The 461373-nt window shown below is 47.0% G+C and carries 386 protein-coding genes, 4 tRNA genes, 1 other RNA gene and 1 riboswitch (2 of these 392 only partly in view); of the genes, 187 read left to right on the top strand and 204 right to left on the bottom strand.

The features are described 5' to 3' along the window. The 3 genes from BMW79_RS20165 to BMW79_RS20155 form a co-directional block, all read right to left on the bottom strand. Positions 1-2546 carry the 5' portion of a c-type cytochrome gene (locus tag BMW79_RS20165; RefSeq protein WP_089897465.1) on the bottom strand. 151 nt of this gene lie to the left of the window's left edge, so the window shows 2546 of its 2697 coding nt (coding positions 1-2546); it begins with the start codon at positions 2544-2546; the stop codon falls past the left edge of the window. A 96-nt stretch (positions 2547-2642) separates the two neighbouring features. After that, complete coding sequence (locus BMW79_RS20160; RefSeq protein ID WP_089897463.1) at positions 2643-4124, bottom strand: RagB/SusD family nutrient uptake outer membrane protein; 1482 nt, start codon at positions 4122-4124, stop codon at positions 2643-2645. Positions 4125-4148: 24 nt separating this feature from the next. Beyond that, complete coding sequence (locus tag BMW79_RS20155) at positions 4149-7235, bottom strand: SusC/RagA family TonB-linked outer membrane protein (RefSeq protein ID WP_177192259.1); 3087 nt, start codon at positions 7233-7235, stop codon at positions 4149-4151. Between the two features lie 305 nt (positions 7236-7540). Between BMW79_RS20155 and BMW79_RS20150 the strand changes: the two genes are divergently transcribed. From BMW79_RS20150 to BMW79_RS20140, 3 genes are all read left to right on the top strand, one after another. Further along, the gene (locus BMW79_RS20150; RefSeq protein ID WP_089897458.1) at positions 7541-8293 is read left to right on the top strand and encodes an SGNH/GDSL hydrolase family protein; all 753 of its coding nucleotides are present in this window, start codon (positions 7541-7543) and stop codon (positions 8291-8293) included. 1 nt (position 8294) lies between these two features. Then, complete coding sequence (locus BMW79_RS20145; protein WP_089897456.1) at positions 8295-9317, top strand: serine hydrolase domain-containing protein; 1023 nt, start codon at positions 8295-8297, stop codon at positions 9315-9317. A 314-nt stretch (positions 9318-9631) separates the two neighbouring features. Then, positions 9632-10153 (top strand): 3'-5' exoribonuclease domain-containing protein, encoded by a 522-nt coding sequence (locus BMW79_RS20140; RefSeq protein ID WP_089897454.1) that lies wholly within the window; start codon positions 9632-9634, stop codon positions 10151-10153. Here the strand turns inward: BMW79_RS20140 and BMW79_RS20135 are convergent. From BMW79_RS20135 to BMW79_RS20125, 3 genes are all read right to left on the bottom strand, one after another. Next, positions 10150-12504, bottom strand: a complete 2355-nt coding sequence (locus BMW79_RS20135; RefSeq protein WP_089897452.1) for an ABC transporter permease — start codon at positions 12502-12504, stop codon at positions 10150-10152. The two genes, BMW79_RS20140 and BMW79_RS20135, sit on opposite strands and share 4 nt — an antisense overlap. Positions 12505-12638: 134 nt before the next feature. Next, a complete protein-coding gene (locus BMW79_RS20130; protein WP_089897450.1) occupies positions 12639-12875 on the bottom strand; it encodes a VF530 family protein in 237 nt (78 codons plus the stop codon). Positions 12876-12910: 35 nt separating this feature from the next. Next, positions 12911-13942: a GntR family transcriptional regulator gene (locus tag BMW79_RS20125; RefSeq protein ID WP_089897448.1), complete on the bottom strand. Its 1032-nt coding sequence runs from the start codon at positions 13940-13942 to the stop codon at positions 12911-12913. Positions 13943-14134: 192 nt separating this feature from the next. Between BMW79_RS20125 and rhaT the strand changes: the two genes are divergently transcribed. The 7 genes from rhaT to BMW79_RS20090 all read left to right on the top strand — a co-directional run bounded on the left by rhaT (position 14135) and on the right by BMW79_RS20090 (position 26179). Then, positions 14135-15190, top strand: coding sequence for an L-rhamnose/proton symporter RhaT (gene rhaT / locus BMW79_RS20120; protein WP_089903993.1), 1056 nt, complete (start codon positions 14135-14137; stop codon positions 15188-15190). Between the two features lie 43 nt (positions 15191-15233). Next, on the top strand, positions 15234-17360 hold the full coding sequence (locus tag BMW79_RS20115) for a bifunctional aldolase/short-chain dehydrogenase (protein WP_089897446.1): 2127 nt from the start codon (positions 15234-15236) through the stop codon (positions 17358-17360). Positions 17361-17393: 33 nt separating this feature from the next. After that, complete coding sequence (locus tag BMW79_RS20110) at positions 17394-18668, top strand: TIM barrel protein (RefSeq protein WP_089897443.1); 1275 nt, start codon at positions 17394-17396, stop codon at positions 18666-18668. 13 nt (positions 18669-18681) lie between these two features. After that, entirely contained in the window at positions 18682-20079 is a 1398-nt protein-coding gene (locus BMW79_RS20105; RefSeq protein ID WP_089897440.1) for an FGGY-family carbohydrate kinase, read from the top strand. Positions 20080-20114: 35 nt separating this feature from the next. Further along, positions 20115-21050, top strand: coding sequence for an alpha/beta hydrolase (locus tag BMW79_RS20100; RefSeq protein ID WP_089897438.1), 936 nt, complete (start codon positions 20115-20117; stop codon positions 21048-21050). Positions 21051-21178: 128 nt separating this feature from the next. Beyond that, positions 21179-24382 carry a glycosyl hydrolase gene (locus tag BMW79_RS20095; RefSeq protein ID WP_089897436.1) on the top strand — a complete coding sequence of 1068 codons (3204 nt, stop codon included), beginning with the start codon at positions 21179-21181 and terminating at the stop codon, positions 24380-24382. Between the two features lie 24 nt (positions 24383-24406). After that, the gene (locus BMW79_RS20090; RefSeq protein WP_089897434.1) at positions 24407-26179 is read left to right on the top strand and encodes an alpha-L-rhamnosidase-related protein; all 1773 of its coding nucleotides are present in this window, start codon (positions 24407-24409) and stop codon (positions 26177-26179) included. Positions 26180-26233: 54 nt separating this feature from the next. On the opposite strand, the gene BMW79_RS20085 is transcribed toward BMW79_RS20090, so the two are convergent. The 4 genes from BMW79_RS20085 to BMW79_RS20070 form a co-directional block, all read right to left on the bottom strand. Then, entirely contained in the window at positions 26234-26686 is a 453-nt protein-coding gene (locus BMW79_RS20085) for a MarR family winged helix-turn-helix transcriptional regulator (RefSeq protein WP_089897432.1), read from the bottom strand. 3 nt (positions 26687-26689) lie between these two features. Beyond that, positions 26690-27109 carry an SRPBCC family protein gene (locus BMW79_RS20080; RefSeq protein ID WP_089897429.1) on the bottom strand — a complete coding sequence of 140 codons (420 nt, stop codon included), beginning with the start codon at positions 27107-27109 and terminating at the stop codon, positions 26690-26692. 178 nt (positions 27110-27287) lie between these two features. Next, on the bottom strand, positions 27288-28646 hold the full coding sequence (locus tag BMW79_RS20075; protein WP_089897427.1) for a Gfo/Idh/MocA family oxidoreductase: 1359 nt from the start codon (positions 28644-28646) through the stop codon (positions 27288-27290). A 54-nt stretch (positions 28647-28700) separates the two neighbouring features. Then, entirely contained in the window at positions 28701-29306 is a 606-nt protein-coding gene (locus BMW79_RS20070) for an RNA polymerase sigma-70 factor (protein WP_177192258.1), read from the bottom strand. Positions 29307-29469: 163 nt separating this feature from the next. Between BMW79_RS20070 and BMW79_RS20065 the strand changes: the two genes are divergently transcribed. The 3 genes from BMW79_RS20065 to BMW79_RS20055 all read left to right on the top strand — a co-directional run bounded on the left by BMW79_RS20065 (position 29470) and on the right by BMW79_RS20055 (position 35379). After that, the gene (locus BMW79_RS20065) at positions 29470-30441 is read left to right on the top strand and encodes a FecR family protein (protein ID WP_089897423.1); all 972 of its coding nucleotides are present in this window, start codon (positions 29470-29472) and stop codon (positions 30439-30441) included. Positions 30442-30567: 126 nt separating this feature from the next. Next, positions 30568-33918, top strand: a complete 3351-nt coding sequence (locus tag BMW79_RS20060) for a SusC/RagA family TonB-linked outer membrane protein (protein WP_089897421.1) — start codon at positions 30568-30570, stop codon at positions 33916-33918. Between the two features lie 18 nt (positions 33919-33936). After that, positions 33937-35379 carry a RagB/SusD family nutrient uptake outer membrane protein gene (locus BMW79_RS20055; RefSeq protein WP_089897419.1) on the top strand — a complete coding sequence of 481 codons (1443 nt, stop codon included), beginning with the start codon at positions 33937-33939 and terminating at the stop codon, positions 35377-35379. A 94-nt stretch (positions 35380-35473) separates the two neighbouring features. Here the strand turns inward: BMW79_RS20055 and BMW79_RS20050 are convergent, their stop codons facing one another. The 3 genes from BMW79_RS20050 to BMW79_RS20040 are packed head-to-tail and all read right to left on the bottom strand — an operon-like array spanning position 35474 to position 37040. After that, complete coding sequence (locus BMW79_RS20050) at positions 35474-35902, bottom strand: MarR family winged helix-turn-helix transcriptional regulator (protein ID WP_089897418.1); 429 nt, start codon at positions 35900-35902, stop codon at positions 35474-35476. 24 nt (positions 35903-35926) lie between these two features. After that, positions 35927-36604: a type 1 glutamine amidotransferase domain-containing protein gene (locus BMW79_RS20045; protein ID WP_089897417.1), complete on the bottom strand. Its 678-nt coding sequence runs from the start codon at positions 36602-36604 to the stop codon at positions 35927-35929. A gap of 10 nt (positions 36605-36614) precedes the next feature. Beyond that, the gene (locus BMW79_RS20040) at positions 36615-37040 is read right to left on the bottom strand and encodes an organic hydroperoxide resistance protein (protein WP_218150388.1); all 426 of its coding nucleotides are present in this window, start codon (positions 37038-37040) and stop codon (positions 36615-36617) included. A gap of 146 nt (positions 37041-37186) precedes the next feature. On the opposite strand from BMW79_RS20040, the gene BMW79_RS20035 reads away from it, so the two are divergent. The 5 genes from BMW79_RS20035 (at position 37187) to map (ending at position 41679) form a co-directional block, all read left to right on the top strand. Next, positions 37187-38620, top strand: coding sequence for a c-type cytochrome (locus BMW79_RS20035; RefSeq protein ID WP_089897416.1), 1434 nt, complete (start codon positions 37187-37189; stop codon positions 38618-38620). 323 nt (positions 38621-38943) lie between these two features. Further along, positions 38944-39810, top strand: coding sequence for a TIGR02452 family protein (locus tag BMW79_RS20030; protein WP_089897415.1), 867 nt, complete (start codon positions 38944-38946; stop codon positions 39808-39810). Then, positions 39797-40348, top strand: a complete 552-nt coding sequence (locus BMW79_RS20025) for an NADAR family protein (protein ID WP_089897414.1) — start codon at positions 39797-39799, stop codon at positions 40346-40348. Before BMW79_RS20030 ends, BMW79_RS20025 begins: the two co-directional genes overlap by 14 nt. After that, on the top strand, positions 40345-40875 hold the full coding sequence (locus tag BMW79_RS20020) for an RNA 2'-phosphotransferase (protein ID WP_089897413.1): 531 nt from the start codon (positions 40345-40347) through the stop codon (positions 40873-40875). The genes BMW79_RS20025 and BMW79_RS20020 overlap by 4 nt, the downstream gene beginning before the upstream one ends. A gap of 39 nt (positions 40876-40914) precedes the next feature. Next, on the top strand, positions 40915-41679 hold the full coding sequence (map, locus tag BMW79_RS20015) for a type I methionyl aminopeptidase (protein ID WP_089897412.1): 765 nt from the start codon (positions 40915-40917) through the stop codon (positions 41677-41679). Here the strand turns inward: map and BMW79_RS20010 are convergent, their stop codons facing one another. Then, a complete protein-coding gene (locus BMW79_RS20010) occupies positions 41680-42711 on the bottom strand; it encodes a sialidase family protein (protein WP_089897411.1) in 1032 nt (343 codons plus the stop codon). It lies immediately after the preceding gene. A 78-nt stretch (positions 42712-42789) separates the two neighbouring features. On the opposite strand from BMW79_RS20010, the gene BMW79_RS20005 reads away from it, so the two are divergent. Continuing rightward, positions 42790-43962 (top strand): THUMP domain-containing class I SAM-dependent RNA methyltransferase, encoded by a 1173-nt coding sequence (locus tag BMW79_RS20005; protein WP_089897410.1) that lies wholly within the window; start codon positions 42790-42792, stop codon positions 43960-43962. Between the two features lie 101 nt (positions 43963-44063). Here BMW79_RS20005 and BMW79_RS20000 read toward each other — a convergent pair whose 3' ends face one another. Beyond that, positions 44064-44537 carry an Lrp/AsnC ligand binding domain-containing protein gene (locus BMW79_RS20000; protein ID WP_089897409.1) on the bottom strand — a complete coding sequence of 158 codons (474 nt, stop codon included), beginning with the start codon at positions 44535-44537 and terminating at the stop codon, positions 44064-44066. Between the two features lie 175 nt (positions 44538-44712). Between BMW79_RS20000 and BMW79_RS19995 the strand changes: the two genes are divergently transcribed. Then, the gene (locus tag BMW79_RS19995) at positions 44713-45585 is read left to right on the top strand and encodes a class I SAM-dependent methyltransferase (RefSeq protein ID WP_089903986.1); all 873 of its coding nucleotides are present in this window, start codon (positions 44713-44715) and stop codon (positions 45583-45585) included. 12 nt (positions 45586-45597) lie between these two features. Here BMW79_RS19995 and BMW79_RS19990 read toward each other — a convergent pair whose 3' ends face one another. Beyond that, positions 45598-46017: a response regulator gene (locus tag BMW79_RS19990; protein WP_089897408.1), complete on the bottom strand. Its 420-nt coding sequence runs from the start codon at positions 46015-46017 to the stop codon at positions 45598-45600. Between the two features lie 142 nt (positions 46018-46159). Here BMW79_RS19990 and BMW79_RS19985 point away from each other — a divergent pair, with 142 nt between their 5' ends. Continuing rightward, on the top strand, positions 46160-46804 hold the full coding sequence (locus BMW79_RS19985; RefSeq protein ID WP_089897407.1) for a hypothetical protein: 645 nt from the start codon (positions 46160-46162) through the stop codon (positions 46802-46804). Here the strand turns inward: BMW79_RS19985 and BMW79_RS19980 are convergent, their stop codons facing one another. Then, the gene (locus tag BMW79_RS19980; RefSeq protein WP_089897406.1) at positions 46805-47242 is read right to left on the bottom strand and encodes a nuclear transport factor 2 family protein; all 438 of its coding nucleotides are present in this window, start codon (positions 47240-47242) and stop codon (positions 46805-46807) included. A gap of 95 nt (positions 47243-47337) precedes the next feature. Between BMW79_RS19980 and BMW79_RS19975 the strand changes: the two genes are divergently transcribed. Further along, positions 47338-47568 carry a DUF3820 family protein gene (locus tag BMW79_RS19975; RefSeq protein WP_089897405.1) on the top strand — a complete coding sequence of 77 codons (231 nt, stop codon included), beginning with the start codon at positions 47338-47340 and terminating at the stop codon, positions 47566-47568. An 87-nt stretch (positions 47569-47655) separates the two neighbouring features. Here BMW79_RS19975 and BMW79_RS19970 read toward each other — a convergent pair whose 3' ends face one another. Further along, on the bottom strand, positions 47656-48132 hold the full coding sequence (locus BMW79_RS19970) for a bactofilin family protein (RefSeq protein WP_089897404.1): 477 nt from the start codon (positions 48130-48132) through the stop codon (positions 47656-47658). 9 nt (positions 48133-48141) lie between these two features. Next, on the bottom strand, positions 48142-49215 hold the full coding sequence (locus BMW79_RS19965; RefSeq protein ID WP_089897403.1) for a ParM/StbA family protein: 1074 nt from the start codon (positions 49213-49215) through the stop codon (positions 48142-48144). 294 nt (positions 49216-49509) lie between these two features. Between BMW79_RS19965 and BMW79_RS19960 the strand changes: the two genes are divergently transcribed. Both BMW79_RS19960 and BMW79_RS19955 read left to right on the top strand, forming a co-directional pair. After that, positions 49510-49875 (top strand): hypothetical protein, encoded by a 366-nt coding sequence (locus BMW79_RS19960; protein WP_089897402.1) that lies wholly within the window; start codon positions 49510-49512, stop codon positions 49873-49875. A 180-nt stretch (positions 49876-50055) separates the two neighbouring features. Further along, entirely contained in the window at positions 50056-51915 is a 1860-nt protein-coding gene (locus BMW79_RS19955) for a M1 family metallopeptidase (protein ID WP_089897401.1), read from the top strand. An 11-nt stretch (positions 51916-51926) separates the two neighbouring features. Here BMW79_RS19955 and BMW79_RS19950 read toward each other — a convergent pair whose 3' ends face one another. From BMW79_RS19950 to BMW79_RS19935, 4 genes are read right to left on the bottom strand one after another with little or no spacing between them, the layout of a single operon-like run. Continuing rightward, positions 51927-52952 (bottom strand): DUF4249 family protein, encoded by a 1026-nt coding sequence (locus tag BMW79_RS19950; RefSeq protein ID WP_089897400.1) that lies wholly within the window; start codon positions 52950-52952, stop codon positions 51927-51929. Between the two features lie 2 nt (positions 52953-52954). Further along, on the bottom strand, positions 52955-55546 hold the full coding sequence (locus BMW79_RS19945) for a TonB-dependent receptor (RefSeq protein WP_177192257.1): 2592 nt from the start codon (positions 55544-55546) through the stop codon (positions 52955-52957). 46 nt (positions 55547-55592) lie between these two features. Continuing rightward, the gene (locus BMW79_RS19940; RefSeq protein ID WP_089897398.1) at positions 55593-56570 is read right to left on the bottom strand and encodes a FecR family protein; all 978 of its coding nucleotides are present in this window, start codon (positions 56568-56570) and stop codon (positions 55593-55595) included. Positions 56571-56621: 51 nt separating this feature from the next. Then, a complete protein-coding gene (locus tag BMW79_RS19935; RefSeq protein ID WP_089897397.1) occupies positions 56622-57182 on the bottom strand; it encodes an RNA polymerase sigma-70 factor in 561 nt (186 codons plus the stop codon). Positions 57183-57634: 452 nt separating this feature from the next. On the opposite strand from BMW79_RS19935, the gene BMW79_RS19930 reads away from it, so the two are divergent. The 8 genes from BMW79_RS19930 to BMW79_RS19895 all read left to right on the top strand — a co-directional run bounded on the left by BMW79_RS19930 (position 57635) and on the right by BMW79_RS19895 (position 67307). After that, positions 57635-60052: a glycoside hydrolase family 3 C-terminal domain-containing protein gene (locus tag BMW79_RS19930; RefSeq protein ID WP_089897396.1), complete on the top strand. Its 2418-nt coding sequence runs from the start codon at positions 57635-57637 to the stop codon at positions 60050-60052. Between the two features lie 88 nt (positions 60053-60140). Then, positions 60141-61499 (top strand): acyl-CoA dehydrogenase family protein, encoded by a 1359-nt coding sequence (locus BMW79_RS19925; RefSeq protein WP_089897395.1) that lies wholly within the window; start codon positions 60141-60143, stop codon positions 61497-61499. 75 nt (positions 61500-61574) lie between these two features. Next, positions 61575-62330 carry an SGNH/GDSL hydrolase family protein gene (locus BMW79_RS19920; protein ID WP_089897394.1) on the top strand — a complete coding sequence of 252 codons (756 nt, stop codon included), beginning with the start codon at positions 61575-61577 and terminating at the stop codon, positions 62328-62330. A 259-nt stretch (positions 62331-62589) separates the two neighbouring features. Then, on the top strand, positions 62590-63087 hold the full coding sequence (locus BMW79_RS19915) for a hypothetical protein (protein WP_089897393.1): 498 nt from the start codon (positions 62590-62592) through the stop codon (positions 63085-63087). A gap of 183 nt (positions 63088-63270) precedes the next feature. Then, positions 63271-64116 (top strand): alpha/beta hydrolase, encoded by an 846-nt coding sequence (locus tag BMW79_RS19910; RefSeq protein ID WP_089897392.1) that lies wholly within the window; start codon positions 63271-63273, stop codon positions 64114-64116. Positions 64117-64198: 82 nt separating this feature from the next. Further along, positions 64199-65311 (top strand): SPFH domain-containing protein, encoded by a 1113-nt coding sequence (locus BMW79_RS19905; protein ID WP_089897391.1) that lies wholly within the window; start codon positions 64199-64201, stop codon positions 65309-65311. 64 nt (positions 65312-65375) lie between these two features. After that, on the top strand, positions 65376-66500 hold the full coding sequence (locus tag BMW79_RS19900) for a zinc finger domain-containing protein (RefSeq protein ID WP_089897390.1): 1125 nt from the start codon (positions 65376-65378) through the stop codon (positions 66498-66500). 234 nt (positions 66501-66734) lie between these two features. After that, on the top strand, positions 66735-67307 hold the full coding sequence (locus BMW79_RS19895) for a DUF4142 domain-containing protein (RefSeq protein ID WP_089897389.1): 573 nt from the start codon (positions 66735-66737) through the stop codon (positions 67305-67307). A 73-nt stretch (positions 67308-67380) separates the two neighbouring features. Here BMW79_RS19895 and BMW79_RS19890 read toward each other — a convergent pair whose 3' ends face one another. From BMW79_RS19890 to BMW79_RS19855, 8 genes are all read right to left on the bottom strand, one after another. After that, positions 67381-67791, bottom strand: coding sequence for a DUF6691 family protein (locus BMW79_RS19890; RefSeq protein ID WP_089897388.1), 411 nt, complete (start codon positions 67789-67791; stop codon positions 67381-67383). 1 nt (position 67792) lies between these two features. Then, positions 67793-68368, bottom strand: coding sequence for a YeeE/YedE family protein (locus BMW79_RS19885; RefSeq protein WP_089897387.1), 576 nt, complete (start codon positions 68366-68368; stop codon positions 67793-67795). A gap of 30 nt (positions 68369-68398) precedes the next feature. Beyond that, complete coding sequence (locus tag BMW79_RS19880) at positions 68399-68671, bottom strand: GNAT family N-acetyltransferase (RefSeq protein ID WP_089897386.1); 273 nt, start codon at positions 68669-68671, stop codon at positions 68399-68401. Between the two features lie 11 nt (positions 68672-68682). Further along, complete coding sequence (locus BMW79_RS19875; protein ID WP_089897385.1) at positions 68683-69126, bottom strand: (4Fe-4S)-binding protein; 444 nt, start codon at positions 69124-69126, stop codon at positions 68683-68685. 2 nt (positions 69127-69128) lie between these two features. Further along, a complete protein-coding gene (locus BMW79_RS19870; protein WP_089897384.1) occupies positions 69129-69530 on the bottom strand; it encodes an OsmC family protein in 402 nt (133 codons plus the stop codon). 9 nt (positions 69531-69539) lie between these two features. Then, on the bottom strand, positions 69540-70169 hold the full coding sequence (locus tag BMW79_RS19865; RefSeq protein ID WP_089897383.1) for an alpha/beta hydrolase: 630 nt from the start codon (positions 70167-70169) through the stop codon (positions 69540-69542). Position 70170: 1 nt separating this feature from the next. Further along, entirely contained in the window at positions 70171-71103 is a 933-nt protein-coding gene (locus BMW79_RS19860) for a ring-cleaving dioxygenase (protein ID WP_089897382.1), read from the bottom strand. 68 nt (positions 71104-71171) lie between these two features. Beyond that, on the bottom strand, positions 71172-71708 hold the full coding sequence (locus BMW79_RS19855; RefSeq protein WP_089897381.1) for a YceI family protein: 537 nt from the start codon (positions 71706-71708) through the stop codon (positions 71172-71174). Between the two features lie 322 nt (positions 71709-72030). On the opposite strand from BMW79_RS19855, the gene BMW79_RS19850 reads away from it, so the two are divergent. The 9 genes from BMW79_RS19850 to BMW79_RS19810 all read left to right on the top strand — a co-directional run bounded on the left by BMW79_RS19850 (position 72031) and on the right by BMW79_RS19810 (position 82474). Then, a complete protein-coding gene (locus tag BMW79_RS19850; protein ID WP_089897380.1) occupies positions 72031-73485 on the top strand; it encodes a TolC family protein in 1455 nt (484 codons plus the stop codon). A gap of 13 nt (positions 73486-73498) precedes the next feature. Then, positions 73499-74488, top strand: coding sequence for an HlyD family secretion protein (locus BMW79_RS19845; protein ID WP_089897379.1), 990 nt, complete (start codon positions 73499-73501; stop codon positions 74486-74488). Further along, positions 74488-75654, top strand: coding sequence for an ABC transporter permease (locus BMW79_RS19840; RefSeq protein ID WP_177192256.1), 1167 nt, complete (start codon positions 74488-74490; stop codon positions 75652-75654). Before BMW79_RS19845 ends, BMW79_RS19840 begins: the two co-directional genes overlap by 1 nt. Next, complete coding sequence (locus BMW79_RS19835) at positions 75647-76822, top strand: ABC transporter permease (RefSeq protein ID WP_089897377.1); 1176 nt, start codon at positions 75647-75649, stop codon at positions 76820-76822. The genes BMW79_RS19840 and BMW79_RS19835 overlap by 8 nt, the downstream gene beginning before the upstream one ends. 3 nt (positions 76823-76825) lie before the next feature. Beyond that, the gene (locus BMW79_RS19830) at positions 76826-78193 is read left to right on the top strand and encodes an exonuclease domain-containing protein (protein ID WP_089897376.1); all 1368 of its coding nucleotides are present in this window, start codon (positions 76826-76828) and stop codon (positions 78191-78193) included. Between the two features lie 214 nt (positions 78194-78407). Continuing rightward, on the top strand, positions 78408-79337 hold the full coding sequence (locus BMW79_RS19825; protein ID WP_089897375.1) for a phosphoribosylaminoimidazolesuccinocarboxamide synthase: 930 nt from the start codon (positions 78408-78410) through the stop codon (positions 79335-79337). A gap of 55 nt (positions 79338-79392) precedes the next feature. Beyond that, positions 79393-79965 (top strand): LpqN/LpqT family lipoprotein, encoded by a 573-nt coding sequence (locus tag BMW79_RS19820; RefSeq protein ID WP_177192255.1) that lies wholly within the window; start codon positions 79393-79395, stop codon positions 79963-79965. 111 nt (positions 79966-80076) lie between these two features. Continuing rightward, on the top strand, positions 80077-81873 hold the full coding sequence (locus tag BMW79_RS19815; RefSeq protein WP_089897373.1) for an ABC transporter ATP-binding protein: 1797 nt from the start codon (positions 80077-80079) through the stop codon (positions 81871-81873). Between the two features lie 157 nt (positions 81874-82030). Beyond that, positions 82031-82474, top strand: coding sequence for a DUF3276 family protein (locus tag BMW79_RS19810; protein WP_089897372.1), 444 nt, complete (start codon positions 82031-82033; stop codon positions 82472-82474). Positions 82475-82637: 163 nt separating this feature from the next. Here the strand turns inward: BMW79_RS19810 and pgi are convergent, their stop codons facing one another. Both pgi and BMW79_RS19800 read right to left on the bottom strand, forming a co-directional pair. After that, positions 82638-84296 carry a glucose-6-phosphate isomerase gene (gene pgi / locus BMW79_RS19805; RefSeq protein WP_089897371.1) on the bottom strand — a complete coding sequence of 553 codons (1659 nt, stop codon included), beginning with the start codon at positions 84294-84296 and terminating at the stop codon, positions 82638-82640. Between the two features lie 44 nt (positions 84297-84340). Then, positions 84341-85144, bottom strand: coding sequence for a tryptophan-rich sensory protein (locus BMW79_RS19800; protein WP_089897370.1), 804 nt, complete (start codon positions 85142-85144; stop codon positions 84341-84343). A gap of 138 nt (positions 85145-85282) precedes the next feature. Here BMW79_RS19800 and prfB point away from each other — a divergent pair. The 3 genes from prfB (at position 85283) to BMW79_RS19785 (ending at position 88629) form a co-directional block, all read left to right on the top strand. Next, positions 85283-86378, top strand: a protein-coding gene (gene prfB, locus BMW79_RS19795) for a peptide chain release factor 2 (RefSeq protein ID WP_143059225.1) whose coding sequence is annotated in 2 segments (ribosomal slippage) — positions 85283-85342 and positions 85344-86378 — 1095 coding nt in all. Because the reading frame shifts where the segments join, the coding sequence is not laid out codon by codon here. 159 nt (positions 86379-86537) lie between these two features. After that, the gene (pruA, locus tag BMW79_RS19790) at positions 86538-88169 is read left to right on the top strand and encodes an L-glutamate gamma-semialdehyde dehydrogenase (RefSeq protein WP_089897369.1); all 1632 of its coding nucleotides are present in this window, start codon (positions 86538-86540) and stop codon (positions 88167-88169) included. An 85-nt stretch (positions 88170-88254) separates the two neighbouring features. After that, positions 88255-88629, top strand: a complete 375-nt coding sequence (locus tag BMW79_RS19785) for a hypothetical protein (RefSeq protein WP_089897368.1) — start codon at positions 88255-88257, stop codon at positions 88627-88629. 65 nt (positions 88630-88694) lie between these two features. Here BMW79_RS19785 and BMW79_RS19780 read toward each other — a convergent pair whose 3' ends face one another. Continuing rightward, entirely contained in the window at positions 88695-89213 is a 519-nt protein-coding gene (locus tag BMW79_RS19780; RefSeq protein WP_245752613.1) for a peroxiredoxin, read from the bottom strand. A gap of 193 nt (positions 89214-89406) precedes the next feature. Between BMW79_RS19780 and pyrR the strand changes: the two genes are divergently transcribed. Beyond that, positions 89407-89937, top strand: a complete 531-nt coding sequence (gene pyrR / locus BMW79_RS19775) for a bifunctional pyr operon transcriptional regulator/uracil phosphoribosyltransferase PyrR (RefSeq protein WP_089897367.1) — start codon at positions 89407-89409, stop codon at positions 89935-89937. A 51-nt stretch (positions 89938-89988) separates the two neighbouring features. Then, complete coding sequence (locus BMW79_RS19770) at positions 89989-90918, top strand: aspartate carbamoyltransferase catalytic subunit (protein WP_089897366.1); 930 nt, start codon at positions 89989-89991, stop codon at positions 90916-90918. Between the two features lie 30 nt (positions 90919-90948). Here the strand turns inward: BMW79_RS19770 and BMW79_RS19765 are convergent, their stop codons facing one another. From BMW79_RS19765 to BMW79_RS19755, 3 genes are all read right to left on the bottom strand, one after another. Next, positions 90949-94335 carry a TonB-dependent receptor gene (locus tag BMW79_RS19765; protein WP_089897365.1) on the bottom strand — a complete coding sequence of 1129 codons (3387 nt, stop codon included), beginning with the start codon at positions 94333-94335 and terminating at the stop codon, positions 90949-90951. A 21-nt stretch (positions 94336-94356) separates the two neighbouring features. Then, entirely contained in the window at positions 94357-95343 is a 987-nt protein-coding gene (locus BMW79_RS19760) for a FecR family protein (protein WP_089897364.1), read from the bottom strand. Positions 95344-95415: 72 nt separating this feature from the next. Continuing rightward, positions 95416-95958, bottom strand: a complete 543-nt coding sequence (locus BMW79_RS19755; RefSeq protein WP_089897363.1) for an RNA polymerase sigma-70 factor — start codon at positions 95956-95958, stop codon at positions 95416-95418. Positions 95959-96210: 252 nt separating this feature from the next. On the opposite strand from BMW79_RS19755, the gene BMW79_RS19750 reads away from it, so the two are divergent. The 9 genes from BMW79_RS19750 (at position 96211) to BMW79_RS19715 (ending at position 108818) form a co-directional block, all read left to right on the top strand. Continuing rightward, a complete protein-coding gene (locus tag BMW79_RS19750; RefSeq protein ID WP_089897362.1) occupies positions 96211-96834 on the top strand; it encodes a peptidase associated/transthyretin-like domain-containing protein in 624 nt (207 codons plus the stop codon). 191 nt (positions 96835-97025) lie between these two features. Continuing rightward, complete coding sequence (locus BMW79_RS19745; protein ID WP_089897361.1) at positions 97026-97355, top strand: DMT family protein; 330 nt, start codon at positions 97026-97028, stop codon at positions 97353-97355. Positions 97356-97488: 133 nt separating this feature from the next. Continuing rightward, entirely contained in the window at positions 97489-98055 is a 567-nt protein-coding gene (locus tag BMW79_RS19740; RefSeq protein ID WP_245752611.1) for an RNA polymerase sigma factor, read from the top strand. Between the two features lie 109 nt (positions 98056-98164). Continuing rightward, a complete protein-coding gene (locus BMW79_RS19735) occupies positions 98165-99202 on the top strand; it encodes a FecR family protein (RefSeq protein ID WP_177192254.1) in 1038 nt (345 codons plus the stop codon). A gap of 220 nt (positions 99203-99422) precedes the next feature. Next, entirely contained in the window at positions 99423-102665 is a 3243-nt protein-coding gene (locus BMW79_RS19730) for a SusC/RagA family TonB-linked outer membrane protein (RefSeq protein WP_177192253.1), read from the top strand. A gap of 7 nt (positions 102666-102672) precedes the next feature. Further along, complete coding sequence (locus BMW79_RS19725) at positions 102673-104118, top strand: RagB/SusD family nutrient uptake outer membrane protein (RefSeq protein ID WP_089897357.1); 1446 nt, start codon at positions 102673-102675, stop codon at positions 104116-104118. Positions 104119-104314: 196 nt separating this feature from the next. Then, positions 104315-106795 carry a PIG-L family deacetylase gene (locus BMW79_RS19720; protein WP_089897356.1) on the top strand — a complete coding sequence of 827 codons (2481 nt, stop codon included), beginning with the start codon at positions 104315-104317 and terminating at the stop codon, positions 106793-106795. Positions 106796-106807: 12 nt separating this feature from the next. Continuing rightward, complete coding sequence (locus tag BMW79_RS33925) at positions 106808-106984, top strand: hypothetical protein (protein WP_166649994.1); 177 nt, start codon at positions 106808-106810, stop codon at positions 106982-106984. A 133-nt stretch (positions 106985-107117) separates the two neighbouring features. After that, positions 107118-108818 carry a sodium:solute symporter gene (locus tag BMW79_RS19715; RefSeq protein WP_089897355.1) on the top strand — a complete coding sequence of 567 codons (1701 nt, stop codon included), beginning with the start codon at positions 107118-107120 and terminating at the stop codon, positions 108816-108818. A 57-nt stretch (positions 108819-108875) separates the two neighbouring features. On the opposite strand, the gene BMW79_RS19710 is transcribed toward BMW79_RS19715, so the two are convergent. The 5 genes from BMW79_RS19710 to BMW79_RS19690 form a co-directional block, all read right to left on the bottom strand. Next, complete coding sequence (locus tag BMW79_RS19710) at positions 108876-109727, bottom strand: DUF2911 domain-containing protein (RefSeq protein WP_089897354.1); 852 nt, start codon at positions 109725-109727, stop codon at positions 108876-108878. A 20-nt stretch (positions 109728-109747) separates the two neighbouring features. Further along, positions 109748-110404: a response regulator transcription factor gene (locus BMW79_RS19705; protein WP_089897353.1), complete on the bottom strand. Its 657-nt coding sequence runs from the start codon at positions 110402-110404 to the stop codon at positions 109748-109750. A gap of 122 nt (positions 110405-110526) precedes the next feature. Further along, positions 110527-111333 carry a sensor histidine kinase gene (locus tag BMW79_RS19700; RefSeq protein ID WP_089897352.1) on the bottom strand — a complete coding sequence of 269 codons (807 nt, stop codon included), beginning with the start codon at positions 111331-111333 and terminating at the stop codon, positions 110527-110529. Continuing rightward, complete coding sequence (locus tag BMW79_RS19695) at positions 111320-111877, bottom strand: hypothetical protein (RefSeq protein WP_143059224.1); 558 nt, start codon at positions 111875-111877, stop codon at positions 111320-111322. The genes BMW79_RS19700 and BMW79_RS19695 overlap by 14 nt, the downstream gene beginning before the upstream one ends. 159 nt (positions 111878-112036) lie before the next feature. Beyond that, the gene (locus tag BMW79_RS19690) at positions 112037-112459 is read right to left on the bottom strand and encodes a hypothetical protein (RefSeq protein ID WP_089897350.1); all 423 of its coding nucleotides are present in this window, start codon (positions 112457-112459) and stop codon (positions 112037-112039) included. 484 nt (positions 112460-112943) lie between these two features. Here BMW79_RS19690 and BMW79_RS19685 point away from each other — a divergent pair, with 484 nt between their 5' ends. Beyond that, positions 112944-113834: a hypothetical protein gene (locus BMW79_RS19685; protein WP_143059223.1), complete on the top strand. Its 891-nt coding sequence runs from the start codon at positions 112944-112946 to the stop codon at positions 113832-113834. Positions 113835-113941: 107 nt separating this feature from the next. Here BMW79_RS19685 and xerD read toward each other — a convergent pair whose 3' ends face one another. Together xerD and BMW79_RS19675 are read right to left on the bottom strand one after the other, a co-directional pair. Further along, positions 113942-114841 (bottom strand): site-specific tyrosine recombinase XerD, encoded by a 900-nt coding sequence (gene xerD, locus BMW79_RS19680; protein ID WP_089897348.1) that lies wholly within the window; start codon positions 114839-114841, stop codon positions 113942-113944. Positions 114842-115252: 411 nt separating this feature from the next. Next, positions 115253-115669, bottom strand: a complete 417-nt coding sequence (locus BMW79_RS19675; RefSeq protein ID WP_079471943.1) for a nucleoside-diphosphate kinase — start codon at positions 115667-115669, stop codon at positions 115253-115255. 165 nt (positions 115670-115834) lie between these two features. Between BMW79_RS19675 and BMW79_RS19670 the strand changes: the two genes are divergently transcribed. Together BMW79_RS19670 and BMW79_RS19665 are read left to right on the top strand one after the other, a co-directional pair. Beyond that, positions 115835-116839 carry a DHH family phosphoesterase gene (locus BMW79_RS19670; RefSeq protein ID WP_089897347.1) on the top strand — a complete coding sequence of 335 codons (1005 nt, stop codon included), beginning with the start codon at positions 115835-115837 and terminating at the stop codon, positions 116837-116839. A gap of 36 nt (positions 116840-116875) precedes the next feature. After that, positions 116876-117751, top strand: coding sequence for an FKBP-type peptidyl-prolyl cis-trans isomerase (locus tag BMW79_RS19665; protein ID WP_089897346.1), 876 nt, complete (start codon positions 116876-116878; stop codon positions 117749-117751). 75 nt (positions 117752-117826) lie between these two features. Here the strand turns inward: BMW79_RS19665 and BMW79_RS19660 are convergent, their stop codons facing one another. Next, positions 117827-118639, bottom strand: coding sequence for a diadenylate cyclase (locus BMW79_RS19660; RefSeq protein ID WP_079471940.1), 813 nt, complete (start codon positions 118637-118639; stop codon positions 117827-117829). A gap of 24 nt (positions 118640-118663) precedes the next feature. Continuing rightward, positions 118664-119524 carry a dihydropteroate synthase gene (gene folP, locus BMW79_RS19655; RefSeq protein ID WP_089897345.1) on the bottom strand — a complete coding sequence of 287 codons (861 nt, stop codon included), beginning with the start codon at positions 119522-119524 and terminating at the stop codon, positions 118664-118666. A 249-nt stretch (positions 119525-119773) separates the two neighbouring features. Between folP and BMW79_RS19650 the strand changes: the two genes are divergently transcribed. The 6 genes from BMW79_RS19650 (at position 119774) to BMW79_RS19625 (ending at position 124097) form a co-directional block, all read left to right on the top strand. Continuing rightward, on the top strand, positions 119774-120856 hold the full coding sequence (locus tag BMW79_RS19650) for a BT_3928 family protein (protein ID WP_089897344.1): 1083 nt from the start codon (positions 119774-119776) through the stop codon (positions 120854-120856). A 5-nt stretch (positions 120857-120861) separates the two neighbouring features. Next, positions 120862-121917: an ABC transporter permease gene (locus BMW79_RS19645; protein WP_089903981.1), complete on the top strand. Its 1056-nt coding sequence runs from the start codon at positions 120862-120864 to the stop codon at positions 121915-121917. Positions 121918-122034: 117 nt separating this feature from the next. Continuing rightward, positions 122035-122550: an RNA polymerase sigma factor gene (locus BMW79_RS19640; protein WP_089897343.1), complete on the top strand. Its 516-nt coding sequence runs from the start codon at positions 122035-122037 to the stop codon at positions 122548-122550. Next, positions 122540-123013, top strand: coding sequence for a hypothetical protein (locus BMW79_RS19635; protein ID WP_089897342.1), 474 nt, complete (start codon positions 122540-122542; stop codon positions 123011-123013). The genes BMW79_RS19640 and BMW79_RS19635 overlap by 11 nt, the downstream gene beginning before the upstream one ends. Before the next feature lie 34 nt (positions 123014-123047). Further along, complete coding sequence (locus BMW79_RS19630) at positions 123048-123569, top strand: DUF4252 domain-containing protein (RefSeq protein ID WP_089897341.1); 522 nt, start codon at positions 123048-123050, stop codon at positions 123567-123569. 18 nt (positions 123570-123587) lie between these two features. Further along, on the top strand, positions 123588-124097 hold the full coding sequence (locus tag BMW79_RS19625; RefSeq protein ID WP_089897340.1) for a DUF4252 domain-containing protein: 510 nt from the start codon (positions 123588-123590) through the stop codon (positions 124095-124097). An 8-nt stretch (positions 124098-124105) separates the two neighbouring features. On the opposite strand, the gene BMW79_RS19620 is transcribed toward BMW79_RS19625, so the two are convergent. The 3 genes from BMW79_RS19620 to recF form a co-directional block, all read right to left on the bottom strand. Next, positions 124106-124393, bottom strand: a complete 288-nt coding sequence (locus BMW79_RS19620; RefSeq protein ID WP_089897339.1) for a DUF721 domain-containing protein — start codon at positions 124391-124393, stop codon at positions 124106-124108. A gap of 108 nt (positions 124394-124501) precedes the next feature. Continuing rightward, the gene (locus BMW79_RS33750; RefSeq protein ID WP_143059222.1) at positions 124502-124783 is read right to left on the bottom strand and encodes a hypothetical protein; all 282 of its coding nucleotides are present in this window, start codon (positions 124781-124783) and stop codon (positions 124502-124504) included. A gap of 120 nt (positions 124784-124903) precedes the next feature. Further along, entirely contained in the window at positions 124904-125983 is a 1080-nt protein-coding gene (gene recF, locus BMW79_RS19610; protein ID WP_089897337.1) for a DNA replication/repair protein RecF, read from the bottom strand. A 228-nt stretch (positions 125984-126211) separates the two neighbouring features. Here recF and pdhA point away from each other — a divergent pair, with 228 nt between their 5' ends. The 7 genes from pdhA to BMW79_RS19575 all read left to right on the top strand — a co-directional run bounded on the left by pdhA (position 126212) and on the right by BMW79_RS19575 (position 131477). Continuing rightward, a complete protein-coding gene (pdhA, locus tag BMW79_RS19605; protein WP_089903978.1) occupies positions 126212-127204 on the top strand; it encodes a pyruvate dehydrogenase (acetyl-transferring) E1 component subunit alpha in 993 nt (330 codons plus the stop codon). Positions 127205-127333: 129 nt separating this feature from the next. Continuing rightward, a complete protein-coding gene (locus tag BMW79_RS19600; protein WP_089897336.1) occupies positions 127334-128032 on the top strand; it encodes a tetratricopeptide repeat protein in 699 nt (232 codons plus the stop codon). A 66-nt stretch (positions 128033-128098) separates the two neighbouring features. Beyond that, entirely contained in the window at positions 128099-128599 is a 501-nt protein-coding gene (gene ribH, locus BMW79_RS19595; protein ID WP_089897335.1) for a 6,7-dimethyl-8-ribityllumazine synthase, read from the top strand. A gap of 25 nt (positions 128600-128624) precedes the next feature. Continuing rightward, a complete protein-coding gene (locus BMW79_RS19590; protein WP_089897334.1) occupies positions 128625-129344 on the top strand; it encodes a (Fe-S)-binding protein in 720 nt (239 codons plus the stop codon). Positions 129345-129380: 36 nt separating this feature from the next. Further along, on the top strand, positions 129381-129794 hold the full coding sequence (locus tag BMW79_RS19585) for an EVE domain-containing protein (RefSeq protein ID WP_089897333.1): 414 nt from the start codon (positions 129381-129383) through the stop codon (positions 129792-129794). A gap of 110 nt (positions 129795-129904) precedes the next feature. Next, on the top strand, positions 129905-130786 hold the full coding sequence (locus BMW79_RS19580) for a DUF4349 domain-containing protein (RefSeq protein ID WP_089897332.1): 882 nt from the start codon (positions 129905-129907) through the stop codon (positions 130784-130786). A gap of 10 nt (positions 130787-130796) precedes the next feature. Continuing rightward, the gene (locus BMW79_RS19575; RefSeq protein WP_089897331.1) at positions 130797-131477 is read left to right on the top strand and encodes an SIR2 family NAD-dependent protein deacylase; all 681 of its coding nucleotides are present in this window, start codon (positions 130797-130799) and stop codon (positions 131475-131477) included. An 85-nt stretch (positions 131478-131562) separates the two neighbouring features. Here the strand turns inward: BMW79_RS19575 and BMW79_RS19570 are convergent, their stop codons facing one another. Further along, complete coding sequence (locus BMW79_RS19570; RefSeq protein ID WP_089897330.1) at positions 131563-132885, bottom strand: saccharopine dehydrogenase C-terminal domain-containing protein; 1323 nt, start codon at positions 132883-132885, stop codon at positions 131563-131565. Between the two features lie 423 nt (positions 132886-133308). On the opposite strand from BMW79_RS19570, the gene gyrA reads away from it, so the two are divergent. Both gyrA and BMW79_RS19560 read left to right on the top strand, forming a co-directional pair. Next, complete coding sequence (gene gyrA / locus BMW79_RS19565) at positions 133309-135909, top strand: DNA gyrase subunit A (RefSeq protein ID WP_089897329.1); 2601 nt, start codon at positions 133309-133311, stop codon at positions 135907-135909. Between the two features lie 156 nt (positions 135910-136065). Then, entirely contained in the window at positions 136066-137322 is a 1257-nt protein-coding gene (locus BMW79_RS19560) for a tetratricopeptide repeat protein (RefSeq protein ID WP_089897328.1), read from the top strand. Between the two features lie 199 nt (positions 137323-137521). Here the strand turns inward: BMW79_RS19560 and BMW79_RS19555 are convergent, their stop codons facing one another. The 4 genes from BMW79_RS19555 to BMW79_RS19540 all read right to left on the bottom strand — a co-directional run bounded on the left by BMW79_RS19555 (position 137522) and on the right by BMW79_RS19540 (position 141225). Continuing rightward, positions 137522-137710 (bottom strand): hypothetical protein, encoded by a 189-nt coding sequence (locus BMW79_RS19555; protein ID WP_089897327.1) that lies wholly within the window; start codon positions 137708-137710, stop codon positions 137522-137524. Between the two features lie 158 nt (positions 137711-137868). Next, a complete protein-coding gene (locus tag BMW79_RS19550) occupies positions 137869-140067 on the bottom strand; it encodes an ATP-binding protein (protein WP_089897326.1) in 2199 nt (732 codons plus the stop codon). A gap of 137 nt (positions 140068-140204) precedes the next feature. After that, positions 140205-140402, bottom strand: a complete 198-nt coding sequence (locus BMW79_RS19545; protein WP_089897325.1) for a hypothetical protein — start codon at positions 140400-140402, stop codon at positions 140205-140207. A gap of 127 nt (positions 140403-140529) precedes the next feature. Then, positions 140530-141225, bottom strand: a complete 696-nt coding sequence (locus BMW79_RS19540; protein ID WP_089897324.1) for a LytR/AlgR family response regulator transcription factor — start codon at positions 141223-141225, stop codon at positions 140530-140532. Between the two features lie 103 nt (positions 141226-141328). Between BMW79_RS19540 and BMW79_RS34410 the strand changes: the two genes are divergently transcribed. The 5 genes from BMW79_RS34410 (at position 141329) to BMW79_RS19525 (ending at position 149156) form a co-directional block, all read left to right on the top strand. Beyond that, positions 141329-141634, top strand: coding sequence for a DUF6660 family protein (locus tag BMW79_RS34410; RefSeq protein WP_407641635.1), 306 nt, complete (start codon positions 141329-141331; stop codon positions 141632-141634). Positions 141635-141730: 96 nt separating this feature from the next. Beyond that, a complete protein-coding gene (locus BMW79_RS19535) occupies positions 141731-144862 on the top strand; it encodes an efflux RND transporter permease subunit (protein ID WP_218150387.1) in 3132 nt (1043 codons plus the stop codon). Continuing rightward, positions 144859-146091, top strand: a complete 1233-nt coding sequence (locus BMW79_RS34110; RefSeq protein ID WP_218150386.1) for a TolC family protein — start codon at positions 144859-144861, stop codon at positions 146089-146091. Before BMW79_RS19535 ends, BMW79_RS34110 begins: the two co-directional genes overlap by 4 nt. Before the next feature lie 63 nt (positions 146092-146154). Further along, complete coding sequence (locus tag BMW79_RS19530; RefSeq protein ID WP_089897323.1) at positions 146155-147330, top strand: efflux RND transporter periplasmic adaptor subunit; 1176 nt, start codon at positions 146155-146157, stop codon at positions 147328-147330. 203 nt (positions 147331-147533) lie between these two features. Continuing rightward, positions 147534-149156, top strand: a complete 1623-nt coding sequence (locus tag BMW79_RS19525; protein ID WP_089897322.1) for a hypothetical protein — start codon at positions 147534-147536, stop codon at positions 149154-149156. Positions 149157-149165: 9 nt separating this feature from the next. Here BMW79_RS19525 and nfi read toward each other — a convergent pair whose 3' ends face one another. The 3 genes from nfi to BMW79_RS19510 are packed head-to-tail and all read right to left on the bottom strand — an operon-like array spanning position 149166 to position 151788. Continuing rightward, positions 149166-149858: a deoxyribonuclease V gene (gene nfi, locus BMW79_RS19520; RefSeq protein ID WP_089897321.1), complete on the bottom strand. Its 693-nt coding sequence runs from the start codon at positions 149856-149858 to the stop codon at positions 149166-149168. A 43-nt stretch (positions 149859-149901) separates the two neighbouring features. Continuing rightward, entirely contained in the window at positions 149902-151110 is a 1209-nt protein-coding gene (locus tag BMW79_RS19515) for a DUF763 domain-containing protein (protein WP_089897320.1), read from the bottom strand. A 12-nt stretch (positions 151111-151122) separates the two neighbouring features. Beyond that, complete coding sequence (locus BMW79_RS19510; RefSeq protein WP_177192252.1) at positions 151123-151788, bottom strand: MgtC/SapB family protein; 666 nt, start codon at positions 151786-151788, stop codon at positions 151123-151125. A 134-nt stretch (positions 151789-151922) separates the two neighbouring features. On the opposite strand from BMW79_RS19510, the gene BMW79_RS19505 reads away from it, so the two are divergent. The 3 genes from BMW79_RS19505 to BMW79_RS19495 all read left to right on the top strand — a co-directional run bounded on the left by BMW79_RS19505 (position 151923) and on the right by BMW79_RS19495 (position 154384). Continuing rightward, a complete protein-coding gene (locus tag BMW79_RS19505; RefSeq protein ID WP_089897318.1) occupies positions 151923-152111 on the top strand; it encodes a hypothetical protein in 189 nt (62 codons plus the stop codon). Between the two features lie 124 nt (positions 152112-152235). Continuing rightward, complete coding sequence (locus tag BMW79_RS19500; protein WP_089897317.1) at positions 152236-152475, top strand: hypothetical protein; 240 nt, start codon at positions 152236-152238, stop codon at positions 152473-152475. 139 nt (positions 152476-152614) lie between these two features. Further along, positions 152615-154384 (top strand): ABC transporter ATP-binding protein, encoded by a 1770-nt coding sequence (locus BMW79_RS19495; RefSeq protein WP_089897316.1) that lies wholly within the window; start codon positions 152615-152617, stop codon positions 154382-154384. Positions 154385-154471: 87 nt separating this feature from the next. Here the strand turns inward: BMW79_RS19495 and BMW79_RS19490 are convergent, their stop codons facing one another. Together BMW79_RS19490 and BMW79_RS19485 are read right to left on the bottom strand one after the other, a co-directional pair. Next, positions 154472-154945, bottom strand: a complete 474-nt coding sequence (locus tag BMW79_RS19490) for an acyl-CoA thioesterase (RefSeq protein WP_089897315.1) — start codon at positions 154943-154945, stop codon at positions 154472-154474. 30 nt (positions 154946-154975) lie between these two features. Continuing rightward, positions 154976-157465: an outer membrane beta-barrel family protein gene (locus BMW79_RS19485; protein WP_177192251.1), complete on the bottom strand. Its 2490-nt coding sequence runs from the start codon at positions 157463-157465 to the stop codon at positions 154976-154978. A gap of 347 nt (positions 157466-157812) precedes the next feature. Here BMW79_RS19485 and BMW79_RS19480 point away from each other — a divergent pair, with 347 nt between their 5' ends. Continuing rightward, positions 157813-158571 (top strand): DUF695 domain-containing protein, encoded by a 759-nt coding sequence (locus BMW79_RS19480; RefSeq protein WP_089897313.1) that lies wholly within the window; start codon positions 157813-157815, stop codon positions 158569-158571. Positions 158572-158646: 75 nt separating this feature from the next. Here BMW79_RS19480 and BMW79_RS19475 read toward each other — a convergent pair whose 3' ends face one another. After that, positions 158647-158808, bottom strand: coding sequence for a DUF1328 domain-containing protein (locus BMW79_RS19475; protein ID WP_089897312.1), 162 nt, complete (start codon positions 158806-158808; stop codon positions 158647-158649). A 149-nt stretch (positions 158809-158957) separates the two neighbouring features. Between BMW79_RS19475 and BMW79_RS19470 the strand changes: the two genes are divergently transcribed. Continuing rightward, on the top strand, positions 158958-160877 hold the full coding sequence (locus tag BMW79_RS19470) for a BamA/TamA family outer membrane protein (RefSeq protein ID WP_143059221.1): 1920 nt from the start codon (positions 158958-158960) through the stop codon (positions 160875-160877). 57 nt (positions 160878-160934) lie between these two features. Further along, complete coding sequence (locus BMW79_RS19465; RefSeq protein WP_089897310.1) at positions 160935-162002, top strand: NAD(P)H-dependent flavin oxidoreductase; 1068 nt, start codon at positions 160935-160937, stop codon at positions 162000-162002. On the opposite strand, the gene BMW79_RS19460 is transcribed toward BMW79_RS19465, so the two are convergent. The 4 genes from BMW79_RS19460 to BMW79_RS19445 are packed head-to-tail and all read right to left on the bottom strand — an operon-like array spanning position 161992 to position 166701. After that, complete coding sequence (locus BMW79_RS19460; protein ID WP_089897309.1) at positions 161992-162543, bottom strand: putative glycolipid-binding domain-containing protein; 552 nt, start codon at positions 162541-162543, stop codon at positions 161992-161994. The genes BMW79_RS19465 and BMW79_RS19460 overlap by 11 nt on opposite strands. Positions 162544-162546: 3 nt before the next feature. Continuing rightward, complete coding sequence (locus BMW79_RS19455; protein ID WP_245752607.1) at positions 162547-164841, bottom strand: FdhF/YdeP family oxidoreductase; 2295 nt, start codon at positions 164839-164841, stop codon at positions 162547-162549. Positions 164842-164854: 13 nt separating this feature from the next. Continuing rightward, complete coding sequence (gene fdhD, locus BMW79_RS19450; protein ID WP_089903975.1) at positions 164855-165682, bottom strand: formate dehydrogenase accessory sulfurtransferase FdhD; 828 nt, start codon at positions 165680-165682, stop codon at positions 164855-164857. 8 nt (positions 165683-165690) lie between these two features. Next, positions 165691-166701 carry an NADP-dependent oxidoreductase gene (locus tag BMW79_RS19445; RefSeq protein ID WP_089897307.1) on the bottom strand — a complete coding sequence of 337 codons (1011 nt, stop codon included), beginning with the start codon at positions 166699-166701 and terminating at the stop codon, positions 165691-165693. 150 nt (positions 166702-166851) lie between these two features. Here BMW79_RS19445 and ypfJ point away from each other — a divergent pair, with 150 nt between their 5' ends. After that, positions 166852-167715, top strand: a complete 864-nt coding sequence (gene ypfJ / locus BMW79_RS19440) for a KPN_02809 family neutral zinc metallopeptidase (RefSeq protein WP_089897306.1) — start codon at positions 166852-166854, stop codon at positions 167713-167715. A gap of 65 nt (positions 167716-167780) precedes the next feature. On the opposite strand, the gene pncB is transcribed toward ypfJ, so the two are convergent. Then, on the bottom strand, positions 167781-168947 hold the full coding sequence (gene pncB, locus BMW79_RS19435) for a nicotinate phosphoribosyltransferase (RefSeq protein ID WP_089897305.1): 1167 nt from the start codon (positions 168945-168947) through the stop codon (positions 167781-167783). Between the two features lie 61 nt (positions 168948-169008). On the opposite strand from pncB, the gene BMW79_RS19430 reads away from it, so the two are divergent. Further along, positions 169009-169404 (top strand): GRAM domain-containing protein, encoded by a 396-nt coding sequence (locus tag BMW79_RS19430; RefSeq protein WP_089897304.1) that lies wholly within the window; start codon positions 169009-169011, stop codon positions 169402-169404. A 3-nt stretch (positions 169405-169407) separates the two neighbouring features. Here BMW79_RS19430 and BMW79_RS19425 read toward each other — a convergent pair whose 3' ends face one another. Beyond that, complete coding sequence (locus BMW79_RS19425) at positions 169408-170238, bottom strand: ion transporter (RefSeq protein WP_218150385.1); 831 nt, start codon at positions 170236-170238, stop codon at positions 169408-169410. A 140-nt stretch (positions 170239-170378) separates the two neighbouring features. On the opposite strand from BMW79_RS19425, the gene BMW79_RS19420 reads away from it, so the two are divergent. The 3 genes from BMW79_RS19420 to BMW79_RS19410 are packed head-to-tail and all read left to right on the top strand — an operon-like array spanning position 170379 to position 171954. Beyond that, on the top strand, positions 170379-170831 hold the full coding sequence (locus BMW79_RS19420; protein ID WP_089897302.1) for a MarR family winged helix-turn-helix transcriptional regulator: 453 nt from the start codon (positions 170379-170381) through the stop codon (positions 170829-170831). A gap of 27 nt (positions 170832-170858) precedes the next feature. Beyond that, on the top strand, positions 170859-171305 hold the full coding sequence (locus tag BMW79_RS19415) for a DinB family protein (protein ID WP_089897301.1): 447 nt from the start codon (positions 170859-170861) through the stop codon (positions 171303-171305). 4 nt (positions 171306-171309) lie between these two features. Further along, on the top strand, positions 171310-171954 hold the full coding sequence (locus BMW79_RS19410; RefSeq protein ID WP_089897300.1) for a phosphatase PAP2 family protein: 645 nt from the start codon (positions 171310-171312) through the stop codon (positions 171952-171954). Here BMW79_RS19410 and BMW79_RS19405 read toward each other — a convergent pair. The 3 genes from BMW79_RS19405 to BMW79_RS19395 form a co-directional block, all read right to left on the bottom strand. Next, a complete protein-coding gene (locus BMW79_RS19405; protein ID WP_089897299.1) occupies positions 171943-172464 on the bottom strand; it encodes a hypothetical protein in 522 nt (173 codons plus the stop codon). The two genes, BMW79_RS19410 and BMW79_RS19405, sit on opposite strands and share 12 nt — an antisense overlap. A gap of 436 nt (positions 172465-172900) precedes the next feature. Beyond that, a complete protein-coding gene (locus BMW79_RS19400; RefSeq protein ID WP_245752605.1) occupies positions 172901-173731 on the bottom strand; it encodes a phosphatase PAP2 family protein in 831 nt (276 codons plus the stop codon). Between the two features lie 57 nt (positions 173732-173788). Next, the gene (locus BMW79_RS19395; RefSeq protein ID WP_089897298.1) at positions 173789-174304 is read right to left on the bottom strand and encodes an FUSC family protein; all 516 of its coding nucleotides are present in this window, start codon (positions 174302-174304) and stop codon (positions 173789-173791) included. Positions 174305-174429: 125 nt separating this feature from the next. Between BMW79_RS19395 and BMW79_RS19390 the strand changes: the two genes are divergently transcribed. From BMW79_RS19390 to BMW79_RS19380, 3 genes are read left to right on the top strand one after another with little or no spacing between them, the layout of a single operon-like run. Beyond that, complete coding sequence (locus tag BMW79_RS19390) at positions 174430-175488, top strand: PCMD domain-containing protein (RefSeq protein ID WP_089897297.1); 1059 nt, start codon at positions 174430-174432, stop codon at positions 175486-175488. A gap of 60 nt (positions 175489-175548) precedes the next feature. Further along, positions 175549-176625: a PCMD domain-containing protein gene (locus BMW79_RS19385; RefSeq protein WP_089897296.1), complete on the top strand. Its 1077-nt coding sequence runs from the start codon at positions 175549-175551 to the stop codon at positions 176623-176625. Continuing rightward, the gene (locus tag BMW79_RS19380) at positions 176618-177412 is read left to right on the top strand and encodes a porin family protein (RefSeq protein ID WP_089897295.1); all 795 of its coding nucleotides are present in this window, start codon (positions 176618-176620) and stop codon (positions 177410-177412) included. The genes BMW79_RS19385 and BMW79_RS19380 overlap by 8 nt, the downstream gene beginning before the upstream one ends. Before the next feature lie 114 nt (positions 177413-177526). Here BMW79_RS19380 and BMW79_RS19375 read toward each other — a convergent pair whose 3' ends face one another. Together BMW79_RS19375 and BMW79_RS19370 are read right to left on the bottom strand one after the other, a co-directional pair. Beyond that, on the bottom strand, positions 177527-179065 hold the full coding sequence (locus BMW79_RS19375) for a S10 family peptidase (RefSeq protein ID WP_089897294.1): 1539 nt from the start codon (positions 179063-179065) through the stop codon (positions 177527-177529). A gap of 78 nt (positions 179066-179143) precedes the next feature. Then, entirely contained in the window at positions 179144-179935 is a 792-nt protein-coding gene (locus tag BMW79_RS19370; protein WP_089897293.1) for a helix-turn-helix transcriptional regulator, read from the bottom strand. Between the two features lie 86 nt (positions 179936-180021). Between BMW79_RS19370 and BMW79_RS19365 the strand changes: the two genes are divergently transcribed. From BMW79_RS19365 to BMW79_RS19340, 6 genes are all read left to right on the top strand, one after another. Further along, positions 180022-181356, top strand: a complete 1335-nt coding sequence (locus tag BMW79_RS19365; protein WP_089897292.1) for a TolC family protein — start codon at positions 180022-180024, stop codon at positions 181354-181356. 3 nt (positions 181357-181359) lie between these two features. Next, positions 181360-182433: an HlyD family secretion protein gene (locus tag BMW79_RS19360; RefSeq protein WP_089897291.1), complete on the top strand. Its 1074-nt coding sequence runs from the start codon at positions 181360-181362 to the stop codon at positions 182431-182433. Between the two features lie 2 nt (positions 182434-182435). Beyond that, a complete protein-coding gene (locus BMW79_RS19355) occupies positions 182436-184031 on the top strand; it encodes an MFS transporter (protein ID WP_089897290.1) in 1596 nt (531 codons plus the stop codon). A gap of 110 nt (positions 184032-184141) precedes the next feature. After that, positions 184142-184669, top strand: a complete 528-nt coding sequence (locus tag BMW79_RS19350; RefSeq protein WP_089897289.1) for a hypothetical protein — start codon at positions 184142-184144, stop codon at positions 184667-184669. An 80-nt stretch (positions 184670-184749) separates the two neighbouring features. Next, positions 184750-185655, top strand: a complete 906-nt coding sequence (locus tag BMW79_RS19345) for a helix-turn-helix domain-containing protein (RefSeq protein WP_089897288.1) — start codon at positions 184750-184752, stop codon at positions 185653-185655. A gap of 81 nt (positions 185656-185736) precedes the next feature. Continuing rightward, a complete protein-coding gene (locus BMW79_RS19340; RefSeq protein WP_089897287.1) occupies positions 185737-186642 on the top strand; it encodes an oxidoreductase in 906 nt (301 codons plus the stop codon). A 916-nt stretch (positions 186643-187558) separates the two neighbouring features. Here the strand turns inward: BMW79_RS19340 and BMW79_RS19335 are convergent. The 16 genes from BMW79_RS19335 to glk form a co-directional block, all read right to left on the bottom strand. Beyond that, positions 187559-187864 (bottom strand): hypothetical protein, encoded by a 306-nt coding sequence (locus BMW79_RS19335; RefSeq protein ID WP_089897286.1) that lies wholly within the window; start codon positions 187862-187864, stop codon positions 187559-187561. 271 nt (positions 187865-188135) lie between these two features. After that, positions 188136-188852 carry a hypothetical protein gene (locus BMW79_RS19325; protein ID WP_089897284.1) on the bottom strand — a complete coding sequence of 239 codons (717 nt, stop codon included), beginning with the start codon at positions 188850-188852 and terminating at the stop codon, positions 188136-188138. Beyond that, a complete protein-coding gene (locus BMW79_RS19320; protein WP_089897283.1) occupies positions 188852-189292 on the bottom strand; it encodes a hypothetical protein in 441 nt (146 codons plus the stop codon). The genes BMW79_RS19325 and BMW79_RS19320 overlap by 1 nt, the downstream gene beginning before the upstream one ends. Beyond that, entirely contained in the window at positions 189289-189873 is a 585-nt protein-coding gene (locus BMW79_RS19315; protein WP_089897282.1) for a hypothetical protein, read from the bottom strand. Before BMW79_RS19315 ends, BMW79_RS19320 begins: the two co-directional genes overlap by 4 nt. A gap of 130 nt (positions 189874-190003) precedes the next feature. Then, complete coding sequence (locus tag BMW79_RS19310) at positions 190004-190423, bottom strand: hypothetical protein (RefSeq protein ID WP_089897281.1); 420 nt, start codon at positions 190421-190423, stop codon at positions 190004-190006. Between the two features lie 106 nt (positions 190424-190529). After that, positions 190530-190955: a hypothetical protein gene (locus BMW79_RS19305; RefSeq protein WP_089897280.1), complete on the bottom strand. Its 426-nt coding sequence runs from the start codon at positions 190953-190955 to the stop codon at positions 190530-190532. Further along, positions 190956-191666 carry a hypothetical protein gene (locus tag BMW79_RS19300; RefSeq protein WP_089897279.1) on the bottom strand — a complete coding sequence of 237 codons (711 nt, stop codon included), beginning with the start codon at positions 191664-191666 and terminating at the stop codon, positions 190956-190958. Positions 191667-191729: 63 nt separating this feature from the next. Next, positions 191730-191930: a hypothetical protein gene (locus BMW79_RS19295; protein WP_089897278.1), complete on the bottom strand. Its 201-nt coding sequence runs from the start codon at positions 191928-191930 to the stop codon at positions 191730-191732. A gap of 18 nt (positions 191931-191948) precedes the next feature. Beyond that, a complete protein-coding gene (locus tag BMW79_RS19290) occupies positions 191949-193055 on the bottom strand; it encodes a hypothetical protein (RefSeq protein WP_089897277.1) in 1107 nt (368 codons plus the stop codon). Between the two features lie 73 nt (positions 193056-193128). Further along, entirely contained in the window at positions 193129-193653 is a 525-nt protein-coding gene (locus tag BMW79_RS19285; protein WP_089897276.1) for a hypothetical protein, read from the bottom strand. Positions 193654-194198: 545 nt separating this feature from the next. Continuing rightward, complete coding sequence (locus BMW79_RS19280; RefSeq protein WP_089897275.1) at positions 194199-195104, bottom strand: helix-turn-helix domain-containing protein; 906 nt, start codon at positions 195102-195104, stop codon at positions 194199-194201. Positions 195105-195219: 115 nt separating this feature from the next. Next, a complete protein-coding gene (locus BMW79_RS19275) occupies positions 195220-195984 on the bottom strand; it encodes an SDR family NAD(P)-dependent oxidoreductase (protein ID WP_089897274.1) in 765 nt (254 codons plus the stop codon). Between the two features lie 124 nt (positions 195985-196108). Further along, positions 196109-196525, bottom strand: coding sequence for a RidA family protein (locus tag BMW79_RS19270; protein ID WP_089897273.1), 417 nt, complete (start codon positions 196523-196525; stop codon positions 196109-196111). A 223-nt stretch (positions 196526-196748) separates the two neighbouring features. Next, positions 196749-197180 carry a VOC family protein gene (locus BMW79_RS19265; RefSeq protein ID WP_143059220.1) on the bottom strand — a complete coding sequence of 144 codons (432 nt, stop codon included), beginning with the start codon at positions 197178-197180 and terminating at the stop codon, positions 196749-196751. 49 nt (positions 197181-197229) lie between these two features. Further along, positions 197230-198516: a voltage-gated chloride channel family protein gene (locus BMW79_RS19260; RefSeq protein ID WP_089897271.1), complete on the bottom strand. Its 1287-nt coding sequence runs from the start codon at positions 198514-198516 to the stop codon at positions 197230-197232. Between the two features lie 45 nt (positions 198517-198561). Then, positions 198562-198633, bottom strand: a riboswitch (Fluoride riboswitch). A gap of 12 nt (positions 198634-198645) precedes the next feature. Then, positions 198646-199701, bottom strand: coding sequence for a glucokinase (gene glk / locus BMW79_RS19255; RefSeq protein ID WP_089897270.1), 1056 nt, complete (start codon positions 199699-199701; stop codon positions 198646-198648). Between the two features lie 159 nt (positions 199702-199860). Between glk and BMW79_RS19250 the strand changes: the two genes are divergently transcribed. After that, positions 199861-201642, top strand: a complete 1782-nt coding sequence (locus tag BMW79_RS19250; RefSeq protein ID WP_089897269.1) for a glycoside hydrolase family 15 protein — start codon at positions 199861-199863, stop codon at positions 201640-201642. 65 nt (positions 201643-201707) lie between these two features. Here BMW79_RS19250 and BMW79_RS19245 read toward each other — a convergent pair whose 3' ends face one another. The 4 genes from BMW79_RS19245 to BMW79_RS19230 all read right to left on the bottom strand — a co-directional run bounded on the left by BMW79_RS19245 (position 201708) and on the right by BMW79_RS19230 (position 207589). Next, positions 201708-203888, bottom strand: a complete 2181-nt coding sequence (locus BMW79_RS19245; protein WP_089897268.1) for a bifunctional alpha,alpha-trehalose-phosphate synthase (UDP-forming)/trehalose-phosphatase — start codon at positions 203886-203888, stop codon at positions 201708-201710. A 236-nt stretch (positions 203889-204124) separates the two neighbouring features. Next, positions 204125-205027, bottom strand: coding sequence for an EamA family transporter (locus BMW79_RS19240; RefSeq protein ID WP_089897267.1), 903 nt, complete (start codon positions 205025-205027; stop codon positions 204125-204127). Further along, the gene (locus BMW79_RS19235; protein WP_089897266.1) at positions 205024-205638 is read right to left on the bottom strand and encodes a CGNR zinc finger domain-containing protein; all 615 of its coding nucleotides are present in this window, start codon (positions 205636-205638) and stop codon (positions 205024-205026) included. The genes BMW79_RS19240 and BMW79_RS19235 overlap by 4 nt, the downstream gene beginning before the upstream one ends. Before the next feature lie 322 nt (positions 205639-205960). Further along, on the bottom strand, positions 205961-207589 hold the full coding sequence (locus BMW79_RS19230) for a hypothetical protein (RefSeq protein ID WP_089897265.1): 1629 nt from the start codon (positions 207587-207589) through the stop codon (positions 205961-205963). A gap of 116 nt (positions 207590-207705) precedes the next feature. Between BMW79_RS19230 and BMW79_RS19225 the strand changes: the two genes are divergently transcribed. Genes BMW79_RS19225 through BMW79_RS19210 form a run of 4 tightly spaced genes read left to right on the top strand, consistent with a single transcriptional unit; the run spans position 207706 to position 211267 of the window. Continuing rightward, the gene (locus tag BMW79_RS19225; protein ID WP_089897264.1) at positions 207706-208593 is read left to right on the top strand and encodes a decaprenyl-phosphate phosphoribosyltransferase; all 888 of its coding nucleotides are present in this window, start codon (positions 207706-207708) and stop codon (positions 208591-208593) included. Further along, positions 208593-209924, top strand: coding sequence for an FAD-binding oxidoreductase (locus BMW79_RS19220; protein ID WP_089897263.1), 1332 nt, complete (start codon positions 208593-208595; stop codon positions 209922-209924). Before BMW79_RS19225 ends, BMW79_RS19220 begins: the two co-directional genes overlap by 1 nt. A gap of 27 nt (positions 209925-209951) precedes the next feature. Further along, positions 209952-210683, top strand: coding sequence for an SDR family oxidoreductase (locus BMW79_RS19215; RefSeq protein ID WP_089897262.1), 732 nt, complete (start codon positions 209952-209954; stop codon positions 210681-210683). Then, on the top strand, positions 210680-211267 hold the full coding sequence (locus BMW79_RS19210) for an HAD family hydrolase (protein ID WP_177192250.1): 588 nt from the start codon (positions 210680-210682) through the stop codon (positions 211265-211267). The genes BMW79_RS19215 and BMW79_RS19210 overlap by 4 nt, the downstream gene beginning before the upstream one ends. A gap of 156 nt (positions 211268-211423) precedes the next feature. Here the strand turns inward: BMW79_RS19210 and BMW79_RS19205 are convergent, their stop codons facing one another. Both BMW79_RS19205 and BMW79_RS19200 read right to left on the bottom strand, forming a co-directional pair. Beyond that, complete coding sequence (locus tag BMW79_RS19205; protein WP_089897260.1) at positions 211424-212200, bottom strand: acyl-CoA desaturase; 777 nt, start codon at positions 212198-212200, stop codon at positions 211424-211426. Between the two features lie 112 nt (positions 212201-212312). Next, a complete protein-coding gene (locus tag BMW79_RS19200; protein WP_245752602.1) occupies positions 212313-213935 on the bottom strand; it encodes an ABC transporter substrate-binding protein in 1623 nt (540 codons plus the stop codon). A gap of 66 nt (positions 213936-214001) precedes the next feature. Here BMW79_RS19200 and BMW79_RS19195 point away from each other — a divergent pair, with 66 nt between their 5' ends. Beyond that, positions 214002-215633, top strand: a complete 1632-nt coding sequence (locus BMW79_RS19195; RefSeq protein WP_089897258.1) for a M1 family metallopeptidase — start codon at positions 214002-214004, stop codon at positions 215631-215633. Between the two features lie 63 nt (positions 215634-215696). On the opposite strand, the gene BMW79_RS19190 is transcribed toward BMW79_RS19195, so the two are convergent. Together BMW79_RS19190 and BMW79_RS19185 are read right to left on the bottom strand one after the other, a co-directional pair. Continuing rightward, the gene (locus BMW79_RS19190; RefSeq protein ID WP_089897257.1) at positions 215697-216356 is read right to left on the bottom strand and encodes an NADPH-dependent F420 reductase; all 660 of its coding nucleotides are present in this window, start codon (positions 216354-216356) and stop codon (positions 215697-215699) included. Between the two features lie 156 nt (positions 216357-216512). Further along, positions 216513-217265, bottom strand: a complete 753-nt coding sequence (locus BMW79_RS19185; RefSeq protein ID WP_089903970.1) for a menaquinone biosynthetic enzyme MqnA/MqnD family protein — start codon at positions 217263-217265, stop codon at positions 216513-216515. Between the two features lie 141 nt (positions 217266-217406). Between BMW79_RS19185 and purB the strand changes: the two genes are divergently transcribed. Further along, positions 217407-218744: an adenylosuccinate lyase gene (gene purB, locus BMW79_RS19180; RefSeq protein ID WP_089897256.1), complete on the top strand. Its 1338-nt coding sequence runs from the start codon at positions 217407-217409 to the stop codon at positions 218742-218744. Between the two features lie 540 nt (positions 218745-219284). Here purB and BMW79_RS19175 read toward each other — a convergent pair. Beyond that, positions 219285-219635 (bottom strand): YraN family protein, encoded by a 351-nt coding sequence (locus BMW79_RS19175; protein ID WP_089897255.1) that lies wholly within the window; start codon positions 219633-219635, stop codon positions 219285-219287. A gap of 143 nt (positions 219636-219778) precedes the next feature. Between BMW79_RS19175 and manA the strand changes: the two genes are divergently transcribed. Further along, positions 219779-220981, top strand: a complete 1203-nt coding sequence (manA, locus tag BMW79_RS19170; RefSeq protein ID WP_089897254.1) for a mannose-6-phosphate isomerase, class I — start codon at positions 219779-219781, stop codon at positions 220979-220981. A 55-nt stretch (positions 220982-221036) separates the two neighbouring features. Here the strand turns inward: manA and BMW79_RS19165 are convergent, their stop codons facing one another. The 6 genes from BMW79_RS19165 to BMW79_RS19140 all read right to left on the bottom strand — a co-directional run bounded on the left by BMW79_RS19165 (position 221037) and on the right by BMW79_RS19140 (position 229046). After that, positions 221037-221987: an NADP-dependent oxidoreductase gene (locus BMW79_RS19165; RefSeq protein ID WP_089897253.1), complete on the bottom strand. Its 951-nt coding sequence runs from the start codon at positions 221985-221987 to the stop codon at positions 221037-221039. Between the two features lie 67 nt (positions 221988-222054). Beyond that, positions 222055-224658, bottom strand: coding sequence for a polynucleotide kinase-phosphatase (locus BMW79_RS19160; RefSeq protein WP_089897252.1), 2604 nt, complete (start codon positions 224656-224658; stop codon positions 222055-222057). After that, entirely contained in the window at positions 224642-225718 is a 1077-nt protein-coding gene (locus tag BMW79_RS19155) for a DNA polymerase beta superfamily protein (protein ID WP_089897251.1), read from the bottom strand. Before BMW79_RS19155 ends, BMW79_RS19160 begins: the two co-directional genes overlap by 17 nt. Beyond that, on the bottom strand, positions 225708-226469 hold the full coding sequence (locus tag BMW79_RS19150) for a nucleotidyltransferase domain-containing protein (RefSeq protein ID WP_089897250.1): 762 nt from the start codon (positions 226467-226469) through the stop codon (positions 225708-225710). Before BMW79_RS19150 ends, BMW79_RS19155 begins: the two co-directional genes overlap by 11 nt. Positions 226470-226472: 3 nt before the next feature. Continuing rightward, positions 226473-227840, bottom strand: a complete 1368-nt coding sequence (locus BMW79_RS19145) for a 3' terminal RNA ribose 2'-O-methyltransferase Hen1 (RefSeq protein ID WP_089897249.1) — start codon at positions 227838-227840, stop codon at positions 226473-226475. A 57-nt stretch (positions 227841-227897) separates the two neighbouring features. Next, positions 227898-229046 carry a hypothetical protein gene (locus BMW79_RS19140; protein ID WP_089897248.1) on the bottom strand — a complete coding sequence of 383 codons (1149 nt, stop codon included), beginning with the start codon at positions 229044-229046 and terminating at the stop codon, positions 227898-227900. A 138-nt stretch (positions 229047-229184) separates the two neighbouring features. Here BMW79_RS19140 and BMW79_RS19135 point away from each other — a divergent pair, with 138 nt between their 5' ends. Then, a complete protein-coding gene (locus tag BMW79_RS19135; protein WP_089897247.1) occupies positions 229185-230489 on the top strand; it encodes an O-acetylhomoserine aminocarboxypropyltransferase/cysteine synthase family protein in 1305 nt (434 codons plus the stop codon). Positions 230490-230534: 45 nt separating this feature from the next. On the opposite strand, the gene BMW79_RS19130 is transcribed toward BMW79_RS19135, so the two are convergent. The 11 genes from BMW79_RS19130 to lepA all read right to left on the bottom strand — a co-directional run bounded on the left by BMW79_RS19130 (position 230535) and on the right by lepA (position 241407). Then, positions 230535-232982, bottom strand: a complete 2448-nt coding sequence (locus BMW79_RS19130) for an AsmA family protein (RefSeq protein ID WP_089897246.1) — start codon at positions 232980-232982, stop codon at positions 230535-230537. 44 nt (positions 232983-233026) lie between these two features. After that, positions 233027-233731: a hypothetical protein gene (locus BMW79_RS19125; RefSeq protein WP_218150384.1), complete on the bottom strand. Its 705-nt coding sequence runs from the start codon at positions 233729-233731 to the stop codon at positions 233027-233029. Between the two features lie 9 nt (positions 233732-233740). Further along, entirely contained in the window at positions 233741-234520 is a 780-nt protein-coding gene (locus tag BMW79_RS19120) for an urease accessory protein UreD (RefSeq protein ID WP_089897245.1), read from the bottom strand. Then, complete coding sequence (gene ureG / locus BMW79_RS19115) at positions 234517-235152, bottom strand: urease accessory protein UreG (RefSeq protein WP_089897244.1); 636 nt, start codon at positions 235150-235152, stop codon at positions 234517-234519. Before ureG ends, BMW79_RS19120 begins: the two co-directional genes overlap by 4 nt. Positions 235153-235170: 18 nt before the next feature. Beyond that, entirely contained in the window at positions 235171-235851 is a 681-nt protein-coding gene (locus BMW79_RS19110) for an urease accessory protein UreF (protein ID WP_089897243.1), read from the bottom strand. 4 nt (positions 235852-235855) lie between these two features. After that, positions 235856-236359, bottom strand: a complete 504-nt coding sequence (ureE, locus tag BMW79_RS19105; RefSeq protein ID WP_089897242.1) for an urease accessory protein UreE — start codon at positions 236357-236359, stop codon at positions 235856-235858. Positions 236360-236371: 12 nt separating this feature from the next. Then, complete coding sequence (gene ureC, locus BMW79_RS19100) at positions 236372-238093, bottom strand: urease subunit alpha (protein ID WP_089897241.1); 1722 nt, start codon at positions 238091-238093, stop codon at positions 236372-236374. Then, positions 238090-238473, bottom strand: coding sequence for an urease subunit beta (ureB, locus tag BMW79_RS19095; protein ID WP_245752600.1), 384 nt, complete (start codon positions 238471-238473; stop codon positions 238090-238092). Before ureB ends, ureC begins: the two co-directional genes overlap by 4 nt. Before the next feature lie 9 nt (positions 238474-238482). Then, positions 238483-238785: an urease subunit gamma gene (gene ureA, locus BMW79_RS19090; protein WP_089903961.1), complete on the bottom strand. Its 303-nt coding sequence runs from the start codon at positions 238783-238785 to the stop codon at positions 238483-238485. Positions 238786-238935: 150 nt separating this feature from the next. Next, positions 238936-239490 carry a thioredoxin family protein gene (locus tag BMW79_RS19085; protein ID WP_177192249.1) on the bottom strand — a complete coding sequence of 185 codons (555 nt, stop codon included), beginning with the start codon at positions 239488-239490 and terminating at the stop codon, positions 238936-238938. A 123-nt stretch (positions 239491-239613) separates the two neighbouring features. Continuing rightward, positions 239614-241407 (bottom strand): translation elongation factor 4, encoded by a 1794-nt coding sequence (lepA, locus tag BMW79_RS19080; RefSeq protein WP_089903958.1) that lies wholly within the window; start codon positions 241405-241407, stop codon positions 239614-239616. A 248-nt stretch (positions 241408-241655) separates the two neighbouring features. Between lepA and BMW79_RS19075 the strand changes: the two genes are divergently transcribed. The 3 genes from BMW79_RS19075 to BMW79_RS19065 are packed head-to-tail and all read left to right on the top strand — an operon-like array spanning position 241656 to position 243841. After that, entirely contained in the window at positions 241656-241913 is a 258-nt protein-coding gene (locus tag BMW79_RS19075) for an acyl-CoA-binding protein (RefSeq protein ID WP_089897239.1), read from the top strand. 33 nt (positions 241914-241946) lie between these two features. Next, positions 241947-243185, top strand: coding sequence for an ornithine--oxo-acid transaminase (gene rocD / locus BMW79_RS19070; RefSeq protein WP_089897238.1), 1239 nt, complete (start codon positions 241947-241949; stop codon positions 243183-243185). 11 nt (positions 243186-243196) lie between these two features. Beyond that, positions 243197-243841, top strand: a complete 645-nt coding sequence (locus BMW79_RS19065) for a VIT1/CCC1 transporter family protein (RefSeq protein WP_089897237.1) — start codon at positions 243197-243199, stop codon at positions 243839-243841. A gap of 68 nt (positions 243842-243909) precedes the next feature. Here the strand turns inward: BMW79_RS19065 and BMW79_RS19060 are convergent, their stop codons facing one another. Both BMW79_RS19060 and BMW79_RS19055 read right to left on the bottom strand, forming a co-directional pair. Continuing rightward, positions 243910-244305 (bottom strand): hypothetical protein, encoded by a 396-nt coding sequence (locus tag BMW79_RS19060; protein ID WP_089897236.1) that lies wholly within the window; start codon positions 244303-244305, stop codon positions 243910-243912. A 29-nt stretch (positions 244306-244334) separates the two neighbouring features. Next, positions 244335-246497 carry a S9 family peptidase gene (locus BMW79_RS19055; RefSeq protein WP_089897235.1) on the bottom strand — a complete coding sequence of 721 codons (2163 nt, stop codon included), beginning with the start codon at positions 246495-246497 and terminating at the stop codon, positions 244335-244337. A gap of 277 nt (positions 246498-246774) precedes the next feature. On the opposite strand from BMW79_RS19055, the gene BMW79_RS19050 reads away from it, so the two are divergent. The 3 genes from BMW79_RS19050 to BMW79_RS19040 all read left to right on the top strand — a co-directional run bounded on the left by BMW79_RS19050 (position 246775) and on the right by BMW79_RS19040 (position 248419). Continuing rightward, complete coding sequence (locus BMW79_RS19050) at positions 246775-247038, top strand: hypothetical protein (RefSeq protein ID WP_089897234.1); 264 nt, start codon at positions 246775-246777, stop codon at positions 247036-247038. 76 nt (positions 247039-247114) lie between these two features. Beyond that, on the top strand, positions 247115-247729 hold the full coding sequence (locus tag BMW79_RS19045) for a trimeric intracellular cation channel family protein (RefSeq protein WP_089897233.1): 615 nt from the start codon (positions 247115-247117) through the stop codon (positions 247727-247729). A gap of 42 nt (positions 247730-247771) precedes the next feature. Then, positions 247772-248419, top strand: a complete 648-nt coding sequence (locus BMW79_RS19040; RefSeq protein ID WP_218150383.1) for a MarC family protein — start codon at positions 247772-247774, stop codon at positions 248417-248419. 386 nt (positions 248420-248805) lie between these two features. On the opposite strand, the gene BMW79_RS19035 is transcribed toward BMW79_RS19040, so the two are convergent. From BMW79_RS19035 to BMW79_RS19010, 6 genes are all read right to left on the bottom strand, one after another. Next, complete coding sequence (locus tag BMW79_RS19035; RefSeq protein WP_089897232.1) at positions 248806-249000, bottom strand: hypothetical protein; 195 nt, start codon at positions 248998-249000, stop codon at positions 248806-248808. 42 nt (positions 249001-249042) lie between these two features. Then, positions 249043-250131, bottom strand: coding sequence for an efflux RND transporter periplasmic adaptor subunit (locus BMW79_RS19030; RefSeq protein WP_089897231.1), 1089 nt, complete (start codon positions 250129-250131; stop codon positions 249043-249045). Between the two features lie 11 nt (positions 250132-250142). Further along, positions 250143-253352 carry an efflux RND transporter permease subunit gene (locus tag BMW79_RS19025; protein WP_089897230.1) on the bottom strand — a complete coding sequence of 1070 codons (3210 nt, stop codon included), beginning with the start codon at positions 253350-253352 and terminating at the stop codon, positions 250143-250145. An 11-nt stretch (positions 253353-253363) separates the two neighbouring features. Beyond that, on the bottom strand, positions 253364-254761 hold the full coding sequence (locus tag BMW79_RS19020) for a TolC family protein (protein WP_089897229.1): 1398 nt from the start codon (positions 254759-254761) through the stop codon (positions 253364-253366). Positions 254762-254808: 47 nt separating this feature from the next. Beyond that, positions 254809-255168: a hypothetical protein gene (locus BMW79_RS19015; RefSeq protein WP_089897228.1), complete on the bottom strand. Its 360-nt coding sequence runs from the start codon at positions 255166-255168 to the stop codon at positions 254809-254811. Positions 255169-255256: 88 nt separating this feature from the next. Then, positions 255257-256072 carry a DUF6630 family protein gene (locus BMW79_RS19010; RefSeq protein ID WP_143059219.1) on the bottom strand — a complete coding sequence of 272 codons (816 nt, stop codon included), beginning with the start codon at positions 256070-256072 and terminating at the stop codon, positions 255257-255259. 81 nt (positions 256073-256153) lie between these two features. On the opposite strand from BMW79_RS19010, the gene BMW79_RS19005 reads away from it, so the two are divergent. After that, positions 256154-257101, top strand: a complete 948-nt coding sequence (locus BMW79_RS19005) for an aldo/keto reductase (RefSeq protein WP_089897226.1) — start codon at positions 256154-256156, stop codon at positions 257099-257101. Between the two features lie 71 nt (positions 257102-257172). On the opposite strand, the gene BMW79_RS19000 is transcribed toward BMW79_RS19005, so the two are convergent. The 3 genes from BMW79_RS19000 to BMW79_RS18990 all read right to left on the bottom strand — a co-directional run bounded on the left by BMW79_RS19000 (position 257173) and on the right by BMW79_RS18990 (position 259798). Beyond that, entirely contained in the window at positions 257173-258189 is a 1017-nt protein-coding gene (locus BMW79_RS19000; RefSeq protein WP_089897225.1) for an outer membrane beta-barrel protein, read from the bottom strand. Positions 258190-258270: 81 nt separating this feature from the next. Then, entirely contained in the window at positions 258271-259458 is a 1188-nt protein-coding gene (locus BMW79_RS18995; protein WP_089897224.1) for a BamA/TamA family outer membrane protein, read from the bottom strand. Between the two features lie 61 nt (positions 259459-259519). Further along, positions 259520-259798 carry a SelT/SelW/SelH family protein gene (locus BMW79_RS18990; RefSeq protein WP_089903952.1) on the bottom strand — a complete coding sequence of 93 codons (279 nt, stop codon included), beginning with the start codon at positions 259796-259798 and terminating at the stop codon, positions 259520-259522. Between the two features lie 191 nt (positions 259799-259989). Here BMW79_RS18990 and BMW79_RS18985 point away from each other — a divergent pair, with 191 nt between their 5' ends. Further along, the gene (locus tag BMW79_RS18985; protein ID WP_143059218.1) at positions 259990-262062 is read left to right on the top strand and encodes a tetratricopeptide repeat-containing sensor histidine kinase; all 2073 of its coding nucleotides are present in this window, start codon (positions 259990-259992) and stop codon (positions 262060-262062) included. On the opposite strand, the gene BMW79_RS18980 is transcribed toward BMW79_RS18985, so the two are convergent. Further along, entirely contained in the window at positions 262063-262527 is a 465-nt protein-coding gene (locus BMW79_RS18980; protein WP_089897222.1) for an Lrp/AsnC family transcriptional regulator, read from the bottom strand. A 166-nt stretch (positions 262528-262693) separates the two neighbouring features. Between BMW79_RS18980 and BMW79_RS18975 the strand changes: the two genes are divergently transcribed. Further along, complete coding sequence (locus BMW79_RS18975) at positions 262694-263824, top strand: histidine decarboxylase (RefSeq protein WP_089897221.1); 1131 nt, start codon at positions 262694-262696, stop codon at positions 263822-263824. Here the strand turns inward: BMW79_RS18975 and BMW79_RS18970 are convergent, their stop codons facing one another. The 3 genes from BMW79_RS18970 to BMW79_RS34255 form a co-directional block, all read right to left on the bottom strand. Then, positions 263825-264703, bottom strand: coding sequence for a mechanosensitive ion channel family protein (locus tag BMW79_RS18970; RefSeq protein ID WP_089897220.1), 879 nt, complete (start codon positions 264701-264703; stop codon positions 263825-263827). Positions 264704-264770: 67 nt separating this feature from the next. Beyond that, positions 264771-265025, bottom strand: a complete 255-nt coding sequence (locus BMW79_RS18965) for a hypothetical protein (RefSeq protein ID WP_143059217.1) — start codon at positions 265023-265025, stop codon at positions 264771-264773. 107 nt (positions 265026-265132) lie between these two features. Next, entirely contained in the window at positions 265133-265570 is a 438-nt protein-coding gene (locus BMW79_RS34255; protein ID WP_089897218.1) for a DUF6496 domain-containing protein, read from the bottom strand. Positions 265571-265838: 268 nt separating this feature from the next. Here BMW79_RS34255 and BMW79_RS18955 point away from each other — a divergent pair, with 268 nt between their 5' ends. The 4 genes from BMW79_RS18955 to BMW79_RS18940 all read left to right on the top strand — a co-directional run bounded on the left by BMW79_RS18955 (position 265839) and on the right by BMW79_RS18940 (position 267470). Next, positions 265839-266165 carry a KGG domain-containing protein gene (locus BMW79_RS18955; protein ID WP_089897217.1) on the top strand — a complete coding sequence of 109 codons (327 nt, stop codon included), beginning with the start codon at positions 265839-265841 and terminating at the stop codon, positions 266163-266165. A 107-nt stretch (positions 266166-266272) separates the two neighbouring features. After that, positions 266273-266656 carry a ribosomal maturation YjgA family protein gene (locus tag BMW79_RS18950; RefSeq protein ID WP_089897216.1) on the top strand — a complete coding sequence of 128 codons (384 nt, stop codon included), beginning with the start codon at positions 266273-266275 and terminating at the stop codon, positions 266654-266656. A gap of 27 nt (positions 266657-266683) precedes the next feature. Beyond that, complete coding sequence (locus BMW79_RS18945) at positions 266684-267046, top strand: DUF1304 domain-containing protein (RefSeq protein ID WP_089897215.1); 363 nt, start codon at positions 266684-266686, stop codon at positions 267044-267046. 10 nt (positions 267047-267056) lie between these two features. After that, positions 267057-267470 carry a hypothetical protein gene (locus tag BMW79_RS18940; RefSeq protein WP_089897214.1) on the top strand — a complete coding sequence of 138 codons (414 nt, stop codon included), beginning with the start codon at positions 267057-267059 and terminating at the stop codon, positions 267468-267470. A 5-nt stretch (positions 267471-267475) separates the two neighbouring features. On the opposite strand, the gene soxC is transcribed toward BMW79_RS18940, so the two are convergent. Genes soxC through BMW79_RS18910 form a run of 6 tightly spaced genes read right to left on the bottom strand, consistent with a single transcriptional unit; the run spans position 267476 to position 276978 of the window. Further along, on the bottom strand, positions 267476-268780 hold the full coding sequence (gene soxC, locus BMW79_RS18935) for a sulfite dehydrogenase (protein ID WP_245752598.1): 1305 nt from the start codon (positions 268778-268780) through the stop codon (positions 267476-267478). Between the two features lie 17 nt (positions 268781-268797). Continuing rightward, complete coding sequence (locus tag BMW79_RS18930; protein ID WP_245752596.1) at positions 268798-269364, bottom strand: c-type cytochrome; 567 nt, start codon at positions 269362-269364, stop codon at positions 268798-268800. Between the two features lie 8 nt (positions 269365-269372). Beyond that, positions 269373-271034, bottom strand: a complete 1662-nt coding sequence (locus BMW79_RS18925) for a hypothetical protein (RefSeq protein ID WP_218150382.1) — start codon at positions 271032-271034, stop codon at positions 269373-269375. Positions 271035-271044: 10 nt separating this feature from the next. Beyond that, positions 271045-272430, bottom strand: a complete 1386-nt coding sequence (locus BMW79_RS18920; RefSeq protein ID WP_089897213.1) for a hypothetical protein — start codon at positions 272428-272430, stop codon at positions 271045-271047. 26 nt (positions 272431-272456) lie between these two features. Beyond that, on the bottom strand, positions 272457-273824 hold the full coding sequence (locus BMW79_RS18915) for a RagB/SusD family nutrient uptake outer membrane protein (protein ID WP_089897212.1): 1368 nt from the start codon (positions 273822-273824) through the stop codon (positions 272457-272459). 19 nt (positions 273825-273843) lie between these two features. Continuing rightward, entirely contained in the window at positions 273844-276978 is a 3135-nt protein-coding gene (locus BMW79_RS18910; protein ID WP_089897211.1) for a SusC/RagA family TonB-linked outer membrane protein, read from the bottom strand. Between the two features lie 361 nt (positions 276979-277339). On the opposite strand from BMW79_RS18910, the gene tkt reads away from it, so the two are divergent. Further along, positions 277340-279466, top strand: a complete 2127-nt coding sequence (gene tkt, locus BMW79_RS18905) for a transketolase (protein WP_245752594.1) — start codon at positions 277340-277342, stop codon at positions 279464-279466. Positions 279467-279475: 9 nt separating this feature from the next. Next, positions 279476-280225 (top strand): HAD-IIB family hydrolase, encoded by a 750-nt coding sequence (locus BMW79_RS18900; RefSeq protein WP_089897210.1) that lies wholly within the window; start codon positions 279476-279478, stop codon positions 280223-280225. 1 nt (position 280226) lies between these two features. Here BMW79_RS18900 and BMW79_RS18895 read toward each other — a convergent pair whose 3' ends face one another. From BMW79_RS18895 to BMW79_RS18875, 5 genes are all read right to left on the bottom strand, one after another. Then, a complete protein-coding gene (locus BMW79_RS18895; RefSeq protein WP_089897209.1) occupies positions 280227-281234 on the bottom strand; it encodes a glycoside hydrolase family 130 protein in 1008 nt (335 codons plus the stop codon). A gap of 32 nt (positions 281235-281266) precedes the next feature. Further along, entirely contained in the window at positions 281267-281800 is a 534-nt protein-coding gene (locus tag BMW79_RS18890; protein WP_089897208.1) for a hypothetical protein, read from the bottom strand. A gap of 10 nt (positions 281801-281810) precedes the next feature. After that, entirely contained in the window at positions 281811-282998 is a 1188-nt protein-coding gene (locus BMW79_RS18885) for a tetratricopeptide repeat protein (protein ID WP_089897207.1), read from the bottom strand. 190 nt (positions 282999-283188) lie between these two features. After that, a tRNA-Arg gene (locus BMW79_RS18880) sits at positions 283189-283265 on the bottom strand. Positions 283266-283409: 144 nt separating this feature from the next. Beyond that, a tRNA-Arg gene (locus BMW79_RS18875) sits at positions 283410-283483 on the bottom strand. Between the two features lie 321 nt (positions 283484-283804). On the opposite strand from BMW79_RS18875, the gene BMW79_RS18870 reads away from it, so the two are divergent. Then, positions 283805-283881, top strand: a tRNA-Arg gene (locus BMW79_RS18870). A 202-nt stretch (positions 283882-284083) separates the two neighbouring features. Here the strand turns inward: BMW79_RS18870 and BMW79_RS18865 are convergent. Both BMW79_RS18865 and BMW79_RS18860 read right to left on the bottom strand, forming a co-directional pair. After that, entirely contained in the window at positions 284084-284401 is a 318-nt protein-coding gene (locus tag BMW79_RS18865; protein WP_089897206.1) for a hypothetical protein, read from the bottom strand. A 443-nt stretch (positions 284402-284844) separates the two neighbouring features. Continuing rightward, positions 284845-284918 (bottom strand) — tRNA-Arg (locus BMW79_RS18860). Between the two features lie 123 nt (positions 284919-285041). Here BMW79_RS18860 and BMW79_RS18855 point away from each other — a divergent pair. Both BMW79_RS18855 and BMW79_RS18850 read left to right on the top strand, forming a co-directional pair. Then, positions 285042-285515, top strand: a complete 474-nt coding sequence (locus BMW79_RS18855) for a 23S rRNA (pseudouridine(1915)-N(3))-methyltransferase RlmH (protein ID WP_089897205.1) — start codon at positions 285042-285044, stop codon at positions 285513-285515. 30 nt (positions 285516-285545) lie between these two features. Then, a complete protein-coding gene (locus BMW79_RS18850) occupies positions 285546-286166 on the top strand; it encodes a rhomboid family intramembrane serine protease (RefSeq protein WP_089897204.1) in 621 nt (206 codons plus the stop codon). Between the two features lie 56 nt (positions 286167-286222). Here BMW79_RS18850 and tilS read toward each other — a convergent pair whose 3' ends face one another. Both tilS and BMW79_RS18840 read right to left on the bottom strand, forming a co-directional pair. Beyond that, positions 286223-287560: a tRNA lysidine(34) synthetase TilS gene (gene tilS / locus BMW79_RS18845; protein ID WP_089897203.1), complete on the bottom strand. Its 1338-nt coding sequence runs from the start codon at positions 287558-287560 to the stop codon at positions 286223-286225. Between the two features lie 24 nt (positions 287561-287584). After that, entirely contained in the window at positions 287585-287896 is a 312-nt protein-coding gene (locus tag BMW79_RS18840) for a tetratricopeptide repeat protein (RefSeq protein WP_089897202.1), read from the bottom strand. 136 nt (positions 287897-288032) lie between these two features. On the opposite strand from BMW79_RS18840, the gene BMW79_RS18835 reads away from it, so the two are divergent. The 4 genes from BMW79_RS18835 to ispE all read left to right on the top strand — a co-directional run bounded on the left by BMW79_RS18835 (position 288033) and on the right by ispE (position 291459). Further along, positions 288033-288773, top strand: a complete 741-nt coding sequence (locus BMW79_RS18835; RefSeq protein ID WP_089897201.1) for an electron transfer flavoprotein subunit beta/FixA family protein — start codon at positions 288033-288035, stop codon at positions 288771-288773. 36 nt (positions 288774-288809) lie between these two features. Beyond that, a complete protein-coding gene (locus BMW79_RS18830) occupies positions 288810-289778 on the top strand; it encodes an electron transfer flavoprotein subunit alpha/FixB family protein (RefSeq protein ID WP_089897200.1) in 969 nt (322 codons plus the stop codon). Between the two features lie 190 nt (positions 289779-289968). Then, entirely contained in the window at positions 289969-290568 is a 600-nt protein-coding gene (locus BMW79_RS18825) for a bifunctional nuclease family protein (protein WP_089897199.1), read from the top strand. Positions 290569-290646: 78 nt separating this feature from the next. Continuing rightward, positions 290647-291459, top strand: a complete 813-nt coding sequence (gene ispE / locus BMW79_RS18820) for a 4-(cytidine 5'-diphospho)-2-C-methyl-D-erythritol kinase (RefSeq protein ID WP_089897198.1) — start codon at positions 290647-290649, stop codon at positions 291457-291459. Positions 291460-291462: 3 nt separating this feature from the next. Here the strand turns inward: ispE and rplT are convergent, their stop codons facing one another. Then, positions 291463-291807, bottom strand: a complete 345-nt coding sequence (rplT, locus tag BMW79_RS18815; protein WP_078673350.1) for a 50S ribosomal protein L20 — start codon at positions 291805-291807, stop codon at positions 291463-291465. Positions 291808-291855: 48 nt separating this feature from the next. Continuing rightward, positions 291856-292053 carry a 50S ribosomal protein L35 gene (rpmI, locus tag BMW79_RS18810; RefSeq protein WP_079471802.1) on the bottom strand — a complete coding sequence of 66 codons (198 nt, stop codon included), beginning with the start codon at positions 292051-292053 and terminating at the stop codon, positions 291856-291858. Positions 292054-292481: 428 nt separating this feature from the next. Between rpmI and BMW79_RS18805 the strand changes: the two genes are divergently transcribed. The 3 genes from BMW79_RS18805 (at position 292482) to BMW79_RS18795 (ending at position 310295) form a co-directional block, all read left to right on the top strand. Further along, complete coding sequence (locus BMW79_RS18805; protein ID WP_143059216.1) at positions 292482-307550, top strand: HYR-like domain-containing protein; 15069 nt, start codon at positions 292482-292484, stop codon at positions 307548-307550. A gap of 121 nt (positions 307551-307671) precedes the next feature. After that, a complete protein-coding gene (locus tag BMW79_RS18800) occupies positions 307672-307965 on the top strand; it encodes a phosphoribosylpyrophosphate synthetase (RefSeq protein ID WP_089897196.1) in 294 nt (97 codons plus the stop codon). Between the two features lie 77 nt (positions 307966-308042). Beyond that, on the top strand, positions 308043-310295 hold the full coding sequence (locus BMW79_RS18795) for a glycoside hydrolase family 20 protein (RefSeq protein ID WP_089897195.1): 2253 nt from the start codon (positions 308043-308045) through the stop codon (positions 310293-310295). A 60-nt stretch (positions 310296-310355) separates the two neighbouring features. Here BMW79_RS18795 and BMW79_RS18790 read toward each other — a convergent pair whose 3' ends face one another. The 3 genes from BMW79_RS18790 to serA form a co-directional block, all read right to left on the bottom strand. Then, entirely contained in the window at positions 310356-311930 is a 1575-nt protein-coding gene (locus BMW79_RS18790; RefSeq protein ID WP_089897194.1) for a S41 family peptidase, read from the bottom strand. Positions 311931-311963: 33 nt separating this feature from the next. Next, positions 311964-312728: a hypothetical protein gene (locus tag BMW79_RS18785; RefSeq protein ID WP_089897193.1), complete on the bottom strand. Its 765-nt coding sequence runs from the start codon at positions 312726-312728 to the stop codon at positions 311964-311966. A gap of 187 nt (positions 312729-312915) precedes the next feature. Next, positions 312916-314151 carry a phosphoglycerate dehydrogenase gene (gene serA / locus BMW79_RS18780; protein WP_089897192.1) on the bottom strand — a complete coding sequence of 412 codons (1236 nt, stop codon included), beginning with the start codon at positions 314149-314151 and terminating at the stop codon, positions 312916-312918. Between the two features lie 314 nt (positions 314152-314465). Between serA and BMW79_RS18770 the strand changes: the two genes are divergently transcribed. Then, a complete protein-coding gene (locus BMW79_RS18770) occupies positions 314466-315677 on the top strand; it encodes a serine hydrolase domain-containing protein (protein ID WP_245752592.1) in 1212 nt (403 codons plus the stop codon). A gap of 80 nt (positions 315678-315757) precedes the next feature. On the opposite strand, the gene BMW79_RS18765 is transcribed toward BMW79_RS18770, so the two are convergent. After that, on the bottom strand, positions 315758-316735 hold the full coding sequence (locus BMW79_RS18765; RefSeq protein WP_089897190.1) for a cation diffusion facilitator family transporter: 978 nt from the start codon (positions 316733-316735) through the stop codon (positions 315758-315760). A 179-nt stretch (positions 316736-316914) separates the two neighbouring features. Between BMW79_RS18765 and BMW79_RS18760 the strand changes: the two genes are divergently transcribed. Further along, entirely contained in the window at positions 316915-317496 is a 582-nt protein-coding gene (locus BMW79_RS18760; RefSeq protein WP_089897189.1) for an HD domain-containing protein, read from the top strand. 107 nt (positions 317497-317603) lie between these two features. Continuing rightward, positions 317604-318119: an amidohydrolase family protein gene (locus BMW79_RS18755; protein WP_177192248.1), complete on the top strand. Its 516-nt coding sequence runs from the start codon at positions 317604-317606 to the stop codon at positions 318117-318119. A 109-nt stretch (positions 318120-318228) separates the two neighbouring features. On the opposite strand, the gene infC is transcribed toward BMW79_RS18755, so the two are convergent. Beyond that, a complete protein-coding gene (infC, locus tag BMW79_RS18750; protein ID WP_089897188.1) occupies positions 318229-318939 on the bottom strand; it encodes a translation initiation factor IF-3 in 711 nt (236 codons plus the stop codon). Between the two features lie 170 nt (positions 318940-319109). Further along, a complete protein-coding gene (gene thrS / locus BMW79_RS18745) occupies positions 319110-321050 on the bottom strand; it encodes a threonine--tRNA ligase (RefSeq protein ID WP_089903931.1) in 1941 nt (646 codons plus the stop codon). Positions 321051-321450: 400 nt separating this feature from the next. Between thrS and BMW79_RS18740 the strand changes: the two genes are divergently transcribed. Then, positions 321451-321894: a hypothetical protein gene (locus BMW79_RS18740; protein WP_089897187.1), complete on the top strand. Its 444-nt coding sequence runs from the start codon at positions 321451-321453 to the stop codon at positions 321892-321894. A 38-nt stretch (positions 321895-321932) separates the two neighbouring features. Here the strand turns inward: BMW79_RS18740 and BMW79_RS18735 are convergent, their stop codons facing one another. Both BMW79_RS18735 and BMW79_RS18730 read right to left on the bottom strand, forming a co-directional pair. Next, entirely contained in the window at positions 321933-324296 is a 2364-nt protein-coding gene (locus BMW79_RS18735; RefSeq protein ID WP_089897186.1) for a TonB-dependent receptor, read from the bottom strand. Between the two features lie 59 nt (positions 324297-324355). After that, positions 324356-324943: a DUF3347 domain-containing protein gene (locus tag BMW79_RS18730; RefSeq protein WP_177192247.1), complete on the bottom strand. Its 588-nt coding sequence runs from the start codon at positions 324941-324943 to the stop codon at positions 324356-324358. A 129-nt stretch (positions 324944-325072) separates the two neighbouring features. Here BMW79_RS18730 and BMW79_RS18725 point away from each other — a divergent pair, with 129 nt between their 5' ends. The 7 genes from BMW79_RS18725 to BMW79_RS18695 all read left to right on the top strand — a co-directional run bounded on the left by BMW79_RS18725 (position 325073) and on the right by BMW79_RS18695 (position 336061). Continuing rightward, positions 325073-327040, top strand: a complete 1968-nt coding sequence (locus BMW79_RS18725; RefSeq protein WP_089897184.1) for an ABC-F family ATP-binding cassette domain-containing protein — start codon at positions 325073-325075, stop codon at positions 327038-327040. 66 nt (positions 327041-327106) lie between these two features. Next, positions 327107-327793 carry a response regulator gene (locus BMW79_RS18720; RefSeq protein WP_089897183.1) on the top strand — a complete coding sequence of 229 codons (687 nt, stop codon included), beginning with the start codon at positions 327107-327109 and terminating at the stop codon, positions 327791-327793. Positions 327794-327802: 9 nt separating this feature from the next. Next, complete coding sequence (locus BMW79_RS18715; protein WP_089897182.1) at positions 327803-329173, top strand: sensor histidine kinase; 1371 nt, start codon at positions 327803-327805, stop codon at positions 329171-329173. Positions 329174-329255: 82 nt separating this feature from the next. Then, on the top strand, positions 329256-330533 hold the full coding sequence (locus tag BMW79_RS18710) for a TolC family protein (RefSeq protein WP_177192246.1): 1278 nt from the start codon (positions 329256-329258) through the stop codon (positions 330531-330533). Between the two features lie 4 nt (positions 330534-330537). Continuing rightward, positions 330538-331629 (top strand): efflux RND transporter periplasmic adaptor subunit, encoded by a 1092-nt coding sequence (locus BMW79_RS18705; protein ID WP_089897180.1) that lies wholly within the window; start codon positions 330538-330540, stop codon positions 331627-331629. Between the two features lie 7 nt (positions 331630-331636). Beyond that, positions 331637-332950, top strand: a complete 1314-nt coding sequence (locus BMW79_RS18700) for a carbohydrate porin (RefSeq protein WP_177192245.1) — start codon at positions 331637-331639, stop codon at positions 332948-332950. Positions 332951-332962: 12 nt separating this feature from the next. Then, complete coding sequence (locus BMW79_RS18695; RefSeq protein ID WP_089897178.1) at positions 332963-336061, top strand: efflux RND transporter permease subunit; 3099 nt, start codon at positions 332963-332965, stop codon at positions 336059-336061. A 181-nt stretch (positions 336062-336242) separates the two neighbouring features. Here the strand turns inward: BMW79_RS18695 and trhO are convergent, their stop codons facing one another. Then, positions 336243-337259, bottom strand: a complete 1017-nt coding sequence (trhO, locus tag BMW79_RS18690) for an oxygen-dependent tRNA uridine(34) hydroxylase TrhO (protein ID WP_089897177.1) — start codon at positions 337257-337259, stop codon at positions 336243-336245. A gap of 113 nt (positions 337260-337372) precedes the next feature. Further along, complete coding sequence (locus BMW79_RS18685) at positions 337373-337579, bottom strand: hypothetical protein (RefSeq protein WP_089897176.1); 207 nt, start codon at positions 337577-337579, stop codon at positions 337373-337375. Positions 337580-337839: 260 nt separating this feature from the next. Between BMW79_RS18685 and BMW79_RS34335 the strand changes: the two genes are divergently transcribed. After that, positions 337840-337962, top strand: a complete 123-nt coding sequence (locus BMW79_RS34335) for a hypothetical protein (RefSeq protein ID WP_262487487.1) — start codon at positions 337840-337842, stop codon at positions 337960-337962. A 78-nt stretch (positions 337963-338040) separates the two neighbouring features. Here the strand turns inward: BMW79_RS34335 and BMW79_RS18680 are convergent, their stop codons facing one another. From BMW79_RS18680 to BMW79_RS18665, 4 genes are all read right to left on the bottom strand, one after another. Beyond that, positions 338041-340563, bottom strand: coding sequence for a DUF5686 and carboxypeptidase regulatory-like domain-containing protein (locus BMW79_RS18680; protein ID WP_089897175.1), 2523 nt, complete (start codon positions 340561-340563; stop codon positions 338041-338043). 80 nt (positions 340564-340643) lie between these two features. After that, positions 340644-341000, bottom strand: a complete 357-nt coding sequence (locus tag BMW79_RS18675; RefSeq protein WP_089897174.1) for a hypothetical protein — start codon at positions 340998-341000, stop codon at positions 340644-340646. A 212-nt stretch (positions 341001-341212) separates the two neighbouring features. After that, on the bottom strand, positions 341213-342406 hold the full coding sequence (locus tag BMW79_RS18670) for an O-succinylhomoserine sulfhydrylase (RefSeq protein WP_089897173.1): 1194 nt from the start codon (positions 342404-342406) through the stop codon (positions 341213-341215). Between the two features lie 21 nt (positions 342407-342427). After that, the gene (locus BMW79_RS18665; RefSeq protein WP_089897172.1) at positions 342428-342847 is read right to left on the bottom strand and encodes an OsmC family protein; all 420 of its coding nucleotides are present in this window, start codon (positions 342845-342847) and stop codon (positions 342428-342430) included. Positions 342848-342971: 124 nt separating this feature from the next. Here BMW79_RS18665 and metX point away from each other — a divergent pair, with 124 nt between their 5' ends. Both metX and BMW79_RS18655 read left to right on the top strand, forming a co-directional pair. After that, the gene (metX, locus tag BMW79_RS18660; RefSeq protein ID WP_218150381.1) at positions 342972-344012 is read left to right on the top strand and encodes a homoserine O-acetyltransferase MetX; all 1041 of its coding nucleotides are present in this window, start codon (positions 342972-342974) and stop codon (positions 344010-344012) included. Between the two features lie 154 nt (positions 344013-344166). Continuing rightward, complete coding sequence (locus tag BMW79_RS18655; protein ID WP_089897171.1) at positions 344167-347028, top strand: TonB-dependent receptor; 2862 nt, start codon at positions 344167-344169, stop codon at positions 347026-347028. A gap of 75 nt (positions 347029-347103) precedes the next feature. On the opposite strand, the gene BMW79_RS18650 is transcribed toward BMW79_RS18655, so the two are convergent. The 4 genes from BMW79_RS18650 to ychF all read right to left on the bottom strand — a co-directional run bounded on the left by BMW79_RS18650 (position 347104) and on the right by ychF (position 355350). Continuing rightward, entirely contained in the window at positions 347104-348633 is a 1530-nt protein-coding gene (locus BMW79_RS18650) for a reverse transcriptase family protein (protein WP_089897170.1), read from the bottom strand. Between the two features lie 462 nt (positions 348634-349095). Then, positions 349096-350736 (bottom strand): hypothetical protein, encoded by a 1641-nt coding sequence (locus BMW79_RS18645; protein ID WP_089897169.1) that lies wholly within the window; start codon positions 350734-350736, stop codon positions 349096-349098. A 15-nt stretch (positions 350737-350751) separates the two neighbouring features. Continuing rightward, positions 350752-354081: a HEAT repeat domain-containing protein gene (locus BMW79_RS18640; RefSeq protein ID WP_089897168.1), complete on the bottom strand. Its 3330-nt coding sequence runs from the start codon at positions 354079-354081 to the stop codon at positions 350752-350754. A gap of 165 nt (positions 354082-354246) precedes the next feature. Then, positions 354247-355350, bottom strand: coding sequence for a redox-regulated ATPase YchF (gene ychF, locus BMW79_RS18635; protein ID WP_089897167.1), 1104 nt, complete (start codon positions 355348-355350; stop codon positions 354247-354249). A gap of 67 nt (positions 355351-355417) precedes the next feature. Here ychF and BMW79_RS18630 point away from each other — a divergent pair, with 67 nt between their 5' ends. Then, a complete protein-coding gene (locus BMW79_RS18630; protein WP_089897166.1) occupies positions 355418-356650 on the top strand; it encodes a nucleoside recognition domain-containing protein in 1233 nt (410 codons plus the stop codon). A gap of 83 nt (positions 356651-356733) precedes the next feature. Here the strand turns inward: BMW79_RS18630 and BMW79_RS18625 are convergent, their stop codons facing one another. From BMW79_RS18625 to BMW79_RS18595, 7 genes are all read right to left on the bottom strand, one after another. Next, positions 356734-357165 carry a PH domain-containing protein gene (locus BMW79_RS18625; protein ID WP_177192244.1) on the bottom strand — a complete coding sequence of 144 codons (432 nt, stop codon included), beginning with the start codon at positions 357163-357165 and terminating at the stop codon, positions 356734-356736. A gap of 388 nt (positions 357166-357553) precedes the next feature. After that, positions 357554-359083 carry a bifunctional GNAT family N-acetyltransferase/carbon-nitrogen hydrolase family protein gene (locus BMW79_RS18620; RefSeq protein WP_089897164.1) on the bottom strand — a complete coding sequence of 510 codons (1530 nt, stop codon included), beginning with the start codon at positions 359081-359083 and terminating at the stop codon, positions 357554-357556. A 136-nt stretch (positions 359084-359219) separates the two neighbouring features. Beyond that, a complete protein-coding gene (locus BMW79_RS18615) occupies positions 359220-360413 on the bottom strand; it encodes a glycosyltransferase (protein ID WP_089897163.1) in 1194 nt (397 codons plus the stop codon). 39 nt (positions 360414-360452) lie between these two features. Continuing rightward, on the bottom strand, positions 360453-361214 hold the full coding sequence (locus tag BMW79_RS18610) for a class I SAM-dependent methyltransferase (protein WP_089897162.1): 762 nt from the start codon (positions 361212-361214) through the stop codon (positions 360453-360455). Positions 361215-361229: 15 nt separating this feature from the next. Next, positions 361230-362138 carry a glycosyltransferase family 2 protein gene (locus BMW79_RS18605; protein WP_089897161.1) on the bottom strand — a complete coding sequence of 303 codons (909 nt, stop codon included), beginning with the start codon at positions 362136-362138 and terminating at the stop codon, positions 361230-361232. 18 nt (positions 362139-362156) lie between these two features. Continuing rightward, positions 362157-363296, bottom strand: a complete 1140-nt coding sequence (locus tag BMW79_RS18600; protein ID WP_245752590.1) for a sugar transferase — start codon at positions 363294-363296, stop codon at positions 362157-362159. Positions 363297-363354: 58 nt separating this feature from the next. Further along, entirely contained in the window at positions 363355-363741 is a 387-nt protein-coding gene (locus BMW79_RS18595; RefSeq protein WP_089897160.1) for a response regulator, read from the bottom strand. 534 nt (positions 363742-364275) lie between these two features. Between BMW79_RS18595 and BMW79_RS18590 the strand changes: the two genes are divergently transcribed. Next, a complete protein-coding gene (locus BMW79_RS18590; protein WP_089897159.1) occupies positions 364276-365448 on the top strand; it encodes a glycosyltransferase family 2 protein in 1173 nt (390 codons plus the stop codon). A gap of 10 nt (positions 365449-365458) precedes the next feature. Then, complete coding sequence (locus BMW79_RS18585; RefSeq protein WP_089897158.1) at positions 365459-366646, top strand: acyltransferase family protein; 1188 nt, start codon at positions 365459-365461, stop codon at positions 366644-366646. Here the strand turns inward: BMW79_RS18585 and BMW79_RS18580 are convergent. Further along, positions 366638-368263 carry a protein O-mannosyl-transferase family gene (locus BMW79_RS18580; RefSeq protein ID WP_089897157.1) on the bottom strand — a complete coding sequence of 542 codons (1626 nt, stop codon included), beginning with the start codon at positions 368261-368263 and terminating at the stop codon, positions 366638-366640. The genes BMW79_RS18585 and BMW79_RS18580 overlap by 9 nt on opposite strands. 461 nt (positions 368264-368724) lie before the next feature. On the opposite strand from BMW79_RS18580, the gene BMW79_RS18570 reads away from it, so the two are divergent. The 8 genes from BMW79_RS18570 (at position 368725) to BMW79_RS18535 (ending at position 384658) form a co-directional block, all read left to right on the top strand. After that, the gene (locus BMW79_RS18570; protein WP_089897155.1) at positions 368725-375456 is read left to right on the top strand and encodes a fibronectin type III domain-containing protein; all 6732 of its coding nucleotides are present in this window, start codon (positions 368725-368727) and stop codon (positions 375454-375456) included. A 94-nt stretch (positions 375457-375550) separates the two neighbouring features. Further along, positions 375551-377737 (top strand): exopolysaccharide transport family protein, encoded by a 2187-nt coding sequence (locus tag BMW79_RS18565; RefSeq protein WP_089897154.1) that lies wholly within the window; start codon positions 375551-375553, stop codon positions 377735-377737. A 15-nt stretch (positions 377738-377752) separates the two neighbouring features. After that, positions 377753-378853, top strand: coding sequence for an acyltransferase family protein (locus tag BMW79_RS18560; RefSeq protein WP_089897153.1), 1101 nt, complete (start codon positions 377753-377755; stop codon positions 378851-378853). A 27-nt stretch (positions 378854-378880) separates the two neighbouring features. After that, the gene (locus tag BMW79_RS18555; RefSeq protein WP_089897152.1) at positions 378881-380230 is read left to right on the top strand and encodes a flippase; all 1350 of its coding nucleotides are present in this window, start codon (positions 378881-378883) and stop codon (positions 380228-380230) included. Continuing rightward, complete coding sequence (locus tag BMW79_RS18550) at positions 380227-381426, top strand: glycosyltransferase (protein WP_218150380.1); 1200 nt, start codon at positions 380227-380229, stop codon at positions 381424-381426. Before BMW79_RS18555 ends, BMW79_RS18550 begins: the two co-directional genes overlap by 4 nt. 127 nt (positions 381427-381553) lie before the next feature. Then, positions 381554-383029 (top strand): O-antigen ligase family protein, encoded by a 1476-nt coding sequence (locus tag BMW79_RS18545; RefSeq protein WP_089897150.1) that lies wholly within the window; start codon positions 381554-381556, stop codon positions 383027-383029. 10 nt (positions 383030-383039) lie between these two features. Continuing rightward, a complete protein-coding gene (locus tag BMW79_RS18540) occupies positions 383040-383792 on the top strand; it encodes a TolC family protein (RefSeq protein WP_089897149.1) in 753 nt (250 codons plus the stop codon). A gap of 134 nt (positions 383793-383926) precedes the next feature. Further along, a complete protein-coding gene (locus BMW79_RS18535) occupies positions 383927-384658 on the top strand; it encodes a carboxylesterase family protein (RefSeq protein WP_177192243.1) in 732 nt (243 codons plus the stop codon). 43 nt (positions 384659-384701) lie between these two features. Here BMW79_RS18535 and BMW79_RS18530 read toward each other — a convergent pair whose 3' ends face one another. The 6 genes from BMW79_RS18530 to BMW79_RS18505 all read right to left on the bottom strand — a co-directional run bounded on the left by BMW79_RS18530 (position 384702) and on the right by BMW79_RS18505 (position 395272). After that, on the bottom strand, positions 384702-385826 hold the full coding sequence (locus tag BMW79_RS18530) for a glycosyltransferase family 4 protein (RefSeq protein ID WP_089897147.1): 1125 nt from the start codon (positions 385824-385826) through the stop codon (positions 384702-384704). A 62-nt stretch (positions 385827-385888) separates the two neighbouring features. Continuing rightward, a complete protein-coding gene (locus tag BMW79_RS18525; RefSeq protein ID WP_143059214.1) occupies positions 385889-390334 on the bottom strand; it encodes a PKD domain-containing protein in 4446 nt (1481 codons plus the stop codon). A 277-nt stretch (positions 390335-390611) separates the two neighbouring features. Next, positions 390612-391679, bottom strand: coding sequence for a polysaccharide deacetylase family protein (locus BMW79_RS18520; RefSeq protein WP_089897145.1), 1068 nt, complete (start codon positions 391677-391679; stop codon positions 390612-390614). Between the two features lie 75 nt (positions 391680-391754). Next, on the bottom strand, positions 391755-393011 hold the full coding sequence (metK, locus tag BMW79_RS18515; protein WP_089897144.1) for a methionine adenosyltransferase: 1257 nt from the start codon (positions 393009-393011) through the stop codon (positions 391755-391757). Between the two features lie 21 nt (positions 393012-393032). Continuing rightward, complete coding sequence (locus BMW79_RS18510; RefSeq protein WP_089897143.1) at positions 393033-394400, bottom strand: DUF4270 family protein; 1368 nt, start codon at positions 394398-394400, stop codon at positions 393033-393035. Between the two features lie 53 nt (positions 394401-394453). Beyond that, complete coding sequence (locus BMW79_RS18505; RefSeq protein ID WP_089897142.1) at positions 394454-395272, bottom strand: glycogen/starch synthase; 819 nt, start codon at positions 395270-395272, stop codon at positions 394454-394456. A 110-nt stretch (positions 395273-395382) separates the two neighbouring features. Between BMW79_RS18505 and panC the strand changes: the two genes are divergently transcribed. The 9 genes from panC (at position 395383) to amaB (ending at position 405876) form a co-directional block, all read left to right on the top strand. After that, complete coding sequence (gene panC, locus BMW79_RS18500; protein ID WP_089897141.1) at positions 395383-396246, top strand: pantoate--beta-alanine ligase; 864 nt, start codon at positions 395383-395385, stop codon at positions 396244-396246. A 119-nt stretch (positions 396247-396365) separates the two neighbouring features. After that, positions 396366-396710 (top strand): aspartate 1-decarboxylase, encoded by a 345-nt coding sequence (gene panD, locus BMW79_RS18495; RefSeq protein ID WP_089897140.1) that lies wholly within the window; start codon positions 396366-396368, stop codon positions 396708-396710. Positions 396711-396754: 44 nt separating this feature from the next. Continuing rightward, positions 396755-397777: a lysylphosphatidylglycerol synthase transmembrane domain-containing protein gene (locus BMW79_RS18490; RefSeq protein WP_089897139.1), complete on the top strand. Its 1023-nt coding sequence runs from the start codon at positions 396755-396757 to the stop codon at positions 397775-397777. Positions 397778-397935: 158 nt separating this feature from the next. Continuing rightward, the gene (ppk1, locus tag BMW79_RS18485; protein WP_089897138.1) at positions 397936-400083 is read left to right on the top strand and encodes a polyphosphate kinase 1; all 2148 of its coding nucleotides are present in this window, start codon (positions 397936-397938) and stop codon (positions 400081-400083) included. 44 nt (positions 400084-400127) lie between these two features. Next, complete coding sequence (locus tag BMW79_RS18480) at positions 400128-401033, top strand: Ppx/GppA phosphatase family protein (RefSeq protein ID WP_089897137.1); 906 nt, start codon at positions 400128-400130, stop codon at positions 401031-401033. A gap of 78 nt (positions 401034-401111) precedes the next feature. After that, a complete protein-coding gene (panB, locus tag BMW79_RS18475) occupies positions 401112-401927 on the top strand; it encodes a 3-methyl-2-oxobutanoate hydroxymethyltransferase (protein WP_089897136.1) in 816 nt (271 codons plus the stop codon). Positions 401928-402353: 426 nt separating this feature from the next. After that, on the top strand, positions 402354-403424 hold the full coding sequence (locus BMW79_RS18470) for a saccharopine dehydrogenase family protein (RefSeq protein ID WP_089897135.1): 1071 nt from the start codon (positions 402354-402356) through the stop codon (positions 403422-403424). An 11-nt stretch (positions 403425-403435) separates the two neighbouring features. Then, positions 403436-404326, top strand: coding sequence for a DUF1338 domain-containing protein (locus BMW79_RS18465; RefSeq protein ID WP_089897134.1), 891 nt, complete (start codon positions 403436-403438; stop codon positions 404324-404326). Between the two features lie 23 nt (positions 404327-404349). Further along, positions 404350-405876: an L-piperidine-6-carboxylate dehydrogenase gene (gene amaB, locus BMW79_RS18460; RefSeq protein WP_089897133.1), complete on the top strand. Its 1527-nt coding sequence runs from the start codon at positions 404350-404352 to the stop codon at positions 405874-405876. Positions 405877-406212: 336 nt separating this feature from the next. Here amaB and BMW79_RS18455 read toward each other — a convergent pair whose 3' ends face one another. Beyond that, complete coding sequence (locus tag BMW79_RS18455) at positions 406213-406746, bottom strand: histidine phosphatase family protein (RefSeq protein WP_089897132.1); 534 nt, start codon at positions 406744-406746, stop codon at positions 406213-406215. 361 nt (positions 406747-407107) lie between these two features. Between BMW79_RS18455 and BMW79_RS18450 the strand changes: the two genes are divergently transcribed. Further along, on the top strand, positions 407108-408808 hold the full coding sequence (locus tag BMW79_RS18450; RefSeq protein WP_089897131.1) for a S8 family peptidase: 1701 nt from the start codon (positions 407108-407110) through the stop codon (positions 408806-408808). A 76-nt stretch (positions 408809-408884) separates the two neighbouring features. On the opposite strand, the gene BMW79_RS18445 is transcribed toward BMW79_RS18450, so the two are convergent. The 10 genes from BMW79_RS18445 to bioD all read right to left on the bottom strand — a co-directional run bounded on the left by BMW79_RS18445 (position 408885) and on the right by bioD (position 419845). Continuing rightward, the gene (locus BMW79_RS18445; protein WP_089897130.1) at positions 408885-409295 is read right to left on the bottom strand and encodes a DUF4870 domain-containing protein; all 411 of its coding nucleotides are present in this window, start codon (positions 409293-409295) and stop codon (positions 408885-408887) included. A 68-nt stretch (positions 409296-409363) separates the two neighbouring features. After that, an RNA gene (gene rnpB / locus BMW79_RS18440) (RNase P RNA component class A) lies at positions 409364-409738 on the bottom strand. A gap of 25 nt (positions 409739-409763) precedes the next feature. Then, positions 409764-410813 (bottom strand): Smr/MutS family protein, encoded by a 1050-nt coding sequence (locus tag BMW79_RS18435; protein ID WP_143059213.1) that lies wholly within the window; start codon positions 410811-410813, stop codon positions 409764-409766. 143 nt (positions 410814-410956) lie between these two features. Further along, positions 410957-411421 carry a DoxX family protein gene (locus BMW79_RS18430; protein ID WP_089897128.1) on the bottom strand — a complete coding sequence of 155 codons (465 nt, stop codon included), beginning with the start codon at positions 411419-411421 and terminating at the stop codon, positions 410957-410959. 47 nt (positions 411422-411468) lie between these two features. After that, the gene (locus BMW79_RS18425; protein WP_089897127.1) at positions 411469-413094 is read right to left on the bottom strand and encodes an amino acid permease; all 1626 of its coding nucleotides are present in this window, start codon (positions 413092-413094) and stop codon (positions 411469-411471) included. A 182-nt stretch (positions 413095-413276) separates the two neighbouring features. After that, a complete protein-coding gene (locus tag BMW79_RS18420; protein ID WP_089897126.1) occupies positions 413277-414248 on the bottom strand; it encodes a polyprenyl synthetase family protein in 972 nt (323 codons plus the stop codon). Positions 414249-414272: 24 nt separating this feature from the next. Further along, positions 414273-417497: a ribonuclease R gene (gene rnr, locus BMW79_RS33920; RefSeq protein ID WP_177192242.1), complete on the bottom strand. Its 3225-nt coding sequence runs from the start codon at positions 417495-417497 to the stop codon at positions 414273-414275. Positions 417498-417512: 15 nt separating this feature from the next. Then, positions 417513-418583 (bottom strand): tetraacyldisaccharide 4'-kinase, encoded by a 1071-nt coding sequence (gene lpxK, locus BMW79_RS18405; RefSeq protein WP_089897125.1) that lies wholly within the window; start codon positions 418581-418583, stop codon positions 417513-417515. 6 nt (positions 418584-418589) lie between these two features. Then, positions 418590-419165, bottom strand: a complete 576-nt coding sequence (locus BMW79_RS18400) for a 5-formyltetrahydrofolate cyclo-ligase (protein ID WP_089897124.1) — start codon at positions 419163-419165, stop codon at positions 418590-418592. Then, positions 419162-419845: a dethiobiotin synthase gene (bioD, locus tag BMW79_RS18395; RefSeq protein WP_245752587.1), complete on the bottom strand. Its 684-nt coding sequence runs from the start codon at positions 419843-419845 to the stop codon at positions 419162-419164. The genes BMW79_RS18400 and bioD overlap by 4 nt, the downstream gene beginning before the upstream one ends. Before the next feature lie 40 nt (positions 419846-419885). Here bioD and BMW79_RS18390 point away from each other — a divergent pair, with 40 nt between their 5' ends. The 3 genes from BMW79_RS18390 to BMW79_RS18380 are packed head-to-tail and all read left to right on the top strand — an operon-like array spanning position 419886 to position 422527. After that, positions 419886-421244, top strand: a complete 1359-nt coding sequence (locus tag BMW79_RS18390; protein ID WP_089897123.1) for a pyridoxal-phosphate dependent enzyme — start codon at positions 419886-419888, stop codon at positions 421242-421244. 9 nt (positions 421245-421253) lie between these two features. Further along, positions 421254-422030, top strand: coding sequence for a helical backbone metal receptor (locus tag BMW79_RS18385; RefSeq protein WP_089897122.1), 777 nt, complete (start codon positions 421254-421256; stop codon positions 422028-422030). A gap of 56 nt (positions 422031-422086) precedes the next feature. Beyond that, on the top strand, positions 422087-422527 hold the full coding sequence (locus BMW79_RS18380; protein ID WP_089897121.1) for a QcrA and Rieske domain-containing protein: 441 nt from the start codon (positions 422087-422089) through the stop codon (positions 422525-422527). Here BMW79_RS18380 and BMW79_RS18375 read toward each other — a convergent pair. Further along, complete coding sequence (locus tag BMW79_RS18375; RefSeq protein ID WP_218150379.1) at positions 422524-423336, bottom strand: alpha/beta fold hydrolase; 813 nt, start codon at positions 423334-423336, stop codon at positions 422524-422526. The genes BMW79_RS18380 and BMW79_RS18375 overlap by 4 nt on opposite strands. 136 nt (positions 423337-423472) lie before the next feature. On the opposite strand from BMW79_RS18375, the gene fbaA reads away from it, so the two are divergent. From fbaA to BMW79_RS18355, 4 genes are all read left to right on the top strand, one after another. After that, a complete protein-coding gene (fbaA, locus tag BMW79_RS18370; protein ID WP_089897120.1) occupies positions 423473-424540 on the top strand; it encodes a class II fructose-bisphosphate aldolase in 1068 nt (355 codons plus the stop codon). Positions 424541-424738: 198 nt separating this feature from the next. Continuing rightward, the gene (accD, locus tag BMW79_RS18365; protein ID WP_089897119.1) at positions 424739-425587 is read left to right on the top strand and encodes an acetyl-CoA carboxylase, carboxyltransferase subunit beta; all 849 of its coding nucleotides are present in this window, start codon (positions 424739-424741) and stop codon (positions 425585-425587) included. Positions 425588-425605: 18 nt separating this feature from the next. After that, a complete protein-coding gene (gene smpB / locus BMW79_RS18360; protein ID WP_317042909.1) occupies positions 425606-426088 on the top strand; it encodes an SsrA-binding protein SmpB in 483 nt (160 codons plus the stop codon). Positions 426089-426126: 38 nt separating this feature from the next. Further along, positions 426127-427278, top strand: a complete 1152-nt coding sequence (locus BMW79_RS18355; RefSeq protein WP_089897117.1) for a tetratricopeptide repeat protein — start codon at positions 426127-426129, stop codon at positions 427276-427278. A 42-nt stretch (positions 427279-427320) separates the two neighbouring features. On the opposite strand, the gene trxA is transcribed toward BMW79_RS18355, so the two are convergent. After that, the gene (trxA, locus tag BMW79_RS18350) at positions 427321-427617 is read right to left on the bottom strand and encodes a thioredoxin (RefSeq protein ID WP_089897116.1); all 297 of its coding nucleotides are present in this window, start codon (positions 427615-427617) and stop codon (positions 427321-427323) included. 98 nt (positions 427618-427715) lie between these two features. Between trxA and BMW79_RS18345 the strand changes: the two genes are divergently transcribed. Continuing rightward, on the top strand, positions 427716-428279 hold the full coding sequence (locus tag BMW79_RS18345) for a methyltransferase family protein (protein WP_089897115.1): 564 nt from the start codon (positions 427716-427718) through the stop codon (positions 428277-428279). Positions 428280-428342: 63 nt separating this feature from the next. On the opposite strand, the gene BMW79_RS18340 is transcribed toward BMW79_RS18345, so the two are convergent. The 5 genes from BMW79_RS18340 to BMW79_RS18320 all read right to left on the bottom strand — a co-directional run bounded on the left by BMW79_RS18340 (position 428343) and on the right by BMW79_RS18320 (position 437410). After that, positions 428343-429836 carry a RagB/SusD family nutrient uptake outer membrane protein gene (locus tag BMW79_RS18340; protein WP_089897114.1) on the bottom strand — a complete coding sequence of 498 codons (1494 nt, stop codon included), beginning with the start codon at positions 429834-429836 and terminating at the stop codon, positions 428343-428345. An 11-nt stretch (positions 429837-429847) separates the two neighbouring features. Then, on the bottom strand, positions 429848-432937 hold the full coding sequence (locus BMW79_RS18335) for a SusC/RagA family TonB-linked outer membrane protein (protein WP_089897113.1): 3090 nt from the start codon (positions 432935-432937) through the stop codon (positions 429848-429850). 492 nt (positions 432938-433429) lie between these two features. Next, on the bottom strand, positions 433430-435148 hold the full coding sequence (gene aspT / locus BMW79_RS18330; RefSeq protein ID WP_089897112.1) for an aspartate-alanine antiporter: 1719 nt from the start codon (positions 435146-435148) through the stop codon (positions 433430-433432). A 72-nt stretch (positions 435149-435220) separates the two neighbouring features. Next, positions 435221-435682 carry a ribonuclease HI gene (gene rnhA, locus BMW79_RS18325; RefSeq protein WP_218150378.1) on the bottom strand — a complete coding sequence of 154 codons (462 nt, stop codon included), beginning with the start codon at positions 435680-435682 and terminating at the stop codon, positions 435221-435223. Positions 435683-435772: 90 nt separating this feature from the next. Next, positions 435773-437410 (bottom strand): acyl-CoA carboxylase subunit beta, encoded by a 1638-nt coding sequence (locus BMW79_RS18320; protein ID WP_089897110.1) that lies wholly within the window; start codon positions 437408-437410, stop codon positions 435773-435775. Positions 437411-437523: 113 nt separating this feature from the next. Between BMW79_RS18320 and BMW79_RS18315 the strand changes: the two genes are divergently transcribed. Next, positions 437524-437985 (top strand): DinB family protein, encoded by a 462-nt coding sequence (locus tag BMW79_RS18315; protein WP_089897109.1) that lies wholly within the window; start codon positions 437524-437526, stop codon positions 437983-437985. Between the two features lie 39 nt (positions 437986-438024). Here BMW79_RS18315 and BMW79_RS18310 read toward each other — a convergent pair whose 3' ends face one another. Further along, on the bottom strand, positions 438025-438957 hold the full coding sequence (locus tag BMW79_RS18310) for a bifunctional helix-turn-helix transcriptional regulator/GNAT family N-acetyltransferase (RefSeq protein ID WP_089897108.1): 933 nt from the start codon (positions 438955-438957) through the stop codon (positions 438025-438027). 248 nt (positions 438958-439205) lie between these two features. Between BMW79_RS18310 and BMW79_RS18305 the strand changes: the two genes are divergently transcribed. Continuing rightward, positions 439206-440651: a sodium:solute symporter gene (locus BMW79_RS18305; RefSeq protein ID WP_089897107.1), complete on the top strand. Its 1446-nt coding sequence runs from the start codon at positions 439206-439208 to the stop codon at positions 440649-440651. A gap of 45 nt (positions 440652-440696) precedes the next feature. Here the strand turns inward: BMW79_RS18305 and BMW79_RS18300 are convergent, their stop codons facing one another. Both BMW79_RS18300 and BMW79_RS18295 read right to left on the bottom strand, forming a co-directional pair. After that, positions 440697-441653: an ion channel gene (locus BMW79_RS18300; RefSeq protein ID WP_089897106.1), complete on the bottom strand. Its 957-nt coding sequence runs from the start codon at positions 441651-441653 to the stop codon at positions 440697-440699. A gap of 177 nt (positions 441654-441830) precedes the next feature. After that, entirely contained in the window at positions 441831-442538 is a 708-nt protein-coding gene (locus tag BMW79_RS18295) for a DsbA family oxidoreductase (protein WP_089897105.1), read from the bottom strand. Between the two features lie 105 nt (positions 442539-442643). On the opposite strand from BMW79_RS18295, the gene BMW79_RS18290 reads away from it, so the two are divergent. After that, positions 442644-443030, top strand: coding sequence for a winged helix-turn-helix transcriptional regulator (locus BMW79_RS18290; RefSeq protein WP_089903918.1), 387 nt, complete (start codon positions 442644-442646; stop codon positions 443028-443030). Between the two features lie 47 nt (positions 443031-443077). Here BMW79_RS18290 and BMW79_RS18285 read toward each other — a convergent pair whose 3' ends face one another. Continuing rightward, positions 443078-444004 (bottom strand): NADP-dependent oxidoreductase, encoded by a 927-nt coding sequence (locus BMW79_RS18285; protein ID WP_218150377.1) that lies wholly within the window; start codon positions 444002-444004, stop codon positions 443078-443080. A 96-nt stretch (positions 444005-444100) separates the two neighbouring features. Between BMW79_RS18285 and BMW79_RS18280 the strand changes: the two genes are divergently transcribed. Further along, on the top strand, positions 444101-445432 hold the full coding sequence (locus BMW79_RS18280; protein WP_089897104.1) for a DEAD/DEAH box helicase: 1332 nt from the start codon (positions 444101-444103) through the stop codon (positions 445430-445432). 47 nt (positions 445433-445479) lie between these two features. Here the strand turns inward: BMW79_RS18280 and BMW79_RS18275 are convergent, their stop codons facing one another. Next, positions 445480-446376, bottom strand: coding sequence for a sugar phosphate isomerase/epimerase family protein (locus tag BMW79_RS18275; RefSeq protein ID WP_143059212.1), 897 nt, complete (start codon positions 446374-446376; stop codon positions 445480-445482). 100 nt (positions 446377-446476) lie between these two features. On the opposite strand from BMW79_RS18275, the gene BMW79_RS18270 reads away from it, so the two are divergent. The 4 genes from BMW79_RS18270 (at position 446477) to BMW79_RS18255 (ending at position 450245) form a co-directional block, all read left to right on the top strand. Further along, complete coding sequence (locus BMW79_RS18270; RefSeq protein WP_177192241.1) at positions 446477-447289, top strand: helix-turn-helix domain-containing protein; 813 nt, start codon at positions 446477-446479, stop codon at positions 447287-447289. 257 nt (positions 447290-447546) lie between these two features. Then, the gene (locus BMW79_RS18265; protein ID WP_089897101.1) at positions 447547-448104 is read left to right on the top strand and encodes an RNA polymerase sigma factor; all 558 of its coding nucleotides are present in this window, start codon (positions 447547-447549) and stop codon (positions 448102-448104) included. A gap of 36 nt (positions 448105-448140) precedes the next feature. Beyond that, complete coding sequence (locus tag BMW79_RS18260; protein ID WP_089897100.1) at positions 448141-449238, top strand: FecR family protein; 1098 nt, start codon at positions 448141-448143, stop codon at positions 449236-449238. A gap of 23 nt (positions 449239-449261) precedes the next feature. Next, entirely contained in the window at positions 449262-450245 is a 984-nt protein-coding gene (locus BMW79_RS18255) for a helix-turn-helix transcriptional regulator (protein WP_089897099.1), read from the top strand. 4 nt (positions 450246-450249) lie between these two features. Here BMW79_RS18255 and BMW79_RS18250 read toward each other — a convergent pair whose 3' ends face one another. Beyond that, positions 450250-451170 carry a LysR substrate-binding domain-containing protein gene (locus BMW79_RS18250; protein ID WP_089897098.1) on the bottom strand — a complete coding sequence of 307 codons (921 nt, stop codon included), beginning with the start codon at positions 451168-451170 and terminating at the stop codon, positions 450250-450252. Between the two features lie 117 nt (positions 451171-451287). Here BMW79_RS18250 and BMW79_RS18245 point away from each other — a divergent pair, with 117 nt between their 5' ends. After that, on the top strand, positions 451288-452538 hold the full coding sequence (locus BMW79_RS18245) for an MFS transporter (protein WP_089897097.1): 1251 nt from the start codon (positions 451288-451290) through the stop codon (positions 452536-452538). 52 nt (positions 452539-452590) lie between these two features. On the opposite strand, the gene BMW79_RS18240 is transcribed toward BMW79_RS18245, so the two are convergent. Further along, complete coding sequence (locus BMW79_RS18240) at positions 452591-453574, bottom strand: glycoside hydrolase family 43 protein (RefSeq protein WP_089897096.1); 984 nt, start codon at positions 453572-453574, stop codon at positions 452591-452593. Positions 453575-453687: 113 nt separating this feature from the next. Here BMW79_RS18240 and BMW79_RS18235 point away from each other — a divergent pair, with 113 nt between their 5' ends. Beyond that, positions 453688-456897, top strand: coding sequence for an AsmA-like C-terminal region-containing protein (locus tag BMW79_RS18235; protein WP_089897095.1), 3210 nt, complete (start codon positions 453688-453690; stop codon positions 456895-456897). Positions 456898-456899: 2 nt separating this feature from the next. On the opposite strand, the gene BMW79_RS18230 is transcribed toward BMW79_RS18235, so the two are convergent. Together BMW79_RS18230 and BMW79_RS18225 are read right to left on the bottom strand one after the other, a co-directional pair. Beyond that, on the bottom strand, positions 456900-457364 hold the full coding sequence (locus BMW79_RS18230; RefSeq protein WP_089897094.1) for a cytochrome P460 family protein: 465 nt from the start codon (positions 457362-457364) through the stop codon (positions 456900-456902). 2 nt (positions 457365-457366) lie between these two features. Further along, entirely contained in the window at positions 457367-458314 is a 948-nt protein-coding gene (locus BMW79_RS18225; protein ID WP_089897093.1) for a heme-binding domain-containing protein, read from the bottom strand. 186 nt (positions 458315-458500) lie between these two features. Here BMW79_RS18225 and BMW79_RS18220 point away from each other — a divergent pair, with 186 nt between their 5' ends. Together BMW79_RS18220 and BMW79_RS18215 are read left to right on the top strand one after the other, a co-directional pair. Then, a complete protein-coding gene (locus BMW79_RS18220; RefSeq protein ID WP_245752583.1) occupies positions 458501-460879 on the top strand; it encodes an ABC transporter permease in 2379 nt (792 codons plus the stop codon). 115 nt (positions 460880-460994) lie between these two features. Then, a protein-coding gene (locus BMW79_RS18215; protein WP_177192240.1) for a TetR/AcrR family transcriptional regulator crosses the window boundary here: on the top strand, positions 460995-461373 show its 5' portion. It continues 179 nt past the right edge of the window; only the first 379 of its 558 coding nucleotides appear in the window; its start codon is at positions 460995-460997; its stop codon lies off the right edge, out of view.

Raw genomic sequence — 461373 nt, 5'->3', positions numbered from 1 at the left:
CCGGTCACATCTTTCTTCAGCAACTCACGTTGATCCTGTGTAGCAAAAGGATTCTGTGAAATCACATATTTGTCTTTGTCCTGGCTCACCATACGACCTACTACAGAGCTACCATTTTTCAACGAGAATACAGTGGCTTCATATTGGTCAGAGATGGTTTTGCTGGGTTCAATGATCGCTTCAAGAATGTCTTTGCTGGAGAAACGGGTGCCCAGCTGGGTCAGATCCGGACCAGCTACGCCGCCTTCGCCGCGCATACCATGACAGGCACTGCAAAGAGAGGTATTAAACAACGCTCTGCCCTGTTCGAAATCACGTTTGCCGGTAGCACTGTCTACCACTTTCAATGCTTCTTCCAGGTTCCAGTTTCTGCCCGGACCTTTTGGTTGTGCAAATCCCTGAGCGAGATTACCACCGTTGTTTAACAGGGAATCTCCGGAGATGGTATTGAAATGGGCAAACTCACTTTTAGGCACATTGGCCAGTGCATTTTTGCGCGCGGTATTAATGAAACCAACAAAGCTATGTCCGCCTTTGAAAGTAAAGGCATTGTAGAACCATTTGAAATATTGATCCTGCAGTTCCGGTGTCCAGCCTTGTTTCGCCTGGCTTAACACAGTAGCATACCAGGTTTGCTGTAAAGGCGGCATTTTGGATAACATACCTGCAATGTCCAGTCCGTATTGCGGGTTACGCATGATCAGATCGGCAGATTGCATCGCTGTTTTTTCTGCAGCGGTATCGTCTTTCGCACTGGCTAATAATGCCATGGTTTTTTCTACCGACTTTGGTGCGTTCAGGTATACCAGCACTTTACTCAGGGATCTGTTCAGATCATTTGTAGAAGCGGGATACGCCGGATCAAAGTAAGCGGCGATCTGTGCAGCTTGTGCGGCATCGGGTTTACCCATGCGTACAAACACCAGTTCAAAGGCGCGTAGCAGATCGATCTGCTGGGAAGGTGATAACTGAGCGTAATTGATGGTCATGAGTTGCGGAAGGAGAACTTTCTTTACATCTTCCTTGCCCTGACGCGCCAATGCAATGGTGCCCTGGATCAATGTTTCAGGATCTTTTTCCTGCAGCAGTTTATTCTGCCACTGGCTCACTGGTTGGTTTTCGATAGCGATCCTGGCAGCAAAGCGGATAAAACGATCGCTGTGTTTCAGATAAGGCCATGCGAAATCAACGGCGCCTGCTTTTGCACCGCCATGGTAGGTTTCCAGCTGTTTGCGGATGCCTGCTTCTGCGGTAGGGGCAGTTACTGCCAGTGGTTCATTGCTTTCTTTATTGTCTTTGTAGTATACACGATACAGATCAGATTCCAGTCTGCGGCCACCGGTCAGGAAATACAATGCACCGTCAGGACCGATCATACCATCTGTTAATGGCAGCGGGGAACCTGAGAGGAATTCTTCTGCGGTAGATTTGTAAGAGGCGCCATCGGGTTGCAGGCTTACGGAATAGATGATACCAAAGCTCCAGTCGAACGCAAACAGCGACTTACGGTATTTCTCCGGGAAGCGTGCGTTACCGCCATAGATCAGGTTGGTAGGGCAGCCCTGGCCGATATTCAGCAGGGGAGGCAGGTTATCCGGATAGGCCGGAGACCATTTCTCCGTACCCGGACGCCAGCCGTATTCACTACCACTGGTTACCTGGCAGATGCGGGTAGGACGGTACCAGGGGGTGCCAAAATCCCACTCCATATCTGAGTCGTAGGTAAACAGATCACCGGCATCATTGAAGGCCATGTCAAACGGATTACGGAAGCCGGAACTGATCAGTTCCCAGTTGGTACCGGTAGAATCCAGGTGGGCAATCCATCCGCCATGGGTGTTTACCGTATTATCGTGACCGTTAGGATCCTTGATAAAAGGTAAGATATTATCGATGTTCCAGGATGGAGGTGCTTTGTAGCTGTTCATCTCCGGAATTTTGGTAAAGTTACCCGCGATCACGTAGATGGATTTTTTGTCGGGCGACAGCACAATACTGTGCGGGCCGTGCTCTCCCTCACCATCGAGTTTTTTCAGCAGGGTAATTTTATCAAACTGATCATCGCCGTTGGTATCCTGCAGGCGATACAATCCGCTGCCTTTGTCGAAACGGTCGTCACTGTTGTGATTCACCATTACGTACAGGCTGTTGAACGCATATAGTAATCCCTGGGCATATCCCATTGATACTTTCTGCGTGGACGTATCGTTGCCGATGCGCAGCTGTTCAATTTTGAGTTTGGAGGAATCTTCACCTACAGCGGGCAGCTGCAACCGGTAAAGATAACCGTACTGATCGGACACGATCATACGGCCTTTGTCGTCGAAGGCCATGGATACCCAGGATCCCTGTTTGTTGTCACCGGGACTGTACAACCGCTCTGCCGTAAAATTATCAGGTAATTTTAATGCATCGATTTTCGGATTGCCGGTTCCTTTCTTTTTCTCTGACGTTGAGTCGTTTCCGTTATTGCAGGCTATTCCGGTCGTGATAACGGCGGAAACAAGCAGCAGCAGCCGGAAGGATCTTTTGCGTAACGTGGTCATAATATAATCTTGAATAAGTTCCTGGATCGGTATGGGTTGATGTTCACTATAGCTGTTAGTAATATAGTAAACGTTTTCCCTTTTTTATAACTTTTTTTACCAGCCGGTATTCTGTGCGAATCCATTGAGCCTGATTTCTCTTTCCGGAATCGGGAACAGTAACTGGTATGCCTGTATGTTATAGGACGCCGGGCTGAGCCTGGACAATCTTTTCTTTTCTTCAATACCATGTGCGGTCATGACAGAAATGGCTTTGCCGGTGCGTAATAACTGATACCAGCGGTTGTCTTCAAACGCAAGTTCCACGCGGGTTTCATGATACACAGTATCACGGAATGCATCTTTGCTTAATGCAGGAACAGGGTCCAGGCCAGCGCGCTGACGCACCGGGTTGATGTACTGTAACGGATCACCGGTCCCGGTTTCATTCACTGCTTCTGCCAGCATCAGCAACACCTGTGAGTAGCGGTATACCGGCCAGTTTTCGTTGGCGCGTCCGTCGAGTGCATATGGTGGATGGTAGAATTTTTTGATGAGCGGTAACTTGCCGCCGAAGGCTACGGATTCTGCATAGGCAGCATTCGTAGGACTATCGTACATATAAACAGAAGCATCTTTCCGTTTGTCTTTTGCCTCATAGGCATTCACGATGCTTGGTGTTGGAATATTGGTACCACCGAGGTTACCGTTGTAACCCGTCAGGTCTTTTTTACCATTGCGCGGACCGAACGTGAAAATGAAATTGCTGCTTTCTGTTTCGATACCGGAATTGTACTGTACTGCGAAAATAGATTCTGAATTATTTTTCCTGGCCGGATCAAAATTATCTGCATAATTATCCACCAGAGAATAGTTCAGTTTGGTCACTTCCTGGAGTGTGGTTACCGCTTTCGGGAAATCCTTCATGGTCATGTATACTTCGCCCAGCAGGGTGAGTGCGGCGCCTTTGGTAGCGCGGCCAATATCGCCTCCGGTGTAGGAAACCGGTAAACCTGCGGCAGCTTCCGTGGCATCTTTAATGATCTGTGCATACACTTCTTCTACGGTCGCTTTCTTTGGTGTTAGCGCCTCTTCCGGGCTGGCAACTTCTTTCACCAGCAGTGGCACGCCGCCAAAAAGGCGCACGAGGTGGAAATAGTATAAGGCCCGGAGAAATTTGGCTTCACCGAGGTATTGTTGTTTAGTGGCGTCGCTGGCGAACTTTACGGCATCTATGCGGGTGATGATCACATTGGATTGCTGTATGTTTCTATAGATCTGTGACCAGGCATTGTTTACGTAGTTATTGGTGGGTGTGATCAGGAATTCGTCAATTTCTTCTCTTTGCTGCGCACCCCGGTCACTTTCATCATACTGGTAATTGGTATTGTCGGCCCGCATTTCCGTGAGTGCCCAGAAATCACTGGTGTACAGGTTCTGTAATACACCATAGCAGCCATTTACGGCACGCATTACCTGTGCCTCATCCTTGTAGTAATTTGATCCGCTGGAAAAAGAGTTTGGCTTTACATCCAGCATACTGTTACAACTATTCAGTGCGAACGCCAACAGCGCGATATATGATATTTTAGTTTTCATGTTGCAAGTCTTTTGGTAACTGAATTAAAAAGTAAGATTAGCACCCAGGGAGAAAATTCTCGGAACAGGGTAGCTGGAATAATCGATACCTGGTACCAGTGCACCGCTACCGCCTTTACCCATGTAGTTGGTCACTTCCGGGTTGCCGCTGTAGTTGGTGATGAGGAATGCATTCTGTATGCTGGCATATACCCTGGCACTCTGCACGAAGGCAAATTTCGGAATGGCATAACCGAGGGTAATGTTTTTCACCCAGGCGTAGTCATTCTTTTCGATAGTCAGGGAGCTTACATCGCGGTACATCACCCTGCCACGGCCGGAACCATTGGTAGTAGGTACTTTGCCGTTGCCTGGATTTGCTTCTGATCTCCAGCGGTTGGCTACATCTTTTCTTACGTTGAATACGCCATCGATGTTACCATTGTAATCGTTGGTGGCATGTAAGCGGTCGGCGCCCATAGAGCCCACAACGAGGATGCGCAGATCAAACTTTTTGTAGTTAAAGGTGTTGGTCATGCCCCAGTTGAAGTCCGGATAAGGATTACCGATGATGGCAAAGTCTTCACGCGGATTGATCACACCATTGCCATTGATATCCTTGAAGCGGATGTTGCCTGGAATAGCACCCGGGAACGCAGGGCCTTTATCTACTTCACCCTGGTTCTGATAGATACCATCAAAAACATAGCCGTACAGCATGGCCAGTGGTTTACCCACCATGCTCACGTTTGTAGGATTTCCCTCGCTACTGTTACCGGAATAGATGGGTGCATTGTCTGTACCCAGTGCCAGCACTTTATTGCGGTTGAAGGAAATATTGAAATTGGTGGTCCAGCTGAAGTTTTTGTTTTCGATGTTACGGGAGGAGATACCGATTTCCAGTCCTTTGTTTTCCATATCCCCTTTGTTCTGGGTAACGGTGGTGAATCCGCTGGACTGTGGTACTTCTACCTGTAAAAGCAGGTCTTGTGTATTTCTCTTATAAGCATCGATGGTCAGGTAGATGCGGTCTTTCAGCAATCCAACGTCAACGCCTATATTTAATTCTTTCATTTTTTCCCATCCCAGGTTTGGATTACCGAGGGAGTTCATTACACGGCCACCGGCCAGTGCGCCACCCAGTACATAGTCGCTGGTACCGATGTTGCTCATGTAGGGATAGTCGCCGATGTTGAAGTTACCGGAGAAACCATAGGAGGCTCTCAGTTTCAGGTCGCTGAATACGCGGGAGGATTTCATGAAATCTTCCTGCGATATACGCCAGCCCAGTGCTACAGAGGGGAAGGTACCCCATCTGTTATTGGGACCAAAGCGGGAGGAACCATCACTTCTTACAGTAGCCGTTACCAGGTATTTATCTTTGTAGGCATAGTTGATCCTTGCCAGGTAAGATATTAACGCCCATTCGGTTTTATTGGTAATATCGCCGTTGTTGGTGAGGGTAGCAGCGCCGTTAATGGTTTTGATATCATCATCGGGGAAGTTAGCCGCATTGATACCGGTTCTTTCTTCTTTCTGCGACTGCACACTGTAGCCGAGTAAGCCTGTGAAAGCGTGTCCGTTGCTGGTATTGTACTGGTAAGTCAGTGTATTTTCGTTCAGCCAGTTCAGGTAGTTGCCGGAAGTATATAAACCGGACGGAATGCTTGGCGGTGCTGCGTTTGTATTACCAATGGTAGAAGGTCTGAAAAAATCGCTGCTGCCTTCCTGGTAATCTACGTTGAAGGTAGATTTGAATTTCAGGTTTTTGATAATTTCATATTCTCCATAAGTGTTGAAGAGGATACGGGTACTTTTTGAGCGGTTGGTGATTTCATTCAGCGCCATTACCGGGTTAGGTAAACCAAAGGTACCGGGGCTCTGTATATATTCATTATAACTGCCATCTGGTTTGTAGATAGGTTCTATCGGGCTGGCAATACCAAAGAAGCCTTCTCTTCCTTCCCCGTTGGTGTTGCCTTTGCGGGTGGTATAGGAAGGCGCCACGTTGAAGCCTACTTTGAAACGGTCAGTGAGATTTGCGTCTACGTTAGCTCTTACAGAGAAGCGCTGGTAGCCGGAATTGATGATCACACCATCCTGGTTGTAATAACCGGCAGATACGTAAGTTCTTATTTTATCGGTACCACCGCTTACACTCAGGTTGATATCCTGCATAGGCGCTACGCGGGTGATGGCGTCGAACCAGTTGGTGCCTTCGCCGATCAGTTCCGGGTGGCGGTATACTTCCGGTATATCGGCATCAGTTGGTTCCCTGTTTTCGGTAAAACGGATATTATCTCCGATCGCTTCCTTTCTGAACTGCGCGAATTCCTGTCCGTTCATCAGGTTGGGACGGCCTTTCTGAGGAATAGTCTGACGGCCATAGTTAGCAGAAAGTTGAATGGCGGGGATACCGGAGTTGCCTCGTTTGGTAGTGATCAATACTACGCCGTTGGCGCCTCTTGAACCATAGATAGCGGTGGCAGACGCATCTTTCAGTACTGCCATCGATTCAATATCCTGCGGATTAATGGCATTCATCGGGTTGGATACCTGGTCGGAGGAAGAAGCCAGCGGATAGCCATCTACCACATAAAGTGGCTGGCTGCCGGCGCCTACAGCACCGATACCGCGTACCTGTACCTGTGGGCCTCCACCGGGAATACCGTTGGAAGTGCTCACCTGAATACCGGCGATCTGTCCGGCTAAAGCCTGATCCGGACCTGCTACCGGCATGTCTTTTACGTTTTTCATGGAAACGATACCCACGGAGCCGGTCACATCTTTTTTCTGTTGTGTACCATATCCTACTACCACTACCTGGTTGAGTACTTTATTGCTGGGTTCCAGCTGTACACTGATTTTATTACGGGCGCCTACCAGGTAGGTTTTGGAGACATAACCGATCATACTGAAGACCAGGGAATCTGTAGCACTGGCAGCAATGGTGTATCGGCCGTTGGCGTCTGTGAATGCGCCCTGACTGGTGCCCTTTACGCCAATCGTAACGCTGGGAAGGGGAGAGCCGGAGCCGGCATCTGTGACCTGGCCGCCGATGTTATTCTTTTGCGCATAGCCATAGGAGCTCACGGATAACAAGAAAGAAAAAGTAACTCCAAAACGTAGCATTAAGGAAGAACTTTTATGATAAAGGGTGGAAACTTTGATCATAACAAGTGGAATTAGGTGTGATAAAACGGCATTTCTTTACGGAAATAAATTTAGTAGAAGAATCATAGATTCCTGTCCTGTTGCGTCCTGTACTGTCCTGTACTGTCCTGTATCGGCGGGTGGAAGGAGGTGGTTTTTTCCGGTGTTTGTTTCTCGTTTTTATACCGTCAAAATGAATAGGGGATTGAAAAATATGCGGAAAATATTGTTATTTGGTGCTTCATTAATTAACTGCCCTCCGGCAAGCCTTTAAAAGCCTTTTCATGAAAAGAAATAAATTCTGCCTTACACTATTAGCCTCCGTTCTGTTAGGTACCGCTGCTTTTGCACAGGACGCCACCTCAGTAGATGCCGTTGCCAAAGAGAAAAAACAACGGGAAGAACTGATGAAACAGGACTGGGCCTGTCTGAAATGTTTCCAGGAAGCCAACAGCCAGGTGACTGCCCCCAAAGCAGGTGAACAAAGGGTCGTATTCATGGGTAACTCCATCACCATCGGCTGGAGCAACCTGAATCCGGAATTCTTTGAAGGCAAACCATATATCAACCGTGGTATCAGCGGTCAGACGACCCCACAGATGCTGATCCGTTTCCGCCCCGATGTCATCAACCTGAAACCTAAAGTGGTGGTGATCCTGGCCGGAACCAACGATATTGCCGGTAATACGGGTTACACGCCTGTGGAAACCATCTTTGGTAATATTGTATCCATGGCGGAACTGGCTAAAGCCAATGGCATCCGGGTGGTGCTGTCTTCCGTGATTCCCGCCTTCGACTACCCATGGCGTAAAGGATTGGAGCCCGTACCAAAAATTGCGGACCTCAACCAACGGCTGAAAGATTATGCGGCGAAGAATAATTGCGTCTACCTGGATTATTACACCGCCATGGCAGATGAAAAGAAAGGACTGAAAGCAGAACTGACCTATGATGGCGTTCATCCTAACAAAGCAGGATATCTTGTAATGGGACCACTGGCGGAAAAAGCGATTGCAGCAGCATTAAAAAAGAAATAGATTGAAAATCCGCTTATATATTCTGACCGGTTTGCTGGCGCTGACAGGTAGTGTGGCTACCGCACAGCAGGCAATTACCACCCGCATAGATTCCCTGCTGAACACAAAAAATGTACGTGCATTCAATGGTGTGGTACTCATCACAAAGCAGGGTAAAACCTGGTATGCGAAAAGTCAGGGGGATGCCAACCGGGAAAAAAAACAACCACTCCGGAATAACAGTCCTTTTATTATTATGTCTGTCACCAAACAAATGACAGCAGTAATGATATTACAGGAAGTGGAAAAAGGACACATACAATTGCAGCAAACCCTGCATACCTATCTTCCGGAAATCACGGATAAATGGGCCGACAGTATCACTATTCACCAGTTACTGAGCCACACGGCCGGTGTAGTTTGGTTCGATGAGCCGCTGGCATATACGCCGGGTACTAAGTATGCGTATTCAAATTTTGGTTATTCCCTGCTGAAATCAGTATTGGAACGTACTACCGGTAAAACCTATACGCAGTTGGCGAACGCCTTATTTAAAAAGGCAGGTATGAAGCATTCCGGTATTGCCGGGCAGCTGCCGGCAGTGCAGGGTTTTGTGGAAGACAGTACCGGACATCTCCAGGTTTCCCACGATTCCATTCCGGACTGGCACCTCGGTGGCGCCGGTGTGGTATCTACTGCCGCCGACCTGGCGCGCTGGAACGGATTATTACACGGCGGCAAACTGCTTACAGATAGCAGTTACCGGCAAATGACGCATGTATGGGAACATACGCAGCATACCGTGTATGGCCGCATGGGCACCGGTTATGGCATTGTGGTGGCTGATGATGGCCGGGAACTGGGGCATACCGGTTATATGCCACAAATGGGGTTTACGCTGGTGAATCTTTATTATCCCGCTACCCGTACCAGTTTGATCGTAATGGAGAATGTAGCTTACCAGCCAACAGATATTTCCCGGGCCTATTTCTTTGAAAGGAGTCTCCGCGAAATATTATTGCCAACCGTAATAAAGCAGCAATAACAACTGGTTATATAATTTCACTGCGGTGATATGTTATTTTTTTGTTGTAAAGCTTTCTGATTCAGAATTTTTTTTGTAGTTTCATTACTCACCAAAGAAAAGGAGGTATTCATGCTATCTACAGAATATTCATGGACACCTAAGGTTAATTTAGTTTAACCACAGGCGGCTCCATAAAAGAATCTGTTAACGCTTTGGCGTTAAAGGCATCCTGGCATAGCCGGGATGCCTTTTTCTTTGTGTATATAATATTATTTTATAATTTCGTGAGATAGTGAACAAATTGTTTAACCCAAATCAACAATCTTTAACACATGGCTTTTATTATGGTGGACGTCGAAACAGACGGTCCCATCCCCGGCGATTACTCTATGATTTCCTTTGGCGCCGTACTCGTAAATGAACAACTGGACCAGTCGTTCTATGGTCAGCTTAAACCCATTTCCGATAAGTTTATTCCGCAGGCGTTGGCCGTGTCCACGCATACCCGCGAAGAAACAATGGGCTTTGATGATCCGCAGCAGGTAATGCAGGCATTTAAAATATGGATCAGCTCCGTGAGTAAGGACCGGCCCATTTTTATCAGTGACAATAACGGTTTCGACTGGATGTTTATCTGCTGGTATTTTCATCATTTCCTGGGAGAAAATCCTTTCGGATTCAGTTCCCAGAACCTGGGCAGCTTGTACAAGGGTATTACCAAAGACACGTTTCAAACTTTCAAACATCTGCGGAAAACCGCGCACACCCATCACCCGGTAGATGATGCAAAAGGTAATGCAGAAGCGCTGCTCACCATGAAACGGACCATGGGGCTGAAAATTAAACTGAGTTAGCTGCGTAAGCTTTTTACCGGATTTACCAGCCCTGCTTTGACAGACTGGTAAGCGATAGTGACACCCGCAATTACAACGGAGATGCTGATGGCGATCACAAAGGTGCCTCCGCTGATCTGCGTCTGATAGGCGAAATGATCCAGCCATTGATTCATCACCCACCAGGCCAGTGGCCCCGCAATGGAGAAAGACACGATGATCAGCACAATGAACTCTTTTGCAAACAGGCCTATAATACTAAATAGCGAGGCGCCCAGCACTTTGCGGATACTTACTTCTTTGGTGCGTTGCACCGCCGCAAATGCTACCAGTCCGTATAAACCAAGACAACCAATGGCGATAGCCAGCGATGAAAACAATTTGAAGGCGGTATATAATTTTTGATCCTGTTCGTACAGCCCGGCAATACGATCGTCCAGGAACTGGTATTGGAACTGCTTTCCGGTGAAAAGGGATGACCATAATTTATCAACGCCGGCAATTGTTTTGCGCATATCAGTTGGCTTGATCCGGATACTCGCGGTAAAGAAGTCGCTGGCATCGTAAAACAATACACATGGCCTTCTCTTCTTATAACGTGATTCACTCTGGAAATCTTTTACCACACCTGAAATGAATGCGTACCCGCCATTTACCAGGAAACGCTTTCCGATCGCCTTTTCCGGCTCGTGGATGCCTAGTTTATGCGTCATTGTTTCATTGACCAGCACCCGTAAAACAGTATCATTGTCCATGCGCTTGCGGATACTGTCACCCGCCAGTAGCTGCAGGGAATACATCTTCATATATTGGTCATCTACCGCTTTGAATTCCGTTACATCGTCATCAACAATGCCGCCTTCCGGGTAACGGAAGGCCGTAAAGCGGCTACCGCCTACCATTGGGCCGGCCGACAGGCTTACCTCCTGTACATCCGGCATGGCCAGTAATTCTTCGCGCAGGAGATCCTGTTTTTTGTCGTCCGGAATGCCAACAGAGATCACGGCTGTTTTATTGAATCCAAGATCCTTGTTTTGCAGAAAGTCCATCTGGTAGCCTACTATCAGGGTACCCACAATCAACAACTGCGAAATACCAAACTGCGTGGATACCAGTATCTTTCTTAAAGCCAGTCCTCTGAATGTTACACCCGTATTGCTTTTGAGTGCTGCTACGGGTTGGAACGCCGATTGCACGAATGCAGGATACAATCCGGCTAAAAGTATAACCGTTACCGTTATACCTGCTACAACTCCGAGTATAACAGGTTGCATCAGCTGCGATACCTCTATTTTCAGGTTCATCCAGGACGAGAGGTAAGGCAGCAACAATACGGCTGCAACAAAGCCCAGGACCACGGCGGTTACCACCAGCAGACCGGTTTCCGCAAGAAATTGCCGGATCAGCTGAACGCGGTAAGCACCCAGCACCTTGCGTACACCTACTTCTTTGGCGCGGCTGATGGCCTGCGCCGTTGCCATATTGATAAAATTGATGCAGGCGGTGAGAATAATGAATAATGCTACTATGGCCAGTCCCCAGTAAATAGAGCGGCTGGTGGTAGGACTGGCGGGGTTTCCCAGGTAGCGCTGGTCAAAATGAATTTCTTTCAACGGTTGTACCAGCAACTTCGCTTTGCCGGCAATGTCGGCGCCCCAGTTTTTTGCAATAAAACCCTGCATCCTGTCCTGCAGTTGTGCTGCGCGGTAATGCTCCGGCAGCACTACATAGGTGATACCTCCCTGGATATTAAAAAAGGGGCGATGTGCTACGTCTTTATCTTTGATGGTTTCATAAGATACCATGAAGAGGAAAGGTTGACTGGTATTGGGAGGCACGGCTTTTATTACGCCGGTTACCCGGAGGTTGAAATGATCTTCCAGCTGAATAATCTGGCCCATCGGATCTTTGTCACCAAAATATTTGTGGGCGATACTTTGGGTCAATACTACCTGGTTGGGTCCGGCCAGTGCTGTATTGGGATCCCCGGCCATCCAGGGGTAGTCAAATATCTTAAAGAAGGAGTTATCAGCAAAGGCAAATCCTTTTTCGAGGTAGGTAACGTCTCCGGCTTTTACCTGCCCGTTCTGTTGGTAAAGATATTGCGATACCTGCTCCAGCTCCGGGAAATCATTGCGGAGGGCGGGTACTACGGCCATAGACGTGCTGGGATTAAAGTCCAGCGCGTTTAATGTGATGCGGTAAGTCCGGTCTGCCTTTTTAAAGTCGTCGTAATTCAGTTCATCCTTTACAATCAGGAAAATAAGCAGGCAGGCCGCAATGCTTATGGTTAAGCCGGTAACATTGAGGAAGGTATAGGATATATTTCGCCTGATGGTTCTGAAGGCTATTTTCAGGTAACTGATGAACATAAGCTGGGTTTTACGTGGACTTACACCCGCGCGAAGCAAATGCCATTTATTAAATCGCTGATTATCAGCTTAAAAAGGAGAGAAGGAGCCTTAAAGTGTCCAGTTTTGAAAAAATAAATGTCCGTTTCCGGACATTATTTTAATAATTTTTTTCTTAAGGAATACACGTAAAAGTCTTCCACTTTTTTACGCGCCCAGGGAGTTTTGCGTAAAAACTTCAAACTGCTCTGTACCGATGGATTGCTGATAAAGCAATTAATTCTTACCTGGTAGCCCAGTTCTTCCCAGCCATAGCTCTCATAAAGATGTGTCACTATTTTCTCTAGTGTAAGTCCGTGCAATGGATCATTGGAAGCGCCTGGTGTTTGCATGTTGTACCGTTTTAGTGCCTCAAAGATAAGCATATCTATAAAGATGCCCGCATGGTCACATGAAAGGGCACTTCAATCTGCGCCCGGGAATTATCCAGTATCAGTTGTGCCGCCATTTCTCCCATCGACTTAAAGTCCGTAGAAATAGTGGTGATGCCATCGAGGATGAATTTTTTCAGCGGCGTTTCATTGTACGAAATAATCCCTACATCCTTGCCTATCCGGAGGTTCAGGGAAAGGATTCTTTCCATCAGCGATACGAGGTCGTTTTCCCGCAGGTTGATATAAACGTCTCCCGGTTGAATATCTTCTTCCGAAATATCATTTACTTTTTTACTGTTAAAGGCATAGTTCTGGCAGAACTGCATAAAGCCTTCATAAATTTCTTCCGGGTAGTAGGTGTTTTCCGGGTAAATAATTTTCATGGTGTGATACTGTTGGAGCTTGTCCCTGGCCTGTTCGAGCGCACCATAAATATCTTCCTGGAAATTTTCATACACCGCGCCATATTCGCCGGTTACGCCTTTCAGCTTTTTATCCAGCAGGATCAGTTTCTCTTTCGGGATGGTATTGATCACTTCATCCACATGTTCCCAGCGCTCCCGGAAATGAGGGAGGATCACGATATGGGTATATTCATTAATATTCTGTGACAATAGTTTTTTGAATAAACTAAAGTCGCTGTTATAGATATAGAAATCAATATTGGCCTGCTCTCCCAGCTTATCTGCAAAGGAATCGTAAATTATTTTTTTGTGTTCGCTCAGTTTGTTGAACAGTAAAAGTATCTTGTATTGCTGATCAAGGTTGGTTTGCTGTACGTAGTACCCCTTGCCAGGCACAGACCCCAGGATCCCCAGGCCTTTCAGGTATTTGTACGCTTTTTCTGCGGTATCCCTGGATATTTCAAACGCATAACTGACTTCATTGATAGAAGGGAGGATATCATCCTGCTGCACCTTTTTATCAACAATGGCCTTGATGATAGAGTTGGCCAGCTGATAATATTTAGGCGTGGCAGAGAAATCGTCAATGAACAGGTATTTAAAAATCGGATGTTGTTTCATGGTTCATCAGTATTTGATCCCGTGGAATAAGCTACCAGGTGCTTACATGGCTGTTTTCCCGGCAATGATAGTGATTTAATTCTACAATTACTACCGGATGCCGGAACCATGACAGTCCATGACAGTTCTAAAAGTTACATGTTTTATTTTTATGGAACATTAGTTTTCCACGTTACAAATTACTACATCATTATGCAGGCTTTATTGGGAGTTTTATTCCACTTTATAGGTGGATTTGCGTCCGGAAGTTTTTATATCCCCTACAAAAAAGTAAAGGGATGGAGTTGGGAGAGTTACTGGATTGTGGGCGGTATCTTTTCCTGGCTTGTGGTACCATTACTGGCGGCCTGGCTTACGGTGCCGGGTTTCATCGATATCATCAGTCAGGCAGAAGGCAGTGTACTTTTCTGGACTTATTTCCTGGGTGTTTTATGGGGAATTGGCGGGTTAACCTTCGGTTTGTCTATGCGTTACCTGGGCATGTCGCTGGGTATGGCAGTGGCCCTGGGCTTCTGTTCTGCCTTTGGCGCGCTGATTCCACCTATTTACCGGGGTTTATTTACAGATGATCCCAATACTTTTGGCGCTATGTTGCACAGCAGCAGAGGTTTATATGTATTATCCGGCGTAGTGGTTTGCCTGGTAGGTATTGCGATCTGCGGAAGGGCGGGGATGCTGAAGGAAAGGGAACTCACCGGTGAACAGAAAACTGAGAGCATCCAGGAATTCAATCTACGCAAAGGGCTGGCAGTAGCCATTGTTTCCGGTATTCTGAGTGCCTGTATGAGTTTTGCGATCACAGCGGGTAACAGCATGGGAAAGGCGGCAGAAGCAAATAATGCCAATCCGCTGTTCCGGAACAATGTTATTTTTGTAGTAATTATGCTGGGCGGCCTCACTACCAATTTTATCTGGTGTATGCTGCTGAATAAACGTAACCGCTCCTTTAACGATTATACGAACAAAGGTACCCCGTTGGTAAAGAACTATCTGTTCGCAGCCATCGCGGGCACTACCTGGTTCCTGCAATTCTTTTTCTATGGTATGGGAGAAAGTAAACTCGGTAACGACGCCAGCTCCTGGATCCTGCATATGGCCTTTATTATCCTCATTTCCGGTATGTGGGGTTTTGTGCTGAAGGAATGGAAGAACGCCAGCAGAAAAACATTCATCGCTATTTCACTCGGTATATTCACTATCATTCTATCCGTTGTCCTTGTGGGATATGGTAATTCACTTGAAAATTAACCCGCAGCATTATCGCAATTAAAAACGTTAAAAATTATAGAGTATGTCTTTAGATGGAACCACTACGCAATTCAGGCATGTCAGCTATTTATGGGATGAAGCAACAGCCGCCTCCATGGCTGGTGATGAAGTTGCCTTGCTGATCTATCGTTCCAATTTACTCGGTGCAGATCTCCGGTTGACCAACTACGGCGGTGGTAATACTTCCTGCAAAGCCATGGCCAAGGATCCATTAACAGGAGAACCGGTAGAAGTAATGTGGGTAAAGGGTTCCGGCGGAGACCTGGGCACACTCAAAAAAAGTGGCCTCGCCGCTTTGTATGTGGATCGTCTTCGCAGCCTGCAACATATTTACAGGGGTATTACACATGAAGATGAGATGGTGGAACTGTTCAACCATTGCATCTACGATCTCAGCTCCAAGGCACCTTCCATTGATACCCCCCTCCATGGATTTCTCCCGTTCAAACATATTGACCACCTCCATCCGGATGCTGCCATTGCAATTGCAGCGGCAAAAGACGGCCAGAAAATCACGCAGGAGCTGTTCAACGGCACTATTGGCTGGGTACCCTGGCAGAAGCCCGGATTTGACCTCGGATTGCAGCTGAAACAGTGCCTTGATGAAAACCCGGGAATCCGTGGTATCATGCTCGGCTCACACGGTCTCTTCACCTGGGGCGATACCGCTTATGAAAGCTATATCAACACGCTGGAGGTGATTGAGCGTTGCGCTGAATACCTCCAGGAACATACCGGTGTTAACAAACCCGTTTTTGGTGGTGCGAAAATACAGTCCCTTTCCGCTGATCAGCGCAAAGCCCAGGCCGCCGCACTGGCGCCGGTATTGCGTGGATACTGCTCTTCTCAGCAGAAAATGGTAGGTCATTTTACCGATGATGCCAGGGTACTGGAATTTATCAACTCCAATGATCTCGACAGACTGGCCCCACTCGGTACCAGTTGCCCGGATCACTTCCTGCGTACCAAGATCAGCCCGCTGGTACTGAATATCGCTCCGGATGCCAATCTCTCAGAAGTAGCTACCATCAAAGCAGGCCTTGCACCGTTGTTTGCCGACTACCGGGAAATGTATGCCGCGTATTACAATACCTGCAAACATCCCAACAGCCCGGCCATGCGCGATCCCAATCCTGTGGTGATCCTGTATCCCGGCGTAGGTATGTTCACCTTTGCAAAAGATAAACAAACCGCCCGCGTAGCTGCTGAATTCTATATCAACGCCATCAACGTGATGAAAGGCGCGGAAGCGATTTCTGAATATACTTCACTGCCCCGCCAGGAAGCATTCAATATTGAATACTGGTTGCTGGAAGAAGCGAAGCTGCAACGCATGCCCAAACCGAAAGCCCTTACCGGCAGAATTGCATTGGTAACCGGTAGCGCCGGCGGTATCGGTAAAGCAATTGCCAGGAAGTTTGCCGAAGAAGGCGCCGTAGTGGTGATCAATGACAACGATGCACAACGACTGGCATCTGCCACAGAAGAATTCAATAAACTGTACGGTAAAGATGTATTTGCAGCAGACCTGCTGGATGTTACCGATGCCGCTTCTATCCATAAAACATACAACACCGCCGTACTGGCCTTCGGTGGCGTAGATATCATCGTAAACTGCGCTGGTCTGTCTATCTCCAAACCATTGGAAGAACATACGGAAAAGGACTGGGACCTGTTGTATGATGTACTGGTAAAAGGACAGTTTTTAGTAACGCAAACCGGTGTAGAGATCATGCGCAAACAGGATACTGGCGGCGATGTGCTGAATATCGTGAGTAAAAATGCGTTGGTATCGGGTCCTAACAATGCGGCCTATGGTTCCGCAAAAGCAGCCCAATTGCACCTGAGCCGGTTGAATGCGGCAGAACTGGGTAAAGATCGTATACGCGTAAACGTAGTAAACCCGGATGCAGTTATTTCCGATAGCAAGATATGGGCAGGTGCATGGGCAGAAGGCCGCGCCAAAGCTTATGGTGTAAAGGTGGAAGAACTGCCTGCATTCTATGCTAAACGTACCCTGCTCAATGAAATCATTGTGCCGGAAGATATCGCCAATGCCTGCTATGCTTTTGTGGGAGGCCTGCTCAACAAAGCTACCGGCAACGTACTCAACGTAGATGGGGGAGTGGCTATGGCATTTGTGAGATAAAAACATTATTTTATCTGCGTTTAAACGATCACCATGAAAATTGAACAATATAAAATACAGGAACATAACCAGGCTGGTATGGCGGCCCAGCAGCGTGCATTTGATTATCTTTCGGGAGAAATAAAAAATGTACCGGAAATATTGCAGCAGTTGATGGCCTTCCAGGTGGGTATTCCCAGCTGGGCCCTTGGCACCGGTGGTACCCGCTTCGGCAGGTTCCCCGGTGGTGGCGAACCACGCAACCTGGAAGAAAAGATAGAAGACATTGGCTTGATACATCAGTTGAACCAGTCCAGTGGCGCCATATCCCTGCATATTCCATGGGATATTCCTTCTAATCCGACGCATATCAAAACCATGGCCGCCCAGCACGGACTGCGCTTCGATGCCATGAATTCAAATACCTTCCAGGATCAGCCGGGACAGGAGCATAGCTATAAATTCGGCTCGCTGCAACATGTCAATAAAGACGTCCGTAAACAGGCGATTGAGCATAACATAGAAGTGATCCGTCATGGTATAGAACTGGGTTCTGAAGCCCTCACGGTGTGGTTGTCGGATGGTTCCTGCTTTCCCGGTCAGCTGAATTTCCGCCATGCTTTCCAGAATACCCTGGAAGGCCTCCGGGAAATTTATGCGGCCCTGCCGGATCACTGGAAAATATTTGTAGAATACAAAGCAGCCGAGCCTAATTTTTATTCCACTACGGTGGGCGACTGGGGACAGTCGCTCCTCTACGCCAATAAACTCGGCCCTAAAGCCTATACACTGGTAGATCTTGGTCATCATCTGCCCAATGCCAACATTGAACAGATCGTGTCCCTGCTGCTGATGGAAGGCAAGCTGGGTGGCTTCCATTTCAATGATTCCAAATACGGGGATGATGATCTTACCGTAGGAAGCATCAAACCTTACCAGCTCTTCCTGATCTTTAATGAACTGGTGGAAGGTATGGATGCCCGTGGCATGAACCATACCACCGATCTCGGCTGGATGATTGATGCTTCCCATAATGTGAAAGATCCGCTGGAAGACCTGCTGCAATCAGTAGAAGCGATCATGATCACCTATGCACAGGCATTGCTGGTAGACCGTAAGAAGTTGCTGGCTGCACAACAAAATAATGATGTGGTAACCGCGCAGGAAATACTGCAACAGGCGTTCCGCACAGATGTAAGATCCCTGGTGGCTGCTGCCAGAATGCAATCCGGCGGTGCATTAAACCCGCTGGCACTCTATCGTTCAGAGAAAGTGAGAGAACACCTGATCCGTGAAAGAGGCGCTAAAACTATGGCGACTGGTTTGTAATTTAAATGTGTTTATGAACGAAATTCCCGTTATTGCCATCTTTGATGTTGGAAAAACCAACAAGAAACTGTTTCTTTTTGATGAACAGTACCGGATTATCTTTGAGCGGACCGCCCGTTTCACGGAAACCATGGATGAAGATGGCGCGCCCTGTGAAAACCTGGAAAGCCTCCGGCTTTCTGTATTTGACTCCCTGAGGGAAGTATTCAGTAGAAAAGATGTGGTGATCAAAGCCATCAATTTCTCTACCTATGGTGCAAGCCTCGTTTACATTGATGAAGAAGGGCGCCCATTAACTCCGCTGTATAATTACCTGAAAGAATATCCTGCTGCATTAAGCGAGCAGTTCTATCACAACTATGGGGGAGAGGCTGCATTTTCTGTGCAGACCGCTTCCCCCGTGTTGGGCAGCCTTAATTCCGGGATGCAGTTGTACCGCCTGAAGTATGAAAAACCGGAAATATTCGCGCAGATAAAATATGCATTGCATCTGCCGCAATACATGAGCTACCTGCTGTCGGGCGTTCCCTGCTCTGATATGACGAGCATCGGTTGCCATACCAATTTCTGGGATTTTAAGCAGAACAACTATCATCCATGGGTGATAAAAGAAGGCGTGCTGGAAAAGCTGGCGCCATTGTACTCCTCCGGAGATGTAATGCCCGCCGCCTTTCCGGGAAATAACTATGCCGTTGGCACCGGACTGCACGACAGTTCTGCCGCCCTGATTCCGTACCTGGTGAACTTTCATGAGCCATTTGTGCTGATCTCTACCGGCACCTGGTGTATCAGTCTTAATCCGTTTAACGATACACCGCTTACGCCGGAAGAACTGGCTGCCGACTGCTTATGCTACCTGTCGTTCCAGGGCAAGCCGGTGAAGGCTTCCCGCCTGTTTGCCGGGTATGAACACGAGCAGCAGGTGAAACGCATTGCAGCGCATTTCAACCAGCATACCGGCCGCTATCGCAGCGTGGAATACGATGGCAACATCATCCGTTTACTGAGAGAAAGAAATAAACAGGATACACCGCCGCCAGCCGCAGAAAAAGGCACGTTGCAGGTGTCGTTGTTCGGGCAGCGCAACCTGGATAGCTTTGCATCGGATATTGAAGCGTATCATCAGTTGGTACTGGACATTGCCAACCAGCAATATATCGCCACCAGCCGGGTGCTGAAAGGCGCCGCAGTAAAACGTATATTCGTTGACGGTGGCTTCAGCAAAAACGTTATTTACATGAACCTGCTGGCAGCCCTGTTTCCGGATATTGAAATATTTGCTGCGTCTATGGCGCAGGCTACTGCTATGGGAGCAGCACTGGCCATTCACCATGCGTGGAACAGCAAGAAAATGCCCAACGACCTGATAGAACTGAAATATTATTCGGTGACGCATGATGCTACTTTATGAAGTTTTGATTATCATTACGACCAATAAATAATACTATGCGTTCCCTCCTGATTTCCCTCTTCAGCTTTGTTGCCTTTGCTGCCAACGCACAAACCGTAATGCCTTTATATACCGGTCTTCCTCCCGGCGGTATTGCCGGTCCGGATGAAGAAATCACCGATAAGGAAAATAACCGGGCTTTGACCAGCGTACCCACACTGACGGCCTATCTGCCGTCGAAGGAAAAGGCGACCGGTACAGCGGTACTGATCTGTCCGGGCGGTGCCTACACCTGGGTGGTATTGCAGAAAGAGGGATTGGATATCGCGGCATATTTTCAGCAGCAGGGAATTGCCGCCTTTGTGCTGAAATATCGTTTACCCGATGATAAGATCATGCAGGATAAGAGCAGTGGCCCGTTGCAGGATGCACAGGAAGCCATGAAGATCATCCGTTCCCGCGCCACTGAATGGAACATTGATACCAAAAGGGTCGGGATCATGGGCTTCTCTGCGGGAGGACACCTGGCTTCCACTGTCGGCACACATTTCGACCGGCCGGTACTGGCTGCCAACGCAGGCCTCAACCTGCGTCCCGATTTTATGATCCTGGTATACCCGGTGATCAGTATGGAAAAGAACCTGACCCATCCCGGTTCCCGTCAGCGGTTGCTGGGCAATCAACCGGATGAACTGCGCATAAAAAATTATTCCAACGACCGGCAGGTGACACCACAAACACCGCCCACCATTTTGTTCCACACCGGCGACGATACCGTTGTTGATGTAGATAACAGTTTCCTGTTTTACCAGGCCTTGCGCCACCAGCACGTACCCGCAGAAATGCATATCTACCCGGAAGGTAATCATGGCTTTGTATTAAAGCTGCCGGTAGAAGTATGGATGCAGACGACCCTTAAATGGATGGGCCGCATGGGGATGCTCAACCCGGGCAATCCTTTGCTACAGGGTGGTACAGGACAGTTATACTGATTCTTTTCTCTATTTTGGTAATGCCTGTAGAGGCGCCGGCAGCATGGCTGCCCCGGTGTCCGGGAAAACTGCTGTCATCACTTTTACGCATAAACGAATTGCACGTATTTGATTAAAATAATCATCTTATGTTAAAGAAAACAATTGCTTCCATGTGTCTGCTGTCGGTAGTTTCGGCTGCCAGCGCGCAAAACGCATCGTTGCAGAAAGGATTTATAACCCCGCCGGATAGTGTGAAACCGAGTGTATACTGGTACTGGATGAGCGATAATGTATCTGAGGAAGGTGTAAAGAAAGACATTGAAGCCATGGTGAAAGTGGGCATAGGCCGTGCTTTTATCGGTAATATCGGTTATCCGAAAGAAGAAGTACCCTATGGAAAAGTGAAGTTGTTTTCCGATGAATGGTGGAAGATCACGCGAACGGCTATCCGCACAGCGTCCGAAAAAGGGGTAGATATCGGTATGTTCAATAGCCCCGGATGGAGCCAGAGTGGCGGCCCCTGGATCAAACCTTCACAGTCCATGCGCTACCTGGCCGGAGAGGAAATCCTGATCCATGGTCCGCAGCAATACGCGCAACAATTACCTGCTCCCGCCACAGACTTTCAGACAGTAGCCGTGATGGCTTTTCCTGCGCCACAGGCAGACGGGGATGATATTGGTAAACACCAGCCCCGCATTACCTCCAATGTGGTGTTTTCGGATATCGCGCAACTCACGGATGGCAATACCACCGCTGCCGCCAGCATCAAAACCCCTGCTAAAAAGCCGGCAGAAATAAACTTTGAAGTAGCCAATGATTTCACGGCCAGGAGCCTGGTTATTTACCCGGACACAAGGCCTTTTAAAGCGCAGTTTGAGTTGCAGGCAAAGGACGGCAGCAACTGGCGCACCATTAAAAGTTTTGAATTTGATCGCAGCAATCCTGCGCCCAATGTGGGATTTAAGCCTTATGCGCCGGTGGCAGTGTCGTTCAATGCCACCACCGGTAAGCAATTCCGCCTGGTGATCAGCGATGGAAATCCTGCACTCGCAGAAATAAAATTACTCAGTGCACCGCGCATTGAACGGTATGAAGAAAAGCAACTGGCCAAAATGTTCCAGACACCGTTACCGCTCTGGAATGAATACCAGTGGCCACAGGAGCCGGAAGTAACCGGCGCCGGTCTGATCATTGATCCGGCTAAAGCGGTTAATCTTACAAAAAATTTATCCGCCAATGGCACGCTGAGCTGGAATGTGCCGGCGGGCGACTGGGTCGTAGTGCGCTTCGGCATGCTGCCTACCGGTGTCACCAACGGACCCGCTTCTCCGGAAGGCATGGGACTGGAAATAGATAAGATCAGCGATACCTGGTCGCAACATCATTACGATTCTTTTATCGGTAAAATCCGCAACAGCATTCCTGCGGCAGAGCGCAAAGCCCTGAAATGGGTAGTGGCCGACAGCTATGAAACCGGCTCCCAGAACTGGACAGATGATATGGCGAAAGATTTTCAGCAACAATATGGCTATGATCCTTTGCCCTGGCTACCGGTATTGTCCGGCAGGGTAGTGGGCAGTCCCGACCGGTCAGATCGTTTCCTCTGGGATCTGCGCCGCCTGGTGGCCGATCGCGTAGCATATAAATATGTGGCAGGGTTACGTAAAGCCAGTCATAAAGATGGGATGAAGTTATGGCTTGAAAACTATGGGCACTGGGGTTTCCCATCAGAATTCCTCAAATATGGCGGGCAGTCCGATGAAGTGGCAGGCGAGTTCTGGAATGAAGGTACTTTGGGAGATATTGAATGCCGGGCCGCCTCTTCTGCGGCGCATATTTATGGCAAAACCCGCGTGGCGGCAGAATCCTTTACCGCCGGTGGGAATGCATACGGCCGCTTTCCCGCGCTGCTGAAGCGTCGTGGCGACTGGTCCTTTACAGAAGGCATCAATCATACACTGCTGCACGTATTCATAGAGCAACCGTATGAAGACCGGGAACCCGGTGTGAACGCAGGTTTCGGCACCGAGTTTAACCGTAAGAACACCTGGTTTTTCCAGGGAAAAGCTTTTGTAGATTATATCCGGAGATGTAACTACCTGTTGCAGCAGGGCAAAGCTGTGAACGACGTGGCCTATTTCATAGGGGAAGATGCGCCGAAAATGACCGGCATACGCAACCCGGAGTTACCTAAAGGTTATTCGTACGATTATATCAATGCAGAAGTGATTATGCAGCGTGTAGCCGTAAAGGATGGTAAGCTGGTACTGCCGGATGGTATGAGCTATCGTCTGCTGGTACTGCCACAGCTGGAAACCATGCGGCCGGAACTCCTGGAGAAAATTGCGCAGCTGGTAAAGCAGGGTGCCGTTATTTTGGGACCCGCGCCCAAACGTTCTCCCAGCTTGCAGAATTATCCGGCGGCCGATAATAAAGTGCAACAACTGGCTACGGAGCTTTGGAGTAACAGCCATGAATCACAAAGAAAGTATGGCAAAGGACTGGTGTTATGCAATATGGAGATGCAACCCGCGCTGGATATCATCCGGCTGCGAGCGGATGTGGCGCAGTTGCCCGAAAAGGTGCTGTACACACATCGCCATACGGCGGACGGAGATATCTACTTCATCACCAACCAGGCGGATCAGACAGTCAGCCTGTCGCCCGCTTTCCGTATCAGCGGTAAGCAACCCGAATGGTGGGATGCCGTTTCCGGTGAAACCCGTGATTTGCCGCAGTTCTCTGTACAAGACGAGCACACCGTAGTGCCGTTAACGTTAGCGCCGTACCAGAGTGGTTTTGTGATGTTCCGTAAGAAGGCTGCCGCTCAAACCGGCCAGCATGCCAACTTCCCGGAAGGCACTCTGCTGGTGGAATTACGCCAGCCCTGGACGGTTACTTTCGATGCAGCAAAACGTGGCCCCGCACAACCGGTAGTGTTTGATCAGCTAAGCGACTGGAGCGCCAGTACCAATGAACAGATTCGTAACTATTCAGGTACCGCCGTGTATGAAACTACTTTCACCGCCGATAAGGTGCAGGGCTCCGCATTGTACCTGGATCTGGGTAAGGTAAGCGTAATGGCGAAAGTAAAACTGAATGGTACAGACCTCGGCACGGTGTGGACAGCTCCTTACCAGGTAAATGTAAAAGACGCATTAAAGCAGGGAACCAATAAACTGGAAGTGGAGGTAGTGAACACCTGGGTTAATCGTCTCATTGGCGACAGCAAACTCCCACCGGCAGAAAGAAAAACATGGAGTAACGTGAATCCATATACGCCGGAATCAGGCTATCAGTCAGCGGGGCTGATCGGCCCGGTGCGCCTCACCGCTGTTAAATACTAAACTCATCATACAGAATCTGAACACATGAAAATATATCAGCAGCTTGTAACGGTAACGGCTATACTGCTAAGTAGCATTTCTTCCCGGGCGCAGTTGCCACCGGTATTCGACAGTAGTCGTATGGCCACGGTCCAGACTACGCCTACCGTGCGGCGGTACCTGTCTCCCGAAAAAATTATATGGCAAACACCGGATGCCGGCGATCATATCCATAATGCAGCAAGGTTTTTACTGCCGGGGAATGGACAGGCAGACTTAGCCAATCAGAACATGTGTGTGCTGAAAAGCACCTCCACTCTGCATCCTGGCCTGCTCTTCGATTTTGGCAAGGAATTACATGGCGGCCTGCAACTGGTAACAGGTATGTATAAAAGCGGCAAACCGGTGAAGCTCCGGGTCCGCTTCGGGGAGTCGGTGAGCGAAGCGATGAGCGATATTGAACCCGGTAAGAACGCAACCAATGATCACGCTGTGCGTGATATGATTGTAGAAGTACCCTGGCTGGGCAAACTGGAAGTAGGGAATACCGGCTTCCGCTTTGTGCGGATCGATCTGCTGGACGATAATGCAGAATTACAACTGAAAGAAGTCCGGGCCATTTTTGTGTACCGCGATATACCTTATCTGGGTTCCTTTAAATGCAGTGATGAACTGCTGAACCAGATCTGGATGACCGGCGCTTATACCGTACACCTGAATATGCAGGATTACCTCTGGGATGGTATTAAACGCGACCGCCTCGTATGGATCGGCGACATGCATCCGGAAACCTCTACCATCAGCGCGGTATTTGGTTATAACGAAGTGGTGCCGAAAAGCCTGGATCTTTCCCGCGATATTACGCCGTTGCCACAGTATATGAATGGGATGGTATCGTATTCTATGTGGTGGGTGCTGATTCAGCGCGACTGGTACCAGCATACCGGTAATCTTGCTTACCTGAAACAGCAGGCTGCCTATCTGAAAGGCTTGCTGGATCATCTGTCGAAGAAGATCGATGCCAACAACAGTGAAGACCTGCAGGATGGTACCCGTTTCCTCGACTGGCCGTCGAGCGAAAATAAACCCGGTATCCATGCGGGTTTGCAGGCCATGATGATCATGACGCTCGATGCAGGCGCCGCACTCAGCAAAGTGCTGAATGATGAAGCCACGGTAAAAAAATGCAACGACGCTATTGCGAAGTTAAAGAAGAATATACCGGATGCAAATGGCTCCAAACAGGCCGCTGCACTGATGGCGCTGTCGGGCCTGGTACCGGCAAAACAGATCAACGATGATATTCTTTCTGTAGGTGGCGTAAAGGATTACTCCACTTTCTACGGCTATTATATGTTGCAGGCAAAAGCGAAAGCGGGCGACTACCAGGGAGGGCTAAACGATATCCGCAGTTATTGGGGCGCCATGCTGAAACTGGGCGCCACTACCTTCTGGGAAGATTTTAATATGGACTGGTTACCCAATGCTTCCCGTATAGATGCCTTGGTAGCGCCGGGTCAGAAAGATATTCATGGTGACTATGGCGCTTACTGTTACAAAGGGTTCCGCCATAGTTTGTGTCATGGCTGGGCTTCAGGGCCTACGCCGTGGTTAACGGAACATGTATTGGGCATTTCAGTGGCAGCGCCGGGATGTAAAGTGATCAGGGTAGTACCGCACCTGGGAGATCTGCAATTTGCCGAAGGTACTTTTCCTACACCATACGGACTTGTAAAAGTAAAGCATACAAAGCTGGCAAACGGAAAAATACAATCTGATATCAAAGCTCCTGCCCAGGTGAAGATTATCAGGGAATAGTATTTTATCATCATTGTTGAATCAGGCAGTCCGGTTTTTACCGGGCTGCTTTTTTTATTGTTGCAGTAGCAACCGCAGCTTCTTGTTGAAGTCGCCCAGCTTGCTGCCAAGTGCCTGGAAGAAGTCCGTGTCAAATTGCTCCACCGTTTTGATGGCCTGTCTGGCCAGCTTTTCACCGGTAGTGGTGAGTGCTACTGTTTTAGCCCGTGTGTCTGTAGTGTGCTCTTTTCTTTCCAGTAATCCCTTCGTCTGTAAAGTACGTAGTACCGTAGACGTAGTCATGGGATCTATTTTGGAATGGGCCGAAAGCAGAATCTGTGTAACAGGTTCGCCCTGTTGCATCAGCCACATGGTACTGGCCAGCAATACAAACTGTGAGTGGGTAAGATCATATTTCTCGAGGGCCTTCCTGATTTCCCGCTGCCACAGGCTGGTTACCTGCCACAAGAGGAAACCAGGGCTGTCGGCGGCTTCTTCTACGCCAAAGGCGTTGTCATCTTTCTTCATACGTTATAATTTACTGGCTACGCTTACCTGGTTCCGCATTTCTTCAGGCAATTTATTGACGATATCCTGGGCAACAATCTTTTTCCATAAAAATCCCAGTACACCGGAAACGGTCATGGTAACGGTAATCTTCAGGCCTTCCGGTGTTTCTTCAAAGGTATGATCCCCGTACATTTTAGCCAACGGAAATCTGGTGAGGTCGGTGAATCTTTTGTTAGGAATAATTTCAAATAATTCAATTTTTACTTTGGGGCCGCCTTTGGGTTTTAACAGAAAGGTATTTCCTTTTTCGAAGTTGCCGTCCAGCCTTGCATATTCAATACCCTGGTCCCAGGTATGCCAGTTGTTGACGTCTGCAAACAGTTTCCACATCTGTTCTTTAGTAGCTTTCCGGGTGATGATGGAGTGAGATTTTGACCACATAAAATATTGTTTTTGGGATGAATAATTATTTTATAAGTGTAAATATAATAAGTGTACTTATAATAAGCAAGTTTATTTTTTCGGGAGAGATGAAAAAGGAAACGGCTCCTCATGGGAGCCGTTCAATTTATCGATGCCTCCGGCGCTATGCGGAGGTGCAGTAAAGTTGTTTGAATGTTTATACCGCCGGATGTATCCAGGGGCTTCTGTAAGGCCTTTGCAGCAGGGCAGTGGCGGCCGGATCGCCGGTAATGATCCGTTTTTGCGGGTCGTATACCACCGGGCGTCCTGTTTGCAGGGAAATGTTGGCAAGAATGCAGCTGGCCGTGGAAATATGTCCTTCTTCTATATCTGCTACCGGGCGGCCGCCGTTTTTGATGGCGCCGAGGAAATCGAGCATATGCAAACGGGTGGCTGGTGCGGCATTCAGCTCAATAGCGGGTTCTGTAAGGTCTTCCGGGTACTTTTCCTTTTCATATACTACATCCTTGTGAATGGGCGTACCATTGCCTTCGGGGATAAAGTCGTACGACATGGTGCTGGCACACAGTGTTCCCTTCTCTCCATATAACTTAAAAGACCAGGGATACTTGGGATCGGCCGGTGTACCCCAGGTGCGGTGTTGCCATACGCAGTTTAACCCGTCATATTCAAAAATAGCCGATTGCGTATCCGAGATATTTGACTTGCCTTCTTTTTGTACGTAAATCCCGCCGGTGGAGCTGATCCGTTTGGGCCAGCCCAGTTGGAGCATCCAGCGTACGGTATCAAACATATGGATACACATGTCTCCCATAATACCGTTGCCATATTCCATGAAAGTGCGCCACCAGCGCACGTGTGGAATACCATCGTAAGGGCGCAGGGGAGCGGGGCCGGTCCACATTTCATAGTCCAGGAAGTCCGGAACTGCCTGCACTGGTGGATTACCGTTGTTGCGCATATGATAGTAGCAACACATTTCCACATGTGATATTTTGCCGAGCAGTCCTGCGTCTACAATATTCTTTTTGGCATCAATCAGATGGGGTGTGCTTTTGCGCTGGGTACCTACCTGCACTACTTTGTTGTATCTGCGTGCCGCAGCCACCATGGCTTCTCCTTCTATTACATCAACGCTGATGGGCTTCTGTACATATACATTGGCGCCGGCTTTGAGTGCCTCGATGGTTTGCAGTGCATGCCAGTGATCGGGTGTGCCGATCAGTACTATGTCCAGCTCGTTTTCAGACAGCAGTTTGCGGTAATCGCTGTACAGGCGGGGTGTTTCCCCGGAGGCCTGCCGTTTGCGCACCATGTCGGCGGCGCCCTGGAGCATATTTTTATCCACGTCACAAAGGGCCACCACTTTTACAGGGGCCACCTGTATCAAACGGAATAAATCGCTTTTGCCATACCAGCCGGTTCCGATCAGCGCTACGCGCAAGGGTTTGGCGGGATTGATAAAATCCAGGGCACTGGCGCCGATAGCTGAAAGCGCCAGGGTAGCCGTGGCCCCCTTCAGGAAACGGCGACGGTTAATGTTGAAATTCTCCATAGCGTGGAATAATTAAATAAGGTTTACAGTACTATAGAGGAGAAAGATAATAATTCAGGAGAAGAAATTATAGCCCGTATATAATATAATCAGGACCAGTTCCTGGCCGTTGAATTCTTTGCGGAGAATGGCCAGCGCTTTGCCGATATGCTTTTCCACCGTATTCACGGAAATGCCTAATCGTTCTGCTATGCCTTTATTGGAGAGCTGTTCAAACCGGCTGAGCTCAAATACCTCGCGGCATTTTTCCGGCATCTGCGTGAGGGTTTGGCGGAAACGCTGTTCCAGCGCTTTGCCGTCGATGTTGGGTTGGAGGATATGTTGGGTAGCCTGGGTAGCGGCTATCTGTTCATGATGTGCCTCATGGATCAACCGGTTACGGAAATCATTCAGGATCCTGTTCTTCAGGCTTGTCAGCAGGTAAGGCTTCACCGGCAGCCGCTGATCCATCACATGCCTGCGTTCATAAAAACGCACAAATACCTCCTGCACGGCGTCATCTGCCGCAGCCCGCGACCCCAGGCGCTTGTAGGCAGCCCGGTACAGTACATCGATGTAACGCTGATATAGTGTTTTGAAGGCGGATTCATCGTCCTGCTTCATGGCACGCAGCAGGTGTTCATCAGGTAAGGCAATATATTTATCAGTCGGTTCAGACATCATCACGGTCAGATTACAGGTTCACGCACGAAAAGTATTTAAAAAAATTGAGAATCGGGAGAATAGTTATCAAGAGCCCTTTATTTCCCCGGAAAAATTTTTTTTCATGTTGGAATGGCGGTAAACTTCCGGTTATGTGTTTACATAGAAAGACATCCACCTTATGAACGCAAAAAAATTGGCCGAACTCCTGCAAAAGTACCAGGATGGCCAGTGTACGGAAGAGGAGCGTATCATCATAGAAAAGTTCTACCAGGACTTCGACGCGGAAGAGGATCAGCTGCCCGCCCAAAGCGAGATGCAGCCTGCCTATGATGCGCTGTACCAGCAGGTATTAGGACAGGTAAAAGAGATACCGGTGATCGGTACACAACCATTCCGTTATCGCAGGTGGGCAGCGGCGGCAGCCATATTGCTGCTTTGCGGCGCTGCTGCCTGGTTCTTCTTACAGCCACGGCAAATGGCGCCGGCCAGTGAAAAAGCCGTCGCCCGTCAGACAGAGAAAGCAAAGAAACGCTTTATCAAACTGCCGGACGGAAGTACGGTGTTGCTGAATGATCGCAGTGAATTAAAATACCCGGCCAGTTTCTCCGGAGCTGCCCGCGAAGTGTATCTCAGCGGGGAAGCCTATTTCGATATTGTGGCCAGTAACCACCAGCCATTTGTGGTGCATACCGGTAAAGTGGCCACCACCGTTCTCGGAACGGTATTCAACATCAAAGCCCTGCCGGGCGAGGAAGATGTGACAGTGACCGTGGAAAAAGGAAAGGTAAAAGTGGAGGCTGATGGCAAACCATTGGGAATAGTGGCTTCCAATCAGCAGTTGTCTGTCAGCAAAGTGGATGTCCGCTATCTTAAAAACGATTCAGTCAATGTAGACCCGGTAGTACACTGGGTGAAGCAAGACCTGGTGTTTGATAATACCACCTACGAAGAGGCCGCGCAGGTACTGATGCAGCAATATGGTATCCGGATCGAGTTCCGGAACACGCACCTGCAAAACTGCCGTTTCACTACGTCGTTCAAAAATCAATCGTCACTGGAAGATATACTGACGGTGCTTTGCGCCTTCAACCAATCGAGCTATAGTATCAAAGATAGTACTGTCACCATCAGCGGAGGAAACTGCCAATAAACGAATTAAAGGATAAGATATGCCACCATAGCGCCTATACACAAAAAAAAGCAACCCCGGGTGCAACCAGGATTGCTTTAGAGGTCTTAAACATTGATGTAGAACACTTAAAACCAATTGCAATTTATGCAAAAATTTACTCTTCTGCCCGGCGCAGATATACAGGGTCGTGCCCCGTATCCGCCCCGGAAAGTGGTTATCAACCAACGAACGCTGAATCTGTTTATGAGATTAAATGTAATCGCAGCTGTTATTACCTTTTCCAGCACTCAACTGCTGATGGCATCCACCGGTAAGGGACAGGAAATGGCCAAAACGGCTGTTACGCTAAACATACAGCACGAGTCACTCAATGATGCCTTGTTGCGCATAGAACGCCTCGCAGCCGTACGTTTTATCTACAGCCAGGAGCAAGTGGCTGCCTTTAACAATGTGAGCATTCCGAAAGGTACCCGCTCTGTATCTGCACAACTGGACCTGCTGTTGGCGGAAACACCGCTGCGCTACCGCGTAGTGAATGATCATATCATTATCTATAACCCGGCGGCAGAAACTACCCCGGCAGCTACTTCTGCCGTGGTGAAAGACGACGGCATTATCCGGGGTAAGGTGACTGATGCGAAAGGAGATCCGGTAGTAGGCGCCACGGTACATGTATCGGGCACCAGCCAGGGCGCTACTTCAAATACAGAAGGCGTGTACATCATCAAAGGATTAAAACATGGGAACTATACCATCGTAGCGTCTTCGGTGGGTTTTGAAAAAGTATCGAAAACCGTTACCGTAGGCGATAAGGAAACACTCCTGAACATTTCTCTGCCGGACGGACTCAATCCACTTAATGAAATTGTGGTAGTAGCTTACGGTACCCAGAAGCGTTCCAGCTTTACCGGTTCCGCCGCTACCCTGAAAGCGGAAGCCTTCCAGGGTTCCAGCCGTGTTTCCGTGGAAGAAAATCTCCAGGGGAATGTTGCGGGCGTGATTGCCAGCAACGGTAGTGGCCAGCCAGGCGCATCTCCCGATATCCGTATCCGTGGTATTGGTTCTGTGAATGCCGGCAGCTCGCCGTTATACGTGGTAGATGGTGTGCCATTGGCCGCCACCAGCCTGAATAACGCCGATATCGAAAGCTTCACGGTGCTGAAAGATGCGTCTGCCGCATCTATCTATGGCTCCCGTGCAGCCAATGGCGTGATCATGATCACGACTAAAAAGGGAAAAAGCGGTAAAACGAAATTCAACGCTTCTACTCAGTTTGGTTTCAACCAGATTGCCATGGACAACAACCAGCGTCCGCTGAATACCACGGAAATGCTGTCGCTCCTGAGAGAAGGTGTGAAGAATGCCGGTAAGGATGAAGCCTACCTGCAAACCCAGCTGAAAAATGCCAATATCGACACTACGGTTAACACAGACTGGTTTGACGTACTGACCCGCAACGGCCAGTACCAGCAATACGATCTCTCTGCCAGCGGCGGAACAGAAAAAAGCAACTTCTATGCATCCGGTAGTTATTATACCACCAAGGCCGCACTGGAAGGCAGTCAGTTCAAACGCGCTACCGGTAACCTGAAATTCAATAACCAGGCTACTGACAAGCTATCGTTCCGTATTGGTATGCAGCTGAATTACCGCCAGAAAAACCAGCAGCCGGATGAAGGCTCCAATGGTAACCCGGTGCGTATGTACAAACGTTACATGCCCTGGCTGCGTGTATACGGCGCCGATGGTTTCTACGACCTGAGCTATCAGAATAAATATAATCCGCTGGCAGTGGTAAAGGAAAACTGGAACATTGTATCCGACTACGGCGCATTGGGTAATGCCAGCGCAAAGTATGAATTCAGTAAATCACTGAGCATTGAAAATCAAGCCAGCATTGACTTTAATTACAATGATCAGCAGGTTTTCTATAAAAGCGGTATCGGTACTGCACGTACCAACGGGGGAGAAGCGTATTACTATACTTACAGAACGCTCAACTGGGTAAATACAAGCATTCTCCGTTATAATAAAGATTTCGGTCAGCATGGCATCAACGCATATATTGGTTACGAAGCCCAGAAAGTAAGTGGCTCCGGTAACAGCGCCGGTGTACAGAATTTCCTGCCGGGTACCTATACCATGGATAACGCGGCTATTGCCACCAATGCGGGTTCCAGCCAGGCGGAAAACTCCCTTAACTCTGTATTTGCCAATGCCGCCTATAACTACCGTTCCCGTTATTATCTCAGTGCTTCAGTACGCAGAGATGGTTCCTCCCGTTTCGGTAAGGAAACCCGGTTTGGTAATTTCTGGTCAGTAGGAGCTTCCTGGAACCTGGCAGAAGAGGAATTTATGAAATCCCTGCGTGCCGTGTCTGAACTGCGTCTCCGCGCCAGCTATGGTGTAAACGGTAACCAGGATATCGGTAACTATGCTTCCAATGCGTTGTATAGTACAGGAGATTACAATCAGGCCGCCGGTTACTATTTCTCCAAATTTGGTAACGCTTATCTCACCTGGGAAAAGAACAAACCATTCAACGTGGGGGTAGATTTTGGTGTACTGAGAAATCGTATTACCGGTACTGTTGAATACTATACCCGTAAAACAACGGACCTGTTGCTGGATATGCCTATTTCGGCTACCAATGGCGCCAGCAGCCTGTTATCCAATGTGGGAGGTATGAAGAACAGTGGTTGGGAATTCCAGATCAATTCTCAGAACATCATTTCCCGTAACAACGGTTTTGCCTGGAATACCAGCTTCAATATTTCTACTTTAAAGAATGAGATCCTGTCGCTGACCAGTCCTATTCTTACGGATGTATACGATCGTCATGTGGGTGGCGACTTTTACCAGTTGTACCTGAAAGGCTATGCAGGTGTGAACCCGGATAATGGTGAATCCCTGTGGTATACCGATGGTACCAAAACAAAAACTACCAATGTATATGGAAATGCGGTACAGTATGACCAGGGAAGCGTATTGCCGAAGTTCTTTGGTGGTCTGACCAACACTTTCAGTTACAAAGGTTTCACGCTGAGCGCCCTTCTCTACTTTAACTATGGTAATAAAGTATATGACAACTGGGGCTCCAATGCCAATGGCGACGGTGCGTCTGCGATCGGTGGTACTTCCAGTATTCCGAGGTATTTCTACGATAATCACTGGAAACAACAAGGTGATATTACCGATGCACCAAAGTTTGTATATGGTGGAACCCAGTCCGGTGGCTATTCTTCGACCCGATTCCTGTATAGCGGTAACTACATCCGTTTAAGAGATGTTTCCTTATCGTATGACCTGCCTGCCTACCTGATGAAAGCAGCACACATGGGCGGAGTAAGAGTATATACAAGGGCCAGTAACCTGTTTACACATATTGAAGACAAACGGATCAACTTCGACCCGGAAGTAGGTATCGATGGTAAAGCGGATCAGAACGCACCGATTTACAGAACAGTGGTACTGGGTCTTGATATCAAATTCTAACCGTCAAATTAAAAGCACATGAAACAACTGATATATATATGTGGCGCAGTGGGATTGCTCTTGTCGGCATCCTGCAAAAAAAGCTTCCTGGAACTGGATCCGAAGCAACAGCAGGACGCCAACATGGTGATCAAAGACTTGCCTGGCGCCCGCGCAGCCATCACCGGCGCTTATAACCTGATGCAACCGGTGGCTTATTACGGCCGTCATGCCATAATAGTACCCGACCTGATGAGCGATAATATTTTCATCAGCTCCGTCAACCAGAAACGTTACCTGCCGTTGGATCAATACATCACTATCACTACCGACGGTACTTCCAGCGATATGTGGCGGCAGATGTACAAGGTGATTGTAAACGCCAACCTGCTGATAGAGAAAGCATCCGCCAATGAGTACCCGGACGCCGATAAAGCAGAAGCGCAGTTCATCATAGGAGAAGCTTATGCACTGCGTGCCCTGGCTTATTTTGACCTGATGCGTTTTTTCGCATTACCATATAATGCTACCGCAGATGGCTCACACCTGGGCGTTCCCCTGGTGATCAAAAGCGGGACCGATAACACCAATATTATCAGTCCCAAAAGAAATACCGCGAAAGAAGTATATACGCAGATTGTGGCCGATTTCAACACGGCGATCAACACGATGCCCACTTCGCCGGTAGGCTTCAAATCATCTCTGAGGGGACGTATCAGCCACTATGCAGCCAAAGCATTACTGGCCAGGGTACAACTTTACAGGGGCGATTGGGCAGCAGCGGATTCACTGGCTACCAGCGTTATTTCCAAAGGTGGATTTACGTTGTTGCCGCGTGCTTCCCTCATCGAAGAATCGCGCAAGCAGAACAGCACAGAAGCGATTTTTGAAATCCAGTACAACATCCTGGATAACCTGGGTAGCGATGCACTGGTGAATTTCCTCTGGCAATCCGGTAGCTATGGCGACGGGCTGGCAACGGAAGATCTCTATAACGCTTACGCATCTACGGATGTAAGACGTGGTTTTGTTACCAAAGGCGTGCGTAAAAACGGAGAAAACCCGGCTTACCTCATTACGAAGTATACCAATACCACCAGTTACGAAGAGCCTTCCAGGGTAATACGCCTGGCGGAAATGTACCTGATCCGCGCAGAAGCCCGCGCGCATGAAGGACTGGATGGCCTGGCTGCTGCTGATGTGAACACCGTGGCGGGGCGTGCGGATGCTACCTGGGTGCCGGTTACGGCCACCGGCGATGCGCTGCAGGCAATCATCCTCAATGAAAACCGCAAGGAGTTTGCGTTTGAAGGCCACCGGTTATTTGATCTGACCCGCAATAAACTCGGGTTTACCAAATACCTGACCAACAAAACGATTACGATCGATAAAACAGATAAGCGCACCATTTTACCTATTCCGCAATCAGAAATGAATGCGAATGTGAATATGGAACAGAATGAAGCTTATAAGGCACGATAAACCAACCGTACAGTGAACGGTGTTGGTAAAAGGGTTTCCTGCGTAATGCGGGAAGCCCTTTTGCCTTTTTAAGGAGACAGGGAGGAAACAACGTTTATTCGTTGGCGTGCCTTTTCAGGATCTGGTCGATCATGGGCTTCAAAGTATTGTATTCAGTTTCAGTGAAACCCATGCTGCAACTCATTTTTTCAGGGATATCCGCCGCCTGTTGCTGTAATTGTTTGCCGGCGGCCGACAGGTGGATATGCACTACACGTTCATCTTCTTTGCTGCGTACACGTTTTATGAGTTTCTTGGCTTCCAGCCTTTTCAGTAGGGGTGTTAACGTACCAGAATCCAGCATGAGTCGTTGTCCCAGTGCTTTTACAGACAGGGCATCCTCTCCCCAGAGGGCGAGCATTACGAGGTATTGCGGATAGGTGAGATCGAGGGGAGCCAGTAAAGGCTGGTAATGTGAAGTTACCAGCCTTGACAAGGCATAAAATGAAAAACAAAGTTGATTCGATAATTTCAGTTGTTTCAAAGCGGCATATTTAACGATCCAAAATTAAGGGAATGTTTCCATTAATATCTGGGCAACCGCTGTGGAGGAGCCGGGATTCTGACCAGTGATCAGTAAGCCGTCTTTCAACGCATAGGAATGCCAGTCGTTTCCCTTGCTATAAATGCCACCCAGTTTCTTTAATTCATCTTCTAACAGGAACGGCACAACGTGGGTGAGTTGTACGGCTTCTTCTTCTGTATTACTGAAACCGGTGACTTCTTTCCCTTTTACCAGTGATTGTCCATCCGGGCCTTTTACTTTGAGCAATGCCGCAGGGGCATGGCATACAAAGGCTACCGGTTTATGTTGCTGATAGAAGTTTTCAATCAGTGTAACAGAGTTGGGATCGTTGGCCAGGTCCCAGAGGGGGCCGTGGCCGCCGGGATAGAATACGGCATCGTAGTCTGATGCTTCAGCATCGGCCAGCTTCATGGTATGCGCCAGTTTCTGTTGTAAGGCTTCATCCCTTTTGAAGCGGTTGGTGGCTTCCGTCTGGAATTCAGGCAGCTCACTTTTCGGATCAATGGGTGGCTGGCCACCTTTCGGAGAAGCCAGCGTTACTTCAGCGCCTGCATCTGCCAGCACGTAGTAGGGCGCTGCAAACTCTTCCACCCAGAAACCGGTTTTATGACCGGTGTTCCCGAGTTGGTCGTGCGAGGTCAGTACGATTAATACTTTCATGAGATGGAGTTTAGATCAAAGCTAATTCAACTTCAACGTTACCACGGGTAGCATTGGAGTAGGGGCAAACCTGGTGTGCTTTTTCCACCAGTTCCTGTGCCAGTTCGGGCGCTACATCCGGAATTGCTACCTGTAACTTTACAGATAACCCAAAACCGCCGTTATTGTTTTTACCGATGCTTACTTCTGCATTTACGGTGGTGGTTCCTGCGGTTACTTTCTGTGTTCTGATTACCAGGTTCAGTGCGCTGTCGAAACAGGCAGCATAACCGGCTGCAAACAATTGTTCCGGGTTGCTGTAAGCGCCGCCGCTACCACCCATTTCTTTTGGAATTCTTACTTCCAGGTCGAGTACGCCATCAGAAGATTTAACGTGTCCGTTTCTGCCGCCGGTGGCAGTAGCATGTGCCGTGTATAACTTTTCGATCTTTTCCATGTGTGATTATGTTTATTGTGTAAAATTAAATTGTGTGCAATTGAATTCCAAATTTATTTTTGAGATCTGCCATTAATTTTATCAGGATCAATATTTTAGGGAGATAGAAACCGGTAGCATACTATCTTTGTTTCAATTTCATCCCCATGAAGAAAATTCTGATCGGTAGCTTGTTAATCGTTATTGCCGGTATCGCCTGTAATAATGAACTTCCTGAAAAAATCTACAGCCCCGGCTCTTTGCCGTCTACTTATTTCACTATTGATACCCGTAAAGACACCCTGCTGCAAACGCCAACGGGGACCAGTATCTTTGTACCGGCGGGGGCCATACAGGCAGCAAAGGAGAAGGCCTTCCGTCTGGAAGTAAAGGAAGCCCTTTACACAGCAGATGTTGTTTTGAATGGTCTTATCACACAAAGCAACGACCAGCCGCTCAGCAGCGGAGGTATGATATTCATTCAGCCGGCAGATGACCCTTCAGCTGCCATCCTGAAACCCCTCACCGTAAAACTGCATACCAATAAAGTATTACCGGGCATGCTGCTGTATAAAGGTGTTGTCGGGAAGGACAGTATTATTAACTGGACGGAACCGGCACCTGTTCAGGTGATTCCTCCAAATGAAGACCTGGCAGCAGGTAAGCAGTTTTTCGAAGTAAACTGTAAGTCCTGCCACGACGTAAACAAAAAGTTCACCGGCCCTCCTTTATTGCATGTCACCGCAAAACATTCCCGGGAATGGCTGGAAGGTTTTATCCGTAATAATGCTGAAGTGCTTGCCAGTGAGGATTGCTACGCCAGGACCATTTACCAGGAATATAATAAGGCCGCCATGCCATTATACCCAAACACAACCTCCAAAGAAATGGATCAGCTCCTGACCTGGCTGGAAAGTGAGAGTAAGCGCATAGACCCTGCAGGCTACGAGCTCACACTCAAAAAAAGGGACAGCTGTGAGTTGTATCTTATAGTATCCAATCCACTGCTGATGCAGGCGAAATCTCCTATAGTGGATATTGTGCTGAAAAACCGGGCCCTTGATCAGCACTATGATTTTATGGTGAATGCTTTCGGTTGGTGGAATGCAGACAGGCTAATGGAAGACAATCCCGCTTCCCAAAAAAGTTATCTCAGTGTGCGTGTAACCGGTCCCGTTAGTAACACCACCCAGGTGTTCCTGGTAATTCCCAATGAAGGTGTCTTTTTACGTGGTGGCTTACTCAAAGGAACAAAAGATGAATATGGCTTCTTCCGCAGGGATGGTAATGGCTATCTTCCTCCAGACAAAGATGCCTGGGTGATGGTCGTAGATGATCAGCCGGGCCGCCTCCTGTTTGATTCAGCGGGTTTTAAAACAGGCATCAGGCAAACATTGCAGCTTAAACCACAGCTATCCTCTCCCGGAGCATATGAAAAAGCTATTCGTGAACTGGCCGGAGATCCGGCTGCCATCGAACGGGAAATGTTGGAGGAGGCCGTAAAGGATCGCTGGGAGATGGACGCCCCGGCAAGCGCCAGGTGGCCAAAACCCACTTCATATAAGTGTGGTTGTGATAGCCCCCGTTTATCTGTATTCTGATAGCTGCGTGCAGGCCTGGATGAGATGACTCTCTTCGTAATAAAGAATAGGGCTGTCCAAAATTTCAAGACAGCCCCCTTTTAATTCAGGCGCCTGATGGCGACATTTTTCATTTACGCGCTTCTTATTGCCTTCTTTTTACTTTTGAGATTTCCCCATCATTTTATTATTGTTTTTCTCCTTCTTTTTTAAATCCCGCTTGGTCATTTAATATTTATTGCTTTACTTTGCGTCATAATGACGTAAACGTATTTTGAACCCTGTACGGATATAATAGAGCAGTTAACCCCGCCAATTCCCGTACCCGCCGAAAACGAACTAAGATGAACAGAAATAAAAGAATCGCCATCGCTTACGAAACACTCGATATACTGGAAACAGGACAATACCTGAATCAACACCGGGAAACGGTACATTTAGGCGATGACCTGCAATCGTCCGTTGCCAATACAGTATTATATAAACCGGATGACTTTACCGCCGTGTTCAGCCAACGTGACAAGTTACTGTCATCATTCACCGGTGAACCGCCACAGATCAGTGTTACGGGTGAAACGACTTTTGCTGCTGCCCACCGGTTGATAGTAAAAGAAGGTATCAAGGATGTATGCTGCCTGAATTTTGCTTCCGCTAAAAATCCCGGTGGCGGCTTTCTCGGAGGCGCCCAGGCACAGGAAGAAGCACTTGCAAGAGCCAGTGGATTGTATGCCAGCCTGAAAACAAAACAGGAGATGTACGACTTCAACCGGCAGCACAGCAACCTGCTTTATACCGATCAGATGATTTTCTCGCCACGGGTACCCGTGTTCCGGGATGACCATGATCATTTGCTGGACATTCCTTATTACGTATCCATACTGACTTCACCGGCAGTAAATGCCGGCGCCCTCCGCAATAATGATCCGGAACGGGTGAAAGATATGCCGGCAGTAATGCTGGCCAGAATAGAAAAGCTGTTGTCCGTGGCCGTGATACAAGGCCAGACGACACTGATACTCGGCGCCTGGGGTTGCGGCGTTTTCCGAAATGATCCTAACGACGTAGCGGATTGGTTTGCACAGCAACTCCTACACAATGACATTTTTAAAAACGCGTTCCGGCATATCGTGTTTGCGGTATACGATAGCTCCGATAAACAGGTAAACCGGAAAGCATTTGACCAAAAATTTGCACCATATGTTGTACGATAATAACTGGCTGATCACAAAGTATCAGGCCAATGAAAAAATAAAATTCCTCTTCTTCTGGGGGCATCGCCCTTCAGCAGATGGCAGCGTTACACAAAGCTGTTTCAGTCAGTGGTGGGAAGCGCCTTTTACTGTTGAAGACATTACTTACAAAACAGCAGAACACTGGATGATGGCTGGTAAGGCAAGGATTTTCAACGATGAAGATATCTTCCGGAAAATACTCCTGGCAGATACACCGGATCAGGCCAAAAAACTAGGAAGACAGGTGAAGAACTTTGATCCTGCTACCTGGGATGCACATAAATTTGAACTGGTGGTACAGGGAAACTATCATAAGTTTTCCCAGCACCCCGCATTGCAAACATTTTTACTCAACACACAGGATCGTGTATTGGTAGAAGCCAGCCCGATGGACCGTATCTGGGGAATCGGTATGGCAGCCACCAACGAAAAGGTCCATAACCCCCTGCAGTGGCGTGGACATAACCTGCTGGGCTATGCACTCATGACCGTCAGGGATCAATTACAAACAACATGAACACAAAATCTATCAGTAAACTACTGAGCTTTATACTCCGGCATAGCCCGGAAACCATACAACTGCCGCTCGATGCCAATGGCTGGGCGGATGTAAATACACTCCTGCATCAATGCCAGGTGAACGGGCATCATTTTACCCGCGCGGAACTGGAAACAACCGTCGCAGAAAACGATAAGCAACGCTTTGCATTTAATGAAGATAAAACCAGGATCCGCGCCAGCCAGGGGCATTCAGTAAACATTTCACTGGATCTTCCGCCGGTAACACCGCCGGAATTTCTTTATCATGGCACAGTACCGAAGTTCCTGGCAAACATCAGGAAAACCGGTTTACAGAAAATGAGCCGGCAACACCTGCACCTGTCTGATGATCTGGATACCGCCCGGAACGTAGGCAGCAGGAGAGGAATACCGCATATCCTCACGATCCGCAGCGGCGACATGCACCGCAACGGATTCCTCTTTTACCGTTCAGACAACGGCGTATGGCTCACCGATGAAGTGCCGCCGGAGTACATCGGATAATTTCTTTGTTTTTTTATATGTACTTTTAAAGAAAAAATTATGTCGATAACTACAGAAGCAGAACTCGATGGCATGAAGAAAGTGAGTGAAGCCGTAGCCGTGACATTGAAAGAAATGAGGCAGTATGCCAAACCAGGCATGACCGCCAAAGAAATCGATGAATACGGTGGGGAGATCTTAAATGCCCTTGGCGCTAAATCTGCTCCCAAACTTACTTATGGCTTCCCTGGATGGACCTGTATCAGTGTGAATAATGAAATTGCACATGGTATTCCGTCCGACAAGAAAATATTAAAGGAAGGCGACCTGGTAAATATCGATGTATCCGCAGAACTCGGTGGTTACTGGTCCGACAATGGCGGCTCTTTTGTACTCGGTGAAGATATTCATCAGCACCAGGCATTGGTAGATACTTCCAAAGCCATTCTCTTTAAAGCTATTCAATACATTAAAGGCGGTATCCGCGTGGCAGATGTAGGCAAGCTCATTGAAACAGAAGCCCGCAAATCCGGTTATACCGTGATCCGCAACCTCGCCGGACATGGCGTAGGCAGAAGTTTACACGAGGCCCCGGACGATATCCTGAACTGCTATGTGCGTTTCAACCGTACCCGTTTCAGGAAAAACTCGGTGGTGGCGATTGAAACGTTTATCTCTACTGCGTCCTCTTTTGCCAACCAGAGCAATGACGGCTGGACCCTGGTAGGCAATAAAGGCGGCTTTGTGGCACAGCATGAACATACTATTGTAGTAACCGACCAGGCCCCCGTGATATTGACAGCTGCCAATGAGATCTGGAACTGATTATTTCAGTTGCAGGGTCACGGCACGGATGTTTTTCCGGTTGTCTGTGTAGGTAATATGCACCAAACCATCTGCGGTGGCGATTATAGCAGGATAGCTATATTCGCCGCCTTTTCTCTTCTCCAGCTCATACACATCGTTCCAGTGTACACCATCTTTTGAAACAGCCACCCGCAGCTCATTACGGCCATCCGACCATTTACTGCCCCCACGGGTAGGGTTATAAACCAATGCCATACCGCCTTTGGGCAGATTTACCGCATCGATGCCTGAATTTGGATTGGGCAGGGTAGCAGGGCTTACCTTTGTCCAGCTGGCGCCATTGTCGGACGACCAGCTCTCTGCAATTACCTGTTGGCGGCTACGCATCAGTATTTGCAGTCTTCCGTCCGGATGCGTGAGGATGGTAGGTTGTATTACCCCGAATGTGTCGCAGTCGAGCGGCACCTGTTGCCAGTGATGACCGGTACTGTCGCTGATCTCCATATGCGACACCCAAATATTGTCTTTCACGCTCTCTGTACTGGAAGGATGCAGCAGGCGTCCATCTGACAGCTGTATGCATTTATTTCTAACGGGTCCCAGGAAGCCATCCGGTAGCTTTTCGGGAGATGACCAGGTGTGGCCGTCATCAGTGCTGTAGCGGGCCATACCCCACCATTCCCTCGGGCTGGGTCCTACTTTATAAAAGAGACAAAGCAATCCGGCCCTGGTGCGGAATAATACCGGGTTCCAGCAAGGGTAGCGGAGGTTGTCGTTGATCACTCCATCGGCTAATTTCACGGGTGGCTGCCATTTGTTGTGGTTAAAGCGCGAAGACCAGATCTCTACATTCTTACTACCTTCATCATCACCGCCAAACCAGGCGCTCATCAGTTCTCCGGAAGCGAGTGATACAATCGTGGAAGCGTGACTGGTGCGTGTTACAGGTACGGGCGCAATCAGCGCACTGCGAACGGCCAATGCCTTTGTTTGTGCAGATGCCGGCAAATACAGGGCGGCCGACAAAAATAGGGAAAGGTACATTTTCATGTTCAACGTGGTATAAGTGAGTTGTTAAAATAAGGAATGCAGGGGGATTATCATAAAGATTGGTAAATTTGCCGCCTTATGTCATTATATACAACAAAGGGAACCGTTACTATCACCTGTAACAAACGCCTGACACCATACCTGGAGCAGGAAGTAAAAGATCTGGGATTTACTGTGGAAGAAACATTCGTGACCGGTGTACGGTTGAATGCTTCGCTGAATGAGTGTATCCGCCTCAACCTGAACCTGCGTTGCGGCAGCCAGGTGCTCTATAGCCTGAAACAATTTGAAGCAATAGACGGAGATGAAATTTACCAGCAACTGAAAGATTATCCCTGGGAAACTATTCTTCCGGCTGATGGCTATTTCTCCATTACGAGCAATGTGCAGAATGATTCCATCAACAACAGCATGTTCGCCAATTTAAGGGTGAAAGATGCGGTGGTGGACCGTATGCGCGCAAAAACGGGTAAACGTCCGTCTACCGGTGCAGAACTGAGCGGCGCCGTTATTCACCTGTTCTGGAAAAATGAAAATGCAGAAATATTTGTAGATACCACCGGCGATTCACTCGCCCGGCATGGTTACCGTAAAATACCCGGTCGTGCGCCCATGCTGGAAGCGTTGGCTGCCTCTACGATCCTCGCATCGCGGTGGGACCGCAAATCTCCGTTCATCAACCCGATGTGCGGTTCCGGTACCGTAGCCATAGAAGCCGCGCTGATAGCCACAAACAGCCGCCCCGGTCTGTTCCGCGATAACTATGCCTTTATGCACCTGCAGGGTTTCGATGAAAATGTATACCTCGAAGAAAGAGGACTGCTGGAAAAACAGATCGTGGAAGTGCCCGGTCTGCGTATCATCGCTACTGACCTCAGTGACATGGCCATTGTGAATGCACGCAAAAATGCCAAAGCTGCGGGTGTGGAAGATATGATCGAATTCCGTGTATGCGACTTCGCCAGTACGGAAGTTCCTGAAGGGGGCGCCGGTGTGGTGTATATGAACCCCGAATATGGCCTGCGTCTCGGAGAAATTGAAGAACTGGAAGAAACCTATGGCCGTATCGGCGATTTCATGAAACAGCAATGTGGGGGCTATTTCGGATATGTATTCACCGGAAACCTGGATCTCGCAAAGAAAATAGGACTGAAAGCCAAACGCAGGATTGAATTCTACAACAGTACGATCGACTGCCGCCTGCTGGAATACGAACTGTATGCCGGTACCCGCGATGCCCGTAAGTTATAAATGATCGTTCCGGCAGGGGAAATTTTCCTGCCGGAATTCCCTTATAAAAAAAGCTGCTTCCATCATGGAAACAGCCTTTCAATAAACAACGAATTTCCGCCTTAAATCACTTCACTGACATTGATCGGCCTGGAAAAACTCTCTTCCAGTGAAATAATCGTTTCTGTTCTTTCAATGCCTTTAATATGCTGCAGGTCGTCCTGCAATATCTTACGTAATTCGCCACTGTCTTTGCAGATAATCTCCGCAAACATACTGTAGGAACCGGTGGTGTAGTTCAGTCTTACAATCTGTGGAATCTTCAGCAACTGTTTGGCAACACTTTCATACAGGGAACTTTTCTCCAGGTAAATACCAATAAAGGCCAATACATCATAACCAATGGCCCGCAGGTTTACCTGTAAGCGGGTGCCTTTGATCACACCCATTTCGTGGAGTTTCTTGATACGTACGTGGATGGTGCCGCCGGATACAAAGAGTTTCTTACCCAACTCTGCATAAGAGATACCGGCATCGGTTGACATTTCCGAAATGATCTGTAAGTCTAATTTGTCAATATTTAATGGGTGGCTCATTTTAGCAACGCTATTTAGAATATTTTCTAAAAATAGGTATTTTTTTGAGATAATCGCAAAAATGATGATAAATAATCTTGCCGTCGCCCGCCCTCCGGGAGATGACAGCCGGAGAGATTCCTTTTTTTTGCCTAAATTAAAGTACCGATTATTTATCCCTGGTAAATTATCATCCATGAAAGCTGACGTCACGAGTAGAACCGCGCAATATATGGCCTTATTCAGGGCCCTGGAAACCACCCGTTCAAAAGACCGGCGACTTTTTACTGATAAATTTGCCAGCTGGTTCCTGGACCGGCAGCTGAAAGTAGGGGTGTGGCTGTGCCATATACCCGGATGGCGGTCATTTGCCGAATGGATTATCCGGAAGAAAATACCCGGGGCTTTATCCTCCGGTATCGCACGTACGAAATATATTGATGATCTTTTGCAACAGGCGGTAGCACACGGTGCACAACAGGTATATATATTGGGTGCCGGCTTTGACACCCGTGGTCTGCGGCTTCCTTTTCTGCGTTCATTAAAAGTTGTGGAGATCGATCATCCCAATACCGCTGCCTATAAACTCGCCAAACTGCGTGCACATAAGTTGCCCGCCAAAGTATATTATTACCAGATAGATTTTAATAAGCAAAGTCTTGATCAGCTAAGCGCCCTGAACAACTTCGATTTTACGCTGCCCACTGCTATTATCTGGGAGGGCGTTACCAATTATCTCAATAAAGACGCGATTGACAGTACCTTTGCTTTTCTGCAACGCTTTGAACCCGGTTCCAGAGTCATTTTCACGTATGTGCACCAGGCAGTACTGGATAATCCTGCCGCTTTTTATGGCGGTGAAAAACTGTTGAAAGATGTAGCAGACCTGGAAGAAAAATGGACATTCGGATTTGATCCGGCCGCATTACCCGCCTACCTGCGCCAGTTTAATTTTCAATTACTCGAAGATCTGGGCGCAAGTGAATACCGCGAACAATATTTGCCCGCAAGAACAGAAAAAGGATATGAATTTTATAGGGTAGCCTGTGCGGAACGCACAGCAGAATAACGGGTGCTACTTTTAAGCATTTACATGTAAATACAGTTTCTCCTGCAACAACTGGCATAAGTCGTCAAACCTGGTAGGCTTGGTGACAAAATCTACAGCTCCCAACGATTTTGCCAGGATCATTTCCTGCTTTTCATCACTGGTAGTATAAATAATCACCGGGATATGTTTCAGGTCCGTGGTTGCCTTAATTTTTTCTAGGAAAGTCAGGCCGTTCATTAACGGCATATTCATATCGAGGAATATAAGGTCGGGTAGACAAGCCTGTGTACGTAGCAGATCAAACGCTTCCTGCCCATTACCTGCTGCGGCAAAGGTAATTTCGCCCCTGATGGTTTGGAGCGCGAGCTTGAAAAATTCCTGGTCGTCAGGATCATCGTCCACCAGTAACAGGGTTGCTATGTCCCGGTTAATGTTTGCGTTCATATTCATATCATGCAAGAGTGTAAATGTACATCTAATTACAATTATATGGATGAGAAGGTTAAAGGGGAATTGTCATTTTTTTAGCTGAACTTTTCCCCCGGTGTCTTGTTGTTCTATTGCAATCTGTAGGTTCAATAAAACAAATATCATGAAAGCAATCATCAGAACAGTGCTGTTTTGCACTGTGATCATAGCAGGTGCGTGCGGTACCACCGTTCATATGACCGGCACCTGGAAAGCCCCGGAAGCGCCACCGGAAGGGTTCCATAATATCCTTGTCGCCTCGCTTACTTCCAACATCACGGCGCAACAGGTCGTAGAAACACAGATGGCTGCTGCGCTACAAAAAAGGGGAGTAACTGCCGGCAAGGGGCTAGACCTGTTCCCGCCTAAATTCAATCCGGTGACGGAAGAGGACAAGAATACCGCTACCCGTAAATTGCTCGATGCGGGGTATACCGCTGTATTAACCACTTCTCTTATTAACCGGGAATCCCAGACGAGGTATGTGCCTGGCACCATTTCTTATGCACCTTATCCGGCATATGGCTGGTACGGTCGCTTCTGGGGATACTATGGCTACATGTACGGCTCGGTTTATTCTCCTGGTTACTACACTACAGATAAAACATATTTCCTGGAAAGCAACCTGTATGATTTGAAACAGGATGGTAAGCTGGTTTGGTCTGGTCAGTCAGAAACCTATAATCCCGGCAGCCTGGAGTCGTTTGCCAAATCCTTTGCAGGGCAGGTATCGGACGCATTGCAAAACGCGGGATTACTGAAAAAGTAATCAGTGGCTGTTGTCGTAATAGGTGTTGTCTCTTACAATTTTTCCCTCTTCTACGGTAAATACGGTGCAGATAGGAAGCTGCCATTTTACGCCGTCAGGGCCGGTAGCAGTAGAAATAAATTCTACGGTGATATGGTTTTTGTCGCCGTAAATATTCAGGACAGAGTCCTTTACATCGGGAAACATCTTTTGCAGGTCAGCGTACTTCTGTGCCGTTTGTGCCCGGGTTTGCAGTACGGGCGTTTTACCCAGTGAGGGATCCAGGAAGGTGGCAGTGTCTTTATAACAATCGGCCAGCTTTGTCCAGTTGTGATCGTTGAAGGCCTCAAAGAGTTCTTTCACAACTTGTACGTTGGCATTGGCCAGGCTACTTTTAGCACCGGGTTGCACACAGGCGGCAAACAGAAAAACAAGTAAAATTATCGGCAAAATTTTCATGCAGTATCTATTTTGAGTCTCTACAAAATACGAAGAAGCCCGTGAAAATGAATTTATAATTTATAAATTGCCTCCTTAACTGTAAATCAGGTTTTATGGAGATGAGTCAGCCCGATCCGGAAATGCTGCAAACGCTGGTGGTAATGAAAATGCCTTTCGGCAAGTATAAAGATGTGGTCCTTTGTGATCTGCCGGTGAGCTACCTGGAATGGTTTCAGCGGAAAGGTTTTCCAAAGGGGAAACTGGGGATGTTGCTGGAAACGATGCTGGTAATAAAGATGAATGGCCTCACCCAACTCCTGGATCCATTGAAGAAAAGAAGATAAAATAATCTTTCTGGAAAAATAAAAAACGGCTGGTTCCCTTAAGGAGCCAGCCGTTTTAATAAGATATAAAATTGGCAGTGTTATTTATCAGAACCAGCTGGTATTCTGTTCTTCTTCGTCAACAGCCCGGGTGGTGGCTTCTGCCGGAGCAGATACCCGGATTTCTTCCGTCACCACCGCAGGGTGGGCAGGATCTGTTTTCGGAACCGGCAATACGTTTTTACGGATGGCGCCTTCTACCACCGCACCTTCTTCTATTTCCAGTACCATGGCATTCACATCTCCCTTTACAAGGGCTTTGTTGCTGATATGGGCCTTGTTGGTAATGTAAACATCGCCATACACTTTTCCGTGTACTACCAGGTCGGTAGCATATATATGGCCACGGATGCTTGCCGTTTCACTGACTACCAGTTTGCCACTGGTCTTTACATCACCTCTTACATTCCCGTCGATCCGACCGGACACGGAGGCGTCTATACTACCATTTACGGAAACTGTTTTAGGGATACGAAAGGCTCCGGGAACAATTATATTGCGGAAAATATGTCTGACATTGATCACAAGTACAAATTAGAGGGTGATGGGATTAGGTGTTACGGTAGGGGTATGTTGCGCCTGGTCTTCAAAAGTAGACACAATGGAACTGGAATTACCCAGATCCAGCCCTACGCTTCTTTGAGGTTTGTTATCTGAAATTCTCAATGAATTGTAAAGATAACCGATACTCATGAGTTTTTCTGGTTCCGGGGCAACTTCTACCGGAATAAAATCACGGAATTCTTCTACAAAAGCATCTGTCAGTTCACGATAGTGAGCGCCACCGCCCATCAGGTAGATCTTTTCACAGGTTTCAAAATCCAGATCAGTGAAGTAACTACGCATCAGGGGAGATACTACTTCGCGATAGTATTGGGTCAGTACACCTTTACGCATATCACGCAGATCGATGCGTTTACGGTTGGTGAAAATAGAGCCTTTCATGAACGCATCATCTACCTGGTGTTCGTTTTTCATCTCCAGGTAATGCTTCTGGTTCAGTTCACGGGTCAGGTTATTGATGGCATAACGGATGCCGTGAGAACTGAAGCAGGTACGGTGTACCAGTCCATCGCCGGTGGCCATGCCGCCTTCAATGGTTCCGAATCCGAAGCTGATAGCGATGAAGTTATCCAGCTGCGGTTCGTCGATGGTTTTCTTTAAACCAATGATACCACCAACAATTTCCGGGATCACCTCGTACTTCTCAATATCAAACATCGCTTTCTTGAAGGATCCTTTGGTATTGTAGGTTTGTGTATCGTAATCGATCAGGAAATGTCTTTTACTCAAAAACTGCTCCGCCGCGTTTTTGTAAATATTGTAAGTGGAAAATGGAAATCCAACAGTCAGGGCAATAGGTTGTTGTACTTTATCAATGGTGTTCAGCAAAGCAGCTTTGAACAGTATTTCATAATCCTCCTCGGTGGGCGACGCGTTGGTTACCCGACCTGGATTGATACCACCCCTTTTGGCCAGGTTGCCGACCAGGTACCAGGCTTCATCCTTTTTAATTTTTAATCCATTGAGCAAATCCTTACTCGAATTTTCTGTGTTTCCGAATGCGGTTTCAAAAACGCTTGGGAAGCTGGTTGTAGATACTTTCATAGTGCTTTGTTAATAATAACGAATGTAAGCCGTGACTCTCCATGCAGGAGGGTTTTCATCGGGATTGAAATAGCGGTTAAAGATATAAAATAATAGAACAAGGGGATGACAACCAGTGAATTTATGCTAAATTTAATACAGCCCTTTTACATTTCAAAAGCTGCCTTACCTTTTATTTTCCGACCGCTATCAGCCTGATCGGCTGCGCAAACCACTCCTCCCGATAATAAACCACCTGCTTTACCGTTTTAGAAAGGTCCGCCCTTACCTGTACTCACCTTTATTTTCATTGATATGAGATATATCGTGTTGGCTGCGGGAGTATGTTTGCTGGCCTGCCACTCTTCACAGAAGGTTTACCAGGCGCCCGCCGTAGGAGCGGAGGCGCAGTTCGACCGGGGCCTCCGGCCGGAGAAGCATCCTAAATATCTCTTTGATAAAAAAACGATGAAAGATATGCAAAAGCAGGGCGCGGTATCTTCTTACTCATCCAAACGGCATAATACCGCACCTACTATTCCGCTGCCGGGCAAGGGAGCCAACGGGAAAGACAGTACGAATACGCCGGCTGATAGCCTGCGTGCAGCATCTGATTCTACGCGTATTCCCCTGGCAGATTCCACCCAGGCGCCGCCGGCGGATACCGCACACCTGCCTTAAAGAACACTATACTGCATAAATACCCGGCGCCGTCTTTCATCTTCAATTACTACGGCTGTCATGTGTTTCCGGGTCGGTACTCCCCACCGGGTATGTTAAACTTATTCCAATGGGCTACACCCTGTGTTCCCGGTTCCGGGTAATTCCCTATTTTTGATGTGATCGCTTTTTATTTAGCTTATGAGGAAATATTGCATGCTACCACTGGTGCTGATCCTGTTTCAGCAGGCCTTTGCCCAGTCCCCTTTATATATGCCACTAACCATTAAGAAGGCATATGAACGTCAGACCCGCAGCTATAACGGCGCCCCCGGTGCCCGGTACTGGCAGAACAAAGCAGACTACGATATCAGGGTGACCTTTGACCCCGTTACCAACGGGGTATCCGGCTCGGAGCAGATCCGGTATGTCAATAACAGCCCCGACACCCTGAGAGCGGTGAATGTCAAACTTTTTCCCAATCTTTTCCAGAAAGGGGCTGTCCGGAATATGGCAGTATCAGCAGAAGATCTCACAGATGGCGTGTCGCTGAAAAACCTCAAGGTAAACGGCGTAGCCAAACCCTTGCCCACAACTGTGAAAGGGACTAACATGAACATCGCCATCCCGGATTTATACCCGGGACAGACGGCACAATTTGAACTGAACTTCGCTTATATCCTGAATGAGAATACCCATATCAGGACCGGTTCCGTAGATACCGGCGCCTATTTCATCGCTTATTTCTTTCCCCGTATTGCCGTGTATGATGATATCAATGGGTGGGACCAGATCCCTTATCTGGGTATGCAGGAATTCTACAACGACTTCAGCGATTTTCGTGTAGCCATTACAGTACCCGGCAGTTACCAGGTATGGGCTACCGGAGATCTGAAAAATACGGCTGCCGTTTATAAAGATAAATACGTACAGCGCATTGCCGCCGCTGAAAAAAGTAATGAGGTAATTGCCGTGATAGACAGCAACGATGTAAAAGAAGGCTACATCACCCAACGCAGCGATAGCAACACCTGGCAGTTTGAAGCGGTCAACGTACCAGACTTTGCCTTTGCCCTGGCCAATCATTACCAGTGGAATGCTACCAGCGTGGAAGTAGACCATACCACAAAAAGACGTACCCGCGTAGACGTGGCCTTTAATGCTGCACATGCCGATTTCTTTGATGTGGTACATTATGCCCGTGTTACGGTCGACAAAATGAGTCATCATTTTCCGGCATGGCCCTTTCCATATCCCCACGAAACCGTATTCGACGGACTGGACCAGATGGAATACCCTATGATGGTCAACGATAACCCGCTGTCTGATAAGACACAGGCCATTGAACTGACCGACCATGAGGTGTTTCATACCATGTTCCCGTTTTATATGGGGACCAACGAAACGCAGTATGCCTGGATGGATGAAGGATGGGCAACCATAGGTGAATGGATTATTTCTCCGTTGATTGATAGCTCTATTGTAGACGACTACGGCATGTTGCCTTACAACTATATCGCTGGCAAGCAACAGGACCTGCCCATCATGACGCCTTCCAACCAGACAACAGATGCGTATGTGACCAATTCCTATCCCAAGCCTGCATTGGGGTATCTCTATGTAAAAGATATGCTGGGAGATAGCCTGTTTCTCAAGGCCCTTCATCATTATATTGCGCAGTGGCATGGAAAGCACCCGCAACCCTACGATTTCTTTTACTGCATGAATACCGGCGCCGGCAGAAATATGGACTGGTTCTGGAAAAGCTGGTTCTTTGATAACGGGTACCCGGATCTGGGTATTACCCGCGTGTCACAGAAAGGAAAGGAGGCTAATATTGAAATTACTTCTATAGGCACCAAGCCCGTTCCGGTGGATGTTACTGTCTTTTTCGATGATAACAGCTCCACTAAATTACATCGTAGTATTGCCTGCTGGGAAAAGGGAAATAAAACAGTATCTCTTACGTTTTCCTCCCCAAAAAAAATTAAGAAAGTAACCCTGGGAAGTACCTGGGTAGCGGATGTAGACAAACACGATAATGTGTACGAAGTAAAATAAAATGCGATCGCTTACAGCACATCGTAATAGAGCGAATACAATTTCTGGTAACTACCACCTACAATACCCAGGCCGCCCTGGGTATTGCTTTTTAGCTGGATAGCCTGAATAAGGCTGTTCAGCCCGGGATTACGCTTCACTTTCTCGTAGGTGAGCAGGAAGTCATAATACTCTTTCGAAACGGATTTTACATACACCAGCACCCGGCCCACCGGCGCAATGGCTTCCGCCGGACTGGAGCTGAGTGCAGTTGCATTGAGATAAAAATTGGTGGTCAGCGGTTTTCCCTGCTGTGTGAAAAGGATGCTGTTATAGTTTTCATTCAAACCGCCGATCTGGTTGTTGTCTGCGGTTTCATCCTGGGTATAGCAGGGAATCCGGAGATAGTCGTTCATATAGATACTATCTTTTTTCGGATTGCAACCGGGGAGGTTTTTTGCTATCTGGTAGAGGTCTTCGTTTTCACTTTTCCGGTAACGCACGCCCTGGTAGGTAAAGGACGTATCTACAGTTACACTTTGTTTCAGGGCTTCCATCACTACGTATTGCTTTACGCCGGGAATAGGGCTCACCGTAAAATGAAAACGCAATACCGGCCGGCCGTTGAGCAGGGTACGTACGGTATCCAACAGTTCTACTTTAAACGGCGGAGGAATAGTAGCCATGGCCGACACTGTTTTCATACCGGGCACCATTACCTGGAGCTTGTAGTTTCTGCCGGCATCCAGTGAATTTTTGCCGCGATAAAGACTCACCGCATTACTGGAGTCACGGACATAGCTCAAGGTTTCCAGCAACTGACCGTTCTTGTCCATGAGTTGCACATCGGCATTTTCCACCAACTCGAAACCGGTATTGATCCCGGGTCCTACGGGCTTACTTTTACCGACCCTTACTTCCGGCACGTTGTTGGCGACCAGCTCGCTATACACCACTTCTCTCGGAATAGCGTTGTTGCCGGGCAGTGGTAATTCCTGCTCACATCCGGTCATCAACAAACCACACAACACTGGTAACAATATAAACAGGTACTTCATGACTAAAATTTAAAAGTATAACTCAGGTATGGCAATGTTCTGAATAGACTATACTGATATAACTGTAACGGGTAAACGTCCGAATTGTCAAAATAAGAGAACTGGTCAAAGCTCACAATAAAAGGATTGCTGCGGTTATAAATATTGTACAATCCGCCGGAGATCACATGATGAAAGCGTTTTTCTGCGCCCAGGTTCAGCGTGGCACCGATATCCAGGTGATGTACAGCATGCAAACGATAATTATTCAGCCGGGCAATATAAGGGAGATAGTTCACCTGATAGGTGGAGAACGGAGAATAGCGCTCATCCAGGTATCCTTTGATATTCCTGCCCCAGTCGAAGTCCGGGAATATCTGTACCGGCAGTGTGAATGGAGCACCGGAAGCGTACTTCCAGGAAGTAGACAGGCTCCATTTCTCATTGAACCGGTATTTAAGCGCCAGCGAAAGATTGTGACGCCGGTCTTCTTTGTAAGGGAACATCTTACCGGCATTCAGCTTATCAAACTGCCGCCAGGCCCAGGATAAGGTATAGGAAAAAATACCGGTGAGTTTTCCCTGTGTTTTTTCTACCAATACCTCACTGCCATAGTTATAACCATTGCCGGCGATTACTTTTTTCTCCCAGAGATCCGAGTTATCGAAGATGTTCAGTACTGTATTGGTGGTAACAATATCTTTCAGTTGTTTGTAATAGAGGTTTACATTAAACCGCCATTGGTTGCTCCATTGCCGCTGGTAGGCCAGGCTGTAGGAGAAGGCATGTTCTGGTTTGATATTTTCGGTACTGGGTACCCAGAGATCGGTGGGCAGGTTGATCACCGGCGTTGTCAGCTGGTGTACAAACTGCGTCATTTTCGAAAACGAAGCCTGAATATATTGGGAGCGAGGTAGTTTCCAGCGTACCATGATCCTTGGCTGTGCGCTGGCATAAAAAGAAGTTTGTTGGGCCAGTGCGCCGAAATGTAGTCCCGGCCGCACAATCAGCCGGTCGTTCAGCAGGCTGAGTTCATCTTCCGCATAGGCGGAAAACTCGGACATATAGTAAATGGGTGCTTTCCGCTGCATGGCTTCCCCGGCTGAAATATTGTTATGGTATGCGGTGGGTGCAAAGTTATGATACGTATAGCTGCCTCCGAAGGAAATATGATGATTGTTATTTACTGCGTATTCTGTTTCATTCCGGAGGGCAATATCCCGGATCCTGGAAATACCTTTTCCTCTTACAAACAGGGAGTCGTAAAAGGAGAGGGGGATTACAGAGTTTTGTGTAAACAGGTTATAGAAACGGCTATAGGTGGCGGTAGTATTCGAGAATATTTTTGGATTAATCACCCTCGTCCATTTTACGGCCGCAGTGATATTGGTCCAGTCAAAGTTGTAATCATCAAACAGCTGGATGATCGGGTTTTCGCTTCTGATAAACATCTTATCCTGTCCCTTGTAGAAACTCACATAGATTCGGTTTTTGTTATCGATGATCTGGTTGAGCTTAAAGTTCACGTCGTAGAGGTAGTATTTACCATAGTCATTGAGGAGTGTACTGCCATACAGTACATCTACCAGGGATCTTCTTACGGAAAGGGAAACGGAGCTTTTGTTTTTCACGATCGGGCCTTCCAGTAAAATGCTGGCGGAAACGGGGCTAACGGTGGTGCTGCCATGCCATTCCTTCATGTTACCGTCTTTGGTCCGGATATCCACTACAGAGGAAAGACGTCCGCCATAGCGGGCGGGGAATGCATCTTTATACAAAGACACATCTTTAACGGCATCTCCATTGAAGATGGAGAATAATCCGAACAGATGGCCGGTATGATAGAGGGGCACGCCATCGAGCAGGTAGAGGTTCTGGTCGGCGCCGCCACCCCTGATCAGCAGGTTACTGCTGCTTTCGAGGGAGCTGCTGGCTCCGGGGTAGAGCTGTAATGATTTCAGTACGTCCTTTTCGCCCAGCAAGGCAGGAAAGTTGGATACGTAGCCCACCGGCATGTTGATGTAACCTGCCTGGGCATTGACATCTTCCTTTTCGCCATTCACCACCACCGTCTGTAACATGCCACGGGTTTCCAGGTGGATGTCCAGTTGTCCGTCGTCGGGTGGGGGCAGGCGTTGAAATAAGGGTTTATAGCTGATGTGTGAAAAAACCACTCCCTGACAGGTATCTGGTACCTGTAAGCTATAAAATCCGAAGGCATTGGTTTCTGTCCCTTTCCTGGTAACCGGGTCATAGACGGAGGCGCCGATGATCAGTTCATTACTGTTCATCTCCTTTACGAAACCGCTGATGGTATAATATTGTACCTGTGAACTTTCCCTGAGCAGGAAAATTTTCCCGTTCAGGGCCGCAGCCTGGATGCCGGTGCCTTGGAGGATGGCGTTCAATACTGCGCCGGTGGTGTGTTCGGTACCACTTAGCTGTACTTTTTTATTCAGGTGAAGAAAACTGGAACTATAGGATACATTGATCCCGGTGGCCTTCTGCAGATCCTGGATGTAGAAGAGAATAGTTCCCTGCCTGGATGGCGGGGTATAACTTTGTTGCAGTATGTCCTTTTCCCCATTCTGTGCCAGCAGGAATTGTGTAGGCAACAGTAACAGGAAAATAAAAAATATAAGGAAAAATGGTTTTGGTTGTCTACTGACTGATGACGATCGAATCGCCATTTTCTTGATAATGGAAACCAAGCAATAGTTGTAATTCATGCAAAACATCATCACAGGACTGATTCCGGAAGGTGATCGTAGCTTTTTGCTGCGATGCAGTTTCCCTGTATTTTTCATCAATCCTGATATCTTTTGCGTAAAAGTCGGCTAATTGTGGCAATATTTCAAACAAGCTCTGGTCATTAAATTGCAAAATCCCGGTTTTCCAGGCTATAAAGTTAAGATTGCTGTTGTCCCGGGCGTATAATTGCCCGTTGCCCCATACGCCACGCTGGCCACCATTAAGGATAACAGCGGTGGTATCGCCCTCTGTACCCAGTTTTACGCTACCAGAAGCAACGATAACAGCAGTGCTGTCTTTCCCGGTTTGCACAGTAAAAGAGGTACCAAGTACTTCCACTACGGATTTATTGGGAGTTTTTATGAGAAACGGATGTCCGGGATCGCTGGCCACTTCGAAGAAGGCTTCTCCCTCCAGTTCCACGATACGCTGGTCGTGATGATAACCGTTGATATAGCGGATTTTGGCACCCTGACGCAGGGTAACCATTGATTTGTCTGGTAATTCCAGGCTTTTTATTTTGCCATCGTTGGCAGAAAGTTCATGTTTTTTGAGGGTAGACCGGGTTTCCAGCCACCATGCACCGGCTGTCAGCAGCATGATAATAGCGGCTGCCGCAGCATATTTTGTATAAAGTATTCTAACCCTGGATGGTGTCGGCTGGATGGCCGCGTCCGTTTTTTGCCAGGCCGCCGCAGTATTGTATTGCCGTTGTGAACCGGCAACAGCAGGGCTGTCTTGCCATAATTTTGCAAGGATCGCATATTCTGTCCTGTTTTCGGGAGATGCCTCCAGCCATCTTTGCAACGCAGCTGTTTCAGCTGTGGTACATTGACCGGACAGATTCTTTGCGATTATTTCATGCAGATAGGTGTCAAATTGCTCCATAATACAGTGTGTGCTCTTCTATATAACGTTACATCATCAGCGAACCCTCTATCAGGGTATAAATATTTTTAACATAAAAAGGATCCCTACCGGTAAACCGTATTGCTGCAAATACTTGCGTAACAGTTTTAAAGCCCGTCCCATATAGTTTTCAACGGTTTTGGCCGAAAGTCCCAATTTGGCCGCTGTCTGCTGGTGGGTCATCCCCTGTATCCGGCAACAGTTAAAAACTTCCCTGCATTGTGGTGGGAGGTTGGCAATCGCTTCGTATATCAGTTGCTCATAGTAAGGCTTGGCATTTTCTACTTCCTTCGCCTGCGGATCTTCCGCTGTTTCCAATGTCCACTCAAATCCTTTATTCCCTGCATCTTCTGTATTCTGTTTGCGCAATACAGAAATTGAATTATTACGGACCGCCCGGAAAAGATAAGCCTTAATATTTGGAATGTCTATCAATTGCTGATGCTTTTCCCAAAGACGGATAAAAGTTTCCTGCACCACATCCTCTGCCGCTGCATCATCTTTCAGAAAACTATAGGCATAGTTACATAGATCGTTGTACTGCGAGTGAAATAACTCTTTATATGCCTGGTAAGAAGGTGATGTAATCATTTAACCTTCAATAAGTTTAAGTATATGAAATGATCGTTGCGAATGTAACCATCTTTTTGAAAACAACCACCATTTGAACATAATGAATATTATTTTTTTCAGAAGGGATAGAGGGAAATGAAATTCTCTGCGTCAGCAATATAACAGCTATCCCTATATGTTTTTTGAATGTTCTAGTTTTTTTTAGTTGTGTTTTTAAAACCGGGGTTGCATAGGTTTTGTGCAACCCTTCTTTTCTACCTCCCCTTGTAGTATTTTTGACCAATCCGGATTTACCACTAAGATGTCCTTATCAAGGGCATCTTATATCCATACCCTTCCACTTGTTTTGTTGTCCTTATTAGCCTGTACAATATTATTTTATCAGATTATAATGCTGTTTTAACGATTTTTTGCAATCCATTGCAATGGCCTGTAAATTGGCTCCCGGATTACCTAAAACACCCTCTGGAATGCAACTACATTGGACGAAACAAATTTCCACGGGCATATTACTGGTGGCTCTTACCACCCAGATGGCCAACGCTCAGCAAAAAAATAATATCTACCAGGACGGATGGATAGACTTCAACAAAAATAACCGCAAAGATATTTTTGAAGATCCCCGTCAGCCGGTAGACAAACGGATTCAGGACCTCCTTTCACAGATGACCCTGGAGGAGAAAACCTGCCAGATGGCTACCCTTTACGGGTACGGACGTGTATTAAAAGATGAAATGCCGAATGCCGGCTGGAAAGACCAGGTATGGAAAGACGGTATCGCCAACATTGACGAAGAACTTAATAGTCTGCCTTATAACAGGAAAGCACAAACGGAGTATTCGTATCCCTTCAGCAAACATGCTACGGCTATTAATACAGTACAACGCTGGTTTGTGGAGCAAACACGCCTGGGCATCCCGGTAGATTTTACCAATGAAGGTATTCACGGGCTGTGCCAGGACAGGGCCACACCACTCTGTGCGCCCATCGGCATTGGCAGTACGTGGAACAAGGCACTGGTAAGCCGCGCCGGGCATATCGTAGGCCGCGAGGCTAAACTGCTCGGCTATACGAATGTATATGTACCCATCCTCGACCCAGCCAGAGATCCACGTTGGGGAAGGGTAGTGGAATGTTACGGAGAAGATCCCTTTCTCGTAGCTGAACTGGGCAAGCAAATGACGCTCGGAGTACAGGACGAAGGCGTAGCTGCCACCCTGAAACACTTCGCCGTTTACAGCGTTCCCAAAGGCGGCCGCGATGGAGATGCCCGCACAGATCCACATGTGGCCCCGAGAGAAATGCACCAGATCTACCTGTACCCGTTCCGCCGCGTTATTATGGAAGCGCATCCCATGGGCGTAATGAGCAGCTACAACGATTACGACGGTGTACCCATTACCGGTAGCTATTATTTCTTAACACAATTGCTCCGCCAGGCATACGGCTTCACCGGCTATGTAGTATCTGACAGCGAAGCCGTAGAATATCTTTTCAGTAAACACCATGTTGCCGCAGATTATAAAGAAGCGGTGCGGCAGGTGGTGGAAGCTGGTTTAAACGTACGCACCAACTTCACACCACCGGAACAGTTTATTATGCCGCTGCGCGAGTTGGTAAAAGAAGGCAAGGTATCCATGAAAACCATCGACAGCCGCGTAGCGGATGTATTGCGCGTGAAATTCCGCCTTGGACTCTTTGACCAGCCTTACACTAATCCAAAACTGGCCGATAAAGGCGTGCATACGCCGGAAGACGAAGCATTCGCCCTGCAACTCAATCGTGAATCACTGGTATTGCTGAAGAATGATAAAGAAATGCTGCCACTGAATAAACAACAGGTAAAACATATCCTGGTAACAGGGCCGCTGGCTGACGCCACCACCCATGCGGTAAGCCGCTATGGCCCCTCCAATAATAAGGTGGTATCCGTTCTGGAAGGAATCCGTCAATATGCCGGCAAAGACATAGACATACAGTATACACCCGGCTGTGATATCGTCAACCCCGGCTGGCCTGGCACCGAACTGGTGCCCACGCCACTGGACGCCACAGAACAAGCCAGTATAGCCGAGGCCGTTAGTAAGGCCAAAGCTGCCGATGTGATCATCGCCGTAGTCGGAGAAGATGAAAAGCGGGTAGGAGAAAGCCTGTCACGCACTGATCTTTCGCTGCCGGGCCGCCAGCTCCAGCTGCTGCAGGCATTGCATGCCACCGGAAAACCGGTGATCGCCGTACTCATCAACGGACAACCGCTTACTATCAACTGGGAACAACAAAACCTCCCGGCCATACTGGAAGCCTGGTTTCCTGGCCCGCAAGGTGGGACAGCCATCGCAGAAACACTCTTCGGTGATTACAATCCCGGTGGGCGTCTCTCAGTTACCTTCCCTAAAACAATGGGACAAATAGAGCTGAACTTCCCATTCAAGCCCGGATCACACGCCGGACAACCATCTTCAGGTAATAACGGTTACGGTCGTACGAGTGTAAACGGCGCCCTGTATCCGTTCGGATTCGGTCTCAGTTACACGTCGTTCGCCTACAGCAATCTCGTGGTAACACCGGAGAAACAAGCCAGTCAGGGCGATATACAGGTCAGCGTGGATATCACGAACACGGGTAAACGTAAAGGCGATGAGGTAGTACAACTCTACCTGAAAGATAAAATAAGCAGTGTTACCACCTACGTGATGCAACTGCGTGGCTTTGAGCGTATTTCCCTGGAACCGGGAGAAAAGAAGACGCTTCATTTTGTGCTTCATCCGGATGACCTGGCTCTCCTGGACCGCAATATGAACTGGACCGTGGAACCCGGCGAATTTGAAGTGCTGGTAGGCGCTTCTTCAGAAGATATTAAACTGAAAAAAGGTTTCGTTATAGAATAAATGATGCCCGGTGTGCATAGAAAGGGGGGAAGGCCGCTGGTCTTCCCCCTTCGTTTTTATTCCGTATTTTTAAGTAAAACCATGTAAGATGTCCGGAACTTTCTCAAAACTGAAGAACGCATACCACTTGCTGAAGAGCATTGACTTTGCCATGCTGGCCAAACTTTCAGAAAAGGTAGACCTGCCCAAAGTCATGGAGTCGGTAGCTAAAATGGATGAAACACAACTGAACGGATTAATGAAGATGCTGAGCAGCCGTGGCAAAAAGAAGGAGTTGCCACCGATAGAGGGCGACTTCTACGACATCAGCAGCCGGCTTAATGCGGAAGACCGGGCACTGCAGCTGAAAGTACGGGCTTTTATGGAGAAGGAAATCCAGCCTATCGTCAATGAATATTGGCTGAAAGCCGAATTCCCTTTTGAAATCATTGCCAAATTCCGGGAACTGAATATCTGCGGCGTTACCTACGAAGGCTACGGGTGCCCTAACCGTTCCTTTCTTATGGAAGGGATTATAGCGATGGAAATGGCGCGGATAGACGCTTCTGTGGCTACTTTCTTTGGTGTACAGAGTGGTCTTGCTATGGGCTCTATTTATATGCTGGGCTCTGAAGCACAAAAGCAGGAGTGGCTGCCGGGCATGCAACAACTGAACATTATCGGCGCCTTTGGATTAACGGAACCGGAAGTAGGATCGGGCACAGCCGGTGGTCTAACTACTACGGCTAAACGGGAAGGAGATACCTGGGTACTGAATGGACAGAAGAAATGGATTGGTAACGCCACCTTTGCCGACGTGATCATCATCTGGGCGCGGGACCTGGACGATAATCAGGTGAAAGGATTTCTGCTGAGAAAGGACACCCCCGGTTTCAGCGTGGAAAAGATTCATGATAAAATGGCCCTGCGCATTGTGCAGAACGGCCTGATTACCCTGAAAGACTGCCGGATCGCTGAGTCGGACCGTTTGCAAAACGCATCGTCGTTTAAGGATACGGCCAAAGTATTGCGCATGACCCGCGCAGGCGTAGCCTGGGAAGCTGTTGGCTGTGCACGTGGCGCCTATGAAAATGCATTGGCGTATACCCGTTCGCGTAAACAGTTCGGTAAGCCTATCGCGGCTTTCCAACTGATCCAGGGACACCTGGTGGAAATGCTGTCGAATCTTACGGCCATGCAAACCATGGTATTCCGCTTGTCTGAAATACAGGATGCCGGTAACCTGAAAGACGAGCACGCTTCGCTGGCCAAGGTGTTCTGTACGCTCCGTACCCGCGATGTAGTGAGCAGGGCCCGGGAAGTGATGGGCGGCAATGGTATTCTGCTGGAATACAATGTAGCCCGCTTTGTAGCAGATGCGGAAGCCATCTATTCCTATGAAGGTACCAAGGAGATCAATTCACTTATTGTGGGCCGCGCTATTACTGGATTCAGTGCATTTGTATAAAATATCAGATCTTTTTTATAGTTTAAATGCCTCATTGTGGACTATGCCGCAACTAACATTTAATCCGGACCCGATATGACTTCTTCGAACAGACGTAACTTTCTCAGGAATGTTTCCCTGGGAACCTTTGCAGCACTCAGTATACCAGATATTGTGGCAGCTGCTATCGTGACTGAAAAGCCAAAAAAGATAACACTGAAAAATGAAAGTGTGGTTTTGTTCCAGGGCGATTCCATCACAGATGCCGGCCGTAAACGCGACAACGATCAGCCTAATGCCGGTGGTGCGCTGGGAGGCGGTTACGCCCTGATGGCGGCATCTACTTTACTCCTGAAGAATGCCGGCAAAAACCTCAAAATATATAATAAGGGGATCAGTGGTAATAAAGTATTTCAACTGGCGGAGCGCTGGGATATTGACTGTTTGGTTATCAAACCGGATGTACTCAGCATCCTTGTTGGCGTAAATGATTTCTGGCATACCCTGAACGGTAATTATAAAGGCACCATCAAAAATTACCGGGAAGATTATGAGAAACTGCTGGCCAATACCAAACAACAATTGCCCGATGTACAACTGATCATTGGAGAGCCTTTCGCCGTAAAAGGCGTGAAAGCCGTGGATGAAAAGTGGTACCCGGCCTTTGATGAATACCGGGTGGCCGCTCGTGAAATAGCGGAGAAATACCAGGCTACCTTCATTCCTTACCAGTCTGTTTTTGACAAAGCACAGAAATCAGCGCCAGGTTCTTACTGGACTGGCGACGGAGTACATCCCAGCGTAGCGGGCGCCCAACTGATGGCAGAAGCCTGGCTGCAATGCGTAAAATAAATGATTGTGAAAGCTGACCGGCGTACTGCTCGGTCAGCTTTTATTTTATCCCGAAGCCCAACATGGGAAGAGCCTCTACCTGTCAGATACTGATGAGTTGTCTTTATATTGTACTTCCTGCATTCCCCTGAGAAGCATTGTTCCCCCTCCGCCCTTACCCTCATTTTTTGTTTTAAGTACTTCTACTGAGAGATGAAATGCGCGTGCCTACTAGCTTTGCACCCATTAACCCCTTTGTTTAACAAGTTATATTTTTATCATGAGAAAATTATTGAGATGTTATCGGAAGGATGCTATCCTGTTTTTGGTGGCCTTTCTGAGTGTGCTGTTTTTTACACAATGCAAAAAAGACAAGAACAAACCTGCCCAGGACGTGATGAACGCCAATTTCCTGGTAGGAAAGAAATGGCAGATCAAAGCGATGACAATTACCCCTGGATTTGGAGGCGAAACGGTAACGGATATTTATAAGGGAATGGCCGGCTGTTCGAAAGATGACTATGTGGTGTACTATGCTGATGGTACGGGCAGTGAAGACGAGGGGCCTACTAAATGCGATGAAAATCTGCCCCAGCAGCGCAGCTTTATATGGAAGCTGAGCGCAGACGGAACGTTAGACCAGCCGGTAGACGACGATTTCATTGGCACCTGGAAAGCGGTAAAGAAAAGTGCCACCTCCTTTACCATTACGGGTACCGGCAAAATCAGTGATGATACGGTGATCCGCACAATGGTAGTTACCTGCGAAGCTATTTAATCAACCAGGTCTGAATTTTTGATGTTTGCAACAGTGCTGTTTTCATTAGCATAAACTCCGCAGGATCTGCATATCCTGCCGGTTAGTGAGGAATCACAGCTTCCCTTCCGGGAGGCTGTTCTTTTATCTGCTCCTTTCTTTTATTACATTTGTTTCATTACATGAAAATCTGAAATTCCGGTTATGAAACAAATAGGTATCTTACTGATGATGTTAGGAGTAAATACAGCAATCTTCGCGCAGCAGCGCACCATTCATCTCTGGCCTGCGGCAGTGCCGGGGGAAACGGCTGCGAAACAGGCGGCAAAAACAACAGCAGATGGCAGCAATAATGTTACCCGTCTCACGGATGTAACAGATCCCATCCTTGAAGTATTTCCGGCGCCTGCGGGCAACAGTAATGGGGTAGGGGTTATTATCTGCCCGGGTGGTGGCTATAGCATTCTGGCTATTAACCTGGAGGGGTACGAAGTAGCTGCCTGGCTCAATAAACTGGGTTATACCGCTTTTGTGCTGCAGTACCGTGTACCAAAGAAAGAAGCAGGCGCTTTGCAGGATGCACAACGCGCTATCCGCCTGGTACGCAGCCGTGCAGCAGAATGGAACCTTCAGCCGGAAAAGGTAGGTATCATGGGCTTTTCCGCAGGCGGGAGTCTTACTGCCAGAGCTGCCACGCTTTATAACGTGAATACCTATACGCCAGTTGATAAGGCCGATTCTTTGCCGGCCCGTCCTGCATTTGGCGCACTCATTTATCCTGCTTATCTTGATAAAGGCGAAAACAGAACGCTTACCCCCGAACTGAAAGTAAACAGCGCCACACCTCCGTTATTCCTTTTTGCTACAGCCGATGATCCCTATGGTAACAGCGCCCTGGTGATGGCGGGCGCACTCCGCGACGCGAAAGTGCCGGTGGAACTCCATTTTTACGCCAATGGCGGTCATGGATACGGCTTGCGAAACGGTAACACCGCAGGAGAAGCATGGCCCGCCCTCATGGAGAAATGGCTGAAAACTGCAGCGAAGTAATCTTCCTTAAATTATAACTTCTCATTAGTGGCCTTTCGTGTGAATATTTGGCTAAATTTGACGCACTATAAAACCTGTTATTATGGGAATTTTTGATAAACTCAGGAATGAATTTATTGACATTATTGAGTGGACGGATGCGTCTACAGACACCATTGTGTGGAAGTTTCCCCGTTACCAGAATGAAATAAAAATGAACGCCAAGCTCACCGTACGTGAATCACAGGTGGCTGTTTTTATGAATGAAGGTAAAATCGCTGATGTATTTCAACCCGGTATGTATACGCTGACTACACAGAATATGCCCATACTGAGTACTTTACAGGGATGGAAATATGGCTTCAACAGCCCCTTTAAAGCAGATGTGTTCTTCGTGAGCATGCGGCAGTTTACCAACCAGAAATGGGGTACTAAAAACCCGGTCATGCTGCGTGATGCAGAGTTTGGGCCTGTCCGCCTCCGTGCTTTCGGTAGTTATGCTTTCCGTGTAAAAGATGCTGCCGGCTTCCTGAAGGAAGTAGCTGCCACCAACCCGGAATTCACTGTAGAAGGCATCAACGAGCAACTGCGTAATCTCGCAGTTTCCCGTGGTATGGAAGCTGTTGCAGAAGCAAAGATTCCTGTACTTGATCTCGCAGCCAATTACGAAGAAGTATCTGCGCATATCACCGGTAAAATCGGAACAGAATTCAATGAACTTGGGTTGGAACTGACAAAGTTCCTGATAGAAAATATTTCCCTGCCACCAGAAGTGGAAACCGCACTGGACAAACGCAGCAGCATGGGTATTGTTGGAAATCTGGGTGCATATGCACAATTCCAGGCAGCCAACTCCATGGAGAAAGCAGCGGAAAACCCTTCCGGCGGAGGCCTCGCAGCAGCCGGCCTGGGTGCGGGCATGGGCGCCGCCATGATGGGACAGGTAGGTAATATCTTCCAGAATAATAACCAGCAAGCTGCTAATACCGGTGCAGGAGCGCCGCCGCCATTACCAGGTGCTACGCCCTTTTTTGTGGCCATAGATGGTAAACAAGGCGGTCCTTTTGATATGGAACAACTCCGGCAACTGGCTGCAGCAGGAAGCCTGAGCGCTAATACCCTTGTATGGAAAACCGGCATGGCTGCATGGGCTGCCGCCAGTACCGTACCTGATCTGGCACCTGTGTTAGCGACCGTACCACCACCATTACCTTAATTTGATAGTGCAACCGGCAGCCACGGGCAGCCGGTTGCACTATCATATCCACCATATAGTTCCTATGTCTTTCGAGGAAAAAACAAGTGAAACAGTTAACTCGCTGAAATGCCAGAACTGTGGCGCCATATTGCATTATGCCCCGGGTACCAACAGCCTGAAATGCGAATACTGTGGTACCGTGAATCAGATCGAAGATGATACACTGTCTGCTGCTATTCGCCCTGTTGACTACGACGACTTTATCGCCTCCCAACAAAATCATACAGAAGCCACCCAACAGGCTGTTGTGGTGAAATGTGTCAGTTGCGGCGCTTCTACTACCATGCTGCCCAATGTCACCGCCGACTCCTGTCCGTTCTGTGCTTCGCCGCTGGTGATAGATACAGTTCAGACCACCAGTATCCTGCAACCACATTATGTACTGCCTTTTGTGGTCACGGATAAACAGGCTGTCAGCCATTTCCAGACCTGGATGGGAAAACTCTGGTTTGCACCATCGGACCTGGTAAAGCGTGTGAAAGATGGCTCTTCTCAGCAATTGAAAGGTATCTATATTCCCCACTGGAGTTATGACACTGATACGGATACACAGTATAGCGGCTCGCGGGGCGAGTATTATTATACTACCGAAACGTATACCGTAGAAGTAAACGGCAAAACAGAAACCCGCACCCGGGAGGTAAGACATACTGCATGGTATCCGGCTTCCGGCCGGGTAGAGAACAACTTCCGGGATATACTGGTGTCTGCCAGTCCCTCGCTGCCACGCAAAATGGCGGAGATACTGGAACCCTGGCTGCTGGACCAGTTGAAGAAGTATGATGGCCGTTACCTGAGTGGCTTCCGGGCGGAAATATACCAGACCGACGCCCAACAGGCACTGGTAATTGCCAAAAAAAGGATGGTACCCGCTATCGAAAGCGAAATCTGCAACGATATCGGCGGGGATACACAGCGAATAGATAACTACGACGTGGATTATAATAGCCTCGGCGTAAAATACCTGTTGCTGCCTGTCTGGATCAGCGCCTACCGCTATAAAAATAAACTCTATCATTTCGTGGTGAATGCCTGCACCGGTGAAGTAACCGGTGATCGACCCTACAGTTGGATGAAGATCGTAGGCCTTATTCTGGGGATCATCTTCGGTATCTTTGTTTTGTACGCGATTGCCCAGTCTCAATAAATAGAACTAGTTATATATGATGGTTATTGTGTCTTCAACCACGCAATAACCATTTTTTTTGCGCGCTCTGGGGAAAACAGTCTACATCATTTTATAGTCAGTCCGCTTCATATCTTCCTATAAAACCCTTTGCTACAAAGGGTTTTCATTGTTGTTGGGTTTAAGGGTACCGTTTTTGCAAAGTTGACAGCGTAAACAGGCATACCGATTACAAAACCCAAAACAACACACAATATGAAAAAGTTATTAATCGTATCAGCAACATTTTTAGCCGTATGGATGGCACAATCCTGCGGTGACAGTGCGAAAAACCCACAGTCAGAAAAACCGGTAGACAGCGCCCAGAATATCAACGAAACCGTTAAACCGGTAGATGAGAAATCATCTCAGTTCGCTGTTGACGCAGCCAATGCAGGTATGAAGGAAGTAGCTTTAGGTAAACTGGCACAGGAAAAAGGGCAGAGTGAAAGAGTAAAAGCCTTTGGTACGTTAATGGTAAACGACCATACAAAAGCAGGTGATGAACTGAAAGCACTGGCACTGAAAGAAAACATAACCCTGCCCGGTGAATTATCTACAGAAGATAAAAAGCATATCGAAGATATGTCTAAGAAAACAGGCAAGGACTTCGATAAACATTATATCGATATGATGGTAGACGGTCACGATAAAGTTGTAAGTGAATTTGAAAAAGCTTCCGACAACGTAACCGATGAAGGTCTGAAAACATGGGCCCGTAATACATTGCCTACTTTAAAGGCGCACCAGGATTCTGCGAAAGCCATTAAAGACGGCTTAAAGAAATAAGCAAAGGATTATCAGTGAATCCAGAGAATAGCAATGATAGCTTCAAGGGCCAGCACCTTGAAGCTTTGCTTTTTTAGTGAGGGAGTCTGGATTGCACCGCACCATATACCCAGGTGCCTGCAATAGCACTTAATAAGGTAATACCTACTACGGTAAAACCGGTTCCTATCTGTGCGAAAAGCGGTCCAGGACAAGCGCCTGTGATGGCCCATCCCAATCCGAAAATTAATCCGCCGAAGATCTGTCCCTTGTCAAATTTTTTGGGTGTTACCGATATGGGTTCACCTGCAATGGTTTTCATATTAAACCGTTTGATGAGTTGCAGTGAGATAATGCCGGTGACTACCGCCGTACCTATTACGCCGTACATGTGAAAGGACGTCAGCTGAAACATTTCCTGGATCCGGAACCAGCTGATCACCTGTGCTTTTACCAGCACAATACCAAAGAAAATACCTGCTACCAGGAACTTTATATTTTTCATCTTAGTTAAACCATTTAAAGAAGTAAGGGATCAGGAGATTGGCACTAAAGAAACCACCCGCCATAAAACAGCAGGTTGCTACGAGTGAAGGCCATTGCAGGTTTGACAACCCCATAATAGAATGACCGGACGTGCAACCGCCCGCATAGCGGGTACCAAAGCCTACAAGGAATCCTCCCAGCACAAAAAAGATTCCTCCTTTCCAGGTAAAAAGATTTGACCAGCTGAATATTTCCGGAGGCAATAATGCGGAATAATCATGTACGCCGTAGTTGGCCAGTCGTTCCTGAGTGGCAGCTGCTACCTGTATGTCGTTCCCATCCTGCAGGAAATGCCCGGCCAGGAAACCGCCGATTACAATACCGCCTACAAAAAAGAGGTTCCAGGACTCTTTTTTCCAGTCGTATTTAAAGAAGGTGATATCTGCCGGGAAGCAGGCCGCGCAGATATGCCGCAGCGAAGAGGAAATACCAAAGGCCTTATTACCCAGCAGGAGCAGCACCGGGACCGTGAGGCCAATCAGTAACCCCGACACGGACCAGTGCCAGGGCTGCTGTATGAATTTTAAAAGTTGCATAGAAAAGGAATTTAGGAATATATAAAAGACTTATAAAAGATCATTGTATTCGGGATGTCTTTTCATATAGGCATTCACGTAAGGGCAGTAGGGTTTTACTTTCAGGTGGTGTTCCCGCGCATATTCCAGTACATATTTTGCCAGTTGACCTGCGATGCCTTTGCCTTCCAGTTCGGGTGGCACTTCGGTATGCACAAAGGCGATACCACCCGGGAACAGCGTATAGGCGATCAGTGAAGTATGGCCATCGACCACGGTTTCAAACTGATGTTTGGCTTCATTATTTCTGATGGTGAGTTCCATATAGCAAATGATTAGGCTTTATCAGAGAAGTTGATTTTTGTATGGGTACCGTCGCAGTAGGGTTTGTTGGAAGACGCACCGCAGCGGCAGAAGGCCGTTACTTTATTCTTATGCGTTTCATGACCGGCAGCATCGCGTACAATGATATTGCCGTATACCAGCAACGGTCCGTTGGGTGTAGGCTCCACAATGCTTTCAGCGGAGATCTGTGGTTCCACACCGCCCTGCGCCGCTACGTCTGCATTCATGAAGTAGGTGAGAGCGCCCGAAGGGCATTGTTTTACCTGCGATACAATTGCTTCCGTAGTGGCGGCTTCCGCGTGAATCCACGGCTTCTGGTTGGGATTGAATACCTCCGGAAGACCGTGAAAGCACATCTCCGAATGGATACATACATTGGGTTTCCATACAATGGTCACGGCGCCATTGCTGTAGTGTTTGGTGATGTCTTTCATGGTTATACAACTTTTGTGTTCATGATGATCGGGTTGCTCAGCACTTTATGGATAGGGCAGGACTGCGATATCTGTTGCAGTTTGTCCAGTTGTTCGGCGCTGAGGTCTCCGGTAAAATGAATCTCCATATCAATGACGGTGGTAAGTGGATCCGGCTTGGCGGCGGCATTAAACCGGAGTTCAATTTCTATATTCTCCACCGGCCACTTCTTCCGGTCGGCATACATCTTTACCGTAATAGCGGTGCAGGCGGCAAGGCTGCTGAGGAGCAGTTCCCCTGGCTGAGGACCGGTGTCGTCGCCACCTGCTGCGGTGGGTTCGTCTGCCAGCCAGCGGTGGTCTCTGGCTTCAATAGATACCTGGTAAGGGTGACCGGATAAACTTACTTTTACTTCCTGATCCATGTGATATGTTTACTGAAAATTTTCTTTGATCCATTGTGCTGCCAGCGTAACATCCTGTTGCACCAGGTTATGACCGGTGGGCAGATCGAAGGTACTTACTTTAAAGCCATTGCCGCTCAACAGCGCCGCATAAGCCGCTGTAGCTGCAGGATTCACTGTACCGTCTGCAGTGCCGGAACTCATAAACACCGGTTGCTGCCGCTGCGTTTCAAACGGATCTTCAATTCCGCCGAGAGGCTGCATGGGCCGGAACAATACCGCTCCTGCCAGCAATTCCGGGTAGAGGATCAGCGTAGCGCCGGCAATATTGGCGCCGTTGGAATAACCCACTGCAATCAGTTTATTAACATCAAAGCCTTCGATGGTGGCCAGTTCTTTAATAAAATGCACCATTTCGTGCGTTCTGAAATGTACGTCTTCTTCGTCAAATACGCCCATGCCTAAACGACGGAAGAACCTTGGCATGCCATGTTCCTGGACATTGCCTCTCAGGCTCAGTATATTGTAGCCCTTGCCCAGTGACCGGGCCAGAGGTAATAAATCCCGTTCGTCGCCTCCCGTGCCATGCAACAGCAATAACGTATAGGCGGTGGGGTTTCCCACCGGCTCGTATACATATTGCATTGGTCTGAAATCCATATTAGTCCAGTTTAATCAGTTTCTTTATAATCTCTTCCCGCTGTGGTTCAAACTGGGGTGGTAACATCAGGTGTGTACCCAGTTCTGCTGCCGGTTCATCTACCGTAAATCCGGGTGTATCGGTGGCCAGTTCAAACAACACGCCGCCTGGCTCTCTGAAATAAACAGACCGGAAATATTTACGGTCCAGTTGTGGCGTAGCGTTTAAGCCACGGTCTTCCAGCAACTGGCGGTAGTGCTGCTGCATCGCATCGTCTTTCATCCGGAAGGCAATATGATGTACGCTGCCACCGGCTACATGTCCACGGGGTTCTCCTTTGGCTTCCACCAGGTCAATGAAGTTGGCGGTTTCGCCGGCCGGACTGGCAAAGCGGTAACGGTTGGTATGATGTTTCACCAGTTGATAACCGAAAACGGATACCAGCAGATCAGCGGTAGGCTGCACTTCTTCCAGGGTGAGTGTAACATGATGAAAGCCGCGTGTGGCATATTCTTCTGTTACTTCCTTTGTTGTCCACGGTGTTCTTGGATCTGGCTTGTCCGGTACGGTCAGTTCCACTTTTAAACCATCGGGATCAATAAAGGTCAGGTACACTTCCCCAAATTTGGAAGAAGGTTTATTATAGATAATATTTTCTTTTTCCAATCTTTTTAACCAGAAGTCAATGCTGCCTTCCGGTATGCTATAGCCTACCTCGGTCGCCATATGCGTACCTCTGCGGCCGGCTGATATGTCTTCCCAGGGGAAGAATGTCAGGATGGTGCCGGGAGTGCCGGTTTCATCGCCATAGTAAAAGTGATAGGTGTGCGGGTCATCAAAATTGACCGTCTTCTTTACAAAACGTAATCCCATCACACGGGTATAAAAATCATAGTTCTTTTTAGCATTGCCTGAAATGGCCGTGATATGATGCAGGCCTGTAATCTTGTCCATAGTTCCTTTATTTAAGCGTGTGTCTGGTAAATGCAGTGGAAGGTTATCCCACTGCATTTACAATCTTCTTACTGCTTCTTGATCAATTGTACTTCACCGTTTATTTTTACTTCGTCACCCACCAGCACACCACCGGTTTCCGTAGCTGCGTTCCAGTTAAGGCCAAAGTCCTTCCGGTTGATTTTGCCGTTGATGGTGAAACCCGCTTTGGTATTGCCCCAGGGATCTTTTACCACTCCTCCGAATTCTACCGCCAGTTTGATGTTTTTAGTCACCCCACGGATGGTCAGATCACCGTACAGTTCATAAGAACCATCGTTGTCTACATTCTCATATTTGGTGGCAACGAAGACGATATCTTTATAGGCGTTTACATCAAAGAAATCAGGGGAACGAAGGTGCTTGTCGCGGTCAGCACTACCCGTTGAAATAGAATCTATATCTACTGCTACTCTCACTTTTGCAGTCATGAAATCCTCTTCTTCTGTTTCCGCATCTACCGTGAAGTTGTTAAACTTACCATTGATGTTGGTGATCATCAGGTGACGGATTTTAAATCCGAGTTCACTGTGACTGGCGTCGGCGACCCATTGTTGTTTTGCCATAAGTAAATGTAGTTTTATAATGAATCAATGAAATTAGGATGCTGCGAAAACCGCTGCAGGTCTATATTTAAACAAGATCAATCACATATTGTTTAATCTTTTCCTACACAAAGATCGGGTGCTGACAGTTGGGTTCAAATGGATCAAATACTCATAATGATGTACTTTTTGTGTCTCTTCTTAAAGATAATAAATATAACGATAACCCCTTTGTTATCAAATGATGTATAATTTTTTTCAAATACTTCAAACATTATTCATGAAATATTGTTTTGAGGTGTTAGGGTCAAACGGGTGACCTTCCTGATGAAAAGAAAACCGTATGAGATATTACTTGCTTTTAGTTCCGTTATTGCCAGTATTGTATGCACAGGGCCAGCAAAACGGGAAACCGCTAACTTTAAAGGAATGTTACCAACTTGCAAAACAGGGCAACACGCTGGTGCAGCAGGCGCAACGATCGCTGAAAGCCAGGGAATATAACCTCCAGGCGGAAAACCGCTCTTATTACCCGAAAGTAGATCTCCTGGCTGGTTATAACTATCTCGGAAAACCGCTGGAAATAAACCTGCAACAGGTAAAAGACGGGGTGGTAAACGGCTCGTCTGCGCAAAGCGTCAATACGGCTAATACCGTATATCAGCAGATCACCGGGCAGCCACTCCCGCAGAATGTACAGGATGTGATCTATAACGCAACAAAAGGTTTGTTGAATACCTTTTATCCTGATTACAATCCGGCACTGGCCAAGCAATCTTATTTCACTGCAGCCCTGGCACTCCGGCAACCCATTTATCTTGGAGGAAAGATTACTGCTGCCCAGCAACTAGCCAAAACACAGGTGACCGCCGGGCAGTTCAATCAACAGGTGGTGGAAAAGGGACTTTATTTTGCCATCAGCGCCCAATACCTCCGCATCCTCTATCTTAATACCATTCTTGCCCACGAAGCTGTTATTGTTGAATCTTTTAAAAAGAACCGGGACTACGCCACTTCTCTGAAAGATAACCAGATCCTGCCACCTTACCTGCTCAATTGGGCCAGGGTGTCTCTTGTACAGGCCACCAACCGGTACAGTAACCTGGAACTGGAAAAAGAAAATGCCCTGCTGGAACTTAACGACCTGTTGGGCCAACCCATAGAAACACCCATCGAAATCAATGATACCCTGCAATATGAACTGAAGCCAGTTACAGCAACCGGCGAGATGGAACTAATGCGGAATAATCCAACCTATCGGCTGGTGGAAAATAAAACAGACCTGGCCAATGTAGCCGTAAAGGCGTCGCGCTCCCTGGCACTTCCTAATATCTTTGCTATTGGTAGCCTGAACCTCTATCAGAAAGACTTGCCGGTAACTATACCGCCATGGCTGATTGGTGTGGAAATGCAATGGAACCTCTTCGACGGCTTCCAGAAATATAAACGGACCAAAGCCAGCAAAATGTTGGTAGAGGAAGCCCAGATGGCCGCACTCAATACCAAAACCTCCCTGGAACTGCAACTACGGGTAGCTATGAATAAAATGAAGGCATTGCAGAATGATGTGGCTTCCCTTGATAGCGCCCGGCAACAGGCACATCTTACCACCACCCTGGTAACAGACCGTATGCAAAACCAGTTGTCATCTGTAAAGGATGTAAACGACGCCCTGCTCCAGGAAGAGGAAATGCAGAAGATCTATTATACCGCCGTAATGGGTTACTACCTGGCACTGGCGCAATACTGGAATGTAATAGGTACACCGGAACAATTCGCTGAATACGTTGACAGATAAACAGATATTTTTCATGAGAGCTGTATTAAAAAATTATTGGGCCCTGCTGATCCCCATCGTTATTCTGATCATTGCGCTGTTCTTTTTTATCAGGAAACCATCAGCAACGGATAAATCAGTGATAGGCATGGTGGATGCAGACTACGTGGATGTGGCAGCTGAATTTCCCGGCCGGCTGGACAGCCTGCTCGTGAAACAAGGCGACACCATCCGCCGTGGACAGTTACTCGGCGTGCTCCGTTCTACCGAAATAAATGCTATCCGTAATCAGGCCGAAGCCGCCATCGACGCCGCGAAAGGGCAGCTTACCCTCTTGCAGAAAGGCGCCAGACCGGAAGCCATCAAGGCCGCCGATAATCTCTACAATATCACCCAGCAACAATATGAGCTGATGCAGAAAACCTATCAGCGCATGCAGAACCTCTTTAATGATGATGTGATTTCCGGCCAGGAAAAAGACCTTGTGTACTTTAAATTGCAGGCAGCCAAAAAAGAAATGGAAACGGCGAAACTCAATATGGATATGCTGCAACAAGGCAGCCGGCCCGAACTGATTACTACCGCCTCCGCTATAGTACGACAGGCAGAACAAGGTTACGAACTCACCAAAGCCTTATCGGATAACACGTATATCCATGCCCCTGCAGATGGCGTGATCAGCTCCATGGTAATCCAGGAGGGAGAAGTGGTGGCCATCGGTTATCCGTTAATGACCATCCAGAAACCATCTACCTATCATATTACTTATAACATCCGGCAGGATAACATGAATGATTTCCCGTTAGGGTCCAAAAAACAAGTGACGGTTCCGGGTTGTGATCCGGAAAATTTTGAGGTGGTAGTCAGCAAAGTATCGCCATCCCTTACTTTCGCCAACTGGGTGCCTGTAAAAGAACAGGGGAAATTTGAACTGCGCACCTTTACCGTGGAACTTAAACCTGTAAACGAGACCGGTATCAAAGGACTCCGTCCTGGTATGACCGCCTCCATGAACCTGCCATAATGCGTACCATTATTCATATCGCTATCAGGGAGTGGAAACGTATCGTGAGCCTCCCGGAGTATTACCTGGTGCTGCTGGTGCTACCACCGGCCATTAGCTTTTTGTATGGGTTTATGTATGACAAGCAGATGGCCAGTGATCAACCGGTTGCTATCTGGGACGAAGCCCGTTCCCCGCTGTCCAGGCAGTTTACCTTCCTGCTGGAAGAAACAGAAAGTATTCATATTACGACCCAGGTAGATAACGAGGTGACGCTGCAAAAACTGATTCAACAAGGTAAGATACAGGCGGCAGTTCATTTTCCGAAGGATATGGATGCGCATATCAAAAGCCGGCAACCCGTGTACATTACCCTTTACACTAATGCGGCCTCCATGGTAACGGCCAAACTGATTTACCGCGATGCTGCCAAAGTATTGATCACTGCCGGTTCCGGCGTAATTCTTCAGAAGCTGGTAAAGACGGGCATGCCTTCCGGTAAAGCCATGGCGCTGGTACAGCCTATCAAACTGGATACCTATATCCTGTACAATCCGCAATACAATTACCAGAAATACCTGGTGCCGGGGCTGATTGCAGTGGGCTTGCAGATGATGATCATTATGGCCACCATACTGGCGCTCAACCTGGAAATAAAGAAAGGCACGTTTTACGAATTGCAGGAACTGGCCGGCAACTCGGCTTCCAATATCCTGCTGGGAAAAGGCCTGGCCTACCTGAGCGTGGGCTGGCTGCATTATATCCTGGCTACCTGTATCGTGTATCCGTTTTTTGCGCAGGGACATATCGGCGGCTCGTTTGCATTGTTTATCCTGTTTTCCGTACTGATTATGGCCTGTATCAGCATCGGTATGATGGTGTCGGCCATTCTGAATGATGTGATGGTGGCCTGTGATGTAGGCCTGTTCTATACTTCGCCGACTTTTGTATTCAGTGGGTTTACCTTTCCCCGATGGGCCATGCCCTGGTACGACCAGTACTATGCATGGCTGATGCCTTTTACGCCTTTTATAGAAGGGTTTTACAAAACGTATTTCATGGAATTGCCTTTGCATTATGCGTATAGGGAGCTGGCGCAATTGCTGCTCTATATCGTGGTTACTTTTCCCATTGCACTGTTTTTCCTCCAGCATAAACTGAATAAACCCAGATTGCAACATGCGTGATTTTTTTCGTCAGATAGGTAGGTTGTTCCTTCGGGAAGTGAAGCTGGTGGCTACTAACCACAGTCTGCTGCTCACGTTGCTGCTGGCGCCGGTGGTATATGCTTTTTTCTATGGGAGTATTTATCAATATAAAGTAGAGGAGAAGGTGTTGCTGGCCGTGGCTGATGATGATAAAAGCGAATTGTCACGGGCCTTTATTCAGCAGATGAATCACCTGCAAACGGTGAGCGTAGAAATGGCGGGCGATTTGCCGGATGCACAGGAAAAAATGTACTATGGCCATTGTATGGGCTATATCTACCTGCCTGCCGGGTTACAAAAAAAGATCCTGGCATTGCAGCAGGGGGATATTGTGCTGGCGGTAAACGGGGCGCGCTTTCTGCCTTCCAGTGAGTTGGCAGGATCGCTGACTACACTGGCCCTCACGGTAGGCGCGGGAGTGAGACTTAAATACAACGAAGCGCAGGGGCTTAATACAAAAATGGCCATGCAGGAAACACAGCCGGTAAACCTGGATTACCGTCCGTTATACAATACCCGCCTGAGTTATGGCGCCTTTCTTTTACCCGGTATCCTGGCGCTGATTCTGCAACAGATCCTCCTGATTGGTACCTGTGAAAGCGTGGCTTATGAGAAAGAAACCGGCAATGTGCCGCTGGTGGTGCAAATGGGAGGGGGGAGCCTGTCGGTGACCCTCTGGGGCAAAGGTCTTTTTTATATGTTGCTATTCCTTTGTTATGCGTTTTTCTTTCTGACGGTCAATTTTTCCACCCTGGAGGTGCCATTCAGAGGGCATCCGGGAGATGTGGCCCTGCTCTTTGTGCTCTTTTTCTTCACCCTTATTCCCATGGGCTTCTGGTTGGGCAGCATGTTTCCTAACCAACTGGTGGCAGCACAGATGATGGTGTTTTCCACGTATCCCATTTTCCTGATTGCGGGGTATGCCTGGCCGTATGATTCGTTACCGCTGCCGCTGCAATGGGTTTCTTCTATGGTGCCCACCACGCCGTTTATGCGTGTATACCAGTCTATCGTGCAATCCGGTGGTACATTGAAAGATAATTACGCGACTGTACTGCATTTGCTGGCGTTGTCGGCCTTCTACACCTTGCTGGCATTGCTTGGATTAAGACGTTTGTATAAGCGCCAACAATCCATATCTTTGTAACGGATGTATGCAATTGTAGATATTGAAACGACAGGCGGCCATGCGAGCGCCAATGGCATTACGGAAATCGCCGTGTTCCTGTACGACGGGAAGGAAGTTACGCAGCAATACCAGACTTTGGTAAACCCCGGAATCCCCATTCCTTATTACATAGAATCACTCACGGGCATCAGTAACCGTATGGTAGCAGACGCACCGCCCTTCGAGGCGATCGCTCCTTTATTATACGACCTGCTGAAAGACCGGATCTTTGTGGCGCACAACGTTAACTTCGACTATTCTTTTATAAAACACCAGCTGGGCAATGCGGGGTTTGACCTGCAATGCAAAAAGCTTTGTACAGTGCGATTGGGCCGTAAGATTTTTCCCGGCTTGAAATCGTATAGTCTCGGTAATATCTGCCGGCACTTCGGGATCCCGGTAAACGGGCGCCACCGCGCAGGCGGCGATGCAGAAGCCACTGCCGTGCTTTTCGGGATGCTGTTGGCTGCAGATAAAGAGAAACTGATAGCAGGGGCTTTAAAAGTGGGATCCAAAGAACAGTTCCTTCCACCGAATCTCCCACCGGAACTGGTAAAGAGCCTGCCCAACCATCCGGGCGTTTATTATTTTCACGATCAGAAAGATAAAGTAGTGTATGTGGGCAAGGCGAAAGACCTCAGTAAACGGGTCAACAGTCACTTCACCGGGCATAGTACCAGCCGCCAACGGCAGAACTTTCTGCGTACCATTCATCGTATATCCTTCCAGGAAACGGCTACCGACCTGATGGCATGTATCCTGGAGTCGGTGGAAATAAAGCGGCTGTGGCCAGTTTTCAACTACGCCCAGAAACGGGTGGAGTTCCGTTACGGCCTTTACCTGTTCGAAGACCAGCAGGGGTATCTCCGGCTGGCCATTGAAAAGAAACGGAAGTATTCGAACCCGGTGCACAGCTTCAACCTGCTGATCGATGGTCACCGGCTGTTACGCTCCCTGATAAAGGAGTTTCACCTTTGCCCGAAGCTCTGCTTCCTCCAGAAAGGTAATGGCACCTGCACCGGTATTACGGCCGGCACCTGTAATGGCGCCTGCGAAAAAGCAGAAGACGCGGAAAGCTATAATGCTCGTATGAGAACGGCTGTGGCCTTTTTACAGGAGCAGCAACCCTCCGTGATCATCGTCGACAAAGGCCGCAATAGCAGCGAAAAAAGCTGCATCCTGATGGAGAAGGGCCGCTTCTATGGCATGGGCTACGTTCCTGCGGAAGTGAATACCAGCGAAGTGGAGTACTTCCGGGAATACCTGACCCCATATGCAGAAAATGAAGTGATCATCAGCCTGCTCCGGCCGTATGCCAGCAACAGCAGGCAGTTGTCGGGCGTCCGGTAATAGTCGTCAGAAAACAGGCGTACGTCAAGGTTTCCGGCTATCATCTCCCGGAAAAACAACATCAGGGTAATCAGCATAATCACCCCGAATCCCGGGTAAGACAATACCCGCAAAGAAAAAAAATTGCGTCATCGCAATAAATCAACTGATTCCTGATTACTTTTGCATCTCGTAAAAGTGAATTTCATCTTTAATTATTAATATTTTTTTATTCATGTTAGAGTCAAGTTTCAAATTACCAGGTCAAACGGCCTTCTACAAAGGAAAAGTACGCGATGTTTACACCATTGATGACAGGCTGATGGTAATGGTAGTAAGTGATCGTATCTCTGCATTTGATGTGGTACTGCCTCGCCCGATCCCGTTCAAAGGACAGGTATTGAACCAGGTAGCAGCCATTATGCTGGAAGCTTCCAAAGACATCGTTCCAAACTGGGTGAAATCCAGCCCGCTGCCAAACGTAACCATCGGACTGAAATGCGAAACTTTCCCGGTTGAAATGGTGGTTCGTGGCAACCTTACCGGTCATGCCTGGAGAACTTACAAAACCGGCGAACGCGTATTGTGCGGTGTTACCATGCCGGACGGTCTGAAAGAAAACGATTTCTTCCCGACTCCGATCATCACCCCAACTACCAAAGCGCACGAAGGACATGATGAGGATATCTCCCGCGAAGAGATCATCGCACAGGGCCTGGTAAGCAAGGAAGACTACGAACAACTCGAAAAGTACACCCTCGCCTTATTCGAAAGAGGTAAGGAAATGGCTGCTGAACGCGGACTGATCCTGGTGGATACCAAATACGAATTCGGTAAGATCGGCGATACCATCTATGTGATTGATGAAATTCATACACCGGATTCTTCCCGTTATTTCTACGCAGAAGGATACGAAGAAAACCAGAAAAATGGTGTTCAGCAGAAACAGCTCAGCAAGGAGTTTGTTCGCGAATGGCTGATGGCAAATGGTTTCCAGGGTAAAGATGGTCAGCAGGTACCGGAAATGACAGACGAATTTATACAGAGCGTAAGCGATCGTTATATCGAGCTGTTTGAAAATATCACCGGTCAGAAATTTGTGAAAGAAGAAGTAGCGGCTGCGGATGCAGAATCCAGAATTATAGCTGCACTGAAAAGTTTATAATCATTTTAAACCGCTCCGGTGCTCACCGGAGCGGTTTTTATCCCTTATGTGCACGATGAAACTACAATTGATCTCCGCCGCAGTTTGTTTGTTAAGCTTTACCGCCTGTAACAACTCCAGATCCCCTAAAGAATTAAGCTCACAGGAAGTACTGGAACTGGCCGGAAAAGCGCCCGGAATGAATGCGGGCAAAGGCACCTTCACTGTAAATACGCCCGCTGGCTGGACCAAGATCGACACCGTTATGAGCCGTATCGAATACGTGTTTATGATGGCGCCTATGGGCGAAGACAGCAGCTTTCAGGCCAATGTAAATATTGTTACTCAGGAACTGAAAAAAGGGTTTACGCTCGACAACGTAATGGCAAGCACCCAGAAGGAAATGGAAACCTTCTTTACCGATTACAAAAAATTCGGACAGGGCGAGCGCACCGTGACGGATGTAAAAGCGAAATGGATGAAATGCGAGTACATGCACCGCGAAAGTGGTACCCTGCTCAATGGAGAAGTCACCATCTTTGTAAAGAATAATATTGCCTACGCAGTTACCTTAACCACGCTGGCTAAAGATCTCCAGAAATATGAACCGGCACTGGAAGAAATTCTGAACTCCTTTACTGCAAAGTAGCTACCTATAAAATTTTTCTAAGCCCCTGGCAGATAATATCACTGCCCGGGGCTTTTTGCTGTATAGCTATGTGCCGCGAATGCCTTATTTTTGTGGGCAAATAGACGACCATTGAAACACCTTGCTGCACTTAATAAATATTTTCTTTCCAATAAATGGCGATTGATCCTTGGATTGTTGTTTACTGCTATCTCCATTGTATTCAGTGTTTTTCAGCCCATCATGGTACGGCAGATCTTTGACCTGCTGGCACATAATATCGATGAATACCGCCTGCTGGATAATACTTCGCTGAAAGTTGCCTTCCGGGCCGACTTTACCCATGTATTGGCTTTCTATGGCGTGAGTATCCTGATCTTCGCATTGCTGAGTGGATTCTTTCTGTTCCTTCAACGGCAAACACTGATTGTGATGAGCCGGCACATTGAGTACGATCTGAAGAATGAAATTTATCAGCACTATCAGAAACTGGATCTTAACTTTTTTAAGATGCATCGTACGGGCGATCTGATGAGCCGTATTACGGAGGATGTATCACGGGTACGCATGTACGTAGGTCCGGCAATTATGTATGCTTCCCGTACTTTGTTCCTGATTGTGATCATTGTATACCTGATGTTGCAGGTGAATCCGCTGCTTACGCTATATACCTTGTCGCCATTGCCTTTCCTGGCACTTACCATTTATTATGTGAACCGGATTATTCATAAGAAAAGTGAAAAAATTCAGTCGCAGTTATCCAATATTACTTCCATTGCACAGGAATCCTACTCAGGTATCCGTGTCATCAAATCCTATATCCAGGAAGATGCAAGTACACGTCACTTTGAGGAAGCCAGTGAAGCGTATAAAAACAGCTCTATCAGTCTTGCTAAAACAGATGCCCTCTTTCAGCCAACCATGGCATTGATGATCGGACTGAGTGTGATCCTTACTATTTTTATTGGCGGTATGCAGGTGATCCAGGGAAACATCACAGTGGGTAACCTGGCGGAGTTTGTGATTTATGTAAACATGCTGATGTTCCCGTTCTTTTCTATCGGGATGGTGGCATCGATGATCCAGCGTGCTGCGGCCTCACAGCAACGTATCAACGAATTTCTGCAAATAACGCCAACCATCAGGGATGAACCCGGCGCCAGATCAGTGAAACTGGAAGGTGGCGTGCGCCTGGAGAATGTTACGTTTACCTATCCGCATACAGGCATTACTGCCATCAGCGATTTTAACCTGCATATCAAACCGGGACAGAAGGTAGCCATTATCGGGAGAACCGGTTCCGGGAAGAGTACGCTGGCGCAGTTGCTGATCCGGATGTACGATCCGCAGGAGGGCAAGGTGATGGTGGATGACCAGGATATACGTCATTTACAACTGAGTGATCTTCGGAGCCAGATCAGTTATGTGCCGCAGGATGTGTTCCTGTTTTCCGACAGTATTGCCAACAACATCCGGTTTGGAGATCCGAGCGCCAGCATTCAGACGGTACAAACCGCTGCACGGCAGGCTTCTGTAGAAAAAGATATCCTGGGTTTCAATGAAGGCTTTGATACCGCCATAGGGGAACGGGGTGTTACGCTGAGTGGCGGACAGAAGCAACGCATTTCCATTGCCAGGGCGTTGATCAAGGATCCCAATATCCTGATTTTCGATGACTGTTTGTCGGCCGTAGATGCGCGTACCGAGAAGGAAATCATCGGTAACCTTTATGCCTATCTGAAAAATAAAACAGCCATTATCATCACGCATCGCATCTTCGCGTTGTTTGAGTTCGATAGCATAATCGTACTGGATGAAGGTAAGATTGTAGAGCAGGGGACACATAATGATTTATTATCATTGAATGGTTACTACGCAGAGTTGTATGCGCGTCAGCAATCAGGTGAGGATGAAAGTGTAACTGAGTAGCAATCATGTCCTTGTATATGCCCTGTCTTAGCCCGTTACAGGCGGCTTTTATGATTTTTCAAAATCATTTAAAAATATTTTGATATTTGTAAAACAATAGTATATTTGTCTCTTATTGTAACAGGATTTGATTCGTTAACACTTAAATCTATCAACTGTGGCGTACGAAAACAACAATCAACAGGAAAGAAACAATGATAGCATCTTTTCTAAACGATTGAAAGCGGGCAAAAGAAGAACGTACTTCTTTGATGTAAAGACCACTCGGGGAAACGACTATTTTCTTACTATAACAGAAAGTAAGAAACGTTTTAATGACAACGGTTATGACAGGCACAAAGTATTCCTGTACAAGGAAGACTTCAACAAGTTCCTGAACGCACTGACCGAAACCATCAACTACGTAAAAACTGAGTTGATGCCCGATTTCGACTTTGATGCCTACAACCATGATTATGTGCAGGAAGAACAGGACGAAACAGAAGCAGATGGATCTGAAGTTCGCGCTTCAGCCCCTGTAGAAGTGGAAGTTGAAGTTCCTGTAGAGGCGTCAGTAGCCGCCCCGGCTTCACATAGCTCTGATGAGGTAGACAAATGGTAAGATTTTTTACTTAAAGATTTTTACTTAAAAATAATAGGCAACCTCCGGATTTCTCCGGGGGTTTTTTATTGTAGATAAGGGAAGGGGAAAAGAGCAGGGGAGATAAATGCAGACTTGTCTGCACTTATCTCCCCTGAAATATTTAAAACAAAGACGCCCCGATTTATGCGTTGGTGCGCATTGCTTTCCATGCGTTGATTAATCCGTTAGTACTGGCATCATGATTCAGTACAATATCACTATTCTCCAGTTCCGGCAGTATTTTGCTGGCGAGTTGTTTACCCAGTTCCACACCCCATTGATCAAAGCTGTAGATATTCCAGATCACACCCTGCACAAAAATCTTATGTTCGTATAGTGCTATCAGTGAGCCCAGGGAACGCGGTGTGATTTTCTTCAACAGGAAGGAGTTGGTAGGGCGGTTGCCGGAGAATATTTTAGAAGGCAGGATGTTGGCGACATCTTCTGCAGGTGTACCGGCTTTTTCCAGTTCAGCACGTACTTCCGCTTCTGTTTTACCATTCATCAGTGCTTCTGTCTGTGCAAAGAAATTGGATAACAGTTTCACATGATGATCACCGATCGGGTTATGACTGATAGCCGGTGCGATAAAGTCGCAGGGAATCAAACGGGTACCCTGGTGAATCAGCTGGTAGAATGCATGCTGACCGTTGGTACCTGGTTCGCCCCAAACAATAGGGCCGGTTTCGTAACTAACGGGATGGCCTGTACGATCCGCCGTTTTACCGTTGCTTTCCATATTTCCCTGCTGGAAGTACGCCGCGAAACGATGCATGTATTGATCGTAAGGTAAGATGGCTTCTGTAGCGCTGCCAAAGAAGTTGCCGTACCAGAGGCCGATCAGCGCCATGATCACGGGGATATTCTGGTCCAGTGGTGTGCCGGAGAAATGGTTATCGGCAGCATGTGCGCCATCCAGTAATTCGGTGAAGTTTTCATAACCGATAGTCAGTGCAATAGACAAGCCGATAGCAGACCAGAGGGAGTAACGGCCACCAACCCAATCCCAGAACTCAAACATATTATTGGGATCGATACCAAATGCGGTCACTGCTTTTTCGTTGGTAGATAATGCTGCAAAGTGTTTGGCAACAAATTTCTCGTCTTTTGCGTGTTCCAGGAACCAGTTGCGCGCTGTATGGGCGTTGGTCATGGTTTCCTGTGTGGTGAATGTTTTAGACGCAATCAGGAACAGGGTTTCATCGGGTGTAATTTTTTTCAGGGTTTCCGCAATATGGGTACCATCCACATTAGACACAAAGTAGGTCTGGATGTTTGGTTTCCAGTAAGGTTTCAGTGCTTCTGTTACCATTACCGGGCCCAGATCGGAACCACCGATACCGATGTTTACGATATAACGTATAGGCTTGCCCGTATATCCTTTCCACTCACCGGAATGAATCTGGCGGCAGATGTGATCCATCTTGTTCAGTACCGCTTTTACGTCCGGCATTACATCGCGGCCATCCAGCATCACAGGTTTATCGGAAGTATTGCGTAAGGCAGTATGCAGTACGGCGCGGTTTTCTGTAACGTTAATCTTTTCAGCGTGAAACATCGCTTTGATGGCGTCAGTCACGCCACATTCTGCAGCCAGACTTAGCAACAGTGCGCGGGTATCTTCCGTAATAATATTCTTCGAATAGTCAAAAAGGAGGTCTTCAAATTTCAGGGAAAACTCACTGAAGCGTTCTTTATTTTCCATAAACAAGGCACGCATATGCACCTTTTTCATTTCTTCAGCGTGTTTCTTTAAGGCGTCCCACGATTTGGTGGTTGTTGGATTGGTAGATGGAAACATAGTAGTGTATATATTAAATGCGCATCAAAAATAATCTTTTAGATTTATGATTTCTGTTTCCTGTACAATTGCCAGGAAATTGTTACAGCGATAACACCGATAGCGATGATACAGGCATGTATAATCGAATTTTCATCGAGCACGTCGGCTGCCCGTCTTTTTAGCAGGATACCGTAAAATGCCCATACACTAACAAGTGCATAAGTGATATTGTTGCGCCGCAGGATCATGATCATACTTAGTACGGTGCCCACCGCAATCATGGCAATGGTCCAGAAGATCTGCTGCTGATGACTGCCATCCCAGCCCGCATATACCAGTAATGCGGTGATGTTGGCAATGGTGGCAATGGAGATCCATCCAAGGTAAATGCTGAAAGGAAGATGAATAAAGAGTTTTTCCTGCCTGGATGCGGGGCGGGTACCGATACCGAAGTTGAGATGGATCACGATAAGGGAAATCAGCAGCATCAGCATAATTACCGCGCTCACCGGAATGAGATGATAGTGCCAGGCAAACAACCAGCAGGCATTGGCCACGGAAGAAATGAGGAACCAGTCTTTTATCCGCTGCATTACATATGCCAGCATCTCCGGCTGTTTATTGGAAAAGGATAACCATAACTGGAAAAAAATAAAGCCCAGTAAAGAAAGATAAATAACACTCCAGATCAAGAACGTAACGCCTGCAGGCACAAACAGGTTCGGATATTCCTCCGACACTTGTGCAGTGGTTTTACCATTAATGGGAAGCAGTACTGCGAGAGCATTTGCCGCAATCATAATAATAAAACCGAGGGTGTTAAAAATGGATTTGTTCTTGAAGTGGAGGGTTTCATGACTCACCATAACGGATGGGTGCTTTTTATAATATTATTGACATGGTTACCCGTGTTACAACACAAAAATTATGCTAAAACGGACAAACAAAACAAAGTTTGTTACACGTTAGTATATATCTCCGTTTTTTCCATACATTTGCCAGCTATGACAGCTGAGCAACTTAAAGCTATGAGGGACCGTTTATATGTCCTGGGAGGTTTTCTTTAACGTACCTGACCGATTAGCAAAAATAGAAAACGACAAACAATTAAGCCTGGCGCCCGGTTTCTGGGATGATAACGTCAGAGCGACTTCAATTCTGAAAGAGATAAAGGTCAACAAGTATTGGGTAGACCTTTATGATCAGGTAAATGCTGCCATCGACGACAGCGCTGTACTGAACGATTTCTTCAAAGAAGGAGAAGCCACGGAAGAAGAGGTAGAGCAGGCCTATAGTGCTGCTGTAGTAGCATTGGACGACCTGGAATTTAAATCTACCCTTAATCAGCCGGAAGATGAAATGCCTGCGGTATTAACCATTAACTCCGGTGCGGGCGGCACGGAAAGCCAGGATTGGGCAGAAATGCTGCTGCGTATGTACCGCATGTATGGTGAAAAGCAGGGGTGGAAGGTATCAGAAATTGATACCCAGTATGGAGATGGCGCCGGTATCAAATCCGCTACACTGGAATTTGATGGCGACTTCGCCTATGGTCACCTGAAAGCGGAAAGCGGTGTACACCGGTTAGTACGTATTTCACCTTTTGATTCCAATGCGCGCAGACACACTTCTTTTGCCTCCGTATATGTGTATCCGTTAGTAGACAATACTATCGAGATTGCTGTTAACCCGGCAGACCTGGAATGGGAATTCTACCGTTCAGGAGGTAAGGGCGGACAGAATGTAAACAAGGTAGAAACGGCCGTACGACTGAAGCATATTCCATCCGGTATCATCATCGAATGCCAGCAGGCACGGACACAGGGAGAGAACCGCGAAAAGGCGCTCACCATGCTGAAATCACGCCTGTATGAAGAAGAGATCCGCAAAAGAGAAGAGCTGAAAAATGCAGCCAACGCCAACAAACGAAAAATCGAGTGGGGTTCACAGATCAGATCATACGTATTCCATCCGTATAAAATGATTAAAGACCACCGCACCGACTTTGAAGTAGGTAACGTAGGACCTGTTATGGACGGCGACCTGAACGGATTTGTGAAGGCATACCTCATGATGCAGAAGGAAGAGGACAATAATTAATAAGTATCGACTAATTATCAATAAGTGCGTAGGCGCTGTATTACTTAATTTTGCTGCGGAAACAAAACACGTAGTCATTTGTTTATTTGATTGTTTGTCTGCCTGGAGATCATCCCGGTCTTACAAATAATCAAATAAACAGATATAAAATTAGGTACAATGAATACAGGATACTTTGAGTACGCAGCGCCTGCTAATGAGCCTGTGTTATCTTATGCACCCGGTTCTGCTGAGAGAATTGCATTAAAGAAACAATTAGCCGCCTTCAAAGGCGAAGTAGCAGATATCCCGATGTACATCGGTGGAAAGGAAATCCGTACCGGAAACACCGTTGATCTGCGCCCTCCCCACGAAATCAAACACAAATTAGGTCATTTCCATATGGGTGACGCTTCTCATGTGAAATCTGCCATCGCAGCCGCGCTGGAAGCACGTGAAAAATGGGCCAATATGGATTGGGAACAACGCGCCGGCATCTTCCTGCGTGCTGCCGAACTCCTGGCCACCAAATACCGTTACCACATCAACGCAGCTACCATGCTCGGCCAGAGTAAGAACCCTTACCAGGCTGAAATTGATAGTGCCTGTGAATTGATCGACTTCCTCCGCTATAACGTACACTTCCTGAGTGAAATTTACCGTCAGCAGCCCGTATGCGCGCCCGGTATCCACAACAGGGTAGAGTACCGTCCGCTGGAAGGATTTGTACTCGCCGTTACACCATTCAACTTTACTGCTATTGCCGGTAACCTGCCTGCTTCTGCTGCCATGTGTGGTAACGTAGTGGTATGGAAACCAGCTAATACACAGGTGTTTGCCGCCCAGGTATTCATGAAGGTGATGATAGAAGCCGGTTTACCGGACGGTGTTATCAACCTGGTATATGCCAACGGTCCGGTAATAGGAGATGTTTGCTTCGCAGATCCTCACTTCGCAGGAATCCACTTCACCGGCTCCACCGGCGTATTCCAGACCATGTGGAAAACCATCGGCGAAAACATTCACAAATACAAAACTTACCCACGCATCGTAGGCGAAACCGGTGGTAAAGACTTCGTACTGATCCACAAATCAGCCGATGTAGATATCGCGGTTACTGCTTTAGCCCGTGGCGCTTTCGAATACCAGGGCCAGAAATGTTCTGCTGCCTCCCGTGCATACATACCAAACAATCTTGCTGACGATATAAAATCCAAACTGGTAGCTGAACTGAAAACCATGAAAATGGGCTCCACAGAAGATTTCAGCAATTTCATCAACGCAGTGATCGACGAACGCTCTTTTGATAAGATCGCTAAATACATCGACAACGCGAAGAACGATCCGGCTGCTAAAATCATTGCAGGCGGTAACTACAACAAGTCTGAAGGTTACTTCATCGAACCTACCGTTATCGAAACTACTGATCCGAAATACATCACCATGTGTGAAGAAATCTTCGGACCTGTACTGACCATTCATGTGTATGACGGAGAGAAGTTTGAAGACATTATGCAAGTGGTTGACAGCACTTCAGAATACGCATTAACGGGTGCTATCATTGCGCAGGACCGTTATGCTGTAGAACTGGCTACCCGCAAACTTGTAAACAGCGCTGGTAACTTTTATATCAACGACAAACCAACCGGTGCAGTGGTAGGACAGCAGCCATTTGGCGGCGCCCGCGCTTCCGGAACCAACGATAAAGCAGGTTCTATGCTGAACCTCTACCGCTGGCTGAGTGCAAGAAGCATCAAAGAAACCTTTGTGCCGGCTACCGATTACCGGTATTCGTTCCTGAAAGAGGCTTAGTAAATGTTCATGATTTATATCGGGGCGGTGGATCTATATCCATCGCCTTTTTTGTACCTTGCATCCTCATTCACGATACGGAACTATGCAGGCAGATATTATTAAAACATACTTCTCACAACGTCACGAACAACTCCGTGTAGCAGATCTCGAACTGCAGATCATTGCAGATGGCACGCCAAAACCTGAAGCCAGCGTATCCGCTGCTGCCGCTTTTGATGAATACTTCGGTAAACAGTTGCGCACAAAAGGTATAAAAGCGGCCGTCTTTTTTGGTATTGGTTTGATCTTTCTCATCCGTGTGATTACGCTCACCAACCGCGAGGAAGGTAGTTTTATGCAGGTATCTTTATCGCTCGCATTGGTAGCCTTTGCACTGGTACGTGGCATTATCTGGGGCATGCAGTTGTTTGCCCTGAAAGAAGAGATATCGACTTTTAAGGATCTAAGGAGATTATAGTAGTAAACGGCATAAAAAATCCCGTAGCGTATAACGGCTACGGGAATATTATAAAAGGCAATTGTTTATTTCAGTTTCTGCAACGCGGCCAGCGATTCTGTCACATGTTTCTCTCCGTCGCGCATGGAATTAAATTCATGCACCACCACACCATTCTTATCCACGATATAAGTTACCCGACCAGGTATTACAAAGGTTTTGGGCACACCAAATAATTTTCGGACTTCATTTTTCGGATCACTCAGCAACGTAAAAGGTAGGTTGTGATGCGTGGCAAAGCTGCGGTGTGATGCTACGTTATCTGAACTGATGCCGATAACCAGCGCCCCGTATTTCTGAAAGTCCTGGTATGAATCACGGAAAGAGCAGGCTTCTTTGGTGCATACACTGGTTTCATCTTTGGGATAAAAGTAAATGACCAGTGGTTGTTTACCGAGTACCGTGCTAACGTCAAAAGTTTTGCCATCCTGATCCTGTAAGGAGAAAACGGGTATTTTATCCCCGGTCTTTATCTGTCCTTCAGATTTACATCCCCATAATTGTAAAAAGGCCGCCATAGTGAAAATGAGCTTTATGAATTTCATAATTCAGAAATTGATAGCACTAAAGTACGAAGAGAAGCGCAGCCGGCATTGTTAAAATTACCCGGTGAGGCGTGGAAAGTGTCATTTTAAAGGCGTCAGTCACAAATATTCCATTGTTTATCAATCTTTTCTAATATTCAGCTTTTTATCTGTTGCATTTAATCATTATTTTTGGCCCCTAAAACGTTGTGTTTTGAAAACCATACTAAACGGCAGGCAGATGGCTATTACGATAGACAGGCTTTGTCATCAGTTGATAGAAAATCATTTACAGTTTGAGCAAACCGTGCTGATAGGATTACAGCCGAGGGGTATTTATTTATCCGGCAGAATTCATCAGACCTTGTTGAAATTAGTACCAGGCGCGCGTATCGATTACGGTAAACTCGATATCACCTTTTACCGGGACGATTTTAACCAGAGCAAAACGCTGCACGTGCCCAGTGAAACCAGTATCGATTTTTCCATAGAGAATAAAAAGGTGGTGTTGATAGATGATGTGTTGTATACCGGCCGTACTATCCGTTCGGCACTGGATGCAATGCTGGATTTCGGCCGGCCTGCTTCTGTGGAGCTGCTTACGCTGATAGACCGTCGTTTCAGCAGGCAGCTGCCTATTCAGCCCGACTATACCGGACGTACTATCGATGCCCTCATTTCCCAGAAAGTAAGGGTATTATGGAACGAAAGAGATGGTAAAGACGAAGTAGTTCTGATTGACTAACATGAATCCGGATTTCAGAATTCAGATTTCACCCTTTATATTTGCACATTAATGTCACTTTCTGTAAAACACTTACTCGGAATTCGCGATCTGCAGCGCCAGGATATAGAGCTTATTTTTCAAACAGCCGACCAGTTTAAGGAGGTTTTACAAAGGCCTATTAAAAAGGTTCCTACGCTTCGCGATACAACAATCGTCAATTTATTTTTTGAGAACTCAACCCGCACACGCATCTCTTTTGAGTTAGCGGAAAAGCGGCTGGGTGCAGATACGGTTAACTTTTCTGCTTCCGGCTCTTCTGTATCCAAAGGGGAAACGCTGATTGATACGGTGAACAACATCCTGTCCATGAAAGTGGATATGGTGGTGATGCGCCACTCAGCCAGCGGGGCACCGCATTTTCTGGCAAAGCACATCAATGTGCCTATCCTCAATGCGGGCGACGGGATCAATGAACATCCCACCCAGGCATTGCTCGATGCCTTCTCTATCCGCGAAAGACTCGGAAGCGTAGAAGGCAAGAAGGTAGCCATTTGTGGCGATATCATGCATTCCAGGGTTGCCCTCTCCAATATCTACTGCCTCAAAAAACTGGGCGCAGAAGTAACAGTGGTAGGTCCGCCTACGCTGATCCCGAAATACATGGCAGCAGCACTCGGTGTGAATGTGAGCTACAATATCCGCGAAGCCCTGCAATGGTGCGATGTAGCAAACGTATTGCGTATTCAGCTGGAAAGACAAAACACCCCGCTGTTTTCCTCTCTGCGCGAATATTCACTGGCTTATGGTGTAAACCGCGAACTGCTCGACAGCCTGAATAAAGAGATCGTCATCATGCACCCCGGACCCATTAACCGTGGTGTAGAAATAAATTCTGATGTGGCTGATTCCGGTCAGTCTATCATCCTCGACCAGGTGGAAAACGGTGTAGCTGTACGTATGGCGGCATTGTATCTTCTCGCAGGTAAGAAAACGGAGTAGTCAGCTCCGCTGTTGGTTTCTGATAGCTTATCAGAAGCCAACAGTCAACCCCATGGTATAAGACCTGAAAAATGGATAGACGTTTCCGTTATATCCTCCCGCTTGTTCCGGATCATAATACTTAATCTTCATTTGAGTGGTTTCCCACAGATCCTGTCCGGAGAAATAAACACGCAGATTACTCAGTAATAATTTCTTTGCCCATTGCGCTGGTAAGGTATAACCTACCTGGAGATTTTTCAGGCGGATGTATGCGCCATTCATCACCCAGTGGGACGAAGGCGCCGTATTCTGAACATCGTTGAGGTAAAGGCGGGGGAACAGCGCATGGGGATGATCCGGCGTCCAGTAATCCTGGTTGATATCCCAGGGTTGTTGCCAGTAGCTGGTAAATGGGATATTGTAACGGGGATCTGGCATCACTTCCCGTTTGGCCACACCCTGGAAAAACACAGAAAAATCAAATCCTTTCCAGGCAAAACCAGCATCGATCCCGTAGGAAAATTGCGGATCTGTGCTACCAAGATATACCAGGTCCGCATTGTCTATTTTATGGTCGCCGTTGATGTCTTTATACTTCAGATCACCCGCGCCGGTATTCCCATGTTGGTAGGCATGCTGGCTTACTTCTGTGGCCGACTGGAAATAACCTTCAGACACGTATCCGAACAGGGAGGAGTAAGGATATCCGGCGATACCCTGGTTCCATCCCGGCTGTGCGGCTACATTATCATTCTTCAGTACTTTATTCCGGTTATTAAACAGGTTGCCGTTGATATACCAGGTAAAAGGTCCCTGATCATCTCTCCAGCCAATATTTATTTCCCAGCCCCAGCTTTTCATTTCACCCCGGTGGAAATCGATGGGCCATGCGCCTTCTGTGGAAGCTGTTAACACAGGAATCTGCATGTCCCGGTTATGTTTCACGAAATAGTCTGCTGCCAGTGTGAGTCGTCCCCGGAACAAAGTAGCATCCCAACCGTAATTATTGGTGGAAATATTCTCCCATCCCTGTGCCTGTATAACCGGATTTTTATACACGAAAGGTAAAAACCGTGGCACCGGGTTAAAGCTGAAAGTTTGCAGCCGCTCATCGTTCGGGATGGTGTTCCAGCTATTGATATTCCCCAATCTGCCCCATGACCACCTCAGTTTGAACTCGTTGAAGAATGGCAAGGCCCGGTTAAACCAGGTTTCATTATTTACGCGCCAGCCGGCAGAGAAAGATGGAAATACCTGCCACTGTTCTCCACCCACAAAGGAAGTGCTGTATTGCGACAACCGGGAGCCAATGAGGTTTGCTTCCACCAGGTAGCGGTTATCGTAATTGTAATTCATCTTCCCAAAAACAGAGAACAATGAACCGCTGGCGCCCAATAACTGCGTATAGTCGGGGGCGTTATTGAAGTGGGTATTATGGATTTCCGCTGTTGTGATGTTGTAGGACGCAGCCGTATTTTGCGTGGTATTATAGGCTTCCTGTGTAGCACCACCGAGCAGGTGAATATTGTGTTTATCCTTTTTAACATCGTAATCTGCAAGCAGCTGCAGGTTGCCACCTTTGGCTTCCAACCGGCTTTTCTGCAGCATATTCTGTGGTTGTACCAGTGCTCCCGTGTCTACCCGGTTCCATAAGGCGATGGTATTGCGACCGAGATTATCCTGCAGCGTGTGTTTCTGCGGACTGTAAATCAGGCGCAGGGTAAGGCCTTTTACAAGGCTGTCGGCCCTGAGGGTAAATACGGCGTCAATATAATTATTCTTTTCATCGCGCTCACCGCCATCCTGCAGGATAGCATATCCCGGTGCGCCGCCGTAGGCGTAGTTACTGGTATTAGGAACATATACCGGTACGTTGCCTGGTCCTCTGTAGATGCCTGCCAGCAGGCCATGAGGTCCTTCCACTGCTTGTCCGGGGGAAAAGGTATTGGTTTGCGCATACGAGAGGCGTGTTTCCAGGCTGAAATGCTTATTGAAACGGTTGTTCAGGTTTACCCTTGCGTTCACGCGGTGTGTACGGTCCGGGCCTACGGCAAATAAGCCCTGTCGCCCGAAGTAGCCAAGTGACGCAGAAAACTGGTTGGCGCTGTCGCCTCCTTTTACAGAGAGGTTGTAATTTTCGATGCCGGTCCTGCTTTTTGTCAGCACTGGCAGGGGATCATAATTATAATAATATTTGTAGTAATCAGGTTTCTGGTAGTCGATCGCATAGTGATTACCCTGTTTCATCAGGTCTATCTCAAGTGGATCCCAGGGGGCCTGCTGACCGGCATTTACGGCGGCGGTATTCTGCATGGCAGCAGATTGCCAGGAGGGAAGCCGGTTGGGAAGACGGATGGGAGTTTCAAATCCGCCGAGGGTATTGAAATCAACCCGGAGTTTACCTGGTTTACCGGTGCGGGTGGTTACCAGTACTACGCCCCCTGCGCCCCGGGCGCCATAGATGGAAGCTGCTGCTGCATCTTTCAGGATTGAGACTGATTCAATATCGTCCGGGTTCAGTACTGCCAGAGAACCGGGTACGCCGTCTACAATTACGGGGGTATTGCTACCGGAAGATGAGCCTACACCGCGTACCTGGATATTAAACCCTTCGCGGCCGGGTTGCCCGTTGCTGCGGGTTACTACCAGTCCGGTAGCAGTTCCTTGCAGGGCGGCCATTACATTGGCCACAGGCCGGCTTCTCAGCCGCACGCCATCCACCTGTGCGATAGCACCCGTGATATTGGCGCGTTTCTGCAGGCCGTAACCCAGTACCACCAGTTCATTGAGTTTGCGGAGATCGGGTTGTAACTGTACAGAGATATTCCGCCGGTCCCGCACAGCAATTTCTTTGGTTTCATAACCGATCAATGATACCTGCAACGTAGCCTGCCCATTGGCCAGGTCTACCTTGAAGTTGCCATTTTCCGTAGTGGCGGTACCGTTAGTGGTGCCTTTTTCCCGGATGGATACGCCACTGAGTGGCTGCATGCCATCAGTAACAGAGCCGGTGATGGTCCATTTATTAGGATTTGGAGTGGTGTTGCGGGGAGGCGTCGGATCTTCGGCGATGGCACTGAGCGGAATGACGATGATCTGTCCGTCTTTGATCTCTACTTTATACCGGGCAGGGGGGAAGAGCCTGGACAATACTTCCTGCAGTGGTGAATTATGAACATGTAAATTCACGCCCTGGCGGGTTTCCAGTTCACCGGAAGAAATGGCAAAGGTGTATTTTGTTTGCTTTTCTATTTCCCGGATAACGGTTTTCAGGCTGGCGTTCGTAAACTGAAGAGAAACTTTTGGTGAAGGGGCACTAGGTTGCTGGGCCATAGCTAATGCATTGGCCAATACCAGGATAACAACGAAAATAAAATCAGGCACGCACCCAAACCTGGTATTGGAGAAACGCGCCTGTAGCAATAATTGCTGCATAAAGAAAAAGTCAGGCGCGTATTAGTAGATGTCTACCAGGTCGTTTTTATGCGTAATGTTTATTCGAAGGGTTTTTCTCATGATGTCCAGTACCTCGTCCAATGACATATTGGGAAAGGTAGCCAGCAATTTCTTGTCAGCCAGTTGCTGATTGCTGATCTTGATCTGTACATTATAAAAATCTGCCAAAGCATCCGCTACTTCATTCAGCGGGGTATCATCAAATGTAAGGGTCCGGGTTTTCCAGGCCAGTATGTTGTTGTTCTTCTTATGGGTACGGGTGTCAATTTCCTGACCATTACGCCTGAGAGAAGCTTCCACGCCAGGAGTTAGGATCACTTTTTTCTCGATGCCTTTATAGGCAGCGCTCACTTTCCCGGATTGTACAAATACTTTTACGCCCGTATTGGCGGCTTTTACATTAAACGCGGTACCCAGCACCTGTACTTCCACTTCGGGTGCATTTACAATAAAAGGAAGGGCGTCATTCTGTTTTACATCAAAAAACGCTTCGCCTTTATCTATTCTTACGTGTCTGTTATCTTTTCCAAATCCACGGGCATAACGCACCTGGGTATGGGCATTGAGGTAAAGCATGGAGCCGTCCGGCAGTTGCATGCTATCCTGCTGCTGGTTGGTGGCGTAGGTTTTATAGCCGCCAGGGCCGATGAAGGTCCAGGTGCCTGCAATGAGTAACACTGCGGCAGCTGCCCACCAGTAACGGCGGTTCATCTTAATTACACGGGGGCTTTTTTGTTGGGCAACTTCGGGAAGCACAGCTACAGGCACTCTGTCCAGCATGGTATCCAGTACCTGCCATTGTCCCTGGGTATCGAAAGCAGAGGCGGCAGGAAGCGGATCGCCATGCCACATGCCTTTCATATCCAGGAAGATGTCCAGGTTACCAGCATCCTGTTGAATCCACTCGTTGAGCTGCGTTTTGTGCTGCTCATTCTCCGGATCTTCCAGGTAACGGATCACTATATCTATGTCTGTTTGATTATTCATGGCTTCTTATTAGTAATACAACCAGGGAACGTTATACCATTAAGCGATAATAAAAAAAATTTCGGGAGCATCCTACGACTTATTAATAAGGTCTACCCGCAATCGTTTTAAAGCTGTGGTCAGATGGGCGTATACTGTATTGATAGAGATATTGAGTTGTTCTGCGATTTCGGCAGGAGATAAGCCTTTTAGGCGGCTGAGTTCAAAAACACGACGGCACTGATCGGGTAACTTATCGAGGGCAGAGCGGTATTTGGCTTCCAGTTCCTTATGTTCCAGCAGAGAGTGATTATTTTCAGCAGGGGTAGCCGTCAGGAGTTGCTCCTTGGCATACACTTCTTTGCGTTGTTCTTTCTTGATGCGGTTTAAACAGGTATTGACAGTAGCTCTTGCGAGATAATGATTAATAGGGGCTCTCTCGTCCAGGTTTTCCGCACCTTTCCACAAGTTGAGGAAAACATCCTGTACCATATCGTTGGCGTCATCTTCATCCTTCACATACCGAACGGCAATATTATACATAGAAGGTGCGAACTGTTTAAAAACAGCTTCAAATACATCTTTGTTTCTGCTCCGGATGCCTTTTACTATTTCGTCGTTACTCAATTGCAACATGCTTTTGATCTTTTGTACTTGTTTCCGTAGTGCGAAGATAATTTTTAAAATTACTAATTACGAAACGAGCCGCTATACTGCTTCGTAATTCTTTTTTTCACTTTAACATTTCTTTGACTAATGGTAAGCGAAAGGTTGGATGTATTGTTATTATACGGCAGCCAACGATGAGGGCATATAACAAAAACCATGCACATTCATCCCCGCCGGGACAGTCATCATAAATATTAACCATACAAAAAATTGAAGGCCATGAAAAAATCAATTGTAGGAACGCTCGCTTTAGCAACAATGGTACTCGGAATGTCCGCTTTTAAAAGTGCTGATGTAGCCGTGGTTAAATCTGTAGACAGCACCGCCACAATGGTGGATTCAATCGCTGTAGATTCCCTTGTTAGCCTCGACTCACTGAAAACATTCAGCGTCGATTCATTGCAACGCCTGGATTCTTTGAAGGGATTTGATTCCTTACAGAGGGTAGATTCTTTAACAGGCATCGATTCCCTGCAAAAAGTGGATTCTTTAACCGGAACCGACTCTTTACAGCGAATAGATTCTTTAACCGGAATTGACTCTTTACAGAAGGTAGACTCTTTACAGGGAGTGGATTCTCTGAAAGCAATAGCTGTAGAAGGCGGTTCTATCACCGGTAAAATCAGCCCTGCTGACGGAGCTGCGGAAGTAGAAGCCGATAACGGCACCGATAAGCTGAAAGGCGCTATCTCCCAGGGTGCATTCACCATTCCGGCCGCCAAAGCAGGAACTTATACCATCACCATCCTTGGTAAAACCCCTTATAAAAATGCGGTGATCAAAGATGTGAAAGTAGAAGACGGTAAAGCTACCGACCTGGGCGAAATCAAATTAGAGCAATAGTTTTTTAATAATGAAATAGCAACCAACAACACAAAATCAACTCATAATGGAAACCCCATTTTGATTTGATGCAGGGGGACCTCTTACGGTCCCTCTTTTTTTTGTTATTTTGCGCCCCGCCTGGTCAGGCAATATTCCTGCACTATGGTATACAAATTGGTAGAAGCATTCATCAAATTATAAAACTCATCATGCGCACCATCCTTCTGCTTATCGTTTCCAACACTTTTATGACCTTTGCCTGGTATGGACACCTCAAACACCAGGATACTGCCCTCTGGAAAGTCATTCTTATTAGTTGGGGGATCGCTTTCTTTGAATATTGTTTCATGGTGCCGGCTAACCGCTATGGCGCCCAGGAAGGTTTCAACGGATTTCAGCTCAAAACCATCCAGGAGGTGATTACCCTCACTGTTTTCAGCATCTTCGCCGTTACATTCCTGAAAGAACCCCTGCGGTGGAATTACCTGGTATCTTTTTTCTTTCTTATCGGCGCCGTTTATTTCATGTTTAAAAAGTAACGCAATTATAAAGCAGTCATGTTATTTACTTTAGAATCAATTTATATTATATAAAAAAAGATGTAAAACAAGATCAAATTAAAAAAAATCCGTATTATCTTTAGGGATCAATTTTCAACCAAAAACCAAATTATTGAGGGAAGAAGCTAATATACAGCTGTTGGTGGAACGGGTGGCGTCATTGGGGGATGAGCAGGCTTATAAAGCCTTGTTCAGGTTGTTTTACAAGCCATTGAGCCAGTTTGCCTTTTCTATCGTGAAGTCCTGGGAATCTGCGGAGGAAATTGCCTCAGACGTGTTCATGAATGTCTGGAAGCAGCGGGAACGCCTGCTGCAGGTGGAAAATCTCCGGGTATACCTCTATGTCTCTACCAAAAATATCGCCCTTAATTATCTGAATAAAGCCGCACGTACGCAACACTTCAGCCTGGATGAAGTAGCTGTGGATATCAGTGTGAGCTATGCAACCCCCGAGCAGATTTTCATCTCCGGAGAAATGGTAAAAAGAATAGAAGCCGCTGTAAATGCACTCCCGCCCAAAAGGAAAATGATCTTCAAACTTATCCGGGAGGATGGACTTAAATATAAGGAAGTAGCCCAGATCCTGGATATTTCAGTCAATACCATTGACGTTCACATGGCCCAGGCCCTCAAGAAAATCAGTGAGGTAATCAACCTCTCTTTCATCAACACAAAATAATTTTAAATTTTTTTTTAGTTGGAGTAGTAGATTCTTTCAATTTACTTGTCCTTCTATATAATCATGCTTTTGTATCATACACATGGAACAGGAAAGAATATGGCTTTTGATGGGAAGGAAAGTATCGGGCGAAGCCACGATGGGAGAGTTGCGTGAACTGGAAGCATTATTGCAGAAAGATCCGGATCTGAGATATAAATCGTCTGTGCTCAGCAACTGGCCACAACCAGCTAACAGCGCGGAATGGGACCATCGGACGGAAAGTGCGCTGGATAAACACCTGGAAAGAATGCAGGAAGCATTCCCCCAGGAAGAATTGCCCGTAAAAAAGGAACGGCGGAATTTCCGCAAGCTGGTATCGCTGCTATCGGTATTGGTGGTCATCCTGGGAGGATATTGTATATATCTGGTTATTAATAAATATCCGCAGAAGGATAGTAGCAAAACCGCTATGGCGGCTATCTACACCCGCGACGGCTCCAGGTCCAGGGCACAATTGCCTGATGGAACGGAGGTGTGGCTCAATGGCGGCAGCCGTTTAACCTATAATCCTGATATGAACAACCTGGGCGCCCGGGAGGTTACATTGGAAGGAGAAGCTTTTTTTGATGTGGCGAAGAATGCAACCAAACCTTTTTCTATCCATACTTCAAAAATGGATATCAGGGTACTTGGTACTTCTTTTAATGTAAAAGCTTATACCCAGGATAATACAACGGAAGCCACCCTCATCACCGGTGCAGTGGAAGTAACACTGAATGACGGCGAAGAGAAAAGTGTAAAACTGTTGCCTAATCAGAAAATTATCCTGCAACACCCAACGGAAAATCAGTCATTAACCCAACCCAATCTCGTAGCGGGTTATAAGATAGAAAATATTCATAGCAACCCACAGGACAGCATGGTGGCAGAAACCGCATGGTGCGACAATTACCTGGTGTTTGACAATGACAATTTTGAAGATATTGCGTTAAAAATGGAACGCTGGTATGGCATTAAAGTTCATCTCAGTGGTAACAAATTAAAGAATTACCATTTTACCGCCACATTTAAAAATGAATCGTTTTCAGAAGTGCTGGAAGCGCTGAAGGTTACAACATCATTTCGTTGCAGAATAGTGAGCAATGAAGTATTTATTACCCAGTAAAAGGGTGAAAGTCAACAGAAAATTGATACCTCTCATATAAAAAAGAGGGCAAATGCTGCAAACATTTACCCCTTTGTTGAGATCAAACGGCAGAAAGCTTCACTTGGCAATGTAGTACTGTCGTAGTTTTATGACCTTTTACAACCTAAATGTATGGAAAAAAATCATACATTATGCAATCCTTTTGCGTATAAAAACATTGGGAAAAGTTGTACTGATAATGAAACTGGTGTCCTTTATTATTCTTATTACCTGTTTGCATATAACAGGAAATGCCTTCGGTCAGCAGGACCGGCGCATTTCCATCAAAGCAGATTCATTGCCACTGACAAAGCTGTTGAAGCTGATCGAAAAGAAAAGCGGCTACCGTTTTGTATATCGCAATGATCTGATACCTGCTCAAAGCAGAATTTCTGTCAATGAAAACAATGCACTGACAGAAGATATTTTAAAGAAGATATTGAAAAATACGGGTCTCACGTTTAAGCAGCTTTCTGCCAATCTGGTGGCTATTGCGCCGGAAGACAAAGAGATCAGAAATATCAATATCAGTGGAACGGTAACGGATGTATTTGAACATCCATTACCAGGAGTGAGTTTAAGAATTGCAGGTATCAATAAGGGAACTACTACAGATGAAAAAGGAATGTTCCGGATGGAAGCACCTTCTTCAGCAACATTGATCTGTTCTTTCATCGGTTATGAAGAACAAAAAGTGCCGGTAAATAATAATACCCACTTTAACATCATGCTGAAAGATGATTCCAAAGGATTGAATGAAGTGGTAGTAGTAGCTTATGGTGTGCAAACAAAAAGTTCTTTGACAGGTTCAGCTACTATGGTCAGCTCCTCATTGTATGATAAGGCGCCCCGTAGCAGCTTCCAGGAAAGCTTACAAGGCAATGTAACCGGCTTACAATCTACCAATGGTTCCGGTCAACCCGGTTCCATACCCAGTATTCATATACGTGGTATCGGTTCTATTACTGCAGGCAGCTCGCCACTCTATGTGGTGGACGGAGTACCGGTGGTAACGGACAATCTCACAGATTATAATGTAAATACCCTCGCGGGTATCAACAGCGCCGATATCGCTTCTATCTCTGTGTTGAAAGACGCCGCTTCGGCTTCAATCTATGGCTCCCGCGCTGCCAACGGTGTAATTCTTATTACAACCAAAACCGGTAGCGCCGGGAGAACAAAGATCAACGCTGCTGTACAGCGGGGCAGTAATCAGCTCACCATCCCCCAGGCAAACTATCCGCTCAATACAAAAGAGATGATAGCCCTGCTCCGGGAAGGATGGATACATAAAGCAGATGGCACCGGCGAAGCTGGTTTTCAACGGGAACTCCTTGCACGAGGCATTGACACTACCGTTAATACCAACTGGATCGATGTACTTACCCGCCATGGCGCTTATACACAGGCCAATCTTTCTGCCGCAGGCGGAAGCAATAAAACAAAATTTTATGTTTCCGGCGGCTATTATGACGCGAAATCAGCCCTGAAAGGGGTGGACTATAAACGGATGACGGGCAAACTCAATCTGAGCAACCAGGCTACCAACCGGTTGTCGTTTGATGTGAACCTATCTTTAACTTACCAGCGCGCCAATGCGGTGGCTGATGAAGGAAAGATGGCCAACCCCGTACGTTCGCTGGTCCGCCTGCAGCCCTGGCTGAAGGTTTACAACAACGATGGCAGCTACGATTTCAGCTACAACAACACTTTTAATCCGGTAGCAGAATTGGATAACAACTCCCGCACAGGTACTATTTATGGCCTGCTGGGAGGAGCCGCCGCCAAATATGCATTTACAGATTATCTTTCTTTTGAAACAAAAATCAGTCTCGACCTGAACTACGCCCGCAGCAATATCTTTCTGGCACAGGGCTTTGGTGATGGAAGAAATACCAATGGCTGGGTAGGTGTAGCAAACAACCTCTGGACCAACTGGGTATCTACCAATATTATCCGGTTCAACAGGCGATGGGGCTACCACGGCATCAATACTTTTGTTGGCTACGAAGCACAGAAAACAGTCAATAACGGGAATACTTCCGCAGCGTCAAACCTGCTGCCAGACCTTCGACAGCTGGCAGATGCCTCCAAACCGGAAAGCGTATCGTCTGTGTCTGATGCCAACTCGCTGACGGGGTTATTTCTTAATACCAGTTACGATTACAAACAAAAATATTACCTGACCGCTTCTATCAGGAGAGACGCCTCTTCCCGGTTCGGCAGTCAGAGAAGAAGCGCCGCATTCTGGTCGCTGGGAACGGCCTGGAATATTTACCGGGAACCATTCCTCCAGGATGTATCAGGCATCAACGAATTAAAAATAAGAGCTAGCTACGGCAGCAACGGAAACCAGGCTATTAATAATTATGCTTCATTGTCGCTGTATAGTCCGGCAAATGATTATGATGGGAAGCCGGGGTACGTGCTTACGCAATACCCCAATCCTTTCCTCACCTGGGAACAAAACAGGCCATTTAATATAGGACTGGATTTCGCAGTTCTGAAAAACCGCTTGTCAGGTACCATCGAATACTATAACAGAACCACTTCCAGGTTACTGCTGAATGTACCGGTATCTTCTACAAACGGTATCACTACTGTTTTCAGGAATAACGGAGAGATGAAAAATAGCGGCTGGGAAATAGCACTTTCTTCCCGCAATATCATCGCAAAAAAACAAAATGATTTCTCGTGGCGTACAGATGCCAATATCTCTACGCTGAACAATAAAATTACCAGGCTGGATAATCCGATTACCGACATCCTTTATAAAAGAGAAGTAGGCACTGATTTTTACCAGTTCTTCCTGGTGGGATTTGCAGGCGCAGATCCCAAAACAGGCGACGCACTTTGGTATAAAGATGCTTCGAAAACCACTACCACCAATGTTTACGGAGAAGCACAACGTTTTAACCAGGGAAGTGCATTACCGAAGTTTTATGGTGGTGTAACCAACTATTTCGGCTATAAAGGATTTGAATTGAGCTTCCAGTTTTTTTATAACTGGGGAAATAAAGTGTTCGACAACTGGGGCCCGTTCACCGAATCAGATGGTAGCGGCGGTTTTGGCAGCGGCGCAAAAATGTCGCGTCTCATCTACGAAAAACGATGGCAGCATCCCGGTGATATTACCAACGTACCCAAAGTAGTGTTTGGTGGTACACAATCCGGACTTAGTAATCAGCGTTCTTCCCGGTTTATCTACGACGGCAGTTTTATCCGCCTGAGAGACGTGATGTTGGCTTACAACCTGCCATCCGACTGGTTAAAGCAGGCAAAACTGAATGAAGTAAAAGTATACGTACGCGGTAATAATCTATGGACGTATGTAAAAGATAAATACCTCACTATGGACCCGGAAGTGCCGGTAACAGGTGATTATGATCAGCGTCCGCCGATATTTAAAACATTCCTGGTGGGACTGGATGTAAATTTTTAACGTATTCATGCAGCAGAAATATACATACGGCATCTTGATAATACTGGCTGGCCTGCTCGGTGCCTGCAGCAAGGATTTCCTTGAACAGAAACCGGACCAGTCCACCGAAACCGGCAAAGCCATCAGAGACCTGCCCGGTTTGAGGGCAGCTATCAATGGCGTGTATTCGCTGATGCAGAATAAAGATTATTATGGCCGTACCATGCCACTGCTGCCGGATCTGAGATCAGATAACGCTTTTCTCAGTATCATCAACAGTAACCGGTACACGAATCAGAATCAATATATTGTTACAGCCAACGATGTATCTACCACCGATTCATGGAATCAGTTATACAGCGTTGTTGCCAATGCCAATATGGTAATTATGAAAGGGCCTTATGTGTCGCTGCTGCCATCGGCTTCAGACAGTACAGAAGCCCGGCAGATTGTGGCCGAAGCCTATGCACTGAGAGCTGAAGTGTTCTTTGATATTGCACGTATGTATGCACAGCCGTATAATTATACAACGGATGCTACACACATGGGAATTCCGATCGTCACCATTACAAATGTGGATTCGGTACAATCGCCCTCCCGGAGTAACATCAAAGAAACGTATGCGCAGATCATCAATGATCTCACAGCATCCATCCAGAAGTTTACAGAAAGTAAAAGCACGGCTTTTTCATCCGGTCGTATTAATATATATAGTGCAAAAGCGCTCCTTTCCCGGGTGTTGCTGTATAAGGAAGACTGGACCGGCGCTGCTGCCTATGCAGCAGATGTGATCAGATCACAGCAATATGCATTGCTGACCAATGAAAAGCTGGTGAGTGATTTTAAAATCACCAACAACAATGAAACGATTTTCGAAATAGTTAATACACCGGTAGATAATCCCAATACAGACGGGCTAAGCTACATGTTCAGCCAGGACGGCTACGGGGATGTGCTGGCTACCAATGATGTATATAACATTTATGCGGCCACGGATGTAAGAAGAAATTTCTTAAAGAAGGGTAAACGCTCCGGTAACGGGGGAGAAGATCCGGCAAACATCATCACCAAATACAGTGATGTGAGCACTTTTACAGAAAGTATAAAAGTGATGCGGTTTGCGGAAGTATACCTTATCCGCGCAGAAGCGCTGGCACACCTTGGACGCACTCCGGAAGCGCAGGCTGCACTGCAGATAGTGACACAACGTGCTGATCATAATGCCCCGCCGGTAACAGCTACCGGACAAGCTCTCCTGGACCTGATCCTGTTGGAAAGAAGAAAGGAACTGGCTTTTGAAGGACATCGGCTATTTGACCTGAACAGAACAAAACGGTCATTCACCAAATTTCTGGCGAGTGATAAAACGATACCGGTAGTGTGGCCAAGTACGAAAGTAATACAGCCCATACCACAGAGAGAACTGGATGCTAACCCCAATATACGCAACCAGCAGAACGAAGGTTACAATTAAATCTAAACCGCCTTTGTTAATAATTGGTTTTTGCTTACAAGCTGGTTGGATTTTGCTTATGAAGAAATAAAGTCCCGGTGGTTCTCACCGGGACTTTTTCTATTTAATACCCCCTCATCTACGCTCATCATATTTATCTTCTCCTCCCACCAATTAATTATTACTTTTGGCCATCTGTAAATTCACGTACCACCAAATGTTTATAAGACGCACTACCGCTTTGGTCCTCATTTTATTGGCAGCTTTAGGGTTACCCGCTTTGGCGCAACCTTCCCCCGTATGGAATGCCGCCGATATAAAGCTGCAACTGAAAAAGCTAGATACACTTGCAAGTGTATTATACATTGCCGCCCATCCCGATGACGAGAACACCCGTTTACTCGGCTACCTGGCAAAAGAAAAACTCTATCGCACCGGATACCTGTCGCTTACCCGTGGCGACGGAGGGCAAAACCTCGTGGGAAATGAACAGTCCGAGCTACTGGGGCTGATCCGTACGCAGGAACTCCTGGCAGCGCGCCGCATCGATGGCGCGGAACAGTTCTTTACCCGGGCCCAGGATTTCGGCTTTTCCAAGAATCCCCAGGAAACCTTTACCATCTGGAACAGGGAACAGATTCTGGGAGATGTGGTATACATGATCCGTAAATTTCAGCCGGACGTCATCATCTGCCGTTTCCCGGCGGATAGTCGTGCCGGGCATGGGCACCATACCGCTTCCGCTATGTTGGCGGAAGAAGCCTACACGGCCGCAGCGGATCCAAAACGCTTCCCGGAACAGCTGAAAGTATTAAAACCCTGGCAGGCAAAACGTATCCTCTGGAATACGTTCAACTTTGGCAGCGTAAATACCACCGCCGATGACCAGTTTAAAATGGATGTAGGGGCCTTTAACCCGTTACTGGGAAAAGGATTCGGGGAAATAGCCGCCGAAAGCCGCTCCCAGCATAAAAGTCAGGGTTTCGGTGTAGCCGCTTCGCGTGGCAGCTCCCAGGAGTATTTCCTGACAATTAAAGGCAATACTCCTAAAAATAGTTTACTTGACGACGTAAATACCAGCTGGACAAGGATTCCAGGTGGTAATAAAGTAGGAGCCCTTGTTGATGCGGCCCTTAACGCTTATAACATGGAAGATCCAGCTGCCTCTGTACCGGCCCTGCTGGAAATACGCCGCGCGATCCAGGCCCTGCCCGACGGATACTGGCGTAATCTCAAACTGAAGGAAACGGAACAACTGATTTATGCGTGCGCCGGCCTGTGGGCAGAAGCTTACAGCACTTCGCCAACCGTGGTGCCAGGCAATAATATGGAGGCAACAGTACAACTGATCAACAGGGGGCCCGTAAAAATAGCACTGCAACAGGTGGATCTGCCTGGGAAGAAAGATGCCGTAGGACAACAACCACTGGCATTCAATAAGTTTACCAGTCTTTCTCAAACAATCCAGGTACCCGCAAATACACCGGAATCACAGCCTTATTGGCTGGCGGAGGCACATCCGGTGGGCACGTATATCATTACTGATCCATCCCTGGTAGGCAACCCGGAAAACATTCCGGCCCTGCAGGCCGTGATCCGGCTCACTATCGGTGACCAGGATTTCACCCTCTCCAGACCTTTACAATATAAATATACAGACCCGGTAAAAGGAGAAATTTACCAGCCGCTGGTGATTGCACCACCGGTGGTAGCAGATCTCAGCAACCAGGTATACATCTTCACAGATACAAAACCACAGTCGGTTCCGGTGAAACTGCGCGCTATGGCAGATAATACACAGGGTACGGTCCGTCTGCAACTGCCAGCAGGATTTACGGCTGTCAATAACAGCCAGCCGTTTAACCTGAAACAGAAAGGCGACGAAACAGAATTGCGGTTTGAGATCAAGCCTATCAAGGGCGTAGCAGAAAATCATGCAGATACTTTTACGGTAGTGATGACCACTAACGGCAAGGAGTATACGCAAAGTCTGCAGCAGATCCGCTATGATCACATTCCGCTGATCACGCTCTTCCCGCCGGCACAGGCAAGGCTGGTATCTGTAAACCTGAAGCATAACGGCAACCGCCTGGGATATATCTCCGGTGCGGGCGACATGGTGGCGGCTTCTCTCCGCCAGGTAGGTTACGACGTAACAGAAGTAGGTGAGAAGGACATCATGGGCGGCAACCTGCAGCAATATGACGCTATCATTACCGGTGTACGCGCCTATAACGTAAACGCACGTATGAAGTATTGGCAGCCAAGGCTGATGGAATATGTAAAGAGTGGCGGTAAACTGATCATCCAGTACAACGTGAACGGACCGCTGGTGACCAGCGATCTGGGACCATATCCATTCGCATTATCCCGCGACCGTGTAACAGATGAAAATGCACCGGTACAGTTCAACGATCCGAAAGATCCGGTTTTACATTATCCAAATGAGATCACGGCAGCAGATTTCAACGGCTGGGTACAGGAAAGAGGTTTATATTACACCGTAGACGCGGATAAAGCATATGATAAGCCATTCCGCATGAATGACAAAGGGGAGGCGCCGCTCGACGGATCCACCCTCGTGGCGCATTATGGTAAAGGATGCTACGTATATACAGGCCTGTCGTTTTTCAGACAACTGCCTGCCGGTGTGCCAGGCGCTTACCGGTTATTTGTAAACCTGATTTCTGTAAAATAGGGATGAATTAAAATGAGTAAAAAACACCAACAACATCGTCCCAGGCTCAGAATTGCCGCCATCTTTTGTATTATCCTCGGCTTGCTGATCGGATTTTCCATCAAAAGGGTACAGGTGGGATTGGTCATTGGAATTGCACTGGGCCTGTTAACAGGAAGTATGTGGAGTAAAAGCAGCTCAAACGATTAAAACGTATGACAGAAAATCAATTGCACGATGAGAAACCACCGTTGTTTCCATCGTGGTCCTGGTGGTATGTGCTGGTAATAGCCTGGTTGCTGTTACTTATCATACTATTCTACTTATTCACCAAAACGTATTCATGAGTCCTTTAGACTGGTTGGTACTCACCGGTACCCTTACCATTATTATATTTTACGGAGTCTGGAAAAGCCGTGGCCAGCGCAACATGGAAAGTTATTTCCTGGATAACCAGTCTATGCCCTGGTATATTATCCTGCTGTCTATTATCGGCACCCAGGCCAGCGCTATTACTTTTATTTCGGCGCCCGGTCAGGCATATACCGACGGGATGCGCTTTGTGCAATATTACTTTGGATTACCGTTAGCCATGGTAGTACTCTGTATCACTTTTGTCCCTATTTTTCATAAACTGAAAGTATATACGGCTTATGAATTCCTGGAACAGCGGTTTGATCTGAAAACACGTACACTGACTTCCTCCCTGTTCCTTATACAGCGTGGTTTATCTACCGGTATCAGTATCTGCGCACCCTCCATTATTTTATCTTCCCTGCTGGGCTGGAATCTTTACTGGACCAATATGATCATGGGTGGTTTGCTGATCATCTATACCGTAGTAGGTGGTACCCGTGCGGTGGCTTACACCCAGACTTTCCAGCTGGTGATCATTTTTGGCGGTATGTTTCTCGCAGGTTGGATGGTAGTTCATTTGCTGCCTGAGGATGTAGGCTTTAAACAGGCCCTGCAGGTATCCGGCAAAATGGATAAGTTGAACGTGATTGTAACAAAATTTGATTGGAAAGATAAATACAATGTGTGGAGTGGGTTGATCGGAGGCTTCTTCCTGGCGTTGTCGTACTTCGGAACGGATCAGTCGCAAGTAGGGCGTTACCTCACCGCGAAGTCGGTGAAAGAAAGCCGTCTTGGTCTCTTGATGAATGGACTTGTAAAAGTGCCCATGCAATTTCTTATTTTGCTGATAGGCGCCCTGGTATTTGTTTTCTATCTGTATTTCCGTGCGCCGATCTTCTTTAATGAGGCACAGCTGGCCCGGGTACATAAAACAGAACAGGGCCCTGCATTGCAAAAGCTGGAAGATAAATACCATGACCTGGGTACGCTGAAACAGCAACAGGTAAAGCAGTTGGCCGCAGCGCTGGAAACAGACAACAGCGCGCAGATCGCCGCCGCCAAAAAAGCATTGCAACAAACAGATGATCAATCGCAGGGAGTAAGAACGGAAGCGTTGTCGCTAATCAAGGCGTCAGACCCTACTGCGGATACCAACGATACCAACTATATTTTTCTTCACTTCGTGGTTAACAGTCTGCCTAAAGGATTAGTAGGTTTGCTGATTGCTATCATTTTCCTGGCGGCCTGGGGCAGTATTGCGGCTGCACTTAATTCACTGGCGTCTACCACCGTGATAGATGTGTACAAACGATTGTACAATGAGCATGCGTCTGACGAGCATTATCTTAAGATATCCAAACTCTGGACACTGATCTGGGGGGTGTTTTGTATAGTGGTGGCCCAATTTGCAGGAAGCCTGGGTAGTCTCATCGAAGTAGTAAACGTATTGGGCTCCTGGTTTTATGGGGTTACGCTGGGGATCTTCCTGGTGGCCTTTTACATGAAGCGGGTAGGGGGAACCGCCACTTTCTGGGCGGCTATTATCGGGGAAGTCATGGTGCTGATTATCTATTGGACCGGCATCGTTTCTTTCCTCTGGCTTAATGCCATCGGGTGTATGCTGGTGTTACTGCTGGCCTGGATCTTCCAGTATTTCGTACCCGTCAAAAAAGAACAATTGGTATAAATTTAAAAGGGGATTCAGCCAGCTGAATCCCCTTTTAAATTATCGGTGTTGGTTCGCTTATTTCAGCGTAGCCAGTAACTTCTTGTTTAAAGTCACATAGTCGTCGTTCTTAGCGGTAGTGGCCAGTTCGATAGACTTCTGAGCTGCTTCTTTCGCTACTGCTGTGTTTTTAGCTTTTGCGTTGATGCGTGCTTTCTGGTACCAAACCCAGAATGCTTCCGGGCTTTGTGCTGCCGCTTCGTTGATCCACTCTACTGCTTTGGTTAGGTCTTTACCATTTTCATAGTAATAAACGGCTGCCTGGAAGTAAGGTTTTTTATCGGCCGATTGCATCGCGTCATTGATCTGAGCGGTGATTTTGTCGTCGATATCAGCTTTGATTACAACAGGAACTTTGGTTTTATCCCAGCTGAGGGCCAGTACTACGGAGTTGGAACGTACATTCTCGAACTCAATGGTAAAGCTTTCCTGTGCAAACGGGGACGCTACTGGTTTTACCTGTACACGGGCAATATCATTTTCCTGTTTGTAGGCAGCAGGGCTGGTTACATCGAGGCTGCTGGTCAGGATAATGGTCCATGACTGCGCGCCTGGAATAGATAGTAAACCATATTTACCAGCTTTCACTGCCACGCCGCCGAAGTTTACATCGTCGCCGAAAGTGATAGTGGTAGCGCTGTTAGCGCCGGTTCTCCACACTTTACCGTAAGGTACCAGGTCGCCCATGATTACACGGCCGTTTTTCAGCGGACGGGAGTAGTTCAGCTCTATATTGGATAAAGCGAAGTCCTGTTTAATGGTTTGCGTCGGACTTGGCGCAGGCATTTTGATACCCTGGGCCAGGGTAGTGCCGGCATACAGCAGCAGCATAGCGCCAGCTGTGGCGGCAAAGGTTCTGATAGTTCTCATATTTTGGTGGGTATTTAAAGCTATTCAATTAATCCGTTACGGAATGCATACAGTACCAGACCAACGCTATTTTTGACGTTGATTTTTTCCAGTAATTTTTGACGGATACCCTCTACAGTACGAGGACTCAGGAAAATCTGTTCAGAAATTTCCTGTGTGGTCAGTTCATTGCAGATCAGCTTCAGTACTTCCTGCTCCCGGTCATTGAGCTGGATTTCATTTTTTAGTGTCGGCTTAAATTGTTGTTTATTTTTATGAAGTACCTTTTTAAGCAGTGCCAGGTTTACATTTTCATTGAAATAAAATCCTTTTTCAAAAGTTGTACAGATGGCTTCGTAAATCTCTTCAGGTTCCGCATTTTTCAGCAGGTAAGCATTGGCGCCGTTTTCCACCAGGTGAACAATGAAGTTATCATCTTCATACATGGTGAGTATAATGATTTTTACGTCCGGATATTTCTCTTTTACCTTGATAGTTGCTTCAATGCCATCCATATTAGGCATTTTCAGATCCATCAGAATAACATCCGGTTGCTGTGTTTCCATGATTTGCAGCAAATGCAGCCCATCATCGGCTTCAAAGATGAAGCTGATATTTTCGTAAGGAATCAGCGTGTTTATGACTCCACTGCGAAAGATCTTATGATCATCCGCAATGGCCACTTTTATGTGTGTCATAGGTGGACAGTTAGAAGATTTGCTATTATTTTATTTGGAATAAATTACTATAAGTCATGTCATTACGCGAGGGTTTAACACAACCGGATGGCAATTTAGTAATAAAACAACATAAGTATCAACTATATCTGTGCTGGCGACTGATAATTCTCCACACTTATTGTAGCAATGGTACCTTGTGGTGTTCTGGGAGTGAAGTTAATATTTCCACCGATAATATTTAGCCGGCTCTCAATATTTTTGAGTCCGAGGCTTCCTGCTTTCTTGCGTGAATCAGCCAGTGAATCAAGTAAAGCCCCGTTGCCATCGTCTTCAACGGTGATAGTCAGTAGCGACGGAGTAGTCTGATAGGTGATCAATACCTCTTTGGCCTGGGCATGTTTCAGAATGTTGTTGATCAGTTCCTGCACCACACGATAGGCGTTCAGTGATTTTTCCCGGTCAACCGTCTGTCCGTTGCCGGCTACTTTAAAAGTTACTTTTACCTGCTTGTTCTTGTTCATCAGGTTACAGAACGAGTCCAGCGCATGAGCCAGACCGAGATTTTCCAGTGCCTGGGGGTGCAGGCTTTGAGAGATGAACCGCAGCTGTTGTATGATAGTATCCGTAAATTCTTTGGTTTCTTTCAGGCGCTCCAATTCTCCATTACCGGTTTTGAGTAACGATTGAAGGCCGCCAATGTTCAGCTTCAGTACAGAAAGCTGTGCACCTACTTCATCGTGCAGATCTTCCGCAATACGTTTGCGTTCCTGTTCCTGTCCCTGTAATACTGCGATGAGGCGTTCCCGTTGTAGCTGCAGGTCTTTATCCTTAATAACAAGTTTATGTGAGATAACCATTTTTTGTTGGAGCATAACCAGCAGTATCACGATAATTCCCAGCATTAACATTACTGTAGTGCCTATTACAATAACATCAATAATTCGCATGTTTCATTTTTTTAATCTTTGAGAAGCCAATATACAGAAGAATCATTGATATTATTCCGACTATATAATTGATACTCAGGATAGCCATCGTCATCCCTATTTTGGTCAATCCGGTAGACTGTAGGGTTTGCAGGTGGTTGTAGCTGATACAGAACAGGAACTCTGTACAGGAAAAAATAAAGATGCCTGAATTATACCAGAAAACAGGAAGGGAGTCGATGTAGATCGCATTTTCGATCAGATTCCTGTCCCGGAGCATTTGCAGGAAGAAGTAGAGTCCATATACCAGCAACACAAGATGCTTCACACCGGATGAAATGGAGTTGAAAGCCCGGAAGCCTTCTACCCAGAAGAAGTCAAATATAAATATCCCCAGTATAAGGACAGGCATAAACTTGATGACGGTACGCATATTCTCGTTGTGGATGCAACGCCAATAGAATACCGAAAGGATTACAAACTGTGCAAAATGCATTAAGCTGAAAAACCACATGTTATTACCCATGAAGTGTTCCACCAGTGAGGAACCTCCTGCAAAAACCAAGCTACTGATAATATAATAGTAGATGCATTTGGATGCCTTGTCCAGCAATTTGTAATTTAGAATGAAGGGGATCAGAACTAAAAATTCGATCCCCGTCATGCAGTAGTATATGCTTTCAAATAAGTTTACGCGCACGAGATGGCTTTAAAATGTCGTTGCTCAATCGGGATCTCCCGGTTTCTTTGGTTTGGAACAATACTCAGGGCATGGCATGCCTGAATCCAGGATAAGTGCCATTGCGCCTTTCGCTACTATTCCTTCCGGACCTGAAGCCGGTGTCTCAGATGGCAGTATGTCGTTACCATGTTCATCAACAGCAACCAGGATCATTTTCTTTTCCTTGATGCCATCTCCATCAGTATCTATCTTAATACCATAATAAATACGGAGGGCAGTGGCGCCCGGTTGATCCAGCAATTCAATGATCTTATCCTTACCAAAACACATGGCTTTAACATGGGTACCAAATGATTTTTGATTCACATGATCATCATCGTGGTTCTTTGTGAGTGTGGTCATTTCATCCAGTGAAATGAAGGCGCCGGTATCCGAAGGGATGGGCCTTTTGGGAAAGTCGCTCATAGTGGGTAAGTTTTAGTTTTGCGGTAAAATTATTATAAATAATCGCATATACAATTGTGTCCTTACAAGGCTGTAAAGGGAGTTACCTGCGTCTTTTCACAGGTTGAGTCAATGTGCCATTGAGTTTGAGCGATTTAGCACAGGGCGATTGTAAAATTGAATTACGTACTCTTCACTGCAAAATGCGTATAAATACGCATATCTTTCTGCTGTGCTTAAAAAAGGCCATAGTCGCTGTACCGTAATTCCCTTCGCTGTTATACGTAGTTATACGTAAACCTTTTTTTCAGTTGTTAAACGCTTGACTGCTCTCCCAAAGTTCCTAATCTTTGTATCATCAACCGGCTTTGAATCTATTGTCCTCAAAAAGTTAAATAGTAATTGGCCTTTCTACCGTGTTTGTTTTTTTGGTTAGTAAAATGCAGAATCAGTTCATCAGGTGATGCTCGTTAACCCCTTTTTTTTCTTTAAAAAAAATAAAATTATGAGTTACCTATTAATCGGAAACATCTCTGCACTTATTTGTAACGACTGCGTAGAGCCTTTGGCAAATGCGCGGATCCGGGTGTACCTGCCAGCAGTGCAGACATCGGCAGATCCCCAGCATGGCATCTTTAATGACATGAAACCTTTATCGGCCAGAGAAGTACTCATGAAGGCCGACAGGTTGTTGGCGGAAGCCACGCTGGATGAAAAAGGAAATTTTAACCTCGCCTGGAACGAAATACATCTGATTACAGAAGCGTTGGAACTGGACCTTTGCCTGGATCAGTTGCCAGGTAAAAACGGTAGCCGCCAGCCCCGCAATTTCCACCTCAGCAAACTTGTGCTGCATTGGAAAAGAAGCAGCGATGGATATGTAGGCGCCTATGCCTACGTGATTCCAGCAGCCACCTGGCATAATATATACGCCAACGCTGGCGCCTGGGTAATTACAGGCGTGGTGAAACAACATATGGCAGGAGCAGGGCATCCTGATCTTAAAGTGGAAGCGTATAATGCGCTGACCGGTCAACTTATCGGGCATGCGCATACCAATGAGGTAGGACGTTATACTATCCATTTTTCAAGAGAACATCTTTCCGGAGGATCCCTGCAAACAGTGCTGGCAGGACGCCACTACCTGGGACCGGACGTGTATTTTAAAGTATATAGAAATGAACAGTTGTTGTGGGCGGAAGATGAAAAAATGGCCCGGCTGCCGGAACGCCAGGATCTGCGCCCCTGTAGCAACTTAAATATTGTATATAAGCCTTCGAGAGTCAAAAGGGCTTCCAGCCAGATTGGAAACTGGTTTAGTGATGTCATCACCCTGACGGGTCCAAAGAAAAAGAAGAGTGATAAATTTCGTTTGCTAACCCATAGCTTATTGTAACAGGTTGTTTGATGTATTCCTCCCTTATCATGGCAAAACTACCCGATTGTTTGTGACCTTCTAACAGCAGAAAGCGAACAGCTACCTTCCCCGGTAGCTGTTCCTGTTTAGAACCGGGGATGAAAACGCATCAGCGTATCCCGCAGGTATTCCCGGTCCAGGTGGGTATATATTTCCGTAGTGGTAATACTTTCATGGCCCAGCATTTCCTGCACCGCCCTCAGGTCTGCGCCGCCCTCTACCAGGTGCGTGGCAAATGAGTGCCGGAAGGTATGGGGCGATACATTCTTCTGGATCCCGGCCTTTTGGGTGAGTTCCTTGATCACCAGGAAAATCATCACTCTGCTCAGGGCGCCACCACGGCGGTTGAGAAAGAGAGTGTCTTCCTCTCCGTATTTTACAGGTAATTCAATTCTTACATTTCTCCGGTAAATATCAATCTGCCGCATGGCATCTTTGCCGATAGGCACCATCCGTTCCTTATTGCCTTTCCCGATTACACGGATAAATCCAACATCCATATGCAGTTGTGTAATCTGGAGATTAATGACTTCGCTTACCCGCAATCCACAGCTGTACATGGTTTCCAGGATGGCTTTGTTCCGGTGCCCTTCTGCTGTGTCCAGTGAAATCTGGGCAATGATCTTTTCTATTTCTTCAAAGGAGAGTACATCGGGCAGCTTACGCAGTATTTTGGGCGCCTCCAGTAACTGGGTAGGATCTTCGGTGGCCATGTCTTCCAGCAACAGAAATTTATAAAACGCCTTTAATCCGGAGATGGTTCTGGCCTGAGAACTGGCAGTCATCCCCAGTTTGGCGATCCATTGCACACATGCCTGCATATCTTCAAAAGTAACATCCTGTGGCCGCAGTTTTTCTTTGCCGTTTGCCATCAGGTATTGCTCCAGCTTTTCTACATCCCGCACATATGCCTCTACGGAATGATCAGACATCGATCGCTCTAATCTTAAATAGCCCTTAAATAGTTTCCGGAATGATTCCCACATAACCGGCAAGTTAAAAGCTTTTCGGAAAACTACGGTAACGCCTATCTGAAATAATTACGTTTTTGGATAAAATACTATCAGCAAAACAGGGGGTAAAACCGGCTAAAAAGAGGAAAACCGGTTTGTTTAAAGTGCTACCTTTATTTGTTGATCATATATTATTGTAAATCATTTTTTTAGGTAGATGTTGAAAAACTTATTTTCCTTGTCGTTTCAAGCTGTTTTTGTACGTTTTTCAGCGCTTATATTTTCATTATAAAACATGTGTTGATGACTTTCTGTCAGCCGAGGCATTTCAATTGGATGTTTACTTTAGATAAGGCGAGCAAATGTTTATTAATGAATTTGTTATGCAAATAAAAAAGCCTGCTCTTAGTGAGCAGGCCTTGTCATTGATTGCTTAATCAATAATTAGAACTTTTCCAGTCCGCTGAAGAAGAAGTTACCTTCAATAGCAGCGTTCTCGTCAGAGTCGGAACCGTGAACTGCGTTACGGCCGATAGACTCTGCGTATTTTTTGCGGATAGTACCTTCTTCTGCGTTAGCAGGATTGGTAGCACCGATCAGTTTGCGAAAATCTTCAACGGCGTTGTCTTTCTCCAGGATAGCCGCTACGATGTGGCCGCTGCTCATGAATTCTACCAGTTCACCGTAAAAAGGTCTTTCCGCATGTACTGCATAAAACTCACCTGCTTTAGCAGTAGATAACTGCGTCATTTTCATGGCTACGATGCGGAAACCTGCAGCGTTGATCATGTTTAAAATGCCGCCAATGTGCCCGTTTGCTACTGCATCAGGCTTGATCATAGTAAATGTTCTGTTGCTCATATAATGTTTAATTCCGAATTACAGATTAGGCCGCAAAAGTAATTACATTTTCTTTAGTGGTAAAAAATTTTGAAATTCTGCCCCAAATAAAGATCTTCGCACTTCGTTTTCTGTTTCAACCACTAGTTGTGATTGGAAATCAACTCTTAACATTACAGTTTTTTAATGAAGCCGATCGAGGAAATTAAGCCTTTGCTGGAGAGCCCTAAGAAAGTGGTGATTACGATGCACCAGAAGCCAGACGCGGATGCCATGGGATCTTCCTTAGCAATGTACCACTACCTATTACAGAAAGGGCATCAGGTAACTGTAATCTCACCCACCAATTTTCCGGATTTCCTGAAGTGGATGCCTGGCGCAGAGACTGTCATTGATTACGAGTCCTCTATGGACCGCGCTATTCAGGCACTGGAAGGTATTGATCTCCTGTTTTGCCTGGACTTCAACGCCCTCTACCGCACCAAAAACCTGGCGCCACACCTGGAAAAACTGAATTGTATCAAAATTCTGGTAGATCACCATCTGGAGCCACAGCCCAGCTTTGACTACGGTGTCAGCGATACAAAAGCCAGCTCCACCGCCCAATTAGTTTATGAAACTATATATAAATTGGGAGATGAGCAGTATATTAACCTCGAAATTGCACAGTGCATCTATGCCGGCACTGTCACAGATACGGGTTCTTTCCGCTTTGCATCTACTTCCGCCGCCGTGCACCGCATGGTAGCCGACCTGATGGACAGAGGACTGAAACATGAGGTGATCCACCAGGCGATCTATGACAACTTCCTGGAAAACCGCCTGCGCTTCCTCGGACATAGTCTGCTGAACCGCATGGAAGTATTCTATGAATACAATACAGCTATGCTGGCTATTCCTTACTCAGATCTAAAACGTTTCGACCTGCAGACAGGCGATACCGAAGGTCTGGTAAATTTCCTGTTATCGATTCAGGGCATCAAAATGGCGGCTTTGATCATCGACCGGAATTCCGAAGTGAAATTGTCATTCCGCTCCAAAGGAGATTTTGACGTGAATACCTTCGCCCGCAGATATTTCGACGGCGGTGGTCACTTCAACGCTTCCGGAGGTCGTAGCATAGATCCACTGGAGAAAACGGTAGACCGCTTTATTAAAGCAGTCGAAGAAAATGAGGACCTGTTACAATAATCTTAAATAAAGTATTCAACCTACTAATACAAACAAATGAAAAAAAACAATCAGTTTTTAGTTGCAACTGCGGCTTTAGGCTTTCTCTTAGCCAGTTGCGGTACAGGTGTTAAAAAAACACCGGGCGGTATTGAGTATATCGTTCACAAATCCGGCAGCGGAGCACAACTGAAATTGGGCGATACTGCCCTGGTGAATGTTACCCAGCGTATCAATGATTCCCTGCTGGGCGACTCGCGTAAAATGGTAGGTGCTGCAATCCCAGTGCTGGTGGCTAAACCTCAGAACAAGTACGATCTGATGGAAGGTATCGCCCTCCTCCACGAAGGTGATAGCGCTACTTTTATCATTCCTTGGGATTCATTACCAGCTCAGGAGCGTCCTCCATTTGGTAAAAAAGGTGATAAACTGAAAATCACTTTCGCTGTAGAAAACAAATACTCTGCCGGCGCCCAGAAAGAAAAAGACGAAAAACTCATTAAAGAGTACCTGGATAAAAATAAAATCAACGCTACAAAGAACGCAGAAGGTGTATACGTAGCGGTTACGCAGGAAGGTACCGGCAGCACACCTAACCCAGGTGATACTGTTTATGTACACTACACTGGTAAACTGACTTCCGGTAAAGTATTTGATTCCAGCCAGGATTCAACACTCCGCCCAGGTATGCCTTTAGAGCCAATCAAATTCCCTATCGGTCGCGGTTTCGTAATCAAAGGTTGGGATGCTGGTTTAAGCGGTCTGAAAAAAGGTTCCAAAGCTACCCTGGTAATTCCTTCTGTATTGGCTTATGGCTTACAGGGAAGTCCTCCGGTAATTCCTGGTAACTCTATCCTGGTATTTGACGTACAGTTGGTAGATATTAAAGCAGGTGCTCCGGCTCCAGCTCAATTCGCTACTCCAGGCAAATAATTGTCACCATATATTATTAAAAAGCCCCTGCCAACCGGCAGGGGCTTTTTTTATAGCCAATGTTTTTTGAACTTATCAAGCGTAGCCATCTATTAATACCTCGTACAATTTCACCTTCAGATCCTCCAATGATACATCCTGGGTAAGTACCCCGTCGATCGCATAAGAAACAGTGCCTCTTTCTTCAGAAACAATGATGGCCAGATTATCACTATGCTCCGTAATTCCTACCGCCGAGCGGTGACGCAAACCTATCCTTGTGGGCAGATTCGGATTCTCTGATACCGGCAGTATCACTTTTGCGGCCAGGATCTTATTCCCTACAATGATCAGCGCTCCGTCGTGCAGCGGACTATGCTTCTCAAAAATGCTTTCTATCAGCTTGGCACTTACATTCCCGTCAATAGGGATACTCGATGCGGAATCAAATTTCAAACGATAGGTGGTGGCAATTACCATCAATGCACCGGTAAAAGTACTTTGCATCCGGCTGACTGCCACAATGATCTCGTTTATAATATTCTCTTCTTCCTTGTAACTCTTAAACTTATCAGGCAGGAACAATTTGGTTAAAAAGCTATCCTTGCTCAAGGGTGTCTTCTTTCCCAATACCAGCAAAAACTTCCGGATCTCCGGCTGGAATATAATAATGATGGCGATGATGCCAACATTGATAAAGTTCTGCAGTATAATGGTGAGAATAGGCATCTTCAATGCCCGTACCAGGAAGTAAGCTGCGTATACCATCAACAGGCCTACGAAAATATTAAAAGCAAGACTTCCCTTTAATAAACGATACAATTGAATGATTAAAAAAACAACAATCAGCAGGTCCAAAAGATCCAGCCACCGAAACTCAACGCCATAAAATTCTATTACTTCCTTCATAATTGTAAAAATAGCAAGATTAAATTACCCATTCATTTTCTTCATAATTCTAACCGCTTCCACAGCGGCTTTTACGTCATGTACCCTTAATAGATGTGTTCCCTGTTGCAGGGCAATGGTGTTTAATACGGTTGTTCCGTTCAGCGCTTCCGCTGGTGTAATATCCAATAATTTATAGATCATCGATTTGCGGGAAATGCCTGTCAGCACAGGTACGCCCAGTATATCATAAAACAGGTGCAGGTTTTTCAGCAGGGTATAGTTATGTGTGATCGTTTTCCCGAAACCAAAGCCCGGATCTGCAATAAAGTCGCGGATCCCGGCAGCGCGACAGGTGGCCAGCTTTTCTTTCAGGTAATCGATCACTTCTCCCACTACATCTTCATACTGCGGATTTTGTTGCATTGTGGCTGGCTTGCCCTGCATGTGCATCGCAATATAAGGTACCTGCAGCTTACCAACAACCGGAATCATGTCAGCGTCCAGGTCTCCGGCACTGACATCATTAATAATAGCGGCTCCCGCATGTATGGCTTTCTCTGCTACGGCTGCATACCAGGTATCTATCGAAATAATGGCCTGTGGATATTTGTTCAGGATGGCATGTATGGCGGGAATCAGCCGGTGCATCTCTTCTTCAGGCCCAATCAGATCAGCACCTGGTCTGGTACTCTGGGCTCCGAGATCCAGTATGGCAGCGCCTTCTTCCAGGTGCTGCTTCGCTTTTTCCATCACCTGGTGCAATTCATGCAGCCGGTTACCTTCATAAAAAGAATCTGTTGTTACGTTGATAATACCCATAACGGCGGGTGTAGCCAATGATAATAATTGCCCCCTGCAATTGATGGCCGGTGAGGAGCTGCTCCGGATATGGTCTGGTGTCATTTGAACGCGTTAAGAAGTTAGCATGCAGGCGCAATGCCCTGATTTTTCACATAGTTCCGGCCTTTTACCGTAATTTCTTTATTTTGCCTGCAAATCTATGAAGGAAAATCAATCATTTTCGAATTTAGGGATTTAGCCGGGTAAATCAGCAACTGATTTATGCAGGCTGGATTACGCTCATCATTTTCTAATATGGTGAAACATCGATTGTCCTTATCTTCACGGATCACTTAACCATTAAACTATTTTATGAAGATTATCCTTAACCTGTTACGTATAATCGTGGGGGTGCTGTTCATTTTCTCCGGTCTGATAAAGGCCAATGATCCGCTGGGACTCAGTTACAAGATGGACGAGTTCTTCGAAGTGCTGCACCTTACTTTCCTGTCGCCCTATTCACTGGCCTTTTCCATTATCATGAATGCCTTTGAAATTATTGCAGGTGTGGCCGTGTTGGTGGGTTACCGTATGCGTATTTTCTCTGTACTGCTGTTACTCCTCATTATATTCTTCACTTTCCTCACCGGTTACGCACTTTTCAGCGGTACGATCCGCGAATGTGGCTGCTTTGGCGACTGTATCAAACTCACCGCTGTAGAAACCTTCTGGAAAGATGTGATCCTCCTGGTCATGATCCTCGTCATTTTCTTCTACAGGAACAGTATACAGCCACTTTTCAAAGGCGCCGGTCTCGTACTGCTGATTTCCGCTGTATTTTCTTTCGGCATCCAATGGTATACTTTAAAGCACCTGCCTTTCTTCGATTGCCTGCCCTACAAAGTAGGTAACAATATCTCCGAAAAAATGAAGTTGCCCCCAGGAGCTACGCCGGATGTATATGAAATGATGTTTATCTACGAGAAAGATGGCCAGCAGAAAGAATTTACGGCAGACAACTATCCCTGGTCAGACAGCACCTGGAAGTTTGTAGACCGTAAAGATAAATTGATCAAAAAAGGAAATGCAGAACCAGCTATCAAAGACTTTATCCTCACAGATGCTGATGGTGTGAATCAAACTGAGGCCGTACTGGCTGAAACCAAACCGGTGTACCTCTTCCTGGTATTGAATGTGCAGAAGGCAGGCAGCGGCTGGGATGAAAAGATAAAAGCACTGCAACAGAAATGGAAAGATCAGCAGATAGTGGTTTATGGTGTAACCGCTTCTACCAAAGAAGAGATTGCCGCCTTCAAACAACAGCATGGACTGGAATTTCCTTTTGTGCAGATGGATGGTGTGGCTATCAAAACTGCCGGCAGAAGTAACCCCTGCCTGATCCTGCTGGATAAAGGCACTATTAAAGGCAAATGGCATTATAACGATATTCCGTAATTATGATGATACGCTTCCTGCTTCGTAAAACCGGATACGGACTGCTGGTACTGCTCGGCGTAGTGGTGCTGGTGTTCTTCCTGTTCAATGTGCTGCCTGGGGATCCCGCCCGGCTTACATTAGGACAACGGGCAGATGTGGCTTCCCTGGAAAATGTACGTAAGGAACTGCATCTCGACCAGCCGGTTGGGGTGCAGTTTGCCTACTATCTCAACGATTTGTCTCCTGTAGCCGTGCATACCCGGGAGGAGGCGACGGAAAATCTCCGCTATCTAACGGTAGCGCATATATCAAATAATAAACTCCTGGTACTAAAGGCGCCTTACCTCCGTCGCTCTTACCAGGGCAAAAAACAGGTTTGGGATATTTTAATGGAAGCACTGCCGGGCACTTTGCTGCTGGCAGTGGCAGCGATGCTGTTTGCCACGGTTACCGGGATTGCCCTGGGTGTACTGTCGGCCGTGAAACAAAACACCTGGATGGATACAGGCGCTGTATTTGCCAGTGTGGCCGGTATTTCTGCCCCTTCCTTTTTTGCGGGTATTGTGCTGGCCTATCTCTTTGGTTTTGTGTTCAGTGACTATACCGGCCTGCATATGACCGGCAGCCTGTTTGATGTGGACCCTTTCAAAGGCCGGATATTAAACCTGCGTAACCTGGTGTTGCCGGCTATTACATTGGGTATCCGTCCACTGGCCATTATAGTGCAGCTCACCCGCAGTGCTATGCTCGATGTACTGCACCAGGATTTCATCCGCACGGCTTATGCCAAAGGACTTTCCAGGTCGCGGGTGATCTGGCGGCATGCACTTCCCAATGCACTTAATCCCGTTATTACTGCTATCACCGGTTGGTTCGCTGAATTGTTGGCCGGCGCTTTCTTTGTAGAATATATCTTTGGCTGGAAAGGCATCGGCAAGGTGACCGTGGATGCACTGGACAAATTCGACTTCCCCGTGGTGATGGGGGCTATTCTCTTTACAGCCGGAATCTTTGTGATTGTCAATCTTCTGGCGGATCTGCTCTACACGCTCATAGATCCTAGAATTAAACTGGACTGACGCGGAACACATCTCCCGTAACACCCCAAAGGCGATCTCCTGCCTTAAAAAAAAATATTGCCATCTTTGTAACATCTTCTTTTTACAGTCGTCTTCTTTCAAAACGCACTATTCTGCATGTCATTAGATAGATTTCTTACTCAGGTAGTTCCAGTCCGGCAAAAGCTTTACCGCTTTGCATTCCGCCTGCTGGGCAATGAGGAAGATGCGCAGGATATTACCCAGGATGCACTTATGAAGGTTTGGGGTATGCAGGAAAAGATGGCAGAACTGCAAAATATGGAAGCCTGGTGTATGCGTATTACCCGCAACCTGGCGCTGGATAAGCTCAAATCCAGGAAATACCGGATGTCTGACGAGCTGGACAGGGCAGGAGAGATGCCCGCCACTCACCAGCAAAGTCCGCATGCGGTAACAGAACAGAACGACGTGATGGAGAAAGTGCATGTGGCGATCAATGCCTTGCCGGAAAAGTACCGTACCATCCTTCAGTTGAGGGACATCGACGGACATTCCTACCAGGAAATCGCCGACATACTGGATATAGACATGAATGATGTGAAAGTGAATTTACACCGCGCCCGTAAAACGGTGCGGGAGAAACTACAAAATCTGCAGGTATATGGATTATAAAATGATCAGTGCATTGCTGGAAAAGTATTGGGAAGGAGAATCTACGCTGGAAGAGGAAGCTACGCTAAGGGAGTTTTTCAGTACCCCCCACAACGATTTACCGGAGGACCTGCTGGAAGCAGCACCATTATTCGGGTATTTTCATGTGGAAGCAGAAAAGGTATGGGAGGCACCGCCGGCCAAAGTAGTAAAATTATCACCGCTTCGCCACTGGATGAAATACGCTGCCGTAATCCTGGTGGCCGTAGGTATCGGCTACGCGCTGAAGCAGCACGAACAACGGCAGCAGCAGGTGCTGGTAGCCATGCAGCAGGAAGATATGAATGATCCGCAGAAAGCGTTGGAGCAAACTAAAAGAGCCTTGCAGCTGCTCGCTAAAAACCTGCACAAAGGAACTGCCGGTATGCAGAAGCTCTCTTATTTCAATGAGGCTACCGCAGTAGTGGAAGGCAAGGAAGACTAACGGCCATTTTAAAACCTGATATAAATTTAGAAAGATGAAACGACTCTTGTTATTCTTAGTGGCAATCTTTGCCAGCTATCACCTCTCCGCGCAACAGGGGAGCGTTATAGAGCGGTTTTTCCAGAAGTATGAAAACGACCGGAGCTTTACCGTCATCACCATCACACCAAAGATGTTCAGCATGTTCGCCAAAGTAGATCCCGGTGATGCCGATGCCAAAAACATGATGAAGGTGATTCAGAAACTGAAAGGACTGCGTATCCTCACCAAGGAAACCACGAAAGACGGTCCCCGCTTATACAGAGAGGCAGCGGCTTTCCTGGGCAGCGACTTCGAGGAACTGATGACAGTACGGGACAAAGACAGCGATCTGAAATTCCTGGTGAAGGAAGACGCCCGTGGCAACATCAACGAACTGGTAATGCTGGTGGGAAGCTCGGATGAGTTCCTGGCCATGAGCCTGGTGGGCACCCTGGATCTCAATGAAATATCCCAGATCGCCAATGGCATCAATATCCAGGGAATGGATAAACTAAAAAATGTGAAGAAGAAATAACGTTTAAAAAACACTTCCATGAAATCATTACTCATTGCTGCCGGTTGCCTGTTATTATCCGCCACCGCTGTAAAGGCCCAGGACAAATCTTTGCGCCAGTTCCGCAACAAATACAAAGGAAGCGCAGAAGTACATACCCTGAAAGTTGGCAATTTCGCCTTTAAGCTGGGTAGCTTATGCCTGTCTTTCGACAACACAGATTCGGATGCAAAGGCGCTCAGACACGCTATCAAAAACGTGCAACGTGTGAAAATGTACACCATCTCCAACGTGAAAGGCGGTACGGTGAGTCAGGACGATATTGCGGATCTGAAAAGTAACCTGCAACGGAATGAAAATTTTGACCTGTTGATGGAAGTGAGAGAAAAGGGGAGCCTCGTACATATACTCAACAAGGGAAAGGACGATGAATTGGGCAATGTAGTGATGCTGGTACAGGATGAAAATGAATTCCTGATCGTCAACCTGCAAACCAGTCTCAAAATGTCCGACATCAATGAACTGATTCAACAGTTTGCCTCTAATTAACCAGCTGTCTACCGGATCATCACTTCCCTTACCACGCTCTCTCCGAGCATTTCATTTACAAGCTTGATGATCTTGTCTTTAGAATAAGTCAATTCCTGTTTTAACGGCGCCACCGTAGTAGTAACGATCAGCTTATTGTCGATCAGTTGGATGCTTTGTGTGTAACGGGCAATGGTTTTTCCCATCAGTTGTTCCCAGTTGTCCTGGATGCGTACCTCCATCAGGCGGGGTTTCATCCTGCTCTTGTTCATAAATTCCCGGAGCGCATCTCCGATACTGGTAGTTCCATGCCGCATAGTGCGAAGCTAGTGTTTTTTTAGTTCTTTCCTGTTTGCTTTTAGTTGTTGACAGGGTCTCGTTTGAAAATTTGAGGGTTATGGTGCAAAGTATAGATAAAAACTACTTCAAAAAAAATAGAGACCAATAATCAATAGTATCTGAATGCAGATTGCCGCCAAAAGTCTTTTAATTCCTTTGATGCTGGCAGGAATGAAGATATAGGCAGCGGAAGTACAAAAAAATATAGCCAGTGCCAAACCTGCAACTACTAAAAGATTCGGACCTTCCGGGTCATTCAGAAAGAAGAAAAACGTTCTGGAGCAAATGATTGCTGTTGCTGCTAAAATTATCAGCGAAATCTTTTTTGATTTGAAGTATGGATTTGCAATGTTATTACTTATGTCCATAAAGCGAGACTTGATCAAATATAACGATTACACCAGAGATTCTATGCAGGCCAGTCTGTTCATTGATTTTCAACGGGAGAGACGCCCGGCTGTTAGTGTCTGTGTTTTACAGGCAAAAAGTTAAACAGCAATCAGTTGTATATCTGCAGAAGCGCCGGCAAAGGCTTGTTGCAGGCGTTCTGCGTGGGTATCTGTAATAAATACCTGGCCATAATTTTCTCCTGCTACCAGTGTAATCAGCCTGCTTACTCTTTCCTGGTCCAGTTTTTCAAATACATCATCCAGCAGGAGGAGCGGGGGGAAGTTTTTATGCTGACGGATCACTTCAAACTGTGCGAGTTTGAGGGCAAACAGGAAACTTTTGCGCTGGCCCTGGGAAGCGCTGCTTTTCATCAGGTGATCATTCAGCAGAAAGAGCAGGTCATCGCGGTGAATGCCGGTAGTAGTTCGCTGTACCTGCATATCCCGGTACCTGGCCTGGTGCAGTTGTGTGGCATAGTCTTCTTCCTGGAGGGTGCATTGATACTGGATATTCACTATTTCATGGGTGCCTGCAATATAATCGTACAGTTGTTGTACCTGGGGGATGAAGGTTTGCAGGAAGGCTTTTCTGGTTTCATATACCGGAACGCCATGCATCACCAGCTGGAGGTCAAATACGTCCAGGAGGCTGTCCTGGTTCTGACCGGTAGTGGCCATGTTTTTAAGCAGGGTGTTCCTTTGAAGTAATATTTTCTGGTAGATGATGAGGTGGTCGAGGTATTCCGGGTAGAGCTGAGATAACAGGCTATCCAGCCATTTGCGTCGTTCCTCGCTGCCGCCCAGGATGATATCTGCATCATCGGGGGCGATCATAACGGCCGGAAACTGTCCGATATGCCGGGAAAAACGATCGTACTTATCGTCGTTCAGGCTGATCTCTTTACGGCCGTCTTTGAGGGTGCAAATGATCTTTTCCGGCTGGTTATTCTTTTCAAGATAGCCTTCGAGCCGGAAACCGTTGGTCTGGTACTGGGTATTCTGGCTTTCGCTGTTGGTAAAATAGCTGCGGGTGAAGCAGAGGTAATAGATCGCATCGAGCAGGTTGGTTTTACCGGCGCCGTTCCGGCCGGTGATCCCTACGATCCGGTGCCGGAAAGAAAAGGTCGCCTGGCTGTAATTTTTGAACTGAACGAGTGATATTTTATTAATATAAAGCAAAGAAAAAAATTATTCGTAAATAATAATATGCGAAAAATCTCAATTGTATAACTGATAAAAAACCGCACTAATGGGAACTTCCCCGGGATTCCCGTGCAAATAAATGCAAAACTGTTTGAAATTGATGAATTTGCATAATTTAATGGGAATTAGAATTCATATTTATATTTTAGGATTTTCCTGTTATATTTGCGAACAAATTTAGAAAGAGTGCAAACTAAAACAGACGTGAAGACGAAATTCACCAAAGAGACATATCTGTACTGGTATGAATTGATGCTTTTGCTGCGCCGCTTTGAAGAAAAGACAGGCCAATTGTACGGGATGCAAAAAATCCGTGGCTTTTGTCATTTGTACATAGGACAGGAAGCAATTGCTGCTGGTGCGATGACAGCTACCAAGCCGGAGGATAAATTCATCACTGCGTACCGTGATCATGCGCTGGCAATCGCAAAAGGAATTTCCGCTAAAGCTTGTATGGCTGAACTGTATGGTAAAGCAACCGGTTGTTCGAAAGGAAAGGGAGGCAGTATGCACTTTTTCTCCAAGGAGCATGGGTTCTTTGGCGGCCATGGTATTGTTGGAGCTCAGATAGGTACAGGTGCCGGACTGGCGCTTGCAGAGCAATACAAAGGAACAGACAACGTAGTGTTGTGTTTCTTTGGCGATGGTGCTGCCCGTCAGGGTATGTTGCATGAAACCTTTAACATGGCGATGACCTGGAAACTCCCGGTAATTTTCATTTGTGAAAATAACATGTACGCCATGGGTACTTCCGTAGAACGTACCTCCAACGTATTGGATATCTATAAGTTAGCGGACGCCTACGAAATGCCTGCCGATTCTATCGATGGTATGAGCTGTGAAGCCGTTCACGATGGTATCGAAAGAGCCGTAAAACGTGGCCGCGAAAAAGGTGGTCCAACCTTGTTGGAAATCAAAACTTACCGTTACCGTGGTCACTCCATGAGTGATCCCGCTAAATACCGTACTAAAGAAGAACTTGAAGAGTACAAGGAGAAAGATCCGATCAACGAAGTACTGAGAGTTATTCAGAAAAATAAATGGGCTACTGAAGCTGAAATTGAAGCGATCAACGAACGCGTGAAAGTGGAAGTTGAAGAGTGCGTAACTTTTGCAGAAGAATCTCCATGGCCAAGCGATGATGAATTACTGAAGGATGTTTACATTCAGGAAGATTATCCATTCATCGTTGACTAAAGCAGTAAGTTTTTAGTATTTAGCCTTTAGTGCATGCATCCAATTGCAGGTACTAAAGGCTAAAAGCTGAAATCCCAGAGTAGCTTTAATACCTATTTAATAACCAAGTAATCACAATTACACCTTACAATGGCAGAAACTAAAGATAAAGCCACCGTGCCTCAACCTACAAAAGATTTTGACCTGGAGACATCCATGCACAAGGCAGAAGATTTCTTCTATAAAAACAAAAACGTTATTTCTATAGCAGTTATTGCTGTAGTAGTAGTGGTAGGCGGTTTCTTCGCCTATACCCGTTTGGTAAAACAGCCGAATGAAAACAAAGCACAGGAAATGGTGTTTCACGCACAAAACTACTTTGCTGTAGATTCATTCAAACTGGCACTGAACGGCGACGGTAATAATTATGGTTTCTTACAGGTAGCAGATAAATACGGCAGCACTAAAGCCGGTAACCTCGCTAAATACAGCGCAGGCGTTTGCTACATCCGCCTGGGCGATTACCAGAAAGGTATCGACATGCTGAAATCCTTCAGCTCCAGTGATCTGCTGCTGCAACCTACTGCTTATGGTCTGATCGGCGACGCTTACATGGAACTGAACAAAACCGAAGAAGGTATCGAATCTTACAAAAAAGCTGGTCACTATAACGATAACGAACTGACTGCCCCCGTTTACCTGTTCCGCGCCGGCCAGGCCCTGGAAAAAGCAGGTAAAGCACAGGATGCCATCGTTATCTACAAAGAAATTAAAGAGAAGTTTCCTACCACGAACGAAGGTCGTGAAATGGACAAATACCTGGCAAGACTGGGTGATGTAAAGAACTAGTATATAGCAGTTAGCTGTTGGTACTTAGCTGACAGCTAACTGCTAAATGCCAAAAGCTATAGAAATATGTCCGAGCACAATAAGAGCTTATTAAATGACGCTGGCATTCTCAACCTGGAGGATGCCAGTGTTGTTATGGTATATACCGAATGGAATGATGCCATCGTGAATGAACTGGTAGCCGGCTGCGAAAAAGCCCTCACACAGTATCATGTAAACCGGTCAGAAAGAATACTGGTACCCGGTGCATTCGAATTACCTTACGCCTGTAAACAATATTGGGAAGCCACCAAAGGCACCGGCAAACAGCCTGGCGCTATTATTGCTTTCGGTTGCGTGATCCGTGGCGAAACCCCACATTTTGATTATGTGTGTAAAGCCGTAACAGAAGGTATCCTTCAACTGAACCTTCAGTTACCCGTTCCTGTTATATTTGGAATTCTGACGGTAGATAACGAACAACAGGCGCTGGACAGACTCGGCGGGGCCCACGGCCACAAAGGAGAAGAAGCTGCCATCACCGCCCTGAAGATGATTGCACTGCAAAGACAGTTGGCGAAGAGCTAACTGCGAAGCGCTAAAAGCTATAGAGATGAACGTACAGTTATTTATACCTTGTTTTGTAGACCAGCTGTTTCCGGAAACCGCCTTTAATATGGTGAAAGTACTCGAAAAACTGGGTTGTAATGTGATGTATAACACGGAACAGACCTGCTGCGGCCAGCCGGCCTACAATGCCGGTTATCAGGACGAATGCCGTACTGTGGCCACCAAGTTTGTGAAGGACTTCAAAACCTTCGATTACATTGTTGCTCCAAGTGGTTCCTGTACAGGTTTTGTCCGGAACTATTATGGTAAATTGTTTGACAATTCTGCAGCACACAACGATGTGAAATTGTTGAAGAAAAATCTCTACGAATTTACCGAATTTCTCACCGATGTTTTACATGTAACAGATCTTGGCGCTACCCTCAATGGCGTGGCTACTTATCATGACGCATGCGGCGCCCTGCGGGAATGCCACATCAAGGAAGGACCACGAAAATTGCTGGAAAAGGTAAAAGGACTGGAACTGAAAGAGATGAACGATTGTGAAGTATGCTGCGGTTTTGGCGGTACTTTCTCCGTAAAGTTTGAACCCATTTCCATGGGAATGGGCGAACAGAAAGTAAACAACGCTGTAAACGCCGGCGCAGAGTATCTCATCTCCACCGACCTTTCCTGCCTCATGCACCTCGATGGCTATATCCGTAAACATGGTACCAATATCAAAGTGATGCACATCGCGGATGTACTGGCCAGTGGCTGGTAGTCCGTCTACCCTCTGACTACAAAAATTGAATGCAATATGAATTACTGGCTGGTGAAGTCTGAACCATTTAAATATTCCTGGGAACAGTTTGTAAAAGATAAAGTGACCTTCTGGGATGGGGTGCGTAATTACCAGGCACGCAATAACCTGAGAGGCATGAAGAAAGGCGACCAGGTATTGTTCTATCACAGCAATGAAGGCATGGAAATAGTAGGCCTGGCCACCGTTGCCAAAGAAGCTTACCAGGATCCCACCACGCCCGATCCAAACTGGGTAGTGGTAGATCTGAAACCACTTAAGGCCTTCAAACAACATGTCACCCTTGCACAGATGAAAGCTGAAAAGCGATTGGCAAATCTCTCGCTGATCCGTCAGGGACGCTTATCTGTTTGTGATGTAAAACCAGAAGAGTTTGAAGCTATTATGGAAATGGGCGGCATGAAGAAGTAAGTTTTTTACAGAGATATTGTATAAGGTGAAGGTTATCTTTCTGATGGAAGATAACCTTCGTCGTTTATGGAATTACCGGGTTTCATTCATCATCAGGAAAATATGAACCCATGAAGCATACATTTCTCTTTACTTTATGTGCAACCGCTTTCCTGCTCACAGCGTGCAGCCGGCATAACGGCACATCAGCCCCCATAGCGCAACAGCTGGTATTGCCGGAGGATGAAAAAGCTGCCCCTGCGGCTTTGGAAAAAGAGGTGGCATCCGACCCGGGAAGCGAAGCGTCTGACAACACCGCCGCGTTACCCATCTCCCAGAAAATTATTAAAGAAGGCATACTGCGTTTTGAAACCAATGACTTTGAAAATGCCAAAAAACGTATAACCGATACCGTTAAAAAATATGGAGGATACCTGGCCAGTGAAAAGGAAGAAAACACAAGGCTGCGCTGGCAAAACCAGATGGTGGTCAAAATACCTTCCGCCGCTTTTGAACAATGTATGGAAAGCCTTACCGGTGGGTCTTCCCGGGTAGATGAGAAAAGCAGCACCTCTACAGATGTCACGGATGCATACATCGATCTGGATGCCCGCATGAAGGCCCGCCTGGCTGTAGAACAGCGCTATGTGCAGATATTGCAGCAGGCAAGAAATGTAAAGGAAATACTGGAAGTGGAAGCACAGTTAAAAAGTATCCGTGAAGAAATTGAATCCGCCAAAGGCCGCCTTCAGTATATGGATCATCATGTGGCCTATAGTACCATTAACCTGGAATATTATCAGCAGTTTGCCAATACCGATCCACAATCACCAGGTTTCTTTCAGCGCTCCTGGTTCGCGTTTGCAGATGGCTGGAATGGTCTTTTATCTTTTGCAATAGGTATACTAAGTGGATGGCCTTTGATGGTTGGTATGGTATTTCTCTTTATTTTTATAAAAAGAGTAATACGGAGACGTAAACTCCGTAAAGCCCCAACTAACGTAAACCCATAAACGAATTATCATGAAACCAAGATTGGTGGTGCTGACCGGAGCAGGCATCAGCGCAGAAAGTGGTCTCCGGACTTTCAGAGATACAGATGGTCTCTGGGAAGGCTACGATGTATACGAAGTGGCGTCGCCACAAGGCTGGCAGAAGAATCCTTCGCTGGTACAGGATTTTTACAATGGCCGCAGACAGGATGTGAAAGCGGCGTTACCTAACGCCGCGCACTTTGGTCTGGCAAAGCTGGAGGAAAAATATGATGTGCGCATTATTACCCAGAACATCGATGACCTCCATGAAAGGGGAGGATCTTCCCGGGTATTGCATCTGCATGGTGAAATTTTCAAAATGCGCAGTGTAAATGATGAAGAAAAGATCTACGATATCATCGGTGACATAAAGATGGGAGACCTCGCAGAAGACGGCGGACAGCTGCGTCCGCACATTGTTTGGTTTGGCGAAGCGGTGCCTATGATTGAATCCGCCGCGCGGGAGGTTTGGGAGGCAGATGTGTTTGTGGTGATCGGCACGTCTTTACAGGTATATCCCGCAGCAAGCCTGTTGCAATATGTAAGGCCGGATGTGCCCATATTTATTATCGATCGTAAAATTCCGGAAGTAGGGGCAGCAGACAATCTGCACATCATTGAAAAGCCCGCCACTGAAGGTGTACAGGAGCTTTTGAACATCTTATTATGAAAATAAAAAACCTCCCCACTCAGGGGAGGTATCACAAGTCCTTGTGCCCGATCAGAGTCCATCATAGGAAAAAATGACTTTGGCTTTATTCAAAGCTTTCTTCAAATCTGATATCGTACTCTTCTAATTCTTTCAGAACGGGGTTATATATTTCCGGCATCACCGGTATTTGCAATCCTGTCAGGGTTACCTTATCCTGGAGTATCATTTTAGCCATGATGCCCAGCGGCAGGCCCACTGTTTTCGCCATGGCGGTATGAATGTTATCTTCACCCTGCACGATCATATAACTGTGCATCCTGGTTGCCATATTCCGGCGTTCGAACTCAATTTCGTGCATCATTACAATCATGTCTTTATCGGTAGCTTCCATTTTGAGTTTGTGTTCTACCAGGAATTGAAGGATGCCCGCATTCGTTTGCTCCCCTAAATTTATGACTTCTGTCTGTAATAACCCCAGGAATTTTAGCTGGCGGATCACTTTCGATTTGCTGCTCACCCCCAGGAACTGCGCCATGTTCTCCTCCGGCGTGCCTGTGCCGTCCTGAATGAGGCGGGTAGCCCAGTTGCTATAGGTGAGATGATCGGTTGCAATTTTGTGCCCGTCATCAGTGAGGCCCAGTTTAATCAGGGCATTCCAGCCTTCGCAGAAATCGGGAAAGCGGAGTGTAGCCCGCATAAAGGTGGCCAGTTCTTCCAGTTTATAAGCGGTCATGTAGGCCAGCGAATCGCGGTTGGGGTAAAAGGCGAGTTTGCCAAGACCAGGCACCTGTATGGTTTTGGTATGATCAAACAGCTGTTCATGGGTAAGCTCCTTCACTTTGCCTTTCTCCTTGTAGGTAGCGCCTGAAGCTCCCGCCATTACGATGTTACGGGCATTCCAGGATACTTTATACTGCCAGGGATTATCATTGCTGTCGGGAGAGATGAGTCCGCCGCAGTAAGACTTAAAAGAGAAAATCTGTCCGCCTTTCTTTTCAATAGAATGAATCAGTTTCATGGCCGACATGTGATCTATACCGGGATCCAGTCCCATTTCATACATAAAGAGCAGACCGGCTTTTTCGATATCTGCCTGCAAGGCTCTTACTTCTTCATCGATGTAGGAGGCTGTCAGCAGGTTTTTCTTTGCTTCCAGGCAGTCTTTAGCCACCAGGATATGAAGGGAAGCCGGGAGAAGAGAGATCACGAGGTCGGTTTCCCGGATCAGGGTTTGTCTGGCTGCGCTGTCTTTGATATCCAGTGCAGTGGGGGTAGCATAATATGATTTTCCTGTTTTGGACTTGATGAGCGAAAGGTCATGATCCGCGACGGTGATATGCCATTTTTGTCTCGGTGCATTTGCCAACAGATAGTCGATCAGACTGGTGGCCGATTTACCGGCGCCAAACAACAGTATGTTCTTCATAGTCTTCTTTAGAAATATGATTAAGAATCAGGGGAATAACAGCACTTTTTATACTAATGTTCGAATTTTTAAAGCAATTCGGATTTATTCTTATTATATATATGTTTTCCGTCGATTCGACCTATTGATTATCAGTCTATTAGAAACAAATACTTTGCCAATATTTATATTCTAATATATTAAAAAGTGTTAACATATTGCGGATATCTTCAAATCAGGGTTATTTCTCTATAACACAAAAGCCATATAAATGGTTGTCATTCATTGTTTAAATCAATCATATATCGATATTGCAATATAAGCGTTAATCCCTATGGCGTTTTTTATTCACATTCTTTGATTTTTAGGCCGGAAATAGGGCTGAAATGGCTATATTTGCCCTTATCTGTTTTCAGCAGAAAAAACTGTAAATCAACACACAAAATGACAGAGCATACGGAAAATCATCAGGAAGGGAGAATTGTCCAGATAAATATCGAGGAGCAAATGAAAACGGCCTACATAGATTACTCTATGTCCGTGATCGTAGGCCGCGCCTTGCCCGATGTGAGAGATGGTTTGAAACCTGTGCACCGCCGTGTTTTATTCGGAATGAATGAACTGGGTAATCACAGTAACAAAGCCTACAAGAAATCAGCGCGTATTGTGGGTGAGGTAATGGGTAAATATCACCCGCACGGTGATGCCTCCATTTATGACACCATCGTACGTCTGGCGCAGCCCTGGAGCATGCGCTATCCCATGGTGGATGGTCAGGGTAACTTTGGTTCGGTAGATGGCGACATGCCTGCAGCGATGCGTTATACCGAGATCAGACTGCAGAAGATCGCAGAAGCCATGCTGGAAGACATCGAAAAGGAAACAGTAGACTTTACCAACAACTTCGATGATACCCTCGAAGAACCTACGGTACTGCCTACCCGTATTCCCAATCTGCTCGTTAATGGTGCTTCCGGTATCGCCGTAGGTATGGCTACCAACATTATGCCCCACAACCTCAGTGAAGTGGTGGATGGTGCTATCGCCTATATCGAAAACAAGGATATCTCTATTGAAGACCTGGTGAAACACATCAAGGCGCCGGACTTCCCGACAGGAGGTGTGATTTATGGTTTTGAAGGCGTAAAACAAGGTTTTGAAACCGGACGAGGCAGAGTAGTGGTAAGAGGTAAAATCACCTCCGAAACAGCCAAGAACGGTCGTGAGAAACTGGTGATTTACGAACTGCCTTACCAGATCAACAAAGCAGTATTACACCAGAAAATTGCTCAGCTGGTAAATGATAAAATTATTGAAGGCATCTCCGATGTACGGGACGAAAGTGACCGTGAAGGTATGCGTCTGGTAATTGATCTGAAAAGAGAAGCGATCTCTAATGTGATCATCAACCAGTTATTTAAATATTCTGAACTCCAGACATCCTATGGTATCAATAACGTGGCCCTGGTAAAAGGCCGTCCGCGTATCCTGAACCTGAAAGATATGATCGGAGAGTTCATCGATTTCCGTCACGAAGTAGTGGTGAGAAGAACCCGCTTCGATCTGCGTAAAGCAGAAGAAAAAGCCCACATCCTCGCTGGTTACCTGATTGCACTCGATCATCTCGACCAGGTGATTGCATTGATCCGTGCAGCAGCTACACCGGAAGTGGCGAAAGAAGGCCTGATGAGTGAATTCGGTTTGTCTGAATTACAGTCGAAAGCCATCCTGGAACTGCGTTTACAGCGTTTAACAGGTATGGAACGCGATAAAATCCGCGCAGAATACGACGAGATCATGAAGCTCATCGCTTACCTGAAAGATGTACTTGATGACGAAACTTTAAGGATGAAGATCATCCGTGAAGAACTGGAAGAAGTGAAAAAGAAATTCGGTGACGAACGTAAAACCGAAATCCAGTACCTCGCCAGCGAAATGAGAATCGAAGATATTATCGCAGAAGAAGATGTGGTGATCACCATTTCTCATCTCGGTTATATCAAACGTACCTCTGCTTACGATTACCGCCAGCAGAAACGCGGCGGACGCGGCGCCATCGGCGGCAAAACCCGCGACGAGGATTATATCGAGCACCTGTTCGTGGCTTCCACGCACCATACCATGTTGTTCTTCACGGAAAAAGGCCGTTGTTACTGGCTGAAAGTTTACGAAATTCCGGACGGAGAAAAGAGCGGTAAAGGACGTGCGATCCAGAACATGATCCAACTGCCCGCAGATGATAAGATCCGCGCCATTATCGATATCAAGGACCTGAGTGATAAAGATTTTATCAACAGTCACTATATTGTGCTCTGTACCAAGAAAGGTATCATCAAGAAGACCATGGTGGAAGAATTCTCCCGCCCACGTCAGAATGGTGTGAACGCCATTACCATCAATGAAGGCGATGAACTGCTGGAAGCTAAACTGACCACCGGCGACAGCCAGATCATGATGGCCATCCAGAGCGGCCGCGCTATCAGATTCCCTGAAGTAACCGTACGTGACACCGGTCGAGGTGCCATCGGTGTAAGAGGAATTGAGGTAGACAGCGACAAGGATGAAGTGGTTGGTATGGTTTGTGTTAATAAGGAAGACGATCAGAAAACCATCCTGGTGGTTTCTGAGAAAGGCTTCGGTAAACGTACCAATATTGAGGAATACCGTATTACCAACCGTGGTGGTAAAGGTGTGAAAACCATCAACATCACTGAAAAAACCGGTAACCTCATCGCCATTCTCGATGTCACCGAGAAACACGATCTGATGATTACCTGCAAATCCGGTATCACCATCCGCATGGCAGTAGCAGATATCCGCGAAGCAGGACGTGCCACCCAGGGTGTACGCCTGATCCGCCTGGACGACAACGACGAAATTGCCGCCGTAGCACGACTGGATGAACAGGAAGAAGAAGTCATTCATGCAGAAGACGACGCAGAAGGTAGCGAAGCGTCCCCTGTAGCAAGCGAAGAAACACCTGAAGCAGGTGAAAATGCACCGGAAGAAACCGACGGTGAAGCCACTGACACTACAGAAGAATAAATACTTTAGACAGGTAACAGCTCCTTAACCCGGGCTGTTACCCGTTCCTGATAAAAAATGCAGCCAGCTTTTAGTGGTAACTATGCTACTGGTTGTATTACTATTTATTAGAGCACCATACTCTTATTGTAATCAGCAACTAAAAAAAACAAAAGCATGAAAAAATTATTGGTATCTCTTCTCTTTTGCACGGCCGGTGTATCGGTTATGGCACAACGGGCAAAAGTTAGCAGTGCGGATGAGAACCTGAAGAAGCAAGATCTGGAAAAAGCCAAAGCGGACATTGACGCAGCATTACAGAACGATAAAACCAAAAACGACGCTAAAACCTGGCTGGTAAATGGTAAGATTCTGGAAGCTATGGGCACTAAACAAAAGAATCCGGCCCTATCTGAAGAAGCTTTCAGCGCATTCAAGAAAGCTTTGGAAATAGATCCAAAGATGAAAGAGGCCGTTCTGGAAATGAACCAGCCTTTATTCAACGTATACGCTACTATCGCCAACGCTGGTTACGCAAATCTGAACGAACAGAAATGGGATTCATCTCTCATCAACTTCAAAGAAGCTTTCGCAGTAGCTGACTTCTATAACAGTAAAAACCTGGGTGGCTCTATCCCTACAGATACTGCCCTCACTTTCTACGTAGGCTATGCTGCTAACCAGGCCGGCAAAAAAGACGATGCTTTCACCTACCTGAAAAAAGCAGCAGACCTGCAGTTCAAAGGCGAACCAGCACTCTATGTGATCCTGGGTCAGTTGTACGAAGAGAAAGGTGATCAGGCTAACTGGCTGAAAACGATCGAACAGGCTAAAGCTTTGTTCCCTAAAGACAAACGCTTTAACGATATGGAAATGGCGTTCTACAGCAAAACCGGTAAAACCAACGAATTACTTTCCATGCTGGAAAAGAAAATCGCTGACAATCCATCCGACGAAGCTGCGGTACTGGACTACGCTATCCGTGTAGACAACCTCGCTAATCCCCGCGATGACAAAGGCGCTGATGCTCCTAAACCAGCTAACTACGAAGAGCTGATCGGTAAAGCAGAAGCAGCTTACAAGAAAGCCATCGAAATGAATCCTGCTGATGCTACTGCTAACTTCCAGCTGGGTGCGCTGTACTTTAACCGCGCTGTTGTTTTCAATAAAGAACTCAACGGTCTGGATAGCAAACAACAGACTTCTCCTAAAGCCAAAGAATTACAGGGTAAAGTAGAAGGTCTGATGGGTCAGGCATTACCTTTCTTCGAGAAAGCAGATGCTGGCTTCACTGCTAAAGCAAGCAGCCTCGATGCAAGTGATAAGCAAACCTACGAAAGCTGCCTCTATGCTCTGCAGAAGATCTATGCGATCAAAAATAACACTGCAAAAGTAGAAGAAGTGAAAAAGAAACTTGACGGCCTGCAGAAATAAGCATACCGTTCTATATAATTGAAAAGAGTCCGCTGCAAAGTGGACTCTTTTTTTATGCCTTACAATGCGAATCGAAGGTGCAATTTATGACGGTCATTATTCCCCGGAACCGGATGACTGCTATTTCCGTACAGGCACAAAAAATCCCGTCAACTGGGAGGCTGACGGGACTATTAACTCAAACGCTGTATGTGTTGAATTATGCTTTTTTCTTAGGAGCAGCGTGCTCGTGTTTAGCAGCTTTCTTAGTAGTATCAGCAGCAGGTTTTGCTTCAGCTTTAGCTTCAGTTTTAGCAGCTTTCTTTGCAGGTTTAGCAGCTGGTGCTTGTGCGAAAGAGGCAGCAGAAATGCTCATTACTACTACAGCGGCGATCAGGCTTTTTTTCATGATAATTGTCTTTTTAAAATGATTAGATGAAGAATGTGTTTGTTGTTATTTCTGTAGTAAAAATACATCAGTGGGAGAGGCGTTGGCAGGATGTTTCGGTGAACAGGGAATTAGTGTCGTTGAACAGGGAAAAATGTACGGTAATCTATATAAACGGATTATAATAAAATATGGATGGCCTCTTGTACCGCCTGTATACACAGCTGTTTCAGCGTATTGAACTGTCCGGCCACCACGTTGGAGTGATAGTTGTTTTCCTGTAGCTTTTCCAGTGGTTCCAGGATAGGATAGAGATGCTGCTGTAAACCAATAAAAGATACCGTTGTTTTCAGGTTATGCGCCGTCGCCCGGATGGCAGGAATGTCTTCTGCTACCACTGCCTGTTTAAGGAGCGATAATTCTTCCGGTAACTGTGCAATGAATTGCTCCAGCATCGTTTTTTCGAAATGGGCATTGCCCTTGGAAAGATCATGCAGGTAATTCATATTGATCAGGTGCAGCGTACCGTTTTCATGCGGCAGGTGGTATACAGAGGGCAACTCCCGTGGGGGCAGCTTGCCAATATACACCTGGATCATTTTATACAGGTCTTCTTCAATAATGGGTTTAGAGATATATTCATTCATGCCCATCTGCAAACATTTCTCCCGCTCACCAGTCATCGCATGTGCGGTCATGGCAATTACAGGGATCGTGGAATGCAACTCATTCCGGATAGCCTGTACGGCACTATAACCGTCCATTTCCGGCATTTGTATATCCATCAGCACCAGGTCGAAATGTTGACGGTCCAGCGCCTGCAATACCTCTTTGCCATTGTTGACAATCTTATACTGTAGCTGCCAGCTGCTCAGCAGATGACGCAGCAGGTTCTGATTCATTTTATTATCTTCTGCTACCAGCAGTCGTACATCCGGGTGAAGGGGAAGCTGATCGCTCTCTGTGAAATAGGAATTTCCTTCTTCCAGTAAAGACTCTCCCAATGTGTACGGCAGTTCTACTTTAAAAGTGGCGCCCTCGCCGGCTTTGCTTTCTACTGAGATGAAGCCATTTTGTAGTTCTATCAGCTGTTTAACAATGGTGAGTCCAAGACCGGTACCACCGTATTTTCGCGTGGTGGAGGCTTCCGCCTGGTTAAAGCGATCAAAGATACTTCCCAGTTTATCCGCATCAATGCCGATGCCGGTATCACTAACGGTGAATAATATACGAACGGCATTATCTTCTGCCCATATTTTAGCCACGTGGATCCGTACTTCGCCTTCACTGGTAAATTTAACCGCATTACTGGTCAGGTTTACCAGCACCTGGGTCAGTCGCATCACATCTCCATATAAAATATCCGGTACCTCCTCTTCAATGGTAACGGATAACTGCAATTGCTTTTCTTCTGCCTTGGGTTTGAACATGGTATTCACACCGTGCAATACACTTCGCAGGCTGAAAGAGGTGGCTTCTATGCGCATCATACCGGATTCTATTTTAGAGATATCCAGTATATCGTTTATGATTTCCAGTAAACTATGACCCGCGCTTTCGATGGCGCCCACATATTCTTTTGATTTATCGTTCAGGGGTTGCACTTTCAGCAGGTGAGTGAATCCCAGCACGGCATTCATGGGGGTACGTATTTCATGACTCATATTGGCCAGGAACTGTTCCTTTACTGCGGCCAGTTTTTTTTCCTGTTGCTGTGATTCATCCAGGGCGTCTATGAGTTGCTCCTGCCGGTGAATACGGCTGGTGATATACAGGAAAGCCAGCAGACTGGTCAAACAGGCAAAGAACACCAGGATGGTTCCCCAGCTCTGCGCCTTTTGTCCGCTGCTATCGATCAGGTGGGTGGTACGGTTTACCTCCGATTGCCGTGTGGTATCCAGTTGCCGTAAAATGCTATTGATGGCTTCGCCCAGCCGTTTGCCTTTCTGGTTATTGATCATCCGTTCAGCTGCCCATTTACCCTGACTGTAGAAGGTATCCAGCACCATCAGGTTAAAGGTATTCTTCTCATCTACCAGGTAATTGAGCTGGGTGAGGAGTTTCTCTGTACTGTCGTTTTTGATGATTTTATTGATCTCCTTGAGATCAGCCTTGATAATAGCTATTTCCGCTTCAATGCCGGTAATATGGAGGGTATCCTGTGATATGACTGCCCCGCGCACTTTGCTGTCGGTTTTAGCCATATTGGTTTGTAACTTCTGGAGTTCATTCTTTACATTCAGTTCCTGGAGTAACTGCTCGTTGCCTTTGATCAGTTTGTGGATGTTATTGGAGGAGTTGAACTGCAGCACAACAAATAATATCATTCCGGTAATGAACAGGCCAAGGAGGTAATATTTTATTCTTTTAGGCTGCATGACAGTTTAGTACATATAAACGCTGATATAGGAAAGCCGGTTCAATAAAAGTAGCAATTTTATTATTCCTTCTATCAGATAATTAGCCTCAGCGTAAATAATTCGCTGAGGCTAATCATCTAAAGGAAAGACTTAAATTATTTTGCTTTTGGTGCAGCCGGAGCAGCAGCAGGTTTTGCTGCATGATGATGCTTCGAATGTGCTTTATGTGCAGGAGCCTTAGCTGGGGCTTCTGTTTTGGATGCTTCTTTTTTAGGCGCAGGTGTTTGTGCAAAAGATGATGCACTCATAAATAACATAGCTGCTGCTGCGACGATAATACCAAACTTTTTCATGGCTGTATATTTTAGTTAGTGATCAATTGTTTGACGACCTAAAGATACACCCACATAAAAGGACAGTTGGACACTAATGGCCCAACAGGCAGCAGCTATCGGTCAAAAAGGGGAAAGTGTCGTTGAATTAAAGGAGATTCAATTTATTATTTAGTGCAGAGCGGTAAGCATCTGCCACCGGAATGGCGTTTTTGTGAATGATAATGGTACCGTCTTCGATGGACTCTATTTTGTCGAGCGCAACAATATAGGAACGGTGTACGCGCATAAATCTGCCAGCCGGCAGCTTTTCTTCCAGGGCCTTCAATGTAGTATGGATGGCATGAAACTTTTGTGGCGTGTTTAATTTTACATAGTCGCCCATAGCTTCCAGGAAAAGGATGTCTTCTGTCCGGATCCGTTTCAGCACCCCGTTATCCCTTATAAAAACAAACTCGGTGTCAGACACCTGTAATTCACCCTGGTTGCTGTCGATGATTTCCCGGGCTTTTTCTATCGCCTGTATAAAACGGGCGGGCTGTACAGGCTTGATCAGGTAATCCGCTACATTCAGTTCAAAGGCTTCCACCGCATATTCCTTTTTAACGGTAGTAAAAATGATCACCGGACGCTTTTTTCCCAGGTTGCGGGTTAGTTCCAGCCCGCTCATACCAGGCATTTCTATATCCAGCAACAGCAGATCTACTTTTTCTTTCTGTAAAAGATTATAAGCTTCCATCGCGCTATTGCATTCACCTACTACTTGCAGGTGTTCAACATGACTGGCCAGCTGTTTCATAGCGGTTCTGGCCAGTTTATTATCGTCTACTATCAGGCAATTCATTTGGCTAATTTAAGTACAAATCATAATATAAAATCAACTCAGCCGCAACTGCGATGCAGTTTTTTCCGGCGGCGTTTTCAGTTTAATTTTTACATTTGTAGCGATGAAGTGGTTATTATACATACTCAGCTGCTATATTGTGCTGTTATCCTGCATACCCTGCAATGATTACGCCACAGTAAGCAACACTGCGTCTGTACAGCTTTCCACCCCCCATGACCATGAAACACAGCCCGATTTCTGCTCTCCGCTTTGCGTTTGCAGTTGCTGCAATGTCCAGGTAACTCCTGGCGCGGTAGTATCGGTTTACTTCTACACTCAACGGATTATACTTGATTATCCGTTGTTGCCCGTAAATCCTCTTCCTTTACTGTCAGATAATATCTGGCAGCCCCCACAGCTGGTTTAATACGTTTTACAGATGTTTTTGCTATGAGCATATCTGAGCCTTTTACCGGCGCAGATATGGCTATGGTACGTCATTTTATTACTTATTGAATCAATCATGCTGGACAAGATCATTCGTTTCTCTGTGAGGAACAAATTAATGATAGGGATATTTACGCTTGCCCTGGCGGCAATGGGGATCTATTCTTTACTACGTTTACCGGTAGATGCCGTACCGGATATCACAAACAACCAGGTGCAGGTAATTACACAATCGCCGTCCCTGGCGGCACAGGAAGTGGAAAGACTCATTACATTTCCTATAGAACAAACCATGGCAGTGATACCGGAAATGGCGGAGATACGCTCTATTTCCCGGTTTGGCCTGTCGGTGGTGACTATTGTATTTCATGATAATGTAGATATTTACTGGGCCCGGCAGCAAGTCAATGAAAAGCTGGGCGAAGCCCGTACCGTTATTCCTCCGGGTATTGGCTCTCCTGAGATGTCGCCTATTTCGAGCGGCCTCGGAGAGGTTTACCAGTATGTATTGCACCCCCAGAAAGGCTATGAAGATAAGTTTGATGCCCGGGAGCTACGTACCGTACAGGATTGGTATGTAAGGAGGCAGTTGCTCGGTACCCCCGGTGTGGCGGAGGTCAACAGCTTTGGGGGCATGCTGAAACAATACCAGGTAACCCTGAATCCTGATAAACTCCGCAGCTATCAGCTTAGCATCGCGGATGTTTTCAACGCCATGGAGAAAAACAACCAGAATACCGGTGGCGCCTATATCGACAAAAAGCCCAATGCTTATTTTATACGGAGCGAAGGCCTCATTGGCAGTCTGTCCGATATAGAAAAGATAGTAGTGAAAAATACCCCCAACGGCTTACCGGTGCTGATCCGTGACATCGCTACGGTTCAACTGGGCGATGCGGTGCGTTATGGTGCGCTGACCCGCAACGATAAAGGAGAAGCGGTAGGTGGCATCGTGATGATGCTGAAAGGAAAGAATTCCAATGAGGTGGTTAAAGCCGTAAAAAAGAGGATCGCTGAAATTCAGCAAACATTACCTCCAGGCGTGGTGATAGAACCCTTCCTTGATCGTAGTGAATTTGTAGGCCGGGCCGTAGGCACTGTGCAGAAAAACCTGATTGAAGGTGCGCTCATCGTCATATTTGTATTGGTCTTATTCCTCGGTAACCTGCGCGCAGGACTGATTGTAGCTTCTGTGATTCCTTTATCGATGCTGTTTGCCATCTCAGGGATGTACCTGTTTGGAGTGTCGGGTAACTTAATGAGTCTTGGTGCCATCGACTTCGGATTGATTGTAGACGGTGCAGTGATCATTGTGGAGGCCACCCTGCATCACCTGGCCGGCAGAAATACCACCGGGAAGCTCTTACGTTTATCACAGGCTGAAATGGACACCGAAGTATTTGACGCCGCCAGTAAGATACGCAGCACTGCGGCTTTTGGTGAAATCATTATTCTCATTGTATACCTGCCTATACTGGCGCTTACCGGTATCGAGGGCAAAATGTTCCGCCCCATGGCGCAAACAGTGTCCTTTGCCATATTGGGTGCCTTTATCCTGTCGCTCACATACGTTCCAATGATGTCGGCCCTGATGCTGAGCAAGAACCTGGATCATAAGGTAACGATCGCAGACCGGCTGATGCGCTTCTTTCAGCGTATATACGACCCCGTTATCAGGGGGGCGCTGAGAGCAAAGGCAATGGTAACAGGAGCGGCTATACTGCTTTTTGTAATAGCGTTGTTTTTATTTAGCAAGATGGGGGGAGAATTTATTCCTACCCTGGAAGAGGGAGACTTTGCCGTAGAAACAAGGTTACTCACCGGTAGCTCTTTGTCGGAAACGATCGATAAGGTGAGCCTGGCTTCCGGGATACTCATGAAACAGTTTCCGGAAGTAAAAGAAGTGATCGGCAAGATCGGTGCGGCTGAAATACCCACCGACCCCATGCCGATGGAAGCCTGCGACCTGACCATCCTGCTGAAACCAAAGAAAGAATGGACCAGCGCCCGTAACCGGGAAGAACTGGCCAACAAAATGCAGGAAGCCCTGGAAGCAATACCCGGCGTAAGTTTCGGCTTTTCGCAGCCTATACAGCTGCGTTTCAATGAACTTATCTCCGGTGTGAGACAGGATGTGGGAATTAAGATCTTCGGAGAAGACCTGGCTACGCTCGCCGGACTGGCAGAGAAAATTGGCCGCATCGTAAACCGCACTCCAGGTGCGAAAGACCTGTATGTGGAACAAACAGGCGGACTGCCGCAGATTGTTGTAACAGCCGACCGGGACAAGATTGCCCGTTACGGACTGGACATCGCCACTATTAACCAGACCATCAATACTGCATTCGCCGGCCAAAGCGCCGGGCTGGTATACGAAGGAGAGAAGCGCTTCGACCTGGTGTTGCGATTGGATCAACAAAGCCGCCAGCAACTGGCAGATGTGCAGAACCTCTATATCACCACTCCCTCAGGGAACCAGGTACCACTACAGGAAATCGCGGAAGTAAAAATGACCACAGGACCCAACCAGGTACAAAGAGAAGACGCCAAACGTCGTACCATCGTTGGTTTCAATGTACGTGGCCGCGATATCACCAGCGTTGTGGAAGAAATAGAAGCAGCTATTGGCAAAGAAGTGAAACTGCCTGCTGGTTATTTCATACGCTACGGCGGACAATTTGAAAATCTGAAAGAAGCCAATCAGCGTTTATCCATCGCCGTACCAGTAGCTCTGCTACTGATTTTTGGATTGCTTTATTTTACGTTTCACTCGGTAAAACAATCATTGCTCATCTTTACAGCTATTCCCATGTCGGCCATAGGAGGCGTTTTTGCACTCTTGCTGCGGGGACTGCCTTTCAGTATTTCCGCTGGGGTAGGATTTATCGCGCTGTTTGGTGTGGCCGTGTTGAATGGTATTGTACTGATAGGAGAATTTAACCGTTTAAAACAATCAGGCCTCCAGGATCTGAACAGCGTGGTACTAAATGGAACGGCTACACGATTACGACCTGTACTCATGACCGCCTTTGTGGCATCGCTCGGATTTTTACCGATGGCGCTGGCCACCAGTGCCGGAGCAGAAGTACAACGGCCGCTGGCGACCGTGGTCATAGGAGGGTTGATTACGTCTACTTTACTTACGCTCCTGGTATTGCCTTGTTTATACATCTATTTTGAAAAAGGTTTTTCAAAACAAAAATCATGAAGATCCGGATATTAATAGGCTTACTGTTTCCTGCAATAGCCATGGCGCAATCGCAGGCCTTAACAATGGAAACAGCCGTGCAACTGGCGTTGCAGCAAAATAAAGGACTTAAATCCGCTGATGCATCGGTGGGGTACTACCAGAAAATGGTGGCCACCAGCGGCGAGATTCCGAAAACAGACATCAGTCTGCAATACGGACAATATAACAGTTATGTTTCTAACGATAACCACTATACGATTACACAAACAATTCCGTTTCCGTCGTTGTTTGGCGCCCGCAGGGAGTTAAACAACGCGCAGGTAGATAAAGCAGTATGGCAGAAAGCTGCTACCCGGAATGAACTGGTATACCAGGTAAAACAGGTGTACATCGAATTGTTGTATCTACGGGAAGTCAGAGAACTGATCCTGCGCCAGGATACTATCTTCACGGGATTTTTGCGTAGTGCAGACCTGCGCTATCGCACAGGAGAAAGCAAAATGCTGGAAAAAACAGCAGCCGAAGGGCGACTGAATGAAGTACGTAACGCACTACGGCAAAATGAAGCCGATCTTAAAATCTATACCGCCCGCCTGCAAGCCTTACTGGGCAGCAATACGCCGGTTACGATTACGGAAACGGCTATACCGGAAGCAAACCTGTCGCTGCTCAACGATTCTGCCGCAATTGCTGCAAATCCTCAGCTGCAGTACCTCAAACAGCAGATCACTATTGCCGAAAAGCAAAAGAAAGTGCTGAAAGCAGCCATTCTGCCAGATATCATGGTGGGTTACTTTAACCAGTCGCTCATTGGTACACCACTGAATGCCAGCGGTAGCCCACTAGCCACAGGCAGTAACCGTTTCCAGGGTTTCCAGGTTGGATTGGCGCTCCCCTTATGGCTGGGACCTCTCAAAGCAAAAGTAAGGGCGGAAGAAAAACAGCAACAGGCGGCCAGTCTGCAATTCGATAATAACAAAATCCAGCTGCAGTCGCAGTATGAACAGGCGGTACAACAATTCATCAAAAACCGCAACAGCCTGGAGTTCTATGAACATACCTCATTACCCAATACAGAACTGTTGCTGAAACAATCGGAGAAATCATATAGCAGCGGTGATATCGGTTACGCTGAATATTTGCTTAACCTGGAGCACGGCCTTACGGCCCGGCAGGGATATCTGCAGGCCAGGAGTGATGTAAAACAGGCAGAGCTGTATATGGCATTCCTGGTGGGGAAACAGTAAATAATAAGTAAGTGCGTCTGGCAGGCAACAACGCAGCCGGGCAGTCCAATAAAAACAGATCTCATGAAATTCTTAAAAAAACATATAGTCCTTTCCGTTATTGTTTTAGCCGCGATGCTCACATTGGCTTCCTGTGGAAGTAAAAAGGAAGCAGCTACTGCAGAGGCGCATGATCATGAAGATGAATCAGGTGTGGTAGAACTTACTGCAGAGCAGTTTAAAACCGTAGGTATCACTTTGGGAAAGCCCGAAAACCGCCAGATCAGCGGCGCTGTAAAAGTAAACGGCTTGCTGGATGTACCACCACAGCAACAGGTCAGCATTTCGGTACCCATGGGGGGCTTCGTAAAACAAACCAGTTTGCTGCAAGGCATGCCGGTGAAACAAGGGCAGGTAATTGCCGTGCTGGAGAATCTCGACTATATCCAGTTGCAACAGGATTACCTGGAAGTGAGCAGCCAGTTGGAATACGCCACGAAGGAGCATGACCGTCAGCAGGAACTGGCAAAGGAAAATGTAAATGCGCAGAAGACGCTCCAACAGGCAAAGGCCGCATGGCAAACTTTGCTGGCAAAAGAGAACGGATTAAAGCAAAAACTGGCAGTGTTAAATATCAACCTGGCAGCGCTCCAAAAAGGGAATATTCAACGAACCATCAACATCTATGCGCCCATCAGCGGATATGTAACCCAGGTAAATGTAAACCTCGGACAGTTTGTAACGCCGGCGGATATACTTTTTCGTATCGTTAATACGGAACATCTGCACGCAGAACTGACTGTTTTTGAAAAAGATATTCCCAGGTTAAAGATCGGACAACTGGTGCGCTTCACCCTGGCGAATGAAACGGCTCCCCGTACAGCCACAGTCCATCTGATAGGCCGGGAAATCAGCGCCGATCGAACAGTAAGGGTACATTGCCACCTTGAAGAGGAAGATACCCAGTTATTGCCTGGCACTTATCTGCAGGCGATGATTGAAACCGGCGCCGCCAGCGTAAAAGCTTTGCCCGATGCCGCTGTAGTGGATTTTGAAAGCAAGGCATATGTGTTTATGAAGCAATCCGGCGCCGATAGCACATTCCATTTTAACATGCTGGAAGTGCAGAAAGGGAACAGCGAATTGGGCTATACCGAAGTCGTTTTTCCCAAAAACACGCCGGATAACGAAGTTGTGGTGAAGGGAGCCTACGACCTGCTGGCAAAAATGAAGAACAGCGGAGAACACGAGGGGCATTAGCAACATTGCATTTAAACGCCTTTGCTGAATGTCTTACTAACGCACTCAGCGAAGGCGTTTTTCTTATTTAATCTCCTGATAATTGTTTTGCAGCACTTCTTTCAAAAATTACCCCGGCCACTAATCAAGTTATCCGGACTTCCAGTCCATCTATTTAAAATTTAAATAATTTCATATATTTGAAATTATTAATTAATTAAAAGATGAACTATTTAAGATGGCCTGTCCTCATAGGCGCATTACTGATCAGCAGTTTCACCCTGGCACAGGTGCCCGTCGTTACCCTTGGTCCCGATTTCACGGAGCCGGGAGATGGTTGGGATAAGCTGATGCAGCTGAAGAACGGCAATACCATCTACCTGCATTTCGGTAAAAAAGAGGGCCTGGTGGTAAATCTGTATAATGCTAAGCATGAGTTGACCGCAACAGATACCGTACATACGCAGTTATGGAATGCTGCTGATCTGGAGTCTACCGAGATTGATGGCATCTTTGAAATAGCCGGGCAGCCAGTCATCTTTTTACAACAATTGGTAAAATACAATCCGGTGATGTATCGTCTTGTGTTGGATGGAGAAACCGGGAAGTTGTTGCGCGAGGATAAACTGGGAGAGCTGCCTACTATCCAGCACCGTAGCGTGTTTGTAGAGGACAACCTCGCCACCCACGATATTTTTGTAGAGAAGGACCTGGAAAGTGACTATTACGCTATCGCGATGTTTACCGGTGCGCCTATTCAGAAAAACGACAGTGTGCGCGAGCGTATCCAGGTATTACATTTTTCACCCTCACACGAAATCATCCATCGTAGCTGGTTCTATTTAACAGATTCTTCGTATAGCTATTTCAGTTATATCAATATGGCGGTAAAGGGAAAAGAAAACGTGTATCTCGGAACTGTTGGTTTTAATGCTAAACGAAAGGACGGAGATGCAGGGGCGAAGGTCTTATTCTCTACGCTGTCTGCTGATTCCGGTACGTTTGCACACCAGGTGCTCGACTACACTGCCGGTTATGGTAATGTAGGAGGAGAAATTAATGTGGTGGGTACACAGGTACGAATGTTACTGTATGTGCCATCCAGGCAAAAAGAGGGAACAAGCGGTATCATCATGAATACGTTCAGCGAAACTACCGGTAAACTCAAAAAACATGTACTGTTGTCTTTCCCTGAACTTTCCCGTAATGTGCAGCAGAATCTCAACTATAAGGAAGACTATAAAGGAACACCCCAACGTTTACTGCTAAACGAAGATGGCAGCAGTACCTTGCTGATGGAAAGCCTGTCTTTTTTCAAACAGGGGAATACCCAGATAAATAAGCTCCATACCAACCTCGGCGATATTGGCATTTCTCTGCTGGATACCGCCGGCTGGGAGAGCACTACCATGGCTGTTTCCAAATACCAGGTGATTACGGGTATCTGTGAGCCGTTTCAACTACAACGCCGTAGTAAGAGCGAATGGGTGTTCAGGAATAAGATAGCTGCACTCAATACGAATACGTGGCTGTCTTACGATTATATTCCCGGATCGGATGTTTCTTTTGTGTTGTTCAACGACTATCTGCAGTACCTCGATACCGGTGGTCAGGACAAAGTGCGTAAACCATTGAAATTTGCTGTGGATGCTAATTTCGTTTGTTACCGTTTCTATAAGGGGAAAATGGAAAGACTCTATCTTTTTGGAATGCCGGAAGTCACAAAAGGCTATGCCTGTATGATGGGAGCGGCTGATTATAACGCCAAAACGCAACAATATGCTACAGTGCTGATTTCCCGTAAAGGCCTCGAGAAGAAAGCGAATATCGCCTGGATCAGGTTTTAAATGCGGCGCTTACAGAAGGCTCGTCCATCCTTCGGAAATTTCGTTCAGCCGGAACTGATTCACGGCGTTATGCGCCAGTCGCGTTGGTTCCGGCAGTCGATAGCCTTTTATACATCGCAGCAGGATGTCCAGACTGCCAGGGACATCTACCAGGTGTCCCGGTGACACAAAAATGGGTTTTACCTTATTCTTACTCCGCAGCGCATAACCCAATAATTCGCCCTGCCGGTCTGTTAGCGGGCTATAGTTGCCCTTTTCGGGTCCGGGTTCTTCATAGTTACCAAATAATTTCTTCTTGGCGCTGCCAATGGTTGGTTGCTGCGTGAGCACACCAAAATGAGTGGCAATGCCCATACGTCGTGGATGCGCAATCCCATGGCCGTCTACCACCAGTATATCGGGTTTAACCGGCAGCTGTGTCCAGGCATCCATCAGGGCTGGCACCTCCCGGAAGGCCAGGAAACCGGGAACATAGGGAAACAGTACTTCCTTCTTTACCAGGCTATAACCCACTGGTTTGAGAGATGGAAACTCCAGGACCACAATGCCGGCATATACGGTGGTACTGAATTTATTAAAAGAAATATCTGCACCTGCGATGTAGTTCAGCGGTCCGTTGTAAGGGGTTACCTTGATATTGTCACGGAGTTGCTTTTGAATCAACGTGGCCTCCGGAACAGTGAGTTCATTGTAATTTGTCATGGATATGGTTTGTTTAATGGCTGTGTCCCAGATCAGCAGCGCATTAAAAAAGGCTTAACTGATCTCCGCTTTTTGGCTCGGGAGGCTTTACCGCTTTACCAAAAACGGTTCTGCCGCCATATTGCCATGAATCACGGCGCTCCTGTGCTATTACTTTATCAAAATTTGTATTCGGCTCAAAGTCCTTTTCAATTTGTTGGGAAAGCAGCGACAGTTTTCTGATGGCATCCTTTTTATCAGATTCGCCGATCTTCGCTTTCTGCAGTGCTTCTTTGAGTGTATGGATGGTTTCATCATATATCCGGGTAGGTACCGGGAAGGGATGTCCATCCTTACCTCCATGGGCAAACGAAAACCGGGCCGGGTCTTCAAACCGTGATGGGGTGCCGTGTATGACCTCGCTCACAAGGGTCAGCGATTGTAGTGTCCGTGGACCAACGCCTTCCAGCATCAGCAGGGTTTCAAAATCGGTGGGGTTGGTATCGTGCGCCAGTGCCAGCACACTTCCGAGCCTTTTCAGGTTTACATTTTCCGCCCTTACTTCATGATGACCGGGCATGATCAGGTTCCGTATTTCAGGTAACAGATGCACCGGTTTTTCCCTGGTCAGCTGTAGAATTCCGGATTTTGTACTGCCCGATTGTAAGTCGGTCAGGTTGAGGATCTGGCCCTGATTCCGGCCATAGATAAAGGTATGCGGTGCTTCTGTATAAGATTGAAAGGCGGTTGAATGCCAGTGATACCGGCGTGCCATGCTACTGGCATCATTCATTCCCTGCTGCACCACCGCCCATTCTCCTTCATCAGATAAAATGAAGGAATGCAGATAGAGCTGGAAACCATCCTGTATGGCGGTGTTGTCTACTTTCGCGGTGAGTTTGCTGCTGTATACCAGCTGATCGCCGGGGAGTCCGGTTTTATTGGCGATGGCGATCAGTTCCGCTGGTGTTTGTTTACTATGGCGTCCTTTACCGCCACAGATATAAATACCCAGTTCCGCAGAGCGCGGATTGATGGCTTTTTTCAACGCTCCCATCACACTGGTGGTGATCCCGGAGGAATGCCAGTCCATGCCCAACACGCAACCCAGCGCCTGAAACCAGCAAGGATCGCTGAGCCGTCTGATTACTTCTCCTTTACCATAATCGGTCACAATAGCCTCTACAATAGCGCCGCCCAACAGGCTCATACGCTTTGCCAGCCAGGGTGGTACCTGACCATAGTGTAAAGGCAGATCTGCATATGAAGGCATATTACTGATTATTTATAATGGGTTTGACTGCACCTGGTACTGGAAGATACTGTTGTTGTTCAACAGGAAATCATCCAGCTGTTCCATTTTACTGCGATTTCCGCGCACCGCATAATTGACTTCAATGATATGCTCTTTTCTGACGACGAGCATTTTCCGGTACTTCAGCTGAAACTCCTGTAGGATATTTTCAACATCGATGTGTGGAAATTTCTCTTCATGAAAATAAATCGTGTACACCCGTTTATCATTAACGGCTGCAATTCTTCGTTCTGCAAACTCCAGCAGGATCAGTACTACCAGCGCACCTGCAAGGGCCGCAGCGGCCAGCCAGTACTGGCTCATCCCTACAGCCATGCCTATCGCCGCCGCTATCCAGATGGATGCGGCTGTGGTAATCCCATCAATGGTATAGTCACCTTTGAAAATAACACCCGCACCAATGAAACCCACACCAGTCAGGATGTTGGAGGCTACACGATCTGCGGAATTGGGGAATCCCAACTCTGCGGAAAGGATGGTAAATACGGTGCTGCTCATACATATAAGGGTCATGGTGCGCATACCCGCCGCCTTACGCTTGTATTCTCTTTCAAGTCCCAGCAATGCGCCCATCACCAATGCTATCAACACTTTCAGCAGCTGGTCTTCTTCAATGATCTGCAATACATGTCTCATTCTGAAAAAATAAGTATATACAAATGTACGCGTTGGCACAATTCTTTCACTTAATAAAAAATGTGAATGGATACTGAACTGTTTGCTTAAAACGTTGTTATGACTACAATCAATAACCATAAATCTACTTTATAATGGAACCCTTTTTCTACAAATCCTGTGTGGTGATCTGTCTTGCCGGAATTCTCAGTATATTTCTCTTTGCCTGTAACGGCGCCAAAGAAGCCAGCCAGGAAGCTGATTCTGCTGCTGTGGCTATACCAAAGGTAGATAGTACCAGTATAGTTCCGGTAGATACCAGCAAAACAAAGCCTATACAATAGGAGGGCATCAAGTCCACTTCTATCTCAGGTGAAAACCTGGTTAAAGGTTGGTACAAAGCATGTTTAAGGCGAGGGTCCGTTACCCGATATCGAACTCTTTACCTCACCCTTAAACATCATTATTATGAAAGTAACAAACATGTTAATGCTGGCCGGTGTATCGGTTTTGATGCTGGCAGCATGTGGAAACGGTAATAAAACGAATACCGATTCTACTTTGAATAGCTCAGATACGGCGGGTCTCATACAACAGGATACCATACCCGCAGCGCAGATGCCTCCCGGAGCCATCAATCCCGGTGAAGATTCTGCCAGGTTCGGAACAGGTACCGCTGATTCCTCCAAAAACAGACCACGGCCGTAGGCTGTGTCTATAATGCCTCCGGGTATTTGTTGCGCTCCCAAGGGAACAACATTACCCGGAGGCATTATAATTTTTGTCCCGCTTTTACAATATATTTGGATACGTTTCGTCTACCTCTATTAATAAAGACAATATCCGAATGCAAAACGACACCACGACCCCTCCAAAACAACCCATTAAGCTGGCGACCCTGAAAAAAACATTCCGCCTGTTCCGTTACGTAAAACCTTACTGGGCGCAGTTCGCCGTTGGACTTTTTTTTCTGCTTGTTTCTAGCCTTGCTGGTCTGGCCTTCCCGAAATTACTGGGTAATCTCGTAGATCCGAAAAGTCACACCGTTCTGATCAATGGTATGAACAGAGCTGGTGTACTGCTGGTCGCAGTGCTGATTGGTCAATCCATTTTCTCCTTCTTCCGTATTGTAATATTTGTTAATGTAACAGAGAAGACGCTGGCGACTTTGCGGCAAACCATCTACAGTCACCTGATCCGCCTGCCAATGAAGTTTTTCCTGGAAAGAAGGGTAGGAGAACTCAGTAGCCGTATCTCCTCTGATATTTCACTGCTACAGGAAACTTTTACTACTACGCTGGCGGAATTTATCCGGCAGATGATCATCATCATTGGTGGTGTGGTGATCCTGCTGATTACCTCTCCGCAACTCACCGCCTTTATGCTGGCCATTTTACCTGTTATGATGGTAGCCGCTGTTGTATTCGGTAAATTTATCCGCCGTTTTTCCAAACAGGTACAGGAACAGGTAGCCGCTTCCAATACAGTGGTGGAGGAAACTTTACAGGGTATCCTGAACGTGAAGGCTTTCGCCAATGAATACTTTGAAATGGCGCGTTACCGCCAGCGTACCAATGAAGCAGCCAGGATAGGAATGAAAGGTGGTAAATACCGTGGCGCCTTTTCCTCTTTTATTATCATGGGTATCTTCGGTGCATTGGTAGCGGTTATCTGGAGAGGCGTAGCTATCGGGATGCCTACAGCTTCCCTGTTATCCTTTGTGCTGTATTCGTTGTTCATAGGCGGATCTATTGCGGGGCTGGCAGAAGTATATACGAACCTGCAGAAAAGTATAGGTGCCACCGAACATCTGCTTGAAATCCTGGATGAACCTGCAGAAGATATTACGCCGGTTAATACTATTGCCCGGGAAAACCAGCTTGATGGACAGATCAGTTTCCGCCATGTTTCGTTCCATTATCCATCCCGTCCGGATCTTACTATCATGAACGATGTTTCGTTTGATGTATATGCAGACCAGAAAGTAGCGCTGGTGGGCCCAAGCGGCGCCGGTAAGAGTACTATTGTATCCTTACTGTTACGCCTGTACGATCCTGTAAATGGTCAGATTTTATTTGACGGAAAGGAAAGCACTGCTTTCCCTTTATCGGAATTACGCTCCCAGATGGCGGTAGTGCCACAGGATGTATTCCTTTTCGGTGGTACCATCGCTGAAAATATTGCCTATGGCAAACCGGATGCAACACTGGAAGAGATGGAAGCTGCTGCTAAAAAAGCAAATGCCTGGGAATTCATACAGCGGTTCCCGTTAGGCCTTCAAACAGTGGTAGGTGAACGGGGCATACAACTCTCGGGCGGCCAACGGCAACGTATTGCCATCGCCAGGGCAGTATTGAAGGATCCCCGCATCCTGATCCTCGATGAGGCTACCTCAGCGCTGGACTCCGAGTCCGAGCGGCTGGTACAGGATGCCCTGGATAAACTGATGGAAGGACGCACCTCCATCGTGATCGCCCATCGCCTGGCTACTGTACGCGAGGCCGACAAAATTATTGTGCTCGACAAAGGCCAGATTGTGGAAGAAGGAACGCACAGTGAATTGATTGGTCTGGATGGACTTTACCGCACTTTAAGCGACATGCAGTTCGCCAGTTAAATAAAAACATAAAAGAGCGGGGGAAACGAAGGCGCCATGATTGTCGCTTTTGTTTCCCCCGCTCTTTTTATATCTCCGGAGAGCAAACTACATGTATGGTCTCATTTCTTCATCAATATCTTTGCGCAGATCCATCAGTTTCTTCGCGTATCCTTCCATACTGATTTCGCTATCCGTTTGAGGGACCCATTTGGGGACCTGTACGGTTTTACCGTGATCGTCTACTGCCGCAAATACCATTACACAGTGCGTAGTCTTTGATTTCTGCTGTTGTCGCGGGTTGCCTGCAAATACATCAATGGAGATGTGCATACTGGTGTTGCCGGTATAAATGATCTTCGCATTGATTTCCACCAGGTCGCCGATAGAGATTGGCTTAAAAAAGCGGATACCGCCTACATATACGGTGACGGCGTATTGCCCGCTCCAATTGGCGGCACAGGTATAACCCGCCTGGTCAATCCACTTCATAACCGATCCTCCGTGTACCTTTCCGCCGAAGTTTACATCCGACGGTTCTGCGAGGAACCGCAGGGTAATGGTGTGATAAATAGAATCCATAGTCGTTGTTTACGGGCGACAAATTACGAATTAAAAACCATCACCTCCACCCATTTCTCCACCACTTTCTTTGGACTTATTATTCTTCCTTTTAAAGAGATTCGTATCCATTTTACCAAACCGCCAGGTGGCGTTCAGACGCAACTCACGGGTCAGGCGTTTACGGTAATACTCCTGCTCAGAGAAGCTGGTAGAGGTATAGCTCAGATTACGGTCGGTATTGAAAATATCAGATATGCCCAGTGAAATAGACAGCGCCTTGTTTTTCAGCATATCTTTTTTAACCGCTGCATCGGCCGACCATTTGGGCTCTCTTTCTCCCTGTGGCATAATCTGTTTGGATTCATATTCTGCACTTACCTGCAGGGTAAGATTCCAGGGCAGTTTGGTATTGCTGTTTAATTTGCCAAACCAGGTGATGCCCTGGTTGGAAAGATTGCTGCCATTGCTAGTAGCGTCGATCTTTGTCTGGGCAAGGTTCACGTTGGTGGTCAGATCCCAGATTTTTGTCAGCTGGCTTCTCAGCGTAAATTCAGCACCGTACGAATTACGTGTGCTGGCATTGATAGGATAGGAGAGCAATACATGTTGATTCTGCCCATTCAGGTTTAAGGTGGTATCTACATAAAAATCAGTGATCGCATTGTTCGTATTACGGTAGTAAACGGATACCAGCAGGTTATGTTTATGCGCAATATCTTTCAGATAAGACAACTCAAAGGAATTCGTAAACTCCGGTTTCAGATCGGGGTTACCGGTACTGGCGCTCTGACCACTGTAGTCGATGGTGGGCAACAGATCGCGGAACCACGGGCGACGGATACGGCGGCTGTAATTCAGCTGTAGCTCATGATCGCCTTTGAACTTCTGTGACAGGAAAACGCTGGGAAACAGGCTGATAGGGTAGTTGATCTTATAAGAAGATTTTTCTCCCAGCCGGGTTTCACCGTTATAATTCGACTGTTCTGCACGTAAGCCTACCTGGTAGCCGAAGTTATCTTTGGCCCCGGTGTAGCTCACATAGCCTGCATTGATCTGTTCTTTGTAATGATAGTTGTTGGACAATGCGGTATCCAGGGTAAAATCACCGGATGGATAATTTTGTCCGTAGGTGTTGGTAAAGTTGTCAAATTCCCTGGTATTGCTTCTCAACCCCATTTCAATTTTTGATTTCTCAGTCAGCGGCTTCACGTAATCCAGCTGGGCGGTAAGGTACTTGGTGGTCCCTTCTCCGCTGCCATTCCGCAGTTCCGGCTTCTTCGGATCGTAGATCGGTTTGCCGGCAAGATCGAAGTATTGCAGCGAATAATTGGAGCTGTTGTCGCCTGTGGCGTAGTTATATGTAAAATCGGCCGTCAATTCCTCACCTTCTTTGGCAAACGTATGCTTGTAGCCCAATTGTGTAGTGTAGTTACGGAAACCATTGAGGGTATTGTTGATGCCGGTACCATAACGAACATTCTGTTGGTGCATATCCTGCTCATACAGTGTTTGGTTGTTGTACTTATTGAAGTTACCACCGGTCAGGTTTTCAGATATCGTGATGGTATTGCGGTTATCGATAAACCAGTCGAACCCGATACGTCCGGTCTGGAACTTGCGGTAAAAGTCGCCATCTTCCAGCTGTTCGGTGTAGGTAGTGGTATCTGCGCCTAAATTTTTACGGTAAAGACGGCCGGTCATCGGGGATTTCCGGTCGCGGATATTGTAGTTGATAAAGAAATTGAATTTTTCCTGTCTCAGGTTGAAATCAATACCCGCATTGGTACTACCAAGGGAGGTAACGCCGGCACTAAGAGCCCCATTGATACCTGCTTTTTTATTCTTTTTAAGTACGATATTGAGGATGCCGCTCATGCCTTCCGCATCATATTTGGCAGAGGGGTTGGTTACCACCTCGATGTTCTGGATAGCGTCTGCCGGGATCTGATCCAGGGTAAGGGTGGAGGGGCGGCCATCAATAAAGATGGTGGGTGTACCATTGCGGACGGTCACATTACCGTCTATGTCCACGTTTACCGAGGGCACCTGTTTCAATACATCGGTAGCGGTGCCACCAATGCTGGCCAGATTCTTTTCTACGTTAAATACCCGTTTGTCGATTGCCATGGTAAAGGCAGGTTTTTCGCCCACTACATTCACCGCAGCCAGTGATTTTACATTGGCTTTCAGCTTTACATTGCCGACATCAATACTGCTTGTTTTAGCAGAAAGTGTGGCGACCTTGTAAACGGTTTCGTAGCCGATGAAATTAATTTTCAGGATATATTTATTGAGGGCAATATTTTCGAAACTGAAGTCCCCGTTGGTTTTGGATAGCATGCCGGTCTGTACGGAAGAATCCGGGCGCAGGAGCGCTACAGATGCATACTCAATAGGTTTTCCGGTTTGCGCATCCAGCAGTTTCCCGTAGATGGTGCCGGTGCTGGCGGCAGCGGCTTTCCCGCCCGGTTGCTGCGCCATAGCGGTAAAACAAAACAATAATAGCCAGCCTGTAAATAACGATACAATTTTTCTCATAATAGCTTCCAACATTTATAGCCTTGTAAAATTACTTTTTATGCCCGAAGAATCACCTGTTTTTGGGATGAAAGGTCAGGTGGAACCCTTTACAGTCCGCTGTTTCAACTACAGAATTGCGCAGAATTGTTTGTGGTGGCTTGTTGTGGAGATATGACGAAAAAATACCCCAAGTGTTAATTAGTGTTAAGCCTGTCTTGTAACCGGCATAACCGTGTGGAGGACAATGGATAGCATACGCTAAATTTTGTGGATAAAAAAGAGGGTAATACAAGTTTATCTTTTCCATTGTATCGCAGAGCAACGTATCTTTACAGCCCGCTGTTGCGTTATTTTAATTTTTTTATATGCATAAGGATTACCGACCGGACTGGGATATTTACACGTGCCATATTGAAGAAAGTCCAGCAGTAATAGGCCTTGACCTTGATCTGAGACGATTTGCGCCATTGAAGGAAAAGCCGAATGCCATATATATCACCGTATATCTGAACAATCCACGTGAGGACGGATTCCCCCAGAACGATGAATTTGCCATCATGGGAGAAATCGAGGACAGCCTGGTAGAGCAATTGCAAACGAGGTTAGATGCGCATTTTGTTGGTCGCACCTTCTCTAATGGCGTGCGTGACTTTTATTTTTATTCCGGTACTACATTGCTGCATGATAAATTCATTGCAGATGCCATGATCAATTTTCCCGATTATCGTTATGATTATGGGGTGAAGGAAGATAATAACTGGGAATTATATTTTGATTTTCTCTTTCCTGATGTATACGAATTCCAACGTATTCAAAACAGGAAAGTACTTCGTATGCTTCGTCAGCATGGCGACGCGTCTGAAAAAGAGCGAATCATTGAACACTGGATCCACTTCAGAACAGAAGAGGATAAAATTGCATACTGGGAACATATCCAGCAAAGCGGTTTTGAACTGGTAAGAGAAGAAAAGACAGACAACGCGGAATTCCCCTTTAAATTGTGTATTTCCCGTTCTGATAAAGCCAGCGAGGCAGCCATCGACAGTGTAGTAATGAGCCTTTGGGAACTGGCTCAACAAGTAAATGCTGATTACGACGGTTGGGAAACCGTCATTATGAAATAAATAAATTTGGTTTTTAGCTTTTAGTGAGATGCTGACCACAGCAGGTACTAAAAGCTAAAAACCAAACCCCACCTGCTACTTCCGCAACATTCCCGTTAACAGAGAGATTGCAAACAACACCAGGAAAATAAAGAATAAGATCTTGGCGATGCCTGCTGCACTGGAGGCAATTCCTCCAAAGCCAAATACGGCGGCGATAATAGCCACGATAAAAAATATGAGTGCCCAGCGTAACATAACGAAAACTTTAAGGTGAACAATTAATATCTGTAACACTTTACCAGTTAATCCGTTCAATTTTACACAATTATCATTCCGTTAAGTACAATAATTGCAGTTGTTACAATTTCAGTTTTTTTCTATATACTTGTTACCTGCTGCTAGAATTGACGAATTATTTCAAAATATGGCCTACATTAACTGTCTTATGCTGGCTGATTAGCCTGCATTGCCCTGCCTTTTTATACGCAGCAGGCCCGGAGTTCCCGCCCACAGCGGATACCGTTCCGCATAGAAATGGTGGTCTCTTTAGAAAAATCGGAGAGTACCGCGATTCGATGCGCAATAAAGAATACCGGAATACGCTGATTAAACGCATTACAAGGCAGGACGAACCCGTTCAATCCAACGATAACGACAGCACGATCATCAAAAGTGAGGCGTATTTTACCCCCTTTGCGGGCAAAGTGATCAGAAATATCTACTATAGAAAGGTAAAGGTATTCGGTCCCAAAAATATTAATGATACTACTTTTACCACCAGCATGAAATTAATTCATCTGGCCAACCGTATGCATTATGATTCCAGGGAATGGGTCATCCGTCAATCTTTATTTTTCCGGGAAGATGAAACACTTGATCCTTTCGAAATGGCAGATAATGAACGTTACCTGCGTAACCGCCCGTTTATACAGGATGCCCGTTTGTATATAAGAAACGCCGACAGTGACTCGATCGATGTGGAAGTGGTCACCAAAGACCTCTTTGAATATGGCGCAGATCTCTCCCAGTTCAGCGCAAAAGATATCAGAGCAAGTGTATCCAACAATGATCTGTTTGGGGCAGGGCAAGGCCTCAGAGTAGGTATGCAATGGCGGTCAGATTTTTCTCCTACCTGGAATACTGAAGTCCGTTATACAAAATACAACCTGCTGGGATCCTTTATAGATATGAGCCTGGGCTATACTACCCTGAATAATTATGCCCAGCTGGATACCAATGCATATGAAGGAGCGGTTTTCATCAATTTCAACAGGCCGCTGTACCGCAATTCAGCTAAACTGGTAGGGGGACTTGCCCTGTCGAAAAACTGGTCTATCAACATCCGTGGCGCACTGCCGGAAGAGGGCGATAGCATCTACCGTGATTATACTTACACGGTGGTGGATGGCTGGATCGGTTATAATTTTATCAATAACTACAAGCATGATGGCACCATTGGAAAGAAACCCAATTTTGCCCTGCTGGCCAGACACTATAATTTATCATTCCAGCGGAAGCCGGATCAGCTAAGATATAAAGACGACCCGGTGTATAATAACCACCGTCTCTACCTGCTGGAATTGCAGGCTTACCGGATCGATTATTTTAAAGCCCACTACTTCTTTGGTTTTGGCCGTACGGAAGATATTCCCCTGGGATATAACTTAAGCGCTACCAGTGGTTGGGAAAGCTGGAAGGGCCGGAGAAGAATCTATACAGGTGTAGAAACACAGAAATTCTGGCTCACCCGCAACCAGGGCCTTTTTAATACCACGCTTGGCCTTAGTACGTATTGGCTGAATAACGCATGGGAAGATGGTGTGATACATGCCCGTTTGGAATATTACAGTCGCCTCGTTAATCTCCGTAAAAACCGTTTCCGTCAATTTTTGAATATCGACTATCTCAACAGTCCTAATCCGTTTTTCAATAAGCCGCTCAACATCAACATGGATGAAGGCATCTGGGGATATAAAAATACAAAGCTCAATGGCTTTCAACGCCTGAATATGGGCTCAGAAACAGTTTACTACAGCCCGTTGAAGCTCCTCGGCTTTAAATTTAATTTCTTTACGGCCCTGCAGGCCTCTATCATTACGAATAACAGCGACGACCTGTTTCGCAATCCAGTTTACCTCGGACTGGGTGGCGGTTTCCGGGTACGTAATGAAAACCTGTCGCTCAACACTATCAAAGTGTCCGGTTATTATTATCCCAACGCACCGGATCCTATGAAGAAGCTGATGCTGGAAATCACCACCATCGTTGATTTCCGTTTCGATATTTCTGCTTTGCGCGCACCTTCTGTGCTTAACTTCCGTTAATCTGCTGACGGTTGCCCAAATAAACTTCCGTAAATTTATAGTACTAAATATTGAGTCATGGAATGGAAAAATGAACTGACGCGTATGCTGGGGATCACCTATCCGATCATACAGGCGCCCATGCTGGGTATCACTACGCCGGCCATGGTAGCAGCTGTTAGCAATAGTGGGGGCCTGGGCTCTTTACCGGTAGGTGGCTTGCCACCTGAAAAGATAACGGCACTGATCCGCGAAGTGAAGGCACTTACGCAACAACCATTTGCGGTGAACCTGTTTGTATATGAACCTGCGGCCCATTACGACCGGAAAACATTTGACGACATGCAGGAATTCCTGCAATTTCTTTATGGGGCGCATCAGCTGGCTGCTACGCCGGTGAGTTATGACGAGGTACCCTTTTATTCCTGGAGGGTACAGTTACCCGTGATACTGGCAGCAGGCATCCGGCACATCAGCTTCACCTTTGGTATGCCTGATGAGGAAGGATTCAGGTTGTTGAAAGAACATCAGGCCTTACTGATGGGCACTGCCACCTGTATTGAGGAAGCTTCGCTGCTGGTGGCTGCCGGAACAGATGTAGTGGTAGTACAGGGAATAGAGGCGGGCGGACACCGTGGCTCTTTTCTTCCCGGAGAATTGCCCCGTATAGGAACAATGGCATTGGTGCCGCAGGTCGTGGATCGTGTACGCGTACCAGTTATAGCTGCCGGTGGTATCATGGATGGACGAGGCGTGGCTGCAGCCAGGATGTTGGGTGCCTCAGGGGTACAGGTTGGCAGCTTGTTTCTGAGAGCAGAAGAAAGCCTGGCAACGCCGGCGCATAAAGCGGTATTGGCAGGCATAACGGACACGGATACACTACTTACGCGCGCCTTCTCCGGTCGGTGGGCCCGGGGAGTAAGAAATACGCTCCTCAAGGAAATCGAAGCATCCGGGTTGCCGATCAGCGATTATCCTTACCAGGATGCGTTGACGCAACCTATCCGGAAAGTAGCCAGAGAGCTGGATAAAACGGAGTTTATTAATGTCTGGGCAGGTCAGGCGGCCGGGAAAGCCCGTGCCTGGAGCACGGGCGATATTTTCGCGGAGCTGGTCCGTGAAACCACGTTGGCGCTTAGTAAGTGATACGCTTAAATAGTCCTGGATAGTCTGCTACAAAACCTTGTTCATCGAATGGTAAAGTAGCCGCGAAAGTGGTGATGACATTCTCATACAGATATTCACGTAATCCCAGCCTGGTGTAGCGTTGCGATACCTTCTGCAATTCAAAGTCCGGCAGGTTGATATATAACATATCCAGCATCCTGGTTTCCTGTAGTTCAAAAGGCAACCGCTGAACGGGTAATGTGTTCGTGAAAGGCGTTAATGAAATATCAATGTCGATGCAGTTGTCAAAAGCGTCGATATGGTTATTGTCTTTGTCGAACCAATGACCGTTCAGATCACTTGTCAGTTTAAGTTCTGTAGGCGTTAGTCCTTCCTGCCGGATATGAAAGGACGACACCTGCCAGGCGGGAGTGAGCTCAATTGTATAATGAATACAGAAAGGTTGTTCCTCTTTTACTCCATTTATACAACCGGAGGCAATTTTTCCTGCTCCGTTTTCCTGGAGTGTAAAGTATTCAGTTGCCGGCCATTTCAATGCCTGCCATATAACGGGTCGCATGAGCTATTTGTTTATGATCGTTGATTTTATTTTGATAACCACCAGCTTGGAGGTAGGTGTATTGCTTTTATCTGCAACACTGTCTACCGGCACCAATACATTGGTTTCCGGAAAATAAGTAGCGGTGCACTTTTCCGGTATCTGGTAGGATACAATAATGAAGCCATATGCCACCCGTTCTTTCCCTCCATGATAGTTATACAGATCCACCATATCTCCAGGATGAAATCCCGCTGCAGCAATATCGCCGGGATGCATAAAGATCACTCTTCTTTCATGATATACGCCTCTGTAACGGTCGTCCAGGCCATAGATGGTAGTGTTGAACTGGTCGTGGCTGCGGATGGTCATCATCATATATTCGTCGATGGCCAGCGGGGTGGTTTGTACGGGAGCAATATTGAAATTGGCTTTGCCGCTGTAGGTATTAAACCTGCCTTCCCTGGCGCCATTTGGCAGATAGAAACCTCCCGGATGTCGTACTCTCTTGTTATAATCGTCAAATCCCGGAATTACCTTTTCGATATCGTTGCGGATATGATCGTAGTGCTGCATATACTTTGCCCACGGCATCCGGGTATCTTCACCAAACAAGGCAATCGCCAACTCGCAGATAATGGCAGGTTCGCTTTTCATGTGGGTAGATACAGGCGTCAGGTTCCCTTTCGACATCTGGATTACACCCATCGAATTTTCACAGGTCACAAACTGTTGCTCCTGTTGTTGGAAATCTTTGTCGCTGCGACCCAGGCAGGGGAGTATCAGTGCTTCTTTTCCATGTACTACGTGGCTGCGGTTTAATTTGGTAGATACATGTACGGTAAGATCGCAGTTCCGCAATGCCTCGGCCGTGAACAGCGTATCAGGTGTGGCAGAGAGAAAATTGCCGCCCATGGCGATAAACACCCTGGCCCGGCCACTGTGCATGGCTTTTATCGCATTCACCACATCATATCCATGTTCCCTGGGTGGTTCAAAACCATATACCGTTTTAATTTTGTCGAGGAATGCGGGTGCGGGTTGCTCATAGATACCCATGGTGCGATCGCCCTGAACATTGCTATGCCCACGTACCGGGCAGGTGCCTGCTCCGGGTTTGCCAATGCTGCCTTTCAGTAACAGGAGGTTTACTACTTCCTGTATAGTGGCAACGGCATTTTTATGTTGGGTAAGTCCCATCGCCCAGCAAGCAACAATTTTCTTTTTATGGAACAGTGCCTGCGCTGCTTCCCGGATTAATTCCGGTGCTACGCCGCAATCAGCCATCAGTTGTGGCAGCGATTGTGTTTTCAGGTGCGCGATATAGTTTTCATATCCCTGTGTGCTGGCGGCAATAAAGTCCTGGTCAAAAACACTGCCCGGCATTTTTTCTTCTTCCTGTAACAACAGCAGGGCAATGGCTTTTATGAGCGCCATATCACCATTGATTTTTACCTGGAGGAAAATATCAGTGAGGTGGGTTTTGATCTGGAGCATCCCTTTAACGGTCTGAGGATTTAAGAAATTCATCAAACCCGTTTCTGGCAGAGGATTTACGGAAATAATAGTAGCGCCGTTGGCTTTTGCCTTTTGCAAGGCCGTGAGCATACGCGGATGGTTGGTGCCTGGGTTTTGTCCGAGGATAATGATTACCTCCGCTTCATGTACATCTTCCAGGGTAACAGATCCTTTACCAATCCCTACTGATTCGCTCAGGGCTACTCCGCTGGACTCGTGACACATATTGGAGCAATCGGGCAGGTTGTTGGTGCCGTATTCCCGCACCATCAGCTGATACAGGAAGGCGGCTTCGTTACTGGTTCTTCCGGAAGTATAAAAAACAGCTTCGTCGGGTGAGGATAGCCGGTGAAGATGACCGGCTATAATTTTATAGGCGTCTGCCCAGGCGATAGGCTTATAATGGGTTTCACCGGCGGCCAGGTACATGGGTTGTGCGATGCGGCCTTTCTTGCCGATCTCGTAATCCGTTAATTGGCCAAGCGCAGCTATAGGGTATTGTGCAAAGAAATCCGGTGTCAGTTTTTTGGTAGTGGCTTCTTCCGCAACGGCTTTGGCGCCGTTTTCACAGTATTCGGCGATGCCGGATCTTTCATCGTCCGGATCAGGCCAGGCGCACCCCGGGCAATCGAAGCCATCTTTCTGGTTGAGTTCCAGCAGGGCTTTCATGCCACGAAAAGCATTCATTTCTTCGAGGATATGACGCATACTGGATACCACGGCGGGAATACCGGCAGCTACTGTTTTGGGCGGTCCTAGTTTGATCCCGGTAAAACGGACGGGATTTTCAGCACTATCCATGACGGGTATGATTTTATTTGACATCAATTCTTTCTGCTCCACTGTAAATATTAAAACGTTGATCTTTTAAAAATCCCAGCAGGGTGATATTCCATGCTTCAGCCTTTTTTACCGCCATGCTGGAAGGCGCCCCGATAGCGGCGATCACCGGTATGCCAGCCATAGCTGCTTTCTGGATCAGCTCAAAACCGGCACGGCCACTGAGCAAAAGCCCGTATTGTTGTAATGGCAGCAATTGTTGTTGCATGGCCGCACCAATCAGTTTATCTACGGCGTTGTGCCGGCCAATATCTTCCCGGAGAAAAAGCAGGTCGCCTGCTTCATTGAAAAGCGCAGCGGCATGCAGTCCGCCGGTACTCTCAAAAAGTGACTGCTCTTTCCGCAGGATGGCTGGAAGTTCGAAGAGTTGGGTAGTGGTAAGACGTAACCCCGATTTACTAACGGAAACGGACGTATGAATAGCTTGCAGATCTGTTTTGCCGCATACACCACACGCGGCGGTGGCGGTGAAATTCCGTTGACTGTTTGCCAGTTGCGCAACTATGGCAGGTTTCAGATGCACGGTGGCCACGCTGCCGTTGTCATCTTCTGATACAATAATTTCCTGGATGTCAGCGTGGTTGGCGATAATACCTTCTGTAAAAAGGAAGCCGGCAGCCAGTTCCATATCTTCACCAGGCGTACGCATCGTAACGGATATGTTCTGTTGCCGGCGGTTATGGGAAGGCCCATGCACCAGTCTTATTTCGAGTGGATCTTCGGTAGCCAGGGTATCATTGGCGTCAGTGATACTTTCGGCAGCTACTTTTCTAACGCGGGTATGAACAACTGAATTTGTCATATCCAAAATTACACTTTCACTATCATCTTACCGCTGTTTTTACCGGAAAATAATCCGAGTAAAGCATCCGGTAAGCGGTCAAATCCTTCTTCTATTGTTTCGGTGTATTTTATCTTGCCTGCTTTAATCCATTCAGCGAGCTGTTTCACGCCTTCGCCAAATCTGCTGGCATAATTGGTGATAATAAAGCCTTGCATCAGGATGCTCCTGGTTACCAGGATAGGCTGAATACGCGGTCCTACCGGTACTTCTGTGGAATTATACAGGGAGATCTGACCGCAGAGGGGGACACGGGCGAAGAAATTGAGGTGTCGTGCCACTGCATCAGAAATATCGCCACCTACGTTGTCGAAATAAACATCCACGCCATTGGGACAGGCGGCTGCTACAGCGGAATCCATATCGGGGTTGCCTTTATAATCGATGGCGGCATCGAAATCAAAGGTATCGGTCAGCAGTTTGATCTTCTCACTACCGCCGGCAATGCCTACGGCGCGGCAGCCCATTATTTTGGCAATCTGCCCTACCACGATGCCTACTGCTCCTGCTGCGCCGGACACCACTACTGTTTCACCGGGTTTAGGTTTGCCTATGTCTACCATTCCGAAGTAGGCAGTAAGACCAGGCACGCCCAGCAAACCCAGGTAGTGGGTAAGCGGAATGCTGTCGTCTACTTTCCGGAGATGGGCGGCGGGGAAGATGGCGGCCGTTGCCCAGGGTAAAAAGGGGCGGGGGGCTGTACTCATTACTTTATCGCCGGGTTTAAACTGATCGGCTTTACTAGCCGTTACTTCTGCTACGCCGCTGCTTTCTATCGGCGCATCCACCTGGAACGGAGGAATATAGGAGCGGGTATCATTCATACGGCCACGCATATACGGATCTACGGAAAGGTAAAGCGGTTTCACCAGCACTTCGCCTGGTTGCAGTTCCGGTAAGGTGGCTGTTTCGGTTTTAAAGTCTTCGGCTACAGGTAGGCCCTTGGGGCGGGCAGCCAGCAGGATCTGCTTGATTTTCATACACAACGGTATTTAACGGGTAAGAAATGGCAATGAACAATTAACAGGTAAGAAAATGCTTTTGTTTACCAGCGGGCAAAAGAAGGTAAATACAAGCGAAAAATGTACATTCGGGGTAAGAATCTTCACCACTTAAATTTAACATCTACTATGCGTCTTGATGATGAAGAAATGAGCGAAAACGTCGAGAAACGTACCGGTGGCGGAATGCGCAAGATCGGTGTGGGCGGCGGTATTGGCACCATTGTCATTATTGTGCTGGCATTGATCTTTAAACAGGATCCGCAACAGGTTATGCAGGCCGTTCAGCAGGTAAGCCCCGGTCAGGAACAGGGAGGCACCGCTGAAAAACTCACCAAAGAAAATGCAAGCCCCTTCGAAATCATGTCCGCCAAAGTGCTGCACAGCACAGAACGGGTATGGAAACAGGGATTCCAGGAACGGAATAAAACCTACGAAGTACCAGGCATGGTTTCTTTTGAGAAAGGCACCCAATCCGGTTGTGGCTTTGCAGAATCTGCCATGGGGCCTTTTTACTGCCCGGCCGACCACAAAGTATACCTGGATGTGTCTTTTTTTAATGAACTGGAACAACAGTTCGGGGTGAAAGGCGATTTCTCGAAGGCTTATGTCATTGCACATGAAGTAGGACACCATGTACAGAACCTGTTGGGCATCAGTGCTAAATTGCAGTCAATGCGTTCCCGCCTCAGCGAAAAGGAATACAATAAACTATCAGTCATGCTGGAACTCCAGGCCGATTTCCTCGCGGGTGTATGGGCGAATCGCGCCAATAAAATCAAACCTTTCCTGGATCCGGGAGATATAGAATCCGGGTTGAATGCAGCCAGCGCCGTTGGAGACGACCGGCTGCAACAGGCCAGCACCGGGCAGGTAGTGCCGGATGCCTTTACGCATGGTACTTCCGCACAAAGAATGTTCTGGTTTAAAAAAGGTTTTGAATCAGGAAATGTGGCAGATGGGGATACCGGGCTAGGTCTCGGCAGCTGGTAGCCGGCAGATCAGCAATGCGTTTTCCGGATAGGGGAATACCGGTCCGGAAAACGCGTTGTATGATATTATGTATTCAGCATTTCTTTCGCCAGTTCTATCATCTTAGGGTCACCGGTATATTTCCCGTTTTCGTCAGATAACTTTACTACAGGCGTCCACCTGGGCGCATCTTCCGGCAGGGCCTCATACATCTTTATAACAATATTCAGGGCAGTTAATCCCACATCATTCGTAAAATTGGTACCGATACCAAAAGACATCCCTATCTTTCCCCGGCAATAGGCGGCGATGTCTGCCACCTTCTCATAATTCAGTCCGTCCGAGAAAATGATGGTCTTTGTCAGCGGATCTACGCCTTTCCCTTTATAATGTACAATGGTCCGGTCTGCAAACAAAATCGGATCGCCGCTGTCGTGGCGTACCCCATCAAACAACTTGGCGAATTTTTTATCAAACTGCTCAAAGAAAACAGGGGTGGTGTAGGTATCTGAAAGTGCAATGCCCAGATCGCCCCGGTAAACCTGTACCCAGTTTTCGAGGCCAAGCATGTTGGCCATCTTAAAGCCGTATTTGGCGGCATGAAACATAAACCATTCGTGTGCATGTGTGCCCACCGGCTTTACACCGTTGCGCATGGCCAGGTGTACGTTGCTGGTGCCGATAAAACATCCTTCCCCGTATTCACGCAGGGTTTTCACTACCAGTTTGTGCACCGCCAGCGAATGCCGGCGGCGCGTACCAAAGTCGGCGATGGTGATATCCATCTTTTTGTATTGCTCTATCTTACCACGGGTAATCCGGATCACTTCTTCATCCGGCACCCTTTGTTGCCCTGTCAGCTGATAAAAGAGTTCACAGATCAACGACATGAGAGGTACTTCCCATAAAATGGTCCGGTACCAGTAGCCGTCGGCGTGTACCTCCAGCTGGTCGTCCTGTTGGGCGATATGTACTTCTGCGGGATTGTAACGGTATCCCTGGAGGAAATCGAGATAGGTGGGATCAAGATAAGGACAGGTTACCGCGAGATATTCTTTTTCTTCTGCAGTAAGCTGCAGGTGCTGCATCTGGTCGACTGCTTCCCGCAATGCTTCCGCAAATCCCGGTGGAAAGGAGTGATGCCCGCGATTGATGAAAGTATAACGGGCACGGGCCTTCGGAAATAATTTGATCACACCATGTTGCATGGTGAATTTGTAAAAGTCGTTATCGAGCAGTGAAGTCAGGATCATATTTGCTGTTTAGATTCACAATAAAATTATATTTTTGCGATTAACCATATTGTTAGTTACCATGCAGCAGATTAAAGTTAAATGGCCCCTTAACCCACAGGAAACCGTGTTGTTTAAAGTAAACGGTGTGTACATCAAAAACAGTTTTTCGGCAAAACAGGGTGTTTTGTATATCACCAATGAAAGAATTGTTTTCGAAGCAAAGCCCATGTTGATGTTTTTACTTTTTGGTATTATCGGCTGGTTGCTCACCAGAAAAAAGGTAGCCCAGGAGTTTCAGTTATCTGATATCACCGACTTTAAAAGAACAAAGCACGGCTTCAACAAGAAGATAGCTGAGTTTGACCTGATCGACGGCCGTAAGGTCCGTTTCGGTGTTACCGGTAAATGGGAGATTTTCGACGCCGCTTACCAGAAAGCGATGATAGACGTACAGCCATTATTCAGTGTAAATTAAACATCAGAGTTTAGCGCCGCAGTATTTGCAGAAGTCCGCATTGACATCGTGTCCTTCACGCATGCAATGCGGACAAACTCTATGATCTACTTCATCACGGTTACGTATCCTGCTCATTTCTACCGTTACTATCCCGGTAGGCACTGCTATAATGGCATAACCCATAATCATAATAAGTGCTGAAAAGGTTTGTCCCAGCGGCGTTATAGGAGCAATGTCTCCATAACCCACCGTGGTAAGGGTAACTACTGCCCAGTACACACTTACAGGGATGCTGGTAAAGCCGGAGTTATGCTCAGATTCTATCACATACATGATAGCGCCCAGTACTACGGTGAGCAATCCAATGAAGAAAAGAAAAACGAATATTTTCCGTTGACTTTTCTGAAGGGCAAGCGATAGTTGTTTACTTTCATTGAGAAAGGGCACCAGCTTAAAGATCCTGAAAATACGCATCAGCCGCAGGATACGGATGGTAAGCAGAAAATGTGCGCCACCATAGAATGCTTCCACATAGGTAGGAAGAATGCAAAGCAGGTCCACAACACCGTAAAAACTGGTCATATAGGCCCTTGGGCGATAGCTGCACCAAACGCGGAACAGGTATTCCAGGGTGAAGATGATCGTGAAAATCCATTCCAGTACGTGAAACAAACGGCCAAACCGCTGTTGTAAAGGAACTACACTTTCCATCATCACGATCACCACACTGATGAGGATGGCGATCAGCAGAATGATGTCAAACGCTCTTCCTGCCGGGGTATCAGCCTCAAACACGATGTTGTGCCACTTCTCCTGGAAAGGCGTCATTTTCCGCTTTGTTTGGTTAGTCATCCTGCTGAATTATGAACTTTAAACAAAAATTGGTTAATTTATGTTTAGTGAAAACTTTAATACCAGGTAATTAGTTGATCGTTTAACTATTTTTTATTGTTTACTCCATACACCAGAATCGTTCAATCTTTAACCATATTATGACGAAACCAGATATCAGTGCGAAGTTGCGCATGAACGTTGCGAGCGCAGTTATTAAAACTCATACCGCTTACCGGCTCCGGCTATTAAGTGTTTTTATGCAGGCCGGGCTGGACATTACACCAGATATGTACTTTATCCTGCGATATCTCTGGGGTGAGCAGGATGGCAGCAGGCAACAGGAACTGGCAGACAAAACAGGCAAAGATAAAGCCAGCCTGACCAAGCTGTTGGACAACCTGGAGAAGAGAAACCTGGTAAAACGCATTGCTGATGAAACCGACAGGCGCAGTAAAAGGATCTGGCTGACAGTGAGTGGAAAGAAACTCAAAGAGAAAGTATATCCGTTAGCGTTATCTGTAGTAGAGCTGGCAGAGAAGGGTATTTCCCGGAATGACCTGCTGCATGCACAGGTAGTACTGGAACATATTTACAATAATATAAAAAGATGATCTTTCCACTTTTCCTATCTTTAGCATATGCTTACCGGAATTTTGATCAATTTATTTGAGCGGGATCTCAGCAAACTGGAAGAGGAGATCGCCGCCTACGAAAGCGGGGCGGGTATCTGGCTGGTACCTCCCGGCATTAAGAATTCAGCGGGAACGTTATGCCTGCACCTGTGTGGCAATCTGCAACATTTTGTAGGTGCTGTGCTGGGGCAAACGGGGTATATCCGCAACAGGGAGCTGGAATTCAGCGACCGGGATGTTCCAACGGAGGACTTGCTGGTGCTGATCAGCGCCACACGGCGTATAATCCTGACCGTTATAGCAGGTTTATCAGCGGAAGATCTGGAAAGCCTGTATCCGGAGAAGGTTTTTTCCGGTACAATGTCTACCGGTCATTTCCTGGTGCACCTGAGCACCCATCTCAATTATCATCTTGGCCAGATCAATTATCATCGCCGCCTAACCCAGTCGTGAATACATGAATGCTTTTCTGCAAAGATTTATAAGAGTGTACCAGGAAGTGAAATGGCTGCTGTGGCCATTTATAGTCATTGTATTAACGGTGCTCTCCATACGGATGATTGTAACGCGTCAGCAGGCTTATTTCTTTATCAATAAGCTGCACACGCCTGCAGGTGATTTGATATTCCCTTACATCACCCAATTGGGAAGTGTATCTGCGGCAGTATTGATTTCCCTGCTACTGCTGCTGATCAGTAAGCGTAAAGGCGCTATGCTGGCTACCGCCTATCTTTTTACGTCAGCTATCAGTTTCAGTCTGAAGGCGCTGGTAGGCTTCCCTCGTCCGCATCGTTATTTTGCGGCGCAGTTGCATGATATATATTTTGTACCTGGGGTAGCGGTACTGGACAACTTCAGGAGCTTTCCTTCCGGCCACAGTGTTTGCGCCTTTACAGCGGCGACGGTACTCTCTTATTATACAAAAAATAAGTACTGGTCATTGTTGTACCTGGGCCTGGCATTGCTGGTAGGGTATTCCAGGATGTATATGAGCCAGCATTTTCTGGAGGATGTAACGGCCGGTGCCAGTTTAGGGGTTTTCTTTTCAATGGTCTGGATCAGCCTTTTTAAAGCGAAAACGGCGCCGGTATCAGGACAATAGGTCTTTCTTCTCGGCCATCTCCCTGATGAGTGAGTCCTGATGTTGCTTGAGCATTTCGTGATAAAGTACAGCGGGAGATGCCATCTCAGCAGTCTTTTCTTTGTGCCATTCCGGTGCCGGGGTGTACCTGGCCCAAAGTATTTCATAGCCGATATAGATCTGGTATTTCCCTTCCCGTACATGGTCTGTATGCCCGAGGCGCCGTTCTTCACCAGGCGCCAGGTTTTCAATCAAACGGGCCTGATGGGTAGTGCCCATTGTCGTTGTAATTACCTGGTCTATTGCCACTGTCATAAACCGTTTATCAGAAAGGTTTTTCACACTGCGCAGGTATTTGGAAATACTGAATACGCTATTGGAAACGCCCACTATCCGCACCGCCTGTATTGCATCCTCACCAGCCATCGGCTTCAGTTTCTTCTCTTTAAAAGAAGTCCCGCGATAACTCTGGGTCCTGAAATGAATGTACCAGATCATAAAGAAAAAGAAAATGATTACCGGAACGTACATAGTTAATAGCTTTTGAGGAAGGGTTGATGAAACATGGGACGCGTTTTATTTTGAGTTGCTACAGATCAGAGGGCTTTTGCTTTTATCATATTGACAGCGCTAAAATAAAGGGTAAAGCATAGGTAAATGTAAATCCCATGTTAATAAAAGCACTATTTTTTGAACACAAGTCTGCTCTTTCCGTGGAATATTGCAAAAATGAACTTTTTTTTTGCACGTTAACAATTAAATCACAAAATTTCTCAATAGAAACCCGCAACTTTGCCTCATTGCCAAAAACAGGTGTTTGTAGCCAGGTCAACTTTAGGGGTTAACCCCCATATTGTCTTAAGTTAATATTCCCAAAAATAAATTAATATATGCATTCTTGATATCCGTTGCGGATCAGGCAGCGTTGTGGTTGCTGAGGGGAAGGGTATACTATATTTTTATCATGTTAACGTGGGAAGAATATAAAGCTTAGTCCTGCGCTGTGAAATTCAGGGTTATAATATGGCATGACCACCTTATCAGCATGTTGTGCGGGCGCTTTAAAGAGTTTCCGCTGTATCAATGGGTACATCCAGTAGGCGGCTTTTGTGCTTAAGATGCCAAAGCCAGCTCCTGCCACTACATCACTTAACCAGTGCTTATTATTGTACATCCTCAATGCACCAGTGGTGGTGGCGGCCAGATAGCCTCCTACACCATACCAGGGAGACACATCTTTATACTCCTGCCGAAGAAATTCAGCTGCTGCAAATGCCGTGGCCGTATGGCCGGAAGGGAAAGACAGGTTATCAGAGCCGTCTGGTCTTTCCTGGTGCGTCCCTCTTTTCACCAACTCTACAGAACTGGCCGTCAACACCGCAGAAATGCCGAGAATAATGGTCCGGTCGCGCAGGTTATGCTGACCATGAATACCGAAAGCATTCAGCGCATAAACGGCGGCTACAGGGGCATATTGCAGATAATTATCTATATGGGTATGGAATTGCGGGTGATCCTCCTTTAATTCCGCTCTGGTAGTGCTGTTCAGATCACGGAGAGTAGGATTATGGAGCGCCAGCACCCCATAGCCAATCATCGCTACAGGAACGGCAATACCCGCAACAGTCGTGTGAAACCGTTGATCTGACACTGCAGATAACCCGCTTTTTTGCGGGGGATAGCTGAATTGAACCGTATCATGGCTGACAGGCAGAGAATCGGGATGTTGTGCTTCAGCACGATAGGAAGCCGTAAGGGCGCCTAATATCGTTATTACCGGGAAAATCATTTTCTTCATGCATCACTCCTTGTGATGCCAAATGTATCACCCGATTCTGAAGAGAATCTGTTGCGCTTACTCCCCGCCGCGATCAGGTCGCGGAAGGATCATTTCAGCCGTTTGCTTCGTGTACCGGTTGTGAAAAAGGAAGGTGATCAACAACCCCAGCAGGCAACCTGCCAGTACGGAGAGTACCCTGGCCACGGCCGTATCCCAGAGATGTTCCCCCGCTTCATGGGTCATTACAATAATGGTAGCCGCTAATGCCGTACGCGTAGCCGCTTCGAGGTTGAGTAAATTACAGATGACCACGGTCACAAATACTGCCGTACACATCATGAAAATCATATTGGGATGTAACAATATCAGCAGGAAGCCAACAACACCACCTACCGCATTTGCTTTAATCCGTGTAACCGCTAACGTTACTGCATCGGAGCCATCCGGGGATAACACCAGCATCACGGAAATCAGTACCCAGATAATATCATCATAATTTACCAGCCGGGACAATCCCAGCACCATGAGTACGCCTGTTACGCATTTGGCCGCGTAAATCAATATGCGCCTGATTCTCGCTTTGTCAACCATTTTACAATGATAATAATTTTGATAAATATGAACTATGATATTTATTTTGTAGAAGATGCCCCATCATAAATATTACTGAACTTTTGACTGCTGGGGATTGTTGTAATATTTTAACCAGAAACTGCATGAAAATAAATAAACTGTGTTATCTGACCGTGCTGATTGTTTCGTTATATGCCTGTATCAAAGATGCACCTGCCAACCCGGAAGCTGATATTGAAACCTTTACAATACCAAAGAGATACCTGACAGGAGATGTATTTATTGACCAGGCCAACCGGAAAATCATGCTCTATCTTACACCTGCTGCCTTCGACAGCGGTGTAGTGCCTACGCTGACGCTTTCTGCAGGGGCTACGGTATCGCCCGCCTCTGGTGATTCCCTACTATTTGATTCTACCATTGTGAATGAGTATGTGGTGACCTCTGCCAGCGGTAATATGAAAACGTATACCGTAGAAGTGATAGGTGTGGGTACCTGGAAATGGGATTTTGAAAACTGGGGACTGAACGATAACGATAAATACCAATATCCTGTAGAAGAGGATGGTACCATGTTCTGGTCTTCCGGCAACCCGGGCATTGCACTATCCGGTGTGAAGAAAGATCCACTGGAATATCCGCTGCGCCGGTCAACAGATGCCTATCATGGGCAATATGCCGCTGAACTGGTTACACGTGCAGGTACTGCATTATCAAATCTTATCGGTATAAAATTATTTGCAGGTTCACTCTTTGTTGGCGTATTTGATCCGTCAAGCGCACTGGCTGCACCTTTGAAGGCTACGCAATTCGGACAGCCTTACGCCGGTAAGCCCTCGCGTTTTATTGGTTATTATAAATACCAGCCTGGAGAAAAGTACCAGGATAAAGCCGGTAATATCATTGCGGACATGAAAGACAGTTGTTCCATATATGCGGTATTATATCGGGGCACGACAAGATTAGATGCTACCAATATTCATACCTCCGACAGGATCGTAGCTACGGCCAGTATACCCGATGGTGGCCCCCGCGCAGTATGGACGCGTTTTGATATTCCATTTACGCAGGTAAGGCCATATGCGGCGGCAGAGAAGCTGATGTTGGCCATAGTGGCTTCTTCCAGTCAGGATGGAGATAGTTATAAAGGTGCAATCGGCAGCAGGTTGGTATTGGATAGTGTGCAGGTCATTCATCAATAAAACCGGGATCCTGGATTCATCTTTCGTACCTTTGCAGGGTTTTAACAAATCGAACGGAAAATGAATTTACGGAAACTATGTTGTATAGCGGCCTCCTTAGGCCTGCTACAGTCGTGCATTAAAGATGCTCCCACGAACCCGGAAGCAGACATTACGACATTCGCAGTACCAAAGAATCAGTTGACTGGTGATGTTTTTATTGATCAGACAAAACGCCAGGTGCGTTTATACCTGACCGATAGTGCATTTAAGAACGGTATCGTACCCACTATCAGCGTAAGCAATGGTGCAAAGGTATTTCCCGCTTCCGGTGATACACTACGGTTCGACAGCACCGGTACTACCCAATACACCGTTACACCTGCTACCGGTGGCAAAGGCAAAATCTACACCGTAAGAGTAGTAGGAACAGGTAACTGGAAATTTGGATTTGAAAGATGGGATACCGTTTCCAGTGAAGGCGCTTCCTGGAAATACGTGAACCCACTGGCAGATGACGGCCGCAATCTGTGGGCCTCCGGCAATATTGGTATTGCCATCACAGGCGTAACGGAAATAAATGATTTTCCATTGCACGTCAGCAGCGACGCACACGACGGAAAGTATGCAGCTGTGATGGAAACAAAGCCAGGTAACGCTTTATCAGGCTGGATGGGTATCCACCTGTTTGCAGGCTCTTTATTTATGGGGAATTTCGTAACAGATTACCTGCTCGAAAACCCACTGAAATGTACGCAATTCGGTCAGCCTTACAGAGGTATGCCGCAACGCTTTACCGGTTATTATAAATATCAGCCAGGTGCACAGTTTCAGGGCAAAGATGGCAAACCTGTACCAGGTGTAACAGATGAGTGTTCTATCTATGCAGTATTGTACAGCGGTACAAGCAGACTGGATGCTACCAATATCCTGACTTCCGACCGCGTAATCGCTACCGCGATATTAACAGATGGCTCCGCAAAGGCTGATTGGACGCATTTCGATATTCCTTTTCAGAACCTATCGGGCAAAGTGGTTAACATGGGCGAACAGGTAATGCTGGCTATCATTGCATCCTCCAGTAAAGACGGAGACCACTACAGGGGCGCAGTAGGAAGCAAACTGGTACTGGATAATATTGAAATCGTAAATGAATAAAAGATCAATGCAGCTCATGAATATAAAAATATCAGGACTGATGCTGGGTATGCTGATGGCTACCACTCAGTTATTTGCACAGGATAACGGACAAGGACAAACGAAAACGGATGATTTCAAACCAATGCTGGAACATCGCATCCTGGCGGGTTTCAACTTCGGTGCTACAGCACCGGTTGGCTTACCTAATACCATTCGTAAGATCAACGGCTACTGGCCGGAATTTTCTCCTTCCCTGGGATATGAATTATCTTACCGTGCCACCAGAAAGTGGGGCGCTGCTGTAGCCGTAAAGCTTGACTACAAAGGCATGGGCACGAAAGATGAAGTACAGTATTTCCCTACCATCATTACCACCGATGATGGTGGTCGTTTTGAAGGGGATTTTACCGGTAAAAACCAGACTACCGTGCGCAATGCGTACGTATCTTTCCCGATAAGCGCTGTATTTACCCCAAACGACAGATGGCGTTTTAACCTCGGTGGTTACGTGGCCTGGTTGTTCAGCTCTAACTTCTACGGTACCGTATCCGACGGATATATCCGCAACGGCGGTTCACTGGGTGAGAAGATCATCATCACAGAAGCGACCTTTGATTTTGGTACGGAAGTGCGTTCATTTGACTGTGGATTACAGGGAGGCGCAGCTTACCGTGTAGGCAAGCGGCTGAGCATCGACGGCAACCTCAATTGGGGATTACGTCCGATATTTCCCGGCGATTTCAAAGGAATGTCTTTTCCGATGTATAATATTTACCTGACGCTGGGTGTAGCTTATAAGATATAACAATGCCTTTGTCAATAAAAAAAGCAGCAGCGACGCCGGTCACTGCTGCCTTTTTTATTATACGCCTATCGGAGCGGAGAGCGGCGTTATCAGAGCGATGCTCATCTACCTTAATCAGTATTTCGCTGCCTGACCTGCCTTAGGTAAGGAGGCCCGGATAAATTCCCTAATATCATTATTGCCGGTAGCCAGGTCATCTTTCCGCAGGTACATCATATGCCCGCTGCGATAGCCATGCCAGGAAAGGCGGTCTTTCAGCCGGCCACCGGGATCCATTTGCCACATGCTGTATTTGGCATTGAAATAATCGCAGGCGCCATCATAGTAACCGGATTGGATCATGACATGCAGGTAAGGGTTGGCGGCCATCGCCTCACGGAGATTTTCGCCGGTGTTATCGCCGTTTTTATCCCAGGGATGCACCGGGCCAAACATCATGTATTTTAGATCTGTATTAAACTTCAGTTCTTCTCTCAGGTAGATGTTGATGGCAGGGGTAAACGCATGTAGCCACGAAGTAAGCTCGGCGTTGTAGTCGGGTCCGTTGCCTGCATCTTCCCGGTCGAGGCCCCGGTAGCGTGAATCGAGCCGGCCAACGGTGAAGCCTTTATCCCGTAGGAGTTCTTTCCAGAAGAAGCCTGGTGGCACATCGAGGTTATGCTGCAGGATCACTTTTTCCGACAAACCTGAATAGCGGGCCATCTTTGCCGCAATATTTTTTCTTTGCTGATTTTCCAGGAAGCCACCCTGACTGATAGCAGGGATCAGTTCATGAATAGTAAAGTTTTCTACCTCAGGCAACACGGCGGTAAGGTCTTTCTGTTGCAGATCCGGCGGCAGCATTTTGTGATACCATGCTGTTGCAGCAAAATATGGCAGCCTCAAAGCTGCGTCCACAGGGCCGTTACGGGAAATGCCCAAATCGGTAGGGGACACGAGGATCACCCCATTCAGGTACATCCATTGTGCATTCTGTAGTTCAAGTGCGAGGCCGGACACACGGGTAGTACCGTAGCTTTCACCGATCAGGTATTTGGGAGATGCCCACCTGTTCTGACGTGACACAAAAGTATTGATCCATTCTGCCAGGTACCTGATATCTGCATTGACCCCAAAGAATTTCTCACGGGGCACATCTTTCCCGATGATCCGGGAAAAGCCGGTGTTGGCGGGATCTATGTAAATGATATCCGCTATATCCAGGATGGTTTCCGGATTTTCGTGTATGCCATAGGGTTGTACCGGGTAGCCTTCATCATCGATATTCAGCAGCCGGGGGCCTGTATAGGCAATCTGCATCCACACGGAAGGTGTACCCGGGCCACCATTGAAGGAAATAACCAGCGGTCTTGCCGCACGGTCTTTCACATCTGTTCTTTCGTAATAGGTGTAAAACAGACCCGCCAGTACTTTGCCATCCTGGTCCCACACCGGTTGTGAGCCTGCAATTGTTTTATAGGGAATCTTTTGCCCTTTTACCGTTACATCATGATAGGTAACAACGGTGGTATCCGGATTCAGTGTCACAGACCTTTGCGGAATGACATCCTCTCTGGTAATTGGTTTTACATTCCTTTGCTGTGCAGTGGCCTGCAGGCTGATGGCACCTGCCAGCAGGAGCGGCAGCCATGGTTGTTTACGCGTTGGATTCATGGATCAGATCTTGATTGTGCTTAAAGATTGTGCAATTGGCCCAAATAATCAAGCACATTCGGATGAACGGATCGGGTATCAGGGCTGAAAATCGCTCGGCCGGCGCCCCACCAGTTTAAAGAAGGTATTGCTGAATGCTGAAACGCTGTTGTAGCCGGTATCCCATGCTATTTCGTTAATCGTTTTCTCTGTTTCCAGCAGGTAGCCCATGGCTTTGATCATTCTGGCCAGTTTCAGGTATTGGAAGAACGATATATCCATGGTTGATCTGAAAAGCCTTGTCAGCGTGCGTTCACTGTAGCTGAATTCATGCCCCACGGTTTCCAGGGTAAGCGGCTCCGCCAGGTTCTCCTGGATGTATTTCAATACGGGTTGCAATCTTGGATTATCAGTAGTAGGCAGTGTAATAGGAAGCGGCACAGAACTGATCGACGGCAGCATGTATTTGATGGCTTTGATAAATACAAAGCGTTTATCATCCGGGAGGACATCGCCATCCCAGGAAGCGGTATGGAGGATCATCTCCAGTAACAGGTTACTGACAGGGTAGATGCCCGTTTTTGTATAGAATGGATCTTCCTGATCCTCCGGCTCACTGAAGAAGTAGATGGTGCGGATATAGTTGGCCGGGTAGCGATGCTGAAAATAGTGTTCTACCCCCGCCGGTACCCACATATAATGCCGGGCAGGCAGGAAGTAGGTTTTATCTTTTGTGTATAAAAAAGCCGCGCCCCCTTCAACATAGGTGAGCTGTCCTTTGTTATGCTTATGATAGGAAAAGTGATGTTCCGTTTTCCAGTGCCATATGTATGCGGATTCCGGGATGGCATCTACATCTTCCAATACAAGCTGTGGATCAAAATCTTTCATTTGGCCGGTTCTAGCAATTTTATGGCAATTTATAGAAAATAAATTAACTAATAGGGTTGGAACTTTGCATCTTCATCACTACAGATATGTCTACAATACTTAATAAGTGGCTTGGAGGGGCGGTCATACTAACGCTTTTCTGTACGCAAACAGCCATTAGTCAGGACCCTGATAAGAATCCCCTAACGTTAACGGATGTATGGAAAAAGGCAGATACCTATAACAGGCAATTGCAGATGCAGCATCTCCGTATCCAGAGTATGGATGAACGGACAAGAGCCGCGAAAGACGAACGTTTACCGGAAGTAAAAGCAAATGGGGTATATGCCCGCGTGTCGAATCTGGCCATTTATGAAGATGGCCTGTTCAATAGTCCCACACAATATCCGGTTGTGCACGGCTACTACCAGTTTGGTGCAGATGCCTATCTCAATGTATATAACGGCGGTAAAACCACCCGCGAAATCAAAGTAAGACAAACAGAAGCTGAATTAGCGGAAGAGCAGAAGAACCTAACCGTTACTGAGATCCGGTATAAAGCCGCAGCCCTGTACCTGGATGTATACCGTGGACGGATGTACGAAAAAGTAATGTTGCAGGACATCCTCGAAAGAGAAAAGGAACTGGAAGAGATCCGTCAGCTGAACCGCAATGGTGTTGTGCTGAAAAGCGACCTGTTAAGAGCTGAGCTGAAGTTATCCAAACAGAAAATGACCTTGCTCGAAATAAGAAACGGAATCCTGATCTCTAATCAACGCCTTAATATCATGATTGGTCAGCCAGACAGTACCAACAACCAGGTGGCGCTGGATACATTGCTGGTACAGCAACTGCCGGTACGTACCTATGAAGATTATGTAGCAGATGCCTATGAACACTCGTTTGCATTTAAGATTTCAGAGAAGGAAACCGCACTGAGTGAACTGAAACTGAAAGACGTTAAAAGTAATGTCCTGCCCAAAGTTGGGCTATATGCCGAGTACGCATATACCTACCCGCAGATTCTCTTTTATCCCTATTCCATTGCCTTATATGGCTTAGGACAGGTAGGCGTAAAAGCAGGTGTGCCCATTTCGGCTTTCTACCAGAATAAACATAAAAAACAGGAGGCACGAATCAACCTGGAACGACAGGAAATAGAACATGCCGACACCAAAGACCAGGTACGACAGGACGTAAAATCGGCCTACCTGCGCTATACGGAAGCGATTACCCGTATTGGTGTGGCAAATGACAACATCACACAGGCAAAGGAGAATTTCCGGATTGTAAATAACACCTATTTCAATCAGCTATCCCTGCTGACTGATCTGTTGGATGCAGAAACACAGTTACTGCAATCCCGCTTTGATCTGACCACCGCACAAGTGACCGCACAGTTACAATACTATCAATTATTGAAAGCAACAGGCAACCTTTAATATATGAGCAAGACGAACACTAACACCACTACTAACAGAACGGACAGACTTATTTCACGTATCACCACCATCATTGCGACGGTGGTAGTAGTATTTCTGGCGATCTGGGGAATCAGAACCCTGTTGCATCAATGGAAGTTCGAGGAAACAAACGATGCGCAGATCGACGAGTATATTAATCCTGTTGTAGCAAAAGTAACCGGGTACGTGGAAGAGATCCGGTATGAAGAAAACCAGGAAGTAAAGAAAGGTGATACGTTGATTATCATTGACAACAGTGAGTATGCCGCACAACAACAGGAAGCGGAAGCCTCTCTGTTAAACGCAAAAGCGGAAGTGAACATACTCGAAAGCAATGTGTCTACCACCGCCCAGTCGTCTAAAGTATACCAGTCGCAGATTGCCGCTGCCAAAGCGAAACTGACGCACCAGGAACAGGAATACGATCGCTATAAGAAATTGTATGACGTAGAATCTGCCACCAAACAGCAGCTCGAAAGGGTAGAGGCGGCACTGGCCGTGGCGCGTTCAGAATACAATACCGCCCTGGATGCATACCAGGTTTCACTGGCAAAGATCAACGATGCCCGCGTACAACAATCGGCGCTGGAGGCGGAGATCAAGCGGAGGGCGGCTGTGGTCACCAAAAACGATCTCAATGTTTCCTATACCATTATTACCGCACCATACAACGGAAAGATGGGCCGACGCACCATTCAACCAAAGCAATTAGTATCTGCAGGACAGGTATTGGCTTATATCGTTGACTGGGAAGCCGGTAAATGGGTAGTCGCCAATTTTAAAGAAACCCAGATCCGTCATATGGTAGTAGGAGAGACCGCCAGCATTGTGGTAGACGCTTTCCCGGGAAAAACACTCACTGGTAAAATTGAGTCCCTGTCAGGCGCTACTGGTAGCCGTTTTTCATTGCTGCCACCCGACAATGCGACTGGAAACTTTGTAAAAATAGCCCAGCGTATTCCAGTCCGTATACGCCTTGACGGTAGTCCGGACGACCTGAAAGTACTTTCAGCCGGTATGAATGTGAATGTATCTATTGCAAAAGAACGAAGGTAATCATGGGTCAAAGTAAACAGATATTTCGTTCATGGGTGCCCGAATGGTTAATCCGGCTCACTATATTACTGGTGCTATTTCCAACGGTAATGCTCTTTGCATTGTCGACAGCTAACGTGAACGCAGCCACGGGATTTTACGGAGCAGAGCCACAGGACATACAGTTTTCCATGTTGGTGTACTACGCCTCCCTGGTGGCTTTCACGCCACTGGAGAAACGTTTTTTCAGCCGTATCTCTACCAAAGAGTATTTCCTGTTATGCCTGGTACTACAGGTAATTGTCACTTATTTCTGTTACCATACCAGGGAAATCTCTGTACTTTTTATTTGTCGTTTTCTGCAGGGCATATTAAACTGCGGTGTCACCAGTATCTGTCTTACACTGCTGTTCAGCCGGTTGCAATCGGAACATGCCCGTGAAACCGGGTATGCCATTTTCTACGGCATGATCCTGTGTTCGGGATCCCTCACTTCCCTCGTAACCGCTCCGCTGGTAGATGACTTTGAATATAATGTATTGTATAAGATGGTCATTTATGCCTTTGTACCGGGAGCAGTATTGCTGCTGTTGCTGATGAACAAGGTACACCTGGTACGGCGGATGCCACTTTATCAGCTGGACTGGACCAGCTTTTTCCTGTATGCTCCCATGCTTATTTTATTGGGATATGTGATGATCTACGGACAGCAATATTACTGGCTGGAAGACCCGCGCATTGTATGGTGTATTGCGGGCATTATTTTCCTGGGAGCCACGTTTGTAGTACGACAGGTATATAGCAAGCGGCCGTTTATCAATATGGATGTATTTAAGTCGAGGGGATTCCTGTTTGGCATATTACTCCTGGGATGTCTGTATCTTATCAGGGGATCGTTCAATGTAACTACCAGTTTCTTCTCCACCGTATTGGGCATGGATCCATTGCATACTTATGAGTTGCTTTCCTATAACCTGGTAGGCATTTTAATTGGTGCCACCATCGCAGCGAGACTGGTGATTAAGAAGAGGCCGTTGCAGTTCATCTGGCTGGTGGGATTCTTCCTGTTGCTGGTGTTTCACAGCTCCATGTATTTTCTGTTTACATCGGAGGCGGATCAGTCGACCTTTATATTACCATTGATCATCCAGGGATGGGGGGCGGGAATGCTACTGACGCCTATTGTGCTTTTCATTATTTCTTCAGTACCGGAAAGCATCAGCGTATCGGCTTCCACTGCAGGTGTGTTCATACGGTTTACCTTTTTTGGCATGAGTACAGCGTTGATTAATTATTTCTCCCTGTATTATACAAAAACACACGCCATGCGGCTTAGCGACAGGATTTCTAAGGCAGATAATGGATTGGCAGAGCGTTTACACACTTATCAGTCGGCATTGCAGGGGCGGGGGCTTTTGGCAGATCAGGCAGCGAAACTGGCGCCAGGATTGTTGGACAAGGCAGTTCAGAAGCAGGCTTTTCTCAAATACGCAATGGATTATTATGAATTAGTGGCCATCCTGATCCTGATCCTGATGCTGTTGATTGTGATGGCGCCCTACATTAACCGGACCACCATCAATGTAAAGGCGAAACAGCCAGCAGCAGCAACAGTTTAGGCAACATCGGGATTTTTAAACTGTTTCGTTTGATTGCTTGTTATGGATATATTCTCTGGCATAGTACAAATCAGCAGCATCTGTCTTTCTAACTTTTAATCACTAAATGTATGAAGAAGATCCTGTTTTTTAGTGCCCTGATGGGCATGTCTTTTACCATGTTTGCCCAGCAGGTGGCGAATCTTAATTTAAGGAGAGTAGATAAAAAAACGGTGCCCATACAAGTAACAGGAGCCGCAGAACGGGACTTTCCTGATGGTAGTGTGTCCACGTATTTTTCTGTACCTGCCCAATATACAAAGGAGGACTGGCTGGTAACCTCCAATGGAGCTACAAAGCCGGGCAGTAATCCCGATTATTATTCTGTGAGTGTAGAAAAGAACGGAGATACTTATTACGCGTTGTATAATAAAAGCGGGCAGAAGATAGCTTCACAGGTAAAAGTGAAGGATGTGCCTTTGCCTGATAATATTGTAACCAGCATCCAGAAGGCGTATCCAGGCTATACTATAGAATCGGATAAGTACACCCGTCTTGTCAGCGAAACCACAAAGAAATCCTATTTCCGGGTAACTGTTAAGAAGGGTAGTACATTGAAGAAGCTCTTTTTTAATACAGATGGAACGCCCGTAAAATAATTTTTGTCTGTCGTTTGAATGTGACCGGTGGGAGGATTCCCACCGGTTTTTTAATTATTTGATTTTTGTACCTTTGGGGAATGGCAGACTTTGTGGCGCTTCAGACCTTTTATAAGATCCTCAACCAGGATCTGACTTCTGCATCAGCGGAAATCGGGCACTTTAATATTTTCCGGATAGAGGATATGCAGCTACCTGATTATAAACCTGTTACATACAGTCGCCGGAATTTCTTTAAAATGAGCCTGGTTAAAGGCCATAGCAAAATCCATTATGCAGATCAGTGCATAGAAGTGTTGGAAAGTGTACTGGTATTTACCAATCCGATGATCCCTTATCACTGGGAACGAATCAGTGAAAAACAAAGTGGCTTTGTTTGTATTTTTACAGAAGACTTTTTTAACCGGTTCGGCAACATTCGGGATTATCCTGTCTTTCAGGCAGTAGGTGCGGCTGTGATTCCCTTATCCGCAGACGATGTACCATTATTCCAATCCCTGTTCACCAGGATGTTTGATGAGTTGCACGGAGAGTATGCCTTTAAGTATGATCTGTTGCGAAGCCAGGTAATGGAAGTGGTGCATGCAGCCCAGAAAATGCGTCCTGCAGTTGGAAGTCCCGTTGCAGGATCCAATGCAGCAGAAAGGATCACGGCTTTGTTTGCAGAACTGTTGGAGCGGCAGTTTCCTATTGAATTGAGTAACCAGGTGATACAATTAAATACGCCTTCCGCCTTTGCGCGACAGTTAAATATTCATGTGAACCATTTGAATAAGGCGCTTAAGGAGACGACGGCAAGAACGACCTCACAATTAATAAAAGAACGTGTGCTGCAAGAGGCGAAAGTGCTTTTAAAAAGCACTAACTGGACGGTGAATGAGATCGCCTGGGGTCTTGGATTTCAGGAGCCTAACCATTTTTCCAGCTTCTTTAAAAGTCAGATGAAGACAACCCCCAATCAGTTCAGACAATCAGATATTGATTGATTTATATAGTTTTCCCTTTCATTTTAGTATCAGCAGGACCAATGCTTTCCTGAACTTTGTGCTATCAAATAAATTGATTTTATGTGGACAGCAACAAATAACATGACCGATCAGACCGGAAAAACGGTGATCGTTACAGGAGCAAACGCAGGTATAGGTTTTGAAACCGCGCTGGCTTTATATAAGGCAGGAGCGCATGTGGTACTGGCCTGCAGAAATCAGGACAACGCAGCGCACACAGCTGTACGGATCACGGAGTCTGAAGGCAAAGGTACCCTCGAAACAGCACTATTGGACCTGGGAAGTCTTGCTGCAGTGGAAGCATTTGCAGAAACATTCAAAAAACAACATTCCGAACTCCACGTGTTGATCAATAATGCAGGAGTTATGATTCCTCCGGCCTCAAGAACAGCTGATGGTTATGAATTGCAGTTCGGGGTTAACTTTATCGGACATTTTGCATTGACGGGGCATCTGTATCCCTTGTTGAAAGCCACAGCAGGCGCGCGTATCGTGACTTTGAGCAGCATGGCTTATCTCAGGGGGAGCATCGATTTCGATAACCTGAAATCTGAGCAGTCCTATGATGCGATGCGTGAATACAGTCAGAGTAAGTTAGCGAATTTGCTTTTCTCTATTGAGCTGCAGCGCAGGATTGTAGCTGTGGGAGATGACGTACGTTCCATTGCAGCACAGCCGGGCGCCAACAAAACGGCGTTGTCGCGGCATATGAATCCGGATGAATTCAACGCAGCAGTAGCACGTATCGGTGAGCTGATGGAGCCCTGGCAGGGAGCTTTACCATCACTGTATGCGGCGGTATCGGATGAAGTTACCGCCGGAGCACTGTACGGCCCGGATCAGGATGGCGGTTACCGAGGCTATCCGGCGCAGGCAGAAATAGCCCCCAATGCCTTGGACGAGGTAGTGGCCAGGCGGCTCTGGGATGTTGCTGAAACGGCTACAGGGATTCATTTTCCTGCTTGATTTTTCTCTGGTGTAATATAGCATCAACGGCTATACGAATTTATTTTCGTATAGCCGTTGATGCTATATGTAAGATGTCTGGAGATTTGCCTGGCTCTGTGGCTAAGGAGAATTCAAAAGCCGTATCCGCGTAGGACGCTTTAAATGTATTTATATTCGTGTATACACCATAAAAAATGGAGAAAATTTTATTAATCATGGTGTAGGAATGATTCCCAGCCCGATCTGTTGACCCTCAGAATAATGGCCTGGATAGGGGATTCATGATATTATCCTTTCTAAATCGCTTTTATTGAAAGCAGTCCGGCAGCAGGATCTACAGTACAATAATAAAATGGGCAAAAATAGCCCTGGAGTCTTTCGATCAACCCAGTTTGCAAAAAGTAGATGTAATAGGAGATTATTAATGAATGAACTTCTAAATAGGAATATTCCATTTAACATAATATAAATTATAGGAAATTGCCAAACACATTATAAGCAGTGATGTTTATATGTCAAACGGTAAAAATCAACTGGTTAGAAAAAATGTTCTTTTTGGCAGCTTCCGGGGAGGAAAACTATAATGCGCAGCCCACCTTTAGGAGAAATACACGGCCTTGCGTTTTGCCAACAAAATCAAAGAACAACTATTTGAAAAATCAATAACAGGCCTAAGATATTGAAAAATTAATAGCATCCAAAATTTCCCTATCAATCCCACTATTTCTGGCAACCGGAAAAGTCAAAAATTGAAATCAGCCACCACAGCGGATTTACAGACGTTATAACCTGGTCAAAACTCGTAGAACTTAAGCCTGTAGCGGGCCTCCGTCCGTGTCCTGGAGAAAGGAAAATAATTGCCCCGATCAGGCACAAAAAAAGGCGGCGAACGAATCGCCACCCCGTTTGGTATTTTACATAGAAAACTAATTTTTTAGAAACCCGGGGGCATGTCTGGTATATGATCCGGCGTTTGTTCATGGACCGTTATGATTCCAGAAATAACGGGGTTATTATTTGTAAAATCGATAATAATCTGCTTTGAAACTTTGCCATACAGTCTGTTATTTAACATGATGTTGTTTACAGTAGTGCCAAACGCGGGCAGGTCGCCCACCGGGACAAACATATCTATTGATACATTACGAATTGGAACACCCAATTTATGTAATGCTATAAGATAATCTGATGTTGCAACCCTTAGCTTATCTGCAAACATTTCTCTCTCCAAATTTTCCATTATAGTAATCTTGTTTAGAGGTGAAAAAAAAACGGGTAGAGTAAAAACAATTCCCGGTATCCATTTAGTTAACCGTCTAGTTAACCCCGAATCGTTTAGGGTTGATCATAACAAAAGGGGCTTGGTCACTGTCAAACAACATCGTAGCCGTGGCGCCGAAGGTTTCGGGTACTTGCAACCCGATGCCAAGCCCCAGAACTTAATATCTTTCCAGGGCGGCAACCAGGCTGTTATTGTATTCGATAGTTGTTTGACAACGCGAATATAGCAACTATAGAACACGAAACAAAATATGCTCCCCTTTTTTTTCTACTTCATAAGTTCCTGCATCTCTGTGTAATATGGACACGTCCAGGTTACCAGGCCAGCATTGAGTTTTCATTGCTTCAACAACTGAATTATGAGGATGAACCGGCGAAACATACACATGTTTATAGTCAACTGTATAAGTATACGTGTCTTTTTCAAAAATACTTGATCGCAATTGTTCCTCCTGGAACATTACACCAAACCTAATAATTCCACTGGGGTGGCTCTCCCCCGCACCTCCGTGCGAGTCTGCCGAGGAATGCACACACTGACCGTAATCATCCTGATAGTAGTTGACAGTTTCTAATTGGTGGATGTTTCCTTCCATGCCCATTACATCCCACGGATTCAATTTTTCCGCTAATGAATACGGCACTACCAACCCTCTAACCCTCATTACGTTTGGAAGTTCAGCGGGAATGTTTAGAATCATTACAGCACCTCTGACAAAAGAATCTTCCGCTGAATTGCTTACTATTTCAGTACTATGCACAGTAAGCCCCTTTGCTGCAGCAGTGTAATACAGGTATTGCCTGTCAACAAAAGACAAATAGATATTCTCCAAAGTTGGAAAAATTGATAATCCTTTCAATACGGCTGTAACCTTCTGTAGTTGATACTTTGGAGCGCGTATGTGAGCAAAGAATTGATCATTAAATGTATAGTTGTTGTTGTGCATCAGTCAAGAGAATTTATTACTGTAATGTTGATTTGTGCCTGTTCCGCGCTATTTAGATACTTCTTTACATCCGCTTTCAAACTGTTTCCCCTCGCAACTTGCGCGTAAAATTGACTGGTCAGTTTTGCCTCTTCTGTTGTGTTTAACCGGTTTAGATTTTGGATTACTGCTGGTTCATCCTCGTTAAATTTCCAATCTGTAATTGGGAGGATGCCAAAAAGATCGTGGTAGTTCCAAATGGCTTTTTCCACCTTTGCAGCAACATCTTTACAAACTGCTATTCTTTCCTTGTTTACATTACTGGCAGTTGCCAGGGCGTCAAGTTCTGCAAGGCTGCTAACAGCAGCACCTGCGGCCTTAAGGCCTTTAAACAAGTTGTAAGCGATAAATAGTAACCCGCAATATATCAGATACTTTTGCCAGTCTTGTTTTTTCCTCATCGTGGTAAGTTTAGAATGTAATACATAGCGGCCAGGAATACTGCAACAGATATTAGGATAAAGCCATTTGCTGTTACCGTTGTAATCGGTATGCGGCTACTGGTCATTAACTTATCTGTTGCGGCTGTCCACTTTTTCTTTACCTCACCCTTTGTAATTGTACCGTTACCGTCCAGGTCAAATGCCCTGTTCCAGTCAAAGCGTTTTGTACCAGAAATGGCAAAGACAGTATCATCCGGTTTGTTAAATAAGGCAGGGTGTAACATTAAGGCGTAAACGTCAAAGGCTTCTCGCGGCGGCAGGGGAAACGTTTTTTTCCATTGCAGGAAATACTTTTCTACGTAAGTCAGTTGCTCCTGGAATGTCATTTTCGGTAAACGCAGGTATAGCCCTTTTTCAATCCCTTCTGCCGTGCTTTCCAGGAATTGAATTAACCCGGTAGCACCGCTCTGCTTATTCTTTATAGCAGGATTAAAAGTACCGCCCGTTTCAAAGGCAATACTTTTAACTAAACTGAGTGCTGGAAAGGATAAACGCTGTTCTACTGCTAATAATAGGTTTAATTCGTAACTACTTAGCATTATCGCCTGGTTTAGATTCCATTAATTCAGGGTATTCAGTGGAAACCTTTGTCATTACCGTTTTAACGGCTTCCAGGACAATGATAATCACCCCTGCATATTTCAATAGTTTGAAAACACTTTTCATTGCTTACTTGCTTTTTTTGAAGGTTCCAAAATAGCCACCATTGGGGGCGTTAGGGTTTGCAACCATACCTAAATCCGGAATGGTTAAGAGCCTTCGGTTAATGTTATAGAACCCTGTAAACGTTTTCTTTCCGGTAGAAAATGACACACTAACCACCCAATGCTCAAAATTCGCATTACTCGTTTCACGCTCTTTGCGCGGAATTGCAACGAAAGTGATAAAGCCACGGGATTTACTTTTATTCCAGCCAGTCAGCAAATTATCATCTACACGTTCGCCAGTTCTCCTGGAAGTCCAGCCGCTACGCATTTTACAGCCGCTTTTTTTTCTTTTTTGTGTAGGTCTACCAGCATAGCTGTAATTTGATCTTCTACCGTAGCTACCACGGGAATACCCGCCCCGGTTGTAATTGCTATAAGCCATTATCTACGTTTGTTTTTTCTGATGAAATAAACGATTACCAGGACGGCAGCGAGTGCCGCAGATACTTTGCCAGGTGTGGTGGCTAAAAATTCTTTTATCTTATCCATTATCTACGCTTTTTTTTGTTATTGTAAACTTTGTAAATGAGAAACGCCAAACCCACAACAGGCAACCATTTAAGGTACTTCCAGGCGTCAGATTGTGTTGCTTGCATACCTGTGATGGCAGCATTTGCACCAGCAACAGCGCCAGCGCCAGCAGTAGCCAGCATTGCCTGACCTGCTGTATTGAAAACGGGTATCGGTCGGCCGTCCTTTTGGACCCCATATTTTGCCATGAAATCCGCATCCGACAGGTCGCGTTTATCCGCATCCTCTTGGCTAATCATCATAGCACCCTGGCCGACTATTTTGGATGCTACGCCCCCGACAAACGGAATTATGCCCGCAACTGTACTGCCTGTTTTACGTAATATGTTTCCCAGGACAGTACCACCAGGTTTACGTTTAAAGAGATTTCCGAGAAATGACATTTAGAACGATTTATGTTTTTCAGTGAATATTACGAACGGATCGTAAGTTTTCGGAGTGATGGCTACTTTATAGGCATCATAGCAGGACAGGGATACATAATTTTCAAAGCCAGCAACAACCGCAGTACCAGCAAGGTTAACGCTTACCAGGTCATTGATTGCACGCCCCAGGTACTCCAATTCAATACCGGAATACTTTACCGTCTTTGTAGGATACACGATGTCGATTTCATCAATTTTTGAAATTGGCAGATGCAACATTGAACTATCCTGGACATTCAGGTCTTTGGTTTGCCCGGTGATGGTAACCGCACTAATCGCCTTGTAAGTGGCGCTGAGTATAGGCGCGTCGATTGAACTAATGTTCATTACATTAGTTTCCTTTGCTCCCTCAAAACTGATTTTGATATATTCGCCTTCCTCCAGGTGTAGGCTACCATCAGGAGAAAGTTTAATCATACCCTTTGCGATGTTGGCATCATGGAGGTAAAAACCTTCTTCAAAAGTGTTCATCTCAAACGCAACAGACAAAGGCATTCGCGGGTAAATCTCTTTAGAACCGCGATTTTTTGAAAAGAAATCAATCTTAAGATTGATAGTAGATAAATTAAGGCCGGTCGGATCTGAAAGCCAAAATCCCACGGCATGGGCGGAAGATTGAAGGTAAATATCATCCTTAGAACTCCCTGTAAAGTTGCTTAATAGTTTCATTTGTATTTTGTTTCCACAAAGAACCAATAAGCAACCTACAAGCATATACGAATATGGGCCACATTAGCCCCTTTTAGCCCCAATTTCTACCCTTTCAGGCTCTAGCGACAACCCGTAAAGGTGTTTTAAATGATGGTCTGTAATACGCTTAGAACCAATTTTTTTACGATCTTCTGAAATCCAGGTCTTTGCAGTTTTTATTGAAATGCCAAAAATTGCGCGGTAATCCTTGTGGGTCAATACTTTAATGCTGATGTTTGTCATACTATCGAATTTTATAACCTATTCATAAAGTCCTTGCTGTAAATATTCATCTGTAATCAATCCGGCTTTTCTACCCAGCACAGACAGTTCAGCGCTTCCTCCGGGGAAATGTTGCAAATACCATTCAATTAAATTCCTCTGAATCAGGTATTCCATAAGGATTTTAGCCCCATAGAGGTAGTAATTTTTATCAATTGTACGGACATACTGGTTATGAGCTTCCATGCGCTTAATTACCACCTTATCCATGCGGGTGCTTTCCATCTTCTCCGTAAGGCGCAACACTACTGTATTGGGTTTTTCAAGGGTCAACAAATCCACCTCGTTCATCCGATCTTTCCGGTTACCATTGGTATTACGAACGAAAGTGAAATGCTTATAAAATAGGGTGCGGAATAAAGTAAAACTGTTATCACCATCAATAATAGCCAAGGCCTTTACCGGTATTACTTCTCCAAAGTCATAGTCTACCAATTCTTTGCACGAACTTTTCATGCTGAATTCTAAACGCCATACCTGGGCATCCGGATGAAAACCTGCCTGTTCCCACATTGCACGTATCCAGGGCTTATCCTTGTTAAAATCGAGTTCTTTGGATTTATTGTACATGTAATAGTTTATCTCACTTGTTTTGGCACCAAAGCGCAGGTATTCGTAAGCGTTGCGCTCCATATGATCCCCCACAACGGTAAATTTTGCCTTATGCTTTTTAAGCCATTTTTCCTGTAGGAAATTTTTGATTAAATCTTCCGGAGGAAGGCCGCCGTTAAAGCTGGTGAAATCGAGGGCCAAATCAAGGCGGCTAATAGAGTGAAATTTGAAATGGTATTGCTCCAACAGGGCAACTACAAATTGTTTGAGGTCGGATTGATAGAGAAATTTGTTTTCAATCTTTAGTAACCCCATATCTCCGCCCAGGAAGGCGGCGTGCGGCTTGCAAGCAAGCACTGCACACCGTTCATAGGCACCGGACGGCATTAAAACGCTAATCTCGTAGACTTCGCGGAATTGCCTGGTTTGATAGTCGGTTTTTTCGGTATGATAGGTAAAATTATCTTTCGCCTGGATGGCAACAGGGCATTTGACGTGGATTTGCAGCCAATCAATAGCATGAACATAATTCATAAGATAAACGCCTTTTTGTGCGTTGATCTAAGTTTGTTGGCAGAGTTACTCCCGTTTTACTTAACGGGAGTTGTCAAAGACGGTGTACTACTTCTAAATCAGGAATACCAATGTAGCGGGCCAGCTTTTTGTAAAAGTGACGGCTTTCATAGTACCGGACATTTACACTAAACTTGTCATGCTTAGGGATAATAGTAACTGTTCCGTCATCCATGAAAACAAGTCTATCAGCTTTCTGCTGATTAGGCATTTTGTAACGAGGTAGGAAAATACATCTGTTATGCACAGATTGGGCTTGCACATCATGGTATTGGAGGAATTTCATAAAAGCCCGCTTATTTGCGTGGCCAGCTCCCTCCTGCCATATCAAACGATGAATAAGTACACAGTAGTTATGCTGCATATCATCTGAGAATTTCCGCAGTCTGGCGGCCTGTTTGATCGAATCTTCACAGTCCCCCTTTAGTTCCACCTGTAAATCTTCGTAGAACTCATTTAAACGGTAATCGAGGGTAATTTGATTTAGTGCTCTATTCTGGTTGATACGGACAGTAATACATTCCCTTTTCTTCGGTACGGGTTGGGTTAAATTGGTCATGTTATAAAATAAAAGTTTTTATAAAGACGCAATATTTTTACCTTCACCATAACACCTTGATAAATAGGCGGATAATAAACACATTAAATATTAATAATTATTAATACTATCCAGTCATATATACCTATCTTATCATGTGTAAGTGGGCTACAGACACGCTATTATAATTAGGTTTTACATTCTCCCCCTGTGTTTACTTTACTATAAATTATAGGAATATTCGATTCAATTTAAAGCCATACCAAAAGGTCCATAGCTTTCCAGGGGCAACTTGGCTTTTTAACGAATAAATCTGATGATAATGAGCACGCTGAGAATCGCGTATAAATATAATATCTAACCCGTGGTGCGTATTTCTAATTCTCCGACGGTGTTTATTTAAAGGAATTCACTGACAGGAAAGAAAAATAACGGTGCACGACTGTTGAATTGAAGGTTCACTCCCATTTCTATTTAATCCGGATTTCGGGTTTAACAAACGGCTCACATTTCAATCGCCAATTCCTCAGTGTAACTCCGGGAACCGCGGTAAAATTTCGCAATATCTACGACCGAAATGCCAGTGGTGCAAACGAGGTTTGTTTCTTAAAGAAGTTGGAAAAATGAGCCAGGTCGTCGAAACCTAACGTGTAGGCAATTTCAGAAATATTCCAGTCCGTTTGTTTTAAAAGGATCTTGGCTTCCTGGATAACGCGGTTGCTAATGATAGCTGTTGTGGTATGGCCGGTGATTTCTTTCAATACCTTATTAAGATGATTAACGTGAACGGCTAACCGGGTGGCATAATCATTGGCAGAGCGAAGTCCTAGTTGTTGTTGCGGCGATTCAATAGGAAATTGTCTTTCCAGTAATTCGATGAACAAGGAAGCAATTCTGTCAGAAGCATTCTGAACAGATTTCTGGGCAGGCATAGGTTGAAGCTTTTGTCCATAATGAATAAGCTCCAGCACCAGGTTGCGCAACAGATCATACTTATAGGCGTAATCACCCCCAATTTCTTTTTGCATTTTCCGGAAGATGTATTCCAGCTCTGTTGTTTCTTCTGCGGAAAGCTGAAACACGGGCAATTCACCTGGCTGGAAAATCGGTAGTTCATCGAGTACCACTCCAACTTTGCTTTTGGTTAGAAAATCTGCTGTAAAAATACAGAAGAAACCAGACTGATTACTATCCTGAGGGAGCCAGTGATAAGGAATCCGGGGAGTAGCAAATAGCAATGCGCTCTCCGGAATATCAATAATTTTGTCTGCATACTCGGCTCTGTTCCGACCTTTTATCAGGCTGATTTTATAATACTCACGGCGACTATAAGGCATGATACGGTTGCCTGTTTTCTTATCAAACAAGGTGGCCGTTTCAAACACGTTGAAGTGCCCGATTTCCTTCGTAATTCCTTCAGGAAGCTTCGCTGCCGCTTTTTGATAAAAGTCATCTATGGAAGAATTTGCCATGACATGAGTTTGTAGTATTCAAATTTAACCTTTAACCGGGATTTTACGCGATGGAAAAATAGAGGATGTGGCTAACGTAAAAAGTAATTACGTTAGCCACATCCTCTATAGTTTTTTAGATAAGCATGCCGCCTGACAACTCGATCCGCTGAGCTGTCATCCATCCGGCTTCCGGCGTACATAAGAACGCTACTACGCCGCCGATATCATCCGGCAAACCTACTCGTCCCAGCGCTGTGATACTGCTGACCATTTTGTTGGTTTGCTCGTCGTCACGAACACGACCACCGGAGAAGTCCGTAGCTATTGCGCCCGGGGCCACCGTATTTGCCCGGATGCCTCTTGGTGCCAGTTCTTTTGCCAAATACCTGGTAAATACTTCAATGGCTCCTTTCATACAGGCATAGGCAGATGATCCAGGTAAACTGAAGCGTGCCAGTCCGGAAGAAATATTGATAATGCCGCCACCATCATTTAAAACAGGAATCGCTTTCTGTGTCAGGAAGTAGACACCTTTGTAGTGTATATTGAGTAACTCATCAAACATTTCCTCTGTTACCTGCTCGATAAGCGCATGTCCACCGATACCTCCGTTGTTGATTAAAAAATCAATCTTGTCTGCCTTGAAGACGTCGTGAAGCAACTTTTTTAACTGCTCAAAAAAGGAATCAAAACTTTTCAGGTCACCAACATTTAATTGTAAGGCTGCCGCTTGCCGTCCGCTTTGCTGAATCTGAGATACCACCTGTTCGGCATCTTCCTTGCGGCTGTTGTAAGTAAGGATCACATTTAACCCTTTCTCTGCGAGTTTAAGCGCCATATTCTTACCTAAACCCCGGCCTCCACCGGTTACCAACGCTATTTTATTGTTGTTTTCCATCTTATTTGTGTTTTGTTACACAAAGTTAGGATGGGTTAAGGCCCCGTTGTTTGTCGATATCAATCGCTTATTTGCGAAATTCAAATAATTACATACAAAACGGAGTTTGCAGCATAAAAAAGCTTTACCGCTTAACGGCTGTCACATCAATTTCAATCAACATCCCCTCCAGTGCCAGCCCAGGCACTGGAATCAACGTATTGACAGGAAATTGCTTATCGGGCCAGATCTGCAAAGATTCTTCCGTCAGGATTTTCAGCTTTTCAGGATTGTGATCCACAATCAAAGTGGTTTGTTTTACCACATCTTTAAAGGTTAAACCTTGAGAAGTCAATGCAGTTTGCAGATTACTGAACGCCTGCTTTAATTGTGTACGGAAATCATTCACCAATCTGCCATCGGCGGCTTCTCCCCCCTGCCCGGCCACGAACACGAGCGTATGGCCGGCTGGTACAACAGCGATATGAGAGTATGCATTCGGAGCAGGGTCATACAACCCGGCCGGGTTTATAAATTGTGGTGCGTATGTTTCTTGTGCCATGTTGTTGCTTTTAAAAATAATGAATGAACTACCTGCAAGCGCCATTACTAAAACAGCTACCAGTATACCTTTCCACGAAATACCCGGGGATCAGTCCGCATCCTTTTTCATGCGGTTAATTTTTATATCTCACAAAATAAAAGGAAATGAACACGCAGGAACAGATACAGAATACACTATCTATTGCATAACAGATGCGCATAAACACACCGAATTGACCGGTTTAAAATGCTTCGATAAACTCAATGACCTCTCCGTCCAGCCCGTACACAAGGGAATTATGTACCGTAAGCGGCGGCTCTCCCAGGAACAGCACTGATGGCGGTATGCAGCTGACAGCACCTGCAGCAATAGCTTCATTATAAGCCACCGTGGCGTTTTTCACAGTAAAACAAAAGTGCAGTAAGGCTCCTGATACCGGCAACTCTCCCACTGCCGCTCTGCGTCCCTGTGTAGCAACGTTGGCGTTTTTGTCAAATATTTCGATGAAAGATCCCGTTCCGGGAATCTGCAGTAACGCCGCATATTCAATATTGAATTCGGGTAAACTCCAGCTGTGAAACTGCGTTAGTCCCAGGGCCTCGTAAAATTGAATCGTTGCTTTATAGTCTTTCGCCTGGATGGCGATGTGATGCATCCCTGTAATATTACTCATGCCCAAATGTACTGGCAGCAAAGGGAATAAAAAGGTACTGACAAAATTGTTAGTGTAGTTTTTGTACTTCCAGGCGCTGCGCACCATAGATGCCTGAGTGACCACTGAAATAGTACGCCGTAAAACAGGCAACAGCAAAATACAACACATGTGAGGTGCCAAATAATTCTACGCCCATCAAAGTGCAGGCAATAGGCGTGTTGGTGGCTCCCGCGAAAACCGCAATAAAGCCCAGTCCGGCAAACAGATCCACCGGTGCGCCCAGGAGTAATGCCAACGTGTGGCCCAATGCAGCACCAATAAAAAATAACGGGGTCACTTCTCCCCCTTTGAAACCCATGCCCAATGTAATGGCCGTGAAAACCAGCTTCCAGAGCCAGCTCCAGTCGTTGATATTTCCCTGCGGATCAAACGCGGCAAGGATACTGATACCATCCGGCGATTTGCTGGATACCCCTAAACCGAGATAATCACGCGTACCCGCCACGTAACTCAACCCGATAATTACGATACCTCCTATCACCGGAATTAACCAGGGTATTTTAATATAAGTTTTAGCGAGATGTTTAATATTATGCATCAGCTTCGAGAACAGGAAACTGCTCATGCCAAATGCAACACCGGCTACAATCACTTTAGCCAGCAGTAAAAGGTCCATATGTAAAAAAGGAATGCTTTCCGTGATGGCATTACCTATGTATCCAATAGTATAGTGCGTGTGATGAATGCCCCAGGCGGAACAAACAATATCTGCAAAAACAGCTGCAATCAGGCAAGGCACCAGCGCATCGTACCGCATTACACCAATCGCGAGTACCTCCAGGGCAAAAACAGCACCTGTCAGAGGCGTGCCAAACACAGCTCCAAAACCAGCCGCGATCCCTGTCATCAGCAAAATTCGTATATCTGGCGCCGATAGACCCAGTTTTTTCCCGATCAATCCCGCCATACTACCGCCAATCTGCACCGCAGTGCCCTCCCTGCCGGCTGAACCGCCAAATAAATGGGTAATAATAGTGGTAATCAGCACCAGTGGCGCCATACGGGCTGGCACTCCCCCACCCGGCTGATGGATCTCTTCCATGATCAGGTTGTTCCCTTTCTCAGCATCCCTGCCACCAATGCGATACAGCCAATAAATCAGTACACCCGCAACAGGAAGGCCGAACAGCAACCATTCATGCTGCCAACGCACATGCGTAGCGAAATCCAGTAACCATAGAAATAAGGCAACAAGCGATCCCACAATCATGGCGACCGGTGTTACCAATACAGTCCAACGCAGCAGCTGATAAGCCACTGTGAATTGTTCCAGCGAAGATGTTATTTTTTTCATATCCTACAAATAGCAGCATTATGTGGTAGCATTGCCACCACGATAATATTTGTAGGCGCCATCAGACAGCCAAGGGCTGACGGTTTGGGTCAGGAAGACACCATTTCCTGTTATCTCCCAAAAATAAGTTTATTCTTTTAATAATCCAGCATAAAATGCCGCGCCCCATAAGGCCGACTTATCATTATTCACAATATGAATAGGTACACTGGCCAGTAATTCCGCCATCCGGTCGCCCTGCATGTAATGATGATAGAATTCGCCTGTTTCCAGTAAGGACGCAATCTTGGGCGGAATCCCTCCTCCCAGGAACAGCCCCCCGGTGGCTTTCATTTTCAGCACCAGGTTACAGGATTCCCGCGCCAGGTAACGCACAAATAATTCCATCGTTTTCATACAGATGGGGACCTTTCCGGCGATCGCCGCCTTACTGATTTCTGCAGAAGGATCTCCGGCATCCATAGCCGCTTTCAACTCCGCCGGCTCTTCCATACCTTTGATATCGCGCAGAAATACATAAATATCACTGATACCGGGGCCACTGATCAGTCGCTCCCAGCTTACTACTTCATATTTTTCCTGCAAATAACGGAGCAACAGAATATCCAGGTCTGTTCTCGGAGCAAAATCGGTATGTCCTCCTTCCGTAGGAAACGGATGATGGTGCTCGCCATCCCAATACAGGCCGGCCATTCCCAAGCCGGTACCAGGGGCTATAATCGCGATGTTCCCCGTATGGTCTGCCGCCCCGCGATGCAGCGTGGTCAGCTGATGAGGCGATAAAGTGGCCAATCCATAAGCAGTGGCTTCCAGGTCGTTGATCAGGGCTACAGCGTTAATACCAGTACTCTGTCGGATTTCGTCCTCACTCAACTCCCGGCTCAGATTAGTCAGCTCCACTTTTCCCCTCACTACCGGTCCGGCTACGCCGATGCATATACGATTAGGTGGCGTATCGCTGCTTTCACTGAGAAAATGCTTTATCATCTCAGAGAAATTCTGGTAGTCGCGCGAAGCATATTTCTCTTCCCGGATCAGATCCAATTCTCCATTCAGGCTACTGAACAACGCCAGATTGGTTTTAGTGCCTCCCAGATCTCCGGCCAGCAGCCAGGTTTTGGTGTCACCTCCCTGCTCCGGCTCTATGAAGCGCGGGAGATAGGACTGCTTTTTCAATGTTTGCATCGTTGTGGAACTTTATACTTAAAAATAAGGGTTTCCATTTATAATACAGCATCCTTATGTTTTGTTAATTAATGCCTCCGGCCGCATTCTTGGAATAGCTTTTGTTCCGCGTTGAACAATTTTACCAGGAAAATGTAATTCATCACAAACCAAAGGCCCATGGAACGACATACCTATCAGACAGGACTTATTGGCAACTGCGCATTTCTCGCGCACATTAACAAGAACACAAACATCGATTGGCTTTGCTGGCCCCGCATGGATAGCTCTTTTGTTTTCGGTGGACTACTGGATAAAAAGAAAGGCGGCGAATTCTCCATTTTACCGGAGGCCGACTATTCTTCCCATCAGTACTACCTGGAGAACACCAATGTACTATGTACAGAAATCTCCACTACGGAAGGCAGCTACCGGATAACAGACTTTGCCCCCCGCTTCCTGCAGTACGAACGCTTTTTCAAACCCCTGATGCTGATCCGGAAGATAGAACCGCTAGAAGGCTCTCCCCGCATCAAGGTGAAATGCGAACCTACCTGCGATTATGGCGCACAAAAACTGCGACCAATGAGGGGCAGCAGCCATATCGAGTTTACAGGCTGTGAGGAAAACATCCGTCTTACCACTAATATCGCTGTCAGCTACCTGATCGACGGAGAGTATTTCGTACTGAACGACACCCGGTACCTGATCCTCACTTACGGACATCCGCTGGAAGCGCCCCTGGCCAGTACGGCAGAACGTTTTCTCCGGGAAACCATTACCTACTGGCGCACCTGGATCAAACATTCTTCTATCGCCAATTACTTTCAGCCTTATGTGATCCGCGCAGCGCTGGCGCTGAAGATCCATCAATACGAAGATACCGGCGCCATCATTGCAGCCAGCACCACCAGTTTACCGGAGTTCCCGGAAAGCGGGCGTAACTGGGATTACCGCTATTGCTGGATGCGGGATACCTATTATATTATTACCGCCCTGAACCACATCGGGCATTTCGAAGAAATGGAACGTTACTTCGGGTATATCACTGATATTTCCTTCTCCGGAGATTTCCGCTATCAGCCACTGTACGGCATTACCGGGCAAAAGACTCTTTCGGAAACCATTCTGCCGCACCTCGATGGCTACATGGGAAATAAACCGGTGCGTGTAGGCAACCAGGCCTATGAACATATCCAGAACGATATTTATGGTCAGGTGCTTATTTCCATGCTACCATTATATACTGATCATCGTTTTATTTTTTCCGAGAGAAAGGATTCTGACCGCTGGATTGAACTGCTTCTCAAGAAGATAGAGAAAACGATCGATGAAAAAGATGCAGGTATCTGGGAATTCAGGAACATGGCTAACGTTCATTGCTATACGAACCTGTTCCAGTGGGCAGGTTGTGCTGCTGCTGAGAAAATGGCGCGCACTATCGGTAACGAAGACTTGCTCCAGAAAGCCATTGCGTTGAAAGAACGCGCTGCCGCACATATTGAAAGCTGCTACGATCCGGTGCGTAAAGTATATACCAATGCCGCCGGCAGCCAGCACCTCGATGCCAGCACCCTTCAATTAATCATGATGAACTACCTGGACCCCGCCTCCGAAAAGGCAAGGGATCACCTGGCTGGTTTGGAGAAAGAACTGAAAACACCGGAAGGACTATTTTATCGATATCTTCATTCAGATGACTTTGGCAAACCCAAAACCACGTTTCTCGTATGTGCGTTCTGGTATGTGGAAGCACTCGCCTGCGTAGGGCGACTGGACGACGCACAGCGGGAGTTCGGTAAACTGCTTCAATATTCCAACCACTTATTGTTGTTCAGTGAAGATGTGGAAGCCGAAACCGGCAGTCAGTGGGGCAACTTCCCGCAGGCTTACAGTCACGTAGGCTTAATGAACGCAGCCTACCGGATAGCCATGAAACTGGATACCCCCATTTTTCTATAGTGATTTGTATATAAAATAAAGGAGGGGAGTTTATGCTCCCCTCCTTTTCTTATATTATATAAAGACTATTCCCTGTTGCGTAATGTCCGCAGCAAATGTCGCACCTCATGATAACTTCTTAAATAGTACTGTGCGGCAGATACCTGGCTGCCTACTTTGATAGTTATGGCCTTATGCGGTAATGCTTTAAAGATATCCTCGTCTGTTACATCATCACCCATGGCCATAATAAAATCATACTTTTTATGATTCAGCCAACTGAGAGCCGCCTTTCCCTTGTTGATCTCTACGTTCTTCACTTCTATTACCTTATCTCCGGGCAGCACCTGTAAACCTTTCTCCACCGTGTAATAACGCAGTGTATTCATCAGTTCATTGGCGCGCAGTTCACCCAAACCGGATTCCACTTTACGGTAATGCCACACCAGGGAGTAACTTTTCTCTTCAATAAAGGAACCCGGTGTACGGTCAGTGGCCAGTTCCATGATAGGCAACAATTCTTTCTTCCACTTGTCGGTAAGGCCCGGCAACTGGTACCATTCGCCGGACTTAGTTTTTTGCCAGGCGCCATGTTCCGCAATGAGGTCCAGGTCTAAGTGACCGAACCACTCTCCCAGCGTTTCGTGATTTCTCCCGCTGATCATTACCAGGTCGTTGCCCGGAATGCTGGCCAGTTCACGCAATAGCTGGTACAGATCAGGATCCGGTGAGGCCTGGTCTATATTAGGCTGGAAGCCAACCAGGGTACCATCATAATCCAGGAAGATGATGCGTTTCTTGCTATTGAAATATTGCTGACGGATCAATACCGCTGTTTCCTGGTTTACCCTGCGGGCGAGCATATTCTTTTGCATTTCATTGACTTCCTGCAGACGGGTCATGAACAGCTTTACCCAGTGATTGATATTGAACTTGGATACCACCGAACGCATTTGTTTCATCCGCCGTTGCTGTTCCGGAAGCGGCATGTTCAGGGCGTCTACGATAGCGCGGGTAATAGCGCCAATATTATTGGGGTTGACGATAATAGCATCTATTAATTCTTTAGATGCCCCGGCCATCTCACTCAGGATCAATACGCCATCGTTATTACTGCGGCTGGCCACATACTCCTTGCTCACGAGGTTCATACCGTCGCGCATGGGTGTTACCAGGCAGATATCCGCGAAATTGTACAGCGCGGATAACGTTTCAAACGGAAACGAACGATAGAAATACTGAATTGGATGCCAGGCGAGCGTACGGAAACGGGCATTGATGTTTCCTACCTGCTTGTCAATTTCATCCCGCAATTCCTTGTATTGCGGCACCTGGTCGCGGGAAGGTACTACAATCATATAAAGCACCACTTTCCCGATATATTCAGGATGCAGTTGCAATAAGAGTTCAAAGGCCTGTAGTCTTTGTAATATTCCCTTGCTGTAATCGAGCCGGTCGATCGAAAGTACGAGCCGGTCATTGCCAAAGTTTTCCCTCAGGTTTTGGACCTGTTGTAATACTTCGGGGTCTTTGCCCATCTCGGCGTACTTGTTATAATCAATGCCCATGGGGAATGTTTCCACCACAATAGCGCGGTCGTTATACGATACCACGTTGGCGGAGGTGTTCACGGGCAGGATGCGGCTGGCGGCATTCAGGAAGTGACGGGTATCATCAAAAGTGTGAAAACCCATCAGGTCGGCGCCGAGCATACCTTCGAGGATCTCCGCCCTCCATGGAATGAGACGGAACAATTCAAAAGAAGGAAAAGGAATATGCTGGAAGAAGCCGATGGAGATCTCCGGCATTTCTGCGCGGATCATGCCAGGGAGTAATAATAACTGGTAGTCGTGAATCCAGATAGTGTCTCCGGGTTCTGCTACTTTCATGATAATATCCCTGAATTTTTTGTTTACCTGGTAATAGGCATCCCAATAGCTCTGTTCATAGTGCGCATAAACGGCCATATAGTGGAAAACCGGCCACAGTGTTTCATTGGAAAAGCCTTCATAAAAGTTGTTGATTTCATCCTGTGTCAGGTATACCGGCATCAGGTTTATCTTACGCAACTGTTTGGTTACTTTGTCCTGATCTTTCTGGTCTGTGATCTCCTGTCCCGGCCAGCCTATCCAGATATTATTTCCTTCCCGGTAGATGGACCCCAGGCCCGTTGCCAGGCCTCCTTCGCTAGGTTGAAGGGTGTATTCCCCATTCGTCTCTGAAATCTTTACTGGCAGCCTGTTCGATACAATAATGGTCTTTCGCATAGTCAGTTTATATAATCTATTATCTAATTACATTCAATTGGAACAGCACCAACAAAACAAAAAATGCACCCAAAAGAGCGGAACCTACATATATAAATAAATACAATGCTGCAACTAGGGCGATGGTTCATCAACAGGGTTTATCCGGAGCGGATAAAGGGCCATACCTGTATGTGTGAATTTGCAATATAGTCATTATCAGGGGGAAAAGAAAGTAGAAATATCTCCACTTCCACTTAAGACTTGCGGCCCAGGGTCATCAACACCACTCCACAGATCACGACTGCGGCGGAAAAACCTACCATAGAGGTAATGGCTTCGTGACCAATCGCCCATCCGAGAAACAGCGCTACAATAGGATTAATATAAGCATAAGTGGCAGTAAGCCGGGGCGGCGCATTTTTCGAGAGCCAGCTATAGGAAGTGTATCCTACCAGGGAGCCGATTAATACCAGGTAGATGAAAGCCTGCCACGCCTCTGTGGTCATGAAAGACAAGGTACCAAACCCTCCTGGTTCAAACACCACGCTCATCAACAGGGAGAATACGCCACCCGCCAACATCTGGATAGCAGTACTGGTGATCTGTGTGGGCATAGGCAGCCGCTGTACCAGCAGCGTTCCGGCCGCCCAGCAGATATTCCCCGCTACAATCACGATAACCGGCCATAAGGGAAACTGACGGGCTTCATGATGTGCAAATGGGTTAAACAGCAGGAACAGCCCGAAGAATCCAACTATAATGCCCAGCATCGTCATCCCGGATGGACGCTTTCTACTAAAGAACGCCCAATCCATTCCCATGATCCAGGCAGGCATGGCAGCCACAATCAGTGCTACAATACCAGAAGGCATGTAGTGTACCGCCAGCGCCACAGTGGTATTACCTATCCCGATCAGGAGTACACCTATGAAACAGGCAGACAGGAACTGTTTGCGCTCCGGCCAGGTCTTTTCCCGGAGGTAACCAATGAGTAAAAGCAGACTTCCCGCCAGAAGAAACCGCATGGAAGACAGCAGAAACGGAGGCACTACCTTCGTGGCTATCTTCATTCCCAGGTAGGTAGAGCCCCAGATTACATATACGGCCAGGAGACAAAGGATCATTTTGGAGGACAATACACCGGTCTTCTTATTCATGGTTTATTTCTTTTAGTACGCTGATAGTTTCGGGTTACTTTATCTACATCACCGCAGGTGCTCATGCTGCACCATCTGCGGGAGCCGTTGCGGCTTTTATCGAGGAACAGCCATCCACAGGCAGGGCATTCTTTTATGGACTGGGATTTATCTGTAGTCAGTAATTCCACTGCTGATTTCACCAGCCACCAATATACCTGTTCCAGCGCCGGGGCATTAAATAATAATTGCCTGGCTCCTGCCTTCCAGCTGACTTCAATATTTGCGTAGGCTTCTGCGATATAAGCATTGAATTGCATCTGATCTGCAGGGGCAGGTGGCTTATTTGCAATGGCGGCTATAAACAACCGGTGCAACAGTTCCCGCAAGGCAATGCACTTTTCAAATACAACTGCCGCTTTTTGCGGGTAATCTTTCGCCAGCCGTTCGAGAGTATGGATAATTTTGGGAGATAGTCCACCGGTATGACCATACCATTGCAACAAATCTTTGAAGCCATTGAGGTAATCATGGTGCATTTCTTTCTTCCGGTTGTCGACCGTATTCACGATATCCAGGCACAACATGCCACCGTCGAGCCGGAGTGAAAGTATGGATTTGGGTGCAGCCATGTTACTTTAATTTTAATGACGGGAAAACAAAATTATCACCATTTTGGGTATGGTGAATTCCCCTGTGCAACAAAGGTAAAACTATTTATTAACCAGTAAAACTTATTTTACTGGTTAATAAAAAAGAGGCCTTATAGCAGGATTTCATCAACTTACAGTAACACTATAATATATAGGAATTAAAAAAATGATAATCAATTTATTATGAAAATAAAAAACAGCCCTTTTGGGGGCTGTTTCTATATCAGGTTGATAGTATTTTAATGACAGGAGAATAATAATTTCCTGAGATTTTTATTTATTCTCCTGTAAGATACATAATTTATTTAACATATACTTCAATAATTGCATTAGTTGGTCTTCTGGGTGCAAGAAAACTATCCACCTGGTGATAATGTTGCTTCAATTCATCCCTCAATGCGAACGGATAAAAGTTGTTCAGACCAGGTGCATATTCATAAATGATCAGGTCGTAATGATGGTCTCTTACCTTCTGGGTAAAGGTGGCCAACTGCCGGTTGAACATCCCTACTCCGAGATGATACCATAAAGGATAATCGGGACCGGTTTCCAGTTTATAAGGCATCGCTACTGCCAGCGGCGTCAACTCCGACATATTCAATACCTTGATGTCCGCTTTCTTTTCAGCAACCACAGGAAGCGCCATTATACGGTCCATTCCTTTGGCAGTTGAGGAAGGCATATAGATTTTACGGAAAGGACGGAGACTGGAGAATACCCAGGCAGATACCGGCACATCGGTGGTATCTTTATCAAGGATATAGTTATGGCGGTTTACCACGTTCTCATGTCCCGGACCTGTTGCGGCCACTTCAGTAGCAGGAAACAACCGGTCTGCGAAACGACCTACATATTTCCACCAGGTACCCGACCACCAGAAAACAACGAGTAAGGTAGCGCCAAGCAATGGACGCACTGCGTTGAGATTTATCTTCAGTAAATCACATAAATAACTGGCGATGAAAGCAAAAGCGAAACTATGGAAGAAGATATTATTATCAGGCGGCGTATAGCTGGTTACCTGGAAAATGGCTGCTTCCCCGAGTATGCCTAAGGTAAGCAGGGCGAACAACACCTCTTTACGTTGCCGGATCCAGTTGCCTTCCTGCTTAATTTTGGCAGCAATACATAATGCCACCAATACTACATAGCCTTTGATCCAACTGGAGCTGCCAAAGATTTCATCGGTAAAGTCGTTGAACGCCAGGCGGGAACTATGCGGCGGCTGTCCATGGTTCCACCAGTAGCCGAAACCTGGCATCAGCGGAAGGATCATAATCAGCGCCACCACGAAAAACATACCTGCAAAAACGGGCAGGTCGAGCCAGCGACGGGTGCTGAAGCTGTTATACGCCAGGAACAGCAGGCATAACATAAAGGCCATTCCACCGCCATCCTGTTTGGTAAAAACCGACAGGAAAATAAAAAAGGCTGCAGCCAGCATCAGCAAATACCTACGGATACGGCTATCCGAAAAGAAGGAACGGAACAGGAACGCAAGTCCTACCAGCTCAAATACGATCACAGTATGATTATACCAGGGCCAGAAATTGAAGAAGGAATAGGACAACACAAATACCAGTACAGATAGTAACCGTACACCGGGTTGCACCCCTAAACTTTTCAAGATAGACCGGAAGGCAAATCCTGCCATGATATTCAGGCATACCTGTGCCTTAACCAGGGAGATCATTTCGGGTCCGAAAATTTTAAAGAAAATGGCAGGAAAGATCCAGAAGCCATAGCCCAGCGGAGAACCAAAATCTTTAAAAGGTATCTGGCCGGAAGAGATCCGGTAAGCGCCTTCCCAGGAGAGGAAAATGTTGACCCGGTAAGGGAATGTGACAAATAGCGGCACCAGCGCCAATGCTATGATAATAAAGCTTTCGACAATGGCCGGACGTTGGCCTTTTAGTGAGAATATCGACATAGTAGTTTGGGATTCGCTGTAATTGCTAAATATTCCGTAATATGAATGGCAGCAAAAGTAATCGAATAAATTGTAATTTGCCAGCCTGGAAAATTACCAATCAACTTTAGGTCCCCATGAAATATTTAAAGCTACTCAGACCCAAACATTGGGTAAAAAATGCCTTCCTGTTCATCCCTCTGTTTTTCGCAGGAGAAATATTCCACGTGGACAAACTGGCGCAAATGATCATTGCCTTTTTATCCTTTAGCTTAATTGCCAGCAGCATTTATATACTAAACGATTACCGGGATATTGAAGCCGACCGGATGCACCCGGTGAAATGTAAACGCCCCCTTGCCTCCGGGGAGGTAAGCAAATCGGCCGCCATTGCACTATTCATTATCTGTGTGTTTGCCAGCTATGCCCTTGCCTACACCGTCCGGGAAAAGCTCGTGTTCGTGATCAGCATATACTTCATACTGAACCTGTTTTACTGCCTCGGATTGAAAAACGTCTCCATTCTGGATATCATGATCCTCTCCGCCGGCTTTGTGTTGCGCGTAAAAGCAGGTGGTGTTACCGCCAAAGTACCTATTTCAGAATGGCTGAATATCATGATCTTCCTGCTGGCGCTGTTTATGGCTATAGCCAAACGCCGCGATGATATCCTGATCAAAATGGACACCGGCAAGGAAATGCGGAAAGCTGCCAAAGGCTATAATATGGACTTCCTCAATGTTATGCTGGCGCTTGTATCGGCTGTTATCATTGTGGCTTACCTGATGTACACCATCTCCCCTGAAACACAGGTAAGGTTCAAGACCTACCGCCTTTATTATACTACCCTGTTTGTAATTGGCGGATTATTACGATATTTGCAAATAACCTACGTGGAGAACAATACCGGTTCTCCCACCAAAATCCTATATAAAGACCGTTTTATTCAATTAACCATCCTCCTGTGGGTCCTGAGTTTTTATGTATTAATTTATTTACCGACAGATAAAACATTTTTTGAATAATGCAAAAACGGTTAGCCAACTGGGGAAACTACCCCGCTGTTGCCAGTGAAGAAAATGCTTTTACCCAGGAAGATCAGCTCCGTCATTATGTGGTATCAAACGACCATATGATTGCCCGCGGCAATGGCCGTTGCTATGGCGATGCCTCTCTTGGAAAGAATAGCATTTCCATGCTGAAGTACGATAAGATGCTTTCTTTCGACACCGAAAAAGGAATCATGGATGTACAGGCAGGCGTAACACTGGATCAGATACTGGACATTATTGTTCCCAAAGGATGGTTCTTACCGGTTACACCCGGCACAAAATATATCACCGTAGGCGGCGCTGTTGCCTCCGACGTACATGGAAAGAACCATCACGTGGATGGCGCATTCTCCGGCCATATCATAGATATGGATGTACTTATTGCCTCGGGCGAAACTATCTGCTGTAACGCTACCACGCACGAAGACCTGTTTTGGGCTACCTGCGGCGGTATGGGACTGACCGGCATTATTACCCGCGTAAAATTTGACCTCAAAAAAATAGAAACGGCCTATATCCGGCAAACACAACTGAAGGCAAAAAACCTGGAAGAAGTGATCCGCCTGTTTGATGAATACAAACATTACACGTATTCTATGGCCTGGATTGATTGCCTGCAAAAAGGCGACTCCTTCGGACGCAGCATCCTCATCGTAGGAGAACATGCTACCCCCGAAGAATTGAATGACACGCAGAAAAAGGCGCCACTTACCCTTCCGGCTAAACGAAAACTAAGTGTGCCGTTCAACCTGCCCTCTTTTGTGCTCAACACATTTACAGTAAAAGCATTCAACTGGCTGTATTACGGGAAGAACTATAAAAAGGTAATGCATAAGGTAATCCCTTACGAACCCTTCTTTTATCCGCTGGACGCTATCCTGCACTGGAACAGGGGATATGGTAAAGCCGGTTTCATTCAATACCAGTTTGTCGTATCGCTCGATAAGAAAGATGGCCTTATCGCTATCCTTCAACGGATCAGCGACAAAGGCTGGGGATCTTTCCTGGCAGTGCTGAAAGTATTCGGCGAGCAGGACAGCCTCATTTCTTTCCCTATGGAAGGTTATACCCTTGCATTGGATTTCCCTATCCGCAAAGGACTGTTCGAATTCCTGGATGAACTGGATGAAATTGTACTGCAACATGGCGGCCGTTTATACCTTTCCAAAGATGCCCGCATGAAACAGGAAATTTTCTGGAACAGCTATCCCAATGCGCGCAAGTTCGCTGACATTGTGAAACAATATAACGGTAACGCCCGTTTTGAATCCCTTCAGTCGGAGCGTTTATTACTCACGAAATAGTTTACCCTGATTAACGAAACACCTCTCATGCCCACCGTTTTACTACTCGGCGCAGGTTCAGACATGGCGGTAGCCATTGCCCGGAAATTTGCGTCTGAAAAATATGATATTCAATTAGCAGGCAGACATACTGCGGCATTGGTTCCCCAGCAACAGGACCTGCAGCTGCGATACGGTATCCAAGCCACCTCCCATGCTTTTGATGCGACTGACTATAACTCACATGCCGGCTTTTTTGCCGGCCTCCCAGTACAACCGGATATCACCATCTGCGTATTTGGGTATCTTGGCACACAGGAAAAAGCACAGGAAAACTGGCAGGAAGCTGCCGCTATTATCAACACAAATTACACCGGTGCAGTATCCGTGCTGAATGTAGTGGCTGAAAGCTATGCAGCAAAGCAACAGGGTACTATTGTAGGTATCAGTTCTGTAGCCGGAGAAAGAGGCCGCCAGAGCAATTATATCTATGGCAGTGCCAAGGCAGGTTTCACCGCTTATCTCAGCGGCCTGAGAAACCGGCTGTTTCGTAGCGGCGTTCACGTAATGAGTGTGCAACCCGGTTTTGTGGACACCCGCATGACCCAGCACCTCACACTTCCCCCCCTGCTGACAGCTCAACCGGAAGCCGTAGCCACCGCCGTTTTCAAAGGAGTAGCACGTAAAAAGAATGTGTTGTATGTGAAGTGGCATTGGAAATATATCATGCTCATTATCAAATTAATACCGGAAGGTATTTTCAAAAAACTTTCCCTGTGACCATTGCCTTTTTTGATTTTGATGGTACTATTACCACGAAGGATACCCTCTGGCAGATTATCCGCTACCATCGGGGCAGGGCAGCTATGTATGCCGGGATTGTACAACTCCTGCCTGCATTACTGCGGTTTAAACTCAAGCTGCTGCCTGCACAGGAAATGAAAGAACAGGTGCTTGCCTATTTTTTTAGTGAGATGCCGGCGGCAGAATTTGCCGCAGGTTGCGAAAAATTCTGCCAGGAGCAATTACCTAAACTGATACGCCCCCTGGCATTGGCCGCCATACGCGATCATCAGAAACAAGGACATCATGTAGTGGTGGTTTCGGCTTCTGCGCAGGACTGGGTTGCGCCCTGGTGCCGGAAGGAAAACATTGTTTGCCTGGCTACCCGGCTGGAAGTAAAAAATAAACTCCTTACGGGTAAGATACAGGGAATCAACTGTAACGGAGAAGAGAAAGTAAAGCGGATCCGGGAAGCTTACCGCCTGGAAAACTTTCCCGTAATCTATGCCTATGGGGATAGTAATGGCGACCGCCCTATGCTGGCACTGGCCCAACATCCCAGTTACCGGCCTTTTCAATAACTGTGCTCACGTTGATAATATCGGGGAGATGTAAATGGTTAAAGCCATTTCCATCTCCCCGAACTTTTTACCACCTTCACTTCCTTTAATAAAAAATGCCTCACCATGACGGTAAGGCACTTTCTATTATTGTAACAGATTGATTGTACGAACTTATTAAGCTGCTTTTGCTTTCTTCATCTGAGCAGTCACCATCGCTGGTTTCAACTTGATGATACCTACAAAGTTCAACAGCTTCATTACCTGGTAGCTGGGATCCAGCTCATACCACTTTTTGGCAAAGTTAGGACTGTCTTTAAACTTGTGGTGGTTATTCTGGAACAGTTCGCCCATCAGGATAATGCCCCATGGTGAAGTATTCCGGGAATGATCGCTGTTATCAAAATTCTGGTAACCATATTTGTGACCGCACCAGTTAACAATAGCACCCTGTACAGGTCCCATCAGGAAATGGATGGGCAGCAACAGGTAAAGATACCACATACCAGCAGGAACAAATGCTACATAGAAAGCTACATAAGCGCCCATCCAGAGGAAACGGGTAATGTTACTGTCACCGATTTTATCCATGGCATCCCATTCCGGTAACGGATCTTTGGTAAACTTAGGATCTACCTGGCTGGTACGGGTTACAAAACCATTGTAGATTTTGCGGGTCTGTACCATCATACCCCATACGTCTTTGAAGAAGTGCGGAGAATGCGGATCGTGTTCGGTATCGCTGAATTCATGGTGCATGCGGTGCATAACGCCATAAGCTCTTGGAATCAGGTATGATGAACCCTGGAAAAACCAGGTGCTGAAATAAAAGAATCGCTCCCAGAATTTACTGGTGGTATACATCTGGTGAGATGCATAACGGTGTAAGTAGAATGTGTGGAAAAACAAGGAAAAGAACCAATGCACACAAAAGAATATCAGGATCGCCGTCATTTCTATACTTTATAAAGTGACAAATAAGCGCCAAAGGTAAGGTAATTGAACGGATTTTTAGTCATCCCTGCGTATGGTGTTGGTGAAGGAAATGTTAAAATAATTTTAAATTTTAAATTTTCCTTACCCAACGTAACTCTAAGAGGTTCATGCCGTTACCACTTAATCCCTGCACATTTGGTTGCACCAATCTGATCACTTCATCATAGAAAAGCGGCACTACTGCCGCGTCTGCCATGATCATCTGATCCATCTGCTGATATTGGAGATAGCGGAGACTGTCATTGTTTTCTTCGAGCGATTGCTCATACAACTGATCGAACGCCGGGTTACGGTAGCGGGTATAGTTGGGCGGCGCGGGATTCTTACTGTAAAACATGGCCAGGTAACTTTCCGCATCCGGGTAATCCGCGATCCAGCTGCCCCGGAAAAACAACGCCTGGGATTTGGCGGTTTGCTCCAGCAGCAAGCTTTTCTGAATGATCTCCACCTGTATCCGGATGCCAGCCTCCTGTAACTGGTTAGCCACATAGTTGGCCAGGTCCGCATAAATAGGAATCGATAAGAGCTTTATCACCGGCAGCCCCTTCCCTTCCGGGAAACCTGCTTCCCGCAGCAACTGGCGCGTCATCCCGGGATTATAGGGATATCCTTTTACATTTTCTGCGTTGAAGGAAGGCAGCCCCGCAGGCACAAAACCTGCCACGGCAGCGGTACCGATACCATTGCGGAGGTAAGTCATCATTTTCGTACGGTCGATCCCGTAATTGATCGCCTGTCGTATTTTTTTCCAGCGCAACGGCGATTCCTTTACAAGCGCAAGACTACTGTCTGTCAGGAAACCCAGGTATTCCGTATTCAGATAGGGATGTTTATGTAACACCATCTTCCCTTCCCATTCCTTCCGGAGCTTTCCTTGTTTGGTCAATACTTCATCTTTAAAGGAGGCGTCAATATCGTTCATGAAATCCAGTTGTCCCTGCCGGAACAGCAGGAACTCTGAGGCTTTGCTTTCCAGGAAGCTTACCTGCACCGCTTCCAGGTAAGGCAGACGATTACCTGCAGCGTCTTTTTCGAAATAGGTAGGGTTACGGTGAAGTACAAGCGCCTGCCCTTCATCCCAGAGGAAAAAGCGGAAAGGCCCGGTACCGCAGGGATGATTACGGAAATCTTTTCCGTATTTCTCTATCGCTTCTTTTGGAACAATAGAGCAGTATTGCATACTGAGAATACCCAGTATAGGGTGAAACGGCCGGAACAGGGTGATTTCGAAAGTAGAATCATTTAAGGCGATGAAGCCGCTGTCGGCGCTGAGTTTACCATTGAAGATCCAGGCGCCCGGTGATGCTGTGGCCGGATCCATAATCCTGCGCAGACTGTACACCACGTCCTGCGCTGTCATACGGCGCCCCCTACCACCAGGGAAAATATCACTGTCCTGGAAATACACATCCGTTCTGAGGTCGAAGGTGTAGGTACGGTGATCTGCCGACTCCCGCCATTGTTTGGCCAGCGAAGGGCGGATCACCAGGTTGCTGTCTGGTTCTACCAGGGTATTGTACAATTGTTTTACCGCCCATATCACTTCCTGGCTTTTGGCAAAAGCAGGATCCAGGCTGGCGATTCCATTGGTGCTGTTGTAACGAAATACCCGCAGCGACTGTCCTTCCGGACTACCGCATGACCACAACAACCCGATGCAAAGCACCGCAAGGCAATATCTGATTATAACCACCTGACAATAACAACTTTTCATTTGGCAGTAAATTAATATCTTTCAGGCTAAAATATACGAATAAATATGCGCGGCATACCGATGCTTTGTATGGCCCTGATGGCAACATTAACTGCAGGGGCACAACAGTTCAGCAGGGCGGACACGCTGAGGGGAACCATTACCCCGCAGCGCGCCTGGTGGGACGTTACCAGTTACGACCTGCATGTGCAGGTAAATCCGGACGACAGTACTTTCAGTGGCTTCAATACTATTACCTACAAGGTATTGAAAACGGATTCCCTGATGCAGATAGATCTTCAGGTACCTATGGTGATCGACAGCGTAGTCCAGGACAAAAAATCGCTGGCATTTACGCGCGACAGCAACGCGTGGTTTATCAAGCTGGTGGCCCCGCAGGGAAAGGACAAGACCAAAAAGATCACCGTTTTTTACAGTGGAAAACCTCGTAAAGCCCTGAATGCGCCATGGGATGGCGGTGTAGTGTGGAGCAAAGATGAAAAAGGCCGTCCGTGGATTGCCACTGCCTGTCAGGGTTTGGGCGCCAGCATCTGGTGGCCGAACAAAGATACCCAGAGCGATGAGCCGGAAAACATGACTATTCATGTAACTGTGCCTTCAGAACTGGTGGATGTATCCAATGGGCGGTTGAAAAAGACCATCGACAACCCCGATGGCACCAAAACCTTTGTATGGTATGTGAGCAATCCGATCAATAATTATGATGTAGCCGTTAACGTAGGTAATTATATAGAGATGAAAGATACCTGGTCCGGAGAAGGTGGCAAACTGGATCTCGGATTCTGGGTACTGGATTATAACGAAGATAAAGCCAGGGAGCATTTCAAAGTGGTAAAACCGATGCTGAAATGCTTTGAATACTGGTTTGGCAAGTATCCTTTTTATAAAGACAGTTACAAACTGATTGAAGCGCCTTTCCTTGGAATGGAGCATCAGAGCGGCGTGGCGTATGGCAATAATTACCGCATGGGCTATAAGGGCACTGATCTTTCCGGTACCGGCTGGGGGCTGAAATGGGACTTTCTCATTATCCACGAAAGCGGCCATGAATGGTTTGGTAATAATATTACCAGCAAGGATCTCGCCGATATGTGGATCCATGAATCGTTTACCAATTACTCGGAGACCCTCTTCACCGAATGCCAGTATGGACGTAAAGCCGCCGATGAATATGTACAGGGCATCCGCAAGAACATCAAAAACGATGTACCTATCATTGCACCTTATGGGGTGAATGCAGAAGGAAGCGGCGATATGTATTATAAAGGTGCCAACATGCTGCATAACATCCGCCAGATCATGGAAAATGATGAGGCCTTCCGTCAGTTGCTGAGAGGCATGAATAAAACGTTCTACCATCAAACCGTTACCACGCAGGAAATAGAGCAGTATATGAGCCAGGTGGTGGGTATGAATCTCAGTAAGGTGTTTGACCAGTATCTCCGTCATACTACCATTCCTACACTGGAGTACCGTTTCAGCGGACAACAGCTGCAATACCGCTGGGTGTCTGATGTAAAGGATTTCAACATGCCGGTGAAAGTAAAGCTGAGTGATAATGGATTTAAGCTCATATATCCGGGCACATTATGGCGGAGTTCCAATATTACCCTGAGCGATGTGAAGAATTTTGAAGTAGATAAAAACTTCTACATTAATACGAAGCAGGTGAAGTAGCTGTTACTTTCCCATCTTCCGGAAATAAAAAGGAGCCAGCGTAGAACTGGCTCCTTTTTATTTTTATTTTTTCAGCAGTTTGAATGCGTGTCCGGTGCTATCATTCAGGAAGCCATACGCGGCCCACAGGATATTCAGCGGTTCAATACTGCGGCTCATTTCTATTTTTCCCATATCCGCCACATCTTCCCAGCCTATTTCGTGGAGCAGGTTTGTCACCTGTTCTTTGGCTTCGATATTATTACCGGCGATGAACATGGTGGGGGCGCCATCTTTGAAATCCGGCAGCAACATCTTTTCGTGGCCGATACAACTCAGGGCCTTTACCACATTGGCATCTGGCGGTAGCCAGGCCTGTATCTGCTCACCGGCAGAATTGGTATGGCCGATGGTGAAAGTGAGGCGGCCGTTTTCATCGGGGCCTTTGCCATCCAGCGGATTCGTGACATCCACTACCGTTTTGGTTTTGAAATTCCAGATCCCTGCGGCTTCAATGGCTTTTTTAGTGCCCACCCAGCTGGTACAGATCAATAACAATTCCCCGAATTCGGAGGCTTGCCGGAAAGTACCGGCCGTAGCCAGTTTACCTTGCTTTTTGATCCATTGCTGCAACGATTCTTTGGAAGGATTGCGGGTACCGATTGTAACATGATGTCCTGCCTGGATAAGCCCTTTACCAAGAGTTAGCCCGACCGGACCGCTTCCAAGGATACCGATTTTCATGTGTGTAAATTAATTTAAGGAGATGACTGGTGCGAATCATGAAGATACTTAAAAAAGAAGAAAGGATAAAGCCATGCTTTATCCTTTCTATATAACAAATAATTTAAATTCGTCATAAACCCGCTCCTGCATTACCTTTTTTTACTTTTGAAACCATTACACGGCTTGTTCTGCCATCAGGTATCCGAGGAACTTCTGCATCCCCTGTCTTTTAGCGGGTGTAAAAGGATAGCTGATGTTATGGATATAATAGGTAGTCAGGTCATACACATCATACGGATTCTCTGCCACTACAGCCGGGATGTTCTGAATACCGATACCGGTGGCGTTGTTGAATTCCTTTGTAAACGCCGCTGGTAGCGGTTTATTACTGATCCAGGCTGCAAATACAAATGGCAGGCTGGTAAAACGCACCCAGTTTTCCGCGAGGTCATATATATATGGAGACACCTTCCGTTGTTCCAGGGCACGGTCGCCGATAACAAGACCAGCGTCTGTTCCTTTGATTTTATCCTGGTAATCCCCGCTGGTATTCACAAATTCCACGTCGAGCTTCCAGTATTCGCGAACCAGCACCTTAAGCAGGGCCACGGAGGTCCGGCTTTGATAGTCGAGGTAAATGCGCTTAATTTCGTTCAGAGGTACATCACTATACAAACAAACCGATGCTACAGGGCCTTCCGCGCCAATACAATAATCTGCTATGATATGATATTCCTTCAGTTTAGGGATGATGGCCACTGGTACCAGCGCCACATCCACTTCTCCATCTATCAGCTGCTGGGCTATTTTAGCCGGATAATCCATCGATAATTCCATCATCTCCATCACCGGATGATTCCTGAATCCATACAATAAAGGCTTCGTATTCAAATAACTTACAGCCGCAACTTTTACTTTCCGTTCCAATTTCAGTAATTTTGAAGCTGCAAAAGTAATTAAATCCCGGTTAACAAGTTCCAAATGAATAATTCATGTCGGGGGAATCCCGGTTTGAAGGAACTGATAACCACTTAAACATGTTCATAGTAATACTGGAATATATAGATTATGCAACTACAACCATTAACTGCCATTTCTCCACTGGACGGGCGCTATCGCAAGCAACTGGACGAGCTGGCCAATTATTTTTCTGAATTTGCGTTGATCCGTTACCGTGTGATGGTAGAGGTGGAATATTTCATTGCGCTCTCCGAGCAGAAGCTGTTTGCCCTGCCCAAGACCAAGTTCGCCGCCCTGCGTAAAATTTACCAGGAATTCACCATCGAGAACGCGCAACTGATCAAAGACACAGAAAAAATTACCAACCACGACGTGAAGGCAGTGGAATATTTTCTGAAGAATGAATTGAAGAACCTCGGTCTGGAAGACAAACTGGAATGGGTGCATTTCGGTCTTACTTCCCAGGATGTTAACAATACCGCGACTCCCCTCCTGTGGAAAGATGCGGTAGAACACGTGTACATGCCCGCTCTGGCCAACATGATCCTGGAACTGAAGAAACTCGGCCAGTCATGGATGAAAGTGCCGATGCTGGCCCGTACCCACGGACAACCGGCTTCTCCAACCATTCTGGGTAAAGAAATCCTCGTGTTTGTAGAAAGACTGGAAGGCCAGGTAAACCTGCTGGGGCATATTCCTTTTGCCGCGAAGTTTGGTGGCGCCACCGGTAACTTCAATGCACACTATGTAGCTTTCCCGAAGATCAACTGGGAAAAATTCGGGGAGAAATTCGTGAATACCACACTGGGACTGCAACGTATGAAATATACCACGCAGATTGAGCACTACGATAACATCTCTGCCCAATTTGATGCACTGAAAAGGATCAACACCATTTTACTGGACTTCTGCCGTGATATCTGGACATATATCTCCATGGATTACTTCAAACAGAAGATCAAGAAGAATGAAGTAGGTTCTTCCGCAATGCCACATAAAGTGAATCCGATTGATTTTGAAAACGCCGAAGGTAACCTCGGTCTGGCGAATGCACTGTTTGAACACCTGAGTGCAAAACTGCCCGTATCCCGTTTACAACGCGATCTCACCGATTCCACCGTATTACGTAACCTGGGCGTACCATTCGGCCATACGCTGCTGGCTACCAAATCCATCCAGAAAGGATTAGGTAAACTGATCCTCAATGAAGCCAAGCTGAAAGACGACCTGGAAAACAACTGGGCGGTAGTAGCAGAAGCCATTCAAACCGTTTTGCGCAGAGAGAATTATCCGCAACCATACGAAGCCCTGAAAGAGCTGACCCGTGGCGGAGAACAGATCACGCAGAAGAGCATGCATAAATTTGTGGATGGACTGAAAATCAGTGCCGCCCTCAAAAAGGAACTGAAAGCAATAACACCACACAACTACACCGGTTTGTGGTAAACATAAAAAGCGAAAAGCTCCGTCTTATAGACGGAGCTTTTTTGTAATGTTGACTCCCGAAAGCAATTCTCTGCGATCAATGCGTTTCTCTGGCATTACAGCCGTGGTTTAACAAACGCGGTCAATTGTGTATTAATTCTTATTCCCCTGCTTCTTTTTGTTACTGGTATCGCCGGTATTTCATTTCTTTCGTTGATAGCAATAGATTGCCTTCACCGGTTTTTTAAAACCGTGACAATTGCTTTTCAGAAAGAAGTATTTTGCTTGAAAACTACCGGGGCACCGGGAGTGTGTAACAACTCAGGGGTAGGTTCTAAAAGCTACGCAAAGATATAAAATATCAACCTATTAAGGAATAATTACAGGCATTTTTTTGTTAATAACTAGTTAATGTAAAAACGCCGAAAAGCAGGCGGATTTTGTCTTTCCGGGATTCTGTCTACCAGCTTGTTTATCATGATTCCCGATCTGGCACCTCCCTGAAAAGTAATTTTTGATCTCCCCTCTTTCCCTTCTTATTAAAAATCATTAAAAACAAATTCAGAACACATCTTTCAGGTGCAGGAGTTCATATACTTCTCCGGAGAAAGTGATCGCAATAATATCAAAGCGGATAGCAACCGGCTCCAGGTCATATTGCAGAAGATATTCCTCCGCCACACTACGAATATGTTCTTCCTTGCGGTAGTTCACAGCTTCTTCCGGCCAGCCGAAGCGATCTGTGCTGCGTGTTTTTACTTCTATAAAGAATAGTTCTTCTGCTTTCCGGGCAATGATATCAATTTCCCGTTTCCCGCATTTCCAGTTCACGTGCAGGATGGTACAGTGCCGGCGAACATACGCCTGTGCAATCGATTCTCCCCTTTGTCCGAGGGACAGGTGATTCAACATATGGCTTGTGGTTTGGGTAACAAACAGTTGCCTGAAATAATTTACCTCCGGGTGCTATGAAATTCTTATACTTAACACCTATTTTTGCAGGCGTATAAAATTATCATTTCTCTGCTATTTAACAAGTAAACAGATTACTATATATGAACTTATTCAGACTGGAAGGAAAAGTACAGCATTATGCGTGGGGCGGATATAACTATATTCCTGAGCTGTTGGGAATTACGCCGTCAGACAAGCCCAGTGCAGAATACTGGATGGGTGCGCACCCTAGTGCTCCTTCTACCATTACTACAGCCAGCGGTCCCTTGCCGTTGAATCAATTGATTCAGCAGGACCCGGCAAACATCACCGGTCCGGCCGTTTGGGAGAAATTTAAAGAGCTGCCTTTCCTTTTTAAGATCCTGGATGTAAAAGATATGCTGTCTATCCAGGTACACCCTACCAAAAGTGAAGCAGAAAAAGGATTTGCACGTGAAAATGCCGCAGGCATTCCTTTAACTGCACCCGATCGTAATTACAAAGACGATAACCACAAGCCTGAAATCATGGTGGCCCTGAGCGAGTTTTACCTGCTCCACGGCTTCTTACCGCATGAACAATTACTGAACGTCCTGAAAACCGTTCCGGAATTCACTTCACTGGTAAGCATATACGAAAAAGAAGGTTATTATGGCCTCTACAAAAATGTAATGGAAATGCCGCAGTCGCTGGTGAATATCATCCTGCGCCCGCTGACCGATCGCATGATTCCTTTATATAAAGCCAACAAAATAGCGAAAACTGATCCCGGTTTCTGGGCAGCGCGCGCAGTGTTGAATGATCCGGGAAGCAACGACAAACTGGATCGTGGCATCTTCTCTATCTACTTCTTTAACATCATGCAGGTACAAACCGGCGATGCCGTATTCCAGGATGCCGGTATCCCCCACGCTTACCTGGAAGGCCAGAACGTAGAGCTGATGGCCAATTCAGACAATGTATTGCGCGGCGGACTCACTCCCAAGCACGTAGACGTACCTGAATTGTTAAAGCATACCCGTTTTGAAGGTGTTCATCCAAATATCATCAAAGGTAATGTGAGTGCAGACGGACTGGAAAGAATTTATCCTTCTCCGGCACCGGATTTTGAAGTAAGCAAGATTGATCTCAAAGCCGGCCAGGTGTACAAGCACACTGCAAAGGCTGCAGAAATCCTGATTGTAATAAACGGAACGGCTACTATCAAAGGGGAAGATACCCTGGCATTACAGAAAGGCCAGTGCGCATTTACTGCATATGGTGCTACTTATGAAATCAGCACAGATGGTGAGGCGGAATTGTTTAAAGCCACCGCAAATATATAATTACAGCAGGCTATTGTGCGGTGAGCTATGCTTACCACACAATAGCCTTTATCAATCAGATAACGATCACCGTTTTCCCTTTCCCTTTTGCCTGACGGCTCAATGCAATGGCCGCCGGTACATCTTCCAGTTTTATTTTATTTTCTACCGGAATAGTGAGGGCCCCGCGATCTATCGCTAAAGTTAAAGTATCCAGGGATGCGGCACTGCCCTGCGTTTCAAAGTTACCTCCGCGAATATTTTTTGCTTTCATGGCTTCCTCATCAGCTACAAAAACGGTAGTCAATGCACCTGCACCTGGTTTCAACAAATCCAGGTTGGCTACAAATCCCTTTCCATCACTGACCAGGTCTATCAATCCATCTATACCTTCCGGGTATTTTGTTTTTACCTGCGCTGCCAAAGGAGCATCCTTATAGTTAATGGTTACGGCTGCACCCAGTTGTTTCATGCGCGCGGCACCCTCACTGTCGGATACGGTGGCAATTACCTCGATCCCCTGCGCTGTAGCAAGTTGTGTGGCAAAGGAGCCTACACCGCCGGTAGCGCCATTGATCAGCAAGGTATCGCCTTCCTGCAGATCCAGTTTATCCAGCAATTGCTGGGCCGTCATACCTGCCGTAGGCACTGCGGCAGCTTCCACTGCACTGAGACTGGTGGGCGCTTTGGTAATGCCTGATTTCTCAGGTACAATGGCGTATTCTGCATAAGATCCTTCACCAATAGGAGAATGAATAAACTGCCCGTAGATCTTGTCGCCCACCTTAAAGCGGGTAACGCCCTCCCCTACTTCTTCTACCGTACCGGCGCCATCTACGCCCATGATCAGTGGAAAATTATGTTTGGTTTTTCCGTCGTCCATAATGCCATCAATCATTTTCCAGTCGAATGGATTAATGCCGGCGGCGGCTACCTTGATCAGGACGGTTCCCGGACGCAGCGCCGGTTTCGGCAGATCCATCACCACAGGAATGTCTTTAAACTTTGATACGGCTACGGCTTTCATAATGCTGTTTTTTATTGTAGAAAGATGTTGTCATAGTTTCCGGTTGGCCGGCAAACCACTATTGCTGTTACAACCGTGGATCTACCGGCTCACTCTCTAATGCTAAAATACCAAATACACACTGATGTACCAGCTGCAAAGGCGCTTTATTTACAAAACGTTCCAGGCCCTCCAGGCCCAATGAGAATTCGCGCAATGCCAGGGAGCGTTTCCCTGACAGCTTACGACCGCGTAAACGTTCCAGGTTTTCCGGTGCATCATATTCAGGACCATAAATGATACGCAGGTATTCTTTACCTCTGATCTTAACGGCTGGCTGTACCAGGCCTTTCTCATCTTTTGAAACGAAATGAAACGGCTTGATGACCATGCCCTCTCCTCCCGCTGCGGTAAGACGTTCCCACCAGCTGATCGCTTCTTTTTCACTGGCTTCGTTCCCTGTTTCCACGATCAGATAAGGCGTAGCCAGTAACAATTGTTCATCGCCCGCGCATATATTTTTTATGGCAGACATATGCCATTCATGGTCCTTATCGAAATACGTTCTTCCTTCCGTGGCCATAATATGAAAAGGCGCCAATTTGTAATCGTCCAGGGAATTTACCGGCCAGCAATACTGGCGGTATGCTTTCACATAATTACCTGCCTGTTCCAGGCGGCGGGTATATTTTTCCAATAAGGCTTCTGCCGGTACATTGTGTTTGACAGCCTGTTGCAGCGCATCCACTACTACCGGCAACGCCTGCGATGCTGCTGTACCTACGGCGGCATATTGGTTTTGCAGTAATGCCTGCGCCTTCGCGCTCCAGGGCATCAGTTCTGCATCCAGGCATACCCAGTCTGTTTCGAATGTATCATAAAAGCCGGTGCTGATCAGGGCGTTATTGATACGGGAGATGAAAACCTGCTCCATTTCCTTCTCTGTAAAAAAAGGACGGCCGGTTCTCGTATATACCACCCCGTTACCTTCCCCCTCAACGCCGAAGCGGTTCACCGCCACTGATTCATCTTTACATACAATTACCACCGCACGGGAGCCCATGTGCTTTTCTTCGCAAATAACCTTCGTAATACCTGTCTCTCTGAAATACTGCAACCCTTCTGCCGGATGCTCCAGCATTCCTGCCGCCTGGCTGGTTTCAGCAGGCGACATCGTAGGTGGCAGATAGATCAGCCATTTAGGATTGATGGCAAAACGACTCATCACTTCCAGCGCAGCAATACTGTTTTCTTCACGGATGGTAATGGGATGCCCATAACGTGTTTCCAGTCTTTGCCTGCCGGTAAAGTCTTCGATGTCCAGTACATGATCGTATTGTTGCTGTATGCTCAGCACACTGGCGGCATTATAGCCAATAGGACGTGCGGGCACGGCATATTGTTCCAGTGCAGGCACAGATACCAACGCTCTCTCCGGGTAGCGGAGAGCCGTCAGGGATGCACCGAACACACAACCCGTATCTATATCAATGGTATTATTTAACCAGGTGGCTTCCGGTACGGGCGTATGGCCATACACCACCATTGCCTTGCCTTTGTATTCCAGCGCCCAGTTGTAGCGAACCGGCAAGCCAAATTCATCTGTTTCGCCCGTGGTTTCCCCATACATACAGAACTCCCTTACACCACCGGAGCCACGGCCCTGCATACTTTCCTTCAGGCCAGCGTGTGCTACCACCAGTTTTCCATCGTCGAGCACATAATGGCTGACGAGACCATCCAGGAACAGTTTCACTGACTCCAGGAATTCCGGGGTTTCACCAGCCAGTTGCGCTACGGTTTGTTCCAGACCATGCCGGAGCTGTACATTTTTTCCATTCAGATAGCGCAGCAGCTTGGCATCGTGGTTACCGGGCACGCACAGCGCAAGCCCATTGCCCACCATATTCATGACCAGACGCAATACCTGTGGTGATTTGGGTCCACGATCTACCAGGTCGCCCACAAAAACGGGTTTGCGGAAACGCGTATATCCTTCGGCGTTAGTTGTCACCGGGGCGCTGATGAGCGTCGCCTTTTCCTTATCTACCTGGTAACCCAGTGTGTCCAGCAAGGTGCACAGCTCATCATAACACCCATGCACATCTCCGATGATATCAAAAGGACCGTGTTCGTCTTTTTTATTATTGTATAAAGGGGTGCGGGTAATGGTTTCCAGCTGTGCCACGTCTTCCGGGGAGTGCAGTTCAAACACATGACGGAAGCCCTCTTCGCGCAGGTAGCGGATGCCGCGTCTCAGTTGTGCTATCTGCTGCGGAATTACGTGGGAACCGAAGTTCCGGTCGGCACGCAAAGTATTCCTTTCCTGGCATACTTTCTCCGCCATGTTCAACACAATAGCTACGGGCAGTACATGATATTCACGCGCCAGTTTTATCCATTCCTTACGGGATTCCGGTTGTACGTTGGTAGCATCTATAACGGTGAGTAATCCGAGCTTCAGGCGCTTTGCCGCGATGAAACGAACGACTTCAAAAGCATCGGCGGAAACGGCCTGGTTGTTTTCATCATCGCTGATTAAACCGCGACATACATCTGACGAAATAATTTCCGTGGGTTTAAAAAACTGACGGGCAAACGTGGATTTACCGGCACCGGATGGACCGATCAACATCACCAGTGATAATTCCGGTATGGAGATATGTGATAATTTTCTATTTCTTCGGGACATAAAATTCCTCTCTTATTCTGATTAACAGGGAGTCTGCCAACGCAGGTTCCGGATGATCCGGAAGATCTGACGCCGCATACAACTGTTCCATGTCATATAATTTTTGGGTAGCCATTTCCAGCAGTTCATCGTAAGTGAATGCTCCATTGCGGATGCGCAGCAGGAAATCGCGGTCGTGGCGGTATACGCGGACTTCTTTATACAATGCAATTTCTTCTGCCATGGTTAACAAACGGAAGGTATGCATCATGTGTTTACTGTCGTAGTCCGCGCCCAGTTCTTTATTGTGTTCGTAGCGGGCTTCATTACGGAGCGCCACCCATTCCCAGTAAGCTGCAAAGTCTTTGCAATACACCGTATAGCCGTCTTTGTTAAACTGCATGATGGTCAGCGGCGCTACTCCTTTGGGAATGGGGCTCAATTGTACATCATTGGCCTCCGGTCCGGAAAAGATGCCCCTGAAAAAAGTACCTGGTTCAAACTGGCTGGTATGATACAAAGCATACACATCGCGGAAGTGGTCGAGCTTTGCGAGTCCGCAGTCCTGATGCCGGAGCTGCTTTTCGTGCAGCCATTCCCGTAATGGAACGCTATGGCCGCCGGCAACCACGTAACAAAACTCGAATACGTCTTTCCGTTCCGGACCGTGCGACTGGTTGATCTTCTTATTCAGCCCTTTTGCTTTCTTTATCTGTGTTTTGGCGTAACCCGCAAAGGTATCCAGGCATAACTTCGACAGGAAATCACCTGGTTGAATCAGGTCCATCAGCGGATGCCGGAACAGTAGATTGCGATCGGTGGTGCTCAGTAACTCCAGGATATTGGGGTTATTTTTCTCCAGCAGCTCCAGGAAACGCTTTATTTCAAAGTATACTTCGTCGTTGCTTTCATTGGCTACCTGGGGTGTATAGGTCATGCCATACAGCTCTGACGGGGGCAATATGAATACACCTTTGATATCGGTATCAGAAGTGGGTACCTGCAGGTTATAGGCTTTACTACCGCTGATACATTCCAGCAGCAGGTATTCCCTTTGCTGTTGCAGTGATTCAAAAGTCATACGATATATATTTCCTGAAAAGTGCATCCAGTTCGGCGGTTTCATTCCGGATGGCCGGTAATTCTGCCGCCTGCAGTTTACATTCTTCCAGGGTCAGTGCCATCCATTCGTGCAAAATAGCTACCGGAGCAATGGCAGCTTGCTCGTCGGCCTGCGCTTTCTGTTCCAGCAGTTTGTCTATCGCAGCCTGTATAGCGGGATCTGTGATCAGGGTACGCAGAGGCGCCAGCTCCATAGGCGGCACACCTTTCCCTGCCAGGATCCACTGACAGGCCAGCATAGGGCGTAATACATAGAAGTATTTCTTCAGCTTGATCTCTGTTCCCTGCAGTTCATTGGTGAAAACATTGTACGCCATGGACAGGTAATGATGACAACCCGAGCGTGGCGAGAAATACTTTTCCATCAAACCGTTGAGGGTTTGTTTGAAATCAGTTTCCTCTTTATAAACGATAGGCGATTGCAGCCATTCGTATAACGGAGCATTGGATTTAAGAAACAGCTGCAATCCTTTACGGATATCCCAGCCGCTGACATCCAGTACTTCGTCCACCGGTAATTCAATCACATCCCGTGGCTCCGTGATACTCAGGTAGCTATCCCTGTGACGCGCATAAATATAGCGCACGTCGAAATCGCTGTCGGGTGAAGCAAAGCCCCAGGCCCGGCTTCCCGATTCACAGGCATACAATACATTTACCTGGTGTTCTTCTTCCAGTTCCTTTATTTTTTGCAGAATAGTGTCGCGCATAAATTATCTTTTAAAAAGTGCCAGCTGGCTGGGTCCACCCAACAATTCATCTGTTTCTCCCAGAGGCTGATAGGTTACAATATAGCCAAATTGTTCGGCTACACGATTACCCCAGGCGGTAAATTCTGCCCGGGTCCATTCAAAACGGTGGTCGCTGTGACGGAATGTCCCGGCAGTAAGCTTTTCGTACCGCACATTATATTCGGCGTTAACAGTGGTAATAATCACAGTTTGCGGCCGGGCGTACTCAAACACTACTTTTTCCAGGGCGGCGAGGCGGGGTTCGTCCAGGTGTTCGATTACCTCCACCAGCACCCCTGCTTCAAAACCTGCCAGGCGTTTATCCCGGTAGGTCAGTGAGCCATGGATCAGCTGAATACGGTTTCTTTGCATTTCCGGCAAACGATCCGGTTTCAGTTTGTCCCGCGCAATTTCCAGCGCATGGTAACTCACATCCATTCCCAGGATCTTTTTGAAGGCGGCTTTTTCCATCAGCAAGCGGAGTAACTTTCCTTCTCCACAACCCAGATCCACTACTGTACTTATTTTTTCTTCCAGGAGTATATCCCTCACCGTTAGTAAGCGCAGATCATGCAGCCGTACTTTCTCCTTTGATTCTTTCTCTGCTACCGGCAGGTCTTCTTCCTTCATGATCAATGCCAATGCCTGTTTGGCCAGTGGCGCAATGTTCCGCAGATAGCGACGGGTGATCAGTTCTTTGGCAGGATGCGTATCCAGCCATCCGGCGCCTTTCTCCATCAGCTTCTCAATTTCGTGATCTCCAACAAAGTAATGTTTGTCGTTATCACACACAGGAATGAGAATATACAGCTGTCGCAAGATTGTTTTCAGCGGCAGGGTATGACGCAGCGTTACATGAAAGTAGCGGCTCAGGCCCCATTCCGGGTACTGTTCATCCAGTGCGTACGATTGCACAGCAACTTCATATCCCAGTGGTTCAAAAAACTGTCGCAGCAGCGGCTCTCCGCCCTTGACCGGTAAAACGGACAATACAATTTCAAACGGGATAGCTTCATCTACCAGGTGCGGTTTGTCTTTACACCGGCCATTCATGGCCGTAGAATAAGCCTGTGAAATGGCATTACTCATAAATGACGAGGCCACATAGGGACGGTCATTTACATACTGTTCCAGCGCAAAATCATGGCCCTTGCCATTGCCTCGTACCAGTCTTACCGGATCCACATCCAGCAATAAGGCGGCTGTACAGGACTGGTCGGTTGCTTCCGGATAAAAAATGTGCGCACTACCGGCTGTCAATGCCACGGTTTGTACTTTAGCGGGATGTTTGTGCAGCAGGTAGCCAAGATCAGTGGCGGGGTAACGTTTAGTCGTAATAGTTAATAACATCGGTTAACTGTGTTTCTTTTCGGAAACACGCTTTTTATAAATCTGTCTGTGAAGATATTATTTTTTGTCATATAGCGCAAATTGCCGGCGGATAAAATCATTGAAGCCGTTCTTGTCTACTCCCAGCAGCTCCTTTACAGAACTGTAAAAATCGTTGTATTGTTTACCGGCTGTCAATAATTTCTCTATTCCTTTCATACCATATTTCTCATCTACCAACTGGGAAATGATACCGCCTACCACATAGCTGACAGTGCTTTGCCGGTCTGCATCATAGCCGCTTTCCACATCAGCGGTTACGCTGCGTTCCGGGTGAGCTGCGTAAAAAGCAGCCAGTAATTTCGCATGTTCGGCAAGCGTTTTTTCGCCACTGCCGCCAAGATAAGTGGGAAGGCCCTCACTCATGATGTAATTAAGTGTGCCTGCATATTTATGGAGATAGAGATGTACTATTTCATGCGGATACCATTCACTGTTGTTGCCACTAAAAATAATACGGCGTTCAGCTTCTGCCAGTGCGCCCGTCGTATCTGCCATGATGCGGGGTTCAAAGTCCCATCCCTGGATGCGGTACATTTCTTCCCGGTCGGAACATTTGTAAAACGTAAAAGCAATGGCAGGTACACTAAAACGAGTGGCCATACTCTGGTTAAAGCCGTAAGTTCTTATCATCAGCGCCCTGCTTAACACCATCGGATATACGAATTTTATTTCACCCAGCTGTTTGCTTTGCCACCTGGCGGTACGCGTAGCCAATACCTGCTTAAACCGGAATCCTACAGGCGTTTTTACTGCAACAATGCTATAAATGGCGCGCAACACGGGAGCCTCGTTGCCTCCATAGCTGATAAAAGCAAGTTTCACAAGGTAACTATCTGCCGAGGGCAAAGACTGAATACCCACTAACACCGGCTTGTAAAAAAAGGGATCATGGTACTTCTCACTCATCTCTATAAAATATAAATCTTTATAGGGTGCTGGATAAGTTACAAAGTCTGACGCCAGCCAGTAATCATTTTTATACAGGTCATTGTTTTTTGTGATCAGAAAACCATGCAGACTTTCCAGCAATTTCTGCTGGTCAGCGGCATTTTGCAACGGCATTACCTGGGGATTGACCCGGAAAATAAAGGTAGTATCCGTTTGTGCGTTTGCCGCTGTGGTAATCAGTAAAAGGATAAAAATAGCTACCGTTCTGAAGTACATGAAGGTCAGATATTTATTTAATTAACAAATTATCATTTAATCGCTATATCTTCTGTGAGAATCTTGTTAAATTATTTTGTTATTACAATTAGTCTACTATATTTGTAGACTTACATTAAACCTTTAAAATTTCCGGTTATGCCAGATAAGCCATTACACTTTGACACTTTACAGGTACATGCAGGTTATCAGCCTGAATCCTCCACCCATGCAGCGGCAGTGCCTATCTACCAAACCACTTCGTATACCTTCGACAGTGCAGAACATGCGGCGGATCTGTTTCAGCTGAAACAGTTTGGTAACATTTACACGCGTATCATGAACCCGACAACGGATGTATTCGAGAAACGCGTGGCGGCACTGGAAGGTGGTGTAGGTGCACTGGCAGTAGCATCCGGTCAGGCGGCTCAGTTTATTGCATTGCATAATATCCTGTTACCCGGCGATAATTTCGTGACTTCGTCCTATCTGTATGGGGGCACCTTTAACCAGTTTAAAGTGAGCTTTAAAAGAATTGGTGTGGAAGCGCGTTTTGCGGATCTTGATAACCCGGCCAGCTTTGAAGCGCTGATCGATGACAAAACAAAAGCCATTTATGTAGAAACCATTGGTAATCCCGGTTTTGCCATTCCTGATTTTGAAAAGATCAGTGCTATTGCGAAGAAACATGATTTACCACTGGTAGTAGATAATACCTTTGGCGCTGCCGGTTACCTGGCGCGTCCCCTGGAACATGGTGCTAATGTGGTAGTAGAAGCAGCCACTAAATGGATTGGTGGTCATGGTACCAGCATTGGCGGTATCATCGTAGACGGTGGTAACTATAACTGGGGCAATGGTAAATTCCCGCAGTTCAGTGAGCCCGACGAAGCTTATCATGGCATGAAGTTCTGGGAAGTATTCGGTTCTCATAGTCCGTTTGGCAACATCGCCTACATTATCCGGGCACGTGTGGCCGGCTTACGCAGCTGGGGACCAGCCCTCGCACCGCAGAACTCTTTCCTGTTCCTGCAAGGCCTCGAAACCCTTTCCCTGCGTGTTCAACGCACCGTTGACAATGCCCTGGAACTGGCGAAATGGCTGCAACAGCATCCGCAGGTAGAATCTGTGAACTATCCCGGTTTACCGGACAACAAATACCATGCACTGGGACAGAAGTACCTGCAGAATGGTTTTGGTGGCGTATTGAGCTTTAAGATAAAGGGTGGTAAAGAAACCGCCGACAAATTTGTAGCGGCGTTAAAGTTAATATATCACCTGGCAAACGTGGGCGATTCCAAAACGCTGATCATTCACCCGGCTACAACTACTCACCAGCAACTGAGCGAAGAAGAACAAAGAAAAGCAGGTGTAGCGCCAGGCGTACTGCGTATTTCGCTGGGTATTGAGCATATCAGCGATATTAAAGGAGATATTGAGCAGGCCTTTAATACGGTGGCTTAAATAAATAAAGATGTTGATGTCCGGAGTGGTCCCGGACATCAATATTTATTCTTCTTCCCCGGCATCGGCTTTGTCGCCTTTACCCAGTTTTATTTTCACCTTTCCATCTTTTTCAGATACCGCCCGCAGATGCAGAATGATCCCCTTCCGGCTGCGTTTGCGTTTCTCTTCTTTATCTGTAATTGCAGAATCTTTTGCCGGGTTACGTAATGGAATATCCAGGTTGATATTCGTTCCTCCGTCGATCCCATATACCCCATTCACATCAATATTAATAGCACTGGAGGCAATCCGCATCGGCGGAATCAATACTTTATTGCCCTGCACCTGGAAGGTATTGGAGAGGTTATCGATGGTGATACTATCAAGGTGACGTTTGCGGAATGCAAAATTACCAATATCTGCCAATGGCCCAAAGTTGATAAGTGCGCCGTTTTTCAGGTTAAAGTTAATGGTGCCGTATAAAGAGTTTTTACCGAGACTTCCATTATCCAATACATTCCCTTTCAGGTTAACCTTAGCCGAAACATTTCCTTTCAGGTTATTCGACGTGAGTGACGACAACCCGAAATTATCGAATGCGTAAAATAACTGGCCGATGTGTACATTATTCACCGTGGCGTTCATGGTGAAGTTGTTATTGTTGCCCTGTTGGTGTAAGCTGCCCGCCAGTTGCATATTTCCGCCCGCATGTTGCAGGGCGATCTGTTTTAAAAGTATATCCGAATTCGTTAGTTCGAGTGATGCTTTTACATTTTGTGCAGTAAAACGTTGGTAAGTGACTTTATCCAGCTGTACATTCATATTCACATTGCTGGAAGCCAGTACCACATCCAGTTGCCGGGATACGCGGCCCATCTTCGCCTTCTGCTGACTGGCGGTTGGTTTGGCTTTTTGTCTTGGCGCCAGGAAGCTTTTGAATTCATTCAGGTCTACCAGCTGGCTGCGGATATTCCAGGTCAGTTCAATCTTTTCCGGGGTGGTAAAGTAAAGGTTCAGCAGGTTCTTTACCACACCATCCATCTGCAGGTTACTTTTCTCCGTTTGTATATGCACGTTTTCCATCAGGAGATCCTGACCGGTAAAACGCAGGGTGGCGTTGGCATCGTGAAAAGACAAGTTACGGGGAATATAGCTGAACGCGCCCTGTTTCACTTCCACAATACCTTCCAGCGAAGAAGGTGTGTTATCATTGGCCAGTATGGGACCGGTATAAAACAGGTTTACATTGGCGTTACCGTTTTTAAACAATATGGGGGAACCTTCTGCCGCGCCGTTGAGGTTGGTGAGCGGAAAGTTGGAGCGGAAATGACCATGCAGCAAAGGTTGCTTCAGGTTTACCACGCGGATGGTATCTGCCTTCAGCGGTACACCGGCGAGGGTAGCACTTAGCTGGAATATATTAACAGCAGAATTCTCGTCTGTATGTCCCTGGCCTGGCAGCACCTCGTTATTAAATCTCCCGGTAAAATTACAATCGGTCCATTCTCCCAACGTGGTCACCAGCACATTGTTGGTGGTTTTCCAGGTGATCACCACATTAGGCGTATCCCTGTATTTCATATGACCGTTGAGGTTAGCCTCTGCGTCCAGCGGTTTTGTCAGGGAGATACTATTCAGTTTGGTGGTGATATTGGGAGACAACCAGGAAGCCGCATCTTTCAGCAACACCTGGTTGGCATTGATTTTCAGCTGGAAAGGCGGTGGCTTTTCACCAAAACCAAACTGCCCGGCGATCAGCACAGGATGTCCATCTATACGGATCTCCTGCTGTGGCAGGGCGAGGATCTTTGTGCGTTTATTGAAGATTACAGACAGGTTCAGTTCCAGCTTTTTATCTTTCAGATAACTGCCTTTGTTGGTATTAAAAGCGAAATTTTTAGAGAGGATATCCGATACCATGGTAAACTGTATGGCAGAATCGGTGGCACTCACCTTCCCGTCCAGCTGCCGGACATCCAGGTTAAACAGTTTAAACTTCTGCTGGTTGTCTATTACAAAATTGATATTACGGAGCGTCAGCTTTTTGATATTCGCGTCTTTGGAGCTTTTACTTTTCTTTTTCTGGTCCGACTGCCCCTGGAGTACATACGTGTTGGAGTAGCCCGTAGTGTCTGTGTAAAGGTAAACCGCTCCATTCTGCAGGGTGATTTCGCTGATATTTACGTGCTTGCGTAACAGTGATAACGTGTTTACCCGTACGTAAATATAGCTCACATCCAGAAGAGCGTGGTGGTGCCGCTGATAGAGACTATCCTGCAACACCACCTTTTTCAATCCGATGGAAATATTGGGAAAACTCTTCAGCAGGGAAGGCTCCATATCTTCAATGGTCAGGTTGCCGCTTAGCCGGTCGTTTACCTGTGCTGTGATCTGTTTTAAGAAATTGTCCTTGTTGGCATGTATGTACCAGGTCATACCCAGGAACAACAGCACCAGTAGTGCTATCAAAATACCGCCGGTAAGAAGGGTGATCCTGATCCATTTTTTCATGTGGTAAAGGTTTATCTGCTATAACAGTTGAGGTGTTAAACAGTTCACCAACCCATAAAAACCATGCCCGTTCCACAAAGTGTAACAGCAGCGCCGCTGATGGCGGCCATATAACGCTCCGTAGCTACGGGCTTCATCAGGGAAAATCCATAGTACCCGAGTAGCACCATGATGATCATGGTAAGAATGGTAAAAAAGGTAAATGTAGCGATCAGCATCACAATACCTGCCACAGACTGTTGCGCGGCCGGGTAAAACAACAGGGGGAGCAACGGTTCAGAAGGCCCCATCACAAAGATGACAAAGAGGATCCAGGGCGTTACGCGGATCCGCTTTTGTGGCGCTACATAGGCTTCATTGTGACGATGCTGGTAAACGTACATATCGCCATCTTCATACACGTCAAAATGTTTATGCGGACGGTTAGCGATAGCTTTATACAATCCCCATATGAGGTAAAAAAGCCCCAATATCAGCAATGCCCATCCCGCTATGCCGCCACGTACTTCTGTGATGGCTGTAAAGCGGGATAATTGCCAGCCCAGTACCACGCCGATCATACCGATTACAAGGGAACTCATAACATGCCCAAGGCCGCAGAGGGCCGTCCAGCCAATGGTTTTCGCCACCGACCATTTCCGGGTGCGGGAAAAAACGATAAAAGGTACATAATGATCCGGACCGGAAGCCGTGTGCAGGCAGCTGATCGTAACTGCCGTTAATAAAATACTGTTGTCTATAAATGGCATAAGCCCTGTTTAAACCGTTAAAAGTTTGGCCAGTTGCTGCTGGCATTCCATCAATTGTTCGCCGCTATGCCCCAGGATCCTTACCAGGATGCCGTTGCCGGACGTGCGGGTGACGCCGGCCAGCATGCGGGGTTGCTCCGCCAGATAACGTTGAAACCTGTCCGCAGTTTCCACCATCGGCGCGTTTTCATGCGTATCAAAAAACAGGAAAGTTGCCTGGTGCGTATATCCTTCCATCCAACCCATGGCCTGAAAACGGGTAGTGCCGGGCTCCATGAGCAGGTTGTCGCGGAGCAACAATTGTTTCCCGGCAAACACCTGGGTAATACTATGCAGCTTTGTAAAAAGAAATACTTCGCCATTGAGCTTCCGCCCGCAGGTAATAATCTCTCCCCAGGTCAGGCGGCAGTTTTCCGCCAGATGCAAATTCGTATAGCCGCTGTAGGTAGCTCTTTCATGTGGCACCATGGGATGCGGCAGAAAGGTGAACGTACTTCCCGGCTGCAGTTGCACCTCCATTTCCTGGCGCGCGCCTGTCTGCATATTAAACAGCCGCTGATAGGCCTGCGTTTGCAGGTGCAGCGATGTGCCTGCGGTTACGGTAATATGTAAACGGTAATGATCATTATCCAGCATACCGGGAGAAGAGCTCATCATCATCAACCGCAACACCGGATCCTGGCGTTCCTCCCGGACGTTGGCCACTTTAAAAGGTCGGGTGCAATAGCATTCTTTCAGATAAGTAACACTTTCCCTCTTACCCGTCAATATCTTCAGTTCACTGATCATGTCAGGAGATTAGGTGCTGCGGTGTCTTCCAGTAATGCGTATCTTTTGATCCAGTTGATCACATCTTCCAGGCCAATGCCGCTCATAAGATCTGTGAATACAAAAGGTTGTCCCTGCCGCATTTTGCGGGCATCGCGTTCCATCACGCCAAGATCGGCATGTACATAGGGCGCGAGATCAATTTTATTGATCACCAGCAGGTTCGAACGGGTAATACCAGGCCCTCCTTTACGCGGGATCTTATCCCCTTCCGCCACATCAATCACAAAGATGGTCACATCCGCCAGATCAGGGCTAAAGGTAGCAGAGAGATTATCTCCACCGCTTTCAATGAAAATGATCTGCACATCGGGAAAACGACGCACCATTTCTTCCACCGCTTCCAGGTTCATACTAGCATCTTCCCGGATAGCGGTATGCGGGCAACCACCGGTTTCTACACCGATGATCCTCTCAGCTGGCAGCAAACTATTCTTAGTCAGGAATTCCGCGTCTTCCTTTGTATAGATATCGTTAGTGATCACGGCCACCTGGTAATCTTTCGCCATTTGTCGTGTCAGGCGCTCAATCAGCGCTGTTTTACCGGAACCTACCGGTCCGGCCACGCCTACTTTTATGTATTCTCTGCTCATTGAATGAATTGTTTTGAATTACGACATATACAAACGGCTGTACAAATGTTCATGCTGCATACTGCGGATATCGAAACCAGGATTACACAATCCCAGTAAGGATTTATCGGGTTGCAGTGTAGCGGCAGTCAGTGCTTTCAGCAACGGTTGCAGATCGAAAATGATATCCTGTCCGTCCATCTGCCCCAGTGGCACCAGCTTTACGCAATTGGTAACCATCCCCATCGCCGCGTTGTAATAAAAGGCAAACAAAGCCGCTTCCAGTGGAATGCCCGTCAGATGCGCATATACGCCAAATACCAGGCAGTAATGCGGACCATAACCGGCAGCAGCTTCATACTGCGTGATGAGTTCACTGGTGTATCTGCGGCTGAAAATACGGGTAAGGCGGGCACCCAGCTTATGACTGGCTTCCCGGAGTTCACGCGGTGCTTTCACCGCAGTACAGAGCTGGTGCAGTTCCAATAATTCCGTTACGTTATTTTCACAGGCGGCGGCATAAGCCAGACTCATAAACGCCGCATCATTGTAACGGAGATTATTCTCCAGCATATTGCGGACAAACGTTTCCGCACTGGCTTTGCTATTTACCAAACCCTGTTGCACAAAGGTTTCCAGACCAGCAGAATGAGTATAACCGCCGATGGGCAGTGTACTGTCTGCCAGGTGTAAAAGACTGCCGAGATAATGCTGTTCCATCTTTTTATTTTGACGCCAGTTCCAGGATCTTTTCAAATAACGACGGACTGCTACTCCCGTGCGCATGTGGCTGTACATTCGTACGCAGGATATGGAGCAACTTGCGCCGCTCCTTTGCCACCGGGTAACCGGCAGCCTGCAACCAGCGGAACAGCGGCTCATCTGCGGGAATGAGCAATTCCTCTTCTTCCAGGAACAGTGGCAGGTGTTTATTCCCGATTTCGTAGCACACCTTCGCCATCTCCGCCATGTTACGCGGACGGATCACAATCGCATCGCAAGGCAGAATGTCTACCACGATAGCCAACTCGTCGTCCTGGTAAACGATATCGTCCTGTTGCAGCTGTTGCCCCTCCTTTGTAAACTTCAATGCTACCTCACGGCCGCCGGTAGTGTATTTGCGCTGAATCCGCCGGGTGGTTTCAAACCATTCCAGCGGCAACAGGTCGGTTGTTTTGCTGCTACGCGTATGCGTGCGCGTATTTCCTATGATTTCCCTTACCAACATATCTCTTCCGGATTAGAATAAAAAATAACGTTGCGCGAGCGACAACTCCTTCAACGGTTCACAGGTAATTTTTTCTCCGTCTACCCGCACCTCGTAGGTTTCAGGATTCACCGTGATATCGGGCGTTTTATCGTTATGGATCAGGTCTTTCTTAGAAATGTTGCGACAGTTGCTGACAGGCAGCAGTTGCTTCTGCAAACCATATTCCTCTTTAATGCCCTTCTCTAACGACAACGCAGATACGAATAATACGCTGGTGTGCAGCAATGCTTTTCCGTGAGCGCCAAACATATGACGATAGATCACCGGCTGCGGCGTAGGAATAGACGCATTGGGATCTCCCATCCTGCTGGCGTTGATCATACCGCCTTTAATAATCATTTCGGGTTTCACGCCGAAAAAGGCAGGCTTCCATAGCACGAGATCCGCCATCTTACCGGGTTCCAGGGAACCGATGTGTTGGGAAATACCATGCGCAATAGCCGGGTTGATAGTGTATTTAGCGATGTATCGCTTTACACGGAAGTTATCGTTATCCTTGTTGTTATCTTCTTCAAGCGCGCCGCGTTGTTTCTTCATTTTATCGGCGGTTTGCCAGGTGCGGATAATCACTTCGCCAATACGTCCCATGGCCTGTGAATCGGAACTCATGATGCTGAAAACACCCATATCATGCAGGATATCTTCTGCAGCGATGGTTTCAGGACGGATGCGCGAATCCGCAAAGGCTACGTCTTCCGGTACTTTTTTATCCAGGTGGTGACATACCATCAGCATATCGAGGTGTTCATCGATGGTGTTCACGGTATAAGGCCGTGTAGGATTGGTGGATGCCGGCAATACGTTGGGAAAGGAAGCCGCGCGGATAATATCCGGTGCGTGCCCCCCACCGGCGCCTTCGGTATGGAATGTATGAATTACCCGTCCATTGATGGCGTTGAGCGTATCTTCCAGGAAGCCGGCTTCATTGAGCGTGTCGGTGTGAATGGCGATCTGCACATCCAGTTCATCCGCCACTTTCAGGGAAGCGTCTATCACAGCAGGCGTAGCGCCCCAGTCTTCATGTATTTTCAATCCGAGCGCCCCTGCTGCTATCTGTTCTACCAAAGGTTCCGTGGTAGCGCAATTGCCTTTCCCGAAAAAGCCCAGGTTCACCGGATAAGCTTCGGCGGCCTGTAACATGCGCTGAATGTTCCATTTGCCGGGTGTAACCGTAGTGGCACTGGTGCCATCTGCCGGACCAGTACCGCCGCCGATCAGGGTGGTGACACCGCTAAACAGGGCATGGTCTACCTGCTGTGGACAGATGAAATGAATATGTGTGTCGATGCCGCCCGCTGTTGCGATGAGGTTGGCGCCATTGTGTATTTCGGTAGATGCGCCAATGATCAGCTGCGGATGTACGCCATCCATTGTGTCGGGGTTACCGGCCTGCCCTACGGCTACTATTTTGCCGTCTTTGATGCCGATATCGCCCTTTACAATGCCCCAGTGATCAATGATGATCACGTTGGTGATCACAAAATCGAGTACCCCTTCACTACGCAGCGCGGTAGCCGATTGTGCCATGCCGTCTCTTACGCTTTTACCGCCGCCAAATTTGCTTTCGTCGCCGTATACGTTGTAATCCTTTTCTATTTCGATGATCAGGTCTGTGTCTGCCAGCCGCACGCGATCGCCGGTGGTAGGACCATACATGTTTACATATTTGGTTTTGCTGATGTGCAGGCTCATAGTTGTTCTGATTTAAAATGCAGGGAGGCTGCCTTTGCGATGGCTGCAGCTTTTACAGCGGGGTCGTTGATGTCGCCATTTACAAGATTATTGATGCCGATAACACGTTGAGCGCCGCCCAGTGCTACCAGCTCCACTTCCTTGGCTTCTCCGGGTTCAAAACGCACGGCGTTGCCGGATGGAATGTTGAGGCGCATACCGAAAGCGGCTTCCCTCGGGAAAGACATCATCCGGTTCACTTCAAAAAAGTGGCAATGAGAGCCGATCTGTACGGGTCTGTCGCCCGTATTCACCACGCTGATCCGGACTGTTTTACGGCCGGCATTGGCGATGATGTCTTCTTTCTTTAAAAAATATTCTCCGGGGATCACGGTGATCATATTGAATGGTTAGCGGATAGGATCGTGTACAGTAACGAGTTTGGTACCGTCAGGGAACGTGGCTTCGATCTGTACTTCGTGTATCATTTCGGGGATGCCGTCCATCACGTCTTCACGGGTCAGGATGGTAGCGCCATAATGCATGAGATCGGCCACCGTTCTGCCATCTCGGGCGGCCTCCATGAGGCGGCTGCTGATGAGTGCAATAGCTTCCGGGTAATTCAGGCGTAGTCCTCTTGCTTTTCTTTTTTCGGCCAGTTCACCGGCCAGGTGCAGTAATAATTTCTCGGTTTCCCGCGCAGTCAGGTGCATATGAATAGATTGTTGTGTGAAATTTCTTACCGGGAGATTGGCAGGTGTATGAAAGGACTGGTAAAGTACGAATTTTCCGGATAAATGGAGGGGGTATATCAACAGAAAAGCAGCTGCCCTTTACAGGACAGCTGCTTTTTAAAAAGAGATTTAGTGTGCCGCAGTGGCTATTTTACCAAACCGGGTGCGTACTGCTTCCAGGTCGGAACGTTTCATTTTGGAGGTTTTTTCGAGGATACCTACGAAGTAGTCCACTTCCTCTTTTTGAGCAGGACAGCCTACATTTTGCAGTTTACCGGTCGGACTTTTCATCCGGCTGTCTGCCAGCAGGTCGCCCTTGGTATCCAGCACCAGCCAGAAAGGAATACCTTCCTGGTCGCCATGGTATTTCGCCAGTAAATCGCTGCCACCGGGATTTTCCAGTGCTTTGTTGGCGCCGTTTTCCATTACGGTAATGTGACGGATTTCGTAATTGTTATCGAAGGCTTTCTTCACGCTGGCATCATTCATAGCGGTGTCCATTCTATGGCACCAGCCGCACCAGGAGGCGTGAAAGATAACGATCACTTTCTTATTGCTTTTTGCAGCCTGAGCGCAGGCGTCTTTTACTACCGCATCGGCCGCAGGCGGCGCTTGCTGGGCATTGGCAGCGGAAAAGGTAAGCGCAGAAAGTACAAGTGTCAGGGAGAGTACTAAAGAACGCATGGTGATTGGTTTTTTTTCAAATGTAAGTTTTTCCGCGAATCGAAGGGCATAAAAAGGATGAGGGAAGATGAAAGCTATACAGCCGGTCATCTTCCCTCATTTTATGAAATAAATTGCCTGGTATTAATCGTCCAGTTTCAATACCGCCAGGAATGCTTCCTGTGGTATTTCTACGTTACCGATCTGGCGCATACGTTTTTTACCTTCTTTCTGTTTCTCGAGTAACTTACGTTTACGGGAGATATCACCGCCATAACACTTCGCGGTTACGTCTTTCCGCATCGCGCTGATGTTTTCGCGGGCTACTATCTTGGCGCCGATGGCGGCCTGGATAGCGATGAGGAATTGCTGGCGTGGCAGCAGTTCTTTCAGTTTTTCGGTGAGTTTACGTCCGAATTCCTGCGCACGGCTTCTGTGGATCAGGGCACTCAGTGCATCCACCTTTTCATTGTTCAGGAGAATATCCATTTTCACGATATCACTGTCACGGAAACCGATCGGTGTATAATCAAAGGAGGCATATCCACGTGTCTGACTTTTCAGTTTATCATAGAAGTCAAATACGATTTCTGTCAATGGTATTTCAAACATCAGTTCCACACGGGTAGTGGTCAGATAGCTTTGGTTCAGCAGGTTACCGCGTTTGCCAAGGCACAGTGTCATGATGTTACCGATATATTCCGGTTTGGTGATGATCTGTGCGCGGATGAAAGGCTCTTCGATCCTGTCCAGTTTGGTAGGATCGGGCATTTCACTCGGGTTGTTAACGGTGATCACCCCTTCACGGGTAGTATGTGCAATAAAGCTTACGTTGGGAACGGTAGTGATAACGGTCTGGTTGAACTCTCTTTCGAGGCGTTCCTGGATGATTTCCATGTGCAGCATGCCCAGGAATCCGCAACGGAAACCGAATCCGAGTGCCTGTGAGGTTTCCAGCTCATAGGTCAGGGACGCGTCATTGAGTTGCAGTTTATCCATACACTCGCGCAGCTCTTCGAAGTCTTCCGTATTTACCGGGTAAATACCGGCGAATACCATGGGTTTTACTTCCTGGAATCCGTTGATACCTTCTGCGCAGGGGTTATTGGACAGGGTGATGGTATCCCCTACTTTTACCTCTTTGGCGCTTTTGATACCGGTGATAATGTACCCTACATCGCCGGTAAACACTTCCTTCCTGGGATCCAGTCCCAGTTTGAGGATACCCACTTCGTCTGCAAAGTATTCTTCGCCGCTGTTAACGAACCTGATTTTATCACCTTTTTTAATGGAGCCGTTGTACACGCGGAAGTAAGCGATAATACCACGGAAAGAGTTGAATACGCTGTCAAAAATCAGTGCCTGCAGTGGTGCATCGTTGCTGCCTTGCGGAGCAGGAATGCGGTTTACGATGGCTTCGAGGATATCTTCGATGCCGATACCGGTTTTACCGGATGCCAGCAGGATATCTTCGTCTTTTACACCGATCAGTTCTATGATCTGGTCTTTTACTTCCTCGATCATGGCGCCCTGCATATCAATTTTGTTGATAACGGGAATGATTTCGAGGTCGTTTTCCAGTGCCAGGTAAAGGTTAGAAATAGTTTGCGCCTGGATACCCTGTGCCGCATCCACGAGGAGCAGTGCGCCTTCACAGGCAGCGAGTGCACGGGATACTTCATAGGAGAAGTCCACGTGACCGGGAGTATCGATCAGGTTAAAGATATATTTTTCGCCATTCTTTGCAGTGTAATCCATCTGGATAGCGTGGCTCTTGATAGTGATACCTTTTTCACGTTCAAGATCCATATCATCCAGCACCTGTGCCTGCATGTCACGGTCAGAAATGGTATTTGTGAATTCCAGTAAACGGTCTGCCAGGGTACTTTTACCATGGTCAATATGGGCAATGATACAAAAATTGCGAATATTCTTCATATGATGTTTTGCTGTTCCGTAGTCCCCTGCAATGTACTGCATGAAACCTTTTCAGCCGGCAAAGGTATTGAAATTAGTTCATTAGTTAATGCGTTTACCAATTATGTTTTGTTATTTGGTTTTTAGGGAGATAGAAACCGCAGCACCGCCTTTTTTTGATATATTACCGGATAAACCTCAACTTTATAGACATAAGGTTAAAATGAGGGACTTACACCCATATTGTTAAATTTTAAAAAACATACATCATGGCATTAGACCAGCAATTTGAAGAAGCAGTAGCGGCCAGCAAAACACTGTCCGAAAAACCGTCGAACGAAATTTTACTGAAGCTGTATGCTTTGTACAAGCAGGGAACTTCCGGCGATGCGGAAGGCGATGGTCCGTCCAACCCTTTTGATTTTGTAGCAAAAGCCAAACACGAGGCCTGGGCGGAGCTGAAAGGTAAAACCAAAGACGCTGCCATGCAGGAGTACATCAACCTGGTGCAGCAACTGAAAGGGTAATTTGCTTTCCGCAAATTACCTTACTTTTGAGATATGATACCTTCCTACACGATAAGCGAAAAGGCTCAACATTACCTGGCACTCGAAGAACAGTATGGTGCACATAACTACCATCCGTTACCGGTTGTACTGGACCGGGGCGAAGGCGTGTTTTTATGGGATGTGGATGGCAACCGTTACTATGATTTTTTATCCGGTTATTCTGCTGTAAACCAGGGACATTGCCACCCGAAAATCATTGCCACGCTGATAGAGCAGGCTAAAAAGCTGACCCTTACCTCCCGCGCTTTTCATAACGACCTGCTCGGGGAATATGCACAATATATTACTTCCTACTTCGGCTATGATAAAGTACTGCCCATGAATACGGGTGTGGAAGCGGTGGAAACAGCGCTGAAACTTTGCCGTCACTGGGCCTATATTGTAAAGGGCATTCCGGAAAACAAGGCTAAGATCATTGTATGCGCCAATAACTTCCACGGACGTACGCTCAATGTGATCTCCTTCAGTACAGATCCTTCTGCCAGAAACAACTTCGGGCCTTTCATGCCCGGGTATGAAGTGATTCCTTACAATAGTCTTACTGCGCTGGAACAGGCGTTACAGGATAAAAACGTAGCAGGCTTCCTGGTAGAACCTATCCAGGGAGAAGCCGGCGTAATGGTACCCGATGAAGGCTACCTTTCCAAAGCACGGCAGTATTGCCAGGATGCCAACGTATTGTTTATTGCGGATGAAATCCAGACGGGGCTTGCCCGCACAGGCAAAATGCTGGCCTGTGATCATGAAAAGGTACGTCCGGATATCCTGATTCTTGGAAAAGCCTTATCCGGCGGCACTTTACCGGTAAGCGCAGTACTGGCGGATGATGAAATCATGCTCACAGTAAAACCGGGCGAACATGGTTCTACCTATGGTGGCAACCCACTCGCCTGCAAAGTAGCTATCACGTCACTACAGGTACTGAAAGACGAAAAGATGGCCGAGAATGCGGCTGCGATGGGTCAGTTGCTCCGCAACGGCCTTACGGCACTGCAATCTCCCTATATTACCACCGTACGCGGTCAGGGCTTACTGAATGCCATCGTGATTAAGCATAATGACCCGGAAGCCGCGTGGGACCTTTGCCTTACTTTAAAAGAAAACGGCCTGCTGGCCAAGCCAACGCATGGCGACAAAATACGATTTGCCCCTCCCCTGTCTATCAATGCCGGACAGATCAACGAGTGTGTGCAGATCATACAAAAGAGCCTCGAACAGGCTTTCAGTTAGCGAATCATTGTATGACAACATCCCACAAAGCCATCCGTAGTTCCGGATGGAAGACAGATTTTTTAATCGGATTTCCCGATGGTCTTTTCCTGTTGTTCTTCGCCACGCAGGTGATGCAGGTATTTCCCATCGAAGTCCAGACTTTTTATACCATTCACCTTTGTATCTGGATAATTGGCGCACTGCTGGTTATGTTCAGCGCTTTCCAGGCCAATAAAGGCGATCTGCAGCACGACAGCGCCCTGTTATCTGACAAAGAAAGAACAAAGCTGCAACGACTGGATATCAACGCCCGCACCATTGCACATATTGAAGAGGAAATGGAGAAGGATGCGCATTCCTGGGAACTGATACTGGAGCAGGAAAAAGTAAAGGAATCAACGTTTAGTCGTTCCCGTGCTATCAAGAGCGGCCTGATGACCGGCTTGTTCTTTTTACTGGGAGGCGCCCTGTCATTGGGCCCCTATTTATCAAACGAAAATTTTACCGCCGCTTCACAAACCAGTATCATGCTGGTTTTCCTGGGGTTAACGGTATTCAGTTTTATAAAAGCAAAAGTCACTGCCCAACGCCCGCTCCCCGTAATTGTGCGTTACTGGTTGCTCGGAGCTGGTATCCTCGCAGGCGCCTGGATACTGCATAAAACCATCTTCTGATATTATTTTTCCGACATAAAAAAGCGGCATCCGAAATAATCCGGATGCCGCTTTTTTATAGATTAATATTATTGACTGCTTTTGGGTGTACGCGTAAACAACACACATAAAAAAGCCACCAGCGCACCAGCGAAAGATAAATACAACGCAGGCTGCGGATGAGGACAATCCCCCATTTCACATCTTGAATAAAGCAACAGGTTCCTGAAAGTCCAGGCCAGCAGGAAACCTATGATAAAAAGGTTGATCCTGGATACCCATTTGTTCTTCACCAGGAAAATACAGATACCAATTACCCCCAGGATGATACACAAGCGGCCAGGCTCTCCATAATTGGAACCTGCACCATTTACGCCGGAAAAAACCAGGTGCCTGCTATCCACGTCTACGGCAGACCATGGGAAAAAAGCGCATACAATTACCAGCAACACTGCCAGTATTCCAATAATAGCTGTCCTGGACATACTTTTCAATTTAGGGAGGCAAAGGTACTCTATTTTGCGCCCGGTTCACAATGCGTACGCAGATAATTAGTATATAAAGTAGATAAATGTTCAAAAGTGCCTTGTCCCTCAGAAATACTATGCGTACGGTTGGGATACGCCATGAACTGGAATTGTTTATTATAACGGATCAATTCATTCAGCAGCATCTCCGCATTCTGATAATGTACGTTATCATCTCCGGTGCCGTGAATGTAGAGCAGGTTGCCTTGCAGATTTTTCGCATAGGTAATGGGAGAACCTTTTACAAAGTCTTCCCGGTTTTCTTCCGGCAGCCCCATATAACGCTCCTGGTAGATGTTATCATAGGTCAGCTGGTTGCCTACTGCGGCAATGGCAATACCCGTTTTATAGATCTCCGGATACTGGAACAGCAGGTTCAGTGTCATAGAGCCACCGCCACTCCATCCCCATACAGCGGTGCGCTGCGGGTCCAGGTAAGGATATTTCTGCAATAATGCCTTGGTGGCCATGGCCTGGTCACGGGCATTGATCAACCCTACTTTGCGGTACACGCATTTGCGCCAGTTGCGGCCTTTGGGCAACGGGGTCCCCCGGTTGTCCATGGAAACATATACATAACCGTCTGCCGCCATATCGCCATCATAAAGAAAGTTGCGGCCCGCGCCGATAGCGTCCAGCGAGGTGGCGCCGGCAGGTTCGCCATAAACATAAAACACCACCGGATATTTCCTGGCAGGATTAAAGTTGGTGGGTTTGCTCATCCAGCCGCTCATGGTAACGCCATCAACGGTCGTTATCTGGAAAAACTCAGGTTTATTGGGTGCACCAGCAGATTTGGTGATGGCATTCAGCACAATATTGCCGTTGCTTTTGTGACCTGGCAGTTCCAGGTTTTCGCTAACTGGATAAGTATAGGCATTGCTGAACTCATGAATAGCCCAGGATCCGTAAGGGGAAATCTTGTATTCATGGGAACCCGGTTCATTGGCGGGCGTGATGCGTTCTGCCTTACCACCGTTGAGTGATACCTTGTAGAGGTATTGCTGGGTGGGGTTTTCCGGTGATGCCAGGAAATAGATCACGTTATTGGCCTCATCAATTTTGGCGATGCTGATCACATCATAGTTACCTGGCGTCAGCAAAGTAGCTTTACCGTCTTCCGCAGAAATATTATAGAGATGACGCCATCCATCCTGCTCACTCACCCAGACAAAGGATTTGCTGTTGCGGATAAAATCCCATCCGGCGATGTTATCATCGTCCCAGCGTGATTTCACATCGATCCAGGCGCTGTCCTTTTCTTCGTAAAGGGAACGGACTTTTCCGCTGGCGGCTTCACAGAGCATGATTTTGCTGTTGTTCTGTTTGCGGTTCAGCTGCTGGATGATGAGGGTATTTTTACCCGGAACCCATTCCATGCGGGGAATGTAATGTTGTTGCTGATCACCGGGAACCTGCATCCAGGTTGTTTTAGCAGTTTGTATATCTGCTACGCCGATGCGACAGGCAGAGGGGCTCTCTCCTGCTTTGGGATATTCTACGGGTACGGTGAAGGAATAGATAGAGTCGGTATTGTCGATCATGAGGAAGTCACGGATCCTGGTGGCATCTATCTGCCAGTAGGCAATGCTTTTGCCATCGGGGCTCCAGCGGAACCCATCGCGGCAGCCGAATTCTTCTTCATATGCCCAATCGAAGGTACCATTGATAAACCGGCGGGTACCGTCAGTGGTGAGCGGCGTGATGGCGCCGGAGGATAAGTCTTCCACAAAAATGTTATGACCGCTTACGTAAGCGGCTTTGCTGCCATCCGGTGAAAGTTTGGCAAACATGAGAGAAGAAGCGGGTTTATCTTTTCCCAACTGCTGTAACTTGCCACTGGCAATGTCTAAGACCCAGTAGTCGCCACGGGTTTCATAGCGCCATACTTTTTTTGCATTGGTATAAAGGAGTATTTTTTTTTCATCTCCCGAAAAATAAAAATCCCTGATGGGCAGGCTATGATAGCTGGCAGCGGGAATCTTTAAAATAGCGGCTTCGCCGGATAACGGGAAGGCTTCGATACCTGCGGGCGTTGCTTTAAAATAAGACTTTCCATCGATGCTCCAACGGATGCCTTTACCGGGCTGGGCCTGCATCGGCAGGCAATACAGCGCCATCAGAATAATAAGTACGGTAAGTTTCTTCATTATGTAAGAATAATTTGCAATGGTAGCCAAATTATGATAGAAAAAAAATGAACAATATGGGAATGGTGGTGTTAATGTGCCGGGCGGTTAACCCAGGAAGATATAAATTATTTTTTTGCCTTTTCTGCTCCGTGGATAAAAAATCACCCTTTAGTTGGAAAAAATGTATTTCTTTTTTTCTATTTTTATGTCAGAATTAATAATTAAATAATGAAAACCAGCCGGTTAGCTAGAGACTAAACCGGGTTATAACAATCCTGCAGAAAAACCATAAGTTATGATTCAGATTACCTTATCTTATAAAAACCGTGAGTACCGTCACTTCGAAGATTCCTCCCTTGCGCAGATCGCAGAAACCACCCGGAGATTACTTTGTGCGTTACTGGAAGACATTTATGACCTGGTTACTAAAGAAGCCGGCCGTTTCCTGATTTACCTGGATCATCATCCAAAGATCGAAGTAGAGGGATTCAGTCATGGCTTAAGAGATCAGATTGAACGCACCCTTCGCGGAGAATCTGCCTATGAAGATGATTATTGAGTAGTACTAAATTGATCGCTCCTGTTATTGTAATATAAAGTATCCTTATCTTAGTTCACAAAATAAGACAAGGCGCATGCAGCTTACCTTCCTTCAGGTATTGGAATTACTGGGCACATTTGCATTTGCTGTTTCGGGAGCCACAGCAGCTATTAATAAATCATACGATGTTATCGGGTTACTGGCATTGGCCTTTGTAACGGCTATTGGTGGCGGAACCATCCGCGACCTGTTGATCGGCGCCACGCCGGTGGCCTGGATGACGGATGAACTCAGCAACTCTGCTATTATTGTAGCCGCGATTATTGCGGCTTTGTTTTTTTCCTATGTAAAAAAACTGAACCGTTTACTCAGCACCTTCGATGCCATCGGTCTGGGCATGTTTACTATTACCGGCATCAACAAAGGATTGGCGGCAGGACTTCCCCTGCCCGTTTGTGTGGCGCTGGGCGTCATTACAGGCACCTTTGGCGGCCTGTTGCGCGATGTGATCAGCGATGAACAACCCATTCTTTTTACCCGGGAAATATATGCCGCTGCATCGATTGCAGGAGGTACCCTTTACCTGGTGGCCGGTCATTTTACCGGCATCTCGGGCGACATTGCTCAGGGTATAGCCGTTACCGTTATAGTTACGATACGATTGGTCAGTCTGCGCCACAACTGGCAACTACCTCGCTTGCGGGCCTAGTACATTTATTTGCCGCTAAATAAAATTTATTATATTGCTGATATGATGGCATTATTTGATAACTACATTGCTTTTGCAACAACGGTATTCATGGGATTACTGGCAATTGTAAATCCTATTTCGGCGATTCCTGTTTTTATGGAACTCACCTCCAATATGGATAAAAAAGCAAAACGGAATATTGCCACCAAGTCAGTATTAATTGCCTTCTGTATCATTCTTGTTTTTAGTGTGGCGGGTAAACTGATTTTCCACGTTTTTGGTATCACACTCGCAGCGCTCCGGGTAACGGGCGGCATTCTTGTGTTTGTGATCGGTTATGAAATGGTGCGGGGGGAAAAAGAAAATAAAGCAGAAAATCCCAAACTGGGTACGCAGCCCATAAAGGCAGACCAGAATATCAGTGTAGCCATTACCCCACTGGCAATGCCCCTGCTGGCAGGCCCTGGCGCCATTACCACCTCTATGAGTTATTCTGCTGCAAAAGATCTAACACATCTTGCCATTGTAATAGGCATTTATGCATTTATATGTTATATCACCTATCTTCTCTTTATTGCAGGTGAGCGCATTGTAAAAATTATCGGCACCAATGTAATGATGGTCATTACAAAAATGATGGGACTTATTCTCGCCGTTATCGGTGTTCAGATGCTCGCATTGGGCCTCCGCGAGCTTTTTAATTTTTAACGGAAATTTTCAGAACAATTTTAAATCGATTCGTGTTATTATTTCAGATGCGGACCAAAGGATTATTTAGGGTAAGCATAAAATGAAAGTATAGCAAAGACGAAAAGTAGCCATCATCCCATAGCGTTAACCCGCTATGATTATCAGACGCATCGGACAAAATCCAAAAACCATTTTATCCTGTCAGAAACTCTTCACGTTGGCGCGTGCAGAGATACTATTGCCCGCTTTAAAAGATTTTTTTTAGTTGAACAACAGGTAAATCCGTTATTGATTACTAGGTGGATGTTATTTGTTCTCTTTTTTTAATAAGAACATAAAAAAATCAATATAGACGGAACAGTTAGCAGAAAAGCCGTCCCGATTCTTCGGGACGGCCATTTTTTTTAGCTTTTCTTTTTGCGTTTGCTGTCTGCGATATCCTTCTGATCATATTCATCTTCATTATACCCTTCCAGCACATTGTTTTTATCGTCGTTCGTTTCCTTTTTAGCACCGCCTTTAGCGGGAGCAACGGCCTCATTCTTACGTTTGATCTCTTTCAGGTCGCGCTTTTCTTCCGTAGTTTTTTTGATCGTCATAAGTCATGGTTTTAATGACTGGCTGCAAAAAAACTGCCGTCTTTACGGGATCAACAGGCCTTCCCTGATTTCATCAGTGGCCGGCGCAATGACCTGGTCGTTTGCATGCAGCGCACCAAAAACTTCTGTAGAATCGTTGTGGTGGTTTCCTTCCTCGATATCCACCCATTTTGTTTGATGGTCTTTTACTACCACCACATACTTCCTTTCGGTAGACATCACCACTGCATTAGCCGGCACCAATAATGCCTGTGCAGATCCTTTCAGTGGCAGCACCACTTCTGTATACATCCCTGCTTTGAGTAAGTGTTTCGCGTTCTGTACATCAATTTCCACAGCTTCTGAACGGTACCGGTCGTTGAGCGTACCCGCCTGCCTGGCGATGGTCCCCTGGAAATGCTCACCCGGGATCGCATTCACATCAAAACTGATCACCGATTGCTGTGCCAGCTGGGCACTATATATTTCCGGTACCTGAAGAATAAGCCTCAGCTTATCTTCCTGCTCCAGCATGAGCATAGGTTTGTCGTCCACTTTGGTATCAGGCCCTACCAGGGCCCCGGGATGAATATTACGTTCCGTAATCACACCATCAAAGGGCGCAGTAACCGTAAGATAGCTGCGATTCACTTCCTGCGCCCGGAAATTTGCCTGTTCACTGTTCATCAAGGCGCTGTCAGCCAGCATGCGGGCCCTGGCCAGTTCCAGGTCATGCGCAGAAATGGTTCCCGGCTCTTCACTGGTGGCAACCGTGCGCTCATAATTATCTTTACTGGAAGCAAACATGGCAGCAGCCTGCAAATATTTTGACTGCGCCGCATAATAGTGCTGTGTTACTTCCGGTGCTTCCAATACCAGCAACACCTGCCCTTTTCTTACTTTGGAACCGCGATCCACTGCAATACTTTTCACAAATCCATTGATCCTCGGATAGATGCTTACCTTCTGGAAAGCCGCCAGCGCGCCAGGCAGCCGTATATTTCCCGCCAGGGGCTGTTGTACCACCGTCGCCATTGTATAATGACGTGCCTCTTTTGTTTCTTTTTTCTTATCCGGCATTGCCGCCGAATTACACGCAGCCATGGCACTCAGAAGAAGACAACCGGATAAGTAATATTTATAATGCTTCATAATTTTATATTTTAATTTAATTCATTGGGTTCGTCAGGCATCAGGGAAGGCGATTGGTAACTGGCTTTCTGCTGGATCCACGCATACACCTGGGGTAAAATGAGTAAGGCCGCCAGTGTGGAGGCAATGAGGCCACCGATCACAGCACGGCCCAACGGAGCGGTTTGGTCGCCCGCCTCCCCGAGGCCACTGGCCATAGGGATCATACCGGCTATCATAGCGAGACTCGTCATAAGGATGGGACGTAATCTCACACCGGCACTCACAATAGCCGCCTTGCGGGCATCCCGGTATTCTACCCTCAGCTTTTCTGCATTGGTCACAATCAGGATCGCATTGGCCACGGATACACCGGTAGACATGATCATACCCATATAGGATTGCAGGTTCAAAGTGGCGCCGGTTAACAGCAACGCAATCAGCGCGCCCGCAATTACCGCAGGAATAGTAGTCAGCACCACCAGCGATAATTTAAACGACTGATAATTGGCCGCCAGCAACAGAAAGATGACGGCAATAGCGATCATCAGACCGTTTTGCAGACTGCCCAGCGTTTCTACGAGCAGGCTGGAAGCCCCTTTCAGTTCGGTGACCAGCCCCTTTGGCGGCGTACCGTTATCCTTAATCGCTTTCTGTACTGCTGCAGTAGCAGCACCCAGATCTTTCCCCGAAATATTGGCACTAACGGTAACGAATCTACGTGGTCCGGCGCGGTCGTATTCTCCCGGCATTTCTGTGGTGGTAAATGTGGCCACATCTGCCAGCACCGGCCTTGGCTGGCCTTTTACCAGCGGAATTTCCTTCAGGTCGTTGAGTGCCGTCATATTGTATTCCGGCACCTGCACCTGTACCTGGTAGGTATAGGCAACTTTTTCATCCAGCCATTGATTCTTTTCGGTGAACCTGCTGGAGGAAGTAGAAGCTGTTACTGAACGTGCCACCTGGTAGATATTCAATCCCATCTGGGCCAGTTTAAGCCGGTCGATATGAATACTGATCACGGGAAAATGCAGTGGCTGCGCAATCTGTACATCACGGAGAAAAGGAATGTCACTAAGCTTACTAACCAACTGTTGCGCATAACCGGAAATCTGCTGCATGTCCTTCCCGGCCACCCTTACTTCTATAGGCGTAGCGGCGCCCTGGCTCATAATTTTCTCCGTGAGATCGATAGGCTCAAAAGACACCCGCATCTCCGGAATACTGGCCGTAATATTCTTCCTTAGCTGGTCTTTCAGCTTTTCAATATCTACTTTATAATCTTCTTCCAGGTTCACCTGCAACACCGCTTCATGGGTACCACTGTTGAAAATATACAGGTTGCTGGTGCCATAACTGCTGGGAATCAAGCCTACATAAGCGGAACTGATGGCTACATGCCCCTCTACCGTGCTGTCTACGATTGCCAGCACCTGGTGCAGACCAGTTTCAGTTCGCTCCAGCCGCGTACCGTCAGGCATGCGTAAACGAAGCTGGAACTGCCCTGCATTAACATGCGGCATCAGGTCCTTCCCTATCCACACATAGCAACCACCCGCCAGCAGCAAGGAACCAATAATATAAACGGTAACGACTATACGGGAATTCTTCATCCCTCCTTCGAGTATACGCATGAAGCCGAGCTTGAACCGCTCAAAGCCCCTGGCTTTTTCCGGATGTTGCTGTTCTTGTTGCAGGTGTTCATTTACTTCTTTTATTTCTTCCGCATCCAGCACCAGACTGGCATGTGCGTGGTGCTGGTATCTATCTTCCTTTAACCACCAGTTTGCAATAACCGGTACTAAGGTTTGTGCGGCAAAGTAAGAAGCGATCATGGCAAAACCGATCGACAGCGACAGTGGCAGGAACATGGCGCGCGGTACACCTGTCATGATAAAGGAAGGTGCAAAAACCGCCAGGATACATAACAAAATCAGCAGCAGCGGAAAAGCAATCTCCTCACAGGCATCATAGATCGCCTGCCGTTTGGATTTACCCATTTCCAGGTGCTGGTGAATGTTCTCAATGGTCACCGTGGCCTGATCTACCAGGATCCCGATGGCCAGCGCCAGCCCGCTCAGTGTCATGATATTGATGGTTTGTCCGGCTAGTTTCAATCCCATCACGGCACATAATACGGCCACCGGAATAGTCACCACTACCACCAGGCAACTCCGCAGATCCCGCAGGAACAGCAACACCATCAACCCCGTGAGCAATGCACCCAGGGCCCCTTCTGTAATGAGGCTTTTCACCGCATTGATCACAAACACCGACTGATCAAATTCGTAAGATACTTTTACATCATCGGGCAACAGGCTTTGCATTTCCGGGATCTTTGATTTCAATGTTTTTACTACATCCCAGGTAGATGCATCCGCCGTTTTCACCACCGGGATATATACAGACCGTTTACCGTTTACAAGGGCGTAATCTACTGTCACATCAGTAGCATCCGCTACCCTGGCTACATCACGGATAAACACATTATTGTTGCCATTGGTCACAATAGGAATATCACCGAAATCGGCCACCTGTTTTTCGAGTGAATTAATAGTGGTCACGAACATGGTGTTATTGATCCGGATATTGCCGGAGGGCGTCATCACATTGTTTTTCGCGATGGCTTCCACCACTTCGTCTGCACTAAGATTGAAGCTGCGGAGTTTCTGCGGATCTACGTTCACCACTACCGAACGGGAATTGGCGCCAAACGGCGGTGGTGCCGATAAGCCGGGCACCGAGGCAAACATAGGCCGGATACGGGTGGCAGCGAGGTCATATATTTCCTTCAAAGACTTCTTCGGACTGCTGAACACCAGCTCTCCCACCGGTAAAGACGATGCATCGAAACGCATTACCTGCGGCGGCAATGCACCCGGTGGAAAAAACTTCATGGCCCGGTTTACCTGTAAAGCCACCTGGGCGGAGGCTTCCGCCATATCTGTATTCTCATAAAAAGTGAGTTTTAATAACGTTAACCCCTGTATGTTTTTAGTGGTAATATTTTTCACCCCATTCACATACAGGAACTGATCCTGTAGCCTGGTGGCAAAAAAACCTTCCATTTGTTGCGGCGACATGCCCCCGTATGGCTCTATCACATAGATAGTAGGCAGGTTCAGTTTGGGGAAGATGTCGATGGGTATATTGAACATAGACAGCAAGGAAAAAAGCAGCAATCCGCCGGTGATCACGACCACCGCGATGGGCTTCTTCAATGCCGAAGACACAAATGACATAATAGTAGCGTTTAGTTCAGATCAGGTAAAAGTTGTGACATCGTGTTGCCTGCATAGGCGGCGCGAAACAGCGCCTTCCAGGCGGCATCGCGGGTTTGCACCAGGTCTGTTTCCGCGCGGTTAAGTACAAACAGCGCTGTCGTTACATCGATGATGTTCGCAAGGCCTCCTTTGTACAAAGCCATTTTCTGCCGGGCGGCAGCCCTGGCGGCCCCCAGCTGCAAAGGCAGTTCCCGGAGCTTTTCCCTGGATGTCTGTATATCCGCCTGCGCCTGTTGCAGCAAGCCATTCAGTGTAGTACGGGTGGTTTCCAGCTGTTGTTCGGCCACTACCGATTTGTATTGTTGTACCGCTACTTTTTCATGGGTACGTTTCAGGTCTGTCAGGTTATATGTAATCCCTAAACCGAGCAGGTAATTGTAACGGCTGTATCCCAGTCCGCTCCAGAGATTCTTATCATATACGTCATTGAATGATCCGCTGGAACCGCGCATCCATCCGGCTGCCATGAGATTTACTTTTGGCAGCGTGGATTTCCGGATCACATCGGCGGCGGCACGTTGCTGTTCATACACCGCGTTGTAGTATGCCAGCATAGGATGGGCGGAGAGGCTGTCAGGGATCTCTTCCCCCAGCAATACCGGCAGTCGCTGATTGGAAATGGTATCCGCGCTGATCTGTAGCGTATCCAGCCCGGTGAAAATACTGAGCTGAATGCGTACCTGGTTGTAGTTATTCTTTATATCCAGCCATGTCAGTCGCGCTTTGGATAATTCTGCAGCGGCTACGGCACTGTCCACACCAGGTTTCAGGCCATGTAACACGGTAGCGGTAACTGCTTTCAGTACTTCGGCATTACGCTGGATATTATCTGCCGCGATTTGCTGCAAGGCATAGAGCCGGAGTAATTCCAGGTAATTTTGTATCACGGAGACGGTCAGTTGGTTTGCCGTATTATTAAGATCGGTTTGTTGTACGTTGAGTGAGCGGGCCGCCTGTTGCTGTTCACTGTGATAGGCGCCAAAGTTATAAATCTCCCATTGCATAGCTGCCATGGCGATATTACCACTCATCAACGCATTATTGTTTTCCGCACGGATACCACCGGAGGTAGATGGAATCATTCCCATCGTAAAATAGGAACCATAAATACTGTTATCTGTGCCGGCGTCCAGTTGCTCATGCAGTTTTATAGCCGGATACCAATTGTGTTTAACGTCAGTAAGACTGGCCTGCCCGGCATTTACCTGGGCCTGTTTGGCCTTGATAGCAGGGTAATGCGCCAAAGTAAGCGCAATAGCCCGCTGCAGCGAAAAGCGTTCCGCTGCAGATTGTGCGAACAAAGAAGTGAAGGGAAAAATACATAGCAACCACCAACACGACTTCTTCGCGATCATATGTAAGTTCATAAATCGCTAAAAAGAAAATGAAATAAATAGAGTGTAAAAACGGGTTACTATGCGGTTGGGGGGCCTCGCCAGCTTCTTAGCGGCGTAGGTACGCTGAGGTAGGGGTTAAAGTAATAACCACCAATGGTTTTGTCTACATAAATAAAAGAGGCGGTAACGGCATCCAGCAGAACCGGGGATACTTTTTCATGCCCGTAACTGTCGTTGATGCCTACCGGGCGGCGTTTGAAACGGTTGACCGTAGCCCGGAAACGGGGCGACTTTACAGCGGCCTGGAAAGTCACCCCATTATTTGCCGCATGAATATCTGCCAGCACTTTCTTTTGTACCAGGGTACTATGCCCCTGCGCCTGTGGCAGGATCATCACCGCGATCAATACAAAGAATAAATGCCGGAATAATTTCATGTGGTACACTGTAATGAATTTACTAAGATATTGAATCCATTGGATTTTTCTATCTATGGCTATGCTTTTTTAACGGGATTTTAATACACTAGAAAAAGCAGATCAGGCAGAGTTCTTCCATTTTCAGCATGGCATTGGCCAGGCGAAAATCCTGCATATTGAAGCAGGCGAAAGACTGGTATTCATCCAGGCTGGTGCCTACGGCAACTATTTTCAGTTCGTACGCTTCCAGTTGTTCATTCACAAAATCAAGGATGCCTTTGGCAAAATCCTCTTCTGCCATGATTGCCTGAAAGGTGGCAGCATCCGGTGCTTTCAGCTCTACACCCGCCACCTGCAAGGGAAATAGTTCGTTAAGCGCTAAAATACCGTTGTCGGCAAACTCCTGCCATTCAAATTCTACGACATTGCCGGTAGCAGATAATGCGGCGTAAACTTCCGACCAGATAATGGTTACATCGGGTACCACAATTTCCGGGAGCTTACTGATCAGTTCTTCTGCATCCTCTTCCGGGAAGATGTCGAGGAACAGTTGTTCCAGTGGCTCACGGGCATTGGACAAACTATGCAGGTTATCCAGCATTTTTAATTCATGAATCAATGTGGACCAGCGAAGCTCCAGTTCATCCTCATCTTCCTCGGTCATGTCATCGGCGATCAGCACGGCTTTATCATGCAGCTTATAATCATCCAGTCTGTTCTTGCGGATATGCAGTCCGTTGCCGAAAGAAAGCTCATAAGAGGCACAATTCAGGAAGGCGGTACCAATGAGTACCTTGTCCATGAATATTTCGTGTACCACGCTTTCTTTGGTATCTATATGCGAATAACCGGTTTCCTTTCCGTAGGTCTGTGTTAACCAGTTGAAATCTTCACGTGAAATAGCAGGTATTTGTTCTGGCATAAAATTTAATCCGGTGAACAGCAAAAGTAGTTAAATTACATACGGGATGTACCCGTGTGAAGAATCAATAAAAAAATTATTATGGAAAAACGGAAACTGGGAAAATCCGGGCTATTGGTAGCCCCGCTCGCCTTTGGCGGCAATGTTTTTGGCTGGTCGGCCAACGAATCCACTTCTTTCTCTTTGCTGGATGAATTTACCGCCTCCGGTTTTAACCTGGTCGATACGGCAGATGTGTATTCACGTTGGGTTCCGGGGAATACAGGCGGCGAATCTGAAACGATTATCGGTAAGTGGATGCACCAACGCGGCAACCGCGACAAAGTGATCATTGCTACGAAAGGCGGGGCGGATATGGGCAATGGTAAGAACGTCACAAAGGCTTATCTCCTGAAAGCCGCAGAAGATTCGCTGAAGCGGTTACAGACAGATTATATCGACCTGTATCAAACCCATTATGATGTGGAGTCCACACCGGTACAGGAAACGCTCGAAGCGTATGACACACTTATAAAAGCAGGTAAAGTAAGGGCTATCGGCGCTTCCAATATGAGCGCGGCCCGTTTGAAAGAGAGCCTGGAGTACAGCGAAAAAAATGGCTTACCCAGATATGAAACGTTCCAGCCGGAGTATAATCTCTATGACCGGGCACAATATGAAAGTCAGTATGCGACGCTCTGCGAAGCGAATGATCTTGGCGTCATCAATTATTATTCATTGGCCAGTGGCTTTCTGACCGGTAAATACCGGCGACAGGCCGACAGCAGTAAGAGTGGCGCACGTGGGCAAACAGCATTAAGCTACCTGAACGAAAAGGGTCTCCGGATCCTGGCAGCACTGGACCAGGTGGCAGCAGCGCATCATTCCACGCCGGCTGGTGTGGCGCTGGCCTGGTTGCTGACACGCCCGGCAGTAGCAGCGCCTATTGCCAGCGCTACCAGTAAGGCACAATTACACGAACTGATGAACGGCGTGCAATTACAGCTGGATGCAGCTTCGATAGCACTACTCGATAAAGCAAGTGAATAGTTTCGGGGTTTAAATAAAACAAACAGGGAAGGTTTTCAGACCTTCCCTGTTTGTTTTATGCTGTTGTATCTTTACAAGCGGAATTTCAATCCTGCATTCACCCCCAAACCACCGATGTTAATATATGATTTCAGGTCATTGGAAGCGCTGTTGTTATCTTTATAAATGACTTTGCTTCCCTGCTGATTCACTGGTGTATTGGAGTTTTTGTCGAGCGTAGTCTGGTATTCGGTGTTCTTTTCCGCTACCGACAGGTCGTTGAGCGTACGACCAGGCAACGGTTGTACCACGGCGCCTGTTGTACCATTGATGAGCGTATTCGTTTCATTGTATTGGGTAATCTCTTTCTCTTTGCTGCGCACCGGAACATTCCGGTATTCTGTTTCCACGAATATATCAAAGCGGGAACCTGCCCTGAAAGACACACCCAGCGCGCCCTGGAAGCCGATGGTAACATTAGGCTTGATTTCTTCCTTTCTGCTGATAGCGGTAGCTACCTGTGTGCCAACCGGGATACCGGCGGGAGTAGACAACTGGCTGGCATCTGTTTCAATATACAGACGACCCCATAAAGGTACCACCACGCCAAAACGTACATATGGATTAATTTTTTCCAATCCCGGACTTACTACCAGGCTGGGTGCGAAATCCACCGCATTTACATATCCATGCGATTCCACATGTCCGAGTTCCTTACCAGAACCGGCCAGGGTAGTGAGTTGGCGGGTCATCAGGTTTTTCTTGCTGTGGAAATAATTGAACGTTCCCTCTACGGCCAGGTATTTATTGATGTTGTAACCAATGGAAAGTCCCGCTCTGAAACCCTCTCCATAAGAGCCGGTGAGTACTTTGCGGGCCAGGGTATCAAGTCCTGTACCGGGCGTCAGTTGTGTATGCAGATCCTGCGGCGGATATGGACCAACGTTAGGAAATTGTCCGGGAGACACGCTAAAAAAATAGCCCCCGGCTACTTTCAGATAAAATTTAGAATGAGAAGATGAGGAGGTGCTGGAATTGTCCTGAGCTTGCGTACTGATAGTTGCAGTTAAAAGCAGCGTGGTTGCTCCTAACAGGAATAGTTTTTTCATATGCAATGGTTTTGGTGTTGTATAACAATCTATTGAAAGTTAACAAATTATTAGCACATAACCATCACTCCAACTATTAAACTAAAAAGCTTCCGCCAGGGACAGGTAGAGTCCTTTTTGTCTTGGCTCACCGCTCCGTTTTTCTCCTACGGCATAGTCTATACGAATAGTAAGCCTGGCATTTTCATCATAGAAATAACGGATCCCCACCCCACCGCTGGGTTTAAAACCACTGAAATTAAAATCGCGGTTAGCAAACACCGAACCTGCACCGGCAAACGCAGCCAGCGCAAATTTAGGTTTGATATCTACAAACCAGATATGGATCCTCATTTTAGGATCTACCAGGTAGCGGTATTCCGCCTGTCCTGCGAGATAATTCTGGTTACGGTACCTGCCGGTATAGTAACCGCGCATGATCAGGTCGTTGCCCATTTCAGGCAAGAGGTAAAAGGGCAGATCGTTGCCTTGCAGGCTGTTGAAAATGCCATTAAAACCAAGGGTGCTTTTCCGGGAGATGGAAAGGAAATGGGTACCCTGTGCTTCCATTTTAAAAAGCGGATGCTTGCTCAGGAAAGCCGGTGCATAGGCCAGGTTGAGTTTGAACCACCAGCCATAACGGGTAAAATTCTCATTATCCCGGTTATCAAAGATGCCGGTCAGCCCCAGGAAGGTAACATATCCACCCTCTTTATCTACCAGCGGCATCGTGGTATAAATACCTTTGTCGTCGCCACTGCTGTAGGTATCTCGTTGATACAAGACCGACGCGCCTGCATAGAAGTGCCCGGTGATGCGTCGTTCGCCTTCTACCTGTACTTTATACCGGGTATTGTTTACCAGTGAACGGGTATCATAATGGGTGGTATCTCCTATGCCAAAGAAGTAGAGCGGATAGTTATGATAACGGAGATTACTTTTAAAATGCCAGGTATTGCTGCGGGTCCAGATATTGGCCTTGAGATCAATCTTAAACTGGTTTTCTGTAGTAATCGCTGGGATCAGGTTCAGGGTTGAATTACGGGTACTGCGGTCCGGGTTACTGTTATCTGTGTAAAAGGAATAGAGCATAGCTGCTCCAATCTCCAGTCCCTTTTCCTGTGAATACCCCAACACCGGTAAAGGGAAAAAACTGCGTTTGCGTATCCCTACGCTATCGTATATCCCTGTCCGTGAAGAAGGGGCTGTTTTTATAACGCTATCCTGCTGAGCCTTTACACCTGATGCCAATAAAATTAATAAAGCCGTGATATGGAGGTTTTTACACATAGGCTGCAAATGTAAAGATTTTAGCGAAGCCGATCACATTCTACAACCGGCTCCCCTGAAATCACGGCCTGTCGGAGTGGCCCAGGCTTTTTTCCGGATTTACGTGGTCCCGTACCAGTTGTTTCAGGAACTTTATTTCCGGGAAATGACCGGCATCTTTACGATCAAAAATCTTTTCCTCATTGAGCCAGATGATATAAGACCCGCCGGTTTCACTGGGACGGAGGGTAACACCACCCAGATCTTCGGTAAAGGTAGTCAGCAGCTCCTGGGCCATGTAAGCGGCGCGCAGCAACCAGCCGCATTTAGGACAATACTCTATCGTAATAACTGGTTTCATATGCCTTGATTTAAGAAGGCCTGTCACACATGATAAATTTATCAGGGCAGACCGGGAATAAACTTTAGCGAAAGATACAACGGGAATCGGTTTAAAGCCATATAACACTAAATTCATTTTTTCCTGCCCTACTTTTTTGTCAAGTTCCTTTGAATCGTGGCACATTATCTTTAATTTTAACCTATGTTAAAGTGGACCGTCCCCGAATCGCTCCACCCTTGTCACTGCCAACACCTTTATATATGCTGCCGGCCAGTCCTTTGAATAAGAGCGTTTTAATCCCACTTTACCTGCTGCTACTGTCCACTGCGGTGACGGCGCAACAGGCTATCAACGACAGTCTCCAGATCCAGCTTAGTTCCCATACAAAAAACGATACCACTAAAGTAAAAATACTGAACCAGCTCGCCAGGAGTCATTTTGCATCAGACGTTGCTGCCGCTGCGAAATATGGCGCAGAAGCGCTGCACCTGAGCGACAGCCTCCACTATGCCCCCGGAAAAATATGGGCCTGGCGTAACCTGGCCCTGGTGGAAAATACCAAAGGTCACCTGGATCAACAGATGCAGCTGACCCTCAATGCGCTGCGACTGGCAGAAACACTGGGCGATTCCTATACACTGGGCGTACTCAACAACGATGTGGGTAACATCTTCACAGAACTAAATACACCACGGGATGCACTCGTTTATCTGAAAAAGTCGCTCGCCATCAAGTTAAAAAGAAATGAAAAAACAGAGATCGCCAAAACACTCAACAATATTGGTTCTGCTTACATCGCGCTGAAAATACCAGATTCAGCGATGCTGTTCCTGGAGAAGGCAGAAAAGCTGAAACTGGAACTAAACGACCAACGCGGCCTGGCCTTTACCTATGAAAACATGGGCATTGTAGCGATGCTGCAACACCGGTACAATGATGCCCTCCGTTTCCATCAATTGTCTGCCACCTATTACAAGAATGCCGGCAATTTGCCCGGCGTGGTGAAGTCGAGCCTGAACCTGGCAGAGATACAAACGAAGCTGGGTGATCTGAAAGGTGCAGAGAAGAACCTCGAAAAAGCCCGCCTCCTGAATGATACCCTGGGTAATGTCAAAAACGAAATGATCTATTTCAAGATCCGTTATGAACTGGACTCCGCCCGGAAAGACTTTGTATCCGCCTTTGCCAGCTACAAAGAATTCAGTAGCCGCAATATCGATTTCTTTAATGCAGAAAAAGGCCGGCTGATTTCCCGATCCCAGGAAAAATACGAATCGGAGAAAAAGCAACGGGAAAATATCCTGCTGAAAAAAGAACAACACATGCACCTGGCTACGATTCAACAGCAACGGGTGCTGGTGCTATCTGCTGCCGCACTGTTTCTCGCGTTGCTGCTGATCACGGTGATGGTGTACCGGCTTTATAAACGGCAACAGGAACTCTACCTGGAGCTGAATAACAAGAACCGGGAAGTATCCATGCAAAACCGCATCATCCTTGAGCAGAACGCCACCCTGGAAAATCTGAACCAGGTAAAAGACAAAATATTTTCGGTCATCTCCCACGATCTCCGCTCCCCGCTGGCCATCCTGGAAGGACTGCTCTTTTTGCTGAAAGATGAAAAAATAGATCCCGTACAGTTCCGCATCTATACCGATGAATTATGGAGAGACGTAAAAAATACGGCCTACATGATGGACAATATGCTGCAATGGGCCAGCAACCAGATGAAAGGCATCGGTGTAAAAGCAGATGACTTCGATGTAACGCTGGTATTAAACCGGGAATTTGAATTGCTCCAGACGCTGGCAAGACAAAAAGAAGTGAAACTCTCTCATGAGTTGAACAAGGCCATTATGGTATATGCTGATCCGGATATGATCCGGCTGGTATTACGCAACCTGATCAATAATGCTATCAAGTTTACTCCCTCCGGTGGAGAAGTACTGATTACTGCCATCCAGCATAGCGACCTGGCGGAAATCACGGTGAAAGACAATGGTACCGGTATCCCCGTAGAAAATCAACACCGGATCTTCTCTAACATCTACTACTCTACTACCGGCACACGGAATGAAAAAGGATGCGGCCTTGGCTTACATCTGTCAAAAGATTTCGTGGAACGCAACCACGGACAGATCTGGTTTAACAGTATGCCCGGCAGCGGCAGCAGCTTTACTTTTACCGTTCCCTTATCGGAAGAACCTGAAATTAACCCCCGCGCCTATACGGTAGTGGTACAGGATCATCCACTGGGCGGCGTAAGCGTATTAAGACGATAATCAGGCCAGCCGGAATGCAGTGGTATGCTTTATTTCCGTCATCACAAAAGAACTGTGCACCTGCCCTATATTTTCTATGGCCGCCAGTTTATTCGTCAGGAAATACTGGTAACTGCGCATATCATTTACCACTACCTTCAACAGGTAATCATACGTGCCGGCCACATGATAACATTCCATCACCTCTTCCATCTTCCCCATAGCCGTTTCAAACTTTTTAATGAGCGGCTGCGAATGCAGCTGTAACGATACATTACAGAAGGCCACCAGCGTTTTACCGGCTTTTTCGCCATGTAACAGGGTCACATAGCGCTTGATAATCCCGCTCTTCTCGATCTTCTTTAACCGTTCATAGGTAGGGGTAACAGACAACCCTATACGATGTGCAATTTCCTTTGTATTCAGACGCGCATCTGTTTGCAATACATCCAATATTTTACGGTCGGTGCTGTCCAGTGTATCCATGGTAGTTATATTTATCTGCTGAATAATAGTTAGCTGGCACTAAACAGTGCTAGATATCTGATTTTCAGATAAAACTAGTATATATTTTCTAAATACACCACTCAGGCAGTTCTATTCAATTACCAATACCTACTTTCGCAGCATCATACACCTGTAAAAAACGATTATGAAAAAGTACCCGCTGGCGGCTGCGGATGCAGCTGCGTTGAATGAACTGTTAGCGCAGGTACAAACCCGCACCAAAGATTTCCTGGGCTATCCTGTATCGAAAGATTTTGATTATACTCCCCTCCTGCCTTTTCTGCAATATCCGCTGAACAACCTGGGCGATCCGTTTGTACCGGCTACTTACGCCGTAGGATCCAGGGAGATGGAGAAATACGTGGTATCCTTCTTTGCAAACCTCTTCCGGGCGCCGGAAGACGATTGGTGGGGCTACGTCACCAATGGCGGCTCCGAAGGCAATTTATACGGTTTATACCTGGCCCGTGAGCTGTATCCCAAAGGCATGGTTTATTACTCAGAGGCAACGCATTACAGCGTACAAAAAAACCTGCATCTCCTGAATATGCCGGGTATCATTATCCGTACACTGCCCAATGGTGAAATAGATTATGAGGACCTGGAAAATACCATCCGTATGAACAGGCATCTGCCGGTGATTATGCTGGCCAATATTGGTACCACCATGACGGAAGCAAGGGATGATGTCAAGCGCATCAAAAGTATCCTGAAAAATCTGGCGATACACCATCACTATATCCATGCAGACGGTGCGCTGTCCGGTAGCTACAGCGCTTTCCTGGATCCCCGGCCGGCCTTCGACTTCGTGGACGGCGCCGATAGTATCGCCATCAGCGGGCATAAATTTATTGGCTCTCCGATTCCCTGTGGCGTAGTAGTGGCCAGGAAATCGAACCGCGACCGCATTGCCCGGTCGGTGGCCTATATCGGCAGTATGGACACCACCATTACAGGATCGAGAAACGGACATAGTCCTTTGTTTCTATGGTATGCTTTGAAAAGCCTGGGTATCGACGGCTTACAGGAAAGAGCCAGGCACAGTTTGGAAGTAGCAGCCTACGCTGTAGAACGGCTGAAAGAAAATGGTATTCCTGCATGGCGCAACCCCGATGCTATTACCGTGGTGTTCCCGGATCCTCCTGTCAGTATCCGCCGTAAATGGCAACTGGCTTCGGAAAACGGGTGGTCGCATATTATCTGTATGCCTAATGTGAGTAAAGCACAGATCGATGAATTCATGGAAAGCCTTATCAGCGCCTTCGAAATGGCGTGATCATTTCCCTTCTGCAATGGCCATAATTTCGGTATTGAGCGCCCTGCGCATGAGTCGCTCCGTTTCCCGGTTGGCCAGTGGCATGAGTAACTGTACCTTAAATTGTACAAAGTCTTTCTTGATCTCGATTGTTTTCAGGGAAAAACTTTCCGGGGCAAAACTTTTCGCATACGCATCTAGGGAAGCCCTGAGCCGGTCTTCCAGACCACGGATCGTAAAAGGATGTTTGTGATCCAGTTCAAATTCGAGTGTCAGTTTTCTGATATTCTGTTTGGACTGGTTCAATACAATAGAAGTAAACACCACCGAATTAGGAATAATAACAATATCATCGTCTTCGTTCTGCAACACCACGTTGATGAGTGTAATATCCAGCACTCTTCCTTTCACATCGCCGATACGCACATGATCACCGAGCGACAACTGGTCAGAGAACATAATGATAAGGCCATTGATCATATTGGTGATATAATCTTTGGTAAGCAGGGCCAGGGCTGCTGCCACGATAGTGATGCTGGTGACGAATTTCAGCGGGTTCACACCAAAAAAGAAGGTGATGGCCAGCAGCAGGAAGATCGTATTTAAGACAGAAGAGATACGGTTGATGCCGAGAATAAAATTGTCTTTCTCGATAGGTTTGTGACGGTTCCTGCGGGTATACCAGGAGAGAATCACCAGCCAGGCAAGGGAAATCATTAGGTTGGCTCCCAGGAAAAAGCTAAGTGCATTCGTCAGTTTAAACAGCCATACAAATTTATCGTAGACGGGTGGGTGTTCCAGGTTAAAATAAACAATGCCCAGGTAAACCAGCAGTTTTATCAGGAAAATCATCCTTTCCCTGCGGTTAGTGTTCTTATAGGTTTTGTCGGTTACCATCATAGCTCTTCATACTCGCTTTGCCGCGAAGGTACAACCGACATTTGATTTTGAGCTGTTATCAGGGTGGTTATTTCATTTTATCGAGGATATCTTCCCAGATAATCCGGGCGATCTGCTCTGTTTCCACGGTACGGATGCTGCCTTCCAGGGTATCTTTGTGATCGGCGGTGAAAGTATTGCTGCGGGGTTCATATTCATCCAATACATGTTCACTTACATCGGGGATCACCTGGAAAGCGGTTTCGGTAGCGCCTTTGTCGATCGTAATGATCAAACCATAAGGTTTACCTCTGATAATCACAGTAACGCTGTGCTTTTCCATAAAATAACAGCTGCAACAGATATACCACAAAAAAAGACCGGTGCTGTGTAGTCACCGGCCTTTTTGTATATATTGGAAGGATAAAAATGATCCCGGATATCCGCTGATCAAGCCGTAGCAGCTGATTTTTTACGTGCAGCTGACTTTCTTTTGGGAGCTGCTTTTTTAGCAGTCGCTTTCTTCGCAGTTGCTTTTTTTGCCGTTGCTTTTTTTGCCGTTGCTTTTCTTCCGGGAGATTTCTTTGCTGCAGCTTTTTTAGGCGCCGCTTTCTTCGCCGTGGCCTTTTTTGCAGCTGCTTTTTTCGGAGCTGCTTTTTTGGCCGCTGCTTTTTTAGGCGCAGCCTTTTTCGCTGTTGTTTTCTTCTTTGCCGCCGCTTTTTCAGGTACCTTCGCTCCCTCTGCCCTGGCTTCAGATAAGCCAATGGCGATAGCTTGCTTAGGATTCGTTACTTTCTTGTTGCTTCTTCCACTCTTTAGTTTTCCTTCATGCATTTCGTGCATACTTCTTTCTACTTTTTTTTGCGCTTTTGCAGCATATTTTGCCATGATAAAAAAATTTATATGGGTTTAAAAAAAGAGTAACAGCGCTATAAAAACAAAATACAAGCCATGGAAAACAACGTATTCCAACGCAAAAAGTGTAGAACTGACAGGGAAAGTGTGTTAAAAATTCTATGGATTGTGGAATCAATTGCCCCATTACTTTACCACACTCAGCGTAAGAGCGCCTCCAGCGTGGATAATATGTGATGGCACATATCTTGTTCCGCCATATCGTAAATGTTTAACTACTATCACTAAAAACCTCAGGATTATGGAAGACATCAGATATCAACATGCCACGCCGGTTCAACATGCACCTGAAAAAAATCCGGATCAGAAAAGTAAGCACAGTAAACGCGGATTTGCTTCTATGGACCCTGAACAGCAACGTGCCATTTCGAGAGAAGGTGGAAAAGCAGCGCATCAGCAAGGTGTTGCCCATAAATTTACTTCAGAAGAAGCCCGTGCAGCAGGTAAGAAAGGCGGTGAAGCCGTTAGCAGAAACCGTGAACACATGGCGGCTATTGGCCGGAAAGGTGGCACAAACCGTGGAAAAAAGAAAAGTAACGTCGAAACCAACAACGATAATCAGCAATAAACCGGTCACGCGGGTTATTGCAAGTATAAGGGACCAATGGTCCCTTTTTCTGTTTGTACTGGTCCCTGTTATCCCATTCTTTCTTATATTTATCGCTTTTTGAACCTATGAAAGCAAAAAGGCGCTGGATTTATCTTATCCTCATTTTATTGAATATTCCCCTGGGACTGGCCACCAGATGGGCGCCCCAATATTTCCCGGAAATTATACGGATCTATGGCGGCGATGTATTTTCTGCCACCTGTATCTTCTTTGGTATCCGTTTTCTGTACCCGGTTACCCCCTTATGGAAAATAGGGATCGCCAATTACCTGGTCTGTTTCCTCATCGAAGTACAGCAGCTGTACCAGGCGGAATGGGCGGTCAGATTCCGTAACACCCCTGCAGGCATCCTGCTCGGACACGGATTTCTGTGGAGCGATTGTGTATGTTATGCGGTGGGTACCGTGATTGCACTGGCGGTTGCCTGGCTTGTGGAAAGAATAATTTGACCTATATTTATTTATAAACCCTGCACTATGCTGTTATTGATAAAAATACTGATTGCATTTGTAATGCTGGAACATCTGTATATCCTATGGTTTGAGATGTTTGCCTGGACTACCCGTGGTCCTAAAGTATTCAAACAATTGCCTAAAGAACTGTTTCCACCCACCAAAGCACTTGCCGCTAACCAGGGTTTGTATAATGGTTTCCTGGCCGCCGGACTGGCCTGGACCTTCTGTATTTCAGATCCGGTATGGGCTTTAAGGGTAGCGATGTTTTTCCTGGGCTGCGTAGCAGTAGCGGGCATCTATGGCGCACTTACTGCCGATAAAAAGATCTTTTTCGTACAGGCATTACCGGCGTTGATTGCACTGGTGCTTATTTTGCTTTATTAAAGAAATCCTCATGATTCACGAATCAGACATACGGATAGGTAACTATGTATCCTACTTTGATTACAACATGGAGGAAACAGCGTTCGTTGTGGAAGGTATCCTCGCCGGTTTTATCTATAACTCCGGCCTTCCCCGCAGCAAGCTGCCCTTTGAAAAAGTAAATCCGGTAGTGCTGGATGTATACCTGCTGTCGAGGTTTGGTTTTATCAAGGGAGATCCCGAATATGGCGAAGATGTGAATGTATATTCCCTGAAATATAACCGGCTGCACAGCGTGCATGTGCGCCATGAAAACGACACCTTCCAGCCGCTTACCGATGCGGCAGAGGGTCTGGTGGCTTATGGGCGACCCATTGTGCATGTACACCAGCTACAGAATCTTTTCCATGCAGTTACGCGGGACGACCTTACCTTATTTGAGTAATAACTTTATTTCCACTTCTCCGGTTTAAATAATACGGTACCATCTCCCTTCAATACCCAGGCGGTGACCGGGTTCACATGGTATCCGCCCATATCCGTGCCCCTGGCCTGGATCAGTTGTTTCATGGTAGGCTGCCGGTAACCGGTATCATCTACCGCCAGGCTCATGATCTCTGTGGGTTTGCCGTCCCAGTACCAGAGATGCCGGAAATAGGTATGCGCCTTGTCGAGTACAGGCTCCTGCAGCACCGCCTTTTGCCAATGCTTTCCAGCGTCGGTGCTGATTTCCACACGGTCTATTTTTCCTCTTCCGCTCCAGGCGATGCCTCTTATCTCTATCCAACCTTTTTCCACCTGTTGCGGAAAAGACGGATAGGTAATAATAGAGCGCGCATCCATATCAAAACTGAACTGCCGGATCTTATGATCCCGGATCGTTTCCGTGTATTTGGAAGTCTCTTCCCTGGTCATAAAGGGCTGATCCGACAATTCTATGCGCCGGATCCACTTTACATTGGTATTACCTTCCCATCCCGGCAGGAATAACCTGGCGGGATAGCCCTGCTCCGGGCGGATCGCTTCCCCATTCTGGCCATAGGCAATCATGGCATCTTTCCAGCCCTTCTCCACGGGAATACTCCGTGTCATCACAGCAGCATCGGAGCCTTCTGCCAGGAACCAGGTGGCCTTGGGATGCACGCCTACTTCCCGGAAAAGGGTGGAGAGCATCACACCGATCCATTCACTCTGACTGGTAAGTCCACAAATTTCCTGCGGCGTCATCGTTTCCTTGCCCGTTCTGAAATTACCTGAACATTCTATAAAGGCGATACGGGAAACTGCCGGAAAACGCTTTAAATCACGCAGGGAAAACACCATAGGACGTTCCACCATGCCGTGAATCAGCAATTCATATTTTTCCGGATCAATGCGTGGCACGCCGGCGTGGCTCCTTTCAAAATGCAGGTCCGATGGTGTAATAATACCATACAGATCCTGTAAAGGCGTCCGGGAAGAAATATCGGAAGGCTTTTTTACCGGCTGCTCAAACGGAGAGCGCGTACCCAGCTTACCGGGGAGTGTACCGGTTATTTTAGTCGGGTCAGTATATAATTGCGTAGAATCGTTGGCGTCAGGCAGCGTGCCTTTGTCGACTCCGGGAACCTTACCTGTTCCGCCACCAGCGGGTTGCCCGCCACGTTGTACACCGGATGCGCCCATCAGCGCTGCTGCGGCGGAAACTGCCGCTGCCCTGAGCATCGTTCTGCGGGGAATCTTTTTGCCAGCGTTCTCTTTATCGTCTAAAGTCATAGTTGTTCATTTTACGGCTATCTCACTTCATTCCCTCCCCGCCGGTCGTCATCTACATAATACTTCTTCGCCGGCATCACAATCTTCGGGAGATTCACGGCATTCAGCGACAGCGTACTGTCGATCACTTCATTGCGGTACAACAGGAACGCTGTGAGGCTATACACCTCTTCATTTGTCAGTGAACCCGGTGCATTGAAAGGCATAGCCCGGCGGATATAATCATATACGGTGGTGGCATAGGGCCAGTAGTTACCGATTGTTTTTACGCGGGTGGTATCTCCCATAGGCGCTACAAGGCGGTTGGCGGTAGGCTCTGCGCCGGTTTCACCATGACAGGCCGCACACTTTGCGAGATAAATCGCCTTGCCGCTAAGAGCATTACCGCTACCGGACGGCAATCCCTTGCCGTCCGGTGCGATAGAAATATTGAGTGAATCAATCTGCCGGCTGGTAGCCGTTTTTCCAAATCCAAAATGGGAAGGCCAGTCTGATACCGGTGGCCGGGTGTTGGTATGGCAAGCCAGCATACCCAACACCATTACAGCAGCCACCCGGTAACAGCCGGTGCGTTTCATCAACATATCGTCGTTTAATAATTTCCTGCATTCAGTGTACTGGGGGTCAGCGCATACTTTTTATCTACCCGGTCCAGTACTACATAAATATTGTTTTTATTTTCATCCACACCAGTGAGCACTACATGCGATCCATCTGTGGTGGCATAGCTCACGGTAAAGCGTTTACGGTTCTCGTAAGCAGGCGCAGATGCATAGTCTTTCGCCCTGCGGGCGGTTAATGCAATGGGCGCAATTTTCAGCGACTCATCACCAATATTTTTCTTTGCTTCAGCAGGAATCCAGTCTTTCTGCGCCCTGGCTGCCTGTTGACGCGCTGCTTTCTCGGCCGCTTCATCTACCGGAGCGCCGCCATCGCCACCTACACCCGCCGTGCGGTTACGACGGTCAGGAATGGCCTTATACTTATCTTCCAGGTACAATACTTTATTTACTTCATCGGCATAGTAATGGAAAGCACGCTGCCCACCGGCCAATCCAGTTATTTCAAAGGTCCGGTTTACATCCCGCTGCGGATCACCGCCACCGTTAGACAGATCCAGCGGATGTGGCTTATTGACACGATAAGTAAAAGTGGACCAGTTTTCAAAAGTGGCTTCCTGCCAACGTACGGTATCAACAGGAGAATAAGGAATCACCTGGTCATTTAAACGGAACTCCGTTACCTGGTAGTTACCGCGCAATTGCTTTACACCCGCTACTGCCGGTTGTTTGTATGGATCGTACAAAAAGTTGATCAGCTGCAGATAAAAGAGCACGCCCAGGAAAAGGAAGATGGTAGCAGATTTCAGCCCTATACGGGTATAGCGGAACCATCTCTGGGGAAAAGAAGGATAATAGTTTACCGGTATAGTAAAACGCTCCTGGATCAGCAAACGATAGATCTTTGGTACATCATTTACCAGCAGTAACGCCGACAGCAGTACGAAATAACTGCTGTATACATGCACGCCACCATCATAGGCAAAGTTTACGTATACAATATCTCCCAGCGCACCCAATAATAAAACAGATCCCAGCGTAGTGGTTTTACGGAAGAACAACAAAGTGCCGGCCGTTACCTCTACGATACCTGCAAACACCTGGTACCAGGGCACAATACCGATGGATAACCAGTAAATTTTCTGCGCGGTAAGATCCCCGAAGTTGGTATTTAAAACCCCGAAAGAAGGATAAGGCATCTGTACCGGTAACAGCTTCGTAAAGCCAAAACCGATGATCCCGATACCGGCGCGGTAACGCACAATCACCCGCAACCAGTACCAGGCGGTATAATATTCTTTACGGGGCAGCTTACGCGCCTTTACCACCGCGGTCCAGATCAGGCCACCGGCAGTAGCTATCAACGCGGTAGTGATCCAGTTGGCATATCCCAGCAACGAACTGCCAAAGATGGTATTGCCCAGGAAATTGATCCCCGAGCCAAAACGCGCAATATCATACAGGTCGCGGTAATTCAGCGATGCCCAGTTGAGTTGCACCAATTGCTGGTACCATTCAATACTATTGGGAACCGACAGCGCAATAAAAAAGATAAAAGCGATCCGGAATAAAATGAGCTGATACTCTTTCCAGGGCGGCAATTGCGACAAAGGCGCCTCTACGGAAGGCGGCACACCGGAAGCGGTTTCCCTGATCACGGGTTCATCGGGTAATGTTTGGGTATTATGAGCCATAGTGATAGATTTAAAGTTTTAATTTTCTGTTTCTGCCTGTACCTTTTGCCACTTCTTCCAACAGGTATTTCTTATTTACTTTTTCCAGTACTACATAAATAGAATCTTTGCCGTAGGTAGTTCCAGTGAGGATAACACTGTTTTTATCCGGGCGGGAATAATGCAGCGATAATGTTTCAGCAGATAACTGCGGATGCCTGTTTTGCAGTGTAAGGAGATGCTGCGTTGTATCGGTAGCATAGCTGTAGTAGTGACGTCCGTTGGTACCTTCTATTTCGTATAGTCTTTCAGCGTTATCCTTCCTTACCAGGTGCTGGTTATTTTCATCTATCAGGGAAGGCTTGTTGGTGCGGATGCTGATGGTGTTCCACTCTTCAAACACTACATTACGCCAGCGGGTTGAATCAGTTAATGAATAAGCGAGGGTATCTCCATTCAATACAAAAGTAGCCACGTTATACAAACCGCTGATCGCCGGTAAGCCTTTGGTAGTTGGATACTGATAAGGGTCATGTTTAGCACCCACGCCTGTTTTCACCCCATACACCACTACAAAGAAAACCAGGAAGGCTGTTTTCAGAATCCACCTGCCATTTCTTCTTACCCCTTCAAAAACGGGTTTAAACGTAGTGGCTGCGGTGGGCTGTTGCAGAATCAGCAAGCGTGTGATCCTTTGCAGATCGAAGCTAAGGATCACCAACGCGTAACTGATGAGCAGCAGACTATATACCTGGTCGCCCCCATCGTATGCCAGGTTGGAAATAAAAATATTACCACAGAAAATAAGGAAGATAAAAGCCCCTATGGAAGCTGTTTTACGAAACAACAGTAACAGCGCTAAAGCGATTTCCACTCCTCCCAGGAACAATTCATACGAAGGAACAATACCCAGGCTGAGTGAAAATAATTTCCAGCGGTTAAAATCGCCATAAGGCGTATTCAAACTGCTCAGCGAAGGATATGGCGCCTGCAATGCAAACAGTTTCAGGAAGCCGTACGCCAGCAAAGCCAGCGCCAGCCGGTAACGCAGGATCACGCGCAGCCAGTAAAAAGCTACCTCGTAGGTGCGTGACGGTGAGTTGCCGGTTGTTAATGCGTGGGTACGTTCCCGTTGGCGATCGGCGTACGTCCATACCGCTGCGCCGGCAATGGCAATGGCCAGCAGGATGGCCCAATCCGTATAACCGGCCGGCCCTGCGCTGAAACGGGTGGTATAGTTGGCCAGGTTAAAAATGTCTTCATAATGAAGCGGGAACGCTGCGCCGGTGAAAAGGTAACTATAGAATTTCCAGTCGAGCGGCAACGCCTGTAACAGGAAATAAATAAAGATAACCCGGAATCCAATCTTTTCATAGTCTTTCCAGGCGGGAGTTTCCCCGATTGTGACATTACTCATTGGTTAATTTGTTATAAGGTGATAAGTTAGTAACCGTCGTTTTGTTTCAGATGTCCGTTCGATAACGCTACTTCGTTGGCCGGAATTGGGAACAGATATAATTGCGAATTGGTAACATTCAATACAGCGCCGGCACGTTTGGTGCGCACAAGATCAAACCAGCGGTGTGGTTCCAGTGCAAACTCCACTCTCCTTTCGTTTTCAATGGCCAGCAGTAAACTGGGCTTGTCGATGGTTTCACTGACAGGATCCAGTCCGGCGCGGTCACGGATGATGTTCAGGTCAATGCGGCCCAGGTCTGTTTTTTCCAGCTGCGCGCGCGCTTCTGCGCGGATCAGGTAGAGTTCTGCAATGCGGATTACGTAAGCAGGATCGGTAGCAGGACTTCTGTAATACAGGTTGCCATACCATAACCCGGCAGATGTTTTGGCGACCAGCGCACTGCGGTTGCCGCCAATCTTAGGATCGTTGATCAGGGTGATGAGGGCATCGGAAGGCGCCCACTGACGTGTACCACCGTTGGCAGGTGGCTGCCAGGAGTTACGGTGACCACTCAGGTAGGTAGCACTGTACGACAATTCAAACACAGATTCTTTGGTAGCCACCGCGCTGGCAGGGAAAAAGAAGGCGCTGTATGGTTTCTGTAATACATAGTTTTTGTTGTCACTGATCACTTTGGTGGCGTAAGCTTCTGCTTCTGCCCAGTTCGACTGGTACAGGTAAAAGCGTGCTTTCAGCGCCCAGGCGGTTTGCTTATTCACCCTTACCGGGTTGGAAACACCTGTTTGTGACGGCAGTTGCAGCAGTGAATCAGCGGCATTGAGATCGCTCAATACCTGCCTGTATACTTCCGCCTGTGTGCTGCCATTCACCTCCAGCTTATCGGATGCATTCAGTGTAGGCGTAAGCGTTATCTGCACATTTCCCCAGGTACGGGCCAGATCAAAGTAGCTCAGTGCGCGGATAAAGTAAGCCTCTCCCACGGCCTGGTTCTTATCGGTTACCGAAAAAGTAGGATCGGTTAAACCAGGTACTTTTGCAATCACGTTGTTAGCACCGTTGATAGTAGAATAGATGCCGCTCCAGACAGATTGCAGGTTACCATTATCCGCATTTATTTTATGCGTGATAAACTGCTGGATGATCGACTGGGAGCCGGTCCACTGCACATTATCTCCCGGAAGATAACCAAAGGTCTGGAACAGGGAACCGTAGTAGTTGTCGTTGCCAAGGCGACGATACACCCCACGTAACGCCGTGTTGGCAGATGTTTTATCAATAATGGTCTGTTCATCAGATACCGAGTCACGTGGTTCCACGTCCAGGAATTTCTTGCAGGACAAAGCGGTCAGCGACAAAAAGAAAAGCGATATGTATTTCCGATATGTTTTCATATGGAAGAATTAGAAGCGTTTAAAGAGTTACGTTTAAGCCAAACTGCACACTGCGTGGTTGCGGCGGTGTACCCAGATCCAGTCCCTGTACGGTTTGTATGCCCGTAACGTTTGATTCAGGATCCAGCCCGGTGTATTTGGTAAGCAGCCAGAGGTTACTACCGATAAAGTATACACGCAGTAACTGGATATGTAATTTTTCACTGATCGTTTTAGGAATCGTGTAGCCGAAAGTGAGTGATTTCAGCCGGAGGAAGGAACCATCTTCCAGGAAACGGTTGTTCTGATCAATGGTATAGTTGAGACCGTAGGCGGTTAGACGCGGTACATTGGTGATATCGCCTGGCTTCTGCCAGCGGTTCAGCTGATCAGCAAACAGTACGCGGTTGGCGTCTCTGGTTCCACCCCCTTCTCCGAAAAAGCGATTCAGGTTGTATACGTCATTACCGTATTGGAATGATAAGAGAATACTCAGGTCAAATCCTTTATAAGAAAAAGTATTGCTCAACCCACCGTAAAACTTAGGCATTGCATTGCCCATCACTTTACGGGCAGATACCGGCAGCTTGCCATCTTTGGCGCCCTCGAAAATAGCATCACCCGTTTGCGGATCTACGCCCAGCTGATTGTACAGCCAGAAGGAGTACATGGATGAACCCTGCTGCATAATGATCCAGTCGCGGTTGTACTGATAGATCGGCGTAGGCAGCTTCTCAATTTTGTTCGTGTTGCCGGCGATATTCAGACTGGTGTTCCAGGTAAAATTACGTGTAGCGATATTCGTGGTATTGATACCGATTTCATATCCTTTGTTACTGATCTCTCCTGCATTACTGTAGATAGAGCTAAAGCCGGAAACGCCTGCCTTAGGCAGTTGTAGCAACACATCGCTGGTGTATTTGTAGTATACGTCGGCAGTGATATTGATACGGCCGTTGAACAAACCGAGGTCTACTCCACCGTTTACCTGGCTGGTTTTTTCCCAGCGCAGATCCGGGTTGGGCAGTTGCAGTGGCGCTGTTCCCGGCTGATCACCGCTGCTGTTATCCGGGTAGCCTGCACCACCTGACCACAGGCCTTTGGCGGCATAGTCGCTGATACCGGACTGGTTACCCGTGATACCATAGCTGGCACGCACTTTCAGGTCGCTGATGCTGTTCACGGATTTCAGGAAACTTTCTTCTTTCAGTCTCCACGAGGCACTTACAGACGGGAAATAACCCCATTTATAGTTGTCTCCGAATTTAGAAGAGCCATCTGCGCGGATGCTGGCTTCGAAATAATACTTACCGGCATAGTTGTAATCAATCCTGGAAAAGAAAGATGACAACGTGCTGCGGGTCCAGGTTTGCGCAGCGGTGCGGGTGGCGGCGGCTGAAATATATTTATAGGAGTTGTTCGGGAAACCAGTACCCTGTGCAGAAGTAAGCGTTTCCGTATTGCTCTGGATCGTGTTCCCTACCAGCACGCCAAAGAAATGCTTTTCTCCGGCATGTTTACGCCAGGTGAGTGTTTGTTCATTGATCCAGGAAGTATTCTGCGTGATGGCAGAAGTAGCCAGACCATTGGTAGGGCTCGCGCCCAGCTGGGTAAGGTTATTCCAGTATTCAGATTCGTTATAGTTGTTGTAGTCAATACTGAGGTTACTATGAAACTTCAGATCCGGCAGCAGTTGGGCATCCAGGTAGAGGTTACCGATGTAACGTAAACTTGTCGTATGTACGTCATAGTTATCTATGAGTACTTTCACGTTATCGAAGCCTGCCCAGCGCGCGGGTGTACCATCGGCGTTTGTTTCCGGGAGATAGGTAGGCGTATGTAAAGCCGCCTGCAGCAAACCTCCCTGCGGACCATCACCCGAACGGCCCTGTGAACGGAAGCTGCGGGAGAAGCTGTTACTGGAACCAACAGTCACCTTATCGTTCACACGCTGATCGATATTCAGTTTAAAGCTGGCCCTTTCAAACGAAATGGGTTTCAGGATAGATTCCTGTTTGGAATAGCCTCCACCAAAATAGTATTTCGTTTCGCGGTTACCACCGGACAGCGACAGGTTGTAGTTCTGCAACGGAGCGGTCTGGAAGATCTCCCCGAGGCGGTCATATGTTTTCTGATCCTGCGGTAATCCTCTTGGGGCCGGTGTTTTATCCGGGTTATCGGTTAAGGCACGGAAAGGCAGATAGCTGTATTTGGTGATGCCTGCCTTATCATTGAGGGCAGTGGCATCAGCGAGGGAGTTGCGGTAAAACTCATTCACCAGTTCCGCATGTTGCGGACCGGTAGTGAGGTCCCACATTTTGGGCGCCCAGGCCGCTCCTGCCGATACATCTACATTTACTTTGGCTTTGCTGTTGTAACTACCCCGACGGGTAGTTACAATCACCACGCCGTTGGCGCCCCTGGAGCCATAGATGGCCGTAGCGCTGGCATCTTTCAATACCTCTATATTTTCTATATCAGCCGGATTGATATCTGCCAGCGGGGAACTCAGGCGACCGCCGGTATTCACCGTCTGCAAACTGGAGTTGTTCATAAATACCCCATCGATGATATACAGGGGATCGTTGCCCGCATTGATGGAAGTAGTACCACGTACTCTTACAAATACGCCATCACCGGGCACACCGGTGTTGGAGTTGATTTGTACACCGGCAGCCCTTCCCTGCAGCTGTGCATCAAAACTGGCTACCGGTACGGTTACCACGTCACTGCCTTTCACAGAAGAAATGGCGCTGGTAAGGTCTCTCCTTCTCTGGGTACCATACCCCACTACCACCACATCGTTGAGCTGGGTGCTGAGTTCTTCCAGCGAAATGTTGCCGGCATTGGATTTGTCGGCGTATACTTCTTTGAGTTTGTATCCCAGGGAAGAGATCTGGTAAATAACAGGTACCTTCTGACCGGTGAGGAAGGCGAATTCCCCGTTGGCTCCGCTCTGGACTTCATGCGTGGTGCCTTTGATATGCACAATAGCACCTGCAATGGGCTGCTGTGATTTGGCATCAATAATTCGTCCGGAGAGATTAATGTTGTTCTGAACAACGTTTTTATGGGCAGGTTTGGTGGTGTCAGCGCCATGAGGTGTGCGCAACTCCTGCGACCACGCGGTAGCCGCCAGCAGCAGCCCGCAGCTGCATGCAATAGCAATTTTCATTATCTTTACTTTGGTATGAAAAAATGAGGCCGGTGACGCAGGTAACTGCGCTCACTGTAAAATGTCTCCAACAGCCTTGATTACCGGCCGGAACTGCGCCAACAGTTCCGGCCTTTTTATTTTTGATTGATGTGTCCTAACATCGGTTTGCGGTATATCCTACGCAGCAAATTCTCCTCATTAAGTGTAATGATGTATCCATGTCAGTTAAATTTTGAAAGATAAACAGGGTATGACAACAGGTGGATGAATTCCCCTAAAGTGGACCCGGAAAGCCGTCGAGGTACAATAATACAATATTTTTCCAAAAGTCTATAATTTTAGTAGACTAATTAAAAAATATTACGGCAACCTTCTGCGCATGAAGTTTGTTGACCTATGTGTGATCATTTTCACACAAAAAAGGAATACCATGACCAACACCACCTCCCTTGCCCTCCAACCTGCTGCGTTGGATGAGCTGTGTATCAATACGATCCGTTTTCTTTCGGTAGATGCCGTGCAGAAAGCCGACAGCGGGCACCCCGGCATGCCTTTGGGCGCTGCCCCCATGGCCTATGTATTATGGACCCGTTTCCTGAAGCATAGTCCCTCAGATCCGCACTGGTTCAACCGCGACCGCTTTGTGTTATCAGCCGGACATGGCTCTGCGCTGCTCTATAGTTTGCTGCACCTGACCGGCTATGATCTGCCGATGGAAGAACTGAAACAGTTCCGCCAATGGGGCAGTAAAACACCCGGCCATCCGGAACGCGGACTGGTACCGGGTGTAGAAGTGACTACAGGTCCGCTCGGACAGGGATTTGCCAACGGCGTAGGTATCGCCATGGCCGAAGCTTATCTTGGTGCACGGTACAACCGGCCCGGAGATACCGTGGTAGATCATTATACCTACGCCATTGTGAGTGATGGCGACCTGATGGAAGGCGTTGCTGCAGAAGCCGCCTCTCTCGCCGGACACCTCCGGTTGGGCAAACTGATCTATTTATACGATGATAACCGCATTACACTGGCATCTGCTACGCCGGTTACCTTTACGGAAGATCACGCCAAAAGATTTGAATCCTACGGATGGCATACGCAACAGGTAGCCGATGGCAACGACCTCGAAGCCATTGACCAGGCTATCCGTGCCGCTCAGGCGGAAACAGACCGTCCTTCCCTGATCCTGGTGCGCACGCATATCGGTTTCGGCTCTCCCAAACAGGATACCTGCGGCGCACATGGTTCTCCCCTCGGCGAAGCAGACGTAAAGCTGACCAAAGAAAAACTGGGCTGGCCGGTTACACCGGATTTCCTGGTACCGGAAGAAGCCCTGGCACACTTTCGTAGGGCCGTAGACGTAGGTAGGCAATCATCTTCCAAATGGGAAGAACAGATGTTGATCTATGAACAAAAATATGCGGAGCTTTCCAGGGAATTACGCTCCCTGATTAACAATCACCTGCCGGAAGGCTGGGATAAGGATATCGTGCAGTTCCCGCCAGATGCGAAAGGACTGGCTACCCGCGCAGCTTCCGGGAAAGTGATCCAGGCGTTTTTCAAAAACCTCCCGGGATTTATAGGCGGCTCTGCCGATCTGAATACTTCCACCAACACCGAATTAAAAGATGCAGGCAATTTTGAAAGTCCGCTGATGAAGCAGGGCGATCTGCAAGGCGCCGCCGGCGGTGTATGGGGATTTGAAGGAAGGAATATCCAGTACGGGGTGCGCGAACATGCCATGGGCGCCATTTCCAACGGACTGGCAGCGCATGGAGGTATCATCCCCTATTCCGCTACTTTCCTCACATTCTCTGATTATATGCGGCCCTCTATCCGCCTTGCCGCATTGTCGGAGTTGAAAGTGATTTATGTATTTACACACGACAGCATTGCAATGGGAGAAGATGGGCCTACGCACCAGCCCGTGGAATTACTGGCGGCCCTGCGGGCCATTCCTGAACTGGTTGTACTCCGTCCGGCAGATGCCAACGAAACCATCACCGCCTGGCAACTCGCCATACAGCTGCCACACAGACCAGTGGCCCTGATCCTTTCCAGGCAGAATGTGCCCACACTCGACCGCACTAAGTATGCCGCCGCCATTGGCGCCCGTTATGGTGGCTATGTGCTGGCAGATACATCCGATGCCAAACCGGAACTGATCCTGATTGCCACCGGCTCTGAAGTAGGCTTGATTGTGGCTGCGCAGGAGAAACTGCAATCATTCAATATCGCGGTGCGCACCGTGTCTATGCCGAGCTGGGAATTGTTTGAGGAACAATCACAGGCCTATCGCGACCAGGTGCTTCCACCCGAAGTATCCGCGCGCATTGTAGTAGAAGCGGGCATTTCGCAGGGATGGCACCGTTATGCAGGTGATAAAGGCGTCATTATTTCTATCGACCGTTTCGGCGCATCTGCACCAGGTCCTGTATTGTTACGTGAATTCGGTTTTACCGTAGAAAATATCTGTGAACACGCAATGGCGCTGCTAAAAAAATAATTACAACAAATGAAAAAACTGGTGGTATTCGACCTGGATGGTACCCTGGCAGAAAGTAAATCTGCTATTGATGAAGAAATGAGCAACCTGTTATATTCCCTGCTGACCGTGGCCAGGGTCGCCATCATTTCCGGCGGCGCCTGGCCACAGTTTCAGCAACAGGTATTGGGCAAGCTTCCAGGCGTAAAAGGCCTGGAACGGTTATCAATTCTGCCCACCTGTGGCACACAGTTTTATGAATATAATGGCGGACAATGGCGTAAATTATATGCAGAAGATTTTACGCCGGCGGAAAAAAAGAAAATCACTGATGCCCTGGAAACGGTAGTCACGCAACTAGGCTACAAAGCGCCACAGCTGTGGGGCGCGCCGATAGAAGACCGTGGTAGCCAGATCACTTTTTCCGCTTTGGGCCAGGAAGCGCCATTGGAAGAAAAGAAAAAATGGGATCCTGATTTTGCGAAGCGGCAAAAAATGAAAGCATTGCTGAATGACATGATTCCCGAGTTTTCTGTAAGCCTTGGCGGCACCACTTCTGTTGACATTACCAAACCAGGCATTGATAAGGCATATGGTATCCGTAAGCTGCGCGATATTTTAATTATTCCTATTGCAGAGATGTTATTTGCGGGAGATGCCATCTTCCCCGGGGGCAATGATTATCCGGCCTTACAAGCCGGGGCAGATTGTATCAGGGTGCGTGATCCGCAGGAAACGAAATGTGTGATTGAAACGATTGTGAACTGTTACAAAGTCTGAATTATTTGCTGGGATTGGCCAGCAGTTCATTGAGCAATTCCGTAAGACTAACGGTTCCGGTAGCAATCACTTCATCACCGGCGCCATAATAAATATAGAGGGTATCACCGAATACGACTGCACCCGTAGGAAAACATACGTTGTCTACATCTCCCCTTATTTCCCAATCCCGCTCTGGTACCAGGATCGGGTAAGGAAGACGCGCAATTTCTTTCCGGGGATCTTCCAGGTCGAGCAACGCCGCACAGCCTACATACACATAACCGTTGTCGGTTTCATGCACCCCATGATAGATGAAAAGCCAGCCCTGTGGCGTTTCTATGGGAGGACATCCTCCTCCGAGATAACTGATTTCATGCGGAAACTTTGACGTCATGATGATCTGATCCGGAAGATGCAGGTAATAATTTTTCCAGAAGTCAGGTGTGAGATCCGTCAGCTCATTAACGGCAACCAGTTGGATATCGGGCTTGATACGGTGCAGGAAATAGAGTTGTCCGTTTATTCTTCTCGGGAAAAAAAGTACATCCTTATCCCACAAACGTGGATTAAAATCATTGTAGAGCGGGTATCGCTTATCGAGGCTTCCATTTGTTTGCGCCAGTTGTAGAAACTCCGCGTAATCCATCTGCGCCACTATTAATCCATGTTTTTCAAAATGAATACCGTCCTGGGAAGTAGCCAGTGCAGCGCAGGCGCTTACGCCATCGAATGCAGTATAGGTAAGATAATACACGCCATCGATCTGCACTACGCGCGGGTCTTCCAGTCCTTTTGACTCGTAGTCGTGTTCCGGAAACAGGATGGGTTTATCGAAGCGTTCGGCCACGGTAAGCGGATCACTAAGCCGGCAAAATCCGATACTGGAATGATTGCCATGTTGAACGGCCCTGTAATAAAAAAGCACCTGTTTGCCATTCCTGATTGTAGCAGGGTTCAACACCCCTTCGTTCTCAAATGCCAGATCTGTCTGTTTCAGCAGAACGCCTTCTTTCTTAATCCGTATCATAGTTGCCGGTTTCCGATTGGGTAAAACATATCTCAGGGTGTTAGCAGCGAAACTTTATATTTCGGATATTCTACCAACAGTTTGTAAAAGATAGTATTTTTTACTGATCCGGACACCACCACCTCGTAAACACCCGGCTTTGCGGTGTTACTCCAGGCGAAGCGAAGGCTGTCATTACTACTTTTCAATTCCTGCTCTTTCTGCCAGATGTACAATTGCTGGTTTACAAGCAGCTGGGCTCTTTCAGGAGTGGCATACAACATATCCACTTCTTCTTCGTAGCGGCTGCGCCAGTTACTGCCATACCTCGCCATCATTTTCTTATCGGCCGCGTCGTTTACTTTACATACGCTATCGATCAACGACTGGTTTACCAGGCAGTCGCCAATGGTATAAAAAGTAAAGCCCCATTTCCTGGCAACGGCCTGTTCAATGGGGGTGCGGTCGAAATCAGGGAGACTATAGGTGAGAAAAGAGATGGCGATGAGATTGTCTTTCTGTATGGGCTGTGCTGCACATGCGCAGGAGATCCATAGGAATAAGGGAAGGATAAAAAATGTTTTCATCATTGATCGTTTAGTTGACAGCTGCCAGTAATTCGTCTACCTCCGGGCCGTACATAACCGTGAAGCGATATTTCCTAGCATGAAGTAAAGCCTCTTTTGCTTCTGGTATTTTATGCGCTTTCAGGTAGAGCAATGCCAGGTTCCGGTAGGCGTAGGCATTACCTTTATGCAGTTGAAGAGAGTACAGTATACATTCCAGCGCTTTCGCCGTATTTCCGGTTTGCAGTAAGGCGTATCCCTTGTTATTGTAAGGGAAAGGAGCCTCAGGATCTATTGCAATGGCCTGGTCAAAATACCCGATGGCTTCCGCATAAGCGCCTGTTTCCAGGCAAGAGAAACCAATATTATTTAGCAATGGCACGTCGCCCGGTCGTGTTGTGAGCAACTGTTTGAGAACGGAGATCCCCCGCTCATGATGTCCGGTATGCATAAGGCAACTGGCCAGGTCCTGTTGATAGACAGATTCTCCGGGGACCAGCCCGGCTGCCTTCTCGAAATATGGCAGCGCCGCCTCGTAATTCAGCGCTATGATCCAGGTGGCTCCCAACAGTGATATTGCTTCGGTGTGGTCGGGTTGTTCATCGAGTATATACTGACAGTATTCCCGGACAAATGGATAGTGATTCACCCTGAAAAAATAGGTGGCGAGCCGCCAATAGGTGGAGATTTCCTTCTTTGGGAGAGGCGAACGGTAAAACCAGTTCAGTAATTTACTCCGGAAAGGCTTCCCCTGCGGCATCATGGCTACACTGGACAGTTCCAACACCACACCTGACTTCCAGGTTTCCTCAAGGTAGGCATGGTAGTCTTCAAAAATGAAGCCCACGCTTTGCAGCTTGTCCCGGCAAATACCCGCCACAGATAACAGTGCCAGGAGTAAATGCTCCGGTAAGAGATGGGTGTGTTTTAGTTTTGTTTGCAGTACAGTGGCACTGTTGACCATTTCTTCTGCATCCACTGTCAGCGGCACATTTCCGTCGCGCATCACAGCACCTGGTATTTGCTCCCATTGGTCCTTCATCACGCGTCTGATCAGTTCCTGCCGGTCGCTTCCGGAAAGTGGTAACGACAGGGAGGTAAGTTCCAGTATGGAAAGCAACAGCATCCTGCTATCGATATAATATAATTCGTTTCCGAGGCTGAAATCCCGGGCAGTCTGCATTATCTCCGAAAAAGCAGGATCGAGGTCAGGGAGCATAATAATTACTTTAGCTGGCTTATATATTATAAATATAAGACATGCAAATTAAAAAATACAATCTTTGCAGTGGATTATTTTCCTGGAATGGCCGCTGGTACGGGGATACCATTAAGTCAAATTATCGAGGCGCTCTCGTAACGGGCATAAAAAAAGGACGAACCGATGTAACTCGTGTTCGTCCTTTAGTTGGTGACCTCATCTGGATTCAAACCAGAAACCTTTTGATTCGTAGTCAAATGCTCTATTCAGTTGAGCTATGAAGCCGTTTTTCCGTTTCCGGATTGCAAATGTAGAACAATTTTTTATTCTAACAAATTATTTTTCAATTTTTTATATCTGACAGCTTTTCTTCAGATTTTTTGTTTTGATAGAAAATGCTGCATAAGTTGCAGCATTTTCTATTTTTTGTGACCTCATCTGGATTCAAACCAGAAACCTTTTGATTCGTAGTCAAATGCTCTATTCAGTTGAGCTATGAAGCCGTTTCCCCGTTTGGGATTGCAAATGTAGGAATAGTTTTAAATTAAACAAAAAAAAGTTGAAATATTTTTTGAGGGATACTATCGCCAACGGGTATACGTTATTTTAAACATCTGCTCAAATGCTTTCTCAACAAAGGTTTACACGTTTTCTTTACCGGAATAACCTATATGGTTAAACGCCGGTTACAGATGCGTTTTAGTTGCTTCACCGCAGCATAAGGCAGGCGCTCCGCTTACCAGGCTTACTCTTTTTCGTAGTGAAGAAATTTATTTTGTTTAAATAAAAAGTTGCTTCATATTTGCACACCCAAAAGGGAAGATGGCTCCGTAGCTCAATTGAATAGAGCATCTGACTACGGATCAGAAGGTTTCAGGTTTGAATCCTGACGGGGTCACCAGGAAGCAGGTTGGTTATAAAAACCACCTGCTTTTTTTATGCGCTCAAAGACTAACGTAATAGCATATACGTTTTTTTACTGCCGGAAGATGTGAGACGTAAACACCTCTCCTCTTTACCACAAATAAAAATATCCGGCAAACGACGGACCAGCGACCGTTTACCGGATATAAAAAGTGACCTGTATTTCAAGTCTGAACTACTTACTTAAACACCCCAATTTGGAAAAGCAAAAAAACTACCGCCAGTAATATAGGGCCTAAAAAGGCCATCCAGGAAACAGTTGGATGTGGCAGTGCTTTCAGCAAAGGCAATACTTCACTACTTACTTCATACAACTTATCATCTGATTTACGCACACACCACATTTTGCCCAGAGGGAAAAAGGGAATCCAATAAAGGTGTGCATATTCCTGTCGTAGTTCAAAACGGACAAAGTCCGGTACATCACTGAAAATACCGATGTCCGTCAACTGAAAGGATTTCATCAGCAGACTTCTCCGGCCATAAAAAAATATCATAGTATAGGTATAAGGGTTACACGCCGCAGCGCAATATTTACAATATATAAATTTTATATCTATATAAATAACAATCTATATCAAGACAAGCAAAACACGTTTTTCCGCCAGATTTCCTGAGAGCCCAGCCCTAGTTAAGCCCTATCTAAAATATAGTTTAGCGCCAGATAACCCATCACTATAAAATAGCTGTTATCTATAGATTATTACAGTCTTCACAATCAGTGCACTTCCTGATACCCCAAAAAGATATACGCATAAAAACAGCTGGTGTCTTGCGGTATATGTTATCAGTATGCTTTTTACAGGGCATAAAAAAAACTGCGGCCCTGGCGGATCACAGCGTTAGCAGTTGGCAGCCTACCTGGCCGGAGCTGCCGAAGAAAATATCGTTTATGGCAAGTAGCAGACATAAAAAAAGCGCAATGTAAATTGCGCCTTTGTGACCCCGTCAGGATTCAAACCTGAAACCTTCTGATCCGTAGTCAGATGCTCTATTCAATTGAGCTACGGAGCCATATATTTGATTGGATGGCAAAGGTATGTGATTTTTTGAAAATACCAAATACCTGGCAAAAAAACTCCCGCAATCTTCTGATTTACACTTACTTTTACAGCAATTGTTTAATTATTATAAGAAGTGAAAATTCAACTCTGGAGCATAGGAAAAGAACATGATCCCTACATCAGGGATGGGATGGCTGTTTTTCAGAAACGATTGCAGCATTACGTGGATTTTGAGGTAAAACTGATCCCTACCGTAAAACAGGCTGCCAGTTTATCTGTTCCCGAACTGAAAAAACAGGAAGCAAAAATTATCCTGGACATGTTGCAGCCAACCGATTTTCTGCTGGCGCTGGACGAAAAAGGAAAGATGATGACCACCGTGCAGTTTGCCGATTTCCTGCAACAACGTAACAATGCCGGCACCCGGCAGCTGATCATCCTGATTGGCGGTGCGTTCGGGATCGACGAGGCCGTGTTGCAAAGAGCGCAGCTGAAAATGTCGTTATCGCCACTTACCTTCCCGCATCAGTTGGTACGACTTATTTTTGCAGAACAGCTTTATCGTGCCTATACCGTATTAAACAGGGAAAAGTATCACCATCAATAAGTACATTTACTATCTAAATAAACCGGTTATATGACGCTTTCAATAAGTTTGGTTATTATTATCATTACCTGCCTGGTATCCTATACTGCTCTCCAGAACTATGACCAACTGGATAAAATGAGTTTACAGCCTTATATGGTAAAGCACTACAAACAATACTACCGCTTTATCACATCCGGATTTGTACATGCCGATTTCCAGCACCTGCTTTTTAATATGATCACTTTGTATTTCTTTGGCAGAAGTATCGAGGCGGTGTTTATGCAATTGTTTCAGAGCAAGCTGATATTTATTTTATACTACCTGCTGGGGATTATTGTCGCCAATATTCCTTCTTATATCAAACACCGGAATAATTCCAATTACTCTTCCCTGGGGGCTTCAGGAGCCATCTCCGCGATTGTATTTACCGCGATCATTGTAAGTCCTTGGAGTACTATTTATGTATTCTTCTTCCCGATTCCTGCGGTATTATATGGCGTGTTGTTCCTCGGTATTTCTGCTTATATGTCCCGTAAAGGCGGTGGCAATGTGAATCATGACGCGCATATGTGGGGCGCTTTATTTGGGATTGTATTTCCGCTGCTGGTACGTCCGGAGCTGGGTACCGCCTTTATGTATATGCTGACCCATCGTTCCCAGTTTGTATAGCATCATTATCGGAATAAAGCAACTAAAGCATGCAGCTGGTAAGCTGCATGCTTTTATTATTTTGAGAAAGTAATACTGAGTATGGTCTTTGTTTTTGGCGTAATTTTCACGCGGTCGTCCACCCGCATTCCCACCAGCCACACAATACGTTTGTTGGATTCAAGTACCCATACATTTTCTTTTTGCGGCATCGATAATTTCTGATCGATCAGGAAGCGGCTTACTTTTTTCTTCTTAGGCATCCCCAGTGGATAGAAGTAATCGCCCTGTTTCCATTTTCTCAGGATCAGCGGAAAACTTACCTGGGCGGCATCAAGCCAGGCTATTTCAGCTGCAGTGGGAATAGCGAGCTGTCCCCTCTCCTGTTCCCGGATCTGTAACTGTCCGCCGCCAAAATGAATATGTGCCTGCCCCGGTTCAATCACCACGAGTGGCGACGCCTCACTGGTTAGCGGTGTTACCAGCAACCACTGGCGGTTACGGACAATACGATGGGTGGCAGTATCCACATACCTGCCGGATTCGCTCTCCAGCAAACCCAATACCTGCGGGGTCTGGGCAGAAGTGCAACCGAAAGGACGAAACAGTTCCCACGCAATGGTTTGCAGCGGAATCGTTTTCTGTAACTTCAACACGGGTACCTTCCAGGTATCCCCTTCCTGAAACAAAAGACGTTTACGATGCCTTTCCATCGCTTCCTGGTAGAGGATTTCCGCCTCTTTCATGCGCTCAATCGTAGCAGCCATATTTTTTACTGCACCGGGAAATGCTTCCTGTAAACGGGGTATCACCTGGTGCCGGAAATAGTTACGTGTATACTTATCCGTTATATTGGAACTATCTTCTGCAAAGGGAATATTATTCATGGCGGCATAAGCCACCAGGCGATCCTTTTCGGTAAATAACAAAGGGCGGATCAGTTGTTCCTGTTTGGGGAGGATCCCGTGCAAACCGGCGATACCGGTGCCTTTGGTGAAGTTCATCAATGCGGTTTCCACACTGTCCTGCATATGATGTGCGGTAGCAATGTACGCGTATCCGCCGGTGGTGCGCACTTCTTCCAGCCATTGGTAGCGCAGTTCCCTGGCCGCCACCTGTATGCTGACGCGGTGCTCGGCGACATAAGCGTTGGTATCAAATTTTACGACATGGAGCGGCAGCTCCAGTGTGGCGGCCATTTGTCGTACCAATGCTTCATCGCGCTCCGACTCTTCTCCCCGCAGTTGAAAATTACAATGCGCAATTCCGGCGCGGTAACCCGCCTGTTTAAACAGCCAGGCCATCACGATAGAATCTACCCCGCCACTAACGGCCAGCAGCACTTTTTGTGCAGGGTCAAATAATTGCCGGCGGGAAATATCAGCAGTAAAATCAGTTACTAAATGTTGAGGCATCCGTTGTTGGTTGGATTAATAATATCAGTACACCAGGTCTTCGTAGGCCGACTGTAATTCGTTGTATGCGTGTCTTTCGTTCCCTGCTTTGGCCATCTCCATCCCCTTTTCATAGGTGCTGATAGCGGCGGCATTATCGCCTGCACGTTCCAGTAACTTGCCCAGGTGATAATAGGAACCGACATAACCGGGCTCGTGGGCCAGGAGTTCTTCAAACAGTTGCCGGGCAGCAGCGTCGTCATTCAGCTTTATGTATTCCAGTGCCAGCGCATGTTTCAGGAAGCTGTCGTTAGGGGTTGCTACCAGGAACTGCTTTATTTGTTCGATTCTGTCCATTCCTTTTGTTATTATTTAATTGTTCAATATGTTGGAAATTGCGACTGATTAAAATCATCTTCACCACCTGCGGTTGGCTTACATTATTTAAATATATTTGCTATTACCGCATTTTTAAATAAAACAGTTTAAGGCCATGAAGATTTTAGTATGTATCAGCAAAACTCCGGACACGACTGCAAAAATAGCTTTCACGGACAATAACACGAAATTCAATGAGGCTGGGGTACAGTTTATTATTAACCCATACGACGAATGGTATGCATTAGTAAGGGCGCTGGAGCTGAAAGAAACCATAGGTGCTGATCTGCATCTGATCACGGTTGGCGGAGCAGATTGCGATCCGATTATCCGTAAAGCGCTGGCGCTGGGCGGAGATGAGGCATTCCGTGTAAATGCGGATAGTGCAGACAGTTATTACATTGCATCGCAGATAGCTGCACATGCGAAGGATAAACAATACGATATTATATTCACCGGTAAGGAAACCATTGATTACAATGGCTCCGGAATAGGCGGCATGGTGGCGGAACTGCTGGAACTGCCCTATGTATCTATCGCTGCCAAATTCGACCTGAATGGTACGGTGGCTACTGTTAACCGGGAAATAGAAGGTGGTGAAGAAGTTTGCGAAGTATCGCTGCCGGTGGTTGTTTCCTGCCAGAAGGGAATGGCAGAAGCCCGGATCCCCAACATGCGCGGTATTATGGCCGCCAGAACCAAGCCCCTGACAGTAGTAGAACCTGTTGCCGCAGATGCACTTACTGCAGTAGTCAGTTTTGAACTGCCACCTGCGAAAGCCGGTGTTAAACTCATCAGCCCCGACAATGTAGAAGAGCTGGTGAAGTTACTGCATGAAGAAGCAAAGGTGATCTAAGGGTAAACTATCTTTCAACTACTAATTAAATTATTCATGTCTATATTAATATTTGCCGATCAGGCACAGGGTAAAATCAAGAAAGCGGCACTGGAAGCAATACAATACGGCGCCAAAGTAGCGGAACAACTGGGTACCACTGCCACTGCGCTGGTACTGGGTCCGGTAGATGCGGCCGAACTGACTGCGCTTGGTAATTATGGTGCACAGAAGGTATTGCATGCGGCGGATGCCCGCTTACATGAAGTAGAAAGTATCGTATATACGAAAGCGATAGCGGAAGCAGCAGAAAAAGAAGGCAGTAAAGTGATCATTTTCCCGCACAATTTTGACGGTAAAGCGATTGCACCACGAGTATCTGCCCGTCTGAAAGCCGGTCTGGTAGCGGGTGCTATCTCCTACCCCGATACCAGTAATGGTTTTGTGGTAAAGAAAAATGTATTCTCCGGTAAGGCGTTTGCCAATATCAATATCACTTCTGAAAAGAAAGTAATCGCTATCATCCCCAATACGTTCCCGGTTGCTCCAGGCACCGCTACGGCTACTGTAGAGGCCTTCTCTCCGGCTATCAGCGATGCGGATTTCAAGGTAAAAGTGGTGCGTACGGAAACGGTAAGCGGCGATATTCCACTGACAGAAGCAGAGATCATTGTGAGTGGTGGCCGTGGTATGAAAGGACCTGAAAACTGGGGCATACTGGAAGACCTGGCTAAGTCGCTGGGGGCAGCTACTGCCAGTTCCCGTCCGGTAGCAGATGCCGGCTGGCGTCCGCATCATGAACATGTGGGTCAGACTGGTTTAACCGTGCGGCCAAATCTTTATATTGCAGTAGGCATTTCAGGGGCCATACAGCACCTCGCCGGTGTAAATGGTAGTAAGGTGATCGTAGTGATCAACAAGGACCCGGAAGCGCCTTTCTTTAAAGCGGCAGACTATGGCATCGTAGGCGATGCGTTTGAAGTAGTGCCTAAGCTGACAGAAGCGGTTAAAAAACTGAAAAGTTAGAAATGCAGGATTACAATACAAGAATTACGGATGATTGTTTCAAATTTTAAGATCGTGTTGATCCATCATCCGTGATTCTTGCATTGTAATTCTTATATCATACATTTATCATTATAGATTTTTTTTAGATAAGGAATATTTTTCTAACTTCACGGTCTTACAAACTATTCAGCGACAACGCAAGACAGATATGAGAAAAATAGAACTGGAAATAGTTGCTTTATCGCACAGCATTACGCAGACTCATTCATATGCCGTGGTACTGGGAGAAGTAAACGGATTACGCCGTTTGCCTATTGTGATTGGTGGCTTTGAAGCGCAGGCGATTGCAGTAGCTCTGGAAAAAATGCAACCCAGCCGGCCTTTAACACACGACCTGATGAAAAACTTCATGAACGCCTTCAATGTTGAATTGCAGGAGGTGGTCATCAGTAATCTGCAGGAAGGTATTTTTTACTCCAAGCTTATCTGTTCTAACAACGACGAAACAATAGAGATTGACTCCAGAACCTCAGATGCGCTTGCGCTTGCCGTTCGTTTTGGGTGTCCTATCTACACTTTTGAAAATATCCTCAACAGTGCAGGCATTTTATTGGATGATCCTGCCGGCAAAAAAGCCAATAAACCGGTGACCCCAACAATTTCTGAACATGAGAAAGGTGTGGAAGACGACCTGAAAGCAATGAATGTAGAGGAGTTAACCACTCTTTTGCAGGAAGTGCTGGAACAGGAAGACTATATCCGGGCCATCGCGATCCGCGATGAAATCAACAGCCGCAAAAGCAAGTAATTTCTATTTCATATTATCCTTCCAACAGCCGGCAGTGTAAAGACTTCAGCTGTTGGTTTGCTATGCAATGAACAATACATGATTGTATTTCCCAACTGTAAAATAAACCTGGGCTTACATATTACGCGTAAGCGTCCGGATGGCTTTCATGACCTGGAAACCGTATTCTATCCCCTGCCGGTTACAGATGCGCTGGAGGTACTCTCCGACTCCACTGCCCTTCAATTTGAAAGTAGTGGTATTGCGGTGCCGGGTAACACGGCCGATAACCTTTGTGTAAAAGCATTTCATTTATTGCAGCAGGATTTTCCGGCTTTACCGCTGGTGAATATCCACCTGCTGAAAAACATTCCGATTGGTGCTGGTTTGGGCGGAGGTTCTTCCGATGCGGCGTTTATGTTGCAACTGCTCAACCAGAAGTTTCAGCTGGGCATCGGGGAAGCAGCGCTGGTAGACTATGCCGCCAGACTGGGCAGTGATTGTCCTTTTTTCATCGTGAACAAGCCTTGCTATGCTACGGGGCGGGGTGAAATCATGGAAACAGTGGCGCTGGACCTTTCGGGGTATTCTTTTCTGCTGGTACACCCGGGTATTCATGTAAATACAGGTTGGGCTTTTCAGCAACTTACACCCAAAGCTGCCACTTATTCGTTACGGGAACTGATAGGTCAGCCGGTGGAAACATGGAAAGGGATTATGACGAATGATTTTGAAGCACCGGTATTTCAGGCACATCCGGTACTGGCAGAGATAAAAGAAGAAATGTATAAGGGAGGTGCGGTTTATGCTACGATGAGTGGTAGTGGCTCCGCAGTGTTGGGCATCTTTCCTAAAAACAAAATAGCTGACATCTTGTGGGATGCCAGCTATCGGGTATTTACTATCAGGTAAGTCTTACTTTACAGAAGCTACCAGTGCTTTAAATGTTTCTGGTTCATTCATAGCCAGATCAGCCAGAACTTTTCTGTTCAGGTCGATATTTTTACCGGCTAATTTGTTCATAAACACAGAATAGGTCAACCCTTCTGCTCTAACAGCAGCGTTGATACGGGCGATCCACAGCTGGCGGTAGTTTCTTTTCTTTAATTTACGACCAACATAGCTATAAGTGAGTCCTTTTTCCAGAACGTTCTTCGCTACTGTGTAAACATTTTTTCTTTTACCGTAGAAGCCTTTGGCTTGCTTTAAGATCCTTTTTCTCCGGGCTCTTGAAGCTACGGCATTAACTGAACGAGGCATTTGCTTTGTTTTTTCTCAGGTTATAAAATTCGATTCTTTTGACAGATACTAGCGCATTCCGAGCATTCTCTTAACGAGGTTAAGATTTGCTTCATGAACCAGTGTACTACCTCTTAAGCTACGTTTTCTTTTCGTAGATTTCTTGGTCAGTAAGTGGCTTTTGAAGGCCATGAACCGCTTAATCTGTCCGTTCCCACCAACCTTGAACGTTTTCTTGGCACGGGAATGTGTCTTTACTTTGGGCATCTTACATCAAATTTGGTCTGCAAAGGTAGGAAAATAATTGAATAAAGCACAGTCTCCCGTAAATAAATCCGCTCCTCCCCCAAATGTGGATAACTTTTCTGGTATTTTTTTACCCCCTTTAAGCAATTGACAATCAATTTTCCGTCAACCTATTTTCCCAACTTATCGGGCGGCCTATCATATTACAATTAATAACACTTTTTTTATTTCACTATATTATATCTAATTTTAATTTTATTTTAATTGCATATTTTAGCCATACCATGTATAAACACCTGACGCCTATGAAACCATTTTACACTATGACCACCCTCTGCCGGAAAAATTTGCCCGGCAAGAATAACCGACGTAACGAGTTGAGGTACAATGAGGACTGAGCCAGCCGAATGCTCGTCCTGATACATTATTTACTTTAACTGTTTGCACCTATGAAACGACTATTAACCTTTTTGTACCTGTTACTGGGGCTCGTCCTGCTGGATAAGCAGGCCATAGCAAGGGATGAACCGGCTACCGGGACGCCCTTTATGAATCTTCCGGACGCCATCTGCAGAGGCAGTTTCGCCAGTATGAACGCATTCTTCTGGAAAGAGACTACTACCTCCAAATATGCTGATTCTGCTACCTGGGTCATTACCGGAGGAGCTTACCAGGTATTATATGGCTCGGATGCCTCCAACCGCACCAAGATGGTGGGACAGAAAAGGGACCCGACGAATATTACCGGTACCAGTAACAACTATAACATCAACAAAAACTACCTGACCGTAAAATTTAATGATGTTGCGGTATACACGGTTAAAGTAACCCTATACAGAGGAGGTACGCCCTATGTTATTACCCGTACCATGGATGTACAGAACTGCGACATCCAGCAGTGTATGGGAAGTGGCAACAATACCGGCGTGCCGGATTTTAAGGAAGACTTCGGGTATTTTAACAGCACAGATGTGCTGGGCCGTTCGAATACAAATGTTACGGGTTACGATTTTAAACAGAACCCATACGGTGCTTTTGGAGATGACAGCTATACCATTTTCCATACTACCGGTATACGCAACGACTGGGTAAAAGTAAATGACCATACCGGCTCCAAAAATGGCCAGGTAGGTGGAATGCTGATTGCCAACTCTTCTATCGAAAAAAGATCGTTTTATACACTTGACGGAGTACAGGTATGTCCTGGCTCCCTTTATAATTTCAGTGCCTGGTTCCTGAATACAAACGGATACCAGGTTTTCAATGCCGCCAGTTGTGCATGGGGAAATGAGGATGGTTACCACTACGCAGGGGTAACGTTTAAAATCATTGATAAAAAAGGAAGTACGAACCCGGCCAACTGGGTGACACTGGCGTCCTTTAAAACAAATGACGTGTCCATGAACCTCGCCGGGCCGCAATGGCAACGGTATGGAGGTACCTTTAAAACACCCGGTGGTGTAAATACCGTAACGCTTGAAATTGTGAATGACCGCCTGGGTGATTGCGGAAACGATATCGCCATTGATGACATTGCCTTTTCTTATTGTAGTCCTGACATCTTTTCTTATATAGATGGTGTGTCTCAACCCCCGTTAAAGAAAGATTCCCTGTGCGAAGGCGCTCCTGTTACTATTAAAGCAGAATATGCGCCCAATGGTTATGAAAATGGTATTTATTATCCTGATAAAGATTACTTTAAAGATCCTATCTATCAATGGTACTGGAGTAATACAGGAAATGAAACGGTTCCGGGCGACTGGTTTCCGCTTTCAGACGGAAATGGCATCACCGGAACCAGTACGTCTGTCCTGAATTTTGCAGATGGCGCACTGAAAGGAGATCCCAACCAGATCGTCAATAAATATTACCGGGTAAACATCATTGAGCGGAATAACCAAAGCAACTGTGCTTCCCCTTCCGCCGCTACTATGATTACCATTTTACCAAAGCCGAAGGTGACCATCTCCTCCGGCAGAATCTGTATCGGACAAAGTGTAGATCTGACGGCAAGTGGTGGGTATAGTACCTATGAATGGAAAGTAGACCCGGTTTTCAAAGGGCCGAAAATGACAGTCTATCCCGATGTATCCAGGGATTACTGGGCCGTAGGTATTGCTGACTATGGATGGAATTCAGTTACGAATCAACCCCGTCAGTGTAAGGACAGCGGATTTGCCAAAATCATTGTTGACCAGAAACCAGTTACCAAGATTACTGCTGCGCCAATGGAAATATGCTTTGGCACACCGGTGAATCTGCACCTGGACATTACCAATGCTCCTCCTGACAGTCTTGTGTGGAAATGGAAATATGGCGCCGACTCTATCAGGGGTAAAGTAAATGATATTACCCATGCTCCTACCGGCACCGGTTATCTGCCTTACTACGCCGTGGTTACCAATAAAACCTGCGTAGTAACTGATAGTATCAAGATACAGGTACGCTCATTACCTGTAGCGGATGTTGATACTGCTTACTGGCAGTGTAATAATCCCGTATTTAATATTAAGAGAAGCACGCTTCCGGCAGATCAGAATGGTATCTGGAAATTTGATGGTCCCAGTCTCGGCGCCACTATCGGCAATGCCAGTACACCTGCAACTACTATCAGCGGCGTACCTGCCGGAGATACGGTTCATCTCTTCTGGATTATCACCAACGGAGCGATGCCGGCCTGTACGGATACCAACCGTGTGACGCTTGTGAATACCAAACCACTTACCGTAAGTGTAGCCGGTGTACCTATGACACAGTGTACGCTGACCTCCTTCCAGTTAGGAGCCAATGCTCCTGCTAAAGGCGAAAAAGGTAAATGGACCTTTGGCCCGGGCACCACAGCAGCTGACGTAAGTATAGACCATGACACTGCTTACAACGCGATAGCGACCATCAAAAATTTCGTCTCCCCAACGGCCAAAAAGGTAACGCTGGTATGGACTATTTCCAATGGCGTTTGTACAAACAGCAGTTCCAGTATCGACCTGACGGTAAAAGATGCACCCAGCGTGAAAATTCTGGCGCCGGCAGTTTGTAATACGATCGACTCGTTTAACGTTTACTACAGCGCGGTAAAAGGTAACATCACGAAATATACACTCGATGCGGTAAGTCCTGCTCCAATGCCAGGGTTCTTACAGCTGAAAGATGTGAAATGGCCTAACAACCACGTTGCCGACAGTTTCCGGGTGAAAATGCCAGCGGGCGTTCCTGCAGGTACCTATAACTTCTCCCTGAAAGTACAGGAAGATACCTTGCATGGCTGCGAAGTAACGGTGCCTTTCACAATAGTAGTGTCTACTCCATCCACACCGGCCACCAGTGTAACGGCCAGCGTGGACCAACTGTGTACCTCCGGTGACGTTACCTTAAAAGTAAACGGCGGATCCTTAGGAACTGATTCCCTGGGTAATAAGAATAACTGGAAATGGTATACCGGCAATTGCCCTGGCTTACCAGGCAGTGTACCCGTTACACCATTCTCTTCTATTAATAATGGTGCGGAAGTAGTATTTAAAGGCATTACCACCACTACTACTTTTTATGTACGCGCAGAAGGCGCCAGTAAATGCGCGGCAACCGCTTGTAAAGACGTTACCATTACCGTATTTACACAACCGAATACCGCAAATGCAAACGCAGATCAGGCAGAATGTGAACGTGCTACCGACTTCCAGTTAAATGGTAATAGCACCGGTGTACCAGGATTAAATGGTAAGTGGACCTCCCTCAACCCGAGAGCTACCATCACCAATCCTACCCAACAAAATGCCACCGTGCATGTACCGGTTGGAGATACTGCCACACTTGTATGGACCATTTCAAACGGACCTTGTATCAGCAGTTCCGACATGATGTTCATCTCGAACTATAAAAAACCGGTGGTACGTGATGCGGGTACCAACAAAGCGGCCTGCGATGTAACTACCTTTACCATGGACGCCACCAAGCCTACCGAATTGGGCGCACAGGGTACCTGGACATTTGCACCATCTACTGCCGCTGTTACGATCACAGATCCTAACAGTGCTATCACATCTGTGACCATTCCGGCCAACAGCTCCGTTCTTTTCTACTGGCAGATCAGCAATCCGAAATGTGCGGCCACCGATTATGATACGGTGAGAATTACAAGCTATAACACACCTATAGTACGTGATGCCGGTACCAACAAAGCGGCCTGTGATGTGACTACCTTCACCATGGATGCCACCAAGCCTACTGAATTAGGCGCACAAGGCACCTGGACATTTACACCGTCTACCGCCGCTGTAAGCATTGCAGATCCGAACAGTCCGACTACATCCGTGACCATTCCGGCCAATAGTACTATCCTGTTCTTCTGGCAGATCAGTAATCCGAAATGCGCTGCTACGGATTATGATACCGTGAGAATCACCAGCTACAACACACCAATAGTACGTGATGCCGGTGCCAACCAGGCTGCCTGCGATGTGACCACCTTCACCATGAATGCCACCAAGCCTACTGAATTAGGCGCACAGGGCAACTGGACATTTGCACCATCTACCGCTGCTGTGACGATCACAGATCCGCACAGCGCCACTACTTCTGTAACCATTCCGGCTAACAGCTCTGTTCTCTTCTACTGGCAGATCAACAACCCGAAATGTGCGGCCACCGATTATGATACCGTGAGAATCACCAGCTATAACACACCCATAGTACGTGATGCCGGTACCAACAAAGCGGCCTGCGATGTGACTACCTACACCATGGATGCCACCAAGCCTACTGAGTTAGGCGCACAAGGCACCTGGACGTTTGCACCGTCTACCGCTGCTGTGACGATCACAGATCCGCACAGTGCTACTACTTCCGTAACTATCCCGGCCAATAGCACCATCCTGTTCTACTGGCAGATCAGTAATCCGAAATGTGCTGCTACGGATTATGATACCGTAAGAATCACCAATTATAATACACCCATAGTACGTGATGCTGGTACCAACCAGGCTGCCTGCGATGTGACCACCTTCACCATGAACGCCACCAAGCCTACTGAATTAGGCGCACAGGGCAACTGGACATTTGCACCATCTACCGCTGCTGTGACGATCACAGATCCGCACAGCGCCACTACTTCCGTAACCATTCCGGCTAACAGTTCTGTTCTTTTCTACTGGCAGATCAGTAACCCGAAATGTGCCGCCACCGATTATGATACGGTTAGAATTACCAGCTATAACACACCCATAGTACGTGATGCCGGTACCAACAAAGCAGCCTGCGATGTGACTACCTACACCATGGATGCCACCAAGCCAACTGAATTAGGTGCACAAGGCACCTGGACGTTTGCACCGTCTACCGCTGCTGTGACGATCACAGATCCGCATAGCGCGACTACCTCCGTGACTATCCCGGCCAACAGTACCATCCTGTTCTACTGGCAGATCAGTAATCCGAAATGTGCGGCTACTGACTATGACACTGTGAGGATCACCAGCTATAACACACCGATAGTACGTGATGCCGGCGCCAACCAGGCGGCCTGCGATGTGACCACCTTTACGATGGACGCTACCAAGCCTGCTGAATTGGGCGCACAAGGTACCTGGACGTTTGCGCCATCTACCGCCGCTGTCACCATCACAGATCCGCACAGCGCCACTACTTCCGTAACCATTCCGGCTAACAGCTCTGTTCTCTTCTACTGGCAGATCAGCAACCCGAAATGTGCCGCGACCGATTATGATACCGTGAGAATCACCAGTTACAAAACACCGGTGGTACGTGATGCCGGTACCAACCAGGCGGCCTGCGATGTGACCACCTTTACGATGGATGCCACCAAGCCTGTTGAATTAGGCGCACAAGGTACCTGGACATTTGCACCGTCTACCGCAGCTGTGACGATCACAGATCCGCACAGTGCTACTACTTCTGTAACTATCCCGGCCAATAGCTCTATCCTGTTCTACTGGCAGATCAGTAATCCGAAATGTGCCGCCAGTGACTTTGACACGGTGAGAATCACCAGCTATAATACACCGGTAGTACGTGATGCCGGTATCAACCAGGCTGCCTGCGATGTGACCACCTTTACGATGGATGCTACCAAACCTACTGAGTTAGGTGCACAGGGCACCTGGACGTTTGCGCCATCTACCGCCGCTGTCACCATCGTAGACCCGCACAGCGCCACTACCGCCGTGACTATTCCGGCTAACAGCTCTGTTCTTTTCTACTGGCAGATCAGCAACCCGAAATGTGCGGCCAGTGACTATGATACCGTGAGAATCACCAGCTACAAAAAACCGGTAGTACGTGATGCAGGTACCAACCAGGCAGCCTGTGAAACAACTACCTTTATCATGGACGCCACCGCGCCTGTTGAATTAGGTGCACAGGGTACCTGGACATTTGAACCATCCGCAGCAACAGTGACGATTGTGGATCCGCACAGTGCAACGACTTCCGTAACCATTCCGGCTAACAGCTCTATCCTCTTCTACTGGAAAATAGCGAATCCGAAATGTGATGCCGGTAATTATGATACCGTGAGAATTACCAGCTACCTTACACCAGTAGTGCGTGATGCAGGTACCAACCAGGCTGCCTGCGATGTGACCACCTTTACGATGAACGCTACCAAGCCTACCGAATTGGGCGCACAAGGTACCTGGACATTTACGCCGGTTGGCGCAGCTGTCACCATCGTAGATCCACATAGTCCTACCACATCGGTAACTGTACCGGCCAATAGTTCTATCCTGTTCTTCTGGCAGATCAGCAATCCGAAATGTGCCGCCAGTGATTATGATACCGTGAGAATCACCAGTTATAATACACCGGTAGTACGTGATGCCGGCTCCAACCAGGCTGCCTGCGACGTGACTACCTTTACCATGAACGCCACCAAGCCTGGTGAATTAGGCGCACAGGGCACCTGGACGTTTGCGCCATCTACCGCTGCCGTGACGATCACAGATCCACACAGCGCCACTACATCAGTGACTATTCCGGCTAACAGCTCTGTTCTCTTCTACTGGCAGATCAGCAATCCGAAATGTGCCGCCAGTGACTATGACACTGTAAGAATCACCAGCTACAATACCCCCATCGTTCGCGATGCCGGTACCAACAAAGCTGCCTGTGAGGTAACTACGTTCACCATGGATGCCACCAAGCCCACTGAATTAGGCGCGCAAGGCACCTGGACATTTGAACCGTCTACCGCAGCAGTCACCATTGCAGATCCGCACAGTGCTACTACTTCCGTGACTATTCCGGCCAACAGTACCATCCTGTTCTTCTGGCAGATCAGCAACCCGAAATGTGCCGCCAGTGACTTTGATACCGTGAGAATCACCAGCTACAAAAAACCGCTGGTACGTGACGCTGGTACCAACAAGGCTGCCTGTGATGTAACTACCTTCACCATGGACGCTACCGCACCTGCTGAATTAGGTGCACAGGGCACCTGGACATTTACCCCGGTTGGTGCAACAGTTACCGTTGCAGATCCGCACAGTGCTACCACATCGGTAACTATTCCGGCCGATAGTACTATCCTGTTCTTCTGGCAGATCAGCAACCCGAAATGTGCTGCGGATACTTATGATACCGTGAGAATCACCAGCTACAAAAAACCTGTAGTACGTGATGCGGGCACCAATAAAGCCGCCTGTGAGGTAACCACCTTCACCATGGATGCTACTGCACCTACAGAATTAGGAGCACAGGGTACCTGGACGTTTGCACCATCCGGCGCAGCGGTAACTATCGTTGATCCGCACAGCGCTACCACATCGGTGACCATTCCGGCCAACAGTACTATCCTGTTCTATTGGCAGATCAGCAATCCGAAGTGTGCCGCCAGTGACTTTGATACCGTGAGAATCACCAGCTATAAAACACCGGTGGTACGCGATGCAGGCACCAACCAGGCAGCTTGCGACGTAACCACGTTCACCATGAACGCTACCCAGCCAACTGAACTGGGAGCAGAGGGCACCTGGACGTTTGCTCCATCCGGCGCGGCAGTGACGATCACAGATCCACACAGCGCTACTACATCAGTGACCATTCCGGCCAATAGCTCTATCCTCTTCTACTGGAAAATAGCAAATCCGAAATGTGCCGCCAGCGATTTTGATACCGTAAGAATCACCAGCTACAACACACCTGTAGTACGTGATGCAGGTACCAACAAAGCCGCCTGCGATGTAACTACCTTCACCATGGATGCCACTGCACCTACTGAATTAGGGGCACAGGGTACCTGGACATTTGAGCCGTCTACCGCAGCCGTGACGATCGCAGATCCGCACAGCGCTGCTACATCAGTGACCATTCCGGCCAACAGCTCTATCCTCTTCTACTGGAAAATAGCAAATCCGAAATGTGCCGCCGGTAACTATGATACGGTGAGAATCACCAGTTACCTTACACCGGAAGTACGTGACGCAGGCTCCAACCAGGCCGCCTGTGAAGTGACGACCTTTAAAATGAAAGCTACTGCACCTACTGAATTGGGGGCACAAGGCACCTGGACATTTGCACCGTCTACTGCTGCAGTTACCATCGTAGATCCGCACAGTGCGACCACCTCCGTGACCATTCCGGCCAACAGCACCATCCTGTTCTACTGGCAGATCAGCAATCCGAAATGTGCGGCTACAGACTATGATACTGTGAGAATCACCAGCTATCTGAAACCGGCAGTGCGTGACGCAGGTACTACCAAAGCCGCGTGTGAAGTAACTACCTTCACGATGGATGCCACCGCGCCTACTGAACTGGGAGCACAAGGCACCTGGACATTTGCGCCGTCAACCGCAGCGGTTACGATCACAGATCCGCACAGTGCCACTACATCGGTGACCATCCCGGCTAACAGCAAAATTCTCTTCTACTGGCAGATCAGTAATCCGGCATGTGCCGCCAGTGACTATGATACTGTAAGCATCACCAGTTACCTGAAACCAGTAGTACGTGATGCAGGATCCAACCAGGCCGCCTGTGAGGTAACTACCTTCACCATGGATGCCACAGTGCCTACCGAATTAGGTGCAAGGGGTACCTGGACATTTGCACCATCTACAGCTGCGGTGACGATCACAGATCCGCACAGCGCCACTACATCAGTGACTATTCCGGCCAACAGTTCTGTTCTCTTCTACTGGCAGATCAGCAATCCTGAATGTGCCGCCAGTAACTTTGATACCGTGAGAATCACCAGCTATCTGAAACCGGAAGTGCGTGATGCAGGTACCAACCAGGCCGCCTGTGAAGTGACTACATTTACCATGAATGCCACCAGTCCTAATGAACTGGGCGCTCAGGGTACCTGGACATTTGCACCGTCTACCGCTGCTGTGACCATCGTAGATCCACACAGCGCTACTACATCAGTGACCATTCCGGCTAACAGCTCTGTTCTCTTCTACTGGCAGATCAGTAATCCGAAATGTGCGGCAAATACTTATGATACCGTAAGAATCACCAGCTACCTCACACCGGCAGTACGCGACGCAGGTACCAATAAAGCTGCCTGTGAAGTGACTACCTTCACCATGGACGCTACCAAGCCGACTGAATTAGGCGCGCAAGGTACCTGGACATTTGCGCCATCTACCGCAGCGGTAACCATTACTGATCCGCACAGTGCTACCACATCGGTAACCATTCCGGCCAACAGCACCATCCTGTTCTACTGGCAGATCAGTAATCCGAAATGTGCCGCGAGTGACTTTGATACGGTGAGAATCACCAGTTACCTGAAACCGGCAGTACGCGATGCTGGTTCCAACAAAGCTGCTTGCGATGTAACCACCTTTACGATGGATGCTACCAAGCCGACAGAATTGGGTGCACAAGGTACCTGGACATTTATGCCATCAGGTGCAGCGGTAACCATCACAGATCCGCACAGCGCCACTACCTCCGTGACCGTTCCTGCCAATAGTTCTATCCTGTTCTACTGGCAGATCAGCAATCCGAAATGTGCCGCTGACACTTATGATACCGTAAGAATTACCAGCTACCTCACACCAGTGGTACGTGATGCAGGCTCCAACAAATCGGCCTGTGAGGTAACTACCTTTACCATGGATGCCACCACGCCTACCGAATTAGGTGCACAGGGTACCTGGACATTTATGCCATCAGGTGCAGCGGTGACCATCGCAGATCCGCACAGCGCCACTACATCGGTGACCATTCCGGCTAATAGTACTATCCTGTTCTACTGGCAGATTAAAAATCCGAAATGTGCCGCCAGTGATTTTGATACCGTGAGAATCACCAGCTACCTGAAACCGGTAGTACGTGATGCAGGCTCCAACAAAGCCGCCTGTGAGCAGACTACCTTTACCATGGATGCTACCGCGCCTACCGAACTGGGGGCACAAGGCACCTGGACATTTGCGCCGTCTACCGCAGCGGTAACCATTGCGAATCCGCATAGCGCCACAACATCCGTTACCATTCCGGCTAACAGCTCTGTCCTCTTCTACTGGCAGATCAACAACCCGAAATGTGCGGCTGACACGTACGATACCGTAAGAATTACCAGTTACCTGAAACCGGCAGTACGTGATGCAGGCTCCAACAAAGTTGCCTGTGAACAAACTACCTTCAAAATGAACGCCACCGCTCCTACCGAGTTAGGCGCGCAAGGTACCTGGACATTCCAACCATCTACTGCAAGTGTGACCATCGCAAATGCACATGATCCGCTTACCAGTGTAACGGTTCCTGCAGAAAGTACCATTCTCTTCTACTGGCAGATCAGCAATCCGAAATGTGCAGCTGACACTTATGACACCGTGAGGATCACCAGTTACAAAACACCTGCCGCTGCAAAAGCAGGTCCGGACCAGGAAAAATGTGATAACAGCAGCTTTACACTGAGTGGCAGTCAGCCAGTTGGCCTGAATGTAAAAGGCACATGGACGAATCCATTCAATGTTACCGGTGTGACAATTCTTTCACCCAACTCCTATAATTCAGGGGTAACAGTAACCGCCGGTGTAACCGTGAAACTGGTATGGACCATCACCAACGGTACCTGCGCCGCATCTACCGATACCGTGCAGCTCACCAACTATGCACAGGCAAACAAAGCCAATGCAGGTCCTGACCAGGCTATCTGTAACAACAAGTCCGACTTTATCATGGACGGAAATCTTCCGGGTGTACCAACCGCGAAAGGTACCTGGACAGTAATTGCAGGTAAAGCCATCATCAAATCTCCCAACAATCCAAAAACAGGCGTAACAGTTGCCATCGGTGATACTGCTACCTTACAGTGGGCCATTGCCAACGGCGTTTGTGATACCACCTTCAGCAGGGTAACCATCATCAACTACAAAGCAGCGGTTACGGCTGATGCAGGTGAGGATCAGGAGAAATGTAATACCAGTCTTCCGTTTAAAATGAACGCCAGCGAACCTGGATCCAGCAGTGCCACCGGTACCTGGACAGATGTGAGCCGCGTGCCAGGTAAAGCGGTTATTAAAGACAAAAACAATCCGTTGACGGATGTGATCGTGCCTATCGGTGATACCGTGATCCTGAAATGGACCGTGGCAAATGGTACCTGTACCAGCACCAGCAGCATCGTTACCCTGATCAATTATAAGGCAGCTGCTGCTGCCAACGCAGGCCCTGACACAGCGATGTGTAATAACCCGGGTGACTTTACCATGAGAGCAGATGCCCCGTCTGTACCAAGTGCGAAAGGTATCTGGACCGTTATTAAAGGAAATGCAACGATCAAATCTATCAACAGCCCTGTTTCAAAAGTACATGTCAACGTAGGCGATACCGTTACTTTACGCTGGACAATCATCAACGGCGTATGTACCTCTACTTCCGACGATGTGGTACTCATTAACTACAGAATGCCGGTTGCTTCCAACGCCGGTGTGAACCAGGAACATTGCGATGATGAAAGCTTTAAAATGAAGGCCAGTGATCCGGGTGTTCCGGGTGCGAAAGGTACGTGGGTAGTAACCAGCATCAACGCTGCGAAGATCAGCATCAGCAACATCAACGACAAAGATGCTACCATTACGGTACCTGCCGGTGAAACTGCGCAGCTGACCTGGGTGGTGAGTAACGGTGTCTGCGATGCCTCTACCTCCAGCGTAACACTGATTAACCGCAAATCCATCTCCGGTAATACCATTAAGAACGACCAGACCGTGTGTGTAACTGAAACACCATTGTCGCTGAGCGGTAATGTACTGAGCGGTGGTAACGGCACCTACACTTACCAGTGGCAGCAAAGCACCACCGGCGCAGGCGGACCGTTTACCAATATCAATGGTGCTACCAGTCCTGTTTATCAACCCGGACTGCTCGCCAGAAATACCTGGTACAGAAGATTGGTAACTTCCGGCGCTTGTATCAATAACATCAGCAACGTGGTGAAAATCACCGTAATGACGATCAGCCCGATTGTAACTTTCACGCCTCCGGCCATTACCACTGAATGTGTGAAAGGCGCTGACTACACCACCCTCTTCGGAACACCGGTGTTCAGTCATGCACCTTATGATGACGAAAAACTGTCTGTTATTCATAATGATGTGACAGTGGTTACATCTCCTTGTCTGAGTACCATTACCCGTACCTGGACAGCGACCGACAGATGTGGTCTTTCCGTTACCGCTACACAAACCATTACCGTGAAAGATACCAAAGCACCGGTATTCACCACCCCGGCTCCTGCCGATATCACCGTAGATTGTGACAAGGTACCGGCGAAAACAGATCTGAAAGCGATCGACGATTGCGCAGGCGAAGTGATTATCCCTGTGGTAGAAGTTCGCCAGGATTTACCAGGCAACTGCTCCAACAATTACCTGCTGATCCGCACCTGGACCGCGAAAGACGAATGTAACACCGGTGTTACCCTGAAACAGATCATCACCGTGAAAGACATGACCGCACCGGTATTCAATATGGCAACACCTGCTGACACTACAGTAGATTGCGATAAGATACCAGCAGGATTTAATCTCACGGCAACTGATAACTGTACACCGGGTATAATTACAGTGGCATCGAAAGACTCCACCGTGCATAATCCGGGTAACTGTAACAGTAACTACCTGATTTACCGTAAGTGGACCGCCTTTGATGAATGTGGTAATGCACGTGCCGTACAACAGATCATCACCGTACAGGATACCACCAGACCGGTATTCAGTATGCCGGCACCAAAAGACACCCTGGTAGATTGTGATAAAGTACCTGCATGGCCAGTGATCAACGCAACAGATAACTGTAGTGGTAACGTACAGGTGTTTACCGGCACTAAAACGGTGAAATTACCTGGCAACTGCGCCGCCAATTACCAGGAAATAAGAACATGGACCGCAACAGATGCCTGTGGCAACAAGGCGACCATGCAGCAGATCATCACCGTACAGGATACCACTAAACCGGTATTCACCGTGAAACCACCTGCCGACACCACCGTGAGCTGTGACAACATCCCTGCTCCTGCTAATGATGTACAGGTATCTGACAACTGCAGTGCACTCGGAAATGGTCTGACCGTAACACGCCGGATCACCACAGAAAGAACACCGGGCGATTGCGCAGGCAACTACCGCATCATCAGAACGTGGACCGCGAAAGACGCCTGTGGCAATACCACCACCATTACACAGGTGGTAACTGTAAAGGATACTACCAGACCAGTGATCATGCCTGCTCCTGCAGACATCGTACTCTACTGCCAGGATAAGATCCCGACAGCACCGGTATTAACCGCCACAGACAATTGTGATAACAGCTTCCCGAAAAGAGCGATCTATACAGAAGATCCTTATGTGGCAGATATCTGTAACGGATATACGATTATCAGAAGATGGAGCATCACAGATGCCTGCGGTAATAAAGCCAACGATGTGATTCAAAGGGTGATCATCCAGCCTTGCGACAAACCGCAACTGGCCGCTACCCTGCCATCCAACTGTTCGGACAATGGCAGAATTGCCTTACGCAGAGTAGGTAACGTATACCTCCCTACTTATACCCTGGTAGCGGTTACTCCGGCAAATGCGGTAACCGGCCTGCCAAGAACACAAAGCAATAATGTGTTCAACCTGAATGGCGCCACTTCTGCTTCCTTCATTATCACAGACGGCAGAACAGGTTGCTCATCCGATACAGTTACTTATCAGATGAACTACATTCAGAAACCAATGGTGAACCTCGGTAACGATACCACTATCTGCGGAGGTAACAACCTGGTACTGGATGCAGGCGCCGCCAACTTTGCTTACCAGATTCAATGGTCTACCGGTGCTACCACCCAAAGGATCAATATCAACAAGGCTGGCACCTACTGGGTGAATGTGAGCAACGGAGAGTGTGCAACTACGGATACCATTCACGTAGGACTGGTACCAACGCCACTGGTTGATATCCCCGACACCACCATCTGCCGTGGCCAGACCGTGAAACTGGATGCCTATGTAAATGGTGCGCAATACCTCTGGAGTACCGGTTCTACCGAACCATCCATCCTGGTAGGCACACAGGAACAATTCTGGGTGAAAGTGATGAAATCCGGATGTATCACCATCGATACCGTGAAAGTGAGTGTGAATCCGCCACCAGATATCAGCCTGAGTCGCGATACTTCTATCTGTCCTGACCAGTCTATTATGCTCACCGTAAATTCAAACGGCGGACGTATCAAATGGCAGACAGGTGAAACCAGCAACTCGATTGTAGTCAACAAACCTGGTGGATACTGGGTAGCCGTAAGCAGAGACAATTGTGTGGTAAGAGATACGGTGAATGTAAGAATGAAACCAGCGTTGGTAATGGACCTGGGACCTGACAGAAACATCTGCCCTGGTGGCAGCATTACCCTGGACGGTACCAACCCGGATGCGATTTCTTACCTCTGGAACGATGGCGATCCTAACCCGATCAAAACCATCACAGAGGCAGGCAAATACAAACTCGCCGTGATGGATAAATACTGTCAGCGTGTGTTCATGGACAGCGTGAAAGTAAACATCACCGGTGTACCGGTTATCAACCTCGGAAGAGACACTACCCTGTGCAAAGGCGAAACCCTGATACTGCGTGCCGAAGGCGGTGGTATATCAAGTGTACGCTGGGATAATGGTTCATCCGGACCAACCCTCACCGTGACCAACGGAGGTACTTATACTGTAACCGTATTCAACGATTGCGGATCTGCTACCGACGACATCACCGTTGACTTTGTACAATGTGAACCAAAACCAACCTTGCCAAATGCCTTCTCACCGAATGGCGACGGACGGAATGATGTATTCAGACCTATCGTAAGAGGACAAATGTTCGACTACGAACTGCGGATCTTTAACCGCTGGGGTGAACTGATCTTTATGACTTCCGATAACCATAAAGGATGGGATGGTAAATACAAAGGTGTTCCGGTGGATATAGGCACATACGTTTGGTGGCTTAACTACAAGAAAGTTGCCGGCGGTACGTCGAATGTCCTGAAAGGAGAAGTTACCGTGATCCGTTAATAACGGCTCCCGATCATACAGCAAAAAGCATAAGGCCGCAAGGCTTTATGCTTTTTGTTTTACCCGCATTCAATTGTTACCTTGCTATCCGTTCATTTGCAAACCGGAAATATTTACAGCTATGAAAGTATATGATACCGTAACAGCCGCCCTTGAAGATCTCCGCAAACGCGGATACACCGCTGATTTCAACCTGCTGTTCGACAGCATTCAATGCCCGGCGGAAACCGTTCAACCGGCCGATTTTGAGATTACAGAAACCTATCGTTTTGAAGGTAATACTGACCCGGGAGATGAAGCCGTAGTGTATGCCATTGAAACCAGATCTGGCACCAAAGGCGTGTTGATGACCGGCTATGGCGCCTACTCGGAAGATATGTCGGAAGACCTGATCCGTAAGCTTGGCCACCGTTAAACGATCATTTTTCCAGGTCCGGGTATTTATAACCGGACCTGTTTTTTATTGTATTTTCACCGGCAGAAAATTCAATTATGTTAAAGAAAATAGCCGGTTTATGGTGGCTGCTATCGGGTTGCGGAATGATTGTCTGCGCTCAGCCTGCCGCCCACCTCGATCTCATTCCCAAACCCACCTCCGTTGTTGCCACCAGTGGTACATTCTACATTACCCCGGAAAGCAAAGTGTTTACTTATCCCGCATTTGCACCTGTGGCAGCCCTTTTCGCAGAAGCGGTACATCTTCCGAAACCACAATCTGCCCTTCTGAAAACCAGGCAAACAAAAAGCTTTATTTTCCGTACCGCCAATGCTGCCGTGATTCCCGATTCCGCCGGTTATCAACTGAAGATTACTCCTGACAATGTTTTCATTACGGCGCGCACACAAACCGGCGCAGTGAATGCGATGCAGACATTGCTCCAGCTGTTGTTGCTGCAGCCACAACCATCTACCCTGCCCTGCGCGGACATCAGCGATCATCCACGGTTTGGCTATCGTGGCGTTCATCTCGACGTATCCCGGAATTTCTTCCCGGCCAGTTATATCAAACGTTTTATAGACCTGATGGCCCTGTATAAAATGAATACTTTCCACTGGCACCTGACCGACGGCGCCGGCTGGCGGCTTGAAATCAAACGCTATCCGGAACTGACGCAGATAGCCGCCTGGCGCAATGAAGCCAACTGGAAAGACTGGTGGACCAAAGGCCGACGGTATTCAAAAGAGGGCGACCCGAATGCCTACGGTGGTTATTATACACAGGACCAGGCCCGCGAAATAGTAGCCTATGCAGCCCAGCGGGGCATTACCGTTATCCCTGAAATCGAAATGCCGGGCCACTCTGAAGAAGTACTGGCCGTATATCCGCAATACTCCTGCTCCGGCATTCCCTATAAAAATTCGGAGCTATGCCTGGGTAACGATGCTACTTTCGGTTTTCTCGAAAACGTACTGACAGAGGTAATGGATATTTTCCCATCTACGTATATCCATATAGGTGGTGATGAAGCCGATAAAAAGGCATGGAAAAGCTGTCCTAAATGCCAGCAACGCATCCGTAATGAACACCTGAAAGATGAAAATGAGTTGCAGAGTTATGCCATCCGGCGGATGGAAAAATTCCTGGTCAGCCATCACCGCAAATTGTTAGGCTGGGATGAAATACTGGAAGGCGGCCTGGCGCCGGAAGCGACGGTAATGTCGTGGCGTGGTGAAAGCGGCGGTATTGCAGCTGCCCGGGAAGGACACGATGTAGTGATGACGCCGGGAGCCTACTGCTATTTTGATAGCTACCAGGCAGATCCTGCTACACAGCCGGAAGCCATCGGTGGCTATCTCCCGGTAGATAAAGTATACAGTTATGATCCGGTACCGAAAGAACTGGATGCAACGGCGGCAAAACATATACTGGGCGCCCAGGCAAATATCTGGACTGAATACATTCCTAACTCCTATCACCTGGAGTACATGGTATATCCACGTTTGCTGGCGTTGTCGGAAGTAGTGTGGTCGGACACGGCGCAGAAAAACCTGGCAGATTTCCGTCAGCGGCTGCAGGCCCATTACCGCTTACTGCAACGGTTAAACGTAAATTACTACCGGCCGTCGTACAACGTAACGATTCATCCGTTGATCGACGCCGCGCAACACCGTACCACCGTGAGTTTCAGCTCTGAGCAATATCAGCCACAGATCCGTTATACATTGGACGGCAGTATGCCCGGACCACAATCGGCCTTGTATACCGGTCCTTTTACCGTAACCGGGTCCGCTCCTGTTACGGCAGCTATTTTTAAAGATACCCTCCGCCAGGGTAAACCGGCCTTTCTGCAACTGGATGATCATCTTGCCATTGGCAAAAAAGTGACCTACCTGCTCCCCTACAGTAAGAAGTACCTGGCACAACAGGAAGCCACGCTGGTGAATGGTTATCGGGGCTCACTTACCTATGCAGATGGCCAGTGGCAAGGGTTTGAAGGAAAGGATATGGATGTCAGCATCGATATGGAAACGGTGATGCCTTTAAAAAGTGTATCCGTCACGTTTATGCAACTGACCGGTCCGGGTGTTTATATGCCTTCGGCAGTGGAGGTATTGATTTCGGAAGATGGACAAAAATATAGTCCGGTAAAGAAGATAGACAACGACATACCCGTTACTACCGCTACATTGACTTTCAAAGATTTTAAATTTGACCTGGGTGGGTTAAAGGCCCGTTACATCAGGGTACGTGCGGTGAACCAGCAACATGGGTTTATGTTTGCCGACGAAATTATTGTTTATTAACACGAATAAAAAAAGCAGCGGTTACTCCGCTGCTTTTTTTATTTATCACTTATCTGCGTTCTATCGGAGTGCAGCTACTTTTTTACTTAGCCTGAAATCAACCATACCGTTGAAACCATTTACAGGCGTGAGCCCTGGAGCTGCTTCCTTCAAGTTACTGGTAGCAGCGGCGCTCAGCCTGCCGGTAGGCAGGTTGGTCAGGTATTGACCGGTGGTGATATAGCTTATCGCCTGTCTGAGGTTCTGATCTACGGTAGTAACGCCCCATGGCACGTTTACATAATCTACCGCCTCCACATCTACAGGGATACCGGTATAATAGCCGCCGTTTCCGAGTGAGTTCACCGTTTCAAAGTTGATGGCATACAAATCGGCCAGGTATACTGGTTTGTGGTCGTTATCATACATGGTGATATTGAAATCAATAAACCCTACGGGCTTCCCGTATGTTTTCTTCCCGATCAGTTGCACCGGCATGTAAGGTTTCAGGTTGTTGAGCGTCAGCTCACTGGCAGATGCTGTGGCACCGGATACCACAAAAAAGATACTCTGCAATCCCATACCGCCGGTAGCAGCATTGAAATTAGCCTGGGCGTCCAGTTTGGTAACCGCCAGGTTCTGCATGATCTTATCGTTGTACTTATAGGTATACATCAGTTTACCGGCTGCGGAAGCAGGTGCAAACGCATTGTCCAGGTATTCTGCGGTAGTGGTGGCACCGCCGCCGTTATAGCGGAAGTCAACGATCAGATGTTGGATCCCTTGTGCTTTAAATTTGGCGATCGTCTGGTCCAGTGCCGTTTTTGAAAAGGTAGGTTCTCCTTTATCATTGGTCACGCTGGAAAAGGTATACATCACAAAATAGCCCACTTTCACATCCTGGCTGCCTTTTTTTACTGTATACACGGTATCGAACAACACCGGATTTATATTATAGGTAGCGGCATTCAGTGTAATGGTAGCCTTGGTGCCATCGTTCTTCACCACACCCAGCGACAGGTTAGACGAAGTTAAAATGGTATTGTAAAGGGTTTGCAACTGGGTCAGGTCTGTCGGAAAATTCGTGGTACCGTTAACGGAAGTGATCTCCCATCCCCGGTCGAAGCCTGCCTTACCGGCCGGACTGTTCTTATCGGCGTATTTCACATAGATGGTGGCCTTTGTGGCGCCGGATGGAATAGAGAAGCCTACATCAAAACCCAGCTTGGTAGGATTGGCGGAGGCATTCTGTTCAGCAACGCCGTTCATCAGCTGATTGGTGAGGGTGCCGTCTGTATCCAGGAAGCTGTAGTGATCGTAAGGGGCACTCGTAGCCGGATTGATGGCGTATCCCTTCATTTCCGTGAGCAGATCAGCCGCCTTCGCGTACTTACTGTCGAACGGATTAATGGTAGGTACACTGCTGTACCAGTAGTAGGTAGGTAGTCCCTTGGCAGCTGATCGGCCACCATCACCGTAAGTTACCTGCATGATCTGGTACATGAGGTACTTCAGGGAGTCTTGTTTCAGGGCATCTGTAATATCCACCGGAGGCGGTGGGGCAGGTTTATCTTTATGGCAGGACATAAGGGTGCCTGCACAGATAACTCCTGCCAGCATGGCTTTGGTTCCCGTAGTAAACAGTTTCTTATACATAAAAACAGTTATGACGATAGTTCTTTGCTTCGTCTATTTCTGGGTGGCCAGTGTTTGCCTGGTCCAGAAATCAGCCGAATAATACAAGGCGAAATGATCCGCATACTCGCCTGGCATCGGGGGTTGTTGTCCTTTCGCGCGCTTGGCTTCCAGTTCCTTTTTATCTTCTCTTTTCATTGCATTCACCTTAAAGTGGTAGGCAATAGGTTTATCACTGCCTGCTGGTATGCCCAGCACTTTAAGCGGAACGGCCAGTTCACACACCAGATTATTGGCTGCATCGAAAGAAGAGGTTGTTTGAATACCAAACGTATTCTTCACCGGAATATTGCCATTCGGGATACTATCAAAACCATCCACTTTGATCTCTTTCACATTTGCCAGCAATTGTTTCTTCAATTCGCCTGCAATTAAAGCCCTGGATTCTTCGGGCACGTCCGGCGCACCGGTGTTTACATTATAGGTGAGTGGAAAAGTAATGCTGGCACCACCTTTCTTCTTTCCTGAGGGATTGATGGAAATGGTGATACCGGAACGCATAATTTTCATCTGGCTCTGCGGATCAGGCACACTAACGATTACGTATAAGTTCTCCTGATCGTTGGCTATCGTGTAAAATAACTTGGTCACATTGTTATAGAACTGCAGGGGTTTAGGCCATTCTGTTGCCTGTCCGTCTATTTTAATATTGGCAGGCGCCCATTTATTCGGTTCACTATCCTGTGCGGAAGCATTTACATACAACAAAAGACCGGCTATTACCCCTACTCCAGTTGTCAGTGCCCTGTTCATTTTCATGTGCTATTTTTTTCAGTTGCACTACAAGGTTAACAAAGAATTTTGAGAATAGAGTAAGAAAAAATGTATATGAGCAAAAAGAGTCGGTGAATGGGCAGAAAAAGCGGCTATAAGTAAAGGTGCTGATTTAAAAAAGGAAAGCAGGGATAATTCCCTGCTTTCCTTTCCTTATAAAGTTAACCGCTTTTTAATAAAGCAATCTTGTTTTAATAGTATGCTCCACTTCTTTCAGCAGCGCCAATGCTTCCTGTGATAACCGGGTATCTACATCCAATACCACGTAACCGATCTGGTCGTTGGTTTTGAGATATTGTCCCAGGATGTTGATTTTGTTGGCGGATAACGCTGTGTTGATGGCAGACAATACACCCGGCACGTTCTTGTGAATGTGCAGGATACGGTGTGTATTTTCAATGGGTGGTACGCTGATGGCTGGTACGGTATGTGAACCGAAGCTGGCGCCTTTTTCCAGGTAGTTCAGCATTTTGCTGCTCACATCCAGTCCGATGTTATGTTGCGCTTCCTCTGTGCTGCCACCGATATGCGGTGTCAGGATCACATTCGATAATTTCTGCAGCGGCGTGGCGAATGCAGCACCGTTCTTTTCCGGTTCTACAGGGAATACGTCGATTGCGGCGCCAGACAGGCGGCCACTCTGCAGGGCTTCTGTCAGTGCGTCCAGATCCACCACTTCCCCACGGGCGTAGTTAATAAAGATAGCGCCGGGTTTTGCATCTGCCAGTACTTCTTTGGTGATCATGTTAGCAGTGGTTTTGCTGGAAGGTACGTGCAAGGAAACGATATCTGCTTTATTAAACAGTTCTTTCAGTGTACGTTGCTGTTCTGCATTACCGAGTGGTAATTTGGTTTCTGCATCATAATAGATGACATTCATCCCCATCCCTTCTGCCAGCACACTCACCTGGCTGCCGATGTTACCATATCCTACGATGCCCAGTGTTTTACCTCTGAGTTCATAGCTGCCGGTAGCTTCTTTCAGCCAGATACCGTTGTGGGCGGCGGCATTTTTATCAACAATACGACGGATCAGAATAATCGACAATCCGATTACCAGCTCTGCCACGGAACGGGTATTGGAATAAGGAGCGTTAAATACAGTTACACCATGCTCGGTGGCTGCCTTCAGATCTACCTGGTTGGTACCTATACAAAAACAACCAATGGCCTGCAGTTTCCTGGCCGATTCCAGTACTTTACGGGTTACTTTGGTTTTGGAACGTATGCCCAGGAGATGAACATCCTTGATTTCATTGATCAGATCCTCTTCACTCAACGCGCCCGATAGCTTGCGCACATGGTATCCTGCAGTGGTAAATTCTGCCACGGCAGCATCGCTGATGTTTTCCAATAATAAAATGCTGATCTTCTCTTTCGGATAACTTGTTGACTTTTGCTGGTCCATAATATTATACTAAATTATATATGTATCTCTATGTTGCAATTGGCTTAATAATTGCTGATAGCGGGGAAACAGGGCACAAACCTACTCGAAGTTGAGGAATATTCAAATAGCAGCGTGATCAAATTCGATTTTATCAAAAAAACACGGGAATCGAAGCTATTTTTTAAAGTTTTTCACACTTTTTTGCTTAAAAACCAATTAAAAGAATCTGAAATCACTGTTTTTATTTGGCAGTCTTTTCCTTTGGGTCTAAATTTAGCGCTTTGTATTTTTATAGGTCTAAATTGAATTAAGAAAGTAGTCATACTCCTCTAATGAAGCGATTGAAAGCAGTAAGTATCATATTAACCATAACGGGAATTGCAGTTATCTCCAGTTGTCAGAGTAATGCAGCACGCAGAGAAGAAAGCAAAAGAAAAGCAGCGTCAGATTCAGTACGCTTTACCATAGGATTATCAGCAGCGGAGAAAGAAGCAATTCTTAAATCACCGCGTACCATACAGATGCAGCATGAGCTGGAAGCCTTTTACAACGGTAAATTGCTCCGTTCAGGATTTAACGGCTCCATGATTGTGGCCCGGAAAGGAGTGGTCATTTTTGAAAAGTACCATGGCTACGAAAACTCCCGGACTAAAACGCCGGTGATAGACAGCTCCTCCTTTCAGCTGGCTTCCGTGTCCAAAACCTTTACCGGTGCGGCCGTGATGTGGCTGGTGCAAAATCAGAAACTTCACCTGGACGATTCCCTGCAAAAATTCTTTCCCGCATTCCCTTACAAAGGCATCAATGTACGCATGTTGCTGAGTCACCGCAGCGGCCTGCCCAATTATCTTTATTTCTGTGACAGCCTCTGGAAAGAGGAAGCCCGCTTCATCACCAACGATGAGGTGATTAAACTGATGGAGCAGCACAAACCTGCTATCCAGCATCTACCTGGCACACACTTCCAGTATTGCAATACCAACTACCTCCTGCTGGCGTCTATCATTGAAAAAGTAAGTGGTCAGAAGTACCCGGACTTTATGCAACAAACCATTTTCGGTCCGCTGCACATGTCCAGTACGTTTGTATATGATCCGGCATCAGCCACCCGTTCTCATCAAACCCAGAGTCACAAATACAACGGGCAGTTCGAACCCGACACTTATTTTGATGGTGTCATGGGCGACAAAGGCATCTACAGCAGCGCACAGGATATGTTGAAATGGGACCAGGCGCTCTACTCCGGCCAGTTCCTGAATGAAGCTACCCTCAAGGAAGCCTATACGCCTTACAGTCATGAGAAACCGGGTGTTCGCAACTACGGACTGGGATGGCGCCTCATGGTGTACCCCGACAGTACTAAAAACATCATCTACCACAACGGCTGGTGGCATGGTAACAATACCGTATTTTATCGTTTTATCCAGGACTCTACTACCCTCATCATCCTTGGAAATAAATATAACCGGGGTATCTACCAGGCGGTAAAACCGGTGCGTGATATCATAGGCCACGGTGATGGAGAAGAAGCAGGAGAAGAATAAAAGCGTAACATATCTCCCAATAAAAAAACCAGCATAACTTGTATAAGCTATGCTGGTTTTTTTATTGGGAGATGTATACCTTATCCGTGCTTTCTGTTGGGTAAAACGTTATCCCGGGTCCATATTATTTCGCCGGTAAACGCATGACTTCTAACCGGGCAGGCTTCTTTTAAACAGTAATGGCAACAGGAAGGAATACAGGGATCCATATGAATAAAAAATTCCACTTCACTTCCCGAAAACTCGCTGTTGACCAGCTTCTCCACCTGTTTCATTTCATCATGCGCATCATTCAGTTCCAGGTAATACGGCAGCGTGATGTGGCAATCGATATGATAATTATTACCATACTGCTGCACCCGCATATTGTGCACATCAATCCAGTTCTGACGGCGGTGTGCCGATAAAATAGCAATTACTTTGTCGACTATCTTCATATCCGTTTCATCCATTAAACCGGAGATAGAACGGCGCATAAGCTGATAGCCTTTGGTGAGGATCAAACCACCCATCAGCAGCGACACTGCGGGATCCAGCCAGCTCCAGCCGGTAAAGTGAATCACGCATAATGCAGCAATCAAACCCGCACTGCTGTAAACATCGGTCATGATATGCTGACCATTTCCGGAGATGGTAATAGAAGAAAGTTGTTTACCGGATCGTACCAGGTACATACCCAGCAGCAGGTTGGCGACTGTAGTGGCACCGAGCACCCATAACCCGTTTTCGATCTGCTGCAGTTCACGTGGCAGGATAAAATATTGTATTGCTTTTACGAGGATAAGTACCCCGGCAATAAAGATCATGGCGCCTTCAAAACCGATAGAGAAAAACTCCACCTTCCCATGTCCGTAAGGATGATTGGCGTCTTTAGGCTGACTGGCCAGGTAAATACTGTAACAGGCAAAACCACCAGCTACCACATTGATAATGGATTCCAGCGCATCCGAGAGGATGGCAACGGAATGGGTCATAAAGTACGCCGAGAATTTCGCGACCGTGAGTATAAAACTAACAATCAGCGACACCAGGATGACGCGCAGTTCTTTTTTTAGCAATGGTTCAGTTTTGTGTAATGGTAAAGGGCAAAGGTAAAGGATTATTCGCGTTTGAAAACCGTCGCGGGATTAATAAAAACATAACATGCGGCAGGCACATAAAGCATTAACAGCTATTACATTTGCGATATCACGTTATCATATGAAAAAACTGTACTAACCCATATAAACGTACGAAAATGACCGACACTGAATTACACGCCCAATCCGTGATCAATAAAATTTTTGACCTGTACGACACCTACGGGCAGCATGAATACGGAGAAGATGTTACCATGCTGATGCATATGATGCAGGCTGCCCTGATTGCAGAAAGCACCGGTTTTGATGATGAAATGATTATTGCCGCCTTCCTGCATGATATCGGCCACTTCTTCGAAAACGCTCCACAGATGGGCGGTTTGGGTACCCGGGCGCATGATGACCTGGGCAGTGCCTTCCTGCTGGAATGTGGCTTCCCGGCGCGCATGGCACAACTCGTGGGCAGTCATGTAAATGCCAAACGGTACCTCACCTGGTCCGACAGCGCCTATTACGATACGCTTTCAGAAGCCAGCAAACAAACACTGGAATACCAGGGAGGCCCGATGACAGAAGAAGAAGCGCTGGCGTTCCGTAGCGACCCTTTATTTCAGCAATATATACAGCTCCGTATCTGGGACGATATGGGTAAGGAAACCGACATGGCCGTTAACCCGGAAGATGTAGCGCGGATGCGCGCCAGAACCCTGGCTTATTTGCTGGCACATGGCACGCACTAAACCGGTTGTTGCTTTATTAAAAGAATCACTGTCTGCTATATCCGCTTTGTGAAAATCCTCCTGCACTTTCGCGATCATTACCATCTGCTGTATTAAATTGCAGCACTATGGATCTTCGTACTGAAATTTTAGCGGAGCATTCCCGCGCCCAATCGCTTCGGATTGCCGCCTGGATTGGCCGTAGCCCCGACCGGTTTGCCGGCTTGATGACCTTATTTTTGCAGGATGATTACCGGGTGGTACAACGGGCAGCCTGGGTGGTGAGTTTTGTGGCAGAACATGATCCGGCGTTGCTCACTCCTCACCTGCCGGCCATGGTAGCCAGGATGGAACAGGCAGGAATACCGGTAGCAGTAAAGCGGAATGTTTTAAGGGTGCTACAACACCTGCGTGTACCTGAGCCCCTGCATGGGCCGGTAATGAACAGTTGTTTTTCTTTCCTGGAAGATCCGCAGGAAACGGTGGCGGTGAAGGCTTTTTCTATGACGGTACTGGCGCAACTGGCAACAGCTTATCCGGACATCAAAAATGAAATCCGCCTGCTGATTGAGGAACAGCTGGAGAGCAATCCTACGCCGGGCATTCGTTCCAGGGCCAGGAAGGTATTGAAGGAAATCCAGTAGCGTGCTCAGAAATAATAAGGCCCTGGTTGGCTACCCTATAAAAGTAAAAGCAGCGCAACAGGGTAATACACCCTGCTGTGCTGCTTTTTTAATGTGATATAACCATCGGTTACGCGTTAGCATCTTCCGGTGCTGCATCAGCAGCTGGAGGAGGCGTAACGGGTGCCTTTGCTTCTTTTGGTTCTCTTGGCTCTCTCGGTTCCCTTGGTTCTCTTGGTTCCTTAGGTTCCTTCTCTTTCTTTTTCGCTGCTTTTGGAGCGAAGATGGCGATCATACGCTTACCTTCCATGGTAGGCATACTTTCGAGACCACCTACTTCCGCCAGTCTTTCAGCGAATTTCAGGAGAATTAATTCGCCACGTTCCTTAAACATGATGGCCCGGCCTTTAAACTGTACATAGGTTTTCACCTTGTTACCGTCTTTCAGGAAGCTTTCTGCATGTTTCGCTTTGAAATCGAAGTCATGGTCGTCGGTGTTAGGCGTAAAGCGAATTTCTTTCACTTCACTTTTGTGCGCCTTCGCCTTCATTTCCTTTTCCTTCTTCTTCTTTTCGTAAAGGAATTTATTGTAGTCGATGATACGACAAACGGGAGGCACAGCATTCGGAGAAATCTCAACCAGGTCTAAACCCTGTTCCTCTGCCATACGCAATGCATCCTCTGTTCTGTAGACACCTACCTCAATATTTTCACCTACAAGTCTTACCTCAGGAACGCGTATCATCCTGTTGGTGCGATGTTCTTGTTGTTGTTCCCTGCGGAAGTTGGGGTTTCTTCCCCGGTTGTTGCCGCCAAAACTTGGTCTGGGTCTTTGTTGCATTAAGAAAAATAAAATTAATTAATTAATTGTCCTTTTAGTCCATGGTCCACATATCGTCCATGGACCAAAAACAATCTTTACAAAAATACGGGGAAAATCATAGCAATAAACATACCTCAATATAGTAATGTTCATTGTTTTATATACCTTTTTTCCACATTATTGCGATGTTATTCAATTGGCTTACGGTTTACTACCTCATCGTTTACCAGTGTGGTAAACTGTTCGAGTTGCATAGTTCCCAGATCACCTTTAGATTGACGACGAACGGCTACTACATTGTCGGCTGCTTCTTTTTCACCGAGTACCAGCATGTATGGAATTTTTGCCAGTTCTGCTTCCCGGATCTTTTTACCGATTTTTTCGCTTCTATCATCTATTTCAGCGCGAATTTCCGCTTTTTTTAGCAATTCTGCTACTTTTTCTGCGTAGGCCTGGCTTTTATCGCTGATAGGCAGGATTTTCACCTGTGTTGGCGCTAACCACAACGGGAATTTGCCGGCACAGTGTTCGATCAGCACTGCGATAAATCTTTCCAGGGAACCAAATGGCGCACGGTGAATCATTACCGGGCGGTGTTTCTGGTTGTCTGCCCCGATATACTCCAGTTCAAAGCGTTCCGGCAGGTTGTAATCCACCTGGATGGTACCCAGCTGCCATTTACGGCCCAGGGCATCTTTCACCATGAAATCGAGCTTAGGACCGTAGAAAGCGGCTTCGCCATACTCTACCACGGTTTTCAGACCTTTCTCTGCAGCGGATTCAATAATAGCCTGTTCTGCCAGTTCCCAGTTTTCATCGGTTCCTATGTACTTGCTACGGTCTTCTTTATCGCGCAGGGAAATCTGTGCGGTATAATCCGTAAAGCTGAGGCTCTCGAATACATACATCACCAGGTCGATTACTTTCTGGAACTCTTCTTTCACCTGGTCGGGACGGCAGAAAAGGTGCGCATCATCCTGAGTAAATCCTCTTACACGGGTAAGACCATGGAGTTCACCATGCTGCTCGTAACGGTAAACGGTACCAAATTCTGCAAAGCGAACGGGTAAGTCTTTGTACGACTTAGGCGATACTTTATACAGTTCACAGTGATGCGGACAGTTCATCGGTTTCAGCATAAACTCCTCTCCCTCTTCAGGTGTATGGATTGGCTGAAAACTGTCTTTGCCATATTTTTCGTAGTGACCGGAAGTCACGTACAGGTTTTTATTCCCGATGTGTGGTGTTACTACCGGCAGGTAACCACTGGCCAGCTGTGCTTCCTGGAGGAAACGCTGCAGGCGTTCACGCAACATGGCGCCTTTCGGTAACCACATTGGTAAACCAAGACCCACTTTTTCAGAGAAGGCAAACAGTTCCAGTTCCTTACCCAGCTTGCGGTGATCGCGCTTCTTCGCTTCTTCAATCAGGGTCAGGTACTCGTCCAGTTCCTTCTGATTAGGGAAGGTGATTCCGTAGATGCGGGTAAGCATCTTGTTTTTTTCATTACCACGCCAGTAAGCGCCGGCAATGCTGGTCAGCTTGATAGACTTGATAAAGCTGGTATTCGGAATATGTGGTCCACGGCACAGGTCCGTGAATCCTCCCTGGGTATAGAAGCTGATACTTCCATCTGCCAGTTCGTTGATTGTTTCGATTTTATACTGATCGCCTTTTTCGGTGAAGTAAGTCAGTGCGTCTGCCTTACTCACTTCTTTGCGTACATACTCACTGTTGTGTTTGGACAGTTCCACCATTTTAGCTTCAATCGCTTTCAGATCTTCTTCTGAAATAGTGCGGTCGCCTAAATCAATATCATAGTAGAATCCGTTCTCGATGGAAGGACCATAACCAAGTTTAACACCCGGGTACAGGGCTTCCAGTGCTTCGGCCATGAGATGCGCAGAGGAATGCCACATCGTTGCCTTACCATCCTTATCCACCCACGTCAGCAGCTGCAGCGTGCTATCCGTCAAAATCGGGCGTGTAGCATCCACTACCTGCCCATTAACATTTGCTGCCAATACTTTACGTGCCAATCCTTCGCTGATGGATTTGGCAATGTCCAATGCAGTTACTCCTGGTTCATACTGACGAACTGCGCCATCCGGAAAAGTGATATTTATCATACGTTTTGCTGTTAGCACCATACTTTTTCATATGGGCTATATTTCCTTTATAAAATGTTTGCGAAGTTAAGAAATAGTTTGTTAGCTTTTAGATAACCATGTGATTGAACTTAAGGATTTTAAAAATAAATATTATTACAGCGGTGTGAACACAGTCGAATCAGGACATATAATTACATTTATAATCTTTATTTATTACAAACACAAAGCCTGCCTCTTACGGAGTTTATGATTCCAACCGTCTGTTTTCAATACTTAATCCAATAAAATGAGCATTCCCATTACATAACAACTCTTGCAAACGACTATTGATATATTTAAAAGAAATATCTGTGAATCTTAAAATATCTACAGAAAGAATAAATTAATTTTATAATCGTAATATAAAACCATTTAAAACATGATTGGTAACTTAAAACTCTATGACCTCTTCCGTAAGGATCTGCATTTGTCCGACGACAAAGCAATGGAGGTGGTGAATGCACTCGATGAGCATTATGAAAGGAAATCATCATCGAAAATTGAACAACTGGCGACTAAAGCGGAGCTTCAGGCGGTCAAAAGCGAGTTGAAAGAAGAAATCCACACCATTGCAAGCAGGCTGGATCTGATGGCAACCAAAGAGGAGCTGCTCAATGTCAAGTCAGAATTGAAAGAGGATATTGGAAAAGTGAGAATGGAATTCAAAGAAGACATCAGCAAATTCCGGGTGGAGTTCAAAGGTGAATTAAAGGACCTGGAAAACAAGCTCGTAAAACACACGCACTCCGCTACTATCGTGCAGTACGTCCTGCTTATCGGCAGCATTGCCGCGTTGCTGAGATATGCAGGCGTCATCAGGTAACACTATATCACCCCCTTTCGTTTGTCCACCTCAATTTTTCAGAACTTAAAGTTATACGTCACTGACGGTAACACCGGAAATAACGATACTTGCTTCGCACTGACTTTCAACGTCCCGTTCACCGCACTCCCCTCCTGATCAAAGTAAATGAAATAGGGATTCTTCCTGCTATACACATTATAAACAGAGAATGTCCAGCTACCCTTTACACGCTTATTGGGCCTTTTAGGCACCGGCGTATAGATAGCCGCGAGATCCAGCCGGTGGTAGGGCGCCATCCGGTAGGCATTGATGTTGCCGTATCCCTGCACCAGCGTACCTTCTATAAAATAAAACGTTTCAGGCAAAGTGGTGGTATTACCTGTGCCATAGATAAATACGCCGGAGAATGTCCAGCGTTTGTTGAGATCATATGACCCCACCAGGGCCAGATCATGACGGCGGTCGTATTTGGCTGGATAGCGGTTGCCATTGTTCAGGTCAGGGAATCTGCGCCAGGTCCATGCCAACGTATAACCCAGCCATCCGGTAAAGCGGCCTTTCTTTTTATTGACAAACAATTCCATCCCGTATGCCTCGCCCCTTCCAAATACAAAATCCTTTTCCGGATCATCGAGTGAAGGCGTGTAACCTTCCCGGTATTCAATCTGGTGTTGTAAGCTTTTGTAATATACTTCCGCAGATGCCTCATAGGCATTGTTGCTGAAATTGCGGAAATAGCCGGCGGAGTACTGCCAGGCAATCTGTGGCTGCACCAGGTAGGTGCTGGGCACCCATACATCGGTAGGTAAACTGGTACCGGCATTCGAGACCAGGTGAATGAACTGGTAGTTGCGGGTTACAGAAGCCTTGATGGAGCTGAAATCGTTCCAGGACCAGCGCAGGATAATCCGTGGCTCAATGCCACCATAGGTTTTTACTGGCTGGCCACGCCCATAAACTGTGCTGTCTGTTTTGTTTCCTGTAGCATCCCGGTTATAGCGGGTATAAGGACCTATCTGCATAAAACCGCTGTAACGCACGCCTGCATTCAGTTGCAGCCGTGGTGATATTTCCCAGTCGTCCATCAGGTACAGGGCTGCTTCATGGGCATATTTCTTAAACGCATTCTCCGGGTTAAACCGGGTTGAGTCCTGCTGCCCACTTACGGTAGAAGGTGTAAACGTATGACGGATGTAGTTTCCACCGAAGCGGATATGATGTTTCACATGCGGATAATAATCGAAATCCGTTTTCAGATTTACGTCGCTGATACCGGAAGATAAACCGATATCAAAGTTATTTTGTATCGCGCTGAATTTAAATTTATAGTCATTATAAATCAGGGAAGTATTGGCAAATAACTTCTGGTTAAACACATGATTCCAGCGCAAAGTAGCGGTGGTATTACCCCAGGGAATTTTCACATCAAACGTGCGGTCTTTGTTTCTAAAGGAAAAAACGTCTTTCCCGAGATAGCCACTCAGGTAGATACGGTCTTTATCGGAAAAGGTATAATTCATTTTCACATTCAGGTCATAGAAGTAATAACCTGAACCCTTATACGAAGTGTTATTGATAACAGGCTTTGTGATGAGATCAATATACGTGCGTCTGCCGCTTACAATAAAAGAGGCTTTGTCTTTTTTGATAGGGCCCTGGAAGGAGAGCCGGGATGCGATCAGACCGAGCCCGCCTTCTCCCTGAAAGGTTTTATTATTCCCTTCTTTCATGGAAATATCCACCACCGAAGAAAGCCGTCCGCCGTAATTGGCTGGCATACCGCCTTTGATCAGTGTGGTGTTACGGATGGCGTCTGCATTAAAAACAGAAAAGAAACCAAACAGATGGCCGGTATTATAAACAGGGGCTTCATCCAGCAGGATCAAATTCTGATCCGGACCGCCGCCACGTACATAAAACCCGGCATTCCCCTCTCCTGCGGCCTGCACACCAGGCATCAGCTGCAGGGCTTTGAGCACATCCACTTCTCCCATCAGGGCGGGAATTTTCTTTACCTGCAGGGCGGTCAGTTCCGCCCTGCCCATATCGGTGTTTTTTACATTGGCATCTTTCCTCTTATCGGTGATCACCACCTCCCGGGCCTGGTAGGAACGGGGATACAACTGCAGATGCTGCGTGACATTGCTATTCAGGGAAAGCGCCACCGCTTTGGATTCAAAGCCAAGAAACGAGTATAGTAAAATGTAATTACCGGCAGGTAATGTAATGGAATAGAAGCCGTATGTATTGGTATGAACACCATTGGTGGAATGCAGTACCTGCACGGTAGCGCCGGGAAGAGACTCTCCATTGGTGCTGTCTTTGATGAAACCGCTGACGGTGAATTGCTGCCCCATGGCCTCCTTAGAGGTACATAGCCATACAAGGAGCAGTAAAAAGGGACCGAATTGTTGGATCATAAGCGGCGAAAAGCAGGAGTAATTTACGATTTACTGCTTATGATCCAACGATCAATTATTTATTTATACGTCAGGCTATCGGTTGTTTCGCCACAGGTAAGCATCTTATGACCGAAGTAAGGATTCTGTATCGCTGCTTTGTCGCTGAGCCAGTAGGCGCCTTTATCATCAAAGGCCATGGGGCAATATTGATGATAAATAGTATGTCCTTTCAAGCCGGTATTCTTTACAAGATCAAACAACATATCCGATACCATCTGGAAAGAAGCTCTTTTGCCTTCCAGGCCAGCTTCGCCGGTGAGGCCGGTTAATTCGGCGCTTACACTGCCGGTGATGCCGGTAATATTGGAAAGATGGCTGCTGTCCATCTGGAGGAGGTTCAGCGGAAGACTGTCGACATGTGCCTTCAATGTCACGGCGGCGGCATTCGCAGCGTTGCTGTCGGCCTGTACGAGGGCATCGGAAAGCCGGTAATACGACTGCAGCGCCGTTCCCAGTGAATCATAAAATACCTGGCTGTATGGCGCCTGCAATGCGGCAGAAGGGCTGGCGGCTTCCTTTGTTTCCTTTGGCGCCGGCTGCTGGCAGGCAAACAGGGCTGCACTGAGCGCCAGTAACCCAACGGGAACGCATACTTTAAAATTCATAATCTTACACTTTGCAACAAAACTAAATAAAATGATGGGATTCCAACTTTGGCAGGTTGAATTTGAGTAGGTTAAAGTCCGCATTTTTCGTTAACTTTGCACGTTTTTTATCCAATTTTTTTATTTTTTATGTTGATCGCATTACAGGACATTACGTTTGAGTTTGGATCCAGGGTTATCCTGGAAGATTCCTCGTGGCATATAGAACCGGGCGACCGCGTTGGTCTGATCGGGTTGAATGGTACCGGCAAGTCAACCCTGTTGCGCATTATCAATGGGGAGTATTCAATTTCCAAAGGAAGTGTTAATAAAAGTAAAAGTCTGACCATAGGATTCTTTAACCAGGACCTGCTCAGCTTTGAAACCGATGAATCTATTCTCACTGTTGGCATGATGGCCTTTGGTAAAGCGCTGGAGCTGGAGAAAGACATCGAAAGGATTACCAAGGAGCTGGAAGACAGCCAGACAGACGAATTGTTACATGAGTTCAGCGATAAACTGCATGAATTTGAAGCCCTCGATGGCTACAACATGAAACATAAGACCGCACAGGTACTGGAGGGTTTGGGTTTTACCACTTCCGACCTGGACCGTCCCTATAGCCAGTTTTCCGGAGGTTGGCGGATGCGCGTGCTCCTCGCACGTCTCATTCTGCAGCAACCGGACGTACTGATGCTCGATGAACCGACGAACCACCTGGATCTTCCCTCCATCGAATGGCTGGAAAGATACCTGGTGGGGTATAACGGCGCTGTGATCATTGTATCGCATGACCGTTTCTTTCTCGACCGCATGGTAAACAAGATCGTAGAAGTATACCAGCAGCAACTGCACCACTACGCCGGCTCTTATGCCGATTATGAAGTGGAAAAGGAACTGCGCCGCGAAATGCAGCAACGTGCTTACGAAAACCAGCAGGATTATATCCGCCAGCAGGAACGTTTTATCGAACGCTTTAAGGCGAAGGCTTCCAAAGCCGCACAGGCACAGAGTATTGCCAAAAGACTGGATAAACTGGAGCGTGTGGAACAAACCGATAGCGGTCCTTCTAAAATCAGGATCAACTTTACGGTAGATAAAACGCCGGGGAAGATCTTATGTACGCTGAATAACATCAGCAAAAGCTTTGGCAACATTGAAATCCTGAAAGGTACCAGTGCTGAAATCAACCGGGGTGATAAAATAGCCCTGATCGGAGCCAACGGTAAGGGTAAATCTACCTTACTCCGTATTATTTTCGGGATGGAACCTATGGAAGGTGAGCGTGTACCCGGTCATAATGTGGTGACCAGCTTCTACGCACAGCACCAGCTGGAATCACTGGATATGAACAGCGAAATACTCGACGAGCTGAAAAACTTTGGCAGCGGCCGTACCGAACTGGAATTACGCCAGTTACTGGGCTGCTTCCTGTTCACCGGCGACGATGTATTTAAAAAGATCAAGATCCTCTCCGGAGGTGAAAAGGCGCGTGTGGCGCTGGCCAAAACCATTATCAGCCAGGCCAACTTCCTGATGCTGGATGAGCCCACGAACCACCTGGACATGAACTCCGTGCAGATGCTCATTGATGCCCTGAACAAATACGATGGCAGCCTGGTGCTGGTATCGCACGACCGTTACTTCGTGAGCCAGACCGCCAACAAGATCTGGGAAATCGTAGACGGCGAAATCAAGGAATTCAAAGGCACCTATAACGAATACGAAGAATGGAAAAAGAGAATGGCCGCCCAACAGCAGCCGGCATCTTCCAAAGCCACTAACAATAACGCAGATACGAAAAAAGATAGCCGCCAGCAGAATGCCGCTCCCACCCAGGACGCAGGTAAAGGCGCTATCAATAAAGATATACAACGCGAATTACAGAAACAGCAAAAGCAGTTTTCACAGGTAGAAGGCCAGGTGGCCAGCCTGAAGGAACGCAAAGCCGGTCTGGAAGCCAGCTTGGGTTCACCTGACATCTATAACGATAAAGCTAAATTTGCCCAGGTGGAAAGCGAGTACCAGGATGTTCAGAAATACCTGGACAGGGCCAATCAGCAATATGAGCAGCTATTTGAAAAAATAATGCAGCTGGAAGCGAACCTTATCAGCTAGTTACTTTGTTATCCAGGTATCTTTTGCGGGATGCCTGGATAACAACACTTAAAACCCTTTCTGCGTATGCAAAAAATACTGGTAGTTGAAGACGAGGTAAAAGTAGCCAATGCCGTTAAGAAAGGACTGGAAGAAAACGGTTTTGATGTAGATGTGGCCTACGACGGGCGCATCGGCAAAGGACTGGCTACCAGCAACAACTACGACCTGGTGATCCTGGACCTCAACCTCCCCCACCACAACGGGTATGAACTCTGTGAAGTAATCCGTCACAAAAACAACCGGGTACCCGTAATCATGCTGACCGCCCTCGGTGGTATGGAAGATAAAATGCAGGCTTTTGAACTTGGCGCCGATGATTACCTTGTAAAACCATTCGACTTCCGGGAACTGCTGGCCCGTATCCGTGTATTCCTCAAAAGAGCCGGTTCGGACGCCACTCATGGCACACAATACAAAATCAGCATCGCCGACCTGGAAATAGACCGCGAGAAAAAAGACGTGACCCGGGGCGGCAAAAAAATTGCTCTTACCGCCAAAGAATACCAGCTGCTGGAGTTCCTGGCCATGCACAAAGGAAAAGTGATTTCCAAACTCACCATCGCCGAAAAGGTATGGGACATCGACTTTGATACCGGTACCAACGTGATCGAAGTATACATGAACTTCCTCCGTAAAAAAATAGACAAGGATTTCGAACAGAAATTACTGCACACCAAAACAGGTATGGGATATTATCTTTCAGAAGAATAACGCCCCCGGTTGAAGATCAAATATAAAATAGCGCTTTATTATACCCTGTCGGCTACGCTGATGCTTGTTGCATTTGCCGTGCTGGCCTACTATTTCTCCGCCAAATCAAGAAAGGCAGAATACCTGGAAAGACTGGAATACCGGGCCCGTTCGATTGCCAATGTGATTATTGAAGATGGAAACGTAAAGGTTGACCTTTTGAGAAAACTGGACAGAACTACCTTCCAGGACCTCTATAAAGAAACGATCCTGGTATACAACCCCGACTACGACCTCTTATACAGCAACCTGAAAGATACGACCATCCGTACGCATCCCAGTCTGCTGAACTTTATCAAGGAAAACAAGCTGTATAGCTATGATAAAGGCAGTGGCGAAGTAGTGGGCGTATACTATACAGAGGGAGATGTTTCCGTCATCGTGATTGTTTCTTCCTTTGATAAATATGGTTTTCAGAATCTGCAAAACCTCAGCCAGATCCTGCTCCTGGAGCTGATTACCGCCGTGGTGGTACTCGTGGGTGTTGGTTACTTCTTTGCCCGTAAAATGGTACAGCCTATTGACCAGCTGGTACAACAGGTAGACAGTATCAATGCCAACAACATGGAGAACACGCAGGTGGCGGTGAAAGGCAAAGATGAAATTGCCAAGCTGGGCGCCAATTTTAATACCATGCTGCAACGCCTGAGCGAGTCTTTTCATTTGCAGAAAAGCTTTGTCAGCAATGCTTCCCATGAGCTGCGCACGCCCCTGGCAGCTATTATCAGCCAATTGCAGGTAACGTTATCAAAAGACCGCAGTAAAGAAGAATACCTCGCGTTACTCACCTCCGTACTGGAAGACGCCGAAAATCTCTCCGACCTTTCCAATGGACTGCTGCAGCTGGCACAGTCAGAAATGCGGCAGGAGGAGTTTGTATTGGGCAATGTGCGGATAGATGAGCTATTGATGGAGATGACTACGTTGATCCGTCTCAAACAAAAAACAGCGAGTAAAGTAGAAATTCAATTCATCAAGGTTCCCGACAACGATTCCCTTGTCACCTGCTATGGAAATGAGAATTTATTAAAAGTGCTTTTCCTGAACCTGATCGATAACGCGTGTAAATTTTCAGAAAATAATACCGCGCAGGTATCCATTGATTTCTTCACGAAGTATATTATGGTGCAGATCAAAGACACCGGCATTGGTATACCTGCAGACGAAATCAATAAAATTTTCGAACCTTTCTATCGCGGACAAAATGCGCTGCAAATCCGTGGCCATGGCCTTGGTTTGTCTATCTGTAAAAAGATTGTACAAATTCATAACGGGCATATTACTGTTACCTCCACTCCTGCCGAAGGCACCACTTTCACGGTGATCCTGCCTCATATCTAATCTTATTTTAAGGTCATTTTAATGCGGGTTAAAGGTGCCTTTAATTCTGCTTTAGGAGTTTTGTGTCATGAAATCTGGCATTATGCGAACTATCAGGATGCTGTTCCTAACAGCATGCGTTTCCTGCCTGGGCTATATTCAACACACACAGGCACAAATTACCTCTCAACAGGTGACCCTACAGGCAGTTGAAGATTCCTTCCTTGCAAAAAATTACTTATTACTGGCGCAACGTTACCAGGTAGATGCTTCCAAAGCACTGATACGACAGGCGAAGATGTGGAGCAATCCTAACTTTAGCACCGTATTGGGATTTGGCAGCACGGATAAATTCAAACCTTTTGCAGTAGGCGCCGGTGGTGAAACACAATACACCATCGATCAGCTGATACAACTGGCCGGCAAACGGAACAAAACGATACAACTGGCTGCCACAGCGGCGAAAATGAGTGAAGCTAATTTCGATGAACTCTTACGCACGCTCCGCTTACAGCTGCGCGAGAATTTCTACAATATCTATTACCAGCAACAAACGGAAACAGTATTAAAAGAACAACTGGGCAATCTGCAACAGATTGTAGATGCTTATGTCACCGCAGATAAAAAAGGAAGCGTGGCACATGCAGACCTGGTAAGACTGCAGGCGTTACAGGTGGGCATCGAAAATGATTACGCCGATCTGAAACAACAGGAATTGGAATCACAAAAGAACCTACAGCAACTGTTACATACCAGGGACTTTTATGAGGCCAGGCTGCAACCTGCAGATCTGGCTTCATATAACCTGGACAAAATCCAGCTGCCGGAATTACTCGACAGCGTCACAAAGAACAGACCGGATGTAAGGATTGCCGATATGCAGTACCAGACAGCCCAACTGAACTACCGGCTGCAAAAATCACTCGCGGTACCAGACCTGCATGTAGGCGCCACATACGATAAACAGGGCAGCTACATCCCGAATTTCGTGGGATTGACGCTCGGCATTGACCTGCCTACCTGGAACCGTAATCAGGGCAATATCAAGGCTGCACAGCTGCAAATCGGATCGGAACAACAGCAGTTATTGCAACAGCAGTCTATCGCGCAATCGGAAGTGTTAAATGCGTATCAGCGCATTCTCGCACTGGAAAAGCGTTACAAGGGATTCGACCTTCATCAGTTCCAGGGCGAATTTGATACCCTGATTGATGAAGTAGCCAAGAACTTCAGTAAAGGCAATATCTCGCTGCTTCAATTTATCGACTACTTCAACAGTTACAGCGATAACGCAAAAAATATCAACAAGTTTTTATCCAACCGGGTAAATGCGTATGAAGAACTCAACTATGCAACAGGACAAGAACTATTTAAAAACTAAGCACATGAAACAGCCTATTCTTATTATCGGCTTTTCGCTGCTGGCAGCTATTCTGTGGAGTGGTTGCAAACACAGCCAGGCAGAAGATTCAGAGAAGACCACCTTTGTTCTCAGCGATACCATGATGAAGAACATCAGAATTGATACCGCTCATCTGGAACCGGTGGTAAATGAAGTACGCCTTTCCGGTAAAGTAACCCCCAATGGTGGTAAGGTATTAAAAGTATACCCCCTGGTGAGTGGCTATGTGGAAGATATTAAAGTGCAATTGGGCGACTATGTACAGAAGGGTCAGGTACTGGCGGTGATTCATAGTGCCGAGATTGCCGATTATGAAAAACAACTGGCACAGGCCAAATCTGACCGTAATGTAGCAGATAAGAATCTCAAAGTAGCACAGGACCTGTACGACAGCCGCCTGAGCACAGAGAAGGATGTAGTGAATGCCAAAGGCGAAGTGCAGAAATCAGATGCAGAAATTACCCGTCTCAATGACCTCTTTAAAATTTACCGCAAAGGTAAAGGCGCCACCTACCTGGTTACTGCGCCTATTTCCGGTTATATTATAGAGAAGAACATCAACAATAACATGGAGATCCGTTCCGATAACAGCGCCAATATCTTTACTATCTCCGAACTGGATGATGTGTGGGTGATGGCCAATGTTTTTGAAACAGATATTGCCCGTATCAAAGAGGGCTACGCCGCAGATATTGTAACAGTGAGTTACCCTGATCAGCCCTTCCACGGCAAGATCGATAAGATTTATAACTTCCTGGACCCGGCTACCAAAACCATGCAGGTGCGCATCAGCATTGATAACAAGAATATGCTGCTGAAACCGGAAATGTTCGCGACAGTATATGTAAAATACACTGATAACGATCAGAAAATAGCGGTGCCTTCTGCCGCCGTCATCTTTGATAACAGTAAGAATTATGTGCTGGTATTTAAAGACAAATTCAATATCGCAGTACGCCAGGTAGAAGTAGCCAAAACATCGGGCGACATTACCTATCTCTCTTCCGGTTTAACGGCAGATGAAAAAGTAATCTCCAAAAATCAGTTGCTCATCTACGATGCACTTAAAGATTAAGCGGGCGATGAAGCAATTATTCTCCATAGGAATACTGGCGTTAAGCGGTGGCCGCCTGCTGGCACAGGACAAAAAGGTGGATAGCATTATCCCCTATACGCTCCATTTCCAGCAAACCCTGGTAACGCAATGGCATCCGGACTTCTCCGCGAAGTATTCGGGCGCCAACAGTTTCCGTACCCATGAAAAAGGGGCGACTTCCATCACCAGTACCATTTATGCCGGTATCCGTCCGTGGAAGAACCTTGAAGTATATGTAAATCCGGAACTCGCCGGTGGTGAAGGTCTCAGCCATGCCACCGGCATTGCGGGTTTCCCCAATGGAGAAACTTTCCGGGTGGGCGATCCCAAACCCAAAATTTACCTCGCCCGTGCCTACGGCGTGTATACCTTACCGTTAACTACCCACAGCGAAGTGGATGCAGATGACCTGAATAATGTGGGCGGCACCACGCCTACTCATTACCTGCGTTTCATAGGTGGTAAATATTGTCTGGCAGATTTCTTTGACCAGAACACTTACAGCCACGATCCGCGCACCCAGTTTATGAACTGGTCGCTAATGAGCAATGCCGCATGGGACTATCCCGCAGATGTGCGTGGATATACCATGGCCCTGACGGTTCAATACCGAAAAGACAACTGGCAGGTACAGGCAGCAACATCCCTGGAACCTACGGTGGCCAATGGTCCTAAGCTGAACTACCAATATAGCAGATCCAACGGAGAAGTGCTGGAAGTAACGCACACACATACACTCCATCAGCATGAAGGGAATGTACGGGTAATGGCTTTTATCAACCAGGCTCCCATGGGTAACTATAACGAAGCGTTGAAAGCCGCTACAGATACACCAGACATCACTGCCGTGCGGAAAGATGGCCGTACCAAATACGGATTTGGCATTAACATAGACCAGGAGCTGACCAATAGCGGCGGTGCTTTCCTGAAGGCATCATGGAATGATGGTCATAATGAAACCTGGGCCTATACGGAAATCGATCGCTCCATCAGCGCCGGATGGCTGCAAAACGGCCAGGGCTGGCACCGCGCGCAGGATAATGCCGGTGTAGCCATGGTGGTAAACGGTTTATCCGCAGATCACCGGCACTACCTTGAGGCCGGCGGCACCGGCTTTATGGTCGGCGACGGTCAGCTCAGCTACGCACCAGAAATGATTGCCGAAGTTTTCTATCAATGTAACATTACCAGGCTACATATTGCTTTAAGCCCTGATTACCAGTTTGTGCTGCATCCTGCCTATAACAGGGACCGCGGACCGGTCAACATCATCGGATTAAGGACCAGAGTGGCATTCTAAAGAACAGGAGTTATGAATAAATTCATCAGAAATATTGTAGCTTTTTCGCTGAGAAACAAACTGTTTGTTTTCATCAGCGTGGCGACCCTGATCGCAGCCGGCGTATTTTCCTTTTTACATACGCCCATTGAAGCTTTCCCGGATGTTACCAACACGCAGATCGTGATTGTAACCAAATGGAACGGCCGCAGTGCACAGGAAGTAGAACGTTTTGTAACGCTGCCCATAGAAGTATCTATGAATGCGGTACAGAAAAAAACCAGCGTGCGTTCCGTTACCATGTTCGGTTTGTCTGTAGTAAAGATCATGTTCGACGATGATGTGGAAGACTTCTTCGCCCGGCAACAGGTAAATAATATGCTACAGAACCTGGGGCTGCCGGAAGGTGCAGAACCCGAAGTACAGCCACCCTACGGCCCTACCGGCGAGATATTCCGTTACTACCTGAAAAGTGCCAAGCGCGATTCCCGCGACCTGCTTACGTGGCAGAACTGGGTGATTGACCGGCAGATCCGCAGTGTACCCGGCGTAGCAGACGTTGTGGCATTCGGCGGACAGGAAAAGATCTATGAGATCTCTGCAGATCCGGTAAGACTTGCTAAATACGATATTACGCCCCTGGAATTATACCAGGCCGTTACCAAAAGTAATGTGAACGTAGGTGGTGATGTAATTGAGAAAAACGGACAGGCCTATGTGGTACGTGGTATAGGTTTGCTCAACAGCATACAGGATATCAATAACATCATCATACAAAATATTAACGGTGTGCCGCTCCTGGTAAAGGATCTGGCGAATGTGCACGAAGCCTCTGCCCCCCGCGTGGGCCAGGTGGGCATCGGAGCCAACGACGACCTGGTGGAAGGAATTGTGGTGATGCGTAAAGGCGAGAACCCCACAGAAGTACTGGCCCGTCTGAAAGAAAAACTAAAGGAACTGAACGAAACCATTCTGCCGGACGATATCAAAATGGAAACCTTCTATGACCGTGATAACCTGATGGAGTTCTGTACCCATACGGTGATGCACAACCTGGCAGAAGGTATCATCTTTGTAACGGTGATTGTGTTCCTCTTCATGGCCGACTGGCGTACTACCGTGATCGTATCCATTATTATTCCGCTGGCCCTGCTCTTCGCCTTTATGTGCTTACGCATGAAAGGAATGAGCGCCAACCTGTTGTCGATGGGGGCGATTGACTTCGGTATCATCATAGACGGCGCCGTAGTAATGGTGGAAGGTATCTTCGTGATGCTCGATCACAAGGCCCATAAGTATGGCATGGAGCGGTTTAACAAGATGGCCAAGCTCGGCTGGATCAAGCAAACCGGCGGAGAGCTGGCAAAGGCTATCTTCTTTTCGAAACTTATTATTATCATCTCCCTTATACCTATCTTCTCTTTCCAGAAAGTAGAAGGTAAAATGTTCTCGCCACTGGCCTGGACGCTGGGATTTGCATTACTCGGCGCCCTGTTGTTTACTTTAACACTGGTGCCCGTACTCTGTTCCCTTCTCCTGAATAAAAATGTAAAAGAGAAGAATAACCCGCTGGTGAATTTCTTTGACCGCATTGTGATGCGCGGGTTTGGCTGGACTTATCGTAACAAGCGCCTGAGCATTACGCTGGCACTGGCTTTCATGATAGTCACTTTTATCTCTGCCAAATTCCTGGGTACGGAATTTTTGCCACAGCTGAATGAAGGCTCCCTCTGGGTGACCACGGAATTGCCAATGAGTATGTCGCTTACCGAAAGCACCAAGATGGCGCATGATATCCGCCAGGACCTCGGTGGCTTCCCGGAAGTAAAAAGGGTGTTGTCGCAGGTAGGCCGCTCGAATGACGGAACCGATCCCAATGGCTTCTACTTTATCCAATACCAGGTGGATCTGGCGCCTAAAGAGGAATGGAAACGCAAGATCTCCCAGGATGAACTGATTTCACAGATGGAGCAACGGTTGAAGAAATACCCGGGTATTATTCTGAACTTTTCCCAGCCTATCAGTGACAACGTTTCTGAAGCAGTAGCCGGTTTCAAGGCGGCTAACGGGGTGAAGATATTCGGCGATGACCTGGTGAAGCTGGAAGCCTTATCACAACAGGTGATTGCACAGTTAAAAACTGTGCAGGGTATCAAGGATCTGGGCGTGATCCGGAATATCGGTCAGCCTGAAATGAGTATCAATCTCGACGACAACAAGATGGCGCAATACGGCGTAGCCACCGGCGATGCACAGGCCGTGATTGAAATGGCGATTGGTGGTAAAACCGCAACGCAGTTGTATGAGGGCGAGAAGAAATTCGATATCCGTATCCGTTATGATGAAAACTACCGTAAAACGGAAGACGACCTGGCGAACCTGATGGTACCTACCATCAATAATAATAAGGTCCCGCTGAAAGAAATTGCAGAGATCAAAACGATTACCGGACCGGCATTCATTTACCGCGACAGTAACAAACGGTTTATCGGGGTAAAATTCTCTGTCCGTGACCGTGACCTAGGTAGTACCATTGCAGAAGCACAGGCGAAAATCAACCGGGTGGTGAAGTTGCCAAAAGGCTACAGCATTGGCTGGACAGGTGAATTTGAAAACCAGGTACGTGCTACCCAGCGACTGGGACAGGTAGTACCAATCAGTATCATTGCCATCTTCATGGTATTGTTCATTATGCTGGGCAGCGTAAAAGATGCGGGACTGGTGTTAATGAACGTGCCGTTTGCACTGATAGGTGGTATCCTCGCGCTGCATGTCACCAATATGAACTTTGGTATCTCTGCGGGTGTAGGCTTCATCGCACTGTTTGGGATCTGTATCCAGAACGGGGTGATCCTGATTTCGGTGTTCCATAAAAACCTGGAGGCGCGGTTATCCCTGAATGAATCGATCAAGCTGGGAGTGCAGAGCCGTATCCGGCCGGTGGTGATGACCGCCATGATGGCGGCTATCGGGTTAATTCCGGCAGCTATTTCCCACGGTATCGGTTCTGAAACACAGAAGCCACTGGCCATTGTAGTTATTGGTGGATTGATCACCGCAACGGTACTGACCTTGCTGGTGTTCCCTATCATTTTCTACGGGGCTTATAAAAATAAGAAAGACCAGTTGTAATCAAATAATGGCGTGTAGCCCTTGCATTTATAACGTGAAGGGTTACACGTATACCTGTTTAGTTCGCATATAGGTTGATAGAATGGTCATAAAAAAGAAAAGACCGGATTACTCCGGCCGATTCAATTTTATGGTCAACTACTCCGCCCTGCCGAGAAGAAACAACGCGGGGCGGATTTTTTTATTCTATTTTTCTCCTTCTGGATTTGTTAAACATCAGCCCTTTTTCTACGCCCTTACGCAGTTCCGCCTGTTCTTCCACGGGTAATGCGTGGGTAGTCTGGCAGGATTCACTGCAGCAGCCATCATACTTCTTTGCACAGGATTCGCACTGGATAAACAACAGGTGACAGCCGTCGTTGAGGCAGTTGGTGTGTGTATCGCAGGGTTCACCGCACTGGTGGCAATGACTGATGATATCTTCGCTGATACGTTCTCCGAGACGATCGTCGAATACGAAGTTTTTGCCTTTGAATTTCATCGGCAAGCCCTGCTGACGGGCCTTGTTGGTGTATTCAATGATACCGCCTTCCAGGTGGAATACATTTTTGAACCCGTTGTGTAGCATATAGGCAGATGCTTTCTCACAGCGGATACCACCGGTGCAGTACATAATGATATTCTTGTCTTTCTTGTCTGCCAGCATATCCACGGCCATGGGCAGCTGATCGCGGAAGGTATCGGAAGGCACTTCAATGGCGCCTTCAAAATGCCCCACTTCATATTCGTAGTGGTTGCGCATATCCACAATTACGGTATCCGGATCGGCGGCCAGTTCGTTGAACGTACCTGCATCCACATAACGGCCACGGTTAGCCATGTCGAACGTGGGATCTTCGATTCCATCGGCCACAATTTTATCGCGCACCTTGACTTTCAGCACAAAAAAGGATTTGCCGTCGTCGTCTACGGCAATGTTCAACCGGATGCCATTGAGGAAGTCGATGGCGTACAACTGTTGCTTTAATGCCTCAAAGTGATGATCGGGCACGCTGATCTGGGCGTTAATACCTTCGTGGGCTACGTAGATACGGCCAAAAGTGTTGAGTTGGAAAAGCGATTCGTACAATTGATCGCGGAATAACTGCGGATCGGGGATTTTCGCGTACTGGTAGAACGAAATAGTAACGCGTTTAAACGGTTCATTGGCCAGCCGTATTTTCAATTCGGCGGCGGAGACTCTGTTGTGTAATGCCATTGTTTGCTTGAAATTTTAAGGACACTTGCGTTGTGAACAAAACTTCAATCAACCCTCTTTCTCTTTAAAGAACAATTGATTTGAGGCGCAAAGGTAGCAAAATTCATGGAATATCAGTGGTGATAGGGGTCTGCTTCCTTTCCCCATTCATAGAGCACATGTACAGAAAACCAGGCTATGGCGCTGATAATGAAGATATAACCGATAAAACCGGGGGTTCTTAATTCCACTGCACCTGGCAGGTCATTCATTTCCGTGATATAGGCCGCAGCGGCGAGAATAATTCCGGCCAGCAGTGCGAAAAGGGCTATTTTTCTCATAGCAGAATGGTTAAAGATGACAATCCGTTTTGGCACAAACGTGTGAGTAAAATGTGCACAGCGCTTGTCCAAAATATACTTAACTTACTAACGAAATAACTCAACCAAAGGTTCACAACACCCCAAAAAAATATTTATCTTTTTATAACTATTTGATAATTATTGTATATAACTTTGTGGATAAGTTACGACCCCGATTGGCACTCTTTTTGAAAATTAGATTTGAGAAGCAATATTGTTTAACCCGAAAATGTTATGTTATGAGTATTTACATTACTTACTTTATTTATGCAGTAGTTGGAATCTGGATTTACAGGTTACTGGCTTATTACTTCGATGAAAAGAAGGAAATCAAAGGCCGGAAGAAAACCGTAAAGTTCTAAACGGACATGTGAACAGGGAGATACGGGGATTTTGTTATCTGGCAAGCATTAGTGATAACAGAATCCCCGGCATCATTGTCAGTCAGTTTTAAACTTTACGATGTTACCGAGAATCCCGCCGAATCCCACCCGAACTCCGATCCGGGTATCTTCTTTGCTCTGATAACCTGCCACCACATCGACTCTTATCATCTTCAGAATATTTTCAATCCCCCCGAACACTTCTACATAGTTGTTATCACCATTTACATAAAATGCATTGGCGCCTGCCACCAGGTTCCACTTCAGGCGGTTGAACAACGGAATCTTGTTGGTCAGTAAGCCATTGAAATGATGCTCCACATTCACGGTGGTGTAAAACGGAGCCGTAGTACTGTATTGATAATAAGGCGCCAGCTGGAAGCTGTTCAGGTACTTCATGTTGTAGAAAGTCTGGTTCCCATTGAAATGCTGGAAATCGGGAATCTGTACATTCCGGTCGTTCAGAAAACCGCCAATGCCCACATGGTAGCGGAACTCGCCCAATAACTTGAAATTCATATTGTCCTGGATGGAGAAACTCCACTTGTCAAAATCCACGATACTATTGGCCACATTGGGGATACCCTTGCTATACCCCACCTTAAACGTGGGATATTTTGAGCCGAAGGGGATTTTTCTATCCGGCAATTCCACAAACTGTTGCCCCGGCTGGAACGTAAAGTTCACATCCAGCACCAATGCCTGGTGTTTCTCAAAAGGTACGTTTGCCAGTTCATACGGATGGTTAGGCGTAAACTGTTTGCGGTCGTTCTTAAAGAAAACAAAGTCGGTGGTATTCTCTACCGGGTTACGGCTTTCATAGGTAACGCCGAGCGACAGCTGATCATTGGTCTGGAATATCCGCGTATAACGGAGTTTACCAAACCAGTTCTCATATAGCTTCATGTAATTCTCCTTCAGGAACAGGGTGTAAAATTCATTCGCGATATTATCGATCGGGTTGTCCTGGTTGAACTGCGAAACGCGCTTCCCTCCTGCCAGTGACCAGTCGTTACGCCCGTAGCGCTTACGCACTTTGCTGCCGTTACTGAAATCTATTTGCGTATAGGCATTGAAGTGAGTATTACTTACACCATACCGCAAAAACGGCGAGATGCGCAAACTACTTTCTTCGCCGGTGTAGATCGTCAGCTGCGGTTCTATGGCAATCGCCAGCCCTTCCACGGTATTATATTTCAGCGATTTCAACAAGCCTTTTACTTCCAGGGAATGATATTGAATGGTGCTATCCTTCCGGAAATAATATTTATGCCTGGCCCCGCCCCAGAGGACATCCATCATCTTGATGCCTTTTTGTTTGCGTTGCAGTGAATCTAGATGATAGCTGGATAAGGCAGAATCCTTTGCTGCTTTGGCGATACTATCTTTTTCGTGGTAGTCTTTCACTTCATCGGATTCCAGTGGCACCGGCCGGACGCTGTCCCAATAAGCATGTTCCTGTTTATCAAAAGCAGAATCGTATTTCAGGAAAGTGTTGTCGAAAAATTTTGGTGGGAAGTCGGGATGCACGTTGTAATCTGAATATACATTTACAAAGCTGCCGCCCATGCGGAATCCAAATTTATTAAAGGACATGTACATGACCTGGTCTTTCACACGCCATACTTCCGGCGTAACGGGTACATGTGTTTGCCGGATCTCCAGTGTGTCCATCAGTTCCAGCTGGTACTCCTTGGTGAGAAGCAGATCGGTGCTGTGGATGCGCCAGTCCTTGTCGGTAATAAAGATATAGCCGGAAAACAGCGGCTCCTGTTTGCGGCGGGGAATCACAGCTATTTTATTAACGGTATGACCTTCTTCTACGAAAGTTCCTTCCAGGCGATATTTATAATAAGCCAGGGCGTTTTCTGCGATCGGAGAAATGTAGCCCCTTGGTCCCATCTGCGTAATAACGGCTGCCACATTATTATCATAGAAACTGATGATAGCCGGAAAGCTTAAACCAAAGCCACCGCCACTTTTGCGGGAGGAAATTACTTCCAGCTTTACTTTATCCGGTTGGCGGGCAGATATTTTGGTAACAGATTCAGAGAGGAACACCATGCCTTTACCGGCGCTGTCCACTCCCATTTCTGCTTTATCTATCTTCTGTCCCATGAAGCTCTTAGGTACGCTCTTTAGCCCGATAGTACCTTTGATATAGGACATGCAGGTATATGCTTTTACCTGTTCCTGGTAGAAGTGCCTTTTCTTAATGGCCTGCCGGATGATGGCATAAGCGGGATCTTCGCCACCAGCTTTCACTACTACTTCTTTGATCTGCATGTTCACCGGTTGCAGGTGGAAATCCAATGTCTGCGTTGAGGCGTTTACGTTAAGAGGAAGTTCTGTTCTTTTGAACCCGATATATTGACAGACGACGGTATACTGACCTGGCGCCAGATCAAGCTGGTATTGGCCGGCAGCATTGGTAGTAGTGCCGGTAGTAGTTCCTTTGATGAAGACAGTCGCAAAAGGAAGAGGTTGATCTTTATCGTCTGTGACGCGGCCTTTAACCACGATCGCATGACAATAACCGGAAATGAAAATGCAAAACAGGGCAGACAGGTAGTTCTTCATGTTCCAAATGTAATAGCGAATGGCTTACACCTTGTCTATGTAAACTGTTTTATCAGAATTTTAACAGCCTGGATAAGTAATCAGGCTGCGGTCTTTTTAGCGGCGCGCAGAAACGCGGCAGAACTGGCTGCAAAGCCCGCTACGAGGCCTCCTATAAAGGAACTGACTACGCCGATCAGCGGGGCGCTGCGGACTTTCAAAATCATTTCACTCATCCGGTTAGCCAGCAGATGATCATTTCTTACATCCATGTAAAATGCCAGTACCAGCCACAGTACAAATACCCCCATGAATGCGCTGAAAAATGATTTGCCGGGCGACAGAGGCATGAGCAGCGTCACGAGAAAAGCAACGAGTGCAACACTCCACCAGGGCAATACCATACCTGCTACATAAGCCAGGAGAAGGATCAAGAGAAAATGTGCAAATGATTTCATAATTCTAATATAAGGAGATTTATGCGAATTTTGTCTTTCCCAGGATTAAACTGATTGTGCCTATTGCCCTGATTTGATTTTGTATGGATTTAAGTGATTTGGGGAGATAAAAGCGGATCACTCCCCTTCTATCTCCCCAAATATCAAACAACAAAAAACAGGAAAATCATCCTGAGCCTAAGCCGGGACAAAAGCGCCGAAGGCGCTCTTCCCTACTGAGCACTTTTCTCCAATGCCTGTTCTATATCTTCCAGGATATCTTTAATATTCTCCAGGCCTACAGAAATTCGTATAAGCCCTGGCGTTATACCGGCAATTGCTCTTTCTTCATCAGAAAGTTTCGCGTGTGTGGTACTTGCCGGATGAGAAGCAATACTGCGGCTATCGCCCAGGTTGGCGGTGAGTGAAAGGAGTTCCAGCGCATCCAGGAAGCGGACGCCCTGTTGCAAACCGCCTTTCAGTTCGAAGCAGACAATGCCGCCTCCGCCGCTCATTTGTTTCACGGCAATATTGTATTGCGGGTGACTTGGCAGCAGCGGATATTTCACTGACAGCAGATGTGGGTTATTTTCCAGTCCCTGCGCCAGTTTCAGCGCGCTGCCAGCGTGGCGTTCTACCCTTACGAACAATGTTTCAAGGCTTTTGCTGAGCACCCATGCGTTGAATGGCGACATAGCCGGGCCGGTGCTTCTGCAGAAAGTATGAATTTCCTTGATCAGCTCTTTCTTACCTACCACAACACCGCCTAATACGCGTCCCTGGCCATCGATCCACTTGGTAGCCGAATGAGTGACGATATGTGCACCGTATTCGATAGGACGTTGCAGTACCGGTGTGGCAAAGCAGTTATCTACGTTGAGAATAATATTGTGTTTGTTGGCAATACCGGCAAGCAGTTCCAGGTCAATGATTTCCAGCCCCGGGTTGGACGGTGTTTCCACGAAGATCATCCGGGTATTGGGTTTGATCATGGCTTCAATGCTGGCTGTATCGGTCATATCGAAATAGGAAGTTTCGATACCCCATTTGGGCAGGAACTTCGTAATCACGGTATGGGTGGATCCAAAAATAGCGCGGGCCGATAAGAGATGGTCGCCCGTTTTGAGAAGCGCCATAAAACCAGCAAAGATAGCGCTCATGCCGGAAGACGTAGCATATCCAGCTTCGGCTCCTTCGAGCGCACACATTTTCTTTACGAATTCATCTACGTTGGGATTGCTGAAACGGCTGTAGATATTAAAGTCGGTTTCATCCGCGAAGGTAGCGCGCATTTCTTCTGCATTGTCAAAACAGAAACTGGAGGTGAGGAACATCGGTGAGGAGTGTTCCATCTGATCCGTTTTGGGCATCTGCAATCTTACTGCATTGGTATCCGGTTGGTATTGCTTTTTGTTGTCTTTGCTCATGAATATGGTAGTTACAGCATTTTAAGCGTTCAATTTCACTTCCCAGGTCAGTTTGGTATTGCCCTGACGCAGGGTTTCAGCTACAGAACAGTATTTGTTCATAGATAATTCCACAGCGCGTGCTGCTTTATCGGGATCGATGTTACCGGAGAGATGGAAAATCAGGTGGGCTGATTCCCAGAGAGAAGGCTCTTTACCTTTTTCTCTTTCTGCATCAATTTCTATCCGGAAATCGGTTACTTCCTGGCGTTGTTTCTTCAGGATCATCATCACGTCAATGGCAGAGCAACCGCCCAGTCCCATGATTACCATCTGCATAGGTCTGATGCCATTATTCTTACCGCCATTCTCCAGAGATGAGTCCATCAGTACTTTGTGGCCGTTTTCATCTACCGCCTCCATATTAAATCCGTCATCTACTCTTTGTAATGCTATCTTCATGATTATTAATTTACTTCAACAAAGATAAAATAAATCAATCAGGAATTACGCAGCGGACGCTATTAGGGGCTAATTCGTAAATGATGGGCTATATTTTACACTTTTTAATTCTGATATTGTAGTTTTGCGCAAATTCGAAGAAGCATTGTCGGCAAAGGTATTTCACAGTCAAGCAGCATTCCGGTTAGAGTCCGGAGAGGTATTACCAGGATTACACATCGCGTATCATACGTATGGTACGATGAAAGAGGATGGCAGTAATGTGGTGTGGGTATGTCATGCCCTCACGGCCAACAGTGACGCCGCTGACTGGTGGACCGGCTTAATCGGCCCTGACAAAGCAATTGATCCTTCCAGGCATTTCATTGTATGTGCCAATATCATTGGTTCCTGCTATGGCAGCAGTGGTCCGCATACCACCAATCCGGATACGGACAGGCCCTGGTATCATCAATTTCCGGCTGTTACCATCCGGGATATGGTGCAGGCGCATATCCTGCTCCGCCGGCATCTGCAGATTCCGCACATCCACCTGCTGATCGGTGGTTCCATGGGCGGCTACCAGGCGCTGGAATGGTCATTGTTGGAACCTTCTGTCACCGACCGCCTTTTCCTGTTATGTACGGGGGCTGCTGAAAGTGCCTGGGGTATTGCTATTCACACCGCTCAGCGACTGGCCATAGAAGCAGATTACACCTGGCAGGACGAGACGCACAGCGCGGGTTCCCGGGGACTGAAAGCCGCCAGGGCCATCGGTATGATTACTTACCGCAACTACCAGACCTTTGTACGCGCCCAGTCGGACGAAGACAAGGAAAAGACCGATCATTTCAGGGCATCTTCCTATATCAACTACCAGGGTGATAAACTTGTAAAGCGCTTTAATGCACAATCCTACTGGCTGCTCACCAAGGCAATGGATAGTCATAATATTGCCCGTGGCCGCCATGAAGACATTACTACTACCCTTTCACATATCCAACAGCCTACGTTGCTCATCGGTATCAGCAGCGATATTTTATGTCCGCCGGAAGAACAACAGCTGATGGCTGCCCATCTTCCCCACGCTACTTATCATGAAATAGATTCTTCGTACGGGCATGACGGTTTCCTCATTGAATTTGAGAAAATCGGAAAGATCCTGCGTGAATGGATGGCCGGATAGCATATTGATTTACAATAGCTTACAAGATAAAAAGTGCAGCGGAAAAATACCGCTGCACTTTTATTTTAATCAGTGCCTCCGCGATGGTCGTATACGGTTTTTTTTCTTTATATTTAGTTAAACCGAGTCTAAACCTTTATAAAAACCATCGTGTATGAGAAGCATTCTAATCAAAGCCTTCACAGGCTGTCTGGTGCTTTTATTATCCCTGACCCAGGTAATTTCAGCACAAACTGCAGCCACTATTAATGGTACTGTACGCGACAAAAGCTCCGGCAACGTAATGCCAGGGGTAACTGTCAGCGTGAAAGGCGCCAGTTCCGGTACCATTACAGGTAGTGGCGGCGCCTTTTCCCTTAAAACCACTCATGCGTTCCCGTTAACACTGGTGTTTTCGTATGTAGGTTACAAAACTGAAGAAAAAGAAGTTGCTTCTGCTACCGACAGGCTCGACCTGGCGCTGGCCTCCACTGAAATCCTCGGACAGGAAGTGGTGGTAGCTGCCAGCCGTACCCAGGAAAGTATCCTGCAATCGCCCGTTTCCATTGAAAAGCTGGATGCCCGCGCATTAAGGGCCAGCCCGGCCCCCTCTGCCTATGATGCCCTGGCCAACCTGAAAGGCGTAGAAATGAGCACGCAGAGCTTAACCTTTAAATCCGTGAATACCCGGGGTTTTAACAGTAACGGCAACACGCGCGTATTACAACTGAACGATGGAATGGACAACCAGGCGCCAGGACTAAATTTCGCGGTGGGTAACATGGTGGGTATTCCGGAACTGGATCTCGACAACATGGAACTGATTCCAGGCGCTGCTTCTGCCCTCTATGGTCCCAATGCACTCAATGGTATTTTACTGATGACCAGCAAAAACCCATTCCAGTATCAGGGTTTAAGTGCCCAGGTGAAAACCGGGATCCTGAATGATAATGGCCGTACTACTGCCACCACCGGCTACTACGATGCGTCTGTCCGTTATGCGCATGCCTTCAGTGATAAGGTAGCGTTTAAACTGAACGTAGGTTATCTTCAGGCGAAAGACTGGCAGGCATATGATCACCGCGACCAGAGCCTCGCCAACGGACATACGCTGGCAAACGGTACCCGCGCCAATAATGAAGGTTACAATGGCGTAAATGTGTATGGTGATGAAAATACCGTTAACATGTACACCGGGCTGCAATCTACGCTCATGCCACAACTGACTGCACTGGCAGCTCAACTCGGCGGCGCGGTTACTGCACAACAACTGTACGATGCTATTCTGCCGCCTAAAAACATGTCGAACGTTACCCGCACCGGCTACAATGAAAGCGATGTGGTAGATTATACCACTAAAAACCTCAAGTTGAATGCAGCCCTTCACTACCGGATCACCAGCAACCTGGAAGCTATCCTGCAAGGCAGCTACGGGGCGGGTACAACGGTATACACCGGCGCCGACAGATACTCCCTGAAGAACTTCAATATGGGTCAGTATAAAGTGGAATTAAAAAGCCCTGACTTCTATGTAAGATTATATACTACCCAGGAAAGATCCGGCGACAGCTATGCAGGTGGTACACTGGCATCCGGTATCAATGAAGCCTGGAAATCCAGCCAGCAATGGTATACAGAATATTTTGGCACCTATGGTATTGCTGCAGGCACCCTGTTTCAAAACACTTTTAAGAACAACCTGGGTCAGGGTCCTGCTGCTGCATTAGCAGCCGCCCAGGCGGCCGTTCAGGCCCAGCAAGCCAACTTCATCAGTGCTGCCAGGGCGAATGCAGATAAAGGCCGCCTGCTTCCCGGTACACCTGAATTTGATGCCGCTGCCGACAAGGTTAAAAATAAAGCCATCCCAGGGGATGCATCCGGTGTAGGTGCGAAGTTTACAGATAAAACAAACCTGTATCAGGCTGAGTTTATGTACAACTTCCATAACCTGATCCATTTTGCTGAAATACTGGTGGGTGGTAACTATCGCCGTTACGCACTGAACTCAGAGAAAACGCTGTTTGCAGTAGACGATAACGGCAAAGAGTTCCGCATCAACGAATACGGCGGTTATCTGCAGATCATGAAAAAACTGGTAGATGATCACCTGAAGCTGACAGGTTCCCTTCGTTATGATAAGAACATGAACTTCAAAGGTCAGTTCAGCCCACGTTTATCTGCCGTGTATACTTTCCTTGGCACACAGAATATCCGCGCTTCCTACCAGACCGGTTTCCGTATTCCACATAACCAGGATCAGTACATCGACCTCGTAACGCCACAGGCACACCTGATCGGTGGCTTGCCGTTCCTGCGTGAACGTTATGGCCTGGATAAAGGACCGCTGTTCTCCCTGCAATCTGTACAGGCAGGTGCACCTACCCAGTATGTTTTCCGCGAATTCCTGCCGGAGAGAATACAGGCGTATGAAATAGGATACAAAGCGGTGATCGCCAAACAACTGTTGATCGATGCGTATATCTATAAGAATGATTTCAAAAATATGAATGGTACACAGGTGCTGGTGCAACCTACCAACGATCCTGCCGTCAATAAAATTTTCTCTGTACCGGTGAGCGCCACGCAGGTAGTACACTCATGGGGTTGGGCACTGGGACTGGATTACAGCCTGCCGGCGAATTTTACAGCAGGTGGTAATGTATCCTTTAATGAACTGACCAACGAGAAGGATCTCGGTTCTTTCCTCGCGATGTATAACACACCAAAAGTGCGCTACAGCCTGAATTTCGGCAACCGCAATATTGCGAACTCCAATTTTGCATTCAACATTTTATGGAAATGGCAGGACTCCTTCGTATGGCAATCTTCCTTTGTTGGCCCGAATGTAAATGCTGCGGGATTGAGCGAAATTCCTGCCTATGGTACACTGGATGCCATGGTGAGCAAGTTTTTCCCGAAAGCTAAAACCACTGTTAAAGTAGGGGCAGCCAATCTGCTGAACAAGAAATACGTACAATCATGGGGTAACCCTACTGTGGGAACACAGGCGTATATTTCCTTAGGATATAATTTATAAAAAGAGGAAGCCCCGGATAACTGTTTCTGCTGAGCAGAAAAAGATCCGGGGCTTTTTATGTATAATAATGACAGTTTACAATACGTCCCACCAGGGCTTCTCCGAAGATGCTGATGATGGCGGTGGATTAACAGGTGCAGTTGGCGCCACCGGCGTATCACTTACTTTCTTTTCCTTCACTTCTCCCGTCCACAAACCTCTTGCTTCCGATTTAATATCGGGTCTTTGCAACAGCGCTGCCAGCGTAGCTTTCAGCTTAGCTCCCAGTTCGGGTTTTACCATGTATACAAAGTTGGCATAGCCTTCCATGCTGCTGATAATATTCTTTCCTTTGCCCCAGCTCTTATTGGCCAGGCCGGTTTTTTCCACCTGGTGTAACAGCGCACGGAATTTACGCAGGGTGGTACGGTCCAGGCTCAGTTTTTCATTGACAACAATACCCGTTACCTCATGTTTATCGCCTTTGCGCATCACCTTGAGTTTATCGGGATGGATGGTGAATCCTTCTTCCTTTACAAACATTTTCACGGCGCGTAATAATTGGCCGGCTTTGTCTGCTGCCGGGCCTTTGGCGGAAAACGTCATATCATCGGCATACCGCGTATAGGCGTAACCGTATTTCTCTGCCAGACCTGTAAAACGCCTGTCCAGTTTAAAGCAGATCAGGTTGGTAATAGCGGGGCTGGTAGGTGCTCCCTGCGGGAGATGCCGGGCCGTTTTGGCTACATAATATTTGCGGCCATCGAGCAGTATTTCATCTACTTCCGGTTCTGTACAAATCAGCGCCAGGATGGTGGCTACCTGTTCGGCATAACCAAGTTTGCAAAATAATCCTTTAACGCGTTTGTAGGCGATAGATGGGAAGAAGTCGCGCAGATCGATATTGATCACGATATCCTGCCCGGTATGCGGCGCGGCGTTGGTAACGATGGATTTGCCGGGTACAAAGCCATGGGCAGCTACATCGTTCTTTATTTTATAGAGAATATTTTCGAGGATCCAGTGTTGTGCCGCTTTCAGTTGCGGCATAGGCGCAGAAATGGTGCGGCTGCCGCCGGATTTTTTAGGAATCTGAAAACGTTGGTAGTGGGTATGATGGCCGACTTTCCTGTTGAACGACAAGTACCGCAGTTTACCGAGGGTGATGCCCATGGCGGTAGCGAGTGCGTTGGCGTCCGCGAAGACGGGTAATCCGAATTTTTGTAATTGCACCAGGTCGGGTACAACCTTATTCAGCCCGGCGGACACTTCTTCCCCGAGATAAACAATCTGTTGATCTTTGGTAATAGCCCATGCAGCAGCCCTTTCTTTCCGGGCGGTTTCGCGGCGTTGCTTGGTTTCTTCTCTTTTGAGTTTGGCTTTGGCCATGCGGGCTTTGCGCATGTCTTCCAGCATCATCCGTTTGTTGCGGTATTTCTGGCGCTCGTTGATCAAGTCATTCAGCTGACGGCGTACTTCCGTTTCCTGCTGAATGAGGCTGGCGGCGGGGCTTGGCTGCGCTAAGTTTTCGGCCCAGAAACCCAGGCGCGTCATTTCCTGCAATATAAGTTCCTCTTTGGAGGATGCACGTATTCTATCGTACAGTAGTTGACGGGTTAAGGACATGATAAATATGTTTGTATTTATTCATTTTCATTGCCGGATATTATCTTACGGTAATTACTATACGTAAAAATTGCCGGTGAACATAAAAATCAGTGGGAGGGTAAAACTGGCCGGTGATACAGCCTTGCTGTGGGAGAAAAACAAAATTCTGTAAAGAGGAAAAGGCCTTCGTGCAAACCATTGACTAAATCAATCAACTCCAGGGAGGGGCCTACTATACGCATATTTCAGCCCTCGGGGCTACTACCGGAAATATGCGTATAGTAGGCCCCTCCCAAAGTAAAGATTGCATTTAGTGAAGCATGTATAGTCAGAATACCTGAATGACGAAACATCATTCGTCCCTTTTCGGGCGCAAGTGCAATCAATTCCTCTTTACAAAGATCTTTGTTTATTAACGTGTCAGCAAGGTAGAAAATTATTCCGGAAAATAAAAACACCTCCTACTTTTATTTTGCAATTTTATTTTTCAGAATGCGCGATACGCAGTGCCAGCATGTGTTCACAGGGGCCTTTGTATAATTTATTCGTGCTATAAAAATTGCAATCACAATGGGCGTTACTCAGTCGTTCATCCGCATCGATGGTTATAACGGGATGGTATATACGTTGTGCGCCTTTTACATTTCCTTTCAGTTGCAAACCTACCCCCGGAATATCCGTTGCCGTATATTCCACTTTACCAGCCTGTACCAGTTTGGAGGCTTCGGCTTCCTGCGGATTAGCAAAACGTAACTCATCCAGCGGTAAAGGTTCACGACTCAGTTCCCGTAAACGGTAAAAGCCGGTGTGCAGATCGAAGATCACTTTACCTGCTTGGGTATAAATACCCAGTGCGCCGAGTACGGTGGCTTTGCTCAATCCTGTAGCGGAGGCAATCGTTTCCGGTTTGGCCATCCACCTGGTTTTCAGGTCGGCAAAAACAGTAAGTTTCTCTGCATCGCTTACTGCAGCGCGTGGCGCCATCAGGTCGAACTGACCGGCGCGCGACCAGTCGTTGGCCGTCCAGCCGCTGAGGCCCAGTGTGAACTGCATATCGCCCAGATCCGCCACATAAAAGGAAGGCAGCCCGTTACCGGTAAGATGCACCGTAAATTTGCGTGCAATTGGGATGAGTCTTTCCAGTATCAGCAGTCTTCTTCTCCCCCATATCCTGATTTCGCGTTGCTGCGGGCCTTTGTATAACGATCTAGCACATACGATTTCGTGGTTCCAGGGTTCAAACACGGCGCGTACCGGTTTGCCTGGTTCCAGGATAAACCGGATAGAACGCGGGCCACGCTTTTCTTTAAAGCGGCGCAGCCAGGAACAGAAGTTATATACATCCATCGGATGAAGATCGAAAGAAGCCGCTGGTAAGGTCATCGCAGAACTTACCTGCAGAAACCCTCTTACCCAGCTGTCTGGCAGATCGATCTTTACCTCGTGGTACAGTTCTTCCTGCGAAGTTTGTACCTGGAAGCCCCCCGGATCTATTTTAAAATCAGTTTCCTTGTAGTCCCTGATTTTCTGAAATTCATTGTATAACGCGGCCGAATAATCGATATTGGTAGTCCCGCATTCAAACTCGTTTACTTCCTTGAATACGTTGTAGTTCGCGCTCAGCTTACCGTAGGTGGATTCGTCCTGGCTGAAACATTCAAAGAACAGTTCATCCGGATGTACGCTGATCACGGGATCCAGTACAAACCAGGTATCGCGATCCTTCTGGTATAGATAATCGAAGTAATTCTTTCTTGCTTTATAAAACGGCGCCATCACTTTATCCTTTTGCTGCTGGATCACGTCGAGTTCCCCTTTCAGGGTTTCCATGCGCAGATCGGCGGCTTTTGCATCATAGCCGTTCATAAATTCAGCCAGCCAGATGGTTTCCTGTTGGGCAGCCCATTCTTTATAGGCCGTTTTATCTTTTGGTTTGAAGCGCAGATCCGATACCACCACATCATGCAGGGCGGAGATGGCTTCCCGGAAAGCTATTTTTTTATGCAGCTTACCCACAAAATAAGTAGGGTCACGACGGGTATCCGGTGCAAAAGAAATGCCCGCAGCTGTGGCATTGCTGAACACGTTGGAGTTTCCGCTGTATCTGTAGTTGAATAACATAAAATGGATTACTTTTTAAGATACTCTGATGACTGTTGGTACAAATTCAATAGGCAGCTCCACATCATATTGTGCCTGGATGCTACGCATGATGCTGATACACCGGGCTTTGTCACCGATAGACACCGTGGCAGAAATATGTGCCACAATATGACCGATATAGGTAGCCGCCTCCGGTGATTTCAGCGCCTCTTTTTCGAGGAAGGTAAAGATCCTTTCTTTCGCAGCCCGGGCTTTGTTTACCCGGCTCAGTACTACGCGGAAGTAAGGTTCCAGGTCCTGCAGGAATACCAGGTTACCGGCGGCATATTGCTGCAGATAATTGGTGGCAAATAACTGCATGCCTTCACTGGGATGCTGGCTCAGTTTCAACAGGTAAGTCTGACCGTCTTCCTGGCGGAAGAAACGCATCAGCAGTTCCCTGCCAAAGGCCTGTATATCTGTGCGTACGCTATCGGCTACCGCTACCAGTGTTTCGGGCGACCAGTCGTTATCGGTGAACTGGGTACGGAAAAACTCCATCGCCTGCTGGCGGGTATCATCCCATTTTGCATCGAGCAAACCAATGGCAGCATCTCTTTCAAAGCGGATCCGCGCCAGGTTGTTATAAAAGAAGTGCCAGCTCCATTCCCTTACTTTGAGTAATTCATGGTTACCGGCGGCGATCACCTGCTTCAGCGACAAGGCTGCAGCGGGGATATATTTATCCAGTACCAGTAATCCGAACTGCTGGGCTGACCTGTAATTGGCATACAGGAGCCGCAAGGCGGTGGCAGTGTCTATGTCCTGCAGGTATTCCACCAGTTCATTGCTGAGCGTGGCTTCGATATCTGCATGCATGCCTTCCGCCGTTTCTTTGCGCATGAGCAGTGGCACCATTTCATTCACCAGGTAAACGGCGAGGCGTTTATCCTGCTGTACAAGTCGACCGATCAGCGGACGTATAGCGTTACGTACATCCGTGTACGTGCTTAATAATATATGGAGCACCAGTTCGGGTCTTTTCAGCAGTTCTGTAGTGCCCATTGCTTCCAGCACCTGTACCCCTGCCGCTCTTACCGGCTGGAATGCGTTGCTGATGAGGTTTTGCAGCAGCACATCAGAGATCTCACTGAAATTGAACTGGTGCTGTTTCAGGAGCAGTAATCTTGCTGCGAAAGCGTGACAGGCGGCTACCGGGCTTTGAAGCAGTGCTTCAATATCCGGTATACCTGTTTCCGTTAGTACGATGTGGCAGTTCTGTTCCAGGATCTGGCAGGCATCGTTCAGGTTCTGGTTGCCTTCCGGCGTAGCTGCTTTCAGCGCCAGCAAAGCGGAGATCGCCTTGGTACAGAGCACCCTTGCTTTTTCCGTTGATAAATAGGCCGGCGTCAGTTTTTTGCGGGCGAAGTCACGCACTTCCTTGTACGGGGAGAAGATCAATTGCATAAGAAAGTCCATGTCGGCGAAGCAAAAAGCTTCATTATCATGGATCCATTGCAGCCCCTGGAGCCGTGCGAGGTCGAGTGGACTCATCACCAGCACGTAAAACAGTCCCAGTTCCGGTTTGGCCGGGTTATATCTTTCCCGGGCCAGTTCCAGTCCGAACATGGAAGGGATGGAAAAGGTATTGGAGAGGAGTCCGGCGATGACGCCTTCGTCCATTTTAGCTTTCAGCGCGTCGTATTCAGGATGGGCTTTCAGTTGCTCCATGGCAAAGGCATGTACTGCTTCCATTTTACCGGAAATCAGCAGTTGAATGAATGCCTGTGGCAGTTGTTGCCACAGCTGGAGAAACGGTACGTCGCTCACCGGTTTTGCAGGAGCGGGCGTATTCGCCTGGTATTCGGGCGGTACGGCAGGTGTGATATTACCTTTGTCGCCACCGAGCCAGCCGAAGAGTTTTTTCATCAACCCGCCTTTATCGTTGTTTTTAGCGGCATCAGGATTTGCATCCAGGGTTGCTTTCGTAGATCCCTGGCCGTTAGGCTGTTCCGGATCCTTGATTACCCATTCCTTACGGTTAGGGGTGAGTTGCAGATTGGCGGCATTTCCACGGAGAATGTAATTGAGATACACTGCGCGGGAGTTGGCCGGAAACTGGCGGTAGAAGGTGGTATAGCGGCCATTTACATAGCCGTATTCGCGTAACTGGTATTCCTTGGCGGCATCTCTCCCCTCTTCGTACTGTAACAACAGTGCGGTTGCCAGTCGTACGTAATTCATATCTTCCAGTGCGCCCAACTTACCAAGATTGCGTAGTATGCGGTAATGCAGGTAGTTACGGGTTCTGTCGGAGTAAGCCAGTTTACTGGTTGGTCTTTTCAGTTCCTTATCTGCCTGCAGCGATTGATCCAGTTCTTTTATATAGGTAGATGGGACAACAATTCTGTCCTCATAATCTATAAATGCTCCCGGGTTCTTAAACATAGGATCTTCCCTTTCGAACCTGGCGGCCAGTATGGCTACTATGCCCTGATCGCTGCGTAGCTCTGCCTGTTTAAGGATATGCCGGATATGTTGAAACCAGGACGGTCTGAAAGGCAGCTGCATCAGCAGGTTGCCGATAGCGATCCTGACAGGCGCCTGTTCAAAGGCGACGATATAGAGATCTTCCAGCAACGGATAACTCTGTTCCTGCTGCACTACCACTCTTTGTTGCAGTAATGCGAGCAGCTCTTCGGTATTACCCTTGGCTACTGCCTGCTGGAAAACTTCAGGTAGGCGTTCGAGGTAGGAACGGACATGTGCCGTTTTTTCTTCTGCAGGTAATACCAGCAGTAAGCCGTTGGCAGCGAGCATCCTGATATTCAGGGGCCGGGAGCTGTTATCGGCATAAGACCGGAGTACCGGGATAGCGGCGGGATCGGCTATTTTGCCCATGGCCCAGAGGGCCGCGTAGCGTTGTAGTCCATCTCCCTTCTCCACCAGTTTGATGAGATAGGGAACGGCTTCGGTAAGCTTTTCTTCACCGGCTCTCCAGATCACACGGGAAGTGCCCCAGGCGGTCTTGAAACTGCTTTTACCTTCTACTGCGTCCTGCAGGCGTCTCAGTATGGCGCGATGACGGACATTTTCCACGAGGGTGGTATCTACGGGTACAAATGATAAGTCCTGAACAGCTTCCTGTTCGCCGAGATAACCTTTGCTTCGTTTTTCCTTTTCAAGGGCGTCGAATATAGTAGTGGCAGCGGGCAACGCTACGGGGCTGACAGTTTTGGTGCCATCTTTCAGGGTTCCAAAGCGTTTTCCGTACCGGAAGTTAACAATATACTGTTCCGGGCCTACCTCACAAAGATCAATTTCATAGGTCTTATCCGAGTTTCCTTCCCGGAAAAAAAGTTTTACGTTCCTGACAATACGCATGAGCTAACATTAAAATAGTGGGGCTAAGCTAATAAAAGAATTTTGAATTCTGTACGTATAGGAAGATATAATATATGCGTACACGTTAGGGGTAATATAGCAACGGGCCGGAAGGCTCCGACCCGTCATTTGTTGTAACCTTCATGGAACTTATCCAGAAGTATCTTATACGTTGAAACGGAAATGCATGACATCTCCATCGGCCACGATGTATTCTTTACCTTCAATTCGCAGACGTCCGTTATCACGGGCGGCAGCTTCTGACCCGTATTTTACGTAGTCGTCGTAGGCAATTACTTCCGCCTTGATAAATCCTTTCTCAAAATCTGTGTGGATCACGCTGGCCGCCTGAGGGGCTTTCCAACCTTTGTGAATCGTCCATGCGCGAACTTCCTGTACACCGGCGGTGAAATAGGTGATCAGTTCGAGCAGGTCGTAAGCGGAGCGGATTAAGCGGTTCAGACCAGGTTCAGTCAAACCATATTCTCCCAGGAACAATTCTTTATCGGCCGGATCTTCCATTTCGGAGATCTGGGCTTCGATGGTATTGTTCATGATGATCACGGTTGCATTTTCCGCTTTCACGGATTCCTGCAGGGCCTGGGAATATTTATTACCGGTGTGAAGGGATGCTTCGTCAACGTTGGCCACGTACAGTACGGGCTTTTCGGAGAGCAGGAACAGGTCGGCGATCGCTACGCGTTCCTCTTTGCTGAGGCCCAGTTCGCGGATGTTGCGTCCTTTTTCCAGGTGTTCCTGGCATCTTTTCAGTATTTCGAATTCAACTTTTGCTTTTGGATCGCCACCGGTTTTAGCCATTTTCTCGGTGCGGGCTACTTTACGTTCCACGCTGTCGAGGTCTTTCAGCTGTAATTCGGTGTCAATGATTTCCTTGTCGCTGACAGGGTTGATTTCGCCTTCTTCGCGGAGGATGTTTTCATCTTCGAAGCAACGGATCACGTGTACGATAGCATCTACCTCACGGATATTGGCCAGGAACTTATTACCCAGACCTTCTCCTTTGCTGGCGCCTTTTACCAGGCCGGCGATATCCACGAACTCGATGGTGGTAGGCACCACACGGTCAGGCTTTACCAGCTCTGCCAGTTTGTGCATACGTTCGTCCGGTACATCTACCTGTCCAACGTTAGGTTCTATAGTACAGAAGCGGTAGTTACTGGCCTGCGCCTTAGCGCTGTTGCTCACCGCATTAAACAAAGTCGATTTTCCTACATTCGGCAATCCTACAATTCCAACTTGCAAAGCCATTTTTTAAAATTTGCGCAAAGATAGGTTTATTTTAGTTTATTTGTTGATTGAAAAAACCAATAATCTAATGGCATTAAACTACGTATGGCTGGGATTTTTTTTGATTGCATTCGTTGTAGCACTTTTCAAGTCGGTAGTTTTACATGACGCTTCTATTTTCGGCGAGATCATGAACGGCATGTTTGCCAGCGCCAAAACGGGTGCGGAGATCTCCCTCGGCCTGGCCGGCATCATGACGCTTTGGCTGGGAATCATGCGGATCGGCGAGGTAGCCGGCATGATTAAGCGCTTTTCCCGGCTGGTAAATCCCTTTTTCTCGAAGCTGTTTCCGGAAGTACCTAAAGGGCATCCAGCCATGGGATCGATGATGATGAACTTTTCCGCCACTATGCTGGGCCTCGACAATGCGGCTACGCCGATGGGCCTGAAAGCCATGAAGGAACTGCAGGAAATCAATCCCAGGCCGGAAGAGGCCAGTAATCCGCAGATCATGTTCCTGGTGCTGAACACTGCCGGGGTAGTATTGATTCCGACTTCCGTTATTGCCATCCGGCTGGCTGCCGGCGCCGCCAATCCGGCGGACATCTTTATCCCTACCCTGATTTCCACTTTCATGGCGTTTATCATGGGCATGTTTGTGGTATCCATCTACCAGAAAATTAACCTTTTTAAATTACCGGTGCTGATTTTCCTGGCCACCTTTGCCGCCATCATGGCCGGATTGTGGTTCTGGGTACAAAGCTTACCCGCTGCGGAAATTGGTCCAAAAACCGCTTCCCTCGGGGGAGCCATTATTTTCAGCATTGTCATCATTTTCCTGGTAGCAGGAATGATTAAAAAGATTAATGTATACGACGCGTTTATTGAGGGCGCAAAAGAAGGCTTCCAGGTTTCTGTGCGCATTATCCCTTACCTGGTGGGTATGCTGGTTGCCATCAGTGTGTTCCGGACCACCGGTTGCCTGGATTACATTACGCACGGCATCGGACTACTCTTTGCTGCCATGGGAATGAATACGGACTTTGTTCCTGCCCTGCCTGTTGCTTTTATGAAACCGCTGAGTGGCGGTGGCGCACGGGCATTGATGGTGGATATCCTGAAAACGCATGGGGTGGATTCTTTCGTAGGTAAGCTGGCCAGTATTATCCAGGGAACTACAGAAACCACCTTCTATGTACTGGCGGTGTATTTTGGCTCTGTGAATATCAAACATACGCGGTATGCGCTGGCTGCAGGGTTGATTGCCGATTTCTTCGGAATGCTATGCGCTATCTTACTGGGGTATCTGTTTTTCCACTAACTGCATACGACAAAAAAATTGGGGAGATGATCACGGACAAATCCAAGATCATCTCCCCAATATCATTTATAGCATACATACGCCTATTGCGCAGGCACATTGATGGCAGCATTCACCCGCTTTACAAAATCTTCTGCACCGGTTGGGCTGATCAGCCATTTCCGGTTATCGGATTCTATCAGTACCAGGTTTTCCCGATTGGTACACCAGCGCTGGTATTTACCAATTTCACTGGAGCGGTAGGTGCCCAGGTATCCGAAGATACCACCCAGTGCCAGTAAACGGGAACTGGTACCCAGGTCTTCCTCAGTAATGCTTCTCAATCTTACTACATCTTCCAGCTGAATGGTGATGCTATTCAGCGGTCGCTTGATAAGTATGGAAGTAGCGGTGAGAATGTAATACCGGGGGCTCAGACACCAGGCTACCAAAATAGCTGGTACCAATATAAATAAGAGCATGGTAGTAAGAACAGCATCATGGGAAACATCTGTGATCTGTCTGCATAAAAACACAAGCGTGATAATAATAACCAAATTTGTTACAATCTTCGAATTATCATCCAACGGGGCGGCGTATCGCATATTATGGGCTCTCCTTTAGTTCGGTGGGTAAGATAGAAAAATTTGGCAATATGGTGTTATACTTCCTGTTTTTTCTTCCTGCTGATATGCAACACAAATAACGTTACATATCAGCAGCACTGCCTGTCCCAACCGAATAATTTACACAATCATAAAATATTGATATTAAACAAATTAAATCATCAAGATAAAACCATTCCTTCAAACTAAAACCGCTCGTCTTTCCATATCCGGCTTAATTATTACCTTTTTGCCTGCTTTCACTTAAAGTGACCACGCAATAAAATAGATATAAAAATATAATAATCAGCCTAATACGTTATTTTTCTTTTGGCATTTTCTGTACTACTTCATACAAGTCATTACGGATATCTTTCTGTGTTTGTACACTACCGAATGCATGCAATTCTTTTAATAAAACCAGGTCTACATCGGCAATCACCACCATCTCCGTGTTGGGAGTAGACTCTGCTTTGATGCCTGTAACCGGGAACGCAAAATCAGAAGGTGTGAACACACTGGATTGCGCATATTGTAAATCCATGTTGTTTACTTTGGGCAGGTTTCCGATGCTACCGGCAATCGCCACGTAACATTCATTTTCTACTGCACGGGCCTGGGCGCAAAATCTTACACGGTTATAAGCATGCTGGGTGTCTGTCATAAAAGGTACAAACAGGATTTTCATTCCCTGCTGTGCCAGGATACGGGACGGCTCCGGAAACTCCACATCATAACAGATCTGGATACCTATCTTTCCACAGTCGGTATCAAATACTTTTATTTCACTCCCCCCTTTAATGCCCCAGGCGGATACTTCTCCCGGCGTTGGGTGAATCTTGATATATTGTTCGTAGGTACCATCACGGCGACACAGATACGAAATATTATATAGTACCTCATCGATAACGATAGGCATACTGCCTGAAATGATATTTACATTGTAGGCTACAGCGTGCTGCTGGAATATTTCCCGCAGTTGCTGGGTGTATTTGGCTACGCCCCGGATAGCGCCGGCGGGATCCATCTGGTTGAACTCACTCATCAGGGGCGAGTTGAACAACTCGGGGAACACCACAAAATCGGATCCGTAGTCGCTCACGGCATCAATGAAATACTCCACCTGTTGCAGAAAACCATCGAGTCCGCCGTAGTCCCGCATCTGCCATTGTACCAACCCGATACGCACGGTCGATTTATTATACCGGATGGTATCCTGGTCTGGTTCATAATAGATGTTAAACCATTGCAGTAAGGTGGCGAAGCCCTTCGAAGCCTCATCATTCGGCAGGTAATTTTTCAGGATCTTCTTGACGGTGAAGTCGTTCGAGAACTGGAAAGTTAAGGTGGGATCATAGATTTCCCGGTCCTGCACCTTCTCTATGTATTCCCTCGGTGTTAGTTTATCTGCAAACTTTTCGTAGTTCGGGATACGGCCGCCAGCCACGATGCCTTCCAGGTTCAATTGTTCACAGAGAATTTTCCGGGCGTCATACAGCCTGCGGGCCAGACGCTTACCCCGGTAATCGGGATGTACAAACACCTCAATGCCATATAATACATCTCCCTTGGGGTTATGGGTGCTGAAGGTATAGTACCCGGTGATCTGTTCGTAGGTGTGGTTATCCCCGAATTTATTATAGTCCACGATAATAGACAGGGCGCATCCTACTACCTTGTCGTTCACGGTAACGGCTATCTGTCCTTCCGGGAAAAGACCGATTAACCGCCGGATCGTGGGCTCACGCCAATAACTGCCGGCCATATCTGCGTAGGCAGATACCATGGATTCTTTCAGGTCCATGTAATCTTCTACTGTTAATTGCCTGATTTCTACTGTTTCTGACATGGGGAACTTTTTTTGTATGCTAACAAATGTAACTGATAATGTGTAAAGACCAGCGGCTGTGCCAGTGGTTCCCGTAATAAAAAGGAAAGGCTGGCACGAAGGCCAACCTTTCCGGATCAAATAACAACTTAAAGTCTTAACGGTTTAAAACTTCTTCTATATATATAACGCGCGAGTTCTCTGTTTTGAGGAATGTTTTGCTGGCCACCTTTATTTTCAACAGGGCTTTTACCTGCCGCAGTAAGAAACCGGGGAGATAAAAAAGCGATAAAAAGATGCGCCTGTCATTGGCCATCAGGGCCACGATGGCAAAAAAGGTAAGTACAAACAGGGAAATAGCACCCAGCCACCACAGGCTCATCAACGGATCAACCAGGAGGTTCAGTACACCGAGGAACAGGGCTGCGCCCAGCACCAGGAACAATGGCGGTCTTAACAGATTAAGTCCGAAATAGACCAGGTTGAATTTACCTCTTTTGATACCGGTATAAAACACATCCCATCCATAGGGGAAATACTTGAAGTAAGCATTGATCCAGCGGGTACGTTGTTTTTCGAGCGACGCACCGGTTTCTACTTTCTCGTCGTATACCATGGCTTCTGCTGCATAAGCCAGCAGGGGAATCTTTTTAACGATATCTGCCTGGATCTTTTTATCAAATCCACCCAGGTAGTTCTGGTAAACGATCTCCTTATACAGGGAGGTTTCCATCGCAATGCCGAGTCCCCAGATATTCGCAGAAAGTCCCAGTTCCATCCGCATAACGCGGTCGTTGAAGTTGTTATACAGGTTACCCGCTGCATCCAATCTGGCGTACAGGCTGTCGGTGTTCTTAGGCAGCATGTTCGTTTGTACGGCGCGGTATCCACGGTTAAAGTACTGGTTCAGCACCTGCAGGTACGTAGGGTGTGCAAGGTTATCTGCATCGAAAATGATGAGCGCATCATGTTCTTCCACAAAGTGGTTGATGGCATAATCGATGGATTTAATCTTTGCGTTCAGGGCTGGCTGCGGATGCAGGATCACGACCCGGGGATCGTCGTAATGAAGATCTACCGTTTCGCAGGCATCTGCCACCACATATACCCGGTACCGGCCGTAAGTCTGTTTCAGCAGGGAATCGATCAGCGGGGCCACCAGGGTGAGATGACCATGTGCGGTGATAATGGCGGCAAAATTAAATTGCCGTTGGCCCTCCTCCACTCCTGACTTCCGGCTGCTGCCGGACGTAAAGAGCCTTTTAAGCCCGTAAAGAGCCAATAAAATAGTAGGCTGTAACAGATAGCCGGCCACGATGACCTGCACTATCATCAGCAATATGAGTAGCATTTGAATCACTTGCTATAGATTAATGGAAGGCTTACCTGTTCAGGCTTTTTCCCATATGGTAAAAAATCCGGTTGAAAATTTCAACGGTAATGCGTCCGCCAGTTTACAATCGAGGCTCTGAATAGTTTTTACCCTGTTGGCCACCAGTGAAAATGGAAACACATCTGCCAGGAAATTGGCTTTCCCGTATTTTACAATACGGAAATGATGTGCAGCCGACAAAGCTTCCAGGTCTTCTTTTGTAAAAAACTGTACGTGATCCAGGTTGTCTGCGGCAGATTGCACCGTAGTACCCTGATAGCCCAACGCTTTTTTGATGCGGAGCAGTGCTCTCCAGCGCCAGGTGTTGTTATTGCGCATCCGCAGTACGGGTTTGGTCACCAGGGCTTCCCTGGGTCCGTTGCCGTTTGGAACGGTTACGACTAAACGACCGGTTTGTTTGAGCGACTGGTACAGTACCTTCAGGAGTTCTTCCGGATGGTCCAGGTGTTCCAGCACTTCACTGCATACAACGGCGTCGTAGGTATTTCCCTGTGCCACGAGGTTTTCAGCGCTGATCGCTTCAAAGCGCACGTTGGGGGCTGTGGTAAGACTGCGGGCTACGCCAATCGCCTTCTCACTCACATCTATTCCTAATACATTATATCCTAACTGACCCAGGTGACGGCTGATGATACCGTTCCCGCAGCCTACATCCAGTATAGTACCATTGGCAGGAATAGTATTGCGAATAGCATCCGTAATAAAATCCAAGCGCTTGCGATCGGCCATTCGATTGTATTCGTAAGTTATAGTTGCCATAGCTTATTTATTTTTTCAGACTTGAGAATAACTTGAAGTGGTCATATTCCAGAAGATGCCTCTGAAGAAAGACTTCAGATAAGCGAACTGGCCCTTTAGCGTAAAACGCAGCACCGACTTCGGGAATGTAAAAAAGGAGAAGAACAACAGGAAAACAGTCAGCTGTAATCTGTTGGTATTTCTCCGCATGTATAAAATCCGGTTGCGGGTATGATAGTATACCTTGAGCGGACTTTCTTTTCCGATGGACACCGATTCTTTATGAAAGATCAGTCCGGCGCCATTGTAATATATTTTATAGCCGGCACGGATAATCCTTGCCGACCAATCTGATTCTTCGTAATAGAGGAAAAACTTTTCTGCAAACATGCCCACCTTTTCAATCACCTCTCTTTTCACCATCATGGCCGCGCCGTGTGCACAGTTGGTGACGCCGGGGGTATCGTACTGGCCATTGTCTTCCTCCCTGTTGCCTACTGCGCCGGTTCTGCCGGTGAGCAGGTTCATTGGGCGGAAGCCGGCATATTGGATAACATTGGGATGATACCAGAAGCGGATCTTCGGGCATACTACACCAATAAACGGGTCACCGGCAAATGGTTCCAGCAATCGTTCAATAAGGTCGGGGGTTACCTCTGTATCATTATTAACAATAAAAATGAAATCGCCTTTCGCCTGTTTCATGCCGAGGTTATTCCCGCCGGTGAAGCCCAGGTTTTCTTTGCTGAGAATGATTTTCAGATTTGGATAATTACCGGCTTCCAATTGGGCCGTAGGATCCTCTTTCGATCCGTTATCCACGATGATCGTCTCAAAATTCCGGTAACTCAGCAGTCGTGTTGACTCCAGAAATTCACAGGTTACTGTAGTCGAGTTATAATTGAGGGCTACAATAGATACCAGTGGTGTCGAATTCGGTTTCATTTAAATATCCGGGTTACGTTATACATTTTCTTTCTGCACCAGTGCTTTCGGTGTGCTGGCCAGGATGCGCATATCGTAAAAGAAAGAATGTTTGCGGGCATAATCGATATCCAGGCCAATTCTTTCATCTACGCTCATTTCCTTTCTGCCTCTTTTCTTCACCTGCCATAAACCGGTGATACCGGCAGGGGCGATAAAGCGTTGTGCAAAATCGTCTGTGGTCAGGGTAATGGCTTCGTAAAGTGGTAAGGGACGGTTGCCCACGAGTGACATATCTCCTTTCAGTACATTAAATAGTTGTGGCAATTCATCCAGGCTGGTATTGCGCAGGAAGGCGCCAAATTTCGTTACACGGGGGTCGTTCGTCAGTTTAAAAAATACAGGGCCTTTGTTGCCTTCCACGTCGTACTGATTCAGATGTGTGAGCTCATTCACCAGTTTATCGGCGTTGGCCACCATTGTTCTGAATTTGTAGAAGGGAAATACCTGGTACATTTTGCCGGCGCGGGGAGCGCTGTAAAATACTTTTCCTTTTGATTCCAGGCGGATGAGCGCTGCGATAACGGCAAACACAGGGCTTAACAATATCAGTGCCGTACCGGATACGCCTATATCAAAAGAGCGTTTCAGTGCGTAGTTCAACACCACTCCGCTGCGGGCCAGTATACGGCGGCTGGCAGGTGTGTTGGCTGCGCTGAGGGCTTTTATTTTACGGGCGAAAGCTAATTGTTGCGTGAAAGTGTCCACAGTAGTAGCGCCGGTGATTACACCATCGATACCACCCACCTTCACCAGTTCTTCTTTCAGGTCGGGGGTCATTTCTCCTACATACACAAATACCGGTGTTGCCGACAAACGGTCTGTACTCCTGATGTATTGCATCAGTGCCGGCAGCTGCTGGCGGTGTTCGTCCAGGTTGATGACAACATAAGCGGGCAATACATTTAATCCGATCCTGTCTTTCACTACCTTACGGAAGGTGGCCATATCATGGACAGTCACAGCAATCATTTCCACATGCGACAGGTGATTATACACCTTTGCATTTCCTACAGACAGATTATAAGACATCGCATTGATGCCAGGCAGAACAATCACATTCGCATTCGGTTTCTCTCGCTTATTTTCTTTCAGATGTAACGGTAAATTATGAATCATAATTTCAGGGCTTTACGATTTCGGTTATAGTAAGAAACAAGGCATTCCCGTAAACGTATCAGGCGTACAATGACATCGCCGCATTATTCAGATTTCTCTCTACACTGTTCATCAGACCTGCAGGGTCAAAAGGCTTATGAATGAATTCGGAAAAATGATATTCCTGTCTTCTTGTATCATCAGGGGTTTCTGTACCGGAAAGTACGATCAGGGGTACATCGTTGTACAGTGAATTTCCGTTCAGGTATTTAATCAGTTCCCATCCATCCACATGAGGCATCTGTATATCTGAAATGATCAGATCAGGTTTATTGCCTGCAGCCAGCCAGAGCATAGCGGTAGGAACATCCATTGCTGTTACAATTTTATACTTTGCTCCCAGTATAGCCTCCAGTAAATACCTGATAGGTGCGCTATCATCAATTATTAATACAGTTTTTTTCATCTAATTATCTTTTTGCGTTAATCACGGTTTAAGCTTTCTCCCAACGGGGAGCAAGTTTGACTAATACATACCCGGGGGCATGCGTTGTGATTTTCCGGAGGATCAGGTCAGAAATTATGGGTGCAATTGATTGGCATACGTATAACATACTTATACAGTAGCAATTGCAAGGTTTTACTGGGTCAAGGCTAAAAAGATTACTGGAAATTCAGAGGAGATGTCAGATGCTGGTTAAAGCTGGTTAAAATTATTGATAAATAGATCGATGTGTACCGGTTTTTTTCCCGGGGCGGCAATTTACTCCTTTCAAGCAAACCACATGATTACTTATCCTAAACTGAGCGCAAATTATAATAATATTCCTTTCGCTGGATTTTAAATTGGGTAAATGGTTGATTTTTTCTCGTAAACGGGACGAAAAGTAAAGTAAATGATTATTTTCTCTTGTTTCTCGTCGCAAAATGCAGGATAAATGAAAAAAAGGTTGTTTAAGTTTGTCCGCATCACATTCCCAAAAGTTCCTTTTGCATCAATATGAAAACAACGACGATAGTATTCTGGATCAGCATGTTAATTGTATTTTATAACTATATAGGATATGGTGTCATCTTGTATCTCCTGGTAAAATTAAAGGGCCGGACCACTGCTGCAACAGATACAGTGACCGCTTTTGAACCGGCAGCTACCCTGGTGATTGCCGCCTATAATGAAGAAGATTTTATTGCTGCCAAAATCAGGAACACCTTTGAACTGGATTATCCAAAAGAGAAGTTTCGTATCATTATTATTACCGATGGTTCCACAGACCGGACCCCGGACCTGGTAGCCAGGCATCCCGGTATTCAACTACTGCATGAACCAGCCCGCAATGGTAAAACCGCCGCACTGAACAGGGCCATGCAGCTGGTAGATACACCGATCGTCATCTTCTGCGACGCCAATACCCTGCTGAATAAAAGCGCCATCCGGAATATCGTGAAACATTACGCCGATGAAACGATTGGCGGTGTAGCCGGAGAAAAGAAGATCATTTATGCCGACCGCGAAAACTCCGCAGCAGCGGGAGAAGGGATTTACTGGAAATATGAATCCTTTCTTAAAAAACTGGATGCCGAGTACTATTCCGTGGTAGGCGCCGCCGGCGAATTGTTTTCCATCCGTACGGCTCTTTACCAGCCGGTAGAAAAAGAGGTGATCCTGGATGACTTTATTATTTCGTTGCGCATTAACCAGCGGGGTTACCGGATTGCCTATGCACCAGATGCTTACGCCATGGAAACGCCATCAGCAGATATAAAGGAAGAGCATAAACGAAAAGTGCGGATCAGTGCCGGCGGATTTCAGGCTATCATAAAACTCGCTTCCCTGCTAAATTTCTTCCGTCATCCAAAACTTACTTTTCAATATATTTCACACCGCGTGCTCCGCTGGACATTAAGCCCACTGGGGCTTTTACTCCTGCTGATCACCAATGTGATCCTGGTTATCAATGCACCATCCCCGTGGTGGTATACCTGCCTGGCGGCGCAACTGGCCTTCTACGCCATGGCCCTCATTGGCTACTCGCAGGCGGAAAAGCAGGTAAAGAACCGTTTCTTCCAGGTACCTTTTTATTTCCTGTTTATGAATATCGCAGTGTACCAGGGATTTTACCGTTACCTGAAAGGCAATCAATCTTCCAGCTGGGAAAAATCGAAACGCAAGTAAAATATTAAATATGCCATCAGAAAACACTTCTGCATCTTCTTCCAGCCGTATTTACGGCCTGGATGCGCTACGTGCTATTGCTATGCTGCTGGGTATTGTGCTACATGCGGCTATCGCCTATAAGATATCGCCAGAACCTGGCTGGCCGGTGGATAACGCCTATCACAGCTGGATACTGGAAGGTGTATACGAATTTATACATTCCTTCAGGATGCCGTTATTCTACGTAGTAGCGGGCTTTTTTGCCCGTATGCTCTGTCTGAAAATAGGTGAACCCGCTTTTATCCGGCACCGGTTTAAGCGTATAGGAGTGCCCTTTATCTTCAGCCTGGTGTTCATACTTCCCCTGTCGATGTTCCCCTTCCTGTATTACCGTATATTCATATTGGAATCCCATACGGTATCTGCTGCATGGACGCTGCTTTTTCATCAGCTGCTGCGCTGGAACGGCATGGCGCATCTCTGGTTTCTGTATTACCTGCTCTTTTATTACGCTTTTATGATGGTGCTGATGAGAATACCTTTACCGGCAAAATTCCGCGTTAATTTCGGTTCTTTCTGGCAGGTGTTGCTTACCGCGCTGCTGATCGCGTTGGTACAGGTATTATTTTTTGAGACGCCATCAATAGGGGTGTACACGGGCATCATCCCCCACCCCGTTATTTTCGGTTTTTACGGGTTATTTTTCCTGGCCGGTTTTCAGTTACACCGGCATGCGGGTACTTTAGACGATATCAGAAAACAAACCTGGTGGTACCTGGGTACAGGTTTTATGCTGACTGCTGCGGTGTATTATTGCGTATGGGTAAATCCCGGCAATATGTCCACGCGTCCTTACGGATTGCAGGTGCAACAAACGCTGACGGCCTTTCAGACTGTTTTTCTTGTATTTGGAGCGATGGGATTCTTTTTGTCTTACCTGAACCGGCAGAACCACACCTTGAAATATATTTCCGACGCCTCTTACTGGATGTACCTCTTTCATATGTGCTGGATTGCGGGGTTACAGATCTTATTCCTGCACTCAGGTATTCCGGGATGGGCGCGATTCTGGCTGGTACTTATACTGACCAATGCCATTACACTGCTTACCTATCAGTGGTTTGTGCGGTACACTTTTATCGGGAAAATGCTGCATGGGGTGCGGGAGCGCCCAGGCAAAAAAACAGACAAAATTACGGCAGGGGCGTTATTGTAACGCCCCTTTATAGGTGAACTCGTATACTTTCCCCTGTTTTTCGTCGGCCGGATTTACCAGTACCAGGTAGGACCGGTAGCGTTCCACAAAGGAGGCGACCCGGTCGCAGGCGGCTTTATTCCTGTATATGATTGCCGGATCCGGGTGCAGCATATCATCCATAAAATATATTTTCCGTTGTTCCTTTATGGCCTCGTTCATGAGCATAATACTTCTGTCCATGTTCTGTTCCGGCGCCGTGATCGTGGCAGGCGTATAATAATCTATATAGGCCAGTGTAGTACTCGCACTAAGAGATACTACCAGGTCGTTTTCTTTTGCATTTGTTTTGAGCCAGCCAACATTATGCGCAATATAATCGCCTTTTTCATCCGCAATAATCCGGTAGCCACCCAGCCAGTTATGCACCAGCAGCAAGCCCGCCAGCAGCCAGACGATACCCGTTTGCCGGCTCCCGAATAAAAAACGTGTCCAGTACGCTACAAAAATAACCAGTGGCATCACGAGCATCATCCAGGGTTCCGGTGAGGTGGGATCCAGGAATAACAGCATAGCAGCATACATCACCGGCCAGATGATCAGCACCACTACTACCGGTTTCTGACGGCTGAAACCAATATGCTTCCGGTACCGGACAATGATCCAGCCAATAACGCCGAGGAGCGCGATACAGGTTGCCAATGGAATATAATTGCCTCTCCCATGTCTTGATGCGGCATAAATTTCTTCAGAGATAACATGTGTAGGGAAATGTTGTGCGATAAACGTTCTCACCCCTGGAATACCATACAGAAAGTTAGTGGCGGCCACGTCGCTTCCCAATACAAATACGGACATCAGCGGAGATCCGGGAGAATAGCTGGCTCCACGGGTCAGGAACTCGGTAAAGCTGTCTGCGGGAGGATGCACCAGTGAAAAAACCAGGTAATATCCTGCCAGTACCGTGATGACGCCTGCACCACCGTACAGGAACATGGCCTTAAAACGTCTCCCCAGCACAAATAATAGAGGAAAGCAGAAGAACAGCGGAATTACGTTAGGTTTATACAGCAGCACGGCAATTCCCCCCAGAATACCGGCACCCGCAATACGAAGTAACCTGGAACTATTTGTCCGCATCAGCAAATACAATACGGTGATGCAAAGCAGGTTGGAGATGCTATAAACCTCCGCCTCTACTGCATAGCGCCAGAAGCTGTAGCAGCAAAGCAAAATAATACCTCCCCAGATACTATTGATCACACTCAGTTCCAGCACCTTGCGCATAAAACGGTACACCATGAGCAGTGTTAGTGCCGCACAAACGGAACTTACATAGCACATGACAAGATAAGGATCTGAGAAAGTGCCGCCAAAATTTTGCACTAACAGAAACACCGACCTGGAAAAAGGAAGAAACATCAGGTACCGTGGCTCAAAAAGAGAGGTCCAGCTACCGAAGCGGACCGCAGCGGCATAAGAAAACCCATCGTCATTTTCACTCCTGTTATCGGGATAAGTTAAGAGAAAAAATGCCATTAGTGCCAGGAAGGCAAAAAGATAATAATAATAAGTACCACGTTGCTGAACATTCTTTGTCCGGGTCTCTGACTGCATCGGTTGACTAGCTACAAACATGAAAATCGTTGGGTATTAGGGGGGATATAATCGACGCAATCTACAAAAATAAAAATATAAAGGAAATTAAAAATCGATTAAGACTGAACGGAATATACCGGGGTGGCGATTATCTTAAAAAATCGACCCTTTACCCCTTATTTTCAGCAGTTGACAAAATATTCCTTTATCTGAAATTAAATATTTATAAATTGCGTCCTATTATGCCACGTATATTTTGGATACAGTGATGAGCAGAAGAAAACCGCGGCAATACACTAACTGATTTTTCCATTCCTATCAAGAACCACCAGGTTCATTTGCTCTTGTGAAAGAGAATTGCCCCTGAAACGTGAAATTTTTATTGGCCATTTCCTTGAATCACTGCTACAGCAGTTGTTGTGCCTTTGCATTGTCTGCAGCCGCCAATGATTGTTTTAGCCTGAAACATTAATTCTTTAAGGTTGTCCAATAATATATTTATGAAAAAATTCTACCACCTACTTTTAATTTTGCTGTTCGTCAGCATGGGCCACTCGTGGGCACAAACAGGTGCCATGAATCCTACTGATCCGGTGAGGGAATACAGGGCGGATTCCGTACCCGTTACCCCTCCATGGAACAATCTGGTCGTATGGGTGAAAACATCCCGACTGAACTGGAATACCAGTTCTTACAAGGCCTACTACTACAACGGAATGGCTTTCCGTCTGAAATTCCCCAAAAGCTACGTTCCCGGCGGCACCAAAAAGTATCCCTTGCTGGTGTTCTTCCATGGCGTAGGAGAAAAAGGAACCATTTATGACAATGAGTTTCAGTTGTATCACGGTGGTGACGTCATGGCCGCCAAAGTGGATAACGGAAGCTTCGACGGTTTCCTGTTATATCCCCAGAATCAGAGCGGGTTCTTTGGTAATCCGCAATACGACAACATCAATGCACTGATCAACAATTATCTCATCCCTCAGAACAACGTTGACCCTTATCGAATTTTAGTAAATGGATTGTCCGGTGGAGGAGCCTCCGCCTGGGAATACATGATAAGATACCCTAAACAGGTTGCTGCCTCACTGCCTATCAGTGCGGCTTCTACATTATTCAAAAATGATATTCAGACTTATAAGTGGACGCCTATCTGGCAATTCCAGGGCGGACAGGATACCAATCCGGATCCCGGCACCACCAAGAATGTGCAGGATGCCATCTTAGCTGCCGGCGGTAATATTAAGGTAACCGTATATCCTAACATAGGTCACGGTTGCTGGGACGCTGCCTGGGCAGAACCGGATTTCTACCCTTTCCTGCTGAGAGCCCACAAAGCCAATCCATGGCCACTCACCGGCAGAACTGAGTTCTGTCCGGATGATCCGATTAACGTTACGCTCGGCCTCACCGCCGGTTTTGATGGCTACGAATGGCGTAAAGACGGCGTAGTAATACCTGGAGCCACCTCCAACACGCTTGCGGTGACCACTATCGGCAGTTATGATGCAAGAATCAAAACAGGCGCAGACTGGTCTCCCTACTCCCCTGCTCCCGTAGTGATCAAAATAAAAACACCAACAGTATCTCCGACCATTACCATTCCCGGATTACAGAGTATCGTTATCCCTACTCCGGAAGGCAAAACCAGTGTTACCTTACAGGTACCTCCTACCTTTGCCACTTATTCCTGGAGAAAAACAAGCGATACCGCCACCCAAATTGGTAATGCCAATTCATACCAGGCCAGCACTCCTGGTGGTTATGTTGTAAAAGTAATGGAACAGTATGGTTGCGCCAGCTCGTTCTCTGCTCCTTTTAACGTGATCAGTGCTACCGGCGCCAACGCACCTGCAGCAGCTGCCGGCGTTACCGCATTACCATTATCAAAAACACAACTGGAAGTTGATTGGACAAGAAATCCAAACGCACCTTACCCAGAAACAGGATATGAAATTTACCGTTCTACCACCAGCGGAAGTGGCTACGTTTTAGTAGCTATCACTGCTGCAGGTGCAGTAACCTATGTAGACAATGGTTTAAATGCCAACACCACTTATTATTATATAGTAAGGGCAGTTAACAACAATGGCGCCGCTGCCGTGAGCAACCAGGCCAGCGCGAAGACCCTGGTAGACAACGTGCCTCCTACTTCACCTCCAAACTTACGTATTACCGGTACTTCCTCCAACTACGTAAGCCTGGCATGGGATGCTGCTACAGATGATGTAGGCGTAGACAAATACGATATCTATATTAATGGTGTCAAATCATACGTAGTGGCAGGTACACAAACTACCTACACTGCCTACAACCTTACTAAAGGTAATGTGTATACGTTTTTTGTAAAAGCCCGTGACCTGGCCGGCAACGTTTCTCCAGCCAGCAATCAGGCCAATACACAGGCGATCCTGAAAGGACTCAACTACAAAGTAGTAAACGGTACTTTCAGCGTATTGCCTAACTTCGACGCCCTTACCGCTGTTGCATCCGGTATCACACCTGCTGTAGATCTGACTGTAAGGACTGCTGATGTAAACTACGGTATCATCTGGCAGGGCTTCATCAACATCACCGTTGCCGGTAGCTATACTTTCGGCATCACCTCCGATGATGGAAGCCGCCTCTACATCAACGTACCTTACTCTTCTACTGCCACTCCTACCATTGACAACGATGGTTTACACGGAGATGTTTCCAAAGAAGCTACCCTGAACCTGGCAGTAGGCGTATATCCGTTCACCGCTACTTTCTTCCAGCAGGGAGGAGGCCAGACAATGAATGTTTACTGGAAGAATACTGCCAATGGTGTTACCACTGCGCAGCCCATTCCTGCATCCGCCTTTACAGAAGGTACCAGCTCTCCTGGTAATGCGCCGGCAGCACCTTCCAACATCAAGGCTACTGCAACCGCATACAACCGGATCAACCTGACCTGGAACGATAACAGTTCCAACGAAACAGGCTTTGAAATTTATCGTTCTACCACTGCCACCGGCGTGTATAACACCATTTATACTACCGGCGCCAATGCGAACAGTTTCACAGATACCACAGTAGTACCACAAACCACTTACTACTATAAAATACAGGCCATCAACCAGTATGGTAGTTCCGGCTTTAACCAGGATAACCTTGGTGGACTTGCCTACGCATTCTACTACGTACCTGGAAGTGGTACCCTGCCTAACTTTAACAGCCTTACCCCAACTTCAACAGGACTGGTAAGTACGGTATCGCTTTCCGTAGCTACAAGGACAGATAATTTTGCTATCCTTTATAAGGGTATCATCAATATCCCAACAGCCGGTAACTACACCTTCTATACTGCTTCTGATGATGGTAGTAACCTGCTGATCGATAGCGTGCAGATTGTTAACAACAACTTCGCGCAAGGTACTACCGAAAGATCCGGTACTGTTAATTTAACAGCAGGCATCCATAAATTCCAGGTAGGATACGCACAAGGCGGCGGTGGCTACACCTTAACTGCCAGCTATGCAGGCCCGGGTATTTCCAAACGCCTGATTCCTGACTCTGCGTTCTTCAACAAGAACATGAGGGCTACCACCCTGGCGCTCCCAGGTTCTCCGGTTTCACCGAGCAATCTCGTTGCCACAGCAATAGCTACCAACAAGATTACGCTGAACTGGAATGATAATTCCAACAACGAAACCACTTTCGAAATTTACCGCTCCAATCCAGACAACAGCAACTTCAAGCTGATTGGCACCGTTGGCGCTGATGTAAATACTTACACAGATTCTACCCTCTTTGCCAACCTTACCTATTATTACAAGGTGCGCGCATTGAATGCAGGTGGTAATTCCGGCTACAGCAATGAAGCTAATACCACCACGCTGAATCACTTACCGGTATTTACTGCGAATCTCAACGACCGCACCACCCACTACAGCATGCCACTGGTTATCAATATGGCTGCTACCGATGCGGATGCAGAAGTACTGACCTTCACCAGCGAAAATGTTCCTTCTTTCGGAACCCTTGCTGATAACGGTAATGGTACTGCTACGCTGAGCTTCAATCCTACCAACGGAGATGTAGGGGTTTATCCCAACATTAAAGTAAAGGTAACTGACCAGCACGGAGGTACTACTACCCAGACCTTCACCCTGACAATCACCAATACGTACACCCCGGTACTGAACAACATCAGCAACGTAACGCTGAATGGTGGTTCCAGCACCCAGGTAAATATTACCGCTACCAACAATAACCAGGGAGATGTACTGACATGGACTGCCAGCGGATTACCATCTTTTGCAACGCTTGTTCCTAACAGCAACACAGCGACCATCCAGGTGAATCCGACCAATGCAGACGCAGGCTTCTATCCTGTTACCGTAACTATTTCAGGTAGTGGTGGTACAGACAGTAAGACATTCAACATCGTGGTGAATGTGCTGAACCCTAATAAACGTGTATACATTGACTTTACAGATGGTACCTTACTGAGCGGCGGTTACTGGAACAACACCACCAAACAGCCAGCGCTGAACGATACCTACTCCAATCTGAAAGATTCCAGCTTAACACCTACCACCATCGGGTTCCAGATCATGACACCATGGCAGAACCTGACCAATGGTAGTAACGTACTGGGTGCTACTACCGGCAACAACTCCGGTGTATATCCAGACAACGTAATGATCACCGCTTACTGGAGCAGCACCGTCAAACAGACCATCAAATTCACCGGTCTGAAAACAGGCGCCGCTTACAAATACAAATTTACCTTCTTCGGTAGCCGTGGAAGTGTAACAGATAACCGTACCTCCGTGTACACTGTAAATGGTGCGTCTGTTACCCTGAATGCTGCAAGCAATACGACCAACACCGTATCACTGAGCAACATTGTACCAAACGCCAGCGGTGAAGTAACACTCGACTTAACAAGTGGTGCCGGTTCTCAATATTCTTACCTGAACGCCATGATCATCGACGAATCTTATGATGATCAGACTCCTCCGGCAAAACCAGGTAACCTTGCTGCCACACAGGCCACCAAAGGTGTGAAACTGACCTGGACAGATTTCGCTTACAATGAAGTAAGCTATGACGTATACCGTGCCGATTCACTGAAAGGCGCCTATACCCTGCTGAAATCAACTGCAGCCAACACCATTACTTACACCGACAGCACTGCCAAGGCGAATTCCACCTACGCATATGCGGTGAAAGCAGTTAATGGCTACGGCGCACGTTACAGTGACAGCGTTAAGATCACCACCGGTAACAATCTCCCTGTACTTCCTGCTATCAGCAATGTAGCGATGAAGACGGGCGATACCCTGAGATTGAACCTGATTGCTACAGATGATCCGGAAGACACCCTGACCTTGTCCGCTTCAGGATTACCGGCATTCGCCACCCTGAGCAACACAGGAAACGGTACAGGTGTACTGACACTCACTCCTGGTAACAATGCCGTTGGTACTTATAATGGTATTACTATCACCGTAACAGATAATAAAGGTGGCAGCGCAAGCCGTACCTTCAACGTATCGGTGAAAGACAAATCCATTACCAACGTTTATATCAACATCAACGAATCAGCGCCTGTTGCTCCAGCGCCATGGAATAACACTTCCACCGCACCGGCAGCCGGCAAAACTACCAGCAACCTGCTTGATGAAAACGGTGTGAACACCGGCATCAGCCTCGTACAGGTAGACGGTATCCAGGGTTCCAATACCTTAGGTGCTGTAACCGGTAACAACAGTGGCGTATATCCTGACGCAGTAATGATGACCCAGTACTACGAAGGATCCGACAATATCCGCAAACTGCGCTTTACCAATGTACCAACAGGTAAGAAATACAACCTGGTATTCTTCGGCAGCAGATCCGGTGTAACTGATAACAGGAACACTGATTACACTGCAGGCGGACAAACCGTAACCCTGAACGCTGCTTCCAACACCAGCAACACTGTTCAGATCAACGGTCTTACACCAGATGCAAACGGCTATATTGAATTTACCTTCAAACGTAGCAGCGGCTCCAGTTTCGGTTACCTGGGCGCAGTGGTACTCCAGTCATTCATCGACAACGGCTTACCAACTTCACCAAATAACCTCAACGCGGTTGGCATCTCCAAGAGCGCTATTAAACTGACCTGGACCGACAGAGCAAGCAATGAAACAGGCTATGAAGTATGGAGATCATTAACCTATGATGGTACTTACACACTGGTGACTACTACCGCCGCCAATGTAACTACCTACCAGGACAATAGCCTGAACAAAAACACCACTTACTATTACAAAGTAAGAGCAGTAGCCAGCAGCATCTATTCTGATTACAGCAATACGACCAATGCAGCTACTTACGCTTACACCATGTTCATGAACTTCAACCGTGATAACCCGGCTGGAGCACCATGGAACAATACCAACAACGTTCCGATGACCGGTCAGGTATTTGCCAACCTGTTGAATGACGAAGGCAACAACTCTGGTCTGAGTGTTACCGTTATCAACAACTTCAGTGGTGAAAATCCATTCGGTATGAACACCGGTAACAACAGCGGCGTGTATCCTGATAATGTTATCAGAAGCACCTGGTGGCTGGATATCGGTACTGCTGCAAGACTGCGCATCGACGGATTGAACCAGGCACAGTCCTACTCTTTCACCTTCTTCGGAAGCAGAGATGGTGGTGGCGACCGTACAACCGTTTATGCGATCAATGGTAAGAGCGTTTCCCTGAACTGCTCCAACAACATCAGCCAGACAGTAACTTTAACGGATGTACGTCCGGATGAAAATGGCGGTGTGTTTGTAGACGTTTCCCTGGGTGCTACCTCTTCCTTCGGTTACCTCGGTGCCATGGTGATCAGCGGCTATACCGCCAAAGACACCACCAGCGGATTACAGGCCATACAGGGCAGACCCGCAGGCGTTACTTACAAAAACACCACCAATGCAAGTCTGAAAGGAAATGTAGAAGTGATCTCAGCTTATCCGAATCCTTTCCAGGGTCAGGTAATCCTGCAGCTCAACAATACAGGCACCAGCAAAGACCTTGCGTTTAAACTGTACAAAGCCGATGGTCAACTGGTAAGCGGAAAAGCATTCCCGCAGGTAGCCACCGGTACACAGCAACTCCGTCTTGATTTCAGCAGCTATAATCTGCCGGCAGGCGTTTATATGTTGCAGGTAATCAGCAACGGTACGGCAGTGAAGACTATCAAACTGATCAAAAACTAGTTTATAACCCGGTTCGAAAAAATCCGGTCTAGCACACCGGATTTTTTCGAATCTATCAAATTAATTTTTTTAATACTTTATAGAATCCGACAATATGGATCTCATTTATTTATTTAAGTCGTTACTCCGAAGAAAATGGTTTATCCTTTTCTGCACCTTGTTAGCCGTTGCTGCAGCCTTTGGGCTGACAATGAATCAAAACCGTTTATACAAGTCTGTAGCCCAGATGGCTACCGGCTTCACCACTACTGATGTCGTAAAACTGAAAGATGAAAATTTCAACATTTATGAAATTGATGTAAAATTCAACAACGTAACGGAAGCATTACAATCCTATAAAGTATTGAGTATGCTCTCCTACACTATGATGCTCCATGATTTGGAAAACCCTCAGAAAGCATACCGTCATCTGACCAGTGAAGAGAAAAAAGAACCGGGCTTCAAAAATCTGAATGTGCCCAAGGCGATTGAGATCCTGAAGAATAAATACAAAACAGAAACACTCCTTAGTTCTTACGATCCTGAAGAACGTAAAATACAGGAGGCCCTGAAGGTCTACAAATACGACCTGGAAACAATGAGAAAACAACTGTATGTTGGCCGTGTTCAACGTACAGACTATATAGATATTCAATACCGTTCCATTGAACCGGAACTGGCTGCTTATGCAGTAAACCAGCTGATCACCGAATTTTTCCGTAACAATGAATCTTCCAGGGCACAGCAGAACGTGCAGTCTATTGAAACATTGTCTAAACTGGCCGATCAGAAAAGAGAAGAACTGAATGATAAACTCGGTAAGGTAAAAACACTCGGCAGCCTCGATGTATCACTGGAAAGTACCAGCAAACTCAGTCAGATAAGCAATTTTGAAAACAAGCTGGCAGACGAAAACAGCAGTCTGAATGTGGCAACCATGGCGCTTCAACAGATCAATGCCAAGATTGCGGAAATGGATAAATCCAATGCACAGGCCAGCAGCGCCACCACCTCTGCCAACGCAGAGTTAAGCAACCTGCGTAACCAGAAAAATGCCGCTTATAACGAATATGTCAACAAAGGTTCCAACGACCAGGAATTATACGCCAAGTACAATAAGCTGAAAGCGGATTACAACGCCAAACTGTCGAGCATGGCCAGCGCCGCCCCTGCTACCGGAACGGTGTCGAAAGCAGATCTCATTCAGCGCAAAAGCGACCTGGAAGTTCAGATCTCTTCTGCCCGCCAAAATGTGGCCGCCTATCAGCAAAACATCCGCTCGCTGAACAGCCAGGTGGGTGCAGCTGCCTCCAGAGGCGCCACCAACGTTGCTTTACAGAAAGAAGTAGACATGGCCCAGCAGGAATACGAAAACATCAAAGGCCGTTATGACGCCGCCATGAATAATAAAGTGGCACCACAGGATAATTTCCGCCAGACACTTTATGGCCAGCCGGCAGTAGAGCCGGAGCCGTCCAAAAGACTGATCATCCTCGGTTTATCCGGTGTGTGTATGTTCATCTTCTGCTGTATACTCGTCATCGTACAGGAATACATTGATGTATCTATCAAAACACCTTCCCACTTCCAACGCGCCATCGACCTGAAATTGCTGAGCGTGATCAACAAAGTGAATCTCAAAAAATCATCACTCAACGCCGTATTCGCCAACGAACACACGAAAAATATTCCGGAAGCAGTATTCCGCGAAAATCTCCGCAAACTGCGTTTTGAAATAGAAAGCAGTAATGCAAAGATATTCCTGGTAACCAGCGCCAGACCCGGCGAAGGCAAAAGTACCATCATCAAAGCACTGGCACACAGTCTCAGCTTAAGCAAAAAGAAAGTGCTGCTCATTGACACCAATTTCTCGCACAATACCTTAACACAACAGTTTGAAGCATCTCCTTCACTGGAATCATTTGCTTTCCCTGACAACAGGTATAATTTTGAAGCGGTAAAATCAATTATCAAATCAACCGATATTGAAGGTGTGGATATTATTGGCTGCGAAGGTGGAGACTATACCCCTGCAGAAATATTGGGAGAACATAATCTCCTCGTTTATCTGAAGGATCTGGCCAACGAGTATGATTATATATTACTGGAAGGCGCCGCGTTGAATCAACGTGCCGATACCAAAGAGCTGTTAGCATATACAGATTCTATTATCTCCATTGTTTCTGCTACATCCACTATCAAGCAAACTGACAAGGACTCTATACAGTTCCTTCAATCCCTCAACGGGAAATTTACGGGCGCTGTATTAAACTATGTTCAGTTCGACAACATGAATGTATAACCACAAAAACAATAAATGAAATTTCCAAACGTGAGCATTGCCAATCAGAGCAGTCGTTTAGCATGGATAGATTATGCACGGGCCATCGCCATTATACTGGTGGTCTACCGTCATGTCTTTGAAGGCTTGTCACGCGCGGAACTGAGCCAGGATACTTTCTCCTACCTGGATCATGCAAATATTATTTTTTACAGCTTCCGGATGCCGCTCTTTTTTATCCTGTCCGGCGCCTTCCTGGCGAAAAGCATGGCTAAAAAAGGCGTACGCCGGTTAATCCAGGCAAGATTCAGCACGCTGTTCTATCCATATGTACTTTGGGCGTTTATCCAGATCTCCATTCAACTGGTGATGAATAATGTTGTAAATGCCGACCGCAGCGCCACCGACTACCTGTATATCTTCTCCTACCCGAGAAGACTGGATCAGTTCTGGTACCTGCTGGCACTGTTTAATGTAAGCGTGTTGTATATCCTTACAAAAGCCAAACTGCATTTTCCGTTGTCACTGCAGCTGATATTGGGTGTGGGGATGTATTGGTATTCAGATTATGTATCTGTGCATCATATCGACCTCGGACTGGTATACGACATCTTTCACTTTTACCTGTTCTTCGCATTGGGCGATCTCATCGGGGGAAAGTTGCTGGATGAAAAATATACGCCGGTATATAGCTCCTGGAAAGTGTTTATTGGATTGCTGCCGTTTTTTATTGCAGGACAATATTATTTTCTGCAGAAGAATCTGGCCATGCACGACAATCTTTATATAGAACACCACCAGCCATTGCTGTTTGCCGCCATTGCCCTCACAGGATGCGCGTTTGTTTATAATGTTTCGTTTATCCTGCAACGTTACAACGTTGCGGGTATTTTGAGAATAGTAGGGTTTCATTCCCTTTACATCTACCTGCTGCATGTATTGATTGCCTCTGCCACCCGGATATTTTTTGTAAAAGTACTCGGTCTGCACAGCCTCCCCTGGCTCATGGTGATATGTATCACCACGTCTATTGTACTCTCTATCACGTTTTACCGGTTAGCGATGCAAATGGGAGCCTGGTGGCTATTCAGCCTCGACCGGCCAGGAGAAAAGCAAGTAAAGCCAGCAGCTATTTAAATATTAACCGTTTACGATACTGAAAAGATGAGTGATCAGAAATATACTTATTGGTTAAAGTCCGGCATTTACAGTGGTGCCCAGAAAGCAGCCGTGTTGCTCTTCGGCATTGGCAGCGTACTGGTACTAACCCGGTCGCTGACCAAACCTGATATGGGCGTGTGGAACCTTTTCCTGGCATATACCGGACTGATAGAAATTGTACGCCAGTCGCTCGTTAAAAATGCCGTGATTAAATATATCAACAGCTCTCACATAACAGAACACAGCGCGATACAAAGCGCTGCGCTGACGATGAATGTGATTATCACTGTTCTTATCGGAATATTGATTGCCGCTTTTATTACACCGCTGAGCAATGTACTCCAGGCGCCACGCCTGTCACATGTGATGTATCTGTTTCTGCCAGGACTGTTACTGCTCATTCCTTTTTCCCAGTTTGAATGGATACAGAATGCCAATGCTGACTTCAAAGGCGTGTTCTGGTCTTACCTCAGCAGACAGGGCGTATCCTTTACCTGTATCGTGGTACACCTGCTGGTGAATCATGAAGTAAGTCTGACTGCGCTGATCATTTATTTTAATATCGGTCTGGCTACCGGTGTACTGGTCTCCTACCTTTTTGCCAGGAAATTTCTGTACTTCAGTTTCCGTACGGATAAGGCCTGGACAGCCCGTTTATGGCACTTCGGCAAATACGTTTTTGGTACCAATATCAGCTCTTCCCTCTTCCGGAATACCGACCAGTTTATCGTTTCTTCGGTCATCTCTACATCTGCGGTGGCATTATACAGTGTGTGCCTTCGGATCTCCAACCTGATAGATGTGCCTTCACAGGTATTGGGTGATATCCTCTTCCCGAAAAGTGCGAAGATGATGGAAGATGGTAATCTTGGTAAAGTGAAATTTTACTATGAGAAAGCAGTGGGCAGCATTCTCGCCATTGCCGTTCCTGTTAGCCTGGTTATCTTCCTGTTTCCGAAACAGATTATTATGATCATCGCTGGTAAAGGATATGTGGAAGCAAGCGCCCTCTTACAGATCACCGTATTGTATGGTCTCTTCCTTCCCTTCATCAAACAGTTCGGCACCATCATGGACTCCATCGGCAGGCCACGCACCAACTTTGTGGTAATGACCACTACCGCTATACTCAATGTAGGTATCTGTTTACTGTTTACCTCTAAATTTGGATTGGTAGGTACCGCTTATGGTATGATGGTATCTTATGGCATCTGCCTCATTATTACGCAGACAATTTTATACAGAACATTGCAGGTAAGCATGTTCAGTGTATTCCAATATATGTTCAGGTTTTATCCTGATATGCTGTCCGTTTTTCAACAACGCTTTATTTTAAAATGGAAAACAAGATGATCAGTGGCAAAAATATCGTCATAGTCGGGCTACAGTCCTGGGATATTTCCATTGGCAGTAATTGTAAAAATATTGCCCTGGAATTGTCCAAATATAACCGCGTGCTATACGTAAACCGCGCCCCTGACAGGATTTCCATGCTTCGCTCCCGTGGCGACAATAAAGTGCAGAATGCCGTAAAAAGCCTGCGTGGCGAGATAAATGACTTGCAGCAGGTAACTCCTCAGCTCTGGACTCTGGCTCCCAGAACGGTTCTTGAATCAGTTAACTGGATTCCGTTCAATGGATTGTTTGATTTCTTCAACCGCATCAATAATCAGCGGATTGCCCGGGAAATTAATAAAGCCACTGCACAACTGGGCTTCGGGGAAATTGTATTGTTCAACGACAACGACTTTTTCCGTGGCTTCTATCTCGCAGAAATGCTGAACAATGTTACTGCCAGCATTTACTATATACGGGACAATCTCACCAGTCAGGCTTATTTTCAAAAGCATGGCAAGCGCTTGGAAACAAAGCTGATGCAAAAGTCGACCCTCGTAGCCGCCAATTCCGCCTGGCTGGCCGATTATGGAAGGCAACATAATCCGTCTTCTTTTGATATAGGGCAGGGATGTGATTTTGATAATTTACCGGAAGACGGACTTAACAGCGTACCGGAAGATATCGCTGCGCTCAAAAAACCGTTGATCGGTTATGTAGGTGCCCTTATCTCTACACGTCTTGATATCGCCGTGCTGGAACATATTGCTACCAACCGGCCAGATTGGAATATTGTACTCGTAGGACCTGAAGATGACCGTTTCCTCAACAGCCGCTTGCACGATCTGCCCAATATACATTTCACCGGTAGTAAGCCCCCTGCTCAATTGCCGGGTTATATTGCCGCATTCGACGTCTGTATCAATCCGCAGGTCGTGAATGATATGACCATTGGTAATTACCCCCGTAAAATTGACGAGTACCTGGCTATGGGCAAACCGGTGGTTGCCACCAGTACCGCTACCATGCAACTATTTGCATCTTACGTAAATCTGTGTAATAACAAAGAAGCGTATATTGTTGAGATTGAAAATGCACTGGCACATCCGGATGCGAAAGCTACATCAAAGGAGCGCAGGGATTTTGCTTTAACACATACCTGGAACAATAGTGTGCTGCAACTGAGCCGCCACTATCATACACTTAATAACTGAAAAAATGGAAAACAACCGGTTTAGCGACGACAATGTACTGGAGATCATAGTAACCGTTTTTGTGGCGTTTGTGATGATCTTCATGTTCGTTAAGATTATGTTTTTCTGATAAACAATCATCCTGAAAGTGAGTAACTATTATCCAAATAAAAAAAATGTACTGCTGGAATTGAGCAGTAAGGCACTGGGAGGACGCATGAATCCCCTGGGTTATCTGCTGATGGCCTGTATAGCCGTCGGATTCGCCATACTGATCAAAATAAATTTCATCCTGGGTATTGTACTCGCCGCTGGCATGGTGGGCGCCACCGCTGTTATAGTTAGCCTGCTGCATACAGAACTCGGATTCTATCTGTGTATGATATTATCCGTTTTTGTATTCTACATCAACAGGATGGTACATGATATATTGCCGGTGGGGATTGCCGTGGATCTACTCACTGCCACTACTTTCCTGGGAATCTATATCCGTAAAACGGTACACAAGGAAAGATACTTTAAGTACACAAGAAACCCGATTACCTGGATTTATGTGTTGTATCTGGTTTTCACTTTTGTGCAGTTGTTTAATCCTTCCATGTTTTCAGTACCAGGCTGGGCACAGGTATTCCGGAAAGCCATCAGTCTCTTTCTCATCTACCTTACTGCACTGTACCTTTTTAAAAATGTAGCGATCATCAAGCGATTCTTTAAAATATGGATCGTCATGGCTGTTATATGCGGCGCGTATGCGTGCTTTCAGCAATGGCATGGCCTGCTGGGTTTTGAAGACGAATGGGTAGTGTCCGATCCGATCCGTTATGGATTATATTTCCAGGGAGGAACGATCCGCAAGTTTTCCTTTCTCTCCGATCCTACTGCGTTTGGTATCCTGATGGCCAGCTCCATGGTATTCGCTATTGTGCTTTGTATGGGCAACCGTACCGTGGCACAGCGTAACTGGTTGCTGCTGGCAGCGCTTATCATGGCGCTGGGTATGACCTATTCCGGTACCCGTACTGCCTATGTGGTCATTCCGGCAGGGGTGTTTTTATTCGTCATACTGACCATTACCAATAAGAAAACGTTGCTGTTCACGGTAATCTTCAGTATGATCTTCTGCGTATTGATATTTGGGCCTTTCCATAGTATCAGCACAGTAAACCGTATACGTACCGCGTTTGAGTTTTCGGAAGATGAATCACTGAATGTCCGTGATGTAAACCGGGCTTTTATCCAGCCTTACATCTGGAAACATCCCATCGGTGGTGGAGTGAATACCAGCGGAGCACAGGGAAATGAATATAATCCGACACATCCGCTGGCGGGTTTTCCACCAGATAGCGGTTACCTGAAAGCCGCTATAGAAACCGGCTGGACAGGACTGGCGCTTACCTGTATCATGTATTTCATTGTGTTGCAAACAGGCATCCGGGGATATTATCAGTGTAAAAGCCAGGAATTCAGAAACATGTATGCCGCATCGATTACAGCCATCTTTGTATATGTATTTGCACACTATGCTCAGGTAGCGATCGGACAATTGCCGGGCGCCTACTTCTTTTATGGCCTGTATGCCGTAATCGTCAATTTAAAAACTTTAGAACAACCAGAAAATATCTAAACAAGTGTATATGAAACGTACATCAATTGTAAGCTGCAGCCTGTTATTAACATTTATGGCTGCCACTTCCACCGCACAGGTTAAAACCACGGGTAAGCCAACCCCACAGCAGGCTTCCTCTGCTGCACCTACGAGTGCACAAACAAAAATCCAGGAAAAACTGGTAGAACTGGCAAAGAATAACCCGCAAATAAAAACGGCCAAACTGGAAAGAGATAAAACTTTATATGAATTGAATAAAGCGGGTGGCAGTTGGTTAAATTACATCACACTCGGTGTGAATCTGAATGAAATATCACTAAAGACTTACAAAAGCTCAAACACTACACTGCAGAACCTTTACTACCCACTATGGAACGTGGGAATTAATATTCCTTTAGGTAGCCTGATAGGTCATTCCAGCGATGTGAAAATTGCAAGAAGAAATGTAGAAATTGCCACACAGCAACAGGAATTATTGAGCAGACAGGTAAGAGCAGTGGTGTTATCCAAATACCAGACCTACCTGCTGAAGAAAGAATTACTGACCCTGCAGAATGAAATTACGGAAGATGACTACGCAGCGTTTACCCAGGCGGAGCAGAAATTTTCCACAGGTTCCATTACTTACGATGAGTACAGTATCAACTCCAAAAGGTATAATGCGGAACTGGTGAAAAAAATTACATTGGAAACTGAATTAATTCAGGCAAAACTGGATGTGGAAGAATTAATTGGCGTAAAACTTGAAGAAGCGTTAGCAATGGCAGCTGCGGGTAACTAAGGCGATCATTTTGAGTTACGGTCCGTTGTTGTTACCCGCAAATAATTGTGATCTTAACGCTTATGTGTACACGAAAAATTTCATTCCTGCTAGGCCTCTGCATTTTGTGCATAACGGCTACGGCGCAACGGAATATGCAAAAGGTAGAAGTAAAGCTATCTCCCTGGCAGAAAAACGGAGCATTACTGCAATTGCCAGACGATTACGGTACCTCGAACAAGAGATATCCCCTGATTATTTTTCTTCATGGCAAAAGTAAATCAGGTAATGATCTTGAGAAACTGACATTAGAAGGAATTCCATACTGGCTGGACAAAGGCGCTAAAATAGACGCTGTTAATCCCGTAGATCACCAGACCTACAAATTCATTTTTGTGGCGCCACAGGCTCCCAGCTGGGGCCTGGCTCCGGCTGCAGTCAATGAGGTGCTGAATGATGTCATTTCCCGTTACCGGATAGATACCACACGTATCTATATTACCGGTTATAGCGCCGGTGGATGGGCTACTGTGATGGCGATCACCGACAATGCAAAACTGACGAAACGTTTTGCGGCTGCGGTCCCCATGTCGCCCGCCAGCATTGACGAAGCCAATCTGCTGCATTTCAAGATGGTAGCAGATGCCGGTCTGCATTGCTGGTACTTTGCCGGTTCTAATGAGTTGCATTTTCTCGAGAATTCGCAACGCTATATAGACAGCACCAATAAATACCAACCCGGCCTCACAAAGCTGTCCAACCACGGGCAGCGTCATTGCTGCTGGAAGGAATTCTATGATCCGCATTTTAAGGAGAATGGAATGAATATTTATCAGTGGATGCTGCAATATCAGCTACCAGCAAAGCCAACGAAGAAAAAAGCTTAATTATACTATAAAAAAAAGATCAGCATACATGCTGATCTTTTTTTTATAAAGCCGTTTCGTAAATCGTTCGCATTTTTTTCGCAGCTGCCGTCCAGGAATATCTCCTTGCATTGCTGATACCCTTCTCGTATAATCCGGCGGTTTGTGCCGGGTCGTGCAATGCGCCTGCAATGGCCCGGCCTATGCCTTCCGGATCCAGCGGATCTGCAAAAATAGCCGCATCTCCAGCTATTTCAGGCATACAGGAAACATTGGAAGTGATCACCGGTGTACCGCAGGACTGTGCCTCCAGCAACGGCAACCCAAAACTCTCCCGCAAAGAAGGATACAGATACAAAGTAGCCAGTGTATAAACATAAGGGAGATCTGTATACGCAATGTAATCCATGATCTGCAGCCGTGGCAGGATATCCTCTATCTTCAGCTCACTGATCTTCTGCCGGATATAGGTTTTGCTGGAATCGGTGATCACCAGTTTCACCGTTGATTCCGGATGCTGACGGCAATACCATGCAAATGCCGCCAGTGCATTAGGCGTATTTTTCTTGGGCGCCGGATTAGCAAAGAATAATATAAAATGATCAGGCAGTGAGTATTTCTCCCGGATAACAGCCAGGGCTGCCGTGTCTGTAACCGGTGCAAAAACCGGGCTTACCCCATTATGAACAACCTGGATCCTTTCCGTAGAAGTGTTAAGCGCGTTGGCAATATTGTATCTTTCATAATCTGATACCGTTACCAGCTCATTGCGCTTCGCCACTCTCGGTACTATTGCCCTCCTGTAGAGATTTCCAAAATTCTGATAAGCCGTTCCCTTAAAGTTAACGGACTCCATAAAAATAACATCGTGCAGGGTGATCACCGTACGTACACCGGGAAATAAAGGCGCCGTATTGGCCGTACAATGCAGTACATCCAGTTTATATTGTTTCAGGGCACGTGGCAGCAGCCATTGTTCCCATAAAGGATATGAAGCAGATGGCAGTTTAATGATCTGGAAATTTTCAGTTGGCAGAATACACGTATCATCCACGTCCTCTTTCACAAAAACGAAATATTCATTCTCCTTATCCGTCTGCTGCAGATGTTTGATTAATTCCAGGGCAACAATTTCTACTCCATGTTTTTTAGGTCTGAATAGTCTTTGCGCTTCAATACCAATTCTCATGTAGTCTCAGGGATTTATAAATGATAACAATACCGCAAGGTACTCAACAATTTGCAAATCATTTAGAAATCAACCTTTATAAATTTTCTGATCACATTCAGTTGCCTGCTGTCTGTAATTTTCAACAGATACATGCCCACCGGTAAATCGTGTATATCGATGGTTCTGGTCCAGTCGCGCGGATTGCCGATGTAGATATTTTTTGCAATGCGGCCGGATACATGATAGATAAAGAGGTTTAACGGCAACCCTTCGTTAAAGGCAGCGCTGGCTGTTAGCCGCAACACCTGGGTAGCCGGATTGGGATATACGCGGATATCCGTATCATGATTATCACCATTCATCACCGTCAGCGTTACCTGCGATTGTGAAATAGCGTTGTCATTATCTGTTACCGTTAAGCGGAATACATATACTCCCCCTTCGGTAAAATGGGCAAATGCCCTGGCATTCGTTGCGTTGGTAATAGTGGCGCTGGAAGATCCGCTGATCAGTTCCCACCTGTAGGCGACAATAGTGCCGTCCGGATCATAGGATGCCGAACCATTCAGTAATACCAGTTCATCAGAAAGCACCACCTTCTGATCATTTCCGGCAATAGCTACCGGTGATTGATTGGAAGGACTGGCATTATTAACGGTAACGGTTACACGTGCTGTAGCCGTTGCGCCAAGGTTGTCGGCCACCTGCAGTTGAAAAATATACGTACCTGCCACCAGCTGACTGATATTGGTTCTGACAGCAGCAGGCGTAGAGATTACAGCATTATTGGGTCCGGACACCTGCGACCACTGATATGCCGCAATTGTTCCATCCGGATCTGTAGAGCCAGATCCATTCAGTTGAGCCGTGCTTACCGGCAGCGTAATCGTGATATTGGCACCTGCATTGGCAACAGGTGGTTGATTGGATGGAATGGCCTGATTAACGGTTACGGTTACACGTGCTTTGGAAGTCGCATTCGAGTTATCCGTTACCTGTAATTCAAAAATATAGGTGCCTGCTACCAGCTGACTGATATTTGCTCTGACAGCAGTAGGCGTAGAAATGACAGCATTACCGGGACCAGATACCTGCGACCACTGATAAGCCGTTATAGTTCCATCCGGATCTGTAGAGCCGGAACCGTTCAGTTGAGCGGTGCTTACCGGCAACGTGATGGTGATATTGGCGCCTGCATCAGCGATAGGCGGCTTGTTGGCAGGAACAGCCGAATTAACAGTTACGGTTACACGCGCCGTTGCAGTCGCATTGGAATTATCCGTTACCTGTAATTCAAAAATATATGTACCTGCTACCAGCTGACTGGCAGTGGTTTTAGCCGAAGTGGCGGCCGACAGCGTCGCGTTAGCCGGACCAGACACCTGTGTCCATTTAAAGGCGGTAATGGAGCCATCCGGATCTGAAGATGCAGAACCATCCAGCTGTACAGTGTTAGCAGGTAAGGTAATGGTTACATTGCTGCCTGCATTCGCTACCGGAAGCTGGTTTACCGGAGCCGCATTAACAGTGATGGTTACACGCGCCGTAGCGGTGGCGTCGGAATTATCGGTGACCTTCAATTCAAAAATATAAGTGCCTGCTACCAGCTGGGTGGCGTTTGTTTTAGCCGCAGCGGGTGTCGACAGTACCGCAGTAGACGGGCCTGAAACCTGTGTCCACTGAAAAGCCGTAACAGAGCCATCAGGGTCTGATGAAGCAGAACCATCCAGCGACACTGTGTTCGTTGGTAAGGTAATGGTTACATTGCTACCTGCATTTGCCACCGGAGGTTTATTCGCCGGCGGAGCAGCATTAACGGTTACGGTTACACGGGAAGTAGCGGAGGCACCGATATTATCAGTCACCGTCAGTTCAAATACATATACACCCTGTACCAGGTTATTGACAGCGGTTTTAGCAGCAGCGTCACTCACAATCACCGCGCCATCCGGACCGGATACTTTCGTCCATTTATAAGCGGCGATACTCCCGTCAGGATCACTGGAAGCAGAGCCATCCAACTGCACTGTATTAGTTGGCAGAGCGATGGTGATATTGGAGCCGGCATTGGCTACCGGTGGTTTGTTCACCGGCGCATTACCGCTATACTCATATGCACCTGCATCAAAGATTTTATTATAAGGTCTGGGATTACCGTCCAGGTCTGTGGTGATACCAATGCTGGTCAGATCTGTACCTTTATCCACTGCAGGAGACGTAGCCTGCAGATGGTAATCATTATTGGCCGGATCTTTAAATAAGGCGGCAGCAACCGTGGTTGCACTGATATTGGTCTGATTGGACCAGTCTACACCCGGCATTACAGAAATACCGGAGGCACTTCCACGTGGACCGGAAGCCACTACGAAGTTATTGGCGATAATATTTCCTTTTGCCAGCGTACCATAGGTACTCAATAGCCGGATACCATCCCTGCCTGAACCCACTACTGTATTATTCACCATATATACATACAGTGGCACATACTCAGCTGGTGTAGGGCGGTCATCCGCGAAGATAGCATCCTGGCCCTCTGCGGTGCCATCCTGTCCGGTGTTTACCACTACGTTATTATATACTTTACAAAGGCCCTGGCCAAATACTTCTATACCATTACCAGTACCTTTAATAATGACATTGTGATGTACACTCCCGTTGGAAGCGCCTCCCAAAATAATACCCGCCTGCTGGCTGTTAAGATTCTGTACGCCGAAATTCGATACGCGGTTGTTGTAAATCTCTACATTCTGCGGGGCAGACGCCACCTGGATACCATCCCAACCGGTACCATCGGTGATAACATTGTATATTTTAAGATTGTAGATCCGGGGAGGAATTACGTTGATGTTTCCTGCGGGGCAACCTGTAATTACTTCTCCGGCAGATGCGGTGTTTCCGATGTACATTCCTTCTCCACGGGTATTATGAATATACAGGTCGTGAAACGAAACGTTCCGTATAGAGAAATTCGGGTATTGGGTAGTAGGATCACAGGTAGGATTGATTTTCGCGAGGATTCCCACATCTGTATGTGTTACCTCAATCTTTTCACCTTCATAGTCGGTACAGCCTACACCGATACCAAGACCAGCATTCAGATAGGCGGCGCCACCATCTATTTTAAAACCATACTGATCGCTGCTGCCTGAACCGGTTATCTTGAAATATTTTGCATTGTTGAAAACAATCCCGTAGCTACCGCCACTGCCTACCTGCACCACTCCGCCACAGTTGATAAAAACAACAGGTTTACCTGCGGCTCCGGAGAAATTATAAAACTGCATGTAGGTGTAATTGCCTGCTTTCACACACACCGTATCACCAGGTTTAAACCCCATGGCGCCGCCATCTATGTAAGCGCCGCCATCCGTTCCCGGAGAGATCGTGAATTTGCATCCTGCACAGCCGCCTGCAGCAGGAGCTGCCGCAACGGTAACGGTTACACGTGCAGTAGCAGTCATATTATTGTTGTCTGTTACGGCGAGTTCATACACATAGGTTCCCGCCACAAGATTTTGCAGCGTGGCTTTTGCCAGTGTAGCGCCATTGATGGTGGCTGCAGGACCTGAAATAGCTTTCCATTGATAAGTCTTGATCGTATTGCCACTGGCTGCGCTGGAAGCGGAACCGTCAAGCGTGGTGGTGTTAGACGGTAACGTCAGTGCAATACTGGTGCTGGCGAGTTTTACAGTGGGTGGCGTATTCACAGGCGGATTTACTGCACCATCCTTACTGTACTGCAGCATCCACTCGTAGATATTCGGTGTATAATATTTGTTGGTTACATCATAGGCACGGTCCCAGGTATCACCATTATGACCAGCGCCGGCTACGGTAGTGGAAATAGCCTTAATGGGCGCATTACAGGTATTATTGATCTGATTAATGTACGGTTCCACATATTGAAAAAAGGCATCCGCACTGCCACAGATGTCCCACACCGCCACCTTGCTGGTAGCGATGTTACAAAGGCCAGGTTCTACCGGTTTATCTATCGGTGCAGCGGAAACAGGTACAATTGCCGCTATTTTGTTGGAATACTTTACATCACGGGCTACGTAATTCCAGGTACCGTATCCACCGGCACTCAAACCGGTAATATAAATACGGTTAGCATCAACCCGGTATCTCGCCTGGATATCTGCCAGAATATTCTCCATTTGGTCTGCACTGCAAAATCCACCAGGAATCTGCGGGGATACCGTAATAAATTTAAACAGCTTCCCGTTTACGGTAAACTGCATCTTGGCGCCCTGGCTGATCATTTTGGGCACCCCCCAGGCAAGCACTTTGTTAATATCACTGCCTGTCCCCTTCTCTCCAACGCCGTGAAGAAACACCAGTAAAGGGTATCTGTCTGAAGTCGAATTGTAATCATCCGGCAGGTGCAACCATGCACCATTGCTTTCGCTCGCACTTAATTTGACTGATATGGCTGTTTGGTCGCCCTGGGCATATATGGCACTGCTCCAGGTTAGCATTAATACAAATAATGCTAATCCATTGATAAGTAGTCGGTTTTTCACTAAGGTCTGATTTAATTTGGAAGATTTTCCTGCCTACTACTCCGTTCTTTCCTGACTTGTGTCTTTTTTCTAAACAATTGCAAAAATAAGCGTTCTGACGATACCAAGGGTTAATTCTGAATTAAATACAAATATAATTAATTTATTAATTCATTATAAAAAATAATACATAAATCCTTGTCTTACTGGGGAAGAAACAAATACGATATAAATATAATATTATTTTCTATAATAATATAATATTTATTTATTTGATGTAATATAAGTGTTAAAACAGCTAAATCGCTTTACTACGGCTGATCACGCTGTTCAACAGCCGTTTTTTTATGATGTCATAAACCAGGATTCCTTTCACCGCTGTCTCGATAGACAATTGAGGCCTCTCACAATTGAAACGCTGCAGAATAGCCGGATGAATATCCCCGAGATGGTTGGCTGTACCAAAAATGATGTCCAGTGCCGGTTGCTCCCCTTCCAGCAGTTGCTCAAAAAAGGTGCTGCTCACCGGTGCATCTGTATGAGGAAAGGCAAAAGCTTTATAAGGTAGTTGAAATTTACTGGTTACAAAGTCAACGGATTCGACAGTCTGCCGGATTTGTTCGGCCAGTGTCAGTTCTGCATAATAAGGATGATCAATGCTGTGCCCACCAATACCAAATCCCTGGTCTACCAGTCGCTGTACACTTCCGCTGTCCATAAAAGGCCTTTCCCTTTGCAGGTATTCGCCGAACGACAGTTCAAAAACTTCCCCGATGGGATCTGCCAGTTGTCTGTTTACGTACGTGATTTTTTTTACCCGGGAGATGATGTCCGCAGCAGTACCTCCCGTATCACCCAATAGTTGCCCGGCAGCCGCCAGTGTGGCAGGCGACCAGTTACGGGTGGTGAGCGCCTCTATAATCAGGCTGACTTTAAATTTATAAAACAACTCCTGGTTGTCCAGGAAGTTCTTGTTGATAAAGAAGGCCGCTGGTACACCTTTCCGCAGCAGCATTGGCGCAATATGCGTGGCAACTTCCTGCAACCCGTCATCAAAAGTCAGCAGGAAACTATATTTCGGCAAAGGTCTGCGCTCCTTCACCGCTGCTATCACTTCCGGCAGGGTAACCGGCTTAAAATGCTTCAACAGGTAATCCAGGTCCTTCTCAAAGGCCTTGGTGCCTTTGAAGGGATACAAATGCTTAATATGTGGAACTGGCACATCGCTCACCAGGTGCTGATAAGGCAGTAAAAGTTGGTTAGGGTCTATCCCTTTCAAAAGGGCAACCGGCGCCAGACGTATGGTATTATAAAATACTTTCTTGGAATAGTGCATGGGATCAAGGGCATCTGAAATGAAGGGCAAGATAGCAGAAGGGCGTTAAAATAAAAAGCCCCGGAAAATATTCCGGAGCTTTTCAATATTTATTCGCTGCTGATCCTATAATTGGAAAGCGGCTTTTACTTTATCAACGTAATCCAGTTTCTCCCAGGTAAACAGTTCCACTTCTACGCTCTTCTCATGTTTCTTTCCTTTGTTGAATACCTTGGTAACAACTTTAGGTTCGCGGCCCATGTGACCATAAGCAGCTGTTTCACTGTAGATAGGATTGCGCAGTTTTAATCTTTGCTCGATCGCATAAGGACGCAGGTCAAAGATTTCTTCAATTTTCTTTGCAATTTCGCCATCATTCAGTTTCACTTTGGAAGTACCATTGGTATTTACATAGATACCACATGGTTTTGCCACACCGATTGCATAAGATACCTGTACCAGTACTTCGTCGCAAACACCGGCAGCTACCAGGTTTTTCGCAATGTGACGGGTAGCGTAGGCTGCAGAGCGGTCTACTTTGGAAGGATCTTTTCCGGAGAAAGCACCACCACCGTGTGCACCTTTACCACCGTAGGTATCTACGATGATCTTACGGCCGGTTAACCCGGTATCACCGTGAGGACCACCGATTACAAATTTACCGGTTGGGTTGATGTGGTGATTGATATCAAAACCTTCGAACAGTTTTTGCAGCTCAGGCTTCAACTGTGCTTTTACGCGTGGGATCAGGATATTGATCATATCTTCCTTGATCTTTGCCAGCATTGCTTCATCCTGATCGAAATCATCATGCTGGGTAGAGATCACGATAGAATCGATTCTCACTGGCTTGTTATCATCGGAATATTCAATAGTTACCTGGGATTTTGCATCCGGACGCAGGTACTTGATTTCTTTATTTTCACGACGGAGTACAGCCAGTTCCAGCAGCAGTTTATGCGCCAGATCCAGTGCCAGTGGCATGTAGTTTTCAGTTTCGCGGGTCGCGTAACCAAACATCATACCCTGATCACCTGCTCCCTGCTCTTCCGGAGATTTACGATCAACACCCTGGTTGATATCCGGAGATTGTTCATGGATCGCAGACAGAATACCACAGGAATTTGCTTCGAACATGTACTCGCTCTTGGTATAACCAATCTTGCGGATTACTTCTCTGGCAATGTCCTGTACGTCGAGGTAAGCTTCTGATTTCACTTCACCTGCCAAAACTACCTGGCCGGTTGTTACGAGTGTTTCGCAAGCGACTTTGGATGATGCATCATAAGCCAGAAAGTTATCGATCAAAGCGTCAGAGATCTGATCAGCTACTTTATCGGGATGTCCTTCTGAAACGGATTCGGACGTAAATAAATAAGGCATAAAAAACTGGGATTAGTAGTTTTATGGTTTAGTGTAAATAATTCTTAGTTTAACATTGTACTGCGACAGGTTGCTTCCGCCGACTTTCACACGATTTACATCCATGTAAAGAGGAGAATAACCTTCCAGTTTGAAACCATTATTAACATCCAGCTTTTTGATAAAGCGCTGCATGGTATTGGCAAGGTTAAAGGTGTACTGAACAATCTGTACTCCTCCAAAATTGGTAATTACCTGACGGCTGGCCCCGAAATAAGAAGCTCCTCCTCCTGTTACGTAATAGTCTGCCGGCAACTTGGTGGAATCGTTGGCCGTATTTGCATATTGCCGTAAAGATAAGCTTCCTGGTTCAATAAAAATATTATTCATATCACTTGCACCGGAGGTTATTTGTGTAATCACCAGTTCCGCTTTATTGATCAGCACATTTGGGAAGTTTTCCAATCCTGGAATAGTAAGCTTGGTATACAGGCCAGGCGCGGCATTCAGGAACAGGATACTGTCTCCCGCCGGGTTATTGGTATTGATAAACCGGGAGGCCTGAGAGCCGTTATAATTACGGGTAAAGTAATTGGCATGCGCACTTGCATACTGATCAAACGCCATCGTAGCACGCAGTGAATCGTCTGTAGAGTTCTTGTAGAACACTGTCAGTTTCGTATTGGAATTTGCCAGGTTCAGATAAATCATGTTCCTGTTGGTACCAAGATTGGTATCCGGTACAATCGCAAATCCTTTCAGATACGCACGGAAAGCCGAATCTGTAGCAAATGCACCATCCGACTTCTGGTTGAGGAGTTCCTGGCCAAAAGCATTACTCAGACGGATACGCAGCTGGGCAGTTTCCTTGGTGCCATATACACTCACAGAATCACGGAGCGATAATGGTGTAACCGTTACCGTACCCAGTACTTCCGGCGTATGTGCCAGTGTTTTGTTATAAGCGTAATTGGAATCGATATTAAAATTGGTTTCCGCCATCCGGTATACCCTGAAGGTTTGCGGTGCGGAAGAATCTCCGGTATAGCCACTGTAACTGAGCGACAATACCACAGAATCGAGTGTTTGCCCTACCCCGTCAAAGGTAAAGGCGCTTTTGGGTATAGATACCTGCGTGTATACGAATGCGTGAGTTCTCCCAAAAACAGGGTCGGTCGTAATAGATCCCAGTATTTTATTGTAGGCATTACGGCCGTTTAAAATAGAGGAATCATACCGGAGGATATTATTGGCAATAATACCGTTGATGACTGTATCCTGGGCATTTACAAAATCTCCCGGAGGGATCAGGCCACTTCCCAGGATAGTGGATTTGTTACAGCCGGTTGCTCCGTACAGTAGAGTAATATAGGTAGCTAAGAAGCTAAGGTTCCTGAAATTGATCTTCACGCGTTATGTTGTTAGTGAGTATTGGTTTAACTGCCCGAACATGCTTTTAATAGCTACTTACCCAGCAATTGGTTATACAATTGGAGGTAATCACCAAGATCGTCGTTTTCTTTCTTAAAAGGCAAAATGATCTTACCTTTTTCTGCTTTTACTTCATCCACCACTTTCTTTTCCAGTTTATCACCGGCCAGTACAACCGCGTCCGCGTATTTTGCAGCTCCCCGGTTCAATGCAGTGTTGGTACCTTCCTTGAACAGCTCCATATCCTTTTCTTTGATCTGGTTGCTGATCGTGGCCTTCTTAACAAAGGTAGTGCCTAACTTTTCTTTGAACGTATTGGGAGTCAGGGAGTAAATAATCTTTGAATTGGCAAAAACCGGCTCCTTTTTATAGGCCGTTTTCAGATACATGGGTATCAGAGAGGTCATCCAGCCACTACAATGGATAATGTCGGGAGGCCATCCGAACTTCTTGACCGTTTCCAGGGCTCCTTTACAAAAGAAGACAGCTCTAGCTGCATTGTCGTCGAAAAACTCTTCATTTTCGTCGGCAAATACAGTTTTACGCTTAAAATAATCTTCATTATCCAGGAAGTAAACCTGCAGCCGGGCGTTAGGAAGAGAAGCTACCTTGATAATCAACGGATAATCATCCCCGTCGATCACAATGTTGATTCCCGACAATCTTACGACCTCGTGCAAACGGTGTCTTCTCTCATTAATAATTCCAAATCTAGGCATGATCACTCTCACTTCCAGGCCAGCCTCATTGGACTTAATTGCCATTTTATTGACCATTGCCGCGTAATCACTCAATTCCAGGTACGGCGACATCTCTTGGGCAATAAAAAGAATTCTTTTCTTTGTGGACATTTAACGCTGATTATTAATGCAGTAATTTTTAATTTGGCTTGCAAAATTACGGATTTTTTACGGAATATTGGCCAATCTGTCAGTTTTAACATCCTTTTAAGCAATGATTTATGTATCTATTTAAGCGCAGCACGGACCTGAAGAAGCACCTGGACCTGGTAAGAAAAAGCAACAAAAGCATTGGTTTTGTGCCCACTATGGGAGCCCTCCATGCCGGGCACCTGTCACTTATTCAGGCGGCCAGGCAGGAAAATGACGTGGTCGTTTGCAGCATCTTTGTCAATCCAACTCAGTTTAATGATCCAAAAGATTTTGAAAAATATCCCATCACTATTGAAGAGGATATAAAAAAATTAAATAATGCGTCAACAGATATACTCTTTTTACCATCCGTAGAGGAAATGTACCCGGAAGGATTGGAAAGTGACCTGCATTACGACTTTGGCGACCTGGAAACCATCCTTGAAGGTAAATTTCGCCCCGGGCATTTTCAGGGCGTGGGTCGTATTGTACACAAGTTACTGGATATTGTGCAACCTGACCAGCTTTTTATGGGACAAAAAGATCTGCAGCAATGCCTTATCATCCGCCGGCTGCTTTTTGTGACCCATTCTCCGGTAAAGCTGGTCGTTTGCCCAACCGAAAGAGAAAGCGACGGTCTTGCCATGAGCAGCCGCAATGCCAGGCTCTCTCCCGCCGCCAGGAAAAAAGCCGTGGCCATTTACCAGGCCCTCCTGCATATCAAAAACAATTTTGGCAAAGGCCTTCATTTTATGGAAGGCGCCCATGAGGCATTCGACGCCCTCAAAAAACAGGGCTTTGAACCCGAATACGTAGACATTCTCCAGGTAGATAATGATACCCTCCTCCACCTCGATCAGCCGCCCGGAAATACCACCGTTGTTGCGGCTGTTGCCGCATGGCTGGACGGTGTCCGTCTCATCGATAATATGATCCTCCAGGGAAGCCTGTAAGCCCGGCGGACAAGGGATGCAACGCATACTGCATTACTGCTGCATCCCTTGTTCGATCTTCCATATTTTTTCCCTAGCTTTGCAAACGCTCTTTTTATAGCGCTAAGCCAGTATAAATTATGCAAATCGAAATTTTAAAGTGTAAGATTCACCGCGCGGTTGTAACGGAAGCCAATCTGCAATACGTTGGAAGTATTACGATTGATGAAGACCTGATGGACGCCGCTGGTTTAATTGAGTACGAAAAAGTGCAGGTATTGAACGTAAATAACGGAGAACGCCTGGAAACCTACGTGATCAAAGGGAAACGTGCCTCCGGTGTAATCTGTATGAATGGCCCCGCTGCCCGTCTTGTTGCCCCAGGTGATGTAGTGATCATTATCTCCTATGCTACCATGGATTTTGAAGAAGCAAAAAAATATACACCTGTTGCCATTTTCCCGAAAGAAGGGAATAAACTGTAAGCCCGTATACTGATTTATAAACGCCCTAAAAACAACTTTGGATCATGCCCAAAATGCTTAAGAACGTCATTAAGTTTATTTGCTTTTTTGGCATAGGAGTGCTGTTGATATGGCTTTTCACTAAAGATATCACCACGGAACAGTGGACGCAGATCAACGATGCGTTCCGCAAAGCCAACTACTGGCTGCTGATACCTACTATGACTATTGGTATTGCCAGTCACTGGTTCAGGGCTATCCGGTGGAAACTGCTCATGAAACCACTGGGCCACCAACCCACTACCCTGAATACTTTTTTTGCGGTAATGGTCGGCTACCTGGCCAACCTGGCAGTACCCCGGTTGGGAGAAGTAACCCGCTGCGGCATCCTGGCGCAATACGAAAAAGTACCCGCCGATAAACTCGTAGGTACCATGATTGCAGAACGCGCGGTAGATATGGTTTGCCTCCTCCTGCTCATGGCCCTCACAGTCCTTACCCAACTGGATGTGCTGGGCACTTACGTCAACGAATCGATCTTCGTTCCTATATCCAATAAAGTAGCCCATGCCAATGGAATGCAGTTGCTCATTGGTATTGCCATCCTTGCTGTTGTGCTGCTGATCCTGGGCTGGCTCCTGAAAAAATTTGCCAGATCCAAAGTAGCCATCACTATTAAAAATCTCGCCAGAGGTATTATGGAAGGCATTCTTTCCATCGGTAAAATGGAAAAGAAAGGCTGGTTCCTCGTGCACACCGTGCTGATCTGGTCCTGCTACCTGTCGCAGGTTTACATCGGCTTTTTCTGTCTTACAGAAACCAGTCACCTGGGTATCAGCGCCGCATTGGCCGTACTCATGATCGGCAGTGTAGGCATGATCGTTACCCCCGGTGGTATCGGCGCTTATCAGCCCCTGGTGCAGAAATCGCTGCAACTGTACGGTATTCCGCTGGCCATCGGATTTGCCTTCGGCTGGATCATCTGGGTAGCACAAACCGTACTTGTGATCCTGCTTGGCTTTATCAGCCTGATCGCATTACCCATTTACAATAAAAAGAAAACCGAAGCCCTCCCGGCTACGCGTTAATATAACCTTGTTTTACACCGGCTCCCCCGGTGTAAAACAATTTTCCCCGCTCACTTCTCCCCCATTTTCTTTAACTTTAATTTAATACTCCAATTAAAGCGAAAGCTGTATCATCGTAGTTTAGATGATGTGAATTTTTTGAATGTAAATAAGTTTGTATGCGTTTGCCGAATGGTGAGAACCTTGATATTATGACAGTACCCGAAGCAATAATTCCAAAGAAAACAACCAGGAAGAAGCCCCTCCCAGAGAAGAAAAAAATGATCGCCAGAGATATCAGCTGGCTGTCCTTCAACGCCAGGGTGCTACAGGAAGCTTCCGATAAAACCGTTCCCCTCCACGAACGTATCCGCTTTTTAGGCATCTTCTCCAATAACCTCGATGAATTTTTCAGGGTCCGTGTAGCCACCCTCAAACGGATGATGTCTTTCGGGAAAGCCGGCAAAATGCACCTCGAAGAAAATCCGGATAAGATACTCGATGAAATTCAGACCCGTGTAATTGAGCAACAGCGCGAGTTTGACCTGGTATGGAAAGACATTGCCACCGAAATGGAGGCCCAGCATATTTTTCTCAGGACAGAAAAACAACTGAATAAGGAACAACAGAAATTTGTACTGAATTACTTCAACGAACAGGTACGCACCAACATCATCCCACTGATGATTGAAAGCATACAACAGTTCCCCATCCTCCGTGATAAATCTATTTACCTGGCCATTGTACTAGCCCGGCAGGATAATTCCGTACGACAAAAATTTGCACTCATAGAAATACCTACCACCGTACTTCCGCGCTTTATCATCCTTCCTTCCAAACCGGGAGAACATGATATCATTCTGTTGGAAGACCTGGTACGCTTCTGTTTACCCAATATATTTTCTTACTTCGGATACGATAAATTCTCCGCGCACATCATCAAAGTGACCCGTGATGCGGAACTCGATATCGATAATGATATTTCTGACAGTCTTATTCACCAGATTGAGAAAGGACTGAAAGACCGGCGCAAAGGCAAGCCGGTAAGGTTTGTATATGACAAGGATATCGATCCGCTGCTGCTGGAGTATCTTATGCGCAGACAAGGCCTTTCCGGAAAAGACAACCTCATTCCCGGCGCCCGGATCCATAATTTCAAAGACTTTATGGATTTCCCCGAATCGATTTTTCCTCCGCATTTGCACCGTAAAACCTTTACCCATCCACTGTTTCTCAATGCCCCCAGTGTGATGCATGTGATCCAGCAACAGGATGTAATGCTGCATTTCCCTTATCATTCCTTCGATACTATAATCGACCTGTTAAGGGAAGCAGCCATTGATCCTAATGTATCTTCCATCAAAATAACAGCGTACAGGCTTGCCCGTAATTCCAAGATCGTGAACGCACTCGTAAATGCGGTACGCAACGGCAAACAGGTAACTGTGGTGCTGGAACTACGCGCCCGCTTTGATGAAGCAGCCAATCTCGACTGGAAATCAAGGCTGGAAGAAGAAGGCGTAAAAGTATTACTGGGTATTCCGAATATGAAGATCCACGCCAAATTATGCGTGATCAAAAAAAGGATTGGCACCAAAACCCTGCAGTGCGGCTTTATCAGCACCGGTAACCTGAATGAAAGAACGGCCCGTGTATACGGCGATCACTGCCTGCTCACCACCAACCGTGCGATCATTGCAGATATGAACCGGATCTTTTCCTACCTGGAAACTCCCCGGCATGATATCAAAATACTGGAAGGCTGTAAAACGTTGCCGGTTAGTCCACTGAACATGCGCGATACTTTCCTCCGGTTAATGGACCGCGAAATAAAGAATGCCAAACACAAAAAGAAAGCCGCCATTACCGTTAAAATGAACTCGCTGTCTGATGCGGTTCTTATCGCCAAACTGTACGAAGCTGCCAAAGCCGGTGTAGACGTAAAGATGGTGATCAGGGGTATCTGTTGCGCCTATACGGAGAATAAAAAATGGAAGAAAAATATCACGGCAGTCAGCATTGTGGATGAATACCTGGAACATGCCCGCGTGTTTATTTTCCATCACGGCGGACAGGAAAAAGTATACATCGCTTCCTGCGACTGGATGATACGTAACCTGGATCACCGGGTGGAAGCCGCAGCACCTATAACGGATCCGGCTATACGACAAGAACTGATCGATATTATGAATATCCAACTGAGCGGCAACGTAAAAGCCCGTGTGCTGGATAATGAACAAACCAATCAGTACCGGAAAGACGGGGATAAAAAAGTACGCACTCAGATTGAGATCTATAAATACCTGCACGAAAAACAATACCATTAACTTTAAAATGTTTTACTTTTGCCCATTGAACTAACGACGGAAAGATGAAATTAGCTGCGATTGATATAGGCTCCAATGCTGCCAGATTGCTCATTTCTGAAGCATCGCCCAATAGTGCCGGTGTAATGGATTTTACCAAACTAAACCTGGTAAGAGTACCCCTACGCCTCGGTTTCGATGTATTCAACAACCAGTTGATCTCCCCTAAAAAGGCTTCGCATCTCGTTAATACAATCAAGGCATATAAACACCTGCTGGACGTTTACGAAGTAAAATACCTGAAAGCCTGCGCTACCTCAGCCATGAGAGACGCCAGTAACGGCACCGAAATTCTGCAGGAAGTAAAAACGCTGACCGGTATCGATATCAAAATCATTACCGGACAGGAAGAAGCAGCGTTTATCTATGAAAACCATGTGGCTGAAAACATGGATAAAACCAAGTCGTACCTGTACATCGACGTTGGTGGCGGCAGCACAGAGATCACGCTCTTCAGCGCCGGCAGACAGATCTTTAAAGAATCGTTCAATATAGGCACTATCCGGCTGCTGCAACAGCAGGTAACAGACAACCACTGGCAGCAGCTGAAGGATTTTCTTAAACAACAACTCAAAAACATCGGCCCCGTGATTGCGATCGGTTCCGGTGGTAACATCAATAAAATCTTCTCTCTCTCCAAACGTAAGGAAGGCAAGCCTTTATCGCTGGATACACTGAAAGATTACCACAAGGAATTCAGTGCCTTCACCGTAGAGGAACGTATACACCTGTATAACCTCCGGGAAGACCGGGCCGACGTAATTGTTCCCGCCCTCCTGATCTACATCAATATTATGCGCTGGGCGGATACGCCGGAAATCTATGTACCAAAAATAGGGCTGGCGGATGGCCTGATCCATGCGCTGTATGAAGAGATTGCGGAGACTTCCCGCCTGGCCGGCCGTACATAAAAAACATTTTTATTTATCTTTTTATATTACCACCTTTGCGGCTATTGCTAACAGCTAAACGCTAAAAGCTTACTGCTTATGTCTGTGCATAAAGAAATCAAGCGCGTCACCACGCATATACTGCAGAAGATGAAGTTGGACGGAGAAAGAATCTCCATGCTGACCGCTTATGATTATTCCATGGCCCGCATCTTTGATGATGCCGGCATCGATATTCTGCTGGTGGGTGACTCTGCTTCCAATGTAATGGCTGGTCATGAAACCACCTTACCCATCACGCTGGATCAGATGATCTATCATGCTGCCTCCGTAGTGAGAGCTATCAAACGCTGCTTTGTAGTGGTAGATCTTCCCTTTGGTTCTTACCAGGGTAATTCCAAGGAAGCACTCAGTTCTGCGATCCGGATCATGAAAGAAACCGGCGCACACGGTATCAAGATAGAAGGTGGAGAAGAAATCATTGAATCTGTAAAACGTATTATCTCTGCCGGTGTACCGGTGATGGGACATCTGGGTCTTACCCCGCAGTCCATCTATAAGTTCGGGACTTACGCTGTACGTGCTACCGAAGAAGCCGAAGCCAATAAACTTATTGCCGATGCCAAACTGCTGCAGGAAGCAGGCTGCTTTGCTATCGTACTGGAAAAGATTCCGGCAACACTGGCAAAAACAGTAGCAGAATCCGTTGATATTCCTATTATCGGCATCGGTGCCGGTAAGTATGTAGACGGACAGGTACTCGTTATGCACGATATGCTGGGCATCAACAAAGACTTCAAGCCCCGCTTCCTCCGTCGCTACCTGGATCTCTACAATCAGATCTATGGCGCCACACAGGCTTACATCAATGATGTAAAAACCAAAGATTTCCCGAACGATAACGAACAATACTAACAATAATAGTCAACACGACGAACTTGCAACCAGTCATTTATACAGTTGTAAGTTCGTCGTTTGTAATTAATATATTTTCCCTATATTCGCTTCGCACATTGCAAGTTTGAATGAACTACCTGTTAAACATACAGCTTTCTCTACTCTCCTATCTCCGGAGCACTTGCTCCCATGTGCCATAGGTAGCACACGGGCTTTCCCTTTTCCAACTTCTTTCCTGTTCAGCCACTGGTGTGGTTTGTAAGCTATTATTTCATCATTACTGATGATGTATGCGTATTGATTTGCATGGGCGTATGCTGCCCGCTGCAGACGTATTCATGCATATATAACAGTAACGGTTATACGTAGTTTGGAAGAAGTGTATATCGTCACTTATTCCGGAAGCAAAAATGCTTTCCGCTTCACTATAATTCCAAACAGATTATGAAACGTGTAATGATTATCGGCGCCGGTAAGATCGGCGAAACCGCTGCCTTTCTCCTGCAACAGTCCGGCGACTATATCGTAACGCTGGCAGACAGCAACGATGCGCTATTGCAGAAATGCACTGATACCCGCATCCATAAAGCCATTCTCGATGTAAATAATGCAGCTTCGCTGCAACAGGCGCTGGAAGAACAGGACATAGTGCTCAGTGCCTGCCCGTTTTTCCTGAATGTAAAAATTGCTACTGCAGCTGCCAGCGCCAACACCCATTATTTTGATTTAACGGAAGATGTAGCTACTACCAATGCCATCCGGGAAATAGCCACCAAAGCCAATGTCAGCTTCATGCCGCAATGTGGCCTGGCGCCGGGTTTTATCAGCATCGCGGCCCACGATATTGCCAAACAGTTCGATACACTCGATGCCGTCAGGCTCCGTGTGGGGGCGCTGCCACAGTTTCCTACCAACAGCCTGATGTACAACCTTACCTGGAGCACCGACGGACTGATCAATGAATACTGCAATCCCTGTGACGCCATTCATGAAGGAGAACGCAAAGAAGTAATGCCGATGGAAGGCTACGAACGCTTTGCCCTTGATGGCGTGGAGTATGAGGCCTTTAATACTTCCGGCGGACTCGGTGCCCTCGCAGAGATCCTGGACCGGAAAGTATATAACCTCGATTACAAAACGGTACGTTATCCCGGTCATTGCCACCTGATGAAAATACTTCTGAATGAACTGAAACTCAATAAAAAAAGAGAAATGCTGAAGGAGATAATGGAAGATAGCATACCTTTCACCCCGCAGGATGTGGTGTTGGTATTTGTATCCGTTTCCGGCATGGTAAATGGCCGTTCGGTACAACGCTCCTATTCACGTAAAATCTATAACCAGGCTGTTGGCGGCAGGGATTTTACCGCCATACAACTGACCACTGCCGGCGCTGCCTGTGCAGTAATAGACCTGCATGCAAAAGGTCTGCTGCCAGCCAATGGCTTCGTACGCCAGGAAGATGTGGCATTCCAGGATCTGATCAACAACCGTTTTGCGGTATATTATAACTAAAAGTTACTGTCATGTTGAAAGACATTCTACACGGGCTGATGGAACGCTATCAGCAAAGGGTGCCGGACGTAAGCGCCGTTATTGCTGCCATGATAAAAGAAGGCATGATCCGGCACGCGGATGATATTGAGAACGACCATATCGCTTTCCGTACCATGGGCGTGCCACAGCTGGGGGTGCAGTCGCTCGAAAAAATATTTCTTCACTACGGCTACACAAAAATGGAGCAATACCATTTCCCTGGAAAAAAGCTGGATGCCTGGTGGTATGCGCCGCCCGAGCCGCAGTACCCACGTATCTTTATCAGTGAATTGCGGGTGAATGACCTGAGCCCTGCCGCGCAGCAAATCATTCACAGCTATACCCGCGAAGTAATTACGGATCCGGTGAATGCGCTGAACCTGGATGATGCCACTGCTGTAGATACCTTTTTGCACAGCTCTCTGTGGCGAACGCCTACCCTGGCGGATTACAAGGCACTGGCAGCAGAAAGTGAATATGCCGCCTGGGTCATTTATAACCGTTATTACCTGAACCATTTCACCGTGAGCGTACATAACCTTCCGGAAGGATACAATACGGTGGCTGATTTCAACCAATTCCTGGAAAAGCATGGCTTTCATCTGAACGATGCAGGTGGTAAAATCAAGACCAGTCCGGATGGCAATTTGCTGCAAAGTGCTACCGTGGCGGGTATGATTACCGCCACCTTTGCGGGAGGCGAAACGTTCCCTATTGCAGGTTCCTACGTTGAATTTGCAGAGCGGAAAGTATTGCCGCAATTTGCACATCTGCCGGCGCAGGACATCCGCCGGGAACACCGCCGCGAGGGCTTTGAGGCCGGTAATGCCGATAAGATCTTTGAAAGCACCTACGCCGCCCAAACAAAAAAAAGTTCCTAATTTAGTCTATTAATACACCAACAATGGAAGACATCTTAAAAGCATTTGGCATCACTGCGGAGCAAAGTGGCATCAGCACCGGTACTCACTGGCTGCCTGCTCATGGGGCGGATATTACGTCGGTTTCACCGGTAAACAATAAAAAGATTACCACGGTGAAAAGCGCTACCCGTGAAGACTATGACCTGGTAGTAGCAGTAGCACAGGAAGCTTTCAAAGAATGGCGCACCTGGCCTGCCCCCAAAAGAGGTGAAGTTGTGAGACAAATCGGCGTAGCCCTGCGGGAACAGAAAGAACACCTGGGTAAGCTGGTATCCTATGAAATGGGAAAGAGCCTGCAGGAAGGATATGGAGAGGTACAGGAGATGATCGACATCTGTGATTTTGCGGTGGGTTTATCACGGCAACTACATGGGCTCACCATGCACTCCGAGCGTCCGGGACACCGGATGTATGAACAGTGGCATCCGCTGGGTATCACCGGTATTATCTCCGCTTTTAACTTTCCGGTGGCCGTTTGGAGCTGGAATTCAATGCTGGCATGGGTTTGTGGAAATGTTTGTATCTGGAAGCCTTCAGAAAAAACACCGGTTACGGCTTTGGCCTGTCAACATATAGTAGCGCAGGTTTTTGCGGCTAACCACGTGCCGGAAGGCGTTTGCTGCCTGGTGACGGGGAACCGCGACGCCGGCGAATGGATGGCGCACGACCGCCGTATTCCACTGGTTTCGGCCACCGGTTCCACCCGGATGGGCAAGGCCGTTGGCGCTGCCGTAGGTGAACGCCTGGGCCGTTCCCTCCTGGAATTAGGCGGCAACAATGCCATTATCATTACGCAAGATGCAGACCTTGATATGTCGCTCATTGGCGCCGTATTTGGCGCCGTTGGCACAGCCGGACAGCGTTGCACATCTACCAGGAGACTGATTATTCACGAAAGCGTATATGACGCATTTACCGCCAGGCTGGTAAAAGCCTATGCACAGCTGCGTATCGGCAATCCGCTGGATCAACACAATCATGTGGGGCCGCTGATCGACACCGCAGCAGTGGATGCGTATCTCAGCACAATTGAACAGGTGAAGCAGCAAGGTGGCACCTTCCTCGTAGATGGAGGCGTATTATCCGGGACTGGCTTTGAATCGGGTTGTTATGTGAAACCCTGCATTGCTGCTGTGGAAAATGTATACGACATTGTGCAGCATGAAACCTTTGCACCTATTCTCTATGTGATGAAGTACGCTACGCTTGCAGAAGCAATTGCTATGCAGAACGACGTACCGCAAGGGCTTTCCTCCGCCATCATGACGCTCAATCTGCGTGAGGCGGAGCAGTTCCTGTCTCATGCCGGATCCGACTGTGGTATTGCCAATGTAAACATCGGTACTTCCGGTGCAGAAATCGGCGGCGCGTTCGGCGGTGAAAAAGAAACCGGCGGCGGCCGTGAAAGTGGCTCTGATGCCTGGAGAGCCTATATGCGCCGGCAAACCAATACCATCAACTATTCCAATAGCCTGCCATTGGCACAGGGGATCAAGTTTGACCTGTAGCACAAAATAAACAGCGATCTGTTAAACAGATCGCTGCTATAATATTCAAATGTGAAATTTGTCGATTCATTCAGCTCCGAGGCTTTGGCCCCGGAGCTTTTAATTTTCGTGACAGGAGACGCTACCCGATCAGATTTTTAAAAGCGGTTGATAAAATGCTACTTGTTAAAATCGTTCCAGCAACCTTTGTTACTGCTTCTCTACATACATCGACCACATGGTTTTTAAAAATAGTAGCGAGGTTAGAGAACCCCGCTTTTCGTTAAACGGAAACCATGCTTATGAGAAAAGTTGACAATGGCGGGAAGCCATTAAAAACTCTTCTGGATATAAATATTAGACTTTTTTTTGAATATTCATATTCAACTTTTGTGCTACTGCGGTATTTGTGCCATTGTATTTGACAACTAAAACCTGTCCACATCCTTTGTCATACAGGGTTTTCATTACTTTCCCCCTTACCCCGGCATGCTGTAACATAGCAGTAATATTTTCAGGATCACTGCAAATAACAAAGGTTTTACCCTTATTTTTCTTTATCATGTCTTTGAAGGTACTGCTGGTCTGGTCGGGATCGCCGTTGATCCGGAAGTAGTCCAGCTTTTGGTCATGAGCTTTGGACAAGGGAGTAACGGTTTGCACGGCCCTGTTCAGGAAGGTGGTGTAAATAGCGGCAATCTCTGTTCCTTCCAGGGAAGAAGCCAGCTGGGTGGCCTGTTCCTGCCCTCCGGGACTAAGGCCGGGATCTGCCGAAGGGGATGACTCCATTTCAGCTGCATTCACAAAAATAATGGTGGTTACCTCTGGTTCAGAGGCGGACACAGAAAGGCCTGTAGCCATCAAAGTGGCCATGATAAAAGCTTTCAACATGATTGGTAAATTTAAATAAATGAGAAAACGATACCAGTAAAATAAATCCCGAACGAAGATCTGGCCAATGAGGGGTATGAGGAATAAGAACAATGTAAAACTATGACTCCCTTCCAGATCTTCAAAAGGTATTGTGACAGGTGGTTACAGGCATTGTCGAACCTACGGATCAGGATAAGATAAACGGGAATATACCGGACTGCAATAACACCACAGTGAGTTAAAAAGGGCGGTCAATCTCCCAATCAACCAACATATAGCGCGCTTATCATTAAAATTTAATGTTATACCGCTTTTTCTCTACCTTTAAGGTTATCATCATGATATTTTTAGTTGTTTTTTATAGGGAAAATTATTGAACATGAAATTGTTTAACCGAGAGGTTGCAGTCCTGGCAGGGTGTGTTGCATTGGTGACTGCATTTACAACAAATACCGTAGTAGCGCAAAGTAAGCCCCCGGTACCCAAAAACTGGCATTTACTGAGTTATGATACCGACAGCGTTTTTGGTACGTCTACAGAAAAAGCCTACAAAGAATTGTTAAAAGGCAAGAAAAGTACGCCTGTTATCGTAGCGGTGATCGACTCAGGTATTGATACTACCCATGAAGATCTCAAAAGCATCCTCTGGACCAATACCCGGGAAATTCCGGGTAATGGCAAAGATGATGACCATAACGGTTATGTGGATGATATCCACGGCTGGAACTTCCTTGGAGGTAAAGATGGCAGCAGCCTGAAAGAAGATTCTGAAGAAGCCGCCCGTGAATACTACCGTTACAAAAACCTGTACGGTAACCCGGACTCCGCGCTGGCTAAAGATTCTAAAGAATATGCCATCTGGCAGCAATTGCAATCAAAAGTGGAGAAGCCTACTTCCCAGTTTAAAGTGCAATACAAAAGCATGTCGAAGCTCCAGGAAAATGTGAACAAATGCGAATCCATCCTTAAAACCTACCTGGGTAAGGATGATTTCAATGTGGCACAACTCGACAGCATCCAGACCACTAACCAGGATGTATTACTGGCCCGTAACTTCATGAGCCGTTTGCTGAAAAGCGCAGGTGACGAACCCGCTACTTTCAGCGAATTTAAAATGGAGTTCGACGAATACATGAATGAACTGAAACGTAAGGCAGAAAGCTCCGAAGTAATGCCAAACGCCAACAGGGAAAAGATTGTAGGCGATAACCTCGAAGATATCAAAGACAACAAATACGGTAACAATGATGTGATGGGTACCTTCGGATTCCACGGCACGCACGTTTCCGGTATTATAGCCGCCGTAAGAAACAATGGCGTAGGCATGGATGGTGTAGCTGACAATGTGCGCATCATGGCTGTTAAAGCAGTGCCGGACGGTGATGAAAGAGATAAAGATGTAGCCCTGGCGATCCGCTATGCGGTAGACAACGGCGCGCAGATCATTAACATGAGCTTTGGTAAACCTTTCTCCCCGCATAAAGACTGGGTAGATGCCGCCGTGAAATATGCAGAAGAAAAAGGCGTATTACTGATCCATGCAGCTGGTAATGATGGCGCTAATAACGACTCCATCGCCAACTATCCCAACCCGGATTACCTGGGTGGTGGCACAGCTACCAACTTCATTACTGTTGGCGCCAGCAACATCGGCAACGGCAATGACAAAGTAGCCCCTTTCTCTAACTATGGTAAGAAAGGTGTAGATCTTTTTGCACCTGGTGTGCAGATCTATTCCACTATTCCAGGTGGCAATAAATACGGCAGCGCCAGCGGCACCAGTATGGCCAGCCCGGTAGTAGCAGGAGTAGCAGCACTGGTACTCTCCTACTATCCTGAACTCAGCGCCAGACAACTCAAATATGTGCTCGAAAAAAGCGCCACCCCACTTCCGGATGGATCTACCATGGTGAACAAACCAGGATCTTCCGACGAGAAAATTAACTTTGCGGATCTTTCTGTAACCGGTGGCATGGTGAATTCTTACGAAGCACTGAAACTGGCTGCTACTATTAAAGGAGAAAATGTGAAGGGCAAAAAGCAGCACAAAGCCAAAGTGAAGGCTATCAAAAAGAACTAAGTTATTGTAAATAGAAAAGCGGGGAGTTTTGTTTCTGAAAACAAAATTCCCCGCTTTTTTTATGCAGTATACCTGCTTATTTCACCAGGCGCAAACTGATCGGATACTTGTAAGATTCCCCATTATTAGCCTTTACGGCTGCAATGATGCTGAAAATAACGTTCAGCAGCCAGATCACCCCTATCAGGCTGGTCCAGCCCCAGACGTTATAAAAATCGCCCCTGGTATGACGCCAGAAATTAGTCAGCGACCAGAAACCGGTGATAATATTATTGACCAGGTTTATGGCAACAGCGGCCAGACTCAGCGTAATCTGGAAATTGATCGCTTCTTTGCCCTGGTTGTCTACAAACTTGGATTCATTGCGCTTAATAAGCCAGAGTACCAACACGCCGATGATATTACCAACGGTGGGCAGAATAGCCATACCGATAATTCCTCCCAGGTGTACAAGGAGCCCCCAGGTTCTTTCATCTTTCTGATTCATAAAATATAGATTAAATATAATACGGGAAGTTAACAGCTTATTTTAGCATATCAAAAAAGGAGGAAGAAAAAAACTACAAACCTGTAAGCCGGATTCTGTTTCTGCCCCGGCAAGCCGGGACAGACTGCTATCATTTATCTGCGACAACGTTCGCACGTTGTCTGTATCTGCCTACCCTCGGTCATCGGGCGAGCAGCCCTCAATCGACCGTATACATGGCATTTCAGCACGCAAGGTTTACCCGCACAAACAGTTACCTGCCTGCACCGTGGGCTCTTACCCCACATTTTCACCCTTATCTGCCAAAGCGGACGGTTATTTTCTGTGGCACTTGCTGTTCCTGGTTTACACCGGGCCCCACCCGTTAGGTGGTGCGTTGCTCTGCGCTGTCCGGACTTTCCTTCCCACTGACAAGTCAATAGAACGATAGCACGGTTTGTAGTTGAAGCGCGAAGGTAATTAAAAAAATTACCTAAACGTTATTTCTGTAGCACCATAGCCGTATTTCGCGTGATACTGGTTCACGAAACTGGCCACTTCCGGTGTTTGTTTGAGGATCTGGTGAATTTCATCTTTGAGTTTTCCCTTACCGATGCCATGAATCACAATCAGGTTATGTTGATGATGACTGATAGCGAGTTCCAGGTAACGTTGAAAAGCATTCAGCTGAATGGCCAGGATAGCGATATTGCTCAGGCCTTTCCAGTTCTTTTCCAATGCTTCAATATGCAGATCCACTTCCTGTTTAGGTGTCAGGGAAGTTTCCGGCTGTAATTGAATTTTACTCAACAGGCTGGCGAAGTTGCCAGATCCGATAGTAGTAACCGGCGCTTTCTTTTTTGCCTGTTCTGCTGGTGCAGGTGGCTCCGGCGCTCTTTCCGGAAATTTGTCGAACAGCGGATAAGTAATAGTGGCTTCTGCTTTGGAGCGCAATTGCTCCAGCTGCACAAACATCTGCTTAGGCTTTATTTTCCAGGTTTTCTGTACAGAGGTGGCCAGTTTGGGTTGTGGTTCTTTCAGGAAGAAATTAAACTCAAAACGGGGATTATCGTTCAGTGATTCGAAGATAAGGTCTGCCAGGTAGAAGTGGTTATAAGGCTGGATTTCATTCTTGATTTCCAGGTCCAGCTGGTTATTCAGCCATATCTGGAAATAAAAACGTATAGCATGGGGCGTATCGTTGAACAGGTGGAACTTCATCAGTTTTACTGTTTCATCTAATCCGTCCATCTGGTATACCGGTAAAACAGACAGGAACATGCCCTTGTCGGTTTTAAACACTTCATACTTGCTTCTGTCTACTTTAATTTCGTCGCCAGGAATCAATCTGGGCTTCTCTTTCACCAGTTTTTGCTGGGTAAAACGATGGAAATATGGGAAGTCGATCTGATCGAGATACACCGGGAACGATGTTCCTTTTACCTCAATCATAACCATGTTATCATTCACAATGTCAACAACCGTTCCTTCTTCTTTTGAGCTTAACAACAGTATGTTGTCGCCTTTTTGGTATTTCATAATTGCATTCTTCAACTGCAAAGTTAGAATTTTGGAGGGATATGTGGGAAGAGATTTACAATTTAGCCGTCGGGCTGGAGACACAACTCCTTATTGCCATCCAAAATGGTAACACTCACCTACACGACTATATGAAGAAAATCCTATTCTGCGTACTTCCGGCTTCTTACTTTTTCCGGATGCCGCCGCATGTAATCATCTACTGAAATACGGCCACTGCCTTCTATCAGGAAGAAGATCAGCAGGAACAGTACCAGCAGGGAAATACCAATGATAGGGTATACCGTAAAGAGACCTGTTGGAGAATGAACAAAAAATACGGCGCCCAGTAATACGGGAATGTTTACCAGTGCCGACACCCTCGTCAGCAGCCCCATGGCTATAAACAACCCTCCTACAGTGTGCGCAAATACAACATAATGTCCCAGTAAGACTGACAGCGTTGCCATTGCGGGGTTCTGATTGATCATGGATATCAGTGCATCCCTGTCCTGTACGAACCGGATGCCTACATACATGAGAAATACCCCCAGCAGAATGCGAACCACACTCAGCCAATTAGGGTGATGTGTATCACCCCAGTGTTCAACCCGTTGTAGCATGTTCATAAAATATAAATTTTAAGATCAAAGAGCTACCTTGAAGTTACGAAGATTTATGCTTTTGCTGCGAGCTTACTATTCTGATAGCTGTACAGGAAATAGATGGCCAGTCCGATACCCAGCCAGATACCGAAAACGATCCAGTTCTTGAGGGCGATTTCCGTCATCAGGTAGAAGCAACTGAGCATACCCAATACCGGTATCAGCGAGAGTTTACGGGTAGCAGACAGGAACGTGATGCTCACGGTGGCTACGGTAAACAGGTAGAAGGGAATATTATGTTTCCATACATCCCAGCCGCCTTCCATAGAGAACTTAGCCAGGATTTCATTATGAAACAGTATTGCCAGTAAAATTACCAGACCCGGAACGATCAGTTGTCCGTTGATGTAGGGCATCTGGAAGCGTTTTACCGTAGTTTTCTCCTCCCTCGGCAGAATTAATACGCCGCCACAAACCAGGATAAAGGCAAACAGGGTACCGATACTGGTCAGATCCGTCACAATGGTGAGGTTCAGGAACAGCGCCGGAATACCAACGATCAGACCAGTGACAATTGTCGCGAAAGAGGGCGTTTTAAAGCGGGGATGTAATTTGCTGAAACGCTTGGGCAACAGGCCATCACGGCTCATGCTCATCCAGATACGGGGTTGCCCGATCTGGAATACCAGCAGTACGCTGGTCGTAGCCACTACGGCGCTCACAGAGATCAAATAGCTGATCCAGGGGAGGTTTACCTGGTTGAATACGTACGCCAGCGGGTCATTTACCTTTAAATTGGTGAAAGGCACCATGCCGGTCAGCACCAGTGAAATCAGGATATATAATACGGTACAGATAATCAGGGAATAGATCATGCCTTTGGGCAGATCCCGCTGCGGATTGGCACATTCTTCTGCGGTGGTACTGACCGCATCAAAACCAATATAAGCGAAAAAGACGGCTGATACACCTTTTAGCACACCAGAGAACCCATTGGGCATAAAAGGGTGCCAATTGGCCTTATTTACATAAAAGAAACCCACTACAATCACAAACAGGATGACAAGTATTTTGAGAGCCACCATAAAGTTGGCGCTCTTTTTACTTTCCTGGATGCCTACGTAGGCCAGGTATGTTACCAGTACCACTATCATAAAGGCCGGCAGATTCAGGATAATAGGAATGCCGCCGATATGCGGGGCAGCTGCCATCAGTTCCGGCGATGCACTATCGTAATTGCTGACCAACCACTCTGGTATAATGCCTCTTAACAGGTTATTAAAATATCCGCTCCAGGAAATGGCCACGGCAATATTCCCGATGGCATATTCCAGGATCAGGGCCCAACCGATCACCCATGCGGCCAGTTCACCAAAAGTAACGTAAGAGTACGTATACGCGCTGCCGGAAACCGGTACGCGGGACGCAAATTCTGCGTAGCAGAGTGCAGAGAAACCGCAGGTAACTGCAGTGATCACAAAAAGCAGTGATACACCCGGGCCTCCGTGAAAGGAGGCTTCCCCGATAGTGGAAAAGATACCGGCGCCGATAACGGCCGCAATTCCCATAGCGGTAAGGTCTTTCACCTTCAACACCTTGTGCATCCCCCCTGTTTCATGGCCATCAGACAATCCGTCTTTGGCATCTTTTAAAATGGTTGCGAGCGATTTTTTCCGAAACAGCGAATTTGACGACATTGGCGAAGGAATTACGTTTTACAGTTGTATTTAAATTTAATGAATATGCACGTTAAACCGACTAAAAATAATAATGCTGATTGCGCTGATTCTATCTTCCAGAAAAAATCAATGCAATCAGCAATATCACCTTCATCCTGAATAAGACAAGCGCGAATATAATGCGATTTTGAATACGAACCTTATTGCTGACGGTTTAACAGGTAGTCGGCCAGCTCCATCAATGGTGCTTTCCGGTTGGAAAGTACAGCGATATTGTCCAGGCTCTGGAACGCCAGTTGCTGGAAACGCTCTTTCTCTTTCTCCGCCCATTCGTCCACTTTGCAGGCACGGAACAGGTGCAGTACCCGCTCCACTTTATCTGCCGGCGACGTTTCCATGAGCATTTTCAACTCTGCCAGCTGCTCCGGATTGCACAATTCCAGCGCCTTCAGGAGCAGGAACGTCTTTTTGTTCACAAGAATATCTCCTCCCTGCTGCTTGCCAAATTTCTCGGGATCTCCAAAAGCGTCCAGGTAATCGTCCTGGATCTGGAAGGCAATACCAATATTTTTACCAAAGGAATAAATATGTTGCTGGTTTCCTTCTCCGGCGCCGCCGATGATCGCACCCAATTGCATACTGGCAGCCAGCAGCACAGAGGTTTTCAGCCCTATCATGTGTACATAGTCGTCATATTTCACATCTTCCGGCGCCATACCTTCAAAATCCATATCCAGCTGCTGACCTTCACATACTTCGATGGCCGCTTTATTAAATACGGAAATGATTTTCTGTTTATAATGGGAATCTACCTTGTTCAGGCGCTCATAAACATAGATCAGCATCACATCACCTGCCAGGATAGCGGCCGGGTCCCCATATACCGTGTGTACAGTTGGTTTACCACGGCGGATCGGCGCTTTATCCATGATATCATCATGCAGCAACGTAAAATTATGAAACAATTCTACCGCACTGCCTACCTCAAACGCATCTGCACGTACATCATCAAATAATTCGTTTCCCATCAGGCATAACACAGGACGGATTCTTTTTCCGCTGATTCCCAGGATATGGGAAGCTGCATTGTATAATCTGCTGGGTTCTTTTGGAAAACGTTCCTTTTCAAAATGTTGACTAAACTGCGCTATTAACTCCTGAAATGAATGCATTGCTGGTGGCTCGTGTTTTATTATTTACTTCTTTTTCTTTGATTTGTTTTTGTCTGATGCTTTCTTCGCTACCGGTTTCGCAGCGGCCTTCTTCGCCGGTACTGCTTTCTTAGTGACTGGTTTCGCAGCAGCTTTTTTCGCCGGTACTGCTTTCTTAGCTACTGGTTTCGCAGCAGCTTTCTTCGCCGGTACTGCTTTCTTAGCTACTGGTTTCGCAGCAGCTTTCTTCGCTGGTACCACTTTCTTAGCGACAGGCTTTGCAGCGGTCTTCTTCGCCGGTACCGCTTTCTTAGCTACTGGTTTTGCAGCGGCTTTCTTCGCTGGTACCACTTTCTTAGCGACTGGCTTTGCAGCGGCTTTCTTCGCTGGTACTGCTTTCTTAGCTACTGGTTTTGCAGCGGCTTTTTTCGCTGGTACTGCTTTCTTAGCTACTGGTTTTGCAGCGGCCTTCTTCGCTGGTACCGCTTTCTTGGCTACTGGTTTTGCAGCGGCTTTCTTCGCTGGTACTGCTTTCTTAGCTACTGGTTTTGCAGCCGCTTTTTTCGCTGGTGCTGCTTTCTTAGCTACTGGTTTTGCAGCCGCTTTTTTCGCTGGTGCTGCTTTCTTAGCTACTGGTTTTGCAGCCTCTTTCTTCGCTGGTGCTGCTTTTTTAGCCGGAGCTTTAGCAGCAGGTGCAGGTTTCACTACCGCTTTCTTAGCTGGTGCTTTAACCACCGGGGCGGGTTTAGCCACCACTTTCTGTGCAGGCGCCTGTTTTTCTGTTACTTTCTTCACAGGTGCTTTGGCAGCAGGTGCTGTTTCCGCAACCGGTGCGGGTTTAGGCAGTACTTTTGTAACCACTTCCTTCTCCTGTACGGGAGCTGGTGCAGCTACTTCCTTTTCTTCCGCAGCAGGTCTAACCTGTTTCACTACTTTTTTCTCTTTCTTCTTAGGAACCGGAGCTGGTGCAGGTGTTTCCACTGGTGCAGATACCGGAGTGCTGGTCACAGGCGTATCCTGGATAACCGGCACCACATGGGTTTCTGCTACTACCTGGTCTACTACCGGTGCTGGTTTGGGTTCGCTGAGCGATACCTGTGGCGCTTTTGGCGCTTCAGCGGCTTGCTGTTCCCATGGTTTATACGGACGTTGTTTGTCTTTCTTTTTCTTCCGGTCGTCCCGATTGCGGTCTTCCCGACGATCACCTCTATGGCGGTCTTTACGGTCATCACGACGGTCTTCCCGGCGCTTCTGCGGGAATGCAGCAGCGGGAGTGCCGGTTCCGGTCAGTTCATCCTCCAGGTCGTAGTCCAGCTGACGTTTAGCCAGGCTGGCGGCTACTACGCGGATACTTACCTTTTCGCCTATACGGAATTTGCGGCCGGTGCTCTGGCCAACCAGGGCGTATTCGCCTTCGTTATATTGAAATTCTTCTCTTTTGTTGAGGTTGTGAATACTGATGAGACCTTCACATTTGGTGTCCATAGTTTCCACCCAGAAGCCGAAATGTGCCACGCCGCTGATCACGCCCTCGAAGGTATGACCAATAAATTGCTGCATGTATTCCACCTGTTTGTATTTGTTGCCGGCCCTCTCCGCTTCCATCGCTTTGCGTTCCATTTCAGAGCTGTGTTTGCATTTCTGCTCCATCTGCTTGTCGGGGCGCACGCTGTTGGCGAGGCATTCTGCCAGTACGCGGTGTACGAGTACATCGGGGTAACGGCGGATCGGAGACGTGAAGTGACAGTAGTCTTCGAAACCGAGTCCGTAGTGGCCCACATTGTTTACGGTGTAAATGGCTTTGGCCATTGTACGGATACCGAGTGTTTCGAGCACGGGTTGTTCCGGTTTGCCTTTTACATTCAGCAACAGGTTGTTGAACGAGCTGGCAATACTTTCCGGTGAACTGAGGTCGAATTTATACCCGAATTTTCCGGCGAAAAGCGCGAAGGTCTTCAGTTTTTCCGGATCCGGCGTATCGTGCACACGATAAGGGAACGGAATAGGTTGCTTGTTAATCCGGAGTTTGCCTACGTATGCCGCGATGGTTTTGTTGGCCAGCAGCATAAACTCTTCGATCAGCTGGTGTGCTTCCTTGCTTTCCTTTACCACAATACCAACCGGCTTGCCGGTTTCATCCAGCTTAAAGCGTACTTCCTGTGAAGAGAAGTTGATCGCTCCATGGGCGAAACGCTGCGCACGAAGGGTTTGAGCTATTTTATTCAGCAGCAGGATTTCATTCCTGTATGGTCCGCCGGCTTTTGTTTCGATGATCTCCTGGACTTCTTCATAGGTAAAGCGGTGATCAGAATGGATGACGGTACGACCGATCCAGTGCTGTTTGATCTCTCCTTTTTCATTCATCTGGAACATCGCGGAGAAGGTCAGTTTATCTTCATGCGGGCGCAGGGAACAAAGTTCATTGGAGATTTTCTCCGGCAACATCGGCAATACGCGATCCGGCAGGTAAACCGATGTAGCGCGTTTATCTGCTTCTTTATCCAGTTCAGTGCCGGGTAATACATAATGACTTACATCGGCAATATGTACGCCCAGTTCATACAATCCGCTTTTGAGCAGCCTGATGGAGATGGCATCATCAAAGTCCTTGGCATCCACCGGATCGATGGTCATGGTCAGGAATTTGCGGATATCTTTCCTTTTGGCGATTTCTTCTTCGGAGATATTTTCCTGGATGGAATCCAGTTCTGCAAGTACTTCTTTAGGGAAATTGAGCGGGAATCCTGCTTCGATAAGGATTTCCTTCATAGCGAGGTCGTTGGTATCGCTGGCATCCAGGATTTCCACGATCTCTCCTACCGGTTTGCGGGATTTCTCTCCCCAGGCCACTATCTTCACAACGGCTTTGTCACCGCTTTTGGCGGCTCCGAGGGAGTTGGCGGGAATGTAGATATCCGGCATAAACAATCCCTTTTCGGGAATCAGGAAAGCAAAGCTTTTGCTGACCTGCAGGGTACCGGTAAATTCGGTTTTATTTCGTTTAAGGATATCCGTTACAATGCCTTCCATGCGGCCTTCACCACGCACCTGTTTCAGCACGTCTACCAGCACTTCATCTTTATCGAGAGCGGTATGCAGGTTCTTCTGCTTTACCATTATGTCCTTCGTAAGGCCATCCACGATAACAAAGGCCATTCCGGACTTTGTTACTTCCACCACACCTTTAAAGGTTTTTTTCTGGCTATGGTTTTGGGGGGTATTGGGGTTGTTATGATGACCGCCTTTTTTATTTTTCTTTTTTCTACTCATGTTAGTCGTAAGTTATTATTGACCGTAAGCCGGCAGGTGCCTGGCGATGTAGTCAAAAATAAAGTTATTAAATAATTCTGCTTCGCCGAAGAGGAATGCGACCTCCACAGGCATAACAGCTATCTGCAGGTTTTGTTCTGCCAGCATTCCTTTGAGCAGATGTAGTCTTACCGCATCCTTTTCTGTGGTAATGACAATCTTTTCCGGACCGGGCAAATCGCTGCATTCTTTTTTGATTTTTAGTATATCCTTTTCCGTATAGTAATAATGATCGGGAAAAGATAAGAGATATACACTTTCGTAACGTCGTTTCAATTCGTCGAGCAATGGTTCGGGCCTTGCGATACCACACGCCAGCAATACGGTAACTGATGGGGTGATTTCTACCGGTTGATGCGTGATCATATCGGACAGGGCGCCGTATTGCAAGGTAGTGAAAAAGAGCCGCTGATGTGGCAACGGGTTAATTTCTTTTTCCAAAGCCTGCTTCTCTGCCACGCTCATGGCCGGCGGACACTTGGATACAATGATACAATCTGCCCGGTGATATCCCTTGCGGCCTTCCCGCAAACGGCCGAAAGGCACTACATGATCCCGTGTAAACAGCCGGCTGTAATCGGTGATCATGATATTTAATCCCGGTTTGATGGAGCGATGCTGAAAGGCATCATCCAGCAGCACCACCTGGGTATCAGGTTCATCGCCCAGCAGCTGCGGAATAGCCAGCATCCGCTCTTCTCCTACACATACGCTAATATCGGGAAATTTATCATGAAACTGCATCGGTTCATCGCCAATATCGGCAGCTGTGCTTTTTTCATCTGCCAGCAGGTAACCACTGGTACGGCGGTTATAGCCCCGGCTCAGGGTAGCCACTTTCAGGTGATCCTTCAGTAACCGGATCATATATTCCACGTGTGGTGTTTTCCCGGTGCCGCCTACAGACAGGTTGCCAGCGGCTATTACTGGGATGTCGAACTCCACGGCGGTGAGTAATCCCTTGTCGTAAAAACGGTTCCGCAGCCACATCACCAGGCCATAGAGCAGGGAAAAGGGATATAAAAGAATCTTCAGGTATTTCAACACGGTTGTTTATTTAAATTGATAAATCTGATCGGGGGAAACCACTGTCTGCAGCGGGATATCCCAGGGATCAGTGTCTTCGATCTGCGGAACGGGTCCAAACAACGACAGGCCAATGGTGCGTATATCCGGCCGGCAGGCTTTGAGGAAACGGTCGTACATCCCTTTGCCGTATCCTACCCGGTGTCCCTGATGATCGAATGCCAGCAAAGGTACAAATACAAGGTCTATGTCTGCCGGAGGCACTTCCTCCCCCTGATCCGGTTCCGGGATCCCAAACTTATTTTTTACGAGTACCGTATTGGGTTTCCATAAAATGTGGATCATCTCCCCGGTTTTCATATCGGAGCGGGACAGCACCCATTCCATTTCCGGCCATTCTGTCCGTAATGCCTTTACCAGCGGCCAGGTATCCACTTCTTTTTTTTCGGAGATGGGAAGAAAGATATGCGCCTTGCGGATGCCACTGTAATCCAATTGCCGCGCATTCCTTTCCAGTTGCGCGTTCAGGGCAACTGCAGCAACGTCATCCAGGTTAAGCCTCAGCTCAAGGAAATGTTTTCGTATATCCTTCTTCGTGGTCATGCCAGTAAACTATGCAGCGAAGTAGTCAACAACTGTGCCTGTTGTTGAATAAATGCCTTATCTACCTTATCTGTCAGCGGAATACGGCCTGCTTTAGGGTAGCCGCTCCACTTCACTACATCGTCTTCATTGGTATGATAATCGCCGCCAAATACCCATCCAATAACGGGTATGCCTGTATGTTGCAGCATACGTGCAGTGAGCATGGCATGGTTGATACTGCCGAGGTAATTCTGCGCTACAATCAATACCCTGGCCTTCAGCGCCAGGATCAGGTCCAGCGTAAATACTTCCTCGTTTACCGGCACCATCAGGCCGCCGGCACCTTCCATTACCAGTGCACGGTCTGCCGGCTGATACTGATCCGCCAGTTGCAGGATACGGCCGGTATCAATATGGGTTTGCTCCAGCCGGGCCGCCAGATGGGGGGAAGCAGGAGCTTCCAGTCGCCACGCCTCGGGATGACAAACTGACACCCCGTTTGACAATAAGGATAATACGGTATCAGTATCTGTGCCTTCCATTAAACCTGTTTGTACAGGTTTCCAGTAATCGGCGCACAAGGCCTCCGTTACACAGGCAGCAGTAATGGTTTTTCCTACGCCGGTACCTATACCGGTAATAAAAATTCGTTCACTCATCACTGCAAATATACGGAGGCGATCGGCATCGCGTCTCATTTCAATTCCGTATTTTCGTAACCATACAACCTCATTTTTTATGAAATACTGCGATAACATACTCGAAACGATAGGAAATACACCAATGATCAAGTTGCACCGCGTTACGGCTACCCTCCCCTGTACGGTACTGGCAAAAGTGGAGTTTTTCAATCCGGGCAACTCGATCAAAGACCGCATGGCCGTTAAAATGGTGGATGTAGCAGAACAGAAAGGCCTGCTGAAACCAGGTGGCACCCTCATTGAAGGCACTTCCGGTAATACCGGGATGGGACTCGCGCTGGCAGCTATTATCCGGGGTTATAAATGTATTTTCACTACCACCGATAAACAGTCTAAGGAAAAAGTAGATATCCTGAAAGCAGTAGGCGCAGAAGTTATTGTTTGCCCAACAAACGTGGAGCCCGAAGATCCGCGCTCTTACTACTCTGTATCCAAAAGACTGGCCACAGAAGTGCCCAATTCGTTTTATGTAAATCAGTACGACAACCTCGCCAACCGGGATGCCCATTATGAACAAACCGGGCCTGAAATATGGGAACAGACCGACGGAAAAATTACGCACCTCGTAGTGGCCACCGGCACTGGCGGTACTGTAACCGGCACCGGAAAATACCTCAAAGAAAAAAATCCTGCTATCAAAGTATGGGCAATCGACAGTTACGGCTCCTTATTAAAAAAATATTTTGAAACCGGCGTTATTGACATGAGTGAGGTGTATCCTTATATTACAGAGGGTATCGGGGAAGATTTTGTGCCGGAGAACTACGACATGAAAGTGATCGACAAGTTTGAAAAAGTAACAGATAAAGATGCTGCTGTGATGGCAAGGCGTATCACCAAAGAAGAAGGTATTTTCGTGGGTTACTCGGCCGGATCCGCCATAGCCGGAATTTTACAACTGAAAGAAAATCTGAAACCTACGGATGTGGTGGTCGTTATTTTTCACGATCATGGCAGTCGCTATGTAGGAAAAATATACAATGACCAGTGGATGATGGAACGTGGTTTCCTCGATGTAAAAACCGTAAAAGACGTCATCAACGGACGCAGAAATCAGCCGCTGGTAACGATCGGTGCCGATGAAAAAGTAAGCGAAGCCATTGCCCGTATGAAAAAATACGACATCGAACATATCCCGGTAGAGAAGGGCGGAGAAATGATCGGCGCCATTTCTGAGAATGGATTATTCAATCGCCTGATTGATGACGGCAACCTGAAAGACGCGCTGGTAAAGCAGGTGATGCAGACATCCTTCCCGTTGGTGAGCCAGGATACGCCGATAGAAAAACTATCCGTATACATCAACCGGGAAAACGGCGCGGTGCTGACAAAAGACGACAGTGGTAATCATCACATCGTGACGAAGTATGATATTATCCAGGCATTGGGCAGATAAAAGAAAGATATGTTGTTTACTGATCAGCTCAACAGGCAGATATTACTTGAAAAGCCGCCACAGCGGATTATTTCGCTGGTGCCTTCGCAAACGGAACTATTGTATTCCCTCGGGTTGGAGAAAGAAGTAGTGGGGATTACAAAATTCTGCGTACATCCGTCTACGTGGTTCCGTGAAAAAACCAGGGTGGGTGGTACTAAAAATGTACATGCAGCTATTATACAACAGCTGTCGCCGGATCTGATTATTGCCAACAAAGAAGAAAACCTGGCAGCCGATGTAGAGGCCCTGATGGCCGATTACCCCGTATGGGTCAGTGATATCGCCACACTGGACGACGCTTTTGAGATGATCACCGGCATTGGCGCTGTTACCGATCGTGCGGCCGTTGCGGCCGATTTACTTACAAAAATAAAAGCTGGTTTTGTCGCTTTGCAACCAGCGCCCACTCCTGTCCCCACGGCCTACTTTATCTGGCGGGATCCCTGGATGGTGGCGGGTGGTGACACTTTTATCCACCAGATGCTGACGCTATGCGGGTTTCCGAACGTATTCGGGGATTTGCGCCGTTATCCGGCCATCACGCCGGAACAGCTGGCAGCCACGGGTTGCCGGCGGGTGTTGCTTTCTTCAGAACCTTATCCTTTTAAAGAAAAACATATTGCGGAATTACAGGCAATACTGCCGGATGCAGAGATCCTGCTGGCAGATGGCGAAATGTTTTCCTGGTATGGCAGCCGGTTGTTAGCTGCGCCTGCTTATTTCCAATCCCTGATAGAAAAATAATTTCCGGAGGCAACGTTCTTCTTTCCGGCTGCGTACTCAATATAAACGCAATTTCTATGGAAAGAAGAGCTTTTGTATCCAACTTAGGACTCACCTTTGCACTGGCATGTACGGCCGGATTAGCCGCCTGCAGTAAAGGAGGCGGAGGTAGTGATACACCACCTCCCACGCCCGGTGGCGGTAGTGCGAAACTCACACTGAACCTCGTCTCGGATCTGCCTAATGTAGGAGATTTCAAAATTGAGAATGGAGTCATCATCATCCGCACTGCTACCGGCAATACAGCGGCATCATTCTCTGCGCTCTCCAGCACCTGTACGCATCAGGGATGTACGGTGGCCACCTTCAACAACACTTCCAAATTAATAGAATGCAATGCGCCCTGCGGCCATGGCAGCCGTTATACTACTTCCGGCGCTGTGAATACCGGTCCTGCTACCGCTGCATTGGCGGCTTATACCATTAAGGTAGACGGCAATTCGCTGACCGTGAGTTAATGGTTGTGCAGAAAATCCAGCACCCATGAAGCAAAGGGAACAGAACGAACTACGCTGTTATGATCTCCTGCCACTGTACCGTGCATACCTGCCGGCATCATGGCTGCGAGTGAGCCACCGGTATCATTATCTTCGTCTTTATCTCCTCCGATAACCAATACCGGCTGATGCACGCCGGCCAGTTCCTGTGGTGTAGAAGTGGGCTGGCCGAACTGCATCAGTGCCAGGGCACGCTGATCGAGCCCCGATTGTTGTACATTCTTTACCATGGCGGCCAGTTCCGGCACATCTTTTCCGGAAAGGGCTTCATAAAAGCGCTGACGTCTGGGCCAGGCTGGGTCAGTGAAAGCGGTTCCCATCCCTCCCATCACAGCGCTGCGGACCCGCGCATCCAGCACCAGCAAGCGGGATACAATAATGGCTCCCCGGGAATAGCCAACCGCCTGGTAGTTATTAATATTAAGAAAGGTCATCAATCCCATAATATCTTTTGTTTCTGCGTCATCCAGGTAAGCGAGGCTATCATGTGGATGATCAGAAGCGCCGTTTCCTCTCAGATCCAGGGTAATTACTTTATACCCATGGAGCAACAGGGAGTCGTACAGGGCTGTTTTTTTCCAGGAATCTCCGTTTACAATAAACCCATGCACCAATAATACCGGGGCGCCGGTACCGGTAATCGTGTAGTGAATACGCGTACCATCAAACGAGGTATAGTATTGGAGTGAATCGGGAGCATCTACAGCAGATGCGCTAACAGCGGGCATTTGCAGGAAAAACAGGAACAGGAAAAACAATGTTGATTTCATACGGAACCGGATTGAGATCGGGTAAAATACATTTTTCTGCTGGTAGAATTAATACGTAAGCGCTTACTTTTCGCTATAAATCTTCTATTTAACTCCTTATATTTGCTTTCCTAAAAAATAAAACACATATCAGAGTATGGGAAAATACAGAGCTGGCGTATTATTCGGCGAAGAGCTGGATGCGCTGTATAACGATGCCAAAGACAACGGATTTGCTATGCCTGCCGTAAATGTTGTGGGAACTAACTCCGTGAATGCGGTACTGGAAACAGCTGCTAAAGTAAATTCACCGGTTATTATTCAGTTTTCTAACGGTGGTGCACAATTTTTTGCCGGTAAAGGCATGCCGAACGATAAACTGCAGGCGAACATTGCAGGTGGTATCTCCGGTGCAAAGCATGTACATGAAGTAGCAAAATATTATGGTGTTCCGGTAGTACTGCACACAGATCACGCTGCTAAAAAATGGCTGCCATGGATCGACGGTTTGCTGGATGCGGGTGAGCAACACTTCAAACAAACAGGTCAGCCCCTGTACAGTTCTCACATGCTGGATCTTTCTGAAGAGCCGATTGCAGAGAATATTGAAATATCTCACAAATATTTTGAGAGAATGAATAAACTGGGCATGTCCATCGAAATCGAACTGGGTGTAACCGGTGGTGAAGAAGATGGTGTGGACAATTCCGGTATCGACAACTCCAAGTTGTATACCCAGCCTGAAGAAGTAGCCTATGCTTATGAAATCTTATCTAAAGTAGGTCCCCGTTTCACCGTGGCTGCTGCTTTTGGTAACGTTCATGGTGTATATTCTCCAGGTAACGTAGAACTGCGTCCGGTGATTCTGCACAACAGCCAGGAATTCATCCAGGAAAAGTACAAAACAGCTGCTAAACCAGTTTACTATGTATTCCACGGTGGTAGCGGTTCTCCTAAGCACCAGATCACAGAAGCACTGGGTTATGGCGTTATCAAGATGAACCTTGATACAGATATGCAGTGGGCATTCTGGGAAGGTATCCACGACTTCTACGAAGCAAAGAAAGATTACCTGCAGGCACAGCTGGGTAACCCGGAAGGTGCTGACAAGCCAAATAAAAAATACTACGATCCGCGCGTATGGCTGCGCAAAGGTGAAGAAACCTTTGTTAAACGCCTCGAAGAAGCGTTCAGAGATCTGAACTGCATCAACAGAAACGCATAGTTCAACGATAGTTTACCAGATAAGGCAAAAAGCTATTGTAGCCGGGAAAAGCGATAATATATAATACGTATATGTTATTATCTCCGCTACAATAGCTTTTTGCTTTTTACGTTAAACTTGATACTTTTCCCTATATGTTTTTGGCTTTATACGATAATTCGTATCTTGCACCACTATTTTCTAATCTAATAGTAAAATATGTCAAGCTGGTTTAAGCGAATTAAACAAGGCATCTCTACCACCACCAGTGAAAAGAAAGAAGCACCGGATGGATTGTGGCACAAGTGTCCTAACTGTAAAAAAACCACCACCGTAAAGGATCTGAGGGAGCATTTCTATGTTTGTGATAAGTGTAATTATCACAACCGTATCAACTCCGCAGAGTATTTTGAGATCATATTTGATAACAATCAGTTCGAGGAACTGTTCCCAAATATTTACCCAACAGACTTCCTGGGCTTTAAAGATCTGAAACCTTATGGCGACAGGCTGAAGGATGCCCAGAAGAAATCCGGGCTGAAAGATGCGATGACTGTAGGTACCGGCAAGGTGCTGGGCAACGACCTGGTTGTGGCCTGTATGGACTTTAACTTTATTGGTGGCTCTATGGGCTCTGTAGTAGGTGAAAAGATAGCCCGTTCTATCGACTACTGCATTTTGCACAAAATGCCGCTGATGATCATTTCCAAGTCCGGCGGCGCCCGTATGATGGAAAGTGCGTTCTCCCTGATGCAGATGGCCAAAACATCGGCTAAGCTGACACAACTGGCAGATGCACGTCTCCCCTACATTTCTTTAATGACGGATCCTACTACCGGTGGCGTTACCGCCTCCTATGCCATGCTGGGCGACCTGAACATCGCAGAACCCGGCGCTCTGATCGGCTTTGCCGGTCCTAGGATCATTAAAGAAACTATTAAGAAAGATTTACCTGCTGGTTTCCAAAGCGCCGAGTTCCTGCTGGATCACGGTTTCCTGGACTTCATTATGGATAGAAAAGAATTGAAGACGAGATTGGCAAGTTTGCTGACCATCTTTAAAAATTAAGCTTTTAGCCAGTCAGCCATTCATTACGAATGGCTGACTGCTATTAACCAAGCGCAAAGACAAATGGCAGAATTAAAGAACAGATCGGCATATTTTGAGTACGCAATAGAAGATAAATATATTGCAGGAATGGTTTTGCTGGGTACAGAGATCAAGTCGATCCGTGCCAATAAAGTAAGCTTCAACGATTCATTCTGCTATTTTTCCAAAGGAGAATTGTATGTGAAAAGTCTGCATATAGCAGAATATTCCCATGGCACTTCTTCCAATCATGACCCCTTAAGGGAACGTAAACTGCTCCTGACCAAAAGGGAACTGAGAAAGCTGGAAAATAAAATGAAAGAACGTGGCTATACCATCGTGCCGCTTCGTATGTTCATTACCGATAAAAGCCTGGCAAAGCTGGAAATTGGTATTGGTAAAGGAAAGAAGCTGCATGACAAACGTGACTCCATCAAAGAAAGGGAAGCAGACAGAGAGCTGAGAAGACAATTCAAATAAATACAGCATACCTGGCATATCCTTATAAAACAATCCCATTGAAAAAGTTAGCATTCCCGCAGCTGGCAAGTATTGTAGCCATTCTTCTCTATACCCTCCTTCTTTCCTGCAAATCGGGTGAAAAATTATATAACAAAGGCCGGTACGACGAAGCCGTCAACGCCTTTGTAAAAAAACTGCAGCGTAAGCCCCAGGATGCCACTGCCGCAAGACTATTACCAGAAGCATACCGGCAGGCCCAGGGAATGCGGGAAGACCGGGTAAACAGCTACCTCCGTTCCAACGATGACCTGAAGTGGGAACATGTCAGAAATGAATACCGCTCCTTACAATCGCTTTATACCGCTATTCACAGCTCCCCTGCTGCCCTGAAAGTAGTGCAGCCGAAGGACTATCGCGATGCCATCACCGGCGCCCAGGAAAACGCCGCAGAAATACGTTATAACCGGGGTATGGACCTGTTGGAAAAGGGCGATAAGGCCAGCGCCCGCGAAGCGTATGATGAATTTGGCGCAGCCCTGCAACTGATTCCTAATTACCGCGATACCAAACAACGCAGGGACGAAGCATTTCAATTGGGTGTAGTCAATGTTGCCGTAAGTCAGATTGAAGTACGTTCCACTTACTTCCAGTTCAGCGCAGACCAGTTCCGCGACTATCTCATCCGGAACCTGCAACAACGTAATATCAACCAGTTTGTACAGTTTTATGATGAAAGAGTCGTAAAAAACGCGAACCTCTACCCCGATGAATATATTGAACTACGCTTCTTCGATTTTGTAGTCGGACAAACCTATGTAGATCGTATTGAGCGGGATGTGTCAAAAGAAATTATAGTCGGTACCACGAAAGATACTACCGGCAAAGAAATCAATCTTTATAAAACCGTTAAAGCCACCCTGTATATCACCAAGAAAACCGTAGTATCAAAAGGACTGCTGGATTATCGCATCACCAACACCAACAACTGGCAGGTACTGCGAACAGACCGCATACCTGGCAGTTATACCTGGTTGAATCAATATGGCACCTTCAAAGGAGATGAAAGGGCGCTCAGCGATGAAGATAAACGGCTGATGGGTGGTGTGGATATGGCCCCTCCGCCACCAACGGAGTTGTTTATGGAGTTTACACGGCCTATTTATGATGTGCTGGCCAGGGATCTGCAGAGTTTTTATAGCAGGATTTAAGAATATACTCTTTTAAAAGGCTCCCTCATCCGGAGCCTTTTTCTATATCTTCTCTTTCAACAATGGTATCAGCTGATGCGCCGGTACTACCCCACTTTGGCGCCAGGCCAGCTTCCCATCTTTAAACAACAATAACGTAGGCACGCTGCTGATCTGCCATTGGGCAGCCAGTTGCTGATTTCTGTCTATATCGATCTTAATGATCCTGATCTGATCCCCTAGTTTATCCTTTACCTCTTTCAGGATAGGTGGCACCATTTTGCAGGGACCGCACCAGGTAGCGAAACAATCTATCAGTACCGGTGTAGATGAAGTAAGTATTGCTTGCAGGTTTTCCATAGCACACGTTTTGATTCCAGTTACAAAGTACGTACTTTTTGAAAATCAGAAAATATAATATATATTGGAAATATAAACCTGTCTTATCTTTTTTATCTATGATCACGCTGTCAACTATCATTTACTTCGCCTGGTTCCTTTCTGAAATACTGCTGCAGCGCATTTTGCGCGGCAAGGCTACAGACGATAAGAAACAGCAGGACAAAGGCAGCCTGGCTGTAATGTGGATTGTGATCATTGTGTTTATCAATATCGCATCCATTGTTGCTGCGAAAACCAATTACCCGATTGTACCCGGACCGTTAATGAACCGTATAGGCCTCAGCGTTATACTGCTGGGAATGATCCTTCGTTTTGTGGCCATTATGCAACTGGGGCGCTTGTTTACGGTGAATGTTACCATCCGTAAAGACCACCACATCAAAAAGACAGGGCTATACAGCATCCTGCGCCATCCCTCCTATACCGGCTCCCTGTTATCTTTCCTTGGATTTGGTTTATCGGTGAACAACTGGCTGGGATTAGTGATCGCTTTTGTACCGGTATTTGTGGTATTTGTATACCGGATGAATATAGAGGAAAAAGTATTAACGGCTCAGTTTGGAGAAGAGTACACCACATACATGAAACATACCAGCCGCCTGATTCCCTGGATTTACTGATTATCTGGCTACGCCATCTATAAAAAAAGCCTCCGGAATGAACGGGAGGCTTTTTTATGATGATTAATTATTAAGGTTCGGATTATTCTGTAATTCCGTAATTGGAATGGCCCAGAGATAATAACTGCTGTAGGCGGAGAATGGCTTGCCATCCGGCTGTTGCAGCGTAAGATGTCCCTGCGCCGGCACTTCTACAAAAGTACCATCTCCTCTTGGTACACTGATAATACTATCCTGTCCGTTATAGGATAAGAACGGCTTCCTGACTACGCTACCGCCTGTACGAATAATATCAGACAGTGCAAAACCTTCTCCCCATAACTCTTTACGTCTTTCCACCAGGATGGTATCCACCAGGTGGCTGCCGTTGCCGTTATACAGCGTAGCGTTGCGTGCCGCACGCAATACGTTAAGCGCTTCTGCTGCTTTGCCGGTGTTGCCGCTTTGCGCATAGGCTTCTGCTTCGATAAGATACATTTCTGCAGAGCGCATCAGCACGAGATCTCCCACCAGTGCACCCGCATCACGGAAGCGGAATTTCTTGTAGCGGAGATATCCTTCCTGGTCGGGTAAAGTATCCCAGTCGAACAAACGGAAACGTACATCCGCACTATCGAAGAAATTTTTGAAGTAAGGATCTGCCATAAAGCTCTGGTAGTAAGACGCAGGGCTGGATACATCCAGGAAGTGGAAGTTGTAGCTGGCATTACTCTGGTTAGGTGTTTGTGCATGTCCCCAGATCCACTCGCCGTTATTGATGTCGCTGAACCCCTTATTATAGTCGTCGCCGGACATCAGTGGATAGCCGTTGCGGGCAGCCACTGCAGCGGTGATAGCGGCAGTCCATTGGCGATTGTAAAGATAAGCACGTGCCAGTAATCCGTTCACTACGTTCAGATCGATCTTCCATTTCTGGGTGGCGCTACGCTGATAGTTGGTCAGCAAAGGCAACGCTTTCTGCAGATCATCAATCACCAGTTTGTATACTTCACCCACAGTAGCTTTCGGTTTGCCTACTGAAGTCGGGCCGGAAGGTTCTGTATAAATAGGCACTGCTTTTTCCGTGCCGGTTCTGTTAAACTGGTAGAAAGATGCCAGCGTGAGGTAGCAATTGGCGCGCAGCGCGTATGCCTGGCCTTTCAGGCGTTTCTTTTTGTCTTCATCGCCGGTAGCATTGTCTACTTTCGCGATAATATTGTTACAGTTATCGATCACCTTGTAGAGGATGGTCCAGAAGGCGGTAACACGGTTCTTGGTATTATCTACCATTTCCGTGTAGCCGTAAGCGTCACGCAGCCCATACGATTGCGTAACGGCGATATCACTGCCCATGGCGTCGCTGGTGAGATGAATGGATTTATAACCTGGTACTGCGTAAGTGAAAAATTCCTCAAACATATAAGCCCAGGTACCATTGATCACGGTTTCCACGTTGTCGGCGGTATTAAATACCTGGTCGTCCGGTATGGCATTGGTTGGCTTTGTGTCGAGGAAATCCTTGTTGCAGGCGCCTAATACCAAAGCGGAAAGTATGATTAAAAATAAACTCTTTTTCATGGTCGTAATTTTTAGAAGCTCAGATTAATACCTGCAGAAATGGATTTGACAGCGGGGTAACGGTAGTACGTAGTACCACCCACTGACTGCTCTGGATCCAGGCCTTTGTGGTTATAGATCGTGAACAGGTTTTCACCCTGTACATATACCATTACATTATTGAGATGAGCTTTATCCATCAGTGATTTAGGCAGATTGTAGCTCAGGTTCAGCGTTTTCAGACGCGCATAGCTGGCATCATACAGGAAACGGTCTGATACCGAGGTCCAGTTGGTTTGCACAGTAGTCATTTTCGGCACATTGGCGTTCTTATGATCTGGTGTCCAGCGATCCAGCATTTCGGTGCTGAACGGACGACCGGCAGATGTTCCCGTACCCAGGAGGAACAGGTAATCCTGATCCAGTACTTTACCACCAAGACTGTACACCATCATGAACGACAGCGAGAAGCCCTTGTAGCTGAAAGTATTGGTAAAACCACCATATACATCTGGTAAAGAAGAACCATTGTAATATTGGGTGGCAGCAGAATAATTGCTGGTTGTACCTTTGGTGCCATCTGCATTATTAATGTACCACAATGGCAGCCCTGTTTCAGGGTTTACACCTGCCCATTTACGGAGATAAAAATCGTAGATAGATTTACCTACCATGAGTTTTTTGGTACCACTGATAATTTCTTTCTGCGGTAATTCTGTAATCTTATTTTTATAGTGGGTAGCGTTTACATCGATCGCCCAGGTGAAGTCTTTTGTTTTTACCGGTACACCATGCAGACTAACTTCAAACCCGGTATTTTTCAAAGCCCCGATATTTTCACTCACAGATGAATAGCCTAAAGATGGCGCGAGCGGTTTAGAATACAGCAGGTCTTTTGATTTACGTTGAAAGAATTCCACGGTACCACTCAGGCGGTTGTCGAACATACCGAAATCAGCTCCGATATTGAAGTTGAGATTTGTTTCCCATTTCAGCAGCGGGTTGTATAACAGGCGACGGTAAGTTCCTCCTTCTCCCAGGTTACTGTTTACATTCAGCAGCGGGTAGTAGTTATAGTAGGCTGCATCACCGAGATTATCATTACCTTGTCCGCCGTAGCTGGCGCGGAGCGTCAGCAGGTTCAGCCAGGAACTGTTTTTCAGAAAATCTTCTTCGGTTGCTTTCCAGGAGCCACCTACAGACCAGAAAGTACCCCAGCGGTGATCGGGTGCGAAACGGGAAGATCCGTCGCGACGCAGGGAAGCAGATAAGAAATATTTTCCAAGGTAATCATACTCCGCACGACCCAGGAAACTGGACAGGGTGTATGTATCGGTGTATCCCTGAAGATCCTTGATCAGGGAGGCATCCGACAGTTCATCGAGACCCGGCAGGGAGAAGCCCGATTTCTGACCATCGATGAAAGTAGTAGTGTATTTATATGCTTCCTGACCCGCCAGCAAACTCAGGTGGTGTTTTTCGTTAAACGTTTCCTCGTAAGTGAGGATGTTGTTGAAAGTCCAGCTGAACACGCGGGTATTTAGTCTTTCAATATTACCACCTACTTCTGCATCGAAGCCTAAGGTAGGATTGGTATAGTCATATTGTTGCTGGGCGGAATAGTCTGCGTTATAACTGGATTTGAACTTCAGTCCGCGCCAGATGGTGGCTTCACCGTATAAGCGGGCAGAGAGATCATCTTTTGTCATCTTATGTTTGTCGATACCGGAAGTAGCGATCAGGTTGGTATTGGTATTTACTGCACTGGGGCGATAGCTACCAAAATCAAAGATCTTCTGGCCGTTTGCATCCAGGAGGTAGGCGCCGGTGGCGCGGTCGCGCTGATAAATCGGATAGAAACTCGACATGAGGCGGCCGTAGTTCACGTAGTTATCGGAACGGCTGTCTTCTGACGGAGGTGCATCCTGGTCAGAGTGCGTGCCGCTGAGGTTCAGTCCTACTTTCAGCCATTTTTTGGCATCGATATCAATATTACTGCGGAGATTATATCTCTTAAAGCCCGAAGCGAGATAAATACCCTGATCGTCCAGGTATCCTCCGGAGATATAATACCTGGATTTCTCCGTAGCGCCGCTCAGTGCCGCATTTGCCTCTGTACGGTGACCGGTGCGTTGCATGCCTTTATCCCAGTCATCATTCCACAGGGCTTTAGCGCCTGCTACCAGCTTCCCGTCTGTGCCAACCGGTTGCGGAAAGGCGGTGCCGTAAGGATTGATCCCCACACGCCTGATAATGCTGCTGCTGGCTTGCTGTGCTGCAGTGGCTGGCGACAGGCCGCTGGTTAAACCGCCGTTTCGGATGGCTTCCCAGTATAATTCGAAATATTGGTCGGTGCTAACACGATCGTAGTCATCAACGGCTCTTTTAGAATAACCCTGACTAACGCGAACGTCTATATTATTTCCTTGCTTTCTTCCTTTTTTTGTTGTGATGATAATCACGCCATTGGCGCCACGGGAACCGTACAGCGCGCTGGACGCGGCATCTTTCAATACGCTGATGGATTCGATATCATAAGGATTGATGGCGTTGAGACTACCACCGTAGGGTACTCCATCTACCACGTATAATGGATCGGCGGAAGCATTGATAGAACCCACACCACGGATGCGGATGGTCGCATCAGAGCCGGGCTGACCGCTGGTAGAAGTACTTTGCACACCAGCAGCAAGGCCTTGCAGCGCTTTGGTAACGCTGGATACCTGCCGGTTAACCAGTTCGTCGCTTTTTATCTGCGATACAGAACCGGTATAGGAGCTTTTTTTCGCCGTACCATAAGCCACTACCACCACTTCATCGATATCCTTACCGGAAGAGCGGAGCGTAACATTAATAGGGCTTGAGCCGATCGGCACTTCCTGCTGTTCCAGTCCGATAAAACGAATAACGAGTGTAGTCGCTGCAGGATCAGTTACCTGCAAACTGAAATTACCGTCAGGACCGCTAACGGTTCCATTGGTAGTACCTTTCACAACCACCGTTGCACCTGGCAAGGGGGTATTATCTTTCGCAGAATACACACGGCCGGTGACTGTCCGTGTCTGAGCAAATACTGCCATGGGTCCTATGAGCAGTAGAAAGAGGAGTAGTCGTTGTAACATAATAAAATGTTGAAAATGTGCAGTGATCTGGTTTTTCTGGCAATACGAGGCCCTGCCCGTGTTACACAGGCATGATAGCATTGTATCCCATTGTTGTTTTACAAACCGGTACAGACGGAGTTCCGGAAGACAGTTATTGTAATTGTTGTAACCTGCTATGGTTAAGCAGACGAATGTTTATTTGTGTCAATACTAAACGCAACAACAACTGTTGCGCATACAATATGGTTGGGTAATCTTCTCCATAAGCAAACCTTTAATTATTCTGACTTCATTATCCTATAATTCCTATAGACTAATGGGACGCAAAGCTATTGTGCCTACATGATAAAAACAAAAAAAATGTTAAAAATGTTGAAGGAATTTTTTTTCATAAAAATGGATTTCAGCTACAGGTGTGGATTTGATTGTTAAAAAATATGATGAGCGGAGCAGGCAGTGAGATGATATTGCGGTCGTACTTACCTCCCGGTACCACACTATCCTCCATATTTAGCCACCTTTATGCATGAGTAATACAATGATAACCCCGGAGGTGGTAAGGGTTATATTTGCCACCGCGTAGGCCACTGTATAACCCAGTGCAGGTACCTTACTGTTGATGGCGTCTTGTACGGCCAGCAAGGGGGCAGATTCATCGTGCGCACCGGCACAGGCGCCAAGCCCGATGGCCGGATGAAATTTAAATACATATTTGGAGAGAAAAAGCGCGAGCACCATAGGCAGGAGGCTTAAGATTACACCCGCGAGAAAAAGTGTCACTCCTTCTTCTCTCAAACCCTGTAAAAAACCCTGACTGGCACTCAGGCCTACAATGGCTATAAACACATGCAATCCTAATTTTGTCAGTACCCATTGTGAAGCAGCAGGAATGTAACCGAAACGGGGGCGGATACCACGCATCCAGCCAAAAACAAGACCGGCAATCAACGCGCCACCGCTGGTACTGAGTTCCACCGGAACGTTGCCGATATGTACACTGAGACTGCCGAACAGCGTACCTGCCACAATACCGGCGGAGAGATATACGATATCTGTTTCTACGCCGCCTTTTTCTTTATACCCAAGCGCAGTTACTGCGGTGTCAAGGTCTTCCTGGATACCCACCAGATCTACCACATCTCCTTTCTGGATAATGGTAGAAGCATGCAATGGCATTTCAATACCGGAGCGTAAAATTTTACGGACACTGATTCCGTGAAATTCCGGCCGGCGGGTAAATGCTTTCAGTGGTTTATTATGCGCCGCTTTATTGGTAATGATCACCGTTACAGATTGCACCGGGAAAGTGAGTAATTCCGCATCGGCCACTTCTTTGCCCAATAAGGATTCCGAAGCAATGGCCGCTGCACGTTGTCCGCCGATCGCAATAATATCTCCCGGTTTTATTTCAAAATCAGGGCTGGTTTCCATCAGCTTTCCTTCCCGTCTCACACGCAGGATATAGAGTAATCTCTTTTTATCGTGGAGCATATCTTCAATGGCAGCGATAGATTTACCTTCACCTATCAGTTCTTTATTCACCAGATACGCGCGGAAGGCCACCTGGTCGTAGGCGTTAGTGATATTCTCCTCTCCTTCTGAGCCGGTATCTGCCGCCACTTTTGCTTCCATTTCCTTTGTTTGTTCAATCAGTTTGGCGCGGCTACCCGACATAAACCAGGGACCGATGACAGACAGGAACCAACTGGTACCGGCAGTGCCAAAAATATAGGTCACGGCATATGCCACCGGGATCTGATTGATCAGCGTATTTTTTTCATCGTCTGAAATATTGAGTTCATTGATCGTATTGGAAGCTACCCCGATAATAGCAGAGCAGGTGTTGGCGCCAGACATCAGCCCGGCGGTAGTACCAGTTTCAAAACGCAGCAGGGAGGCCAGCCCCCAGCAGAATAAAAGACTGCTGCAGCAAACAATAAAAGAGAACAGGGCAATGGGAAGCCCGTCTTTCTTTAACCCCTGGAAAAACTGTGGCCCGATACCATAACCGGTACAAAATAAAAAGAAGAGAAAGAAGATCGATTTTGTTTCTGAAGGAATATTGATGTGTAAACTGCCAATTGCGATTCCCACAAGCAGTACGCCTGTAACGGTGCCCAGTGTAAAGCCTTTGATATGCACTTTCCCGATCAGGAAACCGATCAGCAAGGTTAGCATCACCGCAATTTCAGGGTATTTCTGTAACGTTTCAATAAACCAGGGGAGCATAATTGAAATTTAAGGTTGCGCTTATATTACAATTATATTCCCCTGTTGGTTCGGTGTAGTGATGGTTATTCTTTAGGCCGTTCCTTTTTCAAAGGCTTCATCAATGAGCCAGTTACCGCTGTCGGCCGCCTGTGTGGCCAATTCATCGCAACGGTTATTAAAAGGATTGCTGGCATGACCTTTTACCCATTGCATTTTCACCTGGTGTTTTTTATACAGCGGGATGAAGCGCAGCCAGAGGTCTTTATTTTTCTTCTCTTTAAAATTTGTTTTTACCCAGCCCCATAGCCAACCTTTCTCAATACTATCTACCACATATTTACTGTCTGTAAAAACGGTAACGGCTAAACCCTCTTTTTTCAGGGCTTCCAGCGCCACAATCACTGCCAGGAGTTCCATCCTGTTGTTGGTGGTTTTACGATATCCCTGTGATAATTCTTTCCGTACGTTTCCCCAGATCAATACTACGCCATATCCACCCGGGCCGGGATTGCCTCGGGATGCACCATCTGTATATACTACCAGTTCAGCCATGTTCATTTTTAAAGAAGCGCGAAGATAAGTATAAAGTGTGAAGATGCAGCCGGGAAGGCCTTTTGCGCTGCCTGCCGCATCTCCGTTCTTTTATACCTGGAACACCCCTACGTTGAACGCTTGTTCTACAGGCGCATTGTTAGCGGCTTTGATGCCTTCCGCAATCCTGATCCGGGTATCGGCAGGATCAATGATATCATCCACCCAGAGCCGGGAAGCTGCATAATAAGGCGTGGTTTGTGCATTGTATTTATCGGTAATTTCTTTCAGGAGCCTGGCTTCTTCTTCCGGTGTAATTTCCTGTCCTTTTGATTTCAGGGAAGCCACCTGGATCTGCAGCAATGTTTTAGCCGCCTGTTCTCCTCCCATCACCGCTATTTTAGCGGATGGCCAGGCGTATATAAAGCGGGGATCATAGGCTTTACCGCACATGGCATAGTTGCCGGCGCCGTAGGAGTTGCCGATGATGACCGTGATTTTCGGCACGACGGAATTAGATACCGCGTTCACGAGTTTTGCGCCATCTTTGATGATGCCGGAATGCTCACTTCTGCTGCCAACCATAAAACCGGTAACATCCTGTAAAAATACCAGGGGGATTTTTTTCTGGTTACAATTCATAATGAAGCGGGCCGCCTTGTCGGCGCTGTCGTTGTAAATAACGCCACCCATCTGCATTTCGCCCTTGCGGCTTTTTACAATCTTACGCTGATTGGCAACGATACCTACAGCCCATCCGTCGATGCGGGCATAACCACAGAGAATACTTTTGCCGTAGTCCTGTTTATACTGATCAAAGGTATTGGCATCCACTATCCGTTCTATCACTTCGAGCATATCATAAGGCCTGGAGCTATCTGCGGGCAGTACACTGTCCAGGTCTTCTGTAAGTTTGGCAGGGGCTTGTGGTTCAATCCGGTCAAAACCTGCATTCTCGGGTTTACCAAGTTTGCTGACGATGCGTTTGATCTGATCGAGGCATTCTTCGTCTGACTTAAATTTGTAGTCCGCTATACCGGAGATCTCGGTATGTGTAACGGCGCCTCCTAACGTTTCCGCATCAACGTCTTCTCCGATGGCGGCTTTTACGAGATAGGGGCCTGCCAGGAAAATGGAGCCATTACCTTCCACCATCAGTACTTCATCGCTCATGATGGGCAGATAGGCGCCGCCGGCTACGCAACTGCCCATCACCGCAGCAATCTGGGTAATGCCCATAGCGCTCATGCGTGCATTGTTGCGAAAAATGCGACCGAAATGTTCCTTATCGGGAAATATTTCATCCTGCATGGGAAGGAATACACCGGCGCTGTCTACCAGGTAAATCACCGGCAGGCGGTTCTCCATGGCGATTTCCTGAAGGCGCAGGTTTTTTTTGCCAGTCATGGGAAACCAGGCACCGGCTTTTACCGTCATGTCGTTGGCGACAATCATGCACTGGCGGCCGCTAACATAGCCAATACCCCCAACTGTACCGGCGGCGGGGCATCCGCCGTACTCTTCGTACATGTCGTAGGCGGCGAAAGCACCGATTTCTGTAAAACGGGAATCCCTGTCTATTAAATACTGAATGCGTTCCCTGGCTGTGAGCTTTCCTCTTTGTCTCACTTTCTCCAGGCTTTTCTTTCCGCCGCCCTGTTCGATGGTACCGAGGCGTTGTTTCATGGTGCTGATTGCCATCCGCATAGCATCTTCATTTTTGTTGGTCTCCAATTGCTGCTGATCCATAACGATGGTTTTTATATTCTTTAAAAATAAGGGAAAGAATTCAGTAAATTGCGAATTAGGGAAGGCTACCGGCGTTTCAGTCCGGATATCTTTTAAAATAGAAATCCTATTGTATGTCTTTGTTACTCGAACATTTCGCCATATCACTTGAAAATCTTTACAAAGGTGAGCCCTGGATCGGCGTCACTTTTTACGAACATCTTTCACGCATAGATGCCCGGCAGGCCATCAAAACTTTTGAAGGCTCCAACAACACCTGGCAGATTGTAAACCATGTAATATTCTGGCATCAGCGGGCGCAACGATATATGCACAATGAAGCTCCTGAGCAGGACGGGGATCTTCCCGATTTCTACATGCCCGAAAATAACGGGGAGGAGAACTGGCAGGCCACCCTGCACCGGTTGTCGCATTCCTTTGAGCAGATAGTAGCCACTATCCGTAAGTTTCCGGAGAAAGAACTGTTTGATACCTTTCCCGGCACCGGGAACAAGGCCATTTACTACATACAGGGCCTGGCGGAACACGATGCCTACCACCTGGGACAGATTGTAATGCTGCATAAATATGCGTAAGTGAAGCGGAGTTGATGCGGCTTTAAAGCGGCCCTTTCACTAAAACAAATCCATGTCATAACGCTGTTCATACAGCTGTTGCCCCCACAATTGCAGGTGCTTCTCCCCTGTTTTGCGGAAACCCGCCTTTTTGTAAAGGGCAATCGCCGTTTCCTGCATGCTGGTCGTCATCAGGTAAACTTTCTGGTAATGCTTTTCGCGGGAGAAATCCAGTGCCTGTTGCAGTAATTGCTTACCCAGACCCCTTCCCCGGAAATCGGGATGGATAATGAACCAGCGGAGTTGGGCCAGGTGGCGCGAGGAGCCCAGAATCGCAACGGAACCCACGATCTGGTTATCTGCAATAGCCAGAAAGATACGATCCTTTGCCGGATTATAGGTAGGGAGGAATTCGTAAAACGTCTTGCATACATATGCTTCAAACTCCAGGTTGTAACCAGACTCTCTTGCATAGAGATGTCCGTGGAGGTAAATAAGGTATCCTACATCGCCGGGCTGGAGGTTATAACGGAAATGGATATCCGAAACAGTTTCCCCCGGCTGGGCGGATAATACCTGTTCAATGGTTTTCATAGCGCCTGCCACCTGTTGCTGCTGCTTTTCCGACAGGTGATCTGTCAGCTGCCTGATTTCATAGGTCGACTTATCCTCCAGGCCCGCCAGCATTTTTTTACCGGCAGCGCTCAGGTGCAGAAAAAACGTACGTCCGTCGGCGGTAGACTGCTGACGACTCAGTAATCCGCCTTTCTCAAACTTCTTCAACATCCGGCTCAGGTACCCACCATCTATTTTCAGAATGCCGATCAACTGCCCGGCAGTACATTTTCCCAGTTGGCCGATTTCATATAATACCCTCACTTCCGACAATGATAAATTGCTTTCCAGTATATGCTGGTTCAATAACCCGATCATGCCGGTATAGAAGCGGTTAAAACGGCGGATGTCGCTGACAACTGGAGAATCGATGCTCATAGATGCTTGTTTATCAGGCAAAATTAAATAATTACTTGACAAAAGCAAATTATTTATTTGCCGATGTCAAGTAATTTAAACCAGCAATTTTCAGACATAATCCGGTCGCTGGTAACACCTGACAAGTCCTAAGCCCTGAAAAGAATCCCCTGAAATTCCCATTCCGGCGATATGCTGAACACACTATCTTTGCGTCTTTGCTCTTTTGCGCCTTAGCGGGAAAGTAGTATCTTGATTAAATTTGATTTATGTCTCCAGGATTATTATTCTCATTCGTCATTGCCTACTTTGTAATTCTGCTGGTGGTAGCCTGGTATACGGGCCGCAACTCCAACAATGACTCTTTCTTCATCGGCAACCGCAATAGTAACTGGATGCTCGTGGCTTTTGGTATGATAGGTACCTCTCTCAGCGGGGTTACCTTTGTGAGCGTACCCGGAGCCGTTGGCAGGGATGCCTTTTCCTACATGCAGATCACGCTGGGATATTTTATCGGGTATATTACCATTGCCTATGTGCTGATCCCGCTTTATTACCGGCTACAGCTTACTTCTATCTATAATTACCTGGATAGCCGCTTCGGCAGAAGTTCCTATAAAACAGGCGCATCGTTCTTTATCCTCTCCCGCACCCTGGGCGCTACCGCCAGACTTTACCTGGTGGTAAGGATTTTACAGGACGCGATCCTGTCCAGCTTTGGGGTTCCCTTCTGGATGACCACCCTGATCATCTTATTCATGATTTTACTATACACCTATGAAGGTGGAGTGAAAACGATCGTGTACACCGATACCCTGCAAACCACCTGTATGCTCGCCGGCCTGATCATTTGCGTAGGCTTTATCCTGCATACGATGAACCTGAGTCTTGGTGAAAGTATAACGGCTATGCATGAACGCGGGCTCACCACCATCTTCAACACAGACCCGGATAGCAAGCTGTTTTTCGTCAAACAGATCCTGGCGGGGGCATTCATCACGATTACGATGACCGGTCTTGATCAGGAAATGATGCAGAAAAACATCTCCGTAAAAACGCTGAAAGACTCGAAGAAGAACATGGTGTCTCTGGCTTTTATCATGGTGATCGTTATTGGCCTCTTCCTTTTCCTGGGAGGTTTGCTTCATTTATATGGCGCCCAGCAGCAGGTTGCTGTTACGGGAGATAAATTATTCCCGGAGCTGGCATTGCATCATATGCCGCCCGTGATTTCCGTGATCTTTATTATTGCACTGATATCCGCACTGTTCCCCAGTGCAGATGGCGCTATGACGGCACTCACATCTTCCTTCTGTATCGATATCCTGGATATGCAGCAACGGACCGACTGGACAGAGGAACAAAAGAAAAAATACCGCCAGCGGATTCACCTCATCATGGCGTTGGTATTCCTGGTGTTTGTGATGGTGTTTGAATGGGTCAATAACCAGAGCATGATAGGCGTAATCCTGAAAGTGGCCACTTATACCTATGGCCCTTTACTGGGATTATTTGCCTTTGGGATCTTGACCAAACGTAAAGTGAAAGACGCGCTGGTACCATTGGTATGTGTGGCTGCTCCCCTGCTTTGCCTGGCAGTAGATCTGAACCAGAGCAGGATTTTCGGCGCCTTCCAGATAGGGCTGGAATTGCTGATCATCAACGGGCTGTTTACTTTCCTCGGATTGCTGCTGATCTCCCGCAAAACAGCTTAACTTTTTTTCCGGCTGCAGTGAGCAGCACTGTAGCCGGAAAACTTCCTATTCTATTTCCTTCGTTTTATTCAGGTGATGCAGTTCGAGTACGGTTGTTTTACCGTTATCGCTTTCGCGGTACATCGGTACAAATTTCCGGTTATACACTATTTCCTGGTAGGTGTAGGAAGTGCGCTGCAACACGGTATTGGAATACACATCATTAAAGCCCCTTACCGTTACGTAAATCTCAACATCTGCGGTTTCCATATCCTGCGCATTGAATCCTAGAAGCGGACTGTCCTCATCAATGGCATGCACCACTGTCCAGTTCATCGACAAGGTTTCAATCTTATTTCTTTCCAGCGCCAGGGTATAAAATCTGTACACGGCCGCTCCGTTTTCCTGCACCTGTAAAGCAATCGTCACCAATACTTCCACATTGGTAAGGGTATGATTTTCCTTGTAGGAAGCAAAGCGGAACATCAGCGCAGTTTTATCCTGGTAAGGCGCTATCAGCGCATGATCGCTGAACAACAGATGCGCCCTGGGTTTGGAGAACCGGCCATAGATAAGACCCGTTGCCACAGCAAACGACAGGAAGCCGGTCATCGCTTCTATAGAGGCCACCAGGTTAACGCCATCGCCAATAGGATTCACGCGGCCATAACCCACGGTGGTAAAGGTTTCCGTGCTAAAGAAGAATATTTCCTTAAAGCGTGCCCAGGGTGTTTTACCAATAATTCCCTGGAAACCATCCGTTCCTATCCACCAGTAAATACCGGAATACATCAGGTTGATGGAAAAATAAAACAGCAGGATTACCGCCGCAAACTGCCAGGCGGGTACATTCAGTAAAGCATGATAGATATTGAAACGGTGCATAAATGAACGTCCTTCCCGACGAATATTAAAGCTACCATCCCGGTTAATAAAACGACCACCGTATCCATTTGCGTTAATGCCAAATCCGGTGTCGTCGTTTTGTCTGGAAAAAGGGTTTATTCTTTTCAGCAAGGCCATAAAGGGGTGTTTGAGGCGTAAAGCTAAGAAGATAATCGGAATCCGGTTGTAACTGTTTGGATGGCGTTAACGGATGGGAATTTGTTTCTTCGGAAGAAAAATGATCGTGAATTCCTCTTTAAAAAAAATTGGCCGGACAACATACGTTACCCGACCAATCACTTTATAATTATCCAATTATTGGCAATCTCCATCTGGTGTACAAACGGGGCCGGACAAAGTATCCAGCGTATTTACCGGTTGTGTGCTCTTCCATTCTGCAAACGACTGTTGCAATGTTTGTGTAAATGCCTCTACCGGTTGAGCGCCGGAAACGCCGTATTTACGGTCCATTACAAAGAACGGTACGCCTCTGATACCAAGTTGCTGTGCTTCGTTGACATCCCTGTTAACAGCGGCAGCCAGTTCTGTGGTATCCAGTACAGCGGCCACAGTGGCTTTGTCCAGTCCTATTTCCACTCCTAATTCCAGTAACGTAGCGTGATCGCTCACGTCTTTCCCTTCTGTGAAGTAGGCGTAAAACAATCTTTCTTCTGCTGCGTCGCCGAGGCCCTGTTGTTTGGCCAGCTGAATCAGCCGGTGCGCATCAAAGGAGTTCGCAATCACTGCCTTATCGAAATTATATGTAAGACCCGCTTCCCGGGCGGTTCCCGTCAGTTGTTCGTGCACGGTTACTGCCCATTCACGGGATTGCCCTTTCATTTCTGCCACATAATCATATACATCCTTTCCAGGCTGGGATTTGAGGGAAGGATTGAGCTGGAAGCTCTTCCATTCCACCGTGATATTATCTTTGTCGGGAAACTGCTCCAGCGCCTCTTCAAATCTCCGCTTGCCGATGTAGCAAAACGGACACATGATATCTGACCATATTTCTACTTTCATCTATTTTAATTTAAGTTCCATCTACAAAGTTAATATATTTGCTATCAAAAAGTAACCAGTTTCCTTAAAGTAAGTGCTTTACTGGAGGTAACCAACTGTATGCAGATGAAGACAGAAGAACTCACTATTAATTGTGGCAAACCATACGCGGAGGAAAGCAGTCATACCGACTGCCACAAAGTAATTATGCCGGTCAGAGACGCGCTGGATGTGATCAGCGGAAAATGGAAGCTGCCCATTATCATCGCAGTTTCCAGGGGGCATAAGCGTTTCCGTGATATTGAACGAAGCATTCCAAAAATCACCTCCAAAGTGCTTTCCAAAGAATTAAAAGACCTGGAAACGCATAAACTGGTGAAGCGGACGGTATATGATTCACAGCCGGTATCGGTGGAATATACCCTGACGCCCTACGCCGCTACGCTGGACAGCGTAATAGGAGCCCTGCAGAAATGGGGCATTCAGCACCGCAAGAAAATACTGGGTAAATAAAATGAAATGGGCTGACAAGTGAAAACTGTCAGCCCGGCAACCGTATTTTATACTTCAGAGATCTTCAGGACAATCTTTCCCCTGCCTGCTCCTCCGTTTTTACTGTATTCCTGTGCGGCAGCAGCCTGCGAGAGTGGCTGGAATATCTTACGCACATAAGGTTGGATCAATCCCTTATCCAGCAGCTTGTGTACCTCCTTCATGGCGGCGAGCGTTTTGGTACCGCCCCATTGCGCACGAACACCCGCTGCAGTAACCTTTTCCGGATCCGGCATCTGTACAATACTCACCAGCAGTCCATCTGGTTTGAGCACCTGCAGCGACCTTTCGGTGGTATCTCCCCCTACGGTATCCAGCACAATGTCAACCGAGGATACCTGCGTTTCAAAGGGAGCTGCTTTATAGTCGATCACCTCATCGGCGCCAAGGGAAGTTACAAAATCGATATTTTCAGCGCTGGCAGTGGCGATAACATATGCGCCGGCGTTATAGGCAAGTTGTACCGCGAAATGACCTACTCCCCCTGCCCCCGCATGGATAAGAATCCGCTGGCCTTTTACCAGCCGGCCTACATCAAACAATGCACCCCAGGCGGTTTTAGCGCCTCCCATGGCAGCAGCTTCCTCGAAAGTGAGACTATGGGGTTTGCGGAACAGCAGTTCTGCCGGTGTAACGGCGTATGTGGCATAAGAACCATCTACCGCACCATACACTTCATCTCCCACCTTTTTACCGAAAACGCCCTCTCCTACAGCAGTAACGATACCCGAGGCTTCTACGCCCGGCACATAAGGCAAAGGATGTTTCATAAAACCTTCTCTTATTTTCCAGTCGATAGGATTAACGCCACTGGCAACTATTTTGATCAATACCTGGTCTTTTGCCGGTACAGGAACAGGCACTTCCTGCAGTTGTAACTGCTCAGGGCCTCCATATTCATGAACACATATTGCAGGGATGTGGAGGTTTTTCATAGCTTTTTTTATGCTAATGTATCGAAATAAGAATTACGAATGACAAATCCATAGTTCGTAATTCTTTACCTTTGCCGTTCATATTATAGTAGTATCATGACTTTTGGTGATTTAAACCTGAATACTCCATTATTAAACGCGTTAGATGAATTAGGCTATAAAAGGCCTACTACAATACAACAGCGCGCCTTTTCCGTTATTATGTCCGGCCAAGACGTATGCGGTATTGCGCAAACCGGTACCGGTAAAACGTTCGCTTACCTGTTACCTACCCTCCGGCAGTTTAAGTTTTCGAAAGAGAAATATCCGACTGTTCTCATCATTGTGCCTACCCGCGAGCTGGTGGTACAGGTGGTGGAAGCGGTAAAGAAACTCACCACCTATATGAATGTATCGGTGCTGGGTATTTATGGCGGCGTGAACATGAACCCGCAGATGGAAGCGGTACAGGACAAACTGGATATCCTGGTGGCCACTCCCGGACGCCTGTACGATGTGATCCTCAGCGGCGCTTTAAAAGTGAAACTGGTAAAGCGGCTGATTATCGATGAAGTAGATGAAATGCTGAACCTGGGCTTCCGTACACAGCTACGGAACATCATGGACCTGTTGCCCCAGAAGCGCCAGAACCTGATGTTTTCTGCCACCATTACAGAGGACGTTGAGAAAATGATTGAAACGCATTTCGATAACCCGGTACGGATTGAAGCAGCGCCTACCGGTACTCCTCTGGAAAACATTGATCAGATTGTATACAGGGTACCTAACTTCTATACGAAAGTGAACCTGCTGGAAATGCTGATTACGGATGATAAGAGCATGACCAAAACGCTGATCTTTGCGGCTACCAAACAGCTGGCAGATGACCTGCACGAACAGCTGGAAAAAGAGTTTCCCGGCCAGGTGGGCATTATCCATTCCAACAAAGAACAGAATCACCGTTTTAATACCGTACGTAAGTTTCAGCAGGGCGAATACCGCTTCCTGATTGCCACCGACATCATTGCCCGTGGACTGGACATTGCAGAAGTAACCCACGTTATCAACTTTGATACCCCGGAAGTACCGGAAAGCTATATTCATCGTATAGGCAGAACCGGTAGAGCCGACAAAAAAGGTATCTCCATCCTGTTTACCAAAGATGCAGAAGTAGAAAACCTGACGCGGATCGAGGCATTGATGAACTATTCGATCCCTGAGGCCCCGCTGCCTGAAGATCTCACGATATCCGAAGTATTAACGGAAGATGAGAAACCAAAGGTACACATGCGGAATACGCTGGTAAAAGCGCCCAAGCGGGAAGATGTTGGTCCGGCTTTTCATCAGAAACTGGCGAAAAACATGAAGACCAACAAAAAGGTGACGCACAAGGAAAAGATGATGTTGAAATATGGCAAACCTAAGAAAAGAGGCGCCAAAAAGAAATAAAGACAAAGGATGTATTGTACCGGAACCTGGCTTCCGGTACAATATCACTACTTCAGGATTTCCCTTTTCATATACCCTGCACTTTTAGCCACACAGCTCAACGCATCCGGTACATAGTTGTTACCCTGCTCTACGAAAATGTGTTTTAACCCGGACAATTTCGCTTCCGGCAGTATCTTTTTAAAATCGATAGAACCGTCTCCCACTACGGTATGCAGGTCAGGATCTTTCTTGTCCATGTCTTTGATATGCCATACCACGAACCTGCCCGGCTGGCGGCTAAACAATTTGTGCGGGTCCTGACCGGAGCGGATGGCCCAGTAAAGGTCCAGCTCCATTTTTACCAGGGCCGGATCTGTTTCCTGGAGAATCACATCATAGCCATATTTGCCATCCATCTCTATAAATTCGAAGTTGTGGTTGTGATACAGCAGCTGCAGTTTTGCTTTTTTCACCTGCTCTCCTATTTCATTGAGGGTAGCGGCAAGCAGTTTGAATTTCTCCATATTGCGGAGCTGGGGATCCAGCCATGGCCATACGATATAGTCCTGTTGAAGGGTAAGTGCACCATTGATACAATCGTCGACGTAACGGATGCGCTCTTCCCTGCTGACATTATTGATCAGGAATTTATCAATATCATAGTGGCCACTGGAGGAGGTAAGGCCATTGTCATCCAGCAGGCTTTTAAAATCTGCCGGCTTCATGCCCCAGTAGAACTGGTTATTACCATGATTAAACCCGTAGGTTTCCACTTCCTTGTATCCAAAGGAAGCCACTTTTTTCAGCACGCCCTTGGGATCCTGCTTCATGTCGTTGTTGAGGGAATACAGTTGTAGTCCGAGTTTGTAGTTAAATGCGGGGGTGGCGGCCCATGCGGGGCTGGCCCAGGCAGCAGCGGTCATGATGCCTGCCTGTTTTAGGAATTGTCGCCTGTTGCTCATTCGTAGAATTTTTATGGAGGATAAAAGTACTCGGTGCAATCGGCTGATCCTTGTAAAAATGCGAACAAGGATTATCTTGCGGTATAGAAAGCTCCACGTTATGCTTAGTTACAGGGAATACCCGGTGGCACCGGTTTTATCCGCCTATATCAAGAAGTTCTGGGTGTTGGACAATTCGCAGGAGTCAACACCGGCGGGCGATAAAAGTATTCTTCCCAATGGTTGTACTAACCTGGCTTTTATCTATGGTCAGGGTATCGGGATCCGGAGCCGGCAGACCGACATCTTTCTGAAAGCCGGTATTTATCTTGTGGGGCAGCTGAGTACCAGTATCCGTGTCAGTATTGCTCCTTTCACAAAAATTACGCTGACGCAGTTTTATCCCTGGACGCCAGGGTTGCTGATGCCGGGTTCCCTGGCAGATACGGCGGGAGGATTTATTCCCCTGGGAGATGTGGATCAGCGGCTGTATCGTTTGCTGGAGCCGTTTTCGCCGGATGATGAGGCGGGCATTATGGCTTTTTTCTGCCGGTCGCTGACCGGATTAATCATTCATCCCGGGCGGCAGGAGGTGCTGCAGGCCGCTTGTAATACATTACGGACACGCCGGGGTGGCATGGCTATCCGGGATCTGGCGGATGAACTGGGCTGTTCGACCCGGCACCTGGAAAAAGAGTTCAGACGCGGTTTGGGGATTACGCCAAAGGATTATGCGGGTATTATCCGGGTGCGAAGCCTGGTGGATGCGATGGTGCACCAGCCATTGGATGGGCCGGTGAGCCAGCTGGCGATGGCATATGGCTTTTACGACCAGGCCCATTTTATCAAGACTTTCGGGGCGATCACGCATACTTCTCCCGGTAAATTCCAGGCGGCGGACTTTCTGCTGCAAAACGGAGGTGAGGGCTTTTAGCATTTCCGGAATAACAATTCATTAACAAACTAACCATATAATTAAAAAACCATCCATACCCCGTGAACGAATATATTCTGTAAGTGTGCATGTTATTATAATAAAATCTGTTGTCTTTCGGATAGTTTTCCTCATTGCTTAAAATAGCCATGCAGTCATCTGCCGGGAGATATCGTTTTTCCTTTACCGCGTATCAGTAACCATTTTGACAAAAAACAGGTCGGAGCCAGGCCTGTCATTATCAACTAAATCCCAGCATGAGTGCATCTATCAACGATATTGAATTGCTTGCACAACTGAAATCGGGCAGCGTTTCCGCTTTCCAGTATTTTTATGAGAGTTACCGGCAATGGTTATACGTAACTGCTTATACCATACTGAAAAATGAAACAGAAGCCCAGGAGCTTGTCCAGGATTTCTTCATAGATTTCTGGCAGAAGGATCTGAGTGCGCGGATTGATCTGAGTTCCACAACTTCCCTTAAAAACTTTCTTTTTGTCAGCGTCCGTAACCGCTGTCTGAATAAAATTGCCAAAGATGCCACCCGAAATAAACGTTTAAAAGACATTATACTGCCTGAAACCTACACCATTCCTCAGAGCAGACTAGAGAACAATGAATTAAAAGAGCAGCTGGAAACCGCCATCAGCCAGCTTCCGGAGCGTCAGTCCATGGCATTCAGACTTGCCTACCAGGAAAACAAAACGCGAAAAGAGATAGCCGCCTTCATGGACACCACTGAAGAAACGGTAAAAAAGCAGGTAGCCAACGCGCTGAAAACTTTAAGGGCATCTTTAAAAAAAATCCTTTTTTGATACCCCGCCCAATTAAATAATCGGTTAATAGTGTACATGAACAGCGCAGACGAAATATACAGGCTAATGACGGAAAAGCTGGCGGGAATAATTTCCGCAGCAGATGATCAGTTATTGGAGGAACTTATCGAAGAAGATGCAGTAGTACGAGAGAAATGGGAGCAACTTTCCATGATGCATGTTCCGCCACCTCCCGCCCCCTGGCAGGAAGTGATTGATTTTGTGCAGCCCAAACCGCCTATCTACCGGAGAATACTTCCGTGGGCAGCCGCAGCGGCCGTGATCGCTATCGTGGCACTGACGGTATGGAAACTGGACTTTGTCACCAAACCCAAACATGCTCCTATAGCCAGCATCAATAAGGATGTACTGCTACAGGTCGACGGAGCGCCCACGATTAACCTGACCCAGGCCAGCGGAAGCATCACGATCGGCGGTAAACAGATTCCCATAAAAAATAATACGCTTTATCTCAATGCAGCAGATGACCTTCCCAAAGGCATCCGTTCATTGATAGTACCACATGGCAACAGCTATGAAGTGGCCCTCCCCGACGGGTCCGTAATAACACTTAATGCGGCTACCCAACTGGATTTCCCAGCTTCTTTCAAAGGAAATAACCGGGAAATTACCCTTAATGGGGAAGCCTATCTGAATGTAGCACAGCGTGCCGGGAAACCATTCCTGGTGCATCTTCCCAACAGTACCGTGGAAGTATTGGGTACTACTTTTAATATCAACAGTTATGACAGCAGCCTGGTAAAGGTATCGCTGGTAACGGGTAAAGTGCGGATGAAGGCCGGCAAAAAAGTCGTGATGATGAAACCCGGACAGCAGGCCATTTTCAATAAACAAGCTGCCACCCTCGATACACAACCGTTTAATGCTACCGTTGAACTGGGCTGGCAGAAAGGCCTTTATTGCTTTTCTGATACGCCGATGGACGAAATCTGCCAGGCTATTTTCCGCTGGCATGGCGTTCATGCCGTGCTGGATCGCCCGGACATTGCCAGCAGAACCTTCACCGGCCTGCTGGATAAAACCACACCTATGAGCTTCTTCCTGGAAGGGATCAAAGCGACCACAGGTACTGATTATTATTTTACGGCAGACAGCACCCTGCATTTCAAATAATAGGCAATACAAAGGAAATAACCATGAGTCAACCAGCAACCAAATACCTATTGATCCAACCTGGTGAAAGAATATGTACCAGGTACGAGTGCGTTCCCAGCTACCTCCAATCACAGCTGATCCCGAATGCCAAATGCTTTATCGACAACGATGAAAATGGCGTCATCATTGATCAGCAGATCGAAAAGCATGACCTGTCTATTCATTATCACCTGGTTCAACTGAATGAAGGGGTGGAATTAGCTACCATAGCGCCCGACAAAAGATATATGTCGGCCTGTATTTCGGGTTTTATAGAAAACACCTCCCCCGTTCCCATGAAAATGATGCTGGGGAAAAAAGAAGTAAATACCCAGAACGGAGGCACAGACACCGCTACCATGGTCACTGAAAAGGAATTCGTTGTTAACTTCCACGTGAACCTGCACCTGGGATATGCTAAATATCTGAAAGATGATTATCCCATTTTCAAAACATTGAATACCCGCGAAGCAGATATTACAAAACAACCCTGTCCGAGCATTCCATACCGCCTGAATGAAGTGAATTACCAGATTATGCACCGGATCCGGAGTTGTAAACTGATCGGCGAAGTAGCGGATGTATTTTTCCGGCGCAGCGCCCTGGACTTCTATTTCACGTATCTCCGTTATCTCAAGGCGCCTGCTCCCCTGATGCTGATGGAACAACACCGGCAACAGCTGCGGGAAATAGCCAATTTCATTATTCACCATCCCTCAGAAACAACGGATAAGGAAGATCTGTGCGACCGGTTCCATGTAGCCACAGAGTTCCTGGAAGCTCCTTTTGAACAGGAATTCCTGATCCCCGTGGAAGACCTGATCCTGCAGGAGAAAATGGCAATGGCTTTTAATCTCATCACCGAAACAAGTCATACCCTGTCTCATATTGCCAGCATTGTTAAGTATAACAGCTGGGAAGAACTGAGAATGGTATTTGAAAAATATTATAAAACCAACATTGCAGAATTGCGTAGCGCACAATAACCCCTTACCTGTGGTCACCCGGCGGCGGCTTGTGCTGCTGCTGAGTACCATCGGGCAATTGCTTCAATAATTCCTGTATAAACAGATCAGCCGCCTTTTTACGATAAGTCCCTCTTTGCCAGATGATATAGGCACGGCGTTGTAACTCCTTTCCTTCCAGCGTAATCGCTACCAGGTTTTTCCAGCCACGCAATGCCCGCTCGTTGAGCAGTGTAGCCCAATGTCCTTTTTCCACCAACAGCAAAATAGAATGTACATCATTCATCTCGATCCGGACCGCCGGTTGTATCTTATTTTTCGATAATGCTTCATCCAGCGAATCGCGGGCACTGAATCCCCTCGAAGGAAAGATCATATCTATGTCGGCCAGTCTCGACAGGCTGATCTTCTTCAGTCCTGCCAGCTTGTGCTTCTTCGAAACGGCCATCACCAACCGGGACTGGAACAACTCCTGTGTATCGAAATCTTTATAGGAGGCATCCTGCTGGAAAGCCAGCAGCAGGTCCAGTTCGGAAGCTCTCAGTTTACTTTCCAGCAATTCCGTAGTGCCATATTCCACATAAATACTGATACCTGGGTATTTCACGGGAAAAGTAGTGAGGGCGGGCAACAGGAATGATGTAAACGCATAAGTAACACCAATGCGTAAATCACCACTCAGCATATTCTGCAAATCTTGTATTGCCTGCCGGCCTTTTTCTACATCGAGCAGGATCTGGCGGGCATGGAGCAGGAAAACACCGCCTGCTTCTGTGAGGTGCACATGCTTACCAATACGGTCGAACAGCAACATGCCCAGTTCATTTTCCAATTGCTTGATCTGCTGCGATAAAGTGGATTGCGTAATATACAATGCCTCCGCAGCGGCAGTAAAATGGGCCATTTCAGCGGCTTTCACGAAATACATCAGTTGTCGCAGCTCCATTTATCAATCGTTTTTACCAATGAATATCATTAAAACAATCTATTTAACAAATATACTCCATTGACCGAAATTTGCAGCAGTTTAATGAGAAGACAATCTCCTAAATATGATTTTCAGATGGATGTTTTTCGTGCTTTAAAATCCCGGAATTTCCGGTTATTCTTCTACGGACAATCAGTTTCACTAATAGGTACCTGGATGCAGAAAACGGCGGTATGCTGGCTGGTATACCGGCTCACCAACTCGGCAGTACTGCTTGGAGTAGTGAGTTTTGTGAGCCTGATCCCTTCACTTTTATTATCACCTTACGCGGGCAGTTATATAGACCGGCATAACCGTTACCGGATCCTGATGATCACACAGATCATTTCTATGCTACAGGCAGGCGCTCTGGCACTGATGATCCTTTTGCGCAACTATAATATACCAGGCATTATTTTCCTGTCGCTCGTACAGGGTGTGATCAACGCTTTTGATGTTACCTGCCGGCAGTCGCTCATGGTGGAGATGGTGGAAGACAGGGACGATCTGCCCAATGCGATTGCGCTGAACTCAACAATGGCCAACTTTGCGCGTATAGCGGGTCCGGCGCTGGCTGGGATTATACTGAGTACCTTCGGGGAAGATTTTTGCTTTGTAAGTAACTTCCTCAGCTACGTGCCGGTATTGATTTCGCTGTGGATGATGAAGATTGTGTTGCCACCGGTAATAAAATCCGACCGGAGTATCTGGGCGGAGCTGCGGGAAGGCTTTCATTATATTTCAGGAGATAAAGACCTCTCCTCCCTGTTGCTGATGCTCTCCGCCAGCAGCTTGTTTGTGATTCCATTTAACACGCTGATGCCAGTATTTGCGAAAGACATTTTTCACGGCGATGCGAAGACATTCAGCTGGTTTGAAAGTGCAGCGGGTCTTGGTTCTATTGTGTCGGCTATTTACATGGCTAAACTCAAGGCAGGTAAGGACCTGGTAAAGATCCTCATTACAGCCAGCCTTATATTTTCACTGAGTGTGTTGTTGCTGTCATTGTCAGGATGGCTACCATTAGCGCTGCTGTTTATGATGATGTCCGGTGTAGGTATGATGGCACAAACAGCTTCTATCAATACCTATATTCAAACACATGCCATTCCTGCCATGCGGGCCAGGGCCATCAGTTACTATATCATGGCATTCCAGGGAATTATCCCGGTGGGTAGTCTGCTGACCGGATTACTTGCGCATTTCATAGGCCCGAGGTTAACCGTATTGGTAGCGGGTTTGGCAGGCGTACTGGCTACTGTGGTATTTGTACATTACCGCCGGAAACTGAATGATTCTACGGGAGAAGGAGGCGTGCACACGAGTATGCCAGCGCAAGCAGCTTAGGAATTGCCTCCGGCGACTGTCTGTAAACCAAACAATCGCCGGAGACAATAAGCTACCGGATAACCGCTGCAGGCACTCCTTCGCGGGTAATCTTCACCCGTTTGATATGGCCATTCTTATCAAAATACATTCTTTCAATACAGGTTTCGCGGGAATTCGCTGCTGTCTCTGTGAGCGGGCGACGGTGATATATAATATACCAGCGGTTTTCCTTCGGAACACTGATCACAGAGTGATGGCCCGCGCCATTAGCGATGGTGCCGTCCTGTTCCAGGATTTTATCGATCCTTTTAAAAGGCCCCATGGGAGAATCGGCAATGGCATAGGCTACACTGTAGTCGGGGCCTGTCCACCCACCTTCGGACCACATAAAGTAATATTTCCCGTCTTTTTTAAACATCGTAGGTCCTTCTACATATTTCTCCGGTGTAATTTCCTTAAAGGTAGTCCCATCCGCAAAAGGGATAAAGCCTGTGAAATCGGGTTTTAATTGAGCGATATTGCAATGCCCCCAGCCACCGTAGATGAGATAGTCTTTTCCATCGCTGTCCTGGAATACATACTGATCAATAGGTTGCGCCTTGTTGATAATCTTATCTACCAGGGGTTTACCGAGGTAATCTTTAAACGGGCCAGCAGGATTATCCGCCACAGCCACACCGATACCACCGGTTTCTTCATTGTTCTGAATATCGTTGGCGCCGAAGAACAGGTAATATTTGCCAGCTCTTTCTACAATAGCCGGCGCCCACACAGCGCGTTTTGCCCATTTCACATCAGCTGTATCAAGAATACGTTCATGCTTTGTCCAGTTAACGAGGTCGGGAGAAGAGAATGCGTCAAAGAACACCTGTTTCTCATAGGCCGCAGAATAAGTGGGATAAATCCAATATTCTTTTCCGAAAATAACACCTTCCGGATCTGCGTACCAGCCCGGGAATACGGGGTTTCCGGATAGTTTTTCTTTCTTTTTCTGCTGGGCCATTGTCAGCTGTGTACTTCCTGCCAGTAACAACAGGGCTATCATTCTTTTCATGTAACCAGAATTTTATGAATCGTTAAAAATAATAAAAAACGTTGGTCGTTCTAAGAGATAACAAATTTCTGCTATATTTTTTCACTAATTTTATTGTTCAGAACGGAAATCACATGAAGCGCGGAAAAAAAATAATCAGGCTATTGCTGATCGTCATCGGTATTTTCCTATTGGTGATGGGCGTTGCCGGCGGTATCTTATACAGTCAACAGGAGCGGCTCACCCAAATGGCGGTGAAAGAGCTGAACAAGCAGTTTGCAGGGGAACTGGTGATCACCAAAAGCAGTATCTCCCCTTTCAGCAACTTCCCTTATATATCTATTGCCTTACATGACGTGCGTTTTTTTGCAGATAAAAGAATGAAAGGCGCGCCTTTATACCAGGTGGAACGTTTATACGTAGGCTTTAGCTTACCCGATATCCTGCAGCAGCATTACAATGCGCGGATCATTGTGCTGGCCAACGGGCGCGTGCATGTGGCCCGTTATGCCAATGGCGATGTAGACCTGATCAAGGCGCATGAGTTTAAAAGTACCGGCCCGTCGGCGCCGGCCGACTCCACAGAGGCCATGATGCTGGATCTTAAAAAAATTATCCTGAAGAATATTGACGTTACCTACCTAGATGGTGTGTCCGGTATTCATGTAAACACGCATATTGATAAGATTAAAACTGCTTTCTCCATGGATTCGGCGCGTATCGCCATTGATATGGACAGCAAGCTGGAAATAGACATTACCGGTAAAACTGATACTTCGCTTTTCCGCCATAAACAGCTGCAGTTCAAACTGGCCGCCGTTTACGACAAGCAGAAAAAACAACTGACCTTACCTCCGGGCACCATCCGGCTGGAAGAGGCATCGTTACAGTTGCAGGGAATTGCCAGCGAACGGTATGTAGACCTGAAAGTAAAAGGCGACAAACCCGATATGAACCTCCTGCTGGCAATGGTGCCGGCAGATGTAGCCGCCATGCTGGAAAAGTACCGTCACGACGGCCGCATTTTCTTCGACGGCATCGTAAAAGGCGCTATCGGCAAAGGCGTAATGCCCCTGATGGAATTTAATTTCGGTTGTGAAAATGTATGGTTCCAGAATAAGAAAATAGACCGCAAAGTAGATTCTCTCGGCTTCAAAGGATTTTATACCAACGGCGCCGCCCATAACCTGCAAACTTCCGAACTGCATATTCTGAATTTTAACGCAAAACCGGGAACAGGCGTATTCAAAGGCAACTTTGTAATGAAGAACTTTACCGATCCGCAAATCATCATGCAGTTATATTCTGAACTGAACCTGCGTTTTGTGGGCGAGTTCCTCGGTATAAAAGACCTGGAACAGATCAGTGGTGAAATCAAGCTGAACATGAATTTCCGGGAACTGGTAGACATGCGGATCCCGGAAGAAAGTCTGGCAAAGCTAAAAGAAGGCGTGCAGAGCGAACTGACGGTTAAAAACCTGGAATTCCGTATTCCCGGTTATCACCTGCCGGTGCGTAATATGAATGTGCATGCAATGATTCAGCAAGGCAGACTACAACTGGATTCCATTGCTTTTCGTATAGGCAGCTCCGATATCCTGGCCCAGGGCGCCATCAGCGATGTGCCGGCCTTATTCCACGCGCAGGACAAACCCGTAGCAGTGAATTTCAGCGCATCCAGCAAGCGTTTACAACTGGGTGAATTGTATAAGTTTGATTCCACCCACCCTATTCTCTCCAAAGAAGTAATTACCGGTTTTAACATAGGGCTTGCCTTTGAAACATCCGTTAAAGAATTATTACATCCAAATCCTTTACCTAAAGGGACCTTTAAAGTGGAGAAGCTGTATGCAAAGTTCCAGCAATATCCGCATGCGCTGCATGATTTCAACGCTGCAGTGATCATCAACGACACCAGTCTGCGGGTACCCAATTTCAGCGGCAACATCGACAGCAGTGGTTTCGCGTTTAAAGGCAGGTTAAATAATTATCTCATCTGGTTCGATAAAATCAAAAAAGGAAATACCGAAGTAGCCTTTGACTTTAAATCCAGCCGCCTGGCGGTGAATGACCTGGTGAGTGAACGTGGCCATAAATTCATCCCGCAGGGATATTGGTATGAAGAAGCGAATAATGTATGGTTACGGACAAAAATGAATATTAAATACGATACGGTATTCAAAAAAATAGACGCAAAAATTGCCAACATCAGTGGTACACTGAAACAACATCCCATCAACATAGAAAACATTACCGGCAGGATACGCTACGGTAATAACCGTTTTATTGTGATAGATACGCTGACCGGTAAAGTCGGGCGCACCGACTTTGACCTGAACATGCGCTATGCCGTAGGTCAACGGAAAAACAAAGAAAAGAAAACGAACTATTTCCGGTTTAAATCCAATATGCTGGATATCGATGAACTGATGAACTACGATTTCAGCGAACACCCGGTGGCTACAGCGGCGCCGGTACGCCGTACCACGGTCAGGGAAAATGATTCACTGCATGCGGCAGGATTTAATGTGTTTAATATTCCGTTTTCTGAATTCGAAGCACAGGTGGATGTGAAAAAAGTGAAGTACAAAAAGCTGTGGTTGAAAAACCTCCTGGCGAATGTGCATATGCGGGAAGACCGCAAAATCAAAGTGGATACCATCGCCATGAATGTAGCTGGTGGCCACGTGGCCATGCGGGGTATGTTTAATGCAGCGGATCCGCAGAAGCTGTATTTTAAGAATGGTATTTATGTGAAGAACGTGGATCTGTCAAAACTGCTGATCAAATTTGATAATTTCGGGCAGGACTTTATGCTGAACAACAACCTGCAAGGCACGTTGAGCGGGCATATCAAAAGTAATATCCGTATGCATCCCGATCTGACGCCGGTGCTGAGTGAAACCGAGTCGCAGATGGATATTGAAATCTCCAATGGCACACTGTTGGATTTTGGTCCGATGCAGGCGATGGCAGGCTATTTCAAGGATAAAAACCTGCGCATGGTACGTTTTGACACCCTGCGTAATAAGTTATCGCTGAAAAACGGGATGCTGGAAATTCCCAACATGAACATCAATTCTTCCCTTGGTTATATTGAAGTTTCCGGGAACCAGTCGCTCGATATGAGCATGAACTACTACCTCCGTATTCCGATGAAAATGGTCACCCAGGTCGGCTTCCGTGCTCTTTTCGGCAAGAAGCAGGAAGAGGTGGATATCGACCAGGTAGATGCCATTGAATACCGGGATAAGGATAAAAAAGTACGTTTCATGAACCTGAATATTTCAGGCACGCCTGATAAATACAAGATTGCTTTAAAGAAAGCGAAGAAAACGACGTAGTATCACGGCATTACTGCTGCTCTGCAGCCAACGATATATGCCGTTCTCTGTTGTGCTTCTACCTCACTGGCGGGACTTTCCCGGAGTTCATTTCCTGTATATTTTTTATATAACGGGGAGATGGCATCCGCTGTAAACTGCACCTGTTCTACGCTTTCCACCTCACCTGGAATGAGTGCGCCAAACCAATGATCGTCCGGTTGTTGTTTCCATGTAACCAGGGTGAGCAGAGCGCCGCCCGGGTATTGGCTACCTCCTTTTCTGGCGGTATTGACGGCGGTTTCATTCCCATACAGGGTACACATGGTTTTGCTTCCGGTTTGAATGGTACTGGTAATGACTTTCCACTCATGCGGCCGCAGCAGCACCGTATCGTGCAGGGAAGCGGCGGTATTGATACGGGCTACTTTATGCGGACTGCAACTAAACAGGAGTATGTTGACTGATAAAAAGAGTATATACTTCATCGTTATTTATTTGAAAGTTGAAGCGGAGTGGTAAATACGAAATCGTTGTCTTTCATTGGCTGGTGGCAGTTAACGCACTCCATGGTAAACAATTCATTTTTACCATATGGTTTAAGCTGCATTCCTTTCCAGCGCGCCCATCCCCATCCTTTGGTGGCAGCGTATTTGCGGCTGTCTTTAATCATAAATTCCACCTGTTTGAATTCTCCGGTAGTGATATTTCCGGCTGAATCGACAAGTTCATCCCAGGCAATTTTTGCAAAGGTGGCGCCATCGGGCCAGGGATTGGTATGACCCTCCCGGATCGCTTTTACCGCGACATCATTCCCGGTAATGATGCGCATGGTACCGTTATCGAGCCGTTGAGTAGTGCTGATGGGTTCCCAGTTTTTATATTCCGGTAAAAATGCGATGCCGTTTGGAGCAGGTGGAATGTTCTTCCCTGTTTCCGATGGTTGCCAGGCGGCATATTGCGCGTTGGCCACGGCAACTTTGTGGCTATCCGGCCTGGCGGAAATAAACTGGGTACTCAGGTACCTGTTCAGTACGGCGAGATCCTCGTTGGTGAGCCGGGCGGAAGGATGCAGCATCACATATTGCGGCAGGGGCATTTCTTTAAAAGTGGCCTGGTTAAGGCATTCAAACAGCTTGGCATTCTGCTGGTCTTTGGGAAGACTGTCCCACGCCGAAAAGTTCAGCACCTTGCGGGCATCTCTGATGTCGTTGGCCACCAGCCAGATGGCGGGTGAAATCTGATCGAACCAGGCGAGGTGCACTTCGTTGGAATGGCAATCGTAGCAGGCTTTGCGTAAAACGGCTTCCACATCGGCCGGAACATCCGGCCGGCCTGTAGCCGGTGGATTGGGAATATGCGGCCTGATAAACTGTATCCCTATAAAGGCGATCAGGAGAATACCTAAAACCGTTTTCCAGGTCCTGTTGCGTTTCATGATGATGTTGTTTATATTTATAAGCTTCGTTTACATAACAATGAACCGGCCACTTGGTTGTTCAATTCCGGACATTCTTTCTTTAAAAACGAACAGGCGGAATTACTTTAGTAGTTGGTAATCAATATATCATCCCATGGCATTATCTTGGTTCACGGTCATTGTACTATCTCAATTGTACCTGCTATGATGTTACAAAACTATTTGAAGGTTACGTTCAGAAATCTCTGGAAAAACAAGACTTACAGTTTCCTGAACATTTTCGGGTTAGCTATCGGGTTAGCCTGTGCCGGAGTCATCTTCCTGTGGGTAGAGGACGAAGTTACTTACAACAGCAACCAGGCAAAGAAAGATCACGTTTACCAGGTAATGGAACATTGGAATTACGACGGTAACATCCGTACCTTTTCCTCTACTCCCGCCCCGCTGGCGGAGGCGATGAAATCGGACATACCGGGCATCAGGCAAACCTGCCGCATGTCGGAAGACGGCGCCAGCAAGCTGTTTAGCCAGGGGGATAAAAAGATGTATGCGAATGGTGTGTTTGCGGATGCTGCTATCTTCGATATTTTCACATTCCCCTTCAAGGAAGGAAGTGCAGCTACTGCATTTCCGCAATTATATTCCATTGTGCTTACGGCAAAAACAGCCCGGAACTTTTTTGGCAGGGATCATAACGTGATCGGGCAAACTATCATCATCGATAACCAGCAACCATATGTGGTATCCGGTGTACTGGAAGATATTCCGGAGAATTCCAGCATCAGGTTTCAGTGGGTGGCGCCTTTCGAGATCTACTATAACCAGACGCCTTATCTGAAAAACTGGGGCGCCAATTCAGTGAGCACTTTTGCAGAACTCACGCCACAGGCAGATGTAGCGGCTGTCAACAACAAATTAAAGAACTTCATCAATGAACATAATCCCGGCTCCATCAACCAGGCGTTCCTGTTCGGGATGAAAGACTGGCGGCTGCGGGATCAGTTCAATAATGGCGTACAAAGTGGGGGCCGCATTGAATATGTGCGGTTATTTTCGCTCATCGCCTGGATCATCTTATTTATTGCCTGTATCAACTTTATGAACCTGGCCACTGCCCGCAGTGAGAAGCGTTCCAAAGAAGTTGGCATCCGCAAAGTGATGGGAGCTGGAAAAGATAAGCTGATTATACAGTTTATCAGTGAGGCCTTACTGATGTCGCTGCTGGCAGCGGTATTGGCTGTGGTATTGCTGTTATTGGTATTACCGGCATTCAATGCCATTGTAAACAAGCACCTGACTATAGGACTGGACAGGCCCATGCATATAGGCGGCCTGCTATTCATTACGCTGATCTCCGGGGTACTGGCAGGTAGTTATCCGTCGTTATACCTTTCCTCCTTCAATCCTGTATTTGTATTGAAGGGAATCCGGGCTAAGACCGGCAGTGCTACTTTTATCCGCAAGGGCCTGGTAGTGGCGCAATTCAGCGTATCTATCACCCTGATCATCTGCACTGCTATTATCTATCAGCAGATACAGCATGTAAAACAGCGCAATCTGGGTTTTAATAAAGAAAACCTGATTTCCATGGACATCCAGGGAAATATGAAGCAAAATTTTGCAGCTATCAAAACCGCTTTGCTGGCTACGGATGTTGTAGAAAATGTTGCATTGGCAGATCATGGCGCTATTTACAGCGGCAATAATACCAACGATCTTTTCTGGGAGGGTAAGCCGGCCAGCGAGAATTACCTGATATCGCAACGTATGGTGAGCCCGGAGTTTATTAATACCACCGGAATGAAGATTGTAGCTGGCAGTGATTTCAAACCGGTAACCGCTGCCAACGGCACAGATGTACTTATTACGGAATCCTTGGAAAAGCTGATGGGTAAAGGAAGTGCGGTGGGAAAAATCATTAATACTCCGCTGGATAAAGACTCCACCGTACATTCCCGGGTCGTGGGCGTAGTGAAAGATTATGTGTATGGTAATATGTATGGTACACCCGACCCCGTGATATTTTATTGTATCCCCGAAGATCCGTCGCTGATGTATGTGCGGATGAATGCGGGAGCGGATAAAGAAGCCGGGCTTCGCAAAATTGGCGATGTCATGAAAGTTTACAACCCTGCCTATCCTTTCTCCTACCGCTTTGTAGACGACCAGTTTAACGCCATGTTCAGCAATGAAACACTGATGCAGCAATTATCCCGTTTATTTGCCACGCTGGCCATCCTGATCAGCTGCCTGGGTTTATTCGGGCTGGCCGCTTACACTGCGGAGCGGCGTACCAAAGAAATCGGTATCCGCAAGGTGCTGGGCGCCAGCGTGAGTGGGATTACGCGGTTGCTATCGGCCGACTTCCTCAAGCTGGTAGGTATCGCTTCCCTGATTGCGTTCCCGGTGGCCTGGTACACCATGGATCAATGGTTACAAAAATTCCCTTACCGGGTGAGCATTCATTACTGGGTGTTTCTGCTGGCAGGAATAGCAGCAATGCTCATTGCGTTAACGACCATCAGCTTCCAGAGTATTAAGGCCGCGCTGATGAATCCGGTGAAGAGTCTGAAAGCAGAATAGGTTTGCATTCAATATAAAATGGGGGCTGTTTTCTTACGGGAAGCAGCCCTCTTTTTGCGGACATTTGTTTACTTACTACTAAGTAAGTATATTTGTGCGGCAAATGGCAGCAAACATGTCAGAAACAAGGGATAAAATAGTGGCCATGGCGGATCGCCTGGTAAGAACACAGGGATTTAATGCTTTTAGTTATAAGGATATTGCCGCTCCGCTGGAGATAAAAAACGCGGCGGTACATTATCATTTTCCGGCGAAAGCCGACCTGGGTATAGAAGTAGTAGAACAGGAAATTGAAAAGTTCCGTTCACAGACCAGCCGTTGGAAAAAGTTGCCGGAAGATGAACAGGTGGTAAAACTGACGGAAGTATTCCGCAGACATAGCCAGGAAGGCAACATCTGCCTGATGGGCTCACTGGCGCCGGATTTCAGGACGCTATCGCCCGCCATGCAGGCAAAGGTGCTGGAAATGGCCAATGCGATTATCGACTGGCTTA

Origin of the sequence: Chitinophaga arvensicola, from assembly GCF_900110835.1 — a bacterium.
Taxonomy (GTDB): Bacteria; Bacteroidota; Bacteroidia; order Chitinophagales; family Chitinophagaceae; genus Chitinophaga; species Chitinophaga arvensicola.
This window is presented reverse-complemented; position numbering and strand designations above follow the sequence as displayed.

Excerpts from the sequence above, each read along its gene's own strand:
- BMW79_RS20160 (WP_089897463.1), bottom strand. The coding sequence starts at position 4,124 with ATGAAAACTAAAATATCATATATCGCGCTGTTGGCGTTCGCACTGAAT.
- BMW79_RS20155 (WP_177192259.1), bottom strand. The coding sequence starts at position 7,235 with ATGCTACGTTTTGGAGTTACTTTTTCTTTCTTGTTATCCGTGAGCTCC.
- BMW79_RS20150 (WP_089897458.1), top strand. The coding sequence starts at position 7,541 with ATGAAAAGAAATAAATTCTGCCTTACACTATTAGCCTCCGTTCTGTTA.
- BMW79_RS20140 (WP_089897454.1), top strand. The coding sequence starts at position 9,632 with ATGGCTTTTATTATGGTGGACGTCGAAACAGACGGTCCCATCCCCGGC.
- BMW79_RS20135 (WP_089897452.1), bottom strand. The coding sequence starts at position 12,504 with ATGTTCATCAGTTACCTGAAAATAGCCTTCAGAACCATCAGGCGAAAT.
- BMW79_RS20130 (WP_089897450.1), bottom strand. The coding sequence starts at position 12,875 with ATGCAAACACCAGGCGCTTCCAATGATCCATTGCACGGACTTACACTA.
- BMW79_RS20125 (WP_089897448.1), bottom strand. The coding sequence starts at position 13,942 with ATGAAACAACATCCGATTTTTAAATACCTGTTCATTGACGATTTCTCT.
- rhaT (WP_089903993.1), top strand. The coding sequence starts at position 14,135 with ATGCAGGCTTTATTGGGAGTTTTATTCCACTTTATAGGTGGATTTGCG.
- BMW79_RS20115 (WP_089897446.1), top strand. The coding sequence starts at position 15,234 with ATGTCTTTAGATGGAACCACTACGCAATTCAGGCATGTCAGCTATTTA.
- BMW79_RS20110 (WP_089897443.1), top strand. The coding sequence starts at position 17,394 with ATGAAAATTGAACAATATAAAATACAGGAACATAACCAGGCTGGTATG.
- BMW79_RS20105 (WP_089897440.1), top strand. The coding sequence starts at position 18,682 with ATGAACGAAATTCCCGTTATTGCCATCTTTGATGTTGGAAAAACCAAC.
- BMW79_RS20100 (WP_089897438.1), top strand. The coding sequence starts at position 20,115 with ATGCGTTCCCTCCTGATTTCCCTCTTCAGCTTTGTTGCCTTTGCTGCC.
- BMW79_RS20095 (WP_089897436.1), top strand. The coding sequence starts at position 21,179 with ATGTTAAAGAAAACAATTGCTTCCATGTGTCTGCTGTCGGTAGTTTCG.
- BMW79_RS20090 (WP_089897434.1), top strand. The coding sequence starts at position 24,407 with ATGAAAATATATCAGCAGCTTGTAACGGTAACGGCTATACTGCTAAGT.
- BMW79_RS20085 (WP_089897432.1), bottom strand. The coding sequence starts at position 26,686 with ATGAAGAAAGATGACAACGCCTTTGGCGTAGAAGAAGCCGCCGACAGC.
- BMW79_RS20080 (WP_089897429.1), bottom strand. The coding sequence starts at position 27,109 with ATGTGGTCAAAATCTCACTCCATCATCACCCGGAAAGCTACTAAAGAA.
- BMW79_RS20075 (WP_089897427.1), bottom strand. The coding sequence starts at position 28,646 with ATGGAGAATTTCAACATTAACCGTCGCCGTTTCCTGAAGGGGGCCACG.
- BMW79_RS20070 (WP_177192258.1), bottom strand. The coding sequence starts at position 29,306 with ATGTCTGAACCGACTGATAAATATATTGCCTTACCTGATGAACACCTG.
- BMW79_RS20065 (WP_089897423.1), top strand. The coding sequence starts at position 29,470 with ATGAACGCAAAAAAATTGGCCGAACTCCTGCAAAAGTACCAGGATGGC.
- BMW79_RS20060 (WP_089897421.1), top strand. The coding sequence starts at position 30,568 with ATGCAAAAATTTACTCTTCTGCCCGGCGCAGATATACAGGGTCGTGCC.
- BMW79_RS20055 (WP_089897419.1), top strand. The coding sequence starts at position 33,937 with ATGAAACAACTGATATATATATGTGGCGCAGTGGGATTGCTCTTGTCG.
- BMW79_RS20045 (WP_089897417.1), bottom strand. The coding sequence starts at position 36,604 with ATGAAAGTATTAATCGTACTGACCTCGCACGACCAACTCGGGAACACC.
- BMW79_RS20040 (WP_218150388.1), bottom strand. The coding sequence starts at position 37,040 with ATGGAAAAGATCGAAAAGTTATACACGGCACATGCTACTGCCACCGGC.
- BMW79_RS20035 (WP_089897416.1), top strand. The coding sequence starts at position 37,187 with ATGAAGAAAATTCTGATCGGTAGCTTGTTAATCGTTATTGCCGGTATC.
- BMW79_RS20030 (WP_089897415.1), top strand. The coding sequence starts at position 38,944 with ATGAACAGAAATAAAAGAATCGCCATCGCTTACGAAACACTCGATATA.
- BMW79_RS20025 (WP_089897414.1), top strand. The coding sequence starts at position 39,797 with ATGTTGTACGATAATAACTGGCTGATCACAAAGTATCAGGCCAATGAA.
- BMW79_RS20020 (WP_089897413.1), top strand. The coding sequence starts at position 40,345 with ATGAACACAAAATCTATCAGTAAACTACTGAGCTTTATACTCCGGCAT.
- map (WP_089897412.1), top strand. The coding sequence starts at position 40,915 with ATGTCGATAACTACAGAAGCAGAACTCGATGGCATGAAGAAAGTGAGT.
- BMW79_RS20010 (WP_089897411.1), bottom strand. The coding sequence starts at position 42,711 with ATGAAAATGTACCTTTCCCTATTTTTGTCGGCCGCCCTGTATTTGCCG.
- BMW79_RS20005 (WP_089897410.1), top strand. The coding sequence starts at position 42,790 with ATGTCATTATATACAACAAAGGGAACCGTTACTATCACCTGTAACAAA.
- BMW79_RS20000 (WP_089897409.1), bottom strand. The coding sequence starts at position 44,537 with ATGAGCCACCCATTAAATATTGACAAATTAGACTTACAGATCATTTCG.
- BMW79_RS19995 (WP_089903986.1), top strand. The coding sequence starts at position 44,713 with ATGAAAGCTGACGTCACGAGTAGAACCGCGCAATATATGGCCTTATTC.
- BMW79_RS19990 (WP_089897408.1), bottom strand. The coding sequence starts at position 46,017 with ATGAATATGAACGCAAACATTAACCGGGACATAGCAACCCTGTTACTG.
- BMW79_RS19985 (WP_089897407.1), top strand. The coding sequence starts at position 46,160 with ATGAAAGCAATCATCAGAACAGTGCTGTTTTGCACTGTGATCATAGCA.
- BMW79_RS19980 (WP_089897406.1), bottom strand. The coding sequence starts at position 47,242 with ATGAAAATTTTGCCGATAATTTTACTTGTTTTTCTGTTTGCCGCCTGT.
- BMW79_RS19975 (WP_089897405.1), top strand. The coding sequence starts at position 47,338 with ATGGAGATGAGTCAGCCCGATCCGGAAATGCTGCAAACGCTGGTGGTA.
- BMW79_RS19965 (WP_089897403.1), bottom strand. The coding sequence starts at position 49,215 with ATGAAAGTATCTACAACCAGCTTCCCAAGCGTTTTTGAAACCGCATTC.
- BMW79_RS19960 (WP_089897402.1), top strand. The coding sequence starts at position 49,510 with ATGAGATATATCGTGTTGGCTGCGGGAGTATGTTTGCTGGCCTGCCAC.
- BMW79_RS19955 (WP_089897401.1), top strand. The coding sequence starts at position 50,056 with ATGAGGAAATATTGCATGCTACCACTGGTGCTGATCCTGTTTCAGCAG.
- BMW79_RS19950 (WP_089897400.1), bottom strand. The coding sequence starts at position 52,952 with ATGAAGTACCTGTTTATATTGTTACCAGTGTTGTGTGGTTTGTTGATG.
- BMW79_RS19940 (WP_089897398.1), bottom strand. The coding sequence starts at position 56,570 with ATGGAGCAATTTGACACCTATCTGCATGAAATAATCGCAAAGAATCTG.
- BMW79_RS19935 (WP_089897397.1), bottom strand. The coding sequence starts at position 57,182 with ATGATTACATCACCTTCTTACCAGGCATATAAAGAGTTATTTCACTCG.
- BMW79_RS19930 (WP_089897396.1), top strand. The coding sequence starts at position 57,635 with ATGCAACTACATTGGACGAAACAAATTTCCACGGGCATATTACTGGTG.
- BMW79_RS19925 (WP_089897395.1), top strand. The coding sequence starts at position 60,141 with ATGTCCGGAACTTTCTCAAAACTGAAGAACGCATACCACTTGCTGAAG.
- BMW79_RS19920 (WP_089897394.1), top strand. The coding sequence starts at position 61,575 with ATGACTTCTTCGAACAGACGTAACTTTCTCAGGAATGTTTCCCTGGGA.
- BMW79_RS19915 (WP_089897393.1), top strand. The coding sequence starts at position 62,590 with ATGAGAAAATTATTGAGATGTTATCGGAAGGATGCTATCCTGTTTTTG.
- BMW79_RS19910 (WP_089897392.1), top strand. The coding sequence starts at position 63,271 with ATGAAACAAATAGGTATCTTACTGATGATGTTAGGAGTAAATACAGCA.
- BMW79_RS19905 (WP_089897391.1), top strand. The coding sequence starts at position 64,199 with ATGGGAATTTTTGATAAACTCAGGAATGAATTTATTGACATTATTGAG.
- BMW79_RS19900 (WP_089897390.1), top strand. The coding sequence starts at position 65,376 with ATGTCTTTCGAGGAAAAAACAAGTGAAACAGTTAACTCGCTGAAATGC.
- BMW79_RS19895 (WP_089897389.1), top strand. The coding sequence starts at position 66,735 with ATGAAAAAGTTATTAATCGTATCAGCAACATTTTTAGCCGTATGGATG.
- BMW79_RS19890 (WP_089897388.1), bottom strand. The coding sequence starts at position 67,791 with ATGAAAAATATAAAGTTCCTGGTAGCAGGTATTTTCTTTGGTATTGTG.
- BMW79_RS19885 (WP_089897387.1), bottom strand. The coding sequence starts at position 68,368 with ATGCAACTTTTAAAATTCATACAGCAGCCCTGGCACTGGTCCGTGTCG.
- BMW79_RS19880 (WP_089897386.1), bottom strand. The coding sequence starts at position 68,671 with ATGGAACTCACCATCAGAAATAATGAAGCCAAACATCAGTTTGAAACC.
- BMW79_RS19875 (WP_089897385.1), bottom strand. The coding sequence starts at position 69,126 with ATGAAAGACATCACCAAACACTACAGCAATGGCGCCGTGACCATTGTA.
- BMW79_RS19870 (WP_089897384.1), bottom strand. The coding sequence starts at position 69,530 with ATGGATCAGGAAGTAAAAGTAAGTTTATCCGGTCACCCTTACCAGGTA.
- BMW79_RS19865 (WP_089897383.1), bottom strand. The coding sequence starts at position 70,169 with ATGGATTTCAGACCAATGCAATATGTATACGAGCCGGTGGGAAACCCC.
- BMW79_RS19860 (WP_089897382.1), bottom strand. The coding sequence starts at position 71,103 with ATGGACAAGATTACAGGCCTGCATCATATCACGGCCATTTCAGGCAAT.
- BMW79_RS19855 (WP_089897381.1), bottom strand. The coding sequence starts at position 71,708 with ATGGCAAAACAACAATGGGTCGCCGACGCCAGTCACAGTGAACTCGGA.
- BMW79_RS19850 (WP_089897380.1), top strand. The coding sequence starts at position 72,031 with ATGAGATATTACTTGCTTTTAGTTCCGTTATTGCCAGTATTGTATGCA.
- BMW79_RS19845 (WP_089897379.1), top strand. The coding sequence starts at position 73,499 with ATGAGAGCTGTATTAAAAAATTATTGGGCCCTGCTGATCCCCATCGTT.
- BMW79_RS19840 (WP_177192256.1), top strand. The coding sequence starts at position 74,488 with ATGCGTACCATTATTCATATCGCTATCAGGGAGTGGAAACGTATCGTG.
- BMW79_RS19835 (WP_089897377.1), top strand. The coding sequence starts at position 75,647 with ATGCGTGATTTTTTTCGTCAGATAGGTAGGTTGTTCCTTCGGGAAGTG.
- BMW79_RS19830 (WP_089897376.1), top strand. The coding sequence starts at position 76,826 with ATGTATGCAATTGTAGATATTGAAACGACAGGCGGCCATGCGAGCGCC.
- BMW79_RS19825 (WP_089897375.1), top strand. The coding sequence starts at position 78,408 with ATGTTAGAGTCAAGTTTCAAATTACCAGGTCAAACGGCCTTCTACAAA.
- BMW79_RS19820 (WP_177192255.1), top strand. The coding sequence starts at position 79,393 with ATGAAACTACAATTGATCTCCGCCGCAGTTTGTTTGTTAAGCTTTACC.
- pgi (WP_089897371.1), bottom strand. The coding sequence starts at position 84,296 with ATGTTTCCATCTACCAATCCAACAACCACCAAATCGTGGGACGCCTTA.
- BMW79_RS19800 (WP_089897370.1), bottom strand. The coding sequence starts at position 85,144 with ATGGTGAGTCATGAAACCCTCCACTTCAAGAACAAATCCATTTTTAAC.
- pruA (WP_089897369.1), top strand. The coding sequence starts at position 86,538 with ATGAATACAGGATACTTTGAGTACGCAGCGCCTGCTAATGAGCCTGTG.
- BMW79_RS19785 (WP_089897368.1), top strand. The coding sequence starts at position 88,255 with ATGCAGGCAGATATTATTAAAACATACTTCTCACAACGTCACGAACAA.
- BMW79_RS19780 (WP_245752613.1), bottom strand. The coding sequence starts at position 89,213 with ATGAAATTCATAAAGCTCATTTTCACTATGGCGGCCTTTTTACAATTA.
- BMW79_RS19770 (WP_089897366.1), top strand. The coding sequence starts at position 89,989 with ATGTCACTTTCTGTAAAACACTTACTCGGAATTCGCGATCTGCAGCGC.
- BMW79_RS19765 (WP_089897365.1), bottom strand. The coding sequence starts at position 94,335 with ATGCAGCAATTATTGCTACAGGCGCGTTTCTCCAATACCAGGTTTGGG.
- BMW79_RS19760 (WP_089897364.1), bottom strand. The coding sequence starts at position 95,343 with ATGAATAATCAAACAGACATAGATATAGTGATCCGTTACCTGGAAGAT.
- BMW79_RS19755 (WP_089897363.1), bottom strand. The coding sequence starts at position 95,958 with ATGTTGCAATTGAGTAACGACGAAATAGTAAAAGGCATCCGGAGCAGA.
- BMW79_RS19750 (WP_089897362.1), top strand. The coding sequence starts at position 96,211 with ATGAAAAAATCAATTGTAGGAACGCTCGCTTTAGCAACAATGGTACTC.
- BMW79_RS19745 (WP_089897361.1), top strand. The coding sequence starts at position 97,026 with ATGCGCACCATCCTTCTGCTTATCGTTTCCAACACTTTTATGACCTTT.
- BMW79_RS19735 (WP_177192254.1), top strand. The coding sequence starts at position 98,165 with ATGGGAAGGAAAGTATCGGGCGAAGCCACGATGGGAGAGTTGCGTGAA.
- BMW79_RS19730 (WP_177192253.1), top strand. The coding sequence starts at position 99,423 with ATGAAACTGGTGTCCTTTATTATTCTTATTACCTGTTTGCATATAACA.
- BMW79_RS19725 (WP_089897357.1), top strand. The coding sequence starts at position 102,673 with ATGCAGCAGAAATATACATACGGCATCTTGATAATACTGGCTGGCCTG.
- BMW79_RS19720 (WP_089897356.1), top strand. The coding sequence starts at position 104,315 with ATGTTTATAAGACGCACTACCGCTTTGGTCCTCATTTTATTGGCAGCT.
- BMW79_RS33925 (WP_166649994.1), top strand. The coding sequence starts at position 106,808 with ATGAGTAAAAAACACCAACAACATCGTCCCAGGCTCAGAATTGCCGCC.
- BMW79_RS19715 (WP_089897355.1), top strand. The coding sequence starts at position 107,118 with ATGAGTCCTTTAGACTGGTTGGTACTCACCGGTACCCTTACCATTATT.
- BMW79_RS19710 (WP_089897354.1), bottom strand. The coding sequence starts at position 109,727 with ATGAGAACTATCAGAACCTTTGCCGCCACAGCTGGCGCTATGCTGCTG.
- BMW79_RS19705 (WP_089897353.1), bottom strand. The coding sequence starts at position 110,404 with ATGACACACATAAAAGTGGCCATTGCGGATGATCATAAGATCTTTCGC.
- BMW79_RS19700 (WP_089897352.1), bottom strand. The coding sequence starts at position 111,333 with ATGCGAATTATTGATGTTATTGTAATAGGCACTACAGTAATGTTAATG.
- BMW79_RS19690 (WP_089897350.1), bottom strand. The coding sequence starts at position 112,459 with ATGAGCGACTTTCCCAAAAGGCCCATCCCTTCGGATACCGGCGCCTTC.
- BMW79_RS19685 (WP_143059223.1), top strand. The coding sequence starts at position 112,944 with ATGAGTTACCTATTAATCGGAAACATCTCTGCACTTATTTGTAACGAC.
- xerD (WP_089897348.1), bottom strand. The coding sequence starts at position 114,841 with ATGTGGGAATCATTCCGGAAACTATTTAAGGGCTATTTAAGATTAGAG.
- BMW79_RS19675 (WP_079471943.1), bottom strand. The coding sequence starts at position 115,669 with ATGAGCAACAGAACATTTACTATGATCAAGCCTGATGCAGTAGCAAAC.
- BMW79_RS19670 (WP_089897347.1), top strand. The coding sequence starts at position 115,835 with ATGAAGCCGATCGAGGAAATTAAGCCTTTGCTGGAGAGCCCTAAGAAA.
- BMW79_RS19665 (WP_089897346.1), top strand. The coding sequence starts at position 116,876 with ATGAAAAAAAACAATCAGTTTTTAGTTGCAACTGCGGCTTTAGGCTTT.
- BMW79_RS19660 (WP_079471940.1), bottom strand. The coding sequence starts at position 118,639 with ATGAAGGAAGTAATAGAATTTTATGGCGTTGAGTTTCGGTGGCTGGAT.
- folP (WP_089897345.1), bottom strand. The coding sequence starts at position 119,524 with ATGACACCAGACCATATCCGGAGCAGCTCCTCACCGGCCATCAATTGC.
- BMW79_RS19650 (WP_089897344.1), top strand. The coding sequence starts at position 119,774 with ATGAAGATTATCCTTAACCTGTTACGTATAATCGTGGGGGTGCTGTTC.
- BMW79_RS19645 (WP_089903981.1), top strand. The coding sequence starts at position 120,862 with ATGATACGCTTCCTGCTTCGTAAAACCGGATACGGACTGCTGGTACTG.
- BMW79_RS19640 (WP_089897343.1), top strand. The coding sequence starts at position 122,035 with ATGTCATTAGATAGATTTCTTACTCAGGTAGTTCCAGTCCGGCAAAAG.
- BMW79_RS19635 (WP_089897342.1), top strand. The coding sequence starts at position 122,540 with ATGGATTATAAAATGATCAGTGCATTGCTGGAAAAGTATTGGGAAGGA.
- BMW79_RS19630 (WP_089897341.1), top strand. The coding sequence starts at position 123,048 with ATGAAACGACTCTTGTTATTCTTAGTGGCAATCTTTGCCAGCTATCAC.
- BMW79_RS19625 (WP_089897340.1), top strand. The coding sequence starts at position 123,588 with ATGAAATCATTACTCATTGCTGCCGGTTGCCTGTTATTATCCGCCACC.
- BMW79_RS19620 (WP_089897339.1), bottom strand. The coding sequence starts at position 124,393 with ATGCGGCATGGAACTACCAGTATCGGAGATGCGCTCCGGGAATTTATG.
- BMW79_RS33750 (WP_143059222.1), bottom strand. The coding sequence starts at position 124,783 with ATGGACATAAGTAATAACATTGCAAATCCATACTTCAAATCAAAAAAG.
- BMW79_RS19600 (WP_089897336.1), top strand. The coding sequence starts at position 127,334 with ATGGCAGAAACTAAAGATAAAGCCACCGTGCCTCAACCTACAAAAGAT.
- ribH (WP_089897335.1), top strand. The coding sequence starts at position 128,099 with ATGTCCGAGCACAATAAGAGCTTATTAAATGACGCTGGCATTCTCAAC.
- BMW79_RS19590 (WP_089897334.1), top strand. The coding sequence starts at position 128,625 with ATGAACGTACAGTTATTTATACCTTGTTTTGTAGACCAGCTGTTTCCG.
- BMW79_RS19585 (WP_089897333.1), top strand. The coding sequence starts at position 129,381 with ATGAATTACTGGCTGGTGAAGTCTGAACCATTTAAATATTCCTGGGAA.
- BMW79_RS19580 (WP_089897332.1), top strand. The coding sequence starts at position 129,905 with ATGAAGCATACATTTCTCTTTACTTTATGTGCAACCGCTTTCCTGCTC.
- BMW79_RS19575 (WP_089897331.1), top strand. The coding sequence starts at position 130,797 with ATGAAACCAAGATTGGTGGTGCTGACCGGAGCAGGCATCAGCGCAGAA.
- BMW79_RS19570 (WP_089897330.1), bottom strand. The coding sequence starts at position 132,885 with ATGAAGAACATACTGTTGTTTGGCGCCGGTAAATCGGCCACCAGTCTG.
- gyrA (WP_089897329.1), top strand. The coding sequence starts at position 133,309 with ATGACAGAGCATACGGAAAATCATCAGGAAGGGAGAATTGTCCAGATA.
- BMW79_RS19560 (WP_089897328.1), top strand. The coding sequence starts at position 136,066 with ATGAAAAAATTATTGGTATCTCTTCTCTTTTGCACGGCCGGTGTATCG.
- BMW79_RS19555 (WP_089897327.1), bottom strand. The coding sequence starts at position 137,710 with ATGAAAAAAAGCCTGATCGCCGCTGTAGTAGTAATGAGCATTTCTGCT.
- BMW79_RS19550 (WP_089897326.1), bottom strand. The coding sequence starts at position 140,067 with ATGCAGCCTAAAAGAATAAAATATTACCTCCTTGGCCTGTTCATTACC.
- BMW79_RS19545 (WP_089897325.1), bottom strand. The coding sequence starts at position 140,402 with ATGAAAAAGTTTGGTATTATCGTCGCAGCAGCAGCTATGTTATTTATG.
- BMW79_RS19540 (WP_089897324.1), bottom strand. The coding sequence starts at position 141,225 with ATGAATTGCCTGATAGTAGACGATAATAAACTGGCCAGAACCGCTATG.
- BMW79_RS34410 (WP_407641635.1), top strand. The coding sequence starts at position 141,329 with ATGAAGTGGTTATTATACATACTCAGCTGCTATATTGTGCTGTTATCC.
- BMW79_RS19535 (WP_218150387.1), top strand. The coding sequence starts at position 141,731 with ATGCTGGACAAGATCATTCGTTTCTCTGTGAGGAACAAATTAATGATA.
- BMW79_RS34110 (WP_218150386.1), top strand. The coding sequence starts at position 144,859 with ATGAAGATCCGGATATTAATAGGCTTACTGTTTCCTGCAATAGCCATG.
- BMW79_RS19530 (WP_089897323.1), top strand. The coding sequence starts at position 146,155 with ATGAAATTCTTAAAAAAACATATAGTCCTTTCCGTTATTGTTTTAGCC.
- BMW79_RS19525 (WP_089897322.1), top strand. The coding sequence starts at position 147,534 with ATGAACTATTTAAGATGGCCTGTCCTCATAGGCGCATTACTGATCAGC.
- nfi (WP_089897321.1), bottom strand. The coding sequence starts at position 149,858 with ATGACAAATTACAATGAACTCACTGTTCCGGAGGCCACGTTGATTCAA.
- BMW79_RS19515 (WP_089897320.1), bottom strand. The coding sequence starts at position 151,110 with ATGCCTTCATATGCAGATCTGCCTTTACACTATGGTCAGGTACCACCC.
- BMW79_RS19510 (WP_177192252.1), bottom strand. The coding sequence starts at position 151,788 with ATGAGACATGTATTGCAGATCATTGAAGAAGACCAGCTGCTGAAAGTG.
- BMW79_RS19505 (WP_089897318.1), top strand. The coding sequence starts at position 151,923 with ATGGAACCCTTTTTCTACAAATCCTGTGTGGTGATCTGTCTTGCCGGA.
- BMW79_RS19500 (WP_089897317.1), top strand. The coding sequence starts at position 152,236 with ATGAAAGTAACAAACATGTTAATGCTGGCCGGTGTATCGGTTTTGATG.
- BMW79_RS19495 (WP_089897316.1), top strand. The coding sequence starts at position 152,615 with ATGCAAAACGACACCACGACCCCTCCAAAACAACCCATTAAGCTGGCG.
- BMW79_RS19490 (WP_089897315.1), bottom strand. The coding sequence starts at position 154,945 with ATGGATTCTATTTATCACACCATTACCCTGCGGTTCCTCGCAGAACCG.
- BMW79_RS19485 (WP_177192251.1), bottom strand. The coding sequence starts at position 157,465 with ATGAGAAAAATTGTATCGTTATTTACAGGCTGGCTATTATTGTTTTGT.
- BMW79_RS19480 (WP_089897313.1), top strand. The coding sequence starts at position 157,813 with ATGCATAAGGATTACCGACCGGACTGGGATATTTACACGTGCCATATT.
- BMW79_RS19475 (WP_089897312.1), bottom strand. The coding sequence starts at position 158,808 with ATGTTACGCTGGGCACTCATATTTTTTATCGTGGCTATTATCGCCGCC.
- BMW79_RS19465 (WP_089897310.1), top strand. The coding sequence starts at position 160,935 with ATGGAATGGAAAAATGAACTGACGCGTATGCTGGGGATCACCTATCCG.
- BMW79_RS19460 (WP_089897309.1), bottom strand. The coding sequence starts at position 162,543 with ATGCGACCCGTTATATGGCAGGCATTGAAATGGCCGGCAACTGAATAC.
- BMW79_RS19455 (WP_245752607.1), bottom strand. The coding sequence starts at position 164,841 with ATGGATAGTGCTGAAAATCCCGTCCGTTTTACCGGGATCAAACTAGGA.
- fdhD (WP_089903975.1), bottom strand. The coding sequence starts at position 165,682 with ATGACAAATTCAGTTGTTCATACCCGCGTTAGAAAAGTAGCTGCCGAA.
- BMW79_RS19445 (WP_089897307.1), bottom strand. The coding sequence starts at position 166,701 with ATGAAAATCAAGCAGATCCTGCTGGCTGCCCGCCCCAAGGGCCTACCT.
- ypfJ (WP_089897306.1), top strand. The coding sequence starts at position 166,852 with ATGCGTCTTGATGATGAAGAAATGAGCGAAAACGTCGAGAAACGTACC.
- pncB (WP_089897305.1), bottom strand. The coding sequence starts at position 168,947 with ATGATCCTGACTTCACTGCTCGATAACGACTTTTACAAATTCACCATG.
- BMW79_RS19430 (WP_089897304.1), top strand. The coding sequence starts at position 169,009 with ATGCAGCAGATTAAAGTTAAATGGCCCCTTAACCCACAGGAAACCGTG.
- BMW79_RS19425 (WP_218150385.1), bottom strand. The coding sequence starts at position 170,238 with ATGACTAACCAAACAAAGCGGAAAATGACGCCTTTCCAGGAGAAGTGG.
- BMW79_RS19420 (WP_089897302.1), top strand. The coding sequence starts at position 170,379 with ATGACGAAACCAGATATCAGTGCGAAGTTGCGCATGAACGTTGCGAGC.
- BMW79_RS19415 (WP_089897301.1), top strand. The coding sequence starts at position 170,859 with ATGCTTACCGGAATTTTGATCAATTTATTTGAGCGGGATCTCAGCAAA.
- BMW79_RS19410 (WP_089897300.1), top strand. The coding sequence starts at position 171,310 with ATGAATGCTTTTCTGCAAAGATTTATAAGAGTGTACCAGGAAGTGAAA.
- BMW79_RS19405 (WP_089897299.1), bottom strand. The coding sequence starts at position 172,464 with ATGTACGTTCCGGTAATCATTTTCTTTTTCTTTATGATCTGGTACATT.
- BMW79_RS19400 (WP_245752605.1), bottom strand. The coding sequence starts at position 173,731 with ATGAAGAAAATGATTTTCCCGGTAATAACGATATTAGGCGCCCTTACG.
- BMW79_RS19395 (WP_089897298.1), bottom strand. The coding sequence starts at position 174,304 with ATGGTTGACAAAGCGAGAATCAGGCGCATATTGATTTACGCGGCCAAA.
- BMW79_RS19390 (WP_089897297.1), top strand. The coding sequence starts at position 174,430 with ATGAAAATAAATAAACTGTGTTATCTGACCGTGCTGATTGTTTCGTTA.
- BMW79_RS19385 (WP_089897296.1), top strand. The coding sequence starts at position 175,549 with ATGAATTTACGGAAACTATGTTGTATAGCGGCCTCCTTAGGCCTGCTA.
- BMW79_RS19380 (WP_089897295.1), top strand. The coding sequence starts at position 176,618 with ATGAATAAAAGATCAATGCAGCTCATGAATATAAAAATATCAGGACTG.
- BMW79_RS19375 (WP_089897294.1), bottom strand. The coding sequence starts at position 179,065 with ATGAATCCAACGCGTAAACAACCATGGCTGCCGCTCCTGCTGGCAGGT.
- BMW79_RS19370 (WP_089897293.1), bottom strand. The coding sequence starts at position 179,935 with ATGAAAGATTTTGATCCACAGCTTGTATTGGAAGATGTAGATGCCATC.
- BMW79_RS19365 (WP_089897292.1), top strand. The coding sequence starts at position 180,022 with ATGTCTACAATACTTAATAAGTGGCTTGGAGGGGCGGTCATACTAACG.
- BMW79_RS19360 (WP_089897291.1), top strand. The coding sequence starts at position 181,360 with ATGAGCAAGACGAACACTAACACCACTACTAACAGAACGGACAGACTT.
- BMW79_RS19355 (WP_089897290.1), top strand. The coding sequence starts at position 182,436 with ATGGGTCAAAGTAAACAGATATTTCGTTCATGGGTGCCCGAATGGTTA.
- BMW79_RS19350 (WP_089897289.1), top strand. The coding sequence starts at position 184,142 with ATGAAGAAGATCCTGTTTTTTAGTGCCCTGATGGGCATGTCTTTTACC.
- BMW79_RS19345 (WP_089897288.1), top strand. The coding sequence starts at position 184,750 with ATGGCAGACTTTGTGGCGCTTCAGACCTTTTATAAGATCCTCAACCAG.
- BMW79_RS19340 (WP_089897287.1), top strand. The coding sequence starts at position 185,737 with ATGTGGACAGCAACAAATAACATGACCGATCAGACCGGAAAAACGGTG.
- BMW79_RS19335 (WP_089897286.1), bottom strand. The coding sequence starts at position 187,864 with ATGGAAAATTTGGAGAGAGAAATGTTTGCAGATAAGCTAAGGGTTGCA.
- BMW79_RS19325 (WP_089897284.1), bottom strand. The coding sequence starts at position 188,852 with ATGCACAACAACAACTATACATTTAATGATCAATTCTTTGCTCACATA.
- BMW79_RS19320 (WP_089897283.1), bottom strand. The coding sequence starts at position 189,292 with ATGAGGAAAAAACAAGACTGGCAAAAGTATCTGATATATTGCGGGTTA.
- BMW79_RS19315 (WP_089897282.1), bottom strand. The coding sequence starts at position 189,873 with ATGCTAAGTAGTTACGAATTAAACCTATTATTAGCAGTAGAACAGCGT.
- BMW79_RS19310 (WP_089897281.1), bottom strand. The coding sequence starts at position 190,423 with ATGGCTTATAGCAATTACAACCGGGGCGGGTATTCCCGTGGTAGCTAC.
- BMW79_RS19305 (WP_089897280.1), bottom strand. The coding sequence starts at position 190,955 with ATGTCATTTCTCGGAAATCTCTTTAAACGTAAACCTGGTGGTACTGTC.
- BMW79_RS19300 (WP_089897279.1), bottom strand. The coding sequence starts at position 191,666 with ATGAAACTATTAAGCAACTTTACAGGGAGTTCTAAGGATGATATTTAC.
- BMW79_RS19295 (WP_089897278.1), bottom strand. The coding sequence starts at position 191,930 with ATGACAAACATCAGCATTAAAGTATTGACCCACAAGGATTACCGCGCA.
- BMW79_RS19290 (WP_089897277.1), bottom strand. The coding sequence starts at position 193,055 with ATGAATTATGTTCATGCTATTGATTGGCTGCAAATCCACGTCAAATGC.
- BMW79_RS19285 (WP_089897276.1), bottom strand. The coding sequence starts at position 193,653 with ATGACCAATTTAACCCAACCCGTACCGAAGAAAAGGGAATGTATTACT.
- BMW79_RS19280 (WP_089897275.1), bottom strand. The coding sequence starts at position 195,104 with ATGGCAAATTCTTCCATAGATGACTTTTATCAAAAAGCGGCAGCGAAG.
- BMW79_RS19275 (WP_089897274.1), bottom strand. The coding sequence starts at position 195,984 with ATGGAAAACAACAATAAAATAGCGTTGGTAACCGGTGGAGGCCGGGGT.
- BMW79_RS19270 (WP_089897273.1), bottom strand. The coding sequence starts at position 196,525 with ATGGCACAAGAAACATACGCACCACAATTTATAAACCCGGCCGGGTTG.
- BMW79_RS19265 (WP_143059220.1), bottom strand. The coding sequence starts at position 197,180 with ATGAGTAATATTACAGGGATGCATCACATCGCCATCCAGGCGAAAGAC.
- BMW79_RS19260 (WP_089897271.1), bottom strand. The coding sequence starts at position 198,516 with ATGAAAAAAATAACATCTTCGCTGGAACAATTCACAGTGGCTTATCAG.
- glk (WP_089897270.1), bottom strand. The coding sequence starts at position 199,701 with ATGCAAACATTGAAAAAGCAGTCCTATCTCCCGCGCTTCATAGAGCCG.
- BMW79_RS19250 (WP_089897269.1), top strand. The coding sequence starts at position 199,861 with ATGGAACGACATACCTATCAGACAGGACTTATTGGCAACTGCGCATTT.
- BMW79_RS19245 (WP_089897268.1), bottom strand. The coding sequence starts at position 203,888 with ATGCGAAAGACCATTATTGTATCGAACAGGCTGCCAGTAAAGATTTCA.
- BMW79_RS19240 (WP_089897267.1), bottom strand. The coding sequence starts at position 205,027 with ATGAATAAGAAGACCGGTGTATTGTCCTCCAAAATGATCCTTTGTCTC.
- BMW79_RS19235 (WP_089897266.1), bottom strand. The coding sequence starts at position 205,638 with ATGGCTGCACCCAAATCCATACTTTCACTCCGGCTCGACGGTGGCATG.
- BMW79_RS19230 (WP_089897265.1), bottom strand. The coding sequence starts at position 207,589 with ATGTCGATATTCTCACTAAAAGGCCAACGTCCGGCCATTGTCGAAAGC.
- BMW79_RS19225 (WP_089897264.1), top strand. The coding sequence starts at position 207,706 with ATGAAATATTTAAAGCTACTCAGACCCAAACATTGGGTAAAAAATGCC.
- BMW79_RS19220 (WP_089897263.1), top strand. The coding sequence starts at position 208,593 with ATGCAAAAACGGTTAGCCAACTGGGGAAACTACCCCGCTGTTGCCAGT.
- BMW79_RS19215 (WP_089897262.1), top strand. The coding sequence starts at position 209,952 with ATGCCCACCGTTTTACTACTCGGCGCAGGTTCAGACATGGCGGTAGCC.
- BMW79_RS19205 (WP_089897260.1), bottom strand. The coding sequence starts at position 212,200 with ATGACGGCGATCCTGATATTCTTTTGTGTGCATTGGTTCTTTTCCTTG.
- BMW79_RS19195 (WP_089897258.1), top strand. The coding sequence starts at position 214,002 with ATGCGCGGCATACCGATGCTTTGTATGGCCCTGATGGCAACATTAACT.
- BMW79_RS19190 (WP_089897257.1), bottom strand. The coding sequence starts at position 216,356 with ATGAAAATCGGTATCCTTGGAAGCGGTCCGGTCGGGCTAACTCTTGGT.
- purB (WP_089897256.1), top strand. The coding sequence starts at position 217,407 with ATGCAACTACAACCATTAACTGCCATTTCTCCACTGGACGGGCGCTAT.
- BMW79_RS19175 (WP_089897255.1), bottom strand. The coding sequence starts at position 219,635 with ATGTTGAATCACCTGTCCCTCGGACAAAGGGGAGAATCGATTGCACAG.
- manA (WP_089897254.1), top strand. The coding sequence starts at position 219,779 with ATGAACTTATTCAGACTGGAAGGAAAAGTACAGCATTATGCGTGGGGC.
- BMW79_RS19165 (WP_089897253.1), bottom strand. The coding sequence starts at position 221,987 with ATGAAAGCCGTAGCCGTATCAAAGTTTAAAGACATTCCTGTGGTGATG.
- BMW79_RS19160 (WP_089897252.1), bottom strand. The coding sequence starts at position 224,658 with ATGTCCCGAAGAAATAGAAAATTATCACATATCTCCATACCGGAATTA.
- BMW79_RS19155 (WP_089897251.1), bottom strand. The coding sequence starts at position 225,718 with ATGACTTTTGAATCACTGCAACAGCAAAGGGAATACCTGCTGCTGGAA.
- BMW79_RS19150 (WP_089897250.1), bottom strand. The coding sequence starts at position 226,469 with ATGCGCGACACTATTCTGCAAAAAATAAAGGAACTGGAAGAAGAACAC.
- BMW79_RS19145 (WP_089897249.1), bottom strand. The coding sequence starts at position 227,840 with ATGTTATTAACTATTACGACTAAACGTTACCCCGCCACTGATCTTGGC.
- BMW79_RS19140 (WP_089897248.1), bottom strand. The coding sequence starts at position 229,046 with ATGTACTTCAGAACGGTAGCTATTTTTATCCTTTTACTGATTACCACA.
- BMW79_RS19135 (WP_089897247.1), top strand. The coding sequence starts at position 229,185 with ATGCCAGATAAGCCATTACACTTTGACACTTTACAGGTACATGCAGGT.
- BMW79_RS19130 (WP_089897246.1), bottom strand. The coding sequence starts at position 232,982 with ATGAAAAAATGGATCAGGATCACCCTTCTTACCGGCGGTATTTTGATA.
- BMW79_RS19125 (WP_218150384.1), bottom strand. The coding sequence starts at position 233,731 with ATGCCATTTATAGACAACAGTATTTTATTAACGGCAGTTACGATCAGC.
- BMW79_RS19120 (WP_089897245.1), bottom strand. The coding sequence starts at position 234,520 with ATGATCAGTGAACTGAAGATATTGACGGGTAAGAGGGAAAGTGTTACT.
- ureG (WP_089897244.1), bottom strand. The coding sequence starts at position 235,152 with ATGAGCAGAGAATACATAAAAGTAGGCGTGGCCGGACCGGTAGGTTCC.
- BMW79_RS19110 (WP_089897243.1), bottom strand. The coding sequence starts at position 235,851 with ATGGAACAGCATTATCTCGGCAGTCTTTTACACCTGGCAGACAGTACA.
- ureE (WP_089897242.1), bottom strand. The coding sequence starts at position 236,359 with ATGTTGGTAAGGGAAATCATAGGAAATACGCGCACGCATACGCGTAGC.
- ureC (WP_089897241.1), bottom strand. The coding sequence starts at position 238,093 with ATGAGCCTGCACATCAGCAAAACCAAATATGTAAACATGTATGGTCCT.
- ureB (WP_245752600.1), bottom strand. The coding sequence starts at position 238,473 with ATGATCACCGTGATCCCCGGAGAATATTTTTTAAAGAAAGAAGACATC.
- ureA (WP_089903961.1), bottom strand. The coding sequence starts at position 238,785 with ATGCACCTGACTGCGCGGGAAACCGAGAAATTATTACTGCACCTGGCC.
- BMW79_RS19085 (WP_177192249.1), bottom strand. The coding sequence starts at position 239,490 with ATGCGTTCTTTAGTACTCTCCCTGACACTTGTACTTTCTGCGCTTACC.
- lepA (WP_089903958.1), bottom strand. The coding sequence starts at position 241,407 with ATGAAGAATATTCGCAATTTTTGTATCATTGCCCATATTGACCATGGT.
- BMW79_RS19075 (WP_089897239.1), top strand. The coding sequence starts at position 241,656 with ATGGCATTAGACCAGCAATTTGAAGAAGCAGTAGCGGCCAGCAAAACA.
- rocD (WP_089897238.1), top strand. The coding sequence starts at position 241,947 with ATGATACCTTCCTACACGATAAGCGAAAAGGCTCAACATTACCTGGCA.
- BMW79_RS19065 (WP_089897237.1), top strand. The coding sequence starts at position 243,197 with ATGACAACATCCCACAAAGCCATCCGTAGTTCCGGATGGAAGACAGAT.
- BMW79_RS19060 (WP_089897236.1), bottom strand. The coding sequence starts at position 244,305 with ATGTCCAGGACAGCTATTATTGGAATACTGGCAGTGTTGCTGGTAATT.
- BMW79_RS19055 (WP_089897235.1), bottom strand. The coding sequence starts at position 246,497 with ATGAAGAAACTTACCGTACTTATTATTCTGATGGCGCTGTATTGCCTG.
- BMW79_RS19050 (WP_089897234.1), top strand. The coding sequence starts at position 246,775 with ATGATTCAGATTACCTTATCTTATAAAAACCGTGAGTACCGTCACTTC.
- BMW79_RS19045 (WP_089897233.1), top strand. The coding sequence starts at position 247,115 with ATGCAGCTTACCTTCCTTCAGGTATTGGAATTACTGGGCACATTTGCA.
- BMW79_RS19040 (WP_218150383.1), top strand. The coding sequence starts at position 247,772 with ATGATGGCATTATTTGATAACTACATTGCTTTTGCAACAACGGTATTC.
- BMW79_RS19035 (WP_089897232.1), bottom strand. The coding sequence starts at position 249,000 with ATGACGATCAAAAAAACTACGGAAGAAAAGCGCGACCTGAAAGAGATC.
- BMW79_RS19030 (WP_089897231.1), bottom strand. The coding sequence starts at position 250,131 with ATGAAGCATTATAAATATTACTTATCCGGTTGTCTTCTTCTGAGTGCC.
- BMW79_RS19025 (WP_089897230.1), bottom strand. The coding sequence starts at position 253,352 with ATGTCATTTGTGTCTTCGGCATTGAAGAAGCCCATCGCGGTGGTCGTG.
- BMW79_RS19020 (WP_089897229.1), bottom strand. The coding sequence starts at position 254,761 with ATGAACTTACATATGATCGCGAAGAAGTCGTGTTGGTGGTTGCTATGT.
- BMW79_RS19015 (WP_089897228.1), bottom strand. The coding sequence starts at position 255,168 with ATGAAATTATTCCGGCATTTATTCTTTGTATTGATCGCGGTGATGATC.
- BMW79_RS19010 (WP_143059219.1), bottom strand. The coding sequence starts at position 256,072 with ATGCCAGAACAAATACCTGCTATTTCACGTGAAGATTTCAACTGGTTA.
- BMW79_RS19005 (WP_089897226.1), top strand. The coding sequence starts at position 256,154 with ATGGAAAAACGGAAACTGGGAAAATCCGGGCTATTGGTAGCCCCGCTC.
- BMW79_RS19000 (WP_089897225.1), bottom strand. The coding sequence starts at position 258,189 with ATGAAAAAACTATTCCTGTTAGGAGCAACCACGCTGCTTTTAACTGCA.
- BMW79_RS18995 (WP_089897224.1), bottom strand. The coding sequence starts at position 259,458 with ATGTGTAAAAACCTCCATATCACGGCTTTATTAATTTTATTGGCATCA.
- BMW79_RS18990 (WP_089903952.1), bottom strand. The coding sequence starts at position 259,798 with ATGAAACCAGTTATTACGATAGAGTATTGTCCTAAATGCGGCTGGTTG.
- BMW79_RS18980 (WP_089897222.1), bottom strand. The coding sequence starts at position 262,527 with ATGGATACACTGGACAGCACCGACCGTAAAATATTGGATGTATTGCAA.
- BMW79_RS18975 (WP_089897221.1), top strand. The coding sequence starts at position 262,694 with ATGAAAAAGTACCCGCTGGCGGCTGCGGATGCAGCTGCGTTGAATGAA.
- BMW79_RS18970 (WP_089897220.1), bottom strand. The coding sequence starts at position 264,703 with ATGATGGTAACCGACAAAACCTATAAGAACACTAACCGCAGGGAAAGG.
- BMW79_RS18965 (WP_143059217.1), bottom strand. The coding sequence starts at position 265,025 with ATGGAAAAGCACAGCGTTACTGTGATTATCAGAGGTAAACCTTATGGT.
- BMW79_RS34255 (WP_089897218.1), bottom strand. The coding sequence starts at position 265,570 with ATGGCAAAATATGCTGCAAAAGCGCAAAAAAAAGTAGAAAGAAGTATG.
- BMW79_RS18955 (WP_089897217.1), top strand. The coding sequence starts at position 265,839 with ATGGAAGACATCAGATATCAACATGCCACGCCGGTTCAACATGCACCT.
- BMW79_RS18950 (WP_089897216.1), top strand. The coding sequence starts at position 266,273 with ATGAAAGCAAAAAGGCGCTGGATTTATCTTATCCTCATTTTATTGAAT.
- BMW79_RS18945 (WP_089897215.1), top strand. The coding sequence starts at position 266,684 with ATGCTGTTATTGATAAAAATACTGATTGCATTTGTAATGCTGGAACAT.
- BMW79_RS18940 (WP_089897214.1), top strand. The coding sequence starts at position 267,057 with ATGATTCACGAATCAGACATACGGATAGGTAACTATGTATCCTACTTT.
- soxC (WP_245752598.1), bottom strand. The coding sequence starts at position 268,780 with ATGACTTTAGACGATAAAGAGAACGCTGGCAAAAAGATTCCCCGCAGA.
- BMW79_RS18930 (WP_245752596.1), bottom strand. The coding sequence starts at position 269,364 with ATGTTGATGAAACGCACCGGCTGTTACCGGGTGGCTGCTGTAATGGTG.
- BMW79_RS18925 (WP_218150382.1), bottom strand. The coding sequence starts at position 271,034 with ATGGCTCATAATACCCAAACATTACCCGATGAACCCGTGATCAGGGAA.
- BMW79_RS18920 (WP_089897213.1), bottom strand. The coding sequence starts at position 272,430 with ATGAGTAATGTCACAATCGGGGAAACTCCCGCCTGGAAAGACTATGAA.
- BMW79_RS18915 (WP_089897212.1), bottom strand. The coding sequence starts at position 273,824 with ATGAAAACATATCGGAAATACATATCGCTTTTCTTTTTGTCGCTGACC.
- BMW79_RS18910 (WP_089897211.1), bottom strand. The coding sequence starts at position 276,978 with ATGAAAATTGCTATTGCATGCAGCTGCGGGCTGCTGCTGGCGGCTACC.
- tkt (WP_245752594.1), top strand. The coding sequence starts at position 277,340 with ATGAAGTTTGTTGACCTATGTGTGATCATTTTCACACAAAAAAGGAAT.
- BMW79_RS18900 (WP_089897210.1), top strand. The coding sequence starts at position 279,476 with ATGAAAAAACTGGTGGTATTCGACCTGGATGGTACCCTGGCAGAAAGT.
- BMW79_RS18895 (WP_089897209.1), bottom strand. The coding sequence starts at position 281,234 with ATGATACGGATTAAGAAAGAAGGCGTTCTGCTGAAACAGACAGATCTG.
- BMW79_RS18890 (WP_089897208.1), bottom strand. The coding sequence starts at position 281,800 with ATGAAAACATTTTTTATCCTTCCCTTATTCCTATGGATCTCCTGCGCA.
- BMW79_RS18885 (WP_089897207.1), bottom strand. The coding sequence starts at position 282,998 with ATGCTCCCTGACCTCGATCCTGCTTTTTCGGAGATAATGCAGACTGCC.
- BMW79_RS18865 (WP_089897206.1), bottom strand. The coding sequence starts at position 284,401 with ATGATATTTTTTTATGGCCGGAGAAGTCTGCTGATGAAATCCTTTCAG.
- BMW79_RS18850 (WP_089897204.1), top strand. The coding sequence starts at position 285,546 with ATGACGCTTTCAATAAGTTTGGTTATTATTATCATTACCTGCCTGGTA.
- tilS (WP_089897203.1), bottom strand. The coding sequence starts at position 287,560 with ATGCCTCAACATTTAGTAACTGATTTTACTGCTGATATTTCCCGCCGG.
- BMW79_RS18840 (WP_089897202.1), bottom strand. The coding sequence starts at position 287,896 with ATGGACAGAATCGAACAAATAAAGCAGTTCCTGGTAGCAACCCCTAAC.
- BMW79_RS18835 (WP_089897201.1), top strand. The coding sequence starts at position 288,033 with ATGAAGATTTTAGTATGTATCAGCAAAACTCCGGACACGACTGCAAAA.
- BMW79_RS18830 (WP_089897200.1), top strand. The coding sequence starts at position 288,810 with ATGTCTATATTAATATTTGCCGATCAGGCACAGGGTAAAATCAAGAAA.
- BMW79_RS18825 (WP_089897199.1), top strand. The coding sequence starts at position 289,969 with ATGAGAAAAATAGAACTGGAAATAGTTGCTTTATCGCACAGCATTACG.
- ispE (WP_089897198.1), top strand. The coding sequence starts at position 290,647 with ATGATTGTATTTCCCAACTGTAAAATAAACCTGGGCTTACATATTACG.
- rplT (WP_078673350.1), bottom strand. The coding sequence starts at position 291,807 with ATGCCTCGTTCAGTTAATGCCGTAGCTTCAAGAGCCCGGAGAAAAAGG.
- rpmI (WP_079471802.1), bottom strand. The coding sequence starts at position 292,053 with ATGCCCAAAGTAAAGACACATTCCCGTGCCAAGAAAACGTTCAAGGTT.
- BMW79_RS18805 (WP_143059216.1), top strand. The coding sequence starts at position 292,482 with ATGAAACGACTATTAACCTTTTTGTACCTGTTACTGGGGCTCGTCCTG.
- BMW79_RS18800 (WP_089897196.1), top strand. The coding sequence starts at position 307,672 with ATGAAAGTATATGATACCGTAACAGCCGCCCTTGAAGATCTCCGCAAA.
- BMW79_RS18795 (WP_089897195.1), top strand. The coding sequence starts at position 308,043 with ATGTTAAAGAAAATAGCCGGTTTATGGTGGCTGCTATCGGGTTGCGGA.
- BMW79_RS18790 (WP_089897194.1), bottom strand. The coding sequence starts at position 311,930 with ATGTATAAGAAACTGTTTACTACGGGAACCAAAGCCATGCTGGCAGGA.
- BMW79_RS18785 (WP_089897193.1), bottom strand. The coding sequence starts at position 312,728 with ATGAAAATGAACAGGGCACTGACAACTGGAGTAGGGGTAATAGCCGGT.
- serA (WP_089897192.1), bottom strand. The coding sequence starts at position 314,151 with ATGGACCAGCAAAAGTCAACAAGTTATCCGAAAGAGAAGATCAGCATT.
- BMW79_RS18770 (WP_245752592.1), top strand. The coding sequence starts at position 314,466 with ATGAAGCGATTGAAAGCAGTAAGTATCATATTAACCATAACGGGAATT.
- BMW79_RS18760 (WP_089897189.1), top strand. The coding sequence starts at position 316,915 with ATGACCGACACTGAATTACACGCCCAATCCGTGATCAATAAAATTTTT.
- BMW79_RS18755 (WP_177192248.1), top strand. The coding sequence starts at position 317,604 with ATGGATCTTCGTACTGAAATTTTAGCGGAGCATTCCCGCGCCCAATCG.
- infC (WP_089897188.1), bottom strand. The coding sequence starts at position 318,939 with ATGCAACAAAGACCCAGACCAAGTTTTGGCGGCAACAACCGGGGAAGA.
- thrS (WP_089903931.1), bottom strand. The coding sequence starts at position 321,050 with ATGATAAATATCACTTTTCCGGATGGCGCAGTTCGTCAGTATGAACCA.
- BMW79_RS18740 (WP_089897187.1), top strand. The coding sequence starts at position 321,451 with ATGATTGGTAACTTAAAACTCTATGACCTCTTCCGTAAGGATCTGCAT.
- BMW79_RS18735 (WP_089897186.1), bottom strand. The coding sequence starts at position 324,296 with ATGATCCAACAATTCGGTCCCTTTTTACTGCTCCTTGTATGGCTATGT.
- BMW79_RS18730 (WP_177192247.1), bottom strand. The coding sequence starts at position 324,943 with ATGAATTTTAAAGTATGCGTTCCCGTTGGGTTACTGGCGCTCAGTGCA.
- BMW79_RS18725 (WP_089897184.1), top strand. The coding sequence starts at position 325,073 with ATGTTGATCGCATTACAGGACATTACGTTTGAGTTTGGATCCAGGGTT.
- BMW79_RS18720 (WP_089897183.1), top strand. The coding sequence starts at position 327,107 with ATGCAAAAAATACTGGTAGTTGAAGACGAGGTAAAAGTAGCCAATGCC.
- BMW79_RS18710 (WP_177192246.1), top strand. The coding sequence starts at position 329,256 with ATGCGAACTATCAGGATGCTGTTCCTAACAGCATGCGTTTCCTGCCTG.
- BMW79_RS18705 (WP_089897180.1), top strand. The coding sequence starts at position 330,538 with ATGAAACAGCCTATTCTTATTATCGGCTTTTCGCTGCTGGCAGCTATT.
- BMW79_RS18700 (WP_177192245.1), top strand. The coding sequence starts at position 331,637 with ATGAAGCAATTATTCTCCATAGGAATACTGGCGTTAAGCGGTGGCCGC.
- BMW79_RS18695 (WP_089897178.1), top strand. The coding sequence starts at position 332,963 with ATGAATAAATTCATCAGAAATATTGTAGCTTTTTCGCTGAGAAACAAA.
- trhO (WP_089897177.1), bottom strand. The coding sequence starts at position 337,259 with ATGGCATTACACAACAGAGTCTCCGCCGCCGAATTGAAAATACGGCTG.
- BMW79_RS18685 (WP_089897176.1), bottom strand. The coding sequence starts at position 337,579 with ATGAGAAAAATAGCCCTTTTCGCACTGCTGGCCGGAATTATTCTCGCC.
- BMW79_RS34335 (WP_262487487.1), top strand. The coding sequence starts at position 337,840 with ATGAGTATTTACATTACTTACTTTATTTATGCAGTAGTTGGAATCTGG.
- BMW79_RS18680 (WP_089897175.1), bottom strand. The coding sequence starts at position 340,563 with ATGAAGAACTACCTGTCTGCCCTGTTTTGCATTTTCATTTCCGGTTAT.
- BMW79_RS18675 (WP_089897174.1), bottom strand. The coding sequence starts at position 341,000 with ATGAAATCATTTGCACATTTTCTCTTGATCCTTCTCCTGGCTTATGTA.
- BMW79_RS18670 (WP_089897173.1), bottom strand. The coding sequence starts at position 342,406 with ATGAGCAAAGACAACAAAAAGCAATACCAACCGGATACCAATGCAGTA.
- BMW79_RS18665 (WP_089897172.1), bottom strand. The coding sequence starts at position 342,847 with ATGAAGATAGCATTACAAAGAGTAGATGACGGATTTAATATGGAGGCG.
- BMW79_RS18655 (WP_089897171.1), top strand. The coding sequence starts at position 344,167 with ATGAGAAGCATTCTAATCAAAGCCTTCACAGGCTGTCTGGTGCTTTTA.
- BMW79_RS18650 (WP_089897170.1), bottom strand. The coding sequence starts at position 348,633 with ATGTCCTTAACCCGTCAACTACTGTACGATAGAATACGTGCATCCTCC.
- BMW79_RS18645 (WP_089897169.1), bottom strand. The coding sequence starts at position 350,736 with ATGTTATTCAACTACAGATACAGCGGAAACTCCAACGTGTTCAGCAAT.
- BMW79_RS18640 (WP_089897168.1), bottom strand. The coding sequence starts at position 354,081 with ATGCGTATTGTCAGGAACGTAAAACTTTTTTTCCGGGAAGGAAACTCG.
- ychF (WP_089897167.1), bottom strand. The coding sequence starts at position 355,350 with ATGGCTTTGCAAGTTGGAATTGTAGGATTGCCGAATGTAGGAAAATCG.
- BMW79_RS18630 (WP_089897166.1), top strand. The coding sequence starts at position 355,418 with ATGGCATTAAACTACGTATGGCTGGGATTTTTTTTGATTGCATTCGTT.
- BMW79_RS18620 (WP_089897164.1), bottom strand. The coding sequence starts at position 359,083 with ATGTCAGAAACAGTAGAAATCAGGCAATTAACAGTAGAAGATTACATG.
- BMW79_RS18615 (WP_089897163.1), bottom strand. The coding sequence starts at position 360,413 with ATGCTACTCATATTGCTGATGATAGTGCAGGTCATCGTGGCCGGCTAT.
- BMW79_RS18610 (WP_089897162.1), bottom strand. The coding sequence starts at position 361,214 with ATGGCAACTATAACTTACGAATACAATCGAATGGCCGATCGCAAGCGC.
- BMW79_RS18605 (WP_089897161.1), bottom strand. The coding sequence starts at position 362,138 with ATGAAACCGAATTCGACACCACTGGTATCTATTGTAGCCCTCAATTAT.
- BMW79_RS18600 (WP_245752590.1), bottom strand. The coding sequence starts at position 363,296 with ATGATTCATAATTTACCGTTACATCTGAAAGAAAATAAGCGAGAGAAA.
- BMW79_RS18595 (WP_089897160.1), bottom strand. The coding sequence starts at position 363,741 with ATGAAAAAAACTGTATTAATAATTGATGATAGCGCACCTATCAGGTAT.
- BMW79_RS18590 (WP_089897159.1), top strand. The coding sequence starts at position 364,276 with ATGAAAACAACGACGATAGTATTCTGGATCAGCATGTTAATTGTATTT.
- BMW79_RS18585 (WP_089897158.1), top strand. The coding sequence starts at position 365,459 with ATGCCATCAGAAAACACTTCTGCATCTTCTTCCAGCCGTATTTACGGC.
- BMW79_RS18580 (WP_089897157.1), bottom strand. The coding sequence starts at position 368,263 with ATGTTTGTAGCTAGTCAACCGATGCAGTCAGAGACCCGGACAAAGAAT.
- BMW79_RS18570 (WP_089897155.1), top strand. The coding sequence starts at position 368,725 with ATGAAAAAATTCTACCACCTACTTTTAATTTTGCTGTTCGTCAGCATG.
- BMW79_RS18565 (WP_089897154.1), top strand. The coding sequence starts at position 375,551 with ATGGATCTCATTTATTTATTTAAGTCGTTACTCCGAAGAAAATGGTTT.
- BMW79_RS18560 (WP_089897153.1), top strand. The coding sequence starts at position 377,753 with ATGAAATTTCCAAACGTGAGCATTGCCAATCAGAGCAGTCGTTTAGCA.
- BMW79_RS18555 (WP_089897152.1), top strand. The coding sequence starts at position 378,881 with ATGAGTGATCAGAAATATACTTATTGGTTAAAGTCCGGCATTTACAGT.
- BMW79_RS18550 (WP_218150380.1), top strand. The coding sequence starts at position 380,227 with ATGATCAGTGGCAAAAATATCGTCATAGTCGGGCTACAGTCCTGGGAT.
- BMW79_RS18540 (WP_089897149.1), top strand. The coding sequence starts at position 383,040 with ATGAAACGTACATCAATTGTAAGCTGCAGCCTGTTATTAACATTTATG.
- BMW79_RS18535 (WP_177192243.1), top strand. The coding sequence starts at position 383,927 with ATGCAAAAGGTAGAAGTAAAGCTATCTCCCTGGCAGAAAAACGGAGCA.
- BMW79_RS18530 (WP_089897147.1), bottom strand. The coding sequence starts at position 385,826 with ATGAGAATTGGTATTGAAGCGCAAAGACTATTCAGACCTAAAAAACAT.
- metK (WP_089897144.1), bottom strand. The coding sequence starts at position 393,011 with ATGCCTTATTTATTTACGTCCGAATCCGTTTCAGAAGGACATCCCGAT.
- BMW79_RS18505 (WP_089897142.1), bottom strand. The coding sequence starts at position 395,272 with ATGTCCACAAAGAAAAGAATTCTTTTTATTGCCCAAGAGATGTCGCCG.
- panC (WP_089897141.1), top strand. The coding sequence starts at position 395,383 with ATGTATCTATTTAAGCGCAGCACGGACCTGAAGAAGCACCTGGACCTG.
- panD (WP_089897140.1), top strand. The coding sequence starts at position 396,366 with ATGCAAATCGAAATTTTAAAGTGTAAGATTCACCGCGCGGTTGTAACG.
- BMW79_RS18490 (WP_089897139.1), top strand. The coding sequence starts at position 396,755 with ATGCCCAAAATGCTTAAGAACGTCATTAAGTTTATTTGCTTTTTTGGC.
- ppk1 (WP_089897138.1), top strand. The coding sequence starts at position 397,936 with ATGCGTTTGCCGAATGGTGAGAACCTTGATATTATGACAGTACCCGAA.
- BMW79_RS18480 (WP_089897137.1), top strand. The coding sequence starts at position 400,128 with ATGAAATTAGCTGCGATTGATATAGGCTCCAATGCTGCCAGATTGCTC.
- panB (WP_089897136.1), top strand. The coding sequence starts at position 401,112 with ATGTCTGTGCATAAAGAAATCAAGCGCGTCACCACGCATATACTGCAG.
- BMW79_RS18470 (WP_089897135.1), top strand. The coding sequence starts at position 402,354 with ATGAAACGTGTAATGATTATCGGCGCCGGTAAGATCGGCGAAACCGCT.
- BMW79_RS18465 (WP_089897134.1), top strand. The coding sequence starts at position 403,436 with ATGTTGAAAGACATTCTACACGGGCTGATGGAACGCTATCAGCAAAGG.
- amaB (WP_089897133.1), top strand. The coding sequence starts at position 404,350 with ATGGAAGACATCTTAAAAGCATTTGGCATCACTGCGGAGCAAAGTGGC.
- BMW79_RS18455 (WP_089897132.1), bottom strand. The coding sequence starts at position 406,746 with ATGTTGAAAGCTTTTATCATGGCCACTTTGATGGCTACAGGCCTTTCT.
- BMW79_RS18450 (WP_089897131.1), top strand. The coding sequence starts at position 407,108 with ATGAAATTGTTTAACCGAGAGGTTGCAGTCCTGGCAGGGTGTGTTGCA.
- BMW79_RS18445 (WP_089897130.1), bottom strand. The coding sequence starts at position 409,295 with ATGAATCAGAAAGATGAAAGAACCTGGGGGCTCCTTGTACACCTGGGA.
- BMW79_RS18435 (WP_143059213.1), bottom strand. The coding sequence starts at position 410,813 with ATGAAATACCAAAAAGGCGACAACATACTGTTGTTAAGCTCAAAAGAA.
- BMW79_RS18430 (WP_089897128.1), bottom strand. The coding sequence starts at position 411,421 with ATGAACATGCTACAACGGGTTGAACACTGGGGTGATACACATCACCCT.
- BMW79_RS18425 (WP_089897127.1), bottom strand. The coding sequence starts at position 413,094 with ATGTCGTCAAATTCGCTGTTTCGGAAAAAATCGCTCGCAACCATTTTA.
- BMW79_RS18420 (WP_089897126.1), bottom strand. The coding sequence starts at position 414,248 with ATGCATTCATTTCAGGAGTTAATAGCGCAGTTTAGTCAACATTTTGAA.
- rnr (WP_177192242.1), bottom strand. The coding sequence starts at position 417,497 with ATGAGTAGAAAAAAGAAAAATAAAAAAGGCGGTCATCATAACAACCCC.
- BMW79_RS18400 (WP_089897124.1), bottom strand. The coding sequence starts at position 419,165 with ATGACCACGAAGAAGGATATACGAAAACATTTCCTTGAGCTGAGGCTT.
- bioD (WP_245752587.1), bottom strand. The coding sequence starts at position 419,845 with ATGAGACGCGATGCCGATCGCCTCCGTATATTTGCAGTGATGAGTGAA.
- BMW79_RS18390 (WP_089897123.1), top strand. The coding sequence starts at position 419,886 with ATGAAATACTGCGATAACATACTCGAAACGATAGGAAATACACCAATG.
- BMW79_RS18385 (WP_089897122.1), top strand. The coding sequence starts at position 421,254 with ATGTTGTTTACTGATCAGCTCAACAGGCAGATATTACTTGAAAAGCCG.
- BMW79_RS18380 (WP_089897121.1), top strand. The coding sequence starts at position 422,087 with ATGGAAAGAAGAGCTTTTGTATCCAACTTAGGACTCACCTTTGCACTG.
- BMW79_RS18375 (WP_218150379.1), bottom strand. The coding sequence starts at position 423,336 with ATGAAATCAACATTGTTTTTCCTGTTCCTGTTTTTCCTGCAAATGCCC.
- fbaA (WP_089897120.1), top strand. The coding sequence starts at position 423,473 with ATGGGAAAATACAGAGCTGGCGTATTATTCGGCGAAGAGCTGGATGCG.
- accD (WP_089897119.1), top strand. The coding sequence starts at position 424,739 with ATGTCAAGCTGGTTTAAGCGAATTAAACAAGGCATCTCTACCACCACC.
- trxA (WP_089897116.1), bottom strand. The coding sequence starts at position 427,617 with ATGGAAAACCTGCAAGCAATACTTACTTCATCTACACCGGTACTGATA.
- BMW79_RS18345 (WP_089897115.1), top strand. The coding sequence starts at position 427,716 with ATGATCACGCTGTCAACTATCATTTACTTCGCCTGGTTCCTTTCTGAA.
- BMW79_RS18340 (WP_089897114.1), bottom strand. The coding sequence starts at position 429,836 with ATGAAAAAGAGTTTATTTTTAATCATACTTTCCGCTTTGGTATTAGGC.
- BMW79_RS18335 (WP_089897113.1), bottom strand. The coding sequence starts at position 432,937 with ATGTTACAACGACTACTCCTCTTTCTACTGCTCATAGGACCCATGGCA.
- aspT (WP_089897112.1), bottom strand. The coding sequence starts at position 435,148 with ATGCTCCCCTGGTTTATTGAAACGTTACAGAAATACCCTGAAATTGCG.
- rnhA (WP_218150378.1), bottom strand. The coding sequence starts at position 435,682 with ATGGCTGAACTGGTAGTATATACAGATGGTGCATCCCGAGGCAATCCC.
- BMW79_RS18320 (WP_089897110.1), bottom strand. The coding sequence starts at position 437,410 with ATGGATCAGCAGCAATTGGAGACCAACAAAAATGAAGATGCTATGCGG.
- BMW79_RS18315 (WP_089897109.1), top strand. The coding sequence starts at position 437,524 with ATGTCTTTGTTACTCGAACATTTCGCCATATCACTTGAAAATCTTTAC.
- BMW79_RS18310 (WP_089897108.1), bottom strand. The coding sequence starts at position 438,957 with ATGAGCATCGATTCTCCAGTTGTCAGCGACATCCGCCGTTTTAACCGC.
- BMW79_RS18305 (WP_089897107.1), top strand. The coding sequence starts at position 439,206 with ATGTCTCCAGGATTATTATTCTCATTCGTCATTGCCTACTTTGTAATT.
- BMW79_RS18300 (WP_089897106.1), bottom strand. The coding sequence starts at position 441,653 with ATGGCCTTGCTGAAAAGAATAAACCCTTTTTCCAGACAAAACGACGAC.
- BMW79_RS18295 (WP_089897105.1), bottom strand. The coding sequence starts at position 442,538 with ATGAAAGTAGAAATATGGTCAGATATCATGTGTCCGTTTTGCTACATC.
- BMW79_RS18290 (WP_089903918.1), top strand. The coding sequence starts at position 442,644 with ATGAAGACAGAAGAACTCACTATTAATTGTGGCAAACCATACGCGGAG.
- BMW79_RS18285 (WP_218150377.1), bottom strand. The coding sequence starts at position 444,004 with ATGAAAAACCTCCACATCCCTGCAATATGTGTTCATGAATATGGAGGC.
- BMW79_RS18280 (WP_089897104.1), top strand. The coding sequence starts at position 444,101 with ATGACTTTTGGTGATTTAAACCTGAATACTCCATTATTAAACGCGTTA.
- BMW79_RS18275 (WP_143059212.1), bottom strand. The coding sequence starts at position 446,376 with ATGAGCAACAGGCGACAATTCCTAAAACAGGCAGGCATCATGACCGCT.
- BMW79_RS18270 (WP_177192241.1), top strand. The coding sequence starts at position 446,477 with ATGCTTAGTTACAGGGAATACCCGGTGGCACCGGTTTTATCCGCCTAT.
- BMW79_RS18265 (WP_089897101.1), top strand. The coding sequence starts at position 447,547 with ATGAGTGCATCTATCAACGATATTGAATTGCTTGCACAACTGAAATCG.
- BMW79_RS18260 (WP_089897100.1), top strand. The coding sequence starts at position 448,141 with ATGAACAGCGCAGACGAAATATACAGGCTAATGACGGAAAAGCTGGCG.
- BMW79_RS18255 (WP_089897099.1), top strand. The coding sequence starts at position 449,262 with ATGAGTCAACCAGCAACCAAATACCTATTGATCCAACCTGGTGAAAGA.
- BMW79_RS18250 (WP_089897098.1), bottom strand. The coding sequence starts at position 451,170 with ATGGAGCTGCGACAACTGATGTATTTCGTGAAAGCCGCTGAAATGGCC.
- BMW79_RS18245 (WP_089897097.1), top strand. The coding sequence starts at position 451,288 with ATGGATGTTTTTCGTGCTTTAAAATCCCGGAATTTCCGGTTATTCTTC.
- BMW79_RS18240 (WP_089897096.1), bottom strand. The coding sequence starts at position 453,574 with ATGAAAAGAATGATAGCCCTGTTGTTACTGGCAGGAAGTACACAGCTG.
- BMW79_RS18235 (WP_089897095.1), top strand. The coding sequence starts at position 453,688 with ATGAAGCGCGGAAAAAAAATAATCAGGCTATTGCTGATCGTCATCGGT.
- BMW79_RS18230 (WP_089897094.1), bottom strand. The coding sequence starts at position 457,364 with ATGAAGTATATACTCTTTTTATCAGTCAACATACTCCTGTTTAGTTGC.
- BMW79_RS18225 (WP_089897093.1), bottom strand. The coding sequence starts at position 458,314 with ATGAAACGCAACAGGACCTGGAAAACGGTTTTAGGTATTCTCCTGATC.
- BMW79_RS18220 (WP_245752583.1), top strand. The coding sequence starts at position 458,501 with ATGATGTTACAAAACTATTTGAAGGTTACGTTCAGAAATCTCTGGAAA.